The organism is Solidesulfovibrio magneticus RS-1 (assembly GCF_000010665.1).
Classification (GTDB): Bacteria; Desulfobacterota; Desulfovibrionia; order Desulfovibrionales; family Desulfovibrionaceae; genus Solidesulfovibrio; species Solidesulfovibrio magneticus.
In genome coordinates this window covers 4467126-4928498 of the sequence record NC_012796.1, presented here as the reverse complement: position 1 = coordinate 4928498, position 461373 = coordinate 4467126, and the positions used below count along the sequence as shown (strand labels likewise).

Here is a 461373-nt window from a genome sequence, read left to right as displayed (position 1 = left end):
AAATCGGCAAAAGTGATCTTGCCGGCCATGGCCCCTTTCCAGGCAGCGGCCAGGCTGGAATCCTTGAGCGGCCCCGCCTTGAGGTCCTCGCCGACCTCCTGGCCGCCCTTGGCCGCGTAATAGACCCGGCCGTCGTCGGCCACCACCAGGGCGTCCTCGAACCCGAGCACCTCGGTGAAGGGGGTAAAGGGCGGGGCCACGTAGTCGCGCAGATCCTTGTATTCGTCGGTGGCCGTCTCCACCCGCACGCCGGGTTTGCCGAGCATGAAATAGTCCCGCAACATGCCCACGCCGTTATACACTTCCTTGACCTTGGCCAGGATGGCCGCCTCGCGCAGCCAGGTGGCCGCCGCTGCCTCCAGGGCCTGTTTGCGGCTGTCCCGGGCGGCTTCCAGGCCGGCGAAGGCCTGTTCGCCGAGGATGCTGCCGGCCTGGCGCATGCTGACCACGGCCGTGACCGCCAGGGGCAGGATGCTGATGGCCAGACAAAAAAGGATAAGCTTGTATTTGAGGCTCATGGCACGTCTCGAAGGCGGTGGGTTGTCCAGGGCTGACTGGAATTGCCGCCACTGCTACGTGGCGATGGGCGCGGTCGGGTGAAGGCTTTGCGGCGTTTTCGTGACGAGGCGGGCGGGACGGGGGAGATCGGCGTCACCGATTCGCCGCACGCTTCCTTCCAGGGGGACGCGGCGTCGCGGCCGTGGGCGCTTTGCAAGAGGACCGGATCGGGGAAGCCGCGCCTGGTCGCGGCCTGGAGGTTGCGTAACCGGATTGTCGGAACCGGCGTCTAAGCGGCGGGTTGGGCGTCGCACGGCGGCGCGGACCCGGACCGGTCGCCTCGCGGACGGGAGGCCAGGCCTCGCGCCTGGCACGCCGCCCCGGTCGGGATAGGCTATGTGGCGTACGCGTTTCGTCTTCTGGTTTTCCGGTTTGTCCCGGCCCCGAAGAGGGCTGCTCCCCTTGGTCCTGGCGCTGGCCGCCGTGCGCGTGGTCGCCGTGGCCCAGATCCAGCTGCCGTTTAACGGCTGGGACGAGCTGCCGCATCTGGCCGTGGCCTACCACGTCCACAAGACCGGGGTGATGCCCACGCCCCGCACACCCATGCCGCGCGAACTCGTGCCCTTCATCACGGCCCATCCCCACCCGACCACGTCGCTGTCCATGCTGCGCGGCATCGACGCCAAGCCCTATCCCGGCGGCGATCCGGCCTGTTCCCTGGAGCCGGCCAAGCGCTTCGACATGTTCTGCTACCAGGCCCAGCACGGGCCGCTGCTCTATTTTCTGGCCGCGCCGTTTCTGTCCGGCTCGGACCCGGCCAGCCTGCTGGCCTGGGCCGACGGCGTGCGTTTGGTCAACGGGCTGCTGCTGTTGCCCACGCTTTTCTTGTGGCATCGCCTCCTGCGCCGGGTGTTCCCCCTCGATGGGCGGCTGTCCTGGCTGCCCGACGGCGTGATCGTGTTGGCGGCCAGCTTTTCCTACGTCTTTTATAACTTTGCCCGGTTTTCCAACGACGCGTTGGCCCTTTTTCTCGGCACGTCCGCCTTGGCCCTGTACCTGCTGCATATCGCGCCGCGCCCGCTGGCCGCGCCCGGTCGGCTCTGGCGCTACGCCCTGCTTGGCGCGGTCATCGGGCTGGCCGTGCTGGCCAAGTCCACCACCCTGGCCCTTGTTCCGGCCCTGGGCCTGTCCGTCCTTTGGCAGGGCCGCCGCCCCGGGAGCCGTCGGGCGGCGCTGGTCTGCGCCGCCGCCCTGGCCGGGGGCTACCTCGCCGTGGCCGGCTGGCATCATGCCGTCAATTTCGCCAGGTACGGCCAGCCCACGGCCATGCAGGAGGCGGCGCTAAACGCCAAACAGGGGTACGGCCCGGCCCGTTACTTCAAGGCGGCGTCCAACCTGGGCTACGGCGTCTTTCGCAACCCCGTGCTCTACAACGCCATCCCCCATGTGGCCGGCTGGTCCAACCTGCGTTCGCCGGATTGGATGAGCAGCGTCTTCAAGCTGGCCGTGACGTTTTGCGCCGCTGCCCTGGCCGTGGCTCTGGCCCGCTCTAGGGCACGGCGCGAGGCCGGACGGCTCGGCGGCGGCGTGGCCTGCCTGGGGCTTTTGTGGCTGTTCACCGTGGCCGCCCTGGGCTACCACGCCGTGCACTCGGCCGCCCGCTGGGGCGTGCCCACCACCGGCGGCTGGTACGGCATGTTGGCCCTGCCCGTGACCTTGGCCGCCCTGCTCGCCGGCCCGGCCCTGTGCGGCCGGCGCGCGGGAAGCCTGGCCCTGCTGCTGCTGGCCGGGGTGTTGAGTGCCGCCTTTCTCGACGGCACGTACGGCGTACTGCCGTTTCAGGAGACGGGCGCGGCCGGATTGAGCGAGGCCGGGAGCGTGTTGGCCGGCCATCACGCCCTGCTGCGCATTCCTCTGCCGGTATTCCTGGCGGCTGACGTTTTGTGTCTGGCGGGCTGCCTGATCCTGGTCCTGGAGGCGGTCTGGCGCTCGGAAACAGCCGGCAAGGTTGTGGCGTTGCATGCAATCAACGTGAGAGCACGGCGGCGGGCCGCGCCCCTGGAGGCCACCCTGGCCCCGATTGGCGCGGCGGAAAGGGCCTTGCCGTAACCGCCATGTCCTGGCATGGCCTGTGCCTCAAGGCACGCCCATGCAACACATCCCCACCATTTGTCCCTACTGCGGTGTCGGCTGCTCCCTGACGCTTTGTGTCGAGGACGGCCGCGTCGTTCGGGCCGAACCCGGCCCGTCGCCCTCGGTCAACGGCCCGGCGCTGTGCGCCAAGGGCCGCTTCGGCTTCGATTTCGTGACCCATCCCGACCGGCTGCGCGCGCCGCTCATTCGCTCGCGCGGCCGGCTGGTCCCGGCCTCCTGGGACGACGCCCTGGCCCTGGTGGCCGGCCGGCTGGCCGAGGCCGCCGCGGTCGGCGGCCCGTCGGCCGTGGGGGGCTTTAGCAGCGCGCGTTGCACCAACGAGGAGAACTACCTCTTCCAGAAGCTTTTCCGGGCCGGGCTAGGCAGCAACAACATCGACCACTGCGCCCGGCTCTGACACGCCCCCACCGTGGCCGGTCTGGCCACCACGCTGGGCAGCGGCTCCATGACCAACGCCATCGGCGAAATCGCCGCCATGGGGCCGGGCGACGCTCTGTGCGTCATCGGCTCCAACACCACTGAATGCCATCCGGTCATGGGCCTGGCCATGCTCGAAGCCAAGCGCCGTGGGGCGGCACTCGTGGTCATCGACCCGCGCGAGATCGATCTGGCGACCAGGGCCGACGTCTGGCTGCGCCTGACCCCGGGCACGGACGTGACGCTCTTGTCAGCCATGGCCCGGGTGATCGTGGACGAAAGCCTGGCCGACGAGGATTTCATCACCGCCCGCACCGAAGGCTTCGAGGCCTTCCGCCAAGGCCTGGCCGCCTTTGCCCCCGAGGACGCGGCCGGGGTCTGCGGCCTGCCGGCCGAGGCCATCCGCCGGGCCGCGCGCCTTTTGGGCAAGGCCGCCAACGCCGCCTTCTACTACACCATGGGCGTCACCCAGCACGTCACCGGCACGGACAACGTCCTGGCCGTGTCCAACCTCGCCCTGGCCACGGGCAACCTCGGCCGGCCCAAGACCGGGGTGAACCCCCTGCGCGGGCAAAATAACGTCCAAGGCTCCTGCGACATGGGCGCGCTGCCAAACGTCCTGACCGGCTACCGGCCGGTTGGCGACGATGCGGCCCGGGCTTTTTTTGAAGCGGCCTGGGGCGTGAAGCTGCCGGCCGAGCCCGGGATGACCATCCCCAGGATGCTCGACGCCGCCCACCACGGCACGCTTCGCGCCGTCTACGTCTTTGGCGAAAACCCCATGCGCAGCGACCCGGACGTGGCCCATGTGGCCCATTGCCTGAAAGCCCTCGATTTCCTGGTGGTCCAGGACATCTTTTTGACCGAAACGGCCGAGCTGGCCGACGTGGTGCTGCCCGGGGCGAGCTTCGCCGAAAAGGACGGCACCTTCACCAACACCGAGCGCCGGGTGCAGCGGGTGCGCCGGGCCGTGGACCCCATCGGCCACAGCCGCCCGGACTGGATGATCCTGGCCGAGCTGCTGGCCCGCCTGGGCCGGCCCGAACGCTACGCCGACGCCGAGGCCGTCTTCGACGAGATGCGCCGGCTGACCCCCAGCCACGCCGGCATGACCTACGCCCGGCTGGAACGCGGCGGCCTGCAATGGCCCTGCCCGGACGAAACCCATCCCGGCACGCCTATCCTCCACGTGGGCCGCTTTGCCCGGGGCCTGGGCCGGTTCGTGCCGCTGGCGGCGCGCTCCCGGGCCGAGCCGCCCGACGACGGCTATCCGCTGACCCTGTCCACCGGCCGCGTGTCGCCCCACTACCATACCGGCACCATGACCCGGCGCTGCTTCGGCCTGGCCGGCGCGGCCCCCGAGGAACTGGCCGAGGTGCACCCCGACGACGCCGCCCGCTACGGCATTACCGACGGCGGCCTCATGCGCCTGCGCTCGCGCCGGGGTGAGGCTACGGCCCGGGCGCGCGTCACCCGCCGCGTGCCGCCCGGCCTGGTCTTCATGACCTTCCATTTCACCGAATCCCCGGCCAACGCCCTGACCACGGCCGAGGCCGACCCCGTGGCCGGCACGCCGTCGTTCAAGGCTTGCGCCGTGGCTATTGAGAAGAGCGAAGAAGAAGAGAAGATGCCTTGTATGTTTCCCCATCGAGGTTAGCTTGATGGGGTCAAGGGGACGATAGGTCGAAATTGCCTTGAGTTTTAAGCTCGAGCCGGAGCCATGATCGTCGTCCCCTTCTTCCATGAAGCCCGAACCGTTGCTTGGGCTAAGAGCCCGTATCACAAGGCTGGGTACTGGAGGAATGTACATGGCTGCTGACTGTTTCATCGGAATTGATGTCTCTAAGGAAACTCTTGCTGTCCACACGCTTCCTGACGGAAATGACTTTCAATTTGTTAACGACCCCGATGGTATAAAAGCTATCTGCAGGAAATTTTCAAAATTTCGTCCAAAGCTTATTATCATCGAGGCGACTGGCGGCCTTCAAATTCCTGTTGCCACGGCATTGAGTCTCAAGAAATTCCCCGTTGTAGTCATCAATCCCCGCCAGGCTCGGGATTTTGCGCGAGCTAAAGGACGGCTGGCTAAAACAGACAAGATTGACGCTGAGATTCTTGCTCTTTTTGGCAAGCAGATGGAGCCTGAAGTACGCCCTCTGAAGGACGAGCAAGCGCAAGAAATGAGTTCGCTAATGTCCAGGCGCAACCAACTCATTCGAATGCTTGTCATGGAAAAAAATCGTTTTACTCGTGCTTATGGCTCGGTAAGAGCAGATATAGAGAAGAATATTGACTGGCTTGAGGAACGATTGTCTGAGATCGACACGCATCTTGGCACAGTAGTACGAGCGAGTCCGATTTGGCGTGAGCGAGACAATTTGCTCCGGAGCGTCCCTGGAGTCGGAGATGTCCTATCAAGGTCGCTCCTTTCCAATCTGCCTGAGCTTGGAACGTTGAATCGTCGGGAGATCGCTGCTCTTGTTGGGGTTGCCCCTTTGAATTGTGACAGCGGAAAGCGTCGAGGAAAACGTCGTGTATGGGGAGGTCGAAGTGATGTTCGATCTGTATTATATATGGCTGTCTTGTCAGCTAAAAAATACAATCCCGTCATACGTGATTTTTACAATCGCCTCAAGGAAGCCGGCAAACCACATAAAGTCGCCGCAGTTGCTTCGATGCGAAAGTTGATAACGATTTTGAATGCAATGGTGCGATCCGGGCAACCGTGGGGACAGTACGCACACGCGGCGTAGATCCCTGATTATCGGTTGACTCAGAACACCGTTGCTCCGGCGGCCGGGGGGATGATCCCCCCGGACCCCCCGAAAGGGGGAATGGGGGTAAGCGAGGTGGGAAGTGAATAGTATGGGATTGAGGCCATTTGTGAGTGTGACGCCTGGGGCCTGCATTGGCTGCCGGGCTTGTGAACTGGCCTGCGCCGCCGCCCATATGGCGGCCGGGGCCACCGTGGGCAGCCTGACGCGGCCCCCGGTCCCCAGGCTCTATCTCGTGCGCGAGGCAGGGACCGCGGCCCCCGTGGCCTGCCGCCACTGCGAGGCCGCGCCCTGCGCCGCCGTGTGCCCTACCGCCGCCGTGCGCTGCGACGCCTCGGGCGTGGTGGTCGAACCGGCCCGCTGCATCGGCTGCAAGGCCTGCCTGGCCGTGTGTCCGGTCGGGGCCATGGCCATGGCCGAGGTCCAGGATCACGGCCGGCCCGTGTTGCGCCGCGTGCCCGATCCGGCCGTGCCGGGCGGCTTTGTCGAGGAACCGGCCTGGCTGGCCAGCAAGTGCGACCTGTGCCGCGAGCGGCCGGCCGGCCCGGCCTGCGTGGGGGCTTGCCCGGCCGGGGCCTTGTCCCTGGTCATACCGGGCGAGGTGCGCCGCGTTCGGCTCTTGGCCGCCGCCCGGGCCATGGCCGCCGCCGCGTCCGGCGCGCGGGAGGAAGGAAGATGAGCGCCCGTCCCGTCATCGCCCCCGGTGTTGCCCCCGTCATTGCCATTGACCCGAACCTGTGCACGGGCTGCCGCCGTTGCGCCGAGGTGTGTCCTGTTGGGGCCGTCACGGGGCCGCAAGGCCAGGCCCAGACCATCGACGCCGAGCGCTGCGTGCTGTGCGGCCAGTGCGTGCAGGTCTGCTGCGCCTTTGCCGCGCCCTTTGACGAGCCGGCCCATGATCCTGCCGCCATCCGGCGGCAGCGGGGCGCGTCCGAGGCGGCCGGCCCGGTCTTCGCCGCCCATGCCCGGTGCGATCTCGATGCGGCAAAGGTCTTGGTCGCCGATCCCTCGCGGGTGGCCATGGTCCAGTGCGCCCCGGCCGTGCGGGTGACCTTGGCCGAGGAATTCGGGCTGGCTCCGGGCTCGCTTACCCCGGGCAAACTGGCCGCCGGCCTGCGCCGCCTGGGCTTTGCCGTGGTCTACGACACCACCTTTGCCGCCGATGTCACGGTGATGGAGGAAAGCGCCGAACTGCTGGCCCGCATCGCCGAGGGCGGCCGGCTGCCGCTTTTCACCTCCTGCTGCCCGGCCTGGGTGCGCCATGTGGAAACGGCCTGGCCGGAATTGACCCCCCACCTGTCGTCCTGCAAGTCGCCCCAGCAGATGGCCGGGGCGCTTTTCAAGAGCTACGCCGCGTCCCTGGACGGTTTCGATCCGGCCGCCGTGGCCAGCGTCTCGGTCATGCCCTGCACGGCCAAGAAGCACGAGGCGGCCCGGCCGGAACTGCGCTCGGGGCCGGCTGCCCTGGCCGATGTGGACGCGGTGGTCACCGTGACCGAGCTGGCCGCCTGGCTCAAGGAGGCCGGCATCGACTTCGCCGCCCTGCCAGGCGAACCCTTTGACGCGCCCCTGGGCCGCTATTCCGGGGCCGGCGTCATCTTCGGGGCCACGGGCGGGGTCATGGAAGCGGCCCTGCGCACGGCCGTGGCCCTTTGCGGCGAAGGCCGGGAAACGGCCGGTCCGGAATCGGGCATCGTCTTTACCCCGGCCGGTCCCGGCGTCGCCCGGGCCGAGTTCGAGCTGGCCGGCAACAAGCTGGCCGCCGTCACGGTCTCGGGGCTGGCCAACGTGGGGCCGCTGCTGGAAGCCGTGGCCGCCGGAACGGCCGATTTCCAGTTCATGGAAGTGATGTGCTGCCCGGGCGGCTGCGTGGCCGGCGGCGGCACGCCCAAGCTCCTGCCCGGCGTGGACGTGGCCGCCGCCGTGGCCGCCCGGCGTCAGGCGCTTGGCAATCACGACCGGGCCTTGCCCGTGCGCGCCGCCCACGCCAACCCGGCCGTCACCGAACTCTATGCAGCCTTTCTGGAGCGGCCGTTGTCCCACCGCTCCCATGAGCTGCTGCACACGGTCTACGGCGGGGCGGCCAAGGGCGGGCACGACTGATGCACGCCATGGTTCTGGCCGACGCTGAGCGCTGCATCGGCTGCCGGGCCTGCGAGATCGCCTGCACCCTGGCCCATGCCGCCACTGGGGAAGATCCGGGCCGGGCCGCCGAGGCCGGCGCGGCCTTTGCCCCGCGCCTGACCGTGGTGCGCGACGGCGGGCTGGCCGTGCCTGTCCAGTGCCGCCAGTGCGAGGCTGCGCCCTGCGCCGCCGCCTGCCCGACCGGAGCGCTGTATTCCGACGGCCGGTCCGTGGCCGTGAACACGGCCGCCTGCACCGGCTGCAAGGCCTGTCTGGCCGCCTGTCCGGTGGGGGCCATGGACATGCTGCCGCTGGCCTCCCTGCCCGGACGCAAGGTTGCCGGAAAGTGCGACCTGTGCGCCGGCCGGCCGTCCGGTCCGGCCTGCCAGGCCGTGTGCCCGGCCGGAGCGCTATTTCTCCACGACCCACAGGCGCTTGGCCGGCTATGCGCGGCCAGGCGTCGCCGGGCTGCCCTGGCCTGTGCCGGGGCCGCGCCCTGACTGCGGTCGCCTGAGCAACGATATTCCCCGCCCCCCAGAACGCCAATTTCCACCCTAACCCCCTTTACCCATTTGGGGGGTCCGGGGGCCTCAGGCCCCCGGCGGAGAGGTCCAGGAGAGGCAGCGCCTCTCCTGGCCGCCGGAGGCATTCCCCCCCGCTTACCGATGCTGCTCGTAGTACGCCGTGGCGAAGGCCGCGCCGGATTCGGCGATGAGCGGTCCGAGGTCGCGGCTTTCCAGCACGTCCCAGCCGATAAACCGCAGGCGTTTGCCGGCCGGCATGCCGCCTCCCGTGGCGGGCAGCGTCGGCGGCAGGGCCGCGCCGGCGCAGATGGCCGCCGCTTCCCGGCCCAGGAACAGATCGAGCAGGGGCGTGACGGCTTTTTTGGCCGTGGCCTTGACCATGACGAAGAGCGGCGACACCAGGGCTCCGTCCTCGGGCCAGATGATTTCCACATCGCCTTGGCGCGGGGCGGCGTTGGCGAAAAAGGCCGGCATGACGGCGATGGGCGGCGCGTCCGTGCCCGGGGCCGGGCGGAAGACCTGGGCCGGGTGGGTGTCGCAGACCATGGATCGTCCCAGGGCGGCCAGGGCGTCCAGGCCGTGGCGCAGGCGGATATGCAGCAGCAGGGTGGAATCGCCGGCCGTCTCGGGCGGGCCGCACAGGCCGATCTTGCCGGCATAGGCCGGATTAAGCAGGTCGTCGAAGGAGCGCGGCACGGGCAGGCCGCCCAGGCGCGAGGGCACGGCCACCATGACCAGCGGATTGACGGCGTAGATGCGGCACACGCCGCGCGGGTCGGCCAGCCCGGCCTCGGCCAGGGCCGTGTTCATGTCCTGGGGCAGCCGGGCCAGCAGGTCGCCGTCGGCGAAGCGGTCGCGGAAGCTTTTGGAAAGAAAGCCGTTGAGGCCGGCCGACACGATCATGTCCGGCACTTCTTCGGGGCGCGAGAGCTCCGAGGCCAGATCGTTGAGGGTATGCTTGCCGCAGCTGTCCATGAAGATGCGCGGCCAGGGCGCGCTTGGTGGCAGGGATTCGCGCAGATTTTCCAGAGCGATGCCCATGGGGGCCTTGAGCGGGCAGGGCAGGCTCAAAAACAGGCGCAGGCCCGGGGAGAGCGGGTTCCAGCCGTCGCAGAAAAGCGGCGTCATGCCGGGCGCGGGTCGGTCGGCGGCGGCGTGGAGCGCTTCGGCGAAAAGCGGGGCGGACAGGCCCGAGACGGACAGCAGCGAAGCCATGGACAAAAAGGGCGCGGCGCTGGCCAGGAATTCGGCGTCGGTGGCGGCCGTGATGCCCAGTTCGGCCAGCACACCCCGGGCGGCGGGATGGGCGGCCAGGAAGCGGGTCACGGGCAGGGCGAGGTCGGGGAGCTGGGGCATGGTCATTTCTCCTGGGAAAAACACAGGGAACCGCCCCGGCGCAGGGAGTCGCGCAGGGCGGCGAGCTTGGCGTCGGCCTGCGCCAGGGCGGCCAGGGACGCGTGTTCCTCGGGGCTGGTGGCGATGACGGCGGCCACGGCTCCGGCGGCAAAGACCAGCCGGCGGCCGGCGGTCAGGGCCAGGAGCGGATCGTGGGTGGCCATGAGCACGATCTTGCCGCTGCCGGTAAGGAGTGAAATGGCTTTTCGACGGTCGATGCCGGCGTTTTCGATCTCGTCCACCAGCACGATGGGCGAGGCGCACAGCCGGGCCACGTCGGCGATCATGAGCGCCCGGCTCTGGCCGCCGGACAGGGCGGTGAGCGCCGTGTCCGGGCCGAAGGGTTCGCCGGCCAGTTCGTTGGCGAGGCCCTCCACCGCCTCGGCGGCGGCCGGGGCGTCGGCCAGAAGCCGGCTTTCGGCGTGGGCGACGAGAAATTCGCGCACGGTCAGGTCCATGACGAAATGCATGTTCTGGGACAGCTGGGCCACCAGCCGCCCGGAAGCGGCCAGCCGGCCGGCGGCGTCGGCGGTCTTGCCGTCCAGGAGCACCCGGCGGCCCGTTGGGGTGTCGCCGTTGGCCAGCCATTCGACGTCGGCCAAAAAGCGGCTCTTGCCCGAGCCGGTGGGGCCGACCAGGGCGGCCACGTCGCCGGGGCAAAGCGTCAGGTCCAAGTGTTCGGGCCGGCCGTCCTTGCCCGTGCCGCCGCGCACGGTGAGGGAAGCGACGCGCGGCGCGTCGGCCCGAAGGCGCGGCAGGGCGGCGAGAAAATCCGCGAACCGGGCGGAGAGTGTGGCGGCGTCCGTGCCGACCTCGGCCAGGGCGTCCGGGGACAGGGCGGCGAAGTAGTCGGCCGGGGCGGCTTTGGGGGCGGGCATGGGCAGGCCCTGGGCGGCGAAGAAATCCCGGGCTGGGGGCAGCGCCTCCCAAATGGCGGCAAAGGTCGGGTACGTACTGGTCATGCCGGCTCCCGGGGAAAGTCCATCTTGCGCACGTTGCCCATCTGGTGGTCGGTCCCGATCTTGCGTTGGCCCAGGCAGTAGGAGCACACGGCGGCGGGCATGGTGAAGCGCAGGCTGGCCCCGTCGAGGCTGGGCGTGGCCGGCGCGCCGGCCACCACGTGGGCCAGGGCCTCGGCTCCCTGGCCGGTGAGGCCGCTGACGAAAAGCACCGTGGCCCGGGGATTGGCCCGGCGCACGCGGAAGGCGAAGACCTCGCGCTCGGCCTGGGAGACCACGTCGCCCTTGGTGACGGCCACCACGTCGGCCAGGCGCAGCATGGGGCCGATCTTGGCCGGGGTGTCGATGCCCGAGAGGTTGTCGACGACGCACACGGCCAGCGCCCCTTCGACGTGGGGGGCGCAGCGGTTGCACAGGCCGGCGCTTTCGACGGCCAGCACGTCGAGGCCCCGGGACAGGCCCCAGGCGTGGGCATCGGAGGCGTTGCAGACGAAGAAATGGTCCGGGCACAGCGCCCCGGACTGGCCGGCGGCGCAGGGGATGCCGGCGGCGTCGAAGACGTCCTTGTCGCGGCCGGTCAGACAGTCGAACTTGACCACGCCCAGGCGTCTGCCTTGGCGGCCCAGCACGGCGGCAAGCTTGAGCAATACCGACGTCTTGCCCGACGAAGGCGGTCCGGCCACGGTGACAAGCTGCACGAACCTCAGACGCTCCCTTGCCGGATCGGCCATGAAACCGCCCAGCCCGTTTAAACCCCCTTCTCCCCCTTTCAGGGAGGGTCCGGGAGGGGCTAAGCCCCTCCCGGCCGCCGGAGGCATTCTTCGTTTTCTTACGGCAGCGCGACGGCTGCGAAACCGTGATCAGCCAGAATGGTCTTTCCGTCAACGTCACGCGGTCTAACGGAACCGGTCGTCGGAGGTGTACTCGCCGGCGTTGCGGGCCTTGCCGGCGAACCAGCCGGTGCGCTCGGCCTGCCAGACGTCGAAGCGGGGCACGTAGGGCTTGATGTCGAGCACGGGCGTGCCGTCGAGAACGTCGACGTTGCGCAGATGGACGGTGGAACCTTCCACGCCGGCCAGCTCCAGCACGGACAGGCCGATGGGGTTGGGGCGCTTGGGCGAACGCGTGGCGAAAATGCCGTGATGGTCGTTGTCGAGGAAGGGTTTGACCATGAGGTCAAAGCCCGTCACCCGATGGAGGTGGTAGAGCAAAAAGACGTGGGAGAAGCCCTCAAGGTCGGCCAGACCGGGCACGAAGTCGGCATGGACTTCGACGTGGCCGACGACGCCGAGGGCTCCCACGGGTTGGATGGGCATGCCGGCGATGTCCCGGAAGGGGGAGCGCAGGATGCCGATGGAGCGGTAGGCGATGTCTTTGGCGGGTGTGTGCACGGCAAGTTCCTTGGGCGTTGGCCCGATCATCCCCTATCAACTTTCGGGCCAGACCGGCCGTCAAACGATTGCAAGGGGTTGCAATCTGTGTCCCGGAAGCCCGGAACAATTGCGTAGTCTAGCCATACAAACTTGTGTGGTGTGTAGCAACCAAATGAAAAGACACGGCTTTTAGGATTGCCGTGCCAGTTGTCGCCAGAGCGGAAGGGGGCGGTCAGGAGGCGAGGGGACCGGGGGGGCAGTCGACGGCGGTCTCGGCCTGGCGCACGCAGTTGCGGGTTTCGTCCTTGGCGGCCAGCAGGGCCATGTCGGCCAGACGCAGGAAGTCCGCGCCGGAGTCGTCCAGGCTGCCCCGGCGGCTGGAGACGCCGATGGTGGCCGTGAGCGGCTCGGGCAGGCCGTAGCTTTCCCAGTCGTGGCAGGCGATGGCGGCGCGCAGGGTCTCGGCCAGCCCGGCGGCGCGGTCCGGGGGCGTGCCGGGCATGACGACGCAGAATTCGTCGCCGCCGATGCGGGCCACGAAGCCGAACGCGCCGACCTCGCGGATGAGGATGCGGCCCAACTCCACCAGCACCACGTCGCCGGCGGCATGGCCCAGGCGGTCGTTGACGGCCTTGAAATGGTCGAGGTCAATAAGCGCCAGGCTGGTCCAGTCATTGCGGGCGGCGGCCCGGGCCAGGGCGGCGGTGAAGGCGGCTTCGAACCCGCGCCGGTTGGCCAGTCCGGTCAGGTGGTCGATGTCGGCCAGACGGCGTATCTCGGCCTCGGAGCGTTCCCGGTGCAGCAGCACGAAGCCCAGGGTGCAGGCGATGAGGCTGGGGGCGGAAATGAGCAGGGAATAGGACTGTACAGGCCCCGGGGCAAAGGGGTTGGCGGTGGGATTGCTGTTCAGGAAAGCGGCCATGCCGCGCAGCAGGCTGGCTCCGGCCCCCAGGACATAGCCCAGGGCGAAGATGGCGATGACGCGCGGGCGGTACTGGGTGCGCCGGGCCAGGAGCACCCCAGCCAGCATGAGGCATTGGCCGGTGTAGAGGGCGTTGGCGAAGATGGAGCGCATCCGTGGCACGTCCATCCAGACCGTGAAGATGCCCAGGGCCAGAAGCACCGGCAGGGCATAGGCCAACCGGCTGCGCCGGTTGCCGAAAAAGACGTCCAGGGAGGCGAGGTAGCAGGTCCAGGAGGCGGTGAAGAGGAGGTTGGCCAAAAGTATGGAAAGGAGGTCGGAAATACTGCCGCGCAGCAAAAAAAGCGGTCCCGAGGCCAGTTGCACGGCTAGGCCGGCAATCCAGAGCCAGGCTCCCTTGGCCCGGGAATCGGAGAAGGCCACTGCAAGCATGGCGGCAATGCAGAGGTTGGTGACGAAGTAGAGGATGATGGTTGTAGGGAAGTCCAAGACCGGCATTGGCGGTGGGTAATATGAAACCCTATCCCGCGCAAGGGTTGTTGTGTTTTTTTGCTGCCCGCGAGCCAAACAATCGGGGCCGCCGCGACGGGCATCGCGGCGGCCCCGGTCCGAAGCGGGAGGGCAATCCCTGTTCGGAAAGGCCTTGTGTCGCGTCCACGAAAAGCATCTCAGGCGTTTCGCGGGCCGCGGACAAAAAAACCTGTGTTTTTCTTAAAAAATACTCCCGTATTTTTTAAGGGCGGGCCACTAGTAGCGGTAGTGGTCGGGCTTGTAGGGGCCGGCCGCGTCGATGTTGAGGTAGGCGGACTGGGCCGGGGTCAGGGTTTCGAGCTTGGCGCCGAGGCGGGCGAGGTGCAGCCGGGCCACTTCCTCGTCCAGGAGCTTGGGCAGTGTGTAGACGCCGATCTTGTAGTCCTTGGTGGCCAGCTCGATCTGGGCCAGGGCCTGGTTGGTGAACGAGTTGGACATGACGAAGCTCGGGTGGCCGGTGGCGCAGCCGAGGTTCACCAGACGGCCTTCGGCCAGCATGAGGATGGCGTTGCCCGAAGCCATGGTCCATTTGTCGACCAGGGGCTTGATCGACTCCTTCTTGCAGTGCGGGGTGGTCTCCAGGTAGGCCACGGCGATTTCGGAGTCGAAATGGCCGATGTTGCAGACAATGGCTCCGTCGCGCATCTTTTCCATGTGCGCGCCGGTGATGACGTCGCAGCAGCCGGTGGCGGTGACGAAAATGTCGCCCTGGGAGCAGGCCTCGTCCATGGTGGTGACTTCGTAGCCTTCCATGGCCGCCTGCAGAGCGCAGATGGGGTCGATCTCGGTGACCAGCACGCGCGCGCCAAAGCCCTTCATGGAGTGGGCGCAGCCCTTGCCCACGTCGCCGTAGCCGGCCACGACCACGACCTTGCCGGCCACCATGACGTCGGTGGCCCGCTTGATGCCGTCAGCCAGCGACTCGCGGCAGCCGTAGAGGTTGTCGAACTTCGACTTGGTGACCGAGTCGTTGACGTTGATGGCCGGGAACAGCAACTCGCCGGCCTGCATCATCTGGTAGAGGCGATGCACGCCGGTGGTGGTCTCCTCGGACACGCCGCGAATCTTCTTGGCCATGCGCTCGAACCGGCCGGCGTCGGCGGCCACCACCGCCTTGATGCGGTCCATGATAATGGCCATTTCCTTATTGTCGGTGGGGGCGTTGAGGACCTTGGCGTCCTTGGCGCATTTGACGCCGTGGTGGATAAACAGCGTGGCGTCGCCGCCGTCGTCCACGATGAGGTCCGGGCCGGTGCCGTCGGGCCAGGTCAGCGCCATCTCGGTGCACCACCAGTAGTCTTCCAGGGTCTCGCCCTTCCAGGCGTAGACGGCGGCCAGGCCGTCGGCGGCGATGGCGGCGGCGGCGTGGTCCTGGGTCGAGTAGATGTTGCACGAGGCCCAGCGCAGGTCCGCGCCCAGAGCGTGGAGGCACTTGATGAGCATGGCGGTCTGGATGGTCATGTGCAGCGAGCCGGTGACGCGAAGGCCAGCCAACGGCTTTTTGTCGCCATACTTGGCGATGACGGCCATAAGTCCCGGCATCTCGTTTTCGGACAGCTGCATTTCCTTGCGGCCCCAATCGGCCTGGGCCATGTCGGCGACCATGTAGGGCAGGGAGAGATCAAGGGGTTTGACGCTCATGGGCGGCTCCTTTGTCTAAGCGGGTTGGCGGGGCGTCGCCACGGCGCGGGCGGCGACGAGCCCGTTGTTGACGGGATGTTCGGACCACTGTGCCAGATCAAAGCCGGCGCGGTGAAGCCATTCGGTCAGTTTCTCGCGGGAAAAGCCCAGCCAGCGGTCGCCGAAGCGGCGTCGCATGGCTTCGTCCTCGTGGGGGGCGAAATCGATGACCACCAACCGTCCGTCCGGGGCCAGCACGCGCCGGGCCTCGGCCAGGGCGGCGGCCGGATCGGGCAGGTGGTGCAGGGTCAGGCAGATGACGGCAAAGGCGGCCTCGCCGTTGGCCATGGGCAGGTGTTCCAGTTCGCCCATGCGCACGCTGACCGGCAGGCCGTGGGTGCGGCGTTCGGCCAGGGCCAGCATGGAGGGCGAGCTGTCCACGCCGATGACGGCCCCGGCGCGTTCGGCCAGCACCGGGAGCAGATCGCCCGGGCCGCAGCCCAGGTCGGCGGCGGCGGCCATCCGGTCGGGCATGACCTCGCGAACCAGGGCGGCGGGGTCGAGATCGCCCAGCACCTCGCGGCGCAGGGCGGCCCAATCGGCAGCGATGTCGTTGAAAAAGCGGCGCGTTTCCAGCCGGCGCTCGCGCAGCACGGCGTCCACGGCGGCCAGATCGGCGTCATGGCCGGCGGCGTCGAGAAACGGGGCCAGGCAACCGAGAAACGCGGCGGCCGGGCCGGCGGTCACGGCGCTGTAAAAGGTCCAGGCCCCTTCGCGCCGGCTGCCGAGCAGCCCACAGCCGACGAGGATGGCGAGGTGTCGCGACACGCGGGACTGCCCCATATCGAGGACGGCGGTGATTTCGCCCACGGACAGTTCATGGCGCGAGAGCACGCGGACGAGGCGCAGACGCGTTTCGTCGGCCAAGGCCTTGAACCAGGGGAGTGGGGTGGCGTCGCTTTTGAGCATATCAAGATATCCTGATATGCGGGTTTAGTGATTTTTTGGGGGGAGGTCAAGGGGGTTCATTTTAATGTTGACTAGTGGCTAGCCTTTCGGTGAATAAGGAATACGATTTGAATTTGCCGATTTTGTGTTATTGTCGTCGCAAGCCGGTGGCTATTTGGTCAATATTATATGATGGTTGATTTTATATGATATATGATATATGACTCTGTTCCTTGGAAGCAATCTTTGATTAGAGCCGCTAATTGGCTAGAGCGAATGAGGTTTGAAGAAGATGATGCTAAGGCTGAAAAGCAATTTGTCCGATTTGAAAAAGAGTTGTTTTTTGGATTTTATCTAGTAAGAAAGTTGTTTGATACTTTAAAAATATCAGACGCAACAAAGCAGTGCGTTATTTTTGTTCAGTGTTTTCCGATAGTCGAGATGGTCGAGTATTTCAACAGAGACGATATAGATAGGTTTACAGATTTCGATCGTGAATATGTCAAGATGGTGGCTTTGTATGAACTCTGCAACCAATTTGTGCACAGCTATATTTTTGTTCCACAGATTGATGAGGAAAATAAACTACTAGGATGTTTTGTAAGCTCTGAGAGGAATTGTTCGCCAGACCGGATAGTGGTTTCCTCGAAACGACCAAAAGTCTATTTTGTAGGCTTGGCAGATATTGTTAGTATATTCCGAAGAGTAGGAAAGGATTATCCTTCACAATTTACTAGATTTTATGACGAAAAAGAACAAGAATGGAAGTCATTTGTTTCCTGACTGCCTCATCACCCCACTATCACCCCCACCCTCGCCAACACCTCCTCCATGACGCCTGCCGGCACGCTCTCCAACTTCCGGCCGCCGCGCGCCGCCACATCCAGGGCGCGGGGCTGGTCGCAGCGCACCACGCCGGTGGTTCGCGTGCCGGCTCCTTCCAAAGACACGGCGAAGCCGGCCGTGCGGGCGAAATTGCCGCCGGTGGTGATGGGCAAGACGACAGGCGTGCCGGTGAGGCGATTAAACGCCCCGGGCGAGATGATGAGCACCGGCCGCGTGCATTGCTGCTCATGGCCGGCCGTCGTGGTTTGGCATCCCCGTCGCGCCAGCCCCCTCCCCGCCCGTCTGCGCGCCCGGCCCTTCCCTTTCCCCGCGCCGTTTGACGATAACGGCTCAATGGCCGTATAGTCATTGTTCTCAACTTATGCCGCGCAACCCGCAGAGGGCGCTTTCATGGGCAATGCCGGGAAAATTCTGGTCGCGGACGATTCCGCGGTCATGCAAAACGTGCTGAAGAAGATTCTGCTCGGCATCGGCTGCCGGGACGTGCGCACCGTGGCCAACGGCCAGGCGGCCTGGGAGTTGCTGGAAAGCGAGAAAGACTTTGAGCTGGTGTTCGCCGATCTGCGCATGCCCCGGCTGTCCGGCCTGGCGCTTTTGGACAGGATTCGCCAGTCGCCTGCCATGCAGGCCCTGCCCGTGGTCATCATCAGCAGCGAGGCCGATCCGGCCCGCATCCTGGAAGCCGGCCAGCACAACGCCACGGCCTATGTGGTCAAGCCGTTTTCCGTCGAGAAAATCTCCGGCGTCGTCAAAAGCATCCTGGGGCGGTAGCCGGTCTCCCGGCTTCGGCGGGGCGTGGCGAGACGTCGGCCCGGCCGGCTGCCGTCGACGCGGTCAGTCCGCCTTGGGCCGTGCGCGCGCCAGATAGTCCGTGACGGCCTGCTCGGTTTCCCGGGCGGCGTCCAGCAAGCGGGCAAAGGCGGCGTCCTCGCAGGGTTCCTGATTCTTGAGCGTCTTTTCTATCACCGTCGCCACGGCGCAGAGCTTTTCCGCCCCGAGTTGTTGGGCCAGTCCCTTGAGCGAATGGATTTCAAAGCCCAGCTTGTCCGCCTCGGGCCTGGACTGCACCAGGGTGATGTCGATGCGCTGCGTATTGTATTTTTCCAGATAGCCTTCGCAGACTTCCCTATAGAGTTCGGCGTCGCCGCCAAGTTTGAGCAGGGCCAGTTCGCTGTGCAGCGTCCGGGCGTTGCCCTGGCCGTCTTGTGGCGTGTCCGGTTCCGGCTGGCCCGACGCGCCGTGTTCGTAGCGGCACAGTCCGGTCATGTTTTGGTGCAGCAGCAAAATTTTCTCATAGAGCACCTGCGGATCAAGGGGCTTGGTAATGAAGTCGTCCATGCCGCAGGCCAGGCATTCGTCCCGGATGGTGTCCAGGGAATAGGCCGTCATGGCGATGATGGGGACGTCCTTGTTGAGCGGCGTGGCGACGCCGTCCCGGATCATGCGACACAGCTCGATGCCGTTAATTTCCGGCATCTCGATGTCCAGGAAGACCATGTCGAACAGGGCGGTCTTGAGAAATGTCAAGGCTTCCTGAGCGCCCTGGGCCAGGATGGGTTCCTGGTTGAGCAGCGAAAACACTTTCTGGGCCACGCGCAGGTTCATGGGGTTGTCGTCCACGACCAGAATCATCAGGCGGTCGAGGGGGGCCTCGCGTCCCTTGGCGGCATCGGGCCGGGCGAGGATGTGGTTGTAGTCGCCTTGGGCAAGGGGCAGGCGCACGGTGAAGCTGCTGCCTTCCCCCGGCGTGCTCTCGACGGTGATTGCGCCGTGCATGAGGCCGACGAGCTGTTTGCAGACCGACAAGCCAAGGCCCGTGCCGCCGAACTTGCGCGAGGTCGAGTCGTCGCCCTGGGTGAAGGGTTCGAAGATGGTGTCGAGGCGGGCGCGTTCGATGCCCACGCCGGTATCGCTGACGGTGATGGCGATCTCGTAGCCGCCGGCCGTCGCGTCCGTGGTCGCCGAGGCGGTGACGGCGATGCCGCCGAGCTTGGTGAATTTGAGCGCGTTGTTGGTCAGGTTGAGCAGGATTTGCCGCAGCCGGGCCGGATCGCCCCGGACCACGACGTCGGCGCTGTCGTCGAGAAGCGTGACGAGCTCGAGGTTTTTCTTGTTGGCCAGGGGCAGCATGAGCCGGGTGGTGGATTCGATGACGCTTTTCAGGTTGAAGTCGATGGTTTCCAGAACGATCTTGCCGGCTTCGATCTTGGACAGGTCAAGCAGATCGTTGACGATGGTCAGCAGGTGGTCGGAGGATTCCTTGATAGCCGTCAGGCAGTCGCGCTGGTCGGCGGTGAGGGCGGTACTCAGGAGATAGTCGTTCATGCCCTTGATGGCGTTCATGGGCGTGCGGACCTCGTGGGTCACCTTGGCCAGGAAATCCGTCTTGGTCTTGTTGGCCTGTTCCGCGACGACCTTGGCTTCTTCGAGCTTCTGGCGGATTTTCTCGTTCTCGACGTTTTTCTCCTGCAAACGCCTGGTGCGTTCCTTGACCAGATTTTCCAAGTTGAGCTTGTAGTTGGTGATTTGGGAAATATAGAGGCTGATGTAGCGGGCCAGCTCGCTGATTTCGTCGTCGCCGGAGATGGTGACGTCCTTTTTGGCGCCGAAGACGTTGATGGTCTTGTTGATCTCGGTGATCTGCGATTTGATGCTTAATATGCGGCGCAGCACTTTGCGTTCGATGAGAAACAGGATGCAGCCGATCAGCGCAAAGCCGCCGCAGATGAGCAGGATGGAAGACTTTAGCGAGGCGCTCTGCCCCAGTTTGAGGATTTCCTTGTCTCCGGAAACGATCAGATCAAGAGCTTCCGCTCCGGTGATGTCCTTGAGCTTGACGTGGCCGGACAAGGTGGATTCGTTGGTGTCGTAGATGTGAACGGCCAGCTCCGAGTCTTCGGTTTGCAGATGTTCCGTTTGCACCTGCCGGCCCAGAGGCGCGCTGTCGAAATGGTCGGCCAGGGTGAAGCGCAACCGGGTCTTTTCCTCGATTTTCTTGATGATGGGTTCGGTCAGGTCGCGGCCCATGACCAGCGTCCCCAGCTTGGGCGCGGCGCCTTCGCTGTCGGAAATGGGACAGCTGGCGATGATGGTGAAGGTGTCGTGCAGGCTGGCGATGCCACGTATCCGGCCCTCCTGGTCGTCGGGCCGGAGCATGGTCGTTTGGTGGAGAATGATGTCCCGGACGGCCTCGTCGAGCTGGGGTGCAAAGGCATCGTCCGCCTTGCGGCTGGCCGACCAGACGATCCGGCCTTCGTTGTCGACGAAGGCGATGAAGGCCAAATCCAGGGAGCCGAGCGTCCTGTCGTTGAGGTTGGAGCGCACGAAGTCGGGCTTGTTTTTCTGCATGAACTGGTAGCTGTCGTCCCAGACGGCCCAATCAACGATGATGTCGTCGAGCTTTTGCACCTCTTCATCCAGGAAATTGGCCACGCGCACGGTGTTGTTGGCCAGCGTCACATAGGCAAAGCCGGAAAAGGTCTGGGTCAACAACAGGCTGTTGAGCAGGATGTAAAAGGCGAGGAGGACGGCGGACCCCAGGCAGATCCAGATCAGGGTGAATTTTCGTATGGAGACGGCCATGTCGCGACTCCGCGCGCAGCGAGGGTTGCATGTCGGTTCGGGGCAGTGGGCGCTGCCCACAAACTGTCTCACATTCCGAGGCGCGATTGAACCGGTTTTTGGCGCTTTCGTGGGCGGAGAAGACGGGAATTCCGGACGTTGGAGGCAATTCCCGCGCCGAGGGGCGCGTCCCTAGGCCACATCCACCCAGAACGACCGCCAGCAGCCGGCGCAGCCCTCGGGCGGCGTGTCGGTGTCGTGGCAGTAGCGAAATTCCCGGTACTCCGGCGCGTTCCAGACGGCGGGCAGGGCATCGACGTGCAGATTGCCGCGCACGTCGCGGGGGAAGGGCAGGGTCGCGCCGTGGAACCGGTAGCTGGCTGGATCGGCTACGGGCACGTTTCGCAGCGCGCACGGGCTGACCGCGCCGTCGGCGGCGATGAAAAGCGTGCTGGCTGGCCGGTCCGGGCAGCGAAAGCGGGTCAGTCCGCCGTGCACCAGCCGGCTGTCCAGGCGCAGACCCAGCCCGGCCGCCTCTTCGGCGGCGGCCCGCAGCCGGGCGGCCAGGGCGTCGAAGGCGTCCTGATCGGCCGGCACCAGGGCGTCGTACTCCGTCTCGGGGCCGGTGGCGTAGGACAGCGGCCGCACATGGACCGCGCCGACCCCAAGGCCGGCCAGAAAGCGCGGCAGGGCCTCAAGCTCGCCCTGCTCCAGCCCGGTGCGGGTCAGGGCGTAGCGCACCTCGATTTGCGGCAGCTTGGAATCGTGCACGGCCTTGACGGCGGTGAGCCGGTCGATGGCGGCCAGGGCCGCGTACAGGCTTGTGCCGCGCCGCCGGAAATTGGCGTCCTCCATCAGCCCGGCCAGGGGCAGCACGACCACGTCGATGTCGTCGCGCGTCAAGGCCGAGGCGTGCTCATCGGCCAGACGCACGCCGTCGGTGGCGAGCACCGTGCGCGCCCCGGCGTGCTTGGCCGCGGCCAGCATGGCCAGGATGTCCGGGTTGGCCAGGGGATCGCCCCAGCCCTGGAACCGGACTTCGGCCACGGCGTCGATGTCGCGCAGGGCCTTTTCGAAAAGGGCCAGGGGCAGGTCGTGGTCCAGCCAGCGCTTCTTGTGGCCGGCCCGGATGGTGAAGCCGATTTCGGCCCGGCTGCGGGACGAGGCCTCGACAATGAGCCGGTCAAGGACGATGGGCGCGCTCATTTGGGGCAAAAAGCGGCGGCGGCAAAGCTCACGGCCGAAAGCGTCGGGGTTTCGCGCATGATGTCGTGGGAAAGCAGCGTCATGGACGACGGCGGCAGGATCTCGGCCAGGGTGGCCAGGGCGGACAGGCCGCAGACGTTGTAGGCGTCGCCTACCCGGGCCGACTCGGCCCAGAAGGCGTCCGCGTCGCCGGCCCCCAGGGCGGCCAAGAGCGCCCGGTCGTGGGCCAGGGCCGCCGCTTCCAGGGCCTCGGCCGGCTCGGCATGGCCGAACTTGCCGCCGATGTGGCAGAAATCCACGCCGGCCACGATGAGCGTGTCGGGCTGGGATGCCAGCTCGGCCAGGGCGTCGAGGAACGGGCCGGCGCAGTCGCGGAAGGCCTGCCGCGTGGGCGCGTCCATCACCCCGGCCGGCGAGCCGCACAGGACGGGGACCATGGCAAAGGGCGCGTCGCCCAGAAGGTGGCGCAGGAACACGGCCTGAAATTCCACGGAATGCTCGGCCTTGTGGGGTAGCGTCGAGGCGTCAACGGACCGGCCGCCGGCGGCGCGCAGCCTGGCCACGGCCTCGGCGTCGGCGCCCACGTCGCCGAGCGGCGTGGCAAAGGCCTTGTCCGTGAGACAGAAAAGTCCGTCGATGATCTGGTGGCCGACGCCAAGGACGATGACGCGCTTGGGCGCGGCGGCCTTGATGGCCGCGCCCAGGGCGGCGTAGGCGGCGGCGTAGGCGGCCCGGCCGGCCTCGGGATCGATGTGCGGCGCGATGACGGCCTTTATGGGGCCGGGGGCGGTGCAAGCCTCTGGGGCCTCGGCCAGCACGGCGTCGAGATAGGCGGCCAACTCATCCCCGGCGTCGGGGTAAGCCTGGCCGGCGAACACCGTCTCGCGCCGGGGCGCGGCCTCGAAAGCGGCGGCGATGGCCGCCTTGCGCTCCCGGTAGCGGGGCGAATCCATGAGTCCGGCCGCGTCGAGCTGTTTGACGAGCCCGGCCACGTCGTCCGCGGTCACTTCCCGGCCGCCCTGGGCCTCGGTGACGGCGGCGGCCACCTCGGCCAGGCTGCGCCGGCCGTCCATAAGGGCCATGACCGGCAGCAGCCCCTGAGGGATGCCGGTGCCCCAGGGTACGATTTCCAGGCGGTCGCGCACCAGGATGGTGGGTTGGCCTTCGTGGTCAAAGGGAATGAATTCGAGGTCGTGCCGGGCGCGGGGAGTGTCGTATGTCATGGCCGGGCAAGGTAGCCCAGGGAGCCGGCCTTGGCAACGCGACACACGGCCGGCCAAGGACTGGCCCGGCCGCGTGTCGGCCAACAAAAATGATCGTCTTATTGCAGGGACGGGCTGCTAGGCCGTGGCGTCGGCGCACTCCCGGGTGGCCTCGAACCGGATGGATTTCCAGCGTTCCACGGTGCGTTCCATCATCCAGTCGCTGGTAAACAGCATGACCCGATGGCCGCCGGCGTCGGTGGCCAGGGCGTCGGATTCCTCATGGACAAGCTTGTCCAGGGCTTCCTTGCTCTCGGCGAACAGCCAGCGGGCGGCGTTGAACTTCGTGCCGACCAGATCGACGTCCACGTCGTATTCCGAGGCCAGACGCTGGGCGATGACCTCGAACTGCAAGGCCCCCACGGCCCCCAGCAACATGCCGCCGCCGTTTATGGGCCGGAAGAACTGGATGGCCCCTTCCTCGGACAGCTGGGTCAGGCCCTTGTCCAGCTGCTTGGCCTTGAACGGGTTTTTGAGCAGCACCCGGCGGAAATGCTCGGGCGCGAAATGCGGGATGCCCAGGAATTTGAGCGGTTCGCCCGTGGACAGGGAGTCGCCGACGTTTAACGTGCCGTGGTTGGGGATGCCGATGATGTCCCCGGGCCAGGCTTCTTCCACGCCGCTGCGTTCCTGGGCCATAAAAAGGATGGCGTTGGAGGCCTTGATGTCCTTGCCCAGGCGATGATGGCGCAGCTTCATGCCCCGGTTGAAGCGGCCGGAGCAGATGCGGACAAAGGCCACCCGGTCGCGGTGGGCGGCGTCCATGTTGGCCTGGACCTTGAAGACCAGGCCGGTGAACTCTTCTTCCAGGGGGGATATTTCCCGAGGGGCGGCCGCCCGGGGACGCGGCCCCGGGGCGAGGTCCACTACGGCTTCCAGCAGTTCCCGAACGCCGAAATTATTGATGGCGCTGCCGAAAAAGACCGGCGTCTGCTTGCCGGTCAGGTAGCGCTCCATGGAAAAGGGATAGCCCGCGCCGTCGAGCAGCTCCACGTCGTGGCGAAGACCGGCGGCTCCCGCGTCGCCAAGCAGTTCGTCCAGGGCCGGATCGTCCAGACCCTGAACGATCACGCCCTCCCGGGGGCGGGCGCCCTTGTCGGCGGCCTCGAAAAAGCGCAGCCGGGCCTGGCGCAGATCGTAAACTCCCTGAAATCCCTTGCCCATGCCGATGGGCCAGGACAGGGGCGCGGCCTCGATGCCCAGGCTCTGCTCGATGTCGTCGAGGAGTTCCAGGGGCGAGCGTCCCTCGCGGTCGAGCTTGTTGATGAAGGTGATGATCGGCGTGTCGCGCAGACGGCAGACGTCCATGAGCTTTTTGGTCTGGGTCTCGACGCCCTTGGCGCTGTCGATGACCATGAGCGCCGAGTCGGCGGCGGTGAGCACCCGGTAGGTGTCCTCGGAAAAGTCCTGGTGGCCCGGGGTGTCCAGGAGATTGACGGCATGGCCGTTGAACTCGAAATTCATGACCGAGGAGGTCACGGAAATACCGCGCTCGCGTTCGATGGCCATCCAGTCCGAGGTGGCGTGGCGACCGGCCTTTTTGGCCTTGATGGCCCCGGCCATGGCGATGGCCCCGCCGAAGAGCAGGAGCTTTTCCGTGAGGGTGGTCTTGCCGGCGTCGGGGTGGCTGATGATGGCGAAGGTGCGGCGGCGAGCCGCCTCGCGGGTAAGTTCCTTGAGAAAGAGCTGGTTTTGCATGGTAAAGTCGCTTTGAGCGTTCTGGCGTGGTTCCTTGTGTTTTTGGGCAGGCCACGCGTAGCCCATCACGGGGCCGCTGTCCATGCGGCGGCGGCGCGGCGGCTGCGGCCGGGTGGGGCGGACGCGGCCGGTCCGAGGCGACAAAAAACCGCCGGAGCCTTGCCGGGCTCCGGCGGTCGCGTCGTCGGCGCGGGCGGTCCTAGAAGGTGTACTTGAAGCCGAAGGAGACTTTCCAGGCGTCTTCGGCCTTGTTGGCCAGGCGGCGGCCCCAGACGCTCTGCTGGAAGGCGCTGGGGTGGGCCCAGCCGGTTTCCATGATGAGCGCCAGATTTTCATACAGCATGTACTTGGTGTCGAAGTTGAGTCCCATGACCCATTCGCTGGCGGTCAGGTCGCGGCCCATGACGAAAATGGGGTTGGAGCCCAGCACTTCGTTGGCGTAGCGGATGGCCTTGGAAGAGTTGTTGCCGTGGACGTAGGCGAACGTCAGGCGTTGGGTGAGCTTTTCAATGAAGCTCACGTTATTGAGCGACGCGCCAAAGCCCCAGGCGCCGACAGGGGAGATGCCCATGTTGGAGCCCTTGACCAGCTCCTGGCCGCCATCGAAGAGGAAGCTGTTGCCGGCGTTCCAGGACTGGGTGCCGCCGTTATGTTCGCCGCCGCGGCCGGAGCCGGGGAAGAAGTTGGGCATGCGCTCGGAACCGTTTCTGGTGGAGCTGTCCTCGCCCGTGGACCAGAAGCCGAAGGCCTGGGGGGTGAGCATGGTCAGGCCAGTGTATTCGACGGCGGCGTCGATGAACCAGCCGTTGCGGACGTTCTTCTGGTATTCGTTCATGCCGTGCTGGCCCCAGATGACGTCGGCGTAGAACTTGAGCGGATCAAGGGCCGTGACTTCCAGGGTGGTGCCGGCCCACAGGGCGGTGATGAAGTTGTTTTTCCAGCCCACCGGGGAAACGGCGAACAGCCCGGCGGAGATGAGTCCTTCGGCCCAGCCGGCCTCGGTGAGGTAGTGCCCGCCCTTGCCGCCGACGCCGAACAGGGCCCACGGGGTGGCCTTGAAGCCTTCGACGGTGATGGGCAGGGCCAGCATGTAGCCTTCTTCGTTGGAATAGATCGAGGTGGTGGTGGGGGCGTAGGTGCGGTCGCTGGCAATGGTGCGCACATAGGCCAGGATCATGCTCAGGTGGTCTTCAATCAGCGGCGCGCTGATGATGAGCGAGGCCACGTCTTCGTCGAAAATGATGCTGCCGGCGAAAAAGGAACTCTGGGGTATGGACGCGGGCTGCAAGCCGGCGCTGATGGAAACGTCGCAACCGGGCCATTTGAACGACAGATAGGCCTGGTAGACTTCGAGGGCCACCTGGGGATTGGCTGCGGTCAGGGTGCCATGGCCCCAGACGTCCTCGACCTTGATGCCCAGGCGGAACTTGACGGCTTCATTGGCAATGAAATCCGAGCGCAGGCGAAAGCGCTCCCAGATCTCGAAGCGGTCCTCGGTCCTGGTGCCGGCACGCTGGATGGTTCCGGCCTCATTGATCCATTTGGCGCTGTTCCAGCCGGTGAAGTTGCGGTTGGCGAAAAAGTTGCCGTAGACCAGGGCGTCTCCGGTCATCCGCACTTCGGTGGCTGCCTCGGCGCGGACGGCGGCGGTCGTGACCAGAACGGCGGCCAGGATCGTCAGCAGTAAGCGTTTCATGATTCCCTCCTCCAAAGGTCGTGACAAAAACAACAATACCGAAACCGACGGACGCGATATCGGACAGGCCCGGATCGCGGCGAAGCGATCCGGGCCTTTGGCCGCGGGCTAGAAGGGCAGCGGCTTGCCCGAAAGCAACAGGAAGGCGGGGATGTACAGCCCCACCGGGACCCAGATGATAAGCGACCAGGCCAAGAGCTTGGCCGAGAGCTTGTTGTAGGCGTTGAGCCACACTTCCAGGGTGAGCACGGTGTAGCCGGCGCAGGCCAGGGTGAAATAGCCGCTGCCTTTCACGTGGTAGTACAGCAGCATGTAGATAAAGGAGATAATGGCGACGGTGAGGCTCACGTTGCCCACGGAGCGCAGGTTGTCCAGGCCGGCCAGCAGCGCATAGGCCACCACGCAGTAGAGCAGGCCATGGGCAAAAAGTAGCCCGGCCGTGAAAGCGTCGTTTTGGATGGCGTTGATAAATGCTCCGAGCACCACGCAAATGCCGACAAAGGCGCAGATGGCCCCCGTGCCCTTGGCTTCGCCGTAGCCGAGAAACAACAAAGCCACGGGCAGCCACATCAAGGAAATGGCGATCAAGATAGCCAGCGTCATCGAAACCCCCTCCGTTACGTTGTGTGTAAAACCCCGCTTGAAACCTCCCGCCGAATAAACCGTTTACGCCAAGGCCGCGCCTCCTGGTCCAGGGGAGGCGGGCACGCCGGAGCCCACGGCCGGACAGCGGCAAAGACCGCATGGTCATGCGACGGCATGGGGAAACCGCGCGTCTTCCCGGTGGCTATGGGTTGCCGGGGCATAGCAAGTATCGGCCCCTTAAAAAATAACTGGAATTTTGGTTAGTTAAGAATTTATGGCAAGCGCATCGCCGGGCCTGTGGGACTCCTGCACACAGTCGGCAGGGGGGCGAAGACGCGCCAGGGCTGGAATCGTTACGATTTGGCAAGTGATGTCGGGAGGTTGTCGCCTTGACGACATTTTGTCCTTTGGGAGAGGGGGTGCGGGTCAAAATTTCCCGGCCAGGCGTGGCGGGTCACTTTGCCCCGCTCGCATTTTCCGGCCGGCTTGTCCGCGCGCGGTTGCAACACGGGCCAAGCCGGGCTAGATACGCCACAGCACGGCGAGGTTTCGCGGTCGGCCAGGGCGGCCGGTCCCGGCCGCCGTTCCAGCTTGCGCCCGGCGCGCCAGGAGAGCCTATTATGTGCGGCATCATCGGATATTGTGGACACCGGCCGGCCGTCCCGGTCATTATCGAAGGTCTCAAACGGCTGGAATACCGGGGCTACGATTCCGCCGGTGTGGCGTTTTTGCAGGGCAGGGACCTCGTGTCCGTCAAGGCCGAGGGCAAGCTCGGCAATCTGGAAACCAAGCTCGCCGCCCAAAACGTCTACCTGGCCACCTCGGGCGTGGGCCACACCCGCTGGGCCACCCACGGGCTGCCCACCGAGAAAAACGCCCATCCCCACCTCGACGCCTCCCGGGCCATCGCCCTGGTCCACAACGGCATCATCGAGAACTATCAAGAGATCAAAAAAGAGTTGGCCGAGTCCGGCATCCGCTGCGTGTCCGAGACCGACACCGAGGTGCTGGCCCAGCTTTTGGGCCTGTATTTCAAGGAAAAAGGCTCCCTGGCCGAGGCGCTCTCCGCTGCCCTGGCCCGGGTCGAAGGCTCCTACGCCGTGGTCGTGGTCAGCCGGGACAACCCGGGGATGCTCTACGCCGCGCGCAAGCATTCGCCCCTGGTCCTGGGCGTGGGCGTTGGCGAAAACTTCCTGGCCTCGGACATTCCGGCCTTTCTGCCCTATACCCGCGAAGTGGTTTTCCTTGACGACGGCGAGATGGTGCGCATCGACGCCGGCTCCTGGCAGGTCATGGACGCGGCCACCCTGGCTCCCAAGGAAAAGGCGATGCGCCACATCTCCTGGGACGTGGCCGCGGCCCAGAAGGGCGGCTACAAGCATTTCATGCTCAAGGAGATTTTCGAGCAGCCCCGCGTTGTCGCCGACTGCCTGACCGGACGGATCGACCGGGAAACGGGATCGGCCTGGCTGCCGGAGCTCGAACCCCTGCCGGCCCCGGAGCGGCTTTTTATCGTGGCCTGCGGCACCTCCTACCACGCCGGCTTATGGGGCATGTACCTCATGGAGCAGTGGGCCGGCATCCCGACCCGGGTGGAGATCGCCTCGGAGTTGCGCTACCGCGACCCCATCCTGGGTCCTGGCGACACGGTGGTCGCCATCAGCCAGTCCGGCGAGACCGCCGACACCCTGGCCGGCATCCAGCTGGCCAAGGCGCGCGGGGCCAAGGTCATCGGGCTGTGCAACGTGGTGGGGTCCAGCGTCGCCCGCGAGGCCGACGTGGTGCTTTATACCCAGGCCGGACCGGAAATTTCCGTGGCCTCCACCAAGGCCATGTGTTCCCAGCTCACCCTGCTCACGCTCATGGCCTTGGTCTGGGGCCGCAAGCGCGGCGTGCTGCCGGCCGAGGTGGCGGCCAAATGCCTGCCGGCCCTGGAAGCCCTGCCGGCCGAACTCGACGCCGCCCTGCCCGGCATGCGCGACCGGGCCAAGGCCCTGTGTCGGGTCTACAGCGAAGCGAGAAGCTTCCTCTACCTCGGTCGGGGGCTGTACTACCCCATGGCCCTGGAAGGGGCGCTCAAGCTCAAGGAAATCTCCTACATCCACGCCGAGGGCTACGCCGCCGGCGAGATGAAGCACGGCCCCATCGCCCTTATCGACCCCAAATTCCCGTCCTTTGCCCTGGCTCCGGTGGACGCGCTCTATCCCAAGGTCAAGTCCAACCTCCAGGAAGTCCAGGCCCGGGGCGGCAAAATCGTGGCGCTGACCCATCCGGGCGCCGACCTCGACGTGGACCATCCCTGGGAGGTGCCGGCCGGCTGGGGACCCCTGGCCACCTTCTTCATGCTGCCTGCGCTGCAGCTTTTCGCCTACGAAATGGCCGACTACCTCGGCAAGGACGTGGACCAGCCCCGAAACCTCGCCAAGAGCGTCACCGTGGAATAGGCGGCGGCGTGGCGGGCACGAGCGTTTCGATCCGGGCCTGGACGGTCCTGGGCGTCGTCCTGGCGCTTGTCCTGGGGCTGTCCCTGGCTCCGGGACAGGCCGGGGAGGCCCTGGCGGCCAAGACCCGGGCCAAGGCCGCCGGCCAGGTCCCGGAGAGTGCCTACGACAAGGCCGTGGGGCGTTTCGATGCTCTGCGCAAGGACCCGGCCTCGGCCGGCCGGCGCGACCTGTGGAAGGAACTCGACGCGGATTTCGCCGCCCTGGCCAAGGCCGGCGGCAACACGGGTCAAGGGGCCAAGGCATTGTATTATCAGGCCTGGACCAATGCCGAGCTGGCCAAGCGGTCGGTCCTGGACGCCGATTACGAAGCCGCCGCCAGCCTCTACGGCCGGCTCGCCCAGTCCTTCCCCACCCATGCCTGGGCCGATGACGCGCTGCTGCGCCGGGCCGTGATCCTGGCCGAGAACCTCAAGCGTCCCCTGGAGGCCAAGGCCGACCTGGAGACCCTGGTCCGCAAATATCCCAAGGGCGACATGGCCGCCCAGGCCCGAAAATTCCTGGCCGCCTTCGGCGATGCGCCGGCCGCCAAACAGGCCGAGCCGGCCAAGTCCGCCGAACCGGCCAAGGCGGCCGAGGCCCCGGCCGCCAAACCCGCTGCGGTGCCGACCCCAGCCAAGCCGGCCGCCGAGCTGGCCACGCCGGCCAAGCCCGCCTTTCTCAACAAGGCCGAGGTGGAAGAAACGCCGGGCGGCAGCCGGATCACCCTGACGCTCTCCCGGGAGACCGGCTACCGCTACCAGATTCTCGATCAGAAACGTCCGGACGGCGCGGCCGTCAAGCGCCTCTACATCGACCTCGACAACGCCCGAACCGGCCCCAGGCTGGCTTCGGAGAAGCGTTACGGCAAAGGTCCGGTGTCCCGGGTGCGGGCCGGCTATTTCACGCCGGAAACCGTGCGCGTGGTGCTGGAGCTGGAGAGCCTCTCCGGCTACGAGATCCGCTCCGAAACCGGCCCCTTCCGGGTGGTCCTGGACGTGGCCGGCGACAAGGGCCGCGCCGCGCCCGAGCCGGCCAAGGCCGAGGCTCCGGCCAAGGCCGCGCCGCCTGCGGCCAAGGAAACGCCGGCCCAGACCGCCGCCCGGGAGGTCAAGGCTCCGGCCACGCCGCCGCCCTTGCCCTCGGCCCCGGCCGCCAACCTGCGGCCTCCCGAGCAGGCCCGCAAGAACGCCGGCAGCCTCATCGAACAGTTCGGCCTGACCCTGCGCACGGTCATGATCGACCCCGGCCACGGCGGCAAGGACCCCGGAGCCCAGGGTCTGTCCGGGTTGACCGAAAAGGACGTGAACCTGCGATTCGCCAAGTTCCTGGGCGAGGCGCTCCAGAAAAAGGGCTTGAGCGTCATTTATACGCGCACCACCGATGTCTTCATCCCCCTGGAAACGCGCACCGAGCTGGCCAATTCCAAGGGCGCCGACCTTTTCGTCTCGGTGCACTGCAACTCCCACACCGACAAGACCTCGGCCGGCATGGAAACCTATTCCTTAAACCTCGCCACCACCCAGGAAGCCGTCCGTGTGGCCGCCCGGGAAAACGCCGCTTCCCAGAAGAAAATCAGCGACCTGCAAGCCATCCTCACCGACCTCATGCTTTCGGCCAAGACCGCCGAGTCCCGCGACCTGGCGAAATTCGTGCAAAAACGCTCCATCGCCGCCGTGCGCGGCGACTATCCCACCCGCGACCGGGGACCCCACGAAGCGCCGTTTTTCGTGCTCATCGGGGCCAACATGCCGGCCGTGCTGGTGGAGCTGGGTTACGTCACCAATCCGGCCGACGCCCAGCGCCTGTCCTCCGACGCCTATCTGCGCGCCCTGGCCCAGGGCATGACCGAGGGCATCCTGGCCTATAAAAAGCGCCTGGAACGCTACGCCAACCTCTAATCCACCGCGTGAGCCCCATGACCGCACCATCCGCCGACCGCCGTCTCATCGTCGCCCTGGACGTCCCCACCGCGACCCAGGCCCTGGAACTGGCCGACCGCCTGTCGCCCCAGGTCAATTTCTTCAAGGTCGGGCTGCAGCTCTTTCTCGACGCCGGCTTTGCCGTGTGCGACGCGCTTTCCAAACGCGGCCACGAGGTCATGCTCGACCTCAAATTCCACGACATCCCCCAGACGGTGGCCCTGACCACGGCCCAGCTGGCCAACCACGACATCGCCCTGGCCACGGTGCACGGCTATCCGCAGGTGGTGGCCGCCGCCGCCAAGGCCAAGGGAAAGACGAAGATCCTGGCCGTCACGGTGCTGACGAGCCTGGGACAGGAAGAGCTGGAGCAGTCGGGATTCGCCGGCACGCTTGCCGATCTGGTGCGGCTGCGGGCCGAGACGTCGCTGGAGGCCGGAGCCGACGGCATCGTCTGCTCCCCCCTGGAGACGGCGTTTTTGCGCAAGGCGCTTGGCGGCAAGCCCATCATCGCCACGCCGGGCATCCGGCCCCTGGACAGCGTCGCCGACGACCAGACCCGCACGGCCACGCCCAAAGCCGCCATCGTCGCCGGCGCGACCCACATCATCGTCGGCCGCCCCATCACCAAAGCCCCCGACCCGGCGGCGGCGGCCAGGGAGATTTTGGCGGAGATCGGCTAGCGCGAGTGCGGGGGGAAGAGGGAACCCCTTTTTGAAAAAAGGGGTTCCCTCTCCCCCCGCGCCCCCCTCTCCTTCCCCAAAAACTTTTCAAGGGGGTGGTTGGAGACGGGCGTGGAGCGACTTCCTGGCCCTTGTCGATGCCGCGACCTAAGGAGCCCGGTGATGGAAACTCCTCGCTATCCATTCGAAATAACATTGCTTGATGAAGACGACGGCCCGGGCTACCTCATCACTTTTCCTGATCTGCCCGGCTGTATGTCCGATGGCGCGACCGTCGAAGAGGCCATTGCCAACGGCGCGGACGCTGAAAAGGCCTGGATCGATGCTGCCCGAAAATGGGGCGACGCCGTGCCCGAACCGGGGCAGGGGCCGAACAAGACCGGCGAGTTTCGCACCCGCGTGCCCAAGAGCCTTCATGCCCGGTTGGCCCGGCAGGCCGCCGTGGAGGGCGTCAGCATGAACACCCTGGCCGTGGCGCTGCTGGCCGAAGGCCTCGGCCGCCGGCAGGCCGGGGGGCGATAGACCCGTCGCCATACAAAAGGCGGCCCCGTCAGGGAGCCGCCTTTTTCCGGGGCCTTTCCGGCCCCGCACCATCCTCAAGTAGATCGCAATAACTCACCACCGTCCTTCCCCATTCGGGGTTTCCAAAGGGGGTCACCCCCTTTGGCCGCCGGAGGCTTCTCCTCCAAACACCCTCTCAGGCTCGGCCATCACCGCCTCAATCCCCCCGAAAAACTCCCCCACATGGCGGCCGTCCACGAAGCTGTGCAGGGCTTCCAGGGCCACGGGCATGGTCAGGCGGCTCGGGTCGATCTTGCCGAAGGCCACGCGCGGCACGGAGTCGCGCCAGGGATCGTCCCAGGGATTGGACAGGGCCGTGAAGGCCACGTCGGGCAGGTTGGTCATATAGATGAGCCCTTGGCTTTCGCCGCCCGGGGGCGTCAGGGTCGGGGCGGCGTCGGCCGCCTGTCGTGCCGCCTCCATGGTCTGGCGGAAGCGCGCGAAGGAGGCGTCGTAGGCGGCGACGCAGTTGGCGTGCAGGTCGCGGCCCTTGGGCTGGTAAGTGAAGGCGGCGTCCACCTGGGCGAATTCCACGGGACGTAAATCCACTAGCCGCTGGCGCAGTTCCGGCACGGCGTTGGCGCTGCGCATGATGGCGTAATAGACGCAGTCCGACAGGCGCGGCTTTCCGTCGCCACACTGCTGGCGAAAGCGCAACAAGTTCTCCACGCTAACCGGCGCGGTGACCGCAACGCAGGGGTTTCGCCGGGACTGGAAAAAGGCAAAATGCTCCCGGCGGGGCCAGGTGTTCAGGTCGATCAGCTTCATGGGACACCGTCCTGTCATCTGGGAATGGCGTTGCTTATCCGGCGCTGACGCTGCCACGAATCAGCCAAAACGAAAAGGCGGCCCCTTGCGAAGCCGCCTTTTTTGGCCAACTGGCCTCAAACTATCCACTTCCCCCGGTGGGGTTTCCAAAGGGGCTCAGCCCCTTTGGCCGCCGGAGGCATTCTTCCTCTTGTTACCCCGCCACAGCGGCCTTGACCTTGGCCAAGGCTTCGTCGATGCCGGCCGGGTTCGTGCCGCCGGCCTGGGCCATGTCGGGACGGCCGCCGCCGGAGCCGCCGACGGCCGCCGCGGCGTCCTTGATGAGCGTCGGGGCGGTGAAGCGGTCGTGGAGGTCCTTGCTGACGGCCACGATCAGGCTCACCTTGCCGCCTTCCTGCTCCGAGGCGATGGCCACGACGCCGGAGGGCAGTTTGCTTCGCAGATCGTCCATGGCCTCGCGCATGGCCTTGACGCTGGGGGCGTCCACCCGGGCGCACAGGACCTTGACGCCGCCGATCTCCTCAAGGCCGGCCATGAGGTCGCGACCCTGGCCCGAGGCCAGCTTGGCGGCCAGCTGTTCCTTGTCCTTGCCCAGAGCTTTGATCTCATCCAGCAGCTTCTTGACGCGCGCGCCGAGTTCGCCCGGCTTGGCCTTGACGGTTTTGAGCGCCTCATCGAGTTCGCCGCGCATCTCGCGCACGTGGCGCAGGGCGTTTACGCCCGTGACCGCCTCGATGCGGCGGGTGCCGGCCGCGACGCCGGACTCCGAGAGAATGTAGAAGCTGCCGGCCTGGCCGGTGGCGCCGATGTGGGTGCCGCCGCACAGTTCCATGGACACGCCCGGCACTTCGACCACGCGTACCACGTCGCCGTATTTCTCGCCGAAAAGGGCGGTGGCTCCCTTGGCCCGGGCGGCTTCGATGCCGAGTTCTTCAACAACCACCGGCGCGTCCAGCAGGATGGCCGCGTTGACCTCGTCCTCGACCCTGGCCAGCTCTTCGGCGGTCATGGCCGAGACGTGGGAGAAGTCGAAGCGCAGGCGGTCCGGGGTGACCAGCGAACCGGCCTGGTTGACGTGGCCGCCAAGGACGTTTTTGAGCGCCTTGTGGAGCAGGTGGGTGCAGGTATGGTTGCGGGCGGTGGCGGCGCGGACGGCGGCGTCCACGACCAGCTCGGCTTCCTGATCGAGCAGGATCTCGCCTTTTTGGACTTGGATGTGATGGGCGGTCAGTTCCGGCCCGGCTTTCATGGTGCCCAGCACGGCCACGTCGCCGGTGAGCGTCGTTACTGTGCCGACGTCGCCGGCCTGGCCGCCGGATTCGCCGTAAAAGGGCGTCACGGCCGAGACCATGTAGCCGGTCTCGCCGGCAATGAGGCGCTCAACAGCCTGGCCTTCGGCGGAAATGAGCGCGTTGACGCGGCTTTTGGCGGTCAGCTCGGTGTAGCCCGTGAACCGGGACTTCATGCCGGATTCGAGCAGCTCCAGGAACAGCACGGCCGGGTCGGTCTCGCCCGAACCCTTCCAGGCTTTCTTGGCCCGGGCCTTCTGCTCGGCCATGCAGACCCGATACCCGTCCTCGTCGGCGGCCATGCCGCGCTTGCCGGCCACGTCGTTGACGATGTCCAGCGGAAATCCGTAGGTGTCGTAGAGCTTGAAGGCGAATTCGCCGGTGATGGTGGTTTCGCCGGCAGCGGCCATGCGGTCGAGTTCCTCGGCCAGGATGGCCAGGCCCTTGTCGAGGGTGACGCCGAAGCGTTCTTCTTCCTCGCGCACCACGCGTTCCATGAATTCGCGGCTGGCGACCAGCTCGGGATAGGCCGGCCCCATGACGTCCACCACCACGCCGGCGGTCTTGTAGAGGAAGGGATCGGACAGGCCGATCAATTTCCCGAACCGCAAGGCCCGGCGGATCAGGCGGCGCAGCACGTAGCCCCGGCCCTCGTTGGAGGGCATGACGCCGTCGGCCAAAAGGAAGGCCACCGAGCGGCTGTGGTCGCCGATGACGCGCAGGGCGGTGTCGTGCTCGTCGTTGTCGCCGTAGGTCACCCCGGCGATCTGGGCGGCCGAGCTGATGATGGTCTGGAACAGGTCGATGTCGAAATTGGAGTGCACGCCCTGGACGACGGCGGCGATGCGTTCCAGGCCCATGCCGGTGTCGATGCTCGGCCGGGGCAGGGCCACGCGGTTGCCGGGCTCGATCTGGTCGAACTGCATGAACACGAGGTTCCAGATTTCGAGGTAGCGGTCGCAGTCGCAGGTGCCGATGCCGCAGTTCGGGCCGCAGCCCACTTCCTCGCCCCGGTCGTACATGATTTCCGAGCAGGGGCCGCAGGGGCCGGTGTCGCCCATGGACCAGAAGTTGTCCTTCTCGCCCAGGCGGAAGATGCGTTCGTCGGACAGGCCGGCGATCTTTTTCCACAGCCCGTGGGCCTCGTCGTCGTCGAGGTAGACCGTGGCGTAGAGGCGCGATTTGTCCAGGCCGATCACCTCGGTGAGAAATTCCCAGGCGAACGTGATGGCGTCTTCCTTGAAGTAGTCGCCAAAGGAGAAGTTGCCGAGCATCTCGAAAAAGGTGTGGTGGCGGGCGGTGCGGCCGACGTTTTCCAGGTCGTTGTGCTTGCCGCCCACGCGCAGGCACTTCTGGGAGGTGGTGGCCCGGGAGTAGCCGGGCTTGTCCTGGCCCAGGAACACCTTCTTGAACTGCACCATGCCGGCGTTGGTGAACAGGAGCGTGGGGTCTTCGCGCGGCACCAGCGGCGAGGACGCCACGACCTGATGACCCTTGGACGCGAAATATTCCAGAAACTTGGCGCGAATCTCGGTTGCCGTCATCATTGTATGTATGCCTCCGCATGGGGATGGAAGACCAAAGGACGCATCCCCCGCATCTTCCTCGATAGCTTTGTTGTCAGCTGCAAGACGAAGAGCCAGGAGGGGCTTTGCCCCTCCCGGACCCTCCCCATCGGGGGGATGATCCCCCCGAACCCCCGCAAGGGGGTGAAATATGTGCGCGACCGCCGTTGGTGATCGACCGGCTTTAGAACCAACCGGCTTTTAACGCGTCCGGCCGCCTACGGAGCAACGCCCGCCCCCGTAAACCCCCTTTCAGGGAGGGTCCGGGAGGGGGTTACCCCCTCCCGGCCGCCGGAGGCACTCTTCTCTTCTAAATTTACGGCTCTACATCCCGTCTTCTTCTTCCATCACCTCGGGCGAAGGCGGCGGCACGTATTCGGCGAAGCCGAGGTGTTCGCGCAGTTTACCTTCGATCTGGTCGCGGATGTCGGTGTGTTCCTGCAGGAAGGCCCGCACGTTGTCGCGGCCCTGGCCCAGGCGTTCGGAACCGAAGGCGAACCAGGCGCCGGACTTGTCGACGATGCCGGCTTCGACGCCCATGTCGATGAGTTCGCCTTCGCGGGACACGCCGGTGCCGTAGAGGATATCGAACAGCGCTTCACGGAAGGGCGGCGCGACCTTGTTCTTGACGACCTTGACCCGGCAGCGGCTGCCGTAGGTTTCTTCCTTGTCCTTGAGCGTCTGGATACGGCGGATGTCCAGGCGCACGCTGGCGTAGAATTTGAGCGCGTTGCCGCCGGTGGTGGTTTCCGGGCTGCCGTAGCCGGTCATGCCGATCTTCATGCGGATCTGGTTGATGAAGATGACCGAGGTCTGCGACTTGTGGATGGTGCCGGTGAGTTTGCGCATGGCGTGGGACATGAGCCGGGCCTGTCCGCCGACCTGCGTTTCGCCCATTTCGCCTTCGAGTTCGGCCTGGGGGATGAGCGCGGCCACGGAGTCGATGACGACCACGTCCACGGCTCCGGAGCGCACGAGGAGATCGGCGATGTCCAGGGCCTGCTCGCCGAAGTCGGGCTGGGAGATGAGCATTTCCGGGGTGTTGACGCCCAGACGCCGGGCGTAGTTGACGTCGAGGGCGTGTTCGGCGTCAATGAAGGCGGCGGTGCCGCCGAGCTTTTGGGATTCGGCGATGATATGCAGGGCCAGCGTGGTCTTGCCCGAGGATTCCGGGCCGTAAATTTCGGTGATGCGGCCCTTGGGGATGCCGCCGATGCCCAGGGCCAGATCGAGGCCGATGGAGCCGGTGGGGATGGCCGGGATTTTCACATGGGCGGAATCTTCCAGGCGCATGACGGCGCCCTGGCCGTGTTTGCGCTCGATGGTGGTGAGCGCGGTGGCGAGGGCTTCGCTGCGGAACTCTTGGGGGCTTAAAGCGGGCTTTTTGGCCATGTCGCCGTGCTCCTGGCAATGGTGTTTGGGCGCAAGAGCGACCTAGTAGCAAATAGCCTGCCGCCCGGCAACCAAGGCGGCGCGGGGGGAGGCAGGGCGGACGCGGCCGCTTGGAATCCCCGGCCGCCGGTCAGCTGCCGCCGTCGGGGGTGCGGGCGTAAATCACGACGCCAACACGTTCGATGTGTTCGCGCAGGGCGGCGTGATGCAACTGGCCAAAGGCGGAAAGATCAATGACGTAAGGCAGGTCGAGGGCGTCGAGGGCTTCGGCGATGCGGCTTAACTCCCTGGGGGTGAGGGCCTCGCCGCAAAGGGTCAGGTCGATGTCCGAGCCGGGCTTGTGCGTGCCCTTGGCCCGCGATCCGTACAGCACCGCCTGTTCCACGGCGGGATGCGCCGCCAGTACGGCGCGTATGCGCGCCAGCGTCTGCTCGCCAAGTCCGAACGGCATCACGCGGTTCCTGCGTCGTCGTACAGGGCGCGGAATTTTCGGGCCATGTCCGCAAAAGCGGGATGGTGCTCGGCCAGCACCCGCCCGACGATCTCCCGGGCGGTCTGCTGGTCGTAAGTGTGGGACGAGAGATTGCGGTCCCGGATCATCAGCATCCAGGCTTCGCCGTCGGCCAGCAGGCCATTGCGAAAGGCCTCGCGCACGGCCCCCCGGGAGCCGATGATGTTCCCGACGCCCTGGTATTCCAGATAGTCCTTCAAGACGTTCCAAGCCAGTTCATGGGTAAACTCGAAGGCCTGGATCACGCCCTGTTCTTCCAGGGGCGTCAGCGGCCGCGTCCGGGCCAGGGCCGCCGCGTCGGACAGGGCGGCAAGGGCCCGCAGATAGTTGTCGAACCGCTGTTTCCAGCGAATGTCTTCCGGCATCCCAGACCTCTTTGCGCCAGGCGGAAATGGCCCGTCGGGGCGGCTCTCCGGCGCGTTCCACGGCGTTGGCGGGACGACGTCCTGCCCGCGCGCCAGACATGCCCCAAGGCCCGGATAGCCTGTCGATACGCGCATTACAAGGGCCGCCGGCCGCAAGCCGTCCGCTTCCAGTCTCGGCCCCGCCCTGGCGGACACAAACACGCGCCCAACTAAGGCGACTCCCGCCGCGCCCCTTGCCTTCCTTCCGGCGAGGCTTTAGCTACGCCCCATGAAATCCTACCACGCCCTGGCCCTTTTCTCCGGGGGCCTCGACAGCATACTGGCCGCCAAGACCATCGCCGCCCAAGGCCTCGACGTCCTGTGCCTGCATTTCGTCAGCCCCTATTTCGGCAAGCCTCACAAAATCGACCACTGGCGCGCCATCTACGGCCTCGACATCATCCCGGTGGACGTTGCCGAAGAGTACGTCGCCATGCTCTCGGCCGGCCCGGTCCATGGCCTGGGCAAGTTCCTCAATCCCTGCGTGGACTGCAAGATCCTCATGCTGCGCCGGGCCAAGGCCATGCTCGCCGACTACGGCGCGAGCTTCATCATCTCCGGCGAGGTGGTGGGCCAGCGCCCCATGTCCCAGCGCATCGACGCCCTCAACATCATCATCCGCGACTCCGGGACCAAGGGCATCCTGCTGCGGCCGCTGTGCGCCAAACGCCTGCCCGAATCCGACGCCGAAAAAAGCGGCCTGGTCGACCGCGAAAAACTCTTTTCCATGAACGGTCGCGGCCGCAAGGACCAGATGGCCCTGGCCGAACACTATGGGCTGACCGAAATTCCCACCCCGGCCGGCGGCTGCCTGCTCACCGAACAGCCCTCGGCCAAGCGGTTTTTCCCGCTTTTCATGCACAGCACCACGCCGCGCCCCACCGATTTCGACCTGGCCAACATCGGTCGCCAGTTTTGGGCCGGCGACCACTGGCTGGCAATTGGCCGCAACCAGGCCGACAACACGGCCCTGGAGCGCGAGGCCGGCCCCGACGATCTGCTCTTCAAGGTGCGCGACCTGCCCGGCCCCCTGGGCGTGGCCCGCAAATTGCCCGGCGCGGTTTGGGACGACGGGGCCGTGGCCGCCGCCGCCGCCTTTCTCGCCTCCTTCAACCCCAAAGCCCGCAACAGCGACGGCCCGGTGCGCGTGGACGTGGCCGGCTACCCGGGCGGCCACGTCATCGTCAGGCCGTCGCGCCAGACCGCCATCCCCTGGCAGGAGCCGACCTGGGAAGAAGTGAAGGAGAAAAAACGCCTGCGCTTCACCATCTGCGGCGACGGGCGTGGCGATGGGTAATTGGCAGAGAAGATAAGACAAAAGAAGATGAAGATGCCTCCGGCGGCCGGGGGCCTGAGGCCCCCGGACCCCCATATAGAAAAGGGGTAAAGGGGGGCGGTACGGCTCCGGCGGCCGGGAGGGGCTCAGCCCCTCCCGGACCCTCCCGATAGGGGGGATGCGGTCTGGCGTCAGCGTGTCGGCGGGCGGTGGTTAGACGGCCGGGCCTTTGGCGCGGCGCAGCAGGAAACGGTAGGACCGGATGCCGTGCACCATTTCGGCCAAGAGCCTTCCGCCGCCGCGCACGAAACACAAAAGCGGCATGAAGCCCCAGGACTGGCTGGCGTAGAGCACCCGGCGCAGTTTGCGCGACCAGACAAGCTCCGGCAAGATGTCGCGGTTGAGTCCCTTGGCGTAGAGGGCGTGGGGATCGGCCTGCCGGGTCAGCGCCGCCAGGGCCGCCTCGGCGGCCAGCTCGCCGCTGCGCAGGGCGTAGTAGATGCCCTCGCCGAAAAGCGTCTCCACCAGCCCGGCCGCGTCGCCGGCCAGCATCACCCGGCCATGCCACGGCTTTTCGATGTAGTTGCCGTACGGCAGCCCATGCCCCTTGGCCGCGTCGGCCAGCTCGGGCGGCAGCCCCAGAAAACTCACGAACTCCCGGAACTTGGCCCGAAACTCCCGGCCATGCCGGGCGCTATGCCCGCCGATGCCGATGGCCAGCCGGTCGGCATGGGGAAACACCCAGCCGTAGCCGGCCCGCAAAAATCCGGCGTAGACCGTGGGATGCTCGGCCCGCAGATCGGCATGGGCCGGCGCGGCCAGACGCGGATCGTCGCGGTCGATGTAAAATTCCAACGCCCCGCCCATGCCGGCCTTCCAGTTGGCCCCATCAAAAGGACAGGCCCGCCGGACCACGCTGGCCACGCCGTCGCAGCCAAGCACATACCGGCCGCGAAACTCCCGGCCGTCGGCCGTGGTCACCGTGCCCGTGGCCGGATCGACGCGGGAGACGGCCAGCCCCAGGCGCACATCGGCCCCGGCCTTGACCGCCCGGTCGGCTAAATGCTTGTCGAACACCCGCCGTTTGGTGAGATGGAACGGATAAAACATCTCGCCCTGGGCGATGATGTGGTCGCGGAAGCGGATGCAGTAGCCGGCCGGGGCGGCGTTAAAAACACCCGAGGCGAGCAGGCCCTCGGGCGCGTCGCCGAAAACGCGCTCCAGCACGTCCACGGCCTTCCAGGTGAGCAGCCCGGCGCACAGTTTGTCCCGGGGAAATTCGGCCTTGTCGAGGACCAGGACGCTTGCGCCCCGGGAAGCCAGCACATGGGCGGCGGTGGAGCCGGCCGGCCCCGCGCCGACGATGACGACGTCGTGTGTTGGAGTCATGGTGGATCGCAGGCAAAAGGTTGGGGCGCGCCCGGCAATCCCGCCGCCGGGTTGCCAAGGGACGCCGCCCGGGCGTAAAACCGGGCGGAGCATACCCGCGACGCGCCCGGCGGGCAATCCGCCGGCAAGGCAAAATCCCCATGCCCGACACCATTTTCGATGCCGCCGTCTTCGACTTCGACGGCACCCTGGCCGAGCTGGTCCTGGATTTCACGGCCATGAAACAGCTCGTGGCCCGGCAGGCGGCCGCGTTTTTGCCCGCCGTGCCGCCGGCCAACGGCCTGCCGGCTCTGGAATACGCCGCGCAGCTGGCCGCCGCCATCGCCCGGACCGATCCCGACGCTTCCCGGCGCTTCGCCGCCCAGGCCGCCCAGGGCATCGAAGCCATGGAGACCGACGGGGCCGCCCGGGCCAGCCTTTTCCCCGAAACCCGGGCCGCCCTTGCCGCCCTGGCCGGGCGCGGCGTCAAGGTCGGCGTCATTACCCGCAACTGCCGCCGGGCCGTGTTGACGGTCTTTCCCGATCTCCACGATTTCGCCGGCGTGCTCCTGGCCCGCGACGACACACCACGCGTCAAGCCCGATCCCGGCCATCTGCTGGCCGCGCTCCAGGCCCTGGGTGCTTCGCCGGCCCGGTCGCTCATGGTCGGCGACCACCCCATGGACCTGGCCGTGGGCAAGGCCGCCGGCACGCGTACGGCCGCAGTGGCCAGCGGCCACGCCAGCCGCGACGAACTGGCCCGCCACGAACCGGATTATCTGGCGGCCGACGTGGGGGAGTTGGTGGGGAATTTATTGGGATGATGGGGTGATGTGATACAAAAAGAGGAAGAATGCCTCCGGCGGCCAAAGGGCTGAGCCCTTTGGAATCCCACTTGGGGTGGCGGTCGGTGGGGGCGTTGTGGAGGATGGCGTATGGTCCGGGACGCGTGTGCGGTCGAGAGGAAGAGGGTGTTGGCGGCGTTCGCCGCGCTTGTGGCGGCCCTGTGTCTGCTGGCCGGCTGCGGCGGCGGCAAAAAAACCAAGGCCGAGCCGGCCAAGCCCTCGGGGTTCGCCTCGGCCGATGCCAAGAACATCCACGAATTCATTGTCCGTTTTCCGGACGTGGCCGCAAGCGGCGACGCCGGGGCCATGCTGCGCCTATTCACCGAAGACGCCCGTTACGTGCCGCTCTTGGGCAAGGACGTGCGTCCCCTCCGGGGGATCGGCGAACTGGAGCGCCAGCTTCCTGCCTCCCTGGCCGAACAGCGCCGCATGGGACTCGCCATGCAGTGGCGCGAACCCATGAACATCCAGGTCAAGGGCGAGCGGGCCAGCGTGCGGGCCGTGGCCGACCTGCGCTGGAACGAAAACGGCCAAGCCAAACAGGCTGTGATGAGCTGTTATTTCGGCCTGTCGCGCGACGACAACTACCTGTGGCGCATCCGGGAGTTCCACGGCGAACCGGTCGGCCCGAGCTTCAAGGCGCCGCCCCAGACCCAGCCGGCCAAGGCCCCGGCCAAAAAGCCCGTGCGCAAGGAAAAGATCGTCATCCAGGGCGAACCGTCAAAGCCCGCCGCCAAACAGCCCGCCGCCACGCCCGCGCCCCAGCCGGCCCCGCCGCCAGCCCAGGAAAAACCGCCCTACGACGGGCCGCTAGTGGAAGACTCGCCGAAGCCATTTTTCTAGACAGGATGGGGGATGCCTCCGGCGGCTGGGGGCCTGAGGCCCCCAGCCCCCCCCACATGGTCTGCGGCCAGCGGTGCTTTCGCCGGCCGCCGGAGGCATCTTCTTCTTATTCTTGCTCTTTTCCCCGCCAATCTCCCCATTTCTCCACCAATTTCGCCAACGCCTGGCCGCGATGGCTGCGGGCGTTTTTTTCGGTGGGCGTGAGTTCAGCGGCGGTTTTGCCGGCAAGCGCGTCGAAAAAGAGCGGATCGTAGCCGAAACCGCCGTCGCCGGCGGGCGCGAAGGCCACCCGGCCTTCCCAGGCTCCTTCGGCTGTGAGTTCCCGGCCGTCGGGATCGGCCGCAACCACCACCGAGACGAACCGGCAGGTGCGGTCGCCCTCGGGCACGTGGGCCATGACGGTCAGCAGCTTGTCATTGTTGGCGGCGTCGGAGGCGTTTTCGCCGGCGTAGCGGGCCGAATAAACGCCGGGCGCGCCGGACAGGGCGTCCACGCACAGTCCGGAATCGTCGGCCAGGCTCACCAGTCCTGTGGCCTTGGCCACGGCCCAGGCCTTGATACGGGCGTTTTCCAGAAACGTCGTCCCGGTTTCGGGGATTTCGCCGATTTCCGGGAATTCCCCGAGTCCGACCACGGTGACGCCAAGTCCGGCCAGCAGAGCGTTTAATTCCTTGATCTTCCCGGCGTTGCGGGTGGCCAGCACGACCTTGAGGCTGTCTTCCTTTGTCTGGGTATCCATCGGGACTCCTGAAGCTTTTTGCCGCTCCGGCAGGGCTTTTGCCATCCGGGGCAAGCCATGGTAGCCCGGCCCCACATTGCCTGCAAGGATGGAACGAAACCCATGTCCAAGATATACCGCGTCCACACCATCAGCCTTGGCTGCCCCAAGAACCGTGTGGACACTGAAAACGTGCTGGGCGGCCTGCCCTTTGCCACGACCCCGGCGGCCACGCCCGAGGCGGCCGATCTGGTGGTCGTCAACACCTGTTCGTTTATTGCCCCGGCCGTCGAGGAGTCCGTGGCCGCCATCTTGGAAGCCTCCGAGGCCATCCGCGAGCTGTCGCCGCGCCCGGTGTTGGCCGTGCTCGGCTGCCTGCCCTCGCGTTTCGGCCAGGAACTGCGCGACGGTCTGCCCGAAGTCGACATCTGGGGCCTGCCCTCGGAGCTGGACCTCATCCCGGGCCGGCTGGCCAAGGCGCTGTCGGCCGAATCGGCCGCGCCCACCGGCCGTCTGGCCAGCACCCCGCCGTCCTATGCCTACCTCAAAATCGCCGAAGGCTGCGACCACGCCTGCCGCTACTGCACCATCCCGTCGATTCGCGGGCCGCTTGTGAGCAAGCCTCTGGACGCCCTGGTGGAGGAGTCCCGGGGGCTTCTGGACAAGGGCGCGTCGGAGCTCGTTGTGGTGGCCCAGGACGTGGCCGCCTACGGCCGCGATCTGGGGATGAAGGAAGGCCTCAAGGCCCTGCTGGGCAAGCTCCTGCCCCTTTCGGGCCTCAAGTGGCTGCGCCTGCTCTATCTGTACCCGTCCGGGGTGACGGACGATCTGCTTGCTTTCCTGGCCGGGGCCGGCCGGCCCTTCGTGCCGTATTTCGACATCCCGTTCCAGCACGTCCAACCGGACATGCTGGCCGCCATGGGCCGGCCCAAGGCGGCCTCGGCCGAGACGGTGGTGGCCCGGGTGCGCCGCCATTTTTCGGACGCCGCCCTGCGCTCGACCTTCATCGTGGGGCTTCCTGGCGAAAAGAAAGAACATTTCGAGACGCTGCTGCGGTTTGTCAATGAAGCCAGGCTCAACCATGTTGGCGTGTTCCCCTACCACCGCGAGGAAGGCACCCCGGCGGCGGCCATGGCCGGACAGGTGCGCAGCGACGTCAAGGCCCGGCGGGTGGAGGCGGTCATGGCCGCCCAGCGGGAAATCAGCGCCGATTTGCTGGAAGACTGGGTCGGCCGCGACACGGAAGTGCTGGTGGACAGCGTTCATCCCGAATGGCCGGGGCTGCATGTCGGTCGCACCTGGTTCCAGGCCCCGGAGATCGACGGGGTGACGTATGTCAGCGGCCCGGGCGTCGCGCCGGGCAACATGGTCACGGCCACCATCGAAGACTCCAAGGATTACGATCTGGTCGGCTTGGCATAAGCCGGAGGGCGACGCCCTTTTGGGTTGTGTGTTCGCGGGCTTTCTGCTATTAGCACAAATCCTTTTTGAAGGGATAGATCGCGTTGGAGGTCAACTCATGGACAAAACTCAGGAAATGCAGAACAATTCTAACATGGATATGGAAGTCAACTTCGAAGACGCGCTGGAAAATTACCTCAATGAGGATTTCGGCGACCTGGAAGAAGGCTCCATTACCCCGGGCGTCGTGGTCCGAATCGGCAAGGAGCACGTCCTGGTGGACGTCAACTTCAAGTCCGAAGGCCAGATTCCCGTCAGCGAATTCATGGACGCGCTCGGCGAGCTGGAAGTCAAAGTCGGCGACCAGATCGACGTGTACGTCGTCTCCAAGAACGAATCCGAAGGCACCATCATCATGTCCCGCGAGCGGGCCAAGAGGATGCAGCTTTTTGATAAGCTCGAGGAAATCCAGGAAAAAGATGACGTCATCAGCGGTAAGATCGTGCGTCGCATCAAAGGCGGCTACACGGTCGATCTCGGCGGCGTCGAAGCCTTTCTGCCCGGTTCCCACGTCGATCTGCGCCCCGTGCCCGACATGGATGCCCTGGTCGGCCAGGAATTCGAATTCCGCGTGCTCAAGATCAACCGTCGCCGCAGCAACGTCATCGTTTCCCGCCGCGTGCTCCTGGAAGAGCGCCGGGATTCCATGCGCAAAGACCTCCTCAAGACCCTCGAAGAGGGCCAGACCGTTACCGGTCGGGTCAAGAACATCACCGAGTACGGCGTTTTCGTCGACCTCGGCGGCCTCGACGGCCTCATGCACATCACCGACATGTCCTGGAAGCGCATCAAGCATCCCAAAGAGCTGGTGCATCTGGGAGACGAACTGGAACTGAAGGTCCTTTCCTTCGACCAGGACAAGCAGAAAGTGTCCCTGGGCATGAAGCAGCTCATCGCCGATCCCTGGGAAAACATCGCCGGCAAGTATCCCGAAGACACCCGCATGTCCGGCAAGGTCACCAACCTTGTCGACTACGGCGCCTTCGTCGAGCTTGAGCCCGGCGTCGAAGGGCTGGTCCACATCTCCGAGATGTCCTGGACCCGCAAGCTGCGCCACCCGAGCCAGATGGTCCACGTCGGCGACGAAGTCGAAGTGGTCGTGCTGTCCGTTGATCCGGACAAGAAGCGCATCTCGCTGGGCATGAAGCAGGTTCGCCCGAATCCGTGGGATATTGTGGCCGAGAAGTACCCCGAGGGCACCATCCTTGAGGGTTCGGTCAAAAACATCACCGAGTTCGGCATCTTCATCGGCATCGAGGACGGCATTGACGGCCTGATCCACGTCTCCGACATCTCCTGGACCAAAAAGGTCCGCCACCCCGGCGAGATGTTCAAGAGCGGCGACATCGTCATGGCCAAGGTCCTTACCGTCGACAAAGAGAACGAGAAGTTCACCCTGGGCATCAAGCAGCTCTCCGAAGATCCCTGGACCCGCGTGCCCGACACCTACCCGGTCGGCGCCATGGTCAAGGGCACGGTGACCAACATCACCGACTTCGGCCTGTTCGTGGAAGTGGAAGAAGGCATCGAAGGCCTGGTCCACGTCTCCGAAATCAGCCGCAAGAAGGTCAAGACGCCTGCCGAGATCTACAAGGAAGGCGACGAGATCGAAGCCAAGGTCATCCACGTCTCCGCCGACGAGCGCCGCCTGGGCCTGTCCATCAAGTCCATCAAGGACGAAGAGGACAAGAAAAAGGCCAAGGAATTCCGCACCGCCGGTCCTTCCGACACCGGAAGCAATCTGGGCGAGCTCCTGCGCCAGAAACTGGAAGAGGATGCCCAGCGCTAATCAACCGCTCTCTGTCAGACGTCCGGCTCTGTTCGGATGCCTGATTGCCGTCGCGGCCGTGATCCTGGTTTTCGGGATCGCGGCCGCGTTCGGCGTTTTCGGCCATGACGAGGAGGGCGAATCCCTGCTCGGGCTGGCTGAGGCCCGCATCGGCGTGGTGCGCGTCGAAGGCCCGATAAACGACGCCGAAGAGGTCGTGGCCTTTATCCGCAAACTGCGCGAGGACGACACCGTCAAGGGCGTCATTTTACGCATCAATTCCCCTGGCGGAGCCTTTGGGCCGTCCCAGGAAATGTACATGGCCGTCAAACGCCTGCGGGCCAAAAAGCCCGTCGTGGCCTCCTTTTCCGCCGTGGCCGCCTCGGGCGGGTATTACGCCGCCTGCGCGGCTGACCGCATCTTTTCCAACCCCGGCTCCATCACCGGCAGCATCGGCGTCATCACCCAGCTGGCCAACGCCCGGGAGCTCATGCAAAAGCTGGGGCTGAGCATGGATTCGCTCACCACCGGCAAGCTCAAGGACGCCGGCAGTCCTTTCAAGCAGCTGTCCGACGAGCAGCGCGCCTACCTTGAAGGCCTCATCAACGACCTCAACGCCCAGTTCAGCGGCGACGTGGCCAAGGAGCGGAAGTTGACTCCCGAAGCCGTGGCGCTCATCGCCGACGGCCGGGCCATGACCGGGGCGCGTGCCCAGGCCATCGGCCTTGTGGACGAACTCGGCGGCCAGGAAGATGCCGTGGGTTACTTGAAAAAAGAGCTTGGCCTCAAGGGCGAGGTGCCGCTTTTCAAGGGGCCAAAGAAAAAGAACAGTTTCTTCGAAAAGCTGTCTTCCTCCCTGCCCCTGGTCGATCCGCGCGGCGCGGCTGCGCTTGCCGCCCTGGCCGACGCCCTGGAAGGCCGTCAGAGCCTGCCCGAACTTCGTTGACCTCGCCCCGCGAGGCTGGTTTACCTAGACTCCAAGCCAAGTTACGGCCTCCTGCTTCCGGCGTATGAGAACCTTCATGCGGCCCTCGCCAGCGCCGTGTCTTGACGATAAAGCGCCTGTGCTCCTAGGGTTGTCGTCGTAGCAACCAAGGAGTGCCCATGCGTCTCGTTTCCTTCGCCCAAAACGACGGACCTCGCCTGGGCGTACGCCTGGGCGATGTGCTCATCGATCTTTCCCAGCTTGACGACAGCCTTCCGCGCGACATGATCGCCTTCCTGGCCGGCGGCCAGGAAGCGTTCGACGCCGTACGGACGGCCGCTGATAATGCGCCTCCGGCCGCCCAAATGCGCTTTTCGTCGGCCAAACTGCTGCCCGTCGTGCCGCGCCCCGGCAAGATCATCTGCGTGGGGCTCAATTACGTGGACCACGCCGTGGAAATAAGCCCCCGCAACCTGCCTGACCACCCGACCTTCTTCGCCCGCCTGGCTTCGACCCTTGTCGCCCACAACGAACCGCTCCTGCGCCCTATGGTTTCGACCAAACTCGATTTCGAGGGCGAGCTGGCCGTCATCATCGGCAAGCCCGGCCGACTGATCCCCAAAAACCAGGCCCTGGCCCACGTGGGCGGTTACGCGCTGTTTAACGAAGGTTCCGTGCGCGACTACCAGTTTCGCACCTCCCAGTGGTTTCTCGGCAAGAATTTCGACGGCACCGGCGCGTTCGGCCCGGAGCTGTGCACTCCCGACGAACTGCCGCCTGGAGCAAGCGGCCTGCTTTTGTGCACCCGCGTCAATGGCGAACTGGTCCAGGAAGCCACCACCACGGACATGCTCTTTCCCGTTCCCGCGCTCATTGCCGCCTTGTCCGAGGCCATGACCCTGCAGCCCGGCGACGTCATCGTCACCGGCACGCCCTCCGGCGTGGGCTTTGCCCGTAAACCGCCACGCTACCTCAAACCCGGCGACGTCTGCGAAATCGAACTGGAAAGCTACGGCGTGCTGCGCAATCCCGTGGCCGACGCCCTCGGCGAGTAGGAAACGGCAAGAAGGGGTGAGGCCGCCTGGGGCTGGGCCGAACGCTCGCAGGTCCGACCATTTGGGCAACGACGACGGCCGGATGGCCTCGGTGGAAGTGCTATGCTGTTGCAAGGAGGCTTTTGATGCAGACGCAACGCCCGGCTTCCGAGGGGCTGATCAACGTGCCCGGCGGTCGAGTCTTCTACCGCATTGTCGGCCAGGACGCGCCCGGCACGCCCCTTCTCGTCGTCCACGGCGGCCCGGGCCTGCCCCACGACTACCTGGAGCCTCTGGAAGCCCTGGCCAACGCCCGGCCGGTGGTTCTCTACGACCAGCTCGGCTGCGGCCGCTCCGACCGGCCAGACGACCTGTCGCTTTTTGCCCTGCCGCGTTACGTCGAAGAACTTGACGCCGTGCGCCAAGCCTTGGGGCTTATGCAGCTGGCTCTTTTGGGGCAATCCTTTGGCGCGCTGCTCAGCGTAGAATATCTGCTGCGGCGCGGCCAGGAAGGGGTTGAGCGGCTCGTGCTCTCCGGGCCGTGCCTGAGCGCCGCCCGGTTCGCCGCCGATCAGCGGGCGTATCTCACCGCCATGCCCCAAGGGGTGCAAGACGCCGTGGCCGCCGCCGAAGCGGCCGGCGATTACGACAGCGACGCCTATCAGGCGGCCATGGGCGCGTTTTACGCCAAACATGTCTGCCGTCTCGATCCCTGGCCGGACTGCCTCATGCGCGCCATCGAGGGCATGGGCCTGCCCAGCTACCTGCACCTGTGGGGGCCAAGCGAATTCACCCTGACCGGGACCCTGGCCGGCTACGACGCCACCCCGGAGCTGGGGACGATCACCGTGCCGACGCTATTGACCTGCGGCCGCTACGACGAAGCCACGCCCGAGACCACGGCGGACTTCGCCGGCCGCATCCCGGGGGCGCGGCTCACCGTCATCGAGGACGCCAGCCACAGCCACCACTTGGAGCAGCCGGCCCGCTACCTGGAAACCGTCGAGGCGTTTCTCGCCTAGGGCCGCGACTTACCCGCCGACCGACTGGGACGCGGCCATGGCCGTCACCGCTGCGTCCCAGTCGGCCGGGTCGCAGACGTCTTTTTCGATGATCTCGAAAAATTCGCCCTCGGCCAGACGCAGCGCGGCCATGTCCGGGTGTTTGCGCTTAAGCCAGGTGGGCGCTTCCCGGGCTTCGTCCACGTTGTCGGCGGTGAACGTCGCCAGTGGCGTGCGCCCCGTCGCCCCGCACTTGAAGAGCAGATAGGATTTCGTCATGCCAGCCTCCCGTCCGTAAACGGTTCGCCCCCGCAACGCCACCGCTCATCCACCCCGATGGGGGGTCCGGGGGCCTCAGGCCCCCGGCCGCCGGAGGCATCTTCCTCTCTCTTCTTCTCTCAATGATTCCGGCCGAATATCTCGGTCATCCCCCTCAACCGCGCGGCAATGGCCGCGTCGAAGTGGTTGTCCACGGCCCGCCAGGACCAGTTGCCCTTGGCCACAGACGGCATGTTCATGCGCGCGCCTTCGCCCAGGCACAGGATATCCTGCATGGGCGCGATGACCTTGGAGGCGGCGCTTTGCATGATCAGGCGCAGCAGTTCCCAGGGCACCTCCTCATGAGGCACGCGCCGGCCGAGGTAGGCGTAGAGCGATTCCAGGGCCTCGCCGCCGGATTCGCCGCGCGCCCAGCCGAGGGTCGTGTTGTTGTCGTGGGTGCCGGTGTAGGCCACATGGTTGTGTTCGTAGTTGTGGGGCGCGTCGCGGTTTTCGGCGATGCCCGGGCCGAAGGCGAACTGGAGCACGCGCATGCCGGGGAAGTTGAAGGCGGCCATGAGTTCGCGCACTTCGGCGGTAATCACGCCCAAATCCTCGGCGATGATGGGCAGGGCCGGGAAGCGGCGCGTCAGCGTGGTGAAAAGCGCCTGGCCCGGGGCCTTGACCCAGGTGCCGTTTATGGCTGTTGCTTCGCTGGCCGCGATTTCCCAGTAGGCCTCAAAGCCCCGGAAATGGTCCAGGCGCACGATGTCGTAGAGGGCCAGCGTCCGTTCCATGCGCCGCAGCCACCAGGCAAAACCCTCGGCCTCGTGGGCCGGCCAGTCGTAGACCGGATTGCCCCAGCGCTGGCCGGTTTTGCTGAAATAGTCCGGCGGCACCCCGGCCACCCAGACCGGCCGCTTGTCCGGGCCGAGCTTGAACAGCTCCGGGTTGGCCCAGACGTCGGCGCTGTCCTCGGTGACGTAGATGGGCATGTCGCCGATGACCTGGATGTCGGCCTGCCGCAGCTGCGCCCGCAGGGCCGTCCACTGGCTGTGGGCCAGGTACTGCACGAACCGGGCGTATTCGATCTCGTCGGCCATGCGGATTTTCAGCGCATCCAGGGCCGCCGGCTCGCGGTCGCGCAGCCCGGCCGGCCACGAGGCGAAGCCGGCCTCGTGCTGTTCGCGCTTGGCCGCCCGGAATAGGGCGTAATCGTCCAGCCAGCCGGCCGCCTCGCGGCAAAAGACGACATAGGCGGCGTCGCCGGCCAGTCGCTGGCGGCCAGCGGCAAAGGCTGCCCGAAAAAGCGCCTCTTTCTTGGCCTGCGCCTGCTCGAAATCCGCCACGGCCGGATCGCCTTCCACCACGGCCGCCTCCAGGGTTGCCGCGTCCAGCCAGCCGTCCTCGACCATGGCCTCGGGGCTAATGAGCAACGGACTCACGGCAAAGGCCGAATCGCTGCTGTAGGGCGAGTTGCCGATAAAGGTCGACGTCGGCGACAGGGGCAGGATCTGCCAATAGGACTGGGAAGCCTGGCGCAGAAACCGGGCGAAGCGCCGCGCGCCGGGGCCGAAATCGCCGATGCCGAACCGGGAGGGAAGCGAGGTGACGTGCATGAGCACGCCGCTGGCTCTGCGCAGCATGGAAGCTCCTTGCGGGGTGGAAGGGAGGAATGTGGGGGGAGGAAACCCCTTTTTGAAAAAAGGGGTTTCCTCCCCCCACGCCCCCCACCTTCCCCAAAAACTTTTCTCTGGATAGGGATGCCATGGAAGGATGGCAGGGGCAAGGGGGCCAACAGGGCACACACCCCACTCCGCCTGCTTGTGGCTCCCCCGCCCGCCACAGACGGCCAGGGGGTCCGGGGGGATAATCCCCCCGGCAGGTGCAGGGCAGCGCCCTGCCGGGTCACGGGCAGCGCCCGTGCGGGTGCAGGGCAGCGCCCTGCAATTAGGCCGGCCGCAAGAACACGGCGCCAAGGGGCGGCAGGGTCAGCGTCAGGGAATAGGGGCGGTCAAAGCTCTCGACGGCTTCGGCCATGACCGCGCCGGCGTTGCCCAGGCCCGAGCCGCCGTAGGGGCGGGCGTCGCTGTTGAGCAGCTCCCGCCACATGCCGGGCCTGGGCACGCCGACCCGGTAGAACTCGCGCGGCACGGGCGTGAAGTTGAGCACCACCAGCACCATGTCGTCCGGGTCCTTGCCGCGCCGCAAAAAGGCCAGCACGCTGGCTTCGGCGTCGCGGAAATCGACCCATTCGAAGCCTTCGGCCTTGAAATCGCGCTGATGCAGGGCCGGTTCGGACCGGTAGACGGCGTTTAAGTCGGCCACCCATTGCAGCACGCCCTGGTGCGGCGGCGAGTCGAGCAGCTCCCATTGCAGCTCGGCGTCGTGGTTCCATTCCTGCCACTGGGCGAATTCGCCGCCCATGAACAGCAGCTTCTTGCCCGGATGGCCGAACATGAAGCCGTAGAGCAGGCGCAGGTTGGCGAAACGCCGCCAGTCGTCGCCGGGCATTTTGCGGATGAGGCTGCCTTTGCCGTAGACGACCTCGTCGTGGGACAGGGCCAGGACGAAATTTTCGGTAAAGGCGTACCAGATGCCGAAGGTGAGTTCGCCATGGTGGTATTTGCGGAAGATCGGGTCGCGGGAAAAGTAGCGCAACACGTCGTGCATCCAGCCCATGTTCCACTTCATGCCGAACCCCAGGCCGCCGAGGTAGGGCGGGCGCGAGACCATGGGCCAGGATGTGGATTCCTCGGCAATGGTCTCGGTGTCCGGGAAGCGGGCGTAGGTCATTTCATTGAGGCGGCGCAAAAAGTCGATGTTGTCGAGGTTTTCCCGGCCGCCGTGGATGTTGGGAATCCATTCGCCGTCGCGGCGGGAGTAGTCGAGGTAGAGCATGGAGGCCACGGCGTCCACGCGCAGGGCGTCGGCATGGTAGCGGCCCAGCCAGAAAAGCGCGCTGGAGATGAGAAAGGCGCGCACTTCGTAGCGGCCGGTGTTGAAAATGTAGCAGTTCCAGTCCGGGTGGTAGCCCCGGCGCGGATCGGCGTGCTCGTAAAGGTGGGTGCCGTCGAAATAGGACAGGCCGTGGCCGTCGGCCGGGAAATGGGAGGGCACCCAGTCCAGCACCACGCCGACGCCGTTTTGGTGGAGCCGGTCAATAAGGGCCATGAAGTCTTGGGGCGTGCCGTAGCGGCTGGTGGGGGCGAAGTAGCCCAGGGTCTGATAGCCCCAGGAGCCGAAGAAGGGGTGTTCCATGACCGGCAGGAACTCCACGTGGGTGAATCCGGCCCGCAGCACGTGGTCGGTCAGGTGGTCGGCCAGTTCCCGGTAGGACAGGGAACGGTAGCGGTCCTGGTGGACGCGGCGAAACGAGCCCAGGTGCAGTTCGTAGATGGAGATGGGCGAGGCAAAGCCGTTTTTGTCACGGCGGTTTTCCATCCAGGCGGCGTCGTTCCACTGGTAGTCGAGGTCCCAGACGATGGAGGCGGTATGGGGCGAGGTCTCCCAGTAAAAGGCGAAGGGATCGGCCTTGTCGGCCTTGTAGCCGCCGATCTGGGAGTTGATGTGGTATTTGTAGCGCGTGCCCTTGGGCACGCCGGGGATGAAGCATTCGTGGACGCCCGAGGCGTCGTGGCGCACGGCCATGGGGTGGCTGTCGGGGTCCCAGTCGTTGAAGTCGCCGATGACCGAGACGGTGCGGGCGTTGGGAGCCCAGACGGCGAAGTGGACGCCGGGTTCGCCCTCGACCTCCATCATGGCCGAACCGAGCTTGTCGGGCAGATCGAAGTGGTTGCCCTGTTTGAAGAGATAGATGTCTTCCTCGGTCAGGCGTGAAACGTCGTGGCGTATGGGGCTATTCTCCCGCATGCAAGGCTCCTTGGCCGGCCCTGGGGCCGTGCGGGGTTGATAAGCGAAAGGCGGGCGCGGGGCAACGCGCCAGGTACGGGCGGCGCGAGGACGATCAGGAGAAACTCAGGCGCAGGCCGCAGCCAACTTCGTGGACGGGCAGGGTGCGGGACAGGGCGATCTTGGCGGCAAGCGACGTGCAGTGCCCGGGGTAGAGGGCGGCCAGACCGATGCGGCGGAAATAGTCGGCCGTGGCCTCGAAACGGGCCGGATCGGGCTTGCGCAGATGCAGGCCGCCCACCACGGCGGCCACCCGGCGCTGGCCAGTGGTGCGGCGGGCGTGCTCCACGATGTTGCAGATGCCGGCGTGGGAGCAGCCGGTGATGACCACCAGACCGTCGTCACCGTGGTAAGCCAGAGCGGTGTCGTCGGGCAGGTCGTCGGGCACAAGGCCGTCGGGGTCCAGGCGCTGCCCGATGGGCGTGATGTTTTCAAAGGGAAACAGCCGCGGGATTTCGCCAAGAAACAGCAGCCGGTCGGTGATGGGGACCGGCTCGCGCGAAAGGACCAAGTCAAAACACTGGGCCAGGGCGTCGTAGCCAAGGAGCGAACCGATGGGTTCGCCGTGCTCCAGGCGGCGCGGGGTCAGCGCCTGGGGATGGGCGGTGAGCTTTGGCCGATGCGTCCTGCCGGCGTTGGCGGCGTGCTCGGCCAGACAAGCCATGAGCGGCACGATCCCCCAGGTGTGGTCGTTGTGGCCGTGGGAGAGCACCACCTGGTCCAGGTCGGCCAGATCAAGGCCCAGCGTGGCCGCGTTGCGGCGCAACACGTCGGAATAGCCGCAGTCGAAGAGCACCTGCGTGTCGCCGTCCCGCAGATGGAGCGACAGCCCGGGTTCAGCCAGCAGGTAGCAGTCGATGAGGGTGTTGTTGTCCACCAGGACGGTTACTTCCATGATGCAGTTTGTGCCCTGGGGCGAACAAAAGTCAAGGAATTCCTAGACAGTCAGGTCCTGGGCAGGCATATTGGACCCCAAAAAGGCTTTCAAGGGGGAGACCATGAACAAGCGCCTGCTGCCAGCGTTGACCCTGCTGCTCCTGCTCGCCGCCGCCATCGGCGGCTGCAGCGTGTCCATCGGCGTGCCGCCGCCGCCGCCGCCGGCCGGCTACGTCCGGGTGACCGCCGTCGAATCCGTGTATATCCGGGCGTGTCCGTCCACCTCCTGCGACGTGCGCACCGTGGCCTACCGGGGCCAGGCCGTGCGGGTGTGGGAATACGACGCCAACGGCTGGGCCCGCGTGACCCTGGTCGACAGCGGGGCCACGGGCTGGATGTACGCCCGCTATCTGGCCTTGCCGCGCTAACTGCGCCCATGCTGCAAAAAAGCGCCGGACGGCCGAGGGGGCCGTCCGGCGCTTTTGCGTTATGGGAGGCGCGACAGCTTCCAGAACTACAGAACGTCGAGGCGGGCCAGGCCGGGCACGGACGCGCCCAGGGCATCCAGGGAGGCCGACGGCCCCAGGACCACCACGGCCGCGTCGGCGGCGGCCGCGTCCAGAGCCTCGCCGTAAGCCCGGAACCGGGCCGGGCCGGCGGCCAGCACTTCGGCCCGCAGTTTGGCCCGCCGCTCGGCCGTGTCGCCGGTCAGCCGCCTGGCCAGGGCGACATGGCCCTTGGCGTCGGGCAGCATGTGGGCGTCGATGTCGCCGATGGCCCCGATGACGGCCCGGGTCATCTCCTCGTCCGAGAAGCTCGTGTCCATCAGATAGTGGCCCGCCTTGCGGAAGGCCTCGATGGTGGCCTCGGTGTTGGGGTCGCGGTAGGACACGAACACGGCCTGGCCGGCGATGCGGTCCAGGGAGCAAAACGCGCCATACGCCCCACCGCGCACCCGCACCCGGTCCCAGAGATAGGCCATGCGCAGATAGCGGCTGGCCACCAGATCCGCGCCGTCAAAGCTCCAGCCGGTGGTGGTCAGGTCCAGTCCCAGGCCGACGTAGTGAACCTGGGCCGGGATGGCCAGGCCTTCGGCGGCGGGCAGGCCGGGGCGGGACCAGGCCTGGGGCGCGGGGGCGGCCCCGGGCAGGCCGGTGAGGAAATCGGCCAGGGCCGTTTCCTGGGAGGCCATGGCCGCCTCGGACACGGTCAGCCCGGCCAGGGTTCCGGCCCGGGTCAGGACGAGATCGCGCAGGGTTTCCAGGTCGGCCCGCACGCCGTCGTAGTCGGCTTCCAGGCGCGTGGCGAGTTCGCGCAGATACAGCAGCTGGGACACGCCGCGCAGGCGTTCGGCGGTGGCCCCGGACAGGGTGTAGCGGGCGCGCAGGCGCGAGCCGGCCGTGGCATGGCCGGCCGGAGCCAGCCGGCGCTCCAGGCGCGAGCGGGCCTCGGTGGCCATCTGGACAAACCGTTCGCGGTTGCCGAAATCGGTTTTAGTAAGGATTTCACCCAAGATTTCATAGAGATCGGGCATCTTGTCCAGGGTCGCCTTGGCCCGCAGCACGAGTTTGGCCGCCACAGCGTCCGGGCCGGCGTCCACCACCCCGGCCACCATGGCCTCGCGGGTGATGCCGCCGGTCTTGGCCGCGATGCGCCGGGTCAGGGTCACGGCGTCGAAACGCGGCGTGCCCAGTTCCAAAAGCGCCCGGCCAAACAGCGGCACCAGCGGAACAAGGCGGTCGGGCAGGCCGGCCAGGGGAAAGGCCAGATCGACATAGGCGATGCCGGCGGTTTCGATGGGATGGAGCAGCAGCTCGGCTTGGCCGGCTTGGGCGGCGCGCTCGGGAATGGGCGTTTCGTCGCGGGGCAGATCGGCCAGGGCCAGGGACGGGATGCGGGCCAGATCCTCGGGCGTGTCCGGGGTGTCCTGGAACTGGCGCAGGATGTCGAGATCCGCGGCGATGGCGGCCTTGGCGGCCTCGTCCAGGGCGGCGGCCACGGCGGCCAGCTCGGCTTTTTCCTCGGCGACGCGCCGGGCGTCCAGCTCGGTGTCCGGGGTGAGCGTCAAGGTCACGCGGTGGGGATTATCCAGCATCCACAGCCGCATGGCGTCTTCGAGAACCTGCTCGCCGGCAGCCAGCCGGGCCTTGAGCCGGCCCAGGGGACCGGAAAAACGCAAAGGGGACAAGGGGTCGCCGTCGTGCAGCCAGGTAGTCAGAGAGCGCAGCCACAAGGACAGCCCGCGCGGGAACGAGCCGGTGTTGTTTTCGCGCAGGGAAAATTCCAGGGCGTTGACCCCGGCTTCCACGGCGTCGGCCGGCAGGCCCTCGGCAGCCAGCCGGGTCAGGGTTTCGAGGATGAGCGTCTCCACCTGCCCCGTAGCCTCGGGAGCCACGCCCTTGAGGCCCACCGAGAAAAACATCTGGCGCAGTTCGCTCTCCAGCCCACCGCCGGCGAGATCCTCGCCCAGGCCGCTGTCGAGGAGCGCCTTGCGCAGGGGCGAGGTGGGCAGGCCGATGAGCACATGCTCCAGCACGTCGAAAACCATGACCAGATCCTGGTCGGCCACGTCGGGCAGCAGCCAGTTGCAGGCGACAAAGGCGCGCCCGGCCTGGCCCGGGGCGGCGGCGTAGGGCATCTCGATTTTTTTCGGCGCGGCAAAGGGCTGCTGCCGAGCCACGGACGAGGCGGCCGGCCGGGCCTCGAACCGATCGAGGTAGGCCCCAAGCAGGCGCAGGCGCTCATCGGGATCGTCGTTGCCGGCAAAGAAGAAACGGCCGTTGCCGGGATGGTAGTAGGTCTCGTGGAAATTCTTGAAGGCGTCATAGGTCAGCGTCGGGATCACCTTGGGGTCGCCGCCGGAGTCCACGCCGTAGGTAGTGTCGGGAAACAGGGTGCGCTGGCAGAATTCGCCGAGCACGGAATCGGGCGAGGAGTAGACGCCCTTCATTTCATTGAAGACCACGCCGCTGCGGATCAGCTCGCCGCCGTCATTCCATTCAAAATGCCAGCCTTCCTGGAGGAAGACGGCCCGGGGGATGCGGGGGAAGAACACGGCGTCGAGATAGACGTCAACCAGATTATAGAAGTCGCGCAGGTTGGTGGAGGCCACCGGGTAGCAGGTCTTGTCGGGGTAGGTGAAGGCGTTGAGAAAGGTGTTGAGCGACCCTTTGAGGAGTTCGACAAAGGGTTCCTTGACTGGGTATTTTTGCGATCCGCACAGGACCGAGTGTTCGAGGATATGGGGCACGCCGGTGGAGCAGGCGGGCGGGGTGCGGAAGGCCGCGCCGAAAACCTTGTTCTCGTCGTCAGAAATCAGGGAAAGGAGTTCGGCTCCGGTGCGGTCGTGGCGGTAGAGGATGGCCCTGGCGGCGTATTCTTCAACGATTTCGTCGCGAAGGACGGAAAAACCGTATTTCTTGGACATCAGCGCTCCTGCGTTGGCGTTAGGCTGGCGGGCATGGCCGGCCAGGTTTTTTGTACACATTCAGAAGAAATATGCTATAGGCAGCCCAAGGGCTTGGCGCAAGGCGGCCCGAGGCTGGGGAATGGGGGCGCATCCACTTGCGCTGCCTGGCAAAAAGAACTATATGTTAAACCGGAGAACAGAGGGAAGCACCCTGGAAGGTCGTTATTTCAAGAGGTTACGACACGACAGGGGGCTTGGGGTTCTTCCGCCCGCGGGCGGGAAAATCCCGTTTCAGGCTAATGAGGGTGGTTTTTTTTAGGCAAGGGTGAATCTCATTCACTACTCCGAGGAGGGAGTTATGAACAAGAAACTGCAAGTCGTGTTGGTGGCTCTGGTCGCCCTGCTGCTGGGATTCAGCGGTCCGGCCATGGCCAAGAAGCAGGTCCCGAAGGTCGACAACTTCATTTACTTCATCGACCATTCCAGCTCCATGGCGTTCTCCTACAAGGGACAGCGCTATGTGCAGTTTGGCGGCGTCTCCAAGATCATGATGGCCAAGTCCCTGGCCCGTGAACTGAACAAGATGACCCCCGAACTGGGCTACAAGGCCGGTCTGTACACCTTCGCTCCGTACAAGGAGTACGCTGCGATGGCTCCGTACAAGCAGGCCACCATGGCTGCCGCTGTTGAAAAGATCAACACCGACTACACCGTTTACGGCCGCATGACCCCCATGGGCAAGGGCCTGGAAGATCTGGACAAGCTGCCCGTCTCGACCCTTAGCGGCAAGACCGGCGTGTTCATCTTCTCCGACGGCGACTCCAACTGCGGCGTCGATCCCGTGGCCGTGGCCCAGTCCCTGAAGGCCAAGTACGGCGACAACCTGTGCTTCTACATTGTCGATCTGTCCGACAACAAGCACGGCCAGCAGGTCCTCAAGGCCATCGCCGCCCTGGGCAAGTGCAACTGCATCGAGCTCGGCGAAGAGCTGCTCCGCAACGAGGCCGCCCGCGAGAAGTTCCTCGAGTGCGCCCTGTACGAGTGGATCGAAGACGAAATCGTCGTCTTCCGCAGCATCTACTTCGACTTCGACAAGTACAACATCAAGCCCGAGTTCGTGCCCGTCCTTGAAGAAGGCACCGCCATCATCAAGTCCAAGACTGGCATGAAGGTCATCCTCGAAGGCCACACCGACTCCATCGGCACCGAGCAGTACAACATGAAGCTCGGCCAGCGCCGCGCCGACTCGGTCAAGGCCTTCTTCGTGAAGAAGGGCATCGACGCCTCCCGCATCGAGACCATCAGCTTCGGCGAGTCCGATCCGGTGGCCACCAACAAGACCGCTCAGGGCCGCGCTCTGAACCGTCGCTGCGTGATCAAGTTCAAGTCCATGTAGTGAGACTTCCAAGTCTCGCCGGCCAGACGCCCCGCCAGGGGCGTCTGGCTTTTTGATCGGAGAACACCCCATGCCCACCGCTCGAAGCATCTTCGCCGCCCTCGCTCTCCTTCTTTTTGCTGCCTCCGCCGCCTTTGCCGGCCTCCACGTTTACCCCGCTTCCGGCCCGGCTCCGACCGTCGTTGTCGATACGCCAAAGCCCCTGACCTACAAGGTCGAAAAGGGCGACACCGTGGCCGTCATCGCCAAGAAGTTCGGCGTGGACGGCAAGGCGCTGCTCGCCGCCAACAATCTGGCCGACGCCAAAAAGCTCAAGGCCGGACAAACCCTGACCATTCCCGGCAAGACCGCCGCGCCGGCCCCTGTGGCCGCCGTGCCGGCCAAGGCCGAGACCAAGCCTGCCGTTGCGGCTCCGGCCCCTGTGGCCGTTGCGCCGGCTCCGGTGGTGGCGGAAAAGCCCGACGCCACGGCCCGCAAGGCCGGGGGCAAGGAAGCCCTGGACCCGGGCGTGGTCGAGGAAAAGCCCGTCAAGGGCAAGAAAGGCAAGAAGGGCGCGGAACCGGCCCCTGTTCCGGCCCCAACGGTGGAGCTCACCGACAAGATGCGGGCGTCGTTTGGCAAGACCGGCGTGATTGGCAACGCCACCGACGTGCCCCAGCCCATCCGCGACGAATTCTGGCGCTATGCCCAGAAGTGGGTGGACGAGCTGGACCGCCTGGGCGTCGGCACCATGGCCAACAAGAAGATCAAGCAGGTCGGCAGCCAGTGGGAGGCCACCTACCGCATCATCATCCGCGAATCCTTGGGCGCCGAGGTCAAGCGCGTGGAGTACGACCACACGCCCTACGTCGGCCACATCACCTACATGCAACGGGTGTACACCAGCGTCGGACCGACCAAGGAAGCCGCCTTGCGTGGTCCCTGGACCGAGAAGGACGAAGCCATCCGCGAGATCTTTAGCTACTCCGGCAAGACCAAGGCCTGGCGCTAACAAGACGGCCAGGAAACGATTTCGCCCCCCGAAGCGTCGCTTCGGGGGGCTTTTTCATGGCCTGGGGAAGCTGCCGCCACCGTGCAGCAGCTGATCCAAAACGCCTTCTCCGCGCGGCTCAAGGGCCTGGAGCAGGCGGATCCCCCTCGGAAAACCAGGAAAGACTCCTAACCTTCCTACCGGTCGGTCAAACATCCCCTACGGCTCCCCTGTCAATCTTTCCTCCATTCGGTGGGGCGGGGGCCTCAGGCCCCCGGCCACCGGAGGCACTCTCCGTCTTGCCCTCTTCTCCTTATCCCTCTTCCTTCCAAACCTCGCGGCTGCGGGCGATCTTTTTCTGAACGCCGGCCCAGGTCTTGGTGGCCAGGAACGCTTCGGGCCAGCGGGTGAGGAGCTGTTCGTAGAGGGTCGAGGGCACGGTGAAGGTCATTTCGTCGGGTTTCAGGAATTTGCGCGCCGACGGGTCGCCGCAGCCAAGCACGGCCCGGGGCCGGCTCCTGGCCAGATAGTGCAGCGGCCAGGTGGTCATGAAGCTGCAGCCGGCCCCGAAGGGCGCGGCCGTGACCTCGAAATCGTCGGTAACGAAGGCGGCCAGGTTGGCCAGGCCGGTGAGCGTCTCGCCCCGGGCAAAGAAGGTGACTGTTTCGGGCGTTTCGTGCGGGGCGAAGCGGGTGACGGGCTTGAAGACGCAGTATTTGGCCGGAGCCGGGCGCGGGGCGATCTCGGTGAAAAAGCGGCGGGCCGAGGCCGGTGAGGGCAGATAGCGTTCGCCGGCCACGGGCGTGCCGGGGATGCCGGTGGAGATGTAGCAGGCGATGAAATCGAGCTGGGGCTGGTGGAAGCCGAGGTAGAACGAGCCGCCCGGGCAACCGTAGCGGTCTGCGGCGAACCAGGCTGCCTCGCCTTTGCGCCGGGCCAGCCAGAGCTTGCCCAGGACGCAGGAGAACGATCCCCAGACCGCGCCCCAGTCAATGGTTCCGGCCTGTTCTGCCTCGATGGACAGAGGCGGGCCGGCCTCTGGAGCGAAGCCGGAAGCCGGCGCGTCGTTGGTGTAGAACATGCCGTAGGGCGTTTCGGACAGGCCTAGGGCGTCGAGCAGTCCGGCCAGGGCGTCGTGAGAGGCGGTTTCGAACATGGCGGGTTCTCCGGTGGCGGTATGCGCCGGGGCCGCTTAGGGGCGCGGCCGGCGCGGGCGGCGAAAGGCCAGGAAGCTTCCCTTGAGAAACCGGGGGGCGAGCAGTCGCCAGGGGGCGTTGGTCGTCCCTTGAGGCAGCAGATGATACCAGGCAAAGCCCCGGGAGCGGTAGTGGGCTTTGGCCTTGTCGATGCAGCCGGCCTGGCGGGCGGCGTGCAGGGCGGCATCGCGCTGGCAGCGGGAGCGGGCCATGGCGTCGAAAACCCGGGGATCAAAGCCCCGCCGGGCCAGGATGTGGCGCACCCGGCGCGCTTCGGCCAGCCGGGACAGGGCGTCGCAGACTGATAGCATGGCTCCGCCGGCCGAAGCGCCGGCCATGGCCAGGGCGGCCCGGATGGAGGCCGTGCAGAAAAGCCCCAGCCACAAGGCGGAGAGAAGCCCCAGGGCGACGGCCACGGTCATGGGCAGGGGCGCGGCGGCGAGCAGGCGTACGACTTGGATGGACACGGCTGTTTTTTGGTGGCCGAGGAAGCCCGGGGCTGTCAAGGCCCCCCTTGACAAGCGAGGGGATTTTCGGTGCAAGCAAATCATGACCCCCCGGAGGTGAGGCCATGAATCGTTGGGGAATGGGAACCATGCTCTACCGCGCCACCATCTGCTACGGCCTGCTCGCCATCGTCTACGACGCCATCCTGATCGAATCCTTTTGCGACCGCCTTATCCCCGAACGCTTGGCTCTGGCCGTGGGCGGAGTGCTTCTCGCCCTGGGCTTTGTGGTTTACGCCCTGGGCACGTTTTCGGTGTACAAAGCCATCGACGCCGGACAGCTCGCCACGCGCGGCATTTTCGCCGTGGTGCGCCATCCGCTTTACGCTGCCTGGATCTGGTGCATCGTGCCCGGACTGGCGCTCATGCAAGGCACGCTGCTGGCCCTTTTGACGCCGGTGGTGGCGGGGGTGTTCTACTGGCTGTGCATTCCCCATGAAGAAGTCTGGTTGTTGTCGCGTTTCGGCGAGCAGTACCGGCAGTATTGCCACTGCGTGGGCGGCATCGTGCCCAGGTTGTCGCGCGGGAGACTGCCTCAGGCAGGTTGACGGCCACTCGCTGCGTCGGCGCGCCCGATGTGGCGGCGTGGACACAGGGCAGGCCGGAAACTCTCGGGACGGGTCGTGTCGGCGGGGGAAAAGTCAGACCCGCAGCGACAGCATGGTCGGGCCGGAGGCGGTCTGGGGCGTGACGGCGGCGGCCGTGGCGTAGCCGGCCAGGGCCTGGCGGCGGGTGTAGGCGTTGGGCGGCGGCGCTTGGCCCAGGGCCGGCGTTTCGGCCAAAAGCGCGCTGGCTGCTGCGGCGTCCAGGGCGTCGACGAAGCTGGTCTGGGGAGGCGTGCCCGAGAGGTCGAATTCGTAGTCCGTGGCCGAGTAGCGCAGGGAAAAGGGGCCAAACGACAGTCCGGCCTCGCGGCTGATGACCTTGCCGGGCACGCGCGGCGCGGCGGGCGTCAATCGAGACGCCTCGCGCTGATAGGCCCCAATGGGCGATGCGGCGGCAATGGCGGCCATGGGCGGACTCCGGGCGCAAAAGCGCCACGCGACGGGGACACGAGCGTGCCTGCCCTCGCGGCCCCGTGCTTCGGGGACCGGCTCCGTCCATGGAGAAAGGTACCGTAACTGTAAGGCCCTTTGGCCGTCGTGGCAAGGGGTGAGATCGCGGTAGCGGGTTGCCGGCTGGCGTCTCCGCCCGGCTACAGGCCGCAGGATCCGGCGGGCAGACGGCCCTTGGCCGCTTCCAGGTAGAGCGCGGCGCGCGGGTCGCCAGGCAGGGCCTCGGCCCAGTGGAGATAGAGCAGCCGCAGGGAGGCGGGAAGTTCCCGGGACGCCTCCAGCCGTTGGCGGATCAGGGCTTGGGCCGGCTGGGCCGTGACAAAGCCGGCGAACCGCTCGGCCCGGGCCGCCGGGCTGTGCCGGGCGCGCATGGCTTCCAGGCCTTGCCGGGCCACGCGCTCGCGCCTGGCCGGGTCGGGCAGCAGTTCGCGGACCAGGGCGGCCAGGCTGTCCAGGTCCTCCGGCGGATAGGTGAAGAGCTGCTCGCCCGGGGTGAACAGCTCGGTCAGGCCGTGGCCGATCTCGGGGGTCAGCAGGCAGGAGCCGACGGAAAGCGCCTCGAAGACCCGGAAGTTGAGGTCGCCGTGTTCGGCGATATTGAGCACGAGGCGCGCCCGGGGGAACAGTTTACGCCAGTTCCCCTGGGTGACGACAAGGCCCGGGAATAGGGCGGCGAGCTGCTCCAGCAGGACCGCCCGGCCGGGGGTCAGATCGGCGTCCACCTTGCCGACGAACAGCAGATCAATGTCCTTGTCTTCCTCCCGGGGCAGGGATTCGGCGGCCACGGCTTCGGCCGCGGGCGGCAGCCAGATGGCCCGGTCCGGGGACAGGTTTTCCTGAAAGGCCGACAGATGGTCGCGCAGGCTCACCGTGCACAGGTCAAAGGCCTGGGCATAGGTCGGATACCAATGGTGGATGTGGCTGTCCACGCAGCCAAAGACGGTGAGGCAGGGGAAATGCTCCACTCCGGGCAGGGGCGGGGGCGCACTGTAGTCAAAGTACGCCACGATGTCGGGCGACCGGCCGCAGGCGGCCCGGATAGCCTCCCAGGTGCGGCATTGGAGAGCGGGCGGCGTGACGGACACGACGGCAAACGCGTCCTTGGGCAGGCAGCCGAGGAAATTGGTCGATCCGACGCAGGCCATGGTCAGCATAGGGCTTCTCCGTGACGGCGCGGCATGGTCCGTTTGGCGACCATGCCGCGCCGTCACGATAGCCAAAGCGCGGGGAAAAACCAATGGCTTCGGGCCTCAGGCTCAAAGTCCTCGTCATACCCCTTGTCGGGCGGCCTGTTCCGCCATAAGGCAACCGTATTCAACAAAGGGCAAGGGGATGTATTGAGCCATGGGCGAAAAGGCTTTTCGGGGAGCCGTCGAGGCCGGGGGAACGAAGTTTGTCTGCGCCGTCGGGGCCGGCCTTGACGACATCCGGCGACCGGAGAACCGGGCCGTTTTTCCCACGGGCGACGATCCCGCCGCCACCCTGGCCGCCGTGGCCGGCTGGCTCAAGTCCCGCGAGGACCGGCGCGGCGCGCCCCTTGCCGCCCTGGGCGTGGCCTCCTTTGGCCCGGTCTGCCTGGACAAGGCCCTGCCCGACTACGGCCGGGTCATGACCACGCCCAAACCGGGCTGGAGCGGCTTTGATCTCCTGGGCGCCCTTGGCCGGGCTTTCCCGGGCCGGCCCATCGGTTTCGACACCGACGTCAACGGCGCGGCCCTGGGCGAGCGGGAATGGGGCGCGGCCCGGGGGCTGGACGATTTCCTCTACGTCACCATCGGCACGGGCATCGGCGTGGGCGGACTGGCCGGCGGCCGGCTGCTCCATGGGCTGACCCACCCGGAAATGGGCCATATCGGCTTGCGGCGTCTGGCCGGGGACGTGTTTCCCGGGGTCTGTCCGTTCCACGGCGACTGCTGGGAGGGGCTTTGCAGCGGTCCGGCCATGGCGGCCCGGACCGGGACGGCGGCCGAGGACCTGTCTGCCGATCATCCGGCCTGGGAGCATGAGGCGGCCTACGTGGCCGAGGCCTTGGCGACCGTCACCTACGCCTTGTCGCCGCGCCGTATCATCCTCGGCGGCAGCGTGCCCAAGGGCGGCCGGCTCGGCGAGGAAGGTTTTTTCGCCAAGGTCCGGGAGCGGTTCGTGGCGACCTTGGGCGGGTATCTGCCCGACGAGCGGCTGACGGCCCGAGTGGCCGAGTACATCGTGCCCCCGGGACTGGGGGAGCTCGCCGGGGTGGCCGGGGCGTATTGTTTGGCTTGCGCCGCGCCCGGCGGCCGGGAAGGCGAAACACGCCCCAAGCCTTGACCCCGGCCGCTTCCCGGGTATGGTCGTTACCATACACCCCTCCCGGAGACGCCCTGTGGAACACTGCGATCTGCCCCGCCGCCCGTCGCGATTCGAGCCGCTGCTGCGGCTTTTGCCGCGCCTTTTCCCCTTTCTTTCCTGGTGGCCCCGGGTGGGGCGGCGCACGCTCACGGCCGACCTGTGGGCCGGACTCACCGGCGCGGTCATCGTGCTGCCCCAGGGCGTGGCCTTTGCCGCCATCGCCGGGCTGCCGCCCCAGTACGGCCTCTACGCCGCCATGGTCCCGGTCATCGTGGCCGCCCTTTACGGCTCGTCCTGGCACCTCATCTCCGGCCCCACCACGGCCATCTCCCTGGTCGTTTTCGCCAACGTCAGCCAGCTCGCCCCGCCCGGCTCGCCGGACTACATCCGGCTCGTGCTGGCGCTGACCGTCCTGGCCGGCCTGGTCCAGTTCGGCCTGGGCCTGGCCCGTCTGGGCGGGGTGGTCAATTTCGTGTCCCATTCGGTGGTCACGGGCTTCACCGCCGGCGCGGCCATCCTCATCGCCACCAGCCAGCTGGGGCATTTTTTCGGCGTCACCCTGCCGCGCGGCGGCTCCTTTCTCGAAACCTGGCTGGCCTTTTTCCAGCAGCTGCCGGCCGTCAACGGCCACGTGGCCCTCATCGCCGGGGCCACGCTGCTTGTCGCCCTGGTGTTGCGGCGGCTGTGGCCGCGCTGCCCCGCCCTGTTGCTGTCGCTTATTGCCGGCAGCCTGTTGTGCCATGTCCTTAACGGAGCCGGCCACGGGGCCAAGCTGGTGGGCGCGCTGCCGGCCAGCCTGCCGCCGCTGTCGCTGCCGGAAATCGACCTCGACACCTTCCGGGTGCTGTTCCCGGGCGCTTTGGCCGTGGCCATGCTCGGGCTGGCCGAGGCCGTGTCCATTGCCCGGGCCGTGGCCGTGCGCTCGGAGCAGCATATCGACAACAGCCAGGAGTTCATCGGCCAGGGACTGGCCAATATCGCCGGCGGATTTTTTTCGGGCTACGCCTCGTCGGGGTCGTTCACCCGCACCGGCGTCAATTTCGACGCCGGGGCCAAGACGCCGCTGGCCGCCGTGTTCTCGGCCGTGCTGCTGGCCCTGGTCGTGCTTTTGGTCGCGCCGGCCACGGCTTACCTGCCCATCGCGGCCATGGCCGGGGTCATCGTGCTGGTGGCGGCCGGGCTGGTCAACGCCAAGGCCATCCGCCACATCCTGCGCACCGACCGGTCCGAGGCCGGGGTGCTGGCGGCCACGTTCTTGTCCACGCTGTTCGTCGGGTTGGAATTCGCCATCTACGCCGGGGTCATGCTGTCGCTTCTGCTCTATCTGCGTCGCACCAGCCACCCCCACTTCATCACCCTGGCCCCGGACCCTGCCTCCTCCCGGCACGCCCTGGTCAACGTGCGCCGCAAGAAGCTGGCTGAATGCCCCCAGCTCAAGATCCTGCGCCTGGACGGCTCCATCTTTTTCGGGGCCGTCAACCACATCGCCGAAGAGCTCCATCGTATCGTGGAGAAAAGCCCGGAACAGTGCCACATCCTCATCATCGGCTCGGGCATCAACTTCATCGACGCCGGCGGCTGCCACATGCTGTTTCACGAAGCCGGGGCCATGAAGCTCTCGGGCCGGGAGATCTTTTTTTGTTCGCTCAAGGGCGAGGTCATGGAGCTCTTGACGCGCGGCGGCTGTCTGGCCCGCATCGGGGCGGAGAACGTCTTTCGCGACAAGGAATCGGCCATTGCCGGCATCGTGGCCCGGCTGGACCCCGAACGCTGCGCCTGCTGCCCCAGCCGGGTGTTCGCCGAATGCGCCGGCCGTCCCGGGGGCTGGGCCGAGGGACTGGCGGCGGCCGGACTGGCCGAGCTTGGCGACGGCCCGGCCCTGGCCGAGGGCGACGATGACGAGAACGACGACGCGCCGGAAGAGGGCTAAGCGGCCGCGTCTTGGCGACGCAAAAAAACGGCGGCCCCGGACAGGGGCCGCCGCGCTGGTTTTCTGAGCCAAAGAGCCGGGCTAGGCGCGCTTTTTGCGGCACTCCGGGCACAGCCCGTAAAGATACAGCTTGTGGGCGGTCAGGGTGAAGCCATGGCGGCGGGCCACCTCTTCCTGCAGCTGTTCGATGGCCGGGTCCACCACCTCGACGTTGACGCCGCAGGCTTCGCAGATGAGATGGTCGTGGTGGGTCTGGCCGTAGAGAATCTCGTAGCGCATGGCCCCGTCGCCGAACTCCACGCCCTTGGCCAGACCGGAGTCGGCCAGGAGCTTGAGCGTGCGGTAGACCGTGGCCTGGCCGATGCCGGGATGGTCGGCCTTGACCTTCTGGTAGAGTTCCTCGGAGGTGAGGTGCCCTTCCTCGGCCAGGAACACGTCGAGAATCTGCCGCCGCTGGGGCGTCATCTTGAGTTTTTTGCGGGCCACGAAATCGGCGAACAGGGCATACGGGTCGTTGGACATGCGATGGTGTTCCTCATCCTGTCAATTTGGCCGAGTGTAGCGGCCCGGGGGCGCGTGGTCAATGCGGCGCGCGCGTTTGGCGTCCTCGTCTCGCGCGCGGAGCGTATTGGGTACGATGGTTTCCGCTGCGGCGGCGAAGCGCGACGCAACGTGGCGGCAGCCAGACTGCAAAATCGGCCTCAGGCTGCCGAACGCTTCACGGAAGCCACAAGTGACGGCACATCGAGAATAAGCGACATGGTGCCATCGCCGTTTATGGTTGCCCCGGAGATGCCGGACACCGAGCCGATGTAGTTGCCAAGGCTCTTGATGACCGTCTGTTGCTGGCCAAGCACCTGATCCACGGCAATGCCGGCCCGCTCGCCCTCGAATCGCGTCACCACCACCTGCTCGATGGCCGGGGGCAGTCCTTCCATTTCAAACGCTTCGCGCAGCCGGATGTAGGGCACGATTTCGCCGCGCAGCTGGATGGTGCGGCCGCGGCGGGTCCCGTCGCCGCCGTCGCGTGAGAGTTCCACGCATTCTTCCACCAGGGACAGCGGAATGATGTACTGGTCCTCGCCGGCCTTGATCTGCAACCCGTCGATGATGGCCAGGGTCAGGGGCAACCGGATGGTGATGCGCGTGCCCTTGCCCGGTTCGCTTTGCACGTCGATCTTGCCGCGCAGCGCGTCCATGGAGCGCTTGACCACGTCCATGCCCACGCCCCGGCCCGAGATGCTGGTGACCTTGTCCGCCGTGGAAAAGCCAGGCAGGAAAATCAGGTTGAAGCATTCGCCGTCGGTTAGGCGCGCGTCCGGGGGAATAAGCCCCTTTTCCACGGCCTTGGCCCGGATGCGCTCGGCCTGCATGCCCTTGCCGTCGTCGATGATGGTCAGCACCACCTCGCCGCCGGCGTGTTCGGCCGACAGGATGATGGTCCCGGCCTCGGGCTTGCCGGCGGCCAGCCGGTCCTGGGGGGATTCGATACCGTGGTCGATGCTGTTGCGCAGCAGATGCACCAGTGGATCGTTGAGCTGCTCGATGACGGTCTTGTCGAGTTCCGTCTCGCCGCCCTCGGTGACGAGTTCGATGGATTTGCGCATCTCCGAGGACAGGTCGCGCACCAGCCGCCGAAACCGGCTGAATGTCGTGCCGATGGGCAGCATGCGGATGCCCAGCGTATTGTCGCGCAGCTCGTTGGACAGCCGTTCGATCTCCTCGGCCACGCTGGTCAGCGCCGGCTGGCCCAGGCTCCCGGCCAGCTGGGTGAGCCGGGCCTGGGCGATGACCAGTTCGCCGACGAGATTGACCAGATCGTCGAGCTTGCCGGCGTCCACCCGCAGGCTCTGCATGGCGTCTTTTTTGGCCGTCTGGGGCGCGGCCTTGGCCTCGGCGCTGGGCGCGGTTTGCGGCGCAGCAGCGGCCTCGGGTTTGGTGGCCGGGGCCGAAGCCGTCTGGGCTGTGGCCGGGGCCGGCGGCGTGGCAGCCACGGCCGCAGCAGGCTGGGGCGATGCGGCCGGCGGTGCGGCCTGGGGTGCGGCAGCCGGCTGCGGGGCCTGGGCCGAGGGGCGAGGCGCGGCCGCGGCCGGAACCGGCAAGTTCCTGGGGGCGTCGGCCTCGGCCGGGGTGATGGTCACATCGCCGGGGTTGTCCAGGAACAGGAATACGTCGCGCAGGGCGTTGGCGTTGGCGTCAGGTCCGGTGGTCAGGCGCAGGAAAAACCGCATCCGGCAGTCGGTCGGGTCGAGGGCTTCCAGGTCCGGTACGGCGTTTATGTCGCAGCGCGTCTCCACCTGCCCAAGGCTTCGCAGCTCGTCGAGCAGGGCCAGGGGGTCGCTGCAGGAAAGATGGCCAGGGTCGGAGGGGGCGAAGACGATGTCCCAGACATGGGGGGCCTGGGGAGCTTCCGGCAGGATGCCGGCCAGGACGGCGGCCAGTTCGGCGTCGTCCTGGCTGTTGTCGGCAGCGGGCGTGGCCGGGCCGGGAGCCGGCCCGGCCGGTTCCTCGTCGGGCATGTCCGTGGTGCGCAGCAGCGTCTTGAGGCGTTGGGCCAGGGCCGGGTCGGCCTCGGCCTCGGGGTCGGCCCCTTCGGCCAGCATGGCGGCGAAGCGGTCCTTGGCGGCAAAGGCGGCGTCGAGGAGTTCCTTGCTCACCCGTCGCCAGCCGCCCCGGACATGGTCGAAAAGCGATTCCAGGTCATGGGCCAGGGCCACCACCTGGACCAGGCCGAACATGTCGCAGGCTCCCTTGAGGGTATGCACGGCCCGAAAGATCCGATCGATCAGATCGTGGTCGCGGGGATTTTTTTCCAGTTCCAGCAGCGCCCCGTCGAGTTCGGCGAGGTTTTCGGCCACTTCTTCTTGAAACAGGGCGCGGGTCTCGGCGTCAAAAGCCATCCGTTCCTCCGTTGGGCCTGCCTTGTTTCCGGCGCGCCAGAGGCGGCGAAGGCAGTCAAAGGCGTGTTATGCGGCCATGCCGGGCAGCCTGTGGTTACTGGAACGACGTGGCGAACAGCTCGCCGGGCAGTCCGGCGTCGGCCAGATCCTGCGGGACGAGGCCGGCCCGTCGGACGGTTTCGGCCAGGGCCGGAGGCGGGGCGTCGCCATGGGACAGGGCCAGGCCCCGGGCGGCGAAGCTGCGCACGGCGGCGATCAGGACTTGCAGCAGGGCCAGATCGCAAGCCGGGGCCTGGGGCCACACGAGCAGCGTGTCGCGCCCGGCGGCCAGGGCGGCGAGCAGGGCCTCCCGGGCGGCGGCGGCCTCCGGGAGCTGTCCCGGGGCCAGGCGCACCTCGGCGGCCTGCCGGCCGTCGGTCAGCAGCCAGGGGCCAAATTCCCGGGCCGGGGCCAGGGCGGGGGCGTCCGGGACCGCGGCGGCGGCCGGCGGCAGCAGGGCGTCCAGATCCACAGGGTGGATGCGGCTGACGTCCAGGGCGAACAGGTAGCCCACGATGTCGGGTTCGACGATGCTGGCGTAGAGCACGTAAAAGGGGATGCGGTTGACCGGCGGCGCGTCGAGGTCGCCCACGGCCGCGAGTTCCATGCGGCAGTCCACGATAAGCCCGCTCGACTCCATGGTGGTGATGACGTCAAGGGGTGTTTTGCCCCGAGCCTGGACGTCGTGGATAAGGTCGTACTCCACGAGATAGAGGTTTTTGCCGCCATGCACCGCCTGGCGCAGGCTCAGTTCGTCGGCCTCGAAGGCAGCCGCGCTGCCGGGCAGGGCAATGATGGCCTTGGCCGCGGCCTGGGCGCGTTGCTCGGTGGTGAAATGCTCCTCGGCCACCCCGGACAGGGCGGCCAGCAGTTCGCCGATGTCCTCGGCGTCGCTTTGGGGACCCAGCTCCACCAGGGCCAGCAGGCGGTCGAAGCCGGTCAGGAGCTGGTTGATGATCCGGGTGTCCGGGGCCAGTTCGCGGCTGCGGATCATGTGCAGGAGGTTTTCCAGGCGGTGGGCCAGCTCCCGGATGTTGGCCAAGTTTAAAAAGCCGGCTCCGCCCTTGATGGAATGGGCGGCCCGGAACACCGTGTTGACCAGCTCCTCGTCGATGTCGGCCCCGTGGCGCTCCATGTCCATGAGCGCCGTCTCGATGTTCCCGAGATGCTCCCGGGAGTCCTCGATGAACATGACCAGGATTTCGTCGTCCAGCTGGTCCATGGCAGTTCCTTGGCGATCAGGCCGGTTGGATGGAGAAATGCTTGTCCAGGCGCATGGTGCGAAGTAGCGCCGCCAGGTCCGGGCTGACGTGGTCCAGGGCCAGACGGCCGCCTTTTTTGGACAGGGAGTTGTGGACGGCGATGAGTAGGCCGATGCCCACGGAATCAATGAGCTCCACCTTGGAGAGGTCCATGGCGAAGGGGCCGTCGAGGCCCGGCAGCAGGTCCTTGACGGCGTTTCGCAGCCCGTCGGCGGCCGAGGCCACGATGTCGCCGGCCGGGGTGAGAACGGTGCGGCCGTCTATGGTGCGGATGTCGTACATGGCAGGGCTCCGGTCGGTGTCGTCCCCGGGGGCTTCCGGGGCGGATGCGGGACCCGTCAGGCCCGGCACGGCCTTGACGAGGGTCACCTGGTTGCCGGCGGCGTTATAGCGCACGTCGTCGGCGTAAAGGGTCATGATGGTCAGTCCCCGGCCGCTTTCGGCGTCGGGCGAGGGCGGATCGTCGGCGGCGGCGCGCCAGTCAAAGCCCGGCCCCTGGTCGGCGACCACGGCGGTGAGCTGCCCATCGGCGCAGCCCAGGGTCAGGGTCACCTGGCGCAGAGGATCGGACCGGCTGCCGTGGAGCACGGCGTTTAAAAGCGCTTCGCGCAGCAGCAGCTTGACGTCGAAAAGGCTGCCCTGGGCCTGCCGGGAGGCCAAAAAAGCCACGGCCTCGTCCACGGCCCGGTCGAGCATGGCCAACGTGGCGGAAAAGCGCAGGGCGCGGCCGTCAGGAGAAGTTTGGGCCTCGAACATGGCCGTCAGACCTCGATGCCCATGAGGACCACATCGTCCTGGACCGGGCCGGCTTCGGGCAAAAGGGCGGCGCTTACGGCCGCCACGGCCTCGGCCAGGGGCAGGACAGCGGCCTGTCGGCAGGCGTCCTGCAGGGCGGCTATGCCCTGCTCCCGGCCCCGGGAGCTGGGGCCGAAGCGTTCGATGAGGCCGTCGGTGTAGAGGTAGAGCCGGTCGCCGGGGGAGACCGCGCACTCGATCTGGCCGCACTGGACGGACTCGAACACGCCCAGCACGTCGCCTTCGCAGGCCAGGGTCTCGACCGTGCCATCCGGGCCGACCTTGATGGCTGCGGGGTGGCCGGCGCTGACCAGGGTCAGGCGGGAACGGGTCCGGTTGAGGAATATCAGGCTGGCGGTGAGGTGCATCCCGTCGCGCAGAAACGACGTGAGCACGCTGTTCATATTCTTGAGCGTCTCGACGGGGGTGTAGAGCGGGTTGGCGTTTTGGCGCACCAGGGCCTTGAGCGAGGAGGTGACAAACGATGCGCCCAGGTCGTGGCCCGAGATGTCGGCCACGAAATAGACCATGACCGTCTCGCTCCAGGGAAAGACGTCGTAGAAGTCGCCGCCGGCTTCCAGGGCCGGCACGTAGCGCACGGCGAAGCGGGCTTCGGGGATGTCGTCCGGGCACACGAGGATGGCTTGCTGGGCGTCGCGGATCTGGGCCAGCTTGGCCGCCTGTTCGGCCAGAAGGGCGCGCAGCCCCCGGCGCAGGCGGATGTGGATCTTGACCCGGGCCAGGACTTCCTCCCGGGCGAAGGGCTTGGTGATGTAGTCCACGGCCCCGAGCTTGAGCCCTCGGACCTTGTTTTCCACGTCGTCGAGGCCCGAGATGAAGATGATGGGGATGTCGGTGGTGGCCGGGTCGGCGGTGAGCTTGGCGCAGGTCTCGAAACCGGATTCGCCGGGCATCATGATGTCGAGGATGATGAGCTCGGGCTGTTCGTCGGCGGCCATGCGCCGTCCGGCCGGCCCTGACGCGGCGCGTAGCGGCGTGAACCCGGCTTCCTTAAGCATCCAGGCCAGGGTTTCGACGTTGATCGTTTCGTCGTCGACGATAAGGATGCGCGGCGGCCGGGCATCGGTCCGCACGTCGTCGGGAGCGTTTTCCATGGGTGTCCGGGCGCGGGGGAGGGAGGGCCGGTTTGTGCAAAACGCATTGCCTCCCACGCTTGCAGCCAGTATGACGTTTTCCACGCCGCTTGACAACGCGGCCGGCGTGCTTTTTGTTTGTGCCCCGCCCTATCCGGCGGGGCAGGCCGGCCCGAGCGGCCGTTTTTACACGAGGCGGACCATGCGAGAGCGTTTGGATGCGATCTGGAAAAAGGCCCTGCGACACCATCAGGGGCTTGGCATCATCGGCCTGTGGCTGCTTGGCCTCATGCCCGGGATCATCGTCTCCCTGCGCAAGGGCGACCCCTGGCACGCCACCATGGTGGCCATGGCCATCCAGCTACTGGCCTCGTTCGGGTCCATCACCCTGTTTGGCGTGGTGGCCCAGATTATCTGCTACAAGTACATCGAGTCCGTCGAGGTCCACGACCGGATGATGGACGGGCTGTTCTTCGGCTTTCACGCCGGCATGATCATCTGGATCTGTTACGGGTTTTTCCACATCCTGTTTGGCCGCAAGATCATCGGCGACGTCAACGATCTGGTGGCCATCTTCGGCATCAGCTGCATCGGCAGCTGCATCCTCGGCATCGCCATCGGCTTTCTGGTCGGCAAGCTGCGCGACGGCAAATCCACCATCGTCTAGGCGGTCGCCAGTCCAGCATTCATGGAAAAAGACCGGCCGGCTCCCGTTTCCGTGGAGCCGGCCTTGTCGTGCGTGCGGGGGCTGCCCCCTGCCGGGCGGCGGATGCCCGAAAAGCTCCGCCCCTAGGCTTCCTCGGCCAAAAACAGCGTGATGATTTCGGCCGCCTGGCCCTCGGCCACGGCCAGGGCCTGGGCCAGGGCCTCGGGCGTCAGCCCGACGGTGGTCCAGGCCGCCGGGGACAGCGGCGGCGCGTAAACCTCGCCGCTGGAGCCGATGCACAGGGAGCCGGCCGCCGCGTCGGCCAGATGGATCATGGCCGGCAGCGTCCGGCCCATGGCGACCTGGCCGCCGTGATGGCCGCGCACGGCCTGTTCCAGGTTTTCCGGGAAACGCCAGCGCCGCAGCAACATGCCGCCCAGGGTGGCGTGGTCAAAGCCCAGCATGGCCCGCTCGGCCTGGCGCAAAAGGATGCCTTCGTCGCGGGCCATGGCCAGCACATGGGCTGTGTGCCGGGGCAGGTTACGGTAGAGCACCAGCCGGCCCACGTCGTGGAGCAGGCCGGCCACGAACAGCCGTTCCACCTCCACCGTTCCCCCGGTTCCGTTCGTTCCGGCCTGGGCCAGATTGGAGGCGATGACGCCGCAGCCGATGCTGTGCTTCCAGAAATCGCGCATGTTGACAAGCCCTTCGGGCAGGTCCTTGAACAGACCGATGACCGAGATGCCCAGGGCCAGGGTGGTGAGCTGGCGGCTGCCCACGATGGTGACGGCCCGGGACAGGGTGTCGACCTTTACCGGAAAGCCGTAAAAAGCGCTGTTGACAAGTTGCAGCAGCTTGGCCGACAGGCTGGTGTCCTTGCCGATGGCCTCGGCCGCTTCCTTGGCCGTGCTGTTGGGATCGTTTAAGGCCTCGCTGATGCGCACGAAGACGTCGGGCAGCGAGGTGAGCTTGGGATCGGCCTCGATGATGGCCATGGGCCCCGGCGGCGGGGAGGTGGGAGCCGGCGGCAGGGCTTCGGGGGCCACGGGGCCGGGCAGGTCCAGGCAATGCGGCCCCCTGGCCCGCAGCAGCCGGGCCGCCCGGGGCAGGGACTGGGCAAAAAGCGCCGCCTGGCCTAGTTCTTCCAGATCGCAGTGGACGAAGCGCGGCTCCAGGGCGGCGGCTGCCGCCGTCAGGTCCAGGGACTCGGCTTCGGGCTGGCAGGGCGGCTGGGGGCCTGTGCCCTGGCCCTGGGCCAGGACGCAGGTCGTCTGGTGGCGCACCGGCCAGGCGTGGAGCAGACTGATGAGGCGCTCGGTAAGCACGGTGCCGCGCGGCACGAGCAGGGCCCCGTCGTCGCGCACCACGTCTTCTTCTAGGACCATGCCTGGTTCGAGGGCGGCCAGGGAGATGCGGCGGGCGGGAGCCGGACCGGCGTCGGTCGGGGAAGTTTGTAAGGCCATAGGGATAAAAATAGTCCTGGGCGAGGCATGTCAAGCACTGTGTCGGCCTCGTAGCGACATTGAACGTAAGCAAAAGCCGTGCCTGGATATCGCTTGGCCGGCGCGCCCCGGAGGGACGTCGTGGGGAAAAAACCGCTTGCCGTGGTGGTCAGCCTGGATGTGGAGGAAGAGGGCCTGTTTTCCGGGAGCTATCCCCGGGAAGGGGCAGGGCTGTCCAACATCCCGGAGCTTCGCCGCCTGGAGTTCCTGCCGGCCGAGTTCGGGCTGCCGCTGACGCTTCTGTGCGACTACCCGGTGCTGCGTCACGGCCCGAGCCTTGAGGTGCTGGCCGGGGTCCTGTCCCGGGTCGGCGGGGAACTCGGTGCCCACCTGCACCCCTGGAACACGCCGCCCTTCCCGGACATGCCCTGGCCGGAACCTGTGAGCACTTCGGTCATGCCGGTGGCGGTCTTTAGGGACAAACTCCAAAATCTTCAGGCGGCCGTGGCCGATTTCACCGGTTCTCCGGCCCGATCGTTCCGTATGGGCCGCTGGAACCTTTTTCGCCGGGCCATGGCCGTGTTGCCCGAGGTCGGCTTCACCGTGGATTCCAGCGTGGCCCCCTTGCGCCACGTGCCGGGCGGGCCGGACCATTTCCTGGCCCCGGCCGATCCCTACTGGCTGCGTCTTGAGGGGCCGGACGGAAGCGGCGCGGGCCGGCTGCTCGAAGCGCCGACCACCCAGCTGCCGCTGGTTCCGGGCACGCCCCGTCTGGCCAAAAGGCTGGCCGAGGCCTTCCCGTCCCGGCACGACGCCGTGCTTGGCGGCTTCATGAAAACCCTGACGCTGGGGGTCAATCCGGTCTGGATGCCCGAGGCCACCATGCGGCTGGCCGCCCTGGCCCACGCCTGGCGGGGCGGGCGGGCGCTCACGCTTTTCTGGCATTCCTCGGAACTGTTGCCGGGGGCGAGTCCGCACTTCCCGGACAAAGCGGCGGTGGAGGCGTTTATCGCCAAGGTCCGCCGCTTTGCCGGCTGGCTGCGGCGGACCTTTGACGTGCGGGGGACAACCCTGGAAGGGCTGGCCGGGCCGGAATTTAGCTGGCCGGCGTGCAGCCCGGCGTCTCGTCCGAATAGTACTGCGGATTGGCGTTAGACAACCCACGGCCGTTCTTGTCGAAGATCGAATACTGCTTGTAGCCGAGCTTTTGCAGCCGGAACTGCATGGACGTCTGCAGGACGCCGATGCCGTAGGTGCAGCTGCGGCGGAAATTGATGGACGAGGCTTCGTCGAAGTACTTGGTGGGGCAGGATACTTCGCCAATGCGGAAGCCGAAGTACACGGACTGGGCCAGCATCTGGTTGTCGAAGACGAAGTCGTCGGAATTTTCCCACAGCGGCAGGGCTTCCAGCACCTCGCGGGTGAAGGCCCGGTAGCCGGTGTGGTACTCCGACAGCTTGGCCGACATGAGCAGGTTCTGGGACAGGGTCAGGAAGCGGTTGGCCACGTACTTGTAGACCGGCATGCCGCCGCGCAGGGCCGTGCCGCCGAGAATGCGCGAGGCGATGGCCACGTCGTATTCGCCGCAGGTGCACAGGTTGGCCATGGCCGGGATGATTTTGGGCGTATACTGGTAGTCGGGGTGCACCATGATGACCACGTCCGCGCCGGTCTTTAAGGCCTCGGCGTAGCAGGTCTTCTGGTTGCGGCCGTAGCCCCAGTTGCGCTCATGGCGGAAGCAGCGCAGTCCCAGGCGCTGGGCCTGCTTGATGGTGTCGTCCCGGCTGCAGTCGTCGACGAGGATGACCTCGTCCACGATGTCCTTGGGGACTTCGGCATAGGTGCGTTCCAGGGTGGAGGCCGCGTTGTAGGCGGGCATGACCACCACCACTTTTTTTCCGTTCATCATGGGCGTTCGCTCCAGGGGGGTCGCCGGATCGCGGGCGGGCCGGCGGAATGCGCCGCGCAAGGGAGAGTTCGCGGCCAAACGGGGAACTAATCCTGAAAACGGGGGTGCTGTCAACCATTGCGGCCCTGATGCCTGGGGAGCGCCCTTGTTTTCCTGCGCCGTCCGGTCGGCAGGCGTGACGGAGCGCCCAAGCCGAAGGACGAATCGTGTTGGCGGTGATGTGGAAATGATTACAATGGAATTAGTGTAGCAAAGATAACTTTTGTTTACTGATACAGGCTGGAATCCGGCTTGTAAAACGCAACGCCGTCGTGTAGACGGGGCAAATTTTATCGACATTTGCCGCCCTGTGCGGCGCAGGACGTATCGAGACGGCTCTTCATGCGGACGATCCCGTTTTACAAAACAATCTATTTTCGGTTCATGGCCGTCTTCCTCGTCGCCATTGGACCCCTCGTCGCCGTGGAGCACTGGCTGGCCCTCGCCATGTTTGACGATGCCCTGGCCCAGGGGCGCAGCCTGCTTGAGCGCGCCGCCTATCAGGCGGCCGCCGTCCAGGACGCCATGGCCGCCCAAGTGCGGCAAACGCTGGAAGCCGCCGCGTCCGACCCGGCGCTGCGCGACGGCCCTCCCGAGGCGGCCGACGCCGTGCTGGCCCGGCTGGCCGAGGCTCTGCCCTTCGCCGACAACATCCATGCCAGCGACGTCAGCGGCGAGATGCGGTTCTCGCTGGTCAAGCCCTTTGCCGGAACCCGGGTGGGCGGGCGGCGGTATTTCATCGAGGCCCTGCGGCGGGGGGACTTCGCCATGGGCGAATATGTCGTCGGCCAGATCACGGCCAAGCCGTCCATCCATTTCGCCCATTCCCTGCTGGACGCCTCGGGCACGCCGTCGGGGGTGTTGGGCGTGGCCGTGGGCCTGGATTGGTATCAGTCGCTGTTTCACCGTTGCGGCATGCCGCCCGGGGCCTTTCTGGCGTTTTTTGACCGTCAGGGCGTGTTGTTGACCCGGTATCCGCCAAGCCCGTCCCTGCGCCCCGGCGATCGGTTCGACGCGCTGTTTTCCGGCCAGTTCGCCTGGGGCCAGTCCTCGGGAGTGTTCATGGCCGCCAACCCGGACGGCGTGGAAACGCTGTACGCCTATAAAACCTTGTCCCTGGAGCGTGACGGCCGCGACCCGTACGGCGTCATGTTCGTGGGCATGGCCGCGCGCGACGCCCAGGAAGCGGCCCGGTCCCGGGCGCTGCTGGCCGCCGGCGTCTCGGCCGGGGCCGTGGCCCTGGCCGTGGCGGCGGCGGCGGTCTTGTGTCGCCTGGTGTTCGTCAAGCGGCTGCGGGTGTTGGCCGATTTCGCCGACTCCCTGGGCGGACGGGAGGCCTGCCTGCTGCCGCCGCGTTTTGGCGACGACGAGATCGGCGTCCTTGGCCGGCGTCTGGCCGACCTGTCCGAGGCGCTGCAGGATAAAAGCGAGCACCTGGGCGAGGCCATGGCCAAGCTGGCCCGGGAGCGCGACGCCATGGCCGAAACCGTGGAACAGTTGCGTCTGGCCGAGGAGGAACTCGTCCGGCGGGCCGACCATGACGCGCTGACGGGCCTGGAAAACCGAGGCTGCTTCGTGACGCGCCTTGGCGTCGAAATGGCCCGTCTGCGGCGTCAAGGCGAGCCGTTTACGCTGCTCATCCTGGACATTGACGATTTCAAGCACGTCAACGACCGCTTCGGCCATGGCCTGGGCGACGACGTGCTGCGGGCCGTGGCCGGGGCGCTTCGGGCCGGCCTGCGCGACATCGACGGCGCCTACCGGGTGGGGGGCGAGGAGTTTGCCGTGATCCTGCCGGCCACTGACGGCGTGTCGGCCCTGACGGCGGCCGAGCGGCTGCGCCGGGCCGTGGCCGCCCTGGACATTCCGCTGCCGGACGGCCTGGGGGCGGCCCGGGTGACGGTGAGCCTGGGCGCGGCCGAGGCGGACCCGGCCATGGACGCCGAAAAGGACCTCTTCGCCGCCGCCGACCGCGCGCTGTACGCGGCCAAGGCCGCCGGCAAGAACCGCTGCATCCTGGCCGGGCGGGAGAACGCCTGAGGCTTTACATCCGACCTCGCCTTCAGTACCGAGAGCGGGCCATGACGCATACCTCGACGCCCGCCGGGCCGGTCCCGGCCGCGCCGCCTGCCGCTCCCGAGGCGGCCGGCCGCCGTTTGGATTGGGGACTGGCCGCCGTGCTGGTCCTGGCCGCCTTTCTCCTATTTTACAACCTGGGCCAGCGCCCCTTCTGGCAGGACGAGGCCGAGACCGCCTGTCTGGCCAAAAACGTCCTGGTCCACGGCCTGCCCTATTCCTTTGACGGCCTAAACGTCGTCTCCCAGGAAGAGGAGCGGGAATTCGACAAGGTCGGGGGCTATCTCTGGCGCTGGTCGCCCTGGATGCAGATCTACCTGCAGGCCGCCGGCTTTGCCGTGGGCGGCTTGGACGCCGCCGCCGGCCGCGTGCCCTTCGCCTTGGCCGCCCTGGTCGCCGTCTACTGGCTGTATCGCCTCACGCGCCGCCACTTCGGCGACCGCGATCTGGCCCTTTTGGCCGCCATCCTTCTCACCACCTGCGTGCCCTTTCTGCTCATCGGCCGGCAGGCCCGCTACTACGCCCCGGGCACGCTGTTCGTCCTTTGGACCCTGGACGCCTTTTTGTCCGACTGGCAACGCAAGACCCTGCCGCTTTTGGCCATGTTCGCCGGCATGGCGCTACTCTTTCACGCCAACTACCTGCTCTTTTTGAGCTTCGCCCCAACGGCCCTGGCCGCCGCCTTTTTGGTCTATCCCGAGAAGTTCCACTGGAAGCGCCTGGGCTGGCTTGTGGCTGCCACCATCGCCCTGGTCATGGTCCCGGGCATCCTGCTCTACCGCATCGGCAGCCAAAGCGGCATGTTCGACGTGCTGCTCGTGCCCGAAAACCTCATGCTCTATTTCGCCGACCTGTGCATGTTCTGCCTGCCCTTGCCGGTGTCGGTCTATCTGGTCTGGCGCTGGCGGCGGTTTGCCCTGCGCGGCGAGCGTCCGGCCGATCCGGCCGAACGGTTCGCGCTGTTTGCCGCCGTGCTCATCGTGTTCAGCCTGCTGTTTCTGGGCCTGGTTCCCCAGCGGTTTTTCCGCTACATCGCCCATCTGCTGCCGCTGTGCGCCTTTTTGCTGGCCTTTTGCGTGCGCCGGCTGTGGAATTTCTCCAGGCTCTCGGCCGTCCTGCTCTTTTTTCTGCTGGCCGCCACCAACTGGCTGGCCGTTTATCCCATGGAGCGGCTCAAGATCGTCAACCGGCCCTGGCAAAACGATTTCCGGATGCTCACCTCCAACAATTTTCCGCTCAAGCTGTTCGTCACCGAACTGGTCTGCGGCTATCCCGACGTCAACGCCGCCATTGTGGGATTTTTTACGGCCAACGCCAAACCCGGCCAGACCATCGTGGCCGAATACGGCGACCTGCCCCTGCAATTCGCCCTGTCCGGGGTGCGGGTGCTGGGCGGCCTGCAAGGCCCCGTCCCCGAGGGGGTCAAACCCGACTGGGTGCTGCGCCGGCGGGTGGTGCGTGTCAACCGCGACCGGTTCCTGTTCGGGACCCGGGAATTCACCGACAGCCTGAACTTTGAGCGCGACTACGAGCGCGTGCCCGTGCCTTTCCCGGACGAGACCTTCGGCAACCGCACCGACGATCCCAACCATCATTATTTCATCGCCGTGGAACCGCCCCAAAAGGACCTCGAAATCTGGCGGCGGCGGGAGGGGGCGTCATGAAAACGCTGGTTTCCCGCGACAATATCATCCGCCTGCTGCTGCTGGTCGCCCTGGGGGGCACGCTCTACAAGGGCTTTCTCAAGACTCCCGAGGGGGCCACGCTTTTTGCCCGCCAGTCCTTTTACAACGGTCTGGTCAACGACGGCGAGAACACGTCCATCATGAAGGAACGCCACCGCGACGTGCTGGAAGCCACGGACAAGGCGATCAAGGTCCGCCTGGACGAGTTGCGCGCCGGCGTTTACAAGCCCGCGCCCGGGTCCCTGGTGTCCGAAGACTCCCTGGTGCGGGCCGTTCGTAAAAACCTGGCCACCCGGGCCAGGGCCATGGACGACGAGCTGCGCGCCGCCGAGAAACTGGAACGGGCCAGACGTCTGGAAGCCGCCGGCTGGCGCATGGGCTGGGCCTGCCCGCCGGTCGGGGAGGCCCAGCCGTGAGCGCCCGCCGTGTTTTGCGCTTCGGCTTGTGGGGCCTGGCCGGCGCGGTCTTGGCCGGGGTCGGCCTGCTCGTGTGGTTCGGGGCCTGGCACTATCCGGCCCTGGGCTTGTCCGGCATTCCCAAGGACGGCTACCGCCAGGCCATGGAGATCGCCGCCCGGGGCATGACCGCCGCCGACGGGCTGCGCTTTGAAGACTTCGATTTCCTCAAGTACCGGGAAGTGGAGCGCGGCGGCGAGGCCTACGCCTGGGGCGCGGCCCGTTGCCGCGCCGCCGACGGGGCCACGACGTTCTACTGGGTCTATCTGGAGTGGAGCAAGAAGCGCGGCCAGTGGCTGCGCAACTATTCCCTCGAACTGGCCGCCCCGGACGACGAGATCTACTTCACCCGCTTGAGTCCGGGCCAGCTCGGTCGGGCCAAACTGGCCGCCGGCAAGCTCCTTGGGCAGCTGGCCTCCCGGGTCCGCGAGGCCCTGGCCGCGGCCAAGTGAACACGTGTTTATTTTCCGGGTGGCCCGGAGGCCCCCAGACTTGCAAAGGCCTCGCCTTTGGCGTATTGGCCGTTGTTCCCAACCGATATTCGGGGACCGGCAAGGCCCTTCGGCCGCCCCGGCGGCCGGCGATTCCAGCCATATTTGACGCCGCCGTTTCCTAACCACGCGAGGAATCAACGAACGCCATGAGACTGCGCCAACGCTGCGAGCACTTCAATGCCCTGCATTCCCAGATTTCGGCCCAGGGCATCAATCCGTATTTCCGCCCCATCGCCAAGACCTGGGGCACCGAGGTCGAGGTCGGCGGCAAGCGCCTCATCATGATCGGCTCCAACGACTACCTGGGCCTGAGCCACGACCCCCGGGTCATGGACGCCTCGGCCCAGGCCGTCTACCACTGGGGCACCGGCCCCGGCGGCTCGCGCTTTTTAAGCGGCAACATGGTGCTGCACCACCACCTCGAAGAGCGCTTGGCCGATTTCGTGGGCAAGCGCCATGTGGTGGTCCACGTCACCGGCTTTAGCGCCAACCTGGGCGCTTTGGGCGTGCTCATCACCCCGGCTGACACCGTGCTGTGCGACCGGGAAAACCATGCCAGCATCTTCGAGGGCGTCAAAAACACCAAGGCCCGTCTGGCCACCTTCGCCCACAACGACGCCGCCCACGCTTTGAAGCGCGTGGAGGACGCCAAGGCCGCCCGCCCCGACGGCGACGTGTTCCTCGTCACCGAGGGCGTGTTCAGCATGTCCGGCGAACTGGCTCCCCTGGACGAGATCGCGGCCATCAAGGACGCCCACCCCGACGTGGTCTTCTACCTCGACGACGCCCATGGCCTGGGCGTGTTCGGCCGGGGCGGACGCGGCAGCGCCGACCATTTCCGCATCACGGACAAGGTCGATTTCATCATGGGCACCTTCAGCAAGTCCATGGCCTCCATCGGCGGGTTCATCGCCTCCGACGACGAGGACATGCTGCGCTACCTGCGCTACCAGTCGCGCACCCAGATCTTTTCCGCCGCCCTGCCGGCCGCCAACACCGTGGCCGTGCTCACCTGTCTGGACATCCTGGCCAAGGAGCCCGAACGCGTGGACCGGCTCCACGAGGTCACGGGGCGCATGCGCCAGGCCTACCGTGACATCGGCCTGCGCATCGGCAACTCGTCCTCCCCCATCATTCCCATCATCATCGGCTCGGACGAAAAGGCCTTTTTCTTCTCCCGCGCCCTGTTCGAGGCCGGGATATTCGCCCTGCCGGCCGTGTATCCGGCCGTGCCGCGCGGCCAGGCGCTCATTCGCACCGCCTACATGAGCACCCACCAGGACCGCCAGCTCGACGTCGTGCTGTCCGTGCTGGAGAAGCTGGCCAAGGAATTCCGCATCCGGGAGTGCGATCTGGACGAGGAACCGCAGTCCGCCGCCGGTGAGGAAAACGGCGATGCGCCCCGGGGCAAGCTGTCCTACCTGTAGGGCGGCTAGGCGAAATCCAAAGGGTCCGCAGCGGAACTATCCGGCATGGCCATAGGCAAACGTAAGAAAATCACCGTCGCCGAGCTTGACAGCATTCGTCGGCGCGGCGCTGGTCCCATGCGCTATTACGACCTCGTGCGCGTCAGCGTGCGCGAGGTCATGCGCAAGCGTCGTCGCTATATCGGCGTCCTTGCCTCCATTGCCCTGGGCATGGCGGGTTTCATCGTCATCATCACCATGGGCAACGACCTCAAAAAGAATTTCAACAACGATCTCGACCTGCTCGGCGGCGCGACCATCATCAACGTCATGTTCGAGCCCCAAAACCTTGAACGCCAGGAATGGTTCCGCGACCGCACCCTGGAGGCCATCGCCCGCATTCCGGGGGTGCTCGACATCACCACCGTGGCCCTCAAGACCAGTGCCGTGACCACCTGGCACGACCGGCTCTTCGGCTTCAATCTGGTCGGCTGCGAGGCCAACTACTGGAAGGTCTTCTCGTTTAACGCCAAGGCCGGCCGGCTGTTCGACCAGCGCGACATCGAGGAAGGGGCGCGGGTGTGCGTGGTCGGGGCCGATCTGGCCCGCCAGATTTTCGGCAGCGAGGACGCGGGCATCGGCCAGACGTTGTCCATTGACGACAACCTCTACACCGTGGTCGGCATCCTCGGCGGCGTGCGGGCCGGCGACCGGGCGCTTTTTGTCTTTTTGCCCATCACCACGGCCAAGGCCCGGGTGGTCGGCATCTCCCAGCCCTACAGCGCCTATGTGCGCTGCGCCACCTGGGACGACGTCGGCTCGGTGGCCAAGGCCGTGCCCGGCGTGGTCAAGGCCAACCAGATCGACCGGGGGCTGCGGGTCAACGTGGCCTGGGAGCCGCTCAAACAGGTGCAGCGCATTTTCTGGTGGGTGGAGCTTTTCATCTACAGCTCCATCGTCGCCACCATGATTCTCGGCGGATTCGGCATCTGGAACATCATGATGGCCACGGTCACCAGCCGGACCCGGGAAATCGGCCTGAAAAAGGCCATGGGCGCGCTGGATTCCGACATCCTCTACCAGTTCCTGTTCGAGGCCCTGTGCGTCACCCTGTCCTCGTCGGTCTTCGGCGTGATCCTTGGCCGCGTGGGCATCGAATACATGAGCCGGATGCTCGGTTCGCGTCCGCCCGAGGGGCTTTTCGTCTTCTGTCTGCTCATGGGCCTGGGATTCGCCGCGATTCTCGGCGTCGGCGCGGGCCTTTATCCCTCCATCCGGGCCAGCCGGATGCAGGTCGTGGACGCCATGCGCTATGAGTAACCGCTACGACATCAACGACGACAACGCCCTTGTCATCGACATCAACCACCTGACGAAAAACTACGTCACGGCGGCCGGGCAGATCACCGTCTTAAAAGACGTCAATCTCCATGTGCGCCGGGGCGAGATGGTGGCGGTTATGGGACCTTCGGGCTCGGGCAAGTCCACGCTGCTGTTCGTGCTGGGACTGTTTCAACCGCCAAGCACCGGCGAATATCAAGTGGCCGGCGTGGACGTCCTGTCCCTTAGCCGCGACCAGCAGGCCATTTTTCGCCGGGAGATGCTCGGGTTCGTTTTTCAGACTTGTGACCTGCTCGAAAACTCCACGGTGTACGAAAACCTGGAGTTGCCGCTGATCTATGCTGGCGTGCCCCGTCGGGAGCGGCCAGACCGGATCCGCGAGGCCCTAAGTATGGTCAACCTTGACCACCGGGTCCACCAGCCGTCCAACCGGCTGTCCGGCGGCGAGCGCCAGCGCGTGTCCATCGCCCGGGCTCTGGTCAACGAGCCGGAATTTATTTTGGCCGACGAGCCCACCGGACAGCTTGACCGGGAAAACAGCCTCCGTGTACTGGAGTATTTTACAAAGATCACCGAAGAAGCGAGAACGGCCATGGTCGTGGTCACCCACGACGCCATGACTGCGGAACATTGCACGAGAAAATGCGTCCTGACGGACGGCTATCTAAACGGGTAACGCTCGACGGGGAGGAGCGCATGGCCAGGAAACTGACCTGTTGGCTGGGGATGGCGGCGTCCGGGGGGAACGCGCCTTTGGGGGGGAAACGGCTTCTGACCGTGGCCCTTGCCTGTCTTTTGGGGCTGTGCCTGGCCATGCCGGCCATGGCCGCTCCCGGTGACCGCTACACCAAGGACAAGACCAAGGGGGCGACGACCCAGCCCGCGCCGACGCCGGCTCCGGCTCCGGTCGCCAAGGCTGCTTCGCAGCCCGCCGAGCCTGCCTCCGACGATCCCGCGCCGAGTTTTTCCAAGGCTGCAGGGGCCCTGGCCCTGGGTTCCACCACCTTGCGTTCGCCCGCCGATTTCGACGAGTGCGTGCGCGTGGCCCTGGCCCAGTCGCCGCTTTTGACCAAAAGCGCCATCGAGATCGAATCCAAGCGCCTGGACGTGGGAGATGCCTACTCGCAGTACATCCCCACCATCGTCATGAGCACGACGTTCTATCTGCGTCTGCCGGAGTATAAAAACACCGCCGCGTCCACGGCTTATGCCACGGCCCTGGACAACCCCTCCAGCGACCCGACCCAGAACCTGTACAATACCATCAACGCTTCCAATGCGGTCTATGCCGGCAACTCGGCCAACCGCAACCGCAAGAAATACGATCTGAGCTTTTCCACCGGGGCCTGGAACCCGCTGTTGACCGCCTTTGACGTCCAGGCCAAGAAGGAAATGGCCAACATCGCCGTGCTGTCCCACCTTAAGGTCATCGACGGCGGCCTCAAGCGCCTGGGCGTCACCTACCTCCAGCTTGGCATGGTCGAGACCATGATCGCCATGGCCAAGGAAAAGGAAGAGCTGGCCCAGAAGAACCTGGAATACGTCAAGACCCGGGCCGGCCTGGGACAGGGCGCCCAGCTCGACGTGCGCATCGCCGAGACCAAGATCAACATGGCCCGCACCGAAGCCGAGAAGATGCGCACCACCAAATCGGTGCTGCTTGACGAAATGAAGTTCATCATGGGCATCCCCTTTGTCCAGAAGATCGAACTGTCCCTCAAGGACGCTCCCCGCCAGGTGCTGGAAGACTTCAACCCGGCCGGCGTCACCGACGAAAAGCTCAAAAAGCATTCTTTCGCCCTGCGTATCCACGAATACGAGAAGGCGCTCCAGAAAAAGAACATCGCCCTGTCCTACATCCATTTCCTGCCGACCTTCTCGTTTGGCTTCACTTCGGTGTCCACCCTCAACAACACGAGCTACAAGGACGACACGTCGACCCTGCCGTTCATGTATCCCAACCTGACGCTCAATTTCCCCTTCGACTGGTGGACCAAGGGACGCGACGTCAGCCGCCAGTACAAGAAGATGACCCAGCTGAGCGTGGAAGGCCGCAATCAGGAGTTTACCCTGATGAGCACCTTCCAGCAGGCCCTGGCCAAGCTGCGCGCCGCCACCTCGGAAGTGAAGTTCGCCGAATCGTCCATGGAGCTGCAAAAGCTCACCGTGCAACAGGCCCAGTTCCGGTTCGATTCCGGCCAGGCGGAATACGACGCCATCGTCAAGGCCATGGGCGATTATCTCGACAGCAAGCAGAACATGCTGGTCAAACAATACGACCGTGATTCCGCCATGCTGGAGGTTCGTTCCATTTCCGGCGACTTCCAGGATCGCTACATCAACGCGACCATGATCGACAGCCTCTAGGCTTTGAGGATAGGCGTTCCCCTCAAGGAATGCATGACACTTCCGGCGGACTCTGTGCAAAGGGTCCGCCTGAACCTTACTGCAAGGAAAACATGCGCATGATACGTCGCGCCGTGCTGCTGGCGGTTGGGATATCGATCTTTGCCGCCACGGTCGCTTTTGCCCAGACTCCGGCCGCGCCGGCCGAAAGCCCGGAACGCTCCTCTTTCCGCCCGGCCGACATCTCCTTTTCCGGCAAGCTCTACAGCCCGGTCAAACTCTCGGTCTTTTTGCCGTTTAACGCCAAGATCCTGACCCTTTCCGGACAGATTGGGCAGCATGTCAAACGTGGCGACGTGCTGGCTTCCTACGAGATTCCCTTGGAAACGCGCATGGACGAGAAAACCAAGCTCTCGCCGGCCAACATCAAGGAACTCGAACACAAGTTGGCCGTGGCCGACAAAGAGATCGACCGCCTTTCCGCCAAGGGACGTGAGCTTGAGGCCATGAGTCAGCGTAACATGACCTCCCAGCAGGCCATTTCCATGAACGCCAAGGAAATCGAGGTGGTTCGCAAGGAGAAATCGGCCGTTTTGGAGCAGCTTTCCCTGGCCCGGGATCTCCTCACCGATCGGGTCGAGCTGGCCGAAGACCACTTCGGTAAGGGCGTGGGCATCGGCAAGGTGCCCAAGGACGGCATCATCAAGGCTCCAGTCGACGGCTACGTCATGTGGATGAACCCCGAGCTGCGCGCCGGAGTCAAGCTGGCCAAGGAAGCGGAACTGTTTCAGGTGGGCCTGCTCAATCCCATGATCATCCGGGCCCAGGTCCACGAAATCGAGGCCCAGAAGCTCAAGGAAGGCGTGCCCGCCGTGGTCACCTTCGACTCCATTCCGGGTAAGAAGTTCAACGCCTCGGTGTCGCGCATCCCCTGGGCGCCCATGCCGGCCGCCTTGCAGCAGCCTTCCTATTACGAGATCGAACTGACCATCCCCAACCCGGATGCCGAGCTCAAGGAAGGCCTCAAGGCTCAGATTACCATCCAGCCCGGCAAGTAGACGCCCATGACCAACCCTTCCCTTGTGGTCGAGCCGGTGGCCGGCCCGGCGGAGCTTGACGCGTTCATCCGCTATCCCTGGGAAATCTACCGCGACGACCCCCTATGGGTGCCGCCGCTTATTCCCATGCAGCGCGATTTCCTGAACCGCGACAAAGGACCGTTTTTTGAATTCGGCCAGGCCGAATACTTTCTGGCCCGTCGCGACGGCAGGATCGTGGGGCGTATTTCGGCCCACCTCAATGGCCTGTACGAAGAGCACCATGACAAGGACACCGGTTTCTTCGGCTTTTTCGAGTGCGAAAACAGCCAGGAAACCGCCGACGCCCTGTTCGAAGCCGCTGCCGCCTGGGTGCGCGGCCATGGCAAGACCCGTATCCATGGGCCGCTGTCCTTTGGCATCTACGACGAGGTCGGGCTGTTGGTCGACGGCTTTGACTCGCCGCCGTCCATGATGCAGACCCACAATCCGCCGTACTATGAAGAATTGGTCAAGGGCTGGGGCTTTGAAAAGACGTACGATTGGTATGCCTACCGTATTTCCGAGAAGCCGGGCATGGACGTAGAGAAGCTCAAACGGCTGCGCGATTCCATCCTCACCCGCCAGAAGTGCGAGATAAGGCCCATCGAGCGCAAGGAATTCGCCAAACGCGGCCCCCAGATCAAGGAACTTTTCAACGACATCTGGAGCAAGAACTGGGGCCATGTGCCTCTGACCGACAAGCAGTACGAAGACATCTTCGTCACGCTGCAGCCCCTGGTGCGGCCGGACCTGGAAACCATGATCCTCGACGGCGACGACATCGCTGCCTTTGCCGTGGTGTCGCCGGACATGAACCGGTCGGTGAAGAAATTCAACGGCAAGTTCGGGCTGTGGCAAAAGCTCCAACTGCTCTGGGATTGCCGGGTCAAACCGCTCACCCACTGCCGAGCCATCATCATGGGTGTGTCGCGCGCCCATCAGTGGAAACGCCTGCATCACGCCATCATCCTTAATATTATCATTAATTTTCTGGTCAACCACCCCAAAATGGAATACTGCGACTGCTCGCTCATTCCCGAATCCCTGGAGCAATGGAACAAAACGCTCCAGGATTTCGGCGGCGAACGCTATAAGGTGTTCCGCCTCTATGATCGGGCCATCTAGTATTGCATTGCTTGAAAAATATCGTGGTATTTTTCAAGAATTATAGTGCGTTTCGTGTGCTGCTCGCCAATCCATAAAGCCGATTGTCAGGCCTGCGCCCCATGTCGGCCGGTCCGTTCTGCGGATTGGCTGGCTGTCTGTCTGCTGTCGGCCCTGGTGTTCGCCGTAGCCCACCGCCTGGGGCTGGCCTCGCCCTACGTCGCTAACGATGACGTGCGCCAGCAGCTTTTCTGGATGGCCCGGTGGCTTGACCCGGCTTTGTACCCGCCGGATTTTCTGTCCGATTACGCCGCCGCCTACGTCCCGGCCGGAGTCAAGGCCCTGTATTTTGCCGCCGCGAAGGGTTTGGGCGTCGATCCGATCCTCTTCTCCAAGCTGCTGACCGGCGGGCTGTTCGTCCTTTTGGCCGCAAGTTTTTTCGGCATCGGCGCGACCCTGGAAGGGCCGGCCCTGGGCTGGTTTTGCGCCGCCATGGCCTGGGGGATGCCGTATTTTCTCAAAAACATCTCCGGGGGGCTGTCCCGGGCCTTTGCCGGGCCGCTTTTGGCCCTTTTTTTCTGGGCCTGGCTGCGCCGCTCGGGCCGGGGCATGGCCTGGGTCCTGCTCCTGCAGGCCGCGACCATTCCTTACATCGCCATGCTCTGCGCCGGTTGTGCCTGCCTCGACGCGGTCATGGCCCGGCTCACAGACAAAACGGCCGCGCCGTTTCCCTCCCGTCCCGTCCATGGGCTGGTGCTGGCCGCCGCCGCCGCCGCCGTTCTCGGCATGAACCAGGCCCTTGCCGCCAAGGGCTACGGCCCGCTGGTGGGGCGGGCCGCCCTGGCCGCCGGCCCGGAATTCGGCCCCAACGGCAGATTGGACCTGTTCCCGCTGCCCAACCCCTTTCTCGATCTGGTCTACTGGCCCTTCGAGAGCATCGGGCTGTTCCTGGAATGGGGGCTTATTCCGGGCATCGCCACCCTGGCCGTGCTGGTCCCCGTGCTGTGGATCGGCGCGCGGCGCGCACCCTGGCGTGACTATCTGCCGCTGTACCGCCCGGCGGCCATGCTGCTGGCCGGGTCGCTGGGGCTGTACGCCCTGGCCCGGGCCATCGCCCTGGTGCTTTTTGTGCCTGACCGCTACATCTCGTATTCCATCAACCTGCTCTACGCTCTGGGCCTGGCGCTTTGCCTGCGCTGGTTTTTCGCCGGCGTCCTGGCCCGACGCCTGGGTGGGCCGCTCCTGTGCGCCCTGGCTGTCTGCTTCGGCTGCTGGCGGCTGTCCGGCGTGGGCCTCTACGACTACCGGGCCGACGCGCCCCTTTTCGCCGCCGTAACCGCCTTGCCCAAAGACGCGCTTTTGGCCGGCAACCCCAAGGACATGGACAACGTCCTGACCTTTGGCCGGCGCAACGTGGTGGCCAGCTACGAGCTGGCCCATCCCTGGAGCGTCGGGGCCTGGAAGATCATGACGCCGCGCCTGGGCCATCAGCTGGAAGCCTACTACGCCGTAGACCCGGACACCGTGCGCGAATTCGCCCGTGTCTACGGCGTGACCCATATGGTCGTGCGCGAAGGGGATTACGCCCCCAACGTCATGGAAAAAGGGCCGCTTTTCGCGCCTTTCGACGACCACATCCGGGAGCTGACCGCTACCTCCGGCAATTTCGCCCTTCTCGACGGGGCCGAATTTCCCTATACCAGCCCCGAGCCCGGCGTGCGGCTGGTCGACCTGCGTCGACAGCCCGGCGCGGCCCGGGGCCAAACCTCGTCCGAATAAGCCTGTAACGACCAAACGGCGGACCCCATGCCGGACATGCTTTCCATTATCATCCCGCTCTACAATGAAGAGGACAACATCGAGCCGCTTTACGCCAAGCTCGATACGGTCCTTGGCTCCCTGGGCCATCCCTACGAGGTCATTCTGGTCAACGACGGCTCCACCGACGACACGCGCGCCCGGATCGACGCCGTGGCCGCCCGGGACGAGCGCGTGCGCGTGGTGCACCTGCGCCGCAATTTCGGCCAGACCCCGGCCATGATGGCCGGCATCGACGCCGCTCGGGGCGACATCCTCATCCCCATGGACGGCGACCTGCAAAACGATCCGGCCGACATCCCCAAGCTTTTGGCCAAGCTCGACGAGGGCTTCGACGTGGTCTCGGGCTGGCGCAAGGACCGCAAGGACAATCCCATCAAGCGCAACCTGCCAAGCCGCATGGCCAACGCGCTCATTTCCTTTATTTCCGGCGTCCATCTCCACGATTACGGCTGTTCGCTCAAAGCCTATCGCCGCGACATCATCAAGGGCGTGAAGCTTTACGGCGAGATGCACCGCTTCATCCCCATCCACGCCGCCTGGCAGGGCGCGCGGGTGACGGAAGTGAGCGTCACCCACCATCCCCGCATCCATGGCGCGTCCAAGTACGGCATCGAACGTACCCTCAAGGTTATTCTTGACCTCATGACCGTGAAGTTTCTGGACAAGTACGCCCAAAAGCCCATGTACCTCTTTGGCGGATTCGGATTGGCCAGCATCGCGCTTTCCATGCTTTTTTTCGTGTTCATGCTCTACTGCAAGATCTTTTTGAACAAGAGCTTCATTGAAACGCCGTTGCCCCTGGCCGTGGTCATGTTCATGCTCATCGGCATCGTCGCCGTCTTCATGGGCCTTATCGCCGAGATCCTCATGCGCACCTACCACGAGTCCCAGGACAAGCCGACCTACATCGTGGACTGCACCCGAAACTGCAAGGACTAGGCGCGAGCGTGTGCGGCATCTGCGGATTTGCCGGCCCGGGCGGCGCGCCGGCCCTGGCCGCCATGAACGCCGCCCTGGCCCGGCGCGGCCCGGACGGGGAAGGCCGCTTTATTGACGAATCCCGGGCCGTCCATCTGGCCCACCGCCGCCTGGCCATCATCGACCTCGAAGGCGGAGTCCAGCCCATGGCCACCGCCGATGGGCGGCTGGTGGTCACCTACAACGGCGAGATCTACAATCACCTGGAACTGCGCCGGGAGCTGGCCGGCCGGGGCCACCGCTTCGTTTCCGACCACAGCGACACCGAGATCCTGCTCCACGGTTGGCGGGAGTGGGGCGAAGGCCTGCCCGGGCGCTTAAACGGCATGTGGGCCTTTGTCCTCTACGATCTGGACCAGGGCCGGCTTTTCTGCTCCCGGGACCGGTTCGGCAAAAAGCCGTTTTTCTATGCCGCCAAACCGGGCTTTTTCGCCTTTTCCTCGGAGCTGGGGAGCCTTATGGCCCACCCGGCCCTGGCCGACCGGTCCATTTCCCGGCGCAGCCTGCAAAAATATTTCGCCTTCGGCTTCATTCCCGGACCAAACGCCTTGTATGCCGGCACGCACAAGCTCCCCGGCGGCTGCAACCTGCTCCTGGACGCCGCCGATCCCCGCCCGGAGCCGAAACGCTGGTGGACCTTCCGGGTCGAGCCCGACCCGGCCCTGGCCGCCGCGCCCGAGGCAACGGTGGCCGGGCGCGTCTTTGAGCTCCTGGACGCCGCCGTGGCCCGCCGGCTCATGGCCGACGTGCCGCTCGGCATTTTCCTCTCCGGCGGCGTCGATTCCTCGGCCATCACCGCCCTGGCCGCCCGCCATGCCCCGGATGTGCGCGCCTTTTCCATCGGTTTCGACGATCCGGCCTTCGACGAATCATCCAAGAGCCGGCAGGCGGCTACGGCCATCGGCGTGGCCCGCCACGAGGCCCGGCTGACCCTGGAGGCCGCGCTTTCGCTCATGCCCGAGATCGTCGGCCGTCTGGACGAACCCATGGGCGATGTGTCGCTGATTCCCACGGCCCTTTTGTGCCGCGAGACCCGAAAGCATGTCACCGTGGCCCTGGGCGGCGACGGGGCCGACGAGCTTTTTGCCGGCTACGACCCCTTCCGGGCCCTGGCCGCCGCCAAGGCCTTCAGCGCGGTGGTCCCGCGCCCGGTCCACGCCGCCCTGGCGCTTTTGGCCGCGCGCCTGCCCGTGGCCCATGGCTACATGGCCCTGACCTTTAAGCTCAACCGGTTCCTGGGCGGCCTGGCCCAGTCGCCCAGGCTCTGGAACCCGGTCTGGCTCGGCCCCCTTGCCCCGGACGGGTTGGTCGACCTCTTTGGCGGCCCCATCGACGTCGAGGACGTCTACAGCGAGGCCATCGAGGTCTACGACGGCTGCGCCAGCGCCGACCTCGTGGACCGGACCCTGGAATTCTACACCCGCCTCTATCTTCAGGACGACATCCTGGTGAAAACCGACCGGGCCGGCATGATGTTCTCCCTGGAAGCCCGGGCCCCGTTCCTCGACATCGAACTGGTGGACTACGTGCGCGCCTTGCCGGCCAGCCTGAAGTTTCGCCGGGGGACCACCAAATACATCCTCAAGAAGGCCCTGGAGCCGGTGCTGCCCCGGGACATCATCTATCGCAAGAAACAGGGTTTCGGCGTGCCCATCGGCCGCTGGCTGGCCGAAGGACGGTTGCCCATGGGCGCACCCGCGTCCGTTGAGGCGTCGCTTTCCGCCGCCGCCATCGAGCAGCATATCGCCGCCCACCGGGCCGGCCGGGCCGACCATAGGCTTTTTCTCTGGAATCTCTGGGTGCTGCGCCACATGGACCTGGGAGGAGGCCGCCTTGCATTTTGACAGCCTCGAATACGTGACCCTGCGCGTTTTGCGCCGGTTTTTCTTTACGGAAAAGCGTCTGGCCACCTGGGGGCCGCGTCTGCCGTACTATCGCGTAAACCAGGGCGTCACCGACCCGGTGGCCGTGGCCCGGGCCTACGCCGAGGACCTGGCCCGGTTGGGCCTGGCCATCCCGGGCAAGCGAATCGTCGAGATCGGCTGCGGCGCGACCAACGGCGTGGGCTATGCCCTGGCCGGCCTGGGTGCGGCCTCGGTGGTCTGCCAGGAGCCCTACGCCCGCCACGACGTCGGTCTGGACGCCAAACACCTGCAACACCAAGTCCTGGCTCATCCCCAGGTGCAATTCCACACCGTGGTTCGCACCGTCGCCCTGGACGACATCCCCGACGCTTCCGTGGACGTGGTCCTGTCCAACTCGGTCCTGGAACATGTCCGGGACTTGCCGGCCCTTTGTGGCGAACTGGCCCGGATCCTGGCTCCGGGCGGCGTCATGCTCCACCGGGTCGATTACCGCGACCACTTTTTCAAATATCCTTTCCATTTCCTCCTTTTCTCCCAAAAGGTCTGGAACCGGTTCCTCGATCCCGGCGATCTGCCGCGCTGGCGCTACGACGACCACGCCGCCGCCCTGGCCCGGGTCGGCTTCGATGTCTCGGTGCTCGACTACGCCCGCGACGAGGATGCCTTCGCCGCCGTGGCCGATCGCCTGCACCCCGATTTCGCCGACCGCGACCCGGCCGTGCTCAGTATTGTGACAGCGACGCTGGTTTGCCTCCGGCGGCCAGGGGAGGCGCTGCCTCCCCTGGACCCCTCCGCCGGGGGGCCTGAGGCCCCCCGGACCCCCCCGTACGGGGTAGCCCGATGACCCTACCTGTGAACGGTCTCCCCCCCATTGAAAGTTTTGAGGAAGGGAGAGCGCGAGAGGGAAACCCTTTTTTCCAAAAAGGGTTTCCCTCTCGCAGGTTTTCTTTTTTACTCCTCAACTACGAATATCCGCCCATAGGCGGCGGGGCGGGCAACGCCACGGCCAACATGGCCCGGGAGCTGGCCGGGCTGGGGCATCGGGTGCGGGTGGTCACGGCCGCGTTTGGCAGCCTGCCCCGGCGGCAGGTCGTGGACGGCTACGAACTGGTGCGGCTGCCGGTCGTGCGCCGTCATGCCGACCATTGTTCGCCCTTGGAGATGTTGACCTTTCTGGTGAGCGCCGGGGTGGCCTTGCCGCTGCTGCAGCGGGATTTTCGGGCCAACGCCTGCATCGCCTTTTTCGGCATCCCTTGCGGCCCGGCCGCCTGGCTTTTGAAGCAGCTTCGTGGCGTGCCGTACATCGTGTCGCTGCGCGGCGGCGACGTGCCGGGTTTTCTACCCTACAATCTGGCCGGCTACCACAAGGTCACCGGTCCGCTTATCCGCTTTTTGTGGCGCGGGGCCGCCCATGTGGTGGCCAACAGCCAAGGCTTGGCCGCCCTGGCCCGGCAAAGCGCCGGGCAAACGCCCATCCGCATGATCCCCAACGGCGTGGACACGGCGCGCTTCACCCCGGCCGAGAATCGGGAAGCGGGCGGCCCGGTCCAGCTCGTTTTTGTCGGGCGGGTGGTCCATCAAAAGGGCCTGGATGTGCTGCTTACGGCTCTGGCCCGGCTTCCGGCCGAGGCCGAGTATGAGCTGACCATTGTCGGCGACGGTCCGCTTCGCGGCGCGCTCACCGAACAGGCGGCGAGTCTGGGCGTGTTGCCGCGCCTGCGTTTCGCCGGCTGGGCCGGGCGCGAGGCCATGCCGGAACTGCTGCGCCGGGCCGATCTGTTCGTTTTCCCCTCGCGCGATGAAGGCATGCCCAACGCCGTGCTGGAAGCCATGGCCGCCGGCCTGCCCGTTATCGCCACGCGCATTTCGGGCAACGAGGAAGTGGTGGCCGACGGTGAGACCGGCCTGCTCGTGCCGCCGGACGATCCCGACGCCCTGGCCGTGGCCTTGGCGGACTTACTTACCGACGCAGCCCTGCGTCGGCGGCTGGGCGCGGCCGGCCGGGAGCGCGTGTGCCGGGAATATTCCTGGCGGTCCGTGGCCGAGCGCTACGCCGCGCTGTGCGAGCCGGACGCCTCGAAAGCCTGACGCGGTGGTGTTGGCATGAGGCAAGCCGAGCCGCGCGGGACAGCGCCTTGCGGTTTCGCTGGGGACAGGGCGCTGGGATAAGGTCGAGGAGGGGGCGCAACCATGTGCGGCATTTGCGGGTTTCTCACCAACCAGGGCGGCCCGGAAACCCTTGGCCAGGTGCTGGGGGCCATGAACGGGACTCTGGCCCATCGCGGGCCGGACGGGGAGGGCATCCATCTCGACGTCTTTGCCCAGGGCGGCGGCGCGGGCCTGGCCCATCGCCGGTTGGCCATCATCGACCTCGTCACCGGCGACCAGCCGCTTTTCAACGAAGACCGCATCTTGGCCATCGTCTTTAACGGCGAAATCTACAATTTCCAGGAGCTGCGCCAGGAACTCGAAGCCAAGGGCCACGTGTTCGCCAGCCGCAGCGACACCGAAGTCATCGTCCACCTGTACGAAGAGCTTGGCCCGGCCTGCGCCGCGAAGCTTCGCGGCATGTTCGCCCTGGCCATCTGGGACGCGCCGCGCCGGGAACTGTTTCTGGCCCGCGATTCCTTTGGCAAAAAGCCGCTCTATTACGCCGCCGTGCCCGGCGGCCTGGCGTTCGGATCGGAACCCAAGGCCGTGCTGGCCCATCCCGCCGTGGCCCGACGCCTCGACCCCGAGGCCGTGGCCCACTACCTGACCCTGCAGCACGTGCCCGAGCCGTCAAGCGGCTTTGTGGGCGTGGCCAGTCTGCCGGCCGGCCATACCCTGCTGTGGCGTGGCGGCCGGCCGCACATCGAGCGGTTTTTTCGCCTGGACTACCAGCCCAAGCTTACCGGCTCCGTGGACGATCTGGCCGCCGAGCTGCGCAGCCGCGTCACCGAGGCCGTACGGCTGCGGCTGGTCGCCGACGTGCCCTTGGGGGCGCATCTGTCCGGCGGCGTGGACTCGGCCATCGTCACCGCCGTCATGGCCGGCCTCACCGACCAGCCCGTGCGCACCTTTTCCATCGGTTTCGCCGAGGAAGCCTTCAGCGAGACGCCCAAGGCCCGGGCCGTGGCCGAACGCTTCGCCACGCGCCACACCGAATTCGTGGTCGGCTTCGACGAGGCGCGAGCGGCCATGGAAGCCGTGGTCGCGGCCACGGACATGCCCTTTGCCGATCCCTCGGCCCTGGCCTCCTGGCATCTCTGTCGCCTCACGCGCCAGCACGTCACCGTGGCCCTCAACGGCGACGGCGGCGACGAAATGTTCGCCGGCTACCAGCGCTACTGGCTCGATCCCCTGGCCGACGCCTATGCCAGACTGCCCCATGCCGTCACCCGCCGACTGGTCCCCTGGCTGGCCGGGCTGTTGCCGGCCAAGGGCGACGTGCCCGTGGAGGCCGACTGGCGCGCCGGCCTCAAGCGCTTGGCCCAGGCCACGGCCATCCCGCGCGCCGCCAGCCTCGTGCGCTGGGGGTCCTATTTCTCCCCGGCCGACCGGCTGGCGCTTTTGCGCCCGGAATTCGCCAAGGCCGCCGGCCCGGCCGATTCCGTGGCGCTTTACGTCTACACCGCCGCCGCGTCCAAGGCCGATGCGCCGCTGGACGCCTCGCTTTTTGCCGACGCCAACATCTACCTGCCCGGCGATCTGCTGGTCAAAGCCGACCGCATGGCCATGGCGAGCGGCCTGGAAGGCCGCTCGCCGCTGCTCGACAGCGAACTGGCCGTCTTCGCCGCCCATCTGCCCACGCGCCTGAAGCTCAAGGGGCTGACCGGCAAATACCTGCTGCGCCGCGCCTTCGCCGACTTGCTGCCGCCCGGCATCGCCAATCAATCCAAGCGCGGCTTCGGCCTGCCCGTGGCCGGCTGGTTCCGGGGGCCGCTGAAGTCCTTTGCCCACGATCTGCTCATCGGCGGCAAGGTCTGCCGGGAAATCGTCCGCCCCGAGGCCGTGGAAGCGCTGCTCACGGCCCACGCCGCCGGCCAGGCCGACCACGGCAAACGCCTCTTCGCCCTGGTCATGCTGGAACTGTGGCTGCGCCGGTTTTTTTAGAATTGCCTCCGGCGGCCAGGAGAGGCGCTGCCTCTCCTGGACCTCTCCGCTGGGGGCCTGAGGCCCCCAGACCCCCCACATGGAGAAAGGGGGTGAAGGGGTTTTCGGCGCTGACTGGCCCTCCATGGGGAAAGGGGCGGATGGGGCGGAGTGGTCGACGGGAAGTTGATTTTCGCGATTATTTATAAATCTCGCGGCGGTGGCCGAGAAGAACGACGAGAATACGGATACGCTCGTCCTCGATGTCGCACAAAATCCGGTAGTCCCCGGCGCGGAAACGCCACAGGCCCGAGAATCGGGAGCCCTTGAGGGGTTCGCCCAGGGCGCGGGGATTGTCGGCCGGCGCGACCCGTTCGCGCAAAAACCGGACGATGCGCGTTTGGGCTTGCGCTCCCAGACGCGACAACGCCTTGGCCGCCTCGGGCGTGAAATCAATCGTCCAGGCCAAGGCGACGCTCCAGCTCCGCTAACGGCACGGCCGGCTCGCCGCTGGCCCGAAACCGCTCCAGGGCCGCTTCCGCCAGATATACGTCTTCCATATCCTCAAGGCTTCGCTCAAGCGCTTCGCGGACATAGAAGCTTTTGGGGCGCTTGGTCGCCTCGGCCAGGGTATTGAGCCGGGCCTCCAGCGCTTCGGGGAGTCGGACAGTCAGCATGGCACGCCTTCTTTTTGTCATACATGTAGTGCTTGTATGGCGCGGAGTCAAATGGGCAAACAAAAAGCCGGAAGCGGTCTCCCGCTTCCGGCTTTTTGTTTGCGCCTGCTGCCGCTTAACCGAGTAGTTCGTTGACTTTCTTCATGACGGCGAAGGCGTCGGCCACATAGAGCACGTCGGCCTTGCCCTGGGCCCAGCCGCAGGCGGCGTCGAGGTTGACGGCCCGGCGTTCGGTGATGAAGCGCCAGCCCACGACATGCGGCTCCTCGCCGTGACAACAAGTGGCCAAGCCCTTCTGGTGGCGCGGGGTGGAGCCGGTCTGGCCGACCTGATGCAGGTGGGTGAGGAACGGCAGCACGGCCTCGCCGTCGCCGCCCATGTCCACCAGCGACTTGCTGCTGCCAAGGGACGCCTTGGAAGCGCCCAAAAACCCGAGGATCAGCGCGCTGGCTTCGGCGGTGTGGGGCGCGCCGTCGGCCTGCTTCTTGGTCCAGCCCGCGCCGGCCACGAACAGCGTGGCGGCGTCGGGGCGGATGGTCTGCTCGTCAGCCGAGGGGGCGACGATGGCTTTGACCGCCGTGCGGGTCATGGCCGGGGTGACGGGGGCGTCCACGGCGGTGACGGCGGCCTGGCCGGGCGCGCCGTCATAGGCGGCGTAGCAGCCGGCCGAGACGGTGAGGCACCAGGGCCGGGCCGTGCGGGTCAGCTCGGCGGTCATGCGCTGGCGATAAAAGCCCCGCGTGGCCACGGGCTGACCGTCCTTGGCGGCCACGGCCGTGACGTGGGCGTCGATGCGTCCGCCCAGGCGAGCGGCCACGCCCGGCAGGGCGCGGGAGACCCGGGAGTCGTCGGCGGCCACGATGATGGTCGCGCCGGCGGCCTTGGCCAGGGCTTCCATGGCGGCGGCGTCGGTGGCGTAGCGGGCCGGGGCAAAGGCTTCGCCGGTGACGGCGTAAACCTGGCCGCAGGCGGCCACGGCAGCGGCGGCCGGGGCGACGTCGGCCCCGAAAAGGCCCACGGCCAGGGGCGCGCCCAGGCCTTCGGCCAGGGTCTTGGCGGCGGTCAGGGCTTCCAGGGAGGCTTTGGGCAGCGAGCCGTCAGCAGCCACGGGCGAGATGAAGAGAATGGTTTCCATGGCGGCCTCCTTAGTTTTTCAGCCAGTCGACGATTTCCTGGGCGATGACGTCGACGGGGGTGTCCTTGACCACGCGGGTTTCGCGCTTCTGGGCCGGCAGGGTCACGGACTGGTAGTCGATGGCGTCGGCCTTGACGGCGGCCGGCTTGGCCTTTTGCAGGGCCGGCATGACAAGGCGCATGTTGGCCATGCCCACTTGGGGATTGTTGGGCGGCTCGGGCAATTCGCCCGTGGCCCAGCCGAGCACGGCCGGCGCGCCGGAGCAGGTGGAAATCTGGTACGCGCCGCCTTCGATGCGTTCCATGATCTCCAGGCTGCCGTCGGCGCCCACGGTGAGCTTGTCCACGCCCTGGAAATGGTCGGCGATGCCGAGCTTTTCGCCCAGGATCTGGAGCGTGGAGCCCGAGCCGCGCGAGGCCGACTGCCAGCCGCCGAACAGCAGCAGCTTGGAGGCGTCCAGGCCGGCAATGCCGGCAATGACGGCGTGCAGGGCCTCGGCCACCTCAAAGGAGTCGGTGAATCCGCTGGCCGGGCCGTCGGCCACCACCAGCTCGAAGGGAGCCTTCTGAGCCACGGTCATCATGAGCTGCTGCAGCTTGGCCTTGGGGCCCAGCGACACCAGCCAGACCTTGCTGCCGGCAACGGTCTTGGCCAGATTGGCCGCCTCGTACAGGGCGTGGGAGGCCCAGGGGTCCAGCACCGAAGGCAGCATGAGTTCGTTTTTGAGTCCCCAGCCGGCCGGTCCCTTGACCGGCTCCAGCGTCTGCAGCGGATCAGGCACGATGCCGCCGCATACGACGATATGAAACATAAGCGCTCCTTGTCGGGGGGCCGGAGGAACCGGGGGAGGGAACCCTTTTTTGCAAAAAAGGGTTCCCTCCCCCGGACCCCCACCCTCCCAAAAAACTCTCAATAAGCTAAATTAGTTGCCGCTAATTCCCTTTGCAGGGGGCGAAGCCGGGAACGACGCTCCCGACTTCGCCCCCCGCCAAGGGGGTCCGGGGGGGATTATCCCCCCCCGGCGGGTGCAGGGCAGCGCCCTGCCGGAGAGGTCTGGAGAGGCAGCGCCTCTCCAGAGTCTTAATTCTTAGTTCTCCGCAGAGTGCAGACCGCCGGCGCCGGCGGTGAAGCGGACGTTGGTGCGCTCGGGGTCGATCTTGGACGGCTTGGAGCAGTTCCACAGGCACGCGCCGCAGTGCAGGCATTTTTCGCGGTCGAAAAGCGGCACGCCGTCGTCGGGGTTGGTGGTGATGGCCTGGCCGGAGCAGGCTTCGATGCAGGTCTTTTCGCAGCAGGCCCGGCAGGTGTCGTGGTCCTCGAAGGTGACGTGGTCGGCGTAGCCCGGCGCGGCCTGCACCTTGCCGCCGATAAGCAGCGCGTCCTGGTGGGAGATGAGCAGCTTGCCGTCGTATTCGATGGCCGGCCAGCCCACGCGGTCCATGAGCGCGTCGTGCAGGGCCAGGCCCTTGGCGGTGCAGTCCTTGCGGATGCGCGCGATCTCCTCGCAGGAGATGCGGCCCCGGTAGTATTCCTCGATGGACGGGATGCGCTTGTGGACCGGTTCCGAGTCGGCCGGCCAGCACAGCGCGCCCTTGGTCAGGCCGGAAATCGCCATGCCGACGACGCCCGGAATGAAGCCCGAGGCAAAGGCCTCGCGGGAGCGGCGGGCCTGCTTGGCTTCGGCCTCCAGCCAGGAGGCGCGGCGGCGGGCCACGTAGGTTTTTTCGAGGTTCTCGTTCGTGAACGGCAGGCCCTGCTCCAGGAGCTGCACCACGGCCTGGCCGAGCATGACGCCCGAGGCCCAGGCTTCGTCCACGCCGGAGCCGGTGAGCACGTTGGTGGTGCCGGAACCTTCGCCGATGCGGGCGTAGCCGTCGCCGACGAGGTAGGGTTCGCCGTTTTTGCCGGATTCCTGGAGCGTCTTGGCCCCGAAGGAGGTCAGCGTGCCGCCTTTCAAGTATTTCCAGAGGTAGGGATGCTGCATCCAGTGCTGGAGGTAGCGGTAGGCGGTGCGCGCGGGGTTGTCGAACCAGCTGGGCACGAAGATGCCAAGCGAGGCCTTGCGGTCGGGCAGGACGTAGAGGAAGCCGAAAATTTCCGGTTCGGGGTAGCCGATGGTGTGGATGACCGTGCCGGGCTTCAAGGGGCAATGGCCGGGCAGGTCCACCACGACCTTCATGCCCACGGCGTAGTCGCGCTGGTGGTGGCCGATGGGCAGCCCCCGGGCGTCGTCGATGGCGCGGCCCACGGGACCCACCGGGCCGTCGCCGACCACGGTCAGCTTGGCGCGCACGTCCATGCCGGGCATGTAGGCGGCGTCGGGCTTGCCGGCTTTGTCCACGCCCTGGTCGGCCAGGCGCACGCCCACGACCTTGCGGTGCTCGATGATGGGCGCGGCCACGGGGGAGGAGGGCCAGATCTGGGCCGCGCCGGTAGCCATGACGTTGTTGCCGACCCACTGATTGAACTGGCCGATGGAGAAGGTCAGGCCGTCGTGCTTGTTGAGAAACGGCGGGATGTACGGCAGTTCCCAGGAGAAATCCCTGTAGGTGCAGCCCGGGAAGCGCCCGCCAAGGAGCTTGAAGGCGGCGTCGGCGGCTTTCATGGGCAGCGGCCGGCGGCTGGCTCCGTGGGGATCGAGGAGGTAGACGACCTTTTCCTCGGTGATGGGCGCGCACATGGGCAGGCAAGCCGGGTCGAGGTCGGGCAGGGTTTCGCGGATGGCCCGGGCCTTGGAGACCACGCCCGAGACGCCCACGCCGATGTCGTCGGCGCGCTCGTAGCAGATGACCTGGGGCGGCATGCCGGGCATGAGGTCGCTTTCCATGACCGGGGAGCCGTTCTCGTTGACGATGCCCCGGGCGAGCGTGGTCAGAAACCCGCCCATGGCCGGCCCGAAGCCGACGCAGACAATGTCCGTTTCCATGACCTGCCGCTCATCCATACGCGCCTCCGTGCTGGGTGGGAGGAGGAGGCGAAGAGCTGGGGGAGGAAACCCCTTTTTGGAAAAAGGGGTTTCCTCCCCCAGACCCCCACCTTCCCCAAAAACTTTTCAAGGGGGTTTTATGGCGTCATGCCGTGTTGCCGCAACGTTCCCCCCTCAAGGGGGACCGGGGGGGATGATCCCCCCCGGCGGGGCTCGGGGCAACGCCCCGATTATTGTTTATTACATCGGATAATCAAGCGCTTCCGGGATCATGACCTGGGTGAGCGCCTGTCCGGCCCGTTCGCGGGCCGCGCCGCAGCCGGCCAGGGACGCGTCCACGGCGGCGCGCAGGCCGGCGAAGGCGGTCAGATCGGCTCCGGCCGGGGCGTAGCCGTAGACCAGGGAAGCGCAGGCCTTGGCGGCCTCACCGGCGGCCTTGGCCGCCTGGACCCGGGCCAGATCGCTAAAGAAGGCGACATAGCCTTCCAGGCCCTCGGCAACCACCGGATTTTCCGGCCCCTTGGCGGCCAGCTCCAGCACGTCGAGGATCTGCAGGCGCGTGGCGATCAGCGGACACAGGGCGTCGGCCAGGGGGAAGGTCACGGCTTGCCGGTTGCTGTGGTAGAGCTTCTTGCCGTCGGCGTCCTTGTTGGCGGACAGGAAGTCGAAGGTGTGCTTCCACAGCGTGAGGCCGGCGGCCACCGAGGCCGCACCGGTCTCGGGGTTGGACGCGGCCACGCGCTCCATCTCGGCGATGTAGTTGTCGACGTAGGCCAGGAAGATGTCGCTGGCCATGGTGATGCTCATCTGGCGGCGCTGGACGCACTCGGGGCCTTCGTAGGTGGCTTCGAGCTGGCTGTCGTTCCACTTGTGGAACAGGAACCCGGGGCAATCCTCGGTGATGCCGTAGCCGCCCATCATGGCCACGGCCTCGCGCATGACCGTGGCGCCGTGGCCGGTGTTCCACAGCTTGCAGGCCGGGCAGAGCACGCCGGCTTCGGCTTCCAGCGCCTGGTACTTGACCACAGGATCGGCGTCCAGGGCGGCGAAACGGGCGGCGTCGCGCTCCTGCTCGGGGACAAAGAGCAGGTTGACGTATTCAATGGCCTCGGGCTGGACCTTTTTGAGCGCCGTCATCTGGCCGCGCGCCCCGGATACGCCCTTGGCGGCCAGGGCCGCGTCCTTGGCCTTTTCCGTGGGATCGAGCTGGTCGAAAAGCCGTGCCGTGGCGAACCCCAGCGAAGCCCCGGCCTCGCCGGCGGCCCAGACTTCGGCCAGACGGATGACGGCGTCCTGCTTCTGCTGCAGGCCGAGTTCGAATTTCGCCGAACCGGCCTCGCAGGCGTCGCCGCCCCGGAACCGGCCGCGCTGGTAGCGGATGACCGGCTCCACGGCCGAGAGCAGCTTGGCCGTGGTCATGAGCGCCACCGGCACGCGGGTGCGGTGGAACACGGCGGCGATGACCTCGGAGTGGGAATAATTGGGAACGATGCAGCCGTCTTTGACGGTGTAGCCGCCGACGATGCGGCTGGCCGGCACCTTGAGGTTGAAGACCGGGTCGCGGGTGGAGGACAGCTGGTGCACCATCTTGAGTGTGGGCGCGCCGCGGTCGAACAGGCCCGGGTCGGTCTCTTCCAGGATGATGATGCAGGAGGATTTGATGCGCGGGTCGGCAGTGTCCACGGCGGCGGTGGCGTAGTTGGCGAAGTCCATGCCGGTGATGAAGCGGCCGCGCTTTTCCACGTGCAGGATGGGCTCCTGGCCTTCTTCCCAGGAATCGACGCGCACCTTGCCGGTCAGCACGCCGGTGTCGACGCCGACGTAGGGGATGGGTTCGGTCAGGGCGAAGGCGCCGCGCCAGGGGGCGCGATCCGGGGCCGGGGCGCACAGGGTCATGTAGTGGTCGCGCTGTTCGGTGGTGCCGCGCTCGTGGATAGGCGACAGGGCCAGGTTGTTGGCCAGGGAGCAGGTGGCCGCGCCGGCGTCGACCCAGGAAAGTTCGAAAGCGACCAGGGACAGGGCCATGTTCTTGGGCCCTTCGATGAAGCCGCCCTGGTGGGGATCGAGGAAGACGGCGGTGATGCCGGCTTCATCAAAAGTCTTGAGCAACGAGTCCTTCTGCTCGGTCCATTCATGGGAATGGCGCACGCCGTCGGCCACCATGCGGGCCACGACGCCCCGGGCCACGGAACGGGCCGACTGCACGGCCATCTGGAGATCGAAGCGGTCGGCGTAGCGCCACATGATTTGCCGGACGTCGTCGCCCGGGAGAGTACGTAGGGTTTCCATAGGTCTCGCCTGGTTCGTGGTTGCTGGCGCGGGAGCGCAGGTGTGCGCTGATTATAAAGTAGGGGAAGCTAAAATATTCGGCTCCACGCGTCAATCCGGGGTACGGCGCGAGGGCGGCTGCCCTGGGGCGTCGAACAGGCCGGCATCGCGGCGGATTCCTGTCCGGCCGGACTTGTGCAAATGGTCGCGGTCCGGTACGAATCCAGGCAGGGGGCGTGTCCCCGCAACCTCCGACTCCGACGGGCGGCCATGCGGTATGTGCTGACGCACCATTTCGACCCGGACTTCGAACAGCGCCGGCTGCGCCCGAAGAACCGGGAAGACGGCAGCGTGGACCAGTTCGACCTGGGCTACGTGCAAAACGTCGCCGCCGGCCAGCTCCTGGCCGAATGGACGCCCCTGGCTCCGGGCGAGAACGCGCCGGACGAGGCCATCGTCTCGGAAAACACCGCCTTTCCCCACGGCGAGGGCTGCAAGGTCGATCCGGACAACCCGCTGCGGCTGCTGGCCGCCGTCAACGGCCACGTGGCCCGCATCGACGGCCGCATCACCGTGCGCGAGACCCTGGCCATCGGCCGCGACATCGATTTCCACACCGGCAACATCGTGGCCCTGGGCGACGTCATCATCGGCGGCGACGTCCGGTCCGGATTCACGGTTATGGGCCGCCACGTCACGGTGACCGGGCTGGTGCTGGCCGCCCGGGTTCGGGCCATGGGCAACGTCACCTGCAACGGCGGCATCCAGGGCGGCGGCAAGGCCACCCTGCGGGCCGGGCGCAGTCTGCGGGCCAGATTTTGCGAAAACGCCGTGCTCCACGCCGCCCAGAACATCCTCATCGACGGTTCGGCCATGCATTGCCGGCTTTTCGCCGGGGAGAAGCTGGCGGTCAAGGGCCGGCTGGCCGGAGGCGAAGCCTACTGCGGCGAGGCGGTCTACGTGGGCGAGCAGCTCGGCGGCGGCGGCCAGAGCCAGACGCGCATCCTGCTCGGCTACGACCCCGAGCGCATCCACAAGGACCAGCACATCAAGGCCGGGCTGCGCCAGGCCCTGCTCGACGTCGAGGCCTGCCGGGTGGATATCGGGCGCGGCGGGGAAGCCGCCAAGGAATGCAGCGCGTTGCTGGCCCAGGGCGAGCAGCGCGTCGAGGCCTTCCGCCGCCAGCTCAAGCGCTTGTGGGAGAGTCCGGCGGCCACTCGGCGTTTTTCCAGTTGCCGGGTCATCGTGCCGGGCCGCATCGGGGCCAATGTGGAAATCTCCATCGGCGAGGCCCATTCCGTCATCCCCGAGGACACCCGCGACGCCGTGGTCCGCTACCAGGACGGCGAAATCGTGGTGGAGCATCCGGCGCTGCGCAAATAGTGCGCGCCCCTAGGACGTCTGGTCGTAGTCCGGATGGTCCTCGGGTTCGAGGTCGAGCACTTCCTCGCCGCCGATGTAGGGCATGAGGATGGGGTTTTCCACGGCCTTGAGCAGGTTGGCGATGGCCCCCTTGAGGCGGTTGACGTTCTCCACGATCAAATTCACGTACTGCATCTTTTTTTCGACTTCCATGCGCTCGATGGTCAGTCCGATGAGGTGGCGCATGGCGGCCGGGGCCAGCTTGGGCCAGGGGCCGGGGATGAGCTGCATGGCCTCGTTGATGAGCGCCGTGCCGATCTCGTCTTCGTGGTCGAGAAAATCCTCATAATCTTCCAGGATCAGCTCTGCCCCGTTTTTCATGATGGCCAGCACGTTGTTGCCCACGTGGGCCATGCCGCCGGCCGCTTTGGCCAGGGCGTCGCGGCCCACTTCCAGTTGGCGGCCCACGGTCAGCGACACGATGCGGGCGCAGTCGGCCAGAAAATCGGTCTCGTAGCGGTCGAAATAGTTGGCCTTCTTGGAATAGAGCATGATCAGGCCAAAGGCCTTGTCGTCCGGGCCGCGCAGGAAAAACGACAGCCGGCAGCGGTAGCCTTCGAGATAGGGCACGCAGTCGATGGACTCGCCGCCGCGTTCCGGGCCAAGCAGGTTGTTGGAGCGCACGAAAAGCATCCGCGGATTGGCCACCGAGCGCATGACCGGATGGTGGGGCAGGGCCTCTTCCATGAATTTGACGAAGATGGGCGTGGCCCGGCCGGTGTGGGTGTTGGCCGCGATGTTGACCCAGTGGCCGGACTCGTCGCGCAGACGGCAGACGTAGAGGTCGGCCTTGAGTTCCTTGAGCAGCACCTCGGCGCTTTGCTCCAGGATTTCATCGGCGGTCTGGAAGTCCTGGCCGGCGTTAATGAGCTCGTAGAAAATTTCCAGCATGAGCTTGGCTTTTTCATGAGCCTTCTTGGCCAGGCCGAAGCGGTGCTCCAGCTGGACCAGACCGGGGTTGGCCTTGCGCAGGCCCTCGATCTTGGTGACTTTGAGCCGGTCGAGCTCCAGGCGGATGGCGGTCAGCACGCCCAGCAGCGATTCCCAGTCCGTCACGGGCCGGTCCGGGTCGTCGAGCTGCGGTGTGAGCGGCAGCACATCCAGAGACGTCTTGAGGGACAACAGCAGATCGCACACGGCCCGGCGCACGGCTTCCGGGGCCGAGCCGATGATGTTGAGCAGATGTTCGCGGGGGTCGCTAGCCGTCAGCAGAAGCGGCGTGGCAATGGGGCAGCAGTCGGCTTTGAGGGTCATGTCGCTTCCTTGGGCGCGGGCACGGGATCGGATGAGGACAGCATAGCGCGGGCCGCGCCGTCTGTCATCCGGGCGTCACAAGGAGACGGTGTCGAAGCGCATGGTCTCGAGATCGGCGATGAGCACCTTGCCGCACAGCGCCCCGGGCCGGCCGGCCAGCAGCCGCACAACCTCGGCCGATTGCAGGGCGGCCGCGGCCATGACCGCCGGCGACGGACAGCCCAGCACGTCCTCGGCCGCCGTGCCCGAGCCGCCGCCGCCGAACAGGTCGGCCGGCGACGGCCCGCCGGGCAGCACCGTGGCCACCAGCACGGTGTAGCCGGCAACGGCGGCGGTCACCAGCGGGATGCCGCGCGCGGCGGCGGCGGCGGTCAGGGCCGGCCGGTCCCTCAGGCCCCCCAGGGCGTCCACGCCCACCGCCGCGCCGTCAAGCAGCGCGTCCATGCCGGCCCGGTCCAGAAAGGCGGCCCGGGCGCGAAATTCCACCGAGGCATTGACCGCCGCCGCCCGCTCGGCGGCGAGCGTCGCCTTGGGCCGGCCCACGGCGTCCAGGCGCGAGAGCAGCTGGCGATTGAGGTTGCTTTCCTCGAATACGTCGCCGTCGGCCGCTTCGATAATGCCCACGCCGGCCCGCACGAGATTTTCCACGATGCCGCCGCCAAGTCCTCCCAGACCCACCAGGGCGGCCTTGGACGCCAGCAGCCGGGCCTGTTCGGCCAGGGAAAAAGCATGGAGGTTGCGGGCGTAGCGCAGGGGGGTCAAGCCGGCCTCCAGGGCGGCGATCTCCACCAGCCTGGGAGCCAGGGCGAAGCGCGCGGCCAGTTCGGCCACGGCCGGGACGTCGAGGAAACGGCCGGGCCGGCCGTCGGGATAGGTTCCGTCCCGTGCGGCGGCCTCCAGGGCGGCGGCCAGGGCCGGGCCGGCGGGAGCTGCGGCAGCGGGAAGAGGCGGCGTGTGGTGAGCCATGGCGATCTCCGGCGGGCGGGCCGGCTGCGAACGAACCGGCCCGGGGATGCTCAGGGGAGCCGGGCGTTGTCGCGGCCCCCCTGCCAAACTTCACAAGCGCAAAATGGCGTCATCCCCGGCGCGGCGTTGCCGCGACGCCAAGGGGTGCGAATCAGCCGCCGGTGATGGGCGGCACAAAGGACACGACGCTGCCCGGAGCCAGCACGGTGTCGAGTCCGGCCGGGGCCTCGTTGACCAGCACCGACCCCAGGGCCTCGGGTTCGATGCCGAGCCGATCGGCCAGTTCGCCCACGGTTTCGCCGGGGCCGATGGAGGCCACGCCGCCGGGAGGGGCATAGGGGGCCAACGTCGCCAAGGCGCGGACGGTGACGGTGTCGCTCACGCTTCGCCCTCCGGAGCTTCGATCCATTTATTGAGCGCCTGCACGATCTTGGTGGCCTGATCGCGGCTGGAGATGGCGAACTTGGACTGCACGCGGTAGGTGTCGCCGGATTTCTTGTAGCGGCGGATGGCGTAGCGGTCGGGGCTGTAGGCGTCTTTCTTGGGGTCCCACTGGACGAAGCGGAAAATGATGGTGGTCCAGGCCCCCCGGGTCAGGATCACCTTGTCCAGCTCCTTGGTGAGCATAACGCCGTCTTCTTCGTAGTTGACGGTCAAGTCGTCGATGGTCTCGGCCACGCGGGCACCTCGCTTAGGAATTTTCGGACTGGTGTTGCAGTTGGGAATCGCGTTCCCGGCGGCGCTCCTGAAGCCTGGCCTCGCGGCGGGCGGCGGCTTCGCGGTTGCGGCGGCGGTCGGCGTCGGATTCGAGAATAAGTGGCGGCACGGCCTGGGGACGGCGTTCGGCGTCCAGCGCCACATAGGTCAGGTAGGCCGAGCCGGCATGGCGGGTTTCGCCGGTGATGGGGTTTTCACACTCCACCCGCACGCCCACTTCCATGGAGGTCGCGCCCACGAGGTTGACGCTGGCCATGAAGGTGACGACCTCGCCGATGTAGGCGGGCTTGAGGAAATCCATGCGGTCGATGGAGGCGGTGACCACGGCCGAGCGGGCGTGGCGTATGGCGCAGATGCCGCCGGCGGTGTCGATGTATTTGAGGATGACGCCTCCGTGGACGTTGCCGGCCGGGTTGGCGTCGGAAGGGAGCATCCGCTGGGGCATGACCACATGGCTGGCCGAGACGGGCTTGGGGTCCAGGGAACGTTTTTCAGGCGCGCTCATTTGGCGGTGTACCCCTTTTCCTTCATGCATTCGTCGATGATGGCCTGCTGTTTGGTTTCGGCGTCGTCGCCGGCCTTGACGAAGGCGGTGGAGACGTAGGCTCTGTTTTCACACTCGGAATAGTCCCGGTCCACGGCCTCCTGGGGCACATTGTCGGCGTGGGGCACGATGGAACCGCAGCCCAGGGCTGTGGCGGCCAGGGCCAGGGCGGCGGCAAGGGCGAATCGGCGAAACATGGGGGGCCTCCTTGGGGCCGTGTGGGCGTCGGATGGGAAAGCCTTAGCGTTCCCGGGGGGGCGGGGTCAATGGAGAGGGGGCGCTCCCTTACCTTTAACGGCGCTGGACCAAACCTTCTAACAAAGGTTATAAGCAAGATGAGCCTCCTTATTCCTCTGGATGCGTCAGCCTTCAACCCGTCACCGCCCCCCGGGCAAAGGAATCCCGCCATGCCGCGATTTGCGCGTCTCGCCCGTCTCGCCGGCCTCGCCCTGTCCCTGACCATTTTCGCCTCCGCGCCCCAGGCCGACGCCTGCACCAGCTTCCGCCTCAAGGCCGCCGACGGCTCCGTCGTCTACGCCCGCACCATGGAATACGGCCAAGACCTCGCCTCCAAGGTCGCTATCTTCCCCGCCGGCTCGCCCTTTGTCGGACTGACCCCGGATGGCGCGGCCAAAGGGCTGCGCTTTCGCGCCAAATACGGTTTCGCCGGCATGAACGCCTTTAGCTCCAACATCGTGTGCGACGGCATCAACGAAAAAGGCCTCATGGTCGGCATGCTGCTCTTCCCGGGCTACGCCGGCTACCAGCCCTATGCCTCGGGCAAGGCCGGCAGCACCATCGCCCAGTTCCAGGTCGGCGACTGGCTGCTCTCCCAATGCGCCACCGTGGCCGAAGCCAAACGCGAAATCGCCAAGATCCGCGTCTGCCAAGGACCGACCAGCCTCGACGGCGTGCCCATCGGCGATCTGCCGCTGCATTACACCATCCACGACGCCTCCGGCGCGTCCGCCGTCGTCGAATACGTGGGCGGCGAACTGCGCATCCACGACAATCCCCTCAGCGTGCTCACCAACTCCCCGGATTTCGACTGGATGCTCACGTACCTGAGCAACACCGTCAATCTTTCGGCCACCAACGTGCCGGCGCTGGACCTCAAGGGCTACGTGGTGCGCCAGACCGGCCAAGGTTCAGGCATGCTCGGCCTGCCCGGCGACTTCACCCCGCCCAGCCGCTTCGTGCGCATGACCGCGCTCACCCAGTCGGCCCTGCCCGCCCCCAACGCCGAAGCCGCCGTGTCCCTGGCCATGACCATCATCGGCAACGTGGACATCCCCAAGGGCGCGGTGCGCGGCATCGAAGACGGCAAGCCCATCTACGACGTCACCGAATGGACCGCCGTGGCCGACGCCGCCCGGGGCCGCTACTACTGGCAAACTTACGCCGACAAGAACTGGCGCTACGTTGATCTCAAAGCCGCCCTGGCCGCCGCCGCCGGCAAGCCGACCTCCATCGCCATCAGCGGGCCGCCGACCTACGTCGACGCCACCAGCGCCGCCAAGCCGGGGCTGTAGGGGTGATGTTTGGTAAGAGTTTGGAATGAGGGGAAGATGCCTCCGGCGGCCGGGGGGCTCAGCCCCCCGGACCCCTGGATTGGGGGGCGGTCGGTCGGTTGGGGGCTTGGTCGGCGGGCGGCAGGCCCGAGAGAAGAAGGGTGCTGGAATTTTCGGGTTGCCGTCCAGGCGGAAGCCGCCCGGACGGCAACCCGAAAATTCCAGCACCCCCCTCGCCAGCGAACCGGGCCGATTTTCACGCGATCAAAGCCTCGCGTGAAAATCGGCCCGGTTCGCATTTTCGGAGCAGGGGAGATCAAAGCTGTTTCTGGGCGGGTAACCCCGGGCGAACCGGGTCGTTGGAAATTCCGGGGCGTCGAGCACCCGGCGACAGCCGGGCGCATCGACGCCCCGGAATTTCCAACGACCCACGCGGCGCAGCCGCCAGCGCTCCGCGCTCAAGGGCGCTTGCCGCTCGCCGACACAGCGCCTTACGCCGCAAGTCCCCAAGCGGGGTTTCCAACGGGGCTCAGCCCCTTTGGCCGCCGGAGCAACGGTGTTCTGAGTCAACCGATAATCAGGGATCTACGCCGCGTGTGCGTACTGTCCCCACGGTTGCCCGGATCGCACCATTGCATTCAAAATCGTTATCAACTTTCGCATCGAAGCAACTGCGGCGACTTTATGTGGTTTGCCGGCTTCCTTGAGGCGATTGTAAAAATCACGTATGACGGGATTGTATTTTTTAGCTGACAAGACAGCCATATATAATACAGATCGAACATCACTTCGACCTCCCCATACACGACGTTTTCCTCGACGCTTTCCGCTGTCACAATTCAAAGGGGCAACCCCAACAAGAGCAGCGATCTCCCGACGATTCAACGTTCCAAGCTCAGGCAGATTGGAAAGGAGCGACCTTGATAGGACATCTCCGACTCCAGGGACGCTCCGGAGCAAATTGTCTCGCTCACGCCAAATCGGACTCGCTCGTACTACTGTGCCAAGATGCGTGTCGATCTCAGACAATCGTTCCTCAAGCCAGTCAATATTCTTCTCTATATCTGCTCTTACCGAGCCATAAGCACGAGTAAAACGATTTTTTTCCATGACAAGCATTCGAATGAGTTGGTTGCGCCTGGACATTAGCGAACTCATTTCTTGCGCTTGCTCGTCCTTCAGAGGGCGTACTTCAGGCTCCATCTGCTTGCCAAAAAGAGCAAGAATCTCAGCGTCAATCTTGTCTGTTTTAGCCAGCCGTCCTTTAGCTCGCGCAAAATCCCGAGCCTGGCGGGGATTGATGACTACAACGGGGAATTTCTTGAGACTCAATGCCGTGGCAACAGGAATTTGAAGGCCGCCAGTCGCCTCGATGATAATAAGCTTTGGACGAAATTTTGAAAATTTCCTGCAGATAGCTTTTATACCATCGGGGTCGTTAACAAATTGAAAGTCATTTCCGTCAGGAAGCGTGTGGACAGCAAGAGTTTCCTTAGAGACATCAATTCCGATGAAACAGTCAGCAGCCATGTACATTCCTCCAGTACCCAGCCTTGTGATACGGGCTCTTAGCCCAAGCAACGGTTCGGGCTTCATGGAAGAAGGGGACGACGATCATGGCTCCGGCTCGAGCTTAAAACTCAAGGCAATTTCGACCTATCGTCCCCTTGACCCCATCAAGCTAACCTCGATGGGGAAACATACAAGGCACTCTTCTCTAATTCTTCTTCCCTTGACGCCACCCCGGGCGGCCGGGTATCGGGCGGATTCGTTTCTTTTTGCAACTTTTTTCCGGTCTGGTTCCTCGTATGTCCGTCTCTGACAAGCCGCGTCTGTATTCCTTCGAGTTCGCCAGCCTGTGCGTGCTTATTTTTCTGGCGTATTGCAATATTTCGGTCTTTTACAGTCTCTACGTCTATTTCGAGGCGCTTGGGGTGCCGCAGTCCTGGCGCGGGGTGCTTATTGGCGCGTCATCGCTGGCCACCATGGCCGCCTATCTGACGGTCAGCCCCTTTTTGACCACGCAAAATGCGGCCAAGGCGGCGGCGGCGGGCGTTGTCGTGCTGCTGGGCTGCGGCGTGGCCTATCTGTATGCCGTTTCTCCCGGGGCTTTGCTGGCCGTGCGCCTGGCCAACGGCCTGGGCGTGGCCTTGGTTTCGGCCGGGGCCATGACGCTTCTTGTGGCGGCCATTCCGCCGAGCCGCAGCGGCCAGGCTTTTGGCGTGTATTCCATTGCCATGCTGCTGCCGTATTCCGTGGTGCCGCCGATTTTTGATTGGCTGTCGCCGGCGCACCTGGATTATCCCCACGGCTACGCCCTGGTGGCCATGGCCCTGGCTCCGGCGCTGGTCGTGCTGGCGGTTTTGGGGCGACAGGTGAAAAAGCGTCGGATGCCTCAGGCCGAGCGGCCGACGCTTTCGGCCATGGCCCGCAATGCGACCAAGGGGCCTGTGGCTCAGCTGTTGGCCGTCAACGCCATGTATTATTTGAGCTTCGCCTCGATCTTTTTTTTGGCCAAGAGTCTTTTCGCGGCCCGGGGGCTGGTTGGGGCGGGCGTCTTTTTTTCCATACAGACGGGCTGCATGTTGCTGCTGCGGCTTTTTGCCAACCGCGTGTTCGACGTGGCCCCGAAGCTGTGGCTCATCCGGTTTTGCTATGCGGTGACGGGCGGCACGTTTTTGCTGCTTTACGCGGCCCATTCCCAACCCATGACCTATCTGGCGGCGGTGCTGCTCGGCTGCGGCATGGGGGTGGGGTCGCCGTCGCTCAATGCCTACATGTACGAGTTGTCCGAGCCGGAGTTTCGGGGGCTTAACGCCAATCTCATGATGCTGTCGCTGCAGGGCGGGAGTTTTGTGGGGCCGATCCTGGGCGGCGCGGCCGTGGCGGTCTGGGGCTACGACGGTTTTCTGTTGGTCGGGGCCGGGGCCTGTCTGATCGGCCTGGTCATGAGCGCCGGCCTGGGCCGCGCCGCTTCTGGCGTGGCGCAGCAACATCCTTGATTTTTTGAAAAATACTCACGTATTTTTCAAGGGGCGCACCGCCCGCCACCCCCAAAAAGCCCCCTTTCCTCCCTTTGGGGGGTCCGGGGGCCTCAGGCCCCCGGCCGCCGGAGGCATTCTTCTCTTGTATTTAAACTACTTCGCCACCAGCTTCACCAGTGCGTCCACTGCGCCGGGGCGCACGGTGTCTATGGTCATGACCAGGGTCAGGCCGATGACGGCGACGACGGTGACCCAGGCCACGGCGTTGAAGATCGGGCCGTTGACGTAGTCGCCCATGAGCCGGCGGTTGTTGACCAAAAGCAGCATGAGGATGAGCACGAAGGGCAGCATGACGCCGTTTATGACCTGGGAGACGTACATGACGTCCAGAAGCGGCATGGCCGGGATGAGGATGGTGGCCGCGCCGACGACGATGCTGATGGTAAAGAGCCAAAAGAATTCCGGGGCCTTGCGGAAGTCCTTGTCGATGCCCAGTTCCCAGCCCATGGCTTCGCAGATGTAGTAGGCGGTGGACAGGGGCAGGATGCCGGCGGCGAACAGCGAGGCGTTGATGAGGCCCACGGCGAAGAGCCATGAGGCGTATTCGCCGACCAGCGGCTTTAAGGCCATGGCCGCGTCGGCGGCGGTTTCGACGTTAAGTCCCTGCTTGTGGATGGAGGCGGCGCAGGCGACCACGATAAAAAGGGCCACGATGACGGCAAGCAGACAGCCGACCACCACGTCCACCCGGGTGTAGCCGTATTTGTCGGCGGTGATGCCTTTTTCCACCACGGCGGCTTGTTGGTAGAACTGCATCCAGGGCGCGATGGTGGTGCCTATAAGCGCGATCATCATGGCCACGTAGCTGCCGCTTGCCTGAAACGACGGGGTGACGCAGGCCTTGGCCACCTCGCCCCAGGCCACGTCGGCCGAGAAGGCGGCCAGGGGGTAGACCAGATAAATGACGCAGACCACGAGAAACACCCGTTCGACGATGCGGTAGGAGCCTTTGACGATGAGCAGCCACACGAGCAGGGCGGCCAGGGGCACGGACACGAACTTGCTGACCCCGAAAAGCTCCATGCCGGCGGCGATGCCGGCGAATTCCGAGATGGTGTTGCCGAGGTTGGTGAGAAAAAGCGCCACCATGATGTAAAAGGTGGTGCGCAGCCCGAACGACTCGCGGATGAGGTCGGACAGGCCCTTGCCGGTCACCGCGCCCATGCGGGCGCACATTTCCTGGACCACCACCAGGGAAACGGCCGTGGGGATGAGCATCCACAGCAGCGTATAGCCGAACTGCGCCCCGGCCAGGGTGTAGGTGGTGATGCCGCCGGCGTCGTTGTCCACGTTGGCGGTGATGATGCCCGGACCGAGCAGGGCGAAAAAGAGCAGGATATTTTTGCGCGAGAGCTTGGAAAAAAATGGCATGGGCAACCTCTGGGACTAATGGGCGGCGAAGCGCGGCTTTTTGGTGATGGAGTCCGGCAGGAACAATTCGATGACGGCGTCGGCCGGCACGATGCCGACCATGTGGCCGTCTTCCAGCACCGGCACGGCCAGCAGATTGTACTTGGAGATGATTTCCATCACCTTTTCCGGCGTATCGGCCACGCCAACGGACTTGAGCCCCACGGTCATGATCTCGGCCACGGCCATTTTCGGCGGCGACAGCAGCAGGCGCTTGAGCGTCACCACGCCCAGGGGCGTGTCGTCGCCCCGGATCACGTAGATATAATAAATGTTTTCGATTTCCGCGCCGACCAGCCGCAGGTAGGCCAAGGCTTCCTCGGCGGTCATGGCCGGGGGCACGGCGGCGAACATGTTGTTCATAAGCCCGCCGGCCGTATCTTCCTCGTGCTCCAGGAGTTCCTGGACCATCTCGGCGTCTTCGGCGTCCATGAGGCCAAGGAGTTCCCGGGCCTTTTCCTCGGGCAGGTCGCCCAGGAGGTCGGCGGCCTCGTCGGGTTCCATTTCCTCCAGGATGTCGGAAGCCACTTCGCTGTCGAGCTGGCTGATGACGCGCCCGCCCACTTCGGGATCGAGTTCGCCGATGGCTTCGCCCACGGTTTCGGGGTCCAGCGCGCCGATGACCGTGCCGGCTTCCTTGTGGGGCAGCTGGGCCAGGATTTCGGCGATGTCGGCCGGGTGCATGTCGGTGAGGCGTTCGCGGGCCACGGTGAGCGTCAGCTTGTCGGCGTTGGGGTCGAGCTGGGCCACGAAGCGCCAGTCGATTTCGCGCGAGGGCAGGGCCGCGCCGAAAAGCCCGGCCAGCCAGTTCCAGAAGCGCAGCTGTCCCAGCCGCCGGGCCATGCCGCGCACGCCCACATCGACGGCCTCGATGAAAAGGCCGGCCCCGCGCGAACGCAGCTTCAGGTCGTTGACGCGCACCACCTTGGCCCCGTCCACGTCCACGATCTGCCGGTCGAGGATGTCGCGGCGCAGCCGGATGTCGGCGGCTTCGTCGGGCATGTCGGCGGCGTCGTCCAGTACGGCCGGATCGGCCGAGACGATGACCGGGGTGAAGAGGTTGACGCAGCGCCAGGGCAGGAAACGGCGCTGGCCGCCCTGCTGGATGAACAGGCCGGACACGGAAGGCAGGGTGTCGCCGGGAATCAGCCCAAGGTCGTCGAGTCGGCCGAGCTGCGCGCCGGACGGATCGATGACCGGGCGGCCGAGCACGGCGCTGACGTAGAGTTCGCTCATGGGAAAGCCCTCCCCGAAACGGCGGCGTTGGCCGCCCGTCGAGGTTTGCGCCGCTGCCCGGAGTTTGGCGGGCAGCGCGGTGCGCGAAAAAAAGCCGGAAAACGGGGTGCGCCGGCTGGCGGCGCGCCGTGGCCCTCGGGCGTTGTCCCGGGGACGTCCGCTACGCTGGTCTTCGGGGGCTTACCGAGGCGGTATGCGCCGGAGACGGCAACGGAGTCCGGGACGCGGCGCTACGACGCGGGCCGGGGGATGGCTGGGGGAGGGTCCTGGGCCGTGCCCGTGGCGACGGCGCAACGGCGTCTGGAAACAGGAAAAAGCGCGGCCGTGGCCGACCGGATGCCGAACCTGCCGAGGGAGTGCCGAAAGGCGATGTGGCGAAAGCCGATGAAGGGCGTGTTCATCAGGCGCCTCCTTGTGCCGCCGCCTGCCGGCGGGGTCGTCGCGGGCCAGGGATTGGCCAGGGCGCGACGAGGAGGCGGCAGGAAGCGTTATCGCAAAGCGAAAAGCGGGTCGTGATGCGTGAAAAAGCGACTACTGCTGGGATCGTCCATTGTTTCCTCAAAAGGTTCCATACTTTGGTCGGTGGTGTATGCCTGGGGCGCGGGCTTGTCAACGCCTTCGCTGGGAACTTGGTTCGGGCCAAGGAAACCGGACGGTTGCCGGACGCGGGCCAAGGCCGTATGTTGGCCCGAATATCGACCCTCCCGGAGGCACGCCATGGCCGATGACGCCGTCCGCCAATACCTCACCTTCAGCCTGTGCGGCGAACGCCTTGCCCTGCCGTCGCTGCTCGTTTCCGAAGTGCTCGACGTGCCGCCCGTGACCTTCGTGCCCCTGGCCCCGGGCCATCTGCGCGGGGTGGTCAACCTGCGCGGCAACGCGGCCACGGTGGTGGATTTGAGCCAAAAGCTCGAACTCGACGCCGAGTGCCACAAACCCACCTGCCTGATTATCCTGGAGCGCGACTACGACGGCGACACCCTGGCCGTGGCCGCCCTGGCCGACGCCGTGCATGAGGTGGTGGAGGTCGCCGACGCCGACGTGGCCCCGCCGCCGGACATGGGGTTGTCGGTGCCCACGCGTTTTGTGCGAGGGCTGGCCCAGGTGGACGGCGCGTTCACCATTTTGCTCGACGCCGACCGGCTGTTCTCGCTGGAGGAGCTGGCTGCCGGGGGCGGGGAGTAGGGGGGAGGGAGAGACGGCTCCTTTTTGGACTGCGTGGAAGGGGAAGAGAGACCAAAGCAGAATCCTATACGAGCAAAGAACGTATCTCGATTGAATTTAAGAGGATGGTGCCACATGTCTGCCAATGACTTGATTTTGCTTAATCAGTTGCTTGATCTTCGGTTGTCAGAAATAGGCCAAGGGCTGACCGAAGAGGAATTCTTTGAAATATTTTCTGCTGAACAAGTGCTTAAGGATGATGATCTTTCGTATGAAGAATTGTCAGCCGGCGTGGTTGATGGTGGCGGAGACGGTGGCATCGATTCATTGTTTTTCTTTGTCAATAATGTTCCTTTCTATGACGAAATGGATGTCGGGGTTTTAAAAAGGGGAGCAAGGCTTAGGTTGGTTTTGATACAATCAAAATCTTCTGAAGGCTTTACCGAAGTTGCTATTGAGAAGCTAATAAGCAGCGCAAGGGATTTTTTTGATCTTAACAAGAAAATTGAGGATCTTTCTGTCGTCTACAATAAAGATGTCATTGGCAAAGTGGCTAACTTTAGAAATACATACTTTGCTCTCGTGTCCAAATTCCCAGAAGTCCATATTTATTATGCATACGCTACTAAAGGGGTGGATATCCATCCTGATGTTGAACGAAAAGTATCAGTTTTAAAAGAAACGATAGAATCGTTACTCAGTCCAGTGTCGTTCTCCTTTGGTTTTTTTAAAGCGTCCGATCTTTTGCTTAGTTCGAGAAAAAGTCCTCCGACGACGTTAACATTAAAGTTGGCTGAGAACCCAATCTCAACAAGTCAAGAAGGTTTTGTTGCTTTGGTCTCTTTAGGAGATTATCTAAACTTTATCACTGATGAAAATGGCCACCTTAGAGCATATCTTTTTGAAGGAAATGTTAGGGATTATCAAGGAAAGACTGAGGTTAATGGCGAAATACGAAGAACGGTTGAGTCTGTGACGGCTGAAGATTTTTGGTGGTTAAACAATGGTGTTTCAATAATTTGCTCAAAGGCAAGCTCTGGTAGTAAAACTTTAACAATTGAAGATCCAGAAATAGTAAATGGTCTGCAAACTTCGAGAGAAATTTACAATGCCCTTCAAGGGAAAGACCTAGAAAAGGAAAGGCGAAATATATTGGTGAGAGTTTTGACTCCACAGAACCAGGAAAGTAGAGACCATATAATTAAAGCAACTAACAGTCAGACGCCCATTCCGGCCTCGTCGTTGAGGGCAACTGATAAAATTCATCGGGACATTGAAGACTTTTTGTACTCTAGGGGGTATTATTATGACAGGAGGAAAAATTATTACAAGAACATTGGAAAACCGCTCAAGAAAATATTTGGCATTCCGTTCGTCGCTCAATCTGTTATGGCATGTGCTCTGTCAGAACCGGCAAATGCCAGAGCTAGACCTTCAAGCTTAATAAAAAAAGATGAAGCTTATAGCCGTATTTTTAACTCGCAGTATCCGCTCGAAATATATCTAATATGCCCTATTATAGTTCAATCAATCTCTGATATTATTCGACAGTGTGATGTTGTTGATTATCGAGTGCATGCGAATAATATTTTGTTTTATGTTTCGGCGTTGTGGGCGCTACGGCATTCTGGAGTTCCAAGTCCGAGAATTTCACAAATTGCTCATCTTGATATTGAACAAGTTAGGGCAGAAACCGTCTTGCCTGTGATAGATATAGTATGGCGCGAATATATTCGATTAGGAGGAAACGACCAAATCGCAAAAGGAACTGAACTGGCTAGTGTCTTAATAGAAAAGCATAGGCAGGAAGTGGTTGCTTCTTTTAAAAAAACAGCTGGTGAATGTTCAGGTTAGTTGTTCTTTGTGGTTATTTTTTAAGGTCTTCTTGTCTGGTGTATGTGTCAACTGGAGGGCCGAAAATGTCCTACCGAGGATCATTGTTGCCCAAAAGGTGGCTGTTCTCCCTTCAAAACTCAGTTCTTCCCCAAATAGAGCCGCGCATGCACCATGACGTTCGTTGTAATCCTCCACCCGGTTCTCGCCAGCGTTGTAGGACGCTTGCGCCACCGCCGATGCCCCTTAGGGCCGAATCGCCTCCTTCGCCGCACGTTCCAGTGCTTCAGCAGCAAAGGTGTTCAAACTTTTTCCTGTCGCTTTAGCGGCAGTTTCCGTCAGCCGATGGAGTTCTGGCGATACTCGGACCATGAATCGTCCTGAGTATGGTTTTTCAGGGCTTTTGCCGATCTCGGCGCAAGTGGCCACATAATCATCGACAGCTTCCTGGAATGCCTGACGCAACTCGTCCACAGATCGGCCGGTGAAATGAATGACGTCGCGGATGCCGGAGACTTCCCCATGAAATGCGTCATCGCCGGGTTCGAATTCAAACGTTCCGACGTAGCCGTTGTAGTGAAAAGCATTCATTGTTCAATCTCCATTTGGTCGAGGAAGCGGCGAACAGACTTGACAGCACCTTTGTCGAGAACCGGTCTGGGGTGTGGCCTGTGAATTCGAAGGATTGCCCCTTCTGGCGACACAAATCGCACTCGTGATCCTTCGCCCTCAAGTTTTCGGCAGCCAATCCCCAGCAAGAGCGCCTCGACAGCAGCCCAGGCGATATCGCCCCGTTCCGGCTTGGAGCGGATGGCTTCCAGCGTCTTCCGGTGCTTACTGTTCATTGTTTATATGATACTACTTTTTGATGCGAGGTCAAGGTCGCGTTATTTCGGCAGGATAGCTCCATGTTCTGATCTGGAAGCAGTATTGGCGACTGGCACCCCTTCGTGAGGGAAAAACCTCAATTCTTCCCCAAATACAGCCTCTCATACACCATCGCGTTCGTCGTGATCCGCCGCACATAGTCCCGGGTCTCCGTAAAAGGAATCAGCTCCACGAACAGCTCCTCGCCCAGGCCGCCAAAGCCGGCGTTCCAGACCGCCACACGGTTCTCGCCGGCGTTGTAGGATGCCAGCGCCGCGGCCAGCGACCCCTCGCGGGCCAGCCGCTCCCGGAAAAACGCCACCCCGAGACGGATGTTGACCACCGGATTGAACAAATCCGCCCGCTCGGGACGGATGCCGATTTTTTTGCCCACGGCCTTGGCCGTCTCGGGCATGAGCTGCATGAGCCCCACCGCCCCGGCCCCGGACACGGCCTTGGGATCGAAAAAACTCTCCTGGCGAATAAGCGAATAGATCACGTCCGGGTCGATGCCCGAGCCGTTTAGCGCCGTCACCACCTCGCCGGCGTAGGCCCTGGGATAGAGCGCGTCGCGAAGGGGCATGAGTTCGGCCGGCGTGCCGCGCAGCAGACAGCCGCCAAAGGTGCGCCAGGCCGTGCGCATGGCGGCCGTGCGTCGCCCGCCGTCCATGGCCGCCCGGATGTGGGCCATGGCCAGATCGGCCCGGTCGGGCGCGGCCTTGGCCGAAAATTCCAGCGCCATCTCGGCCAGGGCCGGCAAGCCGGCGTCGGCCAGGGCATAGGCCTTGGCCAGGGCGGCGGACACGGCCGGCGACGGCGGCTCGGCCGCGTCCGGGCAACGCGGCGACTTGCCCGGCGGCGAGGCCACGACCTGCCCCTTGACCTCGCCAAGGCTGGCCAGGGCGGCGGCCGCCCGGCCGCCGTAATAGGTATTGGGCCGTCCGCCGGCCACCTCCATCCACAGCCCGGCCGCTTCCTGGCCGCGCCCCAGATTGGCCAGCGCCTTGCCGCGCCAGTAGCGCGCCCCGTCGGCCCAGTCGTCGTCCGGGAAGCGGCCGGCAAAGGCGGCCAGCTCCGCCTCGGCCCCGGCCATGTCCCCCGTGACGTAGCGCAGGATGGCCCCCAGCGCCGCGCCCTGGGCGGCGGCGTCGGGCGGCACGGCCAGCCCCTTGAGCTGTCCGGCCGCGTCGGAAGCCTCGGCGAAACGCCCCCGCTCGGCCAGCATCAGGGCCAGATGGCGGGCGGCGACCTCTTTGAGGGGATCGTCGCGCGTGGGCGCGGCCAGCACCTCGCGCAACAGCGCCACGCCGCGCTCGGCGTCTTCGGCCTTGAGTGACCGCCACAGGCAGCGCGCCTGATGATAGCGCGCCCAATACGCCAGTGAGGCCGACGGATCGGCGGCCACGGCCTGGGCAAAGGCCTCGTAGGCGGCTTGCGGCTTTCGCTGGCGGAAAAGGGCCTTGCCGCGCACGTACCCGCCCCGGGCGGCCTGGGCCGGGGTCCAGCCCGGGGGCGCGGCCTCGGGGATTAGCGCCAGGGCGGCCTCGGCTCCGCCTTTTTCCACCAAGGCCTCGGCCCGCAAGAGCACCGTGTCCGGCGCGGACGGATCGAAGCCGGCCGCGCCGCCGGCCGCATCGGGCGTGGCGGCGAGTTTTTCGGCCAGGGCCAGCCCGGCCTTGGCCGACTGGGAGGTCGGGAAATCGAGGATGAGATGGCGCAGGAAATCCTCGGCCTTGCGCCGCTGGCCGAGGTTTGTGGCCGCCGCCGCCGCCCGCAGCCACACGGCCGGGGCCAGGGACGGTTCGGGGTCGGCCAGCCAGGCCTCGGCCAGGGCCAGGGTCCGCTCGGGCCGGCCGGCCCGGGCGGCGCTTTCCATGGCGATGTAGAGGGCGTCGCGGCCCAGAAACGACTGCGAGGCCCGGGCGCGCAGGCCGTCCAGGGCGGCCAGGGCGGCCGGGGCGTCGCCGGCCAGATACAGGCCCAGGCCCTGGTAATAGGCGGCCACGTCGGCCTGATCCCCGGCCCGGGGCAGGGCGGCCGCCAGCCGGGCCGCGCCCTGGCGATGGTCGCCGGAGAGCACCTCGTTCACGCCCAGGGCGATCTCGCGCAGGGATTCGGTGATGCCGCCCGGCGTCTTGACCGTCCGTCCGGCCGGCGTCCCGTCCTCGTCTCCGCCCAGGCGGGCCGAGCGCGGCAGCGGTGCGTCCTCGGGGCGCGGCGGCGGCGACCAGGGTTCAGCTGCCCGGGCCTTGGCCGTCTGGGTGACGGGCTTGGCGGCGTGGCCGGCCGGCTTGGCGGCCTGGGCCGATCCGCCCCAGCTCAGGGCCAGCCCCAGGGTCAGGAGCAGAGCGAGGATGACCGCACCAAATCGATCGGAGAACGGGTGTATTCCCGGTTGTTTCATGGCGTAATTTCCTCTCGTATAACGTCATATCCCGCATGCTTACTAGGTATACAAATACGGGACACCCCTTGACTTCGTCGGCAAATCGTGACTAACGTGCGGATGTTCACAAGGTGCGCTTTCGTTGCCAGGGCGTCGCGATCCCGGACGCGTCCCCTGTGTGCTTCCACCCGTCAAGGAGGTCGATATGTCCTTCGCGCAGTCCTGGGATTTCACGCCGGGCGCCCGCGTCGTCGCCGACGATCTGCGGCAGTGCTCCCGTGAATACGAATGGTTGGAGGAACCCCATGTGTCGCCGGACGGCGAGCGCGTGGCCATGGTGGCCGCCCTGGAAGGGCCGGCGTTCACCATGGCGGTCAATGGGGAAGCCTGGGAAACCACGTTCGACAAAGCCTGGTATCCGCGTTTCTCGCCCGACGGCCGCCTGACGGTGCTCGTCCAGGCCGACGGCGACTGGACCCTGGCCGTGGACGACGCGCCCTGGGAAGAACAGTACGGATACGTCTGGAACACCATGTTTTCCGCCTCGGGCGACATCATCGCCGCCTGCATCCAGCAGGACGGCGAATACGGCTTCTCCATCGACGGCACGCCCTGGGAGACGCTGTACGAAAACGCCAACCAGCCCGTTTTTGCCAAGGCCGGCAACGCCTCGGCCGCCGTGGTCCAGGTGAAATCCCTGGCCCAGGCCGATGTCGTGACCTTCCAGGAAGGCATCTTCAGCGTGGCGGTTAACGGCGAGGCCTGGGATTCGATTTTCGTCAACTGCTGGAATCTGGTCTTCGACCCGGCCGGAAAAAACGTCGCCGCCACCATCCGCCGTTCCCTGTACGACTATTCCGTCGCCGTCAACGGCAAGGCCTGGGCCGGCTCCTATGCCTGCGCCTGGGGGCCGGCTTTCAATCCGGCCACGGGCGCGGTGGCCGCGCCCGTGCGCAAGGCCGGAGCCTGGGGCATGGCCATTGACGACGCCATGGCCTGGGAGGCCCGCTTCGGCCAGTTGTGGCAGCAGGCGTTTTCCCCGGACGGCTCCAAGCTGGCGGCCATCGCCTGCGTGCGCTTCGGCGAATTCACCGTAGCCGTGGACGGCACGCCCTGGGGTATGAGCTTCCCGGTGGTCACGGACCTGACCCCCAGCCCGGCCGGCGCGCGTTTCGCCGCCCTGGCCAGCGACCACAACACCAACTTCGCGGTCCTTTGCGACGGCAAGGTCTGGGACGGCCGCTACGACATGGCCTACGCGCCGGTCTGGAGCGCCGACGGCGCCCATCTGGCCCTGGCCGTGGAAAAGGCCGGCCGCCAGACCATCGTCCTCGACGGCAAGGCCTATTCGCAAAGCTTTGACAAGTGCTACGCCCCGGCCTTTTCGCCCGACGGCAAACTGGTGCTCATCCGCGCCCTGGCCGGCGGCAAATGCCACCGCATCGTGGCTCCGGTCACGGCGTTTACCGGTTAGGAGGTTCGCCATGCACGCGCTGTACGATCTCGCCGTCGGCCCCCTGGCCTGGCTGGCTTTCGCCGTGTTCATCCTGGGTTCGATCTACCGGCTCATGTCCATGCGGGCCTTGGCGCTCAAAAAAGACGCCGCCTTCGTGGCCTACATCAGCTGGCCCCACGCCATCCGCTCCATCGTCCATTGGGTGACCCCCTTCGGCGCGCTGGGCTGGCGGGAAAATCCCGGGGTGACCATCGTCACCTTCCTGTTTCACATCTGCCTGTTCGTGGTTCCGCTGTTCCTCATGGGCCACATCGTGCTCTTGGACACCTTCCACGGCTGGTCGTGGCCGGCCCTGCCGGACGGTCTGGCCGACACGCTCTCCATCGTCGTGGTCGCGGCCTGCGCCTACTTTTTGTGGCGTCGGCTGACCGTGCCGGAAGTGCGCTTTGTCACCCGCTCCCACGACTGGCTGGTGCTGGCCCTGGTCGGCGCGACCTTTCTCACCGGCGTCCTGGCCTATCACCGCATCGGCGACAACCTGTTCATGACCACCCTGCACGTCCTGTGCGGCGAGGCCATGCTGGTCGCCATCCCGTTCACGAGGCTGTCCCACATGCTGTTCGGATTTTTCAGCCGCGGCTACATCGCCTCGGAATTCGGGTCCGTCAGATTCGCCAAGGACTGGTAAACGCCGGAGGACGTCATGAAAACCATTGCCGATCGTCTCATCGAGGACGAGGGTCTGCGTCGCGGCGTCGGCCGCCTGACCCCGGAGAAAATACAGAAGGTCTTCAAGGAGCTCGTGGCCGGCGAATGCGGCGCGCGCATGAAGACCTACATGGAGACCTGCGTGCGCTGCGGCATGTGCGCCAAGGCCTGCCATTACTACATGTCGCACAAGGACCCGAGCTACACCCCGGTGGCCAAGGTCAGCCAGACCATGTGGCGGCTGTTCGACGCCGACGGCAAGGTCGATCCCGAAGTGATCTACCAGTGCGCCCAGGTGGCCTACACCGAGTGCAACCTCTGCCGCCGCTGCATCCACTACTGCCCGCTGGGCATCGACACCGGCTACATCATCAGCGTGGTGCGCCGCCTGTGTCACAAGCTCGGCGTCACGCCCCAGTACATCCAGGACACCGCCCACAGCCACTCGGCCACCCTGAACCAGATGTGGGTGAAAGACGACGAATGGCCCGACACCCTGCAGTGGCAGGAGGAAGAGGCCCGCGAGGAATTCCCGGGGCTGCGCATACCGCTTGACGTCGAGGGCGCGGACTTCATGTACTCGGTCATCGCGCCGGAACCGAAATTCCGCACCCAGCTCATCTACCAGGCCGCGGCCATCTTCCACGCCGCCGGCGTGTCCTGGACCATGCCGGCCACGCCGGGCTGGGACAACTCCAACATGGCCATGTTCACCGGCGACGCCGAGATCATGGCCCGGGTGGAGCGCGCCCACTACGAGGCCGCCCAGCGCCTTCGGGTCAAGCGAATCGTCATGGGCGAGTGCGGCCACGCCTTCCGCGCCGTCTACGACGTGGCCAACCGCTGGCTGGGCTGGAAATGGCATCCGGTGCCGGTGGTCCACTCGGTGGAGTTCTTCTGGGAGCTCATCCAGCAAGGCCGCATCAAGCTCACCCACAAGTTCGCCGAACCCGTCACCGTCCACGACCCCTGCAACGTCATTCGCGGCCGGGGACTCATGGACAAGCTGCGCGAGGTGGTCCACTTCCTGTGCGACAACGTCGTCGAGATGACCCCCAACCGCGAGCACAACTACTGCTGCTGCGCCGGCGGCGGCGTCATCAACTGCGGGCCTCCGTTTAAAAACGTCCGCATCGTCGGCAACTCCATCAAGGCCGAACAGCTGAAAGCCACCGGCGTCCACTGGTGCATTGCGCCGTGCCACAACTGCCACGGCGGCCTCGACGACATCATCACCAAGTTCGACCTCAATATGCACACCAAGTTCCTGGGCGACCTCATCTACGAACTCATGGAGAAGCCCGAGTGACCCGGGGCGCAGGAGACACCGACATGAAACGACTGCCGTTTACTCCCCTGGTCCTGTCGGCCCTGGCTGTCCTTTTCCTGGCGGCGGCCCCAGCTCTGGCCCAGCAGGACATGACCCATGTGCCCACCGAGGCCTTCAAGAAACTGACCCGGCCGCCGGCGGCCTTTGCCCACGACACGCACAACGAAAAGGCCGGCCTGGCCGACTGCACGGCCTGCCACCACGGCGAAAAGGACGGCAAGCGCGATGCGGCCTCCGACACCGCCGGCATTCCCTGCTCAGACTGCCACGCCGTGGCCGCCAAGCCCGGCAAGACGCCCCTGGAGCGGGCCTTCCACCGCCAGTGCATGGGTTGCCACCTGACCCAGAAAAAGGGGCCGGTCACCTGCGGCGACTGTCACAAGCCGGCCGCCAAATAGCAAGGTCCCCTCCCTTGCCCCTGCGAAGGGCGCGGCCGGGAAACTGGTCGCGCCCTTTTGGCGACCTGACGCCTGGAACCGATTTTGCTACATTGCGACAATCCAGGGGGTCCGCCATGCCCAAATGCTTGTCCGTAGCGCTGGCCCTAGCGCTCGTTTTGACTGGTTTTGCCGCCCCAGTCCCGGCCCAGCCCGGGGGCGAGCCGCAGCCGGCCGCGCCGGCCGTGGGGACGAAAGCCCCCGACGGCCCGGACCTGCGGCGTCAGGTTTCCGACGTCCGGGCCGTGACGGCCACCATCGCCTGCTTCTACGGCCCCCATATCGACCAAAACGAGGCCCGCCGCCTGTGTTCGGCCCAGGCCCGGGGCAAGCTCCTGGACACGGCCCTGGCTCAGTTCGCCCACGACCCCGAGGTGGCCCGGTCCGGCATCCAGGGCCAGGACCTGCGCGCCCTGGCCGACAGCTTGCTTTCGCCCGTGGTTTCCGGCGAGGACATTCGGCCCACGCCCGAGGGCGTGGCCGTGCGCCTGACCTTGCGGGCCGAGACCGCTCCGGGAGCGCTGCCCGAGCGCCTGGCCGCCCTGGCCGCCAGCCCTGAGCTGCGGGCCGCCGCCCTGGCCGAAACCGCCGTCCGCGACCGTCAGGCGGCCGAGGCCCGCATGGCCGCCGTGCCTTTCGCCGCTGATCGCGCCTTCGCCGCCCGGGAGATGGCCGACGACATGCGCCGCGACGCCGCCTTTGCCGAACGCAGCCTGGCCCCGGGCATGTCCATCGCTCAGGTCAAGGAACTCATGGGCAACCCCGCCGCCCTCAAGCAGGCTGTCATCGGGCCGGAGAGCTACCTGTGCGCCGGCTACGGCAAGGTCTGGGCCGTATTTCGCGACGGCCAGCTGGCCTGCCTGCGCAGCCGCCTGGATTATGTGCGCCGCTATGACACCGACTGCCACTGCGCCGGCAACTATGCGACGATTCTCAAAAACGACTAGCCCTTAGATCGCCTTGACAGCCACGGCGCGGCCCCGATAGAAAAACACGCCGTCCCTCTTCAACCCTGGCCGCGCACGCACCCCCCCGGAGGCATCATGAGGGCGCTTATAGTCGACGACGATTTTTACAGCCGCAGCTTTCTCGAATACATCCTGCACCCTTACGCCCGGTGCGACGCCGCCGTGAACGGCGAGGACGCGGTCATGGCCTTCCAGAAGGCCCTGGAAGCCGGCGATCCCTATGGCCTGGTCTTCATGGATTTGCTCATGCCGGTCATCGACGGACCGCGGGCGCTCAAGGAAATTCGCGAGATCGAAAAAGATTGCGGCGTCGTCCCCGAGGCCTGCGCCAAGATCGTCATCACCTCGGTGCTGGAAGACGGCGAGGACACCCACAACGCCATGTACCTGGGCGGGGCCACCTCCTTTCTGCAAAAGCCCGTGGATGAAGGTTCCATCCTGGCCGAACTGCGCCGCCTGGGCTGCCTGCCCCCCGAGGCCGGCGAAGCCTGATTCCCGTCGTCAGCCCTCCCGACACCCGGCGCCGGTTGCGGTCCGGGTGTTGACTTTCTCCGCCGTTTCTCAAATAGTGTAGCGGAATCCTTCTCGCGTTGCCGCTCATCGCCACATGCGTCATTATACGCCTGCTGTCGCGGACCGTGCTTGCATCCTGTTGCGACACTTCGCCAACCTTATCTGGCAAGGTCTTGCGGGGCATCAACTATGGACAAGCACAGCAGCATCCAGCTCTATAAGATATTTGTTGTCGCATTTTTTGTCTGCGCCTCGCCGTTCGTCGCCGTCATTGCCTATGTCGCCTGGAGCGAGTACGGCCGGGAGCGCAGCGCCATTGAGCTGGAAACCACCCGGGCCGTGTCCGGCCTCATCGTCATTCAGGAAAAACTCACCCAGAACGCCAAGATCCTGCTCTCCACCCTGGCCAACACCGAGGAGTTCAAGCGCCTGGACGCCCGGGCTATGTCGGAGACGTTTCGCAACATCAAGTCCGTCTACAATGATTACGCCAATTTTCACGCCGTCTATCCCGATGGGACGGTTTTTGCCTCGGCGGCCCCGATCCCGGCCGGCGGCGTCTCCCTCGCCGACCGCAAACATGTGATCGATGTTCTGGCGACCAAGGGTTTCTCTGTTGGCGAATACATCATCAGCCGGCTGACTTTCGAGCCGGTGCTGCCCTTTTCCTATCCCGTCACCGACAGCCAGGGAGACATCGTCGCCATCCTGATCGCCGTGGTGCGGCTCTCCAACTATGCCGGCTATTTTTCCCAGGCCAAGCTCCCCGAGGATTCGAGCATCATCCTGCTTGACCATGCCTTTCGGACGCTGCTTGCCAGCAACGACCGAGGCGAGTCGCGTCAGGTCGGCTCGGTCAACACCGTGTTGCGGGATGCCTTTTTGGGCAACCGGCACGTGTTTTCGTCCCGAGACATCGACGGCATCGACAGAATCTACAGCATCCAGGGCGTGACGCTGGGCACAACGACCAAGCCCTATCTGTTCATCGCCATTGGCGTGCCCACGGAAGTCGCCCGCCAGCGTTCCCTCGACGCCCTCAAGCTCTGGATCGTGCTGGGCGCGCTTGTCATCGCGTGCTCGTTTATCGCCTCGCTGGTGCTGCTCAAGATGAAGATCGCGCTGCATTGCTCCAAGATCTATGAAGCCGCCGTGGCCTTCAAGGACGGGCAGTTGACCGCAAGGACCGGCCTTGTCGCCAAGGACGGCGACATTGGCTTGGTGGGCGAAGCCTTCGACGCCATGGCCCAGGCCATGGAAGAGGGCATCCTGGCCTTGCGGGAAACCGAAGCGCGTTTCAGGACCCTGGTCGAGCAGGCCCCGGAAGCCATTGTCGTGGCCGATGTGGAGCGGGAAGCCATTGTTCTGGTCAACGCCCGGGCCGAGGCGCTGTTTGGTTGCACCGAGCAGGAACTGCGCCGCCATGGGGTGCACCGATTCTACGCCTCCAGGCAGCCCGACGGGAAGCCTGTGGCCGAGTCCATCCGGGAAAACTGGAACAGGGCCCTGGCCGGCGAAGACATTATTGTCGAGCGTTGGCTGATAAACGCCCTGGGGCAGCATGTGGTCTGCGAAGTGCGCCTCGTCCGTTTCCCCTCAAAAAACAACGTACCCATGGTCCGGTCCAGCTGGATCGACATCACCCAGCGCAAGCGCGAGGAAGAAGCGTTGCGCCACGCCATCCAGGCGGCGGAAGCCGCCAACAGGGCCAAGTCGATCTTTCTGGACAACATGAGCCACGAGATCCGCACGCCCATCAACGGGGTGAACGGCATGTTGCACCTGATGCAGTCCACTGACCTCGATGATGAGCAACGGCTGTATATCGAGAACGCCAAATTCGCCTGCACGAGATTGTCCAAGCTCCTGACCGCCATCCTTGATTATACGACCCTGGAAGCCAACGGGCCGCAGCTTGAAAACAGGCTCTTTTCCGTCGTCGGCCTGCTCAACAAGGTCAAGGACGCCCATGTTGCCATGGCCATTGACAAGGGACTGCAGTTCGACGTGGAGCTTGATCCCGCCGTTCCTGCCCACCTCATCGGCGACGAGGGCAAGGTGGCCAAGATCCTCGGCTGTCTCGTCGAAAACGCCTTGAAGTTCACCCTGGAGGGTTTTGTCCAGGTCACGGTGTTTAGTGCGCCACGGGATACGGCGAAGGGGCGCAGCGTCGTCTTTGCCATAGCCGATTCCGGCATCGGCATGGAGGAAGACTGTCTGGACAGCATCTTCGAACCGTTCTTCCAAGGAGAAACCAGCTATACGCGGCAGTTCCAGGGGGCCGGCCTCGGCCTGGCTTTCGCCTGCCGGCTGGCCCGGGCCATGGGCGGGGAAATCGCGGTGGAAAGCCGGCCGGAGCAGGGAACGACCATGTGGCTGCTTCTGCCCTTCCGGCTGCCCTGGAGCCAGCTCGCCGGGGAGGGTTGATTTCGCGTCTTTTCGCCCCTTGTTCGTGAAAGCGCCCGACGCCAACGCGTCGGGCGCTTTTTTTCGGCTCCCTGTTTCCTCGCCGGCCGGTTTGGGGTAGAAGGGGGTATGGCCCGAAAACGCCTCGTTTTGGCCGGCGGCGGCCACGCCCACTTGCCCGTGCTGGCCCGGCTACCCGAATTCGTGGCTGCCGGGGTCGAGGTGGTGTGTCTGGCCCCGGGGCCGACCCTGGCCTATTCCGGCATGGGGCCGGGACTGCTGACCGGCCGCTACGGTCTGGCCGACCTGACTTTTCCCGTGGCCGCGCTGTGCGAGGCCGGCGGCGGCGTCTTTCGGCGCGGTCTGGCCGTGGCCGTGGAGCCGGCCGCCCGGCGGCTGCTCCTGGCCGATGGCGACCGCCTCGACTACGACGCGGCGAGCTTTGGCCTGGGTAGCCGGGTGCTGCCGGATTTTGCCGCCGACGGCGGCCCCGCGCCCGTGGTCTACCCGGTCAAGCCCATCGAAAACCTGCTGCTGGCGCGCCAGGACATCCTGGCCCGGGCGGCTGATGGCGAACGCGTGCGGGTGCTGGTGGCCGGCGGCGGGCCGGCCGGCTTCGAGGTGGCGGCGGGCCTGCTGGAACTCTTGCGCCAGTGCGGCCGGCCCGGCGAGGATCTGGCCGTGGCCGCGCCGCGCGGGCTGCTGCCGGGCTGGCCGGCCCGGGCCGGGCGTCTGGCCGAGGCCTCGATCCGGCGGCGGGGCGGGCGGATCATCGCTGCCCGGCTGCAGGCCCTCAAGAAGGGGCGGGCCGTTTTTACCGACGGCATGTCCTGGGCCTGCGACGTGGTCCTGGCCGCCACGGGCACGCGCCCGCCCGGGCTGTTCGCGGCCGCCGGCCTGACCGCCGGCGGGCCGGACGGCGGGCTGGCCGTCACCCGCCGGCTCCACCATCCGCTCTACCCGGAACTCTTCGGCGGCGGGGACTGCATCGATTTCACCCCCTGCCCGCTGCCTCGGGCCGGGGTCTATGCCGTGCGCCAAGGCCCGGTCCTGGCCGCCAATCTGCTGGCCTACCTGACCGGCCGGGAACTGACGCCCTTTTGCCGCGACGGCCGGGACTATCTGTCCCTGCTCAACTGCGGCGACGGGAGGGCGATCTTGCGCAAGGGGAGGCTTGTGGCCCAGGGGCGCTGGGCCATGGTCCTCAAGGATGGGATCGACCGGCGGTTTATGCGGTCGTTTCCGCTGCCGGAGCCGGGCAGGGCGGCGGCACATGCAGGGGTTGGCCCACCACCTTGACCAGATCGTCGAGGATTTTTTGCTTGTAGCTTTGCACCAGCGGCTCGTTGTGCATGATCATGTCGAGCTGGCGGGTGTGCATGAGCATGTAGCCGATGACGGTCAGCCCGCGCAGCATTTCTTCCTCCGGGCCGCCGTTGATGCGGGCAAATGAAGCGTCTTCGTTGACCTCCACCACAAAGCCCTGAAGCTCCAATATCTCGCCCACGAACTGGGCTCGGCGGCGACGCCGGGAATACTCGGCCGCGCCGCCCTTGAACTGGAAGCTCACGTAATTTTCGGACGGCCGGTCGCCGACCATGGTCTCCACGGTGCAGAAGTGGAACCCGAAGCGGGAGCTTAGGCACATGTAATTGCGGGAGACCATGAAATAGTTGCGCTCGGCGAAGGACGAATGGGAGGCGGCCTCCAGATGCGGGTTGGTGGAGGCCTGGACAATGATGGACATGAGCCCCCGGCCGTCCACGGGCGGCGGCCCCTGCCAGGGGATGGCGATGATGCCGTCCCACAAGGCCCCCACCGGAATGGAACAGATTTCCTCCAGCTTGACGTACTTGCCGGGCACATCGCCGACAAAGCCGTCGTCGAGGTTGATGAACCACCACTTCATGGCCGTGCCCTTGTACTTGAGCTGCTTGGCCGCCCGTTTGGAGAAGTGGAACTCCTGCCCGAAATTGAACATCTCGGTGACGGATTTCTCGTGGCAAAAGCGGGTCACGTCGTGGAGCGTCTTGCAGTTTTCCGGGGCGAACTCCGGGGCGTTGGGGTCAATGAGCGACAGGGGCGTGATCTGGTCCATGACCCGGCGCAGGATGGCGTGCATGGGGGTGACGCGTTCGGGCGCGGGCTGGCGCTGGGCCTCGGCTTCGGCCAAAAGCTCTTCCAGGCGGCCCGGATAGACGGCCCGGCCGTCGGCGTCCACGGTGACCTCGGTCCCCGGGGAGAGCAGATGCGTGGCCCCGGCCAGGCCCATGATGGAGGGCACGCGAAATTCCCGGGCCACGTTGGCCAGATGGCCGGCCGCGCCGCCCTTTTCCGTGACGATGGCCGCCGCCCGGTCGATGATGGAGGCGTAGCGCGGCGGGGCTTCCACGGCCACCAGCACCGCTCCGCGCGGAAATTGCAGCAGATCGGCCTCGCGGCGCACCACGAAGACCGGCCCAAAGCCCGCTCCTGGGCTGGCCGTCACGCCGCCGGAGACAAGCGGCGTGCCGTAAACCCGGTCGCTTCCCCCCCCGGTCTGGCTCGGCAGCTGCACCAGCTCCCGGCATTGCAGGAATTGCAAGCCCCCGGAGGCGTCGATGGCCCACTCCACGTCCACCGGCGCGCCGTACATGGCCTCCAGGGTGACGGTGGCCTCGGCCAGGGCCAGGGCCTGTTCGTCGGTGATGCTCGGGGCCAGCGCCCGTTCGCCCGAGGTCTCGGCGCGGCACACGCCTTCGCCGGGCAGGCACAGGAAGGCCTGGTCCTTTTCCCGGATGTGGCGGGCCGTGAGCCGGGGAGGGCGCTCGCGCTCGAAGACGAATTCGTCGGTGCCAACCGACCCGTCCACCACGGACTTGGGCAGGCCAAAGGCGCTGTGGATGTGGATGGAGTCGTCGCGGATGTCCAGGGGATTGCGGGAATAGATGACCCCGCCGGCCACGGCGTCCACCATGGCCATCACCCCCACACACATGGCCACGTCCTCGTCGGGGATGCCCCGGTTGAGGCGGTAGGTCATGGCTTGGGGACTGTACTTGCTGGCGATGATCTCCTTGTAGGACTGGAGGATGTCCTCGGGGCCGACGTTGAGCTTGGAAGAGAACTGGCCGGCGAAGGTTTGGCCGGCCTCGTCCTCGCCCAGGGCCGAACTGCGAAGCGACACCGACGCTTCGCGCCCGAGCCGGCGGCAAAGCGTCTCGTAGGCCCCCAGGATAGCCTTGGACACGTCGGAAGGCAGCTCGGCCTCGGTGATCTTGTTGCGGATCTGGGAGCTTAAAATGAGCAGATTGCGCTGGTCGTCGGGGCCGGCGGTCTGGAGCAGTCGATAAATTTCGTCCTTGAGGTCGTTGTGTTCGATGAGGCGATGGTAGGCCCGGGCGGTGACGGCAAATCCCGGCGGCACGGGCAGGCCTGTGCGGCGCACGATTTCGCCCAGCCCGGCCATTTTGCCGCCCACCAGATCGGCCTGGTCGCGGCCGGCCTGATCCAGGGGAATGACCAGATCCGGCGCGGTCTCCAGGGTGCATGAGCTGGCCAGGCATTCGCCGATGCGGCGCTGGATGTCCTTGATGCGGTTATACAGTTCGGCATACTTGCCGGGCGCGATGGCGTTTAAGTGCTCGACGATCTTGTAGACGTTGACGGACACGCCGGTGGAATGGGCGCGGATAAAGGCCATGCCGAAGGTGCGCCGGCCGTTTAGGGCCTCTTCCATTTCGGTCATCAGCTCCAGGGCCTTTTTGTTGGCCGTGAGCAGCAGCTTGAAATGGTGGTAGCGCTTCTTGAATTCGGTCTGGATCTGCTCTTCGGTCAGGCCTTGGGCCGACTCCGACTGGGTGTCGCAGAAAAGTCCCTTGACCGCGCGCGCGAGTTTGCCGAACACGTCGCCCCCGATGGCCGGAACCGGTCCGGGTTTCGATTTTTTGCCGTCGTTCCTTGTATCGCTTCGATACAAGGAAGGCAATGCAACCGAAGGCGCGCCCTGGCTTTTTCCCGCCTCTTGGCAGGCCGGGCGGATTGCCGCATGGTGGCCCGAACGCCAGGGAGCCGTCCATGTCCCCACCCTCCGCCGTCGCCGCCATGTCCTCTCGCCAGACCCTGGCCCTGGCCGCCATGGCCGCCGTGGCCGGGCTGCTCGTCTGGCCGTTTTCGCCCGTGGATTCCCTGGTCCGGGCCGGTTGCCTGACGCTTTTGGCCATCGCCTTGTGGACCACGGGCTGGCTGCCGCCCTGGCTCACGGCCCTGGCCTTTTTCACCCTAGGCATGATCGGCAAGGTCGCGCCGGCCGGAGTGGTTTTTGCCGGGTTCGCCTCCTCGGCCGTCTGGCTGGTGTTTTCCGGGGCGGTCCTGGGCGAGGCCATGCGCCACACAGGCCTCGCCCAGCGTCTGGCCGACCGGCTGGCCCCGGCCCTTTGCCCCTCCTATGCCCGGGCCGTGGCCGGAACCACGCTGTTTAGCGCCGCCATGCTCTTTGTCATGCCCTCGGCCATGGGCCGGGCCATGCTGCTGTTGCCCATCCTGGCCTCCCTGGCCGACCGCCTGGGTTTTGCCCCGGGCCTGCGGGCCCGTCACGGGCTTATCCTCGGCGGCCTGTTCGGCACCTATCTGCCGGCCACCACCGTGCTGCCGGCCAACATCCCCAACAACGTCCTGGTCGGGTCCATGGAATCGGTCCTGGGCGTCGTGCCCAGCTACGGGGCCTATTTCCTGCTCCATTTTCCCATTCTCGGAGCCTTGCGCACGGTCTTGCTCATTGGCTTGCTGGTCCTGCTCTACCGGGACGGCTCGTCGCGGCCGGCCCGGGTCGCGCCCGCCCCGAGGGAACCGGCCAGTTTGCCCCAGCGCCGTCTGGGCTGGCTGCTGGCCGTGTCGGTGGCCTTGTGGTCCAGCGACGCCTGGCACCACATCCCGGCCGCCTGGGTCGGCATGGCCGCGGCCCTGGCCTGCCTCTATCCGGGCAGCGGCCTGCTGCCGGCCGACGCCTTCGGCAAGCTGCGCTTCGAAGCGATTTTCTACGTGGCCGGCATCGTGAGCCTGGGGGCGGTGGCCGACGCCTCGGGCCTGGGCGCGGCCCTGGCCAGGCAGGCTCTGGACGTGCTGCCGCTGTCCCCGGACGCGCCGGGGCTGGCCTTTGCCCTGCTGGCCGGGCTGGCCACGGTGGTGGGCCTTGGCGTCACCTTGCCCGGCGTGCCGCCGGTCGTGACGCCGCTGGTCCCGGATCTGGCCCGGGCCGTGGGCTGGACGCCCATGGCCGTAGCCATGACCGAAGTGGTGGGATTTTCCTCGGTGATTTTGCCCTATCAGGCCCCGCCGCTGGTGGTGGCCATCCAGTCGGGGTATCTGCCCGGGCGCGACGTCGTGCGCTTTTGCCTGCTGACCAGCGCCCTCACCATCTTTGCTTTATGGCCGCTGGACTATTGGTGGTGGCGCTGGCTCGGAGTGGTGGGCTAGGGGGCGCCCGCCGCCACATCCCCGGCCCTGCGCCAGCCGTTGCGGCCGGCCTTCTTGGCCGCGTACATGGCCGCGTCGGCCAGCCGCAACAGCTCGCCGCCGCGCGTCGCGTCGTCCGGGTAAAAGGCCACTCCGACGCTGCCGCCCAACCGACACACCGCGCCCCGTGCCTCGAACGGTTCGGCCAGGGCCGACACCATCTTGGCGGCGATGGCCGTTGCGTTGTCCGGTTCGCCGATGCCCGGCGTCACGGCCACGAACTCGTCGCCGCCAAGGCGCGCCACCGTGTCCGAACGCCGCACGCAGCCGGCGATGCGCTTGGCCGCCATGGCCAAGACCACATCGCCCACCTCGTGGCCGTGCGCGTCGTTGACCTCCTTGAACCGATCCAGATCGATGAAATAGACCGCCACCCGCTCCTCGCGCCTTTCGGCCTGGCCGATGGCCTGGCGCAGCCGGTCCATGTACAGCGCCCGGCCAGGCAACCCGGTCAGGCCGTCATGGAGCGAAAGCCGCGTGAACAACTCCTCGGCTCGCTTGCGCTCGGTGATGTCGTTGATGATGCCGTCATAGGCCACAAGCTGGCCGGCGGCGTCGAAACGCAGCACCGGCGTGTTGCGCACATGGCGCACCGTGCCGTCCTTGTGGATGATGCGGTGCTCGAAAGGCCCGGTGTCCTCGCCGGCCAGCAGACGGGCTGCGTTTTCCAGCACCAGGGGCCGGTCCTCCGGCGGGGCCATGTCCAGCCACAGCATGGGGTTGGCCCGGTACTCGTCGGCCGTGTAGCCGGTGACCGCCTCGCAGTTGGGGCCGTGGTCCGTGGCCACCGCCCGGCCGCCTTGCACCGTCACCGTATAGACATAGTCCGTCACCGATTCGAGGAGCCGGCGATAGCGTTCCTCGCCCTGCCGCAACACCCGCTCCGTTTCCTGCAACCGGTCCCGCTCGGCTTCCAGATCGGCCACGCGACGCCGCAAGACCGCGACCTCGGTCCGCAACTCCGCCCCGTCGTCCACCATAGCGCACCTCCAGGCTGGGCCACTCGACGCTAGCCCAAAAACATGCCGCTGTCACCGCGCCGACCGCCGTCCCTTGCCAAGCCAGGCCCCAAGGCGTACCAGCAGGCAAAGGGAAACCTGCATCCCCGGAGCGTTCACCATGGCCATCGGGTCCGACTACGCCGACGATCTCAAAAACGAAGTGCTCAGCGAAATGGCGGATAATTTCTTTTCCCGCCGCTGCCGTCTCGACGAACGCCTGGAAAACTTCGCCTCCCTGCTCGAACGCGTTAAACGTCGGGCCACGCCCGCCGTCGATGCCGTCCAGAACCTACGCCGGCTGCTCCTGTGCCGCCCCGAAGCCGACGCGTTCTTGCAAAGCCTGGGCATCGACGCCGTGACCCTCGCCCCAGCCTGCCAAATACCGACCAGCGCCAAACCCCTGGCCCTGACCGCCGCCGGCCGCTACCGCAAGGCCGTGCTGCGCGCCTACGCCGTCATGCGAAACGCCGTCGAAACCTACAACGACGGCGGCTATGTCTCCGATCCCCGCCAGCCCGGCCGAAAAATGGCCGCTCCGGGCTACAATCTCCTCCACAGCGTCGCCGAAAGCATCAACGCCGAAATCGAAGCCGTCAATTCCAGCCAATGCCCGTCCGACATGCTGCGTTTCTCCCGGTCCCTCGACCCCGGCCGCCTGGACCAGGAAAGCGCCTGCGGCTGCGTCGGCGACCTGTGCAGCTTAAACGACGACCTCGCCTACAAACCCCTCGATCCCGCCACCTTCGGCGTGCCCCACCTGCCCACGCCGCCGCCGCTCGAAGAGATCGAGGAGCGCCTGACGACCCTGGCCGACGCCGTGCGCCAAAGCGACCCCAAGGGCGCGGATGCGGCGTTGGGGTAAGGGTAAGGTTGAAGCGGGGAGGGAAGGTGGAGGATAGGTGAAGGGAAGGCGAAGAGTGCCTCCGGCGGCCGGGGGGCTCAGCCCCCCGGACCCCTGGATAGGGGGATGGTCAACCGGTTGAGAGGGATGTCGGCGGGCGGCAGGCCCGAGAGAAGAGCGGGAGCGCCATGTGGGGTTTCCAAAGGGGCTCAGCCCCTTTGGCCGCCGGAGGCACTCTTCGCCTTTATAGGTCGCTGGCCAGGAGCAGTTCTTCCTGGTCCATGTCGGGGTGCAGGTCGTAGGCGATCTGAAAAAAGGCGTGCAGGTCGCGCAGCCGCAGTTCGTCGGCCACGGCGGGGCAGGGGTTGGCCAGGATGAGGCGGCGGCCTTTGGTGGCCAGGGCGGTTTGCAGCCGCACCAGCGCGCCGACGCCGCTGCTGTCGATGCTGGGCGTCTGGGTCAGGTCCAGGACGCTGACGGCGTAGCGGCCGATGGTGGCGGCTTCGAGGACGGCGGTTTCGAGTCCCAGGGCGGCGGGGTTGCCCAGCGGCCCGTCGGAGCGGGCCCAAAGGACGCCGTGGCGGTTGGTGATGGCTATGCGGCTCATGATCTGGGTATATCCGTGGCTGGCCGTGTCGGCCGCGTCGATGGGGCAGGATAGCCGCAAGCCGGCGCGGCGCGCAAGGGGAAAGGCCGAATCATGAAAGAGTGTTCACCTGGGGCGGGGGAGGGGGACCGCCGGCCGGGCCGGCGGTCGGCTTAGAACTTGTACCAGGCCAGCAGATTGAAGGACTGGTAGCCGTTGTCCGGGTCTTCGGCGTAGCGGCAGCCGAGGCTGTTGTCCTCGTCTTTGTTGCGGATATCGCAATTGGAATTGCGGAAAAACGTGCATTCGTTGTTGTTGCACACGAGTATTTCGCCCCAGCCGGATTCCGGCGGTCCGATCCAGGATTGGAGTTTGGCTTGGCAGTGGGGGCAATAGCGGTCTTCAAGCATGTGGTGGCGCTCCTTGGCGGCGTGGTCCGGCGGTTGCCGGGACCCATGGGCACAATAAGCATGATCCCGCCGCCGTCAACCATGGGGCGACGGCGGCGGGACCGGCTGGCTCAGGCTGGAAGTCGTGGGGCTTACATGACGTCCTTGGCCCAGTAGAGCAGGTTGTGGTTGGCCTTGAGGCGGGCGACCACATCCTGGGCCTTGGCGTCGTCCATGGGGCGCACGCGGATGTAGACCTTGCGGGTTTCCGGGGCGTCGTCGTCGTAATTAGTGAGGATGCTTAAGATGCGCACATCGTGGGCCTTGAGGTCGTCGAGGATGGACTTGAGGCTGCCGGCGACGTTGGGCAGTTCGAAGGCGAACTGGAGGCCGCCGCTTAACACGCCGGTGATGCTGACGAGGACCTTGAAGATGTCGCTGTCGGTGATGACGCCGACGACCAGGCCCTTGGCGTCGACCACGGGCATGCCGCCGACGTTGTGGCGCAGCATGAGCACGGCGGCTTTTTCCACGGTGTCGTCGGGGCTGACGCTGATGACCGTTTTGGTCATGATGTCGCCGACCTTGATTTCGGACAGCAGGTAGTACAGCTCGTGCATGTCCAGGGTGGTGGCCTTGGAGGGGGAGGCCTCCTTGACGTCGCGGTCGGTGATGATGCCGACGAGGCGGCCGTCGTCGTCGACCACGGGCAGGCGGCCGTAGCCGTTTTCCTTCATGAGCTTGGCGGCCTTCATGATGGAGGTGGTCGCCTTGGCCGTGACCGGGGTCTTGCTCATCCAATCCTTAATCAGCATGTGCGTCTCCTTGACGGTCCCTTGAGGGCGGGCCGTTTGTGGTATAAGGCCCGGAGGTCGCGCGACGCGGCGGCGTCGGGACAGTTGCTTTGAGCTATACGTGTTTCCGCCATTATTTCAAGCCATTCCAGGCAGTCCAAAAAGGAAAATATCCATGCAGGCCCTTCTTTATCGTCGCAGCGTCTGGCGCTATCTGGCCTGCGCCGCCGCCGCCAAACTGGCTCCCCGGCGTTTTTTTCCTTCCCTGGCCCCGCTTTCCCTGGAAACCGTGCCCTTTGACCCGCCAAAAGGCTGGCTGCCGCTGGTTCCCCGGCTGTGCGGCATCTGCGGTTCCGATTTGGGGCTGTTGCGCGGGGCCGAGTCGCCCTTGCTCGAACCTTACGCCAGTCTGCCCTTTATTCTGGGCCACGAGATGGTGGCCACCCTGGCGCAGGACGCGCCGGAACTCGGGCTGGCCGCCGGGGCGCGGGTGGTGGTGGAGCCGGGGCTGCCGTGCGAGACGCGAAATCTGCCGCCCTGCCGCAGCTGCCGGGAGGGGCGCTACAACCGTTGCGAGCGTTTTCTGGACGGCGATCTGCCGCCGGGGTCATTTCTGGGGTTCACCAACCGGGCCGGCGGGGCCATGGCCACGCGCACGGCGGCCCACCCGTCGCGCATCCTGCCCGTGCCGGAGGGCCTTGCCGACGAGGAGGCGGTGCTGACCGACTCCCTGGCCTCGGCGCTCCAGCCGGTGCTGGACCATTATCCGGCCGACGGGGCCACTGTGCTGGTCATTGGCGCGGGCATCGTCGGGCAGCATGTGGTGCGCTGCCTCAAAGCCCTGGGCGGCGATTTCCGGGTGCTCGTGGCGGCGCGCCACGGCAAGCAGGCCGAGCTGGCCCGGGCCGGCGGGGCCGACGACGTCATCGCCGCCCGCTCCCGTCGGGAGCTGGCCGAGGCCCTGGGTGCGCGCTATCTGCCGACGACCCTGGGCGGCGGCAACATCGAGGGCGGGGCGGACGTGGTGTTCGACTGCGTGGGCGGTTCGCGCACCTTTGGCGACGCCCTGGTCGCCCTGGCGGCCGGCGGGCGCTACGTCATGGTGGGGGCCGGGGCGAGCCTGACCGGCGTTGACGTGTCGAGCCTGTGGTTTCGGGAGCTGACCGTGGCCGGCTCGTCGGGCTGCGCCACCGGGCCGGACCCGCGCCGGGGGGGGGAGCGCGTGCGCACCTCAGCCCTGGCCCTGGAGCTCTTGGCCTCGGGGACCTATCCCACGGCCGGGCTGCTCAGCCATCTGTTTCCGCTGGCCCGCTGGCGCGAGGCCTTTGGCGCGGCCTTTGACAAGCGCGCCTCGGGCAGCGTCAAGGTGGCCTTCGACCTGCGCTGAGGCGGGGCGGAAATTGTATTTGGGGCTGCGGAAATCGGCGGGAAAACCGGCTGGCGCGTCTCGGGACCGGGGCAGCCGGGCAAGCGTCGCGTCTGGCCAGGCCGACGAGCCTTTTCTGTCGGGAAGCCTGTCGTCACTCCGGCGGGCAGCGCCAGCCGTCCAGGGCCTGCCGGGTCTTGGCCCAGAGTCCGTCGAGGTCGTCCAGGAGGCGGTCGGCTTCCGGGCGCTGGTTGGCCCGCAGGGCCTTTTCCAGGGCCTTGGCCGCGTTGCGGGCGGCAAACGCCCCGACCGTGGCGGCCGTGGCCTTGAAGGTGTGGGCGGCCAGGGCGGCTTTGTCCCATTGGCCGGCCGTCATGGCCTGGCGGATATCGTCCAGCCGCCGGTTCGCCTCCTCGAAGCTCGTACGCAAAAGCCCCCGGAATTGCGGCCAGGTAAGCCCCATGTTTTCCTTGGCCTGCTCCGGGACGAAGAGTGCCGATTCCGGTGGCGAGCCGGACGGCGCAGACGGGGGCCGGGCCGGGAGCCGGGGCGGTTCGCGGCGCAGGGCGTCCAGGGTGGCTTCCAGGGCGCGGTAGTTGACGGGTTTGGTCACGAAACCGTCCATGCCGGCTTCCAGGCATTGCTGGCGCACATCTTCCACGGCGTGGGCGGTGACGGCGATGATGGGCACGGTGGGGTCCAGGACCGGCGTCCCCAGGGGCGCGCCGGCCCGGATGGCGCTGGTGGCCTCGATGCCGTCGATCTCCGGCATCTCGATGTCCATGAGCACGGCGTCGAAGCGTTCCTGGGCCAGACAGGCGAAGGCTTCCCGGGCTGATTCGGCCACGGTGAGGTCATGACCCATGCGGCCCATGTGCAGCCGGGTGACGGCGGCGTTGAGGGCATTGTCTTCAACCAGTAAGATGCGCAAGGGCCCCGGTGCGGCCTTGGCGTTTGCGGTCTCCAGGGGCGCGGGCGGCACGGCGGCGGCGTTGCCTGGCAGCAAAAAGACGGTGAAGGCGAAGCGGCTGCCGGCTCCCTGGCGGCTGGTGACCCCGATATGGCCGCCCATGCGTTCCACCAGTTCCTTGGAGATGGCCAGCCCCAGGCCCGTGCCGCCGAAGCGGCGGGCGGCCTTGCCCGGCCCCTGGTTGAAGCGCTCGAAGAGTTCCGAGGCCCGGGTCGGGTCCAGGCCGATGCCGGTGTCGGTCACGGCCACGGCCAGCCCTATCCGTCCGGCCGGGGTCTGGTCGGCCGGCACGGTCTCCACCGTGACGGCAACCGACCCGGCGGCGGTGAATTTGACGGCGTTGCCCAGGAGATTGAGCAGGATCTGGCGCAAACGGCCGGGATCGCCGCGAAGGGCGGCCGGCACGTTCGGGGCGATGGTTGCGCTCAGGGCCAGCCTTTTCTGGCTGGCGACCAGTTCCACGGCCCGGAGGGCTTCGGCCACCAGGGCGCGCGGATCGAAGTGGCGGCGTTCAAGGACGAGCTTGCCGGCTTCGATCTTGGAAAAGTCGAGGATGTCGTTGACCACGCCGAGCAGATGCCCGGCGGATTCGCGGATGGCCCGCAGATGGTCGATCTGTTCCGGGGCGGCCTGGCCTTCCAGGAGCGCGTCGGACAGGCCGATGACGGCGTTTAAGGGGGTGCGGATTTCGTGGCTCATGACGGCCAGGAAGGCGCCCTTGGCCCGGGAAGCTTCCTCGGCCTGGTCGCGGGCCTGTTCCAGGTGTTGCTGGCGGCGTTTTTCCTCGGTGATGTCGTCGAAGGCCCAGACCACGGAAATGGTCGGGGCTTCGGGCCGCACGGACTTGCCGTGCAGGCGCAGCCAGATCATTTCGCCGTCGCCGCGTTGCACCTGGCATTCCCGGCGGGTGAAGCCTTGGGTGACGAAATCGTGGTCGCTTGACTCGGCCAGGCTTTGGTAGACGGCGGCATCAGGGATGAGCACGGCGATGGACTGGCCGAGGATGGCCTCGCGGGTATAGCCGAGCAGCGCCGCCCCTTGGGCGTTGATGTCGGTGCAGACGGCGTTTTCCGTGGTGGCCAGGCCGATGCGGGTGTTGCCGAGCAGGGCGTCGCGCTGGGCCAGTGTCTGGCGCAGTTCGGCCTCGGTGCGCCGGCGGGCAGTGACATCTACATAGGAAAACACCCGGCCGATGTAGACGCCGTCCTGGAGGATGGGGCCGCTGCGGCGTTCGATGTAGCGGCCGTCGCTGGTGGCGTGGCAGGTCTCGGCCATGGACTTGCCGTCGAGCATGAGGGTGCGAAAGCCGCTGGCCACGGCATCCGGATCGGCCAGTTTCTCCAGAAACGGCTTGAAGCGGTCCATGGGCTCAGGACGTTGCGCCCAATTCTCGGGCAGATCCCAGAGGTCGAGGAAGCGGCGGTTGCAGACCAGCACCTCGCGGTCCGAGTTGGCCGACACGCACAGCACGGCCTCGGCCGTGGATTCGAGGATGGCCCGGTACAGGGCCAGATGGCGCGACAAGCTGTCCTCGGCCCGGGTGCGGGCCGTAATTTCCGTGGTCAGGCGGGCGTTGGTCCGGGCCAGTTCGGCCGTGCGCTCATCCACCCGGCGGGCCAGCAGCAGCCGGTGCTCCTCGACCTCGGTCCGGGATTCCCCAAGCCAGCGCGAGGTTTCCCGCAGTCGGGCCGACATGGCGTTAAAGGCCGCGCCCAGCCGGCCCAGGGCATCGCCTCCGGCCACGGGCACGGTCTGGTCCAGATCGCCGGCTTCCACGGCTTCCAGGGCCTGGCGCAGGGTGTTGACCGGCCGCAGCACGAACAGATGGAGCATGGCGTTTAAGACCAGGGCCAGGAAAACATAGGCTCCGGCCACGGCCAGGCCGAAGATGGTCCAGACCCGTCCGCCGGTCAGGGCGCTGTCCTTGAGGGCGTAGCGCAGGCGCAGGAAACCGGCGATCTCGCCTTCGCCGTGGATCGGTTCGATGAGGGTGGCGAGCAGGTGGTCGTTTTCGGCGGTGACGCTGAAAATCCGGGTCTCGGGCAGGGCGCCGTCGGTTTGGCTGGCCAGGGGCGCGGGCGCGCCCGTGCCGGCGTCGGCCAGAAGGATTCCGGCCGCGGAAAACAGGCTGGCTTCGATGACGCCGTCCACCTGGACCATGCGGTCCAGTATGACCTGGGCGGCGCTTATGGCTTGGGCGGTCTGGAGCAGCGGGGCCAGGGCTTCCAGGCGGTGGGCGGCCAGCACCCCGAGCAGGGTGCGGGTGCGGGTGCGGGCGGCCTCCAGGCGATCCTGGATGGACAGGTGCAGCACGCCGCCAAAAGCGGCGGCGGCGGCCAAGAAAGCGAGCAGGATGGCTGCATTGAGTTTGAGTCGCAAGGATGCGCGGCGCATGGGTGTCCCGCCGCTGGCCCGGAACCCGGGAGCCTGGCGGCGGACCGGGCGCGCCGTGGCGGCCTACAGTATGAATTTCTAGCTTTCTTAAAGACAAACCGGAAAAGCTGTCAAAGGCTTTCCCGGTTGTCCTGATCGTTACTGTGTTACCCTGTTCGCCGCGTAATAACTGGATTTCCAGTATGGCGCCCAGATCGTCTCCTGGCGCACCCGGCCACCCCGGGAGGGGCTGTGGATGAAGCCGCCGTGGCCGTCGAAAATGCCAACATGCAGGCTCGAAAGTGCCCCGGAAGGGGCGAAAAAGACCAGATCCCCGGCCCGAAGCTCCTCTTTGCGCACCGGGCGGCCGGCCATGAGCTGGTCCTGGGTGCGCCGGGGCAGGCGGATGCCGTGGCGGGCGTAGACCCATTTGACGAAACCTGAACAATCAAAGCCTTCGCCGGGGGTTTCCCCGGCCGGGCGGTAGGGTACGCCAATGAGTTCCCGGGCAGTCTCCAGCACCGTGCCCGTTGCCGGCGGCGGCGCGAAGGGAGCCCGGTCGGCCACGGAAAAGGCGCAGCCGCCAAGGAAGAGGGCGAAGCAGGCCAGCAGGGCGAGACGACAAACAACGAACATGGTCCCGGACCTCCGTCCCGGGAATCAGCAAATCCCGTGCCGCCGCAGGCTCAGGCTACGCCCCGGCCGTGGTTCCCGGCGTTGCGCCCGGCTCTTGCCCGGGGGGGCTGCCCCGGCCGGTCGGGCCAGCTCCCGACGTCGCGCCGGTTCGGCCAGGAGCCTGCCCTGCCGCGTACTTGGCAGCCGCCTCAGCGCAGATCGCGCACCCGCACCTCGATGCCCGAGCCGGCCAGCAGCTCCACCAGCCGGGCCGGGTCGGTCTCGCCGTAGTGGTACGGGTAGAGCGCCTTTTTCGGCTGCAAGGTCAGTCCGGCGGCGGCGGCCATTTCCGGCGTCATCGTATAGGGCAGGTTCATGGGGACAAAGGCGACGTCCACCCCGGCCAGGGCGGCCATTTCCGGGATGTCCTCGGTGTCGCCGGCCACGTAGACCCGTACGTCGCCAAAGGTCAGGACATAGCCGTTGCCCCGGCCCTTGGGGTGGAAGTGCTCGCCGGTGTCGCGCTTGTGTTTGATGTTGTAGGCCGGCACGGCGGCGATGGGGATGCCCAGGACCTCGGTTGTTTCGCCGTTTTTGAGCGCCGTGCCCCGGCCGAGCTTTTCCCGCACGACTTCGCTGACCACCAGGGGCGTGTCCGGCCCGGCCACGGCGGCCAGCGCCGCCGGGTCCAGGTGGTCGCCGTGCTCGTGGGTGATAAGGACCAGATCGGCCTTGGGCATGGCCGCGTAGTCGCCGACCTTGCCGTAGGGATCGACGTAGATGGTCTTGCCGGCGAAGGCAAAGGCCAGGGAGCCGTGGCCGATAAAGCGCAGGGTGAGGGGACCGGCGCTGGTCTCGATGGTGTCTTGCGTGGGTATGGGCGTGGCCTTGGGGGCGGTCCCCGGGGCGTCGGCTGGGGCTGCGGCCACGGCCGGAGCGCTAAGCGTGAGAACCAGGGCCAGGGTCAGGACGGTTTCGAGCAGCATGGCGGACCTCCTTGGATACTTGGCTATAGATCGGGCCGGGGGGCGGGGGCAAGCCGCCGCCATCGGCCGCCGCCGGTTCGTCGCCGGGCCGCCCCGCCGCCGACGCCCGGCCCGGGCAGGGAAAAAAGGCGTTTTGGGGTTGTGAACAAGGCGGCGTTTGCCCTAGTGTTGCCCGTAACCTGCCAAAGGAGGCGGCCCGTATGATCCAAGCCATCACCGGATACCTCGGCGACTCGGCCGAGAGCCTGCTTGCCCACGTTTGCCGGACCATCCCCAAGGAGTCCCTGCACCTGCCCGGTCCGGACTACCTCGATACGATTTTCACGGCCACCGACCGGCCCGTGCCGGTCATCCGGTCCATGGCCGCCATGTACGGCCACGGCCGCCTGGCCGGGACCGGCTACCTGTCCATCCTGCCCGTGGACCAGGGCATTGAACATTCGGCCGCGGCCTCGTTCGCCCCCAACCCGATCTATTTCGACCCGGAAAACATCGTCAAACTGGCCATCGAGGCCGGCTGCAACGCCGTGGCCTCGACCCTGGGCGTGTTGGGGTCGGTGGCCCGCAAATACGCCCACAAGATTCCCTTTATTCTCAAGATCAACCACAACGAGCTGCTGTCCCTGCCGGCCATCCACGACCAGACCTTGTTCGCCTCGGTGGAGCAGGCCTACGACATGGGCGCGGCGGCCGTGGGGGCAACGGTCTATTTCGGCTCGCCCGAATGCCGCCGCCAGATCCAGGAGATCTCCGAAGCCTTTGCCCGGGCCCACGAACTGGGCATGGCCGCCATCCTCTGGGCCTATCTGCGCAATCCCGCGTTTGTCAAAAACGGCGTGGACTACCACACCTCGGCCGATCTCACCGGCCAGGCCAACCACCTGGCCGCTACCATCGGCGCGGACATCGTCAAGCAGAAGCAACCAACGAATAACGGCGGCTACACCGCCGTGGGCTTCGGCAAGACCGACAAGCGCGTCTACAGCGAGCTGACTACCGACCATCCCATCGACCTCACCCGCTATCAGGTGGCCAACTGCTTCATGGGCCGCATCGGGCTGATCAATTCCGGCGGCGCGTCGGGCGCGGCTGATTTCGCCGAAGCCGTGTCCACGGCCGTCATCAACAAGCGGGCCGGCGGCATGGGACTCATTTCCGGCCGCAAGGCCTTCCAGCGGCCCATGGCCGAGGGCGTCAAACTGTTAAACGCCATCCAGGACGTCTATCTGTGCCCCGAGGTCACCATCGCCTAAGGGCCGCGTCTGTTTCGCGGGCCGGGCGGGGGTTTGTTGGAAAACCGCGCCCGGCCCGTTGCCGGCCAAAAGCGTGGACGTTTCTGGAGGACGCGGCATGAGCCGGAAATGCTTACCGCGTTCGGGGCGGGTCGCCAGGGCCGTCCCGAATCTGTAACCAGCCGGGCGCTCCTCCCGACCAATCGCGCAAACGGACGGCCCCGCCGTCCCATCCCACGCGGGAGGTCATCCCATGAAGAAGCTTTGTTACGGACTGCTCACCCTGGCCATCCTGGTCGGCTCGGCCTTTGCCGTGGCCGCCGGCCCCGGACCGGGCGGTCCCGGCGGCCCCGGACCCGAAGGATTGCTTGACCGGCTGCTGTCGCTTAAGCTGACCGACGCCCAGAAACATGACGTGGCCGTGGTCCTCAAAAACAACCGCCAGGCCTTCGATGCCGGCATGGCCGCCATGCGCGAGGCCTTCGACGCCATGGGGCTGGTCATGCGCACCGAACCCGGCAACGAGGAGCGGGTGCGCCAGGCCAGCCGGGCCGTGGCTGCGGCCGGCGAGGACATGGCCGTGATGCGGGGCAAGGTCGAAGCCTCGGTGTTGGCCCTTTTGACCCCGGAGCAGCGCAAGCTGTGGGAAGAAACCCTGCCGCCGCGGCCCCCGCGCGACGCCAAGGAGCGCTTTCATGCCGGCCATGAGCTGGTCAATGAGTGGATTGATTCCCACGCCGGCAGGAACAGCTAAACCTCGGGGCGTTATGGGCGAGGCGGTGTTGGACATCGAGGATGCCCGGACGCTGAAGGCGATCCGGGCCGGCGAGGTGGACGCCTATGCCGCCATCGTGACCAAGTACCAGGGGCGCGTGGCCGGGATCGTTTCCGGCCACGCGCCCCGGGACCGGGTGGGCGAGCTGACCCATGAGGTGTTCGTGCGGGCCTACCGGTCCCTGGGCGGCTACCGGGGCGAGAGTCCCCTTGGCCACTGGCTGGCCAAGGTGGCGGTGCGCGCCTGCCACGACTTCTGGCGGGCCCAGTACCGGATCAAGGAACGGCCGGAGTCCGACCTGTCCGACGAGTGCCGGGCCTATGCCGAAGAGGTCGCGGCCCTGGCCACGGGCGAGGCGGCCGAGGACACGGCATCCCGGCGCGAGGCCGAGGAACTGCTGCGCTGGGCCCTGGACAAGTTGTCGGCCACGGACCGCATGGTGGTGACGCTGACCCACCTGGAAGAGCGGCCGGTGGCCGAGGCGGCCGAGATGTTGGGCTTAAGCGTCCCCAACGTGAAGGTGCGGGCCTTTCGGGCACGCAAAAAGCTTCGCGAACTGCTCGGCGACGTGCTTGGCGCGTAAGGAGGTATCCATGGACGGAAACAATTCCCGGCGTATCGACCGCCTGGAGGCGGCGCTTCGGGCGGCCCATGCCCGTCGCGAGGCCCCAGCCCCGGCCGAGGTCCCGGATATGGCCGCCTCGGTGTTGGCCGCCATCAAGGCCGCGCCGTCCCCCTCCGCTCCCTTGGCCGCCGAGGCCGGTAAGCGCCTTGGCCGGTTGGAGGACGTTTTGCGCGCGGCCCATGCCGGCCGCCCGACGCCTGCCGCCGACCCCGGCCTGGCCGACGCCGTCCTGGCTTCCATCAAGGCCGGCGAGACCGGCGTCTTGGACGTCCCGCCGTCGCGCCAGGAGCGCATCGACCGATTGGAAAGCGTTTTGCGCGCGGCTCATGCCGGCCGGCGGACGCCGCCCCTCGACGCCGGCTTGGCCGGTTCGGTGGTGGCCGCCATCCAGGCCGAGGACACCGCTCCCGAGGCCGAGGAGGCCCGGGTGCTGTGGCGCATGGCCGCCGGCGCGGGTTTTCTGGCCGCGGCCACGGTGCTTTTCGCCCTGGCCTTTGGTTCCGGTCTGGAAGACGAGCTGGGACGGCTGCTCTTTTATGATCCCAGCGGCCAGGTCGTCGTGTCGCTGTTGGGCGTGTAAGGTTGGTCATGCATCCGAAATTCGTAAAGATCATTGCCGGCGTCGTGCTTTTTGCCTCGGGCGCGGTGGTAGGCGTCGTCGGCTCCCGGCTGCTTGGAGAACGCGGCCCCTTGGCCCTCATGCACGGCGATCCACGCCATTTCGCCGCCATGGCCTTGCGGCGCATCACCAGCGATCTCGATCTCAGCCAGGAGCAGCAGGACAAGCTGCGGCCCATCATCATGGACACGACCCGGCAGATCATTGCTCTGCGCCGCGAGCAGGAACCGCGCATGCAGGAGCTCATCGACACGAGCATTCAATTGACCAAGGCGCTTTTGACGCCGGAACAGCGGGAAAAATTCGCCGACGTCATGGCCCGGCTGGAGGCCCGGCGCAAGGTCATGGACCGTCTCGGCCCGCCGCCTCCGCCTCCCGACGGCTTCGGCTCGCCGCCTGACGGCTTCGGTCCTCGCCATGGCCCGCCACCGCCGCCGGACCTGTTCGATCCGGAGTGGGATCTGCCGCCGCCGCCCCCGCCAGACGGCTTTGGTCCGCCGCCTGATGGTTTCGGCCCCCCCCCAGACGGCTTCGGCCCGCCGCGACCGGGCGGCCCTGGGCCGGGCTTCGGCCCGCCGCCTCGCCGGGACGCCTGGCCGGAGAAGACGCCTCGCCCGGATGGCGCAACCAGGCCGGCTGACAAGGCCGAGACCGACCCGGCCGCCGATTCGACCGGTAAGGCCGCCCCCGGCAATCCGCCTTCGGCGGCCGATGGTCCGCCTCCGGCCGATCCCCAGGGCCGGACGCTGCCCCCAAACGGCGACGCGCCGGCCAAGTAGCCTTTCCCCGTTCCCCTCTTCCGTATTTTGTGGCATAAGGGGCGCAATCCCCAGGCGGGCCGGCTCGCGCCGGCCCGCCCAACCGCCAACGCGCCGGGTGTCCGTCAGTCGCCCCGCGCAAGGAGGATGCGCCATGCCGAGTCCGTTGACCGTTTCCCGCCGCCAGGCCCTGCGTCTGGTGGCCGGCACGGGACTTTTTTTTATGGCCGGAGGGATGCTGCGTCCGTCATCGGCCGCAGCCGCCGCCTTCGAGGCTCCCAAACTGCCTTATGCCGAAAACGCCCTGGAGCCGGTCATTTCGGCCAGGACCGTGAGCTTTCATTACGGCAAGCACACCCTGGGCTATTTCGACAACGCCAACAAACTGGTGGCCGACACGCCCCTTGCCGGCCAACCCCTGGAAAAGGTCTTTTTGGAAGCAGCCAAGGACCAGAAGCTGGTGGGCCTATTCCGCAATGCGGCCCAGGCCTGGAACCACGTGTTCTACTGGAACGGGCTGTCGGCCGCCGGCGGCAAGCCTTCGGCCAAGCTGCAAAAGGCCATTGACACCTCCTTTGGCGGCCAGGAGGCCCTGAACAAGGCCCTGGCCGAGGCGGCCGTGGCCCAGTTCGGCAGCGGCTGGGCCTGGCTTGTGGCCGATCCCGCCGGCAAACTTTCCGTGGTCAAGACCGGCAACGCCGACAACCCCCTGCAGGAAGGCTTGAAGCCCCTGTGGGTCATCGATGTCTGGGAGCACGCCTACTATCTGGATTACCAGAACCGCCGGGCGGAATACGTCAAGGGCGTGCTGGAAAAGCTCGTCAATTGGGAGTTCGCTGCGCAGAACCTGGGCTAGCCGGCAAGGGCCCGGAAACGGGCGGGAAAAGCGTCGTCAGGGATCGTGGTTTCGGCTGCGGTCCCTTTTTTTACGCGGGTCTTAGGCGTGGGGGGCGTCGGCGGCCTTGGCCGGGGCGGCGGCCAGGCTCACGATGTTGCCCAGGGTCACCTTGTCCTGCCCAACCACCAGGGCGGCGGCGTCGGCAGCGGAGCAGCGCACCACCGAAGCCTTGGCCACGGGCAGGCCCGACTCGTCGTGGACATCCACGGCGCAGCCGGTGGCCAGGCCCTGCTCCGAGCCCAGGGCAAAGGAAATCAGCAGGCCGTCAGGCGTTTTCTTGGTCATGTAGACCACGGCCTTGCCCTGGCTGGCCCAGATGGCTTCCAGGCGGCGGGAGGCGAGGTAGACGCCGCAGCCGACCAGACAGGCAGCGGCCAGGCAGTAGCCGGCGACGGCCATGGGGGACTGGCCGGTAAGGCGCACGAAGTGGGACTGGGAGGCGGCTTTGAGGGCGGCTTCGTCGGCGAAGAGGTGGATGAAAAAGGGCTGGGGCGGCGAGGCGGCGTCGCCGCCGGGGCCGCGCAGGACCACGGTGGTCATGCCCGGGGCCGCGTTCGGGGCGGCGGTCAGGGTCCCCTGCCACATGCGGTTGCCCATCCAGAAGCCCTGGGTCTGGGTGGTGATGTTGAGCGAAACGCCCGGGCGGTCGATAGAAACGGCCATGTCCTGGGCGTCCTTGGCTTCCACGGGCAGCGGCCCGGAAAGGCTTTCCGTGCCGCCGGCCGGAACCGAGAAGGTGTTCGGGCCGGTGCGCACACTGGACACAAAACTGTCGGCCAGGGCTACGGCGGCGGACAGGCACAGGCCGGCGGCCAGCCAGCCCAGCGCCGCGCGCAGGCGCACAAGGCCGCGCTCGTTCACGCCTGGACTCCGGCGTCGGGAACGGGGCGGTCGCGGTAGCGACGGATGGCGTAGATGCCAAGGGCCAGGGTCGGGAGGAGCATGGAGAAAAACGCCTTCATGAACACCGGCGTGAATTCGTCCGGTTGCTTGGAGGCAAGGTAAACGGAAAGGGTGACTTCGGCAAGTACGGCCACATCCATGAGGATGACGGCGGTGCGCTGGCGGCTGTTGAGTTCCGGGGCGCGGCTTTCGTCGTCGTTGCGGAAGAACATGGCGGCTCCTTTGAAGGGCCTCCCCGGCCCAGGGAGGGCCGGGCCGGGGAGGCTTGGGCGGGGTGTGGGGTTACGCTGCGTTACTTCTTGAAGATGTTGGTCTTGGTGACGTTCATCAGGCGCAGGGCCTTGCCGTCTTCCTTGTAGTAGACCCGCACTTCGTCGCCGGAATCCCAGGCGGCGGCGGGCAGGGACTCGTACTGTTCGGGCACGAGGAAGGTGACGAGCAGCTTCTGGCGGCCGGAGTAGATGGACACGGTCTTCTTGTCCTTGTCCAGGGCCGGGAACTGCTTGGCCTTGTCGGCGGCGGCGTCGTACACCAGCGGGTGCTTGCCGTCGATGCCTTCCTGCTTGTCCACGATCTGGATGGGAATGGTCTCGAAGTTCTGCTTCTTGGGATCGTACAGCACGACCTGGGCCTTTTCGGCGTCCAGCTTCATGCGCAGGCCGGCCTTGGGGGTCTCGCCCATTTCCGCCGGGTCGACGGGGAAGCTGTAGGTCAGGGCCGGCAGATAGGTGTAGTCGGGCTTTTGCCAGTCATTGGCCTTGTCGCGGATGAAGGTGACGGTCTTTTTGTCCTTGTCCACGGCCACGGTGCGGCCCTGGTCAACCTTGCCGTAATCCACGCAGCCGGCCAGGAAGACGACGGGCAGGGCGGCCAGCAGCATATTCTTGAGCATGTTTCGCATGGCGTTCTCCTTTCCTTTGGCTGTTGCGCGGCCTAGGCCTTGGCCTTCTTCGCGGCGATTTCGTTCTTGGCGCCCTGGACCATCCTGATGGTGATGTAGAGAGCCAGCGCCGAGACCAGGCCAAGGATCATGTAGGTGGCGATGATGTCGCAGATCTGGTTGATGGAGGGAATGTAGACCGGCAAGAGCTTTAAGAACACCGAGATGGCGCAGCCGATGACGGCCAGGCCGAAGGCGATGCGGATGCCGTAGCCCTTGATGTACTTGGTGGCCACCGCGCCGACCTGGGCGCCCATGGCTGCGCCGATGAGCATGATGATGGCGGCCACGAGTTCGGTGCGGCCCTTGTAGGTGTAGGAGGCGGCGCCGTAGAGGCCGGAGATGGCGACTTCGAAGAGGTCGGTGCCGACGGCGACGTGGGTCGGGCAGCCAACGAGGTAGATCAGGGCGGGCATGCGGATAAGTCCGCCGCCGATGCCCAGGATGCCGGCCAGCCAGCCGGTGAAGAAGCTGACGCCGATGGGCAGCCAGGCGGAGCAGTAGATGCCGGCCACGCTCAGGTTGACCATGGGGGGAATCTTGATCTTGTGCAGGGTCTTGTGCCACTCAAGGCCCGTGGCGTTCTTGTCCACTTCCTTGCCGGCGGCGATGGCGGCGCGGTCCTTGGCCTTGCGGCGGGCGATGTCGGTGAAGACCATCCAGGTGATGAAGGCCAGCAGGCCGAGGTAGATCCAGCGCACGACCATGTCGACCTTGCCGATGCGCTCCAGCCACATGATCATTTGCGCGCCGACTTCGAAGCCGACCACGGTTCCGACCAGCATGATCAGGCCCAGCTTATAGTCGACGTTGCCGAACTTGCCGTGGCGCATGGTGGAAATGAGCGATTTGCCGGCCATGTGGGCAATGTCGGTGCCGATGGCGAAAGCCATGGGGAAGCCGAGGATGTTCAGGCCCGGGGTAACCATCCAGGCGCCGCCCATGCCGAAGAAGCCGCCGATGACGCCGACGCCGATGCCGAGGATGATAAGGCCGGGCCAGAAGATTTTCACGCCCGCGATGGGCATCAGGATATAAAGCCATTCCATGGTGTTCTCCTTCTGTCAGTCAGGCGTTTCGGTTTAGTGTTCGGCCAGGTCGCGGGACTTCAGGTCGATCCCGATGAAGTGCATGATGATGTCGGCCAACACGCCGAAGATCACGCCGATGACCGGAATGAGAATGACGGTCAGAATGGTGAAGTAGAGGTGGGACTCGTTATAGAGATTGGCCCACCAGGCCATGATGCCGGTCAGCTTGCGGGTGTCGGCCACCATGACGATGGGCGCGCCGCCGCCGCCGGCGGCAAAGGCCATGGTCGGAGCCAGAAGCAGGCCGGTGACGAACATTGCCAGTAAAGCCTTGCCTTTCGTGAACATGCTGTTTCCCCTCCAAAAAGTTAACGGACGACGAGAACCGAACACGGAGCGTGGCGCACGATCTTGGTGGCAACCGAGCCGATCAGATACTGCGCCACGCCTTTTCTCCCCTGATGCCCCATGATGATCATGTCGATGCCCTTGTTCTTGGCATGAGCGATGATGAGATCGGCCGGCGAGACGCCCTGTTCCACGATGACTTCGGCGTCGATGCCGGCAGCCTTGGCGACCTTGCCGTAATCCTGGGCAGCGACCTTGGTGGCGGCGAACACTTTGTCGGTAATGGAATTGACGTCGATGTAGTCGCCGAGGTCCATGAAATCTTCGGCCACGGTCATGATGGACAGCGTGGCTCCTTCGAGCTTGGCCAGGGCGATGGCTTTTTCCAGAACGGTCACTGCGTAGGGGGACTGATCGAGAGCGACGAGCATCTTCATGGGAACACCTCCTTGCCTGTTTCGGGCGACCTTGGCCGCGTTGTTTTCGCGCTGGTTTAAAGCAAGGGGTGTGCCGGCGTGATTATCTAATTGAAATTTTTGTATAAAGTTTTTTCGTGAAAAAAAGCGCTTGACGAGACGGCGCTATTTTTGCGTATTCATAGCGCAAGAAAATGCTGATCGCGCAAAACGCGCAACGTCTCCGGTTGGTCAGGAGGTCCCATGCTGAGCCTGTTTCGCCGCCCCAGCGGCGCCGGCCCCTCGGAGGCCTATCTCAAAGGCCTGTCCGACTGGAGCATCCGCAAGAAACTGCTGGTCTTCCTCATCCCTCCTGTGGTCGTGGTCCTGGCCGCCACGGGCCTTGTGCTCAACGTCTTCTCCAACCGGTACATCGATATGGCCCTGGGCCGCACGACCCTGACCATGACCCTGGCCCAGGCCCACGAAATCGAGACGCTTCTTGAAGGCTGCCGGGAAGACATCGTGGCCATGAGCTATCGTGCCATGACCCGGGAACGGCTGCGCCACTTCATGGAAGCCTCGGCCGCCGCCCGAGGCCAGCTCTATGCCGAGGCCGCTTATGTCGGCGACGGACCGGACAACCAGTACGTGTTTATTAAAAGCGGGGAGCGGGTGGAGGAGGTTCCCCCCGAGGTGGTCCAGCAGGCCAAGAACAGCCCGCTGGTGGTCTCGCGCAAGGCCATCGACCTCAAGCGCGGCCATGTGTCCTTGTCGGAATTGGTGGAAGTCTATTATCCGCCCACCGGTTTTGGCAGTAAACCCCGCCAGCGAGATCTGGCCTTGCTGCGGCTGACCTCGCCGGTGGTCGAAGAGGATGGCCGAGTCGCCGGTTTTCTTGTTTTATCTATAGATGTTAGGCAATTGCGTAATGTTCTCTCGCTGTACAACTCGCCGCGTTCGCCGCTGGCGGGTTTTAACCGCACAGCCGAGAATCGGCTGAGTTTTTTTTGCGACGAGCGGGGCTGGATCCTGTTTCAGTCCGAGACCCTGGACGATCCGGTCCGGGAGCTTTCCGTGGAGACAGCCAAGTCCGGGTTGTCCGGCGACCACGGCAAGCCCGGCTATGACGGCGCGTTTCGCCCTGGCCCCCGCCATGAGACTTTCTGGCGCATGGTGACGGGCATCCAGCAGGGCCAATCCGGCCTGGAACGCGGCGAAGCCGATTTCGGCCCGTCCAAGATCGCCAGCAGCGACGACTTCATCGGCTATGCGCCGGTGCGTTTCCGGGGCCTTGGCGGGGAAGACGCCGAGATCGTGGGCGGCGTTGTCTACATTGATCGCAGCCTGCTCCCCCGGGCGGCCGAGTTCGGCCAGTTCAACATCCTTTTCGTCACCACTTTGGGCGCGGTCCTGGCCATGGCCGGCGGCATCATCATCCTGGCCCGGGTCATCACCAAGCCCATCCTGCGTCTGGCCGACGAGGTCCGGTCCATGCGCCTGGAAGGCCGGCTCCATGAGATCGACCTGCCCGACAGCGACCTGGATACGGCCACCCTCAAGCGCGCCATCAACCGCTTGGTGGCCGCCTTGCTGTCCAAGGAGATGGAAATCAAGGTGCGCGATGAGCGGTTACGCTCGGTGCGCGATCGGGAACGCGTCCAACTGATCGCGCCAGCATCGCGCCAGGTTTTGCGGGACGAAGCGTTGGAAGATCTGGTCGGGCACAGCCCGGCCATGGATAACTTGCTCTCCCGCATACAAAAAATTGCCGCCACCGATGCCGACGTGCTCATTATCGGCGAAACCGGCACCGGCAAGGAGCTGACCGCCGAGGCCATCCACCGCCTGAGCCGCCGCAAGGACATGCCCTTTATCTCCATCAACTGCGGCGCGCTGGATGAAAACCTGCTCATGGACGCCCTTTTCGGGCACGTCAAAGGGGCTTTTTCCGAAGCCAAGAGCGACCGCAAGGGCGCTTTCCTGGCCGCCGACGGCGGCACCTTGCTCTTGGACGAGATCGGCAATGCCTCGCCGCGCGTCCAGCAGGCCCTGCTTCGCGCCTTGTCGGTGCGGCGCATCAGCCCCCTGGGCAGCGACGAGGAACAGGCTTTCGACGCCCGGGTCATCGCCGCCACCAATGTCAATCTCAAGGATCTGGTGGCCTCGGGCGAATTCCGGGAAGATCTCTTTTACAGACTCCAAGTGCTGGCGGTGAACACGCCGGCACTGCGCGACCGGCAGGACGACATTCCGGTCCTGGCCGGCTATTTCCTCAAGCTGGCCAGCCGACGCATGGGCAAGGGCGAACTGTCCCTCTCGCGCGGCGCCCTGGACAAGCTCCTGCACCATGCCTGGCCGGGCAATGTGCGAGAGCTCAAGAACTGCATCATCCGGGCGGCCGCCCTGGCCGAACGGGAACTCATCCTGGCCGAGGACATCCATTTCGAGGACGCCATGCCCGGCGAGCTCCCGGCCCAAGGGACGTTTTCGCCCCAGCCCGAAACGCCCCAGGAACCCCACGTTCTTGACGCGCCTTTGTCCCAACGACAGCGCAAAGCCCTGCGCGAACTGCTTGATCGGCCGAATTTTTCGCGCAAGGACTACCAGGACGCCGGCGGCAGCGACGTGCCCCAACGCACCGCCCAGCACGATCTCCAGGATCTCGTGTCCCGGGGCATCGTGGTCAAGGAAGGCAAAGGCCCGTCCACCCGCTATCGCCTTGTCGGCCATCGCGAAACGGTTTCCTAGACAGCATCAATGGAAAGCGTGGCCAGGCCAGGTCTGGTGAGTGGCCATGAATCAGGGAGCGCGTAGCCGAAATCGCGTTTGGCCTTGTACATGCGAGCCAAGGCCGCGATGCAGGAAGAGCGGGCCGGAAACCGCCGGTCGCTGGCGCGGACGGTACGGCTGGCGAGAACAGCTGAAAAGCATCGTCATCGGCGTCACCCTTTGTGGCGGTGAAACCGCGGGGCACGCCCTTGGACCAGATGGATCAGGTGTAGTTCTGACTTGGCCCGTGGGCCTTTAGCCGAGAAAATAGCGCGCGGCCGCCACGATCCCCATGCCCAGGGCCACCGGGCCGAAGAAGCCGCGGGTGCGCACAGCCAGGGCAAACGCGGCCAGCCCTGCCCACAAGACGACGTTGCCAAGGCCCACGTCGAACCGGCCGTCCGGGCGCAGTAAGGCCGGCGCGACCAGGGCGGCCAGCACCGACGCCGGCACATGGGCCAGAAGCCGGATGGCCCAGGGCGAGAGCGTCCGGCCGGCCAAGGCCAGCAGCGGCGCGCTTCGGGTGAGGTAGGTCACCCCGGCCATGGCCACGATGGTCAGACAGGCTTTCGCATCATCCATTTTTCCACTCCAAAGCCGCAAGCCGCGCCGGCCAGCCCGGCCGCCAACGCGCCGTAGCCGGTGATGCCCAGAGCCGCCGCGCCCAGGGACAACCCTGCTCCGGCCACGGCTGCCGCCACCTGGGATGGTCCGGCCAACTGGCCGGCCAGCAAGGCCAGAAACATGCCCGGCAAGGCGAAATCCAGGGCAAAGGCCCGGCCATCGCCCATGACGTCGCCGACAAGCAGGCCAAGGGCCGTGCCGCCGACCCAGGAAGCCTGGGCCAGGACGTTGATGGTCAGGGTGAGTCCCTTGTCCCGGTCGCCGCGCCCGAAACGGGCAGCGTGGAGGGCAAAGCTCTCGTCGGTGAGTTCAAAGGCAAAGGCGGCCAGCTCCCGCTTGCGCCAGCCGCGAAGCAAGGGCGACATGGCGGCGGCAAACAGCACGTGGCGCAAATTGACGGCAAAGGTCGTGGCCACGATGGAGGCCAAGGCCGCACCCGACGCAAAAAGCCCCACGGCCACGAGTTGGGCCGAACCGGCATAGACCAGCACGGACATGAGCAGGACGTTTACCGCCGACAAGCCCGCCTTGCCGGCCAGCACGCCGTAGGCCATGCCGACAGGCACATAGCCCATGGCGATGGGCAGCGTCAGGGATAAGGCGGCCTTGAAAACGCCTTTGCCGAGGATGTGCGGTGGCTGGTGTTGCATGGTATTGGGCTGTATTTTACCCGGGGGCAAAAAAGAAACCCGGCCGAAGCCGGGAATTGCAAGCCGCCTGGGCCACGGGAGCGGGGCGGCTAATCGTCTTCGTCGCCGCCCATGCGGTCCTGATGGCGGTCGAGAGTGATGGAAAAGGCCACGGAATAGAAATGGTGGAAGAAATCGACGTATTCCACGTACACGTCGGGCGGCACGGTGAGCATGGCCGGGGAGTAGTTGATGATGCCCTTGACGCCGGCTTCGATGAGGAAATTCGTGGCGCGCTGGGCCCGGTTGACCGGCGTGGTGATAAGGCCGATCTCGATGCCCAGTTCCTTGACCGCATCCTTGAGACGGCGGGTACAGACCACTTCCAGGCCGGAGATTTCCTCACCAATCTTGAAGGGGTCGCAATCGAAAGCGCCGACGATGTCGAAGCCGCGAAATTTGAAATCCTGATGGCGCAGCAGCGCCTTGCCCAGATTGCCGATGCCGACCAGGGCGCACTTCCAAACGCGATCAACGCCCAGGGAGTGCTTGATGGAATAGATGAGGTCCTGGACGTGGTAGCCGACGCCACGGACGCCGAATTCGCCGAAGTAGGCGAGGTCTTTGCGGATCTGGGACGGATTGACGGAGCAGGTGCGGGCGAGAAGCTCGGAGGAGACGACTTGGGAGCCTTCGCGCTTGAGGGTCTCGAGCACTTGCACGTACATGGCCAGCCGTTTGATCGTGGCCTTGGGGATGTGTTCGCTTTTCAAGGCGTCACTCGTTTGCGCGTGCAGGTTGCTGGGAAAAAAAAAGGAGGCCGGGGCTCCCGGCCTCCTTTCGATCATGCAGTCATTAGCCGGTGATGATCTTCGCGAAGGGGTGGGCGAAGAGCAGGATCAGGCAGACGACCAGGGCGTAAATGGCCAGGGATTCGATGAAGGCCATGCCGAGGATCAGGGTGACGGTGATTTTGCCGCCGGCCTCGGGGTTGCGAGCGGTGCCTTCGCAGGCGGCCTTCAGGCCCAGACCCTGACCAAGACCGCAGCCGGCGGCGGCCAGGCCCATGCCGATGGCGGTGGCCCAGGAGATGGTGCCGATGGCGCCCATGGCGCCGGCGGTGTCGGCGGCGAAGGCCACGGAAGCAAGGGCGAGCAGGGCAGCGGTCGCGAAGATGGTCATGAAAGCCTTACGCATGTCGATCCTCCTGAAAAACAGGTGTTTAAAGTTACGGTCCTAAGGACCATTTCCCCCAATCCTAGTGCGCGTGGTCCAGCGATCCCTTGAGGTAGATCATGGCCAGCATGAAGAACACGAAGGCCTGGATGCAGTCGGCCAGCGAGAACAGGAAGTACATCGGGAAGGTGCCGACCACCGGAGCCAGGGCGAAAAGCAGGACCAGAACGATTTCCTCGCCGCGGATGTTGCCGAAAAGACGCAGCGTGAGCGAAAGCGGCCGGGCCAGGTGCGAGATGATTTCGATGGGCAGCATGAGCGGCACGAGCCACCAGAAGGGGCCCATGAAGTGCTTGATGTAGCCGGCGCCCCACATGCGGATGCCCCAGAAATTGTAGTAGGCGAACACGGTCAAGGCCATGGCGGCGTTGGTGTTCACGTTGTTGGTCGGGGAATCAAGGCCCGGCACCAGACCGATGAGGTTGCCGGTGATGATGAACAGGAACAGGGCGCACAGGAACGGATACACCTTGCGGCCTTTTTCGCCGATGTTCTCGACGACGAAGGACTCAAGGCCGCCGACCACAACTTCGAAGAAGTTCTGCAGTCCGCTGGGAACCATGGCCAGTTTGCGTGTGGCCAGCGTGCCCAGGATGATGAGCAGGACCATGGCAAACCAGGCGTAAATCACGTTGGAATCGATGACCTGGGCGTGGAAGACGTCGTTGAGCTTATACAGCCCAACGCTCTTCGCGGCCTCGTCGACGAGCAGAACCGGATGCGGCAACCCACCAGCCATGTCCTATGCCTCCTTTCCCGTAAGCGTTTGGTGCGTCTTGGAGCCGGCGTGGCGCGCGACGCCCCAGACGATGAAATTGACCACCACCGTGGCGATGCCGGCCAGAAGCGGCAACGGCGTAGCCCCAAACCAGACGATCAAACCGAAAAGCACAAGGCCAGTAAGGGCCAGCCGGAAGTAAAACCGGGCCAGCACCGCCGCTATGGCCTCGCGCTTGTTCCCAAAACCGGTGATCCGCTGGCCGAACTTGGCCAGGGAACAGAAATTGGCCGTGATGATGGCCGTGCCGGCCGCAAACGACCAAGCCGCCACCGAAACACCGGCAAAAGGCAGACAGGCGACGCAGACAAGCGCCGTCAGCACAAGCTGGTTGCGCACCAACTCGCGCACCTCGGGATGCACGTAGCCCCGCCGGTACAACCAGCGATCCAGCCCATCCCTAAGGTTTTGCATCATCTTGCCCATGCTCTTGGTGTTCCTCGGCGTCAGCCTTCTGAATCTTTCGAACCTCAAGCACCATGTTCTTGAATCCGGCGGCAATGCCCAGAATCAAAAACGTCAATAAAAGCCAAGGGCCGGTTCCAAGCCAGCGGTCCAGCCACCAGCCGATGAGCAGCCCCACAAAGGTGGCCGACACCAGATTGAGACCCACCACCGATGCCGAGGCGATGGACTCCCGAACCGCCTTGTCCTTGATCAACTTGCCAAGCATTTCAAAGGCTCCTGCCTTGCGACAGGCGACACGCCCCGCGGCCCGCTTAGCCGGTGCTCGTGCACAAGTTCACAAGTCCCGACGGCCTAGCATGGTCGCCCGCCAAAAGTCAACGGGGCTTGCCCATTTTTGAACGAGCGCCGACCCCGCCCGCAACGCGTTTTCCCCTACCCGAAATTCATGACAACAGCCAGAAGTTGTTGTACCCCACGGATAGCGGAGAACCGTCCCCGCAAGGAGGTATCGCCATGAAACGTCTTTTCGCTCCCGCCGTCCTCGTCGGCCTGCTGCTCGTCGCCGCCGCCGCAAACGCCCAAAGCCAGTTCTACTGCGTCAAACCCGACGGCATGCCCCTGGCCGCCATCGTCATGCCCTACGGCGCCAACCACGACCCCAGCGTCGTGTGCAATGCCGCCGTGCCCCAATGCTACCTGACCTGCGGCGCCGTCATGCAAGTCCAAAACGGCATCGCCGTCCAACCCAACCTGCCCACCATCCAAGTCACCCAGCAAATGCTTAACTCCCTGGGCAACAGCGCGCCCGAAACCCCCGAACAGTGCGCCAAACAGTACCAGTCCTGCGTCGCCAAATGTCGCGGCGACAAGGCCTGCGTCGCCTACTGTCAGTCCGTGCGCTCCGGCTGCGGCACCGGCAATAGACAATAAATAACGCCAGGGCGCTGCCCTGGACCCGGCAGGACGCTGTCCTGCACCTGCCAGGGCGCTGCCCTGGACCCGCACGGGTGCTGCCCGTGACCCGGCAGGGCTCCGCCCTGCACCCGCCGGGCGCTGCCCGGACCCGCCGGGGGGATAATCCCCCCGGACCCCCTGGCCGTCTGTGGCGGGCCGGGGAGCCACAAGCTGGCGCAGAAGACGCGGCTGCGCGGAAGATTTCCGGCCCCCTGGCTGTATGTAGCGGGCAGGGGGTCACGAGCGGAGTCTGAAGACGCGGTTGCAATGAGCGCCCGGACACTAGCTGTCTTGGGGGAGTCGCACACGGGCCGAGCGGCGTGGTGCGTGCGGGGAAAAGAGGCGCTGGCGCGCTGGGCGGCTGCGCCGCATGGGGCGTCGGAATGGGCCGCCGCCGATACACCCGGCTTGCGCCGGGAGTTCGGCGACGACCCATTCCGACGCCCCGGTTCGCCCGGGAAAGACATTGGGTTGCGTTAGTGGCGTCCCGACAGCAAACCGGCCCCCGTTTCTCGCGAGTCTTTAATCCGCCGCCGTTGCTTCCCAAAAGTTCTTCCTCTACACATGCGACGCCGGCTTTGGGGCGTCGCCGGCTGGTTGGGGTCGGGATTCGGGCCGATGAGCCTGCCGCGCCAGCGGCGGCAGCATCGGCCCGAATCCCGACCCAAATCTTGGGGCCATCGCGGTCCGAACCATCCCCGCCGTCCGCCGCCCAGGTCGGGGGTCCGGGGGGCTGAGCCCCCCGGCGGGTGCAGGGCAGCGCCCTGCCGGGTCCGGGCAGAGCCCGGTGGGTCCAGGGCAAAGCCCTGGCCGGGTATGGGACAGCGTTCCAGCGGGTCACGGGCAGCGCCCGTGCGGGTCCGGGCAGCGCCCGGTGATGGGCAGCGCCCCAGCCAAGGAGACGGGCCATGCAGCGAGCGCCGCTGATTGCGTTGTTGACGGATTTCGGGTTGTCCGACCCGTATGTGGGCCAGATGAAGGCGGTGCTGGCCTGCGCCGCGCCGTGGGCGATGCTGCTTGACGTGAGCCATGGCGTGGCCATGGGCGACGTGGCCCAGGCGTCGTTTTTTCTGGCCGCGACGTTGCCGTGGCTGCCGCCGGGGGCGGTTGTGGCTGCGGTGGTCGATCCGGGCGTGGGCACGGCCCGGCGGATCATCGCGGCGGAGCTGGACGGGCGGTTCGTGCTGGCCCCGGACAACGGGCTTTTGACCTTGGCCTTGGCCCGGGCCGAGGCGGTGCGCGCCTATGACGCCACGCCGCATCTGGCCCCGGCCAGCGCCACGTTTCACGGGCGCGACGTGTTCGCGCCGTTGGCGGCCCGGTTGGCGGCCGGTGACGCCATCGAGCAGCTTGGGCCGCAGTTGTCTTGGGAGGCGCTGGTCGCGCTGCCGGGCTTGTCGGCCAAGCGGCGGGGCGAGGCGGTTTCGTCCCGGGTGTTGTCCGTCGATGTTTTCGGCAATGTGGTCACGAGCTGCGACGTGGAGCGTTTCGGGAATTTCCGCCAGGCCCGGCTGATCGCGCCCGTGGGCCGGGAGCTGGCCCGGGCGGCGACCTATGGCGAGCTTTCGTCGGGCGTGGTGGGGTTTCTGGCCGGCAGCCAGGGCTATCTGGAGCTGGCGGTGCGGGACGGCTCGGCAGCGGCGGCTTTGGGGCTGTCGCGGGGCGATTTTCTGGAATTCTGGTTGCCGGAGGGCGGCGCGTGAGCATTTGGCGGCATTATCTGGCGGCCTTGGGATTTCTGACCCGGCTGGGGCCGGCGGTGCGCGACCCGGACATGGCGGCCTGCGTGCCATGTTTTCCGCTGGTCGGCGCGACGCTGGGGCTGGTTTTGGCCGTGCCCTTGGCGCTGGGGCTTTTCGGCGGCCATCCCCTGGCCGGGGCCTTTGCCTACGCCGTGGGCAATCTGGCGCTCACACGCGGTCTGCATCTCGACGGGTTTGCCGACGTGGCCGACGCCTGGGGCAGCTTCACCCGGGGCGAGCGGTTTTTCGCCATTATGAAAGATAGCCGCATCGGGGCCTTTGGCGGCATGGCCATTGCGGTGGCCCTGGTCGGCCAGACGGCTTTGGGGGCCGAGCTTTTGGGCGTGGGCAAGGTCTGGCTTCTGGCCGCCGCGCCGGTGGCCGGGCGAGCGCTGGCCGTGGCGCTCATGCGCTGTTGCCGGGATCTGGGCCGGCCGGGCCTGGGATCGCTGTGCCTGCCCGGGGCGACGCGCAGGGCTACGGGCTTTTCGGTGCTTTTGGGGCTGGCCGCGCTGGCGGCGGCCGGCGGGCTTTGGGCGGCGGCCTGGGGCGCGGCGCTATGCGGGGTGGTGCTGTGGCGGCTGGCCGCGCTTGCCCGGGAGCAGGGCGGCATCAACGGCGATTTTTTGGGCGCGGCCATTGTGGCCGGGGAACTGTGCGCCCTGGCCGGGGGATTGCTCTAAGACTGGCCCGTGTCTTGCAAAGTAGGCGGCCAGACTGACAAAATCCCGGCAGGTGCGATGTGGCCAAACCTTTTCGATTCAACCTTGAGCGTGTGCTCGACATCCGGGGCCAGCTGGAAGAGCGGGCCAAGATGGAGCTTGGCAAGGCCAGCGCCGCCTGCACGGCCAAGCAGCGGGAAGTCGACCGCATCATCAATGAAAAAAACGCCCGCGAGGCGTCCATGTCGCAAAAGGCCGTGGTGACGCCCGAGGAGCTGTGGCTCTGGCAGGCCTACCGCAAACGGCTGGTGGCCGACATCCAGACCGGGCAGGTGAAGCTGGCCGAACTGGAAGAGGTCCGGGAACGCTGCCGCCGTACCCTGGTGACGCGCTCCAAAGACAAGAAACTTTTGGAAAAACTCAAGTCCAATAAGGCGGAACGCCATGCCCAGCAAGAAAAGCTCGCCGAGCAGAACGAGAACGACGACATGGCGTCCATCCGCTACCAGCCGCCGGTTTACTGACATGGGCGAACGGTTTGTGACCGCCTGCGAACGGCTGGCCGGCCGCATCGCCCCCCGGGCCACCAAGGTGCTCGGCGTGTTCGTGATGCTGGCCGCCATCAAGCTCGGCATCCTCGTGTTCATGGGCCTGGACATGCTCCTGCCCGATCCGCCCGCGCCCGTGGCCACGGCTCCGCGCCTGCCTGTCGCGCCCTTGCCCGGCCCCCTGGCCGGTCCGGTCCCGGTCCTGGCCCAGCAAAATCCGCTGCCGCCGGCCACCGTGCCGCCCAGCCCCGCGCCGGCGGCCCCCACGCCCGGCTCGCCCGACGTCAATGCCCTGCTCAAGCGCCAGGACGAGCTGGACCAGCGCGAACAGTCGCTCAAGACCTTGGAAGCGGAGTTGGGGAACCGCATGACCAAGCTCAAGGACATGGAAACGAACCTCAAGGCCATGCTTGAGGAAGCCAAGGGCATCAAGGACCAGAAGCTGAAGCACCTGATCGACGTCTATTCCAACATGAACGCCAAGCAGGCGGCCAAGGTGCTGGAGACCCTGGACAACGCCATCGCGGTCAAAATTCTGGCAGGGATGCGCGGACGTCAGGCCGGCGACGTGCTCAACAACATGGAAGCCAAGAAGGCGGCCGGGCTGACCGAAATGCTCACCTCCATGCAACTGCCGCCCCAGGCCGAGTAGGCATGGCGCGGTTGCGGCTGACCCTGGCCTACGACGGCACGGACTTCGCCGGCTGGCAGATCCAGGCGGCCGGCGGGGGACGCACGGTCCAGGGCTGTCTGGAGGAGGCGCTGGCGACCCTGTGCGGCCAGCCTGTGCGGGTCCACGGGGCCGGGCGCACCGACTCCGGGGTCCACGCCCTGGCCCAGGTGGCCCATGCCGACGTGCCCGAGCATCGGGCCGGGCTGCCCTGGGGCAAGGCGCTCACCGCGCTTCTGCCCAAGGACGTGGCCGTGACCGAGGCGCGGCTGGTCGCCCCGGATTTTCATTCCCGCTTTGACGCCACGGGCAAGGAATATCGCTATACGTTGTGGACGCGGCCCGGGCATGTGCTGCCCTGGCGGCGGCCCTACGTTTGGGACGTGGGACGCTACGGGACCCTCGACGTGGCGGCCATGGAGGCCTGCGCCGGGCTTTTTGTCGGGGAGCACGATTTCGCCGCCTTCCAGAACGCCGGCACCGACGTCCATTCCACGGTGCGCCGGGTCTGGGACGTGTCGCGTCTGGCCGGGACCGGCCCGGACGAGACGGTCTGGCGGTTTCACGGCGAGGGATTTCTCAAGCAGATGGTGCGCAACCTCATGGGGGCGCTGGTGGCCGTGGGGCGGGGCAAGGCGACGGCCGAGGACGTAGCGACCTTGCTTGCGGCCGGCGACCGGCGGCGCGCGCCGGGCACGGCCCCGGCCCAGGGGCTTTGCCTGCACGCGGTGGAATACGGCGCGCCCGGCGTGGCCGGCCTGCCCGGCCTGGGTGACAAGCCTGCCGAACCGGCCGGGTCAACGACCTGAATCCCCACGGCTTCCGCCGCGTCGTTTTAAGGTCACGACACAACACGCAAAGGGCCGTGACGATTTTTCGTCACGGCCCTTTCCACGCGCATCAAATAGTACCCCCGCCGCTTCGGCCCCCCCATGACCCTGGTGGGGTTTCCAAAGGGGCTCAGCCCCTTTGGCCGCCGGAGGCACTCTTCCTCTTTTCTTCTCTTCTCTCTCGCCCTTACCGCGAAGCGCGCAGGCCTTCGCGGAGTTGGACCAAGGTCCAGCCGCCTTTTTTGAGGGCTTTGGCGGCCATGGGGCTGACTTCGCCGGCGATGACGAGCTTTTTGATCTTGGCGCCCTTGGCTGTGGCGGCGTCGCCGAGGATGGCGGCGATATCGGCCACACCCGGGGTCCAGGCCAGGTAGTCCAGGGGGAAGGCGGCCAGGATGCCGCCGTTTTGGGTCTCGGCCAGAACGAACTTGCCGGCGGTGATGAAGCTTTTAATGGGATCAGTGGTGGCGTTGAGGTTGGCGTATAGTTCGGCCATGCGGGTGCGGAAAAAGGCCAGATCGGCGTTGTTGGTGAATAGCGCGAACTTCACGAAGGCCGGCCGGCCGGCGACGTTGGTCATGCGGTCGAGCGCCAGCACGAAACGGGTCTGCAGGATGGGGTCGAAGTTGGGGTTTTCCACAAAGAGTTCCGCCTGTTCCGGGGAAACGCCCATGGCTTTGAGGCGTTCGCGGTTGGAGGCAAAGAGATCCTCGGGCGGGATGGAGACGTCCACGGCGCTTTGGGGGGTGAGGTTGGCGTTGTTGATGAACGTGAACGCCGCGCCGCCGGGGATGGCGGCCGAGGCGGCAAACGAGCCGAAGAAGCCGGCTCCGGCCAGCCGCTTGAGGGATTTTTGGAGCACCGGGTCGTCGGAGTAGGGATTGACGCCAAAGGCCTTGGCGTATTCGCGCTTGGCCCGGTTGTAGCCGAGCAGTTCGCCCATGGTCCCGTCGTCGCCGGTGGGCCGGTCGCTTTTGGTGGTGGCCCGGGAGAAGGATTTGCCGACGTTGGACAGGCTGTCGGCCGGGTGGACGATGAGGTTGAAGGCCCCGGTGACGGCTCCGGCGGCGGACTTGGCCACGGATTTGCCGATTTCGGCCCCGGCGTTGACCTGGTCCATGGCGGCGGCGGCGTTGAGTTCCTGGATGGTGGCGTAGAGCTTGGCCGTGGATTCCACGCGCAGGTCGCCGGATTTGGGCGTATGGATGATATAGGTATTGATGTAGCCGTCGTTGACCACCTTGTCGTCCACGCTGTGGTTGGGGCCGACCAGCACGGGGTCGGGGAGCAGGGCGGCGGCGGACAGGGTGGGGGGATTTTCGGTAGCCTCGGCCGGGGCCGGTTTGGCGGCCTTGGCGGCCAGGGGCGAAAGGCAGGTCGTGGCCGCGATGAGGGCGGCGGCGAGCAGGCGGCGTTGGAACATGCGGGTCTCCTTGGCGATGGGATGGGCCGAACATACCCGGGGCCGGGGCATTTGTCATGGCCGGCTTTACAGTTTTCCGGGCCGGTATTAGTTGTCGCGCGGAAGTCAAAGGAGGCTTGCCGTGGAGATCATCAAGGAACCTTCGGCCTTGCGGGAACTTGCCGGGCAGTGGACGCGCCAGGGCCGTAGCGTCGGCTTCGTGCCCACCATGGGCTATCTGCACGCCGGCCACGAAAGCCTCATGCGTCTGGCCCGGGGGCGGGCCGAGACGGTGGTGGCCAGCGTTTTCGTCAATCCCACCCAGTTCGGGCCGGGCGAGGATCTCAACGCCTATCCCCGCGATCTGGAGCGCGACGCCGCCTTGGCCAAGGCGGCCGGAGTGGATGTGCTTTTTGCGCCAAGCCCCGAGGCCATGTACGAGCCGGCCGCCGCCACCTGGGTGGAAGTGCCGACCTTGGCCCGGCATCTGTGCGGCGCGTCGCGGCCGACCCATTTCCGGGGCGTGTGCACGGTGGTGTCCAAGCTCTTTTTGCTGGTGCGCCCGACCGTGGCGGTCTTTGGGCAAAAGGACTGGCAGCAGCTCGCCATTCTCCGGCGCATGAACGCGGACCTGGGTTTTGGCGTGGAGATCGTGGGCGGCCCCATCGTGCGCGAGGCCGACGGACTGGCGCTGTCGTCGCGCAACGTCCGGTTGACGCCGCAGGAGCGGGAGCAAGCCCCGGGCATCAACCAGGGGCTTGCCCTGGCCGAGGCCATGGTCCGGGACGGCGAGACGGCGGCCGGCCGCATCCTGGACGCGGTGCGGGCGCACTATGCGGCCCATGTGCCGCTGGGGGAGATCGACTATCTGTCCTGCGTCGATCCCGACAGCCTGGAAATGGTGGAACCCATTGACCGGCCGGCGCTTTTTGCGACGGCGGTGCGGTTTAGCGCCGTGCGGCTTATCGACAACCGCCTTGCCGCGGATTTGCCGCGTTAACGTCATGGCGTCTCGGGTTGCTTTTTTGCGTCTCCAAGGGTAGAGACTCGAATTTCAGTTCCCAACAACGTAGATATATTGCATTGGAGCTGACGTCGCCAGCACAGAGGCGGCCGGCTCAAGGAGGATATCCCGTATGATCAACGCCAAAGGCCGGTATCTTTTCAGCTCGGAATCCGTGACTGAGGGCCATCCGGACAAGGTCGCCGACCAGATTTCCGATGGCATTCTCGACGCCATCCTGGCCCAGGATCCCGACGCCCACGTGGCCTGCGAAACCCTGGTCACCACCGGCCTGGCTTTCATCGCCGGCGAAATCACCACCAAGGCCTACGCCGACTTCCCGTCCATCGTGCGCGAGACGGTCAAGGAAATCGGCTACAACAGCTCCACCATGGGCTTTGACTGGGAAACCTGCGCCGTCATCTCCTCGGTGGACAAGCAGTCCGTGGACATCGCCCAGGGCGTGTCGCGCACCAAGCCCGAGGACCAGGGCGCGGGCGACCAGGGCATGATGTTCGGCTTTGCCTGCGACGAGACCGAGACGCTGATGCCCGCGCCCATCTACTGGGCGCACAAGCTGTCGCGCCGGTTGACCGAGGTGCGCAAGTCCGGGGTGCTTGATTTCCTGCGCCCCGACGGCAAGACCCAGGTGGCCGTGGAATACGTCGACGGCAAGCCCGTGCGCATCGACAACGTGGTCGTGGCCAGCCAGCACGCCGAGAACATCTCCCACGCCGACCTGTGCGACGCGGTGAAAAAGGAAGTCATCTTCCACACCCTGCCCGAGTCGCTGGTGGACAAGAACACCAAAATTTACATCAACACCACCGGCCGGTTCGTCATCGGCGGCCCCATGGGCGACTGCGGCCTGACCGGGCGCAAGATCATCCAGGACACCTACGGCGGCATGGGCAACCATGGCGGCGGCGCGTTCTCGGGCAAGGACCCCTCCAAGGTGGACCGCTCGGGCGCGTACATGGCCCGGTATGTGGCGAAAAACATGGTGGCCAGCGGTGCCTGCAAACGCTGCGAAGTCCAGATCGCCTACTGCATCGGCGTGGCCGAGCCGCTGTCGGTGCTGGTGACTTCCATGGGTTCCAGCGACATCCCGGACGAGGCCCTGACCAAGGCCGTGCGCGAGGTTTTCGACCTGCGCCCCTACTACATCTCCAAGCGCCTGGACCTCAAGCGGCCCATCTACAAGCCGACGTCCTGCTACGGCCACTTCGGCCGTGAGCAGGCCGGGTTCACCTGGGAAGTGACCGACGCCGCGGCCGATCTGCGCACGGCGCTTAAGATCTAGCGACCATTCCGGCGCGGGCCGTTTTTTGGCGGCCCGCGCTTTTTGGAGAAGGCGAAATGCTGCGCCGGTTGTCCGAGAGCGTGGAGCGGTACATGGCCGCCCAGGAAGCGTCGGCCCAGCGCAACTTCGTTGAGGTCTGCCGGCGCTGGGCCGAGATCGTGGGGCCGGAGACGGCGGAATTGCTGCGTCCCCTGGGGCACAAGCGGCGGGATCTGTACCTGGGCGCGGACGATCCGGTGGCGCTGCAGGAGATGGTTTTCGCGGCTCCGGAGATTTTATCGCTGGTCAATGCGGCTTTGGGCCACGAAGCCTTTGACAAGGTGCGGTTCGATCTGCTAGGAGGCCGGGTTCCTTTGGATGCGTTGCGGGCGATCCCGCCGCGTTTTTCCACGCCCGCCGAGGTACGGCCCGAAGGGCTGGGCGGGCTTGTAGGGAAGCTTGATCCGAACTCGCCGGTCGGACGCTGTTACGCCAAATATGTGGCGTACTTCGAATCCGGTCCGGGTTCCGGTTCGGGCGGGCGACGCAAGGCGCGCCGCGCGAAGCGGGGCTAGGCGAACCGACAAGGCGAGATATCATTTTTTTGGAGGCGAACATGAGCGAAGGGTTGCAGCTTGATCTGAAGAAGCCCCTGGACAAGATGACGGCCAAGGAACTGCGCGAGTTGGTGCTCAAGCAGATCCCCCAGGTGACCGGCGCTTCTGGTCTGGGCAAGGACGAACTCCTGGTGCAGATCAAGGAAGTTCTGGGCATTGGCGGCGAGGACGGACCGAAGGTTTCTCCGTACAAGACGAAGATCCTGTCGATGAAGAGCAAGATGCGCTCGCTGCGTACGGCTCGCACCGAGGTTTCTGGCGACGGCACCCGTAAGCAGAAGGAGATTCTGCGCCGTCAGATCAACAAGCTGAAAAAGCGCACCCGTCGTCTGGCCAAGGCTTAGGGTTCGTCGAGAAAGTTTGAAAAAAGTTCTTGACGGGGAGCTGGGACCGGAGTAAAACACTGCTTCTTGGCTGCTGGGGGATCGTCTAGCGGCAGGACTGTGGACTCTGACTCCACCAACCTAGGTTCGAATCCTAGTCCCCCAGCCAAGAAAAAAGAAACGTCCCCATCGTCTAGCCTGGTCCAGGACATCGGCCTTTCACGCCGGTAACAGGGGTTCAAATCCCCTTGGGGACGCCAAGCGATTCTAAGAGGTTACGTCAAGTCGGACCTCATTCCCTCAGGGTGGGTAGCCCTGGTGGGTAGCATCCTTCCTCTTAGCCCCTGGCACTCATACTGCCGGGGGCTTTTTTATTGGTTTCGAACGGGATGACCTTGGCCGGCCCACGATTCTCGAAAGCCTTCACAGCCGTCTTCAATTTGTCGGGGTCCAGCCCAAGGCGCTTCAGGTACTTCTCCGTGGTGGTCGCGTTGTCGTGCCGGAGAATGGCCTGGATCATGGCTACCGGGTAGCCAGCTTGGTACAGGACCACCGCCGACAAGTGCCGGATGGCATGGAAGCCAAACGGTTTTACTCCGGCCCGTTCACACAGCTTATCCATGAAGTGCTGGCGGTAGCGGAAGGGCTCCCCTTCCCACTGGTTCTCAAACCGATAATCTCCCGTGACGGTGAAGACGTACTCGCTCTGCTTGTGCCGGCGGTTTTCCCACCACCACATGAGCCGAGCCTTGAGTTCCTGCGTCATCGGGATCCAGTCGTGCTTGTAGCTGCCGTCAGCGGTCTTTCTCGTGGCCAGTCTGACGCGTTCGCCGCCGAAATCCACATCAGCCCACTTGAGCCGGAAGATTTCTCCCCGGCGGGCTCCAAGGTGGAAAAAGGCGGTCAGCATAACTTCGTCCTGGCCCTCAAGGGTCGCCATCACTTTCCAGTAATCAACTTCAGGCGGGACATAGCGGGGTTTGCGCGTGATCGGGTAGCGGTCGACCTGGAGGAAGGGATTTGGTGTCTGGGGGAAATTGGGGAGAAATTTCTTCGCCCAATTCCATCCCCGGGATAGGTTCTTCCGATCCTTGTTAGCCGCGCTGCCGGACCGAGTGTCGTTTTGGATGTCGAGGTGCTTGAGCGCTTCTGTCGGAGTGAGGCTGGACATCTCAAAATCCGGCCCAAGGGTGCGCCCAAGGTACTTGAAAGCCGTTCTGGCCTCCGAGTACGTGGATTTTGCCCTGCGGCGCTGCACCTCATCCAGGTAGGCATTTGCCCAATCACGAATCGTCAAAGACACCGTGGGGATCTCGGGCTCGGGCATCGCCTCCAGCGCCTTTCGGGTTTCCTCCTCCCAGGCGACCGCTTGTCTGTACTCCTTGCCGCCCTTCGCTCCGCTGCCGAACCACTTGATCGCGACGGATTTTCCGTCCATTCTGACTTGGGCTCGCCAACGGTCCTTGCCTCGACGCTTGCACAGTGCTGGCATCGATGTAACTCCTAATCCGGTTTTCAAAGAACCGCAGCCGTCCGGCTACCCGGACTCCACCCAATGCCTCAGCGTATTTCCTGATGGTGCGCGGGTCAAGGGCAAGCAGCTCCGCGACATCGTCGACGGAGAGGGGGCGGCCGAGTTCCTGTTGAAGGTTGGCCCTTTGGGGGATGTGGGCATCCTGTGACATCCCATCACGGTAAGTGAGTGCTTAAAACCTTAGCTATGGATTAAGTTTAAAATCGAAGAAATTCCAAAAGAGGCATGTATGGATGAGAAGTCTAAGAAATATTATGAACTGTGGGCAGATTTTTTGCGAGTTAGCAATGCCTATCATAAAATAGTTGCTGAGATAGAAAGCGCTATTAAGCACGTCCCCCTTCCAGACGATTTTGCTGATTTAGATTTTTCTGATTATGTCGTTTTTAAGAAATGGCTCGATTGGGTCGATAAGGCTATGAACTTATTCTCGCCGAGTATTGTTGAAAACTATATGGAGCTGTTGACCACGAACTATCCTTTTTTTCAAGATATTGAAAAAGATGTTGAGAAAAAATACTTATTTCGAATAGGGTTGGCACATATCCGAAGAGAAAAATCAAAAGAGAGATTGATATCCAACGGGGTTGATTATGTTGTTAGAGTAATTGAGCGTAAACTGGCTGAAGTTCAAATTGCTGGGGTGGACGTATCTGTTTCAGAATTTGCTCATAGTCTTATCAAAGACTTTGAGCGTTTAAATGCGGAGAGAAGCTATTGGAGAAAGGCTCCAGGTTTTGTTCAGGGGGGGCGATTTAATGAGATACTTTTGAAAGTAGATCTTGCTGGAACTAGAAGTCAGATTGGAAGGTTGTTGGCTGGTTATCTTAACAGAAAAGATGGTGTTATTGACGAGGTCTTTGACTACTGGGATGTTCAGAGGAAATCAAATGTTTTTATGGAAATGCCACCTGATGTCCGTCCAGTTGATAAACGCAAGCAATTCGCTTTTTATAAAGATCGGATTGAAGGTTTGTCGATGAAGCAAATTTCGGAAAAATGGAAAGATACCGTGTATTCGGCCGATGAAAATACGGTCGCAAAGGGGATAGCATCTGTCAGAGAGGAGCTAGAATTTCTCGAAAGAACGGGAAATTTCCTCAAAGAAGAAGGTTTGGATTTTGAACCGCCTATTGACGAACAGTATAAGGCTGATTTTATTGAGATAGATTGAGCAGCGCATAGGGTGTTAAATATTTTAGCAGATAGCTGGAGGCTGCAGCGTTGTATGAGCTAGCTAGCCGTAACCATTATTGTTTCAGGTGTCCAGGGACGGGAGTTTTTACGAGGTTAGGGGACACAAGTTCTTACGAGTCCCGCTCTCGTGGTTTGATCCAACTCCAGCATAACGCCGGGCACCGTTTTTCCGCTCTCATTCTTGCTTCGAAGCCCCCGCGCCAAGCGCTCGTGCCATGGTGGGCCGCGATGGGCTTCGGCTACCTGAGCATGTTTTCTAGATCCTTGAGCCTATAGGAGCGCCCCGTAGGCCTCTCACCCGCTGCTCGTCGGTCCCTCCTGATTAATCGAAAATAGCATAGCCGGTTCAACGCCTGCTGATACCAAGGTGCTGATCTAGGATGCGTATGGTCACCCTGATCGTTTGGCCTTCGGACGGTCGGGGTCTCTTTGCATGTCCAAGTTGCCGTTAAAGCTCCACTTTTTGTTTGCCGTCCCATAGTCGGAATAAGTCGAGAATTAAAGATACTCCCGTGCAAGTAGGGCAAAAAAGGGAGATAGAAAGATCCTCGTTGGGCAAGCAGGTGTCATGGCGGTCGGAATAAGTCCAAAACCAAACATAATCCAGTGCAAGTGTCCGGAGCGAGGCCTAGAACGACTCCGTAAGGTTGAAGGTCGAGAGGCCGGGATTAAGGAGGTTTGGATTGCTCAAGTTGGGGTGAGCTCCCGTGCGACGAAGTACAACGTCGCCCTGATCTTTGAAAATCAAATAAGGGATGATTAAGATTGTCTCTATTCTAAGGATGGACGGGTATCTGCGTTGCTGCCTCAGGCAGTGGCTCAAGCCTTCGGCATGAACATACCCCTGTTTTTGTCGCGCCGGGTGATCGGCAAGCGATGATATGGGGATTGTCGCGCCAACAAGTCTTGAGTCGCTTGCCTCTGCAATCGGCTAAGGTTGGACTCCGTGTGTGGAAAACCTCAACATATAAGAAAGGGTATGAAAACATGAAAACCTATACTGAAGAAAGCAAGTATAAGTGTATTGGTTGCTACTCTCTTGATTCCGACTGTGACACAATCTGCTTGCTGGAAAATCTTGAGCGGTACGCATGTGAAGTCGCGTCATTAACTTGCGAACGTAACCACGTGCAGGACAAGCTCCAGAAAGATGAACGCCAGATTATTGAGCTCGCCATCTCGGTGGAGCATGATCGCCGTAAGAAGATCGATATTAACGAGCGCATCGAAGAGCTCCAAAACATGCTTGGAGCTATACGGGAGGTGCTGGCCGCAAAACACGCTGTCGGCGAATAGTCCCAACGGGACTTAGCGGGGGAAAGGCCGCTTGCGTAAATCGGCGGCCTTTTCTTCTGCACTTGTCGGCAAAAAAACATGACGATGTGTCCGTCAAATAAAACCGAATACCGTTCTTCAAAATTGACTTCAACGACATGTAAGGTGAGCAAACTTATGGATATCTCTATATTGCATCAAGCTGTGTATAACAACTTTCGTGGCCGTGAAGATGTCATCGCCAAAAAAAGCGCAAAAAAGAAGCCAGATGGCAAGCTTGCTTGGTACCCATATTGCCAGAACTCTTTCAAGGAAGGTGCCTGCCCGAGAATAGGCGGGAAACGGCAATCTTGCATCACATGTGAAGCGCAGCAGTTTCACGGATATACGCCCGAAATTGTTCAGCAGCACATTAAGGGCGACCTCATCATCGGCATCTACCCGCTTCTTAAGGATAGTCGGTGCTGGTTTATCGCAGCCGATTTCGACAACCACGCGGGGACCAGCGACCCATATAAGGATGTCATGAGCTACGCTGGACAGTTGTTGGGCGCGGGTTTGACACCCTACGTCCTTCGCTCCACCTCGGGAACCGGGTATCATGTGTACGTTTTCTTTTCCTCACCGGTCCCAGCTTGGAAGGCACGAGTCGTGGTGGGGTGGGTCCTCCAGGCGTCAGGCGCGTTGGGCGGGAAAAACAGCGGCGAATCATTTGACTGCTTTTTTCCGAAGCAGGACACGCTGGATGATAAAGGGTTGGGGAATCTGATCGCGTTACCGTTTCAGGGGGAGGCCAGCGAGAAGGGGCATACCTTGTTGCTGGATCCAGCCACCGACTATCAGGATGTCTTCGCGGATCAGGTAGCGGCGCTCAATTCCATCGTCCGTTCTGACGAGGCCAACCTTGACGCGCTGATCGCAGCCCATCAGCTGGAGCGGCCGGTGGATAATACCGGGAAAGCCCAGGCCAAGTTGATGCGGATGGAACCGACCACGACGCTGCCGGGCTTCATCCCTGAACGCGCGCGTAACAACACGCTGTTTTGCTTTGCCTGCTCGCTCCAAGCGAAGGGATATGCGGATGACGACATCCGTGGAGTTGTGCATGAGAGGAATATCACGGAGTGCCAGCCGCCTCTTCCCCTGGAAGAAGTCGATTCGATCATCGCAGGCGTTCTGACCCGGTATCCCAAAGGGAGCAAGAAAGGTGCTAATGGCAACGGAAGTGAGGTCCCTATACAATGCAGCAAGCGCGTCCTCGATGTTCTGCTCGATGCTCCAGTTCAGGGTGATGCGGTCGTCCCTCCGAGATACGCACTCGGTGTAGACGGAGTGTTCGAGATTCGTGAAAAACAGTACGATTTGCTGATGCCGGTGCCGCTTGTTGTAAGTTTAAGGATGAAGGACATCGTGACCAAGAACGAAATTGTCGAAGTCGCTTGGTTGCGGGACGGATGTTGGGAGCATCATCAAGTACCGAAAAGAACCATAGCAGACTCCAAAGATTTGCTGGGCCTCGCTGACAAGGGGCTTCTCGTTACAAGCTCCAATGCTCGAGACGTCATAGATTATCTGTACGCCTATGAAGTCGCAAACTTAAAAGCGATCCAAGTTCAGTCATGTAGCGGCCAGCTTGGCTGGCAAGCTCAAGATTCGTTTTTATGGGGAGCAAAACAACTGGTTCCCAATGACGTCGTCGGTGCCACTGATGTCACGTTTGTAGCCCGCGATGACGGTGACCGCCAATTTGCAGAAGGGCTCGTAAGCAAGGGGAACCTCGAGAACTGGGTGGCCATGGTCAACAAGGTCAGCCAGTTCGATCCCGTCTTCATCGTCGTGATGGCGAGTTTGGCTGCACCGTTCCTCCAGGTCCTGGATGCGGCTAATTTCGTCCTGGACCTCGCTGGTGAAACATCCAAGGGCAAAACCACCTCGGAACGTTTGGCTGCAGCAGCATGGGGTGATCCTATAGACGGCAGTTCCACCAGCATCATTCTGAATTGGGCCGCTACACCAGTCTTCATGGAACGGCGGGCGAGTCTGCTGAACGGCATCCCGCTGATTCTCGACGATACGAAAACGGCGAGTTCCCCGGAAACGGTTGCCGCTTTCGTTTACAGTTTCGGGGCGGGGCGCGCGAAAGGACGCGGATCCATCAAGGGAACCCAGCAGTCCCCTACCTACTCAACAATCCTTATTACCAGCGGTGAGCAGAGCATCACCGATATCGCTTCGAGCCACGGGGGCGTAGCGGCACGGGCGTTGAGCTTATGGGGTGCCCCTTTCGGTGACGGGGATAACAGCGCACTCGTCAACGAGTTGGAGCAGGTCGTGGCAGAGAATCATGGACATGCTGGTCCACGGGTCGTTCAGTTCATCCTTGATCACCGCGACGAGTGGCCCTTGTGGAAGGAAGCATACCGGGAGAGCATCCAATTCTGGACCACAACAACGGAGGGAAATAGCCCATCGAAGCGGTTGAGCAAGAGCATCGCTTTCTTGTCGGTGGTTATCCCACTCGTGCACGCGGCCATTCCTGAGCTGCAGATCGCGAAGCCGATGCGTGAGGTTTTGAAAGGGCTGCTCGTTGCAGTCAATCAAGGTGCACAGCAAGCTGATCGGGCAAAGGAAGCGCTCAAGACCGTCTGGGAATGGGCCGTTTCGAACCCAACAAAGTTCTGGGAACAGCACAGGGGGGACTCCAACGAACGACATTTAGAGCCGCATCAAGGTTGGGCTGGCCGCTGGGAGACGGGTAAGGCCCCGTATATCGGATTCACAGGCAAGGCGTTGGGCAACATCCTGGGGGTTAGCGAAGTCGCGACGATGACAAAGACCTGGAGCGATCGGGGCTGGCTCAAGCAATCATCGAGCAAAGGCCTCCAGGTGAATACCCGGGTTAACGGCAGCTTGGTTGGGTTGTACGTTGTGCCTCTGGCAACGTTCGAGTCGATCTTGGGCCTGGGCGATCAAGAGTAATCCGGTGGCTGTAGGGACCTGTTGGAAGCCTGTTCTAACAGGTCCCCTTTGAAATGTGTTTTAAAAACAGGATGTTAATTGCATGTTGGGACTGATTGGCCTGTTGGGAGCAAAAAAGGGGGCATAGCCTAGAAGATTCGATGCCGATGCCAGATCTGAAAGAGTTTTTGGGGCATTGCCATGGCAAAAGCGGAAGAAGGCTTTTGGGGGTGCCAACAGTCGTAACGCTCACAACAAAGCACATAACACTTTGAAATAATGAGTTAATTTTGGTTGCTGCTGTTGGGAATGTGTTGGGAACGTTGGAACTTGATAAAAATTGGAGGAGAAAGAAAAATGAATAAATTCAATGAAATGCTTAAACGCTATGCGCTTCCCTTTGCTACCTTTGGGCTTGAAGATGATCTGCCCCAGCAAGGTGAAGCTCCCCTGCACGTGACGCCGGGGGGCAAATTGCCTGATCTTACGGAAAGTAGCTGCTCCCCTGAAGAAGAATCCGATGACAGTGCGGACGAGCTGCCGGATTGGTTTTGCTTCTAGTCTGTTGATCCGAAAAAAGCCCCAGCACGGGGAGGCGCGCTGGGGCTGAGGGGGAAGCCGCATCACATCAGGCGGGCGGCATCGAGCGAAAATCTATTCGGCCTTGTTCCCTTTCCGTTCCCAAAGCTTCATGTCTTTCATCTTGGCGCGGCGCTCACGGGCCAAGGACTTGCAGGCGAGAGCCTGGGTCTTTTTATAGCCGTGCTTCGCCTTATACTCCTCAGGCGTCAATCCATGGACGGCGAGATGCTTCTTGGTGATGACCTTGAACGACTTGCCACATTCCAGGCAGGTAATGGACGCTTCCTTGATAGCCTTTTTCGGGTCCATGGCCGGCGCAGCAGAATCTTCGGTTTTGGATGACTCCTGACCAGCATTGATGGCAGCGATCCCATTGGCAATGGAACGAACCATGCTGATAATCTCGTCTTCCGTCATGGGCCTGGCGCTGGCTTGGGCCTTTACGATCTCAAGTGCGCTCTGCAGATATTCTTCCATGTGATCCTCTTTGGTGAATTGAATGCTGCTCATCTATCGAGAAATCGTCCAATAGGCAACAGTTAATAAAAGAAAAATTTTCAGTTGCCTTGTTTATGATCAGGATGCTTCGATGCTTGGCGCTTGGTCAGCTCGTTCGTTTTGTAACGTTCGAAGTCAAAGAAGCCGTGCATAGGCGTGCCCTCTCCACGTTTGACGTTGAGCGCGAAGAGCAAGGCCAGAGCGCCGACGATGACCATCCCGCCCATGAGATAAACCCATCCCATCAATTACTCCGTCTCCATGCCGAAAATGGCGTTCGCCAGTTTCTCCGCATCTGCATCCCGATGACAGTGATCAACGAAACCATCGGGCAGACTCAGCAGCAATTCTTCGAAGCTTGAACGGGATAGCCCAGCTCGTTTCCAAGGGCGTTTCATTTCATATTGCCGCCGAGATACCTTGAGGATCGCCCAGGGCTTTTCCTGTTTCAGTCGTAGCAGCTGCATCAGTTTTTATACCATTGGCTATCATGGGTATTCAAGTGCTGTTTGCGGCTTGTCTGAATTTTCTGCGTACGAGGAAGTAGCTGCTTGAGTCAGGGGATGTGTTGTGCGTGGTCTGTTACACCGCAACTTCGTAACATCTAGAAAAATCAATATGTTACGAATTGCGGTTGTAACGGAAGTCCACCGCGCGTGCGAGGCTGGAAGCTAGCGTTTGCAAAATGGATTTAGCTATCAATGAGTTTGGACAAATATATGTAAATAAAAGCATGGAGGTTTAAGTGATGAATCGATCATTGAGCTCGGCAAATCCTTTATGGTTTGTGACTAAGTCAGATTGGATAAAGAATCGTATAGAAAATGAGCACTGTTCAGCTTTTGTGTCTAATGGTCTAAAAAGTGAAGTAGATTTATATTTGAAAAAGACGTCGAAAAACTTGTACAAAAATCACTTACTTCTAAGGCCACGAGGTTAAAAATCAGAAAATTAAGTGCAAATATCGTTATTATTTATTGGCGTCGTAATTTCTGTCAAATAAACAATGCTATTTTTAAATTAGTCTGGAGCCTGTTATGACAGATAAGAAAAATAACGTGAGTAATAAGGCTATTTTGGCTTCTTCGGTAAAAGCAAACAAGAAAAATCCAAAAATGACGAAAAATGGTTCTGATTTTTTAGATATTGATAAGTTGCTACAGAAAAATGAAGTTGGCGATGCTGGTTTTTATGTTGAAGCCAATAAAAATAAATTTTGCTACGATTGCTCAGATAAAAAATGGTATAAATACAACAATACGCACTGGGAGATTGATGTTAAAAATTCTTACTTAGAAGCTGTCTCGAAAGTTGTTGACGCGTATGAAGATATTAAGAGTATTTTTAGGGCCAAAGCTTTTAAAGAAATGGCATTTGAAAATTCTCACGGTGTCAAGGCAGTTGATGCTCATCTGAAAAAATTGGATTTTAGAATTAGCTCCATTAACACCATGAAACGGATGAGATCTATTTTGACGATAGCTGGAAGTGGAGAAAATTCTTTAGCTATCCGAGGAGACGAATGGGATAATAAACCTATGGTTCTTTGCTGTCAAAACAAAGTCATTGACTTAAAAACTGGCAAGTCAATTAAGTCTGACCCTAAAGACTACTTGAAATCATTTGCTCCTGTCGAATGGAAAGGTCTTTCGTGTAAGGCTCCGATTTGGAATAAATTTCTTATGAGTATGTTTGATAACGATAAAGAAATGGTTGATTATGTTCTGAGGCTCCTTGGGTATTCATTGACAGGGATGTGTACTGAACACATTTTGCCTATTTTTTATGGTGAAGGTCGTAATGGTAAGGGAACTCTCTTCGAAGTGCTGTCTGAAGTGCTTGGGAGTTTGGCAGAGCCATTTAGTCATGATCTGTTGCTTAAATTGAAAAAGCCAAGAAATAGCAGTGACCCGAGTCCAGATATTATGGATTTACGTGGTCGTCGTATTGCCTGGGCCAGTGAAATTGATGATTCTGAAAATCTTAATCCAGCTATTGTTAAAAGACTGACAGGTAATGATACGCTTAAGGGTCGGCATTTGTTCGGAGATCTCGTCTCGTTTAAGCCTACGCATCAATTGTTTCTTTTGACAAATAAAAAGCCTAAGGCCGATTCTAAAGACTATGCTCTTTGGAGTCGGATTCAGTTGCTGAAACTTAACGTGAAGTTTGTAGATAACCCTTCCTGTGATTCTGAACGTAAGCGTGATAATCATTTAAAAGAAAAGCTCTTGTCTGAAAAGTCTGGCATTTTAGCTTCGTTAGTCAGAGGATGTCTGCAGTGGCAGGAACAAGGTTTATGCCCACCGAAGAAAGTCTTGGATGACTCTTTGGAGTACCGGAAGGGAGAAGCTTCAGATATAAACGATCATAAATTAGCTTGTGCGAGTTTTTCCTCTGCGCTTGATGTTAAAGGTGATTTTCAAGCAGAGTTATCCATTGATGCTGAGAATGGGATGATCAGTTTGAAGTAATAGCTTCTGACTTGTTGTTTGTAGGCTTTCGTATAGGGCACTCCTGGCAATTGTTTGGAGTGCCCTTTATCCATGAATCCTTTGGGTGTTGTTAAATTCAATTGGCATGGATCTCGTCTATGAGTTTTGCGATTAAGTCAATGATGTCGTTAAATTTGGACAAACATATGTAAATTAAATTCTTGGAGGTTGTGAAATGAAACAGACTCAATGGCCCGTAAGAACGTCAGTTTGTTTTTCTAAGGCTGCATATAGAAAAATTAGAGTTTTGAGCAAATTAAAAGGAGTCTCAATTTCTGACATGGTGAGAACGGCGGTCAAGTTTTATCTGGAAAACGTCAATAGCATAGGCGAGGCTGGAAATGAATAACGAAAATTTGGATATGAAGTCTAACTATTCGTTAGATAATGCCGAGAGGATCGAATGGTTGATAAGAATGGCTCAGCGTTTCAATTTTATACAGCTTAAAGGGAAGGTTCCGATAGAAAGCGGATGGGCAAAGTATTCTTATGAAAAAAGGCAATTTAATCATACAGACTTTTTGAATTGCAACGCAGGTATCGTTACTGGTCCTAGTAGTGGCGTCATTGTTTTGGATATTGATAACCAAGTTTTGTTTTCTAGATTTGTTGCTAGTAATAATTTTGAAGTAAGAGATACATTTACTGTTAAAACTGCCAAAGGGGAACACCGGTATTATTTATATCCTGAAAATAAAGAGGTCAATAGTTTTCCAGTAAAGCACCCATTGTTTAAAAAGGTTTCAATTTTCGATGTTCGAGGTGTTGGCGGTCAGGTCGTCGCACCTTTTTCTATTCATCCAGAGACGAATGAAATTTATAGGATAATTAATGACGTAGAAGTTGCTGAAGCTCCTGATTGGTTGTTAATGGATAAATCAAACTATGATTTAAGTGATTTGATGTACGTTAGTCCAGGCGATTGTTATAATGTCGAATATTTGAATAAGCTTATCCAAATGGTAGGCGAAGAGTATCATGGCTATATAGTCAATGGGGCCGATCTAGGTAGCCGGTCTGAAATAATTGCGAAAGTCATAATGAAGCTTATCTCTGCTGGGTTCAATGACGATGAAGTGACTTATATTTTGTTAAACTTCAAAATTGGAGATAAAGCTAAGGAGAAAGGAAGCGGTCAGCTTGAATGGATACAGTCAGAAATACAAAGATGTCGAAATAATTATAAACCATATTCAAAGCCAACGGTTGTCAACGATCATAATCCTATAGAAGCAGACCTGCTCATAGAACGACCTGAACTTGGGCAGTATGCTATTCCAGATGAGTACTCATTGAGTATGTTAAATGGAGTCGTTAGATATGAATTGATTGGACGTGGAAAACAGCGTCAGCAGGTTGCGATCTCAGCTTCGCGCAATGTTGTCTATATAAGTGCAGTTTATGTTGATATCGATAACTCTACCCAGGCTATAGAGTTGACATTTTTAGAATGCGGAGTTTGGAAGTCGATCAAGGTTGAAAGAGAAACCGTAGCTAATGCTTCTAAGATAACTTTATTGTCGATGTATGGCGTTAATGTGACTTCTCTATCTTCGCGTTATCTTGTCGAGTATATAAGCATCTTTTTGAGTGTCAATGAAAAAGTCATTCCAAGGTATAGCGTCACTTCTAGCCTCGGTTGGGATTCTGGATCTAATGTATTTCTTCTTGGTAATGTATGTGTTGGGCAACTTCCGGAGGGATCATACTTGCGATTCAAGGATCTTCATGATGGAACTTCTCAGATGGTAGAAGGTATAAAAGCAAGTGGAAGTTACTCTGAGTGGATAAATATGGTTCGTCTTGTTGAAGAGTATCCTTTGGTTGTAAGTTATATCTTTGGAAGTTTTGTCCCTCCTATTCTTGACATCATAGGTGCTGATAACTTCATATATGATCTAGCTCATCAAACTTCTTCAGGTAAGTCTATCACGATGATGTTGGCAGCTTCAGCGTGGGGAGATCCTGATAAGAACCATGATGCTTCTGTTGTTCATACTTGGAATAATACGAAAGCTTGGTCAGGTACCGCTGCGAGTGTTTTTAGATCGATCCCGCTTTTCTTAGATGACACTAAGCAAGCTCTGAAAGGTAACGGGATAATTCAGGATAGTTCAAATATAAGCAGCATCATCTATGAAATAGCTGGTGGTAAAGGGAAGGGTAGAGGTGCGCCAACTGGTATTCAGCGTAAGAAAAGTTGGAAAACGGTATTGATGTCCAATGGCGAGCAAAAGATCACAATGTATGCAGAAGGTCATGGAGGAGCTGCAGCGCGCTGCGTTAGTTGCTGGGGTAGCCCATTTGGAAGAACTAACAACAGGCAGTTCGTAGATAAGCTCAAAGGGATTGCTTGTGCTAATTATGGTCATGCTGCTGATAGATATATAAGATATCTTGTCACAGAAAGGAGTGCTTGGGAAGATTGGAGGCAAAGATATTTTCAATTTGCTGATTACTTGTCTAACAAAGCTGGCCGAAATAATGCTGCTGGTCGAATTTCAAAGTACCTTGCCAGTATTGTTATGGCTGGCTTTCTCATGCAAAAGGCTATGCCAGAGTTAAGTTTTCTTGAACCAGGGAAGATAGTTGAAAGTCTTTGGCCGTCTGTCGTCGATGGCTCTGAAGAATCAGATGTTGGCAAAGAAGCGTTCAAATATCTTCATTCGTTTGCCATTGAAAATAAAAGTAATTTTTTTGATAAAAATAACAAGCAAATCATTAGTAAATGCTATGGAAGATGGGATTCGGGGAGTGACAGTATAAGCTTTACCTCAAAAGCTTTAAAAGAATGCATTCAAAAGTGCTTCGAGTTTCATGCTGTTGTAAATATCTGGCATGAACGTGGATGGATTATCACAAAGAAGAATGAAAAGAAGACGTACTCCGTAAAAATTAATGACAATCCAGCAGAGTGCTACACATTCTCTCTAAAGCAGATGCAGCAAATCATTGAATCCTGAACCAAGTCTATTGGCTACAGCTTTTCACAGTGATCACAATCAGGAGAAGCTGTAGCCTATTTTTTTGTATAACCAGGCAAAAGTAATATTTTGGCCAAATTTCTTACCCGATCTTACCCAAAATCTTACCCAGAAAGTACAATAAAATCATGTTGATAGATAGTAAAATCACAAAAGTAAGAAAGTAATATTTTATATCATATGTTTTTTTATTTTTGTGTTTTTTTACATCTGGCCTATTTTTTATAAAAAACTGCTAAATTTGGAACTGTTGTTTTTTGGATATTACTTTCTTACTTTCTTACCCTGTTGAAATAATTGTACTTTATCGTAAGAGGGTAAGATTTTGTGACTGCTGCCTCGGTAAACTACTATATATATTGAATATTGTGATATTACTTTTCCAAAAAAGGGAGGTCAACATGAATGTCTGTGTTCTGACAGGCAACCTTGGAGCAGATCCTGAATCAAGCTACTCGTCGGAAGGGACGCCTATCGCTTCGTTCAACATCGCTTTCAAAGCGACCAAGAAGAAAACGGCTTGGATCAAGGTCACCTGCTTCAACAAGTTGGCCGAGATTGCTCAGGCCTATCTGCACAAGGGAGCTAAGATAGCCATTCACGGAACCCTTGATCAAGACAAATGGGAATCCAAGTCCGGAGAAACTCGTTCAGCGTTCAAGCTCATTGCTAACAACATCGAGTTCATCAAGACTGATGGTCGTGGCTTCGAAAATGGTCAGAACCCTGAAGATGTCCCCTTCTAGCCAAAGGAACAGTATGATTCAGGATACCAAGCAGATGCTGCTGTCCATTGTCGTCGAAGTTGTAAAGGTCATCGTTGACAAAGTCGCTTCCAAAAACAAGAAGGAGCAACCCCATGACCGATCCTGAACTCCATCGCAGAGCTGTCAAGGCTGAGCAGCTTCCCGTTTTCAATGTCGGTGACGGCGTCTACTTCGTGCAAAGTGAAGAAGGCAAGATCGCTTACAAGGTCCATGTCAACGGGGAAGTCTTCTGCCCTTGTGCCGATTTCACCAGGAACAGCAAAGGTAATCCCGACTTCAAGTGCAAGCACATTCTGGCCGTGCTGGGAGCCAACTCTGAGGATATGCAGACCATCGATGTCCTGGAAAAGCGAAAGCCCAAGCTTGATGATCGGTTCATTGCCAATCTGCATGGCAAAGACTTCGTCCTGTACTCGGGGCTTCTCGACCTCGGGCATCAGCGTGGGCTCGCCAAACTGGAAGTCGAACTCGTTCAATATCCCACTAAGGAAAACGGGATGGAAGCGGTTTGCAAGGCTGTCGCCGTTTCCAGGGCCGGTGAGGTGTTCGTTGACGTCGGTGATGCCAATCCGTCGAACACCAACCGCGCCATCGCCGCTCACATCATCCGCATGGCCAGTACCCGCGCCAAGGCCCGAGTGCTTCGTGACATGAACAATATCGGCATGACGGCGCTTGAGGAACTGGGCGACACGGAAGGTGCCATTGGCGCTGCCCCAAATCGGCCCGCTGTTGGCCGCAAGCCTTCGCCGCAGCGCAAAGCCCGTGATGAAGTCTCCGACGCGTCAGGCGGGCAATCTCGTGGGCATGTCCATGAAGCGGCCAATCGTCAGCCGATCGCGGCACAGGAAGAGCCGAAGCCGGTGGCTCCTCTCCAGCGACCCAACGAACGAGATGCCAAGGCCAAGCCTCAGGTTGGTTCCGCGCCTCGTTCCGGTAACGGGAGCCAGGTTGAGAATCATGCCGCTGTTCGCATGAGCGAAGCCCAGAAGCGCGCCATTGCCAGCCTGTCCAGACGCCGTGGTATCGTTGAAGCCGATCTCGACGGCATGGCGCTCGAAGCCTTTGGCGTAGCCCTTGACTACCTGACTCCCTCAGACGCCGCCGCGTTCATCCGCCAGTTGCAGCAATCGGCTTAGCCGACTCCCTCGTACACAACGTCCATTATTCAGTGAGCGGGAACCGCTTGAAGGGATTGGTGCGTCCTTTGAGCGGTTCCTGTCTGGAGTATTTCCTATGGAGAACCCGATTGAAATTGGGCATCTGTCAGCATCGTCAATCAACAGCTACCTCGACTGCGGTTTGCAGTTCAAGTTCGCCAAGATCGACAAGCGCGAACCTGAGGCTATTGCCGAAGCGCTTATATTCGGCACAACCATTCACAAGATCATCGAGCTCTACCACCATGAGCGGTCTATTGGAACAAGGCTCTCCGTCATGGATGTGACCGCTGCTTTCGAGAAATGCTACACGGAAGCCTTTGAGCAGCAGGCCGGCAAGATCCAATTCAAGGAGGGCAAGGATTTCGATTCGACGCTGCTTGAAGGGAAATCCCTGCTCGCTACCTATGTCACCCAGTTTCCCGAAACCGGGCTCAAAGTCATCGGCTTGGAGAAGGCCTTTTCGTTTCAGATCGAAGGAGTGCCGATTCCCATCGTCGGCGTCATGGACATGGTCGAAGAAGATGCCGGCGGCAATATCGTCATCGTCGATCACAAGACCTCCAGTCGCTCCTACTCCTCCGACGACATCGACAAGAGCCTGCAGCTGACCATCTACGGCATGGCCGCCAAAGCCAATGGGTATGGTGACCGGGAGATCATGCTGCGATTCGATTGTCTCGTCAAAACCAAGAAGCCCAAGTTCGAGCAGTATTACACCGTCAGAACTGAAGAAGATGAGCTTCGAGCCATGAAGAAGATTCAGGCCGTCTACCGGGGCATCATGCAAGGGGTGTTCATCCCCAATGACACGTCCTGGAAGTGCAAGGGCTGTTCGTATCAGCAGTGCTGTCGGGATTGGTTCGCAAATTGAACAAGGAGGGATCATGTCCCTTAACGCCAAACAGTTGGAGGCGGCGCAGTTTCATACCGGGATCGCATTGGTTGTCGCTGTCCCTGGTTCCGGAAAGACCAAGACGATGACGGAGCGAATTGGCCGGCTTGTCAATGACCATGGGATCGCCCCGGAGAACATTCTGGGGCTGACCTACACCCGTCAGGCTGCCGAGCAGATGCGGGAACGATTGGAGTTGGTTCTCCATGGTGAAGCCAGCCGTGTCAACTTGTATACCATCCATTCGTTTTGTCTGCGGCTGCTTAAATCCGAAGGCCGATACTTCAATATCGTCTCAGGATCCGAGCAGATGAACCTGGTGGCTACGATTATGCGTTCGCTGGGGGTCAAAGACTTGGCTATTGGCGGGGTGTTGCAAGATATCAGTTTGGCCAAGAGCAACCTGATCAGCCCTGAAGAGTTCATTGACCTCTACGGTGAAGACCAGTCGAAGCAGAAGACGGCCATGGTGTTCAAGGAGTATGAGGAGCAAAAGGCCATCCGGTATCTCTACGATTTCGATGACCTGCTCCTTCAGGCGTATCGGTTTCTGGCCTATGAGGGCGGCGCTGAAAAATACCATGACGTCTACCCCCACATCCTCGTTGACGAGTACCAGGATACGAATCCGGCGCAGTTGGCCGTGCTCCAGGCGCTCATCGAAGATTCCGGCCGAGGCTCGTTTTGGGCTTGCGGCGACGATTGGCAGAGCATCTACGCGTTCAACGGAGCCAGTATCGGGAACATTCTCCGGTTCAAGCAGATATTCCCCTCGGCTCAGGAGATCGTGCTCAACGTCAATTACCGCTCCACCCCGGCGATCCTGGCCGCGTGTCAGAAGCTCATCGATCATAACCAGCGAAAGATCCCCAAGGAGCTTATCGCACACAAGCCAGGCGGCAACCATGACCTGTTTGTCATCGACACCTTCAACGAGGAAGAGGAAGCGTGCCTGGTCGCCAATGAGATCAAGCACCTGAGTCTGTCTGATGGGACGGCGTATAGCGATATGGCGGTGCTTTACCGCGCCAACTTCCAGTCGGAGATATTGCAAAATGTCTTTGTGAGAGCTGGCATTCCCTTCTACATCGACAACGGCATGAGCTTCTACGAGCGCCGTGAGGTCAGAATTCTGCTCGAATATCTTCGGTTTATTGAAGATCCCGATTCGGTGGCCGGAGATGAAGCTTTGCAACGGATCATCAACGCTCCCAACAGATACCTGGGGAAGAAGTTCTTGGAGCAGGTGGCTGGGGTGGCCAATGAATCTGCCTGTAGCCTGTATCAAGCCCTTCGCACCATGGACTTCGACAGCCCCTACATCAGGAGGAATGTCCATGAGTTCGTGCGGCTTATGGAATCATTCATTCAAAACGAAGGGGAGATGGGGCCGGCCGAGGTGTTGGCGAAGCTGCGCCAGCGGTTGGATTACGACCGGTTCGTCACTGACAAGGATATTCCCTCTCCTGACAATCAGGCCGTGCTCAACCTGAACCAGCTGCTGCAGTCGGCGGCCCGGTACGCGTCCATCAGTGAGTTCCTGACCTATGTGGCTACGGTGGAAGACGAAACCTGTAGCCGTGATCCCAGCGGCGTGAAGCTCATGACCATTCACAAGGCCAAGGGACTCGAATTTCCCGTGGTGTTCGTGGTCGGGTTGGTCGAAGGCATCATGCCCACCAAGCGCGGCGACTTGGAGGAAGAGAGAAGGATCTGCTTCGTCGCCTTATCCCGCGCCATGGATCGGCTCTACGTGACCTACTCGCACAACTACCTGGGGCAGCCCGCCAAGAGGTCCATCTTCATCGATGAGATGACCGGCGACCTGGCTGGCCTTGATCCCATAAAACAGATCCCAAGCCCATGATGGAGGTTTCTATGTCTTATGAATTGCTCCATTTCAGAGATTCCAAGATGGTCATCGAGGAAAAGGGGATGACCAATATCGTTAAAGATACCCTGGGGTACGTCGATGATTGGCTTCCTGAGTCACCGTTCAAAGGGCGTCGGCTCAAGAGCAGCCTGGAAGATTGCGGCTGGCGTGACAACGGGAACCTGCCCATCATCGAAGGCCGCCGATATCAGTACAAGGGCTGTCTCCAGCGGATCGCTATCGAGGCCAACTTCCACGCCTATGAGTACATCCTTGAAGGGCTCGTTCGGCTGCAGCTCGGGTACGACCTGGGGAAAATCGATGTCGGCTTGTTGCTGCTGACCGGTGAACGAAGCGCCAAGAGTCCGTTCGGTTCGACAAAGGAACTGGTAATCCGGGAAGTCGAGTCGCTGTACCCGACCATTTCGATGCCGGTGGCCGTGGCCATTTTCAACATCGAAGCGTCGGCGGCCAATTCCATGCTCCCCTGCGAGCCGGTGGTGGAGGTTCATGGGCATGGTGTCGTGCCGTCGAGCAGCCAGGAGGTGCGGTCGTGAAGGGCAAGCTGACGACCCTGGGGAAGGTGATGGAGAAGGTGGAACGGATGTCCGTAAACTGCCATGACCAGATTGTACCGGTGCGCCATATTGAATTCAACGACTTGGAATCGATTCGAATCGGCACGGAGGTGCATGAGTTGCGGCACATGGCCCAGCGCTCGTTGTCGTATCGGTTGGGGGTGCCGCTGCAATATCTGAAGAAGTGCCCACCCGATTTGCAAGCGCAGAACCTGAACCATTGGCTGGCTAGGGAACGCAATGAGGATCTGTACCTTCGGTTCGACGGCGATGATGTCCGGGCCGTGTTCACCCCTCGCTACGTCCCTGTGGATAACATGACGGTTTTGCACAAACTCGCCGAGATGGGCTTTGGTGAGGAGCTTGAGGTGCAATGCCACCTGGATCACGAGTTCATGTCGCTCTCCATCCTTGACCAAGGGCAGGAATTTGCTGTTAATGGAAACGATCGCGTAAGGCCCGGGATTTCCATTGGCAATTCCGAGATCGGATTGGCGGCTTTATCCATTTCGGCGTTCCTGTTGCGGCTGGTGTGCACCAACGGACTCATTTCGAAGACAGAGGTCGAGGCTTCGTATCGCCACATCTCGACGCGGATTCTGGATGAGTTCCCCACGGCCATTGGCGATGTCGGTGCCAAGCTGTTGGATGAGAAGCAAAGGCTCCAGTTCTCCCTGGAGTCGGAAGTGCGGGAGCCGATTGCGACCATGAAGTCATTCAACCGCCAGTTTCAATTGGGAAAGCCCGAAGTTGAGGCCGTTGAATGGGCATGGCCGCAGGAGCAGGGCGAGACCATGTTTCATGTGATTAACGCCTACACCAAGGCGGCCCAGTATCCTCGGCTGACGGCAGAGAGTGGCTATCGGCTGCAGCGGGTCGGCGGGATGATCCTGGGGATGGTCAACTGAGTTGGAAGAGCCCCATTCTGAAAAGGAGTGGGGCTTGATGATAGGGCAGGGCGAGAAGGGCTTGTTTACCACTTGAGGCCTGATTTTTGAGGGTGGGTGCGAAAAAGCCCGGGGTTTGATTTTTGGATTTCCCACCCTGCACAGCATTTTGGTCGTTTTTTTTGGCATTTTACCCCACGGGATGTTTGTAGCTTGTTGTGCAGAAGGTGACGAGATGAGTGCTTAACGTGGGGGGGGCGCAAGTTTTTAGGATTTCTATGCATATCAAATGGTTGATGAAATTTGTGGTGTTTTTTGTCGTCTTGCTTTGTGCCCTGTATGGTGAAGCAGCATGGGCTCGCGGCAATGGCGACAAAGATAACTACAAGATTTATGATGAGAGAGGCCGATACCAAGGCCGAGTAAATAACGGGAAGATGTATGATTCTCGTGGTCAGTATGAAGGACGCCTGAAGGAAAGTCGAGATGGTGAGACAGTCAAGATTTACGATAGCAAGGGATACTACCAGGGACGCATAAAAGACGATAAGATCTATGATTCAAAAGGGCATTATGAGGGACGCGTAAAAGAAAGTCGGGATGGTGGCGAGTATAAGATATACGACAGTAAAAGAAAGTACCAGGGTCGGGCGAAGAAGTATTAGCTAACAGTGGAGCAGTTAGTATGTCAGGGTATTTAGTCGTGGATATACGGCATTGGCTTGATGAAAATGAAGAACCGGGTGTCCCCCAGTTAAAGAATAAGGTCGAGTTTCTAAAGGAACTGATCACTTATGAGACTGCATTTGAAGCCGGAATGGAAAATTTCCCTTTGCCGATATGTAGAAAACGTCCTGGGCGTAAGCCGTGCAAAAGTCCTTTGAGAACTATGACGGAAGAGAAGGTGCAGGGGATAACTGGGAAAGTGATCTATTGGCAATGTCCGAAGTGCAAAGACAGTGGCATGGTCTATGGATGGGAGGGCCTGATGTGTGACTTGTCAGGGCATGATTTTGAAGAGGAGAGTATTAACTGAGGGTTGTGATAATTTTTTTGCAAAATCAAGGTGCGCGATGTTCGCGGGGGTTCTGTTGTGTCGTGCGTTTTTGCTTGGCTTGGGTTCCGGAAGGTTGTAAATTTGTAAGAGAGTGCTGTGAATCTTTTCAGGCTAAAGATGTGCATTTAAGACGTTCAGCTAGAACCTATCAGTCGAGAAGTATGTGCTGTTAATAAGCTCAAATGACTATTTTGTCGTTTGTCTGGTTGGTTGATGTTGGTCCTTCTTTTTGGTGTGACACTGGATATCCCATTCGTCTTAGACACGTGACGAGGACCATCGGAGACGGAAGATCTATCAATATGTTAGCTAAAAGGGTTAGCGGGGACGAGATTGAGTCCTTGCTACTTCAGGTTTTTGCTTTCCAAATCTGAAATCCAATATGAAAAAGAAACTGGTGTGTGCTGTGAGCGGAAATCCTATGAGCGCCTCAAAATCCACAAAACCATTTTCCTCTTCCGACCTCAAAACAATCCTTCATTCCAAACGGGCAAATATCTACTATCTTGAGCACTGCCGTGTACTTGTCAACGGCGGAAGAGTTGAATACGTAACAGAACAGGGAAAACGTTCCATGTACTGGAACATACCAATAGCAAATACAACCACTGTTCTGCTTGGTAGCGGAACTTCTGTAACGCAAGCCGCTATGCGCGAATTGGCTAAATCTGGAGTTTTGGTCGGTTTTTGCGGAACTGGCGGTACGCCATTGTACAGCGCCAATGAATTCGACATCGAAGTAGCTTGGTTTTCTCCACAAAGTGAGTATCGCCCGACCCAGTACCTACAGTCGTGGGTCAAGCTCTGGCTTAATGATAATATGCGACTTCAAGCTGCGCAAAAGCTGCAAGTACTTCGGCTAAAGTATCTTTGCAAAGAATGGACACGGCGTGCCGTTGCCAAGACTGGGTTCGACATTCCACTCGATGATCTACTTGCTACTGCCGAGCAATCCGAAAGGCGCGTCCAGGCTGCACCCGATGTGGACGTGCTGCTGACAGAAGAAGGCCGCCTGACAAAAGCGCTTTACAAATTTGCCGCCCTGGCCACTGGATATGGAGAGTTTAGTCGCGTTAAACGCGGAGCGGGAATAGACCCAGCAAACCGTTTCCTCGACCATGGAAATTATCTAGCCTATGGACTGGGAGCAACTGCCACATGGGTTCTCGGGCTTCCTCACGGTTTGTCCGTTCTTCATGGCAAGACCCGCCGTGGCGGGCTAGTTTTCGACGCTGCGGACCTGATCAAGGACGCGCTCATACTGCCGCAGGCTTTTTTGTCGTCTATGAAGGGCGACACGGAGCAGGAATTTCGCCAAACGTGCATTGAAAATATTATGCAATCTGAAGCACTTGACTATATAATTGATTCACTTAAAAAGATCTCTGGAAGCATAAGCGCAAAAAATACATGAATATTCTTCTTGTTTCCCAGTGCTCAGGTCGAGCTGTTGCTGAAACTAGGCGAATTATCGATCAATTTGCAGAAAGGCGCGGCGAAGGAACTTGGCAAACATCTATAACCAAGGATGGCCTGGAGACACTCTACAGGCTATTGCGTAAGACCGCCAGAAAGAACACCTCAGTGGCTTGCCATTGGCTGAAGAAGGACAGCCGTACAAAACTTTTGTGGATCGTTGGCAATCCCGATAGATTCAATCCGGTCGGTGCTGTTCCAACCAACACGACGGAACGCGACCTTCTCCGCACCGATGACGAGAACACTTGGCACAGCCTGTCGATCGTCGATACATTGGTCGGTCTTGCCGCCCTTTTTCATGATTTCGGCAAAGCTAATGTAGATTTTCAAAACCGTCTTAGCGCTCCTCGTAAGGAGCGCAATCTCTTCCGGCATGAGTGGGTTTCGCTTTGTCTTCTTTCCGCATTTGTCGGTAATGAGAGCGACGAGCAGTGGCTGAAGAGGCTTGCGACACTGCCCAGCGTGGATGACCCATTGGGAGCTGCCCTCGATTCAAGCATAAAATGTCCCGAGTTCTTGCCATTTGAAGATCTACCGCCCTTCGCCAAGGCTGTGGGGTGGCTCATTGTCTCCCACCACCGGTTACCGGTCAAACTAGAGGATGGGGACAAGACGAAAGCCGTGGGAAAACGTCTACTTAACAATATACCGGACTGGATAGATTGCGGATGGAATGAGATCCTTCCCGACCCATTGCCTAGTTCTGATAAGACAGGCCCATATTGGGCTTTTCCTAAAGGGTTGCCCCATCAATGGGAGTCATGGCGTAAGCGCGCCGCAGACATCGCGGAAAGGGCTTTGAGTCTTCCCAAAGGGGAACTCGACGCATGCCTTATGGATCCCTACATAATGCATCTTTCTCGGATGTGCTTGATGCTTGCAGACCATGGATTTTCCCGACGTTATAGCGTAGTCAAAAAGAAAATTAGATCCTCTCTATATGCTAACACTAAAGCAGGCCAGTTAGACCAGCTTCTGGAGGAGCATCTTCTGGGTGTGGAGCGGTTAGGCCATCGGGCGGTTAAAATGCTGCCGCGTGTGGCGGATGAACTGCCGCGACTTGCGTTGCATAAGTTGTTTCGCAAACGAACAACCATACAGAAATATCAATGGCAAGACAAGGCTGGGGACATAGCTACATCCATACGCCTCCGTAGTGCGGAGCAAGGTGCTTTTATCGTTAATATGGCTTCTACAGGTTGCGGAAAAACACTTGGAAATGGTCGGATCATGCACAACATTTCGGACGAATCCCGAGGAATGCGTTGTGCTTTTGCCCTCGGGCTGCGCACCCTGACGTTGCAGACAGGGCGGGAGTTTCGGAAATTATTAGACCTTGGGGAGGACGAGGTCGCTATTCGTGTGGGAGCTGCCGCCAGTAGGGAGCTTTTCGACCACTATCAGCAGGAGGCCGAAATAAATGGGAGCGAATCCTCCAGTCCCATCATGCCTGAAAACAGCTATGTACGATATGGCGGTGATCTGGATGCGCTGAGCGGAATGAGCCACTTATTGGAAGACTCGCGTGTCCGTGCCCTGCTCCTTGCGCCCCTACTAGTCTGTACTATCGACCATCTTGTTCCTGCTACGGAAAGTCTGCGCGGTGGCCATCAAATAGCGCCTATGCTGCGGTTGCTTAGCGGCGATTTGGTCCTAGATGAACTGGATGACTACGGCATTGAAGATCTGCACGCCGTAACACGCTTGGTCTACTGGGCGGGGTTGTTGGGTAGCCGTATTCTGATTTCTTCGGCCACTCTTCCTCCTGCACTCGTTTTGGGAATGTTTATTGCATACAAGCAAGGGCGTCTGATTTTCCAACGAAATCGTGGGGCGGCTCCAGGCCGAAATCTCCCAGTGTGCTGTATGTGGGTTGATGAATTTCATTGTTCGGCAAAAGATTGTGTGGTTGATACAGAATTCCAGGAGTGTCATGAAAAGTTTGTGGAAAAACGCTTGGAAAAACTTAAAAAGGCTCTTGTGTTGCGGCATGGAAGCATAGTACAATTACAGTGTAATGGTCATGACATTTTCCAGCAATTCACAGTTACAATTTTAAAGCATGCCATTTTTATCCACAACGATAACAATAACACAGATATATACAGTCGTAAGCGAATCAGTTTTGGTCTCGTTCGCATGGCTAATATTAAATCTCTCTATGAAGTCGCTCTTAAGCTGTTCGCCATCGGAGCGCCAGAAGGCGTACGTATCCATCTATGCGTCTATCATTCACAATTCCCCTTGCTTCTGAGGTCAGTAATTGAGCAGCGGTTGGATCGTATTCTCGACAGAAAAGATCCCCAGGCAGTATTCGACCAGCCGGATATACGCCGATGCATCGACGGAAATCCTGAGCAAGATCAGCTATTCATAGTCCTTGCTTCCCCTGTCGCCGAGGTCGGGCGCGACCACGACTACGATTGGGCCATTGTGGAGCCCTCCTCCATGCGTTCCATCATCCAACTTGCCGGTCGTATTAGGCGTCACCGTGACACCCCCTGGGAGCACCCCAATGTCGCCCTGTTACACACGAATGTGCGGGCCTTGAAGCAGCCGGGGAAAGCTGCATTTTGTCGGCCTGGATTCGAGGTGGACACGCCGGAGATGAAGCTTAAGAGTCACAATTTGGCCGACCTCCTGGTCAGAGAGGAATACGAAATCATTGACGCGCAGCCGCGAATTGTCATGCGCGTAAAATTATCACAGTGCCATAGTTTGGTGGACCTAGAGCATTACAGGCTGTGCAGGCTTATGCTCAAACAAGATGAAAAATCAATTGGTGCATATTCCTGTTGGGATGTCTCGAAGGGCATGCTTAGCGGAATTTTACAGCGGGCTTTTCCTTTCCGGAGAACGACCAGAAAAGAGGTTGATGTTTGGCTCAAGCCAGACGACGAAGCAAATAATTACACTTTGCAGTGGATATTGCCTCAGAGTGATGGCCGAAATCTCGATGTTGCCACCGAGACAAGAAATCGACGTGTGCCAGACGATTCATGTCACGGCGTACGCATCAGTCCGTGGGGAGAGACCGACTACATGCAGGCGCTACGGGAGTTGGCTGAAGATTTGGAGATGGAGTTGGAATCCTGCGCACGTCGTTTCGGCGTTGTTACGCTTCCTGAAAGTGTGAATGGATGGCGGTTTCATCCACTTCTTGGATTCACTATTTATAGTGAATAGTGCTGTGTGTACTGAGAGTTGTACGGAGCTTCGGCGAAATTAATGCGAAATCAAATTTTAAGTTCCCGCTTGGATAACGGTATTTGTTCAATTTTTTGCCTGCAGAAAATAAAATGCAGTAAGCCTGATTGCTTTTTTGTTGATCAATGTAGTAGCTGGATTTATAGCGTGATTATTAATAATAATGAAAAACAGACCGATAGAAATTGAACGGTGGCGATTCTGAGGAGGTGTCTATGGATGAACAGGATACACGGCAAATAAGATTTTGTAAACTCATAGAGGATTTTCTTGCAGAACGCTTAGAGTCGAAGCTTAAACCCCTAGTAGCGGAGGAAGCCAAGGCTGAGGGTGAAAAGATTGAAAAGGTCCTTACTCAAAAAAAAGAGGTGCTCGACAAGTTCAAGCTCCGAAACTGGGTAGAGGATGCAGCGCGGCGTGTTGCGCAACTGACCATGGTCACACACACGATCAAAGCAGTTAATCCCAATGCCAAAGGAACAAATTTTTATTGTCCAATCGAGAAGTTGCCCATATTACAGGAGGTTGGTAGCCATGTCCTTTCGTGCGGCAACGTGCCATTAGACGTTGTGGGCAATGCGGCGGCACTGGATGTGTACGCGTTTCTCCGTCTTGAATTCGAAGGCAAAACCATACTTCGCTGGCTTGATGAGGGCGACACGGACCTGCTTGCCGTCATGGGTGGAGATGATACTGCAAAAAGCTGGGCTGATGCTTTCGCAGGCATACGTGTTCTCAAAGGGCCGATGGCATCTCACAAACTGGCAAAACAAATCTACTGGCTTGTCGGAGATGATCCTTGCGATGACGGTCAATATCATCTTCTTTCTCCGCTATACGCCAGTTCACTTGCGCACACTGTCTACAGTATAGTGCAGGGAAATTTATTTGGCGATGCGGCCAAAGAGGCTCGCGATGCAAAACGAAAAGGCCAATACTCCGATCAAGTTTTGCATGAGTATTTCGGCTTGGCCGTGCAGAAATTAGGCGGAACAAAACCCCAAAACGTGAGCCAGCTTAATTCCGAACGAGGTGGCAGAAACTATCTTCTTGACTCGCGTCCCCCTCATTGGCCCCAACGTGAGACTAGGCCGCTTAAAGGAACCGCTTCCCTTTTCGAGCGTTTCGGGAAGCAAATGGTATGCGTAAACCTTGTTGCCAAACTCAAAGAGTTTCTTGAGTCCTTTCCGCCAAACAATGTCCACACCCGCAATAAGAGGGATGAACTCATAGACCGGATTGTGGGTGAGTTCATTTTATACGTGGACAGGCTGCTCAAGCTCGAACCCGGCTGGACCTCAAATCCGGAATGTCAAATTCCTTATATTGAGATGCTGCTTATTGATCCGGGCAGGGTCGACAGTGACCCGGAATTTGCCGCAATAAGAGATAAATCTTGTTGGCATGACGACATCGCTAAGTGTTTTGGCCAATGGCTTAACGGTCAGTTGAGTAAAAAACTGCCCATGGGCGATGCCGAGGTCCTTTTCTGGTCGGATGAATTCGAAGAGCTCGTCAATTATCCTCCCAGGCTGCTGAATTTTGAACGCAAAAAGAGTCGGGAGGACGGTCATGACTGAGCTGCCGAAGTATGATGGCGTCCTGGTGTTGCCCCGAATGATGATACAAAACGTAAACTGTATTTCTTCATCCTTCACTTGGGGATTCCCATCCGTTACAGCATTAATGGGTTTCATGTGGGCCATGCAGCGCAACTGCCGTGATAAGGAGATAATGTTTGAGGATGTTCTGTTTAAAGGGGTCGGCGTTGTTTGTCATGATCTTTCCCCTCAAGTACATAAAAACAATTTTATTCATACATTTAATCTTACCCGCAATCCTCTTGACCACCAAGGTAAGACAGCACCCATCGTGGAGGAAGGACGTGCACACCTAAATATTTCCCTGCTGTTGGCCTACGAAGGTGAGGCACACGACTTTCCTAACAAATACCGAGATGCGATGTTGCGAATTGTGCGGGATGCATTAGTCGCAATGCGCGTGGCTGGGGGGACCATTCTGCCGCCAAGATACAAAAGCCAGGAACCTCGTTTCATTGGCCTAGCCGAAGCAGAGAATCTTCGGACGCAGTTCGTCGTTGAACGCCGCCGGTTCCTTCCGGGATTTGCTCTCGTATCCCGCGACGACCTACTCGCCGAGCATTTGTTGTATCTACGCGGGCAAGATCCTGATTCGTCGCTGCTTGACGCGTGGCTGGACCTATCCCGCTGGAATTCTCGCGCTGAAAAACAGGAAGAAGTGGTAGGAGATACAGGACTTGCTGCGGGGCGCGTCGAGTGGAAGCGGGAGAAGCGCGAAGGCTGGATTGTTCCTATTCCGGTTGGATATGCTTCTATTTCCGAACTGTATCAGGCTGGCGAGGTGCTCAATGCCCGTGATGCATCTACGCCATTTCGTTTTGTAGAGAGCGTTTATTCTATGGGCCAGTGGATCGGCCCACACCGATTACAGGAAGTGGGAGAACTGTTGTGGTTTGCCCACGTGGATGATCAAAAAGGTTTATACCGCTGCTACAACATATATGGCGATCTGCGAGGCGCAGAAAAGGAGTGTGAGTAATGGCCACATTGAAAACCGCGTCTGTTCTGGCTTTTGAGCGAAAGATGGACCCTTCGGATGGGTTGTTTTTTGCCGGAAATTGGAATGATCGCTCACAGTGCAATAGATGGAAGCCTGTTGAAGTGCGGGAAAAATCCGTGCGTGGCACAATATCGAACCGACTCAAGGCTGGGGAACAGGATCCGGCGAAGTTGGATGCACAGATTGAAAAGCCTAACCTACAAACGGTGGATGTGGCGACCCTGTCCCCAGCCACTGATACGCTCATGGTCCGCTTCACTCTCCGCGTGCTTGGCGGCGTTGGCGTGCCTTCTGCATGTAACAACGCAGATTACCATCAGAAATTGCAGAGCACAGTGGCCGGATATGTGAAATCCAACGGCTTAGGCATCCTGGCTAGACGATATGCATGTAACTTGGCTAATGGTCGTTTTCTGTGGCGGAACCGAATCGGCGCGGAGGCTGTTGAAGTAGTTGTCTGCCACTTGGTTAACGGCGAGACACAGAGCACCTGGACCTTTGACAGCCTTGCGTTATCACTTCGTTCATTTGCCTCCGACACGCCAGTAGGCGACGGGCTGGATACCTTGGCTGCTGTTATAGAGTCCGGCCTCTCCGGCACGGGGCATGTGTTGTTGGAAGTGACGGCCTTCACCCGCATGGGCGCGGGGCAGGAGGTATTTCCCTCTCAGGAATTGATCCTGGACCGTGGGCGTGGGGACAAGAGCCGGACTTTGTATACCGTCAATGCGGTTGCCGGTATGCATTCTCAGAAGATCGGCAATGCCATTCGTACCATTGACGACTGGCACCCTGAGGCCGAAATAATCGGACCCATCGCTGTGGAGCCTTACGGTTCCGTTACCACTATGGGGAAAGCCTGCCGGCAACCCCAGCAGAAACAGGACTTCTACAACCTGCTTGACGCGTGGGTCATAAAGGACAAAGTACCTACCCTGGAAGATCAGCATTATGTCATGGCTGTGCTCATTCGCGGCGGTGTGTTCGGAGAAAAGGATGCCTAGCCATGGACAGCTACATTGATATTCGCGTTCAATCGATGACGGAACTGGTGGATACCCACATTCTGAACACTGTATATTCCAAGCTGCACCTCCAGCTTTCCGCGTTGAATTCGGGAGGTGTTGGAGTCAGTTTCCCCGAAGTAGACGAGACAAAATACACCTTGGGCCGCAGTATTCGTGTTCATGGTAGCAAGCACGAGTTGGTGACGCTTATGGCGACGAATTGGATGATGCGGTTACATGATTATGCCGTGGCAAGCCCCATTTTGTGCACTCCAAGCAAGGTAAACTATCGAATAGTCCATCGTGTACAGGTGAAAAGCAATCCGGAGAGGCTTCAACGGAGATTGATGAAACGTCATGGGGTAGGTGAGGATGAAGCCAAACAGCGAATTCCAAACAGTATTGCGCAAAGGACAAAACTGCCTTTCATCAATGTCAAAAGCATCAGTACGGGGCAGGACTTCAAGTTGTTCGTCAGCCACGGTCCGCTTCAGTCTGTTGCGTCCTCGGGAACATTTTCATCCTACGGGTTGAGTCAGACAGCTTCCATCCCGTGGTTTTGACCTTTTTTTTGTTTCGTTTAAAAAACTATTTAATTACAACCCATTGCTTGTCGGCCAGGAAAAAGGTATTTGGGTTAAATAGTCCAAAACTCGTTATGATTGCTGTATTTTCAGCAAATTGTGTCCAGTTCACTGCCGCATAGGCAGCTCAGAAAGACACTGCATCTGCGGCGGCCTGGGCGGTAGCGTTCACTGCCGCATAGGCAGCTCAGAAATGCTGCACGTTGACGATGGTCAACGCCTTGCCGTTCACTGCCGCATAGGCAGCTCAGAAATGTTCGCCGTCCTGCTGGTCGAAGAACTTGGCGTTCACTGCCGCATAGGCAGCTCAGAAAATGATGAGTTCCACGGTTTCCTCAAGGGCGTTGTTCACTGCCGCATAGGCAGCTCAGAAAACCCTCACCACCTACCGCGCCGCGCTGGAGGCGTTCACTGCCGCATAGGCAGCTCAGAAAATGCCGTCGCTTGACCTTATCGTAATCGACGAGTTCACTGCCGCATAGGCAGCTCAGAAATACAAAGTGAGGACCGGCGCGCTTTTGGATGAAGTTCACTGCCGCATAGGCAGCTCAGAAATGTGGCGGCAGCACCAGTTCCGGGTTTGCTACGTTCACTGCCGCATAGGCAGCTCAGAAAACCAGTGCCACAAGGAATAGACCGAAAAAGACGTTCACTGCCGCATAGGCAGCTCAGAAAAACGAGCGCCGCAACGAGGTGCGCCGCCTCAAGTTCACTGCCGCATAGGCAGCTCAGAAAATTGAGAGCGCCCAGGACTGCCCGCATTTCGAGTTCACTGCCGCATAGGCAGCTCAGAAAATCAAGCAAAACCCCAGGAGGACCCCGTGGCAGTTCACTGCCGCATAGGCAGCTCAGAAAAGTGCGACGACTGCCCGGCCGGGTAGCCGGATGTTCACTGCCGCATAGGCAGCTCAGAAAACAATGCAGGCCGCCAGGGGATGGCCATCAAGGTTCACTGCCGCATAGGCAGCTCAGAAAAATTGAAAACCAGATGCTACCGTCTTTACGGAGTTCACTGCCGCATAGGCAGCTCAGAAAACTTCAGCCCGCGCCGGGTTCTTGGCCCTGCCGTTCACTGCCGCATAGGCAGCTCAGAAAACCATCGGCGTGTAGTGTCAGCAGGTTTTCGGGTTCACTGCCGCATAGGCAGCTCAGAAATTTACGACGCCGGCAAGCCGGTCGCGGTCGGAGTTCACTGCCGCATAGGCAGCTCAGAAAAAGACGGGACGCCGAAATGGACGACGAAGTATGTTCACTGCCGCATAGGCAGCTCAGAAAAACGCGCCCGAGTGGCTACGGCTGCTGGTGGAGTTCACTGCCGCATAGGCAGCTCAGACAATGGAGGCGAAGCAACCCCTCAACGGCGATTACGCCCCGCTTGAAGTCGCGTCCTTGCGGGGCGTATGTAATATTGCTTATGCCTTCTTGCCTTGCTCTCTCTTTTTCCGCAAGTACATTGGCCGGGCAATTTCCAGCCCATTGTCTTTGGTCTCATCTAGACTTGCAAGTCTCGTCCGCATAAACTTCATTTGGTAGCTTGTTTCTTTGACAATGGACGCTTCGTCTTCACTGTCTGCCAATTTTTCAAGGTTGATGCATACTTCTGTAAGCCACTTGTCATCCTTGGCGCGGTTTTTGGCATTTTTGAGAAGTCTTTTGACTTCTGGCCAGTCTCCGCGTTTGGCCGCCTGCTGCGCTTTTTCTTGAATATCAGCTGCTTCTAGCTCATTGGCCCGGCGCACGGTCAAAGAGTCTTCTGTGACGGATTCCCAAGCTTTCGCAGGGAGTGAAGGTAAGGCCAACTTGATCGGAGGAATGTTAAAAGATTCGCCATTGAGATCCTGATAAGTGAACTCAACGGAGAAGAGATCTATCAAGTCAGTGCCGTCGCCTTCACCTGTTTGGGTTCTTGGAATAAAGCACCGAACAAGCATCCACGCTTCGCCTTCATAGGCTAAGTCTGGCAGTTGGATTTTTCCTTGTCTATCTGTTGAGTACTTGTTGAGAATTTCGAACAAAATTCCAGCGCTAGCCGAAATTGAAGCGCGAACTTGCTTGGCAAAGAGAGCTTCGAGGAGTGAAAGTTCTTCTTGGAATGGATCCATTAAGTCGTCTGCTGTCCGGCCGTAATAGGAGTTTCCTTGGCCATTCTTCGCCATCCCGATCATAAGCGTTTCGTTGAAGTTGCTCCCTAGACCATAAGTCGATGTTGTGACTCCGGCATCTGCTAGTTCTCTGCATTGTTTAAAAATCTCTGCTTCATCTGTCAGGCCTTCGTTGGCCTGACCATCTGAAAGCAATATGATGCGCGAAATGGTAGATGGATCGATGTATGGTGATATTTGCTCAGCGCCCTTGAGCCAGCCGCCGTGGAGGTTTGTGCAACCACCGTCATCAATTCCTTCGATCGCCCTGTGGAATATGGCTTTGTCTTCGACTTTGACCGACGGCACACGGGTTTCTATAGAACTGTCGTATGCTATAAGACTGACGCGATCAGTGTTTTTTAGCTTGTCAACAACAAACGATGCACAACGCTTTGCTTCTTCTAAAGGACGCCCAGCCATAGAGCCAGATCGGTCTATGGCCAGAGCTAAGTTCAGACGAGTTCTTTCTTTCGTTTCTCCTTCGGGCGTATTCGGAGCTTGAATGCGGACAAGGACATCCAAAGTGTTGTCAAATCCAGCAACAAGAGCAGGACGTCTCGGTGTCAATAGAACATTAGGCGTGTTCATTAACGATCCCCTTTCTTCGCGTGCTCGATTTTGAGAAGTTCAGTTAAGGCGTTCCCTAGTAATTCTGCAGTGTCTGGTTCCATGTTTTCGATGCCCTCAATGTCGGCGTACAAGTGGCACCAAGAAGTTAATTCAAGGCAAACGACATCTCTCCGTTTAGAGTGTATTAGTTTGTTTGGTAACGGTGACGGTAGGTCGTTGTTGTGGCTGCTCGATATAACTGTTGGCCGCTTCCTGCAATAAGATATAGGGTGGCGGCATGTATCGTTGTCTATAATTCCTGATCGTTGTTTGAATTGTTCTACAAGATTCTGCGCTCTATTCTTTATATTTTGCCGAGGTAGTAGGTCGGTAAGTTCATCTATGCTTGCTTCGGACGTCATTTCTGCTATTTTAGCTAAAGGCCAGCCATCGTTGAGAAGAATTCTGGCGGCCAAGTACTCGATTATTTGGCGCACACCAAAGTATGCTTCTTTTCCACGGCGTTCAGGCTTCCGTAAGATACCGAGTTGGACATAGTTTCTCACCAGTCGTTCGTTAGCAGTAATTGAGTCGTTTTCCAGGCCCGTTTCGGGTGTGAGGGTGAGTAGGAGTGCGGCCAACTCGGCGGCGGTTCCCTCCCATCGAGAGAATTTTTGGAGTAAGTCTTTCATGGGTCTCCGGCTCGGTCGTCTGACGCTAACGCTGCACGAGTCAAATATCTCCGCCCATCGCCATGTGGCGTGCGTCCCAAAAGTAGTCAAGGACAGATGTTAGTGTAAACGTTCATCAATTGATGTCAATGCTTCGTGTGAAAATAACTTCGCTCGCCACTGATTTTAAACCTTACTAAATTGACCTGAATAGTCTTGATTTGGTGTGGGTGTTCTCGAAGGCGAACCAGAAGGCGAGGGTAAGTGTGTCTGCAGAAGCTGAGCTTTGACATGGACTTGTTGTGCTGCTAACTGGTTGGTGAAGATCATAACCGCCAAAAAACGGATAACTTTCTATGTATCGATTCGTCATGCTTGCCGTTCTCATGTTTTTCCCGTGCTGGTGCTGGGCGTTTACGGGGAAGGTCGTCAATGTAGCCGATGGAGATACGATAACCATCCTGACTCCGGAGAAATCCCAAGTAAAAGTGCGCCTCTACGGTATCGATACACCCGAGAAGGGCCAAGCCTTTGGCTCTAAGGCAGCAGATTTCACCAAGGAGAGAGCTGCGCTTCAAGAAGTGAACGTCCAGGAGATTGACAGGGATCGTTATGGGCGCACTGTCGGTATAGTGAAGCTTCCGAGTGGCGCGATTCTGAACGAGGAGATTCTTCGCGCAGGGTTTGCCTGGGTCTACCCGCAATACTGTAAACAGAGTTTTTGCTCACAATGGGCCGAAGTCGAACGTCAAGCCCAGGTCTCAAAGATCGGACTCTGGGCTGATCCAAAACCAACCCCACCTTGGGAATGGAGGCATGGGGCAGCAGGAAAGGCGACGGATGCGCCCACCAACGTCAGCCCAAAAGCTGCGACATTTCGTGGAAATACGCAGAGCAGGGTGTTTCATTCCCCGGAGTGTAAGCATTATAACTGCAAAAACTGCACAGAAGACTTTCGGTCTCGTGAAGAAGCTGTAAGTGCTGGATATAAGCCGTGTCAAATGTGCAAGCCATAGTTTATTTGTGAGTTTTTTATTGACTTGTAGATGCCCTTTTGTCAGCGAATCAGGGGCGATCAACGGGTGTTTGCTCTCTGACTTTGGAGATCATATGCATGCAATTATCCGGACTACTAAGGGTAGACGGCATGAGGTCGATTTCGACGGGCTGAAAACAACGACAACAATTGTTCTGGGCGAAGATGTTGTAGAGATTCTTGTGAGAATTCCTCGAAAGGAAAATATGTTTTTAAAAGGCTGCAGCTAATATTCCTGGTCGCGCCACATGCTTTGTTCAAAGCATAGAACTTTGTTGCGCCCGCTTTCTTTGGCTTTGTACAGGGCCACGTCGGCAAATTTTATGGCCTTGTAAAAGGAGGCGGCGTCTGTCGGGTATTCGGCGAAACCGACGCTGACGGTTTTGTGGATGGTCGAGCCATCGGGCAGGGGGAAGGCGTGGGTTTCGACGGTCTGGCGGATCTTTTCCGCCACCACGGAGGTGAAATCCGGGCGCACTTCGTGGAGTAGAATGAGAAATTCCTCGCCGCCAAAGCGCACCGCCAGATCGGCGGCCCGCACCGTCTGGCGCAGCAGACCGGATAGTTCCTTAAGGACCGCGTCTCCAGCCAGGTGTCCGTATTTATCATTGACCTGCTTGAAATAATCCACATCCACCATGAGGAAACCAACGCGTTTTTCCGTGCGCCGCGAGATTTCTTCGTACTGGTGCATGTAGCTGTCGAGAAAACGGCGATTGTGCAGGCCGGTCAGGGGATCGCGCAAGGATTGTTCCCGGGTTATTTCCAACAGATTGAGCGAAGTCAGAACCGGGGCACATTCAGTCAAGTATTTCTGCACGATGGACAACGCCAACCGCTTGCTCGCAAAGGCTGCGGCCTCGACCACAAAGGTCATTACGCCGCCCACAGCCCCGCCCATTACCATGGGCAGACAGCATCGGACATGGGTAGTTGGATCGACATGGAAAAAGGGGCATAGAGCCGGGGTTGGTTCGGAAAAGACCGGTTTGCCCAGGCGCTTGGCCCGGCACAGTTCAGGGCTGGCGAACATCTCCGAACACAGCGCGTCGGTGGCGGCGAAGCAGTTGGCAGCGACGTTGGCCGCAAGCCCGTCGGCGGCGAACTCCAGGATGGCGAACTGCCCCAGTCCCAGGCTGCGTTGGCAGGCATCGCCTAAGATATTGTAAACTTCCCATCGGTTATAAACGCCCTGGATGTCGTGGCTAAAAGCGGTCAGGCCTGCCATGTACTCTAGGGAGGCGCTCACCTGGCCTAGTGACGACGGGCCTTGCGAGGCTTCCGAAGTTTGCAGCACCCCGGAGACCACCTGATTCACCCGGCCCGTGAACCCGCCCCAGAGACGCACGAGGGTGTTGACAGTGTGACGCATCTCTACCAGTTCATCGCCGCGCCGTCGGGCATAGACCGGACAGAGTCGGCAGTGCTTATAGCGGCTTAAAAAGATGCAGGTATTGCGGCCGGCACTCGAAAGAGCCTCGGACCCTGTTTCCAGATAACAGATACGCATGGGGTCGTGATAGACCGGACAGTCTGTCTTGGTGCAGTGTAGGATGTCCAGGCAATGGACCGGCGTAGTGTCTAATCGTCCGGTAAAGTCTCCAGAGACAGTGTCGCCGAGAACGCGCCCAAGATGCGTGAGAAACAACTTCACCCGGGCCACGTTCCAATAAATGTGAAACCACAGCACCATGGCCCCGAGCAGGAAGATTAGGCCGAAGACCAGGGACTCGCTGACCGTTGATTTGAACAACGCCATGGAGTCGTAGGCGAGCAGGATGCCGCCGATGGCGCGGCCTTCGAAGTCTTCCAGTGGCAGGAAGCGATAAAAAGCGTTGCCTAGCCGTTCGGGTGCTCCTGAATTGTCCAGTGCTTCAAGGACACGGTTTTCCTGGGGGAGGCTGAAACCGCGCCCGACGATCCATTTGCCGTGAACGCCCCGGATGCGGTTTTGGCCGAGCACGGATTCAAAGCGTTTGTCGAGCAGAAGCATCGCTCCGAAATAAGGCGGCAGGGCCGTGGTCTCCAGCAGGTTTTCAAGGGAGGTGGCCGCTTCTACTGTGCCGATGTGCTCGCCTGACCCATCGTTTAAGGGGATGATGGCCCGCATGGCCGCGCCGCCGGGGCCGACTTCGATGCCCCGAAATGGTGATCGGTACTTGTTGGCTTTGACCACGATGGGCCGTATGTCCGTAAGATCGGATCCGGTGGCGTCCACGTCCCAGGTGCGCAGAAACGAGACCGCCGGCGGCAGATGAAAATGGAAATAGAGTGATTCACGCCCAGTGGTGGCGCGCAGGCGTTCGGTGTAAGGCAGGATGTAGTGGACCAGGTGGTCCCTGTCGTGTTGGCGCATGCTCTCGATCACTTCCGGCATGGCAGCGAGCGGCGAGACTTCGGACAAGAGTACGTCGAATTCGTTTGTGATCTTGTCTTGAATCCAGTGTTGGAACACTGACAGGCGACTGTCAACGGATTCAACGACCACCATATCCTGATACCGCTGGAAGATAAAAGCCAGAGTTAGACAACCGAGTCCCAGAAGAACAGCGGGTACAGTCAGAAATCGAAGCCTGAGGCTCCAGTTGGTTGGGTTGAATACGCTTGATTTCTTGAGAGCACTGAGAAGGCTGGAGTTCGATGAGAGTCGACCGTTGGAGGGGGCAGTGGTACTTTTGGTCGGCATCGGAAGCCTCCTGCTCTGGGAAAACCGCAATAATGCCCATGCTGTACAGGATGGAATCTATAAGTGTTTTTTTCAGGAGCTGCAATTGGAATTCCAAACTCCAGCCGAAAGAAGCGAATGAAGGAAGTTGGAGTGACGGTGCAATTTCTCCCGATCAAACAAGTCCAGGTGCTGCCGATCACAATTGTCGAGGCGTGGACCTTTTTCTGCGATCCGAGAAACCTGAGTGCGATCACCCCGGACTGGCTATGTTTCGACATCCGCTCGGAAGTGCCGACGTGCATGTACCCCGGCCTCATCATCGAGTATCGGATCAAGGCGTTTGCCGGATTGCCCATGGCCTGGGTGACGGAGATCACCCAGGTTGCCGCGCCGAACTGAGCAGCGTTTCGGACCATATCGGTTCTGGCACCACCAGCATCATTCTCGTGAAGTAGGCGAGGGCGTCGAGATGACCAATATCGTCCACTATGCCACGCCCTACGGCGTCCTCGGCCTTGCCGTTCACAAGCTGGTCGTCGCGAAAAGGCTGGAGCAGATTTTCGAGTTCCGGGGGCAGAAGCTTGTCGAACTTTTTCAGGTAGGTAGAGTGAGGAACAGAAAAAGGAGGGCCTTGCGACCCTCCCCATGTCTAATAGGTGCTCATTTGTTCAAAATAGTATTCTAGCGGTCGGCGCAAAGGCGATGATTCTCGAGGAAGGCTAACTGACCTTCTTTGAGTTCGAGGAGAATGACTTTATTGTTCTCGAAGTTTTAGATCAGTTTTGACATACACGCTAGCGTCTCATAGTTCGACAGTGTGTTGAAGTCTAGTCGAAAGACTTCGGTGACCACGAATTCCGTAGTCTCCTCGATGTCCTGAAAAATTATAAAGTGGTCGACACCTTCTTGTTTGACTGAGTATCACTTTTGGGATAACAAAAAAAATAATCACAAGCAAGGCTAGCTATAGAGCTGTATAGTGTTAGATTTTTACGATTCTTCACAGCTTGCTGGAGTGTTGCATCGCTGTGTATCATCTGAAGTTTGAGGAAATTACTTCATGGCCCATCACTCACTTGCGGAACTTGTTGACATGACTCAGGTCATGGCAATGGCAGAGGCCTACCACAAGGTCTCAGGAGTTCCTTTTGGACTGGTTGACGCTAAAGATGGCACTGTCCTTGGGGGGACGGGTTGGCAAGACATTTGCTCCAAATTTCATCGGATTCACCCTGAGACGATGAAAAAGTGTCAGGAAAGCAACCTTCAAATCTCTGCTGGCATCGAACTGACCGGAAAAAGCCATGCCTGCCGCTGCGCAAATGGTCTGTGGGACATCGGAATCCCCGTGATGGTCAGGGGAGAACAGGTCGCCACCCTATTTCTGGGCCAGTTTTTCTACGTTGGCGAGAACCCTGATATCGAATTCTTTCGCGAGCAGGCTAGTAAATATGGTTTTGAAGAGAATGCTTACCTGGAGGCTCTGGCGCGAGTTCCCGTATGTGAGAAGGCCTGGGTTGACGACATGTTGGCCTATAATCAAGCCTTCGCGGACTTCATCGGCAATTTAGCCGAGAGTCATCTGATCCAGTTTGAAGAGGAAACTCGCCGGGTCGAGGCTGAGAGAGAACTTCAACGACGCGCCAACATGCTACAGGGCATAATTGACGCAATCCCAAGCCCCATCTTCGCCAAGGACGAGGACCTTCGTTACACCACATGCAATACCGCTCTGGAAAAACTCCTAGGTGCTAAACCTGCAAGTCTCCTAGGGAAGTCCGTGTTTGACATATACCCTCGAGCCCAGGCTGAAGTTTACGACCGTATGGATCGAGAGTTGCTTCAACAGGGCGGAGTTCAGGAATACGAAGGGCATATGGCTAACGCTGAGGGCTCGTTACGCAACATATTGTTCCATAAAGCTAAATGCCACGATTTTCTGAATGACGCCTGTGGGTTGGTCGGGGTAATGACCGATATAACCGAGCGCAAGTTGACTGAAGATGCTCTTAAAATGAGTGAAGAGCGATACCGTTTAATTATTGACACTGCCAACGAAGGCATTTGGTCGATGGATGCCGACTATCACACAGCTTTTGTCAACTCAGCAATGGCTAAAATGCTTGGATATTCTGTCGAAGAGATGCTGGGCAAGCGGGTGGATGATTTCTTTTTCGATGAGGACATGGTGTTTCATGCGCAGAGAATGAAGGTACGCCAATCTGGTGGGGATGAGGTCTACGAGCGACGTTTCAAACGCAAGGACGGCTCTCAACTTTGGACCCTAGTTTCAGCGAAAGCTCTTAAAGATAGTGGAGGGAGCTTCGCGGGCTCATTTGCAATGTTTACAGACATAACAGATCGCAAGCGAGCTGAAAATATAATTCAGGCTAGATTGCGCTTGATGCAACTTGCAGCATCTTGTTCTCTTGAAGAGTTGTTGATTGCTACAGTCGATGAAGCTGAAGTTCTTACAAACAGCAAGGTCGGATTTTACCACTACCTTGATGAGGATCAGAAGACGCTTCTGCTCCAGGCGTGGTCAACGCGCACGATCCGTGAGATGTGTCAGGCTGAGGGGATTGGACTTCATTACGATGTAGCAAAAGCAGGAGTCTGGGTAGATTGTATACTCAGCCGCCAAGCTGTTATTCACAACGATTACGAAGCATTGACCCATAAAAAGGGTATGCCAGAAGGGCACCCTCCCGTCATTCGTGAATTGGTAGTTCCTGTGTTCCGACAGAACCAAATTGTGGCCATCCTGGGCGTGGGAAACAAACCGATCGACTACGATAACGCGGATATCGAAGCCATTACCTTGCTCGCTGATTTAGCTTGGGATATAGCTGAACACAAAAAGGCTGAAGAATCGTTGAGGAGTAGCGAAGAGAGACTCCGCATAATCTCTGATAATACTTATGATTGGGAATACTGGAGAGCCCCGGACGGTAGCTACCTCTGGGTTTCTCCCTCATGCAAAACAGTCTCAGGATACTCACCGGAAGATTTCACGGGAGATGCTGCTACATTAATCCGAAATATTGTCCACCCCGATGATCATGACATATGGGCCGAACATGTCAAAGTTGTTGATAGCTACAATCCTGACCATCAAGAATTAGATTTTCGGATTGTAAAACCAACTGGGGAAGTCGTTTGGATCGGCCATACCTGCAAGCCTATCTTCAGTGACGATGGTTTGTTTTTAGGGCGTCGTGGTTGTAATCGCGACACAACTGAGCGGAAGCGTTCTGAAGAGGCAATTAGGGAAAGTGAAGAACGTTACCGCTTACTCTTCGACCAGTCGCCCATTGGAATCGTTAATTTCGACAATGTAGGTACCATTTTTGATCTCAATTCAAAGTTTGCAGAGATCATTGGAGCTCCAAAAGATAAATTGATCGGTCTGAATATGCCAAAAGACTTGACTGACCTAAAGCTGATTGAAGCGGTCAATACAGCCCTCGCTGGAACTCTTGGGATATTTGAAGGGAATTACACATCGGTTACAGGACGGAAAACCACCCCCGTGCGCTGTATGTTCAAGGGGATTTTTGCTCAAGACGGCAACTGCCTTGGAGGCTTGGCCATTGTTGAAGACATCACCGAACGCAAGCAAGCGGAAGAAGTTCTTCGGGAAAGAGAATTATTCCTTCTTGAAACTCAACGAATAGCTCGAGTGGGGGGATGGAAGGCAAACATTGAGACTAATTTTTTGTTTTGGACAGATGAAGTTAACCGCATCATAGAGATGCCGACAGGTTATAAACCTAGTTTGTCGGAAGGTCTTTCCTTCTATGCCCCAGAGTTCCTTCCGGAAATCAGAGAGATGCTTAAGAAGGTATTGAATGAGGGCAGTTCCGCTGAGTTGGAATGCGAGGTCATCACGGGGAGAGGTACACGGAAATGGACGCACTTACGCGCCGTTGGTCGTATAGTGGAGAAAGGTCAATCTTTGGTGTTAGGCACTTTTCAAGACATTGACGAGCGAAAAAAGGTTGAGCTTGAGTTGAATAATGCCAGGTTAAAAGCCGAGGCTGCCAGCAAGGCAAAATCTGAATTCCTTGCCAATATGAGTCACGAGATAAGGACTCCACTCAACGGCGTATTGGGCATGCTCCAATTACTCGAATCAACATCAAAGGATGCCGAACAAGATGAGTATATCGAGGCTGCAAAAAAATCCTCTACTCGTCTGACTAGACTACTCGCTGACATTTTGGATCTTTCGAAGATTGAAGCCGGAAAGATGATCTTGGAGGAGGCCGACTTTAGCTTTGTGGATCTGAAGGAATCCACGCTCGGTTTGTTCGAATTGGCTGTTAAAGAGAAAGGGCTCAAACTGGATTTCGTGATTGACGAACTGTTGCCCGCCAGACTCGTTGGCGACCAAATCAGGCTTCAACAAATACTTTTTAATCTTGTTGGGAATGCGATTAAATTCACTGAGACGGGAGACGTTCGGGTCGAAGCCTGCCACTTACCATGCTCGAATGACGACATACAACGGGTTTTATTCATTGTTAGTGATACTGGGATTGGAATTGCTCAAGGGATGATCGCGCAGGTTTTCGAGCCTTTCACCCAGGCGGAAGGTTCATATACTCGGCGCTTTCAGGGGGCGGGACTGGGACTCTCAATTGTGCGGAAACTCGTCACTCAAATGGGAGGGAGTCTGGCAATCGACAGTACAGAAGGCACAGGGACTACATTCTATCTCTCGCTTCCATTAAAGCATTCGGCTCCTTCAGATATGAATAGAACTATATCCAGGCGACTGGACAACCAAAAAGTCCATGACATGCATCGGGTACTGCTGGTTGAAGATGACGAAATTAGCCTTCATACCGTTAAGCGTATGCTTGAGAAGTCGGGATATGCTGTCAGTACAGCCCAGGACGGCCAAATAGCCATTGGGTGCCTTTCTGATCCAGATTTCGATCTGATCCTTATGGATGTCCAAATGCCTGTCCTAGATGGAGTGGAGGCGACAAAGTTGATACGGGCTTCAGGCGCATCTTATGCCGATATTCCGATCATCGCCATGACCGCCTACGCCATGACAGGTGACAAGGAAAAGTTCCTTGCGGCTGGGATGAACGATTACATCTCCAAGCCAGTGGACATGGCTGCTCTCAAAGAGGTCATCGAGAGGGTGATGGAAAAGGCGGCCGCAACCAACTGAAGCCAGGGTGCTCACTCGCCAACTCCTCCGGGTGGGTAGCAGGGTGGGTAGCTTTCGGGATGTATCCCCATGTATCTGGATGTACCTAGGTGCAGGGATAACTAGCGAAAATCATTGAGTGGAGCCGGGCAGACGCGTGTCTTTCACGCCGGTAACAGGGGTTCAAATCCCCTTGGGGACGCCAAGCAAATCAAAGGGTTATCCTTCCGGGATAGCCCTTTTTTTGTTGTGGACACACAATCGGCACATTTCTCAATATCCCGCCGGTGTCCCGGGGAAATTGTCCAACATATTAGTGGGCTGGGAGCGCTACTGATAATTCTGCCGTGAGTCAGGGCAATAATTCGTGTGGTGCGCGTGAAAATCTGGCGTATTTGCCTGTTGTCTTGGACAAATAAGATGAAGCTGAGCCGTCGATTTGGTTGGCCCGGCATGTTGGGTCGGAGTGTTCGGCTTGGGCAACGTCACCAGGGCCGTAAAAATGCCCATACACGGCGGTTTGTCGGAGAAGTGAGGTCCATGGCCCCATTCGACGGTCTCTGGCCTTCTCGGGGTGATTTGGGCTATTGGTCGCTGTCTACCCTAGGAAAACACTTAAAACTTTCTAGATACCACATGAGTTAAATCTCCTCAGACAGCGGGCAGAAATTTTCCTACTTGCGAATAATGGTCTTGAATTGCAACGCAGCAATTTCATCGTAATTCGGTATGAAATAAGTACTTGTCGTTCCGAACCGTTCCTTATGAGTCTCTACCCTAGTAGGATACGCTGGAGCCGGAGGGGAGGTCATGACTTATTTCTTAAAAAGTTTCTGTTTTAGAAAATTTTATTTACTTGCAGGCATCATAGATACCCAGACAGTAGTCCCTAGTTCTTCAGTAGACGTAAACCCAATATCTCCATTTTGAGTCTTTGCGAATAATCTTGCTGAATACGTGCCTAGTCCTGTTCCTTGTTTTTTGCCTTCTGTTACGTATTTATCAAAGAATACATCATGTATTTTGTTTGGGATAACTCCAAAGTTGTGAATTTCTGTTAAGACTTTATTGCCTGCTGTGATGTTGATCATTATTTCGCTGTTTGCAGGTGCAGCTTCTAGTGCATTCTTAATTAAATTTGAAAACATTGAGTAGCACAAAAGCCTTTCGCCCTCAACGAAGATGGGGGAGTTTGAAAGGGGGCCTTGTTGCTCCCATTTGTAATTAATTTTTAGTTGCTTAGCAGTGAAATATGGTAGCAATTCATTGGTTATTTGCTTGAGGGTGGCTGTAATATCTACAGAATCTGGACTGAAAATATAAGTACCTGTCTCCATTTTGTATAAATCGAGAGAAAGCTCTATCATTTTGAGCATCGCGTAGCCACTGTCTTTGATTAAGATTAAGAATTCGCGGACTTCTTGGGGTAAATCGTAGTCATCTAAGATTATCTGAGGTAGGCCGATAATGCCATTAAGGGGTGCTTTTAGATCATGTCTCGTTATTCTCTCGACATCACGTTTAAGTGCTTCGAGTCTAAAGCGCTCTGTTATGTCGCGGATAATGGCAAGCCCATAATTCTCATGTCCGTAACGTGTTGATGTAAATGCTATTTCGATAGGCAAAAGTGATGAATCACGACGCATTGCAGTCATTTCAAATCGTCTGTCTTTGTTGTCTCCGGATTGATTTAATAATTCAGGTATCAGATCAGCCAGTACCTTGCGGTCAGTTGGTGGCAAGATGTGGTCTGCAAGCGAGTGTCCTATAATCTCATGCGCGGAAAATCCAAAAAGCTTTTCGGCGGATCGATTCCAATGCACGACAAGGCCGCGTGAATTAAATAATACAATAGCATCGCTAGCAGCTGAAACTATTGCATCCAATTTATTTTCGTTTTCTGTTAATTTTTGTTTGGCTTGGATCAAATCCTTAATGTTTCGCTCCAAAGAAAAATTTAAATCTGAAAGTTCTTTGTTTTGACATTCGATGCGATGGAAAGCCTTGGACAGATCTTCAGCCATCTGATTAAAGGCAACTGAAAAATCTCCCATAAAGTCGACGCGTTGAGAAAAATCACCAGCGGCGATCTGCTGAGCTATCCACGTCAAGTGCAGCAAATGACTTTGAAGACTTTTGTAGGAGTGCAAAACCTTAAGTCCCGACTTTGGTGGAGTCTTGTCAAGTTCACCTCGTGATAGCGCGTACATGTATTCAGCAAAGTCGTCGTATGACACTATGAACTTGTTAACATATCCTACCAACTGTCGGAATTCATTTTCAGGATAAGAGTCAGGAAGCACGATAGGAGGAGTTTTCTTCCCGTGTATCAGGTTGAATATGACCTCAGAAAGAGAATCAACTAGATCTTCTGACAACTCTATCACAGAAATAGTTCCTTCTTTTAGTCAATTTGGTTTGCCTTAAAGCGGCAAACTCTATCGCCAGAGCACCAGCAATCGACCTCTTTGACTGCCCAAGAATGTCCAGTGTGTTCAGATAATAATCCAGCTATAAAACCTTCATCGTAGGTACATATTTGTTCTTCGCACAGAGGGAGTCCTGAGCAGTCCAAGTCCTCAGCAACGGTCAAAGTTAAAGACTTGCCATCAGTGCTAAATGACTCAACCCGTAATATCCCTATATTTAAAGTCTTTAGCGCCATTTGAAGATCTGCAACAAATGAATTGAAATCTTCTTTGGCTCGAATAACATTGATGTAAAATTGTTTTCCAGCTAAAAGTCCTGCTTCGTAAAAAATTTCATCTGCTGACTGGACACCGTGCTTAGAGATAAGAATGTCACGAAGTGTAAATTGCATGAGACGATATACTGCAACGTCTGTTGTCCTGCCAAGGTTGGGTCGTCCTAGTTCAACATCGCCGAGAAGATCCCAACTGAAAGTAGGCTTGGACCTTTCTTCTTTAAACATGATTACCCCTTTGAAGATTAAAAACTGGTGTGTTTGATTGGCTCCGACTTTCAAATATTAAACTGTGGGCTGTCCAGGGTCAGGTGTTAGGTATGTCTTAATCCTGGATTGAGATTTGTCTAGAACATCTTCGTTTAACTTGGTCAACAATTTATATCGTGTTGTTCATATTTAAAAAAATAAACATAAGTTAATTTAGTCCTTTGTATTCCAAAGCCAAGATGCTCAAGTCATCAGATGGTGGCTGTGTTCCAGCAAAACGGTTCACATCATCATAAAGTCCCTGAACTAATTCATTCGTCGGTAAAGAACAGCTGTCTTGCAGGGTTTTGTGAAGTCTTTCCTGGCCATAAAACTTTTTATTAACATCCTCGCGCTCCTCGACACCATCACTAACGAAAACTACTTTGCTTCCTGGGTGAATAGTCACATTTTCTTGGTTAAAAGGCATGGCAGCAAGACCAATAACTGTTCCTGAAACGTCAAGAGTTTTAAGTGCTCCGTCTTTAGATAAAACTAAGGGAGAACAGTGGGCTGCGTTGCTGTACGTCAAAAGACCGGTTGTAATATTTAAGATGGCATAGATAATTGTAAAGTGTTTCTTAAAACGCATGAGTGGAAATTCTTTATCAAGGATGTTCAAGACTTCTTCTGGCGATCTAACTCGAGGCGGAATAGTAAAGTTATCCAAAAGTATTCCTGTGAATGGATTCATTAGCTGATAAACCAATACTGCAATCATGGCCGAAGATGGACCATGGCCAGAGACATCAACCAAGTAAAAGCCAATGTGCGAGTCGTCAAGGCATAAAACATTTAGAATGTCGCCTCCGATTGCATTGCATGGTTGAAATTTATATGAGAACTCTACAGATTTAAAATTTGGGAGTTTTTTGGGGAGTAAGCTTTTCTGGATTAGTCCTGCAGATCTAAGGGCTTCGTCAATTGCAACTTGCTTTAATGCCAGCAGATCTCTAGCAATTTTTAGCTCAACATGGTTTTTGACTCTAGATTTTACCAGTGCAACATTAAAGGGTTTTGTGATATAATCAATGGCACCACACTCAAGTCCGTGTGATTCACTCTTGGCATCACTTAAAGCTGTGATGAAAATTATAGGGATGTCTCGAGTTGCTGGTGATGCTTTGAGCTTTGAACAAGCTTCATATCCGTCCATGCCTGGCATCATGATATCTAATAAAATCAAATCTGGGCGTTCTGACAGTGCAAGGTCTATGGCGGTTGTCCCGTCTATGGCAATAATTACGGAATGATCATTCTTTAAAGCAGCACTTAGGATGTGAATATTAATTCTTTCGTCGTCAACAATTAATACTTTGCCCACTTTTGTGTCCCCATTGAGCGAATGTCCCTATGAATTAATTTCTAACTTATACCTGCAAAGCTGGCCTGTCGCGGGTTTCAAAAAAACAACTAAGATTTGATGTTTGAACACCACGGGGTTTGAGTTATTTTGCATCCATCAAGACCTTAGCGCTCGATGTCATAGCTTTAAAGGATATTTGCATTATGCATAGATAGAGATTGTGAGTTGGTCTGTCGAATGTGTTTATGATACAATGCTAGGATCAACATTCTCTTTTGGTTGCGACCTTAGCTCTTGAGAGGTTCCGGTGGTCATCTTTGACCTTGCGAACTGTCCTATTTTCATGTCTTCACGAAGAACGTGGTTGATTAGCCAGTCTTTTAAAAAATTAATGACAGTCTGCTGCGGTATGTAACCCTCTTTGTATAGAGATTGTTGGAAATCTTTGACGCTTTTTCTTAGCCGGGCATGTTCTTGAGCATGTGCATTTGCTTCTGGATAATGAATTGTTTTTTGGTACTTCTCTTCGTTGCTAAAGTGGTAAACAGTATATGCTCGGAGATCTTTAAATTCTTCAGTAATAACTTGGCTATTGCTTGGTCCTTTTATATTGTGGGCCAGCTTGTTGCATATTGCGATTAGCTTTTTGTGCTCTTCATCAATGTTTTCTAAGCCAATACTTAGCGCTGGTGTCCATTCGATCCTGCCCATACGATTCACCTTCAAAATGCATATGTGTACTAATAATTACTGTAAGTAAACAACTCTGGTGTTAGTCAACCCCCATCCTGCAACAGCATTCTGTCTCTCCTCCGGTGGCTCCTTAACCTAGCCTATACCACACCCGTAGGCGTCTGCGCATTATAAAATGCGTCGCACCACCGTATTATCTCGACACATTTCGTCCCGAGCCATGAAGAAGATTCAGGCTGTCTATCGTGGAATCATGCAAGGCGTGTTCATCCCCAATGACACGTCCTGGAAGTGCAAGGGCTGTTCGTATCAGCAGTGCTGTCGGGATTGGTTCGCAAATTGAACAAGGAGGGATCATGTCCCTTAACGCCAAACAGTTGGAGGCGGCGCAGTTTCATACCGGGATCGCATTGGTTGTCGCTGTCCCTGGTTCCGGAAAGACCAAGACGATGACGGAACGAATTGGCCGGCTTGTCAATGACCATGGGATCGCCCCGGAGAACATTCTGGGGCTGACCTACACCCGTCAGGCTGCCGAGCAGATGCGGGAACGATTGGAGTTGGTTCTCCATGGAGAAGCCAGTCGAGTCCACTTGTATACCATCCATTCGTTTTGTCTGCGGCTGCTCAAGTCCGAAGGCCGATACTTCAATATCGTCTCAGGCTCCGAGCAGATGACCATGGTGTCGACGATTATGCGCTCATTGGGGGTCAAAGACTTGGCCATCGGTGGGGTGTTGCAAGATATCAGCTTGGCCAAGAGCAACCTTATCAGCCCTGAAGAGTTCATTGAACTCTACGGTGAAGACCAGTCGAAGCAGAAAACGGCCATGGTGTTCAAGGAGTATGAGGAGCAAAAGGCCATCCGGTATCTCTACGATTTCGATGACCTGCTCCTTCAGGCGCATCGTTTCCTTGCCCATGAGGGCGGCGCTGAAAAATACCATGACGTGTATCCCCACATCCTCGTTGACGAGTACCAGGATACCAATCCGGCGCAGTTGGCCGTGCTCCAGGCGCTGATTGCGGAGAGTGGCCGGGGCTCGTTTTGGGCTTGCGGCGACGATTGGCAGAGCATCTACGCGTTCAACGGAGCCAGCATCGGGAACATCCTTCGGTTCAAGCAGATATTCCCCTCGGCTCAGGAGATCGTGCTCAACGTCAATTACCGTTCCACCCCGGCGATCCTGGCCGCGTGTCAGAAGCTCATCGATCACAACCAGCGGAAGATCCCCAAGGAGCTTATCGCACACAAGCCAGGCGGCAACCATGACCTGTTTGTCATCGACACCTTCAATGAGGAAGAGGAAGCGTGTCTGGTCGCCAATGAGATCAAGCACCTTCATCTGTCTGATGGCACAGCGTACAGCGATATGGCGGTGCTTTACCGAGCCAACTTCCAGTCGGAAATATTGCAAAACGTCTTTGTGAGAGCTGGCATTCCCTTCTACATCGACAACGGCATGAGCTTCTACAAGCGCCGTGAGGTTAGAATCCTGCTCGATTATCTGCGGTTCATTGAAGATCCCGGTTCGGTGGTCGGAGATGAATCTTTGCAACGGATCATCAACGCTCCCAACAGATACCTGGGGAAGAAGTTCATGGAGCAGGTGGCAGGGGTGGCCAATGAGGCATCCTGCAGCCTGTATCAAGCCCTTCGGGAGATGAGCTTCGACAGCCCCTATATCAGGAGAAATGTCCATGAGTTCGTGCGGCTTATGGAATCATTCATTCAGAATGAAGGGGAGATGGGGCCGGCCGAGGTGTTGGCGAAGCTGCGCCAGCGGCTGGATTACGACCGGTTCGTCACTGACAAGGATATTCCCTCTCCTGACAACCAGGCCGTGCTCAACCTGAACCAGCTGCTGCAGTCGGCGGCCCGGTACGCATCCATCAGTGAGTTCCTGACCTATGTGGCTACGGTTGAAGACGAAACCTGCAGCCGTGACCCCAGTGGCGTGAAGCTCATGACCATCCACAAGGCCAAGGGACTCGAATTTCCCGTGGTGTTCGTGGTCGGGTTGGTCGAAGGCATCATGCCCACCAAGCGCGGCGACTTGGAGGAAGAGAGAAGGATCTGCTTCGTCGCCTTATCCCGCGCCATGGATCGGCTCTACGTGACCTACTCGCACAACCACCTGGGGCAGCCCGCCAAAAGGTCCATCTTCATCGATGAGATGACCGGCGACCTGGCTGCCATCGACTCCTGAAAACAGATCCCAAGCCCATGATGGAGGCTTCTATGTCTTATGAATTGCTCCATTTCAGAGATTCCAAGATGGTCATCGAGGAAAAGGGGATGACCAATATTGTCAAGGATACCCTGGGGTACGTCGATGATTGGCTTCCTGAGTCGCCGTTCAAAGGGCGTCGGCTCAAGAGCAGCCTGGAAGATTGCGGCTGGCGCGACAACGGGAACCTGCCCATCATCGAAGGCCGCCGGTATCAGTACAAGGGCTGTTTGCAGCGCATCGCCATCGAGGCAAACTTCCACGCCTATGAATACATCCTTGAAGGGCTCGTTCGGCTACAGCTCGGGTACGACCTGGGGAAAATCGATGTCGGCTTGTTGCTGCTCACAGGTGAACGCAGCGCCAAGAGCCCGTTTGGTTCGACAAAGGAATTGGTGATTCGGGAAGTCGAGTCCCTGTACCCGACCATTTCGATGCCGGTGGCCGTGGCCATCTTCGACATCGAAGCGTCGGTCGTGGCCATTCCTTGCGAACCGGTGGTGGAGGTGCATGGGCATGGTGTCGTGCCGTCGAGCAGCCAGGAGGTGCGGTCGTGAATGGCAAGCTGACGACCCTTGGGAAGGTGATGGAGAAGGTGGAACGGATGTCCGTAAACTGCCATGACCAGATTGTGCCGGTGCGCCATATCGAATTCAATGACCTGGAATCGATTCGAATCGGCACTGAGGTGCATGAGTTGCGGCACATGGCCCAGCGATCGTTGTCGTATCGGTTAGGTGTGCCGCTGCAATATCTGAAGAAGTGCCCACCCGAGTTGCAAGCGCAGAACCTGAACCATTGGCTGGCCCGGGAACGCAATGAGGATCTGTACCTTCGGTTCGACGGTGATGATGTCAGGGCTGTGTTCACCCCTCGCTACGTGCCTGTGGATAACATGACGGTTTTGAATAAGCTTGCCGAGATGGGCTTTGGCGAGGAGCTTGAGGTGCAATGTCACCTGGATCACGAGTTCATGTCGCTCTCCATCCTTGACCAAGGGCAGGAATTTGCTGTTAATGGAAACGATCGCGTAAGGCCCGGTATTTCCTTTGGCAATTCGGAGATCGGGTTGGCGGCCTTGTCCATTTCGGCGTTCCTGTTGCGGCTGGTGTGCACCAATGGACTCATTTCGAAGACGGAAGTCGAGGCTTCGTATCGCCACATTTCGACGCGGATACTGGATGAGTTCCCCACGGCCATTGGCGATGTCGGTGCCAAGCTGTTGGATGAGAAACAAAGGCTCCAGTTCTCCCTGGAGTCGGAAGTGAAGGAGCCGATTGCGACCATGAAGTCATTCAACCTCCAGTTTCAATTGGGAAAGCCCGAAGTTGAAGCCGTTGAGTGGGCGTGGCCGCAGGAGCAGGGCGAGACCATGTTCCATGTGATTAACGCGTACACCAAGGCGGCCCAGTACCCTCGGCTGACGGTGGAGAGTGGCTATCGGCTGCAGCGGGTTGGCGGGATGATCCTGGGGATGGTCAACTGAGTTAGGAAAAGCCCCATTCTTGGAAGGGAGTGGGGCTTGATGATAGGGCAGGGCAGAGAAGGGCTTGTTTACCACTTGAGGGCTGGTTTTTGAGGGTTAGTGCGGGAAATTGCGGGGTTTGTTTTTTTGATTTACCACCCTACGCAGCATCTTGGCCATTTTTTTTGCATTTTACCCCACGGGGCTGCTTGTAGCTTGTTGTGCAGAAGGTGACGAGGTGTGGTGCTTAACGTGGGGTGGCGCAAGTTTTTAGGATTTCTATGTATATCAAATGGTTGCTGAAGTTTGTGGTGTTATTTGTCGTCTAGCTTTGCGCCCTGGGTCACGTCCGTCAACGTGGTGTAAATTCCGGTGTGCTTGAGGTGGCAATCGGTCAGGCTGCCCTGGGTGGGATTTGGGCTGGCTGCGCCTCATTGGGTTGGGTGTTGAGTTCGGCCATGGCCTCGACCTGCATGTAGCGGCTTTGCAGCTGCCACTCGTCTTTTTGCTCCAGCAAGATGGCCCCGATGAGCCGGATGATGGACTGCTCGTTGGGGAAGATGCCGACCACGTCCGCTCGCCGCTTCACCTCTTTGTTCAGCCTTTCCAGCGGATTGGTACTGTGCAGCTTGACCCGGTGCTGTGCCGGGAAGGTCATGTAGGCCAGCACGTCGTGCTCGGTTTCGTCCATGAAACTGGCGAGTTTTGGCCATTTGCCGCGAAGCTGGTCAGCGACATGCCGCCAGGTCTGACTGGCGCTGGCTGCGTCTGGCTGCAAAAAGGCCTGACGTAGGGCGGCGGAAACCATGGCGTGCTGCGATTTAGGGACGCGAGCCAAGGCGTTTCGCATCCAGTGGACCCGGCAGCGCTGCCATGTGGCCCCGAACGTCTTGGCAATGGCGGTTTTGAGACCTTCATGGGCATCGGAGACGACCAGCTTCACGCCGGTGAGTCCTCGACGAAGAAGGCCTTTGAGGAAAAAAGACCAGAACGGCTCGGCTTCGCTGGGGACAATCACATCATCCAGGTCGCCGATGGCGAAAAAACCTTGACCTTGCGCCGCGTCGGCTATCGGGATCAGGAAACCGGGGAGTGCTTCGATTTCCTGACCAACCACATGACGCTGCCGGCCGCGCCATCGCCGATATCTACAATGAGCGTTGGCAGATCGAAATCTTCTTTCGGTTCATCAAGCAGAACCTCAAGATCAAATCTTTCCTTGGCAACTCGTAAATTGCCGTTCTGTCACAAGTCTACGTGGCGCTGATCGGGTATCTGCTTCTGGCCTATCAGAAGTTCATGTCAAAGATCGGCATCAGTCTGCACTATCTGGCTCGGCTGGTGCAACGAAATCTCTTACAGTGCTGCAACATCCTCGACCTCGTTGAGCCTCAACGAAAACGAGTAAAATCAAATAATCCTAGACAGCTATCACTCCTAGCTTAGCCGGACAGAAATGCGAATGAATATATTTATAACAATATCATCTGGCTGCAAAGTATCTGGCTGCTGTTGACGCTAGGTTCATGGTGCCGCACAGTTTCGCTTGTCTCAAATCATCTTAAGTGGCATGATGGCAAAATAGGCTACAATTGCGACTGTTGCGACATCATAATTTTCGTGATCTTGTGTTCACATCACCCTCGGGGAGATCGTCCTATGGCCAAGAAAAAGGCCCCATCGAAGTCAAAGCCAAAGACAGGCCGAGATTCCTCGGTAGAAACATCCGCCACAGACCCTGTGCAGGCCTCTGGATCATCTTTCCCTATAATCGGGATAGGTGCTTCCGCAGGTGGGCTGGTGGCTTTTGAGGCCTTCTTTTCTGGCATGCCTACCGATACCGATCCTGGCATGGCCTTTGTGCTGGTGCAACATCTTGCCCCTGACCACAAGAGCATCCTCACAGATCTCATTCAGCGCTATACCCGCATGAAGGTTTTCGAAGTGGTGGACGGGATGGTGGTCAAACCAAACTGCACTTACATCATCCCGCCCAACCGGGACATGGCCTTCATAGATGGCGCGCTCCAATTACTGGAGCCGTCTGCTCCCCGAGGTCAACGTCTGCCTATTGACTTCTTCTTCCGCTCCCTGGCCCAGGATCAAACTGACAAGGCCATTGGCATCGTACTCTCTGGGACAGGGAGTGACGGCACTCTGGGAATTCGGGCTATCAAAGGTGAAGGGGGCTTGGTTTTAGTCCAGACCCCAGAAACAACTGAGTATGATGGCATGCCCCGAAGCGCCATTGGGACTGGCCTGGTTGACTATGAATTGCCGCCAACTGAGATGCCCAGCAAGTTAATCCTCTATGTAAAACAGATGTATGATAATCACGGTTTGCACAAGTCGCACCTTATAATTAAACCAGATAACTCATTAAAAAAGATTTTCATTTTGTTGCGCGGTCAAACTAGTCACGACTTCTCTCAGTACAAGCCGAGCACTATTCTTCGGCGCATTGAACGGCGTATGGCTGTCAACCACATTGAATCAATGGAAGCATACGTAAAATTTTTGCAACAAACTCCATCAGAAGTGGCAGCATTATTTCGTGATCTGTTGATCGGCGTGACCAACTTTTTCCGTGATCCGGAAGCGTTCAGGATTCTTGAGGAGCAGGTCATCCCCAAACTCTTCTCGGGTAAGCCTGCGGGTTCCATTTTGCGAGTCTGGACACCGGGGTGTTCCACCGGCGAGGAAGCTTATTCGCTCGCCATACTTTTCCAAGAGCACATTGAGGCGCTAAAGCAGAGCTACAAGGTGCAACTCTTCGCCACGGACATTGACAGCAACGCGATTGCTACTGCCGGAATGGCGTTTACCCGTCCACCATCGCCGCAGACATCTCGCCGGAACGTTTGAACCGCTTTTTCTCAACTGAGCCAGACGGGGGCGGGTTGCGTATCCAAAAGGTCCTTCGCGACATGCTGGTCTTTTCCGAGCAGAGCGTGATCAAAGACCCCCCATTCTCCAAACTCGACCTGATTTGTTGCCGCAACCTACTCATCTATTTGAACGGGGACTTGCAAAAGAAACTGATCCCTCTCTTCCACTATGCCTTGAATCCTGGTGGCTATCTTTTCCTGGGGACCTCTGAAACGGTAGGCGAGTTCGGCGACTTATTTGCAACACTGGACCGGAAACAGAAAATTTATCAACGAAAAGACGTTTTCAACGCCCAGCGTTTGCCATTGGCCCAATTCCTTCCATCAATGGCGGTGGGGGATGCAGGCGCGCCCAAATCAGCGGGAAAGACATCACCCGTCGGGAAACTGCCTCTTCGCGAGTTAACTGAACAGACACTCTTGAAGCAGTTCGACCCCGTCGCCGCCCTTGTCAACGACAAAGGCGTAATCTTCTATCTTCATGGTCGTTCCGGCTTGTATCTGGAACTTGCTCCCGGTGAAGTTGGTGCCGTGAACATTTTCAAGATAGCACGCGAAGGGTTGCAGCGAGACCTAACCACAGCTTTGCATAGAGCAGCTAAGACAAAAGAGTTAGTGCAGTGTGCAGGTCTCCGCGTTAAAACTAATGGAGATTTCACTACTGTCAATATGACCGTTCGCCCCGTGGCTATAGATAGCGGCGAAGAAGTTGAAACAAACCTGTATCTTGTCATTCTTGAGCGTGTTACTCCAGCTATGGAGGCGAAACAGGAGCATATGACTCAGGATGCAATATGCCAAGAGACATTTGATAATACGCAAAGCGACACTCATATAACGGCCCTCAAGCAAGAACTGCGCAATAAAGAAGAATATCTTCAGACAACTTTAGAAGAGCTGGAAACATCAAACGAAGAGCTCAAATCTTCTAATGAAGAGATGCAATCTGTTAATGAGGAGCTTCAGTCAACTAACGAGGAGCTTGAGACTTCAAAAGAGGAGTTACAATCAGTCAATGAGGAGCTGGCCACGGTCAACGCCGAGCTTCAGAACAAGGTTGCGGATTTGTCTCGGGCTAACAACGACATGAACAACCTTCTAGCCGGAATGGGTGTTGCCACCGTCTTTGTGGACACTCAACTTCGCATCCTACGGTTCACCCCCGCCGCCACTCAAATCATAAACTTGATTTCGAGTGATGTCGGACGTCCTGTTCAGCATATCGTTTCCAACCTTATTGGCTATGACAGTCTTGTGGTAGATGCGCAGGCCGTTTTGGATACTCTGACCCCAAAAGCCATCGACGTCGAGGCGAAGGATGGAAAGCAGTACAATATGCGCATCCGGCCCTACCGTACGCTCGAAAATATGATAGAGGGCGTGGTAATCTCATTTTACGACGTCACCGAATTGAAGAGCGCGCAGCATCTGCTCGCCGTGGCCAATGATCAGCTCCGCTACGTGCAGCTTGGGCGTGATGCTCGAGATGCCGTCCTGATCATGAATTCGGATGGAAATATCTTGGCCTGGAATCACGCGGCTCACAAAGCTTACGGATGGGATGAATCCGATGCCTTGACCATGAACATTCGTGACCTGATCCCGGAAGAAGTACGCGATGCAGAGACGGGAAAATTCCGAGAAATCGCTCTAGGTAAAAGTCAGGGCCCGCATGCCTCAGTTCGCCTTGATAAGAGTGGAAAACGCATACCGGTAGAATTTGCAACCACGCCTTTGGTCGATGAGACAGGCCGGATTTACGCTATCGCGACACTGGAACGAGTTGTCTGAGGGTGAGGGGTATGAAAGACACATTGCGCCAAAGGGCGGAAGAGCAGACTTTGGCAAATGATGCCCAGGGAGAATGTGTCTCCATGTCTCCTGAAGATGGGCGAAAGGTTCTCCACGAACTGCGCGTGCATCAGATCGAGCTTGAGATGCAGAACGAGGAGTTACGACGGTCCCAGATTGCCCTAAAAACACTGCAAAGGAACGCTATTTTGACCTCTATGACCTAGCTCCGGTTGGTTATGTCACGATTAGCGGGGGGGGGACTCCTCCTTGAAACCAACCTAACTGCGGCGACCATGTTCAGCACTAACCGCAGCGACCTTTTTCGAAAGCCGTTTAGCTCATTGATCCTCAAGCAAGACCAGTCTATCTACTTCAAATTGCACAATAATCTAGTTGCGACGAATATGCCGGAGGCGCGTGATTTGAGGATGATGAGGTCTGACGGGTCTGAATTCTGGGTTCATCTGTCGGCCACCATCGGACATGATTCTGATGGACAGGCAGAAATCCACATCGCAATAAACGACATTACCGAACGTAAGCAGGCTGAAGATGCGCTGCGTAAGAGTGAAGAGCACCTCCGCATTGTCTCCGACAACGCCACCGATTGGGAGTACTGGCGCGGCCCAGATGGAAAGCTCAAGTGGGTCTCGCCCTCGTGCAAAGAAATTACCGAATACACACCAGAAGAGTTCATGGGGGAGAGCCCTCTTGCCATCCAACAGATTGTCTATCCTGAGGACCAGGGTCTATGGTTGGAGCACCTCAAGCAGTTAGACACCCAAGAGCCTCCTCATCTTGAATTGGAATTCAGAATAATCAAACGATCCGGTGATGTTGTTTGGATCAATCATATATGTAAGCCTATATACAGCAGGGAAGGTGTGTACCTAGGACGCCGGGTCTGCAACCGTGACATCACAGCACGAAAGACCATAGAGAAGGCTCTGACCTTTCTGGCAACCTGCTGCAGTGCCCGTTCGGGGGTGGCATTCTTCGAGTCGCTTGCCAGGTATTTGGCTGAGACCCTGGGAATGGATTTCGTTTGCATTGACCGACTGGAGGGGGATGGGCTTAACGCCAGGACCTTGGCCGTCTATTTCGATGGGCATTTCGAAGACAACATCACCTATGCATTGAAAGACACCCCCTGCGGGGATGTGGTGGGAAAGGAGTCCTGCTGTTTTCCCCATGACGTACGGGGCCTTTTCCCCAAGGACGCTGTGCTCCAAGGCATGCAGGCTGAGAGCTACGTGGGCATTACCTTGTGGGATTCTGCCGGTCGACCCAACGGGCTTATTGCGGTCATCGGTCGTACCCCCTTGAAGGATCCCTGGCTGGCTGAATCCATTCTGCAATTGGCTGGAGTTCGAGCCGGCGGGGAACTTGAACGCCTTCAGGCTGAAGAGGCTCTTCAGTCGGCGAAAATTGCCGCTGAGTCAGCCAATAAGGCGAAATCCGTGTTTCTAGCCAACATGAGCCATGAGATAAGAACTCCGCTCAATGGTGTGCTAGGAATGCTCCAATTGCTCGACACCACAGCCCCGAATGATGAGCAGAAAGAGTACCTGCTGGGAGCAGTTCAATCCACAAATCGACTGGCTCGGCTGCTTTCGGACATTCTCGACATCTCAAGGATCGAGGCGGGTAGGATGGATATCGTTGAGTTGGAATTCAACATTCAGAATACATGGGATTCCATCAAAGAACTTTTCGCCCTGGAGGCGAGGAGAAAGGGTCTCATCCTCGAGTTTGGATGTGTTAAAGATCTCCCACTATTATTGATCGGAGATGAGGTGCGGCTAAGGCAAATCCTTTTTAACCTTGTCGGGAATGCCGTCAAATTCACAGAAAAGGGAAAAATCCGGATTGATGCCTCATTGCTTCCATTGCTCCCAAGCTCAAAAAGTTCTGCCATTCGAGTATTGATAACTGTACACGACACGGGGGTCGGGATCCCCGAGGAATACATTAAAGACATTTTCGAGCCTTTTGTCCAAGCTGATGGTTCATACACCCGGCGCTTTCAGGGGGCAGGCCTAGGGCTTTCCATCGTTAGTCGCTTGGTGAAGCTCTTGGGAGGCGAAATAGCGATTGATAGCACCCCTGGTGAAGGGACGGCCTTCTATATCTCGCTGCCATTCAAGCTCTCCAGTGGTAACCAGGGTCAGATGAATCGGGAAGTTCGTGTCACCGCTCCAGATGCTGAACCCTCCTTGCGCATACTCATCGCTGAAGACGACCCTGTAAGCCTTCTCAGCGGCAAACGGATGCTTGAGAAATCTGGCTACTCAGTCACCGCTGCCAAGGATGGCTTGGAAGCGCTCCAGTTCCTCACTGAGCAGGACTTTGACCTGATCCTCATGGACGTCCAGTTGCCCACCATGGACGGCGTTGATGCCACAAGAGCGATTAGGGAAGGTAGGGCAGGCGAAGACAAGGCAAGTATCCCGATCATCGCCATGACCGCCTACGCCATGACAGGTGACAAGGAAAAGTTCCTGGAGGCCGGTATGAATGATTACATTTCCAAGCCAGTGGAGATGGAGACGCTCAAGGAAGTTATCGAGAGGGTGATGGAAAAGGCTGTCACCACCAACTGAAGCCAGGGTGCTCACTCGCAAACTCTACCAGGATGGGTATGATTCTCGTGGTTAGTATGAAGGACGTCTGAAGGAAAGTCGAGGCGGTGAGACAGTCAAGGTTTACAATAGCAAGGGATACTACCATGGACGCATAAAAGACGATAAGATCTATGATTCAAAAGGGCATTATGAGGGGCGCGTGAAGGAGAGTCGGGATGGTGGCGAGTATAAGATATACGACAGTAAGGGAAAGTACCAGGGTCGGGCGAAGAAGTATTAGCTAATAGTGGAGCAGTTAGTATGTCAGGGTATTTGGTTGTGGATATACGGCATTGGCTTGATGAAAATGAAGAACCGGGTGTCCCCCAGCTAAAGAGCAAAGTCGACTTCTTGAAGGAGTTGATTGCTTATAAAACTGCATTTGAAGCCGGAATGGAAAATTTTCCTTTGCCGATATGTAGAAAGCGGCCTGGGCGTAAGCCGTGCAAAAGTCCTTTGAGGACTATGACGGAAGATAATGTGCAGGGAGTTGCTGGGAAAGTGATCTATTGGCAATGCCCAAAGTGCAAAGACAGTGGTATGGTCTATGGTTGGGAAGGGCTGATGTGCGACTTGTCAGGGCACGATTTTGAAGGGGAGAGTTTTAATTGAGCGGTTTATTATATAGTCCATTTGAAAATTTGCGGTCGTTTTTTAGGATTAAGGAACCACTGATTCGGTAATGTATTGTCGTCTCCAGAAAGCCTACCTCGTTAAATTATCTAGGAGCTTGTTTTATTCGTCCCGCTTTAGTGAAGTAAGGCGGCCTAAAAGTTCGGATGTCATATGTAGTTGTTTCGTCGCGTAGAAGTTTTTGTTTACAAGAGGCTTCGCGGGGCTGGCTCTATTACCAATCATATCGTGTTGGCGCGTCCAATTCAATGGCCTCTCGACACAAGTCCCTGTCGATGATATTTTATATTGGGACGCAAACAGTCTGAGGTCATGAAATTCGGGGAACTCCTATGAGATTCTTCTGCGCTGCCATCCTGTGTCTGGCTGCTCTTCCGGCCATGGCGGAAAATTTCAACGTGGGCGTACTCTTCTGGTCCATGAACATCCCCGGCCAGGTGGCTATGCGACATGGCTTGGAGGCCGAGGCGGCGCGGATCAACGCGCAGGCTAAGCGTGAGGGCAAACCCGGCGTGGTCCTTACTGTTCAGGTCGCCGGAGACGGCGAGACGGGCATTGAGAACCAGATTCGTCAGATGCGCGAACTCATCGGGCAGCAGGTTGACATAATCATTGTCCAGCCCACGGATAACGCCGCTCTCTCCAGACCGCTCAAGGAGGCCAACAACGTGGGCATTCCGGTGGTGGCCTACGACCAGTACATCAGCGGAGGGACCCTGGCCGCATACCGTACTTCGGACAACTTTCAGGCTGGATTTCTGGACGGGGAATACATCGCCTCCCTTGTGCAGCCCGACCGGGAAATCCGGCTGGTTCTCGTGGAGTACCCCCACGTCTCCTCGACCGTGGAGCGGGTCAACGGTTTCCTGGATGCCCTGCGTCAGTCGAAGAGGTCGTACAAGGTGCTCAAGACATATTCAGCTGTAGAGGCTGTGGGAGGGCGCAAGGCTGCGAAAGAAATTCTCAAGGACTTTCCTGCTAAGGGGAGTATCGACGTCATTTTTACCGTCAACGACGGTGGGGGCCTTGCCGTGGTGGAAGGACTGAAGGCGGCCGGACGAGACGAAATTTCAGTGGCCAGCGTCGATGGCGATCCCGCTTCGGTGGAGAACATTCGTGTGGGACGGCTGACCGTGATTGACTCCGCTCAATTTTGCGGGCCGCTCGGGGCCGCAGCCATGTCGGCTGCATACGCCCTGCTCACAGGTGAAAGTACCCCGTATCACGCCCTGGTCCCGGTATTCCCTGTCACGCGCGAAACGCTCGCTCTCTATCCGGGTTGGCTCGGCCCCATCCCTGAATCCTATTCCAAGCCCTGGCCGAGTGGCACGCCCACCTGGAGCGGGTCCCTTAAAGTCGTGAAGCCTTAAAGGGACTACGGACCGGCCATGATGCGCAAGGACAATACCTCACCCGACCAGATCGACCGCCGGATCGCCGCAAGTTTCGGCGCGGTGGTACTGCTTCTCAGTCTGACTACCGCATGGGTTGCCAGCCATCTCTATTTAAGCCTTCAGATGCAGGAGGAAAATCGGCTGGCGGGGGCCATCACCACGATCCTCAGTGAGGCAATCAATCGGGTCGCCTTCTCCGGCAAGCATCACTCCCGCCTGCTCGTGGAGGACATGCTCGCACGCGTTCCTGAACTGGCCTACATCAGTGTGGAGACCGAGGACGGCAGAGTGCTCGCGCATAGCAACCCGGCTCTGAACGATTCCAGCGTGTTGGGGGAGGAGCGGGATAACGCGATTAAAAGCCTTAAGACCGGTCGGTCGGTGCTCTCGGAGCAAAAAACGGCCAACGGGGTGATAAAGGAAATAGTGGTTCCCTACAAAGGCGGCTTCGACGCCCAGACGGTCGGGACAGTGCGCGTGGGCGTGCAAGTCGAGGCCACGCGCCTGGCACAGCAGGCCACTCTGTACAAGCTTCTCGTGTTGGTGGCGGCGCTCACGGCCTTTGCCATCGCCGCCGTCTACTTCCTGAGCCGTCGTTTTGGCGGGGCCATGCAGGTGCTTGGCTGGCAGTTGCAAGGGATACTTGGCCACGCTCCGATTGGCGTGGCCATCTGCGACAATCGCAGCCGCCTTCTGGCCCACAGCGCCGAACTCGGGAAGATGGCCGGCCACCCAGGTGAGAACGCCACCCTGGAGTCGGTTCTCAGCCGAGCGTTCCCTGAGGCATCCGTGGCTTTGTCCATGCTGCAAAGGCAAGTCTTCTCCGGAGCGCTCAAGGTTGAGCGGGAAGTGCGTTTCGAAACAAACGGGACTCCCCGGTACTGGCACATCAGCATGTTCCCCATCGCTCGCGACGATGCGAATCACCCTCTGTTGATCTGCACACTGATCCAGGACATTTCCGAGCGCAAGCAGGCGGAGGAGGCACTGCGAGCAAGCGAAAGTCAATTCAAGAGCCTGTTCAGTCAGTCGCCGATCTCGAATCTGATACACGACAAGGACAGCGGCGAAATCATCGACGCCAACACTGCCGCCTTTGTCTCATACGGGTACTCCTCGGTTGAGGAGTTGAAGGCTGGAAAATTTTGGTTGGAGAGGCCCTATTCTCTCGAAGAAGCCTTGGCCTGGATCCGGAAAGCCGCTGACCAGGGCCCACAACGATTCGAGTGGCTTAGTCGGCGAGTGACGGGTGAATTATTCTGGGAACATGTTCACTTAAGTCCCGTTGTCATAAACGGAGTGGAAAGAATCCTGGCGTCTGGGATAGACATAACTGAACGCAAACGCCTGGAAATGCGTTTGGCCGACCAGTTGGCCTTCAAACAGGCGCTCATGGACACTATACCCTACGCGGTGTTCTACAAGGACGCTGAAACCCGATTTATGGGATGCAATATTGCCTACGAGGAGACCTTCGGCATCAAGCGTGAGGATTTTATAGGCAAGCGTGTGTTGGATCTTGAATACCTGCCAGAGCAGGACCGCCATATCTACCAAGCTGAAGACGAGGCCACCATCGCCAGCGTTGGGTATGTGCGCAAAGAGATGGCAATTCCGTTTGTTGATGGACTGATCCACCAGACCCTGTACTCTGTCAATGGCTTCCGCCAGGCAGATGGCACCCCCGGCGGTATCATCGGTGTCATCGTGGATATTTCCGACCTGAAAAGGGCTGGGGTGGCGCTACGCGAAAGTGAGGCTCGCTACCGCTCGATCATTGAAAATATTCAGGACATGTACTACCGCACTGACGTCCAAGGGCGGCTCGTGCTCCTCAGTCCCTCCACGCCAAAGCAACTCGGCTACGATTCGGTTGACGAGGTGCTCGGATGTCTGGCATCGGACTTCTGGATGCAGCCTGAACTCAGACAGGAATTGCTGCTCCGTATCAAGACCGAAGGAGTTGTGAAGGACTACGAGGTGCTCCTCAAGGCCAAGGATGGAAAGCCGCTCCTCGTTTCTGCCACAAGTGCATACTATCACGATGACGAAGGCAACGTGCTGGGCGTAGAAGGTATATTCCGCGACATTACCGAGCGCAAGCGGGGGGAGGAGGCCCTGAAGAAGTCTCGCGATGAACTGGAGGAACGGGTGGCCGAGCGCACCAGGGAACTGACTGAAGCCAACGCCCGCCTTACCGAACTGGACAATCTCAAAAGCGCGTTCCTTAATACTGTTTCCCATGACCTCCGCACCCCCCTCACATCCATCCTGGGTTTTTCCAAGATCATTCAGCGCGACTTTACCCGTCGTTTCCTGCCTCTGGCCGAGGGCGACTCGGTCCTGCGCAACAAAGCCAGCAAGATACTGGACAATCTGGGGGTAATCGTATCCGAGGGAGAGCGCCTGACCCGGCTGGTGAGCGACTTTCTGGACCTGTCCCGCATTGAGGATGGGCGCTATGTTTGGAAGGACAAAACGACGGACTTGGGCGTGCTCATCAGGGGGGCGGTTTCTTCAATGAAGGGGGCACTGCTTCAGAAGCACGGCGTCCAGATACGGGTGGACGCTGACTCGCATCTCCCCGCTCTTTGGGTGGATCCTGATCGCATAGCTCAGGTGCTGACCAACCTGCTCTCCAATGCCATCAAGTTTACCTCCGAAGGAACTGTAACACTCACAGCCAGGGCCAGTACAGGGAGCATTAGAGTAAGTGTTGCGGATACTGGGATGGGAATCCCTCCCGACGAGCTTCCGATGATCTTCGACAAGTTTTATCAGGTAGGTGATGACACTCTGGTGGCGGAGAAGGGGACTGGCTTAGGGCTGGCCATCTGCAAGCAGATCGTGGAGCATTACGATGGGGCCATTTGGGTCGAGTCCACCCAAGGAGTAGGCAGCGTTTTCTTCTTTGAGTTGCCCCTGATCGCATAGAGGCATAAAGGGCGGTTCGGAATTCTGGGGATACCCAAAATGTTATTGCTCGGGCCGATCAGCAAATTTTGTGAGAGCAAGGATCTTGGACGAAATTGTATGCATATCTATTGTGATTATCGATAGACTGGTGAAGGTGGCGTAAGAATAACCTTTGATGCTTGGAGTATATTGTGACCAACTTCATATGTCTCTTTCAGGTGTCAAGCCTTTTGTTAATTGGACAGTAAGGACCTATGATCCAAAAGAGTTTCTCAGATAGCAGCGAACAGGTCTTGCTTGTCGAGGACAGCAAGACATTTGGCCGCATCATGAAGCGTCGCCTTGAAAACGATCTGCATGTTTCAGTGACGTGGAAAGAGTCCAAAGCCGATTATTTGGCGGCGCTCAACCAGGATGACGCGCGGTTTGACGCGGCGGTTCTCGATGTGAACCTGCCGGACGCGCCTAATGGCGAAATCATTGATCTCGTGCTTTCCAGGGGCGTGCCGTCCATTATCCTCACTGGTTCTTATGACCCAAACTTGCGGGAAAGACTATGGGAAAAACGCATAGCGGACTACATCCCAAAAGATTCAGTTCAATGCATCGACAATGCCGTGAACATGACACGACGGATACTACGAAACGCCAACACCACCTGTCTTGTGGTTGATGATTCACGAACAACACTCCACTATATCGAAACGCTGCTGTGCGCTCAAGGCTACAAAGTGCTCACGGCAGCCAACGGCAAAGAAGCCTTGGCAGCCCTTAATGATCATCAGGACATTAGGCTATTGCTCGTTGATTGCACAATGCAAGAGATGGACGGAGCCACGTTAGCACAGGAGGTGCGAAAGATATACAGTCCTGACAAGTTGGCTATTGTTGGTGTGTCAAATGCCGACGTGCCATCTACATCCATACGATTTCTCAAGAGTGGAGCGAACGATTACATTAAAAAACCTTTCCAGATAGAAGAATTTTATTGCCGAATATCCTTGAATATCGACATGGTGCTGCAATTTGAAACCATCAGGACCCTGGCCTACACCGACTTCCTGGCCGGTGTGTGCAACAGGCGGCGGTTGTTCGAACTGGCCGAAGCAACCTTAGCCGAAGCAGGTCGCCAGCGCCTGCCGGTCGCCGTGGCTATGCTTGACATCGACCATTTCAAACGGATCAACGACACCCACGGCCATGATGTGGGCGACATGACCTTGCGGCATCTGGCTGGCCTGCTCAAAAGCCATTTCGCCACACCAGACGGCAGCCGCCATGTGGGGCGCATCGGCGGAGAGGAATTCTGCGTCGTCGCGACGGGCGCGGCCGCCCAGGTCATGCCCGAAGCGTGTGAGGCCCTGCGTCACGCGGTGGAGGAATCAAAGTAACCGGTCAATCAACCCCTTCTTACGCCGCTTGAGTTTTCTGTCATGGTTTATCCCACAGGAGGGCGACCATGGCAGCGTCATCAGCAGAGCTCAGTTTCGAGAAGGCGGCGTACTGGTCTGAACATATTGAGGCTTGGCATCGTAGCGGCCTGAGCCAGGGGGCTTACTGCCGGCGGCAGGGTCTTTCCCAAAGTTCCATGGGCTATTGGCGGAAGCGTTTGGAGGCAGCGACTGGCAAGGAGGGCGCGTCCTGCGTCACCCTCGTTCCCGTGCCTCTGCCGGCGTCGGCCCAGGCGGACATGGCAACCGTGCCGGCACCGATCCTAGTGCACGTGGGCAACGCCTTTCGCATCGAGATCAGAGGCAACTTCGCCGCGCCGGTGCTGGAAAAGCTTGTCCGCACGCTGACACGGCTATGATGTCGCCGGTAAGCGGCGTCCGGGTTTATTTGGCTCTGGGAGCCACAGACATGCGCAAGTCCATCGACGGGCTGTCCATCCTGGTTTCACGGCAGCTGCAACTCGATCCGTTTGCCGGTCACCTTTTCGGCTTTTGCAACCGCAGCCGGACGATCATCAAGCTGCTCTACTGGGATCGCAACGGCTTTTGTCTGTGGCACAAGCGTCTGGAGCGGCATGTGTTTCGCTGGCCAACCCGCGAGGCGGAGGTGCTTGCCATTGACTCCCGGCAACTGGCCTGGCTGCTTGATGGTCTCGATCCCCTGGCCGTGACGGGACACTCCCGTCTGGAGTATTCGACGCTCTTTTAGACAGTATTGCCTTGATTAAATTGAATAATAATGAGAGATTGTTCGGGCCGTGGACATCAATTCCCTCCCTGACGACCCTGCCGCACTGAAAGCTCTCATTGTCAACATGGCTGCCAGTCAGGCTGACCAGCAAGAGCACATCGTCCAACTTGAGCAGCGCCTTCAGCTCCTGAACCTGATCATTTACGGCCCGAAGTCCGAGAAAAAGCCCCGTACCGGCCAGGAGCAGCAGCTCTCCCTGTTCGACGAGGCCGAGCAGACTGCGGAGGAGCACAAACCGCAGACCTTCGAGGAGGCCTGCGCCCCGGCGAGCACCCGCCGCAAACGCGGCCGTCGCCCCATCCCTGCGGATCTGCCCCGGGTGGAGATCATCCACGACCTGCCGGAATCGGAGAAGACCTGCCCCTGCGGCGCTGAGCTGGTCCGCATCGGTGAGGAAGTCAGCGAAAAGCTCGACATCGTGCCGGCCAAAATCCAGGTCATCCGCCACATCCGGCCAAAATACGCCTGCCGTACCTGCGAAGGTGTGGAGGACGATGGGCCGACGGTGAAAACCGCGCCCATGCCACCCCAAATCATCCCCCAGGGCATCGTGACTCAGGGCCTTTTGGCCCATGTCGCCGTGGCCAAGTATGCCGACGCGCTGCCCCTGTACCGCCAGGAGGATCAGTTCGCTCGCCTGGGGCTGGACATCTCCCGGGGAACCCTGGCTGGCTGGATGATCCGCGTAGCCAAGTCCTGCGATCCGCTCATCGACATGATCATCGCTGAAATTCGTTCCGGCCCCATCGTCAACATGGACGAAACCACGGTCCAGGTGCTTGCCGAACCAGGCCGGGCCAACACCACGAAATCATTTATGTGGGTCGCCCGGGGCGGAACACCGGGAAAACCGGTCGTCCTGTTTCGCTATCATCCGACCCGGGCCGGCAGCGTGGCTGCGGAAATTCTTGGCGATTTCAAAGGCTATCTGCAGACCGACGGCTACAGCGGCTATGAGGCCCTGGGCGAACGGGAAGGCCTGCGCCATCTCGGCTGTTTGGCCCATGTCCGGCGCAAGTTCGTCGAGGTCGAGAAGTCCGCTGGCAAGAAGGCCAAAGGCGGCACGGCCCATGCCGTCCTCGATCTGATCGGCAAACTCTACGGCGTGGAGCACCAAGCCGAAAGGCAACAGCTCAATCCGGAGCAGATCAAGGTCCTGCGAGCCGAAAAATCCAGGCCGATCCTGGACAAGCTTAAGGCGCTGCTCGATGCACGCGCCGCCACCACCCCGCCCAAGAGTCTGCTCGGCAAGGCCATTGGCTATGCTATCAAACAGTGGGAGCGGTTGGTCGTCTACCTGGAAGACGGCCGACTGCGTCCGGACAACAACCTGGCCGAAAACGCCATCCGCCCCTTTGCCGTGGGCCGCAAAAACTGGCTGTTCTCAGGCCATCCGCGCGGAGCCGACGCCTCGGCCACCATCTACTCCCTCATCGAAACGGCCAAGGCCAACGGGCTGGAGCCATACCGCTACCTGCGCCACCTCTTCGAGCACTTGCCGGCGGCAACCACTGACGCCCAACGCAAGGCCCTCCTGCCCCAGTACAGCGATCCTCAAAGCCTCATCATACCTGCCTGAGCTTATCCTGCTTCCTGCTCGCCCTAACAAGACGCGCCTTATTGAGCGCTTACGAATCAAAGCTGGAGACGACCGACGCAACGATATGCTTCACTGTCAGTATCGGCCTGGTCGAGGAGGATTTGGGGCGATTCGAGGATCTCCTCAAAGTCGCCGACGAGAAGCTCTACGCCGCTAAAACCGGCGGACGCAACAGACTCGTGCGTTGACCGTCTCCCCGACGATGGGGCTAGGGCGGTAGTTCTAGCTGCTTGGGACGACGTTCTCCCGGGTGAGATCATCAAGATGAAGGGGGAGTGGTCCAATCACCCCAAGTTCGGCGAGCAGTTCAAACTTGCATATTACAAGACGACTACTCCTGCCTCTGTCCACGGAATTGAGAAGTGCCTCGGATCTGGCTCATCAAGGGCATCGGCCCGGTCATGGCAAAAAGGATCGTCAAGCTGTTCGGGGAGGCTACTCTGGACGTCATTGAAGCAGACATCCAGAAGCTCATCGATGTGTCGGGCGTCGGCTCCAAACGGGTTGGGATGATCGGCCAGGCCTGGGAAGAGCAGAAAGGGCTGAAAGGACCATTGAAAATCACCTCGTTGGTGGCAAAGAGAGATTTCAAGCTACGCGGCTACGGATTCAGGAAAATATGTTTTTAAAAGGCTGCTGCTAGTATTCCTGGTCGCGCCACATGCTCTGCTCAAAGCAAAGCACTTTGTTTCGCCCGCCTTCCTTGGCTTTGTACAGGGCCACATCGGCAAATTTTATGGCCTTATAAAAGGAAGCGGCGTCTGTCGGGTATTCGGCGAAACCGACGCTGACGGTTTTGTGGATGGTCGTGCCATTTGGCAGGGGGAAAGCGTGGGCTTCGACAGTCTGGCGGATCTTTTCCGCCACCACGGCGGTGAAATTCGGGCGCACTTCATGGAGTAGAATGAGAAATTCCTCGCCGCCAAAGCGCACCGCCAGATCGGCGGCCCGCACCGTCTGGCGCACTAGGCCGGAGAGTTCCTTAAGGACCGCGTCTCCAGCCAGATGTCCGTATTTATCATTGACCTGCTTGAAATAATCCACATCAACCATGAGAAACCCGACGCGTTTTTCCGTGCGCCGTGAGATTTCTTCGTAATGATGCACGTAGCTGTCGAGGAAACGGCGATTGTGCAGGCCGGTCAGCGGATCGCGCAGGGATTGTTCTCGGGTTATTTCCAACAGATTGAGCGAAGTAAGAACCGGGGCACATTCTGTCAGGTATTTCTGCACGATGGACAATGCCAAGCGTTTGCTCGCAAAGGCTGCGGCCTCGGTCACAAAGGTCATTACGCCGCCCACAGCCCCGCCCATGACCATGGGCAGACAGCATCGGACATGGGTAGTTGGATCGACATGGAAAAAGGGGCATAGGGCCGGGGTCGGTTCGGAAAAGACCGGTTTGCCCAGGCGCTTGGCCCGGCACAGTTCAGGGCTGGCGAACATCTCCGAACATAGCGCGTCGGTGGCGGCGAAACAGTTGGCAGCGACGTTGGTCGCAAGCCCGTCGGCGGCGAACTCCAGGATGGCGAACTGCCCCAGTCCCAGGCTGCGTTGGCAGGCATCGCCTAAAATATTGTAAACTTCCCATCGGTTATAAACGCCCTGGATGTCGTGGCTAAAAGCGGTCAGGCCGGCCATGTATTCTAGGGAAGCGCTCACTTGGCCCAGTGACGACGGCCCTTGCGAGGCTTCCGAAGTCTGCAGCACCCCAGAGACCACCTGGTCCACCCGGCCCATAAACCCGCCCCAGAGACGCACGAGGGTGTTGACAGTGTGCCGCATCTCTACAAGTTCATCACCGCGCCGTCGGGCATAGACTGGACAGAGCCGGCAGTGTTTATAGCGGCTTAAAAAGATACAGGTGTTGCGGCTGACGGCCGAAAGAGCCTCGGACCCTGTTTCCAGATAACAGATACGCATGGGGTCGTGATAGACCGGACAGTCTGTTTTGGTGCAGTGCAGGATGTCTAGGCAATGGACAGGCGTGGTGTCTAAGCGTCCGGTAAAGTCTCCGGAGACGGTGTTGCCGAGAACGCGTTCAAGATGCGTGAGAAACAGCTTCACCCGGGCCACGTTCCAATAAATGTGAAACCACAGCACCATGGCCCCAAGCAGGAAGATAAGGCCGAAGACCAGGGACTCACTGACCGTTGATTTGAACAACGCCATGGAGTCGTAGCCGAGCAGGATGCCGCCGATGGCGCGGCCTTCGAAGTCTTCCAGGGGCAGGAAGCGATAAAAGGCGTTGCCTAGTCGTTCGGGTACTCCTGCATTGTCCAGTGCTTCAAGGACACGGTTTTCCTGGGGAAGGCTGAAACCGCGCCCGACGATCCATTTGCCGTGAACGCCCCGGATGCGGTTTTGGCCGAGCACGGATTCAAAGCGTTTGTCGAGCAGAAGCATCGCTCCGAAATAAGGCGGCAGGGCCGTGGTCTCCAGCAGGTTTTCAAGGGAGGTGGCCGCTTCTACTGTGCCGATGTGCTCGCCTGACCCGTCGTTTAAGGGGATGATGGCCCGCATGGCTGCGCCGCCGGGTCCGACTTCGATGCCCCGAAAAGGTGATCGGTACTTGTTGGCTTTGACCACGATGGGCCGGATGTCCGTGAGGTCGGCTCCGGCGGCATCCACGTCCCAAGTGCGCAGAAACGAAACCGCCGGTGGCAGATGAAAATGGAAATAGAGTGATTCGCGTCCGGTGGTGGCGCGCAGGCGTTCGGTATAGGGTAGGATGTAGCGGACAAGGTGGTCCTTGTCGCGTTGGCGCATGCTCTCGATCACTTCCGGCATGGCAGCGAGCGGCGAGACTTCGGACAAGAGTACGTCGAATTCGTTTGTGATCTTGTCTTGAATCCAGTGTTGGAACACGGACAGGCGACTGTCGACGGATTCAACGACCACCATATCCTGGTATCGCTGGAAGATAAAGGCCAGGGTCAAGCAGCCGAGTCCAAGAAGAGCAGCGGGGACAGTCAAAAATCGAAGCCTGAGACTCCAGTTTGTTGGATTCAATATGCTTGATTTCTTGAGATCATTGAGGAGGCTGGAGTCAGATGAGGGCCGACTGCGGGAGGGGGCATTGGTGCTTGGGGTCGGCATCGGACAGCCTCCTGCCATGGGGATATCCCATGAAGATCAATGCTGAAAAGCATGGTTTCTATAAGTACTTTTTCAAAACGCGGCAATCAGATTTCCAAAACTCGGATGAGACTCGTGACTGCTCCGATGATGGCCAGTTCCATCGCTTCACCTCCAATCCCACGGCAACTGGATTCACAGTCAGGAAGGGGCGTTCAGCAGGCAGTGATATATTCCCGCCAGCACCCATCCAATTAGACAAAGCCACGCCCCGTCCCCCGTCATCACGTAGCCTCTCTTCTGCCGCTGCATCATTGAATCTTTTCCTTCATGCAAATAACTCTCTCAATCACCTCAACCAGCGCTGCCTTATCCACAGGCTTCGAAATATAATCGTCCATGCCCGCTGCCAAAAATGATTCTTTGTCTCCAGTCATTGCGTATGCTGTCATGGCTACAATGGGTATGCTCGACTTCGCTCCAAGATTGCTTGCCCCCCTGATTGCCTTTGTGGCTTCGACGCCGTCCATGACAGGCATTTGGACATCCATAAGGATCAGGTCGAAGTCCTCTTTAGTCAGTCGTTGTAGCGCTTCCTGGCCATCCTTTACGGCAGTGACTGAGTAGCCGGATTTTTCAAGCATCCTCTTGCAGGTAATTGAGCTTAATGAATCATCCTCAGCGAGAAGTATGCGCGAAGGACTGTGTTCAGGGGATGACACTTCATGCGCGACAAGTTCCTCTGGTTTCTGCTTAGTTGCAGGAAGCTTGAACGGCAGCGAGAGATAGAATGTCGTCCCTTCGCCAGGGGTGCTATCGATCGATATGTCTCCATCCAGGAGCTTCACCAGCCGACGAACGATGGAAAGTCCCAGGCCAGCCCCTTGGAAACGTCGAGTATATGAGCCCTCAGCCTGAACAAATGGCTCAAAAATGTCCTTGAGTTGTTCCTCGGAAATCCCAATCCCCGTGTCACTGACTGTCACCAACACACGGACCGAAGAGTCGCTTGATCTCGGCAATAAAGAAGCATCGATTCGGATTTTTCCTTTTTCAGTAAATTTTATTGCGTTTCCTACAAGGTTAAAAAGGATTTGTCGAAGCCGAGCCTCGTCTCCAACCAATAGCATGGGCAGGATGTTATCCCACCTGAACTCTAAAAGAAGTCCTTTTCCACGCGCCTCCATGTCAAAAAGTTCGCTAATGGAGTCCCAAATCATCTTGATGTCGAATTCTGACTCAACAATCTGCATCTTACCTGCTTCAATCCTTGAGATGTCAAGAATATCAGAAAGAAGACGGGTCAGTCTATTTGTAGATCGGATCGCTCCCAACAGGTACTCTTTCTGTTCGTCATTCGGATCAGTAGTCTTAAGCAATTGAAGCATTCCGAGAATGCCGTTGAGCGGGGTGCGTATTTCATGGCTCATGTTGGCAAGAAATACTGATTTTGCCTTGTTGGCTGATTCCGCCTCTTCCTTGCTTTGCTTGAGGGCCTCTTCGGCCTGTTTGCGCTGGCCGATGTCCAGGGAGATCTGCACGCGCACAGTCTTGCCGTCGAACCATGGCAGGATGCGGTCGTGGTTAAGTTGCCATCTGCCTGAAATGGGGTTGCGATCCTCCCAAACGCTGGCGTTGGCCTCCCCTTCCGTATTCGCGCTCATCCTTTCGATGGGACAGTTCTCACAGACGCAGGACTTGTCCCGGAAGATGGCATGGCAGACTCCGCCGACACCATCCCTGCCCAGAGCCTCCTTCAGCGCCCGGTTCATGAACAAGACTTCCCGGGTGGAGACATCCACCACGTTTACCAAGGCTGGGATGCCGTCCAGGACGGCGGCGAGGGTCCTGTTTGCTTCCGCCAGCTTGCGCTCGGTATCTTTTCGGGACGTAAGGTCCGACACGATCCCCAGCACATGCGGGACGCTGTGCAGTTCCAGCTTGGCTGCACGAACCTCGACCGGAAAAATTGTGCCGTCTTTGTGCCTGTGGCGCGACTCAAACGTCATGCCGGTTGCGGACTGCATGACTTCCTGGAAAAAAGCAGGGTCGTTCTTGGATGAATTCGCGTCGACATCCGGGATGGCCATTGCCAGGAGCTCTTCTCGCATATAGCCGGTCTGCTGTTCCGCCGCAGCGTTGACCTCCACGAGCCGGCCGCTCTCATCTGCGAGGTAGATGGCGGCGGCCGCGTTCTCCACGACGGCACGCAGGCGCTCCCGGCTTTCCTCAAGGTCTTCCAACGCCTTTTGCCGCGCGGTGACGTCCTGGACGATGGAAAACAATAGCTCCTTGCCCCCACTCTCCACGGGGGTGGAAATTACCTCAACGGTCTTGACGTCCCCGGTCTTGAGTTTGTGGGGGAATATGAACTGCTGCTTGTATCCAGACATGGCCAGGGCGCGCATGGATGCAATCTCTTCCGGTGAGAGCATGTTGATTTGGCTGATGTTCATGCCCTTGAGTTCTTCCAGGCTGTATCCGTAGAAATCGACCGCACCCGCGCTGGCGTCCGTGATTTTCCCGGAGAGCGGTTCGATGAGTAGGAATAGAGCCTTGTTTCCGTGAAACAATGATCGAAACCGTTTCTCGCTGCGCGACAATTCAGCTTGGAGCGCTTCCATGTAGGCCATTATGATGGCCACTGCGGCAAGAAGTCCGAGTACCGCGCCGATGAGGAATCCCCATGGGGCAAACCAGGCCATCGGACGCAGGAAAGGATAGTCGAAGTGGTGAAGGCCCCACAGGATCATCGCGCATCCGGCAATGCGCCCGCCGATGCTCTCGCCGCGCGACTTTCGGATGAGGACCAGGCCGTTATAAATCTGGCTCGATCCGAAGAAAAAATAATTGGGGATGAAGAACCACGGATTGGGGACGGCGAACATCACTGCCGCGACGGGCCACAGCACGGCCCCTCCCACTGCGGCGAAGAACCATCTCCTTGGCGACTTGCCGACGTAATAGAGCGACCCCAGGAGCAGAAGCGATCCCGTGCAGGCCACCAGCATCTGTTCCATGATGGCCAGGTAGACGATGGGGCCGTAGGTCGTGTTGACAAGGATGGTCACATTGCGCAACGCGTGAGACAGCCACGCCATGCCCCATAGCATCAGCGAGGCACTGCGATATTTGGCATAGAGGAAGCAATACAGGAATCCGACAATTGAAAAACAGACGGTCCCGGCGAAAAGGGCGACAGTAAGCCAGTTGTTCATATATACCACCATTCATATATGCAGCAAATCCTGGAAGTGTAAATCTGGGCCACCGAAATATCTGGTCAAGCAGAAGGAGTCTAGTTTGGTATACAGTGCTGTCCGGCTAAAGGTCAAATATATATTCAAAACCTCCGGGGGGAATACACAGAATCCGCACGGTGTGATTATTCGCCGGCTCCACCCCGGCTTCCTTGAGGAACTGCCACAGATATTCCATCTCCTGAACTAAGCGTCTGGTCAGTTTGCCGGCGTCGTTTTGCCGGTCGTAGTACTTGCTCACGAGGAGAATCAAATGGGCTTAGAACATGTTCCATTCGCCGACTGAGAGCGGGGCTTTTTCGCCATATGGCAAAACCGCATCCGCTCCTTGTGCATCTACGTGCGCACTTTGCTATTTCGGTGTCTTTCCGTTCCGAGAGTGCCTTGGCTTGCCGAATCAGGTGCGCCTGGCAGTCTGCCGCAGCCCCGCCCACTTCACTTCACGTAGCATAGACGCCATACCCGTCACCATCCGAGGATAGCCATGTCCGCCTAGGTGTTGTTCCCCATTGTCAAAGATCTGAAAAATACGGTATGGTTAAAAAAATTTTTTTTACTTTTGCCACCAGGAGGGACTGATGAAGAATATCAGGCTTGGCATTAAGATCGGGGGCGGCTTCGGAGCTCTTATCCTCATCGCTTGCCTCTTGGGGGGCTTGGCTGTGGTGGCCATGAGCAAAGTGGAGCAGGGGGCCACGCGATTGGCGCAAGAATACGTGCCAGAAGTAGCTGTGGCGAATGACGTTGAACGTGATTCGATGATGACCATGTATGCTATGCGTGGTTATGCACTCAGTGAAGATGAAAAATTTCTAGAAACTGCGAAAAAAGAGTTTGCCAACGTCAACGCCCAACTGGCCAAAGCCAAGGCGCATTCGGACAAGTTCCCCAAGCTGACAAAGCTAAAGGAAGACGTCGCAAAGGCACAAGGCAAAGTGGACGAGTATGGAAAACTGATTGAAGCGACGACTGTCAGTATTAAGGCAATGGAATCTTTGCGTAAGACGATGGACGCCTCAGCAGGCGAGTATTTGAAAAGTTGTAGTGATTTTATGGAAAGCCAAGATGCTGCCTTCGAAAAGGAGATCAATGAAGGAGCCCCTGTCGCGAAACTCCAAGAGAGACGTAGTAAAATAGAAGAGGCGAACGAGGTGATAGATTTAGGGAATGATGTTCGCGTCAAAAATTTTAAGGCACAGGCTACAGGGCATATTCAATTAGTAGACGATGCGCTCAATAATTTTAAAAAAATTGATGAACTACTTGATAAGTTAAAGACGGTGACTCGCCAAGAAAATAATCTTAGGCAACTGGCCACAATAAAAGAGGCAGGTGGTAAGTACAAGGCCGCTATGACTGAGTACGTTGCCGCTTGGAAAACGTTGCAAACGCTTGGAACAAAACGAAACGAAGTCGGCGAGCAGGTACTGGAAGCGGCCCAAGAAACGGCCAAGGCCGGCATGGGGCAGACGCAGAGTATCGCCAATGATACCGTCTCAAGCTTGGCTTCGGCCTCCACGACCGTGATTATTGGCTTGGCTTTCGCGCTTCTTCTCGGCGTTATCATTGCTGTGGCGTTGACCCGCGCTATTACCGGGCCGGTGCTCAAAGGTGTTGGTTTCGCCCAGGCCATGTCCCGAGGGGACTTCACCCAAAAGTTGGACATTGACCAAAAGGATGAAATCGGAGTGTTGGCTACGGCCCTTAATGACATGGTCGACCGTCTGCGCGAGGTCGTAGCCGAAATTCAGTCTGCAACTGAGAACGTTGCCTCAGGCAGCGAAGAATTATCTGCTTCAGCGCAGAGCATGTCCCAGGGGGCTACCGAGCAGGCAGCTAGTGTTGAGGAGATTTCCTCGTCTATGGAGCAGATGTCCTCAAATATCAAGCAAAATGCCGACAATGCCCAGCAAACACAGGCCATTGCGGTAAAGGCTGCCACGGATGCAGAAGAGGGCGGAGTGGCCGTAACCCAAGCAGTCGCCGCGATGAAAAACATCGCCGAAAAAATATCCATCATTGAGGAAATCGCCCGCCAAACCAATCTGCTGGCCCTTAACGCCGCTATTGAGGCAGCCCGTGCCGGAGAACACGGCAAGGGCTTCGCTGTGGTTGCCGCCGAGGTTCGGAAGTTGGCCGAGCGGAGCGGGGCCGCTGCCGCCGAAATCAGCAACTTATCTTCCTCAAGTGTCCAGATCGCTGAAAGAGCTGGCAACATGCTGACCAAGATGGTGCCTGATATCCAGCGGACGGCGGAGTTGGTTCAAGAGATTGCCGCCTCCAGCAATGAGCAAAATTCTGGTGCCAGCCAAATCAACAAGGCCATTCAGCAGCTTGATCAGGTGGTGCAGCAAAATGCCTCCGCTTCGGAAGAAATGGCCTCGACCTCAGAAGAGCTTTCTGCACAAGCTGAGCAACTCCAAGGCAGTATTTCCTTTTTTCAGGTGACAGGATCTGGAGTGACGAGAGGTCATAGGGCCACAAAGGCTCTCCCCGCAGGGCGCATGGCGAACCCAGCCAGGTCGAAGGCAGTCAAATCCAAGGGTGTCGCTATAGAAATGCACGACGCTGACGATGATTTTGAACGGTTCTAGTCGACGGGAGGATAGCGTCATGAGCAGCGCTGATATTATGGCCATGCATCAATACCTGACGTTTACTCTCGGTGACGAGCTTTTTGCCTTGGATATCGGCTGGGTCAAGGAAATTTTAGACAATACCAATATAACCCGCATTCCGAGAATGCCTGACTTTATACGCGGCGTGATCAACGTTAGGGAAAAGGCCATCCCGGTGATAGATCTGCGTCTCAAGTTCGGAATGTCGGGGACGGTATTCACCACAAATACCTGCATCATCATCGCTGAGGTTCGAACCGAAGGAGATTTTATCCTCATCGGCCTCCTGGCGGATTCGGTGCAGGAGGTTCTGGAGTTAGAACAGGACAGGATTGATCCGCCTCCTCGGATGGGGTCAGCCGTTGATACTCGTTTCCTCATTGGCTTGGGCAAGCTCAACGAACGCTTTGTCTTGATCCTGGACATTGGGCGTGTCTTTTCCAATGAGGAGCTTTCAACGGCCCGGAATGCTGGGGGCATGGCGACCGAGAATATGGAAACTGTCGTCTCAGCCAGTGCATGCCCCTGAATCTCCCGCGAAGATTGCCTGGGGGTGGGTAGCAGGGTGGGTTTGGAGAAGAGGGTAGGGAAGAGGATGGGGGCGAGCGCTCCATTCGAAACCAGGCAAGTTGTTTTCCTTGCCAGCCTGATGTGCGCTTCGAGGTTTGGTCGGAGAAGTAAACCGAGAAGTAAATTGAGTTGCGGATAGCTCGGTATATCTAGTCATAGCTCGTTACGAATTGCCCAGGATCATTGAAAAAGTCAGCAAAATCCGCGTAGGGGTATGGTCCTTTCACGCCGGTAACAGGGGTTCAAATCCCCTTGGGGACGCCAAGCAAGTTCAAGGGCTTACAGCTAAAACAGCTGTAAGCCCTTTTTCTTACCCAACGCTATTCCCAACACCCAGCATCGAAATTGAGCGCAATTCACCCAGTCCGGATAGCTGTGGTGCGTTGCCCCTCCCCCTCAAGTGGGGAAGACCGCCGTGTGACCTTGAATGCGCCCCAGGTGTAACCTCTTTCTCGGCATGGCTTCCTCCTTCAGGAAGCTCTGCCTAGGGTTTATCCAGTGCTATCTCAACCTATCCATCTGTTTTGACAGGCAATACGGTCAATTCGGCCACCCGTTTCGGGGGATTTCGGCCACCTAATCCGGAATTCCGGAAAAAGTGGCCGGTTTCAGCCGAATTACCCGGCCGGTTTCGTCCGAATTCCCCGGCCGACTTGCTCCGAATCGCGCACCCTGAAGGGGCACACCCCGATCTGTGAGGGCGGGGGAAGCACGATTCCCTAGTCTACCCGGCCTCGTCGACTTCTGCTTGATCCAACAAAGCCAAGCGGTCATACTCAACAATGATGGTCTCTTTCTGGTTTCGACACCCCCCGACGCCCATTGTGGGCAGGGAAAAATCATCGTTGTTATATTTTAACAACCCATGGGACCGTTCCGCCAATTCGGGAAGAGTGGTCGATACTTCCGACATCGCTCCTCTTTTCCGTCACGACAGGTAGAGTATGAAAAAACTTAACAATTCCGTTTTGATTTCGCTCGTGTGCCTGTTTCTGACTCCGGGGCTTGTGTTCGCCGCTTCCGACGCCCTGAGCCGAAGAGCCCTCGATGCTGTCAATGACGCCCTGTCGTCCACGCCCGAAACCGTCCCACCGCCAGAAGCCACGTCACCCGACGCCTCATCGGACATATACGCACCCTATCTCGGAGCCTGGGCAGCGCTCGACGAGGCGCAGGATGTCGAAACCGAGGATGTCATTACCTTCGTGGAGGAAAACTGCCTTCTCGTAGGTAGGCCTGATTCCCCGGACCTGCCCGTCTTGAGGTTGCGCTTTGAGAACGACGGAATATTGCGAGGTGAAGCCGTTTGGGACACTGAGCGCGTCCCGGTTACGGTAGAGCTTGTCGGGGGCAAGAAGAAACTCTTCATCACCTTCGCCCCGCCGGAGAGCGAATATGTGCATGTCATAGCCGTGAAGAAGGAATGAGCCGTTTCGCCCTGTATCCTCAGCAACCCGATATGCGGCACGATGCCGCGCACATTCATAGTCATGCTTCTTTTTAAGGCGACTCCGTCTGGAGTCTTCAGGGAGCCAGGCGTTAATCCCAGTAACCGACCACTTGGAATCGGAGCGAGTACTTGAGGCAGCGCGGGCACAGATAGCGCCCGGCGAAAAGGGAAAGGACCATGTCCTTGCCGGGTACTCTCCAGGTAGCAATGGGTTCCCCACCGTCCGCCTTTCGCATGATCGGGCTTTCGTAGGATACGACCTCGCCGGAAGGGCAATCCTTGGGCGGAGCCGTGGGGTCCAAGGCATTGACCAGGGTCAGTCGACCTGTGGCCTTGCACAGGGCGGGAAAGTTGCAGACCGTCTTGAAGTTGGAATTCCCGCCAAAGAGCGGCAGCCCCTTTACCGCGTATCCGCAGGGGCAGGAAGCTGCGATGATGGTTCCGGCCTGGACGGGCGCAGCGAGGACAAAGGTGCAAAGCAGGGAGAGGAGCGCGGTGAGTCCGGCTACTCGGCCAGGGGCCGTCCTGGGACCGAAGGGAGAACCGGGCGTGTCGTCCATGGAGGGATTCCTGCGCGGCTGGCGCGACCATGGGTTCATTTAAGGATAACTGCTAGAAAATCGTCGCGAACAAACCCGGCATCTAAGCCAGCTGTTATGCCCAAATCCGGGCTTGCCAGAATGCTATATCCGGGCTTTCCCTTCCATATCTGGAAGTTGTCTCTTTCCTGTTGATAATTACTGCCGTACGTTGCGTTAAATTTTTCTATCTCCTTTGCAATTATATTTCGAAATTTCTCAGTTGCATCTAACATTCTGACACCCTCCTGTTTGGGAAGAGGGTTCCCCGAGCGCCTGTCGCTTCGGAGGAGTGCGTTTTCGTCGCCCTCACAAACCCAAGCGCGACAAACAGGGGCGCATCGCGACTTTTCGGGTGGCGAAGAGAAAATATTTTTATCTTGCTGATTTTTTTTGTGTTTAATTATTGGAGGTGCCCATCAACTTTTCTGGAGAACAGGCCGGTAATTAATTTGCGCCAATATGGAGAACGCGGGATCTGAGGGTAAGCGGTCAATCAGGCCCTTCTTACGCCGCTTGAGTTTTGTGTCATGGTTTATTCCTACAGGAGGAAGACCATGACCACATCAGCAGTAGAGGGATGTTCCGAGAAGGTGGCATACTGGACTGAACATATTGCGGCTTGGCACAAGAGCGGCCTGAGCCAAGGAGCATACTGCCGGCGGCATGGTCTTTCTCAGAGTTCCCTGAGCTATTGGCGGAAGCGTTTAGGAGCAACGGACGACGTGGAAGTCGCGTCTTTCGTCACCATCGTCCCCGTGCCGCTGCTCGCGTCGGCTCAAGCAGACATGGCAACCGCACCTGAACCGCTGATGGTACATTTAGGTGACAGCTTTCGCATCGAGATCAGAGGCGACTTCGCCGCGCCGGTGCTGGAAAAGCTTGTCCGCACGCTGACACGGCTATGATGTCGCCGGTAAGCGGCGTCCGGGTTTATTTGGCTCTGGGAGCTACAGACATGCGCAAGTCCATCGACGGGCTGTCCATCCTGGTTTCACGGCAGCTGCAACTCGATCCGTTTTCCGGTCACCTTTTCGGCTTTTGCAACCGCAGCCGGGCGATCATCAAGCTGCTCTACTGGGATCGCAACGGCTTTTGTCTGTGGCACAAGCGTCTGGAGCGGCATGTGTTTCGCTGGCCAACCCGCGAGGCGGAGGTGCTTGCCATTGACTCCCGGCAACTCGCCTGGCTGCTTGACGGTCTCGATCCCCTGGCTGTGACGGGACACTCCCGCCTGGAGTATTCGACGCTCTTTTAGACAGTATTACCTTGATTAAATTGAATAATAATGAGAGATTGTTCGGGCCATGGACATCAATTCCCTCCCTGACGACCCTGCCGCACTGAAAGCTCTCATTGTCAACATGGCTGCCAGTCAGGCTGACCAGCAAGAGCACATCGTCCAACTTGAGCAGCGCCTTCAGCTCCTGAACCTGATCATTTACGGCCCGAAGTCCGAGAAAAAGCCCCGTACCGGCCAGGAGCAGCAGCTCTCCCTGTTCGACGAGGCCGAGCAGACTGCGGAGGAGCACAAACCGCAGACCTTCGAGGAGGCCTGCGCCCCGGCGAGCACCCGCCGCAAACGCGGCCGTCGCACCATCCCTGCGGATCTGCCCCGGGTGGAGATCATCCACGACCTGCCGGAATCGGAGAAGGCCTGCCCCTGCGGCGCTAAGCTGGTCCGCATCGGTGAGGAAGTCAGCGAAAAGCTCGACATCGTGCCGGCCAAGATCCAGGTCATCCGCCACATCCGGCCCAAATACGCCTGCCGGGCCTGCGAGGGCGTGGAAGCCCACGGGCCGACGGTAAAAACCGTGCCCATGCCGCCCCAGATTATCCCCCAAGGTATCGTCACCCCGGGCCTTTTGGCCCATGTCGCCGTGGCCAAGTATGCCGACGCGCTGCCCCTGTACCGCCAGGAGGATCAGTTCGCTCGACTGGGGCTGGACATCTCTCGGGGAACCCTGGCTGGCTGGATGATCCGCGTGGCCAAGGCCTGCGAGCCGCTCATTGACATGATCATCACTGCAATTCGTTCCGGTCCCATCGTCAACATGGACGAAACCACGGTCCAGGTGCTTGCCGAACCAGGCCGGGCCAACACCACGAAATCCTTCATGTGGGTTGCCCGGGGCGGAACACCGGGAAAACCGGTCGTGCTCTTTCGCTATCATCCGAGCCGGGCCGGCAATGTGGCTGCGGAAATTCTGGGCGACTTCAAAGGCTATCTGCAGACCGACGGCTATAGCGGCTATGAGGCCCTGGGCGAACGGGAAGGCCTGCGCCATCTCGGCTGCTTGGCCCATGTCCGGCGCAAGTTCGTCGAGGTCGAGAAGTCCACTGGCAAGAAGGCCAAAGGCGGCACGGCCCATGCCGTCCTCGATCTGATCGGCAAACTCTACGGCGTGGAGCACCAAGCCGAAAAGCAGCAGCTCAATCCGGAGCAGATCAAGGTCCTGCGAGCCGAAAAATCCAGGCCGATCCTGGACAAGATTAAGGCGCTGCTCGATGCCCGCGCCGCCACCACCCCGCCCAAGAGTCTGCTCGGCAAGGCCATCGGCTATGCCCTCAAGCGGTGGGACCGGCTCGTCGTCTATCTGGAAGACGGCCGACTGCGTCCGGACAACAACCTGGCCGAAAACGCCATCCGTCCCTTTGCCGTGGGCCGCAAAAACTGGCTGTTCTCAGGCCATCCGCGCGGAGCCGACGCCTCGGCCACCATCTACTCCCTCATCGAAACGGCCAAGGCCAACGGGCTGGAGCCATACCGCTATCTGCGCCACCTCTTCGAGCACTTGCCGGCGGCAACCACTGACGCCCAACGCAAGGCCCTCCTACCTCAGTACATCGATCCTCAAAGCCTTATCATACTTGCCTGAGCTTAACCTGCCGCCTGCGGCCCACACAAGAAGGGCCTGATTGACCGCTTACAGCGCGACAAACAGGGGCGCATCGCGACTTTTCGGGTGGCGAAGAGAAAATATTTTTATCTTGCTGATTTTTTTTGTGTTTAATTATTGGAGGTGCCCATCAACTTTTCTGGAGAACAGGCCGGTAATTAATTTGCGCCAATATGGAGAACGCGGGATCTGAGGCGGAATCAATGGAAGGCAACGCCAAGTTAGCCGAACGGAATGTGGAAGGTCGCAGGCGGCGTCGGCGCGCCGGTCGGCCTGGCAGTTTGCGATAGAGATAGGATTTGCGACGTCGATCGCTGCGTTGGAAGCCAATGTGAAGAGGCAGGAGGGGGGAGCGTGCTGCGGCCCAATTTAATATTGAGGGCTGTCTTGAAAAGCCCAAAAGCCCAGCCTTGGTCGTTAGGGTCCGCCGGGATGAATTGTTTTGAAGACGGTTTTGTAATAATGGTATGGACCGCGCCCCCTTATACCCCCTAGTCTCGGCTGACTTCACTCAAACGAGACAGGAAAGGAGGCGGGCCCATGGCAATTATTACCACTGTTGGTCTTGATCTGGCAAAGCGGTATTTCCAGGTGCATGGCGTGGACAAGCAGGGCAAAGTCGTTCTCAAGAAACAGCTTTCTCGGGAGGGAGTGCTCTCCTTCTTCGTCAACCTTCCGCCTTGCCTTGTGGGGATGGAAGCCTGCGGGGCTCACACTACTGGGCCAGGGAGATCGGGAAGTTCGGTCACACGGTCAGGCAGATAAGCCCTCAGTTCGTGAAGCCCTACGTCAAGTCGAACAAGAACGACGCCAATGATGCCGAAGCAATCTGCGAGGCTGTCAGTCGTCCCAGCATGCGCTTCGTCACAACCAAGAGCATTGAGAGGATATCCAGGCCTTACACCGTATCCGAGATCGGTTGGTAGGCAACAGAACGGCCCTGGCCAATCAAACGAGGGGCCTGCTCCTTGAGTTGGGAATCGCCATGCCGCAGGGAATACGGCATCTGCGAACGATGTTGCCCATAATCATTGAAGATATGGATAACAACCAGACCCTCCTTGAGAAGGACTATTTATCCGACCTTTACTCCGAATTGGTCGAACTTGATGCGAAGGTCGCTGCCTACGACGCCAAACTCGCCGCCATCTGCAAGCAGTCCGCAGAGTGCATGAGGTTGTTGAAGGTTCCCGGCATAGGTCCTCTTTCCGCCACGGCAATTGTGGCGGCGGTGGGCCAGGCTAAGGAATTTAAGAACGGACGGGAGTTTTCTGCCTGGCTGGGCTTGGTGCCTCGACAAAACTCTTCGGGGGGCAAAACAAAGCTTCAAGGCATCAGCAAAAGGGGTGACATCTACCTGCGGACTCTGCTGATCCATGGAGCCAGGGCTGTGGCCTACCGAGGTAGTAGCGGGAACGATGCCAGGAGCCAATGGCTAAGAGCCATCTGCGACAGGCGGGGCATGAATCGGGCAGTCGTGGCCCGGGCCAACAAGACCGCCCGAATAGTCTGGGCTGTGCTGGCCAAGGGGGAGGCCTATAAGGAGGCAGCATGATGAACAGCCTCAAGCCTTGGCGAAAAAGTGAGGCGATGGTTGTGGCGTCGGCAGGGTAACTGTTCAGAATTTCCTACCCATTGGATGCGACAAGAGATGATTGATGGCACGACAGGTCGAACCGGCTTGCGAAAAACCTGATTTGGACAAAGGCCATCGAAGGCCGATGAAATGATGAGGAGCGCAAGCGCGGATTTCCATCGGGGCAGCGGGCCATGCCCGACATGCCGGATACATGGTTGCATTCAACCTGGAAGGCGTCAGAAATCTCTTGCCATCGGGGTGCGGTCCATACATGCGGTCCATACATGCCCAAAGGTCCAGTTATCGGCAGAAGGAACTCGCAGTCCGCTGGAAAAGTGAGTGATCTGACAGATCGAGAATCGCTTTGTCCGGCGGTAGGAAGTAGGGCATGGGACTTGGTCGCCAGGGTGATCATCAGGGGGGGAGCTTTTTCGGGTCTGAGGGCTACAACTTTATTGACTTTGATTATCAATATCCGTATCAAGTTCTCGGCCGAGACAAATATTTCCAACGAGAGGCCCCCATGTACTCTTTTACTTCCTACTCCCCCGCATCCGAGTCATTGTCAGCCTGTTTTAGTGACATCCAGACCCTTCGTTCCACGTATGCGTTCGATGAAGCCGCCTATGAAACGAGGAAAGACCGAATCCGCGAGAGGCGGCTTCTTTTGGAAGCGGCACGGTTCGATGACACCGATGACGACCTCCTTATGGACTTTGAGCCCTCCGGCGGGGTAACCAGTCTGGCCCAGCGGGCGGCGCGGCGTAAGAAAGTCGCCCTGTATCTGTCCCTGGCCGTGGGCGTGGCGCTGCTGGCCGTCCATCCGGGCACCCGGCCCCTGCTGCTGGCAGCCGGACGTCATATTGGCGGCTTGGTGCCGGGCGCTTTCCTGGGCGCTTTTGCCGACCACATGGTGACCCCTGTCGTTTCCAAGGCTCTCCCCCTGGCGGCTATCTCCTGACGAAGCGGTTGGCGGATATCAGGCGGCCCATAATGCCGCTAGATTTGTTTGGGACAGAACACTGGACACTGTTTATTGAGGATTTGCATGCCGACAACTCTTGCCGTCAAAGCAAACCGGACTTGTGCTGTCGCCTCCTTAGGCGCTCAACTCCGGCCGAACCCGGCCCCGGAAGCTTGCGCGACCTCGCACCCCCGGATTCATGCCACGACCCACGCCGCCCCGGCACCAAGCCCAGCCATCTCTCGCAAGCAACTGCGCGGCATGGTAAAAAGCGCCTTGGGAACAGGTCTTGTGCTGCTTGCCGCCACAGCTTTTGGCGGGAAAAAAACCCTCAAGGCCCACGCCGCGTTGGGTGTTGCCTTCATCGCCCTGGCCGCCTGGCACGCCACGCTGTACCGCGCCAATCGTTGACGCCAACGCAGGCCTGTCAGGAGGCCTCCTGTCCATGGCCGGGCAGGCATCACTGCTGGGCGCGGCCTGATGCTTCCCTCTTTGCCCGGGGCCGGGCATCGGATGCCTCGTCATGGTTTCGCCCGAGGCCCGGCTTGGCGTTTCTTGCGCCCGGGGCTTTGTATTGACGTCCCATCGACTCTCGCCATAGTGTCCGCAACAGGCGTTCCCTTGGAATCTGGCCGCCGCGCCAGCGGCTTTGCCGTCCGGGTGCGCGCCCTGTCCGTCGGCAATCAATCCCGCGTGCCGCAGCCCCGCCTCGCTTGCTGCGGCAGTTCCACCGGCCAGATAACTTTTGCTGCGCCGGCTGCGATATCTGCCCAAGATCCTGGACGCCCCTTGCATTTTCGGCTTCAATCCTTGACCAGAGCAAGGCTGGGCAGGTCTTCGCTACCCCGGCCAAGGAGTGTCCATGGACGATACCTCGCTTGGCTCGCCGCTGCTCAGGCGATTTTCGCAGCTTTCCGGGCTGCTCGACCGCCTGTGCGGCCTTGCCGCCGCCTACGGCAGCGAGGCTCTGGCCCGCGACGCCCAGCTCCTGCGCGGCCACCTCGCCCGGCCCCTGGTGATTGTGGCGGCCGGCGACCCGGCGGCCGACACCCGCGCCTTAGTCGACGCCCTTTGGGCTGACCCATCTGCCCCTATCCCCCCCACGCGCCCTGGCGACACCGACGCAACGCCTTCCATCCGCCTTCTGGGCCGGCAGGCTGAGGCGGTGTGGACCCGGATCGGCCTCCCGGCCACGCGCTCGCCCGGACCTGAGGCCCTCCCCGAGGGCCTTGTGCTGGCGGATTTTTCCGGTCTGGCCGGTGTTTCTGGCTGGCCGGCCGCCCTGGGCAGCCCTTTGGCCTGCGAATCCGACCTGCTGCTGTTCGTCTTTTCCGCCCTCAATCCTTACTCCCGTTCGGTCTGGGAACTCTTCGACGCGCTGCGCACCGCCTTCGGAGACGGCGTCATTGTCCTTTTGGACAGGGCGGAACTGGCCGGTTCCGAGCAGTTGGCGACCAACTCCAAGCGGCTTGGGGACATGCTTCAAGCCCGGGGGCTGGGTCAGCCTCGCCTGTACCGGACGACCGAAGCGGCAGCGGGAACCCCGGAAAACGGACCCGCCGCGCTGCGCCGCTTACTGTCGGCCCTGGCCTCCACCGATGGCCTCCTCGCAGCCAAGCTCGCTGCGGCCAGACACGCGGGTCTTATCATGCTTGATGTCCTCTCACGGGAACTGGAGGACCGGGAACAGGCTTTGCACGCCGATGACGCCGGGGTTGAAGCGGTGGGAGCCCGCCTCGCCGGCTTCCTCGACGCCGCCAAGCGTCAGGCTGACCGCTTGGCCGACGAGACGGATCAGGCTTACCGCCGGGCGGCGGCAGCGTTTCTGGACGCTCTGCGCCAGGAACTGACCGTGGCCGGCATGGTCGGCAAAACCGTCGGCAGTGTTGTGAAGCGCGACGGCGCAGCAGGCAAAAACCCGCCACTGCGCGCCCTGGGCGACGCCTTTGCCAAAAATCTCGGCAACGACCTGGAAGCCATCGCCGCGGCCTGGTCCGGCAAAATCCTCGAGGACGTCGAAGCCCGGCTGGGTTTCATGCGCGATTCGGTCAACCTGCTGCGCCTGTCCGGCCATTGGCCCCAGGCCGATGCCCTGGCGGCGCGCCGGGGAGAGATCCTCGACGCTCTGGCCGGCTTGCTCGACGCTTTGGCCCTCGACCGCCAAACGGCGTTGGCCGGAGAGTTCGCGGCCGTGGCGGGGCTGGGGCCAAAGGCCTTGGCCGGAGGAGCCCTGGCGGTGGCCGGCACGGTGTTCGCCGTGACCCTCAAGGGCGCAGCCTTTGATGTCACGGGCGGGCTCATCACGTCTGTGGGCGCGGCTGTGGCGGGCGGTGCCCTCCTGTGGCAGCGAGGGCAATTTCTGGAAGACGTCGCGTTGCAACTGGAGGCCGGCCGGCTGCGTCTCTATACGGCCGTGGGGCAGCACGCCAGCAGCCAACTTAATGAATTTTATGAGAACTTTTCAGAAAACCTCAGGCTGTTCCAGGAGAACATCCTCCAGAGGCGAACCAGCCTCCAGGAAGGAGTGCGGCGGCATGCTTCAACCCAAGCGGCGTTGAAGCTCTTTCAGCGCGACGATCAGTCTTGGCAATAATCCGAACTATTGACAATTATATACTATTGCCTTGCAGAATGAAAAGTTGGGTTAACTATGCACGCAATTGACGACACAACAGTGCCCGCCGAATTCCCGGACAACTATGTCATCGCCAGCCATCCAATATTTACCAAGTCAATGCATGTTTTTGCCCATGAACTGTTGTTTCGCCAATGCATAAACGATGAATGCGCGGCGTTTGCCAGCCACGCCGACGCGACCAACAAGATGATTGCCGACGGTTTTTCCCTCGCAACCAGGCGACTTGGCACCAACAGCCTGCTCTCCATCAATGTCGGCAACGACAACATCATGTCGCAGGCGGTGGTTGCCTTGCCTGCGGATCGGGTTCTTCTGGAAATTCCGGGCGACATCGATGCTGACGACGGATTGCTTGCCGCCTGCCGGGATCTGCGGGCCGCCGGGTATCGTTTTGTCATCGACAACTACGCCCCGGACGCGCCAGCGGCCGGTAGTCTGGCGGCGATTGCCGCGTTTTTGAAAATCCCGGTCAACGAGATCGACGGCAAGTCCCTGGCCCGGATCAGGAAATCGCTTTCCCGGATGGACATCAAGCTGATCGCCTCCCGGGTGGAAACCTGGGATGTTTTTGAGGGATGCCGGTTTCTTGGCTTCGATTACTTTCAGGGGTTCTTCTTTTCTTATCTAAAAGATATTGTTGGAAAAAAACTCTCTTCGCACAGGTTGGCCCGCTTCAATATCCAACGCCTGCTCATGGAGAAGAACGTGGATTTCTCCAGGGTCGTGGACGTCATCTCCACGGACCAAGCCCTCACGGTCAGGCTTTTGCATTTTGTCAATTCCGCCGCCTTTTCCCTTGGCCGGCGGGTCGATTCCCTGACCCGGGCCGCCGCCCTCATCGGGTTGAACGCGCTCAAAAAGTGGGCCATGACCGCCATCTTGGCCGACACGGACGCCAGTGACGTGGGCCGGGAGCTTTCCTACCGGACGCTGCACAGCGCCGTATTCCTCAGCCTACTCGGCGATCGGCTGGCCGCCAAAGGCCCGGACACCGACACTCTGTATCTCCTTGGCCTCCTGCATAACGTGGATGCGGTCATGGGCCAGAAGATGAAGGACACATCAATGAGATGCCCCTTATGGCCGTGGTCAAAAATGCGCTCATGCGCGACGAGAAAGAGCCGCTTGCCCAGTTTACCTTGCTGTTGGACGCCGTTAGGTGCAACGACTGGACCAAGGCCCAGCGCCATTTGAAAAGCATCGGTATCCCTTTGCCGACGGCCGCGCAGCTTTTTATGCAGGCAGGCGCCGTAACGGAACAGTTGCTCGCCTCGCTTGCGCCGCGTTGCTGACGCCTGCCGGGTCGCGCAACTCCCAGGCCCTGCGCCGCCGGGCCGGTCGATGCTAGGGTGTGTCGACATTTGGTCTGGCCCATGCTATTCCTCTCGACAGGAGGAATGCAATGGCACTTCGACATACAATTACTGACGAACAATGGGATAAGATAAAAGACGCTCTACCCGGGAAAGCCGGTGACCGAGGAAGAACGGCAGAGGATAATCGACTTTTTATCGATGCCGTGATGTGGATTGCAAAGACTGGTGCACCTTGGCGAGACTTGCCAGACAATTACGGGAAATGGTCAACGGTGCATAAACGGTTTATTCGATGGTCTAAGAATGGTGTCTGGCAAATGATATTCAACACTTTGGCTGCCGATGCGGATACGGAATGGCTTATGATTGACAGCACCATTATTCGAGCGCATCAACATGCCGCTGGCGCAAAGGGGGCAGCAGTCACAGAAATTCGGTAGATCAAAAGGTGGGTTCTCAACCAAGGTTCATGCTACAACAGATTCTTTGGGATGTCCAACAAGATTTATTCTTACAGGTGGCAATGAATCAGGCTATGCCCAGTCTGTGCCTTTAATAGAAAATTAACAAGCAGATTTTGTGATTGCAGACAAGGGATACGACTCACAAACGATAGTAGATGCCGTCATATCGAAAGGCGCTGAGCCTGTTATCCCGGCCCGCTCTCATCGAAAGACATCACGAGACTATGACCGCTATATCTACAAAGAGAGAAATGCGATCGAACGCATGTTCAATAAAATCAAGCATTTCAGGCGAATCGCGACCCGATACGACAAGCTGGGCATCGCGTATCTGTCGTTCCTGCATGTTGCGGCGATAGCGGGCTGGCTCAGATAATGTCGACACGACCTAGCGCTGTGCTTCCAAAGCCGCTGTTTTTCGGTTGTTCGCGCCTTGAAATCCCCCCGCCGAAGAGTACAGCCCCCCGGACAGGTTTTGCGCCAAAGGCCGGGAGCCGCCATGGCTCGCCATGAACGCCGGTTGTTTACCGGCGCTCCAAAGGGAATTGTTCCCAGCGCGCGGTGTCGTTGTTCGCGAGCTTCGAACTCCATGATTTCATTTGGCGGCCGGAGATGTCGCCGGTAGGCCTGTCCGGCGTGGCTGGTCCGCGAAGCCGGGCAGGGGCTTTCGCCTGTTCCTGTGGGAGGGGGCGACGGCGCAATGGGGTTGTATGGCAGGAAATCTTTTCGCTTGTCGCGGCATTGTCAATAAGCGTATCAGACGGATTCTGCGACGCCGTTGAAAATATTACAAGTGAGGCTGCAGTGGCTCTGGACATAATCGATTTACGCGAGTCAAACGCTTTTCTCAATATACTCTTTGACAACATTCCGGCCGTTGTTCTGGTGGCTGATAAGAATTTGGAAATTCAAGAAATAAATGACGCCTATCAATCGCTGTTCGGCCAGGACCGCGCATCGGCCTTGGGGGTACGCTGCGGCAATGCCCTGAAGTGTTCGTTCGCCAGTGCGGAAAATAAACGTTGCGGTGAAACAAGCCACTGCAGCCAGTGTCAATTGCGCGGCAACGTTCTGGCCACGATGATCAGGAAAATACCGGCGGACAAAGAAAAATTTGTCCATACCTTCTTTGTCAATGGCGTGGCAGAGGAGCGTCATTTTGAGCTCACTACCCGGCAGATAACGTTTCGCGGCGAGGAGATGGCCCTTCTCATTCTCTATGATGTGACCGACAGTGAACGGCAGAAATTCGATTTGCTCGACAAGCAGAAAAAAATTGACGAGTCGCTCCGGGCTGCCGGGACAGTGCAGCACTGTCTTTTGCCTCGCGCCCTGCCGGCGGTCGAGAGCGTGGAATTTGCTTGGAAGTTCAGGCCCTGCGACGCCATTGGCGGCGACATACTCAATGCCGTTCCACTGGATGCCGCGCACATCGGCCTGTATGTGGTTGACGTGGCCGGCCACGGCGCGCCGTCGGCCATGATTTCTGTGCTGGTGTATCAACTCATGAACCCGCATACCGGGATTTTGCTGGATGCAGCATCGGATCCGGCGAGGATCCGCGATCCCGAGGAAGTGTTGGACATCCTGGACAAGGAATTTCCGCTGAAGCGCTTTGGGCGACATTTTACGATTGTTTACGCGGTTTTGGACTTGGCTTCAGGGGCTGTGACCTACAGTAACGCCGGGCATTGCCCTCCGATCCTCCTCACGAGGGAGGGCAGTTTCAGGACCCTTGACGTTTCCGGAACGGTGATCGGTCTTGGGGCGATGCCTTTTGGGCAGGAGACCGTGGTCCTTTCTCCCGGCGACAAGGTCGTGTTGTGCAGCGACGGGGTCGAGGAAATGCGCAATCCGGCGCAGGAATTTTTCGGAGAAGCAAGGCTGCGGGAGACGCTGCTTGCGCTGCGGGAAGCGTCCGTGGCGGAGTTGGTCCAAGGACTGTACGACGGCATTGTGCAGTTTGCCGCCGGGACGCCGCCGGCTGATGATTGCAGCATCCTGGCTTTCGTGTACAGGGGATAGCCGGTGCAGACGGGGCGCAGCCTGCACCGGACGGCGATGGTCTGTGCGGGGCGCTGGCCGCAAAGGCGCTCCCGGTCGCGAGGGGGGCGTTTGAACCCCTGTGAGGCGTCTGCCGGCGACGCGCGCATGTTTAAAAGGTCCGCCCATCTGGCGTTTCGGAGCTGGAAACCGGCCTTTCACTGGACTTTTAGGCCCAATCCGTTATTGTTTTGCGATGCGTATGACGGACGTGGACATGGGCCAGCTTGCCCTGGCCTGCGAGTTGCTTGAGACCAAGCCGCTGGCCATGCGCCTTTGCGACGCCCTGGGCCTGCCCATCGAGACGGCCTTGTCGCTGTTGCCGCAAAAGGCCAAGGACAAGATCAACTCCATCACCCAGGACTGTCTGCGCAAGGCCCAGAACGTGGCCCTGCAGACCCTTGGCGACAAGCCGCGCCGGAAGGCTTCCGACATCTTTCATAAAGGCTGCGTGACCGCCGGCGGGTTTGTCGGCGGCCTGGGCGGATTGGCCGGGCTGGCCGTGGAAGCCCCGATTTCAACCGTGGTCATGCTGCGTTCCATCGCCGATATCGCCCGCAGCCAGGGCGCGTTGCTCGATGATCCCGAAGTCCGGCTGGAATGCCTTAAGGTTTTCGCCCTCAGCGGCGGAACCCGGCTGGACGGGGCTGTGCCGGGCTATTATGCCATCCGAACCCTGCTGTCGCAAAACCTCCCCGAGATCGCCGCCCTGTTGGCCGTGCGGGGGATCAGCGACGAGGCCGGAACCCTCCTTGGCCGCTTTACGGCCACCATCGCCGAACGCTTTTCGCTGCGCCTTTCGGAGAAGTTCGCCGCCCAGTCCGTGCCGCTTCTGGGCGCGGTCGGGGGCGCGACAGTCAATTATATCTTTATCGGCCACTTTCAGGATGTGGCCCGGGGCCACTTCATCGTCCGACGCCTGGAGGCCCTGTACGGCGAGGAACCGGTGCGCCGGGCGTATCAGCGTATCCGGCAAGGATCGTGCAGCACGGAAGAAACCAATTAAACGGAGTCCCGGATGTGGATTTTTACGACGGACGGCTTTTTCAGCATTGTCAAAAGTCGGCATTGCAGTGAAGATGAGTTGGCTGTCAGGGCGCAAAGCCGGGCGGATCTGGAACGGCTGCTAGGCAAGCTCGGGGCCAGGGCGGAAATCATCGAACATGGCGACTCTGAATACGCCTTCCGGGCCATTCTGCCGCAGCAGGCCCTGGCCGCGTATCTGGCCCAGACGGCCGACTCACTAGATTACGCGAATTTCAAGACCGAAGCCACGGGTGTCGAACCCTGCCGCGCCCCGGCCTTGCAGGCGGTCTGGAAACTCGTCATGGATCGGTGGGGGGCCTGGGAGTGAGCCCGGTCCGGTCCCTGCCCGAGGGGACCGGCCGGCTTGGTGTCGTGTTGCAACAGCAGCACCGCCTGGAACTACCTGGTCTGCATTGTTTCTGATCCTTTTGGCCGCAAGTAATGGTGATAGCCTGCCCGGCAGCGTTTGCCTGGAGTATGCTCGGTGCTCGAAATTGTCGGACTCCTTCTTTTTGGCCTGCTGGTCGGCTGCTATGGCACCCTGGTCGGCATCGGCGGCGGCCCTATCCTCGTCCCGATGCTGGCGACGCTGTACCGGTTTGACACGCCGACCATAGTGGCCGTCTCTGTCTTGGTCGTTTTTTGCAACACCGCCTCGGGCACCATCGCCTATCTCAAGGAGCGCAGGATTGATCTGGTCAGCGGCATAAAATTCTCCCTGGCCGCCATCCCCGGTGCCCTGCTCAGCGTGGTGGCCCTCCATTATATCAAAATCAATGTCTTTTCCTTCATCTTTGGTTTTTTCCTGGTCCTGCTGGCCCTGTATATCTTTTTGCGCCCCTACGGCGCACGTTTTGCCGGTTCCCGGGGGATGTTCCCCAAACGCTTCCGGCCAGGGAATAAAAAGAGCGGGCATTCGCGGCTGTCCCTTGACGATGACTTTCTGGACGCCATGGAGGAGCCGGAGACGACGCTGGTCCAGCGGGTCATTACCGACAGGTCCGGCAACCGCTATGCCTACGCGGTCAATGAAAAGCTCGGCATCATCTTAACCGCCATTATCGGCGCGGTTTCCACTTTGCTCGGCATCGGCGGCGGACTTATCCAGGTGCCGGTGCTCGTCTATGTGCTGGCCTTTCCCGTCCATGTGGCCACCGCCACCTCGCATTTCATCACGGCTGTAAACGCCGGCTTCACCCTCATCCCGCTGCTGGTCGACGGCGACCTGGACTACAAGACGTCGATCTGCCTTTCCATCGGGGCCGTGGTCGGCGCCCAGTTCGGGGCCAGGCTCTCCAACTTCATAGGCGACAAGGCCTTGCTGCTGCTGCTCGTTCCGGTTTTCATCTTCATGGGCGTCAAGCTCATGTTCTTTAATTTCTGATTTTTCTTCCCTGATCCCGAGGCTGCCCGGAGGCTCCGTGGAGACTGCTCCGGCGACAAAGCGGGGCGGCGTCGGCGTGTTGGCGCCCGCCGCTTTGGAACGCGCCGCCGACTGCGCCCAGGCGCCGCTGCGACCGGTTGCCGACCCTATGCCGCCGCCAGGGCCGCTGCCGCCGCCGCCCCGAGCAGCCCGCCGCACACGATATCACTTATATAATGCCGCCCCAGATAGCTTCGGCTGATCCAGACCAGGGCGGCGGCCGTCCAGGCTGGCGCGGCCGCGCCCGGGATATGGGCGGTCAGGATGGTTGCGATCATGGCCGTCCTGGCGGCGTGCCAGGAGGGAAAGGAAGAGCGGTTCCAGGGGAAAAGGCAGGGACGGGCCGCTGGCAGCGGGCGGGGGCGGCGCGTGAGCAGACGCAGGGCGGCCATGGCCGGCAACAGGAGTGCTTCCGTCTGGGCCATGGCCAGGGCGGAAGCCGCCAGAACTGGCCCGGACAGAAAAAACGCGGCGACGTAGGTCGTCAGACAGAGGGGGGCAGCGCCGAGCTGGGTCGCCAGCCGCATAAAACGCGTCAACCTGGGGGATCGGACCCGGGCCATCCAGGCGGCGACGCGGCGGTCCAGGCTGGCAACGCCCGTCAAGAGCAGCCTCATCGGCCGCGTCGGCCCAAGACGCTTCCCGGCAGGCAGTCGGCCAAGGCGCCGAAAAGATCAGCGGTCAGGGCCTGGGCATTGAGATAGGCGGTAAATCCGTGGCGCGGGGCCAGCCCGGCCAGGAGAAACAGCGCTTCCTCCAGGCTGCGTCCGGCCGCGTCGCCGCCCCGCTCGGCAACGGCGTCGTCGATGCGTTGCCTGTGGCGGTAGCCGTCGGCCGGGCGCCGTTTCAGCCGGACCGCACTGCCGGGGACGGTCAGGGCTAGGCCGTCGGCCAGGGCGAAGGCCAGATCGCCTATGCGCTTGTGCAGGGTGAAATCCAGAATCTCCAGCAGATAGGCCCCGCGTTTGCGCGTGAGTACCCTGGCCATGGCCGCCTCGACCGGATCGTCGATGTAGATGATGGCGTCGAGGGGGGCGATGTCCTGGGTGCGCAGCAGGCGGTGGTGTTCGTGGATGGCGAAAGGCCGATGTAAGTCCCGGGGCTTGTCCAGGTTGGTGTGGTCAAGGCACACGACGTCCAGGCAGAGGCGTTCGCCCAGGGCGGCGGCCAGGCTGCTTTTGCCGCTACCCGGCAGGCCGTCGACGCCGATGCGGCCGGGAAAGGGGCCGGTGCGGCGCAAGAGGGACACGACGCCGTCGGCCAGGGCGCCGGCCTGGGGGGGAGGCGGAGCCGGCGCGCCGCCTGGAGCGAAACAGCGGTCGGCGAGTCCGGACAGATAGGCTCCGGCCGCCGGGCGGGCCAGGAGCCGCCGGCCAAAGGCCAGGGCAACGGCGAGTCCCCAGGAGCCGAGTTCCCCCCGGAAGTTCCCGGTCGCCAGCCGGTTGCCCGGCGTCTGTCCGGTCTTGGCCTTGCCCATGGCGCCTCGCATGATCGATGGAGCCTTGCCCTGACGGCCCGGACGCAACAACCGTCGGGGCAGGGGCGGGCTCATTTGGAAAAGAATTTCTTCCCGACGTAAAAGCAGATAACAGCGAGAACAAGAAAAACCAAGATATGCATGCGGTATCCTTTCGTCGTTTGGCGGGGACGCCGGTGGACGAAAATACCGTGCCCCCGCCTATGGTCTACGGCAAGGGTTTCCAGACGCCAAGGTCGGCCGGCGGCGGGCAGGCGTAGCGCGGGGTGGTCAGGGCGGCGGCGGTGGCTGTCCTGGCCGGGGCTTTCTCCGGCGCTCCGGCATCCACCCAGGCCAGGATGGCGTCGGCGTCGGCACCGGCGAAATTGCGCATGGGGCCTTGCACCATGGCCGAGAGCATGCCGCTTTGGGCGTAGGCGTTGAGGTTGTCGTAGTCCATGAGATTGCGGGCCGCGCCGGAGTGGCAGCGGCTGCAATCGGCGTTGATGATGTCGCGGATGGTTGGTTCGTAGTAGACCATGGCGGCGGCAGCGGCCCGCAGTCCTGTTCCGGGCTGGCGGGCAAGTCCCGGCGTGCGGCCGTTCAGGCCGGCGGCCACCATGGCCTGGGGGGGCTGGCTGTTGCCGGTGTTGGCCAGGATGGCGGCCAGGACGACCAGGGTGGCGCTGGCCGCCAGCACCACCCAGACGAGGCCCCGGCTGTCGGCAGTTGCGTGGTTTTGCTGGCGTTGCATGGAAGACGGTTCCTCTGGGTCGCAGGATTCGTGGAGCAATGACGGCCGATGGGCGTTCTGCCGGCCAGGGCCGGGTGACGGGGTGGACATGGAAACGGTGTGCGATCCGCCGGATCGCTTAGGAGCCGCCTCCTCAGCCACCGGCAAAAGCCGCCTGGGTCGCATCCATGAGGGTTTCCCGGGCGTTTTGGCCCATGGGGGCGGTAGCTGCCCCGGCGGCCGGGCGGGCGGCGACGGCCTGGGTGGCGTCCATCATGGTCTCGCGGGCGTTTTGCCCAAGGGGCGCGGCGGCGGTGGTCCCTGCATTCTGGTTGAGTCGGCTCCCCGAGCCGACAGGCGCTGCGCCTCAGCCACCGGCAAAGGCCGCCGCAGTCGCGGTGGCCAGGGGGCGGCCGGCAAACTGCATGACTTCACCGCCAACCGGGCAGCGGGGTATGCCCGCAGCGTCAAAACGCGGCATGCCCACGGCACCGTGGACCGGGCAGACGTACTGGCCGGTTGCGCCGGCGTTTTGCACGGCCGGGGCCTGGGCTGGCGTGGTCGCGGCGGCCAGGAGGATACGCTGGGCCGTGGTCATCTCGGTGTTCCAGTGCTTGAAGCCGAAAACGGACCAGTACACACCTGTGGCGGCGGCGGCGGCCAGGGCCACGGCCAGGAAAAAGATGGCGAAGGATTTGGGCTGGACACCGATGTAGCTTTCAAATTCCGTTGCTCTGTCCTTGAGAAAATACCGCATGAAATCCCGCCTTACAGCGTGGTTGCAGGGTTGTGCCGCACCGCCCGGAAGCGGTGCCGAACCGTTGGGCTTGGCTGTCCATGACGGAAGCGTCCAGCCGAGGCACCCGGCGTCGATGCCGAGACAGCTTTCAATTAATGCAAAATCTATTCCGTTTGTTATAATTCCATAATATCAGCTAGTTGACAAGGCGATATTGCTCAGGCAGAAAAAAAAGACGCGAAATGCGCCCGATTCGGTGGGCTAGACGGCGCGTTTTACGTCCTTGGCGCGCCGGACAGGATGCGGCGCAAGGTGTCCTTGCTGATATCGAGTTCGCGGCAGGCGGCCATTTTGCGTCCGTCGTGGCGCTGGAGGCATTCCTGGACGGCTTGCAGGCGGATGTCGCGAAGGGTCTGGCCGGGGCGGCCAGCCGGCCGGGGCGTGGCGGCGGGATGCAGGTATTCGGGCAGATGCTCGATGTGCACAAACCCTTTGGAGCATAAAAGCGAGGCGTATTCCAGGATGTTGCGCAGTTCGCGCACGTTGCCTGGGTAGGCGTGGCGCAAAAGGACGTGAACCACGTCCTCGGAAGGGCCTTGGATGTCGACACCGTGCAGGGCGTTGAAATGCTCGATGAAGTGGTTGGCCAGAAGGAGGATGTCCTCGGGCCGTTCCCGCAGGGGGGGCAGGGACATGCGGGCCACGCTCAGGCGGTAGTACAGGTCCGGGCGGAAGCGGCCGGAGGCAACCATGTCGTCGAGATCGAGGTTTGTGGCGGCGATGATGCGCACGTCCGTGGGCACGGAGTGGGTGGAGCCCAGCGGCTCAAAGGTCTTTTCCTGGAGCACGCGCAGCAGTTTGACCTGCAGGCGCAGGGGCATATCGCCGATTTCGTCGAGCAGGATGGTGCCGCCCTGGGCCGTCTCAAAGCGTCCCAGGTGGTCGCTGCGGGCGTCGGTGAAGGCGCCTTTTTTGTATCCGAACAACTCCGATTCCATGAGCGTTTCCGGCAACGCCCCGCAGTTGATGGCCACAAAGGGGCCATCCTTGCGCGGGCTTTGGTTGTGGATGGCCCGGGCGAAGAGTTCCTTGCCGGTGCCGGATTCGCCAAGGAGCAGGACCGAGGTCTGGCTGGCGGCAATGCGCGGCAGGATGTTGAGGGTTCTGGTCAGGGCGCGGCTGCGGGTGATGATGTCGTCCAGGGAGCAGGCCCCTTGGAGCTTTTTGCGCATGAGCTGGATGTCGGAGAGGTCGCGGAAGGTTTCCACGCCGCCGGCCACGCGGCCACGGCGGTCGAGCAGCGGCGCGGCACTGATGGACAGGGGAATCTTTTTACCGTCGGGGCGCACGATGTGGATGGACTTGTTGGACAGGGTGACCTTGTCCTCCATGCAGCTTTTAAGAGCGCACGATCCGTCGCAGATGGAGGACTGGAACACGTCGTGGCACTTGCGGCCGATGGCTTCCCGGGCCGGGATGCCGGTGATTTCGGCGGCGGCTCGGTTGAAAAAGGTGATGGTCCAGTTGAGGTCGACGGTGAAGACGCCGTCGGCCAGACTGTCCATGATCGTCTCCAGGGGGATGTCTTTGGGAAAAGGCATTGCTCGTTTGACTTCTGGTTGGCGTTGGCATGGCGGGTAACGACAGGCCGCGAGGCCTGTCGTCTTTTCCAATAAAATATTATGGGTGATCGGCTGCATTGCGTCAAGGGCTGTCCAAAGCAGGGCTGTCCAAAGCAAGGGCTGTCAAACGCCGGTGCACCGGCGGTTTGCCGGCTGCCCGTGGCGGCAGTCCACCGACGCCAAAGGCCGTTCCTCCTTCGCCAGGCGGATGCGGCCGGTCAAAGCGCAACAGAACGAGCAAAGACTGGTCGGCGTGTGGGGTAATGCAACGCTGGTTATTGTTGGGGTGCCTGGTTTGTGCGGCCTGTGGCGCAGGCCCGGCCAGGGGCAAGCGGCATTGCGTATTTTTAAGGCGGGTCGCAAGTCCCGGCGGCACCCGCCGGCGGCCCAAAGAGCGGCTCCCGGAGCAGGGATAAGCGTAGTCCCTGAATCCGTAGCCGCGTAGCTTGAAATCTCTCTTTGCCACCGACGAGGTGCTTTTTGATGCTCCTTTCAGCCCTTTCTGCTCAGCCCCAGCCGAGTATGGGATGCTTTTTTCCTGATTTCAGCTTTGGAGCAGAGGTCAGGGTGGATTTGAGCGATTTTCGGGCACACCTCTCCCGGGTACGGAAGTTACTCCGCGTATTTTTAGGCTTGCGCCAACCGTCTCTGCATGCCGACAAGCGCTTCGCCGAAGCCGCCGTTGGACACCACCTTCACGACAACTCGCCGCGCATGCCGGACGAACCGTCCGCCCAAGTACATCATCCCCTGCATAATAGTGCGCAACCGGCGGCGCGTTGCCCTCTTCAGCCCAATGACCCCGGAGTCGAGAAGCGACTCGCCCAGCACGCGCAGCATGTTGTTTACCAGGACCCCGAGCTGGAAGAACAACTCGTTGACGCTGAATTTCCCGGACGGAAGGCGCTCCAGGTCGAGTTCGCTTTTCAGCTCCGCGAAATACTGCTCGCATGTACCCCGGTCTCGGTACAACCGCAGGATGTCGGCATCGGACACCTTCTCGAGGTTCGTCCAGACGCTGAAGACTTTGTACTCTGGCAAGAGCAGGGTCTGCCCTTTCTTGCTGGTCCTCTCGGTCATCTCATACACCAGCCGGACATCTCCGATTTCTTCACGTTCCCGGCGGGTGCTTCCCGTGTAGACGGTCTTGCCGGGCCTGGGAGAATGAACTTGTCCATCGTGCATGGCCAGGTTGATCAAAATCTCTGGTTTTTCTCGGCGCAGATTGTGGCGAGTGATGAAACTGTCCCCGGCCTTGAGCCGCGCCGCCATTGAGTGCCCAATCATCGAAGGCCGTGTCGCCCACCCAGAGCAGACGGGCATTGGCCAGCTTGCGCACCCGCGAGCGGACCCCGGCATGGAAGTCCAAGGCCCCTTCATGCAGGGGGTGATGGCTCCCTGGACAAATCTTGGCTCCAACAATCAGGCCGACTTCGAGGAACGAGCAGACCGGGGCGTAGCCGAGAATCCCGGTGTAGCCCTTGGCGACGCCCTCCTTCTTGGTGTCGCTGTTATCAAGGATGGTGGAGTCGGTGTCGATCCGCACGCCAACAAAGTGCGGTACGGTGACGATCCGGGGCTTGAAATCCAGCTTTCGCAGCATGCGCACAGAGCACACGGGCATGGCTTCGTGAACGTTCCGATCAAGGCTCATGGCCTTGAAACGCTGGCGCAGAGTGGCTTCCGACGGCACACGACCAAGCCCCAGGGCTGTCAGGAAGAACTCACTATTCTTGAATTGCCGCACGTGGTCGAAACCCACCTTGCCTATTCCAATGAGACCGCCAAGGCTCCGCAGAATGTCCTTCTCAGCAACCTGATAGTTCGGGAATTCCCGTTTGGCGCAGGTGGAGTCGATGCCGCTGATGCGCATGAGTTCGCCCATGGCTACAAGCCCGGCATTGCCGACGATCGGTTCTTCGGTGATCTCAAGAGTCAGCTTTCCCATGTGGCGCACCTCGCGGGTGAAAGACGTTTGCTTAGACCTGCGAAGTCAATATGCTAAAATATTTCATCTTTTTCAACAACAAACTGTATCGGCAAAGTAAGTTGAACTGAAGTTGTTTACGGATTCAGGGTAGTCCTTTGCCCAGTAAACAACGTTGTGGCCGAATTGAACGTTTTTACTGTTGTAAAATGGTTTCAATATTTGTGTAATTTATTTCATAATTTGCTGCGTTGCAGTTTATGCTCCGCATGTCGGACTGCAAAATAAAGCAAAAATGAACAACTGATTTCCATTATCAAGCCAATGGCGAACCGCGCCGGGCCATGCTGCTGTGATTTTGCGCAGGGATGCTTGTGGTTTTATTTTTGGAATTTCGCAGCCGTTGCCAGGGGCTTTCGGAGCGCGATCGGCCTGCTGGTTTTGATCGAACCTGTTTGGCAATCGTTTTTTTCATATATTTCGTGTAATTATAAACTTTTAGAGTGGGCGTCCCCGTTCGTTTTCTCCGCAGCATTTCGAATGTTATACAGGGACGGTCCGTTTGGCAGGCGTCGAAGAAGGGCAGGTGGTTAACAGGCCGTTGCAAAAAGCTGTTTCCGGCTATTCTCCCCCGCAGATGACGGCGATGGGCATGATTCCACAGCATCGTCCTTCGACCACCATGACGATGGCCAAATAGGCCATTGAGGGATGCTGATTGGGCCAAATGAGCGCAAGCCAGGCACTGGCCCAGCCCCTGGGGGTGCCATGGCCGGTCTTGACCCGCATCAGCAGGCCGAGATTGAAACCGGCCACATGGAGCAGATACCGTTTCTGGATGTTCTCCCGTCCCCGGAGCCAGACCCGGCGCATACCGCCAGACCGGTCCAGCGTATGCTCGAAGCTTCTTTCGACCAGTTCCGTCCGCTGTTTTCCCATGGCCTTCCCGACCATCGACGATATCCGGATTCGGTTGTTGTACACGGCGCGCCGCGCCTCATGATCGCCACGCCAGGAGTTCAGGCCGTTGCGCTTGGGTTCGGCGATTCTCGTCCGCCATGGCCCTCCGTCCAGGTCTTTGAGGACATCCCGGGAGAAATAGCCCTTGTCCGCGACCAGTTCCGCAGGATCGTCCGGGCATGGCGGTGTGGAAGTGACCCGTCGCAAACTTTCTTGAGCGGCTTTCAGCGTCTTTTGCAGAGTCGAAGTGTCCCCCTTGTCCGCTTCATGCACCTCGACCGCCACGACCGCGCCGGTGTCCAGGTCCACCGCGTGCTCCGGCTTGTACGCCAGATGCGTTCGGCCATCCTTCATCTTGGCGATCTTCGCCTCGGGATCGACCTGCGACTGCCAGTCCTTGTTCGAAAGCGTCTTGCCGACGCGCTTGCGGTCCATGCGAGCCAGATCCTCATCCGTCGGAGAGTCGATGCCGCTCTCCTTAGCCATGCGCAGGAGCATCTTGCGGTAGCTCTCACCCGTGTCCCGGCGCACGATGGTTTTGAGCGCCGCGTTGGCCTCCATGGTCGAAGCGTCCACGCCAATGCGGCCTCCAAGGACCAAGCCATCCTTGCTGAGCACCTTGAGAACCCAGGTGAAAACCTCTTGGTGGGTCGCCAGCGGCAGACGGGACCGTGTCCGACTGAGCGAGGAATGATCCGGCACAGACTCCTTGGGCGAAAGCTGGAGAAAATCCCGGAGGGAAAGCGAATCGGCGCAGCGCCACTCAATGCCGCGCTCGCTGTCGATGCCCTCGAAATACCCCACGAGGTGCATCCGAAAATACCGGCCAGGCGGAATGGAGGGACGCCCCTTGTCGGAATAGAAGGGCTTGCACAGCTTCTCGGCGAAACCATCGAAGGCGGCTTTCCGGAGAGTCTGCTGGAGACGATCGTAAAAAGCGTGCCCACGAGACCGAGGAATCTCATCCCAGGCCAGATACATCGTCCCCTGCTGATCACCCTGACGGCCAAGCCCCATCAGATCACCTCCGGAACCGCGATGGCTGGATTCTCGGTCACTTGGCGGAGTTTTTCAACACGCTGTTAAGAGCAGGCGTTGACATGCAACAGTAATTTACTTAAAATTAATAATAATCACGGGTAAACCCCCGGCTTTGCCGGGGGACTCCCATAGTTTGACAGTTCCGGGAATGCGAAGCCTCCATCGCTTGAACCGCTCAAAGCTCAAGCAGACGGAGGCTTCCGTTGAACATCTACGAAAGCCTAAGCCACTCGGTATGGGACTGCAAGTACCACGTGGTTTGGATACCCAAGTTCAGAAAAAAGGTTTTGTATGGTCAACTTCGCGTGTATATGGGGGAAATCCTGCGGGAATTAGCCCGTCAGAAGGAGAGTAGGGTGGTCGAAGGCCATCTCATGCCCGACCATGTCCACATGCTCATCTCCATTCCTCCCAAATATGAAGTAGCCTGAATCCGTAGCCGCGTAGCTTGAAATCTCTCTTTGCCACCGACAAGGTGATTTTCAATGGTCCTTTCAGCCCTTTCTACCCAGCCCCAACCGATCATGGGATGCTTTTTCCCTGATTTCGGCTTTGGAGCAGAGGTCAGGGTGGATTTGAACGATTTTCGGGCGCACCTCTCCCGGATACGGAATTTTCTCCGCGTATTTCTAGGCTTGCGCCAACCGTCTCTGCATGCCGACAAGCGCTTCGCCGAATCCGCCGTTGGACACCACCTTCACGACAACTCGCCGCGCATGCCGGACGAACCGACCGCCCAAGTACATTATCCCCTGCATAATGGTACGCAACCGGCGGCGCGTTGCCCTCTTCAGCCCAATGATCCCGGAGTCGAGAAGCGACTCGCCCAGCACGCGCAGCATGTTGTTTACCAGGACCCCGAGTTGGAAGAACAACTCGTTGACGCTGAACTTTCCGGACGGAAGACGCTCCAGGTCGAGTTCGCTTTTCAGCTCCGCGAAGTACTGCTCGCACGTACCCCGGTCGCGGTACAACCGCAGGATGTCGGCATCGGATACCTTCTCGAGGTTCGTCCAGACGCTGAAGACTTTGTACTCCGGCAAGAGCAGGGTCTGCCCTTTCTTGCTGGTTCTCTCGATCACCTCGTAGACCAGCCGGACAGATCCGATGCCTTCACGGTCCCGGCGGGTGCAACCCGTGTAGACGGTCTTGCCGGGTCTGGGAGTTTGGCTTTGCCCTTCGTTCATGGCCAAGTTGATCAAGTTCTCGGGTTTTTCCCGGCGCAGATTGTGGCGGGTGATAAAGCTGTCACCGGCCTGATGCCGCACCGCCATGAGTGCCACATCATCGAAGGCTGCGTCGTCCACCCAGAGCAGGCGAGCCTTGGTCAGCTTGCGCACCCGCGAACGGACTCCGGCATGGACGTCCAAGGCCCCTTCATGCAGGGGATGGTGGCTCCCCGGACAAAGCTTGGCTCCTACAATCAGACCGCCTTCGAGAAACGAGCAGACCGGGGCGTAGCCGAGAACTCCGTTGTAGCCCTTGGCGATGCCCTCCTTCTTGGTGTCGCTGTTGTCGAGGATGGTGGAATCCGTGTCGATCCGCACGCCAACAAAATGCGGCACACTAACGTGCCGGGGCTTGAAATCCAGCTTGCGCAGCATGCGTACAGAGCACATGGGCATGGCGTCATGGACGTCGTGATCAAGGCTCATGGCCTCGAAGCGCTGCCGCAAAGTGGCCTCCGACGGTACACGACCAACGCCCAGGGCTGTGGCGAAGAAATCGCTGTTCTTGAATTGCCGCACATGGTCGAAACCTACCTTACCGATTCCGATGAGACCGCCAAGGCACCGCAGAATGTCCTTCTCAGCAACCTGATAGTTCGCGGACTCCCGTTTGGCGCAGGTGGAGTCGATGTCGCTGATGCGCATGAGTTCGCCCATGGCTGCAAGCCCGGCATTGCCGATGATCGGTTCCTCGGTGATCTCAAGAGCCAACTTTCCCATGCGGCGCACCTCGCGGGTGAAAGACGTCTGTTTAGACCAACAAGGTCAATATACTAAAATATTTCATTTTTTTCAACAAAGAACTGCACCTACAAAGCAAGTTGAACTGAAACTGCTTACGGATTCAGGAAGTAGCTTCGGTAGTTGGTTACATCAAAGGTAAGAGCGCGATCCACTTGGCCAGGAACTTTATGGGACGGCGAAAGAACTTTGTTGGCCAAAGCTTTTGGGCACGTGGAGACTTTGTTTCAACCGTCGGTCTGGATGAGGCTCTTGTTCGAGAATACATCAGGAACCAAGAGCAGGAAGATCGTCGGTTGGAGCAACTGAAACTGGTTTAGCGGTTGCCGGCTTTAGCCGGCTCACTCTTAAACCGCTTTGAGCGGTTCATTGTCTTTCATGCCCCCGGCTTTGCCGGGGGTAACTGACTGATACGGTGAATTTGTTTTTCGATATAGACAGGTACTGGCTTGGCTGTGCCCTGCAGCTTTCTGCCCGGGGTTGGGCGCGGCGGCGGTCCGTGAAGGATTGACGCCTGGACAGCACAGGCTTTTCGGCATTATGTCATGAGCGTTCGAGTCTGCCGGCCCCGGAGCCGGCGCAAAGCCTGGACGTGGCATGGCCGAGGGAGGAAGGGGAATGACGCCCATCGTTTTGGGATTGCTCTGTATCGCCTTGGGGCTCTGGGGCATATATGACATGTATTACTATGTCATGGACGTTGTGAAGGGGGGTCTGCCCCTGCTGTGTATGATCGGGGGGCTGCTTGCCGCCCTGGCCGGTTGTGTTCCGCAAAAAAGCGTCAGCGATGACGAGGAGGACGTACATGGGTAAGGGGGAAAAAACAGTTGCGCAGCCGCAGCTGGAGGATATCGAGGACATTGTTCCTGACGACGACGAGCTTTCCGCCAGTGAAGGTGCCCCTGTCGGGCGCAAGAAGGCGGCCAAAGCCAAGAAAAACGTCGCCAACATGGAATCCAGCGTTGAGGATTCCTCGACGTTTTACTGGAATTCCCTTCTTTTGCTCAGCGGCCGGCTGCTCAACCGGACGCTGGACTGGTACAACGGCCTGTTTAGTCTCACGCCCCGGGACAAGGCCAAGCTGTACCGCAATATCAGCCAGCGCTGCCTGCGTCGCGGTTCCCCCGAGGAAGCCCTGCGCTACTTGAAGGAATGGGCGCGCCACGAGAAAAACGACCCGGAACCGCTTTACCAGATGGGCATTGCCCTGGCCAACCTTGGCGATTACCAGCGGGCGGTCACGGTTTTCGACAAGGTTTTAAAGCTGCGCCCCAACCACTTCATGGCCAGCTACCGCAAGGGAGCCGTGCTGCTCAAGATGAAGCAGTACAAGCTGGCCCTGCCCGTGCTTGAGGCCGTGGTGGCGGAGAAGCCCGAGGACGCCCGGGCCTACTATCTGCTCGGTCTGGCCTACGACGGCGACGAGCAGTTGGAAAAAGGCATCGAGGCCATGCAAAAGGCCGTGGATCTCGATCCGGAAGAGATCAAATACCACCAGCACCTTGGCTTCATGAACGTGCGCAAGGACGACCATAAGACGGCGGCCGAACATTTCACGAAGGTCATGGAGCTGGAGCGCAGTCAGGACAGTGATGAGGAATGATGCGGCCTGCCGCGTCGTTCCCGGGATGTGCCATGCGTTTTGCGTTTGTCTTGGTCTTTGCGGCGATTTTTTTGGTGCCGTCGTTTGCGGACCGGTTCGCCGGAGCGGCCGCGCCGGTGTATTATGAGCCGACCATCCGTGACATCGTCCAGAAGGATTGCTCCCGCTGCCATTCCGGTGCCATGCGCAACCTGATGAGCTATGACGCGATCAAGGCCTATGCCGACAGCGGCATGCTTTCGGCCATGGTCGGTTCGATGATGCGCCAGTTCGCCGGGGCCGACGCCGGCACGATCATTTCCTGGGCCGACGCCGGCGCGATGCGCCGCGCCCCCGGGGCCGGTGCCAGGAGCCAGGCCCAGCCGGGTGCCCAGGCGGCCACCGTCGCCCAGACCACTGCGAAGGTGTATTACGAGTCCACCATTCGTGATATTATCCAGAAGGATTGCGCCCGCTGCCATTCCGGGGCCACGCGCAATCTGACGGATTGGGACAGCGTGCGGGCCTTTGTCGACAACGGCATGCTCGCCGCCATGGTGCAAGGCCCCATGCGCCGCTTCGCCGGGGCCGACGCCGACGTCATCCTGGCCTGGATAGACGCCGGCGCGCCGGAAAATCCGCCGCGCATCGGCGGGGCGGCCGCCGCCTTCAACCAGCCCACCCGCGGCGGCCAGCCCCGGCAGCCGGGCCAACCCGGCCAGCCGGGACGCGGCGGCGGGGGCGGGCAGTTCGCCTGTCCGCCGGGGGCGGGAGGCCAGGTCGCACCGGGCGATCTCACCTACACCGGGACCATCGAAGGGCTTATGGCCCAGGATTGTCTGCGCTGCCACCTGGGGCCGTTTCGGAAAATGACCACCTATGAGGACGTCAAGATGTATGTCGACAACGGTCTGCTCAAGACGCTTGTGGAGCCGGGCGGGCCGATGCACCGTTTCGCAGGGCCGGACACCCGGGTGTTCCTGGCCTGGATAGACGCCGGAGCCCCCAGGTAGCGGGGCGGACGCCACAACGTTTCACGGCGAAAAAAGAGGTCACCATGCGGTTTGGTCACTTATTGTCTGGTTTGGCGGTCTTCGGGCTGGGGTTGTTTTTCACCTATTATTACAGCCCGCTGGTTGTCGGCGTCTTCAAGGGTTCCCTGCAGCCCATCATGATCATCATAGGCATGCTGGCCCTGCTGTCGGTGGTCTTTGACAAGACGCGCTATAAAAAGATTAATCTGCTCGTGGCCGTGGTGATGCTCGCCGTGGGCGGCTACGGCTGGTATGACGAATACATTGCCACCATGGATTTTCTGTACGGCGTGCTGCCCATCGCCCTGGTGCTTTTCGGCGTCATTTCCGTGGCCCACGGCGTGCGGACATTGAAGTAGCCGGGGAGCTTTCGGACGCAAGCCATGAAGACGAAACGCATGACCGACATCATCGTTGAGGCCTACGGGAAGAAGTACGACCTCGCCCCGCGCCAAGCGCCCCGGCATGCTTTCTGGGACGAGCTGGGCTATCGCCTGCGAGCCGTGGCCGAGATGCCCATGGATGTCCGCCTGCGCTGGCTCCTGGGCTTTTGCTTCCTGGTTTTGGCAGCGGCGACCATCTATTATTACAACACGCTTATCGGCGTGGAGCACGACGTCATGAAGTCGCGGGCCCAGGTGGACGTCTTCATGCAGCGGCGAAACGACATTTCCATCAATCTGGCCAAGGCCTTGCAGGACTATTCCCATTACGAGAAAAACGTCCTGACCGAAATCGTCAAGCTGCGCACGGCCCTTGGCGGCGAAGGGGCCAATCCGGGAGCCGTTGAGGAATTGCTGAAAAACGCCGGCCCGGCCGCCCCGGCCGGGACTGCTCCGGCCGGAGCCGCCGGGCTGTCCTCCGCCGCCCTGGCCCGGCTGTTGGCCGTGGCCGAACAATACCCCGATCTCAAGCTTTCAGCCAATTTCCAGAGCCTCATGGCCGCCCTGGTGGAAGTGGAAAAGGATCTGGCCGGGGAGCGGGTCAAGTTCAACGAAGCCATCCTGGCCTACGCCAATTACGTGGACAAGTTCCCCTCGAATTTTTTTGCACTGTGCTTTGGCTTTAGGATGACGCCTTACTTCAAGGCGACCCAGGACGCCCAGGTGCTGACGCCCATCAGTTACTAGGCTGGAGCGCAAGCGGTCATGACAACGGAATCGTATCTGCACACGCTGCCCTTGTGGGGCTGGGGACCGGTCCGGACGCGGCTGACCTATCTGGCGGTCTTTCTGGTTCTGTCTTTTTTGTATGCGTGGCTGTCGGATTATAATTTTGCCACCGGCACGGGCAATCTGAGCATGGTGCTGTTTTTGGCCGCCAACGTGTATTTCCCCTTCAAGCGACTGTTGCTGCACTACCGCATCAAGGGCGTGCAGTCGTTCATGAACCGGCTGCTGGTCTACCATATCTGGCTTAACACGCTGTCGTTTCTGGTGGCCTGCGTGCACTGCTATATCGCGCTTTGGGGCAACTATTGGCTGATGCTGGCCCTGACCCTCATGGGTTTGTTGACGTTTTGCGGCTTTCTCATGTGGATCAAATACCAGCCCGGGCATGTCAAAAAAGGCATTTATATCCTGCATACCCAGCAACTGCTGTTTTTCGTGATGCTGTTTGCCATGCTTAAAGGTCATTACGTTTTTTAAAGAGCACAACTCTGACGTCGGGAATATTATGACAACCATGCACCTGATAGGACTTCTTATCGCTGTGACCACCCTGGTCCTGACCGTTGTGCTGTACCGCGGGGCCACGAACCTAGAACGTCGTATTGATGCCGAGCAAAACGAAAAAGAAGATCAATGAAATACAAGGCATGTGAAAAGTGCGCCCGGTCGGTGGGGCTGGTCAACGTCGCGGGCAACGTCATGATGATCGCGCTCAAGGCCTATCTGGGCTTTGTGGGCGGCAGCAAGGGGCTCATCGCCGACGCTGTGCATTCGGTGGCCGATCTGCTGGCCACCTTCGTTATGATGATCGGCCTGCAGATTTCCGCCCGCCAGCCCAACGCCAAATACCCGGACGGCTTCGGCAAGGCCGAGTATCTGGTGGCTATTTCCATTTATCTGTTTCTGTTCGTCATTGGCCTCTACATCATGCATGACGGCTACGTCACGATCGTGGCCGGGCGTTGGGTGCATCCCTGCTGGTTCGCCTTGTGGGGGGCGGTGTTTGCCATTGTCATCAACGAACTGATGTTTCGCCAGAGCGTGTGCGCCGGCACCCAGATCAACAGCCCCTCCATGGTGGCCAAAGCCTGGGAAAGCCGTTCCGACGTCTACGCTTCCGTCGCTGTTTTGATCGGCGTCATCGGGGCCATGATGGGTTTTTCCTTCATGGACCCCCTGGCTGCCTTCGTGGTCGGCGTGATGATCCTCAAGCTGTGCATCGAGTCCATCTACGAGTCCGTGCTCAAGCTTATGGACGAGGCGCCGCCGGCTGAAATCATGGAAGCCATCAGTTCTGCCCTGGAAGGTCTGGAGAACGTTGTTTCGGTGCGCCAGATCATGGGCCGCGAGCTTGGCCCGACCTTGGAACTCAAGTTGATTCTCGTCGTCCCTGCCGATCTGAGCCTGGAGGCTGGCGAGGCGGTCAAGGCCAAGGCCCGGGCCGCCGTGGCCAATGCCCTGGGCATGAAGACCAGGATTACAGTCGTTCTTAACCCCGCCGAAGGATGAATGGGGCTCGCTTATGAAACAGTTTGAACAAGATTTCTGCATGCGCCAGTTCAAGCCGGCCCTGATCGTCGTCGGCGTGCTGGTGGTTATTATCGTGGGCTGGACCTTGTGGCGGCAGTGCCCCGGATCGTTTGCTAGCCCCGGTCCCAATCCCATGCACCGCGGCCCCATGCAGGGCCCCGGGGGCGGGGCGCGCATGATCGCCGCCAAAACGCCCATGGGACCGCCCGTGGACGTCAAGACCAAAGCCACCCATCCCTATTGGGGCAACTGCAACAAGTGCCACGTCACCACCGGCGCGGGCGCGCCCGTGTCCAAGGTCATGCAGGGGCCGCCTATCACCATCGCCCAGAAGATGACCCACAAGGACTGGGGCAACTGCATGCTGTGCCACCAGGTGCTCGACGGCTTCCAGCCCAACGGAACCTGGGTGGACAAGCCGGCCGCCGGCGCGCCGGCCCAGGCCGCCGCCCTGGACTGGCTGACCGCCGCCTCTCTGGGGCTGTCCGTGCAGCCGGTCACCGACGCCATGGTCGCCAAATACAAGCTGGTCAAGGAGGACGCCCTGCTGGTCCTCGACGTGGCCCCCGGCTCCCTGGCCGACAAGGCCGGCTTCGCCGCCGGCGACGAGATCGTGCGGGTGGACAAGACCCTGACCGCCAATGTGGCTGCCTTGGAAGCCGCCATCAACGGCTTAAAGCCCGGGGCGGACGTCAAGTGCAATATCTATCGGGGCAAGACCTCGCGCAACCTCATTATTTCCCTGCCGGCCAACCTGGCGGCCCTGACCACCCCGGCCGTCCCCAAACCGGCCCCCCCCCAGCCGGCCGCGCCCCAGGTCAGCGGTGCGTTGGTGGTCATCGCCGCCACGACCCCGGACCTGACGGCCCAGGTGTCACCCCAGTTCGAGTCCGCGCCTTATTACCTCCTGGTTGATCAGGCCCGTCGCTCCTACCGGGTGGAGGCAAACCCAAATGCCGGCGTGCCCGGCCACGGCGTGGCCACCAGCCAGCTCATGGTGAATCTCGGAATCGGCGTGGCTATTGCCGGCAATTTCACCCCTGAAGCCCTGACCACCCTGGGTTCCCAGCGCATTGTCGTCTATCCGGGCGTCACCGGCGGCGTGCAGGACATCCTGAACGCCTATCAGGCCGGGCAGTTGACCCCGACCCGGGCCGTGGCCGTCGGCGGGCCGGCGGTCCAGCCGGGGCTGCCCCAGGCTGTCGCCGCCCCCCGGCGCCAGGCCCAGGCCCTGCCGGGAACCTCGCCGCAGACCCTGTATTGACGGCTTCGTAGCACGGCCGGAGAGTTGGCATGTCAGATACTTTTGAAGAATTAAACGCACCTGGTTGTCCCAAGCGTGGCCGCGTGGCCTCGGACAGATTGCTGGTCTGGTTCGGGGCGCTCATGCTGGCCTGCGTGCTGGTGCTTTTGGCCATCATGATCAAATGGGTCGGCGCGCCCGGCATCGGCCCTCAGGCCGGCGAGGACGGAAGGGAGATTTTCCCGGCTGCGGCCCAAACCGCCATGCCCGCGCCCGGCCCTGCCCCGGGCGGCGATCCGATCATCAGTTTCCCTGCCGGAATCGGCAACGAACAAATGCAACTCATTGCTCAAGGCGGGCCTTATCTGGGCTTGAGCCTAAGCGACCTGCCGGCCCAGACGGCCGCTGGCCTGGGCCTTGCCGCCGGGCGTGGGGCGCTGGTCAACATCGTGGTCGCCGGTTCCCCCGGGGCTGCCGCCGGCATCAAGGCCGGCGACGTCCTGTTGCGCCTGGACAACGCCGATTTGGCCGGTCCCGCCGAAGTGGGCCGCATCCTCGGCGGCAAGCGGGCCGGTGAGACGGTCAAGGCGGTCTACAGCCGGGCCGGGGTGCAGAAATCCACCCACATCACCCTGGAAAACGCGCCCCTTGGCCTGGATGTCGGCGTTATCCAGAAGACGCCCTGGGTCGGGTTGGACGTGCAGGACGTGGACGCCATCATGCGCATCCAATTCAATCTGCCCGACGACAAGGGCGTCCTTATAAGCCACGTGGCCCCCAATTCGCCGGCCCAGCTCGCCGGGCTGGCCGTTGGCGACATGATCCGCCGGGTGGGCAACGCCCGCATCAGCAATGTGGCCCAGTTCCAGGCCTCCGTGGAAAAGGCGGCCATCGGCCAGAGCCTGCGCCTTTCGGTCATGCGCGGGGGAAACCCCGTGGAAGCCTCGGTGACCCTGGCCGCACGGCCGGCCGCGCCGCCCCAGATTCCGCTCATTCCCCCGGCCAAGGTGACGCTGTCGGCCACCTGGATCGGCATGGACGCAGCCCAGCTCAAACCCAAGGACATCGTCTCCCTGGGCCTGCCCCAGGACATGCAGGGCATTCTCGTCAACGAAGTGGAAGGCCAGGCCAGCATGGTCGGCTTCCAGACTGGCGATGTGATCGTGGCCGTAAACGGCATGGCCACCCCCGACCTCGACACCTTCATCCAGGCCACCCGGCAGCAGGCCGGCGCGGCCGTGGAAGTGGTGCGGGCCAACAAGCATTTGTTCGTCTCGGTGCCGCCGCCGGGCTACACGCCCCAGGGCACCCAGCTCAAGACCGGCGTGGACCGCAAGTTCCGCCAGGTGGCGGCCACGACGCCGGGCATCATCGGCGTGTTGTCGCCGGAAAAAAGCGTCAACGCCACGGTGGCTTCCGAGGCCAAGGCCCAGGCCGTGATCCTCGTCGACCTGGCCAATCAGGCCTATGCCGTGGTTGAACTCAATACCCGCACCCCTCTGCCCGAGCTCCTGCGCCAATACGGCGTGGGCGGGCTGGTGTGCAGCGACATGAGCCCGGCCGCAACGGCGGCCCTCCAGGCCGCCGGCGTCTCGGTCTACAGCGGCGTGGTCGGAACGGTGCTCGACAGCGTCGCCCTGTACGAACAGCAGGGACTGACCCCGGCCGTCGGACAATAGCATGGCAGCATGGCGGATTGTCTGGACGGCGGCGTGTTGCCTGGGGCTTTGGCTCCAGGCGGCCCAGTGCCAGGGGGCCGCGGCGGTCCTGGATCAACTGCAGGCTGATGTGCGCCAAGCGTTGGCGGCCATCAAACCCTCGGTGGCGAGCGTCAAGGCGCAAAAGCGCCAGATGCTCAAGGGCGGCGGCGAAATGTGGTTTGAAAGCGTCGGATCGGGTCTCGTCGTGGACGAACGCGGCTACATCCTGACCAACTCCCATGTGGTGCGGTCCGGGGAACGCGTCACGGTCGCGCTCTGGAACGGCTCGGGAACGGAGTTGCCGGCGACCATCGTGGACGAGGACGTGGACAACGATCTGGCTCTGCTCAAGATCGAGCCGGCCGCCGCCTTGCGCCCGGCCCCCCTGGGCGATGCCGCCGGACTGGCCGTCGGCGACTGGGTCGTCAGCGTCGGCAGCCCCTACGGCTACGAGCATTCGGCCACCTTCGGCATCGTCAGCGGCCTGCACCGCAATCTCATGATAAACGGCGTGGCCTACCGCGACATGATCCAGACCGACGCGGCCATCACCCAGGGCAACAGCGGCGGCCCGCTGCTTGATCTCAACGGCGTGGCCGTGGGCATAAACGCCGCCATTTTTTCTCCCGAAAACGCCTATACCGGCATCGCCTTCACCATTCCCATCAATCGGGCCAAGCATTTTATTTCCCGCACCATCGGGGCAGTGCCCACCATCCGCTCCGCCCCGGCCGGCACGCCGGCTGCGACCGGGACGCCGGTTGCGGCCGGAACGCCGACCGCCGTCGGGCCCCAGGGTGGTCTGCGGCCCGGGTTCCAGCCGTTGCCCGATCAGCCAGCTCCCGCGGCCGCCGTCAATCCGGTCCGGCCCCAGCCGGGCGCGGCATTGCCGGCCCAGGCTCTGCCGAACCCGGGGCCGGCGGGCCAGCCGCTGACCATCGCCGGCCAACCGGCCCAGCCGCTGCCCGCCGTCGGCCAGCCGGCTGCTGTACCGCCCGACGCCTTGCCCGTCGGCCAGCCGCTGCCAACTGCCGCCCAGCCGGTCCAGGGCTTGCCTGTCCAGACCCAGGGAGCGGCCGGGGCAAACCCGGCGGGCCAGCCGCCGTTTGCCGGCATTCCCCCCCGCCAGCCCGGGGCCGCGCCCCAGGCTCCCCCGGCCGGGGGAGCGGTTGCCGCGTCGCCGGGTCAGAGCGCGCTTCAGCCGGGATTTATGCCCCTGCCTGCCACGGTCATGACCGCGCCTGCCGTCGCCGGCGCGCTCCAGACCGCCGCCGCCGCCGCGCCGGCCCTGCCGCCGCCGCCCAATCCCAAGGAGCCGGTGGATCTCAACAAGACGCCGCCCAACGACGCCACACACAAGACCTTTTCCGACTGCACCACCTGCCACGTCATTACCAAAAAGCTCGTGGTCAACATGCAGTCAACCATGCCGCATCCACCCCTGGGCAACTGCGACACCTGCCATGTGATGATCAATGAAAAGCCCGTGGCCGGGCCTACCACAGTAGCCTGGAATACTATTGTGGCCAGGATACCGGGCCTTAAAAGCCTTGGCGGCGCGCCCTACGTCACGTACGCCGCCGTGCTGCTGGCCGCACTGCTGGCCACGGCCATCGGCTTTGACGCCGGCTTGCTGTTCGTGCCCATCCTGCTTTTCCACGGTCTGGGCCTGGAAATGGCCTGCGCCGCTTCGCTGCTCATGCTGGCCGTGGTCGGGCTGCCGGCCATGGTGCGCTTTGACGGGTCCGACTGCATCGACCTGCGCCTTTTTGCCGTTGTCCTGCCGCCGGCCGCCCTGGGGGCGTTTGGCGGGGCGTTTGGCGCAGCCTTTCTCGACCCGACCTATCTGCCCATGGGGCTGGCGGCCTGCCTGCTGCTGGCAGCCATGCTCTTTTCACGCAACCCGGCCCTGGAATCCGTCTGGGGCGGACGCCGCGACCGGGGCGGGCTGGCCTGGCGCCCGGTCTACGGCGGCGAGCCGTATGTCCTGGGACTGGCCTCCCTGTCCGCCTGCGTGCTGGTGGCCGCCGGCCTGGGCGGCCTGCTCGGCGCGTCGGGCAGCTGGCTTCTTTTGCCCATGGTCATGACCGTGTTCCGGATTCCCCTGCCGGTGGCCGCCGCCGTGGCCGCAGTCATGACGCCCGTGGTCGGTTTGTTTGGCTACCTGGGCCATGCCGTGGTCGGCCAGTACGACGTGCCCATGTTGGTGCAATTGTGCGCCGCGGCGCTTGTGGGCTCCATGGGCGGCCTGTTGTTGCAGTCGCTTAAAACGAACACCCGTGCCCGGGCGTGCGGCGTCATGGCCTCGGCCATGGCCGCCTGCGCGGTGATCTTGCGGATAGCCAATCTGATATGAAAAAGAATAAAAAATTCCAGGTCAAAAGCCTTTTCTGGCCGGCGCTGTTCGTGGGGGCCTTGCTGGTGGCCTCCCTGGCCACCAACTTCACGGTGTTTCGGGGCTATCTGAACCAGGATCTGATCCCGACCATGCCGACCCCGGCCGCGCCCATCCAGCTTTCCGCCGGGGCCGCGGCCGCCGGCAATGCCCCGAGCATGCGCGACGGTGTGAACCGGATTTTGGCCCTGGTGCAGCCTGCCGTGGTCCGCGTGACCAAACCCGGTCCCGGCGGCGAGGGCCAGCCCACCGGCGGCGTGGCCTACCTGACCCCGTCGGGCGGCCCCTCGGAATCCACCGGTTCCGGCGTCATCGTCGATGACCGGGGGTATGTGCTGACCACCTTCCAGACCGTGGGCAAGGCGACCCTGGTCAAGGTCACCCTGGCCGGCGACGCCGGCCGGCAGGTGCTGGCCGACGTGATCGGCGTGGACACCAAGACCGATCTGGCGCTGCTCAAGATTCGCTCGCAAAAGACCTTCCCGGCCGTGCCCCTGGGCAACTCCGACAGCCTGGGCGTGGGCGACATCGTTTTCGCCGTGGGCAATCCCTTCGGCTTTGCCGGCACCGTGACCATGGGCATCGTCAGCAGCGACAGCCGCAAGATCAATATCGGCGGGGTGCGCTATCCCGACCTCATCCAGACCGACGCTGCAGTCAACGAGGGCAACGACGGCGGGCCGCTGGTCAATCTGCGCGGCGAAGTGGTCGGCATCAACATGGCCAGCGTCATGCCCGACCATCGCTATTCAGGCATCGGCTTTGCCGTGCCCATCAACGACGCCGGCGCGCTCCTGTCCGGACAGGCGCGCTAGGAGGGGCGGATGCGGATTTTTGTCACCAGCCTTGTCGCCATCGCCTTGACGGGCAGCCTCGTGTTCGTCGGCATCGGCTTGTGGAAGGGCGAATTTCGGGAAACGTGGTACAACGGAGCGACCCTCTGAGGCTCCTGCATCGGGCTCGGGTAGCCCGACCGGCTGTGCACGGCGCGCGTCCCGCCCCTGGGGCGCATAAAAAAGCGTGAGGAACATCATGGAAGCATTCGACGATCTGCAGGAAGCTTCGCCCGGGCGTGAGATCAGCCACGAAGTGCCCGTTCGTTCGCTTCTGGTCTTTGCCGGCTGCGTTGTGGCCTCGGCTGCGGTGGCCACGGCCCTTTACTGGGGCATTTTCGGCTTTTCCCACTGGTCCACGGAAATGACCACGGCCAACAAGATCATGCTGGCCGCCACGCCTGGCGCGCCTGTACCCGCGCCGGCGGCCAGGACTGCGGCACCCTGTCCCGGCGGGCAGTATGTGTGCCCGGTCCATGGCGCGGTGGGCGCGCCCCAGCAGCCCGGCGCAAAAACCGTCGTCTGCCCAACCTGCGGCACGCCTGCGCAGTTTCGCAGCCTGGCCCCGGCCGCCGCGACCCAGGCCGCCTTTGCCGGCGGCTGAGGCGGCGCGCCAACCGGCCCGGTGGGCCAGTTCGCTCCCCGTTAAGAAAGGTTTTAGAGGAATAGGTGTTTCATGCAGCTTCCCAGTTTCAGGGCGGCAATACAGTTGGCCAGTTCGGTGCTCAGCAACAGCTTTGTTGGGGCGGCGCTGACGCGGACAGTCAATTCCAATCCCCTGAAGGGCATTTGTGTGCCCTATCTCAACTGCTATTCCTGTCCTGGGGCGCTTTTTTCCTGTCCCATCGGGACGCTGCAGCATTTCATGGCCATTCGGGCCGTGCCCTATCTGCTCATTGGCATCCTGTCGGCTGTGGGGTTTACCGTCGGGCGCATGGCCTGCGGCTGGGTCTGTCCCTTCGGCTTTCTTCAGGACTTGATGCACAAGATTCCCAGCCCCAAGTTCAAGACGCCCCGGTTCATGCGCTATGGCAAGTACGGTTTCCTGGTTATCGTGGCCATGGCCCTGCCGTATTTTACCGGCGACACCTGGTTTTCCAAGCTCTGTCCGGCCGGCACCCTCACCGCCGGCGTACCGTGGATTCTCTGGGATCCGGTCAACCCCCTCACCGGCCAGCCGGTGCTGCCGGGCACGCCCGGGCCGCAGTTTTATGCCGGACTGGCCATCCTGGCGGTCTGTCTCGTCTGGTTTGTCCTGGCCCGGCGTCCGTTTTGCAAAGCCGTGTGTCCGCTGGGGGCTATTTTTGCCTTGTTTAACCGTTTCAGTCTGATCCGCCTGGAAGTGTCGCCCCACTGCGACAACTGCCGGGTGTGCGATGCCAAGTGTCCCATGGAACTCGACGTCGCCCTGGAGCATAATTCCGGCGAGTGCATCCGCTGTCTGGAATGCACCCGGTGCGGGCATGTCAGGTTGGTTACGCCTTTTGACGAGGGAGCGTTGCGTGATGCCAAAGCGGATGTTTGCATTCATAACTGATTCCAACGTCTACGTCTGGATCCTGGGCGTATTCGCCGTCTTGGCCCTGATCGTGGTCGTTGTCTTGTCCAATGCCAAGAAAAAGCCCCAGAGCCCCCAGGCCCTGGTGGCGGCGGCCCTGACCCGGCCCATTGTCGCTCCGGGGCTGGAATGGAAACCCGGCATGGGACCGCAGCCGCTGATCTACCATCCGGCGGCCCTGACCCAGCCGTCCTGGCAGCCTTTGCCCGGCCAGACCTCGACGGTGCGGGAGCAGCCGGCCGCTCCGTTTCGGGAGCAGGGCTGGCAGCCCCTGCCCGGCGGCGCGGCCGGCCTGGCGGCGGGCAGCCAGGGGATTCGCGCCTACAGCGGGCCGGTCCAGTGAAATGGGGGAGCCAAGGAGAGACGGTGACGTGACTGCTTTTCTCGCAATGGAGCACGCTGGATGTTAAGAACGATAGTGACAGTGGTCCTGACCGTTGTGGCGGTGCTTTTCACCATCAACAACTTCGACCATGTGCCGGTGCATCTGGTGTTTGGCAAGGAACTCCAGATCCGTCTGATTTTTGTTATTGCCATCGCCGGAGTGGCCGGATTTCTCATCCGCCACTTCATCGGCGTGGCCCGGGAAGAGGAACTCAAGCGGCGATTGCTTCTGGAACGCAAGAAACATGGCAGCCGGAAAAGATTGCCTGACGTCGACGATATCTTGGATTAAACTATGCGAAAAGTCTGTCAGGATTGCCTCAAATGCGTCAATAACGTCGGCTGGATAGGCTTGTGGACGAGTCTTTTCCTGGCGGTGTTGCAAGGGTCTGTCGGCGTCACAACCGGAAGCAAGGCCTGTTTGGCCATTGCCTTGCAGTCGCTTTGCGACATCATCGGTTCCGGCATGATGATCCTGACCCAGAAAGTCAGTTCCAAGCCGGCCAATGACGATTTCCCTTTTGGCTACGGCAAGGTGGAATTCGTGGCCGCCGCTTTTACGTGCCTGTTTTTCGCGGCCGCCACCACGATCCTGACGGTCTACGACATCGAGGATATTTTCGGCACGCCAACGGCCCAGTCCGATTTTACGCCGTTTCTCGTGGCCGTGGTCTCGGTCATCGTCAATGAGCGCATGTTTCGCTATCTGCAATGCGTGGCCCATCAGGCCAAGAGCCAGACCATCCTGGCCAATGCCTGGGCCAGCCGGGCCGGTATGTATTCCGCCGCCGTGGTCGGGCTGTGTTCCGTGGGGCCGTGGGTCGGCGTGCCGGTCCTGGACGACATCGGCTCCCTGATTGTCATCGCGCTCATTGCCAAGATCATTTTCCAGGTCTTCCTGGAAGCGGTGCGGGGACTGCTGGACCATTCGGTCAATGAGCAATATGAGGAGCGTATAGAGACTATAGCCTTGGGCGTGGCCGGCGTGACCGACGTGGGGCGCATCAAGACCAAGCAGATGGGCAGAAAGGTCTGGGCCGACGTAGACATCTTCGTCGACCCGGCCAACACAGTTTCGGATGGCCGCCGCATTGCCGATGCGGTACGCAGCGCGCTGCTGGCGGCTCTGGACGACTTTGAAAACGTCCATGTCAATTTCAAGCCTGTAAAAGCGCGTACGATGTGTGGGGCGCAAGCATGAAACCGGAAAATCCCTGCAAGGCCTGTCCTATCCGTGGGTACAGTCCCGAAGTGTGTAATCTGCACCATAAATTCATGAACGGCGACAACCGCCTGCATTGCCCGGATTGGCTGCATCTGCCTGCCAAACCCAAAAAAGTCGGCAAAACCCTGGCCTTTGGGGCCTGTGTCGGGTTGGCCACTTCCTTTGTGGGACTGGCCGCCGCCGGGGTGGTGGGGCTCAAGGCCGCCCTTGAAATGGCCTTGGTGGCCAAGGTCGTCACCGGCGCGGGCATGGCCGGGGCCGTGACCAACGTCGTGGTGGCCGGGGAAGAGGAAACCAAAGCAACCAAGCCGGAGAGCAAGCGGAAACACTTTGTTCCGCCCTTTTACCTGAACGGGAGCTAAGACATGATCGACAACGCCCAATCCTACGAAAGCCGGGTGGCGGCCATACGGTCGCAAAAGGGCCGGGCGGCCAAGCCCGATGCCGAGTATCTGGAAGATGCCCTGGAAGCCCCCCGGCAGGTCGGGGTGTCCGACGTGCTGTCGGTGGGGACCAAGGTCGTCATTGGCGGCGGCGTGGGCCTTTTGGCCGGTATTGCCACCATTGCCGTGGTGGCCAGCGCCGGGGAACTGATTCTGGCCGGCGTGGTCACCAAGATTGCCGGCGTGGTCGGCGGCGCCCTGGGCCTGACCATGGGCCTTGGCGACATCAAAAAGAAGCTGCACTAGCTTGGGGGCGGGAATGGCCACGAAAATAGAGCGCAAAGCCGGGGTACCGTGCAACCAGTGTGACACGCCCATGGATATCCTGCGCATCCGCAAGTACGAAGGCAATTGGCCGTACTGGGTGATTGCCGGGGGGGTGCTGCTGAGCCTTTTCGGTGGCCTTGTCATCGGCGTCTTCGTGCTGCTTTGTGGCGTGTACGCCGCCTCGGCCCGGGAAGTCGTCAGTTGCTGTCCGAAATGCGGCTACTATTTCAAGGCGTATCTGCCTGATCAGGGTCGCGAAGAGTGATGGCTCCGGTGATGCAAAGATTCTGGCAGGCCCCGCAGCCGACGCACACGAGGGGGTCCACCTGGCATTTGAGACTCCGGAAAATTCCTTTTTTGACCACGCTGATGGCCCCTTGGGGGCAATGCAGCAGGCAGGTCTTGCAGGCGGCGCAGATAGTGTCCTGGATATTGGCTTTGAGTTCTGATTTTTTGCCTTTTTTGGGAGAACGCCGGCCATTTGGATCAAGGATGGCACCCCGGGGGCAGGTGTTGAAGCAGACGCCGCAATCGACGCAGAAAAGCGAGTCGATTTGGTGCTGCTTTTTCGGTTCGCCGGAGATGGCCCCCTCAGGGCATTTCTTGGCGCAGGCGCTGCACCCGACGCAGGCTTCGTCGATCTCATATGCCATGGAATACCGTTTGGTTTAAGGATGCGCAGAAAGGAGAGGCATGCCTTTTCCTCCTCCCATCAAAGAGAGTAAGATGTCAACGTCTGCAGCAAAACCGACGCAAGCGGTCCTCCTTGGCTTGCCAAACAGTGGGAAAAGCACGCTTTTTACGAGGCTTACCGGCCGGTATGTCGCCGTGGCCAATGCTCCGCTGACCACGCTTGAGTTGGAACGCGCCCCGTTGCTGGTGACCGACGACCCTTACGAAATCGTCGACGCGCCGGGCTTCACGGACCTCTTCGCCAGCCTGTCACGGGGGGAGGCTGTGCGCGAGGCGCTTGCGGCCCCGGGGCAGATCATCGCCATCCTGTGCCTGGACGCCAACCGGTTCAAACAATCGTTGTCGCTTTTGCTCGAAGTGCAGACCCTGGGATTGCCCATGGTCGTCGCGCTCAACATGGTGGAAGAGGCCAACAACCGGGGCCTGACCATCGACGCACCCGGCTTGGCCGATCGCCTGGGCGTGCCTGTGGTGGAACAGCGCGGCGGGGCCGATGACGTCAGTCTGCTGGCCCAGGCTCTGCCCCAGGCCCGGCCGGCCCGGCCCGAGGGCCTGGACCACGGCGCAGCCCTTGGCGCGGCCTTGGAGATTGTGGCGGCTTCCTTGCCGGTCGATTGCCCCTATCCGGGCGCCGCAGCCCGGCATGTGCTGCTGGGGGGCGCTGTTGCGGATTTTTTTCCGGCCGGGCCGGCCCCTTCGGACAACTCGCCCGCCTTGGCCGCCGCTGCCGCCGCCCGGGCGCTTCCCGGCGACGCCCTGAGCCTTCTGACCAATGGGGCCAACCAGTGGATCGACGCAACCTGCCGCTTGCTGGTGCAGCAGCGTTCGCGCCATGACCGCGACATCCTGCAGCTCGTTGCCCGAATGTCGCGCTCGCTGGTTTTTGGTCCGCCAATTTTGATTTCGATTCTCTATGTCACTTTCATTTTAGTGGTCGACGGCGCCAACGCCATCGCGGAGTTGTTAAACGCCCGGGTGTGGAATCCTATTCATGCGTATCTTTCCGGCGTCCTGCCGCAGGGCTTTTGGACGGATTTTCTCATCGGCGATTACGGCGTGCTGTCCATGGGGCTGGCCAATGCCTTGCTGACGGTACTGCCCATCCTTTCCGTGTTCTATCTGGTATTCAATACGCTGGAAGACATGGGCTACTTGCCTAACCTTTCGGTGCTGACCCGGCGCATCCTCGGCCGGCTGGGTCTTGGCGGCTCGGCCATCATGCCACTGGTGCTGGGCTTTGGCTGCAAGACCATGGCCACGCTGACGGCGCGCACCATTGCGTCCAAGCGGGAACGATTCATCACAATTTTCCTAATCGCCTTTGCCATCCCCTGCGCCGGCCAGATGGGCCTTAATATGAGCATCATCGGCCGGATGGGCCTGAGCGCCTTTTTCATCTCCTCCTTGGCGCTTGTCGTGGTGGAACTGGCGGCCGGGTATCTGCTCAACCGGTTTTTGTCCCATACCGAGGAAGCTGAGGGCTTTATCCTGGAGTTGCCGCCGATCCGCATTCCCCAGCCCAAGGCAGTGCTGCGAAAGACCGTGCACCGCCTGTACCTGTTTCTCGATGAATCCCTGGGCGTGTTCATCTTGGCCGCTTTGTCCCTGTTCACCCTGGACAGGTTGGGCATCCTGCAGGGGCTCAAAACCGTTCTGGGCCCGGTGCTGGAAAAATTTCTCGGCCTGCCGGCCTCCATGCTGGACGCAGTCATTCTTCTTCTGGCCCGACACGAGGCGGCCGCGGCGCTCATCATTGAACTGATACGGAAGGGTCAGCTCGATTATCGGCAAAGCATCATCGCCGTGACCCTGACCACCATGTTTATCCCGTGTTTTGCCAATGTAATGGCCATGACCAAGGTGCTTGGGGCGCGCAGTTCCATGACGATCTTTTTTGCCGTGAATCTGGCGGCCCTGGCTTCGTGCTCGGTCCTCAATCTTTTGTTGCAGTGGTATGGACAGGCATGAGCCGGGGTTGCAGGATCGCACCCATTGCGACAACGACACAGAGGAAGCAGGCGTGAACTATCAAGACGAATATCTGGAAAAACTCTGGGTCATGGCGGAACGCGGCGAAAGCGGTCTGGCCGTCCTGGCCGAGACGTTGTGCCAGGAACTGGACAAGCGGCACCTGGAAGCCCTGGTCCGGGGCGGACTGGTTGCGTGCGAACCGGCCGGCGACCAGATCGCTCTGACGGTTGCCGGACGGCAGCGGGCCGAACGGATCATCCGCGCCCACCGCATCGGCGAGCGGCTGCTCTATGACGTGTTCGGCGGGCGCAATCTGGAAGAGGGGGCCTGCGAATTCGAGCATATCGTCACGACGGAACTCGTTGACGGGCTGTGCACCCTTTTGGGCCATCCACGCAAATGCCCCCACGGCAACCCCATCCCGGAAGGGGAGTGCTGCCACAGCTTTGACCGCACCGCACGGCATGCCGTGAGTCCGCTTGCGGATCTGGAGTTGGGGCAGCGTGCCAGGGTGGCCTATATCGATTGCCGGGACAACCGCCGGCTGCACAAATTAAACGGGCTGCAGATCCGCCCCGGAGCCGAGATCGTCTTGCGCCAGCGCCAGCCGTGCCTGGTGGTGGAGTGCGAAGGAACCTGCATCGCCCTGGACGCGGCCATTGCCGGGGGCATCCGGGTCTGGAGCGGCTCAAGCCGCGGGCAGGGGGGGCGGCAGCCGGCGGATGGGCTGGCCGGAACGGGCCGCCTGGGCCGCCTGGGCCGCTGGCTTCTGCGGCGGCGGGACACTTGATTTTCCGCGAGAAACAGGTGACCATACCATGGTAATAGACAATAAAACGGAGCCCCTCACATGACGGCATGCCAGGAAACCGAAGGCGACATAGGCGGGTATTCCCAGGCGACCATCGTGTATTCGGCCCTCGTTGCCGGAAGCCTGGTCAAACGCACCGGCCTTGCCGTCGCCCGGGGTGCCGCGTGCACCACCCAGGCGGCTGCCCGGGCCGCACGCTATTCCGCCGCATCGGTCGAATATGCGGGGCTCAAGTCGGCCAGCCTCGTGGTCCGGGGGGTGAGCGCCACCGGGAGTTGCGCGGCCCGGGCTCTGGCTCCGGTGGGCCGGAGCGTGGCCAGGCCGTTTGGTGCCCTCGGCCGGGGCACGGCCTGCCTTTTCCGTCGCAAACCCGCCGCCGCGCCGTCGCCTGATCCGGCGGTTGCCCAACTTGCACAGCGCGTGTCGCATCTGGAAGACCGGTTGGCCGAACTGGAACGCTTCGGCGTGCGTCCGGCCTCCGCCGTCAACGAGCCGCGTGCGGGCGCGGAGGTCGATGACGCCCGACGGGCCGTGCTGCGCGCCATCATGGTCGAAAACAAACTGATTCGCTCTGCTGGATAGGTGCAGACAGCCGAAGGAGCCATATCTATGTCCGGAAGCAACGTGCTGAACATCGGGATCGACCTGGGCACGTCCCGAAGCGTGATCGCCTGCGACAACGGAGTCCGGACGTTCATCTCGAGCATTGTCGGTTACCCCAAGGACGCCATCTCCAAAAAGTTGCTGGGCAAAGATGTCGTCTTTGGCGAAGAAGCGGCCAAAAACAGGCTGGCTCTGGAGATGCGGCGCCCTTTTGAAAAGGGTATGCTCAAATTTTCCAATCTCCAGGATCTCAGCTCGGCGGAATTTGAACGCTACAAAGGCGTGGCCCGGGATCTGCTCCACCATCTTGTGGGGCTTGTGCGCAAGGAGTCGCCCCAGGCCCAGGTGGTGCGGGCCGTTATCGGTGCCCCGGCCCTGGCCAGCACCCAGAACAAGAAAACCTTGATTGAAATCACCAAGGGCATCCTCGACGACGTGATGATCACGTCCGAACCGTTCGCCGTGGCCTACGGCCTGGGCATCCTCAACAACGCCCTGATCGTGGACATCGGGGCCGGCACCGTGGACCTGTGCCGCATGTCGGGGGTCATCCCCACCGAAGCGGACCAGATCACCCTGACCAAGGCCGGCGACCATATCGACGAGGTGCTGCTGGACCTGATCAAGACCCAGCATGCCGAAGTCGACGTCACACTCAACATGGTCAAACGGGTCAAAGAGGAAAACGCCACCATTTCCGAGAAAGGGGAACGGGTGATGGCCCTGCTGCCCATAAAGGGCAAGCCTACGTCGGTGGACGTCACCGATGCGCTGCACGAGGCCTGCCGGTCTATCATTCCGGACATCGTGGGCGGCATCCGGTCGCTGGTCGCCTCCTTTGATCCGGAATTCCAGGATTCCCTCAAGCAAAACGTCGTGCTGGCCGGCGGCGGCAGCCAGATCGGCGGCATGGCCCGGCTGATTGAAGCCTACATGCAGGAGCATCTGGGGTATGGCAAGGTGAGCCGGGTGGAAGAGCCGCTATACGCCGGAGCCAACGGCGGACTTCTGCTTTGCAAGGATATGCCTTCGGATTATTGGGACGAGCTGCGAAAGGATTAAGACAACCTACCTGTCGCAGGCGGGACAACGCCGTTAGACGACAATGCGCGGAGGACGCCATGGAAGAAAATACCCGCTACAAACTGGAACATGCCGGTGATCGCTTTGTCGAGACCGTTGAAGAGTTTTTGGGCTGGCTGAAAAATTCCACCAAGGGAATTTCGCTGACCTACCGCATTCACTGTCTGGAAAAGGATCGCACGAAATCCTATGCCCGCATCGGCCAGCGCACGGTCAGCCTGCGGCGACGCCATCCGCATAACGAACTCTTCAGCGACGAGGATCTAAGCCAGCTGTTCGTCGAATTCGACAAGGCCGATGCGGAATTGTCCCAGGCCAAGCAGGAACGCGAAGCCCGATTGTATCCGCGATCCGAGGCCAGTGCGCAGCCGGCCTGAGATCATCTCCCGGCGGGCGGAGGCGGAAAGCGCCTCTGGTCCGCAAGGAAAAAGGCGTCTTCGAAATGGCCTTCGGAGTTTTACGGAGATGCGGCAAGCGCCTTGCGCCGGCGTTGCACCTGCGCTTTGCGGGCGGTAACGTTGCGGACTAATTGGGCAGGGAAGGGGGCAGTATATGGAAGCGTTTGCGCAGCGTGCGGTCCCCCTGGGCGGGGAGCGAGGCGGGCATGGCCAAGATTAAGGACAGACTCCTCGTGCTGGAGGCCGAGCCGGCGGTGCAGGAGCGCCTGACGGGCCTGCTTGGCCGGTTTTTCGCCGTCGAGGTCGTTTCCGGCCTGGACCAGGCCCGGGAGTCGGCCGGGACAGGCCCTTGCGAGGCTGTCATTGCCGCCTACGCCGTCCCGGAAATCGAAGGGGCGTTGGCCTGGCAGCGTCTGCGGGGCGCAACGCCGGCAGACGTGGCCCGGGCCTTGGAAGGTCTTCGCACCGTGGCCGCAACGGCAGCCGCCGCCGCAGGCACCGCCGCACCAGGTGAAGCAGACCTCGCCGCCCAGGCCCGGGACGTGCGGGCCGCCATTATGGAAACCCTGGAAGGCCAGCTGCTGCAGTCCGAACTGGAGCGCGACGCGCAGCGCGACCGCCTCGCCGCCCTGGAAGAAGCCGCCCAGGCTGCTCTGCGGGAGAAGGAGGAGGCGGGGCAGGCGCGAAACGCGGCCGAGGCCGCCGCCGCCCGGGCCTTGGCCGATCTCGCGGCCCAGGGCGCGGAACTGGAGGCCTTGCGGGAGCAGGCGGGGGCTGCTGCTGCCGAGCGCGACCGCCTGGCCGCCGCCCTGGCCGAGTCCCAGGCCCAGGGCGACCGCCTCCTGGCCGAAGCCGAGGAGCGATGCCGCCAAGCCTTTGAGGCACGCGACGCAGCCCTTTTGCAGTACGATCGCGCCCAGAATACGGCGGAGAAAGCCGTGGCCCAGGCCCAGGCCGCGATTCGGGAGAAGCAGCAGTTCGAAAAGGATTCCAAACGCCTTTACGACGACATGGCGCGCAGCATGGCCCGACTGGAAAGTGAACTCCTGGAAGCTGCCCAGGCCCGGGACAAGGCGATTGCGGAAAAGGCCGAAGCCGAAGCCAAGCTCGCCAGGATGCAGGAGCATTGGGAGAGGATCGCCAACAATGCCTGATAGCGAATCCAGGAGCGGCGCGTCTTCCCCTGAAGCCGAAAGTCCGGTCCAGCGGTACAACGCCCTGCTGGCCCGGCTGGGGCAGGAGCAGGAACGCCTGGAGCATCTGACGCGGGAGCACGGCGTTGCCAATGAGTTGTTGCAGCAGCTGAGCATCAGGCGCGTGGTGGCCAAGCGGGAGTTCCAGCTGCTCCAAAACGAACTGTACCGGCTGCGCCTCAGTCTGGCTGGGGCCGAGACGCGGCTGGAACCGCAAAAGCAGGCCTATCGGCGCGTGCAGGAGCTGGTGCGCGGTCTGCGCGCCGACAGGCAGACCCTTGACCGACGGCTGGCCGAGATTGCGCCCAAGGCGGATGCCCAGGCAAAGCGCCTGGAAGCGCTCAAGCGGGAGGTCGAGGAGCAACAGGATCGTCTGGCGGCGCTGGAGGAGAGCAAGCTCCAACTGGTCAGTGAAATCGCCCAGCGCCTGACCCGCGCCTCCCTGGATGGGGAACGCATTGAGGCGGAACTCAACGACGTCGCCATGCGCTACCGGGATATGATCACCCAGCGCGACGCAATCCAGGGCGAGGTGGTCCAAGGCAACGCCGCGTTGGAGGGGGCGCGCCAGGAAGTTGCCGCCTTGGCCGCGGAAGTCGCCGGGAAAAGGCGCATATTTGATCTCCTGGCCGAACTTGCGAAGGCCCAGGCGGATCGCGACCGGCTGCGCATGGAAAGTGAAGAGAGCCAGGCGGCCCTGCGCCATGGGCAGGCAGAGCGCGACGCCAGGCAGGCCTGCCTTGTGGTTCTTGAAGCGGAGCTTACCGCTTCCGTTGCCGCGGCAGACGCCCAGGCCCAACGCCTGGCCGTGTGCCAGCGGGCCCAGGACGCAGCGCAGGCGGCGCAAGCGGCGCTAACGGCTAGCGAGTCCGAGGTTGGGGCCCTGGAGGCCGGGCTCGAAGCCGCGGCGCAGGAGTTGCTTGTCCTTGACGGCCAGCGCGCCGCCGCCCAGGCGCAGGTCGTTCGTATCGCCGCAGTCGGACAATTTTTGCGCTAAAGGCCGCGCGCACGCGGCCCTGCCCCGCCCAGGAGAATGTCGGATGAAAAAGCAGTGGACGCAGCGCCCGGAGGTCGGGCAGCGATTTCGCCATATCCTGGAAGATGTCGGGACGCAGTTGCAGGCGCGAAACGACGGGGCTTTGTATACGCCGCAGATCTGGCAGCTGCAGCGCGATCTGGAATACGTCAAGGACCAGATCGAGGTGGCCCAGGCGCGCCGCGGCGAGGTGTTAGGAGACGTGGCCTCCCTGGAGCCTGAAGTTGCGCAGCTTGAAGAGCGCAACACGGCGATTCGGGAGCAAAAGGCCGCCCTTGCCGCGCAGTTGGAGGCCCTGGACCAAAGCCTGGCCGGGATGGGCGCGGGCCTGCGGGCCTTGGAGGAAGAGTCGGCGCGGTTGGAGAGGGAGCACGGCGAAGTACTCGATCTGCTGCGGGAGAAGGAGACGCTTCTCGACGACCTGCGCCGCAGGGAAAGCGAATACGCGCCGTTGGCCGCGTCGCTGCAGGCCAAGGCGTCCCGGCTGGAGGACGAGCTCCAGGTTGCCGCATCGACCCGGGACATCATCGCCGGATTGGTGCCGGCCCAACTCGATCAGGGCGTCGTGCAGGGCATCCAGCAGGAAATGCAGGTGCGTCTGGACGTCTATATGAGTGACATGCGCGAGGACATCGACCGCATTGACCGCAGTCTGGCCGCTCTGGCCGCCCAGTGGGACGCGCTGGGGCAGGAGAAGGACCGGCTGGCTTTGCGGCGACAGGAATTGGCCGAAGAGACCCTGGCCCTCGGGGATGTGCCCGATGACCGGTCGGCCGAGGCGCTTGAGCAGGAAATTTTGGCGGCGCAAAACGCATCCGCGCAGTTTGCCGGCCAGCGCGACGAAGCCCGGGACGCCCAGGCCGGCCTGGACGGCGGCCTGGACGCCCTGGATGCCGCCTTGGCCGTGCGCGAGGCCGAGGCCCTGGCCGCGCGGCAGCGGCAGGCAACCCTGGACCAGCGTCTGGCGGATCTTTTGCAAGGTGCTGGGTACGAACAGGCCCTGGCGGCCTTTGAGGCGCAACGCCAGGCCCAGGAGGAGAAAGCCCGCTGCAATGCCCTTGTGCTTGACCAGGGGGGCGCACTTTTAAAACGTCTGGCGCAGCTGCGCGACGAGGCAGTCGGCGAACGGGACGCGCTTGGCCGGATTATTGTGGAATTTGAGACTTGCTCAGCTGCATTGCTTGCAGTGAATCCGGCGGACAGGCCTGCTGCATGATCCGCCTTGTGACCATCCAATCGCATCTGCAGGAGGAATCGTATGGAAGACGCCATGAGCTCTCGCTCAATAGTGCTTAAAGGAATGGCGGCGGCGCTCAACGCCGGCGGACGGGCCGTGGCCTTTGCCCTGGACAAGACTTCCGGGGCGGTGGAGGGCGTCTGTTCGGTGGCCGGCAAGCTCGGCGAGCTGCCCGGGCTTGGCCGCAAGGCCGCGGCTTCGGGGGCGGGGCTTTTTTCCAGGGGCAAGGCCCGGGAGTATGACAAACAGATCCGCGAGTACGAAAAGCAGATCAAGCTGCGTTACGTAGCCATCGGCAAGCAAAGCGTGCATGGCCAGGATCCGGAAAGCACGCTGGAAAAGGAATCGATCCAGAAGTTGATCGCGGACATCCGGGAATACGAGGCCGAAATTGAGCGCCTCAAGAGCCAGAAAAACGAGGCTTCGACGTCGCCGCGCAAGGCCAGACCCCAGGCCGAGCGGCCGGCGGCCGCTAAGGCCGGGGCCGGACGCATCGAGAAAACCACCGTGGCCGACCTTCGGGCCGTGATCGACCGGACGGCCAAAAAAGCCGTCTTCGACAGCCCCTCCCAGCAGGCGACCTTCCGCAAGATCGCTGAGGATCTGCTGGACGAGGAATTGGAAATCAGAATGCTGGCGGCGGCCGAACTGGGCAAGTCCGGCATGCCGGCAGCGGTCGTGGCACTGCTGGCCGCGGCGCGGCTGGACGATCCAGAACTAACCACCGAGATCATCAACGCCTTGATCAACCTCGGCGACGCCCGGGCCCTGGACCTTTTCACCGAGTTCGCCGCCCACCCCGCCTATCGGGTGCGCATGGCCTGCCTGCGCGGCCTGTACAAGCTCGGCGACGAGGACACGGCGGCCCCCATGCTGATCGCCGCCCTTCGCGACGAACATCCGGAAGTGCGGCGCACCGGCGTCACCTTCCTTGGTTGGAAGGATTATCCCGACGCCGTACCGGCCCTGGTGCAGTGCCTGCGCGACGAGGACGACAGCGTGCGCAAGGGCGCGGTCTCGGCCCTGGCCAATCTCAACGACCCCAACGCCGTTCTGCCGCTGATCAAGCTCCTTGGCGACAACGTCCTGGAGATTCGCGAAAAGGCCCTGGAGGCCGTGCGCGGCATCTCCGGCGAGGATCTGGCCTTTGACGTGACCGCCTCCGGCACCACCCTGGAAGCAGCCATCAACGAAACGCTCAACTGGTGGCAGCGCCAGCGTTCCGGCCCGGACGCCGCCATGGCCCGGGACGCGGTCCAGCCCGACGCCGGGTCTTCGGATGCGCCCGAGGCAGCGGCGCAACCGGAACAGGAACCGGCCGCGACCGTTGCCGCCGCCGCCGAGGAAGTCGAGCCGGCTCCCTTTGACACCACGATCTTTGGCAGCCCGGAGATGGCCCAGGAGAAGGCGCCGGAACAGGACGCCGACGCTGCGGAGCCGTCGCTGGGCATGCGCTACAAGTGGAGTTAGGGTGATTGCACGATGAGACGCGGACAGCCGGCGGCCAGGGGGTGCCCTTGCGCGGGCAGTTCGCTCCCAGGGAACCGGGCGGCCGTGGCCGACCCGACGGAGCGTTTGGTATGACGGCGGAAAAGCAAGTTGACCCGGCCGGTCCGGGAGCAGGGGCGCAGGCGCCGCACGACAACGGTCTGGACGGGACTGCGGACGGCGCAGGGGGGCAGGACGCCACCCTGGCCGAACTCAAGGACGTCTATCGGACGCTGCGGGAGGCGTGCAACAGCAAGGCCGAAAGCCTTGCCGCCAAGCGCGTCCGGCTGGAGGAACTTTGCCGGATCGAGGCCCATCTGCAGGCTTCGGTGCAGGAACTGCTCGAAGCAAGACGGTTTTTGATCCGGGAGCTTGGCGACCTGGACGACGAGAAGGCCGAGCAGGAAGGCGCTTTGGTGGCGGCGGCGGGGCTGTTGCGTGCGCGGTTGGAGGAGATCGAGAAAGCGGTGCGCCAGGTGGAGTTTTTGCGCGGCGAGCTGGAAGCGCTTCAGAGCCATGTGGCGTCGGTCAAGGCCACGGTGCCGGGCACTGTGCGGGACAAGGACCGCCTGGACGACAAGATTGCGGGCACGGCCCGGGAATTTAAGCACATCGCCGACCATGTCCGCAACGCGGAGCTGGAATTCAAGCTTGCCTACTACCAGAAAAGGCAGGAATTACGGAGGGGCCATGGCCCTTTTTAAAGCTGACGACAAGGGGATGCCGGGAAAATGCGCTGCAGGCGCCACGGCCGTGCTCGATGCGACAAAGCGTCTGGCCGGCCGGCACGCCGCTCCGGACGTGCTTGACAATCCCCGGCCGGGCTCGGCCATGGACGCCATGCTGCACACGATCCGCAAGGAGACGACGGCGATCCTCAACGGCGGGGCCGGGATCGACCTTGGAAAAACCGTCGAGGACATGCTTGGTATCATCAAAAGCATGGAAGGGCAGCTTTCCCACGTCCTGGACATCAACTCCCTGCTGGAACGTGACCTGGACAACGCCAAGGATCGCATCGTCTCCCTGCGCGGCGAACGGGACAAGCTTCAGGCCGCGGTGGCCCGCCTGGAGGATGAAATGCCGTTGCGGCGGGAGCTGCAGATGGGCATCGACCAGCTCCTTGAAGAACGCAACGAGGCGGAGCTTCGCCTGCGCGGCATGAAGCGCAGCCAGGAACAAAGCGCCGCGGTCCTTGCCGAGTTGCGCGGCCGGGTGGCGGAGTTGGAAGGCGAGCGCAAGGAGCTTATCGACGAGATCCAGTTTCTGGAAACGCGCCTTGGCACGATTCTGGAGAAAAACAAGGTGCTTGAAGAAAGGGCGGCCGGGCTGGAGCAGGCCGCGGCCGAGGGCAAGGCCCGGGTCAAGGATCTGGAGTGCGATCTGCAGCTGGCCCTGGAAGAGAAATTCAAAGCAGCCAAGGCGCTTAAGGATGCGCAGCAATCCATGATGGAATTTCAGGAGCGGCTGCGGGATACGCGGGAGCCAGGCAGCCGGCCGGGCCCGGGCGACGTCGCAGACGGGTAGACAGTGTTGCTGTTCGGCCATTGCCGTTATGCTTTTTCAGACATGAATGTTTTGAATTTATTGTTTTTATTCACGCCAAGCAGGTATGTTTGGGTGTGAATGCCACGCTAGGCTGCGTCCAGAAGTATTTATGTTTGCATAACGTTTGTGTATGGATCAGGAGCCGGCTTTGCCGGGCAAACACTCCCGGTCGATTCCGGACAGGATCCGCGGGCGGGGACCGGCAGGGGAGGGAGCATGGACGGAATGCAGCGCGAAAGGGATACGGTTTCCCTTGACATGGCCCCATTGGAGTCGCTCTACCAGGAGCGTATTGAGGCTTTGCGCCAGGAAATTGCGGAATATGACGCAGCCGGGCTGTCCGTTGACCAGGAAATCGCCGCTTTAGGCGAGCGGATGCGCGCGCTGTGGGACAAACAGGCCCATCTCACCGAAGAAATCAGACTTCTGGAGACGCAAAAAAGCGCATGCATCGAACAGATCAACGATGTTACAAAGCGATTGCGAAAGGCGGCGTCCGATACGCGCGCCAGCAAAGTGCTTAAGAAATTGCTGGATGCGGAACTGGTCGAGCTTGGCAACGAGCGAGCCATGGTCCTTGGCAAGCTGGGTGATCTCAAGAACGGTTTACAGCGGATACAGAGTGACAAGCAACGCATCGTGCCTTACGGAGAAAAACAGGACGGCATGTTGCGCCAGGCGTACCAAGTGCTCAAGGAAGCGCAAAGTCGGTTTGAACTGACTATTGCCTTGAATAAATGAACTGTGATGTGCGATCGCATTTGTGGTTTTGTGTTAGAGAGACGAGGCAGCTTCTTGCAATAGAGCGGCACGCAGTGCGAAAGGGAAGTGTATGTCTGTAAAAGTCAGCTTTCAAGAAACGGATGCCGGCCAGAAAGTTTTGACCATTGCCCTCTCCGGGCGCTTCGACATTTACACCTATGAAGACTTTGGTAAAAGCTATAAGGACAATCTTGAGCCGGGTGTCAAAATTGTCCTCGATATGTCAGGACTGGAGTATCTTGACAGCAGCGCCCTGGGCATGTTGCTCATGATGCGGGAAAGAGCCGGCGGAGCGTCAGCCGACATCACTATTGTCATGTGCTCGCCTGAAGTCGCAAAAATACTCAGCACGGTGAAATTCGACAAACTGTTTCACATGGCAAGCTGATTTTTCGTCCTTTTCGCTTGCTGCTCTCGGGATAGCGGCCGTCCCTGCTTTTGGATGGAAACGGCAACCGAGTGGGCTTGCCGTCGTAGAGGGATGGTTTTCAAGCGGGCCTGGCCAACTTGCAGAAACAGCTCTGGCGCTCTTGAAGCGCAAGGACGGGTTGGTGATTTCCTGAAACGGGCGTTTGGGACAAGTCGCTTGATATTGCTTGGCATCAAGGGTAGTAGCTGCTCTTGGGCGTGAAGTCTGTGAAGTTGGAATTTTTTCGGGCCAATAGGGGGGGTGAGGATGTCCCAAGAGGATAAGGCGAACATATTCGAGCAAAAAGAACGCTTGGATGCGGCTCGCAACACCCTGGACGGCGATGTGGCCTGGGGAGGTTCCCTGCCGGAGGATGCGTCCATGGAGCGGGCGGCGGCGGCCTCCCAGAAACCGGCCATCGGCCATCAGAGCGAAGGCGGCCCGGATGGGGCGGAGCGCCCCAGCGGTCCCGTGGGACTCGACATCGGCACTAGCCATATTGTTTCGGCCCAAAATCGGCTGCGGCATCTGCACATGGCCAATCAACTCAACGCTTTTTTTACCGTTCCGGTTTCCAAGTTTTCCCGCAAGATACTGCAAAGCCACGATATTATTTTTTTCGAGCTGGGCAATCTGTTTTATATCATCGGCTATTCCGCCGACAGCTTCGCCAACATGTTCAATACCAGCACCCGCCGGCCCATCCAGGCCGGCCTCTTGAGTCCGTCCGAAAAGGAAGGCGTCAAGGTGGTCCAGGCGCTGGTGTCCACGCTCATTCAAAAGCCCAAGCGCTTCGGCGAGACCATCTGCTTTGGCATCCCCGGCGAACCCGTTGAGACGCCGACCCCCGGTGCCGTGACGTACCACGAACAAGTGCTCAAGATGTTTTTGCAAAGCCTCGGCTACTCCCCCGTTTCCATCAACGAGGGCATGGCCACGGTGCTGTCGGAACTGGGCGAGGATGACTACACCGGCTTTGGTGTCAGCATGGGCGGCGGCATGATAAACGTCTGCCTGTCCTACCTGTCCTTTCCCGTGGTGACGTTCAGTCTCCAGATGGCCGGGGACTACATCGACACCATGGCCGGCATTTCCGTGGGCGAGCCGGCCACCAAGATCAAGGGCATCAAGGAAGAGGAACTCGACCTGTCCCGCGATCCCAAGGGCCAGATCCATACGGCCCTGCACATCTACTACGACGAAGTGATCCACAAGCTGCTCGGTGCCCTGCAGCGCGTTCTGACCGCGTCCGACAAGCTGCCCAAAATCGCCAAGCCCGTTCCCATCGTCCTTTCCGGCGGCACGGCCATGCCCCGGGGCTGCCATGACCGCTTCGCCAAGGCCCTGGAGCGCTTCAATTTGCCGATCTCCATCTCGGGCGTGCGATTGGCTGAAGATCCCCTCTACGCCACGGCCAAAGGTGCCCTGCTCATGGCCCTGACCGAGGCGGATTAGCCATACCCGTGTCCAGCGGCCGTTCCCGGCAGGCGGCGGCGGGCGTTGCCGGCCCGGCAGGGGAAGCGCCGACTGGCTGTGTCCCGGTTCGGGGCGGGGGCCGACCGATGCAGCCCAGCCGGCCAGGTCTCCGGTCGGGACAGGCGGATCAAGGCGTATGAGCCGGACTGTCGTCATCTTTTCCTGCGATCCCATCCGCGGCAACGTGACCGTGCGCAAGCTGCGCCGACACGGCTTCACGGCCGGGCTGCATGCGCGGGCCGGCGACGCCATGGCTGCCGTGGCCGCTTCACCGCCCGACATCCTCATTTTCGACACCGTCGACGCCCTGGCTGAAGAGCTGTCGCTTTTCACCCGGAGTTGTCCGGCTCTGGCCCGGGCCGGCGTGGCCGCGTTGGTGCTGGGAGAACGGGGGGCGACCCTGCCGCTGCCAGAAGGCACCGGCGAGGTGGTCCTGCTGCCGGGGCAGCTTGATCCCGAGGAACTGGCCGAGCGGGTGGCCCAAGCGCCTTTGCGCCTGTCGCGTCCGGCCGCGCCGACGGCAGCGGCCAATGCTCAACCAGCGGCCGCCAAGGCTGCGGCGCCGACGCCGGTGATGGTTCCGTCCAAGGACGCCCCTGCCGCAGACTCCCTCCCATCCGCCGTGGCCGACGCCAGGCAGCTGGAAGCAGACCTCCGGTCCTTTCTGGGGTTGCCCGGGGACGGTGGCCAATGACGCGCCAGCCCATGATTGTCGCCGTGGTCGGCCCCAAGGGCGGCGTGGGCAAGACCACCATTTCGGCCAATCTGGCCCTGGCCCTTTGCCGCCTGGGCCGGCGGGTGGCGGCTACGGACCTCGACCTTGGTTCCTCCAATCTCCATTTTGTCTTCGGCATCCGCGACGTGCCCCACACCCTCGACGACTTTCTCATGAACAAGGTCGCTTCGCTGGCCGACGTTGTCCTGGATACCGGCCTGCCCGGGCTGCAGCTCATTGCCGGCGGTAACGTTCCCGGCATCGCTTCGCTGCCCTATCAGCGCAAGATTAAGCTCCTGCGCCACCTGCGTTCCCTTGACTGCGACTATCTGCTGCTTGATCTGGCTGCGGGCGTGTCCAATAATGTTATCGACTTTTCCCTGATGGCCCGGCGCAGCCTGCTGGTGACCACACCCGACATCCCCTCGCTCATGAGCCTTTACAGCTACGTCAAGTCCATGGCCTACCGGCGGCTGCATCTGTTTTTCAAGCAGGCCGGCAACGCCGGCCTCATGGATCTGCTGGAGGCGTCCAAAGACCCGGACGTGCGGCCCGATCTCAAGACCCTGGAAGACTTCTATCGCCAGGGCGCCTCCATCGACGCCGAACTTATCCGCCAGGGTCGGGAGGTGTTGGCGCGGTTTGACCCCGTCATTGTGGTCAACCGGGTGCGTACGGAGGCCGACCGCAACGCCGGCACGGTGATCGGCAATCTCATGGCGCGGTTTTTAAGCCTTGAGGGTGGCAGGACGCTGTGCGTGCGGGAGGATGGGGCGGTGGGGCGGGCCACGGCGCGGATGCGCCCGGCGCTTTTGACCGAGCCGGACGCGCCGTTTGTGCACGACGTCATGGCGCTGGCGCATTTTCTCGAAACGCCTGTTCCCTGACGCGCCAAAGACCCGACGGTTCCCGTCAAATCAGAGGCTGCCCTGGTGGCGGCGGACCTTTTCCATTTCAGCGAAAACATCCATGAGCTGCACCGTGCTTTTACCGCGCAGGGCGCACAGGGAAGCGGCGCCGTCGAGCAGGGCCACAGCCTTGCCCGGGAGCCGGGAGTCGTGCAGATGCTTGATGCTCAGGTCCACGGCGGCCCTTAAGGCATCGTCGGCGATGGCCACGGCGTGGTGGCGTTCGAAACAGGGGGCCAGGCCGCGCAGGATATCCAGGCACTGGTCCCGGTCGGGTTCCTGGATCAAGACTTTCTGGAAGCGCCTGGACAGCGCCGGGTCGGCGGCCAGGAGGCGTTCGCCCTCGACTGTGGTGGCACCGATGCAGGGAAACTGGCCCCGGGCCAGCACCGGTTTGAGCATTTCCGCGATGCCCATGGAGCCTTCGGCCCCGCCGGCCTGGAGCAGGACGTGGATTTCATCGATGAACACGATGATGTTGTCGCGTTCCCGCAGCACTTCCCGCAACAGGCTCTCCATGCGGGCTTCGAGATCGCCCCGGTAGCGGGTGCCGCTGACGATGCTGGCCAGGGACAGGGCGTAGAGCCTGCGGCCGCGCACCAGGGTTGGGGCGGCACCGGAGGCGATGCGCTGGGCCAGGCCTTCGACCACGGCGGTCTTTCCGACCCCGGGGTGGCCGACCAGCAAGGGGTTGTTGGCCTCCATGCGGCCAAGCACCTGCAGCACCCGCTGGATCGAATCCTCGGCCCCGATGACGGGCTTAAGCCGGCCCAGGGCTGGCTGCTCCGTCAGCAGCGTGCCGTAGCGGCCAAGCAGGGCGGCTTCGGCGGGGCCGGCGGCAAAGGCCGGGGTGAAATAGGCCTGCAGTTCTTCAGGCAGTTCAAAGCCTGCCGGCGTCAGCAGGCAAACGGTTTCCTCACGGTGGGCCAGGACTGCGCCGAGATCGCGAAGCAGAGCGCGCAATCGTCCGTATTCCGGGCCGAGCATCTCCGAGCCGCCGATGTAGTGGTGGAAATCTTCCAAAACGTAGGCGATGCGGGGGTTGGGCCGGGCTAGGATGAATTCGAGCAGGGCGGCCGGATCGCGCAGGGCGTCCCCGGGCACGTCGTCATCAAGGGCGGCGCGGCGCGAGGCGTCCAGCAGTTGCAGGCCCCGGGTTCTTGACCAGAAAACAGGCACCCGGTTGGCCTGGGCCAGGATGTCGCAGAGCCGGTCGCGTGTCTGGATCGGGTCGTCGTAGCGGCATAGCAACAGCGGCGGCAAAGGGTTGTCGAAAGGGGGGGGCTGGACCTGGGCGGCCTCGACGGGCGCGGTCTTTGCCGGGGCGGCCTCGGCCGGGGGGGAAGCATGCAGCCGGATGACCGCCTCTTCTTCCACGAGCAGCATTCGGGCCGCGTCTCGGATCTTGGCCCGCTCGCCCTCCAGGCTAAACCCGCGCTGCCGGGCCAGGGCCTCGATATGCCGGGCCAGGAGCAGGGACAAGGGCGTGTCGTCGTCCTCCCGCCGCAGCCGGTCGACCTCCCTGGCTGTCAGCAGCAGGCGTTCCCGTTGGCTGGTCGCTTCGTCAATGATGTCCAGGGTGAATTGGCGCATGGCGGTTTCCGGGGAGAGGCGCGGTATGTTGGCGGGTTGGGTGTTGCAGCCGGCAACCGTATGGAACTGGTTTGCGCCGCACATTACGCAAAGCGTCCGTGGTTATCCAGGCCAAAGACGCACCCATTCCGGTTTGTCACCCGTCAGGGAGAAACCCGGACGGCGGCAGCTTTCAATTTGCAAGCAATCCTGTTAGAAAAAAGGGCCTCAATGGCCTGTGCCGCATTCCGAACAATTCGTCCCGTCTCCCGGCCCGCAAACGGCACGGGGCCGCAGGGATCAAGCTGTTTCGCGCACCAGCAGCGCGTACCGCCATGGATTTCAAAGAAGAACACTCCCCAAAAAAGCGCCCCCAGGCCGACGCCCCCGGCGACGACGGTATGGTCGGGGACTTTCTGACGCATTACGGCCGGGGCGGCCGGTCGTTTGGTTCCGCCGCCTGCGCCAAGGACCATATCGACCATGAACTGTTCGAGCCCGTGCCGGCCGGGCCGGGCATGAACCTGCATCTGGCCCTTGGCGCGCTGGGCGTGGTTTTTGGCGATATCGGCACGAGCCCCCTGTATGCGTTCAAGGCCTGTTTTTTCGGCGACCACGCCGTGGCCCCAAACCAGACAAACGTGTTCGGCGTCCTGTCCATGATTTTCTGGTCGCTGGCCCTGGTCGTCAGCCTCAAATACGTGACGTTTATCATGCGGGCCGACTACAAGGGGGAGGGCGGCATTTTCGCCCTGCTCCACCTGCTGCGCCAGGGCGGCGGGCGGTTGCCGCGCCATACCGTGTCGAGTCTGGTTTTTTTCACGCTGCTTGGGGCGGCGCTTTTTTTTGCCGACGGCATGATCACCCCGGCCATCTCGGTGCTCTCGGCCGTGGAGGGCCTGGAAGTGGCCACCCACGTGGCCGGGGTGCTGGTGCTGCCGCTGACCATCGCCATCCTGGGCGGGCTTTTCTACCTCCAGCGGCGGGGCTCGGGGGTCATCGGCCGGCTGTTTGGCCCGGTGATGGTGGCCTGGTTTCTGGTCATCGGGCTGTGCGGGCTGGCCCAGGTCGCGGCCAATCCCAGCGTGCTGCTGGCGCTCAGTCCCACCTACGCCATTGGATTTTTTGTGGAAAACGGCTTGGCTGGCCTGGCGGTGCTTGGCGCGGTGGTCCTTTGCATCACCGGGTGCGAAGCCCTGTACGCCGACATGGGCCACTTCGGGGCCAAACCCATCCGCATTTCCTGGTACGTCCTGGTGCTGCCGGCCCTGGTGCTCAACTATTTCGGCCAGGGCGCGGGCCTTTTGGCCAACCGGGCCATCATGGGCAACCCGTTTTACGGCATCGTTCCCCACGGCCTGCTCCTGCCGGTGGTGCTGCTGGCCACCCTCGCCACCATCTGCGCCTCCCAGGCCATGATTTCGGGGGTGTTTTCCCTGGTGCGCCAGGCCGTGGCCCTGGGCTATCTGCCGCGGCTGCACATCCTGCAGACCTCTCGGGCGGTTTCCGGGCAGGTCTATATCCCGGCCATCAACACGGCCATGATGTGCGCCAGCATCGCCCTGGTGCTGCTGTTCCGGGAATCCGTCAATCTGGCCGGTGCCTACGGCATCGCCGTCACCGGCACCATGGCCATCACCACCGGCATTTTCTTTTTTGTGCTCATGCACAACTGGGGCTGGTCCGAGGGCAACGCCGCCGTCATCGTCACCGGCTTTCTGGTGCTCGATCTGCTCTTTTTCGGGGCCAACCTCATGAAATTCTTCGACGGCGGCTGGATCATCCTGCTTGCCTCGGCTATTTTCATGGCCTGCATGATGGCCTGCGAATCCTTTCAAAAGGCGTTGTGGGGCGGCATTTTTTCCAAGACCATCCGTCCCCAGGACCCGTTTCTGGCCCATCTGGCGGCCATCGCCCCGCCCCGAGTGCCGGGCACGGCCGTCTTTTTGGCCCGCAGCGACAACGGCATCCCCGTGACCCTCATGCGGTTTTTCAACCAGCATCAGGTGCTGCACGAGCAGGTGCTGGTGCTGGCCGTGACGCGCTCGACCGAACCGAGCGTGCCCGAGGAGCAGCGGCTGACCGTGCGGCCCCTGGGACGCGGCATCCACCAGCTCTCGGCCCGTTACGGGTTCATGGAAACGCCCTGCCTGCCGGAACTGCTAGAAGCGGCGGCCATGCGTGGCCTGCCGCCCATCCATGATCCGGTGTATTTTCTGGACCGCAAGCATCTGGCCTTTGGGGGCTGGAGCCTGGCCAACTTTCTGGGCTCCCTGCTGGCACCGGTGCTGTTTCGGGATGCCGAAACAGCCTGGCCCAGTTTCGGGGTGCCGCGCAGCCGGGTCATGGAAGTCCGCGGAGGCTGAGCCATGAGACATGGGAGACAACGGTTCGACCCCAGCCGCCCGTCTGGCTGCGGCACGACGAGGTGACGGCCATGGCCCAGGACGCGGACGCCCTCCCTCCGGATCTGTCCGAGACAGCCCTGACACAAGCCCTTGAAGACCGCTTTCACCAAGAGATCGTGGAAGCGGCCCTGGGGATTGTCGGGCAGTATCTGGACCGCGTCGAGGTGGCCCGGAGCGAGGCCGAGGCGCGCCATGCCGCCCTGGAAGAACAGGTGCGCCAGACCCTGGCGGCGGCGACGGCCGACCAGGACGGCGAGGCCGAGTCCCGGCCTGAATCATCTGATCCGTCCCTGACGGCGCAGGTGGCGGCCTTGCAACAGGAACTCGAAGCCGCCGGGCGGATGCTGGCCGAAAGCGAAGCGCACGCGGAAGCGCGGCTAGCGGCTTTGGAACAGGAGCGAGCCGAAACTGCAAAAGCCCTGGGCGCAAACGAAGCCCGGGCTGCGGCGCAGACGCAGGCCCTGCGCCAGGAGCTTGAAGCCGCCGGGCGGATGCTGGCGGAAAGCGAGGCGAGCGCGGGAGCGCGGATAACGGCTTTGCAACAGGAATGCGAGGACGCTGCAAAAGCCCTGGCCGCAGGCGAGGCTCGCGCTGCCGCCCAGGCGCAGGCCATGCGTCAGGAACGCGAGGACGCCGCAAAGGCCCTGGCAACCAGCGAAGAGCATGCGGCAGCCCAGGGCCGCCGGGCCGAGGAGACGCAATCCCGGCTCCAGGAGGCCTTGGTGGAACTGGCCGCCCTGCGCCAGCAGGCCTCGTCGCGTTCCCCGGCCTCCGAGCCGCAGGCCGTCGGGCCGGACGCCGAACTCGTGGCGTCGCTGCGGGCGCAAAACGCCAAACTGCAAGCGCAATTGGCAAAATTTCAGGAAATCTGGGAACGGGTCAACGGGTAGCTCCGAGGCCCGTTGTCATATCCTTTTCCGAGGCAGCCATGACAAGCAGCAATTCCCAGGATACCCAAGCGGACCGCAAACTCCATTCCCTGGCCCGGGAATTCGGTGCCCGCCTGGGCGGCAGCCTTGTCCAGGCCATCGCCGACAAGCTCGAACCCCGTCTCGCCCGCGACGCCTCCGTTGATCTGGAATCACGTAAACAGCAATTTCAGGACATCGTAGGCGCCTTGGCCAAGCGGACCGGCGCGGCCGGCCCGGGCCTTGGCGACGCGGAGCGTCTGGCCGCCATTGAACAACTTTGCGATCAGGCCATCACCCTGTCCCAGGAACGGCTTGTCGCCCTGGAAGCCGCCGAGGCCCGGATGGCGGTCCTTTTGGGCGAGCGTGCGGCGGCAGGCGAGGCCCTGGCCAGGGCAGCGGCCGAACACGAGGCGTTGCTGGCCAGCCGGCAGGCCCTTGCCCGCGAAGCGGCCGGGGCCAGCCAGGCCTTGGCCGTTGCCGAGCAGGAGTTGCAAACGACCCGGGAGGCCATGGACGAAAGCCAGGCGGCCCTGGAGGCGGCAACCCAGGCGACGGCGCGTCTTACGCAGGACGCCCGACAGGCCGAGCAGGCCCGGGACGAGGCGCTTATGCGGCACGCGGCCCTGGAAGCGGACAGCGCCCGGGCCAGGGCCGAACTGCACACCCTTGGGGAAACGGCGGCGCGGCTGGAACGCGAACTTGCCCAGGCACAAGCGGCGGTTTCCGACCAGTCGGTCCTGGCCGCCGCCAAGGCCAAGGCCCAGGCCGACCTGATCCGTCTGACGGCCCGTCTCGGTTCCCTGGAGCAAGAGCTGGCTGCGGCGCGCCAGGAGGCTGAGGCCCATCGGACGGCGGCTGCCGAGGCCATGGCGCGTCTGGCCAAGCGAGAACAGGCGGCGGCCCTGGCCGAGCAGCGTGCGGCGGCGGCCGGCCGCGAGCGCGCCATGCTCGAAGACGCCCTGGCCGACAAGCGTTTTGAGGCTACGGCTCTGGAAGACCGGCTGGGAGCGCTGGAGCGGGAACTGGGGTCGGCCCGCAGCCTTGCCGAGCGGCAGCAAGGCGCGGCCCTGGCCGCCCAGACCCGGCTTTCGGCGTTGGAGCAGGCGGCAGCCCTGGCCGAGGAACGGGCGGCTTCAGCGGCCCGCGAGCGCAAGACCCTTGAGGACGCTTTGGCCGGGGCGCGTTTTGAGGCTATGACCCTGTCCGACCGTATGGCCGATCTGGGTCGGGAACTGGCCGAGGCCCGGGGGACGGCGGCTGGGCTCCGGGGCGATCTGGCCGTTGCCCAGGAGCGCGGCGAAGAGGCGCAATGGGCCGCCAAGGATTTGCATGGGCGGCTGGCCGGGGCTGTCCAGGAACGCCAGGCCCTGGCCGAAGAGTTGTCCCGGGTGCGCCAGACGGCTGAGGCTGCGGCAGCGCGTCTGCAACCGCTGGAGCGCGAGTTGGCCGAGGCCCGGGTCGTGGCCGCCGGCCAGGACGCGGCTGCTGTAGCGGCGGCGGCCCGGATAAGCCGGCTTGAACGCGAGGCCGAGGCTTTCGAGGCGAACCGCCAGGGGCTTGTTTCGGAAAAAACGGCGCTGCAAACGCGCCTTGCCGAACTGGAGCACATGCTGGCCCTGGCCCAGGACCGGGCGGACGCGGCGGTTCGAGAGGGCAAAAATTTCGAGCAGGCCCTGTCCGGGGCCCGTTTGGAGGCGGCGGCGCTGGGCGAGCGGATAGCCGGATTGGAGCGCGGACAGGCGGCGGCCCGTGAGACGGCCGGGCAGCGGCTGGCGGAGCTGGACGCGGCCCGGATGCGCCTTGCCGATCTGGAACAGGCGGCCCACGCCGGTGCCGAACAACTGGCCGCAGCCAGACAGGAACGCGAGGCGATGGCCGGGGAGCTGTCCCAGGCGCGTCTGGCGGCCAAGGCAGCGGCGGCGCGTCTGGATTCCCTGGAACGCGAGTTGGCCGAGGCCCGCGAGGCAGGCAGCCGGCAGGCGACGGCAACGGCCCAGGCGACGGCCGAGGCCGGCCGGCTGGCCCTCAAGGCCGGTCTGGCCGAGGAACGCCTGCGGGTCTTGGCCGGGGAAAAAGCGGCGCTGGAACAGGCTGCGGCGGCGGGTCAGGGGGAGATGGCCGCGCTGTCCGAGCAGGCCCGTGAGGCAGGCAGCCGTGTCCGGGAGCTTGAAGCCCGTCTGGCGCAGGTCCAGGCCGAGGGGCAGCGCCTGGAGGGCGAGGCCCAGGCCGCCGGGAGCCGGGCGCAGGCGGCAAGCGAGGAAGCCACCGGACTGCGGTCACGGGTCGCGGCGCTGGAAGCCGGGGAGGCCGCGGGGAAGAAGCTTCTGGTCGGGCGATGGCTCGCGCCGGCCGTCCTTGTCCTGCTCCTGGCGGTGCAGGGCTGGGTGTATTATCGGGAATCGGCCCGGCCCACAGAGCCTCGTGGGGCCGGCCCCGATGTCGCCGCCGCCGCGCCTGCCGCGACGCCGGCCATGCTCGACGAGGCCCAAACGCGCATCCTGGCCGAATTTGAGACCCTCAAGGAACGGCTGGCCGGGGCCGACGCCGGTGCCGCCGCCGTCCGGGCCGAGACGGCCGGCCACCTTGTTGCAGTCTTGCAAAAACTCGACGCGCTCAAGACCTCCGAGGCCGCGCCCGGCCCCGGGCCCGCCCCTGCAACCAGGACCGGCTCCGGCGCCGTCAAGATCACCATCCCGTTTTCTTCGGAGCAGGGCAGCGTGCCGCCAGACGCGGCCGGGCAGATTGCCGAGGCGGCGCAGCGGCTCAAAGCCGCCGGCGTCGGCTCCGTCCTGGTCATTGGCTACACAGATAATTCCCGTCTGCGTCGCGCCCTGCTGCGGCAATATGGCACCAACGCCGTCCTTTCCCAAGCCCGGGCCGCTTCGGTGGCCGAGGGCCTTGTCAAAAACGGCATTGACGCCGGGAAGGTGCAAATCCATGGATTCGGTTCGGCCATGCCGGTATCCCCCAACGATACGCCGTTTAATCGGGAAAAGAACCGTCGGGTCGAAATTATCGCCTGGTAATGCTGCGCAGGGGATGGCGTCTGCCGCGCCCCCTGGCGGCCGGGTGTGCTTTGATGAAAATTGGCGGAGTTGCCGCATGGAGCGCCTCCGCGTTGCAACACGAGCCGGTGATACTGACTTGTTGCTGCGAACAGGCGCACGACCAAAGGCTTTTCAGTCAGGAGGCTCCATGCGTATATTGATCGCAGAGGACGACCCGGCATCGCGCAAAATCCTGACAGTGTGTCTGGAAAAGCTGGGCTACCAAGTTGTTGCGACAACGAATGGACTCGAAGCCTGGCAGGCGATGCAACAAGCCGACGCCCCCAAGCTGGCTATTCTGGATTGGATGATGCCCGAGATTGACGGCGTTGAAGTCTGCCGCCGCTTACGGGCCATCAATGCCAGGCAGCAACCCTATCTGATTTTGTTGAGCGCGTTGGGAACAAAGGAAGACATTGCCAAGGGACTGGACGCCGGTGCCGATGACTATTTGACAAAGCCCTTCAACGTCCTGGAGCTTCAGGCAAGAATTAAGGTCGGTGTCCGATTACTCGAGATGCAGGCACGTCTTCGGCAGTCGATGGAAACTATCGAGGCGTCGCTACTGGCGGCCGGGGAAATTCAAAAAAGCCTTTTGCCAAAGCATTTCATAGGAGTAGGGTCTCTGGAGTTTGCCTGGCAGTTTGTTCCTTGCGACGCAATCGGTGGAGACGTCTTTAACATTGTCCCGTTGGACGCGCAGCGAGTTGGTCTTTACATGGTCGACGTGGCCGGCCACGGGCCGGCGGCGGCGATGGTATCGGTTCTTGTCTACCAATTGTTGAACGCGACGACCGGCATCCTAGCTGACCATACGGTGAAGCCGCCGCGAATACTGGAACCGGAAGAAGTGTTGCGGATCCTTGACGGAGAATTTCCGCTCATGCGTTTCAAACGGCATTTTACCATTGTCTATGCTGTTTTCAATCATGCGACAGGCGTGTTGACCTACAGCAATGCCGGGCACTGTTCCCCTATGGTCGTTGATCCGAATGCCGGCGTGACGGCGTTGACGACCGCCGGAACCGTCATCGGGGTTGGCGCTATGCCTTTCGGGCAGGAGTCTGTTGCGCTTTCTCCAGGCTACAAAGTCGTGTTTTGCAGCGACGGCGTGGAGGAAATTGCCGACGCATCGAATGCATTCTTTGGGGAGGAAGGGACCAAGGGTACGTTGTTGGCGCTGCAGAAAGAGCCCGTCGCCGCCTTGGTGCAGGGCTTGTATGATGCGGCCATGGGTTTTGCGGGCGGGCATCCCCCAGGCGATGATTTGAGCATCTTGGCTTTTGAATACAAAGGGGTTCTGCCGGAATCGTCCTGAGTGGAAAATAGCCAGGGTGGGTCTGCCGGGAACTATTTGCCGGCAGCGTTCTCATCAGCGTTTTCAGTCAGCCGGATTCTGACGCGAACTGTATTGCCGCACCCCAGGAATTCGACATGCTCCAGGTTGAACAGGCAGGTCATGGCAATGCCCCGGCCATGCGGATGCAACGCCCGTTCAGGGTCAAAATCCAGATAACATTGATACGAAAAGCCAGGGCCGTCGTCGCTGATGGTCAGCTCGAGTTCGTCAGGGCGGCGTTCAAACGCGACAACGACCTTTCGGTCGCGGTAGCAATCCATCTCCAGCCGGCGTTCCACTTCCGCGAGCCAGCTTTCGCTGAGGATAAGCTGGGTTTTTTCCGCATAGGCGATGCCGAGCATCCCGTGCTCAATTCCGTTTATGAACAGCTCCAGCAGGCCGGAAGTCACCCGGTCAGGGTTTGGGCAGATCGCAGCAAGCATCATGGCGAGTTTTCGAGCGTCCTCCAGGGTGCGGCAATGGAATTTTCCGCTGTCGAGGAGCTCCAGTGCGCAGGCAGGCTGCTGCCCGTCTACCTGGTCCGGCGCATGGGCAAGATGTCTGTCCACGGCTGCATGCGCGACGCTGTTCAATAAATTTGCAGGAAACGGCTTTATTAAATACGAGAAAGCTTCGTTTTTAAAGGCATTGCGGATGTTGTTTGCATCAGTGAGTGCTGTGCATATGATGACTGGAATGTTTCGCAGCGCAATATCTTCCTTAATGCGCCGCAAGACATCCAGGCCGGTCATGCCGGGAAGTATGCAGTCAAGTAGAATGCAGGCAAATTTTTGAGTCCCCTGGCTAAGCAGATCTATGGCCGATTCCCCGTCGCTGGCGATAGTGACAATGAAATCCGAAGTCGAAAGAATGCGCTGCATGATTTTCGCAGTGGTTTTGTCATCCTCAACAACAAGGATGTGTCTCTTTTGTTCTGCCTTTTGGGGATCAGGTGTCGGCATGAACGCCTCGCTCGGAAAAATCAGCGTTGTCGAAAAAGGATGTCAATTACGCACTCGTAAGAAACTGTTTTCAGCGCCAGTCAAAAATTCGAATTCCGTTGCGCCGCAGGACGGACGGTGGTTTGGACCTGTTGCGCTGATCCCTGTCCCTGCTGGAGAATGTTCCAAAGAACGCATGGCGCTGTTGTTACAAGAAGTTAAAGTTCTTGAAGAAGGTCACGTTGTGGCCTGTGGGGTTGGCCCTGAGGCAAGGCCAGGGCGGCGATGAGGTTCAGGCCGGAAAGGGCGACCACATAGAGCGCTGGCGCACTAATGGTCTGGTAGTGTTTGACCAGCCAGGTGGCCAGGAGTGGCGCTGTGCCGCCGAAGCAACATAAGGAGATGTTGTAGCTCAGCCCGATGGCGCTATAGCGATAGCGCGCCGGGAACATTTCAACCAACGTCGCGGGAATCGGGCCGAGAAAAAGACCCATAAGCGCGCTGAAGCAAAGTTGCGACACCAGTGCCGGGAGTAAGCCACCCTGGGTCGCCAGCAGAAAAAGCGGCCAGGACAAGAGGGTCAACCCGGCCGAACTCCAGACAAGCAGGGGCCTGCGCCCGTAGATGTCGGAGAGCCGGCCCGCGATGGGAATAAGAATGATGAGGACGATCAGGGACACCGTATTCAGCGCCGCCGCATGGGGAATGCCGGGGTGGAGATAGTCCGTCAGGAAGGTGGGCCACCATATAAAGAGCGTGTAGAATCCGCCGCCGACCAGCGCCACCAGCGCAAAGGCGTGGAAAATATCCCCAGGCACCAGTTGCAGGGCTTCGTGCAGGGGGTTGGCGTCAACCTGCCCGCCGTGCTGCATGCGTTTAAAAATCGGCGTTTCCGTCAATTCCCGACGAATCCAGTACGCGGCAAGGGCAATGACGATGCCGGAAAGAAAGGGGATGCGCCAACCCCAGTCCTGCATGGCCTGGGTTCCAAGCGCTGCGTACAGACCAACCGCGCTAAGCGACCCCAGCGTCATGCCCGTGTAACTGCTGGCAAAGGTCCAACTGCTGTAATAGCCGCGCTGCTTCAACGGCGCAGTTTCAGCCACAAAGGCGATCGAACCGATCAGTTCGCCGCCAACGGACAGTCCCTGGATCAGGCGCAGCAACACCAGGAGGATCGGGGCGAGGGTTCCGATTGCAGCGTGGGTAGGCAGCAAACCCATCAGGACCGTGGGGACGGCCATCAGCAGCACGGAAAATTGCAGGGCTTTTTTACGGCCAAAGTGGTCGCCGACATAACCGAAAAAGATTCCCCCCAGCGGCCGGGCGATGAAAGCCGCCGCAAATACGCCAAACGCGCTTAAAAGCGAGTCCAGTGGATTGTCCGAGGGGAAGAAATTGTTCCCGATCACCGGGGCCAGGAAACCAAAAACTGCAAAGTCGTACCATTCAAGCATGTTGCCGATGACGCCGCCAAACAGATTTTTGTTCAGGGTACTTGGCCGGTTATCTCGTCCATTGGGCCTGCCCCGCACGATTCGGTTCTGACGAAGAAGGATGATACTTGTCATCAGATCCATTGCCTTCGTGATGGCAGTCGAATCGGCTTCTTTCTCTGTTGATTTGTCAGATTTTTCGCGGTCAAGGGGCATGGGTCTGTGTCCTCTGGCGAAGTCATGAACTAGATAACCGAGTATTGAAAATGCTGCGGGCAATCCGCAGTCCGGGCTTACGCTTTGAGCCTGAGAGACCAGAATCGAAGTGGATTCTTCATGGTAGACTATGAGGTTTAAACTGAAAATATCTCTTTAATTATTGCAGATACACAAAAGGAGGTCAAGGCGGAAGCGGGGCACGTCGAAGAACGGCTTGAACGCTTCTCGCTTCCAAAGGATGGCCGACCGGCGATTTTCCTGCGAGGTGCTTGAGGGGGTGCGTGTGGGCTATCTTAGAAATCAACAGTGTTACGTTCCTCAAATAGATGTGTGCAATTCGCTCCAGGAGGAGCGGAATGGGAGCTCCAACCAAACAAGTAGAGTTGACCCTGGAAGACTTGGCAACCCTGCAATTATGAGAAGCGTCGGGCAAGACTGAGCAATGTCTTGCCATCGGGGCACGGGTCGTTCTGGCCACAGTCGAAGGGATGCCCATGAAAACTATCGCCGAAAGAACCGATCTTGGCTACAATATCTGCCTCAAATGGCGCAAACGATTTCAGGTACTTGGCCTTGATGGTTGACGGTTCAGCAGAGATCGCCCTGAAGCCTGTCCTGGAAGAAGATCGAGAGCTGAGCCATGATCTCCGACAGTTCCTTGTCTTCATCGTTCACCACTTCTCGGTTTTGGCAACCGCCAGATACAGCGCCTTGAATAGGGCGATCTCCGTCGGGAAAAAGTTTTTCCCCTTCACGCAGGAGTGATATTTTTCTGCGGGCAGTATTGAAAAGCCCAAACGTCTTTGGAGGAGGAAGCCCCTCTCAGGCCGCCGACCCAGAGCGATTTTATTGGGAAGGCAGTTTTGGATTGTCCAAACGTCCGATGAGCCCGGGTCTGGCCGTCATGCAAACGGAAACGGTTATGGAAACGGTTTAGCCAGGATAACCCGGCATAACTAGGGAAAACTCGGTAGAATTCGGTCTTATGCGGGCTTACGGTCGCTCTTTCACGCCGGTAACAGGGGTTCAAATCCCCTTGGGGACGCCAAGCATTCCAAGGACTTGTGAAAGCAAGTCGATCAGCATAAGGTGGAGAAGTAAATCCGAGAAGTAAAACGCTTCTAGCTTACTTCACCGCCACTAAATCAGCCCTCGGACGACTCGACCTCGTCCGGGGGCTTTTGTTTGTGCGGGACAGCGCTGCCATGAGATCCCGGGCATTATCCAACTCGTGGATGTAGCCCTGGGTGGTGGTGAGGTTCTTATGCCGGAGGATTTTTTGGATCGTGGGCAAGGGAACCTGGTTCTGGATGAGAATGCTCGCCGACAGGTGACGAATCGCATGCCAGCAAAACGTTCTAACCTTGGCCCGCTTACACAATCGTTCCAGATAGTGCTGCCGCGAGGTGAACGCTTCGCCAGTCTCCGGGTCAGGGAAGACCAGATCCCCTCTGGCGTGTTTGCGTTGCTCGACCATGGTCGCGAAAAGGTCGTCCGTCATCGGAATCCAGTCGAATTCCTTGGCTCCACCCTCGCGCTTGGCCGTCCACAACCGTACCCGCCGGTTATCGAAGTCGACATCCGCCCACGTCATCCCAAACAACTCCCGTTTTCTGGCGGCCGTATTTAAGTACGCGAGCAGCATCCTCTGGTCATAAGGATTGGCTGCATCGTACGCCGCCCAGAAGTCTTGTTCCGAAGGCACGTAGCGGGGGCTCTTAGTTTCCGGGAACCTGTCAATTTGGCAGGGATTTTTCTCAGGGAAACTTAGATATTTGACACCCCAGTACCAGGCCGCCACCAGATTTTTTCGCATCTTGTTGGCTGCGTGGCCGCTTTGGGATTTCGAAACGGGCTGGAGAGCGTTGAGCACTTTGCCTGGCTGCAAGGCGATGGGGTCACTTCCGGGATCGACTACCTTGAATAAGGCCTTGAAGGCGGCTTTTTTCTCCCAAATTGTCCGGCTTGCGAATTTCTGCGCAAAATCCAGATATTGGGTTGCCCAGTCAATTGCGTAACCGGTCAATCAACCCCTTCTTACGCCGCTTGAGTTTTCTGTCATGGTTTATCCCACAGGAGGGCGACCATGGCAGCGTCATCAGCAGAGCTCAGTTTCGAGAAGGCGGCGTACTGGTCTGAACATATTGAGGCTTGGCATCGTAGCGGCCTGAGCCAGGGGGCTTACTGCCGGCGGCAGGGTCTTTCCCAAAGTTCCATGGGCTATTGGCGGAAGCGTTTGGAGGCAGCGACTGGCAAGGAGGGCGCGTCCTGCGTCACCCTCGTTCCCGTGCCTCTGCCGGCGTCGGCCCAGGCGGACATGGCAACCGTGCCGGCACCGATCCTAGTGCACGTGGGCAACGCCTTTCGCATCGAGATCAGAGGCAACTTCGCCGCGCCGGTGCTGGAAAAGCTTGTCCGCACGCTGACACGGCTATGATGTCGCCGGTAAGCGGCGTCCGGGTTTATTTGGCTCTGGGAGCCACAGACATGCGCAAGTCCATCGACGGGCTGTCCATCCTGGTTTCACGGCAGCTGCAACTCGATCCGTTTGCCGGTCACCTTTTCGGCTTTTGCAACCGCAGCCGGACGATCATCAAGCTGCTCTACTGGGATCGCAACGGCTTTTGTCTGTGGCACAAGCGTCTGGAGCGGCATGTGTTTCGCTGGCCAACCCGCGAGGCGGAGGTGCTTGCCATTGACTCCCGGCAACTGGCCTGGCTGCTTGATGGTCTCGATCCCCTGGCCGTGACGGGACACTCCCGTCTGGAGTATTCGACGCTCTTTTAGACAGTATTGCCTTGATTAAATTGAATAATAATGAGAGATTGTTCGGGCCGTGGACATCAATTCCCTCCCTGACGACCCTGCCGCACTGAAAGCTCTCATTGTCAACATGGCTGCCAGTCAGGCTGACCAGCAAGAGCACATCGTCCAACTTGAGCAGCGCCTTCAGCTCCTGAACCTGATCATTTACGGCCCGAAGTCCGAGAAAAAGCCCCGTACCGGCCAGGAGCAGCAGCTCTCCCTGTTCGACGAGGCCGAGCAGACTGCGGAGGAGCACAAACCGCAGACCTTCGAGGAGGCCTGCGCCCCGGCGAGCACCCGCCGCAAACGCGGCCGTCGCCCCATCCCTGCGGATCTGCCCCGGGTGGAGATCATCCACGACCTGCCGGAATCGGAGAAGACCTGCCCCTGCGGCGCTGAGCTGGTCCGCATCGGTGAGGAAGTCAGCGAAAAGCTCGACATCGTGCCGGCCAAAATCCAGGTCATCCGCCACATCCGGCCAAAATACGCCTGCCGTACCTGCGAAGGTGTGGAGGACGATGGGCCGACGGTGAAAACCGCGCCCATGCCACCCCAAATCATCCCCCAGGGCATCGTGACTCAGGGCCTTTTGGCCCATGTCGCCGTGGCCAAGTATGCCGACGCGCTGCCCCTGTACCGCCAGGAGGATCAGTTCGCTCGCCTGGGGCTGGACATCTCCCGGGGAACCCTGGCTGGCTGGATGATCCGCGTAGCCAAGTCCTGCGATCCGCTCATCGACATGATCATCGCTGAAATTCGTTCCGGCCCCATCGTCAACATGGACGAAACCACGGTCCAGGTGCTTGCCGAACCAGGCCGGGCCAACACCACGAAATCATTTATGTGGGTCGCCCGGGGCGGAACACCGGGAAAACCGGTCGTCCTGTTTCGCTATCATCCGACCCGGGCCGGCAGCGTGGCTGCGGAAATTCTTGGCGATTTCAAAGGCTATCTGCAGACCGACGGCTACAGCGGCTATGAGGCCCTGGGCGAACGGGAAGGCCTGCGCCATCTCGGCTGTTTGGCCCATGTCCGGCGCAAGTTCGTCGAGGTCGAGAAGTCCGCTGGCAAGAAGGCCAAAGGCGGCACGGCCCATGCCGTCCTCGATCTGATCGGCAAACTCTACGGCGTGGAGCACCAAGCCGAAAGGCAACAGCTCAATCCGGAGCAGATCAAGGTCCTGCGAGCCGAAAAATCCAGGCCGATCCTGGACAAGCTTAAGGCGCTGCTCGATGCACGCGCCGCCACCACCCCGCCCAAGAGTCTGCTCGGCAAGGCCATTGGCTATGCTATCAAACAGTGGGAGCGGTTGGTCGTCTACCTGGAAGACGGCCGACTGCGTCCGGACAACAACCTGGCCGAAAACGCCATCCGCCCCTTTGCCGTGGGCCGCAAAAACTGGCTGTTCTCAGGCCATCCGCGCGGAGCCGACGCCTCGGCCACCATCTACTCCCTCATCGAAACGGCCAAGGCCAACGGGCTGGAGCCATACCGCTACCTGCGCCACCTCTTCGAGCACTTGCCGGCGGCAACCACTGACGCCCAACGCAAGGCCCTCCTGCCCCAGTACAGCGATCCTCAAAGCCTCATCATACCTGCCTGAGCTTATCCTGCTTCCTGCTCGCCCTAACAAGACGCGCCTTATTGAGCGCTTACCGCAAGCCAGGCACTGGCCCAGCCCCTGGGGGTGCTATGGCCGGCCTTGACCCGCATCAGCAGGCCGAGATTGAAACCGGCCACATGGAGAAGATACCGTTTCTGGATGTTCTCCTGCCCTCTGATCCAGGCCCGGCGCATGCCGCCGGACCGGTCCAGCGTATGACCGCCGCGACGCTGTCCCAGTGGCACGACACTTTCCTGGAGGCCGGGAATCGGGTCTCAAGCTGCAACCGGTAAGGGAATTCACTGAAGTCGGCCGGCTCCGGGAGAAGATCGGCGAGCAGGCCATGGAAAACGAGCTGCTTCGCGAAAAGATCGCTCGGCTGGAGCAAAACCGCCCTTTGGCCGGGGGAGGTCGAGGAAATGAGCCAAGCCGCCTCGGCCTCCACGGGGAAGAACTACGGGCTGGCGCTGGTCTGCCGTGTCTGGGCGCTCCCTCGTTCCACGGTATACTGGCGACGTCGGCGCGCGGCCGAGGCTGTTCCTGCCAAACGACGTGGCCCTCAAGGCGGGCATAGCGATGTGGTCCTGGTTGAGCACATCAAGGCCAAGATTGGGGAAAGCCCTTTTCACGGTGAGGGGTATCGCAAGGTCTGGGCTGGCCTTCGGGACAAAGGGATCAGGACTTCCCCGGCGCGAACGCTGCGCCTCATGCGCGAAAACGCGCTTTCGGTCTACAAGCGACCTGGCCGCCCCCATGGCCCCAAGGCCCATGACGGAACGATCAAGACCCAGCGGGTGGACGAGATGTGGGGCACGGACATGACCGCAACGCTGACCATTGAGGAAGGCAACGCCGCCATATTCTTTGCTATCGATTATTGCTCACTGGAAGTGGTCGGCATCCATGCCGCCAAGCGCGGCACGCGGTTCGAGGCCTTGGAGCCGATCCGGCAGGGTGTGCGCCACAGTTTTGGTGCTTTCGGCCAGGGCGTGGCTCGTGGACTGACTTTGCGGCACGACCACGGTAGTCAGTTTATCGCCGATGACTTTCAGCAGGAAATCGCCTTTCTCGGCATCAAGGACTCGGCGTCCTACGTGCGCGAGCCTCAGGGCAACGGCATCGTCGAACGCTTTGCCCGTATCCTTAAGGAGAATCTTCTCTGGATTCGCAGCTTCCGAACCGTCGAGGAACTCCGGTTGGCGCTTTTGGCCTTCAAGGAAACCTACAACCGCCAGTGGCGGATCGGGCGGCACGGCTACAGGTCGCCGACTCAGGTCAGGGAAAAGCAGAAAACCGAGTACAGCGAGGTGCAGAGAGAACTAGCGAAAATCATTGAGTGTGCCAAGCAGGTACTTGTCTTTCGCACCCGTAACAGGGGCTCAAATCCCCTTGAGGACGCCCACCAAATCAAAGGGTTATCCTTCGGGATGATCCTTTTGTCTTGTGGGACCCACGACTGGACACGATTTTCAAAATTCCGCTGGCGTACTTGGGAATTTTCCCTTGGATTCAGCGTGCTGGACGCGCTATGGAGGATAAAACGTCAAGGGCGACAAAGTCTGCTCTTGTGGAACGACATGCTATAATTTTCATCAATTTAGGGTGTTCGGAAGTGACAGCCCAGGAGTTACCGCAGGCTGGCATGGCCGGTCGGCGAGGGGCGAACTCCTCGCCCCCAGGGCTTGCCGCCACCGTTGGAGTGGCCCGGGAATTCACAATAACGCAGGAGCTTTTACGATGAAAAAGGCCCATTTGAAGAAGCTGGAAAAAGCCGCCAATTTTTTGCGCGAAGTGTATGACGATCTGGAAACCGAAGGCAGCGACGATTTTGACGAGTTCGGCCCCCGGCTGGATGAGGCGGCCGCCGCGATAGAAGACATTCTTGAGGATGTGGAATCCGCCTCCAAGGACGATGACGCGGACGAAGGGTTTGAAGTGGAGTGATGGACTGCGCGGTATGAAGAAAATACTCGCCACCGTTTTTGCCTGGCTGGTCGGCGGCGCGGTTCTGGTCTACCTGGGCGTGGTCGGGGTAGGGACGGGCAGTTGCAGTCCCTGAGTGGCCATGGGCGCATCGGGAGTCGCGGGTTACGGCTCCTATATCCTGGCCAAATGGTTCGGCAGGGGAAAGTCCAAGGACCGGGACCAAGGTTCGCCGCCGCGCTGATCGCCGCACGCGTCTGACGGCGTTCGGGCGCGCGCCGTGCCAGGCGGCTTGGCCGCCGGTCCGCACGGGCAGTCCTGAAGCGCGTTGCACCGTCGCCGGAGGACGGCGGCGACTCCCCTGAGGCTTGCACCGCGCGGTCCCCGGCCCTTGCCAAGTTTCCGGGTTCGGGTATCCTTTCTGGCAACGTCTCCATACCGCCGGACCGCAAGGGAGCCTTGCCGATGCGTACGAAACCTTCCCTGCTTCGCGCCGCCCTGCTGGGGCTGTGCCTGCTTGTGGCTATCCCGGAAATGGCTGTCTCGGCCCAAAAGGCCACCCAGGCCGCGCCGGCTCCCTCGGGCCGGGTGAACCTGGAATTCGGTCAGGGCGGCTTCATTCTCAGCACCTCCGGCGGCAAGGGCGTTTTGACCTACAAGGGCCGACGCTATCCCTTTGCCATCGGGTCGGTGGGCTTTGGCGGCATCGGCGTGTCCAAGGTCACCGCCGTGGGCGAAGTCTATGACCTGGGGCGGCTGGAGGACTTCGCCGGGGCCTACGGCCAGGCCCGGGCCGGCTACGCCATGGGCTCGGGTCAGGGCGTGCAGTGGCTGCAAAACGCCAGCGGCGTGGTCATCAAGTTGCGCACCGTCACCAAGGGCGTCTCCCTCAATCTGGGGGCCGACGGCCTGGTCATCAAATTCAAGTAGGGCGTCCGAGTGACGCCAAAAGAGCCAGGACGGCCTGCCCAGGGCAGGGCCGATCCGGGAGGCCGGGCCATGACCAGCCAGGAACAACGGGCGATCCTGACGCTTTGCCTGATGGCCGCCTTTGCCGATGGCGGCAACGACGTCACCGAGCGCGAGCAGATCCGGCGCATCGCCGAGGGCCTGTCGGCCGAGGCCGCCCAGGAGCTGTCCGGGCTGTATCAGAACGTGCTGCTTGGCCGCGCCTCCCTGGCGGCGGCGGCCTCGGCGCTGGCCGAGCCTCAGGTCCGCCAGCTGGCCTATGAAATGGCCGTGTGCGTGTGCGACGCCGACGGCGCGCAAAGCCCGGCCGAGGGGGATTTCCTGGAGCGCCTGCGGGCCGCCCTGGCCCTGGACGCCGCCACGTCCCGGGAGTTTGCCCGCGCTGCGGCGGAAGTGGCCGACGCGCCCCTGGACGCCGGGCCGGACCCGGCGGCGACGGCAGCCCCGGCCGGCCCGGCCAACGCCCCGGCCGCGGACGCCCAGGCCCTGGACAAGACCATCCTCAATTACGCCATCTTAAACGGCGCGCTGGAGATTTTGCCCCAGTCCCTGGCTTCCATGGCCATCCTGCCGCTACAGCTCAAAATGGTCTACGCCGTGGGCAAGGCTTACGGCTTCGAGCTGGATCGCGGCCACATCAAGGATTTCGCGGCCGCCCTGGGCGTGGGGTTGACCGGGCAGTTCGTGGAGCAGATCGGGCGGAAGCTTCTGGGCGGCTTGTTCAAGGTGGCCGGGGGCGACTTTTTCGGCGGCGTGGGCAGCGCGGCCACGGGCGCGGCCTTTTCCTTCGCCACCACCTACGCCCTGGGCCAGGCGGCCAAGCTGTACTATGCCGGCGGCCGTTCCACGGACATGGAACAGCTGCGCCAGATGTTCGCCTCGCTTTTGGAGCAGGGCAAAACCATGCAATCAAACTACGCCGAAGCCATCCGGGAGAAGTCCCGGACCGTGGACGTCGATCAAATCGCCGCCCTGGTGCGGGGACAGTAGGCCGACCGGAAACAGGGAGGGCGCATCATGGGGCGTTTGTCGTGGCGCAGCATTTTTCGGACGCTGGCGTTTTGTGCCGTGCTGACAGTCTTTGGCCGGCCGGCCCTGGCCGGTTCGGAGCTGTTGCGCGGGGGCACCTATTTTCTGCCCGTCTACTCCCACATCTACATCGGCGACCGGGCCAGGCCGTTTCTTTTGGCCATCACGGTGAGCGTGCGCAACACCAGCCTCACCGAGCCCATGACCCTGACGACGGCGGATTTCTACGATTCCGACGGGACGCTGCTCAACCGCTACATCGACGCGCCCAAGACCATCGAGCCCTTCGGCTCCATGCGCCTGACCGTGGCCGAATCCGAGAAACATGGCGGGGCCGGGGCCAAGTTCCTGGTTTCCTGGACCGCGCGCACACCCGTGACCGCGCCCCACGTGGAAGCGGTGATGATCGGCAGCGGCGGCCAGCAGGGCATTTCCTTCACTTCCCAGGCCGTTCCCCTCAAGATCGAGCGCTAGTGGCGTCTCGCCGAAAGGCGCAGCCCGTTGGCCGCTGGGGTCGTGGCGGTTCTTGCCAAGGGCCACCGCCTGTCATGATGGGCCATAACATTGGCCCAGGCCCTTTGCCCTCTTTTCCCATGGTTGGGGTCCGGGGGGATCATCCCCCCGGTGGGTCCAGGGCAAAGCCCTGGCCGCCGGAGGCGTCCATTCAGGAACGTGAACGCGGGGACGCCCCATGAAGTTTCTCGCCGCCCAGGTCGGCTACCTGCTGCAAAACAGCTCCTCGCGCCGCAACCTGCGGTTTTTGGTCAATTTCGTCCTGACGCTCGTGGCCATGGTGGTGCTGTATTCCGTGGTGTTCCACTGGATCATGCAGCGCGACGGCCAGGAATATTCCTGGGTCACGGGCTTTTATTGGACGCTCACCGTCATGTCGACCCTGGGTTTTGGCGACATCACCTTCACCAGCGACCTGGGGCGACTGTTTTCCATCATCGTGCTGTTGACCGGCATCATCTTTTTGCTGGTCATGCTGCCGTTCACCTTCATCCAGTTCTTCTACGCCCCCTGGCTGGAGGCCCAGGCCCGGGCCCTGGCTCCGCGCGAGCTGCCGGTGGGCACGAGCAACCACGTTATCGTGGTCGGCGACGATCCGGCGGCGCTGCATCTGAACAAGAAAGCCCGCCAGTACGGCTACGCCTGCATGCTGCTGCGCTCGGACTCCAAGGCGGCCACCGACCTCTATGACCAGGGCTACGCCGTGGCCGTGGGCGACTACGACGACGCGGGCACCTACCGCCGGCTGCGGGTGGACGGCGCGGCCATGGTCGTGGCCCTGGACAACGACATGCGCAACGCCAACGTGGCCTTCACCGTGCGCGAGGTCAGCCCGGCCACGCCCATTGTCAGCAAGGCCGACCAGGAAGAATCCCTGGACATCCTGAAGCTGGCCGGCAGCACCCAGGTGTTTCATTTCACCCATCTGCTGGGCGAGGCCCTGGCCCGGCGGGCCAGGGGCGGGGACATGCAGTCCGGGATCATCGGCCGCATCGGCGAGATCGTGGTGGCCGAGTGGCCGGTCATGGGCTCGCGCCTGGAGGGTCGCACGCTTCGGGAGTGCGCCCTGCGGTCCGTGGCCGGGGTCAACGTGGTCGGGGTGTGGGAGCGCGGCCGGTTCGAGCTGCCCGACCCGGACCAGGCCTTGCCGCCTGGCGTCGTGCTGATGCTGGCCGGCACCGAAGGGCAGATCGAGAAGTTTCGGGAATTCGCCGGAGAAGCGCCGCTAACCGACGCGCCGGCGGTGATCCTTGGCGGCGGTCGGGTGGGCCGGGCGGCGGCCGGACAGTTGCGCCGCCGGGGGATCGATTACCGCCTCGTGGAGAAAAATCCCGGCAAGCTCATGGAGTCGCACCGGGTGGTGGCCGGCAACGCCGCCGACCTCGACGTGCTGGTCAAGGCCGGCATCCGCCAGGCCCCGACGGTATTTATCACCACCCACAACGACGACATGAACATCTATCTGGCCATCTACTGCCGCAAGCTGCGGCCGGACATCCAGATCATCAGCCGGGCCACCCTGGACCGCAACATCGGCGTGCTCCATGCGGCCGGGGCCGATCTGGTCATTTCCTATGCGTCGTTGGTGGCCAACACGGTGATCAATCTGCTCAATCCCGACAAGGTGCTCATGTTAAACGAGGGCCTCAACATGTTCCGCATGGCCGTGCCGGCCGAGCTGGTGGGCAAGAGCCTGGCCGAAAGCCGCATCCGACAACTCACCGGCTGCAACGTGGCGGCGGTAAGCGCCGGGGAGGGGCTGGAGGTCAATCCCGACCCGGACCGGCCACTCGCGGCCGGGACGCGGCTTTTGCTCATCGGCAATGCGGCCGCCGAACAGCGTTTCCTGGAGCGTTTCCCGTCCAGGCCGGCCACTTCCTGACGGGGCGTGGCGGCGCGGCCATGAAACCAGCTCTCCCCGACCAGAGAACCACCTCCGTCGTCCCCCCCTTTAAACTTTTCTCCATTTGGGGGGTCTGGGGGCCTCAGGCCCCCAGCCGCCGGAGGCCTCCCCCCTCTTTTCACCTCACCTCACCTCGCCTCACCCCGGCAGGGTGCAGGCTTCCATGGCGTGGCGGGCCAGGCCGGCTCCGGCGCGTTCGTACATGTTGAAGACGGCGCACACCCCAAGGGCGGCCAGTTCCTCGACTTCCTCGGGGTAGCGGGCCACGGCGGCCACATGGCCGGTGAAGCCCAGGTTTCGCAGTTGGCGGGCGGCGAACATGTTGCCGTGGTGGTTGGGCATGGCCAGGATGACCATTTCGCAGGCGTGGCCGTTGCGCAGCTTGAGCCAGAATTCGGTGTCGCAGGCGTCGCCCACGATGACGTTGCGCCCTTGTTCCCGGTTGCGGTCGGCCCGAGCCGGCACGTGTTCCACGCCCAGGACCGAATCGCCGTAGCTCTGGCGCAGTTCGTCGTAGGCTCCCATGCCGATGCGGCCCATGCCGAGGATGACGGCCCGGGTCGTGCCGAGGTCGATGGCGACTTCGTGGGGATGGGGTTTTCGGGGTTCGAAGCGGCGCAGCCAGCCGACCATGGCCCGGTAGACGGCCTCGGACCGGGCGCTAAGGGGCGCGCCGATAAGGAAGCTCAGGCTCACGGCCATGGCGATGACCAGGAGCCAGTCCGGGGACAGCGCGCCTTTGCGGGAAGCGATGGCCGCGACGATGAGGCCGAATTCCGAATAGTTGGTCAGGGTCAGGGCGGTAAAGAGGCTGGTACACGGCCGCAGGCCGAAGCGGCTGACGACCAGATGGTAGATGCCGGTCTTAAAGGGCAGCAGCAGGCACAGGAACAGGGCGGCGGCCAGCATTTCGCCGCTTGGCAGGCCCTTCATGCCCACGGACAGGAAAAAGCCCACCAGCATGAGTTCCTTGAAGCCGAACAGCGCCTTGGACAGTTCCGAGGCCCGGGGATGGCCGGCCACCAAAACGCCCATGACCAGCGCGCCGAGGTCGGGCTTCAAGTGCACGAGGTTAAATCCTTCCGCGCCCACGCCCAGGGCGTAGAACAGGCCGCACAGAATGAAGAGCTCGCCCCGGCCGGACTTGTCCATGAGCCAGAAAAACACTGGCCGCAAAAAGGGCAGGGCCAGCACGGCCACGGCCCAGACCGACGGGATCTTGCCTTCGGAGATGGCCAGGTAGAGCACGGCGAACAGGTCCTGCATGATGAGGACGCCGATGGCCACCACGCCGTAGAAGGCCGACATGTCGCCTTTTTCTTCCAGGGCCTTGACCGCGAAGACGGTGCTTGAAAACGACAGGGCAAAGCCGAGCATGAGCAGGATGGGCCAGTCCAGGGCGAAAAGCGGGCTGACGCCGAGCTGTTTGACGGCCAGGAGCATGGCGAAGGTGAAGCTTGTGGACAGGAGCATCTGGGCGGTGGAGCTGGCCCAGATGATGGGCTTGAGCAGTCCCCGGACGTCGAGTTTGAGGCCGATGGAGAACAGCAGCAACGTGATGCCGAGGTCGGCCGCCGCGTCGAGTCCGGGCGGGCGGGTCAGGCCCAGGAAGTTGTAGGCGAATCCGGCGGCCAGGAAACCGACCATGGGCGGTAGGCCGACCCGGGACAGGACCATGCCGAAGGCAAAGGCGAAGCTTACGAGAATGACCAGCATCCGATACGTCCTCGTGTGCTGCGGTTGCGGCGGCGCGTGCGGCGGGGCCCTGGCTGTGAGGCGCGCCATGGCGAAGGAGGGCTTTTCTTTCTTTTTTGAAAGAAAAGGTCAACCCTGGCCCAGGCTGGTATCCTGCCCCGTTTCGAGGATGTCTTGTCTCTTTGCTTGGAGCGCGACAGCCTGTACAAGGCTCCCGACGGATGCGGGGAAAGACCGCATGGCGTCGCCGTCCAGGTATGGCGAGTTGTTCGGATGCAACGTTTGGGTTTATTTTCCTCGGGCAGGAGTTCGGTGGTGCTATGCGCGTGGTGATGGAGTACTTGAGGGCGGCTTGGCTAAGCCACCTCTCCAGCCTGGCCGGGCTTGCGGCGGCAGGCCTGGTGGCGGCGGGCTATGTGGCCCTGGCCGTGTACGGGGGGTGGATAAACTATTCCATCGTGCCGTACCTGGATACCTACGATGTTTTGCCGATTATATTCGGCGGCGCCTCCAGCCTGGCCGGCTGGTTCGCCTTGCACAATGAACATAGAATCCTGGCGACGAAAGCCTTATTGTGGGTCGACTACGTGCTTTTTCAAGGAGCAGGCGTCTTTTTGATCGTCATGAATTTCGTGCTCATGGCGTTCATAGCTGGAGGATTTTTCTTTTTTTTGCGAAAAGCCGGAGGTTGGGGCAGGGCCAATTTGCCGTTGTATATTTTGCTCTCGGTTCTTCCAGCCTTTTCCTTCATCCAAAAAGAGAACATCGTTTGGGAATTCCAGAGTCAGTTTTTTCTGGTCTCCCTTTTGCCTATGGCTTCCTGCGCATTGCTGTTGAGCTTTTTGGAACGGCGGGAAGTTCGCGCTAACCGCGTTTTCGGGTATTTGTTGTCGTCGGCGCTGCTTGCGGTCCTTAGTGTGCTCAATATGGGCAACGGGATCCTGTTTTTTGGCGTCTATATCGTGGTGCTCTGGGCGTTTCGAATCATCGGCGGGCTGGGGCTGGCGGGTTGCTGCTTGGCCGCGCTTGTCTACCAATTGCACAGCGGCACAGGCAGCACGAATGTCCATGCCATGCTTGAAGCCTTTTCCGCCAAAACCGCAAAATTCTTGTTTTATGTCCCGTCAGCTCTTGGCAATTTTTCCGAAAAGACGTTGGGCCAGACCGGCGCGACCATTATGGGGACCTGCCTGCTGGCCTGTTGCATCTACCTTGTGTTCGCGGCCGCTCGCGCCATCGCCAAGAACCGACGTCGAAAAAATGTCACGGTGTTGGCGGCGGCCCTGGCGGCCTACGTTTGCCTTTCCGTCCTGGCCGCCACCGTCGCCCGCATCGACCTGGCTGATCCTTTCGTCTCCCGGTATTCGACCTTGTCTCTGATGGTCTTCGTCATGTGTCTGGTCGGGGTGCTGTCCTGTCTGGAAAGTGACCGGGCACGGCGAACGCTGCTTGCTGGGGCGGCCTTGGTCAGCCTGGGACTGCTTGGGCCCTGGCAACTGACGGTGTTGCAGGACATGCGCCCCATGGATAGGCTGGTCGCCGGGCTGTGCTATGCCTACGGCATTGACGACGCCGAAATGCGCGGCATCCCGCACTTCAACGCGAGCAAACTCGAAGTCGCCGTGGCGCTGATGAAACGGGAAAAGACCGGATTCGTCGCCGCCCATCCCTATGCCCTGGCGGAGATCTCCACTGAGGCCTGGACAGTGCCGCCGGGATTCGTGCAGATTGCCGGCCGGATTGATGCCGTGAAGCCTGTCGGCTCCCAGGGAAGGTACGCCTTTGTTACGGGATGGGCCTTGGAATATAAGAGGAAAAGAGTTCCTCCCTATGTCTATATTGCCGATGGGGAGAAGCGTGTGGTCGGCTTCGCCGTAGTCGGGGCCTGGCGGCAGGAACTCGCTTCGCCGCTTGGCCGGGAGGCTGAGTTGTCGGGGCTGGCGGGGTACGTGCAGCGCACGGCGCTCACGAAGACGGACAATTTGCAGTTTTATTGCCCGGCCGCCGGGCTGTAGGACCGCCGGCGGCGCGCTTTGGCCCTGGGAAGTCCGCCGCCGCCGGACAGGAACTATGCCCTGATTTTTTCGCGACGTGTCACCCAGCTTATTGTTTGGTCTCTCGGCGCGAGAAACGACACGCTGCGCCGCCGTTCCCCTGGAGACGCCCATGCCAGCCCCTTCGCCCAAACGTCCCCCCGGCCGCCCCCGCAGCGACGCCGCCAGACAGGCCATCCTCGAAGCCGCCGACGGCTTGCTGGCCGAGGTGGGCTTTGCCGGGCTGACCATGGAGGGCATCGCCGCCCGGGCCGGGGTGGGCAAGGCCACGGTCTACCGCTGGTGGCCGAGCAAGGGCGCGGTGGCCATGGAGGCCTTCCTGGCCGGGCTCACTCCCCGCATCGCCTATCCCCACACGGATTGCGCCGTGGACGACGTCGTGACCCAGATGCTGCGCCTGGCCGAGGCCTACCGGGGAGCCGGCGGTCGGGTGGTGTGCGAACTCATTGCCCTGGGCCAGGCCGATCCCGAGGCCATGGCCGTTTTTCTGGACGGCTATCTGCTGCCGCGTCGCGAGGCGGGCAAGGAGGTGCTGCGCCGGGGCGTGGCCGCCGGCCAGATTCGCCCCGACGCCGATCTCGACGCTATGGTCGATGCGCTCTACGCGCCGATTTTCCTGCGCATTCTCCTGCGCCACCAGCCTCTTGACGACGACTTCATCCGCCACGTCGCCGATCTCGTCTTTTCCGGCCTGCGACCGCGCTGAACCCGGTCGCGGCCGGCCTCTTGCGGGCGCGCCAAGGGCTTTTCCCCAGGCCTTTTATTCGTTTTCCAAATCCTGCGCGCGGCGTTGCGGCTGCCGGCTTGGTCCGGCGACGAGCGCGTCGTTCTAAGCCACGCTTGCCCGGGCGGGCCGGGGCCTGCCCGGGCAGCCTCTCGGGCCGTTGGTGATGACCTTCGAGAGGGATTTCGTTTTGGCCGTTCCCGGCCCAGAGAGCATTTGATGCGGTAAAACAGCAGGATAAAGGCCAATCGAAAAGCCTTTTAAAAGAATTCTTGACGGGCCGGAAATTCAGATTCTATACGTTACGTATCGTATAGAAAATAAACGCTGGAGCACCGTCATGCAAGACACCGTACAAATACGCCTTGGCGAGGAAACGGCCCCGGAACTGGGGCGGGGAACCATCGCCCTTCTGGCCGGCGCGGCCGGCCTGTCCGTGGCCAGCTTGTATTACAACCAGCCCATGCTGGGCATTTTGGCTGGGGAATTCGCTGCCGAGCCGTCCTCTGTGTCCTGGGTGGCCGTGTTGACCCAGTTCGGCTACGCCCTGGGGCTTGTTGCCCTGGCTCCGCTGGGGGACCGGTTCGAGCGGCGGGGGCTTATCGCCCTGACCTTTGCCGGCCTGGCCCTGGCCCTTTTCGGGGCGGCCCTGGCCCCGGGCTTGGGGACCATGCTGGCGGCCAGCCTGCTCGTCGGGGTTCTGGCCACGGTGGCCCAGCAGGTGGTGCCCATGGCCGCCCATCTGGCCGGCGAAGCACGGCGGGGAAGCGTGGTCGGCACGGTCATGGCCGGCCTGTTGACCGGCATATTGCTGTCGCGCACGGTCAGCGGCCTGGTGGCGGCCTATGCCGACTGGCGCGACGTCTACGCCGGGGCCGCTCTGGCTGCCCTGGCCGCCAGCGTCGTGCTGGTGGCCAGGCTTCCCCGGGTGGAGCCAACGACGACGCTGTCCTATGGCCGCATCCTGCTGTCCCTGGCCGGGCTCTTTCGCCGCCACGCCGCGCTGCGTCGGGCCGGAATGGTCCAGGCCCTGCTCTTTGCCGGGTTCGTGGCCTTCTGGGCCGAGCTGGCCTTTTATCTGGAACGCCCGCCCTTTTCCCAGGGCAGCGCCATGGCCGGCTTGCTCGGGCTGGTGGGGGCGGTGGGCGTGGTGGCCGCGCCCCTGGTCGGACGGCTGGCCGACCGGGGCGGCAAGGGCCGGCTGGTGACGTTGGGGGCGGCGGCGCTTGCGGCCGGATTCGCCGTCATGGGGCTTTTCCCGGGCTCCTGGATCGGCCTTGTGGCCGGCATCGTGCTCGTGGACGTGGGGCTGCAGTCGGCGCTGGTGGCCAACCAGGCCCGCATCTACGGCCTGGACCCGGCCGCCCGCAGCCGGATCAACACGGTGTTCATGGCCGTCATGTTCCTGGGCGGCGGGCTGGGTTCGGCCCTGGGGGCGCAAGCGTTTGCCGCCCTGGGCTGGAACGGGGTATGGGGGCTTGGCTTGGCCTGCGGCCTGGCCGCCCTAGCCGTGGAGCGGTTTGGCCGATGCCCGGCCTGACCTCCGGGCGACCGGAAAGTGGACGGCGGCCGTAAAAAACCCCCCGGGCGTCGGCTCGGGGGGCTTCATGATTTCGGAGCCGGGTCTTACTGGCCGGGAGAACGGCCGGGTGACTGGGACACGCCGTCGTCGTAGGGCGAATAGCCCTTGGGCACGGGCTTGCCCGGCAGGGAGACGCCCTTGGTCAGCTTGTCCTTGTCATAGAGCCGTGCCAGGGCGTCGATGTCCAGGCTGTCGGATTCCAGGAGCCTAGCCGCCGGGCCGGCCTGCTCGGTGGAATAATAACCGAGCTTGAGCGAGCCAGCCGCCGGATTGGACTTAAGCTTGATCTTGGTCTTGCCGGCGCGCCAGCGCAGGGTTTCCACGCCGCCCTCGGTCGACGTGGACGGCTTGCCGTGGCGGGCCGAGAGTTCCTTGGCCATGGCGTCCCGGCTGGTCAGGCCGTCCAGGCGCACGTAAGCGGCGAACAGCCGGCCGCCGGCGAAACCGTAAACGACCACCGGCGACTTGCCGCCGATGCGGTAGCCTTCCTGAAGATTGACGGCATAGGTCGCGTCGCCGTCGGATTTGAGAATCATGAACGCCGGAAGCGACGTCAAAGGCGTGCCGAACGCCGTTCCCGAAAATCCGTCGGCCTTGCCGGCCAAGGCTTCGGACCCCGTCGCAACACAGGCCGCCAGCACCATGAAAACGATCCACCCGCGCATATCCCCTCCTTGCCGTTTATTCTGCATTGTCCGTAACGTCTCCGGGGGCTTTAGCGCAAGGCGGCGAGGGCGCAAAAACAGATCATGGCTGGCCCGGCTGCGCCGGCCATGTCTCTGCTAAACCATCAACCAGGGTGGTTTAAACAGTTTTTGAGACACTCCCGAGATGGCCCCTTGTTGCTCATGCTTTTTCTGTTTTTGAAAACAGCATATTCAGGGAATTGTCCGTGGTTTCATGAATAGGTGTTGACTCATAACTGCTGTCTTGCTGGCTTGTGAGCATTTTTTTATTTCATTTAATACTTTGTCTGTGTTTTTTATGTCAATAAAAGGAAGGTTCTTCTGGTATGCGCGACGCAGCGAATCAACGTCTACATCATTTCTGTGAGGATATATGATGACATTGTCTGAAAAAAAAGATGCTTCATGACTAGTGTTGTTTGGCGGTGATATTATCACGTCAGCCATGCAAATGCAGTCAAATAAATTCAAATCGTTGGCGAGAGCAGCGTTGTCGATGTGCCCTATGTCGATTTTGACGTCGTATCTTGGGTGCTGTCTTAATAATATGAAAGAATTAGGAATTTTGTCTGTTATCGTGCCTATGATATTTATTATGTCGTCGTTAAATGTGCCAGCTGCTGTCAGTATTAATATGATTTTTTTATCATCAGTGGCGTAATTGTTTCTTAACGATTGTATCTTGTGTTTAATTTTTTTCTAGTTCTTTATTTCTGGCATTCCAAAGTTGAATGTATTCTCCTTTAAAAAAGGAAATTGAGTGTCGTTGTTCTCTTTGTATATTTTGTCCGAAACATTAAGTTCGAGGTAAAATAATTTTTCGATATTAAATTTTTGTTTATAATAACTTAACAGTCGGGAGTTTTTGTAATTATTTCTTTTTCCAACGCCATGCCCAACTTCACAAATACAATAATCATTATTAATTCCTGTGAGGTCGTGTGTGCCCATTGCCCCGAAAAGGCATTTTATTTTCATGGCGTGAAAAATTTTATTGTATATATAAAGATTGGGAATAATGTTTATCACCAAGATATTGTATGATTGAAATAGTGAGTGGTAGAATGGTAAATACTTGTCTTCGACTCTAGTCTTGGCGAACAACATGGATATTTTTTTGAGAAAACATCCGTTAGATCACGGACGGTTTTTAGTTCTTGCTGGGAGACTAGTGAGGTGACGTACTCATATGGGACTGTTTGCTTGTAAAAAATTGATTTAAAATATCTTGTATCGTAAGAGTTCGAGCGGTCCGGGATGTCAAATATAACAAATGGAGTGTTATTTTTTTTCAAGTACTTATATATGTCTATAAAGATGTGGTTTTCTTTTTGACTTTTGTCTCTTCTGTACTGCCTTGACTTGGTGAAAAAAGCATACTCAAATTGAGCGTGAGTAATGATTTTTTTTGTGGAAGTCGTTGAGTCTTATGGCTTTTTGTTGTTCGTCGTAGTCTTCGTTAGGTAAGACGCTACTTCCTAGATTTAATATTCTTTCAATTGCGACTTTGTACCAAGGGAATCCTAGAAAATCAACCATAAACAGATTTGTTTTGTCTTCGATGTAATTTTTAGATTCTAAAAAGAAATTATGATTAGACAATATATTGTCAACACCTGTGTGTGGCTTCATATGTCCTCGCTATGGCGAAATGAACGCAAACGTTTTTGAATTTTAGGCAATGTTGATATAAAAGCTAGCTGAAGGTGAACGTATTGTTGCCATTTTTTTGTCGTATTCAGATAGCTCCAACGTTCAATTGCTCGGTTAGGCAAGAAAAAACGCTTGATAGATCCGTAGACTTTGTCATGCAGCGTTGTGAATTCTCTTTGTGCATCTGGAATTGTCAGGCTGTGCTTTTTCCATGTTAATCCAAAGGACTCGCCAATCATCCCCTGTGCGGAGCGCCGTGCTTGCCATGGATCGGACGGATGCCTTTGGAGAGGCTTCGCTTTTCCGGGCTGCCGCGAAAAATGGCTGCCCAGTGGCTAGTGAGCGGCCGTCTTCATGCGCGCGGAGCAACGACCGCTTGACGCTTGCGCGCGAAACGCTTCAAAATTGTAGTTGCATTGACCTATGTTCCGTGGCGGCCGCCTCTCAAGCAGCGGAAGCCATCAAGGCCGCCGCTGCCTGCCAAGACGTCTTGGAAAGCTGTATCTGCAGTGAACGCCCCAGGGGAGGAAATGCGGTCACGATTGGCATAGAGCGGTTTCTCATGCCACGGAAACGGAGAGGAGCATGCCAAATTTGCCGAGGCAAGCCCTGGCCGTCGTCTCTTACTTGTTGTTCTGCAAGAGGTACCCCGTGATACTTTTTGAGTGTTCTTCGCCGTCCTCCGTAAAGATATCCTTCTCCTTTGGCGTAAATCTAAAATGACAATGGCGGCAAATGCCGTACTCGTCCATTTCATGCGCCAGATGCTTTTCTCTGAGCTGCATCATGGTGCTGGAAAGCCAGACTGAGGACAAACTGTCTTTTCCAACGTGTCCTAAGACCATTCGCTCTTGATAGTCTAGCGCACATGGCAATATTTTTCCATCCCATGTGATGAAGAACCGGTGGAAGATGCCGTTGCAACGAACATCTTTGTAATTTTCCCTTGTGTCCGGATAGGGATCTAGGTCGGGGTTGAAATGGAGGAGTCTGCCGACCATGAACATGTCCGCCAAAGGGAACTGCTTTTTAACAGTTTCCTTTAAACTTATAAGTTCTTGCCGGGATCCGTTCGACTCTATGTTTGTTTGTATTCTAACCCAGAGATTGTTTTTGTTTGCCAGCTTCTTTTTGCTTAACAACATATTTATATGGTTTTCAACTTCGGAGTACTCTTTCCCTTTCGTTTCAAAAGAGCTTGAGTGATGCGTGTCTACAGAAATTGCTAATCCTGCGATCGATGACTTGAGAATGTCATCAATCATTTTTTCGTCAAGCAATGTGGCGTTCGTTGTTAATATAATGTCAAGAATGCCTTTGTCTTTTGCATACTCAATCATGTCAAATATTCTTGGCTGCATAAACGGTTCGCCGCGAAGGCATGACTTGATGGCGCAAGCGCCATTCTCACTTATTTCATTGATAATGTCTGTAAAAAGGCCGTACTCCATGACTCCAAGGGGAATTTTGCCCACGATGTCTCTTTGCGGACAACGTGCGCATTTTAAATTGCAAATGGCAGAGAATTCAACATCAACATTCAATGGGAAGTCAGGCAAGACAATATCGGAAACGGTTTGGTCCCATATTTTGCGATATATTTGTATTTTTCATTTCTATTTTTCCCCTTAAACTCGTCCTTGAGATGGATTATCTTCATAGAGCTCTCCTGCTGTTCGTTCGTCTTCAGGGTTACAATCCCCGGCTTTCAGCCGGGAAGCTTTCTGCGAGTCGCCGCATGTTCCTGGGCGCAAGAGCAACGAAGCAACGTAGGCCCTTTGCGGCCTTGCCTCGAAGCGGCGCTTAGACCATTGTGGTCGTCGCGATGCCGCCGGACCTTCCGTCCGCAGGCCTTGAACACGCCAGAGCCCGCTGGCGGTTCTTGAGCGCATATTCTGCTTTTTCCAAAAGCAGGCGAAGATTAGCAAGAGCTTTTATCAGCGAAACGGCAAGCTCTTAGCGGTCCTCCCTTCGACATCTGGAGCTGAGATCTTGCAGCATACGCCGCCAGCGTTCGATGGCTTCGGCTATGACAGGAAAGTTCGCCTGCCGCCGCAACAACTCGGCTTGAAAACCTTTGTCGCATAAAAGCCGTTCGATCGTTTGGGGCAATTCGGCGATTTCCCTGACCACGGCCGTTGCGCCGCAACGGTTGGTGGCCAGCATGTCTTCCCGCTTAAGTCCCGGTTGAACGCTGAGCACGGGACGGCGGCAGAGCGCGGCTTCCACAAGCAGGATCGAAAACATCCCTACGACAGCATGGCTGGACCGCACGACGCCAAGCGGGTCGGGCTCCTTGCGCACCTCCGTCTTGAAGTCAGGCGACGTCTCGCTCAAGAGCGCCGCAAGCGCCGCTTCGTCTTCCTCTGGATGGGCCAGGCAAACGAAGCGCAGGCGGCTTTTGATCTCCACGGGAAGCGCCGTACAGGCACGCACCAAGGCCGGAATCACGTCGCGCTCAGTAAATCCCCAGGAATCCCGATCATTGAGGACGCGGGCCAGGGGCTGGGAAACAAACGTCAGGACGATCTCGTCCGGGTCGCCGCCAAGGGGCGGTTTTCCGTCCCGGCTGTCGCCGACCAGCGAGGACAGCCAGGGGCTGCCGAGCATATGCAGCTTCTGTTCGGGAAAGCCCAGGGCCAGCATGTCCTTATGGGCGATCTCGTCCACCACGGCGATGACGTCGGGCAGGGGCGCGTTGGCGAGGCGTTCGCCGGGCAAGGTGAAACGCTCCAGATAGCCCCACCAGCTGTCAACGAAGGCCACGCTGGGTGTCCCGGTTTCCGCCGCGGCGCGCCAAGCCTCGCGGCAGAGCAGGCCCTCGTCGGAGCGACGCAGATTGATGGTGTCGGTCAGGAGCACGTCGCACGCCTCGGGAGCAAGCCGCAGCGCGTTCAAAGGCGCGGCCTCGTGCCCCCTGGCACGGATATACGCAAGGGCCGGTTCGCGGCCGTGCCAGCGAATGTCAAAATCCGCCGCGTCCGTCAGCAACGGGAGCAGGCCGCGAAGCCCGCCCATCTGGCTGAAGCAGGCGGCAAGGCGCATGGCCTTGCCGCCGTTTTTGTCGTTTTGCCGCCGCATCAACCCTTCCTGCTCAACTCCGCGACCTTGATGACGGCGTCGGCGATGTCGTCCATGTCGGCCGTGGTCAGAGGCGGATAGACAGCGTTGATGGTGAACAGGCGTTCCTGCCAGAAGTTCTCCACCACCGGACAGGCGCCCAGGCCGTATTGCGTGGGATGGCCGTAATACGACGCCTGCCAGGGGTGGCCTTTGGGCCGGAAGATCCGGCGGGTGAAGACCGGCAACAGGTGGATGGGTTTGACGAAGCCGGTGACCGGGGGCACATGCTCTTCCCCCACTTTGCGGCTTCGGATTCCCTCTGCGTCCAGGCGGCGCAGGAATTCATCGCGGGAGACGCCCACCACGGCCGGGTCCAGAAGCATGGGATAGAGCAGGTAGTCGTGGGTGCAGCCGGGCCGCACTTGGGGGGGCGTCAGCCCGGGGACGCCTTGCAGACGGCGGTTCAGATGGGCGCACAACTCGCGGCGGGCATCCACCAGGCCATGCAGTTTGCGCGTTTGCTCCACGGCCACGGCGGCTTCCAGTTCCGTGAGGCGGAAATTGTAGCCCACCATGTTCTCGATGTTTTGCACCTCGTAGCCGTCCACGCAGTTTTCGGCATGGTTGCGCACCAGCCGCAGCCGCATGGCCAGGTCGTCGTCGTCGGTCACGGCCATGCCGCCTTCGCCGCATTGAATGGTCTTGTGCCCGTTGAAGCTGTAGCTGCCGATGTGGGCCATCGTGCCGGCCATGCGGCCATTGATGGTTGCCTTGGTGATGTGGGCGGAATCCGAGAGCACCAGGAGGTTGTGCTCACGGGCAATGGCCATGATGGCTTCCATGTCCGCCGACTGTCCGAAGAGGTCCACCACGATGATGGCCTTGGTGCGGGGGCTGATCTTGGCCCGGATGCTCTCGGGGGACATGCACAGAAAATCCGGTTCGCTGTCGGCGAATATGGGGACGGCGTCGTAGAGCAGGGGGGCCGTGGCCGAGATGACGTGGCTGTAGGGCGTGACGATGACTTCGTCTCCGGGACCCACGCCAAAAGCGGCCATGGCGGCGATGATGACCGACGTGGCCGAATTCATGGCCACGGCATGCCGCGCTCCGGTGTGTTCGCGCCACATGTCTTCCAGCAGGCGCACGCGCGGGCCGCCCAGGAAGTAGTCGCCGGGAGCGCCGATGAAGTCGGAGATGATCCCCTGGCGGATCACCTCCACCACCGCGCGTTCCTCGTTGTGGTCAAAGGTCCTGTAGGGCGGAAACGCCTTGGTGCGGACGGGCGCGCCGCCGTGGATGGCCAGGGTGGACATTGCATTGCTCCTTAAGGGATGGGCCGCGGGGGCGTGAACGGCGGCAGCTCCACCGCGGCGCCTTGAGCCATGGCCGAAGCCATGGCGGCTTCGATGATTTCCAGATCACGCAAGGCCTCGCGCCAATGATTTTCCAGCCGAAGGCCCGGATCGGTGGCGAGGCTGTCCAGCTCTCGGGCGGCGACGCCCAGGGCGTCGCCGTAGGTCCCGCCCATATTCGTGGAAGCCGGGACCAGTCGGGAAAAATTCGGAAACTGGGCAGACGGCTCCGTCCGGAACAAGGCCACCTCCTCGGCGGTGGCGTCCAGACGCAGCCGGCCGGCATCCCCGGATATTTCCAGTTCAAAGACGCTATAGCAATAGCCCAGGCGGTCCATGGCGACAAGCTGGGCCACCAAACCGCCGGGAAACTCCAGCCGCACGTCCAGACTGGGATCCTGGGGCATGGACCCCTGCTCCAGGCCCACGGCCCGCACGCGCAGGGGTTCGCCAAGGACAAACCGCAGAAGATTCACCGCGTGGCAGCCGTTGTGGCGCAGGCCGCGTACGTACTGCGCGCAAACGCCGTGCACGCGGCCAAGGCCGCCCCGGGCCACGAAGTCCCGCACGCGGCGATGGGTCTCGTCGTAGCGGCGTACGTAGTTCACCACCAGGGCGACGCCGGCGGCCTCGTAGCGCTGGCCGATTTCCAGGGCCTTGGCGGCGCTGCGCGCCAGGGGTTTTTCGAGAAACACCGCCCGGGGCCGAGCCAGGTCCAGGATGTCTTCCAGAAGTATTTCGTGGGTGTCGTCGGGGGTGGCCACGCCAAGCACCTGGGGCTGCTCGTGGCGCAGCAGTTCCCGATGCGAGGCGTAGGCCTTTTCGACGCCCCAGACCTGGGCGCAGGCCTGGCGTCGTCGGGGGTCGGGCTCGGCGACGCAGGCGAGTTCAAAGGCGTCGGAAGTGCTGAACATGCCCGCCTGGGTGAACACGGGGCCGTCCGGGGCACGGCGTTCGTCGTAGGCCGAGCCTATGGCCCCGCAACCCAGCAGGCCGGCGCGCCAGGGGGGACGGTTCATGGCTTGGACGCCTCGCCGGGGGCCGGGCGCTGGTGGCGTTGGCGGTACTTGTCGCGCTCTTGGGGGGTCCAGAAGCCGCTTACGGGCCGCACGGCGGCGTTAAGGCGCGGCCAGTCCGGGTGCGCCTCCAGCAGCCGCAGCACCTCGGCCAGGCCGAAGTCCGGCATGGCCGGCCACAACGCTTCGTACACGCGGCGGATGAGCTCCAGGTCCTCGGGCGTGTCCAGGGTCCAGCGGTGCCAGGAAAGGTCCTGTTCCTGGTCCGTTTCGGGCTGGAACAGATCGAATTCCTCCGGATGCGTGTGCAGATACGGAACCACGTTGACCTCGTTGAGCCGGCGTTGATCCGCGTCCAGGGTTTTGATGGCGCGGGCGATGCGGCGGAAGGTCTCGATGTGGTACACCTCGGCGTCCAGCCCCAAGGGCAGGCGGCGATCCATGGTGTTGCTGACGTAGTCCACGTTGCGTCCCGCGGCCCGCAGTTCCATGAAACAGCGCAGCAGCGAGGCGATCTCGCGGTGGTCGCACAAGGGGGAATCGCCCCCCAGCCGCACCACGGCCTCCATGCCGAACCGCTGCGCCGCGTCGATGCAGCGCTGCAGCACGTTCTCCTCGTCCCCACGAAAGCACCCGATCCCCAGCCGCCGGCAGCACGCTTCCACGGCGTCGTCGGCCGGAGCGGCGGTGGTGGCCACCACCACGCCGCGATCCGTGGGCACGGGGGCAAGGCGGCGGGCCATGTGCTCCAGCACGGGCAGGCCGCAGATGGGATGCAGCACCTTGCCGGGCAGCCGGGTGGAGCCCATGCGGGCCAGGATGATGATGCCGCTCGTCATGGTCATGGAAGGGGGCCTCCTTCACATCGGGTCTGTTGCATGAAATGGGCTAGGCCTGGGCCTGGGGGCCGGCGGCCCTGGCCGTGCCGGATAGGCCTGTAATCATGGGATTTTTGGAAAAATCCGTGGGAATGACGTCAGTGCGGACCAGTTCGGTGAAAAAAGGATGCAGGTCCCTGGTCAGCCGGTCACGGCTTTCGGGGTCCATGGGGGCCCGGCGCAGCCACAGGCCAAGCATCTGGGCCAGGGAGGCGTTCCACCCCCCCAAGGCCTCGACGCGCACGTCCGTGAATTCGGCTTCCTCAAGCAGACGCCGGAGGGCATAGGGCGTGTAGCGGTAATGGTCATGGGGCGCGTCGTGAATGGGCCACAAAAAGGGCGTGGTGAAAAACAGGGTTCCCCCCGGGACCAGCACGCGCCGGATCTCCCGGAGCACGGATGCGGGATCGGGACAATGCTCCAGGACCTCGGTGGCCATGGCGCAATCCGCGCCGCCGTCGGGCAGGGGGATGGAGACGCCGTCCCAGGCTAGGTCGGGCTGGCGGCGGTCGGCGTATTTGCCCGTGGCGAAATCAAGGCCGATGTAGCGCGTGATTTGCGGATTTTGGGCCAGGATATGCTCCCGGTAGGGCATCTGGCCGCAGCCGACGTCGAGCAGGGCGCCGCGAAAAAGGGGAATGGCCTGGTTGAGGCGATCCAGGATGCCCTTGCGCACCAGATACCGATCGGCAAACTTGGGCAAAAGCTGGGGAAAGAGGAAGGCATCACCACTGGCGTCGGGCGGTTGCGTGAGCAACTTTCCCCCAAGTTTCTCAACCATGCTCAGCGCCTCTGTATTGTTTGGAAAATGCGTTAATTCTTCCTTGAGGGCTTCTTGCGCAGCATGGGCGTTGTTGATGCTCAGAAAGTACCGAGCACGGAGAATTTCCAGGTTCCTGAGGCGCGCATGGCGGTGTTTCAGGATATTGGTCAATTTGAAGGCCGCGTCGTGCTGGCCCACCAGGGATTTGGCCATGGCCTTGGCGAACAGTTCCTCGTTGGTCAGGACGTCGTGGGGATTGATGGGCGCCCAACGGCCGGACGGCAGCTTGCGCAATTTCCATTCGAACAGCTCGGCGATTTCCTCGGGCTGTTTTTTGTTGTTTCCGCCAAGAGCCTGGAAAGCCCAGTCGACCCGCGCGGTCGCCTCCCGAGGGGGCACGTAGAAAAAGGGGAACGCTTCCTTGAACTCCGCGTTGAAGTCACGTTTTTTCATCTGCCGGGCGACCTTGGGATGGTTCCTGTAGAAGGGGTGGGTGTCTACCTCCACCAGTGTGAGATCGTTCTTGGGGCCGTCGAAGGATACCTTGCATCCGCAGTAGGCCGCATAGGCGAGATGCGAACCCGAAGAGTTGGTCGTTGCGAACTCGAACTGGCGCATAAGCGACTGCACCCGCACCAGCGCATGCCTGTCATAGGTCCAGGCGCCGGTGATCCAGGGGATGCCGGCCTTTTCAACAGCGGTGATCCAGTTGCCGCGGCGGACGTCCTCGCAGCCGATACAGACGACGACCAGAGAGAATTGGTCGCGAATTTGTTTGATATATTCAATGTAGGGATGCGTTTCCTCGTGAAAGGCAAGGTCTGTACATTGTGTGGTGTGCATCGGAAACACAAGGAGGCTGTCCGGAATCCTGGGAACTTCGACAGTGTCGGGATAGAGGAAAGGAACGCCCACGGCGATGGCCTTGGCGTAGCCATGGGCTTTCAAAAAGGCTTCGTGAGCTTTGGAACGAACGAGATTGTTGACGTCTTTATACTGCGCCTCGGCGAGTTGTTCAGGCTCATTGGGTTCAAACCACCCCCATCCGTGCAGCCATGTCGCCCGACCAAACAACGGCTTTGGCAAGCCAAGCAGGTCTGAAATGCAGGATCTGGCTCCGTAGTAATCAAGTTCTCCATTGTCACGCGGCTGATACTTTATAGAAGGCAGATGTCGCAAAATGGGTTGTACTTGGTGTCGCAGTTCGGATATTTCCGTGGCTTGTTGCGGTATTTTCGTATCTGACATGATTAACTCCGGAGGTTCGCCCGATCCAGACGCGGATTTGCCTGGTTAACACACCGTCCTATCCGGCTGCCTGCGAGGCTTGCTTGATGCGCCTCGTTGTCCGGGAGGGGGCGGGCTTGTCAGCCCTCTTGCCGCGCAAGAGCGCCCAACGCGGCGGGAAGGTCGCCGCAATGGTCGAAAGCCGCAGTTTCCGGAGCGTGGCTGAAAAGCGCCGGATGAGCCGCAACCCTGGGAGGGGACTCGCTGGCCGCGCCGGGCTGGGACATGCCGACGGGAAACAGCGTACGGTCCAGGATGTCCATGAACTGCAGGGACCGCAGGCCGGGTTTCAGCCCGACGGGAAGCGTCTCCAACGCCGCCGTGGCCAGTTTCAGCATCCGTCCAAGGGCTCCAAGACGCTGGTCGCTGGTATTGCCGCACTCCCGCATGTGGTTGTCTCCCAGGGACTTGCGGTGGGCGCGGTCGGCCATGCCGAAGGCCAACCCGGGCAGGTCCCCGAGGAGATCCACGGACCGCTTCAGGAACGGGGCGGCCTTGGAGGGCAGTCCGAGGTCCAACAGCAGCAGGCCAAGGTTGAGCCCCAGGGCCGGGGATTCCGGGATGACGGAAACTCGACACAAGCGGTCGAAGGCCTCTTTGGTTTGCCCGGCAAGAAGGTGGGTGTTGGCCGCTTTGATGGCGATCAGGTCCGGGTCGTAGCCCAGGTCCGCGAGGTTCTCTAGGCAGGTCCAGCGCTCCCGCTCAGGGCTGGCGGCGTACTGCTCGAGCAGGGCGGCGATGCGACGGGCGCGCGGCGAAAAGAACATGGAGCCAAACCGGCGCAGGTAATGGCGTACGGCCGGTTGGGTGAGGTGCCGATTGTCTTCCCGGTAATGTCCCTTTCCCGCCAGTTCGGAAAAAACGATGTCGAAGCCGGGAAAATAATGGACGTTGGCATGTGCCTGGCAAAATTCGTTCACCGCCGCATAGATGGTGAACTTCGAGATGTTGTTGCCCTGAACGGCGTCCATCTCCTGATAGGTGAGGCGAAGGGATATGGGACAGACGCCGATGATGATCTGCATGTTGGGATTGTACTGAAGGAGAATCTCTCGGGTCTGTTCGAGCTGGACCAGGTTCTCGTGAGTCGTCATGGAATGGACGTGCAAATCGTCATCAGCGCCGAGGGCGCCGGGATAGGGATGCAGGATATAATCCTGGGTACGGCGGTTGAACCAGACTTCATTGACACTGGGAGTCAGGATGACGACTTCGGCTTGCGACAAGGCGGTCTGAACATTGCGCTCGATGGCATTGATTTTACGCTGGCACTGTTCCTGGTCCTGGTCGAAGATCCGGTGATGGTTGAGATCCGTGTACCCCTTTATCCCGGGGTAGATTTGGTCCAGTTTGGTGAGGCGGCCTTCGAAGGCGTTGCGCACTTCTCGCAAGATGGAATGACACGAATACTTGTAGCCAGCCTGGGTCTCAAGGAGATTGAAATGGTACATGTCCAGAAAAAGCTGTATATTTTCTCCAAAACAGCTGCCGAAGTGAACCACCGGGGTGTCGTGGTCGACGAGAGGCTCGCCGGCAAGGTGCATGCGCCTGGAGCCAAGAGGCCATTGCCTGTAGACAGGATATTGATCGAAGTATTGCATGGCGTCTTCCTCGTGTGATGATCCGGGGTTCAGGCTGGTCGTTGGGATCTCTTGCAAGAAATCTGGAATCGTGTTTGGGGCGTTACAGTTCGGTTGATGCGGCCGAGCCAGGAACCGGGAACGGAAGCCTCATCGGTGTCGGTGGCGGTATGAAGGCGCCGCGCGGCCCACAGCGTGTCTCGAAGGGCCTCTGGGCAGGTCGGTCAGTGGGCTGATCCAGGCAGCCAGAGGATAGAGCCCTTGGGCCATTACGCATAGCCCTCCTGGCGTTCCAGCGCCGCGATGGGCGCATGTTCGCTGCGCAGCTGGGCCAGCCAGATCTGATCGTGATAACGGCCATGGCTCCAGATGCGCTCCCGAAAGACGCCCTCGCGCTTCCAGCCGATTTTTTCCACGCAGCGCGCGAAGGCGGGATTGAAGGTGCCGGCGAAGACGCGATGCATGTTCATGGCGGCGAAAGCGTGTCCGGCCAGCAGATGGACGGCCTCGCCCCCCAGCCCCTGTCCCCGGTGCTCGTCGCGGCCGATGAGGATGGCGATCTCCGCGCAGCGATGCACCAACTGGATGTTCACCAGGGAAATATTGCCGATGTGGACCCCGTCGGCCTTGTTGATCATGGCCAGGACAAAGCCTTGCCCCGGCCTGGCCGCCAGGGCCTGGGCGTACTGTCGCATCTGCTCCCTGTCCGAGGGAAAGGCGCGTCGCTGGGACCAGCGATTGACCTCGGGATCGTTGAGCCAGCGGAGATACTCGTCGGTGTAGTCTTCCTCAAGCACTGGCCGCAGCCGCAATCGGGCCCCTTCCAGAAAGCACAGGGTCTGTGTCATGTGTCCTCGCCTGTTGGCCGCCGGGTCTGCCTTGAAAGCATCAACCGCAATTTATGTAAAAATGCATCCTCTGACCAGCTTGTCACGCCGCACTGCAACAGCCCGAGCCGCAAGAAGGCGTCAATTTGCCGGGCCTCGTGGGGGGCGCTGGCCAGGGCCAGGGTCGGGGTTCCCAGGGCGCGCAGTTCATACAAGGTGCGCCCGCCGGCGCAGACCGCCAGGTCGCATCCCGTGAACAGGGGCAACATATCTGCCGGAGATACATGCAATTGTGAGGCCAAGGATAATTTTTCCCTGGCCTGCTCCACTGCCGAGGCTTCCCCGAAGCCAGGGCCAAGGACCACCTGCAGCCGGCAGGCGGGCGCTGCGCCGCCAAGCGCTCCCAAGGCCCGCAGCACCCGGACGGTCAGGCCCGTGGGATCGGAACCGCCGAGCGTCAACAGCACGACGGGGAGGCCTGCATCGCCGGAGCCATGATGCCGGGCGGCGGCGTAACGCTCCTCCAGGATGCAATAGGCCGGTCCCAACAGCGTCTTTTTCGCCCTGGGATACATCGATGGCTCGGCCAGCACGGAAGAATTGAGCACCAGATCGCAAGGGAGCAAGTCGCGTCCCGTGTCGTCCAACAGCGCCAGATAGGCGCCGGCCTGGCGGGCCGCCCGTATCACCTGGTCCTCGGGCGGGAAGGGCAGATCGACGATGAGCACGTCCCCGTCGGCCAGGGCCTTAAGCCATAGCTCCGGCAGGGCCACCTCCAGGCCCAGGGCCCGGGCCCGGGCGAGGCCGTCGGGCAGGGGACGCATGAGAAACGTCGTCGCCGCCGCCCCGGCGCGCAGCAGCTGGCGGGACAACACGGCGCAGCGTTCCAGATGCCCGAAGGAAAGCCCGGCCACCTTGCCGGCGTCCACCCGAAAGAGCACCCGGCCCAGGCGGGGGATGTCAGCCCGGAAAGCATTGATCATGGGCGGCGACCAGCTCTTCGGGGCCAAGGGGCGGCGTGCCGGCGGGGCAATGCGCCACCAATCGCCGCACCCGATCCAAATCCTCGGGAGTGTCCACGGTAAGACGGACGTCGGGCCGGCGCGCCGCAGGGGGCAGGGTTGGCCGCAGAGTCCGGTATTGCGAAGGATGGCGCAGGGCGTGCAGATTGATGTGTTCGCGCTCGTCGGGGGAGCTGGCCTGCAGGGCCATGCGGCGCAAGGCCTGGGCACAAAAGGCGTCTGCCCCCAGGCCCACCGGGCAGTCCCGGGGAAGGCCGGCATGTTCGGCCCCGTCCAGGACCAGCCGGAGGGCGGCCTCCACCAGTTCGGGGCAGGTCAGGGGATTGTCGGCCGTCACCCGCGCCACGGCTTGGGCGGGGAAGCGGTCCAGGCATTGCAGGAATCGGGCCAGGACGTCGTCTTCCTCGCCTTGCACGGCCTCCACGCCCAAATCGCGGGCCAGGGACGCCAGGGCCAGATCCTCCGGACGACAGGTGGTGGCCAGACAGAGCCGGCCCGGCAGGCCGCGCAATCGTTCCAGCAAAAAAACCAGCATGGGCGTCCCGGCCAGGGGCAGCAGCGCCTTGCCTGGCAGACGGGTGGAAGCCAGACGGGCCTGGATCACCACCAGGGTCTGCATGGCCTACTCCGCCAGATCCTCGGGGGTCAGGGCCGTCATGGCCGGCACCGCCCGGGCGAGCTTTCGTCCCAGCGCGGCGTTAAGATCTTCGGGCGTCATGGCGCTTTGGGGCCGACAAAAGCGCAGATCGGCCATGGTCAGCGTCTGTCCTGGCGCGAGATCACGGGCGGCGTACAGGCCCCGGCGATACAGGGGAGCGAACTCCCGGTCGGGCCGCCGGTCAAAGAAGTCCTCGGCCGGGGCCAGCATGGCCGCGTGCAGGGCCATGGTCTCCACCAAGCCGCGCAGCATGGCCGGATCGGCGGAGTGGGCGTGGTCCCCGCCGGGCGTGGCGACGTCCAGGGTGAAGTGGGTCTCGATGATCTCGGCTCCCGCCCCGAAGGCCGCCAGGCAGGCGCCCACGCCGGGAAAATGGTCGGACCAGCCCGTGGGCAAGCCGAATTCCCGCCGCAACAGCGCCATGACCTGGAGATGGCAATCCTCGGCCCGGGCCGGATACAGGGACAGGCAATGCAGCAGGCCCAGATCCCCCGCCCCCTGGCGCCGCAGACGCTCCACGGCGGCGGCGATTTCCGGCAGGGTGGCCATGCCGGTGGAGAGGATCACCGGCTTTCCCGTGGCGGCCACGGCGTCCAGCAAATAGGGCGTGGCCAGATCCATGGAGGCGATCTTGTAGGCCGGCGCGTCCGCCTCTTCCAACATCTCCACGGCCTGCACGCTAAAGGGGGTGGAGAAAAAGGCGATGCCGGCCTCGCGGGCCTGGTCCGCCAGGAACCGGACGTCCTCCCGGGACATCTCGCCTTGGCGGATGAGCTCGAAATGCGGCGCCTGGGGCAAGGCCAAGTCGTCGGCGCGGAAGGTCTGGAACTTGACGGCCTGGGCCCCGGCCTGGGCGGCGGCGTGGATGAGGGCGGCGGCGGTTTCGCGGTCGCCTTCGTGATTGAATCCCACTTCCGCCACCAGCAGGGGCAGGCCGGTGCGTTGGCGTGTGCGCAGGTCCATGGTCGGGTGCTCCCTGGGTTAGCGATCGAAGACGTAAAGGGTGTATTTGTCCGGGCCTTCAAAGCCTTCCCAGCGGTCCAGACGGCCTGCGGCCTCACGTTCGTGCCGGCGAAAGGCCTCGCCGAAATCCAGGTGGGTGAGCACCTTGGCGGGCTTGAGGCCCAGGCGGGCGTAGAGGGCGTCGTAGTCGTGGGAGACGATGTTGGTCTTGAAGGCGCGTTTTTCCACCAATTCCCGGGTGGCGTGGCTGGCGCACCATTCCACATGGATGATGCGCTTGCGGCACACGCGAGCCATCTCGGCCAGGGCGTCCATGATCTTGCTGGGGTGGATGTTCATAAACACGCCCAGGCTGAAGCCGACGTCAAACGCGCCGTCGCGCAAGGGCATGCGGCAAGCGTCGGCCTGGGCGGCGGCGATGGGCACGTCGGGCTTGTAGCCCTGCATGTTGCGCAGTTGGGGCAGGCTGAAATCCAGCCCGCCGATCAAGGCCTGGGGATGGCGCTCCTTGACGCGCTTTACGTTCCAGCCAAAGCCGCAGCCGGCTTCGAAGGCCGAGGCAAAGGGGACGGCCTCCAGCTCTTGGAGGATGAGATCCTGAAAGAACACTTCGCGGTCCAGGTAGCCCGAGGCCAGGATCTCGTCGCGATAGGCTTGGCCGCGATAGGCCCAGTAGGATTGCTGTTCGCGCAGTTTGGGCAGCGCGATGCCCAGGCGCTTGTACAGCCATTCCTTGATGCGGTATTCGACCTTGTACAGCTCCACGCCGCAGCAGGTTTTCCAATGCGGTTTGGGGGCGTTCACGGCTGCTCCTTGGGGCGGCGCACGTAGGTGTAGTCTTGGTGGGGCTGTCCGTCGAGCACCAGCTCCACCGCCTGCTTGAGGGCGCCGTGGTGGCAGGCGGCGCAGACCGGGCTTTCCAGCCTCCGGCCAGCCAGGTGCAGTTCCCGTTGCCGTCCCTGGAGCTGATCCCAGGCCTGCTTGACGCCGGTGTCGCGGGCGTTGCCCAGGACTTCGGCCATGGTGAAATCCGAAGGGCATTTCAGATACGCGCCCGAGCTGGTGATGCACAGGCGTTGCCAGAGCCGGGGGCAGACAAAGGCCGGATCCGGCACATGGGTGCCGGCGTCGAAATGCATGTCCGGATTGTAGGCCACGCGGTCCACGATGCTCTTCATGAGGGAGATGTAGGCCTGGGGATCGTGGGCGATGGAGGACCAGATGGCCTGGACGTTGAGCAGGGTGTTGGCGTTGAGGGCGTCGCGCACCCGGCGCAGGGTCCGCAGCTTCTCCAGGGACTCCTCGTAGCGCAGGGGGATGCGCACGGCTTCGTAGTGCGCGCCCAGGCCGTCGAAGCTCATGGTGATCCAATCCACCCCGGCCCGCATGAGCCCCCGGGCCAGCTCCTCCGTGACGGGGCCGCCGTTGGTGTTGATCCAGACCTCCTTGACGCCGCTGGCCTTGGCCAGGCGAACCATCTCCACGATCTCGGGATGCAGCAGGGGCTCGCCGCGCATGCTGAACTTGAGGGTGAACAGGCCGTGGCGGCCGCATTCCTCCACGATGGAGCGGTACAGGTCCATGTCCATGAACCTGTTCTCGCCGATGTCCAGGCACTGGCGGAAGCAGTGGGTGCATTTGAGCTGGCAGACGCTGGAGGCCTCGATGTCCACATTGAGGGGAAAGGACGCCGTCTTGCGCCGGGCGGGCCAGTAATTCCAGGCGTAGCGGTTGGCCAGGTAGGCCAGGGGCTTGCCCTTGCCCCGGCGCCATTCGTTGCACAGGTATTCCCAACGCGATTCGCAGCTGAACTGGACCTTGGTTTCAGAGCGTCTCATGCCTGTTCCTTTTTTTCTGGCCGCGGCGCATGGCTGGCCAGGGCTTCGTCCTGGGGAAGCGGTGAAAAGTCCGGATCCAGCAGCCGGCGGACGGTTTCCTCCACCAGGGGCCGGGCGGCCTGCTTGCATTTTTCCAAAAGCGTCTCCCGGGTGTCGCCGGGGCGCACCGCGAAAGCGACCTGATGGACGATGGGGCCGGTGTCCAGGCCCTGGTCCATCAGATGGGCGGTAAGCCCGGTGCGGGTGTCCTTGCGGACCAACGCCCCATGCAGGGGATCGGGGCCTCGGTGGGCGGGCAGCAGGGAAGCGTGGACGTTGAGCGCTCCCAGCGGCGCGGCGGCCAAGACCTCCGGAGGCAGGCGGCGCATGTAGGCGTGCAGCCAGAGCAGGTCGGCCCCGGTCTGGCGGGCCAACCGGCCCAGGTCCTGCTCGTCCTCTTCCCAGACGGGCAATCCGGCCCGCTGGGCGCGACGGCGCACGGCCATGGCGTAGGGATCGGGCTGGAGGGCTGGCCCGCGGCACACCACCCCCAACAGCCGCAGCCCGGGACAACCCAGCAAGGCGTCCAGCAGCCGCTCCCCAAGGCCCCAATGCAGGGCCGCCAACACGCGCAACGGGCTGCTCACCAGCGCCTCTGCACAATATCTTCAATGGAGGCGTCGGGATCGCCCGCCGCGCCGTGGCGGCAGTCGCGGCAACAGGGAATCTCCAGACGCCGACCCTGGAGGTGCATGCGGCGCACCTCTTCCTGTCGCGGCGAACGCCACATCTCGGCGATGGAGACGGCCCGGGCGTCGCCCAGGGCGATGTCCCCGGCGTTCCAGCCGGTGCAGCACTGGCCCACGCCATTCCAGCCCACCACGATGCGCTCCCAGGGATACTGGCACACGAAGCCTTCTTTCAGCGTCATGGCCCCCTTGAAATTGATGTAGGGATTTTTCACCATGTAGTCGGCAACTTCGCCCATGGCGCGCTGGTAGGCCTGGGGATCGTGGCGGACGGCGGGCCAGATGGTGCAGGTGCGGATCTGCGGCAACAGGGAACCGGCCTCCTGGCGCAGGCGGCGCAGCATCCGCAAACGATCCATGCTTTCCTGGAACTTGGCCGGGGCCCGGATGGTTTCGTACACCTGCCCGATACCGTCGAAGGACACGGCCACGTAGCTAACCCGGTTCTCCACAAGGCAGGCGCAGATGCGCTCGTCCAGGTAAAAGGCGTTGGTGAGAAACGAGACGTTGGGGATGCGCGCGGCGGCGTAGGCGATCATTTCCGTGATGCGCGGGTGGGTCAGGGTCTCGCCGCGCCAGGAAAGGCGCACGGAATACAGGTCGCTGGCGGCGCACTCGTCGATGAGGCGGCAAAACAGGTCGAAATCCATTTGCCCGGCGTCGGGGAGCATATCGCGGTAGCACATGGGGCAGTTCATGTTGCAGGTGCTGGCGGACTCCAGGTCCACGTGCAAGGGGAACGGCGTGACGATGTGGTAGGTGGGCGCCAGATGCCAGGCCAGCCGGTTGAAGAAGTATTCCGCGAACCGGCCCTGGCGCAAGGTGAACAGCCAGGCCCTGTCCGGGGTGTCGAAGGGATGCTGGTGGAAATTGACTTCCAGCCCGTCCTCGGTCCTGGGCGCGTCCGGCCGTCCGGCCAGAACCTCGGCGCAGTGGCGATGGCAGGCCGCCACCCCTGGCGGCAGCGTCGGCGCGAAGGCGTCCACCAGGGCGTGGTACGGCACGCGGAAGGCGACGTGGAGTCCCTCGGCCCCGGCGCGCAGGCCGGGAACCGTTTCCATACGGGACAAAAACGACGCCAGCTCGGGATGCTGCAAAATCGCCGCGGAAGGCGGCGTCTCCCACACAACCCGCAGTTCGCCGGAAGGGCCGGTATGCGTACAGCGCAGCATAGCTACTATCCGTCTCCATTCAAGCCGCGTTTGTTCCAGAAATGCAGCACGTCATGCCGGCTTGTCGGCCGGCAGCCCACGGCTCCGTAGAGGGCCGCGGCCGCCCGATTTCCGGCGTGAGCCTCAACCAGCAGTGCGCGCGCGCGGCCATGGCGCGCGATGACGGCTTCCAGCAGCCTGCGGCCGACGCCTTGTCCCCTGGCCCAGGCCAGCACGCCCACGATGTGCAGCCGGACGGCCTCGGCCTCCAGGTGCAACGTAGCCAAGCCGGCCGGCCGGCCATGATGCTTCGCCACGGCCACTTCCTGGGCAAAACCGAGGCAATGCTCGGTGATGGAGGCCCGCCAGAGGGAAACGGCGCGGGCGGAGCCTATGGCCGCGTCCAGATGGTAGCGGCTAAAATGCATGTCCCATGCCAGTTCCAGAAACGGCGTGGGATCCAAGGCGTTGGAAAAAAACGTCGTCTCGTCCGGGCTGTCCGCCGTCGGCTCGCCGGGCGGCCGGACATGCACCACCTCGACTCCCAGCGCCTGCACCGTCCAGCTGGGCAACGCCCCCTGCAACGCCGCCGGGTCGCAGATGCCGACGGGCGTCTTGGCGACAACCAGCGCCGCCGACGCGGCGGCGGACAGCGCCTCGACAACGGCGGCCGTCATGGCCTCGGGTCGCGTCGGCCATGGGCCGCGCAGGCTGGCGCACGGCAGGCCCAGCTTCTCGGAATCCCAGGACAACGGAGTGAGGACGACTTTCATGCCGCGTCCCGAGGCGGCACAGGCATGAAAGGCGACTGGGCCGGGCGCAGCATCAGCCAGTCCAGCACCGACAGATTCGCCGCGAATCCGCCGTGCAATTGGGGGTGCACGGGATGGACGAATTCCTGCCATTCCACGCGGATGCCATGCTGCAGAAAGAGTGCTTCGTCAAGGTAGCCGCGCGAGCCGCTGCCCGTGAGGTAGCCGCGTGCGCCATAAATTTGACACAGGCGCACCAGGCGCAGCGTGCCCGTGCAGTCCGGACCTTCACGGCCCGGCAAGTCGTGATCCGAGGCCAGGGTCGTGGGGGTGGCAATGCCCAGTAACCGGGCGGCCAGGGCCAGCAGTTCCAGGTTCAGATCCACAAGCCGGGAGTGGCGCTTGGCGTAGACGGCCTCCAGCAACGGGAAGACCTGCCCGAAGCCTGGGGCCTTGGCGTAGGCCGCGCGGATCATGGCCAAATGCTTGCGCCGCCAGGGGCCGTCCTCCAGTTCCACTTCACGAATGGTCTGCAGATAGCGGCCTTTGTTTTTGACCGGCACGGTGAGCCAGGCCGGCCCGGCGGCCGTCTTGATGCGGTCGCGGTGATGCCAGCCCCGGCGCAGGAACTGCACGTCGTCCAAAAACACCAACAGGCCGCTTGCCTGCCAACGGTCAAAAAAACCCAGCCAGGGCAGGAAATCGGGCTGGTGGATGGTGACGATCATGGCGTCAAATGCGGTAGCGGACGATCTCGAAGCATTCCGCGTAGTCCACGCCGATTTTTTGCCCGTCGTTGGCGTTGAGGCGGGTAAAGAAATCGATCCATTTGTAGCGCACCCGTTCCAACTCCGAGCGGTGGGCCTTGATGACCTCGATCTTTGTCGCCATGGCCTCGGAGATGTCGGAGTAGACGTTTCCAGCAAAGGTGTGCGGCGTGTCGTAGTGATTGCTGCGATACATGAGTACGCGTGGCACGCGACGAGATGCCATGATGGTGCTTTGCGCAGCAGCTTGGTGGTCACGGTGCAGGTCATGAATCCAATGGCAATACACCGTATCGATATTACGTTCATTAATCAATTTGTTTAGATGTAGCGTTGTTTCTTCATTGAATTGCAGATAGAAAGTTCTGTGGTTCAATGTCAGCAGTTCGACGCCCATGATGTCGGAGGCAGCCCGACCCTCGGCCAAGGCTTCGTCGTCCGTGCGCACCACGGCCCCGTTTGGATCCGCGTATCCTGAGTTCGTCAGCACCAAAACCGTTACGTTGTCGCCCTTGCGAACATGATTAATGAGGGAGCCGCTGCAGCCAAGCTCAACGTCATCAAAGTGCGCGCCAACCGCCAGAATATTCATTTGCACTCCTGTTGCCGAAGAAGGGCCCGCAAAAGAGCGACGACCTCATGGACCATCTCCATGGACATGGAGGGAAACAACGGCAGCGTCAACTCTCTCGCGCAAATTTCCGCGGCCACCGGGGCGCCGCGCAAGAGGTCCTTGTATGCGGTGAATTGCTGCATATCCGGATAATGAATGGAACTTTGGATGCCCTGCCCCCGCAGGCCGGCCATGAGCGCGGCGCGATCCACGCGCTTGGGGAGCAGCACCGGCATGATATGGCAGGCGGACCGGCAGCCGGCCACGCCGCCCGGCCAGGGACGGACGACGCCGGGCATCGCATCCAGCTGCGTTGCGTACGCCGCCGCCAGCCGTTCCCGTCGGGCGTTGTTGCCTTCCAGCTTGGCCAGCTGCACGCGGCCAAGAGCGGCGCTCATCTCCGTCATGCGATAGTTGAGCCCCGGCGCCAGCACGTCATAGCTGTCCACGCGCCCCTTGTGCCGATCCAGGGTCAGGGAGGTCATGCCATGGGAGCGGAACAGGCGGGCTCGGGCCAGGCGATCCGGGTCGCGCGTCACGAACATGCCGCCTTCGCCGCAGGAGAGATTCTTGTTGCTAAAGAAACTGAAGCAGGCCATGTCGCCGAAAGTGCCGCATTGCCGGCCCCGGTAGGTGGCCCCCACGGCGTGGGCCGCGTCTTCCACCAAAACCAGCCCCCGTTCCCGGCAAAGGGCGACGATGGGGTCCATGTCGCAGGGCTGGCCAGCGTAATGCACCACCAGCACCGCCTTGGTGCGCGAGGTCACGGCCCGGGCGATGGTCCGCGCGTTCATGTTCCAGTCTTGCGGCGAGGCGCAGTCCGCCAGCACGGGCGTGGCCCGGCACATGGCCACGACGTTGGCGTCCGCCACGAAGGTCAACGCCGGCACGACCACTTCGTCGCCCGGCCGCAGGCCAAGCTGGTCCATGGCGGCGTGCAGGGCCGCGGTGCAGCTGGAGACGGCCAGGCAGGACGCCCCCTGGCCGAGCATGGCGGCAAATTCCTGCTCAAAGGCCTGGGTTTCCTCGCCCATGGTCAGCCAGCGCCGGCGCAGCACGGCCAGCACGGCGTCCTCCTCCCTGGAGTCGAAGTCCAGATCAAACAGCGGCACGCGCCACATCTTGGGATTCCTGCTTGAGGAACATGGACGAATTGGCTTCGAACATGTCGATGGCGGTCATGTAGTCGTCGGGACGGCCGATATCCAGCCAATAGCCGTTGTGCCGGCAGACGTGCACGGGCTTGCCGGCGGCCATCATGTCCAGCACCAGGTTGTCAAAGCCATAGGCGACGTCGTCGGGGATGAACTCCAGGATCTTCCTGGAGGCCATGTATATGCCCATGCTGACATGGTAATGCACCACGGGTTTTTCGCGGAAGCCGTGCAGCGTGTCGCTTTCGTCAAAGTCCAGCACGCCGAACTCGGAGCGCACCTCCCGCTGGCATGTGGCCACGGTGAAGGCGTTGGCGCGCGACGTGTGGTGGGCATAAAACGTCTCGAAATTCAGATCCGTCAGCACGTCGCCGTTCATGATCAAGAAATTGTCCGGCAGATCGTCAAGGAGCTTGAGGGGACCCATGGTGCCCAGGGGTTTTTTTTCCATGGAATAGTTGATGTGCACGCCCCAACGTTGGCCGGAGTTGCAATAGGCCTTGATGATTTCCGCCTGATGGTTCACGGCCAGGGTGACGACGGTGAAGCCGGCCGCCGCCAGCTGGCGGATGACCACTTCCAGGATGGGATACGGGCCTATGGGCATCAGGGGCTTGGGCAACACCACGGTGTACGGTCGCAGCCGGCTGCCGAGACCACCCGCCAGGATGACGGCATGTTTAGACATTGTAGGCTCCCGTTTTGTAGCGCTGCAAATTTTCGCCTTCCTGGAACCACTGGGCCGTGAGGGCCAGGCCGCGGCGCAGGCCGTCGCGGCCGGCGAAGTCCGGCGTCCAGCCGGTCAGCTCCCTGGCCAGGGAGTGGTCGCACCACAGCCGATCCACCTCGCTGCCGGCAGGACGCAACCGCTCCGCGTCGCAGGCTATTTCAAATTCAACGCCCATGACCTCACCGATGAGCGCGGCGATGTCGGCGATGGAAATCTCAAAATTGCTGCCAAAATTCACCGTCTTGCCCAGCACATGGGGGGACTCGGCCATGGCCATGAAGCCGCGGACGGTGTCCGCCACGTAATTGAAATCCCGCGTAGGGGTCAGGGCGCCGAGCCTGATGCGCCGCTGCCCCGCGGCCAACTGGCCGATGATGGTGGGAATGACGGCTCTGGCCGATTGCCGGGGGCCGTAGGTGTTAAATGGACGCATGACGGCAACCGGCGTCTCAAAGGCATGATGGTAGGACAGCACGATCTGATCCGCCCCGATCTTGCTCGCCGAATAGGGCGACTGCGGCTGCAGGGGGTGCGCCTCGGTGATGGGCGTAAAAAGCGCGGTGCCGTAGACCTCGCTGGTGGAGGTGTGCACAAGACGAGAAACGCCAAGATCCCGACAGGCCTGCACAACGTTGAGTGAACCGCGAATGTTCGTATCGATGTAACTTTCCGGAGCAACATAGGAAAAAGGGATGGAAATGAGCGCCGCCAGATGGAAGACCACCTCGCAGCCGGCCACGGCCCGGCGCACAAAGCCGCTGTCGCGCACATCGCCGGCAAGAATCTCCATGTCGCCGGACGTCGCCCCGGGCGAGCAGTCCAGCCATCCCCAGCTATTAAACGAATTGTACTGCACCATGGCGCGCACGTCGCACCCAGCCTGAAGCAGCGCCTCCGCCAAGTGCGATCCTATAAAACCGTCTGCGCCTGTGACCATGACTTTGCGATTCATGCGTGTTGATCCAAATTTCTCTGTTGAGTGGCCTATGAAAGCGCGCCTTTTGGCCACGAGGCCCGGAGTCTCTCGTGGCTGTCGGGTGCAGGAGCGCCTGTGCGCCTGCGCAATATTGCTTTGCAAAAATCGATCCTAAAAATGCAAAATCCTGGGGCCACGCTCCAACGCCGCCCGGGACCAAGCCGACAGTCGTCAGAGCGACCGGCTTTCGCCGCCGGAATCGGGATGGGGCGCGCTCCGAGAAACGGCAGACCACGACCGCTAAACGCTCGACGAAGCCGGCACCCAGCGATAGAGCGTCGGGATGGATACGCCGAGATTCTTGGCCACGTCCTTGGGCGGCACGCCGCTGGCGAGGAGCTTCTTGGCCGACTCGATCTTGCTGACGGTCATCTTGGGTTTTCTACCGCCCTTTCGGCCAAGCTGACGGGCGACTTCCAGTCCGGCCCGGGTGCGCTCGACGATCAGTCCGCGCTCCATTTCAGCGAGGCTGGCCATGACATGAAAGAAGAACCGACCCGACGGCGTGCCCGTGTCGATGGAATCCGTCAGGCTTTTAAATTGCACGCCCTTCTTGGACAGCACATCAACAAGATCGATGAGCTGTTTGACGCTCCGGCCGAGGCGATCCAACTTCCAAACAACGAGGGTATCCCCCTCGCGCAACACTTCCAGCGCTGTCGCCAGGCCAGGCCGCTCGGTTCGGCTGCCGTTCCCTTTGTCTTCAAAAACCTTCCGACAACCCGTCTCGATCAAGGCCTCGCGCTGGAACTCAAGGTTCTGGTCTAGCGTCGAAACACGTGCGTAGCCGATAAGCACAAGCCCATCCCCCGTTGTTTCTTCTTGAAACTCATTTAAATGGTAGAGAATCGAGAATGTTATTTCAAGAGCTATTTTTGAGAAAAACCACGCCTTGACGCCCTTGCCGCGCGATCGAACACGCCGCTCATTTCGCAAATCTCCGTTTTCAAGAAGACGAAAGCCGCTTGGCTGGCCGTTCGAGCCCGTCCTTGGCCGCGCGCGGAAACCCCTTGGCCCGCCGTGGGCGAGGTCGAAGAACATGGCCTTGACGGCCTGAGGTGCAAGTCCAGCAGGCGGCAAGACGGCTGGAGACCTGGAGACGATGGCCTCGCAAGCCACGTTGACGGGTGTTACTGGGAGTGTTAGCGAGGCAAAGGCCGCTCTGGAAGTCTTCACGCATTTTCCAACCAATCCACAGGCGTTCAGCATGGTTGAAAAACTTGGTGGCAAGGCGTTGACGCCTCCGCCCGCCGCCCGAGACGACCCCTTTCTCTCTCCGCAGCTTTCTCCCGAATTTGCTGATCTTTATCTTGTCCGCAAAGGGATATTGGAACGCCTTGATCAGGCCATGGCTTTGTTTCGCGGCGTCCTGCTCGACGTCGGCTGCGGCCAGATGCCTTACCGGGACCACATCCTGGCCCGAAACCCGAACATCACACGCTATATCGGCCTCGATTTCGCCTCGGGCAAGTACGCCGAGCGCCGGCAACCGGATCTGACCTGGGATGGCGTCGCCATTCCCCTGGCCGATGCCAGCGTGGATTGCGCCATGGCTACGGAAGTGCTGGAACACTGCCCAGCCCCCCTGCCCGTGCTCAAGGAGATCCGCCGCGTCCTCGCGCCCGGCGGCAGCCTCTTTTTCACCACGCCTTTTTTGTGGCCCATCCATGACGCGCCCCACGATCACTATCGCTACACGCCCTATGCCCTGGAGCGCCTGCTCGCCGAGGCCGGCTTTGCCGACGCGCGCGTGGAGGCCCTGGGCGGCTGGAACGCGGCCCTGGCCCAGATGCTTGGCCTGTGGCTGCGCCGGGCCCCCATGGACGCCGAAAGCCGGGCCCGGCTGTCCAGGGATCTGCACCCCTTTTTCACCGAATTGGTCCGCACCGACGTCGTCCCCACGGATTTTTCCAAAAATCCCATGATCACCGGCCTGGCCGGCACGGCCCGAGCCGCCGCTCCCCGGGCCGATAAGGCCCCGAATGCCGGCGGTCCACGGGTGATCGTGGTTACCGATCAGTTCCCGGTCCTGTCGCAAACGTTCATCCTGGACCAGATAACCGGGCTCATCGATCGCGGCGTGGCGGTGGAGCACTGGTCCATGCAGCGCATGAACGAACCGGTGCGGCATCCAAGCGTCGATGCCTACGGCTTGCTTGAAGCCACGCGCTACATCACGTTGCCGGACGACGCGCTTCGGGCCGATCCCCGGCGGTGGACGGAAGACTTCTTGCGGGCCAACGCCATCGCCCCCCTGGACGACGTCGTGGCCGTCCAGGTGCATTTCGGGCCAAACTTCAACAAGCTCGCGCCGTTGTTCGCGGCCTATCCCGAGCTGTTCACCCTGACCTCTTTTCACGGCTACGACGGGTCCGCCACCTTCAAGGTCAAAAGCGCCGACATCTACGAGAATCTCTTCGCCAGGTCGAACGTCATCACCACCCCAAGCCAGTTCATGAAAGAGACCTTGGCGCGGCACGGCTGTCCCGTGGACAAGATCGTCGTGCATCATTACGGCAAGGACACGCGGCAGTTTGCGCCGGTCTCCCGCGAGAAAGGCCGCAAAACGGTCACGCTGCTCAGCGTGGCCCGCTTCGTCGAAAAAAAGGGGCTGGCCTACGCCCTGTCCGCCTTCGCCAAGGCTCAGGTTGGATTCGACGCCCAATACCGCATCATCGGCTACGGCCCTCTCGAAGGCGAATTGGCGGAGCTGACGCGATCCCTGGGCCTGGCCGGCAAGGTCGTCTTTCTCGGACAGCTCCCCGGCGATGCGGTGCTGCGCGAAATGCACGCCGCGGATGTTTTTGTCCTGACGAGCGTGACCGCGGCCAACGGCGACGAAGAGGGCGTGCCGGTCAGCCTCATCGAGGCCCAGGCCGTCGGGCTGCCTGTGGTGAGCTCCCGGCACGCCGGCATCCCGGAACTGGTCGTGCACAACGAGACGGGATTCTTGGCCGAGGAAGGCAACGTGGAGGAGATTGCCGGCTATATGCGGGCGCTCATCAAGAATTCCAAGCTTCGCGAGGCCTTCTCCGTCAACGCCCGGGCGCGGATATTGTGCGAGTTCGACGCGGCCACGCTCCATGACGCCCTGGCCGAGCTCCTGCTTCGGCCAAAGACCCAGGACGCTTGCCCCAAGGCCGCCGTCAGCGCCGCCAAGGCCCGGCCGGCGATGCCCAACAGGGTCTATTGCCCTATCTGCCGGGGGCGGTTCCAGCAATTCCTGCCCTTTGGCAAGCCCCCCCGTCCCAGCGCCCTGTGTCCGACCTGCAGCTCCCTGGAGCGGCATCGCGCGTTATGGGCATTTCTGGAACGGCGCACCGACTTTTTCGCTTCCCCTGGCCTGCGTCTGCTGCACTTCGCGCCGGAAGCCTGCCTGGAAGGCCGCTTCAGGGAACTGTTCAAGAATGGCTATGTCACGGCGGATCTGCTGGACCCGCGCGCCGACGTCCAGGCCGACATCACGAATCTGCAGTTCCCCGACGCCTCCTTCGACGCCGTTTACTGTTCCCATGTGCTGGAACACGTGCCGGATGACCGCAAAGCCATGCGGGAACTCCATCGCGTGCTGGCCAAGGACGGCCTCGCCATCGTCATGGTGCCGCTGCGAGGCCAGGTCACGGACGAGGACCTTTCCGTCACCGCCCCCGAGGAGCGGACCCGGCGCTATGGCCAGTGGGACCACGTTCGTTATTACGGCCTGGATGTCGTTGACCGGCTTGAGGAGGCGGGGTTTGCCGTGCAAGCCGTGGAAACGGCCAAGGCGTTCACCCCGGACGAGATGGCGCTGATGCGGCTGAGCCGCGATTGGATTTTCCTGTGCCGCAAACGGGGCAAAGCCAGGCAGGGGGAGGGTACGGAACCGCACCCCGAGGGGCGCGCCGCCGCCCAAAAGGCCCAGGCCCTTCGCGCCGCGGCCGACCATTGGTCCACAACCAGGGCCAAGCCGCGTACGCGCTGGTGGATGCACCCGGCCATCTTGCGCCATCTCAACGCCCTGGTCGGCGGCCAGGCCGAGGACGGCCCTTGGGCCGGCCTTGAGCGACGGATGCACGGCCTGTCGGACGGACGCGGCTTTGCGCGCGGCCTGTCCGTGGCCTGCGGCAACGCGTCCAAGGAATTGCGCTTGCTGCAAAAAGGCATCGTCGGGACTTTCGATCTTTTCGAAATCAGCCAGGAACGCCTGGCCGCGGGAAAAGCCGAGGCCGCACGGCAAGGCCTGGCCGACCGGGCGACGTTTCATGCCGGGGACGCTTTCGCCCTAGACCTGGGCGACCGCTACGACCTCGTCTATTGGAACAACGCCCTGCATCACATGCTTGACGCGCGCGAGGCGCTTTTTTGGAGCAAGGACCGCTTGCGCCCCGGCGGTTGGCTGGTGATGGACGATTATGTCGGGGCGACGCGTTTTCAATGGCCGGACGCCCAGCTGGAGATCGCCAGCCGGATACGCGGTTCCTTGCCGGAGCGGTTGCTGCGCGATCCAGCGCATCCCCAGCGGTCGTGCGCTGTCGCGGTGACGCGACCGCCCTTGGCCAGGATGCTGGCGACCGACCCCACAGAGGCCGCCGACAGCGACAACATCCTCCCTGCCTTGATGGAAGCGTTTCCCGGGGCCCAGACCCTTTTCACCGGCGGGGTGGTGTACAGCCTGGCGCTCCAGGATGTCATCGCCAATTTTGACGACGTCAAGGACGCGGCGCTGCTCCAGGAACTGCTCGAATACGACGCCGCGCTGGCGGTCCAGGGACAGACCCTCTACGCCTGCGCCTTTGCCCGCAAGCAGGCCGCCTCGGGCGCGCCAGGCTAACGGAAGCCGCCATGAATCCTCACACGCCGACATTCAAGCTGGCCTTTGCCGTCACCGAGGTCGGTCCCGACGTGGCGGCCGGGGACTATTTCACCGCCTTGGAACTGGGGGCGGCCCTGCGCAAGCTTATGCGCTGGGAAGTGGTCTGGCTGCCCCGCGACCAGTGGTACGAGACCGGGGACGCCAACGCCCTGATCGCCATGACCGACCATTACGATCCGACCCGGCTTGGCGCAAAGGCGGCGAATCTGGTCAAGATTTGCTGGATGCGCAATTGGTTCGACCGCTGGGCCGGCAAGCCGCACTTCAACCTGTGGGACATCCGGCTGTGCTCCTCCCAACAGGCGGCTGACCACATCGAACGCACCTACGGGTTCGCGTGTCAGGTCCTTCGTATCGCCGCCAACCACGTTCGTTTTCGTCCCCGGCCCGAGGAAAAGCTGTACGACTACGTCTTCACCGGCAGCTACTGGGACGCGCCCAGGGACATTGAGCGGATTGACCCGGAAGCCATCGGCCTGCGCTTCGCCCTGTTCGGCAAGAACTGGGAGAATCATCCCCAGTTCAAGAAGTATTATAAGGGGTTCGCCCCTTACCACGCCATGCCCCGGATCTACAACCAATCCCTGCTGCTGGTGGACGACGCCAACAGCGTGACCAAGCAGTGGGGTTCGGTCAACAGCCGGGTGTTCGATGCCCTGGCCTCGGGAACCCTGGTCATCACCAACAGCGCCACCGCTTCCGCCGAGGCGTTCGAGGGCCGGTTGCCGGTCTACGATTCCCCCGAAGATCTGCGCGAAAAGCTCACGCAATACCTGGGCGACGACCGCCTTTACGCGCAAACCCTGGACGCCTTGCGCCAGGGCGTGCTTGCGCGCCACACCTACGCCATCCGCGCCCAGGAACTGGCCAAGATCATCCTTGGCCGGCTACGGGCTGGCCAAGGTCCGCCCCAGCCCCATAGCGTCCCAGGTCCCAGGGCGTCCCAGGACGAGCCGGCTAGACGACGGTCCCTGCTTGTCTCCATTATCATCCCGGTCTTCAATCAGGCGCATTTCACGGAGCCTTGTCTCAGAGCCCTGTTTCACAACACGCCCGATGTCTGCGAAGTCATCGTGGTGGACAACGGCTCGACGGACGACACGGCCCGGCTGCTCGAACGCTGGCAGGGGCGCGTGCGGGTCCTTCGCAATGCGACAAACCAAGGCTTCGCCCGCGCCTGCAACTGGGGCGCGGCGGTCGCGAGCGCGCCCTATCTGCTGTTTCTCAACAACGACACCGAGGTGCAGCCCGGCTGGCTGCCGCCGCTGCTGGCCATGGCGGCCCGGCCGTCTGTCGGCGCCGTGGGGGGCCGTCTGCTGTTTCCCGACGGCTCCATCCAACACGCCGGCGTGGTCGTCGTGGAACGTCGTGGACACGTCTCCTTGCTGCCCCGGCATGCCTTCATGGGCGAAGCCCCGGAATTGGCCGTTCCCCGTCAGGCCACGCTCATGCAGGTCGTCACCGGGGCCTGCATGTTGGTCAACGCGGCTTGCTTTTGGGATGCGGGCGGATTCGACACGGCCTATTGGAACGGCTGCGAGGACGTGGATTTGTGCTTCAAGCTGGCCCAGCTCGACAAGAAAGTCGTTTATGAACCGGCAAGCGTGGTGATCCATCACGAAGGCAAAAGCGGCCGGGAACGCTCCGTGGGCATTCACACCAACAACGCGCGGCTGCGCAGCCGCTGGGAAGGGCTGATCGCGCCGGACCTGATCGATGTGGACGGCCAGGTCGTGCCGGCTGAAGGGCTGGAGCGCCGGATGCGGGAAGGGGGAGACCTGGCCCCGGACGCCGCCTACGGCGAGGCCATCGTGGCCTGGTGGAAGCGCTATCGCCAACGGTTTTCTCCCGCCCCAGACGCCCGGCCCTGCCGGCCCCAAGGCGCGCGCATCGCCATTCGTGTTTGCGCGCCCTCCCGGACAAGCGCCTTCTGGGGCGATACGGCCTGCGGCGACGAGCTGGCCCGGGCCTTTGCCCGGCTCGGCCACCGAGCCGACGTGCTGTTCAAGGACGAGTGGTCGCGTGGCGGGCATGACCTGGCCATCCACATCCGGGGCGCCTACCGCCATTATCCGCGGCCCGGAACCAAAAACCTCCTCTGGATCATCAGCCATCCTCAATTGATCACCAAGGAGGAGCTCGACAGCTACGACCTTGTCCTGTGCGCCTCGATGATGTTCATGCGGCAGATCGAGCCGATCACCGCCACCCCGTGCCGCTGTCTGCCCTTGGCGGCCTCCTCCGCCTGCGTTGGCGGGGGAGCGTCGCGGACGCCGGAAAGCCTGGACCTGCTTTTTGTGGGCGACAATTCCGGGCCAAACCGGCGACGGATCGTGCGGGATGTGCTGGACGCCGGCTACGGGGCGTCCCTTGGGGTCGTCGGCGAAGGCTGGGCCGGACGGCTGCCCGAGTCCACGGCGCTTGAGGAGCGCCTCCCCCTGGAAGGGCTGCCGCGTTTGCTCGGCATGGCCCGCATTCACTTAAACGAACATGCTCCAGCCATGGCCCGGGACGGATTCATCAACCACCAAACCTTCGATCTCGGCGCGCTGGGGCTGTTTCAGATCAGCAACGCGGTACCCGGCATCGAAGCGCTCGGGGTCGTCACCTATGCCGACCCGATGGATTTGCGGCACAAGATCGACTATTATTTGCACAACGAGGCCGCGCGCAAGGAAATCGCCGCGTGCTCCTTCGAGCGCTGCGCGGTCGAAACCTTTGACGCCAGGGCCAGAACAATTTTGGAGCTGGCGGCGGGCTGATCGGGACGTTTAGCCTGCCGGGCAATACATTACGGACCGGCCTGCGCGTCGATGGCATTCCATACGGCGACGCCTTCCGACCGGCAAAATGCTGGCGGCCGTAGCGGCCTTCACGTCACTTGCCTGAGCAACTCGCTCCAGGCCGCGAGATATCGATCGATGTTAAAGACATCCAGTGCCGTGAGCCGAGCCTTGCGGCTGATTTCGCGCCGTTCCTTCTCATGCTCCCAAAGCCACCGCAGTTGCTCCGCCAACTCTTCGGGGCTGTCGCCATAAAATCCGTTCACCCCGTTTTGGATGAACATGTCCACATCGTGATTTCGCAGCGAAACCGGAATGGTCCCGGTCATCATGGCCTCGCCTCGCACGCGGGGCATGGGGCAATGGCGCGTAGGATTAAAATATAGGGCGAAGTCGCCAAGATATTCGACATCGTTTTGAAATTGCGCCATGGCCAGCTCTTGGGATCCAACCGCATAGCCTGGATGCGGCGGCGGCGGCGCGGCGTATTCCAAAACATGCTTATTGCCCAAAAGCTCCGCCACGCGCCGACGTACCGCCTCGCCATGGACAAGGGGACTGTCCTCAAAGGCCTGACGCGGCAAGGTGAGACAATCCCGACTGTGCTTGCCCGGCGGAAATTCCACGGGCCAAAAGCCGTGCCAGATGACGGACGACCTGGCGAAGCCCCATTCCCTTTGGGCCTGATGCGAGGCGCAGACCACGTGGATATCGCCCAGCAGGTCCCGCAACGCTTCTCGGCTGCCCGGGACCGCCTCGTCCATGGCGCGATCGGCGTCCGCCAAATCGCCGGCAGCTCTTGGCGGCGCGCCATGACACAACGCGACCCTGGGGATATCTTTTGTGACTTCCAACATGGTGAAAAAGGCGTTGCCCCAGTCCGCGGGGGCCTTGCCCGGCGCAGGCTGCAGCACGTGCCCGTCAAAGGGGAGGATCGCCAAATCGTATTCGTCCGGTTTGACGGCCTCAAGCGGCGCGAGACGGACGTTTCGGGGCAAAGGCCGCTGGTCGTAGTCCCATTGATCGCAATGCCGCGTGCCGATGTTGGTCGCCAGAACAAACGCGGACCTCCCCATTTTAAACAAATCGTACTGGGAGTCGGCGTCCCAAGCATACGTCAAGATGCGCAGCGGTCGAGAAACATGAACCGTCACGTTGGCCCTGTCCGGGGCCGCATACCGAGCACGAGCGGCGACATGCTCCGGCGTTTCTTGTCTGGACGCGGTCCGATGCAAAAATTCCACGGTTTTTTGTTGGTAGTACTGACGGTCCACGAGGACGAGATCAGGATGCTTGACGAGAAGCTTCTCCCAATTGCGCAACATGGCCATCGCCCTACTGTCATTATAAGAATTGTCGGCATGGAGAATATGCATGGCGATGGCGCGCTCGACAAAGCGGATTTTTCCCCCGGCGAAATATATTTTTGCGCCAAACTCCTGATCCTCTACGCCATATCCAGAATCTGGTTTGGCCGAGTAACTAAATGCAGGATCAAAGTACTCATTCTTAAACAAGCTTTTCTTGAAAGAAACGTTCTTAGTTATAAAATTAAAAATACTATGACTAATAAATTGCATTCTTCCGTGAGCTGATATCAGCCCCTCAAGATTGACTAACTTTGTTTTGACAATCTCTTCGTCGATTTCACATGCGGCGAGCCAATCAAAAACAAACGCCTTGTTCAAATCAAACCGGAAAAATCCAAGCACGGCGTCGCAATCGCCAAATCGATACGCCCAGACATGCTCGCTCAGATTGGATACGCCAAAGACCATGTCGCCGTCGGCCACGAGTATGATGTCGGAGCGCGCCGCCTCGATGCCTTTATTTCGTGAAATGCAGTTGCCGGAGTTGGCCGTGTTGCGCAGGATGCGGACATCCATACGGCAATTGAGCAAGCCGGAGGCTTTTTTTTCCGTGAGCCAGGCTTGGACTCGATCCACCGTGTCGTCAGGGGAAGCGTCGTCCACGAGAACAACTTCATAGGGACGCACGAGGTCTTGTCTGTTGATGGATTCCAAAAAAGCCAACATTTCGTCGGGCTTTTTATAAATGATGCTCACCACGCTGATGACGGGCTTGGGCGTGCCGTCGTCGTTTGGGGCCGGCTGCACAAAACGGCGCAAGGAAAATGCTTCACGGCGGGCAAGCTTTGAAAGCATGGCATTGGCCAGAGGCAAGGAGTCTTCCATATTTTCAAACGGGTAATAGAGGAGCCTGATTGGCGCCTCGCCTTCCTGCCAACGCAAAAAACGCTCATAAGCATTCGTGACGGCGCAAATCCTGGTCAGGGGCAAAATGCTTTGGCCAAGGAGTCCCTGCAAATCGTCTTGAGGGTTTCCGCCAAGGTAGACAAGCGATGCTCCGCTCCGGGCAAGGGCGGACAATCGCTTTTCATCGAGAACGGCAAGGGCGGCAGCCCCCACCACAAAGCCGTCAACGTCTTCCTCAAGGGCACACCATTCTGCAACAGGAATGGATACGGCGTGTCCGTGGTCTCTTTTGAGGCACTGTCTACGCAGCGCCTCCCAGGCCAATCGCTCGCCGTCTTCAGGTTCGCCGACAAAGGCCAGCCGGCCGCCGGCGGTGTTCATGTATTCTCGGCTGAGAAAACCGCCGGCATGAGCGGAAGGCTGGCGGCCTTCGTTCACCCCATGGTGCGCAAAGTGCCGGTAGGGCGAGATTCCCGCATTGAGAATGTCTTCATTGTTTTTCAAGTAGAAAATGACGTCCAACTCCGGGCCAGGACTCAGTCGCATGGATTCGCCGTATCGAGCAAAGTGTTCAAGGGGATTATAACGAAGCATTTGAACAAAGTTTGATTTTTCTCTATAGTATGTATTGCTGAAAAAACGACATGGCGACGCGTCGAGCTCCTGCGTCAGGTAATTTTTGAGACCGTCCCGAATGTCTTTGGCGTATTCAGGTAGTTGCGACAAATAAAAAGATTCGTCAAAAAGTCCAGATGCGAGAATACTGTTATAGGCGATGCCGCGCAATTCCAGTGTAACGTCTTTATTGACGCTGATCAAGGTCGAGTCTGTTTCGAGGCGTGTAAATATGGCGTCAAGAGCTGTGCAATGGACAGCTGTTTTTTTGTCGGCCCATCGGTTCAACTCGGCCACGACCTTTGTCAGTTGCCCCATGTGGCGCGTAACGTCTTTGAGCGCATCCGCTTTGTGTTTAAAGACGTGGGCAGGCGGCGCCGTGCTCATTTTTTTTTCAACGTCTGCACCGATGGTCCGCAAACGTTGCTTGATAGTCTGCATCATCCCTGGAAAATCATTATACCGAATGCATCCCTCGGCGTTGGACAGATCCAGGTCAATGTCGCGCCGAAGATCGCGAAGTTGTCTCAAGAGGACATGTGTCGCCGCGAGGGTTTGTTTCAGGCTCTCCAGTGGTTCTTGCCATCCCCTGGCTTTAGCCTGGCGTTTGCGCTTGTGCGTTTTTTGCGCGCTACGGCGCATGGACGCGTAGAGTTCCGCGGTTCTTTCCCGCAACATGAGAAAAACAGGCTGGGGAAGCGGTTCCAAGCGAAGGGTCAAAAGGCTCAAATTGAGTTCGCGCAAAAGGGAGAACAACCCCTGGAGGACGTTCTTTTGAGGCATGGCGCTATTTCCCATTGTGGTTGAGAGCCCGATCTCCCGTGCTTCGGGATGGCAAACCGAAGGCAGGCGCTGATCGTCAAGCGCTACTTTTCGCCTCTGCAGGGAGAAATAGCGAGTTTGTCACAGGCTCATGGCCGCGTCTGGCCTGCCTTGCGGAGGAACTTTCACCGTGATCGCTTCAAATATACGTTGGCAGCAGCCGGCGTCATGATAGGCAAATGTTTTCTCCGCCCGCTGAAGGTAGGGGGGCTGCATCTGCCCATCCGCTTTAAGAGCTTCTTCCAGATGCGCAAAAAGCGTTTGTTTGTCATGACAAACCGGCCCAAAACCCATCTCGTGATAGTTAAAATATCCGCTGGCCCAGGCCTGGCTTTTAATGTAGGCGGCCTTCTCCTCGTGTTGATAATAGATGACCGGTTTGTGCATATACGCCATGTCAAAGGCCACGGAAGAAAAGTCTGTGATCATGATCTTGCTGATGCGTAGGGTTTCGCCCACGGAACCGTGGCTCTTGGAGAGCTTTTGCACAAAAGAAGGGAAGGGCATTTCCTCGAGATAATCCGAAAACCCAGGGTGGGAGAAAAAAACGACTTGGTAGCCATAACGTTCAAGAAGACTTTTCAGACGTGGATCTTCCAAAACATCTTTCCAGGTTGCGATATAGCTGGACGATAGAAAGTTTGGATTTCTTTCTCGACGTTGCCCTTTGCCGTCCCATTTGCCCACCAGGTCCGCTCGCCATGTCGGCATGACAAAAAGGATGTTTTCCTTTTTGCATGGCTGCAGCAACCGGTCGTGACGCGCCAAGCCCGTTACGCGCTGTTCTTTCGCGGTAATAAGGTAAGGCGAGCCGTCGCCGCTGATGGATCGCGCTTCATCATGCGTTGAGCTGATAAATATGTCGCAGGGGACGGTATTCAACCATGGCGACATATCGTCCTTGATCACGCCATGGGCTAGGCAAATAAATTGCGGCTTTGGGAAATCTCTGAAATATTGTTCCTCAAGCGGCGCGAAAATATAGCGATCCCTCTGACTGGAAATGAGTTTGCGGCTCAAGAGAAACAACGCGCCATGCTCAACGCTGCCATGGGCGATGAGACGGAATCCTTCTTGTTCCAGGCGCTCCCAGTCATGGGAATCCTGGTTGAGAACGAACCAGGCATTGACCTCCGGATGCTCTCGGCGGACCCAACGATACAGATGCTCGGCATTGTCGTCGGCTTCTGTATCCCTGTCAATGAACAGCCACGCGTCCTTGAACTTCCGCTGAATGACAGGAGACGTCACAAGACGACGAAGCGCGCGGACGTCAGGGGGGAAATGCGTATCGTCCAGAGGCCGTGGCGCGAAGGCCGCGCGGATTTCCGGCCCGGTGTGGTGCAAGGACGTTTCCTGCCCGGCAATGAGAAGGCGGAGTTGCGCGCCAGCCTCCGAGGGCAGGGCAAGCCAGAGGATCCGCTCAAAAATGGTAAAATGGTTATCCACATGCACTGTGCGGTTTTTGGCGTATGCCGGCGTACGCTCGTCATCGCCCCAAAGGATGACTTCTGTCGGGCGGTTGTCGCAGAACATATAACGTACCCGCAACAACTCGCTTTCCGTGTCGAACTTGTCGATCACCAACTCTTGACTCCATCCCTGGGCCCGTATTGCGCGGTATTGGACTTCACGCATAAGCGGAGCAAGCGACGCTTGGGAGTCGGCGAGTCGTTGAATGGCTGAAGGGGCGTTGCTGGTCAGGATATGATGCAGGCGATGTATTCCCGGATAGCGCAGCGGATTTTTCTTGATGACTTCCAAGCAACGGGCAAAGACCCCATGATCATGAGCGACCTGAGCCATCTGTCTGATCACTTCGCGCGCGTCCTGCTCGGTGCTCTTGCCCTGGCTTATCTGCATAAGCAGATGGCCTGGGTAGGTAAGTAGATATTCATTGAAAAACATGTCTGCGAGGGCAACTTGATCCCGCTTGGTAGCTTCTTTGTAAAATATATCGCAAATAGCAAAGTAGTTCCCGTAGTGTTCCGGGGTATACATCGTTGTCGAAAGTGAATCGGTGCGTTTTATCCAGTAATAGACGACATCGTCTATCCATACCACCCGATTTATCAGAAAAAAGACCCGCGCGAGCAGATAAATATCCTCGCCGGTGCGCATGTTTTCGCCGTTTAGAATTCCATTTTTTCGCAGCAAACTGGTTGGCCACAGCCATGTCCAGTGCGCGCAAAGAAACGGGTTGACGCCCACGCGTGAAGCCACTTCAACCGGCGAGCAGATTTCCGGAAGTGCAGATGGCCTTGTCTCCATATTGCGGATGGTTCCGTCGTCCATGACCTCGTGATGGCAGGCGCGGACTACGGCGCGATGTTTTTTGTAAGCGGCATAGCGAACTTCAAGGGAGTTTTCCGGCAAAAAATCGTCAGGGTCGGCGAAACAGAGAGTTTCTCCCTTTGCCGAAGCAATGCCAATATTGCGCGCCTCGCCGCAGCCGCGATTGTCAGGAAGTTGAATAATCTTGAAGCGTGAATCAATTGAAGCAATATTTAACATTAAAGCGACGCTGTTGTCCGTTGAGCCGTCGTCGATCATGAGCACTTCAAAATCTTTGAACACTTGGCGCTGCATGCAGTCTATGAATCGAGGTATCCACATTTCAGCATTATAGACAGGAACAACGACTGTAACCGCTGTCATAAGCGTCAACACCTTATAGAAACAATTTTAAACGTCTTCTCGGTCTGCCACGCCTACGTCACGTTAAGACAACCGCCAGCTGCGGCGGGCTCGTTGCGCCAGCGGACTGAAAGCCTGCTGTCAGGCGGCAGGCTTCGCGGCCGGTTGTTCACTTTCGGAGTCGTTTGGGGTCTCCCTCGAAACGGCGCTCCGGATGCTCCTGCATTTGCCTGCAGCCGCCCGAAAACAGAAGGCCGGTCCATCCCAATCCTACGCCGATCTTTGTAAGCGCAGATTCCGGCCCTTCTATCGTGCTCCCGTTGTATCTGGCATTCTTGTGCCAAGCAAGTAGGAGCGAGGATGTCGGAGAGCAACAGGAAGCGTCGAACACCCGCGGGGACGCTGGCTTATTGGCAGAAACAGGTGGCCGCGTGGCGCGAGAGTGGGTTGAGTCAAGCGGCGTATTGCCGTCGAGAAGCCATTTCAGCAAACGTCCTGGAACACGGCTGGCTTGCGAGCAGGGCAAGCGGGATGCCGTGCCGGTTGTCGTGGCCGTCGCGCCACAGCAACTGGCCTCCGCCTTGCCCGATGTTTATCCAGGCCGTGTCCCCTTGCGTCCGATCAGTCCCTGCTGGCCAGGGCCCGGGCCAGGGCGTCGGCCACGCGGCGGACGTCGTCCGGGGTCATGGCCGGGAACAGCGGCAGCGTGAGGATTTCCTCGGCCGCGGCCTCGGCGACGGGGCACAGCCCGGGCCCAAGGCCGAAGCGTTCCCGGTAATAGGGGTGCAGATGCACTGGGAGATAGTGGACGTTGACCCCGATGCCTTGGGCCCGCATGGCCCGGAACACAGCGTCGCGGCGTGGGACCCGGACCACGTAGAGATGGCGGGCGTGCTCGCGGTCTGCCGCGGTTTCCAGGGGGCGGGCGGGCGTGCCGGCCAGCAGGCGGTCGTACAGCCCGGCCAGTTCGCGCCGGGTTTCAAGCCATCCGGGCAGCCGGGCCAGCTGGCTTTCGCCCAGGGCGCAGGCCATGTCGGAGAGGCGGTAATTGAAGCCGAGCATGGTCATGGCGTAGCGCCAGGAGCCGGCCTGTTCGCGTTGGCGGAAATCCTGGTCGATGCCGTGGTTGCGCAGAGCGCGCATCCTGCGGTCCAGATCCGGGTCGTCGGTCAGGGCCATGCCGCCCTCGCCGGTGGTGATGTGCTTGACCGGGTGGAAGCTCAGCGCCGTGACGTCGGCCAGCCGGCCCACGTCGCGGCCTTTGTAGCGGCCCCCCAGGGCGTGGCAGGCGTCGGCGACAAGCGCCAGGCCGTGCCGGTCGGCCAGCCGGCGCAGGGCGTCCCAATCGCAGGGCTGGCCGGCGTAATCCACGGCGATGATCGCCTTGGTCCGTGGGGTGATGGCCCGCTCGGCGGCGGCGGGATCGAGCAGCAGGCTTTCGGGCAGCACGTCGGCGAAGACCGGGACGGCCCCGCAGTAAACAACGCAGTTGGCCGTGGCCGCGAAGGTCAGGGGCGAGGTCACTGCCTCGTCGCCCGGGCCAAGACCCAGGGCCGCCGCCGCGACATGCAGGGCCGCCGTGCCGCTGTTGACGGCCACGGCCCGGGCCGCTCCGGTGAAGCGGGCCACGGCCGCCTCGAAGCGGGCCACGGCCGGGCCGGTGGTCAGCCAGCCGGAGCCCAGCACGGCCTCCACGGCCGCAATATCGGTTTCGTCAATCTCCTGGCGTCCGTAGGGAAGGGAGGCGGACGCGCCGTGATCGTCGGGCTGTGGCCTGCTCATGGGCGAGGCCTCCGAAGGCGGACGTTTGGCGGGTTCATCGGGCGTCGTCGTCGAGGACGAGGTTGCGCGCCAGTTCGGCCAGATCCTCGTGGCGCAGTTGCCAGGCGTTGGAGCCGGAGCTGTACTCGAAATCCTCTGGCACGGGCGTTCCGGCCGGCGTTTCGGCCGGGCCGGCAAAATATTCGAACGACGGCCGGATGAGGAACCGGTCTCCCTGTTCCAGGGTGTTGCGGGCCTCGTCGCGGGAGATGAGCAGCTCATGGAGCTTTTCGCCCGGCCGGATGCCGATCACCTCGGTGCGGCACTCGGGGGCCAAGCCCTGGGCGAGGTCCTGAATGTTCATGCTGGGCAGCTTGGGGACAAACACCTCGCCGCCGCTCATGTTCGCCAGACAGGAAATGACGAAGCGCACGCTTTGTTCCAAGGTGATCCAGAAGCGGGTCATGCGGGGATCGGTGATGGTCAGCACGCCCTTGCGACGCATCTTGAGAAACAGCGGCACCACGCTGCCACGGCTGCCCACCACGTTGCCATAGCGCACCACGGCCAGACGCAGCCTTTGACTGCCCACATAGGAGTTGCCGGCGATGAAAAGCTTTTCCATGCACAACTTGGTGGCGCCGTAGAGGTTGGCGGGACTGACGGCCTTGTCGGTGGACAGGGCGAGCACTTTTTCGACGTCGCGGGCGATGGCCGCCGTGATCACGTTCTGAGAGCCGGTGATATTGGTGCGAACGGCCTCGAAGGGGTTGTATTCGGCCGTGGGAACGATCTTGAGCGCGGCGGCGTGAATGACGATATCCACACCCATGAAAGCCAGGGAAAGCCGATCCAGGTCACGCACGTCGCCGACGAAATAGCGCATGCAGGGATAACGGCTGGCAGGGTAGGTCTGCTGCATTTTCCATTGCTTCATTTCGTCGCGGGAAAAAATGATGATCTTGCGAGGCTTGTGGTCGCGCAGCAGGATCTCCGTAAGCTTTTTGCCGAACGATCCCGTGCCGCCGGTGATCAGGATGGCTTTGTCCTTGAGCATTTGCGGATACCTTTTACTGGAGGGCTGCGGTGTATTTTGGCGAGAAACGAAGGAATGCTAATGCAAAAAGTAGTCCGTTGCAAGCCAGTGGCCGGCCAAGGCGCATTGCGCGGCTTTTGCAGTCCCAGGGAAAGGCGGATCGGTTCGGATTTTCGTGGACACGAACTTGAGGGCGTGAAGCTGCCGCTCTGGAGGCGCGGAGAACGAGGCAAAAGCGACCAGGCGGCCCTGGGCGCGGCACAAAGTCCAGGCCGTGCCGCGCCTCGTACCTCAAGACGGTAGTTAACTTGAACGCCGACATCAAGCTTGAGCCTGTTCGATGTCCCGGGCGCAAGCAGACGGTGCGCGTCTGCTTGCGTTCATGTCTCGAATCCTGCGATAAAAGCTTTGCGCGTCGAGGCTTGCGAGGCGGCGGCTGTGAACACCCGGGCCAGGGAAATGCACATCAGCGGCAGGGCTGTGGGGCCGGGACGGCCGATAACGCTATGCGCTCTCCCGCGAGGCGCCCACGTCTTGGGAGCGGCTGCCGGAGCTGGCGGCCAGCCTCGGCGTGGTTTTTTCATGCCGTTCGATGAAACGCCGTGGCCCTTGTATTTTTTAAGGGGCGCGACATCAGGCCGCCAGCCTGCGGCCGAACGCGTTACCCGGGAGAAGGAACACTTTTGATGTTGGTTCCCCAGGACACCCTGCGCTGCTGCTGCATCAACCACGATCCGCTGATTATCGTCACCTACGGCAATCCCATGGCCGGGCCGGCCAAGCTGGCCCCGCTCCTGGCCGGCCGCCGGGTCTATTTCCTGGCCGGAGCCTGGTGGTCCTATCTCGATCTCAAGCTGCTGTACCAGACCGTCCAGGTCTACAAGGGCTTTCAGGCTGCCCATCCCGAGCACCAGCACGTGTTTTTGACCAACGATCCCGAGGAGGGCGGCCTGCTGGACAAGGTCGGCCTGCCGCATTTTTATTGCCACCACAACGCCTTTATCGACGAGAACCTTTTTAAGCCTCTGCCTCGGGTGGAAAAACGTCTGGATGCCGTCTACACCGCCCGGCTGGTGCGGCTCAAACGGCATGTCCTGGCCCGGGAGATTCCGTCCTGGGGCCTGCTCCACGGCCTCAGCCCCAACGACAGGCGCAAGGAACTGTCGTATTTGCGCTACCTGCGCCGCCAGATGCCCGGCATGGAGCTGCTTAACGGCGATCCCGAGACCGGGGAGTACCGGCTGTTTGCCCCGGAGCAGATGTGCCGGGCCTACAACATGGCCCGGGTCGGGTTGTGCCTGTCCGCCGTGGAAGGCGGCAACTACGCCGCCGCGGAATACATGCTCTCCGGGTTGCCCGTGGTGTCGACCAGGAGCAAGGGCGGGCGGGAGGCGTTTTTCGACGCCGAGATCAGCCGGGTGGTGGACGACGACAGCCGGGCCGTGGCCGAGGCCGTGGCCGAGCTGGCCGCGCGTCGGCTGCCGCCGCAGTTCGTGCGGCTGCGCACCCTGCTGAAACTCAAGGAAATGCGCGAGGATTTCATCCGCTTGGTCAACGCCATTCTCGACAAGGAAGGCCGTCCCCAGGATTTCGGCGAACGCTTCGCCAAGGTTTTTGTCCACAAGCTCTACGGCTATCCTGCTTCGCCCGAAGCCTTCGTGGCCGGCCTGGCCTGACGAACGTCCGGCCCGTCTCCCCCCCCCGGTTCCTTTTACCGCCCGGTTGGGCGTCTCGGGCGGCCCAGGAACCAGGTGGCGACGGCGGCCAGGAGCATCAGTCCGGCGATGCAGCCAAAGGCCTCGCCAAAGCCTCCGGTGCGGGCCTTGACCAAGCCCATGACGGACGGCCCGGCAAAGCCGCCGAGATTGCCCAGGGAATTGATGACCGCGATGCCGGCGGCGGCGGCCTGGCCGGTGAGAAAGGCCGTGGTCAGCCCCCAAAACGGGGCCAGCGCGCCCCAGATGCCCATGGCGGCCAACGACGCCCCGGCCAGGGAGCCGGTCAGTCCCTCGGCCCAGGCCATGACGGCCATGCCGCCAAGACACAGCCCCAGCGATCCCAGCACATGCCAGCGCCGTTCGCCCAGCCGGTCCGAGCTGGCCCCGATGGCCGTCATGCCGACCATGGCAAAGGCGTAGGCCACCATGACGAGCAGGCTCACGTGCATGGTCCGGTCCGGCCCGTCCGGCAGCGCCCCGGCCAGGATCTGGGGCAGCCACATGACCAGGCCGTACATGGCCACCACCACGCAGAAATAGACGAACCCGGCTAGCCACACCGGGCGGCTCAACAGTCCCTGGCGCAGGTGGGCGGGATGCAGGGCGGCGATCTCCCGGCGTTCGGCCTCGATGGCCGCCGTCAGGGCGGCCGCTTCCTCGGGCTCCAGCCAGGCGGCTTGCCCCGGCGTCTCGGGCAGCCGGCGGTAGAGGACCACGCCAAGGACCACGGCCGGCAGGCCCTCCAGCAGGAACAGCCATTGCCAGCCGGCCAGGCCGTAGGTTTGATGCAGGCTCATGATCCAGCCGGAAAGCGGGCTGCCGATCAGCCCGGCCAGGGGGGTGGCGGTCATGAACAGGGCCACGGCCCTGGCCCGGTGGGTCAGGGGGAACCAGCCCGTCAGATAATAGATGATGCCCGGGAAAAATCCGGCCTCGGCCACGCCCAGGACAAAGCGCAGGACAATAAAGCTCGTCGGGCCGGAGGCGGCGGCCAGGGCCACGGTGGCCAGGCCCCAGCTCACCATGATGCGGGCCAGCCAGGCCCGCGCCCCGACCCGGGCCAGGATCAGGTTGCTGGGCACCTCAAAAAGCACATAGCCCACGAAGAAGATGCCGGCCCCCAGGCCGTAGGCGGCCTGGGACAGGCCCAGGTCGGCGTTCATGGTCAGGGCGGCGAAGCTCACGTTGATGCGGTCGAGGTAGGAGACCACGTACAAAAGCCCCAGAAAGGGCAGCAGCCGCCAACGGGCCTTGGCCACGGCGGCGGTGAGAAGGGGATTGGACACGGCGGCCTCCTTGGCGGGGGATGCGAAACGACGGCCAGGAAAATAAACCGGCCGTATTGGCGGCACCTTGTCCCGTCCCGGCGGTCGGGTCAACCGGACCAGAGGGCCGGGGCAAACAGGTCGGGGCGCCCAGACAGCGGGAAAGGCCTGGGCTGTGGTGTGGCCGTAAACGGTTTGTGCTTGAGTCTTTGCGTCTTGTAATAATTCATTTCGCAGATTATTGTCAGGACAATCCCCGGCTTGGCACGTCCGTGGGACGTCGAGAAAATTCCAGACAAAGGGTGCAATATGAGTCTGAAATTCAAGTTCATACTTCCCGCTTTTTTGTTGATTCTGCTGGGATTGTCCGTGACGACATGGATAACCTATCAGCGAAGTACGGCTTCCTTGACAAGCGTTGCGTTGGAAAAAGCGCAAGTGACGGTCAATGGCCTGTTGTCGTCCGTGGAGCTGTGGGTGGACGGCGCCAAAAATGAAATCACTACGCTGTCAAAAACAAACATTGTTTTGAATTCACTGGGTGTCGACGTTTCGAAGGCCACGCAGAAAGAAACCTTGGATTTGTTTGCGGACGCCGCCTCGCGTCACCCGGCTTTTGACAGCATCTTGCTGATGAATGAAAAAGGGAACGTCGTCGTCAGCACCAATCAGAATCTGGCTGGGTCGGATTTGTCCAGCCGGGAGTATTATCAAAAGGCCATGACCGGCCAGGTTTTCGTCTCCAAGCCGCTTTTCAGCAAGGATTCAGGCGAGGCGGTCTTCGTGATTGCCGCGCCGGTGCGCCAGGGCGGCCGCGTGGTTGGCGTGGTCGCCTCGGGCGTCAAGATCGGGCGTTTTACCGAGCAATTCCTCAAACCCCTGGAGACTCCGGCCAGCTACGCCTTCATTCTGGCCCCCGACGGCCTGACACTGGCCCATCCCGAGGCCAAGCTCATCGGCAAGTACAACGTGTTCACCGAGGCGGACTATGGCCCGCGCATGGCGTCCATGCCAAAGGGCCTGCTGGACACGGTTTCGCTTGGCGTGGACAAGCTGGTGCTTTTCGAGAAAAGCCCCGCCACGGGATGGGTCGTGGGCATGACCATCAACAAGGGCGTGGCTTTTGGCGGCGCTCGGGAGTTGGGCCTACTGATCCTGGGCCTTTCCGCCGGCCAGGCCGTGCTGATCCTGGCCGGGCTGTGGCTAATCCTGACGATGAGCGTGCTTAAGCCCCTGGGGGCGCTGGTCGGCGCGGCCGGCCGCATTGCCGACGGCGACCTGGACACGCGCCTGGACGCCGACCGGGCCGACGAGATCGGCGGGCTGCAACGGGCCATGGGCCGCATGGTGGCCACGCTCAAGACCAAGATCGGCGAGGCCGAGGAGCAGGGTAGGCAGGCCCTGGCCGCCTCGGACAAGGCCCGGGAGGCCACGGCCGAGGCCGACAAGGCCCGGCAGGCCGCCGAGGCCGCCCGGGAAGAGGGCATGCTCCAGGCCGCCGCCCAGCTTGAAGACATCGTGACGGCCATCACCGCCGCCGCCGAGGCTGTGTCCGGCCAGATCGGCCAGTCGAGCCGGGGCTCCCAGGAACAGTCGGCCCGGGTGGGCGAGACGGCCACGGCCATGGAGGAGATGAACGCCACGGTCATCGAAGTGGCCAGAAGCGCCGGCCAGGCCGCGACCACGGCCGAAAACGCCCGGGGAAAGGCCGACGAGGGCTCGCGCATCGTCGATCAGGTCATTGGCGGGATCAAGGACGTCCAGGCCAAGGCCCTGGAACTCAAGGACGACATGACCCGCCTGGGGCAGCAGGCCCAAGGCATCGGCCAGGTGCTGGACGTCATCTCCGACATCGCCGACCAGACCAACTTGCTGGCGCTAAACGCCGCCATCGAAGCGGCCCGGGCCGGCGAGGCCGGGCGCGGCTTCGCCGTGGTGGCCGACGAGGTCCGCAAGCTGGCCGAAAAAACCATGCACGCCACCAAGGAAGTGGGCGAAGCCATCGCCGGCATCCAGCAGGGCACGCGCAAAAACGTGGACAATGTCGAGCAGGCCGGCCGGCGCATCGACGAAGCCACGACCCTGGCCGGCCAGTCCGGCCAGGCCCTGGCCGCCATCGTGGCCCTGGTCGGCGAAACCACCGATCAGGTCCGCTCCATCGCCACGGCCGCCGAACAGCAGTCGGCCACCACCGAAGAGATCAACCGCAGCGTGGCGGACATCAGCCGCATCGCCGGCGAGACGGCCACGGCCCTGGAGCGCTCCGACGGCGAACTGTCCGGGCTGGCCGACCAGACAAGGATGCTTCGGGGCCTTATCGACAACATGCAGGGCGGCACGGCCAAGGCCCTGCCGGCCGGCGCGTCCGGCCGCAAGGCGCTTTCGGGCCGGACGCGCTAAGCGGCCCTCGGACATTGCCCCGAAAAAAACGCCCCCCGACGGTCGGCCGTCGGGGGGCGTTTTCGTGGGCTTTAGCCCGGAACTCACTTCGAGGTGTGGGCAAAAACGCCGTCCCAGCCGTCCGGCGGCGGGTCTTCGGCCAGGGCGGCGCTGCGTTCGGCAAAGACGCCAAACGCTTTCCACGCGTACTGCCCGGCCAGGGCGGCAAAGGCCTCGGCCGCCTCAGCGAACCGGCCGGCGGCGTAAAGCTCCCGGGCCGCACCGAAGGCGGCCAGCTCCTCCCGGCGGCGCTCGGCCTCGGCGGCGGAAAAGACTGTAAAAAGGTCCACGGCCTCGTCCTTGCCCTTGACCCGCACCCGGTCAACCTCCACGAAGGCCGCCACCCCGGCTAAAAGCGGCGCGTCCTTGGCCTCCTGGTGGAGTTCCCCGGAAATCAGCACCCGCACGTCGTAATACTTGGTCAGCCCTTCCAGGCGCGAGGCCAGGTTCACGGTGTCGCCGATGACGGTGTAGTCGAAAAGCTCCTCGGAACCGAAGTTGCCGACCCGGGCCAGGCCCCGGTGCAGGCCCACGCCCGAGGCTATGGTCAGGCCGTAGTCGCGGCTAAAGACCGTGTTGAGGGCGTCCAGGCGTTGGCCCATTTCCAAGGCGGCGGCCACGGCCTGGGCCGGGTGGTCGGCCACGGCGACGGGCGCGTTCCAGAAGGCCATGAGCGCGTCGCCGATGAATTTGTCCATGGTGCCCAGGCGTTCCATGATGATGCGGGTAAGCGGCGTGAAATAGCGGTTGAGCAGCTCCGAAACCTGGGTCGGAGTCAGGCGTTCGGACAGGGAGGTGAAGCCGCGCACGTCGGAAAAAAGGACCGTGACGTCGCGCTCTTCGCCGGTCAGGCGCAGGTCTTTGGGCCGGGCCACGATGCGGGCCACCACGGCCGGGGCCACATAGCGCGAAAAGGCCCCGTGCAGGAAACGCTTTTGCCGCTCCTCGCGCCAGAACTTGAGAAAGGTGAGCAGGGTGAAATTGAGGACCAGGACCAGCAGGGGGAACAGCGGCGAGACGTACAGGCCGGTGCGGCCAAGCAGCTCCGCCGCGCCGTACCAGCTGCCGGCCCCCAGGGCGGCAAAGGGGATCAAGAGCGTGGCGGCCGGGGCATAGGCCAACAGGGCGGCCGATAAAAGCCCCATGACCACCGTGGCCGACAGTTCCACGGCCACGGCCCAGTCCGGCTGGGACAGGAAGTCGCCGGAAACGATCATGTCGGCAATGGTGGCATGGACCTCTACCCCGGGCATGGCCCGGTCCATGGGCGTGGCCCGCAGATCGCGCAGGGCGGCGGCCGAGGCCCCGACAAAGGCGATGCGGCCCTTGATCTCGCCGGGATCGACGCGCCCGGCCAAAACGTCGGCGGCGCTTAGGTGGGGAAACGTGCCGCCCGGTCCCCGGTAGTTGACCAGCAACCGGCCGCCGGCGTCCAGGGGAATGACTCGCCGGCCCAGGGTCTCGCTCCCCAGGGTCAGGGATTCGATGCCGCCCGAAGTGACGCGCAGCACGGCGTTTTTGACGCCGTAGGCTTCCATGACCGTGGCCAGGGCCAGGCTCGGGGTCAGCCGGCCCAGGTGCTCCAGCACCAGGGGGCTGCGGCGCACGATGTTGTCGCGGTCGGGCAGGGTGTTGATGAAGCCGGCGGCCGGAGCGGCCTTGGCCAGCACGGGCAGCGGACAGACCATGCGCCGGGACTCCGGCAGGCAGGCGTCGAGCGCCATGGCGTCCGGGGTCTTGGCCATGGACAGCCGGGCCGGCGGCAGGGGGCAGGCCCCTTCGGAGGCCATGCCGGCCGGACCGCCGACATGGCCCGGTTGGCCGAAGTCCTGGTAGTAACCCAGGACAAAAGGCCCGGAGCGCAGCATGTCGGCCAGCACCCGGTCGTAGTCGCTCAGGGCGTCGGGAAGGCCCGTGACGGCCGCTTCCACGCGCAGGTCGCGGCGCAACTGGCCGATGACGGCGCTGGGGCTGGCCCGGTCGGGTTCGGCGAAGACGATGTCCAGGCCCACGGCGGCGATGCCGGCGTTGCGCAGCCGTCCAAGCAGCAGGGCCACCCGGTAGCGCGGCCAGGGCCATTGGCCGTGCTCGGCCAGGCTGGCCTCGTCGATGTCCACGACCACGGGTACGCCGCTGCGCACAGTTGGCCGTTCCCGGGTGAGCATGGCGTCGTAGAGCCTGCCGTCCTGGAATTCCAGCCAGGTCGGCCGGGCCAGGTACAGGCCGGTCACGGCGGCGGTCACGGCCAGGCCGGCCAGGAGCAGCTCGGCCCGGGAGCCCAGGGCGCGCCAGACCCCGGCCACGAAGCCCAGGGGCCTGGCGGCCAGGGAGGATAAGGACTTGCCGCCGTTTGTATCCGTCATGCCCCGTGCCTATTGGGCCGGGGTCTGGCCCAGGGGCACGTCCAGAGACATGGCCTTGCTCTTGGAGCCGGAGTTGCGGATCATGCTGCCGGCGGGCGGGTCGGCCAGATCGTCCACGGGCGACCCCCGGCCGATGACCTCGATGATGTTCTGGCCCTTGTAGACGAGGAGATTGCCGAGGATGTCGTGGACCTTCCTGGCGTCGATCTCCAGCTTGACGAAGGCGTTGCCGCTTTCGTCCCAGCCCCAGCCCCGGTTGGGGCTGCGCAGGTCGATGTCGGGGATGTAGGCCCCGAAGATGGCGGCGCAGACCTTGGAGCGGTTGACGTCCTTGGTGAGCACGAAGTTTTCGGCAGTGCTGGCGCTGTAGATTTTTTCGCCGATCATGACCTGGGCCAGCTCGTCGTAGGCGTTGATCTGGGCGGCGCGCAGGGCCATCAGCGCCGGCCGGGCCGCCTCGGAGGTGGTGCCGAAGCCGAAGTTCTCCACACGCACGTTTTTAAAGCGGTGCAGTTCGCCAAGGACGTTGATAATGGTTCCAAGCTCGATGTGGCCAAAGGCCAGGGCGATGTCCTTGTCTTTGTCGTAGATCATCTTGTCCACGATCACGCCCTTCATCACCGCGGCGGCCTTGGTGTCCTCGCGCAGGTTCGGGTCCTCGGTGAGGCCGAACTTGCCTTCGCTTTTGACCTTGAAGCCGATGACCGACTCCATGAGTTTGCGTTTGAGGTCCTGGGTGGCCATCTTTTCGGACATCAGCTGCCGGTTGCCGGCGGCCAGGGCCACGCCGGCCATGAGCAGGAGCAGAACGGGAAGGAAAAAGAAGGTCTTTCGCATGGCGGACTCCTTGTCGTGTGCGGGACGGCCGGGGCGTTCCCGGACCGGGCGTCCTTGCCCGGCCCGGCGGGAGCGCCTCCCGGCGGGTTGCCGGCTGGCGGCGCTTGCGCCGGCCGGGCCGTCTCCTTGTCGGTACGAAAGCAAGAGACATGCCTGTTTGTCGTTTGGGCGCGGCTCCCGGCCGCGCCGGATCACCAGCCCAGGGCTTTTAACAACTTGTCCAGCAGCGAGGGTTCTTCCTCGGCGGGCGCGGCAGGCTGTTGTCCGGCCTTATCGGCCGCGCCCGGGTCAACGGCCGGCCCGCCGTCGGCCGGGGGGACGGGTTTGCCGTCCTTGATGGTCAACGTGCCCTGGACCGTGGCCCCCATGGGCACGTCGAGGGTTTGCAGCCGCACCGACAGCCCCGGGTCGCGGGGGGCGAAAGCGGCGTCCATGGCCTGGCTGGCCGCCGGGCCTTCCAGGCGTTTGCCGGCCGCCGGGCCGGTTTGAACCACGTTGACCTCGTCCACGGCCAAAAGCAGCCCACCGGGCGCGGCCGGATCGGGTTTGACCCGGGCGGTGTAACGCACGGTGCCGTTCTGGGGCAGGCGCTGCTGACGGGCCAGGTGGTCGGCGATTTTTTGGGAAAGTTCCTGCCGCCGGGCCTTCCAGGCATCCATGAGGGCGTCGTTGCCGGCCTTGGCCGGCAGGGTCGCCAGGATCGCCAGGGCGGCCATGAGCAGGCCGGCGAGGCTCGGGCCGAAGCGCGAAGGCATGGGACACTCCTTGCCGTTAACGAAGGCTGGTTGGCGTCGCGTCCGGCCGAAGGCCGGACGCGACGGATTGTTATTTTGGGGAGGGGGCGCGATTGTTAGAAGTCGGACGGGTCAATGGCCCGGCCGCCGCCGGTGAAGCTCTTTTCCACTTTGGGCCTGGGCGCGGGCGCGGCCTTGGGGCGACAGCGGCTCTGGGCGTCGGCCAGCCCTTGGCGGGCCAGGGCGTAGCTCGGATCCAGGGCCAGGGCGCGCTGGTAATGGGCCTTGGCGGCCGGGCAGTCGCCGTCAAGCAGGGCCAGATTGCCGAGGTAGAAGTAGGCCTGGGGGTTGGTGGAACCCAGGGCGGCGGCCTGGGCCAGCTCCTGGCGGGCCACCAGCTGGTTGCCGGTGTCGTAGCTTAAGATGCCCAGGCCCTCGTGGAGGCGGGCATAGCCCGGGGCCACGGCCAGGCCGGCCCGGTAGGCGGCGTCGGCCCGGCCGGTCTGGCCCAGGCGGACATAGCTCTGGCCGAGGTACCAATAGGCGTCGGCCATACCCGGGGCCATGCGCACGGCGGCGTCGAACTGGGCGGCGGCGTTGTTGTAGTCGCCCATGGTAAAGGCCCGCACGCCGGCGTCGTAGTAATCCTGAGCCGAAGCCTGGGGCGCGGCCACCACCACGGTCTGCTGGGGCTGGCAGGCGGCCAGGCCCATAAGCAGCACGGCGGCGGCCAGGACGGTCATGAGATGTTTGGCCATGACGGCTCTCCTTGGGTTCGGGCGTTGGCTACTTGAGCTTGTCCATGTCGGCCACGGCCTTCTGGACCAGCCGCTGGGACATGGTGTCCAGGGTCATGACGCGGGTTTCGGACTGGGACACGCCAAGCGCGCCGCCGCCCTTGGAGTTGATTTCCATCTTGTCCTCGATGTAGCCGGTGGCCTTCTGCTCGCCGGTGTTGGCGTCGAGGATCTTGTAGCGCAGGCCCACGATCCACACGGCGGCGGCCTCGTTGGCGTGGATGGAACTGGCCGTGGCGTCGGCGGCATAACCGCCCGCGCCGCCGATGGCCGAGCCGGCGATGGCCCCGATCCAGCGGCCGTCGAAGCTCTTTTTCACTTCCGAGACGGGTTCGGCCTTGAGGATGTCGAAGCGCACCAGCCAGTTGGTGGCCTTGAACTTGCCTTTCTTGAATTTTTTCAGTTGGGTGGCGTCGCCGAGGTTGGCCGCGACCTCGATTTCCTTGAGCATGGGGCCCAGGTCGGAGCGCTCAAGCACCACGTAATGGGCCTTGCCAAGCTCCAATTCGGCATAGTCGGCGATGTTGTTGCTGGTCACTTTCTGGGTGTAGGTGGCGTTGGCGCTTTTGATCTCGCCGGGGATGACCACCAGCATGGGACCGGGTTTGTCGCTGTAGGTGATGGGCTGGTACATGGCCTGGTCGGCAGCCTCGTTGGCCTGCTTCGAGGCCGAGCCGCCGGTGACGCAGCCGGTGAGGCCAACCGTCGCCAAAAGGGCCAAAACGCCGAGAACAGAAAACCGCATGATGCTCCTCCGTGTGGGGTTGGGGGTTGGGGACGCCAGTCGGTTTGCCGGAACAGCGCGCACCGGTTAGAAATTTTTGACCGCATCCAGCGGCTTGGCCGGGGCCTGTTCGCCGGAGAGGATCTTGGACGCGTCGGGGACCACCTCGGCCACCTTCTTGGCCGTTTCCTCGGACTTGACCAGTTCGCGCAGCCGCTCGGGCGGGGCCTGGACCAGGGCGGCCGGCACGGCCTGGCCCAGGCGTTCCATGACGGCCGGGGCGGCGAGCGGCGAGGCAAAGGCCAGCTTCACCACGTCGCCGTGGGCCGATTCCAGGCTAAACGCCCCCTGGCCCATCTTCTGGTTGAGCGGAGCCAGGATGGCCTTTTGCAGGAACTCGCCGAAGTTGCCGCGCGTGCCGACGAATTCCACTTCAAAAAGCGACGTGCCGCTCTTGTCGAATTCCCGGAAATCCACGTTGAGCACCGGGCGCAGGCCGATAAATTCTTTTTTGACCAGCTGGCCGGCGTCGTAGCTCGGCAGCCCGGCGATCTGGATCTGGTAGGTTTTGGCCGGGGCCTGTAAATGGTCGGCGAAGAACTCCTTGGAAAATTCGCCGCCGATGATGCGGCCGACTTCCTCCAACGCCTGATCCTCGTCGGCCCAGCTCTGCTTCTGGGGCACCTTGCTGTTGTAGTAGATTTCCTCGCCGGTGTGGTTGTCCACACACTTGATGGTCAGCGAAGTGAGCACGTACTTGGTGACGGTCAGTCCCGAGGCCGGCAGCTTGGCGCTGACGGTCTTGAACTTGGCCTCGCCCGAGATGGCGAAATCGGCGGCCTTGGCCCCCTTGCCGTCGGACTGGCGGCCGTCGTCGGACCAGATGCGGTAGCCGAAGCTCTTGATGCGTTCCTTGATGATGTTTTCGGCCACCGGCGAGCGCTCGGCCACCACGTCCGGGCCTCGGGCGGCGTCGCGCACGAAAACCGTGGCCGAGATGCGCGGATTGCCCTGTTCCTTCAGCGCCGCCATGCGCTCGTCGCGGCTCATTTCCTTGAGCGCGTCTTCCACGCCGCCCACATAGACCTCGGCCTTCATGAGCAGATGGGCGAACCCGTCCTCGCCGACCCAGGGGTCGGATTCCTTGATGATCTTTTTGATGATGCCCTGGGAGCGGGAGAATATCCGGTCTTTTATCACGGCGTAGTTCTCGACCAGGGTGGAGGATTCGACATAGGCCCCCACGGCCTTTTCGAGGATCTGGTTTTTGGCGTCGGCCCGCAGGGCGTCCAGGAGCAGGCCCTTGTCCCGGGCATAGGCCTCGCCGGCCGGGTCGGCCAGACCCTCGGCCGTGACGATGATGGTTTTTTCCGGTCCCGGGGCCTCGGGTTTGGGGGCGGCCGGCGCGTCCTTGGTTTTGGCGGCGGCCGGCAGGGCCAGGCCCAGGCACAGGGCCAGGGCCAGGATCACGAGGAGGGAAAAGCGTTTCATGGGGCGTCCCGTGGGTTGGGGTTGGCGTCGCGACGGCATGGCCTGGGAAACGGGCGCTACTTGCCGGCCTGGGCGCAAAAATCGCGGTAGAGGTTGGCCACGGCCACGGCCCCCTCGTCCTCGATGACGGACAGGGCCGCGCCGACCACGTCCTGGCCGGCCCAGGATTCGGCCGACATCTTCTGGCTGGAGAGCACCCGGCCCCGGGCGTCGGTCAGGGTCATCATGATGGTGACGGCCACTTCGTTGGCGTTGACCATGAGGTTCTTGCCGGCCCGGCCGCTGATGACGCCCCGGATGAAGAAATCCGCGCCAATGCGGCCCGAGGCGGCCAGGGCGGCGTCGGGGTCGTTGTTCAAAATGGCCAGCCGTTCGGCGGCAGCGATCTGGGCGTTGATCTGGCCCTGGGTGATCGTATTGAGGCCCAGCTGTTGGAGCTGCTGGTTGACGGCGTCGAAAAGCACGCCCGAACCGCCCAGCGACAGCTTGCCGCCGGTGCGCTCGGCCAAAAGCAGGGCGATGCGTTTGCCCTTGATGCTCTGGCGGCAGGGGGCGGACAAGGCGGCGTTTACGGTGGCCCGTTTGGCGGCGGCCGCCTGGGAACCCTTGGACTCCTCCTCGGAAAAGGAGAAGGCCCGGGCCGGGACGGCAGGAGCGAGCACAAGGAGCGCTAAGGCGAAAACGAACAGTCGGCGCATGGTGAAGTCCCTTTGCGTGGAGGGCCGCGTTGGGGTTTGGCGGAAAAAATCCGCTTCGGTCCAAGTATCCGCCTGTGAAACGGATAGCACAACATATGCCGCCAAGGCCAGTGGAACGACGCATTTGCCGCGGCCTTGTCGCGCGTCCGCTTCAGGGCAGCCCTGGCCGGGCCTGGGGCCGTTTCACTGCGCGGCGCGCGGCCCAGCACTGTTGGAAATGCCGTTTTCGGATAGGAGAGAAGACTGCCGACATTTCCTGAAATCGTTGTTCGGCCGCTGCGTCAGTTGCCAACGCCGCCAGGCGAGCCGCTTGGTCCGTCATGGCGCGGCTGTCGGCCGGCGGGAGCGGACCGCAGCATGGACGCAGCATGGCGGCTGCGCCGGCCGGCGTCAATACTGCGCCGCAGACCGGCGCGTCTCCTGGCTTGGAGAATGTCAGGATAGTGTATATGGAAACTTGCTGTGTGCAAAGCGTCGGACCATTGCGGTCAACAAAAGGCGTGGAGACGGGGAATTTGGGGTCTCGCCCAGAATACGCCGTGGACTTGTGCTTGATACGTATTGGCGTTTGTGGGCAGAACGCCAGGAGGAATCGCGGCAGACGCTAGTTTCGGCCTGAAAAAGGCAAGGCATAGCTTGCAGCGCCGTGGAGTTGTAAAGCACAGCCGTCGGCATTGCGGCGTAGAAAACCGGAAAGCCTCCGCCGCAATGGCTCTGGGACAGCGTATTGCTTGGGTTTGAGGCGCACGTTCCTGAAGACCGCGCCGCAACCAAGCCGCAGCAACCGCGCCGGCCTGCTTGCCCGCCGATGCCCGTTCCCCGCTTTCCCCATTGCAGGGGTCCGGGGGGATCATCCCCCCGGCCGCCGGAGGCACTCTTATTCTCTTCCCCATTAACTCCCGCCGCCGACGAAGCCGCCTCGGCCGGGGCGGGGGTCGAAGGGCGCGGGGGTGGGCGGGATGGTGGCGAATTCCGCTTTTTCCTGGTCCGTGAGCGCCCGCACCGAGCCTGGGAGTTTGGGGCGCAGGAACACGGCCTGGTCGGGCTTGGTCAGCACGGATTTGAGGCCATGCTGGTCCACCACCACCTGGCTTTGCTTGGTGGCGCGCAGGGCGTGGAGTTCATCCTTGACCGTCTCGGTTCGCACGCCTTTGACGGTTTTCACTTCGGTCACGATCTTGTGGTCCAGGGTGGTGCCCCGGATGCCGATGACGGCCAGCGGCGATTCCAGGCGCAGACGGGCGGGGTCGTTTTGCACGACCTTGCCCGAGACGTAGCGGAACATGCCCTTGGCCATGCGGATGGCTTGTTTGGAGGCGTCGAGGTTGGCTGGATCGTACACGAAGTCGGCCAGGAGCACCCGGCTGTCCGGGCCGATGTCCAGGCTTGAGCCGTCGGCGAAGGTGACGCGGCCCTTGTCTTCGGGGCCGGTGGCCAGGTCGTCCTCGGCGTAGACGGGATTGCCCTGGGCCAGGGTGCGTTCGGGGTCGGCCCCGCGTTTGGCCCGGATTTGCCCCTTGGCTTCGGTGAGTTCGCCGGCTTTGGGCGGGCCGGCGTCAGCGGCGGGCGGCGCGGCTGGGGCGTCGGCCGGAGCAGGAGCGCTTGGCGCGTCGGCCGGCGCAGTGGTGGGAGTCGGCGCGGCTGGGGCCGGACCCTGGGACTGGGAAGGGGGCGTGTCGTCGGCCCGGGCGGCCAGGGGGGAAAACAGCAGGCCGCCAAGGACGGCCAAGGTTGTCGCAAGCAGGGCGTATCGCATAAGCGCCGCCTCCTTTTCGGGGTTGCCCCGCGTCTTGCGGCGCGCCCCTCGCCCCGGCCGCCGGCCGGGGCGAGGGGCGCGCCGGCCGGACCGGCGTGGGCGTCATGCGGACATGCCACGAACGGGCAGTGAAAAACAATGCCTCGGCGTCGAGGGGCGGCCCGGGGACAGGCGTCGCCCGGGCCGGCCAATGCCGTTACTGCACTTCCTTGTCGTCGGCGTCCGTCCAGACGGCCACCTTCCACTGGCCGTCTTCCTTGGCCAGTTCGACGACTTCTTCCTTGTGGTAGGTCTTGGTCTTGCCGCTGGCGGTGACGGTATAGTCCCCCACGGCTTTGACTTTGCAGGTGTTGCCTTTGTATTCGACGAGTTCGCAGTTCACTCCGGCCATGTCGATCTTGAGTTTGTCGCGCCACCGGGGAGAGGATTGGGCGATGGCGAAGGCCTTGTCATATTTTTTATGGAATTTGTCGTGGTGCTCTTTGGCGAGGGTGCCGAGCACGGCTTCCTGATTGAGGTTGGCGTAGCCGTCGTTGTGCAGGCGTAGAGCCGTGACGGCTTCTTCCTTGTCCTGGTCCTGTTTTTGTTCGTCGATTTTTTTCTTGTATTCCGCAAGAATGGTCTTTTCTTTCTTGGGACTGACCGTCGGTTCCGGGACCTTCTTGCGCTTCTTGCCGTCGGCCGGTTCAGCGGCCGGGGCCTGGCCTTTGTGCTGCTTGTCGATTTCGGCCACGGCCTTTTGGATCAGGCGCTGGGCCATGGTGTCCAGGGTGATGGAGGTGGATTGCTGGTTGGTGGCCCCTAGAAACGAGTTCATGGAGGTCGTGGCTTCCATCTTGTCCTCAATGTAGCCTTGGGCCATTTGCTGGCCGGTTGAGGCATCCACGATTTTGTATTGCAGGCCGACGAGCCAGATGGCCGAGGTGTCGGCCGCCTTGGCCGAGGCCACGGTCTTGCCGACCATGGAGCCCAAGGAGCTTTTCTCGCCTTTGTTGGCAATAAGCGCGATCAATTCGATGGCCGCTCCGGCGGTTTCGCCGTCAAACCCCTTGGTGACGTAGACCGTGGGTTCGGCCTTGAGGATGTTGAAGGTGAGCAGCCAGCGGGCGGCCTTGAACTTGCCTTTGCGAAAAACCTTGAGGGCGTCGGCGTCGCCAAGGTTGGCGGCCAGGGCGATTTCCTGGAAAAACGGTTGGGAGTCGGCTCGGTCGAGGACGACGAAATTGTCCTTGGACAGTTCGATTTCGGCGAAATCGCGCAGGTTGTTGGACGTCACCTTTTGAACGAAGGCGTAATTGCTGCTCTTGATCTTGCCGGGCAACACCACCACTTCCGGCCCGGGTGCGGCGGCGTTTTCGTATTCCACGGGCTTGTAGAGGGCCTGATCGGCCAGCTCCGTGGCTTTCTTTCCGGCCCCCACGCAGCCTGACAGCAGCACCAGCGATAAAACCGCCCCAAGAATGCCAGATCGTTTCATGACGACTCCATTTCGTATCTTACAGTTATATTAGTAACGACAAATCTGCCTTTGTCTCGTTCTGAATTCTGTCCTGTGGGGAGGCTAGGAGCGTCAATAGCCACCCGCTTAAAAGGTGACGGTAATGCTTTGCCAGAGGCTTGTGGTTTTTCAGCGACGCCATGGCGTCATGAAGTCCATATTACGGCACAATAAACGTGTGCAATGTTCTTATTGTTTTTACGAGTTGAGACAAAAAATAGTACAGCCGCCTGGAATCGCGAAAAGTATCATGAAAACTGGCATGTAGTCCAAGCAAAACGTACGGCCCTTGCGGGTCGTTCCTGCTGCGCCGTTGCAGAAAATTTCGACGACTTATTGTTGATAGGGCGAATGGCCGGAGGCTGTCAATGGACATCGCTGGAGGCCAGGTAAAAGCAGTCGTCAGCCTGGATTGTGTCCGGGTTTCATACCGGTAAAGAGGGCTTTTGTAGTCTATCTGAGGGGCGCGGTGCGACGATGCGTTGCGCGTCGCCGCTGCGGAGAGTGCAGGCCGCCCCTTTTACCCCATTTGGGGGGTCCGGGGGCCTCAGGCCCCCGGCCGCCGGAGGCACTCTTCGCCTTGTTATCTCTCCCCTAATCCCGCCGAATGCCCAGTTCGCGCACCAAATGGCGCAGGGTGCGGGGGCTGATGTCGAGGATCTCGGCGGTGCGGGCCTTGTCGCCGCCGCTTGCGGCAAAGGCCCGCAGGATGGCCTGGGTCTTGGCCTGGCGCACGGCTTCTTCCAGTGTGACGGGGGCATCGGAGTGGGCGCCGCGCGGCGCGACCTCGCCGCCAAGGCGCATGTCCTCGGGCAGATCGGCCGCGTCGATGGCTCCTTCGCGGCACAAAAGCGCCAGGCGTTCGATGAGGTTTTTGAGTTCGCGCACGTTGCCGGGCCAGTCGTGGGCGGTCAGTTCGGCGAGCGCCGTTTCGGTGAAGCGCAGGCCGGGCTTGTGGTAGCGTTGGCGGTAGATGGACAGGAAATATTCGGCCAGATAGGCGATGTCGCCGCTGCGTTGCCGCAGCGGCGGCAGGACCAGGGGCACGACGTTTAGGCGGTAGTACAGATCGGCCCGGAACGTGCCCTGGCGCACCATTTCGGGCAGGGCGCGGTTGGTGGCGGCCACGATGCGGGCGGCGAACCGGATCTGTTTTTCGCCGCCGAGCCGTCGAAAGGCCCGTTCTTCGAGCACCCGCAGGAAATCCACCTGGTTGATGCCGGGTATCTCCCCCACCTCGTCGAGAAACAGCGTCCCGTCGCCGGCCATTTCGAAGATGCCGCGCTGGGCCTTGGCCGCGCCGGTGAACGCGCCGGCTTCGTGGCCGAAGAACTTGTCGGCGAACAGTTCCCCCTTGAGCACCCCGCAGTTGACCGGAACAAAGGGTTTTTTGCGCCGCCGGCTGAGGTTGTGGATGCACTGGGCCAGCAGTTCCTTGCCGGTGCCGGTTTCGCCGGAGATGAGCACGCAGGCGTCGGACGGGGCGATCTGGGTGGCGAGGTCGTAGACGGCCTGCATTTCGGCGGAACAAAAGAGGAATTCGGCCTCGGGCAGGGGCTGGCCGGCGGCGACGGGATCGTCGGCGTCGAGCGGCAAAAATTTGCCGCCAAGTAACATGCTGGAATCGATCATGTTTTCTTGCCGCCGTCAGGACGTTGCCAACAGGGTGGAGCAGGGGGACGGCCGGAGAATGCGCTATAGGCCGAAAAATGACAACGGCAAAAATTTGCCGCCGGGCGGCGAATGTTTGCCGTTCGTTGCCGCTGAATAATGATTAATACACTGATTTTATTGCTAATTCGAAAAGGCACAATCCTTGATAAGAAGGGGGGCAACAAACGGTTCGCCAGGCAACGGCGGACCCTGGCCACGGACCGTCCCGGAGCCGACGGCGCGGCGACACCACTTCACCCGGAAAAGGAGAACGAGAGGATCATGAAACGGCAAATTTTCTTCAAAGCGGGCCTGCCGGTCCTCGCGGCCGCCCTGCTCGTCGCGGTCTACGCCCTGGCGGCCCAGAACGACGCGGTCGTGGCCGACGCCCTCAACCAGGCCGGCGCGTCCGGTCCGTGGTGGATGTGGCCGCTTATCCTGCTGTTTTTCTGCTTTATCCTGGGCATCATCGCGGTGCTGGCCGGCGTTGGCGGCGGCGTGCTCTACGTGCCGTTGGTCAGCGGCTTTTTCCCCTTCCACCTCGACTTCGTGCGCGGCGCGGGCCTGATGGTGGCCCTGGCCGGCGCGCTGGCCGCCGGACCGGGTCTGCTCAAGCGCAACCTGGCCTCGTTGCGCCTGGCCTTGCCCGTGGCGCTTATCGCCTCCTCCTGCGCCATCGTCGGGGCCATGATCGGCCTGGCCCTGCCGACCAACGTCGTGCAGATCGCCCTGGGCAGCACCATCCTTTTCATCGCCATCCTCATCCTCAAGTCGAAAAACGTGGCCGTGCCTGAGGTGAAAAATCCCGACGCTCTGGGCATCGCCCTGGGCATGAACGGCGTCTACTTCGATGCTTCCTCGGGCAAGGAATACGCCTGGAAGACCCACCGTACCCTGCCGGGCCTGCTCATGTTCATCGTCATCGGCGTCATGGCCGGCATGTTCGGCCTGGGCGCGGGCTGGGCCAACGTCCCGGTGCTCAACCTCATGATGGGCGTGCCGCTCAAGGTCGCTGTCGGCACCTCCAAGTTCCTGCTCTCCATCACCGATACCTCGGCCGCCTGGGTCTACCTGAACCAGGGCTGCGTCATTCCGCTCATGGCCATTCCCTCCATCGTCGGCCTCATGTTCGGCTCCTTTGTCGGCGTGCGCTTGCTCGCCAAGGCCAAGCCCAAGTTCATCCGCTACATGGTCATCGGCGTGCTGCTCTTCTCCGGAGCCAAGGCGCTGTTAAAGGGCCTGGGCATCGGCTGATCGGCCGCGTTTTGCCGCAGATCGAACATTACCGACACGCACACGCGAGATACGGAGAAGAACAATGACCACCGATACGACCCAGACCCCCCCCGAGCAGATCGTCTACTCCAACATGCTCTTCTACGGCTGCTGGGGTTCCCTGGCGCTCATGGCCGCCACCTACCTCTTGTACGTGCTGGGCGTGCTCACGCCCCACGTGCCCCTGGACACCGTGACCCAGCTGTGGTCCCAGCCGGTCAAGACCTACCTGGCCCAGGGCAACGTGCCCACCGGCTGGGGGTGGTTCAAGCTCATCGGCAAGGGCGACTTCATCAACTTCGCCGGCATCGTGCTTTTGGCCGGCATGACCATCCTGTGCTACCTTCCCCTGGTCGGCGCCTACTTCAAGAAAAAGGAACCGATCTTCGCCGTCATCGCCATCCTGGAGATCGTGGTCCTGCTCGTGGCCGCCTCGGGCGTGGTGGGCAGCGGCGGGCACTAGGCGGCAAACTCCCTTCCATGCGCCCGGCGGTTCGACTACAAGTGAAAGCATCACGGGCGCGGATCGCCGCGGCATGGAGGAGGGAGCGTGACAGCGACGGACAAGGCGGATCTGATTGCCGCAGGGATGGTTGACCTGCCGGGGTTCCTGGACGCCCTGCCCATGGGGGCGGCGGTGTACGACGGGGACGGCAAGGTGGTGCACGTAAACCTCCTGCTGCAACGGTTGACGGGTTTCACGCTGGACGAGGCTCGGGGGCTTCCCTGCCGGCACGTGCTGCGCACGGCCACCTGCGGAAGGGATTGCCCCCACCTGCGCCAGGGCGGCTGCGAGCAGTCGCTTGTCACCGACATCGTCAACCGGGGACGGCGAAGGATACCGGTGCGGCTGCACACCAGATGCGTGCCCGACCGGGATGGCAACACCCTGTACCGCATGGACTTCGTGGAAGAGCTGGTCGAGCAGGGAGCGGACGGCATGGCGACGCGGAAATCCGGAAAAGGGGCGCTTATAGGCAAGAGCGCGGCCATGGAGCACATCCTGGCCACGCTGCCGGAGTTCGCCCGTTCCGATCGGCCCGTGCTCCTCGTCGGCGAGACCGGCACGGGCAAGGACCTCATCGCCGAGTGCGTCCACGAAACCTCGCTGCGGGCCAAACGACCGTTTTTGCGCATGAACCTCGGGTTCATGCCGGCCGATCTGCTGGAAGCCGAACTCTTTGGCCGGGCCGCCCAGGAAGGTGCCGGGCTGGAGGAGATTCGCGGTCGGTTCGCCGAGGCGGCCGGGGGCAGCATCTTCTTCCCCGAACTGTCCGACGCGCCCTTGTCCTTGCAAAAAAAGCTGGCCGCCTTCCTGGAGACCGGGGCCGTCGTGCCCCTTGGGGCAAAGGCCCCCCAGCCCATCGACGTGCGCCTGCTCTTTGCCACCCAGCGCAACCCCGACGAGCTGGCCGACAAGGGCCTGCTCGATCCGGGCTTTTACAACCATTTAAGCGCCATGCGCCTGGACCTGCCGCCCCTGCGGCAGCGCGGCGAGGACCTGCCCTTCCTTTTGGCCTATTTCGCCGAGCGCTTTGCCGAGCGCTTCAAGAAAAACGTCCGGGGCTTTTCCCCGGAAGCCATGAGCGTGCTGGCCGAGTATCCCTATCCCGGCAATGTCCGCGAACTGCGCAACATCGTCGAATACGCGGTCATGACCGCCAAATCGCCGCTCATCGTGCCGGCCAACCTGCCGGTCTACGTGCCTGTCGCGCCCGTCGCCGCCGCTGCTCCCCCTGGCCGGGGACCGGCTCCGGATGCGCCGAAAAAACCGGCCCGGGCTAAAAAAGACCCGGCCGGCAAAGGGAGCGGATCATGACCGGACATCGCGCGCTTATCGCCATTCGCGGCAATGAGGTGGCCTGGCGGTTTGACCGCACCGCCGAGGCCCTGGTCTGCGACATCGCCGAGGACGGGACCGTGCGGTCCCGCTCGGAAATCATTTTCGCCCGCCAGTCCCCCGAGGACCTGTGCGACTACGTGCTGGCCCATGGCATCGACACCGTGGTGGCCGGAGCCGTGGAAGAGGAATACTACCACTACCTGCGCTACAAGCGCGTCGACGTCATCGACAACGTGGCCGGCGAGATCGACCCGGTGCTGGCTCGCCTGGCTTCGGGCCGGCTCGCCTCGGGCGACATCCTCTTTCCCGGGAAGGAGGGCTAGGCCATGTTCGGCGACGCCATCAAACGCCAGCTTTCGGGCCTGGGCGGCTCCGACGCCGTGGTGCCCCCGGGCATGTACCGCACCCTTCGCCGCAAGATCACGGCGCTGATGCTCCTGACCGCCGCCATCCCCCTGGCCATCATGGCCTGGCTCAACTACCACGAGTACCAAAAGGCCCTGTCCCGGGAGATCCAGAATCCGCTGCGGGTCATCGTCAACAAGTCCAAGAACTCCTTTGAGCTGTTTTTGGCCGAGCGCACCTCGGCCGTGGGGTTCATTGCCCAGGCCTATTCCTTCAAGGAGCTGGCCGACGAGAAAGACCTGGCCCGCATCCTCAAGATCCTGCAGACCGAATACGTCGGTTTCGTGGACATTGGGCTGATTAACGACAAGGGCGAGCTGGTCAACTACGTCGGCCCCTACAACCTCAAGGGCCACAACTACGCCGAGCAGACCTGGTTCAATCAGGTGCGCATCAAGGGGCGCTACATTTCGGACGTCTTCATGGGCTTCCGCAAATTCCCCCACGTCATCGTGGCCGTGCGCCACAGCCTGGACTCGGGCGAGTCGTTTATCGTGCGGGCCACGCTGGACACCCACCAGTTCGACAAGATCATCAGCTCCATGGGCCTGGAGCCGGGGTCCGACGCCTTTCTCCTCAACCGCGCCGGCATCCTCCAGACCGATTCCCAGCGTTTCGGCAAGGTGTTGGACCAGTTCTCCCTGCCCATGCCGCCGCCGGCCTCGGAAGCCACCGTGCTGCAGCAGCAGGACGGCGAGGGCAACGACGTCTTTTTCGCCTACGCCTACTTCCCGGACAGCGACTTCGTCCTGGCCGCCATCAAGCCCAAGGCCCAGATGCTGCGCACCTGGTACACCGTGCGCGGCGATCTGGTCTTTATTTTCGGGGCCGGAGTGCTGGCCGTGTTTTTGGCCTCCTACAAGATCACCGACCAGCTCCTGCGCCGGATGCGCGAGGCCGAGGAGGCCCGGGAACTGGCCCTGCGCCAGGTGGAGCACAGCCAAAAGCTCTCCAGCATCGGCCGGCTGGCCGCCGGCGTGGCCCACGAGATCAACAATCCCCTGGCCGTCATCAACGAAAAGACCGGGCTCATGCGCGACCTCATCGGGCTTCGCGACGATTTCCCGGACAAGGAGCGCTACCTGCTCCTGATTGATTCCGTGCTCAAGACCGTCATGCGCTGCCGCGACATCACCCGGCGGATGCTGGGTTTCGCCCGCCGCCTGGACGTGACCCTGGAAGAGATCAACATCAACGACGTCATCACCGAGACCAGCGGCTTCCTCAATCAGGAGGCCCTGCACCGCAAGATCGACCTGCATCTCGATCTTGATCCCGAGGTGACGGGCATCGTGTCCGACCGGGGCCAGCTGCAGCAGGTGTTCCTCAACATCTTAAATAACGCCCTGGCAGCCGTGCCCGACGGCGGGCACATCGAGATCCACACCAGAGGCGACGCCGAAGGGGTCAGCGTCATTGTCCGCGACAACGGTTGCGGCATGAGCAAGGACACCATGGCCTGCATCTTCGAGCCGTTTTTCACCACCAAAAAGACCAAGGGCACCGGTCTTGGCCTGTCCATCACCTACGGCATCGTCAAGCGCCTGGGCGGCGAGATCGGCGTGGAGAGCGAGCTGGACAAAGGGACCGCGTTCACCCTGCGTTTTCCCAAACATCCCAAACACGAGGCCTAGCCATCATGCGCATGGAAGACGTCAATATACTGCTTGTGGACGATGAACGGGAATTTACCGCCACCCTGGCCGAACGCATGGAACTGCGCGGATTGACCGTGCGCTGCGTCTATTCCGGCGAAGAGGCGCTGAAAGAAATCGCCGCCGACAAACCCGACGTGGTGGTCATGGACGTCATGATGCCGGGGCTCAAGGGCCTGGACATCCTGCGCCACATCAAGGCCACCAACCCGGAGATCCAGGTGATCCTTTTGACCGGCCAGGCCGGCACCCGCGACGGCATGGAAGGCATGAAGCTCGGGGCCTTCGATTACCTGCTCAAGCCCCTGGAGCTCGACGCGCTTTTAGGCAAGATCGCCGAGGCCGCCGCCATCGGAGGCAAGGCGTAATGGACGCGTCCAAGGCCCCAAGCGCCGACGGCCGGTTTCTCGGCACGGTCACGGCCGCCGCCTGCCATGACCTCATGAACGTCTTTGCCACGTTCAATCAGGCCCTGGGCCTCATGGACGACTGCCTGGCCGCTGACGCCAAGACCACGCGCCGCACCTTTGGCATAAAGGGTGGCTTCGCCTACCGCGAACGCTTCGTGGAACTGACCGCCATGCTGCGCGGCCAGCTGGCCCGGGCCGTGGGCCTCACCGAAGCCCTGGCCCTGGCCGCCCACAGCCTGGACGGCCAAGGACGCGCCGCCGCCCCGCCCGAGGCCCTGGCGGCGCTTGTGGCCCTGGCCGAGCGGCTGCTCAAGCGGCGCAAGATCACGGCCGAGGTCGTGCCCTGCGCCGAAGACGCCCCTAGCTGGCCGCCCCTGCGCCGGGCCGACTACCTGGGGCCGGTCCTGGAGACGCTGCTGGCCTGCCTGCCCCATCTGCCCATGGGCGGGAAAATTTGTCTGTCCTGCCGGCCGGACGGGGACGCCCTGGTCGTGACCCTGGCCCCCGGGGAAGGGGACCTCTCCGAGGACGCCCTGGCCGCCGGCCTCTACGCCGCCAGGGCCGCCGGGGCCGCTAAGGCCGATGTCGCGCCCGGCAAGACATTGACCCTGGTTTTTCGGGAATCGCCCACGACACAACCGGCTTCGTGCCCGCCCCAAGCGGACGGGGCCTCATAACAGGAGACTGCCATGAAAAAGATCAAGCTGCTGCTGGTTGACGACGAGGAAAACTTCGTCAACACCCTGTCCGAGCGCCTGAAAATGCGCGACGTGCCGTCCCGGGTGGTCTACTCCGGCGAGGAAGCCCTGGAGGCCGTGGCCTCGGACGAACCCGACGTCGTGGTGCTCGACCTGCGCATGCCCGGCATCGACGGCATGGAAGTGCTGCGCAAGGTCCGGGCGGCCAAGCCCGACGTGCGCATCATCATCCTCACCGGCCACGGCACCGACGCCACCGAAGAGGAAGCCAAAAAACTCGGCGCTTTCCACTACCACAAAAAGCCCGTCGAGATCGACGAGCTGCTGGGCACCGTGAAAAAGGCCTACCGCGAGAAGATGGAGGACGCCATGGTGGCGGCCACCTTCGCCCAGGCCGGCGCGTTCGAGGAAGCCCAGCAGATTCTGGACGAGGACAAGGACTAACCGGGCCGGGACGCCTGCCGCCCGACCGCCGTCCGGCGCGGTCGGGCCGGGCGGGAGCGGGCCTTGGCGCGGGAGGGACGCATGCCGATATCGGTCCTGCTCGTTGACGACGAGCCGCTGTACGCCACGCTGTTGGCGCAGCGGCTGGCAAGCCGCGACTTCGTGGTCGTCGTCGCCGCCGACGGGGACGAGGCCCTGGCCGCGGCGGCCGCGTCCCCGCCGGACCTGGTCCTCCTGGACGTCAACCTGCCCGGCAAAAGCGGCGTGGAGGTCCTGGCCGACCTCAAGCAGGCCGGGTTTGCCGGCGAGGCGCTCATGCTCACCGGCCAGGCCGGGGTGGAGTCGGCTGTGGCCGGCATGAAGCTCGGCGCGGCCGACTACCTGTCCAAGAGCATCGACTTTGACGAGCTTGTGGCCGCCCTGCACCGGGCTTACGGCCGCAAGCTCGACCGGGCCGAGGCGGTCCGGGTTATCGAGGTGGAGCGTCTGGCCGGCCTGGGCCGGGTGGCCGAAGGCGCGGCCCACGAGATCAACAACCCGGTCAACATCATGACCACCCTGGCCGGCTGGATCGACGACCTGTGCGACGATCTGCCGCCCGAGGCGGCCGGCACGGCGGCCGAGATCCGCCAGTCGGCCCGCCAGATCACGGCCCAGGGTTCGCGCATCAAAGCCGTGATGCTTGATCTGCTCAAGTGCGGCGGGCGCTTTGACCCACGACCCATCGAATTGCCGGTGAGAAGCGCGGCCCAGGCCGTGTTCGACGACCGCACCGGCCGCATGGTCTCCCTGGGCCTTGGCGGGGACAACGCCGTGCCGGCCGATCTGCTCGTGCGCTTTGCCCCGGCCGCCTTCGACCTCGTCTGCTCGGCCCTGGTGGACAACGCCCTGGACGCCATGGCCGGCGGCCCGGGCACGGTGCGGGTGGAAGCCGTGGTCGTGGGCGGGGAGTTCGTGCTCACGGTCAGCGACGACGGCCCGGGCATTGACGAGGCCATCGCCCCACGCATTTTCGAGCCGTTTTTCTCCACCCGCGACTCCAAGGCCCACAGCGGCCTGGGACTGGCCGCCGCGCGCGGCGTGGCCCGCAGCCTGGGCGGCGACATTGCCTACGAACACCCCGCCCAGGGGGGCTGCCGTTTCATCGCCCGGTTTCCCCTGGCCTGAGCCGCCAGCGGCGGCGCGCGGTGTCGGCCTGGCCGTTTTTATCTCGCTTTTCTCGCTTTTTTTCTTGTTCAATTCCGAGTGTTGCGCTAGGCTATCTGGCTTTTCGGTATACAGTGTAAACAAAACTGCCGGCCAGCCGGGCAAATCTGTATGGTTTCTATCCAGGCCGCAAGCGCATGAAAATGCATCCGCCTGGCATCGCGGGAGATACGGCATTGGCTCGGCTTATGCTTCAGGGTTGCCATTCCGACTCCCTGGAGGACACGATGAAAACGGTTGCGGCAGGATTGTTTCTGGCGGCGGCGCTGCTCTGTGGTGGGCAGGCCATGGCGGCCTTTGGCGACGGGACCGGTTCTTGGTGGATGGACGGCGAGGCCGACGCGCCCGGTCTCGGCGGCCTGGCCTGCGGCACGTGCCTTGGCGGCGCGGGCGGCCCGGGGCAGGGCGCTACGGGCCTGGGACTTGGCCTGGGCCTGGGCTACGGCGACGGCAGTCTGCCCATGCCCCAGAACGGCACGGGTTTCGGCAGCCCCTGGACGAAGTAGTTTTACGACGGCCAATGCCGACGCCGCCGCGCCGTGGTGAGTCCTCCCACGGCGCGGCGGCGTTTTGTCTTGTGAGACCGTAAGCTGTTACGCCTAATAGTCCGCTGGGAACACGTTCTGGCGGCTAGGCCGTCAGAGCCTTCCTGACCACCTCGGCCATGGGCGTGGTTGGACGGCCTATGAGCGTGGACAGGGTGCGGCTGTCGTCGAAAAGGCCTCCCCGGGACGCGCCCGCGTCGGAATCGGCCAGCAGATCGGCCAATCCTTCGGGCAGGCCGGCATGTTTAAGGGCGGCAGCGAAGTCAGCAGGGGGCATGTCCTGATAGGCCACGGGCTTGCCGGACTGCTTGGCGATTGCCGCAGCGAAGTCGCCAAGCGTGTACGAGGCATCGCCGGCCAGTTCGTAGACCTTCCCAGCCTGATCGTCCTTGAGCAGCACGGCTGCCGCTGCAGCGGCGTAATCAGCTCGTGCCGCGGACGCGATGCGCCCCTCGCCGGCGCTGCCCAAGAGCACGCCGTACGTCAAGGCGGCCGGAATGCTCGCGGCATAATTCTCCGTGTACCAACCATTGCGCAACAACACGACAGGCAGGCCGGATTGCGCCAGCGCTGTTTCGGTTTGGCGATGCTCGTCGCCAAGGCCGAGGGGCGTGGTGTCCGCATGCAGAATGCTCGTATAGGCCAGCAGTTTCACCCCTGCTGCCTTGGCCGCGGCGATGGCGTTGACGTGTTGGGAAACACGCTGCCCTACCTCGCTTGAGGAAATGAGCAACAGCTTGTCCACTCCCGCCAAGGCGTCGGCGAGAGTCTCGGGCCGGGTGTAGTCGCCTCGGCGCACCTGCACGCCAAGGGCGGTCAGATCAGCCGCTTTGTCCGGGGTTCGCACCACGGCGACGAGTTCGTTTGCGGGTACGGACTCCAACAATTTCGCGATGACGAGGCGGCCGAGTTGGCCGGTGGCTCCAGTGATGGCGATCATGGTATTGCTCCAGTGAGGGGTTGCGAATCGAGATGCAAACCCTATATGCACCTTGCTTTCGGGAAGGAAGTACACACAAAAAAGTAAGTAAGGGAAATATGAAAACACCGCCGCCTTCAGCCGAGACGGACGCCCCGAGCGCACGAATCGTCAGGGGGGATGTCTTCGCGATTCCATGCCCTTCCAGGGAAATTCTCACCCATGTGAGCAGTCGGTGGGGCGTGCTCATCCTGGTATCGTTGCTCGACGGGACGCACCGGTTCAGCGAACTGCGGCGCAGAATGGGCGGGGTCAGCGAGAAGATGTTGGCCCAAAGCCTTAAGGCCCTGGTGGAAGACGGTTTCGTACGGCGTGTGTCGTATCCCGTGGTGCCCCCATTCGTGGAATACAGCCTCACCCCCATGGGCCATGAGATCGCGCAGCGGGTGGCCGCTCTCAAAGACTGGATCGAGACCAATCTGGACCGAGTATTGGACAGCCGCAGGCGGCATGAAGAGGCTGTCGCGGGCTGAATTTCACGGCGCATCGCCGCGTTGCCGTTTGCCCCGCCGCCCCGTACAAGGGGCGAACCAACCGGCGCGCCCTTTCGCCGCGCCGCCCACTTCCCGCAGGAGACGTACGCCATGACGCAGGAAATCCGCCCGAAAAAAGTCGCCGCCTGGGTGCTGACCGGGGCCGACGGCCGCGACCTCGACCAGCAGCTTGCCGCCGTGGACGCTTGCGGCAGCCACGCCACGGGGCGCGTCGCCCGCAATCAGCTGCTGGCCGCCCTGGGCCTGGGCCAGCCCGCGCCGACCGGCGACGAGGTGCTCCTCTTCGGCTGCTACCGCCCCTTCAGCACGCCCTACATCGTCAAAGACGTCGTGGCGCTGTTTAAGCGTCTGGGCGTGTCCCACACGTGGCTGCCGGCCGAGGACTGCTGCGGCCTGCCCCTGGTGCACCAGGCCGGGCAGCGCCGGGCCGAGGTCGAGGCGAAAATACGCGGCTGGCTGGCCGCCAACGCCGCCAAGGCGGCGGCCAAGGGCGGCAAACGGCAGGTCTTTTGCTGCTCCGGCTGCGCCCACGTGGCCCTGGCCAACTACCAACAAGGCGAGGGCCTGCCCGGCGTCTACGTCAGCGACGCCTTGCTCGACGCCCTTGAGGCCGCCGGCCGCCGGTTGGCCGTGCCGCCTGTGACAGTGGCCTATTTCGAGGGCTGCCACACCTCCACCCGCAGCCAGTACCCCACGACGCGTTTCGACTGGGGCCGCTACCGCCGGTTCCTGGACGGCGTGGACGGGCTGACGGTCATCGACCTGCCGGCCAACAAATGCTGCAAGACCCAGGCGGGCGGCATCATGGCCGCAGCCAAGGAAACCGGCGCGGCGGCGCTGGTGTGCGCCTGCTCGGGCTGCAATCCGGGGCTGCGCGCGGCCGGGGAAGGGGTGTTGCCGGTCTGGAGCTATCCCGAATTGCTGCGCCGCTGCCTGGACGGCGACGTGGCGGTCTAGGGTCGCTGTACGCGATGTTGCCTCCCGCGCGCGACACGTCGCCTGAGGCCCTGTTTCCCGTTGCAGGGGTCCGGGGGGATCATCCCCCCGGCCGCCGGAGGCATCCCCCAAAACAAAAACGCCGGGAAGGCAGCCCCTCCCGGCGTTTTTTGCGGCCCAAGGCCGCTTGAATCGCGTAACGCTAATAGGCAAAAAGCGGGAAGCTCTTGGCGAACGGCTCGACTTCCTTGCGGATTTCGTCCAGGCGCGTCTCGTTGCCCACAGCCTTGATGGCCGCGTCGATCCAGGTCACGACTTTTTCCATGTCAGCTTCGGTGAAGCCGCGCGTGGTCAGGGCCGCCGTGCCGATGCGCACGCCCGAGGTGACAAAGGGCGAGCGGGTCTCGAAGGGCACGGTGTTCTTGTTGACCGTGATGCCGGCCAGATCCAGGGCGTGTTCGGCGTCCTTGCCCGTGACGTCCTTGTTGGTCAGATCGACCAGCACGAGGTGGTTGTCCGTGCCGCCGGACACCAGATCGAAGCCGTGGGCGAGAAGCCCCTTGGCCAGGGCCTGGCAGTTCTTCACCACCTGCTGCTGGTAGAGCTTGAAGGAGGGCTTCAAGGCCTCGCCAAAGGCCACGGCCTTGGCCGCGATGACGTGCATGAGCGGGCCGCCCTGGATGCCGGGGAAGATCTGGGAATTCAGCGTCTTCCCGTTGTCCTCGCTGGACAGGATAAGGCCGCCGCGCGGGCCGCGCAGGGTCTTGTGGGTGGTCGAGGTGGTGTAGTGGGCGTGGGGAATGGGCGAGGGATGGCAGCCGGCGGCGACCAGACCGGCGATGTGGGCCATGTCCACCACGAGCTTGGCCCCGACCTCGTCGGCGATGGCCCGGAAGCGGGCGAAGTCGATGATGCGCGGATAGGCGCTGGCCCCGGCCACGATGACCTTGGGCTTGTGCTCCTTAGCCAGACGCTCGACCTCGTCGTAGTCGATGGTGCCGGTTTCCTTCTTCACGTGGTAGAACACGATGTTGAAGAGCTTGCCGGAAAAGTTCACGGGCGAGCCGTGGGTGAGGTGGCCGCCGTGGGACAGGTCCATGCCGAGCAGGGTGTCGCCGGGCTGCATGGCCGCGAAATAGACGGCCATGTTGGCCTGGGAGCCGGAATGGGGCTGGACGTTGGCGTACTCGGCCCCGAACAGCGTCTTGGCCCGGTCCCGGGCCAGATCCTCGGCGATGTCCACGTATTCGCAGCCGCCGTAGTAGCGCTTGCCCGGGTAGCCTTCGGCGTACTTGTGGGTGAGCACGCTGCCCTGGGCCTGGCGCACGGCCACGGAGACGAAGTTCTCCGAAGCGATCATTTCGAGCTTGCCGGTCTGGCGGTCGATTTCCAGGCACACGGCCCGGCCGACTTCGGGGTCGGCGATGAGCAGTTCTTCCATGGAGCGTCCTCCTTTGAACGCGTTCGGGGGGAGGCCCGGCGTGCGAGCGTCCCCCCGTCGGCGGCTACTGGGACCGGGCCGGCCCGGTCCGGGGCTATTGGGCGAAGGCCTTGAAGAGCAGGCTGGCGTTGGTGCCGCCAAACCCGAAGGAATTGCACAACACGTTGGCCACGGCCTGCTTGCGCGCCACGTTGGGCGTGCAGTCCAGGTCGCAGGCCGGATCGGCCGTCTCGTAATTGATGGTGGGCGGGATGACGCCCTCCACGATGGTCTTGACGCTGACGACCGACTCGATGCCGCCGGCCGCGCCCAGGCAATGCCCGATCATCGACTTGTTGGAGGTGATGGGCACCTTGTAGGCGTGCTCGCCCAGCAACGACTTGATGGCCGTGGTCTCGCAGGCGTCGTTGAGCGACGTGGAGGTGCCATGGGCGTTGATGTGGGCGATTTCGGTCGGGGCCATGCCGGCCTCGCGCAGGGCGCCCTTCATGGCCAGGGCCATGCCGGAGCCGTCCTCGGGCGGGGCGGTCATGTGGTAGGCGTCGCCTGACGCGCCAAACCCGGCCACTTCGGCCAGGATGCGTGCCCCGCGAGCCTGGGCATGCTCCAGGGATTCCAGCAGCAGCAGGCCGCAGCCCTCGCCGATGACGAAGCCGTCGCGGCCGGCGTCGAAGGGACGCGAGGCCTTGGTGGGATCGTCGTTGCGGGTGGACAGGGCCTTGAGGGCGTTGAATCCGCCCACGGCCAGGGGCGTGATGGTGGATTCGACGCCGCCGCAGATGGCGGCCACGGCCCGTCCGAGCTTGATGTCGGAGTAGGCGTAGCCGATGCCGTGCAGTCCCGAGGCGCAGGCCGAGGTGGTGCAGACGTTGGAGCCGCGCGCGCCGGTGGCGATGGAGATCTGGCCGGCGGCCATGTTGGCGATCATGGTCGGGATGAAAAAGGGCGAAATGCGCGACGGCCCCTGTTCCAGGAGCTTGGTGTGGGTGGCTTCGAGGGTCTCGATGCCGCCCATGCCGCAACCGACGATGACGGAGACGAGCTCCGCTTCATCGGCGGGGATCTTCCAGCCCGCGTCCTCCATGAGCATCATGGCGGCGGACAGGGCGTAAATGGTGAAACGGTCCAGGCGCTTGGCCAGCTTGGCCGCGATATACGGCTTTTCGTCGAAGTTTTTGACTTCGCAGCCAAAGCGCGTGTCAAAGGCCGAGGCGTCAAAGCGCGTGATGGGGGCCGCGCCCGAGACGCCGGCGACCAGATTGGCCCAGCTGGTGGCCAGGTCATTGCCGATGGGGGTGATGGCCGAAAGGCCGGTGACGACTACCCGATTTAAGGTCATGGCGCATCCGTCCGCGAACCGGGGCGGGCGGACAACGCGTGTCCCGCCCCGGCCCGACTGGGCGTTTGGGGCTTACTCGCCCTTTTTCTTTTCGATAAAGGAGATGGCGTCCTGGACTTTCTGGATCTGCTGGGCGTCCTCGTCGGAGATTTCGACGCCGAACTCCTCTTCCATGGCCATGATGAGCTCGGTCAGATCCAGGGAGTCGGCGCCCAGGTCGTCCACGAACTTGGCGTCCGGGTTGACTTCAGCGGCATCGACGCCGAGCTGATCCACGATGATCTCTTTGACTTTTTCAGCGACAGACATGGTTTCCTCCAAGCAAGGCCGTATTTTTTGTTACATGTACATGCCGCCGTTTAGGCCGAGCACCTGGCCGGTGACGTACCCGGCGTCGTCGCTGGCCAGGTAGCTGACGGCAGCGGCGATTTCCCCGGGGGCGCAGGCGCGCTTCAAGGGGATGCGTTCGGCAAAGGACGCCTTGACGGCATCGGACAAAACAGCGGTCATGTCGGTTTCCACAAAGCCCGGGGCCACGGCGTTGACCGTGATATTGCGGGCGGCAAGCTCCAGGGCGGCGGACTTGGTCAGGCCGATGAGCCCGGCCTTGGCCGCGGCGTAGTTGGCCTGGCCGGCGTTGCCGGACTGGCCCACCACGGAAGTGATGTTGACGATGCGTCCGGCCCGGCGCTTGATCATGATCTTGGCCGCCTCGCGCAGGCAGGTGAACGCGCCGACGAGGTTGACGCGGATGACGTCGGCGAAGTCCTCGTCCTTCATGCGCATGATAAGGCCGTCGCGGGTGATGCCGGCATTGTTGACCAGCACATGGAGATCGACGCCCTTCAGGTGTTCGGCGAAAAAGGCGGTCACGGCGGCGGCGTCGCCGGTGTCCAGGGCCAGGGCGTTGGCCTTGCCGCCGGCGGCGGCGATGTCCGCGACCACGGCGGCGGCGGCCTCGGGCTTGCTCACGTAGGTGATGATGACGTCGAAGCCGTCGGCGGCCAAGCGCTTGGCCACGGCCGCGCCGATGCCTCGGGAACCTCCGGTGACGAGAGCCGTGGACATAGACGGGTGCTCCTTGGCGCGCCAAAAGCTTGCGGGCGCGCGACGCGATGGTTGCGAGAGTTCCGGGGACGTGACGTCCCGGCCGGCCCGAGCCGGGCCGCGGCAGACAGGGCGCAACGTAGCCGAAACGCCCGGCCTGGGCAAATGTCTTTGCGCGCCGGTGCCTGGGGCTGGCGCGCGGCCGGCCTCGGCGGCCGGCCGTTTCCCGGCGTGCTTGTTCCGGCGCGACGCCAAAACGTCGTGTCGGGCCGCCTGGTTAGAACTGGAGCAGGGCCGCTCCCCAGGTGAAGCCGCCGCCGAAAGCGCCGAGCAGCACCTTGCCGCCGACCGGGATACGGCCGGCCTTCCTGGCTTCGACCAGGGCGATGCCGATGGTGGAGGCCGAGGTGTTGCCGAAGCGGGCCACGGTAGACATGATTTTTTCCGGCCCGAACTCAAGTTTCTTGGCCACGGCTTCCATGATGCGCAGGTTGGCCTGGTGCGGAATGAACAGATCAATGTCGTCGCGGGTCAGGCCGTTGGCGGCCATGAGGTCGCGCCCGACGCCGGCCATGGAACGCACGGCGTGCTTGAAGACCTCGGGGCCGTTCATCTGCAAAAAGAAATCTTCGTCGATGACGTCGCCGAGCTTGTAGGGATGGCCCGAGCCGCCGCCCTTGATGGTGAGCAGATGGCCCAGCGACCCGTCGCTGGACAGCAGGGCGTCGACCACGGCGGCCTTGCCCAGGGGCGGTTCGTCGGCCGTGACCACGCAGGCGGCGGCGGCGTCGCCGAAAAGCACGCAGGTGCGCCGGTCGGCCCAGTTGGTGCGCGAGGTCAGCACCTCGGCGGCGGCCACCAGCACCTTGGACTCGGGGCGCAGGGCGATGACCGCCCGGGCCATCTCCAGACCGTAGATGTAGCCGCAGCAGGCGGCGTTGACGTCCTGGGCCACCTTGCCCCGGATGCCGAGCTTTTCCTGCATCAGGCAGGCGGCGGAGGGGGTGTAGAAGTCCGGGGTGACGGTGTAGAGAAAGATGTGGGTGAGCTCATCGGCCTCAAGGCCGGCGTCGGCCAGTGCGGCCTTGGCGGCCTGGGCGGCCATGTCGCTGACCGTCTCGCCGGGGGCGGCGATGTGGCGCTCCTTGATGCCGGTGCGGGTGGTGATCCACTCGTCGGAAGTCTCGACGAGCTTTTCGAGGTCGGCGTTGGTGAGCACCTTTTCAGGCGCGTAATAACCCATGCCTCGGATGCGGGCGGTGTGCGTCATGGTGGGGGAAACCGTCTAGCGTTGTTCGTTGGCGGCCTGGCGGCGGGGGCCGGTCAGGTCGATGTTGGCGGCCACGGCCTCGGAGAGGTGGGAGTTGGCTTCCATGGCCACGAACCGGGCGGCCATGCGCACGGCGCTGGCCATGGCCTTGGCGTTGGAAGCGCCGTGGCAGATGAGGCAGCTGCCGCGCAGGCCCATGAGCGGCGCGCCGCCGTATTCGGTGTAGTCCATGAGCCGGGCGAAGCGTTTGAGGGCGTTTAGGGCCAGCATGGTGCCGATCTGGCCGAAAAAGCCCCGGCGCAGCTCGCCCTTGAGCACGCGGCCCATGGACGAGGCCAGCCCTTCGGCTTCCTTGATGACCACGTTGCCGACGAATCCGTCGCACACGACGACGTCCACGTTGCCGGCGAACAGGTCGCGGCCCTCGATGTTGCCGACGAAATTGAGCGAACTGGCCCGCAGGAGATCGAAGGTCTCCTTGGCCAGCTGGTTGCCCTTGCCCTTTTCCTCGCCGTTGGACAAAAGCGCCACCACCGGGTTCTCCCGGCCGAGCATGGTCTTGGCCAGAACCGAGGCCATGACGCCGAACTGGAGCAGGTGGAAGGGCTTGCAGTCCACGTTGGCCCCCACGTCGGCGATGACGGTGTGGGAGCGCTCGGACGGCAGGAAGGTGGCGATGGCCGGCCGTTCCACGCCGGGCACCCGGCCGATGGTGAACATGGCGCAGGCCAGGGTCGCGCCGGAATGGCCGGCGGAGATGAGTCCGTCGGCCGCGCCGTCGCGCACGAGGTTGCAGGCCACCTGGATGGAGGAATCCTTCTTGCGGCGCATGGCCTCGGAAGGTTTTTCGTCCATCTCCACCACCTGGGAGGCATGCACCACGGAAACCGGAAGCCCTTTCACGTCGCGACGCGACAGTTCCGCCGCGATGGCGTCCTGGTCGCCGACGAGGATGACTTCCGCCTGGCCGGCCTTGGCGGCGTGCAGCGCGCCGGGGACAACCATGCGGGGACCGAAGTCCCCGCCCATGGCGTCCACGGCGATACGCGGCTTGTTATTCGGCATCGTCCTTCCGCAGCATCTGGCGGCCGCGGTAGGTGCCGCAGCTCGGGCAGATGCGGTGGGGCAGGGTCGGCTCGCCGCAGGAGCACAGCACCACGGACGGAACCGGAACGTGGTCGTGGGCGCGGCGCATGCCTTTGCGGGACTTGGAGATTTTTCTATTGGGGACGGCCATGGCGATTACCTCGCATCCTTTATTTTGGTCATATCAGGTCAAAAACGCGCGACAACCAGGCGACATTGCCTAGTTGGAGCCGCGCGGAACCTTCAAATTGCGCAGCACGGCGAGCCTGGGATCGCCGGTCTCGGCCTGGCAGCCGCAAGGGCCGTCGGCCAGGCGTTTGCCGCAGCTGGGACAAAGCCCCTGGCAGTTCTCGTCGCAAAGGGGCTTGACCGGCAGGGACAGCAGGAACTGTTCCCACAACAAGCTGCCGGCGTCGAGTTCCAGCACCTTGCCCCGGCGGCGCAGAAGCCCCGGTTCGAGGGATTTCTCGCCCTCAAGGGGCGCGTCCTCGAACAGGTCGAAGCGCGTGGCCACGTCCAGGGTCACGTCCTCGGCGCAGCGGTCGCACGGGGTGACCGTCTTGCCGGACAGCGTTCCGGCCACGAGCACGCCCCGGCCCTGGGGCGTCACGGTGAATGCGGCGGCAAGGCCGGTTCCCGGGAGGTCCAGACGGTAGGGCAGGGCAAATTCCGCGATCGGGCCGGTCCACAGGCTCTGGTCGGAAAATGAAAATTCCCGGCCACTTGCCGGGATGTCAGTGATGTCGAGCCATAATTCGGACATGAGTTTCCCTCGCGAAGAAGAGTGTGCTAGTCCCTGGCCGTCGTCTTGTCAAGAAAAAGCTTGCCAAGGTCTTCCTTCCCATGTACCTCACAAAATTCTTTGCGTCACTGTGAAAAAACGCGCCTTGGCCTAGGCCCCGGAAGGGGTCGCGCCGCCGCGCGAATCGATTTCCGGAGGAACCCATCATGGCCAAGATTTGCGATCATTGCGGCAAAAAGCCCCAGTCCGGCAACAACGTCAGCCACGCCAACAACAAGAGCAAACGCCGTTTCGAGCCCAACCTCGTCAGCGTGCGCGCCCAGCTGCCCTCGGGCGAGGTGAAGACCGTCACCGTGTGCACCCGCTGCCTGCGTTCCGGCGCGGTGGTCAAGCCCGTGGCCAAACACGCCTAGGGCTTTCGCCGACCCCTGCCTTCTTTCAAGGGCGGTCCGCCGGGCGGATCGCCCTTTTTGCGTGGCGCTTCCCATGCCGGCTGGCGGTTGCGGGCTGGATGAGCGTTCGGCCCGCTGGGCTGAGGACGTCCCGCCTCGGGACGGCTTCGCAGCGGGCGCTGCAAGGAGAAAAAATGGACTTCAAGGTGCTGGCCGATCTCATCGAAAACGGGCTGCCGTTTCAAAAAATGCTCGGCATCCGCGTGGCCGAGATCGTCGAAGGCCGGGTGCGGCTTTTCATCCCCTTCCGCGAGGACCTCATCGGCGACGCGCGCCGGCCGGCCATCCACGGCGGCGTCATCTCCACCCTGGCCGACGTCTGCGCCGGGTTCGCCGTGTGGACGCGTTGCGCCCTCGACGACCGCATCGCCACCATCGACCTGCGCGTGGACTACCTGCGCCCGGCCACGGCCCGCGATCTCTACGCCGAAGCCACGGTGCGCCTTCTGGGCAACCGCGTGGGCAACGCCCAGGTGGCGCTGTGGTCCGAGGGCAGCCCGGACGAACACGTGGCCGAGGGCCGGGGCGTCTACAACATCCGCCGCAAGTAGCCGCCCGCCCGGAAGCCGCTCCCCCTTTCCCCTTTTCTGCAGGCGGGGGGTCTGGGGGCCTCAGGCCCCCAGCCGCCGGAGGCCTCCTGCCGCCTTTGTTTTACGGGACGGATGGCTAGGCCCCCTCTTCTTCCTCGGACGGCGGCACGACCAATACCCGGTCGATGCGCCGTCCGTCCATGTCCACCACCTCGAAGACGGCCTCGTGGGCGGTAAAACTTTCGCCCATGGCCGGGATATGGCCCAGGTGCTCCAGCACGAAGCCGGCCAGGGTGCCTGAGGCGAATTCCTCGGGCCAGGGGCGCGGCAAACCCAGCGCCGCCGCCACCTCATCCATGGGCGTGGACGCGTCCACCAGAAGCGAACCGTCGGCGCGCCGGGCGATGGCCGCCTCGGCCGGGCCGCCCAGGCCGGCCAGATCCCCCACCATGTCGGCGAACACGTCCGCCGCTGTCACCACCCCCACCACGTCGCCGTATTCGTCCACCACCAAAGCGAGCTTCAGGCCCGGGGTGTCGCGAAAAGCGGCCAAGAGGTCCAGCCCCCGCATGGTTTCGGGCAGGAAGTGGGCCGGGGCCGTGTGGCCAGCCACGTCCAGGCGGCCGTCGCGGATGCGCCCGGCCAGCACGTCCTTGGCCCGCACCACCCCGAGCACGTCGGAAAAATCGCCACGGCAGACCGGAAAGCGGGTGTGGGGGCTGGCCAGGAGTTTTTCCAAAAGCGCTTCCTCGTCCTGGGCGACGTCCAGCCAGTCGGCCCGGGAACGGTGGGTCATGATGACGCCGAGCGGCCGGTCGGCCAGACGCAGCAGGCGCTCCATGATGTCGTGCTCGGCGTCCTCGATGACCCCGTGGCGGCGGCCTTCCAGAAGCAGCCCCCGGATGTCCTCCTCGGTCACCGACGGCCCGGCCTCGCCGCCAAGGCCCAGCAGGCGCAGCACGCCCCGGGTGGCGACCCCGAGCAGCCAGACCGCCGGGCGGCACAGCACGAGCAGGCCGTTCATGACCGGCGCGGCGGCCAGGGCCAGGGTTTCGGGCCGGGCCAGGGCCAGGCGCTTGGGCACGAGTTCGCCAAGAATGAGGGTCAAAAAGGCGATGGGGACCACCACGCAGGCCAGGGACAGGGTTTCGGCGTAGGGGGCAAGCAGCGGCATGTCGGCCAGGGCCGCAGCCAGGGCCGGGGCCAGGGTCGCGCCGCCGTAGGCGCTGCCCAGCACCCCGGCCAGGGTGATGCCGATTTGCACGGTGGAGAGAAAGGCCTCGGGCTGGGCCAAAAGGAGCAGGCAGGCCTTGGCCCGGCGGCTGCCGGCCTCGGCCAGGGCGTCGAGCCGGGCCTTGCGCGAGGCGACCAGGGCCATCTCGGCCATGGCGAAAAAGCCGTTGGCCAGGATAAGGGCCAAAACGGCCGCGAGTTCGAAGGCGACGGAAGACATGGGGACTCCAAGGGGAGGGATTGCCCGGATGGGGCGGGTATGGCGAGCCTACCCCGCGCGGCGGCGCGAGGCAATGGCGCGGCGGGCGAGGCCGAGGCTCAGTCCAGCCAGAGGGTGGGGACGGGGTAGCGGCGCACCAGGGCGTCGCGGCTGACCAGCACCGCGCCCTCGGCCAGGGCGTGGGCCACGATGAGGCGGTCCATGGGGTCCTTGTGCAGGGGCGGGAGCAGGGCCGAGGCGATCATCACGTCGGCGTCCGGGGTCAGTACGGCCAGGCCCGAGGCGCGCACCAGTTCGTCTTTCCAGCCGGCCACGTCGGGCAGTTCGATGCGCCCCTTCTGGGCCAGAAGCGCCGTCTCCCAGAAGGACACCGCCGATACGGCCAGCCGTCCGGCCCGGCACAGCCGGTCGAGGCGGGCGGCGAAACGCGGCGACAGGCCTTCGCCCAGGCTCCAGAACACCAAGGCGTGGGTGTCCAGGAGATAGCGCTTCACGCCTTGTCCGCCCACAGGTCGTCCAGGGGGGCGAAGGCTTCCTCGGCCGGCGCGGTCAGGCGCGGCCGGCGGGTCATGGCGGCGCGCCAGTCGGCCGGAGCCTGAGGGGCTCCCTCGCCGGCCGGGCAGACCCGGGCCACGGGCCGGCCGCCGCGCGTGACCACCACCGTTTCGCCCCGGGAGACCTGGTCGAAAATGGCGAAAAGGTTTTTGCGCAGTTCGGTGGCGGTGACGATCATGGCCGGCTCCTTGTTGTACATGCATCATAGCTATGTACATCCCGGAGGGGCGTCAAGGCCGGCCGCCGCGCCTGCCGGCCTTGACGCCAGCAAAAAGCCCCTGCCGCGCGGGGGCGCGGCAGGGGCTAACGGTCGGATCGGCCGGAACCTACAGCGACAGCGCCCGGTCCAGGCGGGCCAGGGCGCGCTCGCGGCCCAGCACCTCGATGGTCTCGAACAGGCCGGGGCTGGCCGTGACGCCGGTGACGGCCACGCGCAGGGGCTGGGCCACCAGCTTGAACTTCAGTTCGCGTTCTTCCAGATAGCCGGCCACCGCCGCCTCCATGGAAGCGTGGTTGAAGCAGCACAGCCCGGCCAGCAGTTCGCGCAGATGGGCCAGATGGCCCCGCACCTCGTCGGTGAAGAACTTCTTGACCGCCGCCATGTCGTAGACCAGCGCCTCGTCGGCCACCACAAAGCATTCGGCCTTCTCGGCCATCTCGGCCATGGTTTGGGCCCGGGGCTGGAGCAGGGGCACGATGCGGGCCAGATAGTCCAGGTCGAGGTTGTCGAAACCCCGGCGCTCCAGGAAGGCGTTTAACAGCACGGCCAGGCGCGAGGCCGGGCTTTCCTTGATATAATGGGCGTTGAGCCACAGGAGCTTGGCCTTGTCGAACACGGCGGCCGAGGAGCCGAGGTTGTCGGCGGTGAAAAGCGACACCAGCTCCTCGCGGGAAAAGATCTCCTGGTCGCCGTGGGCCCAGCCCAGGCGCACCAGACCGTTTAACATGGCCTCGGGCAAAAAGCCCTCGACCTCGTATTCCATGACGGCCGTGGCCCCGTGGCGCTTGGAGAGCTTTTTCTTGTCCGGCCCGAGGATCATGGGCACGTGGCCGAAGCGGGGCAGGTCGAAGCCCAGGGCCTTGTAGATGAGGATCTGGCGCGGGGTGTTGTTCAAATGGTCGTCGCCCCGGATGATGTGGGTGACGCCCATGGTGGCGTCGTCCACCACCACGGCCAGGTTGTAGGTGGGCGAGCCGTCGCCCCGGCGCAGCACCATGTCGTCGAGTTCGGCGTTGTCGATGGACACCGGCCCCTTGACCATGTCGTCGACCAGGGTGGCCCCGGTGACCGGGGCCTTGAGGCGCACCACCCGGCCCGGGCCGGGGCCGAGGCCGGCTTCGCGGCAGCGGCCGGAATATTTGGGCTTAAGCCCCTTTTGCCGAGCCTCTTCACGCATGGCCTCGACTTCCTCGGGCGAGCACGAGCACCAGTAGGCGTGGCCGGTCTCCAGCATCTTGTCGATGTATTCATTATATAAATCGAAGCGCTGGCTCTGGTAGGTGATCTCGCCGTCGTGGTCCAGGCCCAGCCACTCCATGGCGTCCAGGATCGACTGGGTCATGTCGGATTGGGAGCGCTGGAGATCGGTGTCCTCGATGCGCAAAAGAAAGGTGCCGCCGAAGTGGCGGGCCAAGAGCCAGTTGAAGATGGCCGTGCGCGCGCCGCCGATATGCAGGTAGCCGGTGGGGCTTGGGGCGAAGCGGGTGACGATGGTGCTCATGGGGACTCCGGACGCCCGGGCGGGGAGGCCCCGGCCGGCGTGTGGCGTAGTGTCTTGGGGGACCCGGGCCAGGCGTGACCTGTTGCCGGGTGGGCCGGGAGGTAGCGTATGCGCAAGGTCCCGTCAACAGAAGGGCGGCCGGGAGGTCGGCGCGGCAGGGATGGGCAAAGCGGCCAAGCCGTGCTAGATGGCCGGCAACACGACGGGACCGGTTCTCAGCCGGGCCACGGAGTTCCTGAATGCTGAAAAAAACCGTCACCCTGGTTTTGTTCTTTGGCCTGTTTTTCGTCCTGGTCTCGGGGTTGGTGATGTTCACGGCCCCGCCAGCCCGGGTGGCTTCCTGGGCGGACTGGGGCTTTCTCGGCCTGTCGCGCCAGGCCTGGGAAGGGGCGCATCTGGCCATGGGCTTGTTGGTGGTCGCCGCCGGCCTCGTCCACGCCATGCTTCATGCCGACGCTTTCCTCGACCACCTGCGCGACGACGACGGCATGGTGATCGTTTTCACCAAGCCTTTTTTCGCCGGAGGCATCCTGGTGGTAGGCCTGTTTGCCGCCGCCCTGGCCGGCGCGCCGCCCATGGCCCAACTGGCGCGACTGGCCGACCATCTCCAGGAACGGGCCGCCGAAACGTACGGCGAGCCGCCTTATGCCCTGGCCGAGCGCTCGACCCTGGCCGATTTCGCCCGGCGCATGGGCATGGACACGGAAAAGGCGCTGGCGCTGTTGCGGCTGAAAAACATCAAGGCCGACAGCGGCGACCTGACCCTGGCCGAGATCGCCCGGCAAAACCGGGTGGCTCCGGGTGGCGTGTTCGAGGCGCTGAAAATGGTCATGGAGCCGTCGGGCGGCACGACCACGGTCGCCGGCCTGCCCAAGGAGCCGCCGCCGGGGCTTGGGCGGCGCAAGCTGTCCGACATCTGCGAGGAGTACGGCCTGGATCTGGCCCAAGTGCTGGGCCGGTTGTCCACGTCCGGGTTCAAGGCCCAGCCTGCCTGGACCCTGGCCGAGATCGCCAAGGCCAGCAACGTGTTGCCCATTGCCGTCTACGACGCGCTGCGTTCCGACAAGGCCCCGGCTTCGGTGGCCGTGGAAGTGGCGACCCCGACGGAGCCGGCCACGTCCGCGCCGGCCGCTGCTCCGTCCCTGCCGCCCGCCCAACCAACGCCTGCCGCCCCGGCTCCGGCCGCGCCGACCCAAACAGGCCAGCCGGCCCAGGCCCCCGTATCGCCGCAACCAGCCTATCAGCCCCAGCCGGCCGCTTCGGCCCCGTCGCCGGCCCAGCCGCCGGTTCCTGGCTACGCCCCGGCTCAGCAACCACCTGCCCCCGGCTATCCGCAATCGGCCGCTCCGGGCTACCAGCCGCCGGCCACGGGCCATGCGCCTGCAACGCCGGGCTATCAGGCTCCGGGCTATGCGCCGATGCCTCCGAGCGGCGCGACCGCGACGCCGGGGTATACGCCGGCAACGCCGGGCTATGCGCCGGCGGTTCCGGGCGGCGCGCCCGGCTACGCCCCGACCCAGCCGCCGGCCCATGCCGCCCCGGCCGCACCCGTGACGCCGCCGCCGGGCTTGGAAAAGATGATGTTGCAAAGCTTTTGCCGCGAATACGACATCCCGCTGTCCGTGGCCGTGCAGCGTCTGGGCCGGCATCGCATCACGGCCTTTGGCGACATGAGCTTTGAGGAGCTGGCGCTGGAAAACAACCGCACTCCGGCCGACATCATGCGGCTGGTGACTACGCCGTAGCCGGCGTCACCCCAGCGCAACGTGAAACGGCCGTCCCCTTCGGGACGGCCGTTTCGCATTGGGCCCATATGGGGGGCCGGGGGCCTCAGGCCCCCGGCCGCCGGAGGCATTCTTCTCTTTCTTACTTACTTACTTACTTACTTACAACGGCGGCCGCACTTCGACGCGGTTGCGGCCGGCGGATTTGGCTTGGTAGAGGGCGGCGTCCGAGGCGGCGAGCAGGGTTTCGGGTTCCAGGTCCATGTTGGGAACCACGCCGGAGATGCCGATGCTGACGGTGACGATGTCGGCGACGGGGGAGCTGGCGTGTTCGATGTTGGCGGCCCGGACGTTGCCCCGGATGATGCCGGCGATGGACAGGGCTCCGGCCAGATCGGTGCCGGGCAGCAGGGTCACGAACTCCTCGCCGCCGTAGCGGGCGGCGAAGTCGCCGGGGCGCTTGAGGGCTTCGACGATGGCTTCGGCCACCCGGCGCAGGCACAGGTCGCCTTGCAGGTGGCCGTAGGTGTCGTTGTAGAGCTTGAAGCAGTCGATATCGATCATCAGCGCCGAAAGCGGCGTGCCGTCGCGGCGCGAGCGCAGCCATTCCTTGCGGAAGGCATCTTCGAAACAGCGGCGGTTGGGCACGCCGGTCAGCCCGTCCTGGTTGGAGAGCTGTTCGAATTTGCGGGTGAGCGCTTCGAGTTCGCGTTCCCGGGCCTTGCGCTGGTCCATCTCCTCCTTGAGGCGAAGGGCCGAGCGCACCCGGGCGCGCAGTTCCATGCTGTTGACGGGCTTAGCCAGAAAATCCATGGCCCCGGCTTCGAAGGCGCGCTCCAGGCTGGCCGCCTCGTCCTTGACCGTGACGATGATGATGGGGATGTCGCGCAGCCTGGAGTCGGCTTTGATCAGGCGCGTGGCGTCGATGCCGTCCATGTCGGGCATGACCACGTCCATGAGGATGAGGTCGATGTCCGGGGCTTCGCCGCCCTGGCAGCGCTCGTCGAGGAGCGTGAGCGCTTCGCCGGCCGAACCGGCGCACAGGGGATCGACGTATCCGGCTCCCTTGAGGATGGTGGACAGCAGCAGCCGTGAGGAGTCGGAGTCATCGACGATGAGGATATTCATGCCGGTTCCGGAAAGGCGGTGCGCTTTGCGTGGCGCAGTGTGCCCGAAGACGACGGCGGTGTTGTCGGTGCTGCTGATCAAGTGTGGCCCGCGTCTGGGACGTTGTTTCTTACGATGTTGATATGCCGGATCGACGGAAAAATGCAACCGTCAAACATCGGTTCGCAGCCCCAAACGGGCGGCCAGGCTGGCCATGGCGGCCGCATCGGCCAGTTCGAAGCGCAGGGGCGTCAGGGTGATGTGCCCCTTGGTGAGAAGCGCCCGGTCGCTGTCCGGGGTCAGGGCTTCGGGCGGAATGACGCCGGTGAGCCAGTGGTAGTCGCGGCCGCGCGGGTCTTGCCTGGTGACGTACCAGTCGTTGTACACGGCCTGGGTGGGCGGACACAGAGCCAGGGGCAGGGTTTCGGCAATGGGCCGCTTGGGAAAATTGAGGTTGAGCACGGTGCGCGGGGCGAGGGCCTCCCAGGGCCGGCCGGCAATGAAGTCGGCCACGTAGGCCCCCTGCTCCAGCAGATCGACCGGGGCGAAGTCGTCGGCCGAAACGGCCACGGCCGGATAGCCCATGAGCGCCCCTTCGGTGGCGGCCGAGACCGTGCCCGAATAGAGGATGTCCACGCCGACGTTGGCTCCGGCGTTGATGCCCGAGACCACGAGGTCGGGCTTGTCCTGCATCAGCGTGGTGAGCGCGAGCTTGACGCAGTCGGCCGGGGTGCCGGACACGCCAAGGCCCCGAAAGCCGTTTTCCACGAATTCCTTGACCCGCAGCGGCGAAGCGATGGTAATGGCGTGGCCCACGGCCGACTGTTCGGAAATGGGCGCGGCCACCAGCACGTCGTGGCCGGCGTCGATAAGCCCTTTATAGAGATGGCGGATGCCGACGGCCTGGATGCCGTCGTCATTGGTGAGCAGAATGCGCATGAGGCCTCCTGCCGGCGGGATTTCCGGCCGGGGCACTATGCCCAAGGCGGCGGCGGTTGACAACCGCCGGCCGGCCGGGCAACGTCGCCGGCCAAGATGCCGCAACCGGGCGAGAACGCCCGCGATGACCCGGCGCGCGCCTACCCACATGGAAAAGAACATCTTCGTCAAGGATCTTGTCGCCGGCCAGGGCGTGGCCGAGGTGTTTTGCCTCGGCGGCGCGCGGCTTGGCCAGGCGAAAAACGGGCCGTTTTGGACGCTGGTCCTGGAAGACGTCACCGGCCAGATCGAGGCCAAGATCTGGAGTCCGGCCGCCAGCCTCTACGCCGATCTGGCCCCGGGCCAGTTCGTGCGGGTGGAAGGCCAGGTCGGGGCCTACCGCGACCGGCCGCAGGTCAATATCGAGCGGCTGGCCGTGCTCTCCCCCGAGGACGACGTCCCGGACCTCTCGCTTTTCGTGCCCACCAGCGCCGAGCCGCCCGAGGTGCTGCTGGAAAAGCTCATGGAACTGTGCCGGGCCGAGATCGCCCACGCGCCCTGGCGCAAGTTCACGGCCAAGGTGCTCGGCCAGGCCGAATTCCGGGAGCGCCTCATCGAGGCCCCCGGGGCCAAGAGCGTCCACCATTCCTACCGGGGCGGCCTGCTGGAGCACACCCTGGCCGTGGCCCGGCTGGCCCTTTCCATCTGCGACCGCTATCCGGCCCTGGACCGCGACACGCTTCTCGCCGCCGCCGTCTGCCACGACCTGGGCAAGGCCTGGGAGCTGACGTCCGGGCCTGGCCGCGACTACACCGACGCCGGGCGGCTTTTGGGCCACATTGTCATCGCCATGGAGTTGCTGGAGCCGATCCTCAAAAAAAGCGGCGTGGAGCCGGAACTGGCCCTGCATTTCAAGCACATCCTTTTGGCCCACCATGGCGAATACGAGTTCGGTTCGCCGCGCCGGCCCAAGACCGCCGAGGCCTTTGCCCTGCATTTTGCCGACAACATCGACGCCAAGATGAACCAGATTTTCGGGGTGTTTGGCGACGAGGAAGAGGCCGGGGGCTGGTCGCCCTACGTTCGCACCCTGGAGCGCTACCTCTACAATCCGCCGCGCGCGCCGCGTCCCGAAGCGCCCCGGCCGGCCAAGCCCAAGGAAAAGGACGTCCACCAGTGTTTGTTACCTTTGAAGGCGTAGAAGGCTCGGGCAAGTCCACCCAGATGACGCGGCTTTGCGCCGCCCTGGAAGCGGCCGGCCGGACCGTTTGCCGCACCCGCCAGCCCGGCGGCTGCTTCCTGGGCCAGACTCTGCGCGCCATTTTGCTCTCCCAAAAGACCGCCGGCCTTGATGATCGGGCCGAGCTGTTCCTCTATCTGGCCGACCGGGCCCAGCACGTGGCCGAGGTGATCCGGCCGGCCCTGGCCGCCGGACAGGTGGTGGTGTGCGACCGCTACACCGACTCCACCGTGGCCTACCAGGGCTACGGCCGGGGACTCGACACGACCTTGCTGCAAAACCTCAATGCCGTGGCCGCCGCCGGCGTCGTCCCGGACCTGACCGTGCTGCTTGATCTCGATCCGGCCATTGGCCTCACCCGGGCCACCTCGCGCAACGCCGCCGCCGGCACGGCCGAAGCCGAGGGCCGCTTCGAGGCCGAGCGCCTGGAGTTCCACCAGCGGGTGCGGGCGGGGTATCGCGCCCTGGCCGCTGCCGAGCCGGCGCGATTTGCCGTCATCGACGCCGCGCCTTCCCCGGACGCCGTGGCCGAGGCGGTCTGGGGCGTTGTGGGTAAGTTGCTGTAGAGAAGAAGAGGGAAGAAAAGAGAAGATGCCTCCGGCGGCCGGGGGCCTGAGGCCCCCGGACCCCCCGAAAGGGAGAAGGGGGCTTTATCGTGGGGGTCCCTAGCCCAGGGCGGCCAGGGTCTTTTCCACCGGCCGGCGCTCCGGGACAACCGGCAACGGCTCCTGGCCGTCGCGCACCGCCTCGGACACGTACAGGCCGCAGAAACAGGCCCCGTATTCGGCCACGTCCGGGGCGCGGTACTCGCAGGGGCAGACCACGTCGCGGTCCAGCTCGAACTTCCCCGAAGCCAGCCGGCACGGGCAGGCCATGTAGCCGTAGCGTTCCTTGTTGGTCAAAAGCCCGGCCATGAGGTCGAGAACCATGGCCGTGTCGGGGTTGAAGTGAAACCCCTTGGCCGCCTGGAGGGGAGCGAGCTTCTCGAAAAGTTCTCGGGCGTCCATGTTATTTGCCGCAGTTTTCCAGCATGCTCAGCAGTTCGTCGCGCCGAAATCCCACGATGACCTTGTCGCCGATGACGATGGTGGGGAAGGACAGGGCGGGATTGAGCTTGCGCACGATGTCCATGATCTGGGTCCGTTCCTCGCCGCTCAGGAAGTCGACGTGGATGCAGTCGTAGGGGATGTGCTTCTCCTCGAGGAATTCCTTGGCGTGCTTGCAGTGCACGCAGGTGCTCAGGGCATAGACCTTGATGTCGGCGGACATGGCGAACTCCTTGATCTGGCGGCGTTAGCGCGGCGTTTCTCGCATTCCGTTCCGTATTCCCCTTTCCAGACGCCGGGTCAAGTGCGAAAGGGGCCAGGTCAGCAGCAGGTACAAAAGGGCCAGGGGCAGATAGGTCTCGAAGGTGCGGTAGGTGGAGGCGTTGACGACCTCGGCCGCCTTGGTCAGCTCGCGCAGGCTGATGACCGACAGCAGCGAGGAATCCTTGATGCACGACACGAACTGGCCGGTCACCGGGGCCACGATGCGCCGGGCCGCCTGGGGCAGCACGACGTGGAGCAGGGCTTGCCCCCGGGTCATGCCCGAGGACATGGCCGCTTCCCACTGCCCATGGTCCACGGACTCCACTCCGGCCCGCACCATCTCCGAGATATAGGCCCCGGAAAACAGCGACAGGGTGAATGTGCCGATGACAAAAGGGCTGTCTACCCGCACCACCACGCCGACGCAAAAGTAGAAAATAAGGATCTGGACCAGAAGCGGCGTGCCACGAAAAGCGCCCACATACAGGGCGGCCAGCTCCGAAAGCACGAGGTTGCCCGACACCGAGGCCAGACCCGAAAGCAGGCCGAAACACAGCCCAAGGGTGATGGCCACCACGGACACAGCCAGGGTCAGGCCCAGACCGTCGAGGAAAATCGACCGGTAGGCCCAGACCGCCGACCAGTCCCAATGGTAGCGCAGGCGCGACAGCACCAGCCAGGACAGGCCGGCCAGAACGGCCAGGATGGCAAAACGCACGACAAGACGGGCCATGTCAGCAACACTCCGGAAAAAGGCGCGGGGCAGCGGCGGGCAGGCGTCCATCGGGTAGCAGGGGGCGGCGGGAGGTCTTCAAAGGCCGTCCGATCATCGGCCCTTGGGGGCGGTGAACGCCCCGGCCGGCAGGACCAGCACGTAGGGCACGCGCACACCGAAATCCCCGGCCAGCCGGGCGGCGATGTCTTTGGACACGTCGCGCGGGGCCGTGGTCAGATAGACGGCGTTGGCCTCGGTCTCGACCTGGCCGGTTTCGTTTTTCCAGCCGCCGACTCCGGCACCCAGGCGGGTGAAGCCGCCGTAGGTTTCGGCCAGCCAGGCCTCCAGGGCGGCAGCGGCGGCCAGGGCGCTTGAGCCGTCGGCCAGGGCGGTCGGCACGACGAAGAGGTGGGCGAACACCTGTTCGGTGTCGGCGGCCGCCGGCAGCGGCCGGGCGGCGAGCAGGCCCAGCAGCAGCAGGGCGGTCAGGAAGCGGCGGCAAAGCGGCATGGCGTCTCCAGACAGGCGGCGGTTGGCGGCGCCGGCGGCACGGGCGGCCGACGTGGGGTGGTCGCCGGGGCATGGCGCGGCCCTGTCGCCGCGCGCACGCGGGACAGGGCCGGCAGGATTGGGGCGGCGCGGCGTCATTTGCCGAGGATGTCCTTGAAATGCTTGGCGCGCAAGGTCTCAAGGGTGCCGTCGGCCTTGATGGAGGCGATATACATCTCGACATACTGCCACAGGTCGAAATCGCCTTTTTGCATGGCGATGCAGAAAGGCTCGTAGGTAAAGGGCGTGAGCAGGGCCTTGGTGGTCTCGGGATGCTGCTTCTGGTGCTTGGCGATGGAAATCTGGTCGTAGATGAAGGCGTCGGCCCGGCCGGCGGCCACGTCGGCGGCGCAGGCGGTCTCGTCCTGGTAGCGGTTGATGGTGGCCTTGGGGAACCGCTTGGCGGCCACGATGTCGGCGGTGGTGCCGGTCTTGACGGCGATGACCCGCCCGGGCTTGTCCAGGCCGGCGGCGTCTGTCAGGTCCGGGGCTTTCTGGACGCTTGCCAGGATGCACAGGCCGGTGGTGAAATAGGGCGAGGAGAAGGTGATGGTCTTGGCCCGCTCCAGGGTACCGGTGATGCCGGAAATGATCAGGTCGATCTTGCCCGAGGTGAGCGCCGGGATGAGCCCCGTCCACTCCATGTCCTTGATTTCGAGTTCCACGCCCAGGCGTTCGGCCAGGGTTTTGGCGATGTCCACGTCAAAGCCCACGGGCTTGCCTTTCTCGTCCACGTACTCGAAGGGCCAGAATTTGAGTTCCATGCCGACGACGAGTTTGCCGCGCTTGACGATCTGGCGCAGGGCGCTGCCTTCGTAAATGTCGTAGGGGGTTATGGCCAGGGCTGTGCCGCAGCACATGGTCAGGGCCACGAAGGCAAGGCACACGACGCGTATGAAGCGGATCATGGCGTTTCTCCGGGGTTGGGGTTTGGCTTGGGCGGGAAGTCCACCATACAGGAATGCCTAGCAGAAAAACGGCGAAAAGAAACCTGCTGGCGGCACAAGAGTAGGGTAGCCTGGGAAACGGGGCAAGGAGGAAGGGACATGCCTGGACGGATGCTGTGGCTGGCTTTGGCGATGACGGCGTTATTGGCCGGCTGTTTTGCGCCCAGGGCCGAGACGGAAGCCCGCAATTGGCGGCCCGACGGGCCGGGCGGCCGCACCCTGTCCCAGCTTTTGGCCCTGTCGCCCGGCATCGCGGCCACCACCTGGGAGTCCTTTGACGGACCGGGCGGCGCAACGGAGGTGCGGCTGACGGCGGAATACGCCGTGCCGCGCCTGACTGCGGCCTGTCCCGCGCCGCTGGCCGGCCAGGACGCGGCGGCCCGGGCGTTTCTCGTCCTTGGGCTGACGGTTTCCCCGGCCGGGGCGGTGGATTTCGCCTATGCCGAGGCCCGGGGCTACGCCGCCTCGGGAGCCTGGCAATCGACGCCGCTGGATATCGGCGTCATCGCCGACCTGGTGGCCCGGGCCACGGTGCTGCCCTGCGCGGCCCTGGCCTTGCCCAAGGGATCCTGACGGTTGGCCGGCAGTCTCAGCCCCCCTCTTGGGCATTGCCTGTCAGGCGGCATTGGCGCATAAGGAAAGCGGTTTCCTCCTCCCTTAACCGCCCCGAGGTCAGCCTTTGCCAGAACATGCCGTGCCCGATGCCGCCAAGACCTATGACGAACTCCTGACGGAGCTTGCGTCGGTCCGGGAAAAAGCCCGCCAGCAAAAGACGCTTCTTTTGACTTCCATGGATTTTTTCCATCGCTGCTCCCGGACCCCCTTTGAACCTTACGCCATCGATTGGATAGAAGGGCAGGTCGAGACGGTGCTGGGCCATGATGCAGGCACGATCAGGGCTTCGGGTTGTTGGCTGTATTTTGTCCATCCCGACGATGCCAACCGGGTCGGCCTGCTTCTGCAGTCCCTCAAGCCTGGCGACGTGGGCGAGCAGGAGTTCCGCTTCGTGCGCAAGGATGGCGGCGTTCGCTGGGTAACCGAACGGTATCGTTGCGAATTCGACGCGGCCAACAAACGGTATGTCCTGTACGGAGCCATCAAGGACATCACCGACCGCAAAAAGGACGAGGCCCTCATGCGGGCCATGTTGGCCAACCTTCCCCTGGATTTCTGGGCCCGGGACCTGGCCGGGCGGGTCATCCTGCAAAGCGACATCAGCCAGGCCCTGTGGGGCGATCTCACCCAGGCCTGCGGGGATATGGACGTGTCGCCCGACACCCTGGCCCGCTGGCGGGCCAATGCCGCCAAGGCCTACGCCGGGCATCGGGTCGACGCCGAGGCCGAATACCGCCTTCCCGGGGGCAACGAAATCTTCTGCCACGAAATGCTGGCTCCCATCCGCAGCCGGGGGGAGATCGTGGGGATCATGGGCGTCAACGTGGATCTCACCGATCGCCGGCGCATGGAGCACGACTTGCGTGCCGCCAAGGAGGGAGCCGAAGCGGCCAATCAGGCGAAGTCGGAATTCCTGGCCAACATGAGCCACGAGGTCCGCACGCCATTAAACGGCATCCTGAGCACGCTGCAGTTGCTGGGGACCACGTCCCTTGACGCCGAGCAGCAGGAATGCCTTTTCGCCGCCATCAAATCGTCCCATCGCCTGACCCAGCTGCTGTCCGACATCCTTGATCTGACGAAGATAGAGGCCGGCAAGCTGCCTTGCCGGGAGAGTCGGTTCGAGTTTGGCCAGTTGCGGCGGGCGGTTCTGGAACTGTTCGCCAAGGCCGCCAGCGACAAGGACGTGGGCCTGGTCTTCACCATAAGCGACGACATGCCCCGCTGGCTGGTGGGCGATGAAGTCCGGTTGCGGCAAATCCTGTTCAATCTGGTGGGCAATGCGGTGAAGTTCACCCTCCAGGGCCAGGTGACCGTCGAAGCGAAGGCCCTGCCGTCAGCCGGCGGCGACCGGCTGCACGTGCTTTTTGTCGTCAGCGACACCGGGATCGGCATCCCCGACGACCAGTTGCAATATGTCTTCGAGCCCTTCAGCCAGATCGAGGGCTCCTATACGCGGCGCTTCCAGGGTGCGGGGCTGGGGTTGTCCATTGTCCGCAAGCTGGTGCGTATGCTTGGCGGCGAGCTGGCCGTGGACGGCACGGAAGGGGGCGGGACCACGATGTACTGCTCGATTCCGCTCAAGCGCCACGACGCGGCTGTTGACGCTTGCGCCCCGGCGGCCTTCCGGGCCGGCCAGGCCCGGGCGCTCAGGATTCTCATGGCCGAGGACGAAGCCGTCAGCCTCATGGCCGGGAGGCGAATGCTGGAGAAGGCCGGGCACCATGTCGTACCGGCCCACAACGGGCAGGAAGCTCTCAAGCTTCTGGCTGAACAGACCATCGATCTGATTTTGATGGACGTCCAGATGCCGGTTCTCGACGGTGTGGCCGCTGCCCGGCGCATCCGGCAGGGCCAGGCCGGCCCGGAAAAGGCCGGCGTGCCCATCATCGCCGTCACGGCCTACGCCATGCCGGGCGACAAGGACAAATTCCTGGCCGCCAGAATCGACGACTATGTGACCAAGCCCATGGGCCTTGTGGAATTGGAGGCCGCCATCGCACGGGTTGTGGCCGCCGCCCCCCCGGCTTGACGCCCGAGCCGGCCTGAGGCGTCGGGGCCGGCCTCGCCGCGCCCGTCCGTCATTATTTGCCCTTGCTGGCCTTGATGGCTTCCTCGAGTTGCTCGAAGGTCGGGCGGTAGTGGATGGGGATGGCCCGGCGACCGGCTTCCAGGGCCACGGGCGGCGGGTTGCCGCCGACAAACGACCCCAGCGACGCCTTGGCCACCAGCAAAATGTGCTCGATCTCCTTGGCCCTAAATTCCAGGTTGGTGGCGATGGGCGCGACAAAGCCGTAGGCCAGCAAAACGCCCATGAACGTGCCGACCAGGGCCGCGCCGATGCTGTGGCCCAGCACTTCGGCCGGTTCGTTGAGTTTGCCCATGGTGATGACGACGCCCAGAACGCAGGCCACGATGCCCAGGGCCGGCAGACCGTCGGCGATCTTGCCGATGCTGTGGGAAGGGATGAGCAGTTCGTGGGCCGTGGCCTCGATGTCGGCGTCCATGATGTTGTCGAACTCATGGGCTTCGATGTTGACCGTGGAGAAAATCCGCATGGTGTCGCAGATGAAAAGCAGCACTTCGTGGTTTTTCTTGTTCTTGGCGAAGTCGCTGAAAATCGGGCTTTCGGCCGGGCGTTCCACGTCTTTTTCGATGGCGACCAGGCCTTCGCGGCGGATCTTCATGTACAGGCCCGACAAGGTGACGAGCAGGGTGGTGTAGTAGGCCTTGCTCGTCACCATGCCGCCAAAGACGGTGAACACGCTTTTGATGGTGTGGGACAGCACGTCCTTGGGCGAGCTGATGACGAAGGCCCCGAGCGCGCCGCCGGCGATCATGAGCAGTTCCGGCGGGGCGGCCGACAGGATCAGGTCGAAGTTGCCCTTTTCCAGGATGAAGCCGGAAAGGATACAGCCCAGAACGATGATGGTGCCGAGTATTACGAACATGGTTGGTCCTGTCTTGCGCCCGGCCGTTAGAACTGGCCCTCGGTGGACTTGTCGTAGATGGTGTTGATCTGTTTTTCCAGCACTTCGCCGACATCGGGGGTGCGCGGCGGGGCGGGCTTGGCCGGCGCGCCGGAGCCAGCGCCGCCAGCGCCGCGTTCGCCTTCCCTGGGCGGGCGGAACAGCAGCAGGCTGATGCGCCGGTTTTTGGGGTCGTAGGGTTTGCCGGGCACGTAGGGCCGGGTGTCGGAATAGCCCGTGACCTCGGCCACGGCATCGGGATTTAAGCCCGCGCCGACCATGAAGCGACGGGCGGCCAGGGCTCGGCCGGCCGAAAGGTCCCAGTTGGAATAGGCCCCGGAATAACGGTAGGCGTCGGTGTGGCCCTCGATGGCCACCTTGACGCCTTCCTTGCGGATGACGTCGGTGACGGCGGCCAGGATGCGCTGGGCGTCGGGTAGTAAGGCCACGCCGCCGAGGTCGTAAAGGGGCCGCTCGGCCTTGTCCATGATCTCGACGCGCACCTTGTCCTTGTCCTGGGTGACGGACACCTGTCCGGCCAGTTCGGGCACGGCTTTTTCCAGCGCCTGTTCGATTTGCTGCTCCAGGGCCTGGGCCTGGGCGGCGGCGGCTGCCTCGGCCTTGGCTTGCGCCTTGGCCAGGGCGTCGGCCTCGGCCTTGGTCTTGGGCGCTTCGTGTTTGCCGCCGGCCATGTCGCCGACGTTTTGGCCCTGGCCACCGGTGGGCTCCTTGCCGCCCCGGTCGATGGCCACGTCGGGCCGTTCCTCGCCGGTGCCGACCACGGCCGCCGGCGGCCCCACGCCGCCGACATCAAGCAAGGTGGCCGACGGACCGGGGTTGTTGAATAAGCTGAATTCGTTGAAATAGTTGGCGATCTCTTCTTTCTTTTCCTGGGGGGCGTTGCTTAAAAGCCACATGAGCAGGAAAAACGCCATCATGGCCGTGACGAGGTCGGCATAGGCGACCTTCCACGAGCCGCCATGGGCGCCGGCCGAGATCTTCTTGATCTTCTTGATGATGATGTTTTTTTTGTGTTCGGCCTCGGCCATGACCCCTCCGTCGCCATCCTATCGGCCGCGCGGGCAAATCCGTTAGGGGACGGTCGTCTAGGGCCGTTTGTTACGCAGGTGCGGGGGAAAGGGCAACCGGGCTTTGCGGAAAGGGGGGAGTGGGCGTCCGGCTGCGGGAAGCCCGTGGCGGAAACGCCAAAAAGGGCGAAGGGAACAATCCCTCCGCCCTGGAAAGCTTGGGTGCGGTGACGCCTTAGGCGGCCGCGGCGGCCTCGACCGGCAGCACGTGGATGCGGGTCTTGACCTTGTTGTTGCGGGTGTACTTCTCGAACTTCACCACGCCGTCGATGAGCGCAAACAGCGTGTAATCACGGCCCATGCCCACGCCCGTGCCGGGGTGGAACTTGGTGCCGAGCTGGCGCACCAGGATGTTGCCGGCCAGAACCGACTGACCGCCGAAACGCTTGACGCCACGCCGTTGACCGGCGCTGTCGCGGCCGTTTCTGGAGCTGCCGCCTGCTTTTTTATGTGCCATGTCGCGACTCCTTCAAAATATGCGCTAGGCCTGGATGCCCGTCACCTTAAGCTGGGTGTAGCCCTGGCGATGGCCCTGCTTCTTGTGCGAATCCTTGCGGCGACGCTTGTGGAAAACCACGATCTTCTTGCCCTTGACGTGCCCGGCCACTTGGCAGGTGACAGCCGCGCCGGCGACGTAAGGCGCGCCGATCTTGGCTTCGCCGCCGCCGATCATCAGCACCTTGTCCAGCACGTATTCCGAGCCGGCTTCAGCAGCCAACAGATCCACGGTGATGGTGGCCCCTTCCTGGACCTTATACTGCTTGCCGCCAGCCATAACGATTGCGTACATAATGTCGACCTCCGATGGGGAAGACGGTCCCTTTACCGCTGCGCCGCCGCGTCGTCAAGCTCTTTTTGCGGCAACGACGACCCGCTGGCCAAAAGTCGCTCCCGCCGGGCCCGCAAAACGTCCAAGACGGCGATGTCGATGCGCAGGCTTCCCCGCCCCCGTCCCAGCTCCACCCCGGGCTTGGCCAGCCCGTGATAGTCGGAGCCGCCCGAGGCGGCCAGCCCCAACTTGCGGGCCAGGGCCAGGTATTCCAGGGTCTGGTATTGGGAGTGTTCGGTGTAAAAAGCCTCCATGGCGTCCAGGCCCGCCTCGCGATAGCGGGCCACGGTCTCGGCCAGGGCCGGGCCGGAAAGCCCGAGCAGATACGGATGGGCCAGCACGGCCAGCCCCCCTTCGGCGTGGAGCAGTTCGATGGCCTCGGGCAACGGCAATTTGTCCTTGGGCACGTAGGCCTTGCCGTAAGCGCCGAGAAATCTGGTGAAAGCTTCCTTGAAACTGGTCACCGCGCCCATGGCCAAAAGGGCCTGGGCAATGTGCGGCCGACCGACGGCCCCTTGCGCCAGGGCCGTGACGGACTCATATTGAAGAGGCACGCCCAGGGCGGCGAGCTTTTCGAGGATGCGTCGGTTGCGGTCGTGGCGGCGGGTGCGCAGCCAGTCCAGGCGCTCGGCCAGGGGGCCGGGGGTGTCGGGCAGAAACAGCCCGACCAGATGGATGCTGCCGCGTTCGTCGGCCACGGACAGCTCGACCCCGGCAATGACCTCCACGCCGTGCTCGGCTCCGGCGGCCCGGGCTTCGGGCAGCCCGGCCAGGGTGTCGTGATCGGTTATGGCCACGGCGGCCAGCCCCTTGGACGCGGCCATGGCCACCAATTCGGCCGGGGTGGCCGTGCCGTCGGAAGCGGTGGTGTGGGTATGCAGATCAATAAGCGACATGGAAGACCCTAGCCCGGTTGGCTGGCCTTGTGAACCTCCATTGCGCCGGGGACGCGATTTGGCTATGAACCAGGGCACGTTTGCACAAGGAGACCGCCTGTGAGCATCCATCCCGATCTGCTGACCATCCTGGCCTGCCCCAAATGCAAGGGCGCGCTTACCGTTGTGGACAACGAGGCCGGCCTTTTCTGCCCGACCTGCGACATCGTGTTTCCGGTTCGCGACGACATTCCCATCATGCTGGTGGAAGAAGCCGTGGCCAAGGCCGACTGGGACGCCGGCAAGCGTTCGGCCAAGGACGACGCCGCCAAGTAACCACGTTCCGGGGACCCTCTCCCCGGACAGGGAGCGCTATGGCCAAACTGCACTGGACCCCGTGGATGGCCCTGGCCGAGATCGAGGGCCGCACCGAATGCGGCCTGGACCAGATCGCCCAGGGCAGCCGCGACTGCGCCCCGGTCTGGCAGCCTGCCGCCGATCTGGTCGAGACCGAGGACGCCTTTCGCGTCACCTTGGAGCTTCCGGGCGTGGCCCGGGAGGACGTGGCCGTGGAGGTGCGCGGCCGGGAACTGATCATCCAGGGCCTGCGCCGCTTCGAGAAAGACTGCCGGGGCGAGGTCTACCACGCCCTGGAACGCTCCTACGGCCCCTTTGCCCGGGTCTTCGAACTGCCCCAAGGGGTGTCCCGGGCCGACGTGACGGCCGTGATGAAGGACGGGCTGCTCGACGTGCGCCTGCCCAAGCTCGGCCCCGAACGCCTGCGCCGCCGCATCCCCATCAGCTGACGCCAGACCGCCAAACCGCTCCGCCAAGGAGGCTTGCCATGGGTCGCATCGCCCCGTGCACGAAGTCTTTTTCCCTTTTGCTTATGACCTGTTTCCTGGCGCTGGCCGCGCTGCCGGCCAGCGCCAGGGCCGCCTCCAATAGGGCGGCCCGCACCACGCCCGTGGTCACGGCCGTGGCCGCCGTGGCTCCGGCCGTGGTCAACATTACGGCGGCCAAGACCGTCCAGCGCCGGCCGAACATGGGGCCTTTTTTCGACGAGGAGTTCTTCCGCCAGTTCATGGGGCCAGGCGGCCTGCCGCGCCAGGAGACCCAGGAAAGCCTGGGGTCGGGCGTGATCATCGACGGCAAGGCCGGCCTTGTGCTGACAAACGCCCACGTCATCGCCGGCGGGGCCACCATCAAGGCCCGGCTCCAGGACGGCCGGGTCTTGGACGCCGCCCTGGTCGGCGCGGACGCCGACTTCGACGTGGCCGTGCTGCGCCTGTCCGGCGGCGGCAACCTGCCCCAGGCGGCCATGGGCGATTCGAGCGACATCATGATCGGCGAGACGGTCATCGCCATCGGCAATCCCTTTGGCTACGCCCACACCGTGACCACGGGCGTGGTCTCGGCCGTGGGCCGGTCCCTCAAGCACGAGGGCGGGGCCTACGCCGACCTCATCCAGACCGACGCGGCCATCAATCCCGGCAACAGCGGCGGCCCGCTGGTCAATCTGGCCGGCGAGGTCATCGGCATCGACATGGCCATCCAGGCCGGGGCCGAGGGCATCGGGTTCGCCATCCCCATCAACAAGGCCCGGCGGGTGGTGGCCCAGCTCGTCGAGGGCGGCCGGGTGACGCCGGCCTGGCTCGGGCTTTCCGGCCAGGACGTGGACGCCCGGGCGGCGCGGTATTTTGGACTCAACCGTCCCAAGGGGATGCTGGTGACCGAAGTGGCCCAGGGCTCGCCGGCCGACAAGGCCGGAATCAAGCCCGGGGATCTGATCCTGTCGGTCGGCGGGGCTGAACTCGACGACAAGGGGCAGTACCGGGGGGCGCTGGCCACCTCCACCGTGGGCGAGGCGTTGGCCCTGACCGTGCGCCGGGGCGAGCAGGAGCAGAAGATTTCGGTCGCGCCGGCCGCCTTTGGCGAGCGCGAGGCGGCCGGGCTGGCCGCTTCACGCTGGGGCCTGGGCGTGTCGTTCGGGCGCGGGGTGACGGTGGCCAGCGTGCGCCAGGGGTCGCCGGCGGCCCGCCTGGGCCTGGCCCCGGGCGACGTGTTGGTGCAGATCGGCGGCGAAAAGCTCGGCGGGCAGGCCGATTTCACCCGGGCGGTTTACGTCAATCGCTTAAACCGCACCATCCTCGTCATGATCGAGCGGGGCGGCCGGGGCTATTACGCCAAGATGGGCGTGGAATAGCCCGGCGCTCAGGAGCGAACACATGGATAACGCGACGGAAAGCGCCTCGCCGGACTGCCCGGTCATCCGCATCGCGGCGGCGGTCATCCTGGACGACGCCCAGCGCACGCTGCTCGTCCGCAAACGCGGAACCACGGCCTTCATGCAGGCCGGGGGGAAAATCGAGGCCGGCGAGGCTCCGACGGCCGCGCTGCGCCGGGAGTTGCGCGAGGAACTTGATCTGACATTCGATAGGGAGGCATCGCGGCACATGGGTCAGTTCACGGCCCCGGCGGCCAACGAATCCGGCTGTCTGGTGGAAGCCGAGGTTTATCATGTGTCCGCAGGCGGGGCGCTGGCCCCCCGGGCCGAGATCGAGGAGGCCGTCTGGGTGGACCCCTTTGCCCCGGGCGACTTGCCCCTGGCTCCGCTCACGCGGGATGCCGTCCTGCCCCTGGTCCGTAGGCTGCTCGCCGCCCAGGCGCGTTAGCGCCTTTCAACGCAGCCGCCGGGCATAGCGCTCCGGCAATCCCCGCTCAATGATCTTGCGGGCCGTGGCCTCGACATCGTAGGCCACGGCCCGGATTTCCAGCACGCCCGACTCGGTGTCGTAGAGCCCGTACTTGGCCCGGTTGTCGCCGTCGCGCGGCTGGCCCACCGACCCTACGTTGACGATATGGCGCGCCGCTGCCTCCAGCGGATTGTCCCCCACCGACAGCTCGAAACGGTCCACCTCGCGGCCGCGCAGGCTCGCCCCCTCCAGCATGTGGGTGTGGCCGACGAAGGACACGCGCTCGGGCGTGCGCAAAAAGGCCCGGCGCAGGGTCGTCTCGCCGGCCTCGAACAGATAGCTCGTGGTGTCGTTGGGTGGCAGCCCGTGGACCAGCCGGCAGCCGGCCACGGGCATGGAGGCCGGGTAGTTGGCGATGCGGGCCAGGGCGGCCGGGGAGAGGAGTTCACACGTTCGCGCGAGCGCTTCCCGGGCCTGGTCGTTGAGTCCCCGCCGCCGGGCCGGATCCACGGCCGCCCATTCGTGGTTGCCGCGCACGCTGGGAATGCCGCGCGCCGCGAGCACCTCCAGCACGGCCTCGGGATCGGGGCCGTAGCCGATGTTGTCGCCCAGGCTGGCGGTGATGCCTGGGCGGTGGGCGTCCAGGTCGGCCAGGACGGTGGTCAGGGCTTCGAGATTGCCGTGGATGTCGGCGAGCAGGGCCAGAAGCATGGGCAAATAGTGGCACGTCGCCGGGCGGCCGGCAAGGGCGGCCCCGCCAAAAAGACGGACGCGCCCCCGGGGCCTATCCACCCGGGAGCGCGTCATGTTCTTGGAGGGATGATGCGGGGGTTATGCGGAGGAGACGTTTGGGAGATTTGTGTGCCTTAGTTGAAATACTTGTTTTGCAGCCACTGCTTGATGGCGCCGGTGGGGGCGTAGACGCCCTTATTAAATCCCACCTCGGCCATGAAATCCTTGGCCAGATCCTCGGGGATCTCAAACGAGGCCAGTTCCACGCAGTCCTCGGAGTTGCGCCGCACCAGCGACAGCTTGGGTTCGCCGGTCCAGGTGTTGACCACGAAATACGTGGAAAAATCGTTCTTCGAGGTTACGGGCTTATGCTGGGCATGCCAGGAGTTGTTTCCCCATTCGAGATACAAAGTCACGGCGTCTTCCGGGGTCATGTCCCAATCGATGACGAGTCCGGACAGGTCGTGCTGCGTCTGCATGCGTATCCTCCAGGGCGCGGGTTTCGCGTGTTGTTGTCTGCAACCGATATGAGACAAATCTAATCCATTTTGTCCTCTGGTCAAGCAGGAAATGGCAAAATACTGGGACGAGGGCCGAAAATTAACCGTATCCTTCTAAGGATATTTATGAAAAATCTGGCTTCCAGGGTGACGCGGATCGGTCTATCTTGCCGGAGGAAGGCAATTGGGCCAACCTTGGTCCGGCCTTGGGCTGGAGGGGACGAGCGTCGGCTGCCCGCCACGGGTGGCCGGCGGGATCGCGGTAACGACGAACTGGTGGACCGAAGCGGGACTGCCGCGTCGGGGGAGGGTGAGGCGTGACGCATCCGAGACCGAGGGCGGGCAAGGGGCTGGCGGCCAGGCGTGGGGCGTTGGGTGGAGAGGCCGGCCGGCCGGCGTTGCGGCCGCGGCCGTGGGCAACGGTCCTGGCCCGGCTCCTTGGGGGGCTGTGTCTGGCCTGTATGGTCCTGGCTCCGGCGGCGGCCCTGGCCGTGGAACTCTCGCCGCCTGAGGCCCGCTACGTGGCTGAACGGGGTGTGGTCACCCTGTGCGTGGACCCGGACTGGCCGCCGTTTGAGACCATCGACGCCGCCGGCCGCCACGTCGGCATCGCCGCCGACCTGCTCGGGCTGGTGGCCGAGCGCACCGGCCTGCGCTTTACGCTTGTGCCCACCGCCTCCTGGGACGAAAGCCTTGAAGCGGCGCGCCAGGGCCGCTGCCGGGCGCTCAGCTTCCTTAACCGGACGCCCCAGCGCGAGCAGTGGCTTGCGTTTACCCGGCCGCTTTTAAGCGACGTCAACGTTTTTATCACCCGCGAGGAACATGCCTTCATTGCCGACCCGGGCCGGCTTGCCGGCGAGACCATTGTCTTTCCCTCGGGCACGGCCATGGAGGAACTGATCCGCCGGGACTACCCCAATCTCCACATCCTCACCACGGCCAGCGAGGACGAGGCCATGGCCATGGTGTCCGACCGCCAGGCGGACATGACCATGCGCTCGCTTATCGTCGCCGCCTACACCATCAAGAAGCGCGGACTGTTCAATCTCAAGATCGCCGGCCAGCTCCCGTACTATTCCAACAATCTGGGCCTGGGCGTTGTCGGCGACGACCGGACGCTGATTGATATCCTCAACAAGGGCATCGACACCATCACCACGGCCGAGCGGGCGGCCATCGAGAACCGGCACGTGTCCATCAACGTCCAGACCGTGACGGATTACGGGGCCTTGGCCAAGGTGCTGGGCGCGGTATTGGCCTTGGCCGCCCTGGGCGGGGCCTGGGCGATCAAGGTCAAGCGGCTCAACACGGCGCTGCGCCGGGAGATCGAGCGCCGGGAGGAGCTTGAGCGGATGCGCGAGGACGTGGAGCAGATCATCCGCCACGATCTGGTCACACCCCTGTCCGGGCTCATCGGCATTCCGGAGCTGCTGGAAACCGAGGAGAACCTCACGCCCCAGCAACGGGAGCTGTTGCGCCACGCCGCCACCTCCGGCCGGCGTATGTTGGCCACCATCCGCCTGGCCGGCGATCTGGCCCGGATGGAGAAAGGAACCTATCACGTCGCCAAGGCCGACTGCGACGTGCTTGGGATCATCCGGGACGCGCGGGTCAATCTGGACAAGCTTTTCGCGGTCAAGGGCCTGGCCTTCGCCGTGTCCCTGGACGGCCGGCCGGCCGGGGCCGAGGACCGCGCCCCGGCCCGGGGGGACGCCAACCTGCTGGGCAACCTGTTCGAAAATCTGCTGAAAAACGCGGCCGAGGCCTCGCCCCAGGGCGGGGAGGTCGCGGTCGACATACGACTTCCCGAGGGGATGGTCGCCGTGCGCAACCGGGGGCAGGTGTCGCCGGACATCGTGGACACGTTTTTCGAGAAGTACGTCACCCGGGGCAAGACCTTCGGGACCGGGCTTGGCACCTATTCGGCCCGGCTCATCGCCCGGGCCCACGGCGGCGACGCGGTCCTGGAGCTCGGCGAACCGGATCATGTCACGGTGCGGGTCTTGCTGCCGGGCCTCAAGGACGCGCGTTAAGGGCGGAAAATGCCGCCGGACGCCTCAAGGCGCGTGCCCCTGGCGTTTCGCCCCGGAACCAACATGAGCGTATTTTTTACGGATGACGCCGTGTTGTCGGTGGGCGTCCGTCAAGCAGGCTCGGTGCGCGTTTCGTGGACGCGTCTCTAGCCGCACAGCCTGCAGGCGGCCAGGGCGGCCTGGCCCCGGGCGGCCACGGTGTCGGGCACAAGCTCCCAGCCGTCAAAGCGCGTGAAGGCGGCCGGATCGGCGGCGGCCCGGGAAAGGGCGGCCAGCAAGGTCTTGGCGGGCTCGGGCTTGATACGCTCGATGGCCAGGGCGGCCAGCCCACGGGCCTCGGGGGAGCAGTCGCTAAGGGCGGCGGTCAGCTCCGGCAGCGCCCGGGCGGCCAGTTCCGGCGCGGCCTGGGCCAGCCGGGCGATGGCCCACCAGGCTCCCAGGCGCAGGGGCGCGTGGTCGATGAAGGTGCAGTCGCCCGCCATGTCCTGGACGTAGGAGATCAGGATGCGGTGGTAGTCGGCGGCAAGGGTCGGCGTGCGGGCCAGGGTTTCGCCCATGCACTGGGGGATGCCCCAGGCGATGTTGCCCGACTCCTCGTTGACCCGCCACATGAGGTTGCGCCAGACCTCCCGGGCGTCTTCCAGGCGAGAGGCGGCCATGTCGGCCATGGACGCGCCAAAGGCCACCACGGCCCGCCAGCCGATGACGGCCTCGGGACTAAGAAGCAGGGAGAACAGCGGCCCCTGGCGGTTAATCGGCGCGATGGGGGCCAGGGCGGCCAGGGCGGCCTCGGCGGTGGGCAGCGCAAGGGCGGCGCGGACGTCGGACATGAGGCGGCGGCGGGAGGGCATGGCGGCGCTCCGAAAACGCCTCGCCGACGCCATGGCGTCGGCGAGGCGGCAAGTGACCCGTGTCGAATCGTCGCCGGAAGCGGGCGGCGTTTTGCTGTCAACGCACCGAAACCATGGCCTGTTCGTGAACAAGGCCATGGGAGCTTTCAAGGGCGCGGCGTTAGGCCTTCAGGGCGGCTTCGATCTCGCGCACCATGTCGGGATGCGGCTCGTAACCGGTGGCCCGGGCCTGGGTGACCAACTCCTGGGCCTTGGCGAAATCGCCGCGTTCCATGGCCACCAGGGCCAGGTTGTTGATGGCCGGCCCGAACTGGGGTTCGATGGCCAGGGCCTTCTGGCTGAAGTTCTCGGCCGCTTCCAGCTTGCCCTGCATGAAAAGGGCGCTGCCCAGGGTGGCCAGGGCCTGGACGTACTTCTCGTCGATCTTAATCGCCCGGCGCAGGGCCTTTTCGGCCTTGTCGATCTCGCCGCGCTGCAGGTGGACAAAGCCGATGTTGCCGTAGGGCACGGCGAAAAGCGGCCGGGCCCGGCAGGCCTTCTCGTTCCATTCCAGGCAGGCGTCGAGGTCGCCCTTGTTCATGGCCAGGCCGCCGAGCTGCACGTAGCCCTCGGCCAGGCTCGGCGAACATTCCACGGCCTGGTGGAATTCCGCCTCGGCCTCGATCAGGCGTCCCTTGGCCACGTAGGCCGTGCCCAGGTTGTAGTGGGACACGCCGCAGCCGGGGTTCTGGGACAGGCGTTTTTTAAGCTCGTCGATGAATTCGTCGGGAGTGCGGGCGGTGTAATCCATGGATGATCCTTCTCGGCGTTATTTGGTTGGCCCCAGCTCGGCGTCGAGGCCTTCGCGGACCAGCAGTTCCTTGTACCATTTGCAAAAGCTGTACATGCCCCGGTGGCGTTCGGAGCCGGACATGACCCCGACGCACAGCTCCCAGGCCCCTTTGGCGAATTCTTCCGAGGCCCCGGGCACGGTGGTCAAGAATTCGGTCACGAGTTGCTGGCTGGTGCGGCGCGAGGCGTCCTCGCGCAGGTCCAGCGGGTCCATGGGCTCCTGGAAGGGGTCCCAGTTGTCGTAGCCGATCTTGTCGATGAACTTGCGGCGACGGGGTTTGACCTTGTCGTAGATGGCGCGCTTGAGTTCGGCCAGCTCTTCGGGACTGTGGGCCATGCGTCTCTCTCGTTTCTCAAAAATACGAACGTATCTTCAAGAGAAGTCATAGTTGTGGCGTGGTTCCGGCAAGATGCCGGGAGCGCGCCTCGTGGCGCGACGCTATTCCGCCTTGCCGCCGGACTCGCCGTCCGGGCCGGGCAGGACCCAGGACGTGCCGCCGGTGCAGGAGGAACAAGCCGGTGAGCCGGCCTGTTCGCCGCAGGAGCCGCAAGCCGAACCGCCCGGGGCCGGAGCAAAGGGATCGGAGGCAGCCGCCCATTTGGTTTCCTGTTCGTGGAGCTTGACCATTTCTTCCTCGGTCAAAAGGCCCAGGAACTCGTCGTCGAAATCCGTGACCAGGGCAAAGGACACCGGCACGAGCATTTCGGCCATCAGCGGCAGCTTGGTGGGGATGGAGGCCACCAGCTCCTGGGACAGGGCCACGAGTTTGTCCTGGAGTTTTTCGATCTTGACCGTGGGATAGCGGCCGCCCGGGGTGAAGCCGGCGGCGCCGCAGGTACGGGCCTCGCCGGAAATCTCCAGGGGCACGCCGTAGAGCCGGCAGGTGAGGGGGCGGCTTTTGTAGAGGATGCAACGGTCGTCGTCGCCCAGAAGCGGGCAGCGGATGCGCTCGCGGGCGATGCTTTCGAGGATCTCGCGGGTGGACACGCCCTGCTCGTCGGCCCGAAAGGCCTTGCGCTTGAGCTTGGCGGCGTCGCGGTCGGCGGCGTTGGCCCGCTCCAGCACGGCGTCGCGGGCCGGGCCGGGCGGGAAGGCTTCGTTGAATTTGCGGTTGAGGTACAGGGCCTCGATAAAAGTCAGGTCGAACAGGGCATGGCAGCAATCGCTGCACCCTTCGCCGCAGCTGACCATGTCCGGGCACAGGGACGCGACCTTGGCAAAGGCGGCGTCGGCTTCGGCGGCAATGGCTTCATAGCGGGCAAAGGCGGGGGAAAAATCCAACTGCATCGGCGGACTCCGGCGGCCGGGGCCAGCGCCGCGCCTCCCCGGTGTCCGGCGGAGGGTCGGGCGGCCCGGGCTCAAGACGGCAACGGGAGCGGGACTTTCGCCCGCTCCCGTTGCCGGTTGATATTGCTATGCTTTGCTACTGCTCTTCGACGATGATGGCTTTCTGGTCGCACACCTCGACGCAGGATTCGCAGCCCAGGCATTCTTCCATGTTGACGGCCACGGCCTTGCCGTCCCGCATCTCATAAACTTCCACCGGACACACGTCCACGCATTCGCCGTCGCCAATGCATTTTTGCGTGTCGACAATGACGCGATATCCCATAAGCACCTCCGCTTCCCACTTCGTATGAAAAAAATTTTGTTGTCATGACGAAGGGTTAGTCAGGCATGGCAGACACGACCCAGAAGGATCAGGCAGGCTTACCGTCGCGTCCGTCCCGTGTCAAGGCGGCGCGAACCGGCCGGCCCCGGCAGCGGGGCTGCCGTGACTTTTTTCTGTATTGTGGGGGCTCCTGTCGGAGTCTTGTCGTGGGGCGTAACCGGCACGCCCTTGGTTCGTCTTGGTATCATGCTGAAAAGAGGACGTTTTTTTTATTAAAAAGGGGCTAAAGTTCCTGTTGGGAAATGCCGAAAAGCGTGATGAAGCCGTAGTTTAACCTTTTGACGCAGGGATGCCTGAAAGCCAGGGAAGGCCATGGGCAAGCTAACCTATCTTCGACCGCGCCGCGGCGATATCCAACCGGTTCTGGTGCTGCTCACCTCGCACAGGCTCGATTGCTTCCTCGTCTGCATCCGTTGTCTGGAGCGCTACACCGACTGTTCCCGGTTCAAGCGCATCTACATTGTGGCTAACGCCTTGGCCCCGGAACACTTGGCCATGGCCAAGGGCTTCGTGGCCCGCCACGCCAACGCCGTGCTCCTGGAACGCGGGCCGCGCGGCTTGGTTCCGGCCGTGCTGGAGGCCCAAAACGAGATCTACGCCGCCCACATCGACGACGTCATCATCAAGATCGACGAAGACCTGTTCGTCACCCCTCACTGGCTCGAACACTTGATCGACGGCTACCTCGACCACGCCGAACGTCCCGACGTGCCGCTGGTCATGCCGCTTGTGCCCATAAGCCCGCCCGGACGCCACGTCCTCAACCGCTTCCTGCGCCTGTCCTACCCCTCCGAACGCCACATGTTCGTCGGACCGCCCATCGAGGAAAACTGGGTTTACCATCGCTGGATGTGGGAGAAGCTCGTCCACGAGAATCTGGCCGAGGTCTACCTGCGCGACGCGCCGCCCAAGTATGCCTACGTGGGCTACCTCACCATCAACTGCGTGATTTTTGACCAGCGTATGATGCGGCTTGTGCTGCCGTTCCCCACCACCAAGGTGGCCGGCCAGACCACCACCGACGAGAAGGCCGTCAACCTTGCCCTGGCCGCGGGCCACATGAAGGTGGCCGTGCTCGGGCGCAGCCTGGCCCATCACTACAGCTTCTCCAAGTGCGAGGACTACCTGCGCTCCCACATGCCGCTTGAGCGGGTGTGGCGGTTCATGCAGGGCCTGCCCGACGCGCCGGTGGTCGCGCCGCGCCGACGCTGGCCGGTCGTGCCCGGGGAGCTGAGGCTCCTCAAGGTGGGCGGGTAGCGGCCCGCTCAGTCCGCCTCGGTCCGGGAGTTGCCGGACTAGCCCTGGCAGGATAACGTCTTAAAAACGCGCACGGCGCGGGAATGGTCCCGGCGTCGGGCGCGTTTTGTCGTTAGCGACAACGGCCCGGCGGCGGGCGCGGGAGATGCATGGACGCGACAACCTACCCCGACCGGCAGGCCATCTATCCCGTGGCCGGCCACGACAAGCTGGTGTTCCTGGAAAACGTGGTCAAAAACCCCAACATCCAGGTCGGACGCTATACCTATTTCGACGTCACCGGCACGCCCGGCCAACGCGCCGAGGATTTCGAACACCAAAACGTCCTTTACCACTTCGATTTCATCGGCGACAAACTGCTTATCGGCGCGTTTTGCGCCATCGGCAGCGGCGTGCGTTTCCTCATGAACGGGGCCAACCACGCCATGGACGGCATTTCCACCTATCCCTTCGCCATCTTCCGCCACGGCTGGGAAAAAGCCGGCCTGCCCGACGGCCATCGCGGCGACACCGTGGTCGGCAACGACGTCTGGCTGGGCTTTGGGTCCCTCATCCTGCCGGGCAAGCGCATCGGCGACGGCGCGGTGGTGGCGGCCGGCAGCGTGGTCACCAAGGACGTGCCGCCCTATGCCGTGGTCGGCGGCAACCCGGCCCGGATCATTCGGCAACGGTTCCCCGAGGACGTGGTGGCCCGCCTGCTCGCCCTGGCCTGGTGGGACTGGCCCATCGACAAGATCAGCCGCCACGTGGCCCTGCTCGCCGCCGGCGACGTGGACGCCCTGGAACGGGTGTAGGTGGGGCGAGGCGGGGGAGGAGCGAAGAGGGGGAGAAGATGCCTCCGGCGGCTGGGGGTCTGAGGCCCCCAGACCCCCCGCATGGGAGAAGGGTTAAAGGTTTTGGGCGCAGGGCGGCTCTCCGGACGAGGGGCGCAGCGGGATGAAACGTCGGCTGGCGACGATGCAGAAGGAGCGGGGCGGATGCGGTCTATCGGAAAGTACGCGATTCACGGGGTGCTCGGACGCGGCGGCATGGGCGCGGTGTTTCGGGCCTCCATGCCGGTCATCGGCCGCATGGCGGCGCTCAAGCTCCTGCGGCCCAACGAACTGACCCTGGGCCTGTGGGGCGAGGAGCGGGTGCGGCGGCTTTTCCGCGACGAGGCAGCCCTGCTCGGCGGGCTGCGCCACAAAAACCTCGTCGACGTCTTCGACTATGACGAGTCCGGGCCGTGGCCCTTTTTCGTCATGGAGTACTACGGCGAATCCCTGGGCTCCATCATCGGCGAAACTTACCGGGTGGAGGCCAAAAGCCGCCGCCTGCCCGTGCCCCGGGCCTGCTCCTACGCCGCCCAGCTCCTGGAAGGCCTGGCCCGGCTGCACTACGCCGGCATCGTCCACCGCGACGTCAAGCCCTTCAACTTGCTGGTCAGCGAGGGCGACGTGCTCAAAATCACCGACCTTGGGCTGTCCAAGGTGCGCGGCGAGGCGTTCGGCGGTCCGTCCAACGTCAAGGTCGGCTCGCCGTACTATGCCGCCCCGGAGCAGGAGGACGACCCGGAGCGCGCCGACGCCCGTGCCGACCTCTATGCCGTGGGCGTGACCCTTTTTCGGATGCTCACCGGTTGCCTGCCCGAATGGGGCGAGTGGGCCGCTTCGCAACGCGTGCCGGAGCTGGGCGACGATTTCGACGGACTATTGGCCTGCGCCCTGGCCGAGAACCCGGCCGGCCGCTTTGCCGACGCCCGGTCCATGGCCGAGGCCCTGGACGCGGCTTTGGCCGCCTGGCGGCGGCGCATGGACGGGGTGTGCGCCGCCGCGCCCGAATCGCTGTGTCCGCGTTGCGTGCCGGACGGCGCGGCCGCGCCCCGTAGCGAGCCGGCCATGGTCGATGCCCGGGCGGCCCGGGCCGCCTTAAGCCTGGACGAACTCTGGCGGCCCCTGGCCTACTGGCCGGGGCGGCTTGCGGACACGGGAGGCGGGGTGGTGCTGGACGGGGCCACGGGGCTTTGCTGGGCGCGCCAGGCCGCGCCCTACGCCGTGACCTGGCCGGCGGCGGCGGCCTATGTGGCGGCCCTCAACGCCGCCCGGTTTGGCGGCTTTGCCGACTGGCGGCTGCCCACCGTCCCCGAGCTTATGACGCTGTTATCCCCAGAACCCGTGGGCGAGGGCTATTGCCAGCCGGCGGCACTGTCCCAGCCCGTGCGCCGGGTCTGGAGCGCTGATCGGGCCAATTACGTTTCGGCCTGGGTGGCCGATGTGGAGCTGGGCTACTTGGCCAAGGCGGACTTCTGCTGTCCGGCCGCGGCCCGAGCCGTGCGCGGGGCGTGAGGTGCTGCCGGAAACTCCACCGGGCACTGCTCCTTGGTCGGCAGTCGATGGCCGGTGAGACGCTTGTAGAGGAACTCTTCCACCGGCTTGCCGCCGAGTTTTTCCAGCGGGATCTCGGCCCGGGCCGCGCCCCGGTGGCCGCCGGCCGAGCCGATGTCGCCGAAAAGTTTGGCCGCCATGTGGCCCATGTTGCGGCCGATGCCGTCGCCGCGAAAGACCACCACCACCATGCCCTTGACCACCGCCGCTAGCATGTTCCACGACAGGCCGTGGACCCGGGTGAAAAAATCCGCCAGCATGACCAGGATGTCCGGACTCTCCAGGACGTCCATGTAGACGAAAAGCCCGCGCACGCCCACGAAGCGCATTTTGCGAAACGCCTTGGAGAAAAATTTCAGCCAGCGGCGATGGTATTCGCTGGAGATGATCTTGCGCACAAGCACCATGTCGGCGTGCTTGGTCAGCGCGCTAAAGGCCCGCACGTCGGCTTCGATGAAGTGGCGCTCGAAGCTCTGGGTGTCGGTCTTGATGCCGTAAACCAGCGCCGTGGCCAGGAGCTTGCCCGGCCGGATGCGCAGCCCCCGCAGGTATTCGGCCATGATCGAGCTCACCGAGCCGTAGTCCGGCCGGATGTCGCAATATTCGGCCTTGCAGGGCTGCTCGGGCAGGACGGGATGGTGGTCGATGACGATGGAATAGTGCCGCCCGGCGAAGGCAGGATGGTGGTGGGGCTGGGAATCCACCATGGCGAAGCGGTTGTAGGCGGCGCACAGGCCCGGCTCGAAGGGGACCGATGGGATGCGCAAAAACCGCATCATGGCCAGGTTGTCGGGCCGCTTGACCTCGTTGACGTGGGCGATGCCCACGGTCTCGGCCCGGTAGGCCATGATGCGCCGCAGGGCCATGGCCGAGGCCAGGGCGTCGGGGTCAGCGTTAATAAGGATCAGCCAGCGATCGCCCCGGCCGATGGCCTGGTTGAGGTCGGCCCCGGCCTGGGACATGGTGCGAGATGGGCTCATGCGGCGTTTCCCTTGAGCTGGATGGACAGTCCGGCGGCGACCAGGCGCACGTCGTGGGCGGCGGCGGCCACGGCCTGGTTCAGCGCGCCAAGGGCATCGACAAACCGGCGCGTGGCCGGGTCGGCGGCGATGGGGCCAAGGCCCGTTTCGCTGCTGACCACCACCAATCGCGGGCCGTCCGGGGCGGCGTAGGGGGCAAGTCCCCGGGCCAGCCGGACGCGACGGTCCGCATCATCGCCATGACAGGCAAAAAGCCAAAAGTCCAGGCTGTCCAGCAGCACCGTGCCGCCGTGGGCCGATTCCCGGGCCAGGACGTCCATGGCCTCGGCCCCGGTCTCGATGACGGCCAGCTGCGGATCGCGGGCGCGCTTGTGGGCCAGGATGCGTTCCCGGAAGGCGACGTCCAGGGCCTTGCCCGTGACCACCACCCTGCGCGGGGCCGGACCCTGGGCCAAAAGCTCCTCGCCCAGGGCCGATTTCCCCGAGCGCACGCCGCCCAAGACGAGCTGGATCACGCCGCGCCACCGCAGGCCGGAGGTGTCGCGCCCGAGGCGATGGCTTCCACACAGGCCAGACCTTCGACCAGATGCATGGGGGCGAAGATTTCCAGCACCACGGTCTGGGGCGAGAGATTGTTAAACATCCAGACCAGCTCGTCGCGGCCTTCGGGCGACAGGCAGGTCAGGGTGCGGTGCAGGTGGCTGCGGCCCTTGGGCGGCCCTTCGGGGCCAAAGGGTGAATAGATGTGGAGCATCCGGGCGCGCGTCGCCAGTTCCGGGTCGTCCTTGGGCAGCTTGTGGCCCATGGCCAGCATATGCCCCAGGTCCAGGCACAGGCCGCAGCCGTTGGCCTTGGCCAGGGCCAGGGTTTCGGCCGGGGACACGGCGTCGGTGTTTTCCAGCAGCAGGGCGGCCGGATCAAAGCCGGCGGCGGTGTAGGCGGCCACAAAGTCCTTGAGCCTGGCCGGGTCGGTGGGCGGATGGAGCACGTAGGCCCAGGGCGACAGGTGGGCGGTCATGGCCAGCAGCCGCTCCATGACGGCAAAGGCGGTTTCGCCGCCCAGGCTCCAGGGCAGGTCCAGGGGCAGATGGAGGTGATAGACAAGGCCGTAGGGCTTCTGGGGCAGATCCTCCGGGCCGTAGGCCAGGCAGGCGTGGAGCTCCAGCAGATACAGGCCGACCTCGGGCACGGTGCGGGCCAGGCGGCGACAATTGACCAGGGCGGTTTCGGGCCACACGCAGCTCGGCGCGGCGATGCGCCAGGAGAACGGAGACTTGCTTTTTGCGAACATTTGGAAATTCTAGGATATAAAAGTTACAGGTTAAGGCTTGAGGGTTTTGCCCGCCGGGAGTATGGAATGCGGGTTGCCGGCACGAGGCGTTCCCCGTCTGGCCGGCCAGGTTCCCGAAGTGAGTGTAGTATGCGACAACTTCGTGATTTCGTGCAGCATTTTTTTAATCCGCTGCATGTCTACTGTAGGCTCAAAGACCTTGGCGTCAAGGCGCCGGCAGCCCACCGTTTCACGCGGGCCTACGAGCGCCTGCTGTGGCGCCACATCTGGTAGGCCTTACTTTCCGAAAAGTCCAAGCTGTTTGGCTTCCCGCACGGTGTGGGCCCGCAGGGCCAGCTGGCGCACCCCGCCAAGGGGCAGGGCGTCCAGAAAGCGCGACCGCTTGAGCCTGAGCTTGCGGCCGTAGAGTTCCCGGCGCAGGGCGTGGGACAGGTAGAGCCGGCTTTTGGCCCGGGTCAGCCCCACGTAAAAAAGCCGTCGTTCTTCGTCCTCGTCCATGCGTCCGGCCGGATGGCCGGGCTTGCCGCTCAGGAAATCCGAGCCGGCAAAGGGCAGCAGTCCGTCTTCCAGGGCCGGCAGGAACACCGCCCCGAATTCCAGCCCCTTGGCCGCGTGGATGGACATGATCCGCACCTTCTCGGCCCTCGCCCCCACCAGCTCCAGCTCGTTTTGGGCGGCCACGTAGGCCAAAAGCCCCTGCCAGCCGCCATGGGCCTCGTAGGCCCGGCACAGCTCGCGAAACGGCCCTCCCTGCCAGAAAAGCGCGTCAAAGGGCAGAATGCCCTCCAAAAAGGCGGTCAGCCCGGCCGGGCCTTTTTCCAGCAGCCGCTCGGGGATGTCCGGCGGCGTGCCGGCCGTTTCCGGGGCCGGGATGCCGTAGGGCAGGCCGGCGGCAGCGAGCAGCAGCCGCACCCGGGGTTCGTTGAAAAAGGCCTCGGCCTCGGGCACGGACACCGGCAGCCCCACCCGGGACAGGGCCTGGCGCAGGGGGCCGATGAGCCCGGAAAAGCGCACCAGCACGGCGATGTCGCCCGGGGCGAGGTGCTTTTCCGAGAAGTCGCGGGAAAGCGTCAGGGACGAGCCGCCCACAAGCCCGGACAGGCGCTGGGCCACCCAGTCCGCCTCGGCTGCCGCCGTGGGCGCTTCGTAAAGCTCGATGCGGCAATGGGCCTGCACCTCCGGCCCGGCCCGGGAGGCCAGGGCCGCGCGGCCCCGGAACACCCCGGCGGCCAGGGTCAGCAACGGGGCGGCCGAGCGGAAGTTGTCGGATAGCGCGATCTCCGTGAGATCGGGCCAAAAGGCCCGCAGGGCCTCCCGCACGCCGCCGGTTGCGCCGCGAAAACCGTAGATGGACTGGTCCGGGTCGCCGATGGCGAAAAGGCTGGCCCGGTCGCGGCCGCACACGGCGGCGATAAGCGCCAGTTGCAAGGGGGTGAGGTCCTGGACCTCGTCCACCAGCACATGGGTCCAGGCCGGACGCGAGCGGCCCGAGGCGATGGCGGCCAGCCAGCCTTCCAGCAGATCGGTGAAATCGGACAGCCTCGCCTGGCGCTTGGCCTCGGCGTAGCGGGCGGCGTAGAGGCCCGGGCCGGCCATGCCCTGGGGCGTGAGCACGGGCGGGGCCATTTTCTCCCGGGCCAGGGACAGTTCCTGCCAGGCGCTCTTGGCCCGGGACCGGGGCAGTTCGGGATTGGCCAGATCAAACAGCCGCCTGGCGGAATCTTCCGAGAGCACCACGGGCTCGCTGCCGCCGGCCTCGGCCAGGGCGGCCAGGGCCAGGGCGTGAAGGGTGTCGGCCCGGGGGATGTCGCCGCCGGCGTCGTCGCGGGCAAGCCGTTCGCGCAGTTGGGCGGCGGCCCGGCGGGTGAAGGTGACGGCCAAAATCTTGTCGGCGGCCACGCCGTGGGAGAGCAGTTCGCGGATGCGGGCTAAAAGCGTATGGGTCTTGCCGGTGCCAGGGCCGGCCACGGTCAGCACGTGGCGGGCGGCGGTTTCGGCGGCGCGCTTTTGATCCGGGGTGAGGCCGCGCGGCAGCGGCGCGGCGGGGGCGGCGGCGCGGGCCAGGGATGGGGCAGGGGGAGGTTCGGCCGGGGCGTCGCCGTCGGGGCCGGCGGCGTCGGCCTCCCGGGCGGCCGGCCGGGCCATGGGCGCGCCGGCCCGGAAGCGGCCGGCCTTGAGCTCCCGGCGCTCCTCGTCGGAAAACACGGTGATGCGGCCGTACTGGCCATCGTAGCCGGCCTGGCGCGACACCTGGCCCTGGCGCATGCGGCGCACGGCCTCGCCCAGGGCCGGATGGACCCGGCGCAGGTCTTCCACGGGCGCGTCGCGAAGGATGGCGATTTCCGTGCCGAAGCGGGCGAAAAGCGTAGTCAGGAGATTTTTGACCTTGCCGGTCTTGGGCCCAACGCCCAGCACCTCGCCGGCCACTTCGTCCAGGGGGATAAGCGAGGTGAAGCCCGGCGCGCCGTCCGGGCGCGCCGGCGTCTCCCGGTCGGCCAGCTCCAGGACGCGGTGCAGCACGCCCAGGGTCAGCGGCTTGCCGCACTTGGGGCACAGGCAGCCCAGGGCCTTGGCCTGGGCCGGCTCCATGGCCACGCCGCAGTCGCGGTGGCCGTCGAGGTGGTATTTGCCTTCCTCGGGGAAAAATTCCACCGTGCCGGCAAAGGCCGTCTCGCCGGCCTTGCCGCGCAAGGCGTCGAAGATGCCGGCGTAGGAGGCCGGGCCGGTGAAGAGGTTGCATTCCCGGCCGAGTTTTTCGCCGGAATGGGCGTCGGAGTTGGAGATGAGCCGGATACGGTCCAGGGCCGAGAGCGTCCAGTTCATGTCCGGGTCCGAGGACAGGCCCGTTTCCATGGCGAAGATTTCCCGCGACAGCGAGCCGAAGCATTCCTCGATGGAATCGAAGCCGGACTTGGAACCGAAAAGCGAAAACCAGGGCGTCCAGATATGGGCCGGCACGAGGAAACACAGGGGGTCGGTTTCCAGGGTCAGTTCCAGCAGATGGCGGCTGTCCAGGCCCAGGATGGGCCGACCGTCGGAGGTCAGGTTGCCGACCTTGGCCAGCTTGGCGTTTAAGCGCTCGGCCGCCTCGAAGCTTGGGGCGTAGAGCAGGTTGTGGACTTTGCGGACCTTGCCGCCGCGCTTGTAGATGGAACTGATCTCGGCCGAGAGCAGAAACCGGGTCGAACCGGCGAAGCGCGTTTCGGGCAGCCAGGGGATTTCCTGGGCCAGTCCGGCCGGGTCGGTGAGATGCAGCAGCCCGTCGTCGCCGGGAGCCAGCGCCTCCTTGAGTTCCTCCAGCCAGCCGGGGTGGGTGAAGTCGCCGGTGGCGACCACATCCAGGCCTTTGACTTCGCCCCAGGCGGCGAGGCAGCGGGGGGTGAGGCCTTTGCTGGTGGCCCGGGAATGGCGGGAGTGGATGTGCAGATCGGCGAGAAAGGACATGGGGGAAAGGTACAAGGATCGGCGGCCTGCGGCAAGGGGCGGCGGGGGCTGTGGGGAGCCTTTGCGGCGGCGTTTGGGTGACGCCGGTGACAACGGCGGGAGGCCGGCGTGGACCATGGCGGCGTCGGCCAGCCAGGAGCGGCTGTGGCCGCCGGGCACTGGAGGAGGCCAGGGGACGCGGCTTGGAGCGTCATGACAAAGGAAACGTCCTCACCTGTTCCCTGGCCGCCAGGACCGGAAGTGCCTTAGGCGCTGTTTAGAGCGTCATAAAGGAATCGTCGTCGCTCTTGATAATTGCACGGCAAAGGCGCCATCGACGACGCAGGCTCTTAATTGCGGCACATAGGTGGCCACATGCGCGCTTTTCAGGTGCGCATCCAGGGCCTGTTGCGAGCTCCAGCGCTCAATGGTGAGGAAGGTGTCTTCGTCGATGAACGACTCGTATTGCTCGCACCCTTCCTCGTGCGCGGCATACGTGTGTGCAGGATGTTCGCGACCTTTCTGAGCCTCTCGTACGCATTCTCCAGAATGGTCGCCTTGACGATCGCGATGATCATAAGCGTTCCTCTCGTTGTTCCAAGGGGGCCGAAGCCTTTTGGAATTTTCCGCTGTAACGAGCTGACGCCGCAGTGGCGCGGCGGAGCATGGGGCTCCCACAGACGGTTTCAGCGCCCCGTCTCCCCTTCGCACCATTCCTGCGCCAGGGCCTGGGCTTCTTCCGCGAAGGCCTGCCTGTCCTCGGCGGTTGAGGATTCACTGAGCCCGACGGCCCGGATGAATCGCGGCGGCTCCATGCCGTACGCCTTCATGAAGAACGCATACTGCTCGGTCAGGTATTGGTACGCGTCTTCCCCCTGGCCCTGGGAGAAGATGAGCAGGGCTTTCTTGCCCGGGGGCAGCCGGCAGGGATCGGGACGGCCGAAGAAGTTCGGCTTCAAAAAGGAGAACGTACGGTCGAGGAAGGTCTTAAATTGCCCGGATACGTTGTGGTAGTAGACCGGGGAGGCCATGACCAGGACGTCGGCCCCGTGGATGGCGTCGAGCACCTCGGTGAGATCGTCCCGCAGGACGCAGTGTTCGAGGGTTTCCTTGCAGGCCATGCAGCCCTGGCATCCCCTGAACCCCATGGTGTTGAGGTGATAGGTGAAAACCTCGGCCCCCAGCGACTGCGCCTTCTCCGAGAACACCCGGGCGATGGAACTGGAGTTGCCCTTTCTTCTGGGGCTTCCCAAAATGGTGATGACCTTCATTTTACCCTTCTTGATGTTTAGATTTCGAAATCTTTCGAATTAAAGGCCCAAAAAAACTACCCGTCCAGGAGTGCGCGCAGGGCTTTGACGGCGTTGTCGTCCACCCAGAACAGCATGTCTTTGCCGTCTCGTTTCATGTGGATGAGGCCTGCCTGCCGCAATTCCTTGAAATGGTGGGAGACGGTGGATGGCGCAAGGCCAAGGCGCTCGGCGAATTCCCGCTGGCAATTGCTGAAGTTCTCGACCGGCCCCGTGACGATCTGGCCGGCCCAGCAAGTGGAAAGGGTCTTGAAGATGCGGAGACGATGCGGGTTGGAAAGGGCCTTGAACATGCGGGCCGCGTCTTCCAGTTCCTGCTCGCTGCGTTCCGGCGCAGTGTTCGACATGTTTCGAACTATAGAGGACTCGCCCGGGGGTGTCAACAGGCTTGCCGCCGCGCAACCACGGCAATACGCCGCCAACGCTCACTCGCCGTGGTCGCGCGGCGGTGGGCTTGAGCGTGCCGCCCGGCGTGGCCGCAATGCCTCGGCCGTCAGTGTTTGGTGCAAAAAAAAACGGGGGGACGCTTTCGCGTCCCCCCGGAGCAATCGGATCGATTGCGCGGACTGCTTATTTGGCGGAGTCGCCGGAAGCAGCGCCGTGCATCTTGATCTCGACCTTCTCGGTCAGACCTTCGTAGTACTCGCGCAGGATCACGAGGACTTCGTCACGGCCGAAGTGGTCGGGGATCTCGCCGCCCTCGGACAGCATCTTGCGCAGCTTGGTGCCGGACAGGATGACGCGGTCTTCCTTGGTGTGCGGGCAGGTGCGCAGGGAGGCCATGCCGTCGCACTTGTAGCAGTAGAAGGTCCAGTCGATCTTCAGGGGCTCGCACAGCAGATCCTGGCCGGGCTTGCCGCCCTTGGGGATGCGGTCGAAGATTTCCTGGGCTTCGAACATGCCGTAGAAGTCGCCGACGCCGGCGTGGTCACGGCCGATGATCATCTTGTTGACGCCGTAGTTCTGGCGGAAGGTGGCGTGGAGCAGGCCTTCGCGGGGACCGGCGTAACGCATGTCGAGGGGGTAGCCGCCCTGGATGACGTTCTTTTCCACGAAGTAGTACTTGCACAGGGTGTCAATGCACTTCACGCGGACTTCGGCCGGGATGTCGCCGGGCTTCAGGTTGCCGATCAGCGAGTGGATGATGACGCCGTCGCAAACTTCGATGGCGATCTTGCACAGGTACTCGTGCGAACGGTGCATGGGGTTGCGCAGCTGCAGAGCGGCGACGGTGCCCCATCCGCGCTCGTCGAACATGGCGCGGGTTTCGGCCGGACGCAGGTACACGCCCTTGTACTTGGTCGGGTACTCGCCTTCGGACAGCACGTTGACCGGGCCGGCCAGGCAGACGTCCTTGCGCTCCATGACCATCTTGACGCCCGGATGGTCGTCAAGAGCGATCTTCCAGAACTTGTCGTCGGCGGAGTCGTCGCCGGCGCCCTTGTAGACCAGCTCGGATTCCCACTTCTTGTCGGCTTCGGTCAGCTCGTACTTCTCGGTGACCTTCATGGTGGCGTAGATTTCGCCGTTGCGCTCGAGGGTGATTTCCTCGCCCTCTTTGATGCCGGCGGCTTCTTCCTTGGTCACCGCCAGGACGACCGGGACGGGCCAGAAGGTGCCGTCGGCCAGGGTCATCTTCTCAACGGAGCTCTTCCAGTCGGCCTTGGTCATGAAGCCGTCCAGCGGCGAGAAGCCGCCGATGCCGATCATGATCAGGTCGCCCTTTTCCTGGGCGGTGATCTGCACTTTCTTGAGGCCGGCGGCCTTCTTCAGTTCGGCTTCCTTGGCAGCGCCTTCCATCAGACGGATGACCAGGCCTTTGCCTCCATGCGGCGGAACCAATTTGGACATGTAAAGCCTCCTTACCGGTGATTTTGTTAAAGTTTCCGCGTTTCAACGGGGGCCGGCGATTTTCCGGAACCGGTTGTCCCCATGAGTGGGCTCCTTCATACACCAGCCCCCAGGGAATACCAAGTGAAAAATGTGTCAAAGGACACGAAAATGTCCCCGTACCACTCGCCGGCAGGCGGATTTTTTGTCCGGCCCCGACCGTTCCCGGGACGCGTTTCCTGCGCCGCATTGACCTTGGACACGGCTTCCTTTATGACGCGGTTCGATCAATCGCGCGCTTCTCTCAAAGGCACCCCCCGCATGGACACGTCCCGCATCCGAAATTTCAGCATCATTGCCCACATCGACCATGGGAAATCCACCCTGGCCGACCGCATCCTCGAACTCACCGGCGTCATCACCGCCCGGGAGATGCGCGAGCAATACCTCGACCGCATGGACCTCGAGCGCGAACGCGGCATCACCATCAAGGCCCAGACCGTCCGCATTCCTTATAAAGCGGCCGACGGCAAGGACTACATCTTAAACCTCATCGACACCCCGGGCCACGTCGATTTTTCCTACGAGGTTTCCCGCAGCCTGGCCGCCTGCGAAGGCGCGCTGCTCGTCGTCGACGCCACCCAGGGCGTCGAGGCCCAGACGCTGGCCAACGTGTTCCTGGCCCTGGACAACGACCTGGAAATCATCCCGGTCCTCAATAAGATCGACTTGCCCAGCGCCGACCCCGAAGCCGTCAAAAAGGACATCGAGGAGGCCATCGGCATCCCCTGCGCCGACGCCGTGTCCGTCTCGGCCAAGACCGGGGCCAACGTCGGGGCCGTGCTCGAACAGATCATCGCTCGCATCCCGCCGCCCAAGGGCCAGGCCGACGCGCCGTTTCGGGCGCTGGTCGTCGATTCCTGGTACGATTCCTACCAGGGCGTGGTGGTGCTTTTTCGCGTCATGGAAGGCTCCGTCCGCCTGGGCCAGCGCATCCGCATGATGTCCACCGGGGCCGACTTCGAGGTCATCCGCCTGGGCGCGTTTTCCCCCGGCCCGGTCGACATCCCGTCCTTTGGCCCGGGCGAGGCCGGTTTCTTGTGCGCCAACATCAAGACCCTCACCGACGCCCGGGTGGGCGACACCGTGACCCTGGCCGAAAATCCCGCCGCCGAGGCCCTGCCGGGATTCAAAGAGGTCAAGCCCATGGTGTTCTGCGGCCTCTACCCCGTGGACGCCGCCGAGTACGAAGTCTTGAAAGGCGCGCTGGAAAAGCTGCGCCTAAACGACGCCGCCTTCACCTACGAGCCCGAGACCTCCCAGGCTCTGGGCTTCGGGTTCCGCTGCGGATTTCTGGGGCTGCTCCACATGGAGATCATCCAGGAACGCCTGGAACGCGAATTCGGAGCCAACCTCATCGCCACCGCCCCCTCGGTGGTCTACAAGGTCGAGACGCTCTCCGGCGCGGTCATCCCCGTGGACAACCCCAGCAAACTGCCCAAGACCCAGGAGATCGCCGCCCTCTACGAACCCTTCGCCCGCCTGGAGATCCATACCCCCAACGAGTACGTGGGCGGCGTGTTCAAACTGTGCGAGGAAAAGCGCGGCATCCAAAAGGACGTCCGCTACCTGACCGCCACCCGCGTCATCATCACCTACGAGCTGCCCTTTGCCGAGATCGTCTACGATTTCTTCGACCGCCTCAAATCCGCCACCCGCGGCTACGCTTCCCTCGACTACGAAATCGTGGACTATCGGGCCTCCGATCTGGTCAAGCTCGACATCATGATCAACGGCGATCCCGTGGATGCCCTGGCCGTCATCGTCCACCGCGAAAACGCCTACCACTACGGCCGGGCCCTGGCCCTGCGCCTCAAGCGGGTCATCCCCCGCCAGCTCTTCGAGGTCATCATCCAGGCCGCCATCGGCACCAAGATCATCGCCCGCGAGCGCAACGCCCCGGTCGGCAAGAACGTCATCGCCAAATGCTACGGCGGCGATATCACACGCAAACGCAAGCTCTTGGAAAAACAGAAAGAAGGCAAGAAGCGCATGAAGCGCATGGGCAACGTCGAACTGCCCCAGGAAGCCTTCCTCGCCGCGCTGCGGGCCGGGGACGATTAGTCCCGGCCCGTCCGCCTTTTCCGCGCGCGCCCTCGCGACGCGCCCCAACACCACCAAAAAGGAACCGCGCCCATGAATCCGAGATGGCAAAAAGTGCTCTTGGAATACCTGGAAGCCCTGGCTGTCGCCCTGATCCTGGCCTTCGTCATCCGCACCTTCGTGGTCCAGGCCTTCAAGATCCCGTCGGGGTCCATGCTCGACACCCTGCTCATCGGCGACCACCTGCTCGTCAACAAATTCCTCTACGGCACCCGCATCCCCTTCACCGACAAGGTGATCATGCCCGTGGAAGACCCGCAACGCGGCGACGTCATCGTCTTCGAGTTCCCCGAAGACACCTCCAAGGACTTCATCAAACGCATCATCGGCCTGCCCGGCGACGTGGTGGAAATGAAGGACAAGGCGCTTTTCCGCAACGGCGAAAAGCTCGTCGAACCCTACATCAAACACACCGACCCGAACGCCCAGCAGCGCCGCGACAACTTCGGCCCCATCACCGTGCCGGCCGGCAAATACTTCGTCCTTGGCGACAACCGCGACGAATCCTACGACTCCCGCTTCTGGGGCTTTGTCGACAAGGAAAAAATCCGCGGCAAGGCCTGGGTCATCTACTGGTCCTGGGACGGCCCCTCCGAAATCCGCTTCGACCGCATCGGCCGCATGGTGAAGTAGTACCAGAATAAGAGTGCCTCCGGCGGCCGGGGGCCTGAGGCCCCCGGACCCCCCACATGGGGAAAAGGGGGGAGGGGTGACCTTGGGCAACACGCCTGGGACGCAATCCATGAGAAAGAAAGGCCAGTGGCTTGGGCTGCTGGCCTTGACCGTTTTGCTGGCCGCCGGCTTTTCTGCCCTGGAGCTGCCGGCCGCCCTGCTGCTCGGCCCCATGGTCGCCGGCATCGCCGTGGCCCTTGGCGGCGCGTCCATCCGCCTGCCCGATACGCCCTTCGTCCTGGCCCAGGCCGTCGTCGGCTGCCTCATCGCCCGGGCCGCCTCGCCGGCCGTGCTGCCCGAATTCCTGAGCCACTGGCATCTGTTTTCCCTGGTCATCCTGGCCGGCATCGTGGCCAGCGCCGCCATGGGGCTGGTCCTGTGCCGCCTGCGCGTCATGCCCGGAACCACGGCCATCTGGGGCGCGTCCCCGGGCGGAGCCGCCGCCATGGTCGTCATGGCCGACGCCTGCGGGGCCGACGCCCGGCTCGTCGCCTTCATGCAATACCTGCGCGTGCTGTGCGTGGCCCTGGCCGCCACCGTGGTCGCCCGGGCGGCCGGCGGCAGCGCCCCGCCGCACCAGGCCACGGTCTGGCTGCCGCCGCTGACCGCCGGCCTGGCCCCGGCCCTGGGGCTCATCGGCCTTGGCGCACTGGCCGGCCTTTGTACGCGCCTGTCCGGCGGAGCCATGCTCGTCCCCATGTTCCTGGGCGCGGCCCTGCGCCTGACCGGACTCGTCGAAATCGACCTGCCGCCCTGGCTTCTCGCCGCCGCCTACGCCGCCATCGGCTGGCGGGTGGGCCTGGGGTTCACCCAAAAGGTCGCCCTCTACGCCGCCCGGGCCGTGCCGGCCATCCTCGTAGGCATCTTGGCGCTCATCGCCTTTTGCGGTGGGCTGTCCTGGCTTCTGGCCAAGACCACCGGCATGGACCCGCTGACCGCCTACCTGGCCGCCAGCCCCGGCGGCATGGACTCCGTGGCCGTCATCGCCGCCAGCTCGCCAGGCGTGGACTTCGCCGTGGTCATGACCATGCAGACCATGCGCTTCTTCCTGGTCGTGCTCCTGGCCCCGCCCATGGCCCGATTTCTGGCCGGCCGCGCCGAGGCGCGGGGGGGGGAGGAGAAGAAGGAAGAGGTGAAGGCGGAAGAGTGCCTCCGGCGGCCGGGGGCCTGAGGCCCCCGGACCCCCCGATAGGGGAAAAGGGGTAAAGGGAGGGATTAGGGGCGCAGTGGGTCTTTTTGGGAAGCCGTGGCGATGGCCTCGCCGAGGCAGTTGAGAAAGGCCGCTTCGGCCGGTCCGGGGGCGCGGCCGGCCAGCCGCATCACCGTCACCGCCGCCGTGAACCCCGGCTCGGCCCAGGGGATAAGCGCCAGTTCGCCGCCGGGCGACAAGGCCGCCGCCGCCAGCCTCGGAGCCAGCCCCATTCCCAGCCCCGCCGCCACGCAGCGCGCGAGTAGCGCCAGACTGCCGCATTCCGTCACCGAGGCCGGCACGGCTCCGGCCCGGTCCAGCCCCTGCTCCAGCCGTTCCCGAAATCCCCAGACCTGGGGCGTGACAAAGAGTTCGCGGCCATACAGGTCGGCCGGCCCGACGGCGTTTCGGCCGGCCAGAGCGTCCCCCGGCGGCGCGATGGCGACCAGCGGTTCGCGGTGGATCACCGTGGCCGCGATGCCCTCGGCGGCGTAGGGCTGGCCGAGGATGACGCCGCAGTCGACCACGCCGTGGCGCAGGTCCCGGGCCAATCCGGCCGCCGAACGCTGGGCCAGGATCAACCGCACCCCGGGATGGCGCGCCCGAAAAGCGGCCAGCACGGCCGGCAGCACGGCCAGTCCCAGGCTTTCCGACAGCCGCACCGTGAGTTGTGGCCCGTCCTCGCCGCCGCCCGTCAGCCGTTGCCGGGCCTCGGCTTCGAGATCCAGCAGCCGCCTGGCGTAGCCGACAAGCCGCCGGCCGTGTTCGGTGAGTGTGGCCCGGTTGCCGGTGCGCGAAAAAAGGGGCACGCCCACGGCCTCCTCCAGGGCCTTGATGCGGGCTGTGACGGCCGAAGGCGACAGGGACAGTTCCTCGGCCGCCCGGCGCAGCGACCCGGCCGAGGCCGCCGTCAGAAAGGCCTTGAGCTGCCAGGGGTCGAGCATGTGCATGTTTTTGAAACCTCGCGTGCCGAATTAGGCGTTTGCCAGGAAAAATAGACCGGATTAGGCTGGCGGGCAACGTTTGGGAATTTGCAACACGGCCCCAGCCGTGAACAGGAACGGAAACGGATCATGGCTTTGTCGCACCTCGTGCTGCTGTGGCTGGCCGCCTTTGCCGGCGGTTTCACCCAAGGCTTGGCCGGTTTCGGCTCGACCCTGGTGGCCTTGCCCATCCTGGCCCTCGTCCTTGATCTCAAGGTAGCGGTGCCGGTGTGCACCACCCTGGCCGTGACGCTCAACCTCGTCATGGTCGTCCGGCTGCGCGGCCATGTGCGGCGCGGCCTGCTCGTGCTGCTCATCGTCTCGTCCCTGCCGGCCATGCCGTTTGGGGCGTACATTTTGCGGGTCGTTTCCGGCGATTGGTTGAAGCTTGTGTTGGCTGCGGCGATTCTCGTCTTCGTGATCATGCAGGGTCGGCCCGGCGCGCAGGTGTCCACGGCCGGCCGGGGCCGGGGCTGGGGCGTGCTGGCCGGGCTGGTCGCCGGGGGCATGGGCGGGGCCATCGGCATCAACGGCCCGCCCATCGTGGCCTGGATGAGCCGGCTGGGGCTGCCCCGCGACGCCTTGCGGGCCACGCTGGTGTCCTATTTCTTCCTGGCCGGCTGCGGCGTGGTGACCTCCCAGGCCGCAGCGGGGCTGGTGACCAGGGCGGTGCTTGGCCGCACCGGGTTGGCCTTGCCGGCCTTGGCCGCCGGCATTTTCGTCGGCATGAAGCTGTGCGGCCGGGTGGGCGAAGCGGCTTTCCGCCGCATCATCCTGGCCATCCTGGCCTTCAACGCCGTCACGCTCCTGGCCCAGGGCCTCGCCGGCCTCCTCGGCCGTTGATCTCCCTACCGCCCCTCGTTGCACCCCCGTCATTTACTTAAACCCATTTGGGGGGTCCGGGGGCCTCAGGCCCCCGGCCGCCGGAGGCCTCTTCCTCTCCCCCTTGGCTTGGCTGGGCAAAACCGGTAGAGTGCGCGCCTTTGGCTTGCCTGACGGCCGCCTGTAATCGCGTAACCCTATGGCCGTTTCGGCCGTGTAGTCCTATATCCATGTTCGTCAGCATAAATCCGGCCACCAGCCAGCCTTTTGCCTCCTATGAGGCCCATGACGCCGCCGCCATGGCCGCGATTCTTGACGCCGGCCGGGCCGCCTGGCGGCTATGGCGCGACGTGCCGTTGGACGAGCGTTGCCGGGCGCTTGTGCGTCTGGCCGATCTTTTCGAGGCCCGGGTTCCGGAGCTGGCCCGGCTGGCCAGTTGGGAGATGGGCAAGCTCAGGCCCGAGGCCGAGGCCGAGGTGCGGCGTTGCGCCCGGGCGTGCCGGTTCTACGCCAAGATGGCCCCGCGCTGGCTGGCCGACGAGGCTGTGCCGTCCGAGACCGGGCGACGCCTGATCGTCTACGATCCGCTGGGCACGATCCTGGCCGTCATGCCCTGGAATTTCCCGTATTGGCAGGCGATCCGGGCCGTGGCTCCGCTTTTGGCCGTGGGCAACGCGGCGGCGATTAAGCCCGCGCCCAACGTCATGGGCTCGGCCCTGGCCCTGGAGGCGCTTTTCCCCGAGGCCGGTTTCCCGGCCGATCTGGTGCGGGTGTTGCGCCTGCCCGAGGGGCTGGTGGGCCAGGCCATTGCCCATCCGGCCGTGGCCGGGGTGACGCTGACCGGCTCGGCGGCGGCCGGCGCGGCCGTGGGGGCCTTGGCCGGGGCGGCGGTGAAAAAGGCCGTGATGGAGCTGGGCGGGGCCGACGCCTTTATTGTGCTGGCTGACGCCGTGTTGGACGACTGCTGCTCGGCGGCCGAGACGGCCCGGATGCGGGTGTGCGGCCAGGCCTGCATCGCGGCCAAGCGTTTCATTGTCGAGCGCCCGCTCTATGACGATTTCACCCGGCGGCTGGCCGAGCGTCTCGCCGCCCACCGGGCGGGCGACCCCGACGACCCGGCGGCCACGGTCGGTCCCCTGGCCCGGCTGGATCTGCTGGAAAATCTCGACCGGCAGGTGCGCGAGAGCTTGGCCGCCGGGGCGCGGCTGGTGGCCGGCGGCCATCGTCTGGACCGGCCGGGCTATTTCTACGCGCCAACACTTTTGGCCGACGTGCGGCCGGGGATGCCGGCCTTTGACGAAGAGCTTTTCGGCCCGGTGGCGGCGCTGATCGCGGCGGATGACGCCGAGGACGCCTTGGCCCTGGCCAATGCCTCGCCCTACGGCTTGGCCGGCAGCGTCTGGACGGCCGACGTGCCCCGGGGCCTGGCCCTGGCCCGGCGGCTGGAGGTGGGCATGGCCACGGTCAACGCCGTGCCGCGTTCGGATTTCCGGCTGCCCTTTGGCGGGGTCAAGCGTTCGGGCTACGGCCGGGAGCTGGCCCGGCACGGGCTTTTGGAATTTGCCAACATCAAGACCATCGTGGTGGAGGATTCATGAGCGAAGAGATTGTCCCGCAGGACATCGAGGCCCAGGTGGCGGCCATTGAAGCCGAGATGGCCGAACTGCTCGAGCGCAAGGCGGCGGCGGAAAAGCGCGCCCGGGATTTCATGGCCGCCGAGGACCACAAGGCCGGGGTCAGC

General features: G+C 62.5%; 412 protein-coding genes, 2 tRNA genes, 7 pseudogenes and 1 CRISPR repeat array (2 of these 422 running past the window's edge). Of the genes and pseudogenes, 227 read left to right on the top strand and 194 right to left on the bottom strand.

Annotated features, from left to right (window positions below; genetic code table 11):
• Window positions 1–518, bottom strand: partial view of a methyl-accepting chemotaxis protein gene (locus DMR_RS20525; protein WP_015862967.1) — the beginning only. Its footprint begins 1876 nt before the window's first position; only the first 518 of its 2394 coding nucleotides appear in the window; it begins with the start codon at window positions 516–518; its stop codon lies off the left edge, out of view.
• Between the two features lie 376 nt (window positions 519–894).
• Between DMR_RS20525 and DMR_RS20520 the strand changes: the two genes are divergently transcribed.
• From DMR_RS20520 to DMR_RS20490, 6 genes are all read left to right on the top strand, one after another.
• Window positions 895–2607: a glycosyltransferase family 39 protein gene (locus tag DMR_RS20520; RefSeq protein WP_015862966.1), complete on the top strand. Its 1713-nt coding sequence runs from the start codon at window positions 895–897 to the stop codon at window positions 2605–2607.
• A 40-nt stretch (window positions 2608–2647) separates the two neighbouring features.
• Complete coding sequence (fdhF, locus tag DMR_RS20510; RefSeq protein WP_081429659.1) at window positions 2648–4726, top strand: formate dehydrogenase subunit alpha; 2079 nt, start codon at window positions 2648–2650, stop codon at window positions 4724–4726.
• A gap of 151 nt (window positions 4727–4877) precedes the next feature.
• Window positions 4878–5822 (top strand): IS110 family transposase, encoded by a 945-nt coding sequence (locus DMR_RS23980; protein ID WP_148208341.1) that lies wholly within the window; start codon window positions 4878–4880, stop codon window positions 5820–5822.
• Window positions 5823–5952: 130 nt separating this feature from the next.
• Window positions 5953–6522: a 4Fe-4S dicluster domain-containing protein gene (locus DMR_RS20500; RefSeq protein WP_232502847.1), complete on the top strand. Its 570-nt coding sequence runs from the start codon at window positions 5953–5955 to the stop codon at window positions 6520–6522.
• Window positions 6519–7946: a [Fe-Fe] hydrogenase large subunit C-terminal domain-containing protein gene (locus DMR_RS20495; protein WP_015862962.1), complete on the top strand. Its 1428-nt coding sequence runs from the start codon at window positions 6519–6521 to the stop codon at window positions 7944–7946. Before DMR_RS20500 ends, DMR_RS20495 begins: the two co-directional genes overlap by 4 nt.
• Entirely contained in the window at window positions 7946–8467 is a 522-nt protein-coding gene (locus DMR_RS20490; RefSeq protein ID WP_015862961.1) for a 4Fe-4S dicluster domain-containing protein, read from the top strand. Before DMR_RS20495 ends, DMR_RS20490 begins: the two co-directional genes overlap by 1 nt.
• A gap of 159 nt (window positions 8468–8626) precedes the next feature.
• Here the strand turns inward: DMR_RS20490 and DMR_RS20485 are convergent, their stop codons facing one another.
• The 7 genes from DMR_RS20485 to DMR_RS20455 all read right to left on the bottom strand — a co-directional run bounded on the left by DMR_RS20485 (window position 8627) and on the right by DMR_RS20455 (window position 16260).
• Window positions 8627–9847 (bottom strand): ABC transporter substrate-binding protein, encoded by a 1221-nt coding sequence (locus DMR_RS20485; RefSeq protein WP_015862960.1) that lies wholly within the window; start codon window positions 9845–9847, stop codon window positions 8627–8629.
• Window positions 9848–9849: 2 nt separating this feature from the next.
• A complete protein-coding gene (locus tag DMR_RS20480; protein ID WP_015862959.1) occupies window positions 9850–10848 on the bottom strand; it encodes an ATP-binding cassette domain-containing protein in 999 nt (332 codons plus the stop codon).
• Window positions 10845–11576 carry a GTP-binding protein gene (locus DMR_RS20475; RefSeq protein ID WP_232502846.1) on the bottom strand — a complete coding sequence of 244 codons (732 nt, stop codon included), beginning with the start codon at window positions 11574–11576 and terminating at the stop codon, window positions 10845–10847. The genes DMR_RS20480 and DMR_RS20475 overlap by 4 nt, the downstream gene beginning before the upstream one ends.
• A gap of 165 nt (window positions 11577–11741) precedes the next feature.
• A complete protein-coding gene (gene tsaA, locus DMR_RS20470) occupies window positions 11742–12266 on the bottom strand; it encodes a tRNA (N6-threonylcarbamoyladenosine(37)-N6)-methyltransferase TrmO (protein WP_015862957.1) in 525 nt (174 codons plus the stop codon).
• A 184-nt stretch (window positions 12267–12450) separates the two neighbouring features.
• The gene (locus DMR_RS20465; protein WP_015862956.1) at window positions 12451–13638 is read right to left on the bottom strand and encodes a GGDEF domain-containing protein; all 1188 of its coding nucleotides are present in this window, start codon (window positions 13636–13638) and stop codon (window positions 12451–12453) included.
• A gap of 249 nt (window positions 13639–13887) precedes the next feature.
• Window positions 13888–15312, bottom strand: a complete 1425-nt coding sequence (ahcY, locus tag DMR_RS20460) for an adenosylhomocysteinase (protein WP_015862955.1) — start codon at window positions 15310–15312, stop codon at window positions 13888–13890.
• Between the two features lie 15 nt (window positions 15313–15327).
• Entirely contained in the window at window positions 15328–16260 is a 933-nt protein-coding gene (locus DMR_RS20455) for an ArsR/SmtB family transcription factor (RefSeq protein WP_015862954.1), read from the bottom strand.
• Between the two features lie 225 nt (window positions 16261–16485).
• Between DMR_RS20455 and DMR_RS24800 the strand changes: the two genes are divergently transcribed.
• On the top strand, window positions 16486–17022 hold the full coding sequence (locus DMR_RS24800) for a hypothetical protein (protein ID WP_148208499.1): 537 nt from the start codon (window positions 16486–16488) through the stop codon (window positions 17020–17022).
• A gap of 8 nt (window positions 17023–17030) precedes the next feature.
• On the opposite strand, the gene DMR_RS20450 is transcribed toward DMR_RS24800, so the two are convergent.
• Window positions 17031–17351, bottom strand: a complete 321-nt coding sequence (locus DMR_RS20450) for a type II toxin-antitoxin system PemK/MazF family toxin (RefSeq protein ID WP_043601267.1) — start codon at window positions 17349–17351, stop codon at window positions 17031–17033.
• 124 nt (window positions 17352–17475) lie between these two features.
• Between DMR_RS20450 and DMR_RS20445 the strand changes: the two genes are divergently transcribed.
• Entirely contained in the window at window positions 17476–17856 is a 381-nt protein-coding gene (locus DMR_RS20445; RefSeq protein WP_015862952.1) for a response regulator, read from the top strand.
• A gap of 63 nt (window positions 17857–17919) precedes the next feature.
• On the opposite strand, the gene DMR_RS20440 is transcribed toward DMR_RS20445, so the two are convergent.
• The 6 genes from DMR_RS20440 to DMR_RS20415 form a co-directional block, all read right to left on the bottom strand.
• The gene (locus tag DMR_RS20440; RefSeq protein ID WP_043601264.1) at window positions 17920–20667 is read right to left on the bottom strand and encodes a hybrid sensor histidine kinase/response regulator; all 2748 of its coding nucleotides are present in this window, start codon (window positions 20665–20667) and stop codon (window positions 17920–17922) included.
• Between the two features lie 171 nt (window positions 20668–20838).
• Window positions 20839–21852 (bottom strand): SPASM domain-containing protein, encoded by a 1014-nt coding sequence (locus DMR_RS20435; protein WP_015862950.1) that lies wholly within the window; start codon window positions 21850–21852, stop codon window positions 20839–20841.
• Window positions 21849–23075, bottom strand: coding sequence for an AmmeMemoRadiSam system protein B (amrB, locus tag DMR_RS20430; protein WP_015862949.1), 1227 nt, complete (start codon window positions 23073–23075; stop codon window positions 21849–21851). The genes DMR_RS20435 and amrB overlap by 4 nt, the downstream gene beginning before the upstream one ends.
• A gap of 117 nt (window positions 23076–23192) precedes the next feature.
• Window positions 23193–24812: a peptide chain release factor 3 gene (locus tag DMR_RS20425; protein ID WP_015862948.1), complete on the bottom strand. Its 1620-nt coding sequence runs from the start codon at window positions 24810–24812 to the stop codon at window positions 23193–23195.
• A gap of 199 nt (window positions 24813–25011) precedes the next feature.
• Window positions 25012–26508 carry an outer membrane homotrimeric porin gene (locus tag DMR_RS20420; RefSeq protein WP_015862947.1) on the bottom strand — a complete coding sequence of 499 codons (1497 nt, stop codon included), beginning with the start codon at window positions 26506–26508 and terminating at the stop codon, window positions 25012–25014.
• 108 nt (window positions 26509–26616) lie between these two features.
• Window positions 26617–27111, bottom strand: a complete 495-nt coding sequence (locus DMR_RS20415) for an AmiS/UreI family transporter (RefSeq protein ID WP_015862946.1) — start codon at window positions 27109–27111, stop codon at window positions 26617–26619.
• Between the two features lie 602 nt (window positions 27112–27713).
• Here DMR_RS20415 and glmS point away from each other — a divergent pair.
• The 4 genes from glmS (at window position 27714) to DMR_RS20395 (ending at window position 32700) form a co-directional block, all read left to right on the top strand.
• Entirely contained in the window at window positions 27714–29537 is a 1824-nt protein-coding gene (glmS, locus tag DMR_RS20410; RefSeq protein WP_015862945.1) for a glutamine--fructose-6-phosphate transaminase (isomerizing), read from the top strand.
• 8 nt (window positions 29538–29545) lie between these two features.
• Entirely contained in the window at window positions 29546–31474 is a 1929-nt protein-coding gene (locus DMR_RS20405) for an N-acetylmuramoyl-L-alanine amidase (RefSeq protein WP_015862944.1), read from the top strand.
• Window positions 31475–31491: 17 nt separating this feature from the next.
• The gene (pyrF, locus tag DMR_RS20400) at window positions 31492–32178 is read left to right on the top strand and encodes an orotidine-5'-phosphate decarboxylase (protein WP_043601260.1); all 687 of its coding nucleotides are present in this window, start codon (window positions 31492–31494) and stop codon (window positions 32176–32178) included.
• A 162-nt stretch (window positions 32179–32340) separates the two neighbouring features.
• Window positions 32341–32700: a type II toxin-antitoxin system HicB family antitoxin gene (locus tag DMR_RS20395; protein WP_015862942.1), complete on the top strand. Its 360-nt coding sequence runs from the start codon at window positions 32341–32343 to the stop codon at window positions 32698–32700.
• Window positions 32701–32832: 132 nt separating this feature from the next.
• Here DMR_RS20395 and DMR_RS20390 read toward each other — a convergent pair whose 3' ends face one another.
• The 5 genes from DMR_RS20390 to DMR_RS20370 form a co-directional block, all read right to left on the bottom strand.
• A complete protein-coding gene (locus tag DMR_RS20390) occupies window positions 32833–33507 on the bottom strand; it encodes a CatA-like O-acetyltransferase (RefSeq protein ID WP_043601257.1) in 675 nt (224 codons plus the stop codon).
• Between the two features lie 193 nt (window positions 33508–33700).
• Window positions 33701–36343 carry an alanine--tRNA ligase gene (alaS, locus tag DMR_RS20385; protein WP_015862940.1) on the bottom strand — a complete coding sequence of 881 codons (2643 nt, stop codon included), beginning with the start codon at window positions 36341–36343 and terminating at the stop codon, window positions 33701–33703.
• Between the two features lie 342 nt (window positions 36344–36685).
• A complete protein-coding gene (recA, locus tag DMR_RS20380; protein WP_015862939.1) occupies window positions 36686–37753 on the bottom strand; it encodes a recombinase RecA in 1068 nt (355 codons plus the stop codon).
• Between the two features lie 130 nt (window positions 37754–37883).
• Complete coding sequence (locus tag DMR_RS20375; protein ID WP_015862938.1) at window positions 37884–38204, bottom strand: nucleotidyltransferase family protein; 321 nt, start codon at window positions 38202–38204, stop codon at window positions 37884–37886.
• Window positions 38204–38629, bottom strand: coding sequence for a nucleotidyltransferase substrate binding protein (locus DMR_RS20370; protein WP_043601254.1), 426 nt, complete (start codon window positions 38627–38629; stop codon window positions 38204–38206). The genes DMR_RS20375 and DMR_RS20370 overlap by 1 nt, the downstream gene beginning before the upstream one ends.
• A 268-nt stretch (window positions 38630–38897) precedes the next feature.
• Between DMR_RS20370 and DMR_RS20365 the strand changes: the two genes are divergently transcribed.
• The gene (locus tag DMR_RS20365) at window positions 38898–39965 is read left to right on the top strand and encodes a hypothetical protein (protein ID WP_015862936.1); all 1068 of its coding nucleotides are present in this window, start codon (window positions 38898–38900) and stop codon (window positions 39963–39965) included.
• A gap of 192 nt (window positions 39966–40157) precedes the next feature.
• Here the strand turns inward: DMR_RS20365 and DMR_RS20360 are convergent, their stop codons facing one another.
• Window positions 40158–41333 (bottom strand): geranylgeranyl reductase family protein, encoded by a 1176-nt coding sequence (locus DMR_RS20360; protein ID WP_015862935.1) that lies wholly within the window; start codon window positions 41331–41333, stop codon window positions 40158–40160.
• Between the two features lie 140 nt (window positions 41334–41473).
• Here DMR_RS20360 and DMR_RS20355 point away from each other — a divergent pair, with 140 nt between their 5' ends.
• Both DMR_RS20355 and DMR_RS20350 read left to right on the top strand, forming a co-directional pair.
• Window positions 41474–42136 carry an HAD family hydrolase gene (locus tag DMR_RS20355; RefSeq protein ID WP_015862934.1) on the top strand — a complete coding sequence of 221 codons (663 nt, stop codon included), beginning with the start codon at window positions 41474–41476 and terminating at the stop codon, window positions 42134–42136.
• Between the two features lie 147 nt (window positions 42137–42283).
• Window positions 42284–43000, top strand: a complete 717-nt coding sequence (locus DMR_RS20350; RefSeq protein WP_232502844.1) for a YybH family protein — start codon at window positions 42284–42286, stop codon at window positions 42998–43000.
• Between the two features lie 106 nt (window positions 43001–43106).
• Here DMR_RS20350 and DMR_RS20345 read toward each other — a convergent pair whose 3' ends face one another.
• A complete protein-coding gene (locus DMR_RS20345; RefSeq protein WP_015862932.1) occupies window positions 43107–43739 on the bottom strand; it encodes an XTP/dITP diphosphatase in 633 nt (210 codons plus the stop codon).
• 111 nt (window positions 43740–43850) lie between these two features.
• Here DMR_RS20345 and rimO point away from each other — a divergent pair, with 111 nt between their 5' ends.
• The 5 genes from rimO (at window position 43851) to DMR_RS20320 (ending at window position 49928) form a co-directional block, all read left to right on the top strand.
• Window positions 43851–45140, top strand: coding sequence for a 30S ribosomal protein S12 methylthiotransferase RimO (gene rimO / locus DMR_RS20340; protein WP_173362499.1), 1290 nt, complete (start codon window positions 43851–43853; stop codon window positions 45138–45140).
• A 97-nt stretch (window positions 45141–45237) separates the two neighbouring features.
• Window positions 45238–46968 (top strand): 30S ribosomal protein S1, encoded by a 1731-nt coding sequence (locus tag DMR_RS20335; protein ID WP_015862930.1) that lies wholly within the window; start codon window positions 45238–45240, stop codon window positions 46966–46968.
• The gene (gene sppA, locus DMR_RS20330; RefSeq protein ID WP_015862929.1) at window positions 46955–47893 is read left to right on the top strand and encodes a signal peptide peptidase SppA; all 939 of its coding nucleotides are present in this window, start codon (window positions 46955–46957) and stop codon (window positions 47891–47893) included. The genes DMR_RS20335 and sppA overlap by 14 nt, the downstream gene beginning before the upstream one ends.
• Before the next feature lie 158 nt (window positions 47894–48051).
• Window positions 48052–48927 (top strand): fumarylacetoacetate hydrolase family protein, encoded by an 876-nt coding sequence (locus tag DMR_RS20325; RefSeq protein WP_015862928.1) that lies wholly within the window; start codon window positions 48052–48054, stop codon window positions 48925–48927.
• Window positions 48928–49052: 125 nt separating this feature from the next.
• Window positions 49053–49928 carry a proline iminopeptidase-family hydrolase gene (locus DMR_RS20320; RefSeq protein ID WP_015862927.1) on the top strand — a complete coding sequence of 292 codons (876 nt, stop codon included), beginning with the start codon at window positions 49053–49055 and terminating at the stop codon, window positions 49926–49928.
• A gap of 9 nt (window positions 49929–49937) precedes the next feature.
• Here the strand turns inward: DMR_RS20320 and DMR_RS20315 are convergent, their stop codons facing one another.
• The 4 genes from DMR_RS20315 to DMR_RS20300 all read right to left on the bottom strand — a co-directional run bounded on the left by DMR_RS20315 (window position 49938) and on the right by DMR_RS20300 (window position 54972).
• The gene (locus DMR_RS20315; RefSeq protein ID WP_015862926.1) at window positions 49938–50186 is read right to left on the bottom strand and encodes a hypothetical protein; all 249 of its coding nucleotides are present in this window, start codon (window positions 50184–50186) and stop codon (window positions 49938–49940) included.
• 119 nt (window positions 50187–50305) lie between these two features.
• Window positions 50306–51811, bottom strand: a complete 1506-nt coding sequence (gene malQ, locus DMR_RS20310; protein ID WP_015862925.1) for a 4-alpha-glucanotransferase — start codon at window positions 51809–51811, stop codon at window positions 50306–50308.
• 304 nt (window positions 51812–52115) lie between these two features.
• The gene (glgB, locus tag DMR_RS20305) at window positions 52116–54038 is read right to left on the bottom strand and encodes a 1,4-alpha-glucan branching protein GlgB (protein ID WP_015862924.1); all 1923 of its coding nucleotides are present in this window, start codon (window positions 54036–54038) and stop codon (window positions 52116–52118) included.
• Between the two features lie 94 nt (window positions 54039–54132).
• Complete coding sequence (locus tag DMR_RS20300) at window positions 54133–54972, bottom strand: MBL fold metallo-hydrolase (RefSeq protein ID WP_015862923.1); 840 nt, start codon at window positions 54970–54972, stop codon at window positions 54133–54135.
• 103 nt (window positions 54973–55075) lie between these two features.
• Between DMR_RS20300 and DMR_RS20295 the strand changes: the two genes are divergently transcribed.
• A complete protein-coding gene (locus tag DMR_RS20295) occupies window positions 55076–55381 on the top strand; it encodes an SH3 domain-containing protein (protein WP_043602067.1) in 306 nt (101 codons plus the stop codon).
• 86 nt (window positions 55382–55467) lie between these two features.
• Here the strand turns inward: DMR_RS20295 and DMR_RS20290 are convergent, their stop codons facing one another.
• The gene (locus tag DMR_RS20290) at window positions 55468–58380 is read right to left on the bottom strand and encodes an insulinase family protein (protein WP_043601248.1); all 2913 of its coding nucleotides are present in this window, start codon (window positions 58378–58380) and stop codon (window positions 55468–55470) included.
• Between the two features lie 340 nt (window positions 58381–58720).
• Between DMR_RS20290 and DMR_RS20285 the strand changes: the two genes are divergently transcribed.
• On the top strand, window positions 58721–59758 hold the full coding sequence (locus DMR_RS20285) for an OmpA family protein (protein WP_015862920.1): 1038 nt from the start codon (window positions 58721–58723) through the stop codon (window positions 59756–59758).
• A gap of 70 nt (window positions 59759–59828) precedes the next feature.
• On the top strand, window positions 59829–60749 hold the full coding sequence (locus DMR_RS20280; RefSeq protein ID WP_015862919.1) for a LysM peptidoglycan-binding domain-containing protein: 921 nt from the start codon (window positions 59829–59831) through the stop codon (window positions 60747–60749).
• A 292-nt stretch (window positions 60750–61041) separates the two neighbouring features.
• Here the strand turns inward: DMR_RS20280 and DMR_RS20275 are convergent, their stop codons facing one another.
• Window positions 61042–61884 carry a DUF169 domain-containing protein gene (locus DMR_RS20275; RefSeq protein ID WP_015862918.1) on the bottom strand — a complete coding sequence of 281 codons (843 nt, stop codon included), beginning with the start codon at window positions 61882–61884 and terminating at the stop codon, window positions 61042–61044.
• A gap of 36 nt (window positions 61885–61920) precedes the next feature.
• Complete coding sequence (locus DMR_RS20270) at window positions 61921–62391, bottom strand: hypothetical protein (RefSeq protein WP_043602061.1); 471 nt, start codon at window positions 62389–62391, stop codon at window positions 61921–61923.
• A 104-nt stretch (window positions 62392–62495) separates the two neighbouring features.
• On the opposite strand from DMR_RS20270, the gene DMR_RS20265 reads away from it, so the two are divergent.
• Window positions 62496–62978 (top strand): methyltransferase family protein, encoded by a 483-nt coding sequence (locus tag DMR_RS20265; protein WP_015862916.1) that lies wholly within the window; start codon window positions 62496–62498, stop codon window positions 62976–62978.
• Between the two features lie 93 nt (window positions 62979–63071).
• Here DMR_RS20265 and DMR_RS20260 read toward each other — a convergent pair whose 3' ends face one another.
• Both DMR_RS20260 and DMR_RS20255 read right to left on the bottom strand, forming a co-directional pair.
• Window positions 63072–63443: a hypothetical protein gene (locus DMR_RS20260; protein ID WP_015862915.1), complete on the bottom strand. Its 372-nt coding sequence runs from the start codon at window positions 63441–63443 to the stop codon at window positions 63072–63074.
• Between the two features lie 182 nt (window positions 63444–63625).
• On the bottom strand, window positions 63626–64639 hold the full coding sequence (locus DMR_RS20255; RefSeq protein ID WP_015862914.1) for a glycosyltransferase: 1014 nt from the start codon (window positions 64637–64639) through the stop codon (window positions 63626–63628).
• A 190-nt stretch (window positions 64640–64829) separates the two neighbouring features.
• On the opposite strand from DMR_RS20255, the gene DMR_RS20250 reads away from it, so the two are divergent.
• Both DMR_RS20250 and DMR_RS20245 read left to right on the top strand, forming a co-directional pair.
• On the top strand, window positions 64830–65792 hold the full coding sequence (locus tag DMR_RS20250; RefSeq protein ID WP_015862913.1) for an ROK family protein: 963 nt from the start codon (window positions 64830–64832) through the stop codon (window positions 65790–65792).
• Between the two features lie 19 nt (window positions 65793–65811).
• A complete protein-coding gene (locus DMR_RS20245; protein WP_015862912.1) occupies window positions 65812–67743 on the top strand; it encodes a SulP family inorganic anion transporter in 1932 nt (643 codons plus the stop codon).
• An 81-nt stretch (window positions 67744–67824) separates the two neighbouring features.
• Here the strand turns inward: DMR_RS20245 and DMR_RS20240 are convergent, their stop codons facing one another.
• From DMR_RS20240 to DMR_RS20220, 5 genes are all read right to left on the bottom strand, one after another.
• Window positions 67825–68265 carry a Fur family transcriptional regulator gene (locus tag DMR_RS20240; protein ID WP_015862911.1) on the bottom strand — a complete coding sequence of 147 codons (441 nt, stop codon included), beginning with the start codon at window positions 68263–68265 and terminating at the stop codon, window positions 67825–67827.
• Window positions 68266–68444: 179 nt separating this feature from the next.
• A complete protein-coding gene (locus DMR_RS20235) occupies window positions 68445–70643 on the bottom strand; it encodes a chemotaxis protein CheA (RefSeq protein WP_015862910.1) in 2199 nt (732 codons plus the stop codon).
• Window positions 70644–70737: 94 nt separating this feature from the next.
• Complete coding sequence (locus DMR_RS20230; protein ID WP_015862909.1) at window positions 70738–71904, bottom strand: Hpt domain-containing protein; 1167 nt, start codon at window positions 71902–71904, stop codon at window positions 70738–70740.
• 16 nt (window positions 71905–71920) lie between these two features.
• Window positions 71921–72700 (bottom strand): ATP-binding protein, encoded by a 780-nt coding sequence (locus DMR_RS20225; protein ID WP_015862908.1) that lies wholly within the window; start codon window positions 72698–72700, stop codon window positions 71921–71923.
• Window positions 72701–72705: 5 nt separating this feature from the next.
• Complete coding sequence (locus DMR_RS20220; RefSeq protein WP_015862907.1) at window positions 72706–73854, bottom strand: PP2C family protein-serine/threonine phosphatase; 1149 nt, start codon at window positions 73852–73854, stop codon at window positions 72706–72708.
• 181 nt (window positions 73855–74035) lie between these two features.
• Between DMR_RS20220 and DMR_RS20215 the strand changes: the two genes are divergently transcribed.
• Window positions 74036–74500, top strand: a complete 465-nt coding sequence (locus tag DMR_RS20215) for a hypothetical protein (RefSeq protein WP_052279075.1) — start codon at window positions 74036–74038, stop codon at window positions 74498–74500.
• Between the two features lie 122 nt (window positions 74501–74622).
• On the opposite strand, the gene DMR_RS20210 is transcribed toward DMR_RS20215, so the two are convergent.
• Window positions 74623–75942: an HDOD domain-containing protein gene (locus DMR_RS20210; RefSeq protein WP_015862905.1), complete on the bottom strand. Its 1320-nt coding sequence runs from the start codon at window positions 75940–75942 to the stop codon at window positions 74623–74625.
• Between the two features lie 120 nt (window positions 75943–76062).
• Here DMR_RS20210 and DMR_RS20205 point away from each other — a divergent pair, with 120 nt between their 5' ends.
• On the top strand, window positions 76063–77076 hold the full coding sequence (locus DMR_RS20205) for a polysaccharide deacetylase family protein (RefSeq protein ID WP_043601245.1): 1014 nt from the start codon (window positions 76063–76065) through the stop codon (window positions 77074–77076).
• Here the strand turns inward: DMR_RS20205 and DMR_RS20200 are convergent.
• On the bottom strand, window positions 77018–77830 hold the full coding sequence (locus tag DMR_RS20200; RefSeq protein ID WP_015862903.1) for a glycosyltransferase family 2 protein: 813 nt from the start codon (window positions 77828–77830) through the stop codon (window positions 77018–77020). The genes DMR_RS20205 and DMR_RS20200 overlap by 59 nt on opposite strands.
• Window positions 77831–78211: 381 nt before the next feature.
• Between DMR_RS20200 and DMR_RS20195 the strand changes: the two genes are divergently transcribed.
• From DMR_RS20195 to asnB (DMR_RS20120), 16 genes are all read left to right on the top strand, one after another.
• Window positions 78212–79909, top strand: coding sequence for a sensor domain-containing diguanylate cyclase (locus DMR_RS20195; protein WP_015862902.1), 1698 nt, complete (start codon window positions 78212–78214; stop codon window positions 79907–79909).
• Between the two features lie 41 nt (window positions 79910–79950).
• Complete coding sequence (locus DMR_RS20190) at window positions 79951–81609, top strand: ArnT family glycosyltransferase (RefSeq protein WP_015862901.1); 1659 nt, start codon at window positions 79951–79953, stop codon at window positions 81607–81609.
• Window positions 81606–82046 carry a hypothetical protein gene (locus tag DMR_RS20185; RefSeq protein ID WP_015862900.1) on the top strand — a complete coding sequence of 147 codons (441 nt, stop codon included), beginning with the start codon at window positions 81606–81608 and terminating at the stop codon, window positions 82044–82046. The genes DMR_RS20190 and DMR_RS20185 overlap by 4 nt, the downstream gene beginning before the upstream one ends.
• The gene (locus DMR_RS20180) at window positions 82043–82537 is read left to right on the top strand and encodes a hypothetical protein (protein WP_015862899.1); all 495 of its coding nucleotides are present in this window, start codon (window positions 82043–82045) and stop codon (window positions 82535–82537) included. Before DMR_RS20185 ends, DMR_RS20180 begins: the two co-directional genes overlap by 4 nt.
• A 188-nt stretch (window positions 82538–82725) precedes the next feature.
• On the top strand, window positions 82726–84006 hold the full coding sequence (locus DMR_RS20175; RefSeq protein ID WP_015862898.1) for an aminotransferase class I/II-fold pyridoxal phosphate-dependent enzyme: 1281 nt from the start codon (window positions 82726–82728) through the stop codon (window positions 84004–84006).
• Between the two features lie 45 nt (window positions 84007–84051).
• Window positions 84052–85305: an ABC transporter permease gene (locus tag DMR_RS20170; protein WP_015862897.1), complete on the top strand. Its 1254-nt coding sequence runs from the start codon at window positions 84052–84054 to the stop codon at window positions 85303–85305.
• The gene (locus DMR_RS20165; RefSeq protein WP_015862896.1) at window positions 85298–86002 is read left to right on the top strand and encodes an ABC transporter ATP-binding protein; all 705 of its coding nucleotides are present in this window, start codon (window positions 85298–85300) and stop codon (window positions 86000–86002) included. The genes DMR_RS20170 and DMR_RS20165 overlap by 8 nt, the downstream gene beginning before the upstream one ends.
• A 101-nt stretch (window positions 86003–86103) precedes the next feature.
• Complete coding sequence (locus tag DMR_RS20160) at window positions 86104–87693, top strand: TolC family protein (RefSeq protein ID WP_232502841.1); 1590 nt, start codon at window positions 86104–86106, stop codon at window positions 87691–87693.
• 98 nt (window positions 87694–87791) lie between these two features.
• Entirely contained in the window at window positions 87792–88730 is a 939-nt protein-coding gene (locus tag DMR_RS20155) for an efflux RND transporter periplasmic adaptor subunit (protein ID WP_148208498.1), read from the top strand.
• A 6-nt stretch (window positions 88731–88736) separates the two neighbouring features.
• The gene (locus DMR_RS20150; RefSeq protein ID WP_015862893.1) at window positions 88737–89876 is read left to right on the top strand and encodes a hypothetical protein; all 1140 of its coding nucleotides are present in this window, start codon (window positions 88737–88739) and stop codon (window positions 89874–89876) included.
• A gap of 156 nt (window positions 89877–90032) precedes the next feature.
• Entirely contained in the window at window positions 90033–91634 is a 1602-nt protein-coding gene (locus DMR_RS20145) for a hypothetical protein (protein WP_232502840.1), read from the top strand.
• 27 nt (window positions 91635–91661) lie between these two features.
• On the top strand, window positions 91662–92615 hold the full coding sequence (locus DMR_RS20140; protein ID WP_015862891.1) for a glycosyltransferase family 2 protein: 954 nt from the start codon (window positions 91662–91664) through the stop codon (window positions 92613–92615).
• Between the two features lie 8 nt (window positions 92616–92623).
• Window positions 92624–94498 carry an asparagine synthase (glutamine-hydrolyzing) gene (gene asnB, locus DMR_RS20135; protein WP_015862890.1) on the top strand — a complete coding sequence of 625 codons (1875 nt, stop codon included), beginning with the start codon at window positions 92624–92626 and terminating at the stop codon, window positions 94496–94498.
• Window positions 94488–95363, top strand: coding sequence for a class I SAM-dependent methyltransferase (locus DMR_RS20130; protein ID WP_043601241.1), 876 nt, complete (start codon window positions 94488–94490; stop codon window positions 95361–95363). The genes asnB (DMR_RS20135) and DMR_RS20130 overlap by 11 nt, the downstream gene beginning before the upstream one ends.
• Entirely contained in the window at window positions 95360–96607 is a 1248-nt protein-coding gene (locus DMR_RS20125) for a glycosyltransferase family 4 protein (RefSeq protein WP_015862888.1), read from the top strand. The genes DMR_RS20130 and DMR_RS20125 overlap by 4 nt, the downstream gene beginning before the upstream one ends.
• 102 nt (window positions 96608–96709) lie before the next feature.
• The gene (gene asnB, locus DMR_RS20120) at window positions 96710–98614 is read left to right on the top strand and encodes an asparagine synthase (glutamine-hydrolyzing) (RefSeq protein ID WP_015862887.1); all 1905 of its coding nucleotides are present in this window, start codon (window positions 96710–96712) and stop codon (window positions 98612–98614) included.
• 178 nt (window positions 98615–98792) lie between these two features.
• Here asnB (DMR_RS20120) and DMR_RS20115 read toward each other — a convergent pair whose 3' ends face one another.
• From DMR_RS20115 to DMR_RS20090, 6 genes are all read right to left on the bottom strand, one after another.
• Window positions 98793–99062: a type II toxin-antitoxin system RelE family toxin gene (locus tag DMR_RS20115; RefSeq protein WP_015862886.1), complete on the bottom strand. Its 270-nt coding sequence runs from the start codon at window positions 99060–99062 to the stop codon at window positions 98793–98795.
• A complete protein-coding gene (locus DMR_RS20110) occupies window positions 99046–99270 on the bottom strand; it encodes a type II toxin-antitoxin system RelB family antitoxin (protein ID WP_043601238.1) in 225 nt (74 codons plus the stop codon). Before DMR_RS20110 ends, DMR_RS20115 begins: the two co-directional genes overlap by 17 nt.
• Before the next feature lie 115 nt (window positions 99271–99385).
• Window positions 99386–100405 (bottom strand): electron transfer flavoprotein subunit alpha/FixB family protein, encoded by a 1020-nt coding sequence (locus DMR_RS20105; protein ID WP_015862884.1) that lies wholly within the window; start codon window positions 100403–100405, stop codon window positions 99386–99388.
• Window positions 100406–100415: 10 nt separating this feature from the next.
• Entirely contained in the window at window positions 100416–101216 is an 801-nt protein-coding gene (locus DMR_RS20100) for an electron transfer flavoprotein subunit beta/FixA family protein (RefSeq protein ID WP_043601236.1), read from the bottom strand.
• A 276-nt stretch (window positions 101217–101492) separates the two neighbouring features.
• On the bottom strand, window positions 101493–103349 hold the full coding sequence (locus DMR_RS20095) for a 4Fe-4S ferredoxin (RefSeq protein ID WP_015862882.1): 1857 nt from the start codon (window positions 103347–103349) through the stop codon (window positions 101493–101495).
• Between the two features lie 222 nt (window positions 103350–103571).
• Entirely contained in the window at window positions 103572–105620 is a 2049-nt protein-coding gene (locus DMR_RS20090) for an acyl-CoA dehydrogenase family protein (protein WP_015862881.1), read from the bottom strand.
• 249 nt (window positions 105621–105869) lie between these two features.
• Between DMR_RS20090 and DMR_RS20085 the strand changes: the two genes are divergently transcribed.
• Window positions 105870–106982, top strand: a complete 1113-nt coding sequence (locus DMR_RS20085) for a DUF342 domain-containing protein (RefSeq protein ID WP_173362488.1) — start codon at window positions 105870–105872, stop codon at window positions 106980–106982.
• Window positions 106983–106991: 9 nt separating this feature from the next.
• Here DMR_RS20085 and DMR_RS20080 read toward each other — a convergent pair whose 3' ends face one another.
• The 6 genes from DMR_RS20080 to DMR_RS20055 all read right to left on the bottom strand — a co-directional run bounded on the left by DMR_RS20080 (window position 106992) and on the right by DMR_RS20055 (window position 110699).
• Window positions 106992–108275, bottom strand: a complete 1284-nt coding sequence (locus DMR_RS20080; RefSeq protein WP_015862879.1) for a histidine kinase — start codon at window positions 108273–108275, stop codon at window positions 106992–106994.
• A 75-nt stretch (window positions 108276–108350) separates the two neighbouring features.
• A complete protein-coding gene (locus tag DMR_RS20075) occupies window positions 108351–109241 on the bottom strand; it encodes a HesA/MoeB/ThiF family protein (RefSeq protein ID WP_173362487.1) in 891 nt (296 codons plus the stop codon).
• A 151-nt stretch (window positions 109242–109392) separates the two neighbouring features.
• The gene (locus DMR_RS20070) at window positions 109393–109623 is read right to left on the bottom strand and encodes a MoaD/ThiS family protein (protein WP_173362486.1); all 231 of its coding nucleotides are present in this window, start codon (window positions 109621–109623) and stop codon (window positions 109393–109395) included.
• Entirely contained in the window at window positions 109620–109919 is a 300-nt protein-coding gene (locus tag DMR_RS20065) for a hypothetical protein (protein WP_006920327.1), read from the bottom strand. The genes DMR_RS20070 and DMR_RS20065 overlap by 4 nt, the downstream gene beginning before the upstream one ends.
• A 13-nt stretch (window positions 109920–109932) precedes the next feature.
• Window positions 109933–110463 (bottom strand): acyl-CoA thioesterase, encoded by a 531-nt coding sequence (locus DMR_RS20060; protein WP_006920326.1) that lies wholly within the window; start codon window positions 110461–110463, stop codon window positions 109933–109935.
• Window positions 110460–110699 carry a hypothetical protein gene (locus tag DMR_RS20055; protein ID WP_006920323.1) on the bottom strand — a complete coding sequence of 80 codons (240 nt, stop codon included), beginning with the start codon at window positions 110697–110699 and terminating at the stop codon, window positions 110460–110462. Before DMR_RS20055 ends, DMR_RS20060 begins: the two co-directional genes overlap by 4 nt.
• 210 nt (window positions 110700–110909) lie before the next feature.
• On the opposite strand from DMR_RS20055, the gene DMR_RS20050 reads away from it, so the two are divergent.
• Complete coding sequence (locus tag DMR_RS20050) at window positions 110910–112034, top strand: linear amide C-N hydrolase (protein WP_015862876.1); 1125 nt, start codon at window positions 110910–110912, stop codon at window positions 112032–112034.
• Window positions 112035–112598: 564 nt separating this feature from the next.
• On the opposite strand, the gene DMR_RS23975 is transcribed toward DMR_RS20050, so the two are convergent.
• A complete protein-coding gene (locus tag DMR_RS23975) occupies window positions 112599–113543 on the bottom strand; it encodes an IS110 family transposase (RefSeq protein ID WP_148208341.1) in 945 nt (314 codons plus the stop codon).
• A gap of 278 nt (window positions 113544–113821) precedes the next feature.
• On the opposite strand from DMR_RS23975, the gene DMR_RS20040 reads away from it, so the two are divergent.
• A complete protein-coding gene (locus DMR_RS20040) occupies window positions 113822–115015 on the top strand; it encodes an MFS transporter (RefSeq protein ID WP_015862875.1) in 1194 nt (397 codons plus the stop codon).
• 135 nt (window positions 115016–115150) lie between these two features.
• Here the strand turns inward: DMR_RS20040 and DMR_RS20035 are convergent, their stop codons facing one another.
• From DMR_RS20035 to DMR_RS24975, 3 genes are all read right to left on the bottom strand, one after another.
• Window positions 115151–116428: an Nramp family divalent metal transporter gene (locus DMR_RS20035; protein WP_015862874.1), complete on the bottom strand. Its 1278-nt coding sequence runs from the start codon at window positions 116426–116428 to the stop codon at window positions 115151–115153.
• Window positions 116429–116443: 15 nt separating this feature from the next.
• Complete coding sequence (locus DMR_RS20030) at window positions 116444–117703, bottom strand: magnesium transporter MgtE N-terminal domain-containing protein (protein WP_015862873.1); 1260 nt, start codon at window positions 117701–117703, stop codon at window positions 116444–116446.
• 230 nt (window positions 117704–117933) lie between these two features.
• The gene (locus tag DMR_RS24975) at window positions 117934–118104 is read right to left on the bottom strand and encodes a hypothetical protein (RefSeq protein ID WP_158304266.1); all 171 of its coding nucleotides are present in this window, start codon (window positions 118102–118104) and stop codon (window positions 117934–117936) included.
• A 316-nt stretch (window positions 118105–118420) separates the two neighbouring features.
• Between DMR_RS24975 and DMR_RS20025 the strand changes: the two genes are divergently transcribed.
• Entirely contained in the window at window positions 118421–118888 is a 468-nt protein-coding gene (locus DMR_RS20025) for a chemotaxis protein CheW (RefSeq protein ID WP_043601231.1), read from the top strand.
• 114 nt (window positions 118889–119002) lie between these two features.
• Window positions 119003–120721, top strand: coding sequence for an AIPR family protein (locus DMR_RS23970; protein WP_148208497.1), 1719 nt, complete (start codon window positions 119003–119005; stop codon window positions 120719–120721).
• Between the two features lie 225 nt (window positions 120722–120946).
• Here the strand turns inward: DMR_RS23970 and DMR_RS20020 are convergent, their stop codons facing one another.
• The 3 genes from DMR_RS20020 to DMR_RS20015 all read right to left on the bottom strand — a co-directional run bounded on the left by DMR_RS20020 (window position 120947) and on the right by DMR_RS20015 (window position 123971).
• On the bottom strand, window positions 120947–121291 hold the full coding sequence (locus DMR_RS20020) for a type II toxin-antitoxin system HicB family antitoxin (protein WP_043601228.1): 345 nt from the start codon (window positions 121289–121291) through the stop codon (window positions 120947–120949).
• Window positions 121288–121545, bottom strand: a complete 258-nt coding sequence (locus tag DMR_RS25850; RefSeq protein ID WP_015862869.1) for a type II toxin-antitoxin system HicA family toxin — start codon at window positions 121543–121545, stop codon at window positions 121288–121290. Before DMR_RS25850 ends, DMR_RS20020 begins: the two co-directional genes overlap by 4 nt.
• Window positions 121546–121664: 119 nt before the next feature.
• Window positions 121665–123971: a transglycosylase SLT domain-containing protein gene (locus DMR_RS20015; RefSeq protein ID WP_015862868.1), complete on the bottom strand. Its 2307-nt coding sequence runs from the start codon at window positions 123969–123971 to the stop codon at window positions 121665–121667.
• 187 nt (window positions 123972–124158) lie between these two features.
• On the opposite strand from DMR_RS20015, the gene tmcD reads away from it, so the two are divergent.
• The 8 genes from tmcD to DMR_RS19975 all read left to right on the top strand — a co-directional run bounded on the left by tmcD (window position 124159) and on the right by DMR_RS19975 (window position 133070).
• On the top strand, window positions 124159–125427 hold the full coding sequence (gene tmcD, locus DMR_RS20010) for an electron transfer complex subunit TmcD (protein ID WP_015862867.1): 1269 nt from the start codon (window positions 124159–124161) through the stop codon (window positions 125425–125427).
• A gap of 10 nt (window positions 125428–125437) precedes the next feature.
• The gene (gene tmcC, locus DMR_RS20005) at window positions 125438–126097 is read left to right on the top strand and encodes a TmcC family electron transfer complex membrane anchor subunit (RefSeq protein ID WP_015862866.1); all 660 of its coding nucleotides are present in this window, start codon (window positions 125438–125440) and stop codon (window positions 126095–126097) included.
• Window positions 126098–126112: 15 nt separating this feature from the next.
• Window positions 126113–127426 carry an electron transfer complex ferredoxin TmcB gene (gene tmcB / locus DMR_RS20000; protein ID WP_015862865.1) on the top strand — a complete coding sequence of 438 codons (1314 nt, stop codon included), beginning with the start codon at window positions 126113–126115 and terminating at the stop codon, window positions 127424–127426.
• A gap of 23 nt (window positions 127427–127449) precedes the next feature.
• Complete coding sequence (gene tmcA / locus DMR_RS19995) at window positions 127450–127845, top strand: acidic tetraheme cytochrome c3 TmcA (protein WP_015862864.1); 396 nt, start codon at window positions 127450–127452, stop codon at window positions 127843–127845.
• Between the two features lie 116 nt (window positions 127846–127961).
• On the top strand, window positions 127962–128831 hold the full coding sequence (locus tag DMR_RS19990) for a hypothetical protein (RefSeq protein WP_015862863.1): 870 nt from the start codon (window positions 127962–127964) through the stop codon (window positions 128829–128831).
• A 96-nt stretch (window positions 128832–128927) separates the two neighbouring features.
• A complete protein-coding gene (locus DMR_RS19985) occupies window positions 128928–129344 on the top strand; it encodes a response regulator (RefSeq protein ID WP_015862862.1) in 417 nt (138 codons plus the stop codon).
• Between the two features lie 210 nt (window positions 129345–129554).
• The gene (locus DMR_RS19980) at window positions 129555–131792 is read left to right on the top strand and encodes an ATP-binding protein (RefSeq protein ID WP_015862861.1); all 2238 of its coding nucleotides are present in this window, start codon (window positions 129555–129557) and stop codon (window positions 131790–131792) included.
• A 108-nt stretch (window positions 131793–131900) separates the two neighbouring features.
• Complete coding sequence (locus DMR_RS19975) at window positions 131901–133070, top strand: NAD(P)/FAD-dependent oxidoreductase (RefSeq protein ID WP_015862860.1); 1170 nt, start codon at window positions 131901–131903, stop codon at window positions 133068–133070.
• Here DMR_RS19975 and DMR_RS19970 read toward each other — a convergent pair.
• Entirely contained in the window at window positions 133000–135657 is a 2658-nt protein-coding gene (locus DMR_RS19970) for a PEP/pyruvate-binding domain-containing protein (protein WP_015862859.1), read from the bottom strand. The two genes, DMR_RS19975 and DMR_RS19970, sit on opposite strands and share 71 nt — an antisense overlap.
• 170 nt (window positions 135658–135827) lie before the next feature.
• Here DMR_RS19970 and DMR_RS19965 point away from each other — a divergent pair, with 170 nt between their 5' ends.
• Complete coding sequence (locus tag DMR_RS19965; RefSeq protein ID WP_148208496.1) at window positions 135828–137225, top strand: SLC13 family permease; 1398 nt, start codon at window positions 135828–135830, stop codon at window positions 137223–137225.
• Here DMR_RS19965 and DMR_RS19960 read toward each other — a convergent pair.
• Window positions 137222–138244, bottom strand: coding sequence for a sensor domain-containing diguanylate cyclase (locus DMR_RS19960; RefSeq protein WP_015862857.1), 1023 nt, complete (start codon window positions 138242–138244; stop codon window positions 137222–137224). The two genes, DMR_RS19965 and DMR_RS19960, sit on opposite strands and share 4 nt — an antisense overlap.
• A gap of 139 nt (window positions 138245–138383) precedes the next feature.
• Between DMR_RS19960 and DMR_RS19955 the strand changes: the two genes are divergently transcribed.
• Window positions 138384–139127, top strand: coding sequence for a hypothetical protein (locus DMR_RS19955; protein WP_015862856.1), 744 nt, complete (start codon window positions 138384–138386; stop codon window positions 139125–139127).
• Between the two features lie 223 nt (window positions 139128–139350).
• On the opposite strand, the gene DMR_RS19950 is transcribed toward DMR_RS19955, so the two are convergent.
• The 3 genes from DMR_RS19950 to DMR_RS19940 all read right to left on the bottom strand — a co-directional run bounded on the left by DMR_RS19950 (window position 139351) and on the right by DMR_RS19940 (window position 140896).
• Window positions 139351–139773: an STAS domain-containing protein gene (locus DMR_RS19950; RefSeq protein WP_015862855.1), complete on the bottom strand. Its 423-nt coding sequence runs from the start codon at window positions 139771–139773 to the stop codon at window positions 139351–139353.
• A gap of 92 nt (window positions 139774–139865) precedes the next feature.
• The gene (locus tag DMR_RS19945; protein WP_006919989.1) at window positions 139866–140102 is read right to left on the bottom strand and encodes a hypothetical protein; all 237 of its coding nucleotides are present in this window, start codon (window positions 140100–140102) and stop codon (window positions 139866–139868) included.
• A gap of 131 nt (window positions 140103–140233) precedes the next feature.
• Window positions 140234–140896: a CBS and ACT domain-containing protein gene (locus DMR_RS19940; protein ID WP_015862854.1), complete on the bottom strand. Its 663-nt coding sequence runs from the start codon at window positions 140894–140896 to the stop codon at window positions 140234–140236.
• Window positions 140897–141050: 154 nt separating this feature from the next.
• Between DMR_RS19940 and DMR_RS19935 the strand changes: the two genes are divergently transcribed.
• Entirely contained in the window at window positions 141051–142262 is a 1212-nt protein-coding gene (locus tag DMR_RS19935; protein WP_015862853.1) for a zinc-dependent alcohol dehydrogenase, read from the top strand.
• A gap of 133 nt (window positions 142263–142395) precedes the next feature.
• Here DMR_RS19935 and DMR_RS19930 read toward each other — a convergent pair whose 3' ends face one another.
• From DMR_RS19930 to DMR_RS19920, 3 genes are all read right to left on the bottom strand, one after another.
• A complete protein-coding gene (locus tag DMR_RS19930; RefSeq protein WP_015862852.1) occupies window positions 142396–145605 on the bottom strand; it encodes an ATP-binding protein in 3210 nt (1069 codons plus the stop codon).
• 138 nt (window positions 145606–145743) lie between these two features.
• A complete protein-coding gene (locus tag DMR_RS19925; protein ID WP_015862851.1) occupies window positions 145744–146220 on the bottom strand; it encodes a C40 family peptidase in 477 nt (158 codons plus the stop codon).
• Between the two features lie 188 nt (window positions 146221–146408).
• Window positions 146409–147185, bottom strand: a complete 777-nt coding sequence (locus DMR_RS19920) for an MBL fold metallo-hydrolase (RefSeq protein ID WP_015862850.1) — start codon at window positions 147183–147185, stop codon at window positions 146409–146411.
• A gap of 200 nt (window positions 147186–147385) precedes the next feature.
• Between DMR_RS19920 and DMR_RS19915 the strand changes: the two genes are divergently transcribed.
• The 6 genes from DMR_RS19915 to DMR_RS19890 all read left to right on the top strand — a co-directional run bounded on the left by DMR_RS19915 (window position 147386) and on the right by DMR_RS19890 (window position 152050).
• Window positions 147386–148438, top strand: a complete 1053-nt coding sequence (locus DMR_RS19915) for a class I fructose-bisphosphate aldolase (protein WP_015862849.1) — start codon at window positions 147386–147388, stop codon at window positions 148436–148438.
• A 232-nt stretch (window positions 148439–148670) separates the two neighbouring features.
• Window positions 148671–149171: a periplasmic heavy metal sensor gene (locus DMR_RS19910; RefSeq protein WP_015862848.1), complete on the top strand. Its 501-nt coding sequence runs from the start codon at window positions 148671–148673 to the stop codon at window positions 149169–149171.
• 13 nt (window positions 149172–149184) lie between these two features.
• Entirely contained in the window at window positions 149185–149775 is a 591-nt protein-coding gene (locus tag DMR_RS19905) for an RNA polymerase sigma factor (protein ID WP_015862847.1), read from the top strand.
• Window positions 149776–149785: 10 nt separating this feature from the next.
• The gene (locus tag DMR_RS19900) at window positions 149786–150397 is read left to right on the top strand and encodes a hypothetical protein (RefSeq protein ID WP_015862846.1); all 612 of its coding nucleotides are present in this window, start codon (window positions 149786–149788) and stop codon (window positions 150395–150397) included.
• An 8-nt stretch (window positions 150398–150405) separates the two neighbouring features.
• Window positions 150406–151215, top strand: a complete 810-nt coding sequence (locus DMR_RS19895; protein ID WP_043602049.1) for a Spy/CpxP family protein refolding chaperone — start codon at window positions 150406–150408, stop codon at window positions 151213–151215.
• Window positions 151216–151348: 133 nt separating this feature from the next.
• Window positions 151349–152050 carry a superoxide dismutase gene (locus tag DMR_RS19890; protein WP_015862844.1) on the top strand — a complete coding sequence of 234 codons (702 nt, stop codon included), beginning with the start codon at window positions 151349–151351 and terminating at the stop codon, window positions 152048–152050.
• 81 nt (window positions 152051–152131) lie between these two features.
• Here DMR_RS19890 and DMR_RS19885 read toward each other — a convergent pair whose 3' ends face one another.
• The 6 genes from DMR_RS19885 to DMR_RS19860 all read right to left on the bottom strand — a co-directional run bounded on the left by DMR_RS19885 (window position 152132) and on the right by DMR_RS19860 (window position 155751).
• Window positions 152132–152953 carry a hypothetical protein gene (locus DMR_RS19885; protein ID WP_015862843.1) on the bottom strand — a complete coding sequence of 274 codons (822 nt, stop codon included), beginning with the start codon at window positions 152951–152953 and terminating at the stop codon, window positions 152132–152134.
• Complete coding sequence (locus tag DMR_RS19880) at window positions 152950–153207, bottom strand: hypothetical protein (protein WP_015862842.1); 258 nt, start codon at window positions 153205–153207, stop codon at window positions 152950–152952. Before DMR_RS19880 ends, DMR_RS19885 begins: the two co-directional genes overlap by 4 nt.
• Before the next feature lie 80 nt (window positions 153208–153287).
• On the bottom strand, window positions 153288–153896 hold the full coding sequence (locus DMR_RS19875) for a DUF4881 domain-containing protein (protein ID WP_015862841.1): 609 nt from the start codon (window positions 153894–153896) through the stop codon (window positions 153288–153290).
• 32 nt (window positions 153897–153928) lie between these two features.
• Complete coding sequence (locus DMR_RS19870) at window positions 153929–154984, bottom strand: sulfite exporter TauE/SafE family protein (RefSeq protein ID WP_015862840.1); 1056 nt, start codon at window positions 154982–154984, stop codon at window positions 153929–153931.
• Between the two features lie 33 nt (window positions 154985–155017).
• Window positions 155018–155314 carry a DVU0150 family protein gene (locus DMR_RS19865; protein WP_015862839.1) on the bottom strand — a complete coding sequence of 99 codons (297 nt, stop codon included), beginning with the start codon at window positions 155312–155314 and terminating at the stop codon, window positions 155018–155020.
• 20 nt (window positions 155315–155334) lie between these two features.
• Entirely contained in the window at window positions 155335–155751 is a 417-nt protein-coding gene (locus DMR_RS19860; protein WP_015862838.1) for a universal stress protein, read from the bottom strand.
• 222 nt (window positions 155752–155973) lie between these two features.
• On the opposite strand from DMR_RS19860, the gene DMR_RS19855 reads away from it, so the two are divergent.
• Window positions 155974–158460, top strand: a complete 2487-nt coding sequence (locus tag DMR_RS19855) for a sigma 54-interacting transcriptional regulator (RefSeq protein ID WP_015862837.1) — start codon at window positions 155974–155976, stop codon at window positions 158458–158460.
• Between the two features lie 276 nt (window positions 158461–158736).
• On the opposite strand, the gene DMR_RS19850 is transcribed toward DMR_RS19855, so the two are convergent.
• The 7 genes from DMR_RS19850 to DMR_RS19820 all read right to left on the bottom strand — a co-directional run bounded on the left by DMR_RS19850 (window position 158737) and on the right by DMR_RS19820 (window position 162421).
• The gene (locus DMR_RS19850) at window positions 158737–159063 is read right to left on the bottom strand and encodes an AzlD domain-containing protein (RefSeq protein WP_015862836.1); all 327 of its coding nucleotides are present in this window, start codon (window positions 159061–159063) and stop codon (window positions 158737–158739) included.
• On the bottom strand, window positions 159039–159755 hold the full coding sequence (locus DMR_RS19845; RefSeq protein ID WP_015862835.1) for an AzlC family ABC transporter permease: 717 nt from the start codon (window positions 159753–159755) through the stop codon (window positions 159039–159041). The genes DMR_RS19850 and DMR_RS19845 overlap by 25 nt, the downstream gene beginning before the upstream one ends.
• Before the next feature lie 89 nt (window positions 159756–159844).
• On the bottom strand, window positions 159845–160507 hold the full coding sequence (locus DMR_RS19840; protein WP_015862834.1) for a redox-sensing transcriptional repressor Rex: 663 nt from the start codon (window positions 160505–160507) through the stop codon (window positions 159845–159847).
• An 82-nt stretch (window positions 160508–160589) separates the two neighbouring features.
• Window positions 160590–160931: an ATP synthase F0 subunit C gene (gene atpE, locus DMR_RS19835; protein ID WP_015862833.1), complete on the bottom strand. Its 342-nt coding sequence runs from the start codon at window positions 160929–160931 to the stop codon at window positions 160590–160592.
• A 61-nt stretch (window positions 160932–160992) separates the two neighbouring features.
• A complete protein-coding gene (gene atpB, locus DMR_RS19830) occupies window positions 160993–161709 on the bottom strand; it encodes a F0F1 ATP synthase subunit A (protein ID WP_015862832.1) in 717 nt (238 codons plus the stop codon).
• Between the two features lie 3 nt (window positions 161710–161712).
• Entirely contained in the window at window positions 161713–162174 is a 462-nt protein-coding gene (locus DMR_RS19825) for an ATP synthase subunit I (protein ID WP_015862831.1), read from the bottom strand.
• Complete coding sequence (locus DMR_RS19820) at window positions 162149–162421, bottom strand: AtpZ/AtpI family protein (protein ID WP_015862830.1); 273 nt, start codon at window positions 162419–162421, stop codon at window positions 162149–162151. The genes DMR_RS19825 and DMR_RS19820 overlap by 26 nt, the downstream gene beginning before the upstream one ends.
• Window positions 162422–162669: 248 nt before the next feature.
• Here DMR_RS19820 and DMR_RS19815 point away from each other — a divergent pair, with 248 nt between their 5' ends.
• From DMR_RS19815 to truA, 6 genes are all read left to right on the top strand, one after another.
• Complete coding sequence (locus DMR_RS19815) at window positions 162670–163086, top strand: hypothetical protein (protein ID WP_015862829.1); 417 nt, start codon at window positions 162670–162672, stop codon at window positions 163084–163086.
• A gap of 932 nt (window positions 163087–164018) precedes the next feature.
• Window positions 164019–164813: an SAM hydrolase/SAM-dependent halogenase family protein gene (locus DMR_RS19810; protein WP_015862828.1), complete on the top strand. Its 795-nt coding sequence runs from the start codon at window positions 164019–164021 to the stop codon at window positions 164811–164813.
• Window positions 164810–165535, top strand: coding sequence for an adenosylcobinamide-GDP ribazoletransferase (locus DMR_RS19805; protein ID WP_015862827.1), 726 nt, complete (start codon window positions 164810–164812; stop codon window positions 165533–165535). Before DMR_RS19810 ends, DMR_RS19805 begins: the two co-directional genes overlap by 4 nt.
• Window positions 165536–165594: 59 nt before the next feature.
• Window positions 165595–166038, top strand: coding sequence for a flagellar export protein FliJ (gene fliJ, locus DMR_RS19800; protein WP_015862826.1), 444 nt, complete (start codon window positions 165595–165597; stop codon window positions 166036–166038).
• 1 nt (window position 166039) lies between these two features.
• On the top strand, window positions 166040–166714 hold the full coding sequence (locus DMR_RS19795) for a MotE family protein (RefSeq protein WP_015862825.1): 675 nt from the start codon (window positions 166040–166042) through the stop codon (window positions 166712–166714).
• Window positions 166715–166716: 2 nt separating this feature from the next.
• Window positions 166717–167541 (top strand): tRNA pseudouridine(38-40) synthase TruA, encoded by an 825-nt coding sequence (truA, locus tag DMR_RS19790; protein WP_015862824.1) that lies wholly within the window; start codon window positions 166717–166719, stop codon window positions 167539–167541.
• 208 nt (window positions 167542–167749) lie between these two features.
• Here truA and DMR_RS19785 read toward each other — a convergent pair whose 3' ends face one another.
• The gene (locus DMR_RS19785; protein ID WP_043601221.1) at window positions 167750–168985 is read right to left on the bottom strand and encodes a hypothetical protein; all 1236 of its coding nucleotides are present in this window, start codon (window positions 168983–168985) and stop codon (window positions 167750–167752) included.
• A 121-nt stretch (window positions 168986–169106) separates the two neighbouring features.
• On the opposite strand from DMR_RS19785, the gene panC reads away from it, so the two are divergent.
• The 6 genes from panC (at window position 169107) to DMR_RS19755 (ending at window position 172449) form a co-directional block, all read left to right on the top strand.
• Window positions 169107–169964 (top strand): pantoate--beta-alanine ligase, encoded by an 858-nt coding sequence (gene panC / locus DMR_RS19780; protein WP_015862822.1) that lies wholly within the window; start codon window positions 169107–169109, stop codon window positions 169962–169964.
• Between the two features lie 136 nt (window positions 169965–170100).
• A complete protein-coding gene (gene metK, locus DMR_RS19775) occupies window positions 170101–171270 on the top strand; it encodes a methionine adenosyltransferase (protein WP_015862821.1) in 1170 nt (389 codons plus the stop codon).
• A gap of 56 nt (window positions 171271–171326) precedes the next feature.
• Entirely contained in the window at window positions 171327–171824 is a 498-nt protein-coding gene (locus DMR_RS19770) for a DUF721 domain-containing protein (RefSeq protein ID WP_043601218.1), read from the top strand.
• A gap of 41 nt (window positions 171825–171865) precedes the next feature.
• Entirely contained in the window at window positions 171866–172210 is a 345-nt protein-coding gene (locus DMR_RS19765; protein WP_015862819.1) for a hypothetical protein, read from the top strand.
• Window positions 172211–172284: 74 nt separating this feature from the next.
• Window positions 172285–172358: transfer RNA gene (locus tag DMR_RS19760), tRNA-Gln, on the top strand.
• 13 nt (window positions 172359–172371) lie between these two features.
• A tRNA-Glu gene (locus DMR_RS19755) sits at window positions 172372–172449 on the top strand.
• Between the two features lie 77 nt (window positions 172450–172526).
• Here DMR_RS19755 and DMR_RS19750 read toward each other — a convergent pair.
• Window positions 172527–173681, bottom strand: coding sequence for a tyrosine-type recombinase/integrase (locus DMR_RS19750; RefSeq protein ID WP_015862818.1), 1155 nt, complete (start codon window positions 173679–173681; stop codon window positions 172527–172529).
• Between the two features lie 271 nt (window positions 173682–173952).
• Between DMR_RS19750 and DMR_RS19745 the strand changes: the two genes are divergently transcribed.
• The 4 genes from DMR_RS19745 (at window position 173953) to DMR_RS19730 (ending at window position 179714) form a co-directional block, all read left to right on the top strand.
• Entirely contained in the window at window positions 173953–174897 is a 945-nt protein-coding gene (locus DMR_RS19745) for a hypothetical protein (protein ID WP_043601215.1), read from the top strand.
• 1010 nt (window positions 174898–175907) lie between these two features.
• Window positions 175908–176216 (top strand): hypothetical protein, encoded by a 309-nt coding sequence (locus DMR_RS19740; RefSeq protein WP_043601212.1) that lies wholly within the window; start codon window positions 175908–175910, stop codon window positions 176214–176216.
• A gap of 156 nt (window positions 176217–176372) precedes the next feature.
• A complete protein-coding gene (locus tag DMR_RS19735; RefSeq protein ID WP_043601210.1) occupies window positions 176373–179174 on the top strand; it encodes a TOTE conflict system archaeo-eukaryotic primase domain-containing protein in 2802 nt (933 codons plus the stop codon).
• A 336-nt stretch (window positions 179175–179510) separates the two neighbouring features.
• A complete protein-coding gene (locus DMR_RS19730; protein WP_043601207.1) occupies window positions 179511–179714 on the top strand; it encodes a hypothetical protein in 204 nt (67 codons plus the stop codon).
• 93 nt (window positions 179715–179807) lie between these two features.
• Here DMR_RS19730 and DMR_RS19725 read toward each other — a convergent pair whose 3' ends face one another.
• The 3 genes from DMR_RS19725 to DMR_RS24795 form a co-directional block, all read right to left on the bottom strand.
• Complete coding sequence (locus DMR_RS19725) at window positions 179808–180212, bottom strand: MucR family transcriptional regulator (RefSeq protein ID WP_015862815.1); 405 nt, start codon at window positions 180210–180212, stop codon at window positions 179808–179810.
• A gap of 80 nt (window positions 180213–180292) precedes the next feature.
• Window positions 180293–180478 carry a hypothetical protein gene (locus tag DMR_RS19720; protein WP_043601204.1) on the bottom strand — a complete coding sequence of 62 codons (186 nt, stop codon included), beginning with the start codon at window positions 180476–180478 and terminating at the stop codon, window positions 180293–180295.
• 3 nt (window positions 180479–180481) lie between these two features.
• On the bottom strand, window positions 180482–180700 hold the full coding sequence (locus tag DMR_RS24795; RefSeq protein ID WP_148208494.1) for a hypothetical protein: 219 nt from the start codon (window positions 180698–180700) through the stop codon (window positions 180482–180484).
• A 570-nt stretch (window positions 180701–181270) separates the two neighbouring features.
• Between DMR_RS24795 and DMR_RS23960 the strand changes: the two genes are divergently transcribed.
• From DMR_RS23960 to cas6f, 16 genes are all read left to right on the top strand, one after another.
• Window positions 181271–182707, top strand: a complete 1437-nt coding sequence (locus DMR_RS23960) for a DNA primase family protein (protein ID WP_015862812.1) — start codon at window positions 181271–181273, stop codon at window positions 182705–182707.
• A 362-nt stretch (window positions 182708–183069) separates the two neighbouring features.
• The gene (locus tag DMR_RS23955; RefSeq protein WP_015862810.1) at window positions 183070–185691 is read left to right on the top strand and encodes a DUF927 domain-containing protein; all 2622 of its coding nucleotides are present in this window, start codon (window positions 183070–183072) and stop codon (window positions 185689–185691) included.
• Between the two features lie 422 nt (window positions 185692–186113).
• On the top strand, window positions 186114–186458 hold the full coding sequence (locus DMR_RS19710; protein WP_052279038.1) for a single-stranded DNA-binding protein: 345 nt from the start codon (window positions 186114–186116) through the stop codon (window positions 186456–186458).
• 113 nt (window positions 186459–186571) lie between these two features.
• The gene (locus DMR_RS19705; RefSeq protein ID WP_015862808.1) at window positions 186572–187618 is read left to right on the top strand and encodes a hypothetical protein; all 1047 of its coding nucleotides are present in this window, start codon (window positions 186572–186574) and stop codon (window positions 187616–187618) included.
• A gap of 97 nt (window positions 187619–187715) precedes the next feature.
• The gene (locus DMR_RS19700; RefSeq protein WP_015862807.1) at window positions 187716–188513 is read left to right on the top strand and encodes a RecB family exonuclease; all 798 of its coding nucleotides are present in this window, start codon (window positions 187716–187718) and stop codon (window positions 188511–188513) included.
• A 13-nt stretch (window positions 188514–188526) separates the two neighbouring features.
• Window positions 188527–190401, top strand: coding sequence for an ATP-dependent helicase (locus tag DMR_RS19695; RefSeq protein WP_015862806.1), 1875 nt, complete (start codon window positions 188527–188529; stop codon window positions 190399–190401).
• 11 nt (window positions 190402–190412) lie between these two features.
• Entirely contained in the window at window positions 190413–190964 is a 552-nt protein-coding gene (locus DMR_RS19690) for a hypothetical protein (RefSeq protein ID WP_015862805.1), read from the top strand.
• The gene (locus DMR_RS19685; RefSeq protein ID WP_015862804.1) at window positions 190961–191893 is read left to right on the top strand and encodes a DUF932 domain-containing protein; all 933 of its coding nucleotides are present in this window, start codon (window positions 190961–190963) and stop codon (window positions 191891–191893) included. Before DMR_RS19690 ends, DMR_RS19685 begins: the two co-directional genes overlap by 4 nt.
• Before the next feature lie 257 nt (window positions 191894–192150).
• A complete protein-coding gene (locus tag DMR_RS19680) occupies window positions 192151–192537 on the top strand; it encodes a hypothetical protein (protein WP_052279037.1) in 387 nt (128 codons plus the stop codon).
• Between the two features lie 20 nt (window positions 192538–192557).
• Complete coding sequence (locus DMR_RS23950) at window positions 192558–192908, top strand: hypothetical protein (protein ID WP_081429658.1); 351 nt, start codon at window positions 192558–192560, stop codon at window positions 192906–192908.
• Window positions 192909–193311: 403 nt separating this feature from the next.
• Window positions 193312–194343: a type I-F CRISPR-associated endonuclease Cas1f gene (gene cas1f / locus DMR_RS19675; protein WP_015862801.1), complete on the top strand. Its 1032-nt coding sequence runs from the start codon at window positions 193312–193314 to the stop codon at window positions 194341–194343.
• Entirely contained in the window at window positions 194340–197594 is a 3255-nt protein-coding gene (cas3f, locus tag DMR_RS19670; RefSeq protein WP_015862800.1) for a type I-F CRISPR-associated helicase Cas3f, read from the top strand. The genes cas1f and cas3f overlap by 4 nt, the downstream gene beginning before the upstream one ends.
• A gap of 236 nt (window positions 197595–197830) precedes the next feature.
• Entirely contained in the window at window positions 197831–199195 is a 1365-nt protein-coding gene (gene csy1 / locus DMR_RS19665; RefSeq protein ID WP_015862798.1) for a type I-F CRISPR-associated protein Csy1, read from the top strand.
• Window positions 199188–200195, top strand: a complete 1008-nt coding sequence (gene csy2 / locus DMR_RS19660; RefSeq protein ID WP_015862797.1) for a type I-F CRISPR-associated protein Csy2 — start codon at window positions 199188–199190, stop codon at window positions 200193–200195. Before csy1 ends, csy2 begins: the two co-directional genes overlap by 8 nt.
• Complete coding sequence (gene csy3 / locus DMR_RS19655; protein WP_015862796.1) at window positions 200195–201220, top strand: type I-F CRISPR-associated protein Csy3; 1026 nt, start codon at window positions 200195–200197, stop codon at window positions 201218–201220. The genes csy2 and csy3 overlap by 1 nt, the downstream gene beginning before the upstream one ends.
• Before the next feature lie 2 nt (window positions 201221–201222).
• A complete protein-coding gene (gene cas6f, locus DMR_RS19650; RefSeq protein WP_015862795.1) occupies window positions 201223–201786 on the top strand; it encodes a type I-F CRISPR-associated endoribonuclease Cas6/Csy4 in 564 nt (187 codons plus the stop codon).
• Between the two features lie 127 nt (window positions 201787–201913).
• Window positions 201914–203143: direct repeats of the CRISPR family, unit length 29 nt; unit sequence GTTCACTGCCGCATAGGCAGCTCAGAAAA.
• A 76-nt stretch (window positions 203144–203219) separates the two neighbouring features.
• On the opposite strand, the gene DMR_RS23945 is transcribed toward cas6f, so the two are convergent.
• Both DMR_RS23945 and DMR_RS24790 read right to left on the bottom strand, forming a co-directional pair.
• Complete coding sequence (locus DMR_RS23945; RefSeq protein WP_015862793.1) at window positions 203220–204539, bottom strand: vWA domain-containing protein; 1320 nt, start codon at window positions 204537–204539, stop codon at window positions 203220–203222.
• Entirely contained in the window at window positions 204539–205192 is a 654-nt protein-coding gene (locus DMR_RS24790; RefSeq protein WP_015862792.1) for a hypothetical protein, read from the bottom strand. The genes DMR_RS23945 and DMR_RS24790 overlap by 1 nt, the downstream gene beginning before the upstream one ends.
• Before the next feature lie 335 nt (window positions 205193–205527).
• On the opposite strand from DMR_RS24790, the gene DMR_RS23940 reads away from it, so the two are divergent.
• Window positions 205528–206187 carry a thermonuclease family protein gene (locus tag DMR_RS23940; RefSeq protein ID WP_015862791.1) on the top strand — a complete coding sequence of 220 codons (660 nt, stop codon included), beginning with the start codon at window positions 205528–205530 and terminating at the stop codon, window positions 206185–206187.
• Window positions 206188–206433: 246 nt separating this feature from the next.
• Here the strand turns inward: DMR_RS23940 and DMR_RS22675 are convergent, their stop codons facing one another.
• Window positions 206434–208893 carry a diguanylate cyclase gene (locus DMR_RS22675; protein ID WP_015862790.1) on the bottom strand — a complete coding sequence of 820 codons (2460 nt, stop codon included), beginning with the start codon at window positions 208891–208893 and terminating at the stop codon, window positions 206434–206436.
• Between the two features lie 132 nt (window positions 208894–209025).
• Here DMR_RS22675 and DMR_RS25500 point away from each other — a divergent pair, with 132 nt between their 5' ends.
• Window positions 209026–209274: a hypothetical protein gene (locus DMR_RS25500; protein WP_070098054.1), complete on the top strand. Its 249-nt coding sequence runs from the start codon at window positions 209026–209028 to the stop codon at window positions 209272–209274.
• Between the two features lie 661 nt (window positions 209275–209935).
• On the top strand, window positions 209936–214063 hold the full coding sequence (locus tag DMR_RS22670; RefSeq protein ID WP_015862787.1) for a PAS domain S-box protein: 4128 nt from the start codon (window positions 209936–209938) through the stop codon (window positions 214061–214063).
• A gap of 827 nt (window positions 214064–214890) precedes the next feature.
• Here DMR_RS22670 and DMR_RS23930 read toward each other — a convergent pair.
• The 4 genes from DMR_RS23930 to DMR_RS23920 all read right to left on the bottom strand — a co-directional run bounded on the left by DMR_RS23930 (window position 214891) and on the right by DMR_RS23920 (window position 219012).
• A complete protein-coding gene (locus DMR_RS23930; RefSeq protein ID WP_015862785.1) occupies window positions 214891–216429 on the bottom strand; it encodes a PAS domain S-box protein in 1539 nt (512 codons plus the stop codon).
• 17 nt (window positions 216430–216446) lie between these two features.
• Entirely contained in the window at window positions 216447–216974 is a 528-nt protein-coding gene (locus DMR_RS22665) for a V4R domain-containing protein (protein ID WP_052279034.1), read from the bottom strand.
• Window positions 216975–217164: 190 nt separating this feature from the next.
• A complete protein-coding gene (locus tag DMR_RS23925; protein ID WP_015862783.1) occupies window positions 217165–218319 on the bottom strand; it encodes a PP2C family protein-serine/threonine phosphatase in 1155 nt (384 codons plus the stop codon).
• Window positions 218320–218544: 225 nt separating this feature from the next.
• A complete protein-coding gene (locus DMR_RS23920) occupies window positions 218545–219012 on the bottom strand; it encodes a bacteriohemerythrin (RefSeq protein WP_015862782.1) in 468 nt (155 codons plus the stop codon).
• A 338-nt stretch (window positions 219013–219350) separates the two neighbouring features.
• Here DMR_RS23920 and DMR_RS19620 point away from each other — a divergent pair, with 338 nt between their 5' ends.
• From DMR_RS19620 to DMR_RS19610, 3 genes are read left to right on the top strand one after another with little or no spacing between them, the layout of a single operon-like run.
• The gene (locus tag DMR_RS19620; RefSeq protein ID WP_015862781.1) at window positions 219351–221204 is read left to right on the top strand and encodes an ATP-dependent helicase; all 1854 of its coding nucleotides are present in this window, start codon (window positions 219351–219353) and stop codon (window positions 221202–221204) included.
• A gap of 32 nt (window positions 221205–221236) precedes the next feature.
• Window positions 221237–221782: a hypothetical protein gene (locus tag DMR_RS19615; RefSeq protein ID WP_015862780.1), complete on the top strand. Its 546-nt coding sequence runs from the start codon at window positions 221237–221239 to the stop codon at window positions 221780–221782.
• A complete protein-coding gene (locus tag DMR_RS19610; RefSeq protein WP_015862779.1) occupies window positions 221779–222711 on the top strand; it encodes a DUF932 domain-containing protein in 933 nt (310 codons plus the stop codon). Before DMR_RS19615 ends, DMR_RS19610 begins: the two co-directional genes overlap by 4 nt.
• 373 nt (window positions 222712–223084) lie before the next feature.
• Here the strand turns inward: DMR_RS19610 and DMR_RS19605 are convergent.
• Window positions 223085–223705 (bottom strand): annotated as a pseudogene (locus DMR_RS19605) (IS256 family transposase); the annotation flags it as partial.
• Between the two features lie 77 nt (window positions 223706–223782).
• Here DMR_RS19605 and DMR_RS24785 point away from each other — a divergent pair.
• From DMR_RS24785 to DMR_RS25480, 14 genes and pseudogenes are all read left to right on the top strand, one after another.
• Window positions 223783–223923, top strand: coding sequence for a transposase (locus tag DMR_RS24785; protein ID WP_148208489.1), 141 nt, complete (start codon window positions 223783–223785; stop codon window positions 223921–223923).
• Between the two features lie 426 nt (window positions 223924–224349).
• Window positions 224350–226950: pseudogene (locus tag DMR_RS25845) on the top strand (chemotaxis protein CheB).
• A gap of 128 nt (window positions 226951–227078) precedes the next feature.
• Window positions 227079–227369 (top strand): PAS domain S-box protein, encoded by a 291-nt coding sequence (locus tag DMR_RS25840; protein ID WP_407636346.1) that lies wholly within the window; start codon window positions 227079–227081, stop codon window positions 227367–227369.
• An 11-nt stretch (window positions 227370–227380) separates the two neighbouring features.
• Entirely contained in the window at window positions 227381–227596 is a 216-nt protein-coding gene (locus DMR_RS25165; RefSeq protein WP_198408671.1) for a hypothetical protein, read from the top strand.
• Window positions 227597–227608: 12 nt separating this feature from the next.
• Entirely contained in the window at window positions 227609–229975 is a 2367-nt protein-coding gene (locus DMR_RS22660) for a PAS domain-containing hybrid sensor histidine kinase/response regulator (RefSeq protein ID WP_015862774.1), read from the top strand.
• A gap of 282 nt (window positions 229976–230257) precedes the next feature.
• Window positions 230258–230608 carry a hypothetical protein gene (locus tag DMR_RS23915; protein WP_015862773.1) on the top strand — a complete coding sequence of 117 codons (351 nt, stop codon included), beginning with the start codon at window positions 230258–230260 and terminating at the stop codon, window positions 230606–230608.
• A 353-nt stretch (window positions 230609–230961) separates the two neighbouring features.
• Window positions 230962–231999, top strand: coding sequence for a sugar ABC transporter substrate-binding protein (locus DMR_RS19585; RefSeq protein ID WP_015862772.1), 1038 nt, complete (start codon window positions 230962–230964; stop codon window positions 231997–231999).
• A gap of 18 nt (window positions 232000–232017) precedes the next feature.
• On the top strand, window positions 232018–234957 hold the full coding sequence (locus tag DMR_RS22655) for a PAS domain S-box protein (RefSeq protein WP_015862771.1): 2940 nt from the start codon (window positions 232018–232020) through the stop codon (window positions 234955–234957).
• Between the two features lie 236 nt (window positions 234958–235193).
• The gene (locus DMR_RS19575) at window positions 235194–236330 is read left to right on the top strand and encodes a response regulator (protein WP_015862770.1); all 1137 of its coding nucleotides are present in this window, start codon (window positions 235194–235196) and stop codon (window positions 236328–236330) included.
• Between the two features lie 68 nt (window positions 236331–236398).
• Window positions 236399–236749, top strand: coding sequence for an IS66 family insertion sequence element accessory protein TnpA (gene tnpA, locus DMR_RS25835; protein WP_012750476.1), 351 nt, complete (start codon window positions 236399–236401; stop codon window positions 236747–236749).
• Entirely contained in the window at window positions 236746–237099 is a 354-nt protein-coding gene (gene tnpB, locus DMR_RS19565; RefSeq protein ID WP_012750477.1) for an IS66 family insertion sequence element accessory protein TnpB, read from the top strand. Before tnpA (DMR_RS25835) ends, tnpB (DMR_RS19565) begins: the two co-directional genes overlap by 4 nt.
• 106 nt (window positions 237100–237205) lie before the next feature.
• Window positions 237206–238720: an IS66 family transposase gene (gene tnpC, locus DMR_RS19560; protein WP_232502917.1), complete on the top strand. Its 1515-nt coding sequence runs from the start codon at window positions 237206–237208 to the stop codon at window positions 238718–238720.
• Between the two features lie 41 nt (window positions 238721–238761).
• Entirely contained in the window at window positions 238762–238929 is a 168-nt protein-coding gene (locus DMR_RS24780; protein ID WP_015862769.1) for a diguanylate cyclase, read from the top strand.
• Window positions 238930–239103: 174 nt separating this feature from the next.
• Window positions 239104–239370 (top strand): helix-hairpin-helix domain-containing protein, encoded by a 267-nt coding sequence (locus DMR_RS25480; protein ID WP_015862768.1) that lies wholly within the window; start codon window positions 239104–239106, stop codon window positions 239368–239370.
• Window positions 239371–239380: 10 nt separating this feature from the next.
• Here DMR_RS25480 and DMR_RS22650 read toward each other — a convergent pair whose 3' ends face one another.
• From DMR_RS22650 to DMR_RS24970, 3 genes are all read right to left on the bottom strand, one after another.
• The gene (locus tag DMR_RS22650; RefSeq protein WP_052279032.1) at window positions 239381–241681 is read right to left on the bottom strand and encodes a diguanylate cyclase; all 2301 of its coding nucleotides are present in this window, start codon (window positions 241679–241681) and stop codon (window positions 239381–239383) included.
• A gap of 449 nt (window positions 241682–242130) precedes the next feature.
• Entirely contained in the window at window positions 242131–245037 is a 2907-nt protein-coding gene (locus tag DMR_RS22645) for a PAS domain S-box protein (protein WP_015862766.1), read from the bottom strand.
• 106 nt (window positions 245038–245143) lie between these two features.
• Window positions 245144–245320, bottom strand: a complete 177-nt coding sequence (locus DMR_RS24970) for a hypothetical protein (RefSeq protein ID WP_158304265.1) — start codon at window positions 245318–245320, stop codon at window positions 245144–245146.
• Window positions 245321–245657: 337 nt separating this feature from the next.
• On the opposite strand from DMR_RS24970, the gene DMR_RS19535 reads away from it, so the two are divergent.
• Together DMR_RS19535 and DMR_RS19530 are read left to right on the top strand one after the other, a co-directional pair.
• Window positions 245658–247673, top strand: a complete 2016-nt coding sequence (locus tag DMR_RS19535; RefSeq protein WP_015862764.1) for a methyl-accepting chemotaxis protein — start codon at window positions 245658–245660, stop codon at window positions 247671–247673.
• 19 nt (window positions 247674–247692) lie between these two features.
• Window positions 247693–248226 carry a chemotaxis protein CheW gene (locus DMR_RS19530; protein WP_015862763.1) on the top strand — a complete coding sequence of 178 codons (534 nt, stop codon included), beginning with the start codon at window positions 247693–247695 and terminating at the stop codon, window positions 248224–248226.
• Between the two features lie 765 nt (window positions 248227–248991).
• Here the strand turns inward: DMR_RS19530 and DMR_RS19525 are convergent.
• Window positions 248992–249180, bottom strand: coding sequence for a hypothetical protein (locus DMR_RS19525; protein WP_043601191.1), 189 nt, complete (start codon window positions 249178–249180; stop codon window positions 248992–248994).
• A gap of 31 nt (window positions 249181–249211) precedes the next feature.
• Between DMR_RS19525 and DMR_RS19520 the strand changes: the two genes are divergently transcribed.
• On the top strand, window positions 249212–249694 hold the full coding sequence (locus tag DMR_RS19520; RefSeq protein WP_043601189.1) for a hypothetical protein: 483 nt from the start codon (window positions 249212–249214) through the stop codon (window positions 249692–249694).
• 112 nt (window positions 249695–249806) lie between these two features.
• Here the strand turns inward: DMR_RS19520 and DMR_RS19515 are convergent, their stop codons facing one another.
• Window positions 249807–250277: a hypothetical protein gene (locus tag DMR_RS19515; protein WP_043601187.1), complete on the bottom strand. Its 471-nt coding sequence runs from the start codon at window positions 250275–250277 to the stop codon at window positions 249807–249809.
• A 35-nt stretch (window positions 250278–250312) separates the two neighbouring features.
• Window positions 250313–250531 (bottom strand): hypothetical protein, encoded by a 219-nt coding sequence (locus DMR_RS19510; RefSeq protein WP_043601185.1) that lies wholly within the window; start codon window positions 250529–250531, stop codon window positions 250313–250315.
• A 321-nt stretch (window positions 250532–250852) separates the two neighbouring features.
• Here DMR_RS19510 and tnpA (DMR_RS19505) point away from each other — a divergent pair, with 321 nt between their 5' ends.
• The 12 genes and pseudogenes from tnpA (DMR_RS19505) to DMR_RS19450 all read left to right on the top strand — a co-directional run bounded on the left by tnpA (DMR_RS19505) (window position 250853) and on the right by DMR_RS19450 (window position 264609).
• On the top strand, window positions 250853–251203 hold the full coding sequence (gene tnpA / locus DMR_RS19505) for an IS66 family insertion sequence element accessory protein TnpA (protein WP_015862762.1): 351 nt from the start codon (window positions 250853–250855) through the stop codon (window positions 251201–251203).
• A complete protein-coding gene (tnpB, locus tag DMR_RS19500) occupies window positions 251200–251553 on the top strand; it encodes an IS66 family insertion sequence element accessory protein TnpB (RefSeq protein ID WP_015862761.1) in 354 nt (117 codons plus the stop codon). The genes tnpA (DMR_RS19505) and tnpB (DMR_RS19500) overlap by 4 nt, the downstream gene beginning before the upstream one ends.
• Window positions 251554–251602: 49 nt before the next feature.
• Window positions 251603–253174 (top strand): IS66 family transposase, encoded by a 1572-nt coding sequence (tnpC, locus tag DMR_RS19495; protein WP_015862760.1) that lies wholly within the window; start codon window positions 251603–251605, stop codon window positions 253172–253174.
• 561 nt (window positions 253175–253735) lie between these two features.
• Window positions 253736–254750: pseudogene (locus tag DMR_RS19490) on the top strand (IS110 family transposase).
• 412 nt (window positions 254751–255162) lie between these two features.
• Window positions 255163–255735: a hypothetical protein gene (locus DMR_RS19485; RefSeq protein ID WP_015862756.1), complete on the top strand. Its 573-nt coding sequence runs from the start codon at window positions 255163–255165 to the stop codon at window positions 255733–255735.
• A gap of 865 nt (window positions 255736–256600) precedes the next feature.
• Window positions 256601–258331 carry a hypothetical protein gene (locus DMR_RS19480; RefSeq protein WP_015862755.1) on the top strand — a complete coding sequence of 577 codons (1731 nt, stop codon included), beginning with the start codon at window positions 256601–256603 and terminating at the stop codon, window positions 258329–258331.
• 81 nt (window positions 258332–258412) lie between these two features.
• The gene (locus tag DMR_RS19475; protein WP_158304264.1) at window positions 258413–259570 is read left to right on the top strand and encodes an EAL and HDOD domain-containing protein; all 1158 of its coding nucleotides are present in this window, start codon (window positions 258413–258415) and stop codon (window positions 259568–259570) included.
• 208 nt (window positions 259571–259778) lie between these two features.
• Window positions 259779–260532, top strand: a pseudogene (locus DMR_RS23910) (IS5 family transposase).
• A 428-nt stretch (window positions 260533–260960) separates the two neighbouring features.
• Window positions 260961–262181: a SpoIIE family protein phosphatase gene (locus DMR_RS22640; protein ID WP_052279030.1), complete on the top strand. Its 1221-nt coding sequence runs from the start codon at window positions 260961–260963 to the stop codon at window positions 262179–262181.
• A gap of 235 nt (window positions 262182–262416) precedes the next feature.
• Window positions 262417–263205, top strand: coding sequence for an EcsC family protein (locus tag DMR_RS19460; protein WP_052279029.1), 789 nt, complete (start codon window positions 262417–262419; stop codon window positions 263203–263205).
• A 12-nt stretch (window positions 263206–263217) separates the two neighbouring features.
• Window positions 263218–263553, top strand: a complete 336-nt coding sequence (locus DMR_RS19455; RefSeq protein WP_015862748.1) for a hypothetical protein — start codon at window positions 263218–263220, stop codon at window positions 263551–263553.
• A gap of 156 nt (window positions 263554–263709) precedes the next feature.
• Window positions 263710–264609: a sulfite exporter TauE/SafE family protein gene (locus DMR_RS19450; RefSeq protein WP_015862747.1), complete on the top strand. Its 900-nt coding sequence runs from the start codon at window positions 263710–263712 to the stop codon at window positions 264607–264609.
• A gap of 146 nt (window positions 264610–264755) precedes the next feature.
• On the opposite strand, the gene DMR_RS22635 is transcribed toward DMR_RS19450, so the two are convergent.
• The 9 genes from DMR_RS22635 to DMR_RS19410 all read right to left on the bottom strand — a co-directional run bounded on the left by DMR_RS22635 (window position 264756) and on the right by DMR_RS19410 (window position 273102).
• Window positions 264756–265253 (bottom strand): phosphatase PAP2 family protein, encoded by a 498-nt coding sequence (locus DMR_RS22635; protein ID WP_158304263.1) that lies wholly within the window; start codon window positions 265251–265253, stop codon window positions 264756–264758.
• Window positions 265254–265261: 8 nt separating this feature from the next.
• Window positions 265262–266137, bottom strand: a complete 876-nt coding sequence (locus DMR_RS19440; RefSeq protein WP_015862745.1) for a hypothetical protein — start codon at window positions 266135–266137, stop codon at window positions 265262–265264.
• A 196-nt stretch (window positions 266138–266333) separates the two neighbouring features.
• Entirely contained in the window at window positions 266334–266858 is a 525-nt protein-coding gene (locus DMR_RS19435; protein WP_015862744.1) for a hypothetical protein, read from the bottom strand.
• 133 nt (window positions 266859–266991) lie between these two features.
• Window positions 266992–267114 (bottom strand): hypothetical protein, encoded by a 123-nt coding sequence (locus DMR_RS25650; RefSeq protein ID WP_015862743.1) that lies wholly within the window; start codon window positions 267112–267114, stop codon window positions 266992–266994.
• Window positions 267115–267204: 90 nt separating this feature from the next.
• Complete coding sequence (locus DMR_RS19430) at window positions 267205–267594, bottom strand: hypothetical protein (protein ID WP_015862742.1); 390 nt, start codon at window positions 267592–267594, stop codon at window positions 267205–267207.
• A gap of 257 nt (window positions 267595–267851) precedes the next feature.
• Window positions 267852–269177 carry a sigma-54 interaction domain-containing protein gene (locus DMR_RS19425; RefSeq protein WP_015862741.1) on the bottom strand — a complete coding sequence of 442 codons (1326 nt, stop codon included), beginning with the start codon at window positions 269175–269177 and terminating at the stop codon, window positions 267852–267854.
• 648 nt (window positions 269178–269825) lie between these two features.
• Window positions 269826–270278 (bottom strand): transposase, encoded by a 453-nt coding sequence (locus tag DMR_RS24965; RefSeq protein WP_232502940.1) that lies wholly within the window; start codon window positions 270276–270278, stop codon window positions 269826–269828.
• A 31-nt stretch (window positions 270279–270309) separates the two neighbouring features.
• Complete coding sequence (locus tag DMR_RS24960) at window positions 270310–271146, bottom strand: hypothetical protein (RefSeq protein ID WP_052279027.1); 837 nt, start codon at window positions 271144–271146, stop codon at window positions 270310–270312.
• A 600-nt stretch (window positions 271147–271746) separates the two neighbouring features.
• Window positions 271747–273102 (bottom strand): transposase, encoded by a 1356-nt coding sequence (locus DMR_RS19410; RefSeq protein WP_012749714.1) that lies wholly within the window; start codon window positions 273100–273102, stop codon window positions 271747–271749.
• Window positions 273103–273329: 227 nt separating this feature from the next.
• Between DMR_RS19410 and tnpA (DMR_RS19405) the strand changes: the two are divergent.
• Window positions 273330–273554: pseudogene (gene tnpA / locus DMR_RS19405) on the top strand (IS200/IS605 family transposase); the annotation flags it as partial.
• A gap of 201 nt (window positions 273555–273755) precedes the next feature.
• On the opposite strand, the gene DMR_RS19400 reads toward tnpA (DMR_RS19405), so the two are convergent.
• Window positions 273756–275075 carry an IS1380 family transposase gene (locus DMR_RS19400; RefSeq protein ID WP_043601180.1) on the bottom strand — a complete coding sequence of 440 codons (1320 nt, stop codon included), beginning with the start codon at window positions 275073–275075 and terminating at the stop codon, window positions 273756–273758.
• Between the two features lie 131 nt (window positions 275076–275206).
• On the opposite strand from DMR_RS19400, the pseudogene DMR_RS23895 reads away from it, so the two are divergent.
• The 20 genes and pseudogenes from DMR_RS23895 to DMR_RS24770 all read left to right on the top strand — a co-directional run.
• Window positions 275207–275416: pseudogene (locus DMR_RS23895) on the top strand (transposase); the annotation flags it as partial.
• Between the two features lie 298 nt (window positions 275417–275714).
• Window positions 275715–275909, top strand: a complete 195-nt coding sequence (gene mamI, locus DMR_RS19395) for a magnetosome protein MamI (protein ID WP_043601177.1) — start codon at window positions 275715–275717, stop codon at window positions 275907–275909.
• Window positions 275902–276699 carry a magnetosome protein MamA gene (gene mamA / locus DMR_RS19390; RefSeq protein ID WP_043601173.1) on the top strand — a complete coding sequence of 266 codons (798 nt, stop codon included), beginning with the start codon at window positions 275902–275904 and terminating at the stop codon, window positions 276697–276699. The genes mamI and mamA overlap by 8 nt, the downstream gene beginning before the upstream one ends.
• Before the next feature lie 32 nt (window positions 276700–276731).
• Complete coding sequence (locus tag DMR_RS19385; RefSeq protein ID WP_043601171.1) at window positions 276732–277691, top strand: hypothetical protein; 960 nt, start codon at window positions 276732–276734, stop codon at window positions 277689–277691.
• 44 nt (window positions 277692–277735) lie between these two features.
• Window positions 277736–278071, top strand: a complete 336-nt coding sequence (locus DMR_RS19380) for a hypothetical protein (protein ID WP_015862734.1) — start codon at window positions 277736–277738, stop codon at window positions 278069–278071.
• Between the two features lie 24 nt (window positions 278072–278095).
• Entirely contained in the window at window positions 278096–278842 is a 747-nt protein-coding gene (locus DMR_RS22625; protein WP_052279026.1) for a LemA family protein, read from the top strand.
• An 18-nt stretch (window positions 278843–278860) separates the two neighbouring features.
• Window positions 278861–279361, top strand: coding sequence for a hypothetical protein (locus DMR_RS19370; protein ID WP_015862732.1), 501 nt, complete (start codon window positions 278861–278863; stop codon window positions 279359–279361).
• Between the two features lie 156 nt (window positions 279362–279517).
• Window positions 279518–280393 carry a cation diffusion facilitator family transporter gene (locus DMR_RS19365; protein WP_015862731.1) on the top strand — a complete coding sequence of 292 codons (876 nt, stop codon included), beginning with the start codon at window positions 279518–279520 and terminating at the stop codon, window positions 280391–280393.
• Between the two features lie 13 nt (window positions 280394–280406).
• Window positions 280407–281678, top strand: coding sequence for a PDZ domain-containing protein (locus tag DMR_RS22620; protein ID WP_015862730.1), 1272 nt, complete (start codon window positions 280407–280409; stop codon window positions 281676–281678).
• 29 nt (window positions 281679–281707) lie between these two features.
• Window positions 281708–283336, top strand: a complete 1629-nt coding sequence (locus tag DMR_RS19355; RefSeq protein WP_015862729.1) for a PDZ domain-containing protein — start codon at window positions 281708–281710, stop codon at window positions 283334–283336.
• A 1-nt stretch (window position 283337) separates the two neighbouring features.
• Window positions 283338–285713: a S1C family serine protease gene (locus DMR_RS22615; protein WP_015862728.1), complete on the top strand. Its 2376-nt coding sequence runs from the start codon at window positions 283338–283340 to the stop codon at window positions 285711–285713.
• On the top strand, window positions 285710–286567 hold the full coding sequence (locus DMR_RS22610; protein ID WP_015862727.1) for a S1C family serine protease: 858 nt from the start codon (window positions 285710–285712) through the stop codon (window positions 286565–286567). Before DMR_RS22615 ends, DMR_RS22610 begins: the two co-directional genes overlap by 4 nt.
• A gap of 217 nt (window positions 286568–286784) precedes the next feature.
• Entirely contained in the window at window positions 286785–287189 is a 405-nt protein-coding gene (locus tag DMR_RS19340) for a hypothetical protein (protein WP_015862726.1), read from the top strand.
• Between the two features lie 72 nt (window positions 287190–287261).
• Window positions 287262–288122, top strand: a complete 861-nt coding sequence (locus DMR_RS19335; RefSeq protein ID WP_015862725.1) for a 4Fe-4S binding protein — start codon at window positions 287262–287264, stop codon at window positions 288120–288122.
• Window positions 288103–288486 (top strand): hypothetical protein, encoded by a 384-nt coding sequence (locus tag DMR_RS19330; protein WP_043601163.1) that lies wholly within the window; start codon window positions 288103–288105, stop codon window positions 288484–288486. The genes DMR_RS19335 and DMR_RS19330 overlap by 20 nt, the downstream gene beginning before the upstream one ends.
• A gap of 60 nt (window positions 288487–288546) precedes the next feature.
• Window positions 288547–288819, top strand: a complete 273-nt coding sequence (locus tag DMR_RS19325; protein WP_015862723.1) for a LapA family protein — start codon at window positions 288547–288549, stop codon at window positions 288817–288819.
• Window positions 288820–288822: 3 nt separating this feature from the next.
• On the top strand, window positions 288823–289728 hold the full coding sequence (locus DMR_RS19320; protein ID WP_015862722.1) for a cation diffusion facilitator family transporter: 906 nt from the start codon (window positions 288823–288825) through the stop codon (window positions 289726–289728).
• Window positions 289729–289802: 74 nt separating this feature from the next.
• On the top strand, window positions 289803–290114 hold the full coding sequence (locus DMR_RS19315; protein WP_043601157.1) for a hypothetical protein: 312 nt from the start codon (window positions 289803–289805) through the stop codon (window positions 290112–290114).
• A gap of 3 nt (window positions 290115–290117) precedes the next feature.
• Window positions 290118–290441: a hypothetical protein gene (locus DMR_RS19310; protein ID WP_015862720.1), complete on the top strand. Its 324-nt coding sequence runs from the start codon at window positions 290118–290120 to the stop codon at window positions 290439–290441.
• A 13-nt stretch (window positions 290442–290454) separates the two neighbouring features.
• Complete coding sequence (locus DMR_RS24770; protein WP_148208486.1) at window positions 290455–290727, top strand: hypothetical protein; 273 nt, start codon at window positions 290455–290457, stop codon at window positions 290725–290727.
• Here DMR_RS24770 and DMR_RS23890 read toward each other — a convergent pair.
• The gene (locus tag DMR_RS23890; protein ID WP_015862718.1) at window positions 290690–291115 is read right to left on the bottom strand and encodes a 4Fe-4S binding protein; all 426 of its coding nucleotides are present in this window, start codon (window positions 291113–291115) and stop codon (window positions 290690–290692) included. The two genes, DMR_RS24770 and DMR_RS23890, sit on opposite strands and share 38 nt — an antisense overlap.
• 40 nt (window positions 291116–291155) lie before the next feature.
• On the opposite strand from DMR_RS23890, the gene DMR_RS19295 reads away from it, so the two are divergent.
• From DMR_RS19295 to DMR_RS22595, 16 genes are all read left to right on the top strand, one after another.
• Window positions 291156–293123, top strand: a complete 1968-nt coding sequence (locus DMR_RS19295; RefSeq protein ID WP_081429654.1) for a FeoB small GTPase domain-containing protein — start codon at window positions 291156–291158, stop codon at window positions 293121–293123.
• Window positions 293124–293175: 52 nt separating this feature from the next.
• Complete coding sequence (locus DMR_RS19290; RefSeq protein ID WP_015862716.1) at window positions 293176–293916, top strand: metal-dependent transcriptional regulator; 741 nt, start codon at window positions 293176–293178, stop codon at window positions 293914–293916.
• A 60-nt stretch (window positions 293917–293976) separates the two neighbouring features.
• Complete coding sequence (locus DMR_RS19285; protein WP_015862715.1) at window positions 293977–294519, top strand: hypothetical protein; 543 nt, start codon at window positions 293977–293979, stop codon at window positions 294517–294519.
• A gap of 27 nt (window positions 294520–294546) precedes the next feature.
• Complete coding sequence (gene mamK, locus DMR_RS19280; protein ID WP_015862714.1) at window positions 294547–295602, top strand: MamK family actin-like protein; 1056 nt, start codon at window positions 294547–294549, stop codon at window positions 295600–295602.
• A 59-nt stretch (window positions 295603–295661) separates the two neighbouring features.
• Window positions 295662–296000 (top strand): hypothetical protein, encoded by a 339-nt coding sequence (locus DMR_RS19275; RefSeq protein ID WP_015862713.1) that lies wholly within the window; start codon window positions 295662–295664, stop codon window positions 295998–296000.
• 227 nt (window positions 296001–296227) lie between these two features.
• Window positions 296228–297175, top strand: coding sequence for a hypothetical protein (locus DMR_RS22605; protein ID WP_052279024.1), 948 nt, complete (start codon window positions 296228–296230; stop codon window positions 297173–297175).
• Window positions 297168–298211, top strand: coding sequence for a hypothetical protein (locus DMR_RS19265; protein WP_015862711.1), 1044 nt, complete (start codon window positions 297168–297170; stop codon window positions 298209–298211). The genes DMR_RS22605 and DMR_RS19265 overlap by 8 nt, the downstream gene beginning before the upstream one ends.
• A 43-nt stretch (window positions 298212–298254) precedes the next feature.
• Window positions 298255–299466 carry a hypothetical protein gene (locus tag DMR_RS19260; RefSeq protein ID WP_015862710.1) on the top strand — a complete coding sequence of 404 codons (1212 nt, stop codon included), beginning with the start codon at window positions 298255–298257 and terminating at the stop codon, window positions 299464–299466.
• A gap of 42 nt (window positions 299467–299508) precedes the next feature.
• Window positions 299509–300957, top strand: a complete 1449-nt coding sequence (locus DMR_RS22600) for a HEAT repeat domain-containing protein (protein ID WP_015862709.1) — start codon at window positions 299509–299511, stop codon at window positions 300955–300957.
• Between the two features lie 110 nt (window positions 300958–301067).
• Window positions 301068–301679 (top strand): hypothetical protein, encoded by a 612-nt coding sequence (locus tag DMR_RS19250; protein WP_015862708.1) that lies wholly within the window; start codon window positions 301068–301070, stop codon window positions 301677–301679.
• Window positions 301666–302502 carry a hypothetical protein gene (locus DMR_RS19245; RefSeq protein WP_015862707.1) on the top strand — a complete coding sequence of 279 codons (837 nt, stop codon included), beginning with the start codon at window positions 301666–301668 and terminating at the stop codon, window positions 302500–302502. Before DMR_RS19250 ends, DMR_RS19245 begins: the two co-directional genes overlap by 14 nt.
• 237 nt (window positions 302503–302739) lie before the next feature.
• On the top strand, window positions 302740–303264 hold the full coding sequence (locus DMR_RS19240; RefSeq protein WP_015862706.1) for a hypothetical protein: 525 nt from the start codon (window positions 302740–302742) through the stop codon (window positions 303262–303264).
• A gap of 91 nt (window positions 303265–303355) precedes the next feature.
• Window positions 303356–303673 (top strand): STAS domain-containing protein, encoded by a 318-nt coding sequence (locus DMR_RS19235; protein WP_015862705.1) that lies wholly within the window; start codon window positions 303356–303358, stop codon window positions 303671–303673.
• Window positions 303674–303961: 288 nt separating this feature from the next.
• Window positions 303962–305149, top strand: a complete 1188-nt coding sequence (locus DMR_RS19230; RefSeq protein ID WP_198408668.1) for a hypothetical protein — start codon at window positions 303962–303964, stop codon at window positions 305147–305149.
• Between the two features lie 157 nt (window positions 305150–305306).
• Window positions 305307–305864: a hypothetical protein gene (locus DMR_RS19225; protein WP_015862703.1), complete on the top strand. Its 558-nt coding sequence runs from the start codon at window positions 305307–305309 to the stop codon at window positions 305862–305864.
• Entirely contained in the window at window positions 305861–306772 is a 912-nt protein-coding gene (locus tag DMR_RS22595) for a P-loop NTPase (protein ID WP_015862702.1), read from the top strand. Before DMR_RS19225 ends, DMR_RS22595 begins: the two co-directional genes overlap by 4 nt.
• Before the next feature lie 30 nt (window positions 306773–306802).
• Here the strand turns inward: DMR_RS22595 and DMR_RS22590 are convergent, their stop codons facing one another.
• Window positions 306803–308386, bottom strand: coding sequence for an AAA family ATPase (locus DMR_RS22590; RefSeq protein WP_158304261.1), 1584 nt, complete (start codon window positions 308384–308386; stop codon window positions 306803–306805).
• A gap of 314 nt (window positions 308387–308700) precedes the next feature.
• Between DMR_RS22590 and DMR_RS19210 the strand changes: the two genes are divergently transcribed.
• The 4 genes from DMR_RS19210 (at window position 308701) to DMR_RS19195 (ending at window position 316049) form a co-directional block, all read left to right on the top strand.
• Window positions 308701–310731: a potassium transporter Kup gene (locus DMR_RS19210; protein ID WP_232502837.1), complete on the top strand. Its 2031-nt coding sequence runs from the start codon at window positions 308701–308703 to the stop codon at window positions 310729–310731.
• A 71-nt stretch (window positions 310732–310802) separates the two neighbouring features.
• Window positions 310803–311663: a hypothetical protein gene (locus tag DMR_RS24765; protein ID WP_043601151.1), complete on the top strand. Its 861-nt coding sequence runs from the start codon at window positions 310803–310805 to the stop codon at window positions 311661–311663.
• 38 nt (window positions 311664–311701) lie between these two features.
• Window positions 311702–314710, top strand: a complete 3009-nt coding sequence (locus DMR_RS25645) for an OmpA family protein (protein ID WP_015862698.1) — start codon at window positions 311702–311704, stop codon at window positions 314708–314710.
• Window positions 314711–314879: 169 nt separating this feature from the next.
• The gene (locus tag DMR_RS19195; protein WP_015862697.1) at window positions 314880–316049 is read left to right on the top strand and encodes a PP2C family protein-serine/threonine phosphatase; all 1170 of its coding nucleotides are present in this window, start codon (window positions 314880–314882) and stop codon (window positions 316047–316049) included.
• Window positions 316050–316081: 32 nt separating this feature from the next.
• Here DMR_RS19195 and DMR_RS19190 read toward each other — a convergent pair whose 3' ends face one another.
• The 3 genes from DMR_RS19190 to DMR_RS19175 form a co-directional block, all read right to left on the bottom strand.
• The gene (locus DMR_RS19190) at window positions 316082–317032 is read right to left on the bottom strand and encodes a response regulator (RefSeq protein WP_015862696.1); all 951 of its coding nucleotides are present in this window, start codon (window positions 317030–317032) and stop codon (window positions 316082–316084) included.
• Between the two features lie 197 nt (window positions 317033–317229).
• Window positions 317230–318663 (bottom strand): MFS transporter, encoded by a 1434-nt coding sequence (locus DMR_RS19185; protein WP_015862695.1) that lies wholly within the window; start codon window positions 318661–318663, stop codon window positions 317230–317232.
• Between the two features lie 1129 nt (window positions 318664–319792).
• Window positions 319793–320692, bottom strand: coding sequence for a tyrosine-type recombinase/integrase (locus tag DMR_RS19175; RefSeq protein WP_015862694.1), 900 nt, complete (start codon window positions 320690–320692; stop codon window positions 319793–319795).
• Between the two features lie 60 nt (window positions 320693–320752).
• Between DMR_RS19175 and tnpA (DMR_RS25830) the strand changes: the two genes are divergently transcribed.
• The 3 genes from tnpA (DMR_RS25830) (at window position 320753) to tnpC (DMR_RS19160) (ending at window position 323074) form a co-directional block, all read left to right on the top strand.
• Window positions 320753–321103 carry an IS66 family insertion sequence element accessory protein TnpA gene (tnpA, locus tag DMR_RS25830; RefSeq protein ID WP_012750476.1) on the top strand — a complete coding sequence of 117 codons (351 nt, stop codon included), beginning with the start codon at window positions 320753–320755 and terminating at the stop codon, window positions 321101–321103.
• Window positions 321100–321453, top strand: a complete 354-nt coding sequence (gene tnpB, locus DMR_RS19165; RefSeq protein WP_012750477.1) for an IS66 family insertion sequence element accessory protein TnpB — start codon at window positions 321100–321102, stop codon at window positions 321451–321453. The genes tnpA (DMR_RS25830) and tnpB (DMR_RS19165) overlap by 4 nt, the downstream gene beginning before the upstream one ends.
• 106 nt (window positions 321454–321559) lie before the next feature.
• Entirely contained in the window at window positions 321560–323074 is a 1515-nt protein-coding gene (tnpC, locus tag DMR_RS19160; protein WP_232502917.1) for an IS66 family transposase, read from the top strand.
• 38 nt (window positions 323075–323112) lie between these two features.
• On the opposite strand, the gene DMR_RS24760 is transcribed toward tnpC (DMR_RS19160), so the two are convergent.
• Window positions 323113–323319 carry a hypothetical protein gene (locus DMR_RS24760; RefSeq protein WP_232502836.1) on the bottom strand — a complete coding sequence of 69 codons (207 nt, stop codon included), beginning with the start codon at window positions 323317–323319 and terminating at the stop codon, window positions 323113–323115.
• 174 nt (window positions 323320–323493) lie between these two features.
• Here DMR_RS24760 and DMR_RS19150 point away from each other — a divergent pair, with 174 nt between their 5' ends.
• The 6 genes from DMR_RS19150 (at window position 323494) to DMR_RS19125 (ending at window position 329390) form a co-directional block, all read left to right on the top strand.
• The gene (locus tag DMR_RS19150) at window positions 323494–324660 is read left to right on the top strand and encodes an integrase core domain-containing protein (protein ID WP_015862693.1); all 1167 of its coding nucleotides are present in this window, start codon (window positions 323494–323496) and stop codon (window positions 324658–324660) included.
• 151 nt (window positions 324661–324811) lie between these two features.
• Window positions 324812–325018: a hypothetical protein gene (locus DMR_RS19145; protein WP_043601142.1), complete on the top strand. Its 207-nt coding sequence runs from the start codon at window positions 324812–324814 to the stop codon at window positions 325016–325018.
• A gap of 444 nt (window positions 325019–325462) precedes the next feature.
• Entirely contained in the window at window positions 325463–325927 is a 465-nt protein-coding gene (locus DMR_RS19140) for a hypothetical protein (protein WP_015862691.1), read from the top strand.
• A gap of 69 nt (window positions 325928–325996) precedes the next feature.
• Window positions 325997–326956 carry a DUF533 domain-containing protein gene (locus tag DMR_RS19135; RefSeq protein ID WP_015862690.1) on the top strand — a complete coding sequence of 320 codons (960 nt, stop codon included), beginning with the start codon at window positions 325997–325999 and terminating at the stop codon, window positions 326954–326956.
• 27 nt (window positions 326957–326983) lie between these two features.
• Window positions 326984–327469 carry a DUF3124 domain-containing protein gene (locus tag DMR_RS19130; RefSeq protein WP_015862689.1) on the top strand — a complete coding sequence of 162 codons (486 nt, stop codon included), beginning with the start codon at window positions 326984–326986 and terminating at the stop codon, window positions 327467–327469.
• 217 nt (window positions 327470–327686) lie between these two features.
• Complete coding sequence (locus DMR_RS19125; protein ID WP_015862688.1) at window positions 327687–329390, top strand: potassium channel family protein; 1704 nt, start codon at window positions 327687–327689, stop codon at window positions 329388–329390.
• Between the two features lie 159 nt (window positions 329391–329549).
• On the opposite strand, the gene DMR_RS19120 is transcribed toward DMR_RS19125, so the two are convergent.
• Window positions 329550–331127 carry a cation:proton antiporter family protein gene (locus DMR_RS19120; RefSeq protein ID WP_015862687.1) on the bottom strand — a complete coding sequence of 526 codons (1578 nt, stop codon included), beginning with the start codon at window positions 331125–331127 and terminating at the stop codon, window positions 329550–329552.
• A gap of 299 nt (window positions 331128–331426) precedes the next feature.
• Here DMR_RS19120 and DMR_RS19115 point away from each other — a divergent pair, with 299 nt between their 5' ends.
• The 3 genes from DMR_RS19115 (at window position 331427) to DMR_RS19105 (ending at window position 335424) form a co-directional block, all read left to right on the top strand.
• A complete protein-coding gene (locus tag DMR_RS19115; RefSeq protein ID WP_043601138.1) occupies window positions 331427–333121 on the top strand; it encodes a hypothetical protein in 1695 nt (564 codons plus the stop codon).
• A 151-nt stretch (window positions 333122–333272) separates the two neighbouring features.
• Window positions 333273–333866 carry a TetR/AcrR family transcriptional regulator gene (locus DMR_RS19110; RefSeq protein WP_015862685.1) on the top strand — a complete coding sequence of 198 codons (594 nt, stop codon included), beginning with the start codon at window positions 333273–333275 and terminating at the stop codon, window positions 333864–333866.
• A 358-nt stretch (window positions 333867–334224) separates the two neighbouring features.
• Window positions 334225–335424 (top strand): MFS transporter, encoded by a 1200-nt coding sequence (locus tag DMR_RS19105; protein WP_015862684.1) that lies wholly within the window; start codon window positions 334225–334227, stop codon window positions 335422–335424.
• Between the two features lie 86 nt (window positions 335425–335510).
• On the opposite strand, the gene DMR_RS19100 is transcribed toward DMR_RS19105, so the two are convergent.
• The 8 genes from DMR_RS19100 to DMR_RS25465 form a co-directional block, all read right to left on the bottom strand.
• Complete coding sequence (locus DMR_RS19100) at window positions 335511–336131, bottom strand: hypothetical protein (protein ID WP_015862683.1); 621 nt, start codon at window positions 336129–336131, stop codon at window positions 335511–335513.
• 1401 nt (window positions 336132–337532) lie between these two features.
• Window positions 337533–337784: a hypothetical protein gene (locus DMR_RS24755; protein ID WP_015862680.1), complete on the bottom strand. Its 252-nt coding sequence runs from the start codon at window positions 337782–337784 to the stop codon at window positions 337533–337535.
• Between the two features lie 644 nt (window positions 337785–338428).
• Window positions 338429–339349 (bottom strand): radical SAM/SPASM domain-containing protein, encoded by a 921-nt coding sequence (locus tag DMR_RS19095; RefSeq protein WP_268741135.1) that lies wholly within the window; start codon window positions 339347–339349, stop codon window positions 338429–338431.
• A gap of 412 nt (window positions 339350–339761) precedes the next feature.
• A complete protein-coding gene (locus DMR_RS19090; protein ID WP_015862676.1) occupies window positions 339762–340886 on the bottom strand; it encodes a glycosyltransferase in 1125 nt (374 codons plus the stop codon).
• Window positions 340886–342184 (bottom strand): DegT/DnrJ/EryC1/StrS family aminotransferase, encoded by a 1299-nt coding sequence (locus tag DMR_RS19085; RefSeq protein ID WP_015862675.1) that lies wholly within the window; start codon window positions 342182–342184, stop codon window positions 340886–340888. Before DMR_RS19085 ends, DMR_RS19090 begins: the two co-directional genes overlap by 1 nt.
• A gap of 11 nt (window positions 342185–342195) precedes the next feature.
• Entirely contained in the window at window positions 342196–343242 is a 1047-nt protein-coding gene (locus DMR_RS19080) for a Gfo/Idh/MocA family oxidoreductase (protein WP_015862674.1), read from the bottom strand.
• A complete protein-coding gene (locus DMR_RS19075) occupies window positions 343239–344084 on the bottom strand; it encodes a cytidylyltransferase domain-containing protein (RefSeq protein WP_015862673.1) in 846 nt (281 codons plus the stop codon). Before DMR_RS19075 ends, DMR_RS19080 begins: the two co-directional genes overlap by 4 nt.
• A 43-nt stretch (window positions 344085–344127) precedes the next feature.
• On the bottom strand, window positions 344128–344898 hold the full coding sequence (locus DMR_RS25465) for a class I SAM-dependent methyltransferase (protein ID WP_070098065.1): 771 nt from the start codon (window positions 344896–344898) through the stop codon (window positions 344128–344130).
• 54 nt (window positions 344899–344952) lie between these two features.
• On the opposite strand from DMR_RS25465, the gene DMR_RS25460 reads away from it, so the two are divergent.
• The gene (locus tag DMR_RS25460; RefSeq protein WP_232502835.1) at window positions 344953–345981 is read left to right on the top strand and encodes a hypothetical protein; all 1029 of its coding nucleotides are present in this window, start codon (window positions 344953–344955) and stop codon (window positions 345979–345981) included.
• A gap of 266 nt (window positions 345982–346247) precedes the next feature.
• Here the strand turns inward: DMR_RS25460 and DMR_RS22580 are convergent, their stop codons facing one another.
• From DMR_RS22580 to DMR_RS18980, 16 genes are all read right to left on the bottom strand, one after another.
• A complete protein-coding gene (locus tag DMR_RS22580; RefSeq protein WP_015862671.1) occupies window positions 346248–347768 on the bottom strand; it encodes a GSCFA domain-containing protein in 1521 nt (506 codons plus the stop codon).
• A gap of 248 nt (window positions 347769–348016) precedes the next feature.
• Entirely contained in the window at window positions 348017–348595 is a 579-nt protein-coding gene (locus DMR_RS19050) for a GNAT family N-acetyltransferase (protein WP_015862670.1), read from the bottom strand.
• Window positions 348592–349557, bottom strand: coding sequence for a hypothetical protein (locus DMR_RS19045; RefSeq protein ID WP_015862669.1), 966 nt, complete (start codon window positions 349555–349557; stop codon window positions 348592–348594). Before DMR_RS19045 ends, DMR_RS19050 begins: the two co-directional genes overlap by 4 nt.
• Window positions 349535–350215 carry a cytidylyltransferase domain-containing protein gene (locus DMR_RS19040; protein ID WP_015862668.1) on the bottom strand — a complete coding sequence of 227 codons (681 nt, stop codon included), beginning with the start codon at window positions 350213–350215 and terminating at the stop codon, window positions 349535–349537. The genes DMR_RS19045 and DMR_RS19040 overlap by 23 nt, the downstream gene beginning before the upstream one ends.
• 3 nt (window positions 350216–350218) lie before the next feature.
• Window positions 350219–351217, bottom strand: coding sequence for an N-acetylneuraminate synthase family protein (locus DMR_RS19035; protein WP_015862667.1), 999 nt, complete (start codon window positions 351215–351217; stop codon window positions 350219–350221).
• A gap of 18 nt (window positions 351218–351235) precedes the next feature.
• Complete coding sequence (locus DMR_RS19030; protein ID WP_015862666.1) at window positions 351236–352021, bottom strand: class I SAM-dependent methyltransferase; 786 nt, start codon at window positions 352019–352021, stop codon at window positions 351236–351238.
• Window positions 352018–353055, bottom strand: a complete 1038-nt coding sequence (locus tag DMR_RS25150; protein ID WP_015862665.1) for a radical SAM/SPASM domain-containing protein — start codon at window positions 353053–353055, stop codon at window positions 352018–352020. Before DMR_RS25150 ends, DMR_RS19030 begins: the two co-directional genes overlap by 4 nt.
• Entirely contained in the window at window positions 353052–353681 is a 630-nt protein-coding gene (locus tag DMR_RS19020) for a methionyl-tRNA formyltransferase (RefSeq protein ID WP_043601123.1), read from the bottom strand. The genes DMR_RS25150 and DMR_RS19020 overlap by 4 nt, the downstream gene beginning before the upstream one ends.
• Window positions 353678–354955, bottom strand: coding sequence for a radical SAM/SPASM domain-containing protein (locus DMR_RS19015; protein ID WP_043601120.1), 1278 nt, complete (start codon window positions 354953–354955; stop codon window positions 353678–353680). Before DMR_RS19015 ends, DMR_RS19020 begins: the two co-directional genes overlap by 4 nt.
• Window positions 354956–354960: 5 nt before the next feature.
• Window positions 354961–355707, bottom strand: a complete 747-nt coding sequence (locus tag DMR_RS19010; protein ID WP_015862662.1) for a GNAT family N-acetyltransferase — start codon at window positions 355705–355707, stop codon at window positions 354961–354963.
• Window positions 355704–356414, bottom strand: coding sequence for a WbqC family protein (locus DMR_RS19005; RefSeq protein WP_015862661.1), 711 nt, complete (start codon window positions 356412–356414; stop codon window positions 355704–355706). The genes DMR_RS19010 and DMR_RS19005 overlap by 4 nt, the downstream gene beginning before the upstream one ends.
• A gap of 4 nt (window positions 356415–356418) precedes the next feature.
• The gene (locus DMR_RS19000) at window positions 356419–357045 is read right to left on the bottom strand and encodes a PIG-L deacetylase family protein (protein ID WP_043601117.1); all 627 of its coding nucleotides are present in this window, start codon (window positions 357043–357045) and stop codon (window positions 356419–356421) included.
• On the bottom strand, window positions 357042–358187 hold the full coding sequence (locus DMR_RS18995) for a DegT/DnrJ/EryC1/StrS family aminotransferase (RefSeq protein WP_015862659.1): 1146 nt from the start codon (window positions 358185–358187) through the stop codon (window positions 357042–357044). Before DMR_RS18995 ends, DMR_RS19000 begins: the two co-directional genes overlap by 4 nt.
• Window positions 358165–358908, bottom strand: coding sequence for a nucleotidyltransferase family protein (locus DMR_RS18990; protein WP_015862658.1), 744 nt, complete (start codon window positions 358906–358908; stop codon window positions 358165–358167). Before DMR_RS18990 ends, DMR_RS18995 begins: the two co-directional genes overlap by 23 nt.
• A complete protein-coding gene (locus DMR_RS18985; protein WP_015862657.1) occupies window positions 358901–359902 on the bottom strand; it encodes an NAD-dependent 4,6-dehydratase LegB in 1002 nt (333 codons plus the stop codon). Before DMR_RS18985 ends, DMR_RS18990 begins: the two co-directional genes overlap by 8 nt.
• 264 nt (window positions 359903–360166) lie before the next feature.
• On the bottom strand, window positions 360167–360724 hold the full coding sequence (locus tag DMR_RS18980) for a recombinase family protein (protein ID WP_015862656.1): 558 nt from the start codon (window positions 360722–360724) through the stop codon (window positions 360167–360169).
• A 529-nt stretch (window positions 360725–361253) separates the two neighbouring features.
• Between DMR_RS18980 and DMR_RS22575 the strand changes: the two genes are divergently transcribed.
• Together DMR_RS22575 and DMR_RS22570 are read left to right on the top strand one after the other, a co-directional pair.
• On the top strand, window positions 361254–364736 hold the full coding sequence (locus DMR_RS22575) for a methyltransferase domain-containing protein (RefSeq protein ID WP_158304260.1): 3483 nt from the start codon (window positions 361254–361256) through the stop codon (window positions 364734–364736).
• An 11-nt stretch (window positions 364737–364747) separates the two neighbouring features.
• Complete coding sequence (locus tag DMR_RS22570; RefSeq protein WP_015862654.1) at window positions 364748–367540, top strand: glycosyltransferase family protein; 2793 nt, start codon at window positions 364748–364750, stop codon at window positions 367538–367540.
• Between the two features lie 110 nt (window positions 367541–367650).
• Here the strand turns inward: DMR_RS22570 and DMR_RS22565 are convergent, their stop codons facing one another.
• On the bottom strand, window positions 367651–371175 hold the full coding sequence (locus DMR_RS22565) for a glycosyltransferase (protein ID WP_052279020.1): 3525 nt from the start codon (window positions 371173–371175) through the stop codon (window positions 367651–367653).
• A gap of 120 nt (window positions 371176–371295) precedes the next feature.
• Window positions 371296–373872: a bifunctional glycosyltransferase/CDP-glycerol:glycerophosphate glycerophosphotransferase gene (locus tag DMR_RS18955; RefSeq protein ID WP_052279019.1), complete on the bottom strand. Its 2577-nt coding sequence runs from the start codon at window positions 373870–373872 to the stop codon at window positions 371296–371298.
• 339 nt (window positions 373873–374211) lie between these two features.
• Between DMR_RS18955 and tnpA (DMR_RS25825) the strand changes: the two are divergent.
• Window positions 374212–374331: pseudogene (tnpA, locus tag DMR_RS25825) on the top strand (IS66 family insertion sequence element accessory protein TnpA); the annotation flags it as partial.
• 141 nt (window positions 374332–374472) lie between these two features.
• Here the strand turns inward: tnpA (DMR_RS25825) and pseC are convergent.
• Together pseC and pseB are read right to left on the bottom strand one after the other, a co-directional pair.
• Window positions 374473–375633 carry a UDP-4-amino-4,6-dideoxy-N-acetyl-beta-L-altrosamine transaminase gene (gene pseC / locus DMR_RS18950; protein WP_015862651.1) on the bottom strand — a complete coding sequence of 387 codons (1161 nt, stop codon included), beginning with the start codon at window positions 375631–375633 and terminating at the stop codon, window positions 374473–374475.
• A gap of 34 nt (window positions 375634–375667) precedes the next feature.
• Complete coding sequence (pseB, locus tag DMR_RS18945; RefSeq protein WP_015862650.1) at window positions 375668–376669, bottom strand: UDP-N-acetylglucosamine 4,6-dehydratase (inverting); 1002 nt, start codon at window positions 376667–376669, stop codon at window positions 375668–375670.
• Between the two features lie 665 nt (window positions 376670–377334).
• Here pseB and DMR_RS18940 point away from each other — a divergent pair.
• Window positions 377335–378324: a glycosyltransferase gene (locus DMR_RS18940; RefSeq protein WP_015862649.1), complete on the top strand. Its 990-nt coding sequence runs from the start codon at window positions 377335–377337 to the stop codon at window positions 378322–378324.
• Window positions 378325–378359: 35 nt separating this feature from the next.
• On the opposite strand, the gene DMR_RS18935 is transcribed toward DMR_RS18940, so the two are convergent.
• A complete protein-coding gene (locus DMR_RS18935; protein ID WP_015862648.1) occupies window positions 378360–379652 on the bottom strand; it encodes an MFS transporter in 1293 nt (430 codons plus the stop codon).
• A gap of 288 nt (window positions 379653–379940) precedes the next feature.
• On the opposite strand from DMR_RS18935, the gene DMR_RS18930 reads away from it, so the two are divergent.
• Window positions 379941–382031: a methyl-accepting chemotaxis protein gene (locus DMR_RS18930; protein ID WP_015862647.1), complete on the top strand. Its 2091-nt coding sequence runs from the start codon at window positions 379941–379943 to the stop codon at window positions 382029–382031.
• An 83-nt stretch (window positions 382032–382114) separates the two neighbouring features.
• Here the strand turns inward: DMR_RS18930 and DMR_RS18925 are convergent, their stop codons facing one another.
• The 10 genes from DMR_RS18925 to DMR_RS18880 form a co-directional block, all read right to left on the bottom strand.
• Entirely contained in the window at window positions 382115–384433 is a 2319-nt protein-coding gene (locus tag DMR_RS18925; protein WP_015862646.1) for a CHASE2 domain-containing protein, read from the bottom strand.
• 9 nt (window positions 384434–384442) lie between these two features.
• The gene (locus DMR_RS18920; RefSeq protein WP_015862645.1) at window positions 384443–385270 is read right to left on the bottom strand and encodes a hypothetical protein; all 828 of its coding nucleotides are present in this window, start codon (window positions 385268–385270) and stop codon (window positions 384443–384445) included.
• A 191-nt stretch (window positions 385271–385461) separates the two neighbouring features.
• The gene (locus DMR_RS18915) at window positions 385462–386025 is read right to left on the bottom strand and encodes a hypothetical protein (protein WP_015862644.1); all 564 of its coding nucleotides are present in this window, start codon (window positions 386023–386025) and stop codon (window positions 385462–385464) included.
• A gap of 95 nt (window positions 386026–386120) precedes the next feature.
• Window positions 386121–386762: a tetratricopeptide repeat protein gene (locus DMR_RS18910; RefSeq protein ID WP_015862643.1), complete on the bottom strand. Its 642-nt coding sequence runs from the start codon at window positions 386760–386762 to the stop codon at window positions 386121–386123.
• Between the two features lie 28 nt (window positions 386763–386790).
• Entirely contained in the window at window positions 386791–387546 is a 756-nt protein-coding gene (locus DMR_RS18905) for a hypothetical protein (RefSeq protein WP_015862642.1), read from the bottom strand.
• A gap of 66 nt (window positions 387547–387612) precedes the next feature.
• Window positions 387613–389016 (bottom strand): hypothetical protein, encoded by a 1404-nt coding sequence (locus DMR_RS18900; RefSeq protein WP_148208484.1) that lies wholly within the window; start codon window positions 389014–389016, stop codon window positions 387613–387615.
• Window positions 389017–389072: 56 nt separating this feature from the next.
• On the bottom strand, window positions 389073–389714 hold the full coding sequence (locus tag DMR_RS18895; protein ID WP_015862640.1) for a hypothetical protein: 642 nt from the start codon (window positions 389712–389714) through the stop codon (window positions 389073–389075).
• Window positions 389715–390606: 892 nt separating this feature from the next.
• Complete coding sequence (locus tag DMR_RS22560) at window positions 390607–391470, bottom strand: FecR family protein (RefSeq protein ID WP_015862638.1); 864 nt, start codon at window positions 391468–391470, stop codon at window positions 390607–390609.
• 196 nt (window positions 391471–391666) lie between these two features.
• Window positions 391667–392947: a hypothetical protein gene (locus DMR_RS25145; protein ID WP_015862637.1), complete on the bottom strand. Its 1281-nt coding sequence runs from the start codon at window positions 392945–392947 to the stop codon at window positions 391667–391669.
• A gap of 615 nt (window positions 392948–393562) precedes the next feature.
• Entirely contained in the window at window positions 393563–394600 is a 1038-nt protein-coding gene (locus DMR_RS18880; protein WP_015862636.1) for a sigma-54 interaction domain-containing protein, read from the bottom strand.
• Between the two features lie 303 nt (window positions 394601–394903).
• On the opposite strand from DMR_RS18880, the gene DMR_RS18875 reads away from it, so the two are divergent.
• The 10 genes from DMR_RS18875 (at window position 394904) to DMR_RS18830 (ending at window position 403063) form a co-directional block, all read left to right on the top strand.
• Window positions 394904–395875: a sulfite exporter TauE/SafE family protein gene (locus DMR_RS18875; protein WP_015862635.1), complete on the top strand. Its 972-nt coding sequence runs from the start codon at window positions 394904–394906 to the stop codon at window positions 395873–395875.
• A gap of 64 nt (window positions 395876–395939) precedes the next feature.
• Window positions 395940–396359, top strand: a complete 420-nt coding sequence (locus tag DMR_RS18870; RefSeq protein WP_015862634.1) for a hypothetical protein — start codon at window positions 395940–395942, stop codon at window positions 396357–396359.
• 87 nt (window positions 396360–396446) lie between these two features.
• Window positions 396447–397715 (top strand): sigma 54-interacting transcriptional regulator, encoded by a 1269-nt coding sequence (locus DMR_RS18865; protein ID WP_015862633.1) that lies wholly within the window; start codon window positions 396447–396449, stop codon window positions 397713–397715.
• Entirely contained in the window at window positions 397712–398062 is a 351-nt protein-coding gene (locus tag DMR_RS18860; protein WP_015862632.1) for a NifB/NifX family molybdenum-iron cluster-binding protein, read from the top strand. Before DMR_RS18865 ends, DMR_RS18860 begins: the two co-directional genes overlap by 4 nt.
• A 3-nt stretch (window positions 398063–398065) precedes the next feature.
• Entirely contained in the window at window positions 398066–399778 is a 1713-nt protein-coding gene (locus DMR_RS18855) for a sensor histidine kinase (protein ID WP_015862631.1), read from the top strand.
• Between the two features lie 5 nt (window positions 399779–399783).
• Window positions 399784–400167: a response regulator gene (locus DMR_RS18850; protein ID WP_015862630.1), complete on the top strand. Its 384-nt coding sequence runs from the start codon at window positions 399784–399786 to the stop codon at window positions 400165–400167.
• The gene (locus DMR_RS18845; protein ID WP_015862629.1) at window positions 400167–400886 is read left to right on the top strand and encodes a hypothetical protein; all 720 of its coding nucleotides are present in this window, start codon (window positions 400167–400169) and stop codon (window positions 400884–400886) included. The genes DMR_RS18850 and DMR_RS18845 overlap by 1 nt, the downstream gene beginning before the upstream one ends.
• A gap of 12 nt (window positions 400887–400898) precedes the next feature.
• Window positions 400899–401351 carry a response regulator gene (locus DMR_RS18840; RefSeq protein WP_015862628.1) on the top strand — a complete coding sequence of 151 codons (453 nt, stop codon included), beginning with the start codon at window positions 400899–400901 and terminating at the stop codon, window positions 401349–401351.
• 81 nt (window positions 401352–401432) lie between these two features.
• A complete protein-coding gene (locus DMR_RS18835; protein ID WP_015862627.1) occupies window positions 401433–402518 on the top strand; it encodes a hybrid sensor histidine kinase/response regulator in 1086 nt (361 codons plus the stop codon).
• A gap of 266 nt (window positions 402519–402784) precedes the next feature.
• Window positions 402785–403063, top strand: coding sequence for a hypothetical protein (locus DMR_RS18830; protein WP_043601113.1), 279 nt, complete (start codon window positions 402785–402787; stop codon window positions 403061–403063).
• 124 nt (window positions 403064–403187) lie between these two features.
• Here DMR_RS18830 and DMR_RS18825 read toward each other — a convergent pair whose 3' ends face one another.
• On the bottom strand, window positions 403188–404042 hold the full coding sequence (locus tag DMR_RS18825; RefSeq protein WP_015862625.1) for an SDR family oxidoreductase: 855 nt from the start codon (window positions 404040–404042) through the stop codon (window positions 403188–403190).
• 203 nt (window positions 404043–404245) lie between these two features.
• On the opposite strand from DMR_RS18825, the gene DMR_RS18820 reads away from it, so the two are divergent.
• On the top strand, window positions 404246–404554 hold the full coding sequence (locus DMR_RS18820) for a winged helix-turn-helix transcriptional regulator (protein WP_232502834.1): 309 nt from the start codon (window positions 404246–404248) through the stop codon (window positions 404552–404554).
• A 111-nt stretch (window positions 404555–404665) separates the two neighbouring features.
• On the top strand, window positions 404666–405532 hold the full coding sequence (locus DMR_RS18815) for a heterodisulfide reductase-related iron-sulfur binding cluster (RefSeq protein ID WP_148208483.1): 867 nt from the start codon (window positions 404666–404668) through the stop codon (window positions 405530–405532).
• 181 nt (window positions 405533–405713) lie between these two features.
• Here DMR_RS18815 and glyA read toward each other — a convergent pair whose 3' ends face one another.
• The 8 genes from glyA to DMR_RS18775 form a co-directional block, all read right to left on the bottom strand.
• On the bottom strand, window positions 405714–406952 hold the full coding sequence (glyA, locus tag DMR_RS18810; protein ID WP_015862622.1) for a serine hydroxymethyltransferase: 1239 nt from the start codon (window positions 406950–406952) through the stop codon (window positions 405714–405716).
• A gap of 94 nt (window positions 406953–407046) precedes the next feature.
• Complete coding sequence (gene fabF / locus DMR_RS18805) at window positions 407047–408291, bottom strand: beta-ketoacyl-ACP synthase II (protein WP_015862621.1); 1245 nt, start codon at window positions 408289–408291, stop codon at window positions 407047–407049.
• Window positions 408292–408363: 72 nt separating this feature from the next.
• Complete coding sequence (locus tag DMR_RS18800; protein ID WP_006917960.1) at window positions 408364–408600, bottom strand: acyl carrier protein; 237 nt, start codon at window positions 408598–408600, stop codon at window positions 408364–408366.
• 30 nt (window positions 408601–408630) lie between these two features.
• Window positions 408631–409359 (bottom strand): 3-oxoacyl-[acyl-carrier-protein] reductase, encoded by a 729-nt coding sequence (gene fabG, locus DMR_RS18795; protein WP_015862620.1) that lies wholly within the window; start codon window positions 409357–409359, stop codon window positions 408631–408633.
• 256 nt (window positions 409360–409615) lie between these two features.
• Complete coding sequence (locus tag DMR_RS18790) at window positions 409616–410608, bottom strand: beta-ketoacyl-ACP synthase III (RefSeq protein ID WP_015862619.1); 993 nt, start codon at window positions 410606–410608, stop codon at window positions 409616–409618.
• 15 nt (window positions 410609–410623) lie between these two features.
• Window positions 410624–411673: a phosphate acyltransferase PlsX gene (plsX, locus tag DMR_RS18785; RefSeq protein ID WP_015862618.1), complete on the bottom strand. Its 1050-nt coding sequence runs from the start codon at window positions 411671–411673 to the stop codon at window positions 410624–410626.
• Entirely contained in the window at window positions 411663–411845 is a 183-nt protein-coding gene (gene rpmF / locus DMR_RS18780; protein ID WP_006917956.1) for a 50S ribosomal protein L32, read from the bottom strand. The genes plsX and rpmF overlap by 11 nt, the downstream gene beginning before the upstream one ends.
• 69 nt (window positions 411846–411914) lie before the next feature.
• Window positions 411915–412457 (bottom strand): YceD family protein, encoded by a 543-nt coding sequence (locus DMR_RS18775; RefSeq protein WP_015862617.1) that lies wholly within the window; start codon window positions 412455–412457, stop codon window positions 411915–411917.
• 185 nt (window positions 412458–412642) lie between these two features.
• On the opposite strand from DMR_RS18775, the gene rpmB reads away from it, so the two are divergent.
• Both rpmB and DMR_RS18765 read left to right on the top strand, forming a co-directional pair.
• Window positions 412643–412849: a 50S ribosomal protein L28 gene (gene rpmB, locus DMR_RS18770; protein ID WP_006917954.1), complete on the top strand. Its 207-nt coding sequence runs from the start codon at window positions 412643–412645 to the stop codon at window positions 412847–412849.
• A gap of 173 nt (window positions 412850–413022) precedes the next feature.
• A complete protein-coding gene (locus tag DMR_RS18765; RefSeq protein WP_043601110.1) occupies window positions 413023–413439 on the top strand; it encodes a PaaI family thioesterase in 417 nt (138 codons plus the stop codon).
• A gap of 115 nt (window positions 413440–413554) precedes the next feature.
• On the opposite strand, the gene DMR_RS18760 is transcribed toward DMR_RS18765, so the two are convergent.
• From DMR_RS18760 to gltX, 4 genes are all read right to left on the bottom strand, one after another.
• On the bottom strand, window positions 413555–414871 hold the full coding sequence (locus tag DMR_RS18760) for a hemolysin family protein (RefSeq protein WP_015862615.1): 1317 nt from the start codon (window positions 414869–414871) through the stop codon (window positions 413555–413557).
• Window positions 414872–414969: 98 nt separating this feature from the next.
• Window positions 414970–415365 carry a type II toxin-antitoxin system VapC family toxin gene (locus DMR_RS24955; protein ID WP_015862614.1) on the bottom strand — a complete coding sequence of 132 codons (396 nt, stop codon included), beginning with the start codon at window positions 415363–415365 and terminating at the stop codon, window positions 414970–414972.
• Window positions 415362–415604 carry a type II toxin-antitoxin system Phd/YefM family antitoxin gene (locus tag DMR_RS24950; RefSeq protein WP_043601107.1) on the bottom strand — a complete coding sequence of 81 codons (243 nt, stop codon included), beginning with the start codon at window positions 415602–415604 and terminating at the stop codon, window positions 415362–415364. Before DMR_RS24950 ends, DMR_RS24955 begins: the two co-directional genes overlap by 4 nt.
• A gap of 148 nt (window positions 415605–415752) precedes the next feature.
• Window positions 415753–417147 carry a glutamate--tRNA ligase gene (gltX, locus tag DMR_RS18745; RefSeq protein WP_015862612.1) on the bottom strand — a complete coding sequence of 465 codons (1395 nt, stop codon included), beginning with the start codon at window positions 417145–417147 and terminating at the stop codon, window positions 415753–415755.
• A gap of 239 nt (window positions 417148–417386) precedes the next feature.
• On the opposite strand from gltX, the gene DMR_RS18740 reads away from it, so the two are divergent.
• Complete coding sequence (locus tag DMR_RS18740) at window positions 417387–418892, top strand: DUF4405 domain-containing protein (protein WP_015862611.1); 1506 nt, start codon at window positions 417387–417389, stop codon at window positions 418890–418892.
• 141 nt (window positions 418893–419033) lie between these two features.
• On the opposite strand, the gene DMR_RS18735 is transcribed toward DMR_RS18740, so the two are convergent.
• Window positions 419034–419999, bottom strand: coding sequence for a diguanylate cyclase (locus DMR_RS18735; protein ID WP_015862610.1), 966 nt, complete (start codon window positions 419997–419999; stop codon window positions 419034–419036).
• A gap of 150 nt (window positions 420000–420149) precedes the next feature.
• Window positions 420150–420917 (bottom strand): 5'/3'-nucleotidase SurE, encoded by a 768-nt coding sequence (gene surE / locus DMR_RS18730; RefSeq protein WP_015862609.1) that lies wholly within the window; start codon window positions 420915–420917, stop codon window positions 420150–420152.
• A 148-nt stretch (window positions 420918–421065) separates the two neighbouring features.
• Here surE and DMR_RS18725 point away from each other — a divergent pair, with 148 nt between their 5' ends.
• Together DMR_RS18725 and tmk are read left to right on the top strand one after the other, a co-directional pair.
• A complete protein-coding gene (locus tag DMR_RS18725) occupies window positions 421066–422097 on the top strand; it encodes a 3'-5' exoribonuclease YhaM family protein (RefSeq protein ID WP_015862608.1) in 1032 nt (343 codons plus the stop codon).
• Window positions 422073–422702 (top strand): dTMP kinase, encoded by a 630-nt coding sequence (tmk, locus tag DMR_RS18720; RefSeq protein WP_015862607.1) that lies wholly within the window; start codon window positions 422073–422075, stop codon window positions 422700–422702. Before DMR_RS18725 ends, tmk begins: the two co-directional genes overlap by 25 nt.
• Before the next feature lie 99 nt (window positions 422703–422801).
• Here the strand turns inward: tmk and DMR_RS18715 are convergent, their stop codons facing one another.
• The 5 genes from DMR_RS18715 to DMR_RS18695 all read right to left on the bottom strand — a co-directional run bounded on the left by DMR_RS18715 (window position 422802) and on the right by DMR_RS18695 (window position 425618).
• Window positions 422802–423143, bottom strand: coding sequence for a ferredoxin-thioredoxin reductase catalytic domain-containing protein (locus DMR_RS18715; RefSeq protein ID WP_015862606.1), 342 nt, complete (start codon window positions 423141–423143; stop codon window positions 422802–422804).
• A gap of 1 nt (window position 423144) precedes the next feature.
• Entirely contained in the window at window positions 423145–423405 is a 261-nt protein-coding gene (locus DMR_RS18710; RefSeq protein ID WP_015862605.1) for a glutaredoxin family protein, read from the bottom strand.
• Between the two features lie 24 nt (window positions 423406–423429).
• The gene (locus DMR_RS18705) at window positions 423430–424179 is read right to left on the bottom strand and encodes an amino acid ABC transporter permease (RefSeq protein ID WP_043601105.1); all 750 of its coding nucleotides are present in this window, start codon (window positions 424177–424179) and stop codon (window positions 423430–423432) included.
• Window positions 424180–424272: 93 nt separating this feature from the next.
• Window positions 424273–424671, bottom strand: a complete 399-nt coding sequence (locus DMR_RS18700; protein WP_043601946.1) for a hypothetical protein — start codon at window positions 424669–424671, stop codon at window positions 424273–424275.
• A 134-nt stretch (window positions 424672–424805) separates the two neighbouring features.
• Window positions 424806–425618 (bottom strand): transporter substrate-binding domain-containing protein, encoded by an 813-nt coding sequence (locus tag DMR_RS18695; protein ID WP_015862602.1) that lies wholly within the window; start codon window positions 425616–425618, stop codon window positions 424806–424808.
• Between the two features lie 138 nt (window positions 425619–425756).
• Between DMR_RS18695 and DMR_RS18690 the strand changes: the two genes are divergently transcribed.
• Both DMR_RS18690 and DMR_RS18685 read left to right on the top strand, forming a co-directional pair.
• The gene (locus DMR_RS18690; protein ID WP_148208480.1) at window positions 425757–426230 is read left to right on the top strand and encodes a hypothetical protein; all 474 of its coding nucleotides are present in this window, start codon (window positions 425757–425759) and stop codon (window positions 426228–426230) included.
• Between the two features lie 106 nt (window positions 426231–426336).
• Window positions 426337–428304 carry a PAS domain-containing hybrid sensor histidine kinase/response regulator gene (locus DMR_RS18685; protein ID WP_015862600.1) on the top strand — a complete coding sequence of 656 codons (1968 nt, stop codon included), beginning with the start codon at window positions 426337–426339 and terminating at the stop codon, window positions 428302–428304.
• Between the two features lie 52 nt (window positions 428305–428356).
• Here the strand turns inward: DMR_RS18685 and motA are convergent, their stop codons facing one another.
• From motA to DMR_RS18660, 5 genes are all read right to left on the bottom strand, one after another.
• Window positions 428357–429223 (bottom strand): flagellar motor stator protein MotA, encoded by an 867-nt coding sequence (motA, locus tag DMR_RS18680; RefSeq protein WP_015862599.1) that lies wholly within the window; start codon window positions 429221–429223, stop codon window positions 428357–428359.
• Between the two features lie 26 nt (window positions 429224–429249).
• Window positions 429250–430290: a flagellar motor protein MotB gene (locus DMR_RS18675; protein WP_015862598.1), complete on the bottom strand. Its 1041-nt coding sequence runs from the start codon at window positions 430288–430290 to the stop codon at window positions 429250–429252.
• Window positions 430291–430504: 214 nt separating this feature from the next.
• A complete protein-coding gene (gene rpmA / locus DMR_RS18670) occupies window positions 430505–430786 on the bottom strand; it encodes a 50S ribosomal protein L27 (RefSeq protein ID WP_006919250.1) in 282 nt (93 codons plus the stop codon).
• 24 nt (window positions 430787–430810) lie between these two features.
• The gene (gene rplU, locus DMR_RS18665) at window positions 430811–431119 is read right to left on the bottom strand and encodes a 50S ribosomal protein L21 (protein ID WP_006919251.1); all 309 of its coding nucleotides are present in this window, start codon (window positions 431117–431119) and stop codon (window positions 430811–430813) included.
• Between the two features lie 32 nt (window positions 431120–431151).
• Window positions 431152–432054: a PHP domain-containing protein gene (locus DMR_RS18660; RefSeq protein WP_015862597.1), complete on the bottom strand. Its 903-nt coding sequence runs from the start codon at window positions 432052–432054 to the stop codon at window positions 431152–431154.
• Between the two features lie 99 nt (window positions 432055–432153).
• On the opposite strand from DMR_RS18660, the gene DMR_RS18655 reads away from it, so the two are divergent.
• From DMR_RS18655 to DMR_RS18640, 4 genes are read left to right on the top strand one after another with little or no spacing between them, the layout of a single operon-like run.
• Complete coding sequence (locus DMR_RS18655; protein WP_006919253.1) at window positions 432154–432369, top strand: Trm112 family protein; 216 nt, start codon at window positions 432154–432156, stop codon at window positions 432367–432369.
• Window positions 432370–432407: 38 nt separating this feature from the next.
• Window positions 432408–432839: an Hsp20/alpha crystallin family protein gene (locus DMR_RS18650; RefSeq protein WP_015862596.1), complete on the top strand. Its 432-nt coding sequence runs from the start codon at window positions 432408–432410 to the stop codon at window positions 432837–432839.
• 38 nt (window positions 432840–432877) lie between these two features.
• Window positions 432878–434239 carry a trypsin-like peptidase domain-containing protein gene (locus tag DMR_RS18645; protein ID WP_015862595.1) on the top strand — a complete coding sequence of 454 codons (1362 nt, stop codon included), beginning with the start codon at window positions 432878–432880 and terminating at the stop codon, window positions 434237–434239.
• Window positions 434240–434261: 22 nt separating this feature from the next.
• Entirely contained in the window at window positions 434262–434708 is a 447-nt protein-coding gene (locus tag DMR_RS18640; protein WP_015862594.1) for an NUDIX hydrolase, read from the top strand.
• A 6-nt stretch (window positions 434709–434714) separates the two neighbouring features.
• Here the strand turns inward: DMR_RS18640 and DMR_RS18635 are convergent, their stop codons facing one another.
• Both DMR_RS18635 and DMR_RS18630 read right to left on the bottom strand, forming a co-directional pair.
• Window positions 434715–435440: a metallophosphoesterase family protein gene (locus DMR_RS18635; RefSeq protein ID WP_015862593.1), complete on the bottom strand. Its 726-nt coding sequence runs from the start codon at window positions 435438–435440 to the stop codon at window positions 434715–434717.
• A gap of 155 nt (window positions 435441–435595) precedes the next feature.
• Complete coding sequence (locus DMR_RS18630) at window positions 435596–435940, bottom strand: DVU0772 family protein (protein WP_006919257.1); 345 nt, start codon at window positions 435938–435940, stop codon at window positions 435596–435598.
• A 338-nt stretch (window positions 435941–436278) separates the two neighbouring features.
• Here DMR_RS18630 and DMR_RS22555 point away from each other — a divergent pair, with 338 nt between their 5' ends.
• Window positions 436279–437994, top strand: a complete 1716-nt coding sequence (locus DMR_RS22555) for a transporter substrate-binding domain-containing protein (RefSeq protein ID WP_015862592.1) — start codon at window positions 436279–436281, stop codon at window positions 437992–437994.
• A gap of 146 nt (window positions 437995–438140) precedes the next feature.
• On the opposite strand, the gene DMR_RS18620 is transcribed toward DMR_RS22555, so the two are convergent.
• From DMR_RS18620 to DMR_RS18600, 5 genes are all read right to left on the bottom strand, one after another.
• Entirely contained in the window at window positions 438141–438845 is a 705-nt protein-coding gene (locus DMR_RS18620; RefSeq protein WP_015862591.1) for a DVU0298 family protein, read from the bottom strand.
• 160 nt (window positions 438846–439005) lie between these two features.
• Window positions 439006–439635, bottom strand: a complete 630-nt coding sequence (locus DMR_RS18615) for a tetratricopeptide repeat protein (RefSeq protein ID WP_015862590.1) — start codon at window positions 439633–439635, stop codon at window positions 439006–439008.
• A gap of 18 nt (window positions 439636–439653) precedes the next feature.
• A complete protein-coding gene (locus tag DMR_RS18610; protein ID WP_015862589.1) occupies window positions 439654–440013 on the bottom strand; it encodes a hypothetical protein in 360 nt (119 codons plus the stop codon).
• 102 nt (window positions 440014–440115) lie between these two features.
• Complete coding sequence (locus DMR_RS18605; RefSeq protein WP_015862588.1) at window positions 440116–440964, bottom strand: YkgJ family cysteine cluster protein; 849 nt, start codon at window positions 440962–440964, stop codon at window positions 440116–440118.
• A gap of 136 nt (window positions 440965–441100) precedes the next feature.
• Window positions 441101–441289, bottom strand: coding sequence for a ferredoxin (locus tag DMR_RS18600; RefSeq protein ID WP_006919264.1), 189 nt, complete (start codon window positions 441287–441289; stop codon window positions 441101–441103).
• Window positions 441290–441661: 372 nt separating this feature from the next.
• Between DMR_RS18600 and DMR_RS18595 the strand changes: the two genes are divergently transcribed.
• From DMR_RS18595 to DMR_RS18585, 3 genes are all read left to right on the top strand, one after another.
• Window positions 441662–442606: a glycosyltransferase family 2 protein gene (locus tag DMR_RS18595; protein ID WP_015862587.1), complete on the top strand. Its 945-nt coding sequence runs from the start codon at window positions 441662–441664 to the stop codon at window positions 442604–442606.
• A gap of 149 nt (window positions 442607–442755) precedes the next feature.
• The gene (locus DMR_RS18590) at window positions 442756–443400 is read left to right on the top strand and encodes a CatB-related O-acetyltransferase (RefSeq protein WP_015862586.1); all 645 of its coding nucleotides are present in this window, start codon (window positions 442756–442758) and stop codon (window positions 443398–443400) included.
• Window positions 443401–443583: 183 nt separating this feature from the next.
• On the top strand, window positions 443584–444930 hold the full coding sequence (locus tag DMR_RS18585; RefSeq protein WP_043601102.1) for a protein kinase domain-containing protein: 1347 nt from the start codon (window positions 443584–443586) through the stop codon (window positions 444928–444930).
• Here the strand turns inward: DMR_RS18585 and DMR_RS18580 are convergent.
• From DMR_RS18580 to cbiR, 3 genes are read right to left on the bottom strand one after another with little or no spacing between them, the layout of a single operon-like run.
• Window positions 444870–445949, bottom strand: a complete 1080-nt coding sequence (locus tag DMR_RS18580; protein WP_015862584.1) for a DHH family phosphoesterase — start codon at window positions 445947–445949, stop codon at window positions 444870–444872. The two genes, DMR_RS18585 and DMR_RS18580, sit on opposite strands and share 61 nt — an antisense overlap.
• Window positions 445946–446464: a bifunctional adenosylcobinamide kinase/adenosylcobinamide-phosphate guanylyltransferase gene (locus tag DMR_RS18575; protein ID WP_015862583.1), complete on the bottom strand. Its 519-nt coding sequence runs from the start codon at window positions 446462–446464 to the stop codon at window positions 445946–445948. The genes DMR_RS18580 and DMR_RS18575 overlap by 4 nt, the downstream gene beginning before the upstream one ends.
• Window positions 446461–447240, bottom strand: a complete 780-nt coding sequence (gene cbiR / locus DMR_RS18570) for a cobamide remodeling phosphodiesterase CbiR (protein ID WP_015862582.1) — start codon at window positions 447238–447240, stop codon at window positions 446461–446463. The genes DMR_RS18575 and cbiR overlap by 4 nt, the downstream gene beginning before the upstream one ends.
• A gap of 129 nt (window positions 447241–447369) precedes the next feature.
• Here cbiR and DMR_RS25110 point away from each other — a divergent pair, with 129 nt between their 5' ends.
• Window positions 447370–447513, top strand: a complete 144-nt coding sequence (locus DMR_RS25110; protein ID WP_165352056.1) for a hypothetical protein — start codon at window positions 447370–447372, stop codon at window positions 447511–447513.
• 3 nt (window positions 447514–447516) lie between these two features.
• On the opposite strand, the gene DMR_RS18565 is transcribed toward DMR_RS25110, so the two are convergent.
• From DMR_RS18565 to sat, 5 genes are all read right to left on the bottom strand, one after another.
• Window positions 447517–450684, bottom strand: a complete 3168-nt coding sequence (locus tag DMR_RS18565; RefSeq protein ID WP_015862581.1) for a UvrD-helicase domain-containing protein — start codon at window positions 450682–450684, stop codon at window positions 447517–447519.
• Window positions 450685–450948: 264 nt separating this feature from the next.
• Window positions 450949–451377 (bottom strand): putative quinol monooxygenase, encoded by a 429-nt coding sequence (locus tag DMR_RS25820; protein WP_407636330.1) that lies wholly within the window; start codon window positions 451375–451377, stop codon window positions 450949–450951.
• Window positions 451350–451934 (bottom strand): flavodoxin family protein, encoded by a 585-nt coding sequence (locus DMR_RS18560; protein ID WP_015862580.1) that lies wholly within the window; start codon window positions 451932–451934, stop codon window positions 451350–451352. Before DMR_RS18560 ends, DMR_RS25820 begins: the two co-directional genes overlap by 28 nt.
• Before the next feature lie 56 nt (window positions 451935–451990).
• Entirely contained in the window at window positions 451991–452320 is a 330-nt protein-coding gene (locus tag DMR_RS18555; protein WP_015862579.1) for an ArsR/SmtB family transcription factor, read from the bottom strand.
• Window positions 452321–452543: 223 nt separating this feature from the next.
• Window positions 452544–453824: a sulfate adenylyltransferase gene (sat, locus tag DMR_RS18550; RefSeq protein ID WP_015862578.1), complete on the bottom strand. Its 1281-nt coding sequence runs from the start codon at window positions 453822–453824 to the stop codon at window positions 452544–452546.
• Window positions 453825–454124: 300 nt separating this feature from the next.
• Between sat and lepA the strand changes: the two genes are divergently transcribed.
• From lepA to DMR_RS18535, 3 genes are all read left to right on the top strand, one after another.
• Window positions 454125–455927 (top strand): translation elongation factor 4, encoded by a 1803-nt coding sequence (gene lepA, locus DMR_RS18545; RefSeq protein ID WP_015862577.1) that lies wholly within the window; start codon window positions 454125–454127, stop codon window positions 455925–455927.
• A gap of 72 nt (window positions 455928–455999) precedes the next feature.
• Entirely contained in the window at window positions 456000–456599 is a 600-nt protein-coding gene (gene lepB / locus DMR_RS18540; RefSeq protein WP_015862576.1) for a signal peptidase I, read from the top strand.
• Between the two features lie 109 nt (window positions 456600–456708).
• Window positions 456709–457809: an AbrB family transcriptional regulator gene (locus DMR_RS18535; RefSeq protein ID WP_015862575.1), complete on the top strand. Its 1101-nt coding sequence runs from the start codon at window positions 456709–456711 to the stop codon at window positions 457807–457809.
• 44 nt (window positions 457810–457853) lie between these two features.
• Here DMR_RS18535 and DMR_RS18530 read toward each other — a convergent pair whose 3' ends face one another.
• Window positions 457854–458777 (bottom strand): LysR family transcriptional regulator, encoded by a 924-nt coding sequence (locus DMR_RS18530; RefSeq protein WP_015862574.1) that lies wholly within the window; start codon window positions 458775–458777, stop codon window positions 457854–457856.
• Between the two features lie 123 nt (window positions 458778–458900).
• On the opposite strand from DMR_RS18530, the gene DMR_RS18525 reads away from it, so the two are divergent.
• From DMR_RS18525 to DMR_RS18515, 3 genes are all read left to right on the top strand, one after another.
• The gene (locus tag DMR_RS18525; protein WP_015862573.1) at window positions 458901–459653 is read left to right on the top strand and encodes a sulfite exporter TauE/SafE family protein; all 753 of its coding nucleotides are present in this window, start codon (window positions 458901–458903) and stop codon (window positions 459651–459653) included.
• A 209-nt stretch (window positions 459654–459862) separates the two neighbouring features.
• On the top strand, window positions 459863–461230 hold the full coding sequence (locus DMR_RS18520) for an aldehyde dehydrogenase family protein (protein ID WP_043601099.1): 1368 nt from the start codon (window positions 459863–459865) through the stop codon (window positions 461228–461230).
• Window positions 461227–461373, top strand: the 5' portion of a protein-coding gene (locus DMR_RS18515) for a hypothetical protein (protein ID WP_015862571.1). 102 nt of this gene lie beyond the right edge of the window; only the first 147 of its 249 coding nucleotides appear in the window; it begins with the start codon at window positions 461227–461229; its stop codon lies beyond the right edge, outside the window. The genes DMR_RS18520 and DMR_RS18515 overlap by 4 nt, the downstream gene beginning before the upstream one ends.

Coding starts and splice junctions, on each gene's coding strand:
- DMR_RS20520 (WP_015862966.1), top strand. CDS start 895: ATGTGGCGTACGCGTTTCGTCTTCTGGTTTTCCGGTTTGTCCCGGCCC.
- DMR_RS23980 (WP_148208341.1), top strand. CDS start 4,878: ATGGCTGCTGACTGTTTCATCGGAATTGATGTCTCTAAGGAAACTCTT.
- DMR_RS20495 (WP_015862962.1), top strand. CDS start 6,519: ATGAGCGCCCGTCCCGTCATCGCCCCCGGTGTTGCCCCCGTCATTGCC.
- DMR_RS20490 (WP_015862961.1), top strand. CDS start 7,946: ATGCACGCCATGGTTCTGGCCGACGCTGAGCGCTGCATCGGCTGCCGG.
- DMR_RS20485 (WP_015862960.1), bottom strand. CDS start 9,847: ATGCCCCAGCTCCCCGACCTCGCCCTGCCCGTGACCCGCTTCCTGGCC.
- DMR_RS20480 (WP_015862959.1), bottom strand. CDS start 10,848: ATGACCAGTACGTACCCGACCTTTGCCGCCATTTGGGAGGCGCTGCCC.
- DMR_RS20475 (WP_232502846.1), bottom strand. CDS start 11,576: ATGGCCGATCCGGCAAGGGAGCGTCTGAGGTTCGTGCAGCTTGTCACC.
- tsaA (WP_015862957.1), bottom strand. CDS start 12,266: ATGATCGGGCCAACGCCCAAGGAACTTGCCGTGCACACACCCGCCAAA.
- DMR_RS20465 (WP_015862956.1), bottom strand. CDS start 13,638: ATGCCGGTCTTGGACTTCCCTACAACCATCATCCTCTACTTCGTCACC.
- ahcY (WP_015862955.1), bottom strand. CDS start 15,312: ATGAGCGTCAAACCCCTTGATCTCTCCCTGCCCTACATGGTCGCCGAC.
- DMR_RS20455 (WP_015862954.1), bottom strand. CDS start 16,260: ATGCTCAAAAGCGACGCCACCCCACTCCCCTGGTTCAAGGCCTTGGCC.
- DMR_RS20445 (WP_015862952.1), top strand. CDS start 17,476: ATGGGCAATGCCGGGAAAATTCTGGTCGCGGACGATTCCGCGGTCATG.
- DMR_RS20440 (WP_043601264.1), bottom strand. CDS start 20,667: ATGGCCGTCTCCATACGAAAATTCACCCTGATCTGGATCTGCCTGGGG.
- DMR_RS20435 (WP_015862950.1), bottom strand. CDS start 21,852: ATGAGCGCGCCCATCGTCCTTGACCGGCTCATTGTCGAGGCCTCGTCC.
- amrB (WP_015862949.1), bottom strand. CDS start 23,075: ATGACATACGACACTCCCCGCGCCCGGCACGACCTCGAATTCATTCCC.
- DMR_RS20425 (WP_015862948.1), bottom strand. CDS start 24,812: ATGCAAAACCAGCTCTTTCTCAAGGAACTTACCCGCGAGGCGGCTCGC.
- DMR_RS20420 (WP_015862947.1), bottom strand. CDS start 26,508: ATGAAACGCTTACTGCTGACGATCCTGGCCGCCGTTCTGGTCACGACC.
- DMR_RS20415 (WP_015862946.1), bottom strand. CDS start 27,111: ATGACGCTGGCTATCTTGATCGCCATTTCCTTGATGTGGCTGCCCGTG.
- glmS (WP_015862945.1), top strand. CDS start 27,714: ATGTGCGGCATCATCGGATATTGTGGACACCGGCCGGCCGTCCCGGTC.
- pyrF (WP_043601260.1), top strand. CDS start 31,492: ATGACCGCACCATCCGCCGACCGCCGTCTCATCGTCGCCCTGGACGTC.
- DMR_RS20395 (WP_015862942.1), top strand. CDS start 32,341: ATGGAAACTCCTCGCTATCCATTCGAAATAACATTGCTTGATGAAGAC.
- DMR_RS20390 (WP_043601257.1), bottom strand. CDS start 33,507: ATGAAGCTGATCGACCTGAACACCTGGCCCCGCCGGGAGCATTTTGCC.
- alaS (WP_015862940.1), bottom strand. CDS start 36,343: ATGATGACGGCAACCGAGATTCGCGCCAAGTTTCTGGAATATTTCGCG.
- recA (WP_015862939.1), bottom strand. CDS start 37,753: ATGGCCAAAAAGCCCGCTTTAAGCCCCCAAGAGTTCCGCAGCGAAGCC.
- DMR_RS20375 (WP_015862938.1), bottom strand. CDS start 38,204: ATGCCGTTCGGACTTGGCGAGCAGACGCTGGCGCGCATACGCGCCGTA.
- DMR_RS20370 (WP_043601254.1), bottom strand. CDS start 38,629: ATGCCGGAAGACATTCGCTGGAAACAGCGGTTCGACAACTATCTGCGG.
- DMR_RS20365 (WP_015862936.1), top strand. CDS start 38,898: ATGAAATCCTACCACGCCCTGGCCCTTTTCTCCGGGGGCCTCGACAGC.
- DMR_RS20360 (WP_015862935.1), bottom strand. CDS start 41,333: ATGACTCCAACACACGACGTCGTCATCGTCGGCGCGGGGCCGGCCGGC.
- DMR_RS20355 (WP_015862934.1), top strand. CDS start 41,474: ATGCCCGACACCATTTTCGATGCCGCCGTCTTCGACTTCGACGGCACC.
- DMR_RS20345 (WP_015862932.1), bottom strand. CDS start 43,739: ATGGATACCCAGACAAAGGAAGACAGCCTCAAGGTCGTGCTGGCCACC.
- DMR_RS20335 (WP_015862930.1), top strand. CDS start 45,238: ATGGACAAAACTCAGGAAATGCAGAACAATTCTAACATGGATATGGAA.
- sppA (WP_015862929.1), top strand. CDS start 46,955: ATGCCCAGCGCTAATCAACCGCTCTCTGTCAGACGTCCGGCTCTGTTC.
- DMR_RS20325 (WP_015862928.1), top strand. CDS start 48,052: ATGCGTCTCGTTTCCTTCGCCCAAAACGACGGACCTCGCCTGGGCGTA.
- DMR_RS20320 (WP_015862927.1), top strand. CDS start 49,053: ATGCAGACGCAACGCCCGGCTTCCGAGGGGCTGATCAACGTGCCCGGC.
- DMR_RS20315 (WP_015862926.1), bottom strand. CDS start 50,186: ATGACGAAATCCTATCTGCTCTTCAAGTGCGGGGCGACGGGGCGCACG.
- malQ (WP_015862925.1), bottom strand. CDS start 51,811: ATGCTGCGCAGAGCCAGCGGCGTGCTCATGCACGTCACCTCGCTTCCC.
- glgB (WP_015862924.1), bottom strand. CDS start 54,038: ATGCGGGAGAATAGCCCCATACGCCACGACGTTTCACGCCTGACCGAG.
- DMR_RS20300 (WP_015862923.1), bottom strand. CDS start 54,972: ATGGAAGTAACCGTCCTGGTGGACAACAACACCCTCATCGACTGCTAC.
- DMR_RS20295 (WP_043602067.1), top strand. CDS start 55,076: ATGAACAAGCGCCTGCTGCCAGCGTTGACCCTGCTGCTCCTGCTCGCC.
- DMR_RS20290 (WP_043601248.1), bottom strand. CDS start 58,380: ATGTCCAAGAAATACGGTTTTTCCGTCCTTCGCGACGAAATCGTTGAA.
- DMR_RS20285 (WP_015862920.1), top strand. CDS start 58,721: ATGAACAAGAAACTGCAAGTCGTGTTGGTGGCTCTGGTCGCCCTGCTG.
- DMR_RS20280 (WP_015862919.1), top strand. CDS start 59,829: ATGCCCACCGCTCGAAGCATCTTCGCCGCCCTCGCTCTCCTTCTTTTT.
- DMR_RS20275 (WP_015862918.1), bottom strand. CDS start 61,884: ATGTTCGAAACCGCCTCTCACGACGCCCTGGCCGGACTGCTCGACGCC.
- DMR_RS20265 (WP_015862916.1), top strand. CDS start 62,496: ATGAATCGTTGGGGAATGGGAACCATGCTCTACCGCGCCACCATCTGC.
- DMR_RS20260 (WP_015862915.1), bottom strand. CDS start 63,443: ATGGCCGCCATTGCCGCCGCATCGCCCATTGGGGCCTATCAGCGCGAG.
- DMR_RS20255 (WP_015862914.1), bottom strand. CDS start 64,639: ATGCTGACCATGGCCTGCGTCGGATCGACCAATTTCCTCGGCTGCCTG.
- DMR_RS20250 (WP_015862913.1), top strand. CDS start 64,830: ATGGGCGAAAAGGCTTTTCGGGGAGCCGTCGAGGCCGGGGGAACGAAG.
- DMR_RS20245 (WP_015862912.1), top strand. CDS start 65,812: ATGGTCGTTACCATACACCCCTCCCGGAGACGCCCTGTGGAACACTGC.
- DMR_RS20240 (WP_015862911.1), bottom strand. CDS start 68,265: ATGTCCAACGACCCGTATGCCCTGTTCGCCGATTTCGTGGCCCGCAAA.
- DMR_RS20235 (WP_015862910.1), bottom strand. CDS start 70,643: ATGGCTTTTGACGCCGAGACCCGCGCCCTGTTTCAAGAAGAAGTGGCC.
- DMR_RS20230 (WP_015862909.1), bottom strand. CDS start 71,904: ATGGACCAGCTGGACGACGAAATCCTGGTCATGTTCATCGAGGACTCC.
- DMR_RS20225 (WP_015862908.1), bottom strand. CDS start 72,700: ATGTTCGAGGCCCAAACTTCTCCTGACGGCCGCGCCCTGCGCTTTTCC.
- DMR_RS20220 (WP_015862907.1), bottom strand. CDS start 73,854: ATGGAAAACGCTCCCGACGACGTGCGGACCGATGCCCGGCCGCCGCGC.
- DMR_RS20215 (WP_052279075.1), top strand. CDS start 74,036: ATGCGAGAGCGTTTGGATGCGATCTGGAAAAAGGCCCTGCGACACCAT.
- DMR_RS20210 (WP_015862905.1), bottom strand. CDS start 75,942: ATGGCCTTACAAACTTCCCCGACCGACGCCGGTCCGGCTCCCGCCCGC.
- DMR_RS20200 (WP_015862903.1), bottom strand. CDS start 77,830: ATGATGAACGGAAAAAAAGTGGTGGTGGTCATGCCCGCCTACAACGCG.
- DMR_RS20195 (WP_015862902.1), top strand. CDS start 78,212: ATGCGGACGATCCCGTTTTACAAAACAATCTATTTTCGGTTCATGGCC.
- DMR_RS20190 (WP_015862901.1), top strand. CDS start 79,951: ATGACGCATACCTCGACGCCCGCCGGGCCGGTCCCGGCCGCGCCGCCT.
- DMR_RS20185 (WP_015862900.1), top strand. CDS start 81,606: ATGAAAACGCTGGTTTCCCGCGACAATATCATCCGCCTGCTGCTGCTG.
- DMR_RS20175 (WP_015862898.1), top strand. CDS start 82,726: ATGAGACTGCGCCAACGCTGCGAGCACTTCAATGCCCTGCATTCCCAG.
- DMR_RS20170 (WP_015862897.1), top strand. CDS start 84,052: ATGGCCATAGGCAAACGTAAGAAAATCACCGTCGCCGAGCTTGACAGC.
- DMR_RS20165 (WP_015862896.1), top strand. CDS start 85,298: ATGAGTAACCGCTACGACATCAACGACGACAACGCCCTTGTCATCGAC.
- DMR_RS20155 (WP_148208498.1), top strand. CDS start 87,792: ATGATACGTCGCGCCGTGCTGCTGGCGGTTGGGATATCGATCTTTGCC.
- DMR_RS20150 (WP_015862893.1), top strand. CDS start 88,737: ATGACCAACCCTTCCCTTGTGGTCGAGCCGGTGGCCGGCCCGGCGGAG.
- DMR_RS20140 (WP_015862891.1), top strand. CDS start 91,662: ATGCCGGACATGCTTTCCATTATCATCCCGCTCTACAATGAAGAGGAC.
- DMR_RS20125 (WP_015862888.1), top strand. CDS start 95,360: ATGACCCTACCTGTGAACGGTCTCCCCCCCATTGAAAGTTTTGAGGAA.
- asnB (WP_015862887.1), top strand. CDS start 96,710: ATGTGCGGCATTTGCGGGTTTCTCACCAACCAGGGCGGCCCGGAAACC.
- DMR_RS20110 (WP_043601238.1), bottom strand. CDS start 99,270: ATGCTGACTGTCCGACTCCCCGAAGCGCTGGAGGCCCGGCTCAATACC.
- DMR_RS20105 (WP_015862884.1), bottom strand. CDS start 100,405: ATGGAAACCATTCTCTTCATCTCGCCCGTGGCTGCTGACGGCTCGCTG.
- DMR_RS20100 (WP_043601236.1), bottom strand. CDS start 101,216: ATGTTTCATATCGTCGTATGCGGCGGCATCGTGCCTGATCCGCTGCAG.
- DMR_RS20095 (WP_015862882.1), bottom strand. CDS start 103,349: ATGGATGAGCGGCAGGTCATGGAAACGGACATTGTCTGCGTCGGCTTC.
- DMR_RS20090 (WP_015862881.1), bottom strand. CDS start 105,620: ATGGAAACCCTACGTACTCTCCCGGGCGACGACGTCCGGCAAATCATG.
- DMR_RS20085 (WP_173362488.1), top strand. CDS start 105,870: ATGCGGTATGTGCTGACGCACCATTTCGACCCGGACTTCGAACAGCGC.
- DMR_RS20080 (WP_015862879.1), bottom strand. CDS start 108,275: ATGACCCTCAAAGCCGACTGCTGCCCCATTGCCACGCCGCTTCTGCTG.
- DMR_RS20075 (WP_173362487.1), bottom strand. CDS start 109,241: ATGGCTCACCACACGCCGCCTCTTCCCGCTGCCGCAGCTCCCGCCGGC.
- DMR_RS20060 (WP_006920326.1), bottom strand. CDS start 110,463: ATGAGCGCGCCTGAAAAACGTTCCCTGGACCCCAAGCCCGTCTCGGCC.
- DMR_RS20055 (WP_006920323.1), bottom strand. CDS start 110,699: ATGTTTCGCCGATTCGCCCTTGCCGCCGCCCTGGCCCTGGCCGCCACA.
- DMR_RS20050 (WP_015862876.1), top strand. CDS start 110,910: ATGCCGCGATTTGCGCGTCTCGCCCGTCTCGCCGGCCTCGCCCTGTCC.
- DMR_RS23975 (WP_148208341.1), bottom strand. CDS start 113,543: ATGGCTGCTGACTGTTTCATCGGAATTGATGTCTCTAAGGAAACTCTT.
- DMR_RS20040 (WP_015862875.1), top strand. CDS start 113,822: ATGTCCGTCTCTGACAAGCCGCGTCTGTATTCCTTCGAGTTCGCCAGC.
- DMR_RS20035 (WP_015862874.1), bottom strand. CDS start 116,428: ATGCCATTTTTTTCCAAGCTCTCGCGCAAAAATATCCTGCTCTTTTTC.
- DMR_RS20030 (WP_015862873.1), bottom strand. CDS start 117,703: ATGAGCGAACTCTACGTCAGCGCCGTGCTCGGCCGCCCGGTCATCGAT.
- DMR_RS24975 (WP_158304266.1), bottom strand. CDS start 118,104: ATGAACACGCCCTTCATCGGCTTTCGCCACATCGCCTTTCGGCACTCC.
- DMR_RS20025 (WP_043601231.1), top strand. CDS start 118,421: ATGGCCGATGACGCCGTCCGCCAATACCTCACCTTCAGCCTGTGCGGC.
- DMR_RS23970 (WP_148208497.1), top strand. CDS start 119,003: ATGTCTGCCAATGACTTGATTTTGCTTAATCAGTTGCTTGATCTTCGG.
- DMR_RS20020 (WP_043601228.1), bottom strand. CDS start 121,291: ATGAATGCTTTTCACTACAACGGCTACGTCGGAACGTTTGAATTCGAA.
- DMR_RS25850 (WP_015862869.1), bottom strand. CDS start 121,545: ATGAACAGTAAGCACCGGAAGACGCTGGAAGCCATCCGCTCCAAGCCG.
- DMR_RS20015 (WP_015862868.1), bottom strand. CDS start 123,971: ATGAAACAACCGGGAATACACCCGTTCTCCGATCGATTTGGTGCGGTC.
- tmcD (WP_015862867.1), top strand. CDS start 124,159: ATGTCCTTCGCGCAGTCCTGGGATTTCACGCCGGGCGCCCGCGTCGTC.
- tmcC (WP_015862866.1), top strand. CDS start 125,438: ATGCACGCGCTGTACGATCTCGCCGTCGGCCCCCTGGCCTGGCTGGCT.
- tmcB (WP_015862865.1), top strand. CDS start 126,113: ATGAAAACCATTGCCGATCGTCTCATCGAGGACGAGGGTCTGCGTCGC.
- tmcA (WP_015862864.1), top strand. CDS start 127,450: ATGAAACGACTGCCGTTTACTCCCCTGGTCCTGTCGGCCCTGGCTGTC.
- DMR_RS19990 (WP_015862863.1), top strand. CDS start 127,962: ATGCCCAAATGCTTGTCCGTAGCGCTGGCCCTAGCGCTCGTTTTGACT.
- DMR_RS19985 (WP_015862862.1), top strand. CDS start 128,928: ATGAGGGCGCTTATAGTCGACGACGATTTTTACAGCCGCAGCTTTCTC.
- DMR_RS19980 (WP_015862861.1), top strand. CDS start 129,555: ATGGACAAGCACAGCAGCATCCAGCTCTATAAGATATTTGTTGTCGCA.
- DMR_RS19975 (WP_015862860.1), top strand. CDS start 131,901: ATGGCCCGAAAACGCCTCGTTTTGGCCGGCGGCGGCCACGCCCACTTG.
- DMR_RS19965 (WP_148208496.1), top strand. CDS start 135,828: ATGTCCCCACCCTCCGCCGTCGCCGCCATGTCCTCTCGCCAGACCCTG.
- DMR_RS19960 (WP_015862857.1), bottom strand. CDS start 138,244: ATGGTGGACGACGGGGCGGAGTTGCGGACCGAGGTCGCGGTCTTGCGG.
- DMR_RS19955 (WP_015862856.1), top strand. CDS start 138,384: ATGGCCATCGGGTCCGACTACGCCGACGATCTCAAAAACGAAGTGCTC.
- DMR_RS19945 (WP_006919989.1), bottom strand. CDS start 140,102: ATGCTTGAAGACCGCTATTGCCCCCACTGCCAAGCCAAACTCCAATCC.
- DMR_RS19940 (WP_015862854.1), bottom strand. CDS start 140,896: ATGCTGATTAAGGATTGGATGAGCAAGACCCCGGTCACGGCCAAGGCG.
- DMR_RS19935 (WP_015862853.1), top strand. CDS start 141,051: ATGCAGGCCCTTCTTTATCGTCGCAGCGTCTGGCGCTATCTGGCCTGC.
- DMR_RS19930 (WP_015862852.1), bottom strand. CDS start 145,605: ATGCGCCGCGCATCCTTGCGACTCAAACTCAATGCAGCCATCCTGCTC.
- DMR_RS19925 (WP_015862851.1), bottom strand. CDS start 146,220: ATGTTCGTTGTTTGTCGTCTCGCCCTGCTGGCCTGCTTCGCCCTCTTC.
- DMR_RS19920 (WP_015862850.1), bottom strand. CDS start 147,185: ATGCTGCTCGAAACCGTCCTGACCCTGGCCCTGGTTCTCACGCTTAGC.
- DMR_RS19915 (WP_015862849.1), top strand. CDS start 147,386: ATGATCCAAGCCATCACCGGATACCTCGGCGACTCGGCCGAGAGCCTG.
- DMR_RS19910 (WP_015862848.1), top strand. CDS start 148,671: ATGAAGAAGCTTTGTTACGGACTGCTCACCCTGGCCATCCTGGTCGGC.
- DMR_RS19905 (WP_015862847.1), top strand. CDS start 149,185: ATGGGCGAGGCGGTGTTGGACATCGAGGATGCCCGGACGCTGAAGGCG.
- DMR_RS19900 (WP_015862846.1), top strand. CDS start 149,786: ATGGACGGAAACAATTCCCGGCGTATCGACCGCCTGGAGGCGGCGCTT.
- DMR_RS19895 (WP_043602049.1), top strand. CDS start 150,406: ATGCATCCGAAATTCGTAAAGATCATTGCCGGCGTCGTGCTTTTTGCC.
- DMR_RS19890 (WP_015862844.1), top strand. CDS start 151,349: ATGCCGAGTCCGTTGACCGTTTCCCGCCGCCAGGCCCTGCGTCTGGTG.
- DMR_RS19880 (WP_015862842.1), bottom strand. CDS start 153,207: ATGTTCTTCCGCAACGACGACGAAAGCCGCGCCCCGGAACTCAACAGC.
- DMR_RS19875 (WP_015862841.1), bottom strand. CDS start 153,896: ATGCGAAACATGCTCAAGAATATGCTGCTGGCCGCCCTGCCCGTCGTC.
- DMR_RS19870 (WP_015862840.1), bottom strand. CDS start 154,984: ATGGAATGGCTTTATATCCTGATGCCCATCGCGGGCGTGAAAATCTTC.
- DMR_RS19865 (WP_015862839.1), bottom strand. CDS start 155,314: ATGTTCACGAAAGGCAAGGCTTTACTGGCAATGTTCGTCACCGGCCTG.
- DMR_RS19860 (WP_015862838.1), bottom strand. CDS start 155,751: ATGAAGATGCTCGTCGCTCTCGATCAGTCCCCCTACGCAGTGACCGTT.
- DMR_RS19855 (WP_015862837.1), top strand. CDS start 155,974: ATGCTGAGCCTGTTTCGCCGCCCCAGCGGCGCCGGCCCCTCGGAGGCC.
- DMR_RS19850 (WP_015862836.1), bottom strand. CDS start 159,063: ATGGATGATGCGAAAGCCTGTCTGACCATCGTGGCCATGGCCGGGGTG.
- DMR_RS19845 (WP_015862835.1), bottom strand. CDS start 159,755: ATGCAACACCAGCCACCGCACATCCTCGGCAAAGGCGTTTTCAAGGCC.
- atpE (WP_015862833.1), bottom strand. CDS start 160,931: ATGCGTAAGGCTTTCATGACCATCTTCGCGACCGCTGCCCTGCTCGCC.
- atpB (WP_015862832.1), bottom strand. CDS start 161,709: ATGGCTGGTGGGTTGCCGCATCCGGTTCTGCTCGTCGACGAGGCCGCG.
- DMR_RS19825 (WP_015862831.1), bottom strand. CDS start 162,174: ATGGGCAAGATGATGCAAAACCTTAGGGATGGGCTGGATCGCTGGTTG.
- DMR_RS19820 (WP_015862830.1), bottom strand. CDS start 162,421: ATGCTTGGCAAGTTGATCAAGGACAAGGCGGTTCGGGAGTCCATCGCC.
- DMR_RS19815 (WP_015862829.1), top strand. CDS start 162,670: ATGAAACGTCTTTTCGCTCCCGCCGTCCTCGTCGGCCTGCTGCTCGTC.
- DMR_RS19810 (WP_015862828.1), top strand. CDS start 164,019: ATGCAGCGAGCGCCGCTGATTGCGTTGTTGACGGATTTCGGGTTGTCC.
- DMR_RS19795 (WP_015862825.1), top strand. CDS start 166,040: ATGGGCGAACGGTTTGTGACCGCCTGCGAACGGCTGGCCGGCCGCATC.
- truA (WP_015862824.1), top strand. CDS start 166,717: ATGGCGCGGTTGCGGCTGACCCTGGCCTACGACGGCACGGACTTCGCC.
- DMR_RS19785 (WP_043601221.1), bottom strand. CDS start 168,985: ATGTTCCAACGCCGCCTGCTCGCCGCCGCCCTCATCGCGGCCACGACC.
- metK (WP_015862821.1), top strand. CDS start 170,101: ATGATCAACGCCAAAGGCCGGTATCTTTTCAGCTCGGAATCCGTGACT.
- DMR_RS19770 (WP_043601218.1), top strand. CDS start 171,327: ATGCTGCGCCGGTTGTCCGAGAGCGTGGAGCGGTACATGGCCGCCCAG.
- DMR_RS19765 (WP_015862819.1), top strand. CDS start 171,866: ATGAGCGAAGGGTTGCAGCTTGATCTGAAGAAGCCCCTGGACAAGATG.
- DMR_RS19750 (WP_015862818.1), bottom strand. CDS start 173,681: ATGCCAGCACTGTGCAAGCGTCGAGGCAAGGACCGTTGGCGAGCCCAA.
- DMR_RS19745 (WP_043601215.1), top strand. CDS start 173,953: ATGGATGAGAAGTCTAAGAAATATTATGAACTGTGGGCAGATTTTTTG.
- DMR_RS19740 (WP_043601212.1), top strand. CDS start 175,908: ATGAAAACCTATACTGAAGAAAGCAAGTATAAGTGTATTGGTTGCTAC.
- DMR_RS19735 (WP_043601210.1), top strand. CDS start 176,373: ATGGATATCTCTATATTGCATCAAGCTGTGTATAACAACTTTCGTGGC.
- DMR_RS19730 (WP_043601207.1), top strand. CDS start 179,511: ATGAATAAATTCAATGAAATGCTTAAACGCTATGCGCTTCCCTTTGCT.
- DMR_RS19725 (WP_015862815.1), bottom strand. CDS start 180,212: ATGGAAGAATATCTGCAGAGCGCACTTGAGATCGTAAAGGCCCAAGCC.
- DMR_RS19720 (WP_043601204.1), bottom strand. CDS start 180,478: ATGGGATGGGTTTATCTCATGGGCGGGATGGTCATCGTCGGCGCTCTG.
- DMR_RS24795 (WP_148208494.1), bottom strand. CDS start 180,700: ATGCAGCTGCTACGACTGAAACAGGAAAAGCCCTGGGCGATCCTCAAG.
- DMR_RS23960 (WP_015862812.1), top strand. CDS start 181,271: ATGACAGATAAGAAAAATAACGTGAGTAATAAGGCTATTTTGGCTTCT.
- DMR_RS23955 (WP_015862810.1), top strand. CDS start 183,070: ATGAATAACGAAAATTTGGATATGAAGTCTAACTATTCGTTAGATAAT.
- DMR_RS19710 (WP_052279038.1), top strand. CDS start 186,114: ATGAATGTCTGTGTTCTGACAGGCAACCTTGGAGCAGATCCTGAATCA.
- DMR_RS19705 (WP_015862808.1), top strand. CDS start 186,572: ATGACCGATCCTGAACTCCATCGCAGAGCTGTCAAGGCTGAGCAGCTT.
- DMR_RS19700 (WP_015862807.1), top strand. CDS start 187,716: ATGGAGAACCCGATTGAAATTGGGCATCTGTCAGCATCGTCAATCAAC.
- DMR_RS19695 (WP_015862806.1), top strand. CDS start 188,527: ATGTCCCTTAACGCCAAACAGTTGGAGGCGGCGCAGTTTCATACCGGG.
- DMR_RS19690 (WP_015862805.1), top strand. CDS start 190,413: ATGTCTTATGAATTGCTCCATTTCAGAGATTCCAAGATGGTCATCGAG.
- DMR_RS19680 (WP_052279037.1), top strand. CDS start 192,151: ATGCATATCAAATGGTTGATGAAATTTGTGGTGTTTTTTGTCGTCTTG.
- DMR_RS23950 (WP_081429658.1), top strand. CDS start 192,558: ATGTCAGGGTATTTAGTCGTGGATATACGGCATTGGCTTGATGAAAAT.
- cas1f (WP_015862801.1), top strand. CDS start 193,312: ATGAAAAAGAAACTGGTGTGTGCTGTGAGCGGAAATCCTATGAGCGCC.
- cas3f (WP_015862800.1), top strand. CDS start 194,340: ATGAATATTCTTCTTGTTTCCCAGTGCTCAGGTCGAGCTGTTGCTGAA.
- csy1 (WP_015862798.1), top strand. CDS start 197,831: ATGGATGAACAGGATACACGGCAAATAAGATTTTGTAAACTCATAGAG.
- csy2 (WP_015862797.1), top strand. CDS start 199,188: ATGACTGAGCTGCCGAAGTATGATGGCGTCCTGGTGTTGCCCCGAATG.
- csy3 (WP_015862796.1), top strand. CDS start 200,195: ATGGCCACATTGAAAACCGCGTCTGTTCTGGCTTTTGAGCGAAAGATG.
- cas6f (WP_015862795.1), top strand. CDS start 201,223: ATGGACAGCTACATTGATATTCGCGTTCAATCGATGACGGAACTGGTG.
- DMR_RS23945 (WP_015862793.1), bottom strand. CDS start 204,539: ATGAACACGCCTAATGTTCTATTGACACCGAGACGTCCTGCTCTTGTT.
- DMR_RS24790 (WP_015862792.1), bottom strand. CDS start 205,192: ATGAAAGACTTACTCCAAAAATTCTCTCGATGGGAGGGAACCGCCGCC.
- DMR_RS23940 (WP_015862791.1), top strand. CDS start 205,528: ATGTATCGATTCGTCATGCTTGCCGTTCTCATGTTTTTCCCGTGCTGG.
- DMR_RS22675 (WP_015862790.1), bottom strand. CDS start 208,893: ATGCCGACCAAAAGTACCACTGCCCCCTCCAACGGTCGACTCTCATCG.
- DMR_RS22670 (WP_015862787.1), top strand. CDS start 209,936: ATGGCCCATCACTCACTTGCGGAACTTGTTGACATGACTCAGGTCATG.
- DMR_RS22665 (WP_052279034.1), bottom strand. CDS start 216,974: ATGTTTAAAGAAGAAAGGTCCAAGCCTACTTTCAGTTGGGATCTTCTC.
- DMR_RS23920 (WP_015862782.1), bottom strand. CDS start 219,012: ATGGGCAGGATCGAATGGACACCAGCGCTAAGTATTGGCTTAGAAAAC.
- DMR_RS19620 (WP_015862781.1), top strand. CDS start 219,351: ATGTCCCTTAACGCCAAACAGTTGGAGGCGGCGCAGTTTCATACCGGG.
- DMR_RS19615 (WP_015862780.1), top strand. CDS start 221,237: ATGTCTTATGAATTGCTCCATTTCAGAGATTCCAAGATGGTCATCGAG.
- DMR_RS25840 (WP_407636346.1), top strand. CDS start 227,079: ATGAATTCGGATGGAAATATCTTGGCCTGGAATCACGCGGCTCACAAA.
- DMR_RS25165 (WP_198408671.1), top strand. CDS start 227,381: ATGAAAGACACATTGCGCCAAAGGGCGGAAGAGCAGACTTTGGCAAAT.
- DMR_RS22660 (WP_015862774.1), top strand. CDS start 227,609: ATGTCACGATTAGCGGGGGGGGGACTCCTCCTTGAAACCAACCTAACT.
- DMR_RS23915 (WP_015862773.1), top strand. CDS start 230,258: ATGTCAGGGTATTTGGTTGTGGATATACGGCATTGGCTTGATGAAAAT.
- DMR_RS19585 (WP_015862772.1), top strand. CDS start 230,962: ATGAGATTCTTCTGCGCTGCCATCCTGTGTCTGGCTGCTCTTCCGGCC.
- DMR_RS22655 (WP_015862771.1), top strand. CDS start 232,018: ATGATGCGCAAGGACAATACCTCACCCGACCAGATCGACCGCCGGATC.
- DMR_RS19575 (WP_015862770.1), top strand. CDS start 235,194: ATGATCCAAAAGAGTTTCTCAGATAGCAGCGAACAGGTCTTGCTTGTC.
- tnpA (WP_012750476.1), top strand. CDS start 236,399: ATGGCAGCGTCATCAGCAGAGCTCAGTTTCGAGAAGGCGGCGTACTGG.
- tnpB (WP_012750477.1), top strand. CDS start 236,746: ATGATGTCGCCGGTAAGCGGCGTCCGGGTTTATTTGGCTCTGGGAGCC.
- tnpC (WP_232502917.1), top strand. CDS start 237,206: ATGGCTGCCAGTCAGGCTGACCAGCAAGAGCACATCGTCCAACTTGAG.
- DMR_RS22645 (WP_015862766.1), bottom strand. CDS start 245,037: ATGAACAACTGGCTTACTGTCGCCCTTTTCGCCGGGACCGTCTGTTTT.
- DMR_RS19535 (WP_015862764.1), top strand. CDS start 245,658: ATGAAGAATATCAGGCTTGGCATTAAGATCGGGGGCGGCTTCGGAGCT.
- DMR_RS19530 (WP_015862763.1), top strand. CDS start 247,693: ATGAGCAGCGCTGATATTATGGCCATGCATCAATACCTGACGTTTACT.
- DMR_RS19525 (WP_043601191.1), bottom strand. CDS start 249,180: ATGTCGGAAGTATCGACCACTCTTCCCGAATTGGCGGAACGGTCCCAT.
- DMR_RS19520 (WP_043601189.1), top strand. CDS start 249,212: ATGAAAAAACTTAACAATTCCGTTTTGATTTCGCTCGTGTGCCTGTTT.
- DMR_RS19515 (WP_043601187.1), bottom strand. CDS start 250,277: ATGGACGACACGCCCGGTTCTCCCTTCGGTCCCAGGACGGCCCCTGGC.
- DMR_RS19510 (WP_043601185.1), bottom strand. CDS start 250,531: ATGTTAGATGCAACTGAGAAATTTCGAAATATAATTGCAAAGGAGATA.
- tnpA (WP_015862762.1), top strand. CDS start 250,853: ATGACCACATCAGCAGTAGAGGGATGTTCCGAGAAGGTGGCATACTGG.
- tnpB (WP_015862761.1), top strand. CDS start 251,200: ATGATGTCGCCGGTAAGCGGCGTCCGGGTTTATTTGGCTCTGGGAGCT.
- tnpC (WP_015862760.1), top strand. CDS start 251,603: ATGGACATCAATTCCCTCCCTGACGACCCTGCCGCACTGAAAGCTCTC.
- DMR_RS19485 (WP_015862756.1), top strand. CDS start 255,163: ATGGGACTTGGTCGCCAGGGTGATCATCAGGGGGGGAGCTTTTTCGGG.
- DMR_RS19480 (WP_015862755.1), top strand. CDS start 256,601: ATGGACGATACCTCGCTTGGCTCGCCGCTGCTCAGGCGATTTTCGCAG.
- DMR_RS19460 (WP_052279029.1), top strand. CDS start 262,417: ATGGGCCAGCTTGCCCTGGCCTGCGAGTTGCTTGAGACCAAGCCGCTG.
- DMR_RS19455 (WP_015862748.1), top strand. CDS start 263,218: ATGTGGATTTTTACGACGGACGGCTTTTTCAGCATTGTCAAAAGTCGG.
- DMR_RS19440 (WP_015862745.1), bottom strand. CDS start 266,137: ATGCGAGGCGCCATGGGCAAGGCCAAGACCGGACAGACGCCGGGCAAC.
- DMR_RS19435 (WP_015862744.1), bottom strand. CDS start 266,858: ATGCAACGCCAGCAAAACCACGCAACTGCCGACAGCCGGGGCCTCGTC.
- DMR_RS25650 (WP_015862743.1), bottom strand. CDS start 267,114: ATGATGGACGCCACCCAGGCCGTCGCCGCCCGCCCGGCCGCCGGGGCA.
- DMR_RS19430 (WP_015862742.1), bottom strand. CDS start 267,594: ATGCGGTATTTTCTCAAGGACAGAGCAACGGAATTTGAAAGCTACATC.
- DMR_RS19425 (WP_015862741.1), bottom strand. CDS start 269,177: ATGCCTTTTCCCAAAGACATCCCCCTGGAGACGATCATGGACAGTCTG.
- DMR_RS24965 (WP_232502940.1), bottom strand. CDS start 270,278: ATGACCGAGAGGACCAGCAAGAAAGGGCAGACCCTGCTCTTGCCAGAG.
- DMR_RS24960 (WP_052279027.1), bottom strand. CDS start 271,146: ATGGGAAAGCTGACTCTTGAGATCACCGAAGAACCGATCGTCGGCAAT.
- DMR_RS19410 (WP_012749714.1), bottom strand. CDS start 273,102: ATGGGGCTTGGCCGTCAGGGTGATCAGCAGGGGACGATGTATCTGGCC.
- DMR_RS19400 (WP_043601180.1), bottom strand. CDS start 275,075: ATGGGAAAGTTGGCTCTTGAGATCACCGAGGAACCGATCATCGGCAAT.
- mamI (WP_043601177.1), top strand. CDS start 275,715: ATGACGCCCATCGTTTTGGGATTGCTCTGTATCGCCTTGGGGCTCTGG.
- mamA (WP_043601173.1), top strand. CDS start 275,902: ATGGGTAAGGGGGAAAAAACAGTTGCGCAGCCGCAGCTGGAGGATATC.
- DMR_RS19385 (WP_043601171.1), top strand. CDS start 276,732: ATGCGTTTTGCGTTTGTCTTGGTCTTTGCGGCGATTTTTTTGGTGCCG.
- DMR_RS19380 (WP_015862734.1), top strand. CDS start 277,736: ATGCGGTTTGGTCACTTATTGTCTGGTTTGGCGGTCTTCGGGCTGGGG.
- DMR_RS22625 (WP_052279026.1), top strand. CDS start 278,096: ATGAAGACGAAACGCATGACCGACATCATCGTTGAGGCCTACGGGAAG.
- DMR_RS19370 (WP_015862732.1), top strand. CDS start 278,861: ATGACAACGGAATCGTATCTGCACACGCTGCCCTTGTGGGGCTGGGGA.
- DMR_RS19365 (WP_015862731.1), top strand. CDS start 279,518: ATGAAATACAAGGCATGTGAAAAGTGCGCCCGGTCGGTGGGGCTGGTC.
- DMR_RS22620 (WP_015862730.1), top strand. CDS start 280,407: ATGAAACAGTTTGAACAAGATTTCTGCATGCGCCAGTTCAAGCCGGCC.
- DMR_RS19355 (WP_015862729.1), top strand. CDS start 281,708: ATGTCAGATACTTTTGAAGAATTAAACGCACCTGGTTGTCCCAAGCGT.
- DMR_RS22615 (WP_015862728.1), top strand. CDS start 283,338: ATGGCAGCATGGCGGATTGTCTGGACGGCGGCGTGTTGCCTGGGGCTT.
- DMR_RS22610 (WP_015862727.1), top strand. CDS start 285,710: ATGAAAAAGAATAAAAAATTCCAGGTCAAAAGCCTTTTCTGGCCGGCG.
- DMR_RS19340 (WP_015862726.1), top strand. CDS start 286,785: ATGGAAGCATTCGACGATCTGCAGGAAGCTTCGCCCGGGCGTGAGATC.
- DMR_RS19335 (WP_015862725.1), top strand. CDS start 287,262: ATGCAGCTTCCCAGTTTCAGGGCGGCAATACAGTTGGCCAGTTCGGTG.
- DMR_RS19330 (WP_043601163.1), top strand. CDS start 288,103: ATGTTTGCATTCATAACTGATTCCAACGTCTACGTCTGGATCCTGGGC.
- DMR_RS19325 (WP_015862723.1), top strand. CDS start 288,547: ATGTTAAGAACGATAGTGACAGTGGTCCTGACCGTTGTGGCGGTGCTT.
- DMR_RS19320 (WP_015862722.1), top strand. CDS start 288,823: ATGCGAAAAGTCTGTCAGGATTGCCTCAAATGCGTCAATAACGTCGGC.
- DMR_RS19315 (WP_043601157.1), top strand. CDS start 289,803: ATGAACGGCGACAACCGCCTGCATTGCCCGGATTGGCTGCATCTGCCT.
- DMR_RS19310 (WP_015862720.1), top strand. CDS start 290,118: ATGATCGACAACGCCCAATCCTACGAAAGCCGGGTGGCGGCCATACGG.
- DMR_RS24770 (WP_148208486.1), top strand. CDS start 290,455: ATGGCCACGAAAATAGAGCGCAAAGCCGGGGTACCGTGCAACCAGTGT.
- DMR_RS23890 (WP_015862718.1), bottom strand. CDS start 291,115: ATGGCATATGAGATCGACGAAGCCTGCGTCGGGTGCAGCGCCTGCGCC.
- DMR_RS19295 (WP_081429654.1), top strand. CDS start 291,156: ATGCCTTTTCCTCCTCCCATCAAAGAGAGTAAGATGTCAACGTCTGCA.
- DMR_RS19285 (WP_015862715.1), top strand. CDS start 293,977: ATGACGGCATGCCAGGAAACCGAAGGCGACATAGGCGGGTATTCCCAG.
- mamK (WP_015862714.1), top strand. CDS start 294,547: ATGTCCGGAAGCAACGTGCTGAACATCGGGATCGACCTGGGCACGTCC.
- DMR_RS19275 (WP_015862713.1), top strand. CDS start 295,662: ATGGAAGAAAATACCCGCTACAAACTGGAACATGCCGGTGATCGCTTT.
- DMR_RS22605 (WP_052279024.1), top strand. CDS start 296,228: ATGGCCAAGATTAAGGACAGACTCCTCGTGCTGGAGGCCGAGCCGGCG.
- DMR_RS19265 (WP_015862711.1), top strand. CDS start 297,168: ATGCCTGATAGCGAATCCAGGAGCGGCGCGTCTTCCCCTGAAGCCGAA.
- DMR_RS19260 (WP_015862710.1), top strand. CDS start 298,255: ATGAAAAAGCAGTGGACGCAGCGCCCGGAGGTCGGGCAGCGATTTCGC.
- DMR_RS22600 (WP_015862709.1), top strand. CDS start 299,509: ATGGAAGACGCCATGAGCTCTCGCTCAATAGTGCTTAAAGGAATGGCG.
- DMR_RS19250 (WP_015862708.1), top strand. CDS start 301,068: ATGACGGCGGAAAAGCAAGTTGACCCGGCCGGTCCGGGAGCAGGGGCG.
- DMR_RS19245 (WP_015862707.1), top strand. CDS start 301,666: ATGGCCCTTTTTAAAGCTGACGACAAGGGGATGCCGGGAAAATGCGCT.
- DMR_RS19240 (WP_015862706.1), top strand. CDS start 302,740: ATGGACGGAATGCAGCGCGAAAGGGATACGGTTTCCCTTGACATGGCC.
- DMR_RS19235 (WP_015862705.1), top strand. CDS start 303,356: ATGTCTGTAAAAGTCAGCTTTCAAGAAACGGATGCCGGCCAGAAAGTT.
- DMR_RS19230 (WP_198408668.1), top strand. CDS start 303,962: ATGTCCCAAGAGGATAAGGCGAACATATTCGAGCAAAAAGAACGCTTG.
- DMR_RS19225 (WP_015862703.1), top strand. CDS start 305,307: ATGAGCCGGACTGTCGTCATCTTTTCCTGCGATCCCATCCGCGGCAAC.
- DMR_RS22595 (WP_015862702.1), top strand. CDS start 305,861: ATGACGCGCCAGCCCATGATTGTCGCCGTGGTCGGCCCCAAGGGCGGC.
- DMR_RS22590 (WP_158304261.1), bottom strand. CDS start 308,386: ATGCGCCAATTCACCCTGGACATCATTGACGAAGCGACCAGCCAACGG.
- DMR_RS19210 (WP_232502837.1), top strand. CDS start 308,701: ATGGATTTCAAAGAAGAACACTCCCCAAAAAAGCGCCCCCAGGCCGAC.
- DMR_RS24765 (WP_043601151.1), top strand. CDS start 310,803: ATGGCCCAGGACGCGGACGCCCTCCCTCCGGATCTGTCCGAGACAGCC.
- DMR_RS25645 (WP_015862698.1), top strand. CDS start 311,702: ATGACAAGCAGCAATTCCCAGGATACCCAAGCGGACCGCAAACTCCAT.
- DMR_RS19195 (WP_015862697.1), top strand. CDS start 314,880: ATGCGTATATTGATCGCAGAGGACGACCCGGCATCGCGCAAAATCCTG.
- DMR_RS19190 (WP_015862696.1), bottom strand. CDS start 317,032: ATGCCGACACCTGATCCCCAAAAGGCAGAACAAAAGAGACACATCCTT.
- DMR_RS19185 (WP_015862695.1), bottom strand. CDS start 318,663: ATGCCCCTTGACCGCGAAAAATCTGACAAATCAACAGAGAAAGAAGCC.
- tnpA (WP_012750476.1), top strand. CDS start 320,753: ATGGCAGCGTCATCAGCAGAGCTCAGTTTCGAGAAGGCGGCGTACTGG.
- tnpB (WP_012750477.1), top strand. CDS start 321,100: ATGATGTCGCCGGTAAGCGGCGTCCGGGTTTATTTGGCTCTGGGAGCC.
- tnpC (WP_232502917.1), top strand. CDS start 321,560: ATGGCTGCCAGTCAGGCTGACCAGCAAGAGCACATCGTCCAACTTGAG.
- DMR_RS19150 (WP_015862693.1), top strand. CDS start 323,494: ATGAGCCAAGCCGCCTCGGCCTCCACGGGGAAGAACTACGGGCTGGCG.
- DMR_RS19145 (WP_043601142.1), top strand. CDS start 324,812: ATGAAAAAGGCCCATTTGAAGAAGCTGGAAAAAGCCGCCAATTTTTTG.
- DMR_RS19140 (WP_015862691.1), top strand. CDS start 325,463: ATGCGTACGAAACCTTCCCTGCTTCGCGCCGCCCTGCTGGGGCTGTGC.
- DMR_RS19135 (WP_015862690.1), top strand. CDS start 325,997: ATGACCAGCCAGGAACAACGGGCGATCCTGACGCTTTGCCTGATGGCC.
- DMR_RS19130 (WP_015862689.1), top strand. CDS start 326,984: ATGGGGCGTTTGTCGTGGCGCAGCATTTTTCGGACGCTGGCGTTTTGT.
- DMR_RS19125 (WP_015862688.1), top strand. CDS start 327,687: ATGAAGTTTCTCGCCGCCCAGGTCGGCTACCTGCTGCAAAACAGCTCC.
- DMR_RS19120 (WP_015862687.1), bottom strand. CDS start 331,127: ATGCTGGTCATTCTCGTAAGCTTCGCCTTTGCCTTCGGCATGGTCCTG.
- DMR_RS19115 (WP_043601138.1), top strand. CDS start 331,427: ATGCGCGTGGTGATGGAGTACTTGAGGGCGGCTTGGCTAAGCCACCTC.
- DMR_RS19110 (WP_015862685.1), top strand. CDS start 333,273: ATGCCAGCCCCTTCGCCCAAACGTCCCCCCGGCCGCCCCCGCAGCGAC.
- DMR_RS19105 (WP_015862684.1), top strand. CDS start 334,225: ATGCAAGACACCGTACAAATACGCCTTGGCGAGGAAACGGCCCCGGAA.
- DMR_RS19100 (WP_015862683.1), bottom strand. CDS start 336,131: ATGCGCGGGTGGATCGTTTTCATGGTGCTGGCGGCCTGTGTTGCGACG.
- DMR_RS24755 (WP_015862680.1), bottom strand. CDS start 337,784: ATGAAGCCACACACAGGTGTTGACAATATATTGTCTAATCATAATTTC.
- DMR_RS19090 (WP_015862676.1), bottom strand. CDS start 340,886: ATGCGGCGGCAAAACGACAAAAACGGCGGCAAGGCCATGCGCCTTGCC.
- DMR_RS19085 (WP_015862675.1), bottom strand. CDS start 342,184: ATGTCCACCCTGGCCATCCACGGCGGCGCGCCCGTCCGCACCAAGGCG.
- DMR_RS19080 (WP_015862674.1), bottom strand. CDS start 343,242: ATGAACCGTCCCCCCTGGCGCGCCGGCCTGCTGGGTTGCGGGGCCATA.
- DMR_RS19075 (WP_015862673.1), bottom strand. CDS start 344,084: ATGACCATGACGAGCGGCATCATCATCCTGGCCCGCATGGGCTCCACC.
- DMR_RS25465 (WP_070098065.1), bottom strand. CDS start 344,898: ATGGTTGAGAAACTTGGGGGAAAGTTGCTCACGCAACCGCCCGACGCC.
- DMR_RS22580 (WP_015862671.1), bottom strand. CDS start 347,768: ATGCAATACTTCGATCAATATCCTGTCTACAGGCAATGGCCTCTTGGC.
- DMR_RS19050 (WP_015862670.1), bottom strand. CDS start 348,595: ATGACACAGACCCTGTGCTTTCTGGAAGGGGCCCGATTGCGGCTGCGG.
- DMR_RS19045 (WP_015862669.1), bottom strand. CDS start 349,557: ATGATCAATGCTTTCCGGGCTGACATCCCCCGCCTGGGCCGGGTGCTC.
- DMR_RS19040 (WP_015862668.1), bottom strand. CDS start 350,215: ATGCAGACCCTGGTGGTGATCCAGGCCCGTCTGGCTTCCACCCGTCTG.
- DMR_RS19035 (WP_015862667.1), bottom strand. CDS start 351,217: ATGGACCTGCGCACACGCCAACGCACCGGCCTGCCCCTGCTGGTGGCG.
- DMR_RS25150 (WP_015862665.1), bottom strand. CDS start 353,055: ATGAGACGCTCTGAAACCAAGGTCCAGTTCAGCTGCGAATCGCGTTGG.
- DMR_RS19015 (WP_043601120.1), bottom strand. CDS start 354,955: ATGCTGCGCTGTACGCATACCGGCCCTTCCGGCGAACTGCGGGTTGTG.
- DMR_RS19010 (WP_015862662.1), bottom strand. CDS start 355,707: ATGAAAGTCGTCCTCACTCCGTTGTCCTGGGATTCCGAGAAGCTGGGC.
- DMR_RS19005 (WP_015862661.1), bottom strand. CDS start 356,414: ATGATCGTCACCATCCACCAGCCCGATTTCCTGCCCTGGCTGGGTTTT.
- DMR_RS19000 (WP_043601117.1), bottom strand. CDS start 357,045: ATGAATATTCTGGCGGTTGGCGCGCACTTTGATGACGTTGAGCTTGGC.
- DMR_RS18995 (WP_015862659.1), bottom strand. CDS start 358,187: ATGTGGCGCGTGCCGCTGTTTGATCTGGACTTCGACTCCAGGGAGGAG.
- DMR_RS18990 (WP_015862658.1), bottom strand. CDS start 358,908: ATGTCTAAACATGCCGTCATCCTGGCGGGTGGTCTCGGCAGCCGGCTG.
- DMR_RS18985 (WP_015862657.1), bottom strand. CDS start 359,902: ATGAATCGCAAAGTCATGGTCACAGGCGCAGACGGTTTTATAGGATCG.
- DMR_RS22570 (WP_015862654.1), top strand. CDS start 364,748: ATGAATCCTCACACGCCGACATTCAAGCTGGCCTTTGCCGTCACCGAG.
- DMR_RS22565 (WP_052279020.1), bottom strand. CDS start 371,175: ATGCCTCAAAAGAACGTCCTCCAGGGGTTGTTCTCCCTTTTGCGCGAA.
- DMR_RS18955 (WP_052279019.1), bottom strand. CDS start 373,872: ATGACAGCGGTTACAGTCGTTGTTCCTGTCTATAATGCTGAAATGTGG.
- pseC (WP_015862651.1), bottom strand. CDS start 375,633: ATGAGCAGGCCACAGCCCGACGATCACGGCGCGTCCGCCTCCCTTCCC.
- pseB (WP_015862650.1), bottom strand. CDS start 376,669: ATGCTCAAGGACAAAGCCATCCTGATCACCGGCGGCACGGGATCGTTC.
- DMR_RS18940 (WP_015862649.1), top strand. CDS start 377,335: ATGTTGGTTCCCCAGGACACCCTGCGCTGCTGCTGCATCAACCACGAT.
- DMR_RS18930 (WP_015862647.1), top strand. CDS start 379,941: ATGAGTCTGAAATTCAAGTTCATACTTCCCGCTTTTTTGTTGATTCTG.
- DMR_RS18925 (WP_015862646.1), bottom strand. CDS start 384,433: ATGACGGATACAAACGGCGGCAAGTCCTTATCCTCCCTGGCCGCCAGG.
- DMR_RS18920 (WP_015862645.1), bottom strand. CDS start 385,270: ATGCGAAAGACCTTCTTTTTCCTTCCCGTTCTGCTCCTGCTCATGGCC.
- DMR_RS18915 (WP_015862644.1), bottom strand. CDS start 386,025: ATGCCTTCGCGCTTCGGCCCGAGCCTCGCCGGCCTGCTCATGGCCGCC.
- DMR_RS18910 (WP_015862643.1), bottom strand. CDS start 386,762: ATGGCCAAACATCTCATGACCGTCCTGGCCGCCGCCGTGCTGCTTATG.
- DMR_RS18905 (WP_015862642.1), bottom strand. CDS start 387,546: ATGCGGTTTTCTGTTCTCGGCGTTTTGGCCCTTTTGGCGACGGTTGGC.
- DMR_RS18900 (WP_148208484.1), bottom strand. CDS start 389,016: ATGAAACGCTTTTCCCTCCTCGTGATCCTGGCCCTGGCCCTGTGCCTG.
- DMR_RS18895 (WP_015862640.1), bottom strand. CDS start 389,714: ATGCGCCGACTGTTCGTTTTCGCCTTAGCGCTCCTTGTGCTCGCTCCT.
- DMR_RS22560 (WP_015862638.1), bottom strand. CDS start 391,470: ATGCGATACGCCCTGCTTGCGACAACCTTGGCCGTCCTTGGCGGCCTG.
- DMR_RS25145 (WP_015862637.1), bottom strand. CDS start 392,947: ATGAAACGATCTGGCATTCTTGGGGCGGTTTTATCGCTGGTGCTGCTG.
- DMR_RS18880 (WP_015862636.1), bottom strand. CDS start 394,600: ATGATCGATTCCAGCATGTTACTTGGCGGCAAATTTTTGCCGCTCGAC.
- DMR_RS18875 (WP_015862635.1), top strand. CDS start 394,904: ATGAAACGGCAAATTTTCTTCAAAGCGGGCCTGCCGGTCCTCGCGGCC.
- DMR_RS18870 (WP_015862634.1), top strand. CDS start 395,940: ATGACCACCGATACGACCCAGACCCCCCCCGAGCAGATCGTCTACTCC.
- DMR_RS18860 (WP_015862632.1), top strand. CDS start 397,712: ATGACCGGACATCGCGCGCTTATCGCCATTCGCGGCAATGAGGTGGCC.
- DMR_RS18855 (WP_015862631.1), top strand. CDS start 398,066: ATGTTCGGCGACGCCATCAAACGCCAGCTTTCGGGCCTGGGCGGCTCC.
- DMR_RS18850 (WP_015862630.1), top strand. CDS start 399,784: ATGCGCATGGAAGACGTCAATATACTGCTTGTGGACGATGAACGGGAA.
- DMR_RS18845 (WP_015862629.1), top strand. CDS start 400,167: ATGGACGCGTCCAAGGCCCCAAGCGCCGACGGCCGGTTTCTCGGCACG.
- DMR_RS18840 (WP_015862628.1), top strand. CDS start 400,899: ATGAAAAAGATCAAGCTGCTGCTGGTTGACGACGAGGAAAACTTCGTC.
- DMR_RS18835 (WP_015862627.1), top strand. CDS start 401,433: ATGCCGATATCGGTCCTGCTCGTTGACGACGAGCCGCTGTACGCCACG.
- DMR_RS18830 (WP_043601113.1), top strand. CDS start 402,785: ATGAAAACGGTTGCGGCAGGATTGTTTCTGGCGGCGGCGCTGCTCTGT.
- DMR_RS18825 (WP_015862625.1), bottom strand. CDS start 404,042: ATGATCGCCATCACTGGAGCCACCGGCCAACTCGGCCGCCTCGTCATC.
- DMR_RS18815 (WP_148208483.1), top strand. CDS start 404,666: ATGACGCAGGAAATCCGCCCGAAAAAAGTCGCCGCCTGGGTGCTGACC.
- glyA (WP_015862622.1), bottom strand. CDS start 406,952: ATGGAAGAACTGCTCATCGCCGACCCCGAAGTCGGCCGGGCCGTGTGC.
- fabF (WP_015862621.1), bottom strand. CDS start 408,291: ATGACCTTAAATCGGGTAGTCGTCACCGGCCTTTCGGCCATCACCCCC.
- DMR_RS18800 (WP_006917960.1), bottom strand. CDS start 408,600: ATGTCTGTCGCTGAAAAAGTCAAAGAGATCATCGTGGATCAGCTCGGC.
- fabG (WP_015862620.1), bottom strand. CDS start 409,359: ATGTCCACGGCTCTCGTCACCGGAGGTTCCCGAGGCATCGGCGCGGCC.
- DMR_RS18790 (WP_015862619.1), bottom strand. CDS start 410,608: ATGACGCACACCGCCCGCATCCGAGGCATGGGTTATTACGCGCCTGAA.
- plsX (WP_015862618.1), bottom strand. CDS start 411,673: ATGCCGAATAACAAGCCGCGTATCGCCGTGGACGCCATGGGCGGGGAC.
- rpmF (WP_006917956.1), bottom strand. CDS start 411,845: ATGGCCGTCCCCAATAGAAAAATCTCCAAGTCCCGCAAAGGCATGCGC.
- DMR_RS18775 (WP_015862617.1), bottom strand. CDS start 412,457: ATGTCCGAATTATGGCTCGACATCACTGACATCCCGGCAAGTGGCCGG.
- rpmB (WP_006917954.1), top strand. CDS start 412,643: ATGGCCAAGATTTGCGATCATTGCGGCAAAAAGCCCCAGTCCGGCAAC.
- DMR_RS18765 (WP_043601110.1), top strand. CDS start 413,023: ATGGACTTCAAGGTGCTGGCCGATCTCATCGAAAACGGGCTGCCGTTT.
- DMR_RS18760 (WP_015862615.1), bottom strand. CDS start 414,871: ATGTCTTCCGTCGCCTTCGAACTCGCGGCCGTTTTGGCCCTTATCCTG.
- DMR_RS24950 (WP_043601107.1), bottom strand. CDS start 415,604: ATGATCGTCACCGCCACCGAACTGCGCAAAAACCTTTTCGCCATTTTC.
- gltX (WP_015862612.1), bottom strand. CDS start 417,147: ATGAGCACCATCGTCACCCGCTTCGCCCCAAGCCCCACCGGCTACCTG.
- DMR_RS18740 (WP_015862611.1), top strand. CDS start 417,387: ATGCTGAAAAAAACCGTCACCCTGGTTTTGTTCTTTGGCCTGTTTTTC.
- DMR_RS18735 (WP_015862610.1), bottom strand. CDS start 419,999: ATGAATATCCTCATCGTCGATGACTCCGACTCCTCACGGCTGCTGCTG.
- surE (WP_015862609.1), bottom strand. CDS start 420,917: ATGCGCATTCTGCTCACCAATGACGACGGCATCCAGGCCGTCGGCATC.
- DMR_RS18725 (WP_015862608.1), top strand. CDS start 421,066: ATGGAAAAGAACATCTTCGTCAAGGATCTTGTCGCCGGCCAGGGCGTG.
- DMR_RS18715 (WP_015862606.1), bottom strand. CDS start 423,143: ATGGACGCCCGAGAACTTTTCGAGAAGCTCGCTCCCCTCCAGGCGGCC.
- DMR_RS18710 (WP_015862605.1), bottom strand. CDS start 423,405: ATGTCCGCCGACATCAAGGTCTATGCCCTGAGCACCTGCGTGCACTGC.
- DMR_RS18705 (WP_043601105.1), bottom strand. CDS start 424,179: ATGGCCCGTCTTGTCGTGCGTTTTGCCATCCTGGCCGTTCTGGCCGGC.
- DMR_RS18700 (WP_043601946.1), bottom strand. CDS start 424,671: ATGCCGCTTTGCCGCCGCTTCCTGACCGCCCTGCTGCTGCTGGGCCTG.
- DMR_RS18695 (WP_015862602.1), bottom strand. CDS start 425,618: ATGATCCGCTTCATACGCGTCGTGTGCCTTGCCTTCGTGGCCCTGACC.
- DMR_RS18690 (WP_148208480.1), top strand. CDS start 425,757: ATGCCTGGACGGATGCTGTGGCTGGCTTTGGCGATGACGGCGTTATTG.
- motA (WP_015862599.1), bottom strand. CDS start 429,223: ATGTTCGTAATACTCGGCACCATCATCGTTCTGGGCTGTATCCTTTCC.
- DMR_RS18675 (WP_015862598.1), bottom strand. CDS start 430,290: ATGGCCGAGGCCGAACACAAAAAAAACATCATCATCAAGAAGATCAAG.
- rpmA (WP_006919250.1), bottom strand. CDS start 430,786: ATGGCACATAAAAAAGCAGGCGGCAGCTCCAGAAACGGCCGCGACAGC.
- rplU (WP_006919251.1), bottom strand. CDS start 431,119: ATGTACGCAATCGTTATGGCTGGCGGCAAGCAGTATAAGGTCCAGGAA.
- DMR_RS18660 (WP_015862597.1), bottom strand. CDS start 432,054: ATGTCGCTTATTGATCTGCATACCCACACCACCGCTTCCGACGGCACG.
- DMR_RS18650 (WP_015862596.1), top strand. CDS start 432,408: ATGGCCAAACTGCACTGGACCCCGTGGATGGCCCTGGCCGAGATCGAG.
- DMR_RS18645 (WP_015862595.1), top strand. CDS start 432,878: ATGGGTCGCATCGCCCCGTGCACGAAGTCTTTTTCCCTTTTGCTTATG.
- DMR_RS18640 (WP_015862594.1), top strand. CDS start 434,262: ATGGATAACGCGACGGAAAGCGCCTCGCCGGACTGCCCGGTCATCCGC.
- DMR_RS18635 (WP_015862593.1), bottom strand. CDS start 435,440: ATGCTTCTGGCCCTGCTCGCCGACATCCACGGCAATCTCGAAGCCCTG.
- DMR_RS18630 (WP_006919257.1), bottom strand. CDS start 435,940: ATGCAGACGCAGCACGACCTGTCCGGACTCGTCATCGATTGGGACATG.
- DMR_RS18620 (WP_015862591.1), bottom strand. CDS start 438,845: ATGCCCTCCCGCCGCCGCCTCATGTCCGACGTCCGCGCCGCCCTTGCG.
- DMR_RS18615 (WP_015862590.1), bottom strand. CDS start 439,635: ATGGATTACACCGCCCGCACTCCCGACGAATTCATCGACGAGCTTAAA.
- DMR_RS18610 (WP_015862589.1), bottom strand. CDS start 440,013: ATGGCCCACAGTCCCGAAGAGCTGGCCGAACTCAAGCGCGCCATCTAC.
- DMR_RS18605 (WP_015862588.1), bottom strand. CDS start 440,964: ATGCAGTTGGATTTTTCCCCCGCCTTTGCCCGCTATGAAGCCATTGCC.
- DMR_RS18600 (WP_006919264.1), bottom strand. CDS start 441,289: ATGGGATATCGCGTCATTGTCGACACGCAAAAATGCATTGGCGACGGC.
- DMR_RS18595 (WP_015862587.1), top strand. CDS start 441,662: ATGGGCAAGCTAACCTATCTTCGACCGCGCCGCGGCGATATCCAACCG.
- DMR_RS18590 (WP_015862586.1), top strand. CDS start 442,756: ATGGACGCGACAACCTACCCCGACCGGCAGGCCATCTATCCCGTGGCC.
- DMR_RS18585 (WP_043601102.1), top strand. CDS start 443,584: ATGCGGTCTATCGGAAAGTACGCGATTCACGGGGTGCTCGGACGCGGC.
- DMR_RS18580 (WP_015862584.1), bottom strand. CDS start 445,949: ATGAGCCCATCTCGCACCATGTCCCAGGCCGGGGCCGACCTCAACCAG.
- cbiR (WP_015862582.1), bottom strand. CDS start 447,240: ATGTTCGCAAAAAGCAAGTCTCCGTTCTCCTGGCGCATCGCCGCGCCG.
- DMR_RS25110 (WP_165352056.1), top strand. CDS start 447,370: ATGCGACAACTTCGTGATTTCGTGCAGCATTTTTTTAATCCGCTGCAT.
- DMR_RS18565 (WP_015862581.1), bottom strand. CDS start 450,684: ATGTCCTTTCTCGCCGATCTGCACATCCACTCCCGCCATTCCCGGGCC.
- DMR_RS25820 (WP_407636330.1), bottom strand. CDS start 451,377: ATGGTGCGAAGGGGAGACGGGGCGCTGAAACCGTCTGTGGGAGCCCCA.
- DMR_RS18560 (WP_015862580.1), bottom strand. CDS start 451,934: ATGAAGGTCATCACCATTTTGGGAAGCCCCAGAAGAAAGGGCAACTCC.
- DMR_RS18555 (WP_015862579.1), bottom strand. CDS start 452,320: ATGTCGAACACTGCGCCGGAACGCAGCGAGCAGGAACTGGAAGACGCG.
- sat (WP_015862578.1), bottom strand. CDS start 453,824: ATGTCCAAATTGGTTCCGCCGCATGGAGGCAAAGGCCTGGTCATCCGT.
- lepA (WP_015862577.1), top strand. CDS start 454,125: ATGGACACGTCCCGCATCCGAAATTTCAGCATCATTGCCCACATCGAC.
- lepB (WP_015862576.1), top strand. CDS start 456,000: ATGAATCCGAGATGGCAAAAAGTGCTCTTGGAATACCTGGAAGCCCTG.
- DMR_RS18535 (WP_015862575.1), top strand. CDS start 456,709: ATGAGAAAGAAAGGCCAGTGGCTTGGGCTGCTGGCCTTGACCGTTTTG.
- DMR_RS18530 (WP_015862574.1), bottom strand. CDS start 458,777: ATGCACATGCTCGACCCCTGGCAGCTCAAGGCCTTTCTGACGGCGGCC.
- DMR_RS18525 (WP_015862573.1), top strand. CDS start 458,901: ATGGCTTTGTCGCACCTCGTGCTGCTGTGGCTGGCCGCCTTTGCCGGC.
- DMR_RS18520 (WP_043601099.1), top strand. CDS start 459,863: ATGTTCGTCAGCATAAATCCGGCCACCAGCCAGCCTTTTGCCTCCTAT.